Annotated in this window: 392 protein-coding genes, 1 tRNA gene and 62 pseudogenes (2 of these 455 cut by a window edge); 233 read left to right on the top strand and 222 right to left on the bottom strand. The window is 69.5% G+C overall.

The genetic code is table 11. From position 1 onward, the window contains the following. Positions 1-971 carry the 5' portion of a carbohydrate ABC transporter permease gene (locus OG953_RS10350; protein ID WP_405683646.1) on the bottom strand. 4 nt of this gene lie to the left of the window's left edge, so only the first 971 of its 975 coding nucleotides appear in the window; the start codon lies at positions 969-971; its stop codon lies off the left edge, out of view. Beyond that, positions 968-2,296: an extracellular solute-binding protein gene (locus OG953_RS10345; protein WP_405683644.1), complete on the bottom strand. Its 1,329-nt coding sequence runs from the start codon at positions 2,294-2,296 to the stop codon at positions 968-970. The genes OG953_RS10350 and OG953_RS10345 overlap by 4 nt, the downstream gene beginning before the upstream one ends. A 485-nt stretch (positions 2,297-2,781) precedes the next feature. Between OG953_RS10345 and OG953_RS10340 the strand changes: the two genes are divergently transcribed. Beyond that, complete coding sequence (locus OG953_RS10340) at positions 2,782-3,792, top strand: hydroxyacid dehydrogenase (RefSeq protein ID WP_405683643.1); 1,011 nt, start codon at positions 2,782-2,784, stop codon at positions 3,790-3,792. Positions 3,793-3,927: 135 nt separating this feature from the next. Further along, complete coding sequence (locus OG953_RS10335) at positions 3,928-4,800, top strand: alpha/beta fold hydrolase (RefSeq protein ID WP_405691762.1); 873 nt, start codon at positions 3,928-3,930, stop codon at positions 4,798-4,800. 173 nt (positions 4,801-4,973) lie between these two features. Here the strand turns inward: OG953_RS10335 and OG953_RS10330 are convergent, their stop codons facing one another. From OG953_RS10330 to OG953_RS10320, 3 genes are all read right to left on the bottom strand, one after another. Then, positions 4,974-5,471: a hypothetical protein gene (locus OG953_RS10330; RefSeq protein WP_405683642.1), complete on the bottom strand. Its 498-nt coding sequence runs from the start codon at positions 5,469-5,471 to the stop codon at positions 4,974-4,976. Between the two features lie 210 nt (positions 5,472-5,681). Continuing rightward, positions 5,682-6,374, bottom strand: a complete 693-nt coding sequence (locus OG953_RS10325; protein ID WP_405683641.1) for an anti-sigma factor family protein — start codon at positions 6,372-6,374, stop codon at positions 5,682-5,684. Continuing rightward, on the bottom strand, positions 6,371-6,859 hold the full coding sequence (locus OG953_RS10320) for a sigma-70 family RNA polymerase sigma factor (RefSeq protein ID WP_405683640.1): 489 nt from the start codon (positions 6,857-6,859) through the stop codon (positions 6,371-6,373). The genes OG953_RS10325 and OG953_RS10320 overlap by 4 nt, the downstream gene beginning before the upstream one ends. A 628-nt stretch (positions 6,860-7,487) precedes the next feature. Between OG953_RS10320 and OG953_RS10315 the strand changes: the two genes are divergently transcribed. The 4 genes from OG953_RS10315 to OG953_RS10300 all read left to right on the top strand — a co-directional run bounded on the left by OG953_RS10315 (position 7,488) and on the right by OG953_RS10300 (position 11,170). Further along, positions 7,488-7,805, top strand: a complete 318-nt coding sequence (locus OG953_RS10315) for a transposase (protein WP_405683639.1) — start codon at positions 7,488-7,490, stop codon at positions 7,803-7,805. Between the two features lie 316 nt (positions 7,806-8,121). Next, positions 8,122-8,817, top strand: a complete 696-nt coding sequence (locus tag OG953_RS10310) for a hypothetical protein (protein WP_405683638.1) — start codon at positions 8,122-8,124, stop codon at positions 8,815-8,817. A 458-nt stretch (positions 8,818-9,275) separates the two neighbouring features. Further along, positions 9,276-10,538 (top strand): vanadium-dependent haloperoxidase, encoded by a 1,263-nt coding sequence (locus tag OG953_RS10305; RefSeq protein WP_405683637.1) that lies wholly within the window; start codon positions 9,276-9,278, stop codon positions 10,536-10,538. Beyond that, positions 10,430-11,170, top strand: a complete 741-nt coding sequence (locus tag OG953_RS10300; RefSeq protein ID WP_405691760.1) for a DUF4259 domain-containing protein — start codon at positions 10,430-10,432, stop codon at positions 11,168-11,170. The genes OG953_RS10305 and OG953_RS10300 overlap by 109 nt, the downstream gene beginning before the upstream one ends. Here the strand turns inward: OG953_RS10300 and OG953_RS10295 are convergent. From OG953_RS10295 to OG953_RS10280, 4 genes and pseudogenes are all read right to left on the bottom strand, one after another. Then, positions 11,058-12,065: a zinc-binding dehydrogenase gene (locus tag OG953_RS10295; protein ID WP_405683635.1), complete on the bottom strand. Its 1,008-nt coding sequence runs from the start codon at positions 12,063-12,065 to the stop codon at positions 11,058-11,060. The two genes, OG953_RS10300 and OG953_RS10295, sit on opposite strands and share 113 nt — an antisense overlap. A gap of 143 nt (positions 12,066-12,208) precedes the next feature. Beyond that, positions 12,209-13,141, bottom strand: a complete 933-nt coding sequence (locus OG953_RS10290) for an NAD(P)H-binding protein (protein ID WP_405683633.1) — start codon at positions 13,139-13,141, stop codon at positions 12,209-12,211. Continuing rightward, complete coding sequence (locus tag OG953_RS10285; RefSeq protein WP_405683631.1) at positions 13,099-13,479, bottom strand: hypothetical protein; 381 nt, start codon at positions 13,477-13,479, stop codon at positions 13,099-13,101. The genes OG953_RS10290 and OG953_RS10285 overlap by 43 nt, the downstream gene beginning before the upstream one ends. Positions 13,480-13,509: 30 nt before the next feature. Beyond that, positions 13,510-13,824: pseudogene (locus tag OG953_RS10280) on the bottom strand (VOC family protein); the annotation flags it as partial. Between the two features lie 581 nt (positions 13,825-14,405). Here OG953_RS10280 and OG953_RS10275 point away from each other — a divergent pair. The 7 genes from OG953_RS10275 (at position 14,406) to OG953_RS10245 (ending at position 23,390) form a co-directional block, all read left to right on the top strand. After that, positions 14,406-15,329, top strand: coding sequence for an ABC transporter ATP-binding protein (locus OG953_RS10275; protein ID WP_405691759.1), 924 nt, complete (start codon positions 14,406-14,408; stop codon positions 15,327-15,329). Next, positions 15,326-16,207, top strand: coding sequence for an ABC transporter permease (locus OG953_RS10270; protein WP_405683629.1), 882 nt, complete (start codon positions 15,326-15,328; stop codon positions 16,205-16,207). The genes OG953_RS10275 and OG953_RS10270 overlap by 4 nt, the downstream gene beginning before the upstream one ends. A 5-nt stretch (positions 16,208-16,212) precedes the next feature. Continuing rightward, a complete protein-coding gene (locus tag OG953_RS10265; protein ID WP_266356791.1) occupies positions 16,213-16,653 on the top strand; it encodes a hypothetical protein in 441 nt (146 codons plus the stop codon). Between the two features lie 156 nt (positions 16,654-16,809). Next, complete coding sequence (locus OG953_RS10260) at positions 16,810-19,641, top strand: bifunctional YncE family protein/alkaline phosphatase family protein (protein ID WP_405683627.1); 2,832 nt, start codon at positions 16,810-16,812, stop codon at positions 19,639-19,641. 487 nt (positions 19,642-20,128) lie between these two features. Beyond that, on the top strand, positions 20,129-21,157 hold the full coding sequence (gene tdh, locus OG953_RS10255) for an L-threonine 3-dehydrogenase (RefSeq protein WP_405683625.1): 1,029 nt from the start codon (positions 20,129-20,131) through the stop codon (positions 21,155-21,157). A gap of 36 nt (positions 21,158-21,193) precedes the next feature. Continuing rightward, entirely contained in the window at positions 21,194-22,387 is a 1,194-nt protein-coding gene (locus tag OG953_RS10250; protein WP_405683623.1) for a glycine C-acetyltransferase, read from the top strand. A gap of 70 nt (positions 22,388-22,457) precedes the next feature. After that, on the top strand, positions 22,458-23,390 hold the full coding sequence (locus tag OG953_RS10245; protein ID WP_405683621.1) for a LysR family transcriptional regulator: 933 nt from the start codon (positions 22,458-22,460) through the stop codon (positions 23,388-23,390). 77 nt (positions 23,391-23,467) lie between these two features. Here OG953_RS10245 and OG953_RS10240 read toward each other — a convergent pair whose 3' ends face one another. Next, complete coding sequence (locus tag OG953_RS10240) at positions 23,468-23,815, bottom strand: FtsX-like permease family protein (RefSeq protein ID WP_405683619.1); 348 nt, start codon at positions 23,813-23,815, stop codon at positions 23,468-23,470. 270 nt (positions 23,816-24,085) lie between these two features. Here OG953_RS10240 and OG953_RS10235 point away from each other — a divergent pair. From OG953_RS10235 to OG953_RS10225, 3 genes and pseudogenes are all read left to right on the top strand, one after another. Then, positions 24,086-25,715: pseudogene (locus OG953_RS10235) on the top strand (IS200/IS605 family accessory protein TnpB-related protein). A gap of 80 nt (positions 25,716-25,795) precedes the next feature. After that, positions 25,796-27,025, top strand: coding sequence for a sensor domain-containing protein (locus OG953_RS10230; protein WP_405683617.1), 1,230 nt, complete (start codon positions 25,796-25,798; stop codon positions 27,023-27,025). Beyond that, complete coding sequence (locus tag OG953_RS10225) at positions 27,013-27,672, top strand: LuxR C-terminal-related transcriptional regulator (protein WP_405683615.1); 660 nt, start codon at positions 27,013-27,015, stop codon at positions 27,670-27,672. The genes OG953_RS10230 and OG953_RS10225 overlap by 13 nt, the downstream gene beginning before the upstream one ends. Before the next feature lie 177 nt (positions 27,673-27,849). Here the strand turns inward: OG953_RS10225 and OG953_RS10220 are convergent, their stop codons facing one another. Beyond that, positions 27,850-28,242 (bottom strand): VOC family protein, encoded by a 393-nt coding sequence (locus OG953_RS10220; protein WP_405683613.1) that lies wholly within the window; start codon positions 28,240-28,242, stop codon positions 27,850-27,852. 112 nt (positions 28,243-28,354) lie between these two features. Here OG953_RS10220 and OG953_RS10215 point away from each other — a divergent pair, with 112 nt between their 5' ends. After that, on the top strand, positions 28,355-28,999 hold the full coding sequence (locus OG953_RS10215; RefSeq protein WP_405683611.1) for a nucleoside/nucleotide kinase family protein: 645 nt from the start codon (positions 28,355-28,357) through the stop codon (positions 28,997-28,999). A 70-nt stretch (positions 29,000-29,069) separates the two neighbouring features. Further along, entirely contained in the window at positions 29,070-30,197 is a 1,128-nt protein-coding gene (locus OG953_RS10210) for an aminopeptidase P family protein (protein ID WP_405683609.1), read from the top strand. Between the two features lie 9 nt (positions 30,198-30,206). Here the strand turns inward: OG953_RS10210 and OG953_RS10205 are convergent, their stop codons facing one another. Continuing rightward, on the bottom strand, positions 30,207-30,557 hold the full coding sequence (locus OG953_RS10205; protein WP_405683607.1) for an aldo/keto reductase: 351 nt from the start codon (positions 30,555-30,557) through the stop codon (positions 30,207-30,209). A gap of 52 nt (positions 30,558-30,609) precedes the next feature. Beyond that, complete coding sequence (gene treZ / locus OG953_RS10200) at positions 30,610-32,391, bottom strand: malto-oligosyltrehalose trehalohydrolase (RefSeq protein WP_405683605.1); 1,782 nt, start codon at positions 32,389-32,391, stop codon at positions 30,610-30,612. Positions 32,392-32,560: 169 nt separating this feature from the next. On the opposite strand from treZ, the pseudogene OG953_RS10195 reads away from it, so the two are divergent. After that, positions 32,561-33,175 (top strand): annotated as a pseudogene (locus OG953_RS10195) (glycoside hydrolase family 1 protein); the annotation flags it as partial. Here OG953_RS10195 and OG953_RS10190 read toward each other — a convergent pair. Further along, positions 33,082-33,366, bottom strand: a complete 285-nt coding sequence (locus tag OG953_RS10190) for a hypothetical protein (RefSeq protein ID WP_405683603.1) — start codon at positions 33,364-33,366, stop codon at positions 33,082-33,084. The pseudogene OG953_RS10195 and the gene OG953_RS10190 overlap by 94 nt on opposite strands. A gap of 95 nt (positions 33,367-33,461) precedes the next feature. Between OG953_RS10190 and OG953_RS10185 the strand changes: the two genes are divergently transcribed. Next, positions 33,462-34,592: an alpha-L-fucosidase gene (locus OG953_RS10185; protein WP_405683601.1), complete on the top strand. Its 1,131-nt coding sequence runs from the start codon at positions 33,462-33,464 to the stop codon at positions 34,590-34,592. Here OG953_RS10185 and OG953_RS10180 read toward each other — a convergent pair. Beyond that, positions 34,564-34,749: pseudogene (locus OG953_RS10180) on the bottom strand (GNAT family N-acetyltransferase); the annotation flags it as partial. The gene OG953_RS10185 and the pseudogene OG953_RS10180 overlap by 29 nt on opposite strands. A gap of 58 nt (positions 34,750-34,807) precedes the next feature. Between OG953_RS10180 and OG953_RS10175 the strand changes: the two are divergent. Continuing rightward, the gene (locus OG953_RS10175) at positions 34,808-34,939 is read left to right on the top strand and encodes a hypothetical protein (protein WP_405683599.1); all 132 of its coding nucleotides are present in this window, start codon (positions 34,808-34,810) and stop codon (positions 34,937-34,939) included. A 166-nt stretch (positions 34,940-35,105) separates the two neighbouring features. Here the strand turns inward: OG953_RS10175 and OG953_RS10170 are convergent, their stop codons facing one another. Further along, positions 35,106-36,059, bottom strand: coding sequence for a GNAT family N-acetyltransferase (locus OG953_RS10170; RefSeq protein WP_405683597.1), 954 nt, complete (start codon positions 36,057-36,059; stop codon positions 35,106-35,108). A 182-nt stretch (positions 36,060-36,241) separates the two neighbouring features. On the opposite strand from OG953_RS10170, the gene OG953_RS10165 reads away from it, so the two are divergent. Next, positions 36,242-36,808 (top strand): FHA domain-containing protein, encoded by a 567-nt coding sequence (locus OG953_RS10165; protein ID WP_405683595.1) that lies wholly within the window; start codon positions 36,242-36,244, stop codon positions 36,806-36,808. 344 nt (positions 36,809-37,152) lie between these two features. Then, on the top strand, positions 37,153-38,187 hold the full coding sequence (locus OG953_RS10160; protein ID WP_405683593.1) for a cytochrome P450: 1,035 nt from the start codon (positions 37,153-37,155) through the stop codon (positions 38,185-38,187). On the opposite strand, the gene treY is transcribed toward OG953_RS10160, so the two are convergent. Both treY and glgX read right to left on the bottom strand, forming a co-directional pair. Beyond that, positions 38,147-40,543 carry a malto-oligosyltrehalose synthase gene (gene treY, locus OG953_RS10155; RefSeq protein WP_405683591.1) on the bottom strand — a complete coding sequence of 799 codons (2,397 nt, stop codon included), beginning with the start codon at positions 40,541-40,543 and terminating at the stop codon, positions 38,147-38,149. The two genes, OG953_RS10160 and treY, sit on opposite strands and share 41 nt — an antisense overlap. Before the next feature lie 324 nt (positions 40,544-40,867). Continuing rightward, positions 40,868-43,033 carry a glycogen debranching protein GlgX gene (glgX, locus tag OG953_RS10150; protein ID WP_405683589.1) on the bottom strand — a complete coding sequence of 722 codons (2,166 nt, stop codon included), beginning with the start codon at positions 43,031-43,033 and terminating at the stop codon, positions 40,868-40,870. Positions 43,034-43,389: 356 nt separating this feature from the next. Here glgX and OG953_RS10145 point away from each other — a divergent pair, with 356 nt between their 5' ends. Both OG953_RS10145 and OG953_RS10140 read left to right on the top strand, forming a co-directional pair. Next, a complete protein-coding gene (locus OG953_RS10145) occupies positions 43,390-44,622 on the top strand; it encodes an SAV2148 family HEPN domain-containing protein (RefSeq protein WP_405683587.1) in 1,233 nt (410 codons plus the stop codon). Positions 44,623-44,714: 92 nt separating this feature from the next. After that, the gene (locus tag OG953_RS10140; RefSeq protein WP_405683585.1) at positions 44,715-45,443 is read left to right on the top strand and encodes a 3'-5' exonuclease; all 729 of its coding nucleotides are present in this window, start codon (positions 44,715-44,717) and stop codon (positions 45,441-45,443) included. A 139-nt stretch (positions 45,444-45,582) separates the two neighbouring features. Here OG953_RS10140 and OG953_RS10135 read toward each other — a convergent pair whose 3' ends face one another. Then, the gene (locus OG953_RS10135; RefSeq protein ID WP_405683583.1) at positions 45,583-46,449 is read right to left on the bottom strand and encodes a phosphotransferase enzyme family protein; all 867 of its coding nucleotides are present in this window, start codon (positions 46,447-46,449) and stop codon (positions 45,583-45,585) included. Positions 46,450-46,574: 125 nt separating this feature from the next. On the opposite strand from OG953_RS10135, the gene OG953_RS10130 reads away from it, so the two are divergent. The 7 genes and pseudogenes from OG953_RS10130 (at position 46,575) to OG953_RS10100 (ending at position 52,440) form a co-directional block, all read left to right on the top strand. Beyond that, positions 46,575-47,525: a carbohydrate ABC transporter permease gene (locus OG953_RS10130; protein ID WP_405683581.1), complete on the top strand. Its 951-nt coding sequence runs from the start codon at positions 46,575-46,577 to the stop codon at positions 47,523-47,525. Continuing rightward, positions 47,522-48,361, top strand: a complete 840-nt coding sequence (locus tag OG953_RS10125) for a carbohydrate ABC transporter permease (protein WP_405683580.1) — start codon at positions 47,522-47,524, stop codon at positions 48,359-48,361. The genes OG953_RS10130 and OG953_RS10125 overlap by 4 nt, the downstream gene beginning before the upstream one ends. After that, positions 48,361-49,656, top strand: coding sequence for an ABC transporter substrate-binding protein (locus OG953_RS10120; protein ID WP_405683578.1), 1,296 nt, complete (start codon positions 48,361-48,363; stop codon positions 49,654-49,656). The genes OG953_RS10125 and OG953_RS10120 overlap by 1 nt, the downstream gene beginning before the upstream one ends. A 17-nt stretch (positions 49,657-49,673) precedes the next feature. After that, positions 49,674-50,906 carry a macrolide-inactivating glycosyltransferase gene (gene mgt / locus OG953_RS10115; RefSeq protein ID WP_405683576.1) on the top strand — a complete coding sequence of 411 codons (1,233 nt, stop codon included), beginning with the start codon at positions 49,674-49,676 and terminating at the stop codon, positions 50,904-50,906. A gap of 228 nt (positions 50,907-51,134) precedes the next feature. Then, positions 51,135-51,350, top strand: a pseudogene (locus OG953_RS10110) (S8 family serine peptidase); the annotation flags it as partial. A gap of 122 nt (positions 51,351-51,472) precedes the next feature. Continuing rightward, entirely contained in the window at positions 51,473-52,048 is a 576-nt protein-coding gene (locus OG953_RS10105; RefSeq protein WP_405683574.1) for a DUF1697 domain-containing protein, read from the top strand. Beyond that, complete coding sequence (locus tag OG953_RS10100) at positions 52,045-52,440, top strand: DUF4440 domain-containing protein (RefSeq protein WP_405683572.1); 396 nt, start codon at positions 52,045-52,047, stop codon at positions 52,438-52,440. The genes OG953_RS10105 and OG953_RS10100 overlap by 4 nt, the downstream gene beginning before the upstream one ends. 273 nt (positions 52,441-52,713) lie before the next feature. Here OG953_RS10100 and OG953_RS10095 read toward each other — a convergent pair whose 3' ends face one another. Further along, positions 52,714-53,154 (bottom strand): aldo/keto reductase, encoded by a 441-nt coding sequence (locus OG953_RS10095; RefSeq protein WP_405683570.1) that lies wholly within the window; start codon positions 53,152-53,154, stop codon positions 52,714-52,716. Positions 53,155-53,656: 502 nt separating this feature from the next. Here OG953_RS10095 and OG953_RS10090 point away from each other — a divergent pair. Together OG953_RS10090 and OG953_RS10085 are read left to right on the top strand one after the other, a co-directional pair. Next, complete coding sequence (locus OG953_RS10090) at positions 53,657-54,241, top strand: TIGR03086 family metal-binding protein (RefSeq protein ID WP_405683568.1); 585 nt, start codon at positions 53,657-53,659, stop codon at positions 54,239-54,241. Between the two features lie 87 nt (positions 54,242-54,328). Beyond that, a pseudogene (locus OG953_RS10085) lies at positions 54,329-54,943 on the top strand (DsbA family protein); the annotation flags it as partial. A 27-nt stretch (positions 54,944-54,970) separates the two neighbouring features. Here OG953_RS10085 and OG953_RS10080 read toward each other — a convergent pair. The 14 genes from OG953_RS10080 to OG953_RS10015 all read right to left on the bottom strand — a co-directional run bounded on the left by OG953_RS10080 (position 54,971) and on the right by OG953_RS10015 (position 68,463). After that, the gene (locus tag OG953_RS10080) at positions 54,971-55,735 is read right to left on the bottom strand and encodes a sirohydrochlorin chelatase (RefSeq protein ID WP_405683567.1); all 765 of its coding nucleotides are present in this window, start codon (positions 55,733-55,735) and stop codon (positions 54,971-54,973) included. A gap of 8 nt (positions 55,736-55,743) precedes the next feature. Beyond that, positions 55,744-56,622 carry an ABC transporter permease gene (locus OG953_RS10075; protein WP_405683565.1) on the bottom strand — a complete coding sequence of 293 codons (879 nt, stop codon included), beginning with the start codon at positions 56,620-56,622 and terminating at the stop codon, positions 55,744-55,746. Further along, the gene (locus tag OG953_RS10070; RefSeq protein WP_405683563.1) at positions 56,609-57,397 is read right to left on the bottom strand and encodes an ABC transporter ATP-binding protein; all 789 of its coding nucleotides are present in this window, start codon (positions 57,395-57,397) and stop codon (positions 56,609-56,611) included. Before OG953_RS10070 ends, OG953_RS10075 begins: the two co-directional genes overlap by 14 nt. Before the next feature lie 43 nt (positions 57,398-57,440). Next, positions 57,441-58,556, bottom strand: a complete 1,116-nt coding sequence (locus tag OG953_RS10065; protein WP_405683561.1) for an aliphatic sulfonate ABC transporter substrate-binding protein — start codon at positions 58,554-58,556, stop codon at positions 57,441-57,443. 244 nt (positions 58,557-58,800) lie between these two features. Next, entirely contained in the window at positions 58,801-60,144 is a 1,344-nt protein-coding gene (locus tag OG953_RS10060) for a sulfate adenylyltransferase subunit 1 (RefSeq protein WP_405683559.1), read from the bottom strand. A 1-nt stretch (position 60,145) separates the two neighbouring features. Beyond that, complete coding sequence (gene cysD / locus OG953_RS10055; RefSeq protein WP_405683557.1) at positions 60,146-61,081, bottom strand: sulfate adenylyltransferase subunit CysD; 936 nt, start codon at positions 61,079-61,081, stop codon at positions 60,146-60,148. Next, entirely contained in the window at positions 61,078-61,647 is a 570-nt protein-coding gene (gene cysC, locus OG953_RS10050; RefSeq protein ID WP_405683556.1) for an adenylyl-sulfate kinase, read from the bottom strand. Before cysC ends, cysD begins: the two co-directional genes overlap by 4 nt. Further along, positions 61,647-62,360, bottom strand: coding sequence for a phosphoadenylyl-sulfate reductase (locus OG953_RS10045; protein ID WP_405683554.1), 714 nt, complete (start codon positions 62,358-62,360; stop codon positions 61,647-61,649). The genes cysC and OG953_RS10045 overlap by 1 nt, the downstream gene beginning before the upstream one ends. Then, the gene (locus OG953_RS10040; protein WP_405683552.1) at positions 62,357-62,536 is read right to left on the bottom strand and encodes a hypothetical protein; all 180 of its coding nucleotides are present in this window, start codon (positions 62,534-62,536) and stop codon (positions 62,357-62,359) included. Before OG953_RS10040 ends, OG953_RS10045 begins: the two co-directional genes overlap by 4 nt. Next, positions 62,533-64,230, bottom strand: coding sequence for a nitrite/sulfite reductase (locus tag OG953_RS10035; protein ID WP_405683550.1), 1,698 nt, complete (start codon positions 64,228-64,230; stop codon positions 62,533-62,535). The genes OG953_RS10040 and OG953_RS10035 overlap by 4 nt, the downstream gene beginning before the upstream one ends. A gap of 115 nt (positions 64,231-64,345) precedes the next feature. Next, positions 64,346-64,429 carry a putative leader peptide gene (locus OG953_RS10030; RefSeq protein ID WP_405691757.1) on the bottom strand — a complete coding sequence of 28 codons (84 nt, stop codon included), beginning with the start codon at positions 64,427-64,429 and terminating at the stop codon, positions 64,346-64,348. A gap of 170 nt (positions 64,430-64,599) precedes the next feature. Beyond that, positions 64,600-65,193 carry a GNAT family N-acetyltransferase gene (locus OG953_RS10025; protein WP_405683548.1) on the bottom strand — a complete coding sequence of 198 codons (594 nt, stop codon included), beginning with the start codon at positions 65,191-65,193 and terminating at the stop codon, positions 64,600-64,602. Positions 65,194-65,284: 91 nt separating this feature from the next. Then, positions 65,285-66,571 (bottom strand): GAF domain-containing protein, encoded by a 1,287-nt coding sequence (locus OG953_RS10020; protein ID WP_405683546.1) that lies wholly within the window; start codon positions 66,569-66,571, stop codon positions 65,285-65,287. Between the two features lie 254 nt (positions 66,572-66,825). Beyond that, positions 66,826-68,463, bottom strand: coding sequence for an acyl-CoA dehydrogenase family protein (locus tag OG953_RS10015; protein ID WP_405683545.1), 1,638 nt, complete (start codon positions 68,461-68,463; stop codon positions 66,826-66,828). Between the two features lie 17 nt (positions 68,464-68,480). Between OG953_RS10015 and OG953_RS10010 the strand changes: the two genes are divergently transcribed. Then, a complete protein-coding gene (locus OG953_RS10010; protein WP_405683543.1) occupies positions 68,481-69,656 on the top strand; it encodes a YihY/virulence factor BrkB family protein in 1,176 nt (391 codons plus the stop codon). 76 nt (positions 69,657-69,732) lie between these two features. Next, entirely contained in the window at positions 69,733-70,476 is a 744-nt protein-coding gene (locus tag OG953_RS10005; RefSeq protein ID WP_405683541.1) for a DUF6597 domain-containing transcriptional factor, read from the top strand. Here the strand turns inward: OG953_RS10005 and OG953_RS10000 are convergent. The 4 genes and pseudogenes from OG953_RS10000 to OG953_RS09985 form a co-directional block, all read right to left on the bottom strand. Further along, entirely contained in the window at positions 70,413-70,859 is a 447-nt protein-coding gene (locus OG953_RS10000) for a VOC family protein (RefSeq protein WP_405691755.1), read from the bottom strand. The genes OG953_RS10005 and OG953_RS10000 overlap by 64 nt on opposite strands. A gap of 231 nt (positions 70,860-71,090) precedes the next feature. Next, a pseudogene (locus OG953_RS09995) lies at positions 71,091-71,261 on the bottom strand (transposase); the annotation flags it as partial. 22 nt (positions 71,262-71,283) lie between these two features. Then, positions 71,284-72,846: a 3-hydroxyacyl-CoA dehydrogenase gene (locus tag OG953_RS09990; RefSeq protein WP_405683539.1), complete on the bottom strand. Its 1,563-nt coding sequence runs from the start codon at positions 72,844-72,846 to the stop codon at positions 71,284-71,286. A 261-nt stretch (positions 72,847-73,107) separates the two neighbouring features. Then, positions 73,108-73,740, bottom strand: a pseudogene (locus OG953_RS09985) (CoA-transferase subunit beta); the annotation flags it as partial. 131 nt (positions 73,741-73,871) lie between these two features. Here OG953_RS09985 and OG953_RS09980 point away from each other — a divergent pair. Together OG953_RS09980 and OG953_RS09975 are read left to right on the top strand one after the other, a co-directional pair. After that, entirely contained in the window at positions 73,872-74,801 is a 930-nt protein-coding gene (locus OG953_RS09980; protein WP_405683537.1) for a LysR substrate-binding domain-containing protein, read from the top strand. 103 nt (positions 74,802-74,904) lie between these two features. Further along, positions 74,905-76,134 carry an acetyl-CoA C-acetyltransferase gene (locus tag OG953_RS09975; protein ID WP_405683535.1) on the top strand — a complete coding sequence of 410 codons (1,230 nt, stop codon included), beginning with the start codon at positions 74,905-74,907 and terminating at the stop codon, positions 76,132-76,134. Positions 76,135-76,253: 119 nt separating this feature from the next. Here OG953_RS09975 and OG953_RS09970 read toward each other — a convergent pair. Together OG953_RS09970 and OG953_RS09965 are read right to left on the bottom strand one after the other, a co-directional pair. Then, a pseudogene (locus OG953_RS09970) lies at positions 76,254-76,607 on the bottom strand (ROK family protein); the annotation flags it as partial. Next, positions 76,581-77,019, bottom strand: a pseudogene (locus OG953_RS09965) (dihydrodipicolinate synthase family protein); the annotation flags it as partial. The pseudogenes OG953_RS09970 and OG953_RS09965, both read right to left, overlap by 27 nt. Between OG953_RS09965 and OG953_RS09960 the strand changes: the two are divergent. Next, positions 77,003-77,236: pseudogene (locus OG953_RS09960) on the top strand (FCD domain-containing protein); the annotation flags it as partial. The pseudogenes OG953_RS09965 and OG953_RS09960 sit on opposite strands and share 17 nt — an antisense overlap. 57 nt (positions 77,237-77,293) lie before the next feature. Here OG953_RS09960 and OG953_RS09955 read toward each other — a convergent pair. Continuing rightward, positions 77,294-77,884: a TetR/AcrR family transcriptional regulator gene (locus tag OG953_RS09955; RefSeq protein ID WP_405683533.1), complete on the bottom strand. Its 591-nt coding sequence runs from the start codon at positions 77,882-77,884 to the stop codon at positions 77,294-77,296. 115 nt (positions 77,885-77,999) lie between these two features. Between OG953_RS09955 and OG953_RS09950 the strand changes: the two genes are divergently transcribed. Then, positions 78,000-79,121, top strand: coding sequence for an ABC transporter permease (locus OG953_RS09950; protein WP_405683531.1), 1,122 nt, complete (start codon positions 78,000-78,002; stop codon positions 79,119-79,121). Then, positions 79,118-79,810: an ABC transporter ATP-binding protein gene (locus OG953_RS09945; RefSeq protein ID WP_405683529.1), complete on the top strand. Its 693-nt coding sequence runs from the start codon at positions 79,118-79,120 to the stop codon at positions 79,808-79,810. Before OG953_RS09950 ends, OG953_RS09945 begins: the two co-directional genes overlap by 4 nt. 20 nt (positions 79,811-79,830) lie before the next feature. Here OG953_RS09945 and OG953_RS09940 read toward each other — a convergent pair whose 3' ends face one another. After that, positions 79,831-81,021: an FAD-dependent monooxygenase gene (locus OG953_RS09940; RefSeq protein WP_405683527.1), complete on the bottom strand. Its 1,191-nt coding sequence runs from the start codon at positions 81,019-81,021 to the stop codon at positions 79,831-79,833. A gap of 452 nt (positions 81,022-81,473) precedes the next feature. Between OG953_RS09940 and OG953_RS09935 the strand changes: the two are divergent. Then, positions 81,474-81,641, top strand: a pseudogene (locus OG953_RS09935) (dihydrodipicolinate synthase family protein); the annotation flags it as partial. Positions 81,642-81,743: 102 nt separating this feature from the next. On the opposite strand, the gene OG953_RS09930 reads toward OG953_RS09935, so the two are convergent. Then, positions 81,744-82,541, bottom strand: a complete 798-nt coding sequence (locus OG953_RS09930; RefSeq protein ID WP_405683525.1) for a chaplin — start codon at positions 82,539-82,541, stop codon at positions 81,744-81,746. Positions 82,542-83,068: 527 nt separating this feature from the next. On the opposite strand from OG953_RS09930, the gene OG953_RS09925 reads away from it, so the two are divergent. The 6 genes and pseudogenes from OG953_RS09925 to OG953_RS09900 all read left to right on the top strand — a co-directional run bounded on the left by OG953_RS09925 (position 83,069) and on the right by OG953_RS09900 (position 86,129). Further along, on the top strand, positions 83,069-83,467 hold the full coding sequence (locus OG953_RS09925; protein WP_405683523.1) for a rodlin: 399 nt from the start codon (positions 83,069-83,071) through the stop codon (positions 83,465-83,467). 294 nt (positions 83,468-83,761) lie between these two features. Further along, the gene (locus OG953_RS09920; RefSeq protein WP_405683521.1) at positions 83,762-83,995 is read left to right on the top strand and encodes a chaplin; all 234 of its coding nucleotides are present in this window, start codon (positions 83,762-83,764) and stop codon (positions 83,993-83,995) included. A gap of 246 nt (positions 83,996-84,241) precedes the next feature. Beyond that, positions 84,242-84,532 (top strand): hypothetical protein, encoded by a 291-nt coding sequence (locus OG953_RS09915; protein ID WP_405683520.1) that lies wholly within the window; start codon positions 84,242-84,244, stop codon positions 84,530-84,532. Positions 84,533-84,718: 186 nt separating this feature from the next. Further along, on the top strand, positions 84,719-85,129 hold the full coding sequence (locus OG953_RS09910; RefSeq protein ID WP_405683518.1) for a rodlin: 411 nt from the start codon (positions 84,719-84,721) through the stop codon (positions 85,127-85,129). 268 nt (positions 85,130-85,397) lie between these two features. Next, complete coding sequence (locus tag OG953_RS09905; protein ID WP_405683516.1) at positions 85,398-85,598, top strand: hypothetical protein; 201 nt, start codon at positions 85,398-85,400, stop codon at positions 85,596-85,598. Positions 85,599-85,717: 119 nt separating this feature from the next. Continuing rightward, positions 85,718-86,129, top strand: a pseudogene (locus OG953_RS09900) (rodlin). 160 nt (positions 86,130-86,289) lie between these two features. On the opposite strand, the gene OG953_RS09895 reads toward OG953_RS09900, so the two are convergent. Then, positions 86,290-86,760, bottom strand: a complete 471-nt coding sequence (locus OG953_RS09895) for a DUF5949 family protein (protein ID WP_405683514.1) — start codon at positions 86,758-86,760, stop codon at positions 86,290-86,292. A gap of 250 nt (positions 86,761-87,010) precedes the next feature. Between OG953_RS09895 and rsgA the strand changes: the two genes are divergently transcribed. Together rsgA and OG953_RS09885 are read left to right on the top strand one after the other, a co-directional pair. Then, the gene (gene rsgA, locus OG953_RS09890) at positions 87,011-88,186 is read left to right on the top strand and encodes a ribosome small subunit-dependent GTPase A (RefSeq protein WP_405683512.1); all 1,176 of its coding nucleotides are present in this window, start codon (positions 87,011-87,013) and stop codon (positions 88,184-88,186) included. 70 nt (positions 88,187-88,256) lie between these two features. After that, positions 88,257-89,606, top strand: coding sequence for a DNA-3-methyladenine glycosylase 2 family protein (locus tag OG953_RS09885; protein WP_405691753.1), 1,350 nt, complete (start codon positions 88,257-88,259; stop codon positions 89,604-89,606). Here OG953_RS09885 and OG953_RS09880 read toward each other — a convergent pair. The 4 genes from OG953_RS09880 to OG953_RS09865 all read right to left on the bottom strand — a co-directional run bounded on the left by OG953_RS09880 (position 89,603) and on the right by OG953_RS09865 (position 92,122). Further along, a complete protein-coding gene (locus tag OG953_RS09880) occupies positions 89,603-89,788 on the bottom strand; it encodes a hypothetical protein (RefSeq protein WP_405683510.1) in 186 nt (61 codons plus the stop codon). The two genes, OG953_RS09885 and OG953_RS09880, sit on opposite strands and share 4 nt — an antisense overlap. Beyond that, entirely contained in the window at positions 89,785-90,495 is a 711-nt protein-coding gene (locus OG953_RS09875; RefSeq protein WP_405683508.1) for a hypothetical protein, read from the bottom strand. Before OG953_RS09875 ends, OG953_RS09880 begins: the two co-directional genes overlap by 4 nt. 36 nt (positions 90,496-90,531) lie before the next feature. Then, positions 90,532-91,014, bottom strand: a complete 483-nt coding sequence (locus OG953_RS09870) for a DUF456 domain-containing protein (RefSeq protein ID WP_405683506.1) — start codon at positions 91,012-91,014, stop codon at positions 90,532-90,534. Between the two features lie 118 nt (positions 91,015-91,132). Then, the gene (locus tag OG953_RS09865; RefSeq protein WP_405691751.1) at positions 91,133-92,122 is read right to left on the bottom strand and encodes a helix-turn-helix domain-containing protein; all 990 of its coding nucleotides are present in this window, start codon (positions 92,120-92,122) and stop codon (positions 91,133-91,135) included. A gap of 211 nt (positions 92,123-92,333) precedes the next feature. Here OG953_RS09865 and OG953_RS09860 point away from each other — a divergent pair, with 211 nt between their 5' ends. The 3 genes from OG953_RS09860 to OG953_RS09850 all read left to right on the top strand — a co-directional run bounded on the left by OG953_RS09860 (position 92,334) and on the right by OG953_RS09850 (position 99,247). Beyond that, a complete protein-coding gene (locus tag OG953_RS09860) occupies positions 92,334-96,110 on the top strand; it encodes a S8 family serine peptidase (RefSeq protein WP_405683504.1) in 3,777 nt (1,258 codons plus the stop codon). 126 nt (positions 96,111-96,236) lie between these two features. Then, positions 96,237-97,439: a protein phosphatase 2C domain-containing protein gene (locus OG953_RS09855; protein ID WP_405683502.1), complete on the top strand. Its 1,203-nt coding sequence runs from the start codon at positions 96,237-96,239 to the stop codon at positions 97,437-97,439. A gap of 65 nt (positions 97,440-97,504) precedes the next feature. After that, positions 97,505-99,247 carry a pyruvate dehydrogenase gene (locus OG953_RS09850; RefSeq protein WP_405683500.1) on the top strand — a complete coding sequence of 581 codons (1,743 nt, stop codon included), beginning with the start codon at positions 97,505-97,507 and terminating at the stop codon, positions 99,245-99,247. 58 nt (positions 99,248-99,305) lie between these two features. On the opposite strand, the gene OG953_RS09845 is transcribed toward OG953_RS09850, so the two are convergent. Beyond that, positions 99,306-102,419 (bottom strand): alpha-mannosidase, encoded by a 3,114-nt coding sequence (locus OG953_RS09845; RefSeq protein ID WP_405683498.1) that lies wholly within the window; start codon positions 102,417-102,419, stop codon positions 99,306-99,308. Between the two features lie 163 nt (positions 102,420-102,582). Between OG953_RS09845 and OG953_RS09840 the strand changes: the two genes are divergently transcribed. From OG953_RS09840 to OG953_RS09810, 7 genes are all read left to right on the top strand, one after another. After that, positions 102,583-103,743: an NAD(P)/FAD-dependent oxidoreductase gene (locus tag OG953_RS09840; RefSeq protein WP_405683496.1), complete on the top strand. Its 1,161-nt coding sequence runs from the start codon at positions 102,583-102,585 to the stop codon at positions 103,741-103,743. Between the two features lie 37 nt (positions 103,744-103,780). Further along, positions 103,781-104,107, top strand: coding sequence for a (2Fe-2S)-binding protein (locus OG953_RS09835; protein ID WP_405683495.1), 327 nt, complete (start codon positions 103,781-103,783; stop codon positions 104,105-104,107). After that, positions 104,088-105,578, top strand: a complete 1,491-nt coding sequence (locus tag OG953_RS09830; protein ID WP_405683494.1) for an NAD(P)/FAD-dependent oxidoreductase — start codon at positions 104,088-104,090, stop codon at positions 105,576-105,578. Before OG953_RS09835 ends, OG953_RS09830 begins: the two co-directional genes overlap by 20 nt. A 111-nt stretch (positions 105,579-105,689) precedes the next feature. Further along, positions 105,690-106,598, top strand: coding sequence for a dihydrodipicolinate synthase family protein (locus OG953_RS09825; RefSeq protein ID WP_405683493.1), 909 nt, complete (start codon positions 105,690-105,692; stop codon positions 106,596-106,598). A gap of 99 nt (positions 106,599-106,697) precedes the next feature. Beyond that, entirely contained in the window at positions 106,698-107,699 is a 1,002-nt protein-coding gene (locus tag OG953_RS09820; protein WP_405683492.1) for a proline racemase family protein, read from the top strand. Further along, positions 107,696-108,640 carry an ornithine cyclodeaminase family protein gene (locus OG953_RS09815; RefSeq protein ID WP_405683491.1) on the top strand — a complete coding sequence of 315 codons (945 nt, stop codon included), beginning with the start codon at positions 107,696-107,698 and terminating at the stop codon, positions 108,638-108,640. The genes OG953_RS09820 and OG953_RS09815 overlap by 4 nt, the downstream gene beginning before the upstream one ends. A gap of 88 nt (positions 108,641-108,728) precedes the next feature. Beyond that, on the top strand, positions 108,729-109,454 hold the full coding sequence (locus OG953_RS09810; protein ID WP_405683490.1) for a GntR family transcriptional regulator: 726 nt from the start codon (positions 108,729-108,731) through the stop codon (positions 109,452-109,454). A 90-nt stretch (positions 109,455-109,544) separates the two neighbouring features. On the opposite strand, the gene OG953_RS09805 is transcribed toward OG953_RS09810, so the two are convergent. Then, complete coding sequence (locus tag OG953_RS09805) at positions 109,545-111,017, bottom strand: aminopeptidase P family protein (protein WP_405683489.1); 1,473 nt, start codon at positions 111,015-111,017, stop codon at positions 109,545-109,547. 337 nt (positions 111,018-111,354) lie between these two features. Here OG953_RS09805 and OG953_RS09800 point away from each other — a divergent pair, with 337 nt between their 5' ends. After that, positions 111,355-113,742: a M9 family metallopeptidase gene (locus OG953_RS09800; RefSeq protein WP_405683488.1), complete on the top strand. Its 2,388-nt coding sequence runs from the start codon at positions 111,355-111,357 to the stop codon at positions 113,740-113,742. A gap of 98 nt (positions 113,743-113,840) precedes the next feature. Here the strand turns inward: OG953_RS09800 and OG953_RS09795 are convergent, their stop codons facing one another. Together OG953_RS09795 and OG953_RS09790 are read right to left on the bottom strand one after the other, a co-directional pair. Beyond that, a complete protein-coding gene (locus OG953_RS09795) occupies positions 113,841-114,230 on the bottom strand; it encodes a barstar family protein (protein WP_405683487.1) in 390 nt (129 codons plus the stop codon). Between the two features lie 94 nt (positions 114,231-114,324). Continuing rightward, complete coding sequence (locus OG953_RS09790) at positions 114,325-114,717, bottom strand: ribonuclease domain-containing protein (RefSeq protein ID WP_405683486.1); 393 nt, start codon at positions 114,715-114,717, stop codon at positions 114,325-114,327. A 275-nt stretch (positions 114,718-114,992) separates the two neighbouring features. Here OG953_RS09790 and OG953_RS09785 point away from each other — a divergent pair, with 275 nt between their 5' ends. Then, positions 114,993-115,421 carry an ATP-binding protein gene (locus OG953_RS09785; RefSeq protein ID WP_405691749.1) on the top strand — a complete coding sequence of 143 codons (429 nt, stop codon included), beginning with the start codon at positions 114,993-114,995 and terminating at the stop codon, positions 115,419-115,421. Between the two features lie 42 nt (positions 115,422-115,463). Here OG953_RS09785 and OG953_RS09780 read toward each other — a convergent pair whose 3' ends face one another. Continuing rightward, entirely contained in the window at positions 115,464-116,540 is a 1,077-nt protein-coding gene (locus OG953_RS09780) for a DUF2637 domain-containing protein (RefSeq protein ID WP_405683485.1), read from the bottom strand. 191 nt (positions 116,541-116,731) lie between these two features. Further along, a complete protein-coding gene (locus tag OG953_RS09775) occupies positions 116,732-117,580 on the bottom strand; it encodes a (2Fe-2S)-binding protein (RefSeq protein ID WP_405683484.1) in 849 nt (282 codons plus the stop codon). Positions 117,581-117,725: 145 nt separating this feature from the next. Here OG953_RS09775 and OG953_RS09770 point away from each other — a divergent pair, with 145 nt between their 5' ends. Then, positions 117,726-118,502: a GntR family transcriptional regulator gene (locus OG953_RS09770; RefSeq protein WP_405683483.1), complete on the top strand. Its 777-nt coding sequence runs from the start codon at positions 117,726-117,728 to the stop codon at positions 118,500-118,502. 22 nt (positions 118,503-118,524) lie between these two features. Here the strand turns inward: OG953_RS09770 and OG953_RS09765 are convergent, their stop codons facing one another. Then, the gene (locus tag OG953_RS09765) at positions 118,525-119,310 is read right to left on the bottom strand and encodes a hypothetical protein (RefSeq protein WP_405683482.1); all 786 of its coding nucleotides are present in this window, start codon (positions 119,308-119,310) and stop codon (positions 118,525-118,527) included. Between the two features lie 163 nt (positions 119,311-119,473). Next, entirely contained in the window at positions 119,474-121,234 is a 1,761-nt protein-coding gene (locus tag OG953_RS09760; RefSeq protein WP_405683481.1) for a PucR family transcriptional regulator, read from the bottom strand. Positions 121,235-121,493: 259 nt separating this feature from the next. Here OG953_RS09760 and OG953_RS09755 point away from each other — a divergent pair, with 259 nt between their 5' ends. From OG953_RS09755 to OG953_RS09735, 5 genes are all read left to right on the top strand, one after another. Continuing rightward, positions 121,494-122,384, top strand: coding sequence for an FAD binding domain-containing protein (locus tag OG953_RS09755; RefSeq protein ID WP_405683480.1), 891 nt, complete (start codon positions 121,494-121,496; stop codon positions 122,382-122,384). A 2-nt stretch (positions 122,385-122,386) separates the two neighbouring features. Continuing rightward, entirely contained in the window at positions 122,387-123,013 is a 627-nt protein-coding gene (locus OG953_RS09750; RefSeq protein ID WP_405683479.1) for a (2Fe-2S)-binding protein, read from the top strand. Positions 123,014-123,015: 2 nt separating this feature from the next. Continuing rightward, on the top strand, positions 123,016-125,400 hold the full coding sequence (locus OG953_RS09745) for a xanthine dehydrogenase family protein molybdopterin-binding subunit (RefSeq protein WP_405683478.1): 2,385 nt from the start codon (positions 123,016-123,018) through the stop codon (positions 125,398-125,400). Positions 125,401-125,479: 79 nt separating this feature from the next. Then, positions 125,480-126,631: an XdhC family protein gene (locus tag OG953_RS09740; RefSeq protein ID WP_405683477.1), complete on the top strand. Its 1,152-nt coding sequence runs from the start codon at positions 125,480-125,482 to the stop codon at positions 126,629-126,631. A gap of 108 nt (positions 126,632-126,739) precedes the next feature. Further along, positions 126,740-130,501 carry a S8 family serine peptidase gene (locus OG953_RS09735; protein WP_405683476.1) on the top strand — a complete coding sequence of 1,254 codons (3,762 nt, stop codon included), beginning with the start codon at positions 126,740-126,742 and terminating at the stop codon, positions 130,499-130,501. Positions 130,502-130,676: 175 nt separating this feature from the next. Here the strand turns inward: OG953_RS09735 and OG953_RS09730 are convergent, their stop codons facing one another. Continuing rightward, positions 130,677-131,909, bottom strand: a complete 1,233-nt coding sequence (locus tag OG953_RS09730) for an MFS transporter (RefSeq protein WP_405683475.1) — start codon at positions 131,907-131,909, stop codon at positions 130,677-130,679. A 232-nt stretch (positions 131,910-132,141) separates the two neighbouring features. Between OG953_RS09730 and OG953_RS09725 the strand changes: the two genes are divergently transcribed. Further along, complete coding sequence (locus tag OG953_RS09725) at positions 132,142-132,657, top strand: DinB family protein (protein WP_405683474.1); 516 nt, start codon at positions 132,142-132,144, stop codon at positions 132,655-132,657. A 16-nt stretch (positions 132,658-132,673) separates the two neighbouring features. Here the strand turns inward: OG953_RS09725 and OG953_RS09720 are convergent, their stop codons facing one another. Further along, on the bottom strand, positions 132,674-133,720 hold the full coding sequence (locus OG953_RS09720) for a hypothetical protein (protein WP_405683473.1): 1,047 nt from the start codon (positions 133,718-133,720) through the stop codon (positions 132,674-132,676). 66 nt (positions 133,721-133,786) lie between these two features. On the opposite strand from OG953_RS09720, the gene OG953_RS09715 reads away from it, so the two are divergent. Continuing rightward, positions 133,787-134,464, top strand: a complete 678-nt coding sequence (locus tag OG953_RS09715; protein ID WP_405683472.1) for a class I SAM-dependent methyltransferase — start codon at positions 133,787-133,789, stop codon at positions 134,462-134,464. A 144-nt stretch (positions 134,465-134,608) separates the two neighbouring features. Further along, positions 134,609-135,034, top strand: coding sequence for a nuclear transport factor 2 family protein (locus tag OG953_RS09710; protein WP_405683471.1), 426 nt, complete (start codon positions 134,609-134,611; stop codon positions 135,032-135,034). Positions 135,035-135,125: 91 nt separating this feature from the next. Here OG953_RS09710 and OG953_RS09705 read toward each other — a convergent pair whose 3' ends face one another. The 10 genes from OG953_RS09705 to OG953_RS09660 all read right to left on the bottom strand — a co-directional run bounded on the left by OG953_RS09705 (position 135,126) and on the right by OG953_RS09660 (position 148,728). Further along, positions 135,126-136,265 (bottom strand): zinc-binding dehydrogenase, encoded by a 1,140-nt coding sequence (locus OG953_RS09705; protein ID WP_405683470.1) that lies wholly within the window; start codon positions 136,263-136,265, stop codon positions 135,126-135,128. Further along, entirely contained in the window at positions 136,262-136,564 is a 303-nt protein-coding gene (locus OG953_RS09700; RefSeq protein WP_405683469.1) for a putative quinol monooxygenase, read from the bottom strand. Before OG953_RS09700 ends, OG953_RS09705 begins: the two co-directional genes overlap by 4 nt. 6 nt (positions 136,565-136,570) lie before the next feature. Beyond that, positions 136,571-137,230, bottom strand: coding sequence for a glycerol-3-phosphate responsive antiterminator (locus OG953_RS09695; RefSeq protein WP_405683468.1), 660 nt, complete (start codon positions 137,228-137,230; stop codon positions 136,571-136,573). A 43-nt stretch (positions 137,231-137,273) separates the two neighbouring features. Continuing rightward, positions 137,274-138,827, bottom strand: coding sequence for an FAD-binding oxidoreductase (locus tag OG953_RS09690; protein WP_405683467.1), 1,554 nt, complete (start codon positions 138,825-138,827; stop codon positions 137,274-137,276). Then, the gene (locus tag OG953_RS09685; protein WP_405683466.1) at positions 138,824-140,497 is read right to left on the bottom strand and encodes an FAD-dependent oxidoreductase; all 1,674 of its coding nucleotides are present in this window, start codon (positions 140,495-140,497) and stop codon (positions 138,824-138,826) included. The genes OG953_RS09690 and OG953_RS09685 overlap by 4 nt, the downstream gene beginning before the upstream one ends. Before the next feature lie 75 nt (positions 140,498-140,572). Then, positions 140,573-142,150, bottom strand: coding sequence for an FGGY family carbohydrate kinase (locus tag OG953_RS09680; protein WP_405683465.1), 1,578 nt, complete (start codon positions 142,148-142,150; stop codon positions 140,573-140,575). A gap of 90 nt (positions 142,151-142,240) precedes the next feature. Further along, positions 142,241-143,695: an MFS transporter gene (locus OG953_RS09675; RefSeq protein ID WP_405683464.1), complete on the bottom strand. Its 1,455-nt coding sequence runs from the start codon at positions 143,693-143,695 to the stop codon at positions 142,241-142,243. Positions 143,696-144,186: 491 nt separating this feature from the next. Beyond that, the gene (locus OG953_RS09670; protein WP_405683463.1) at positions 144,187-145,740 is read right to left on the bottom strand and encodes a peptidoglycan-binding protein; all 1,554 of its coding nucleotides are present in this window, start codon (positions 145,738-145,740) and stop codon (positions 144,187-144,189) included. A 216-nt stretch (positions 145,741-145,956) separates the two neighbouring features. Continuing rightward, the gene (locus OG953_RS09665) at positions 145,957-146,172 is read right to left on the bottom strand and encodes a hypothetical protein (RefSeq protein ID WP_405683462.1); all 216 of its coding nucleotides are present in this window, start codon (positions 146,170-146,172) and stop codon (positions 145,957-145,959) included. Between the two features lie 138 nt (positions 146,173-146,310). Continuing rightward, positions 146,311-148,728 carry an endonuclease/exonuclease/phosphatase family protein gene (locus tag OG953_RS09660; RefSeq protein WP_405683461.1) on the bottom strand — a complete coding sequence of 806 codons (2,418 nt, stop codon included), beginning with the start codon at positions 148,726-148,728 and terminating at the stop codon, positions 146,311-146,313. A 238-nt stretch (positions 148,729-148,966) separates the two neighbouring features. On the opposite strand from OG953_RS09660, the gene OG953_RS09655 reads away from it, so the two are divergent. Further along, complete coding sequence (locus tag OG953_RS09655; RefSeq protein WP_405691747.1) at positions 148,967-149,776, top strand: ArsR/SmtB family transcription factor; 810 nt, start codon at positions 148,967-148,969, stop codon at positions 149,774-149,776. Between the two features lie 297 nt (positions 149,777-150,073). Here the strand turns inward: OG953_RS09655 and OG953_RS09650 are convergent, their stop codons facing one another. Continuing rightward, the gene (locus tag OG953_RS09650) at positions 150,074-150,442 is read right to left on the bottom strand and encodes a nuclear transport factor 2 family protein (protein ID WP_405683460.1); all 369 of its coding nucleotides are present in this window, start codon (positions 150,440-150,442) and stop codon (positions 150,074-150,076) included. Between the two features lie 226 nt (positions 150,443-150,668). Beyond that, the gene (locus OG953_RS09645) at positions 150,669-151,124 is read right to left on the bottom strand and encodes a DUF5709 domain-containing protein (RefSeq protein ID WP_405683459.1); all 456 of its coding nucleotides are present in this window, start codon (positions 151,122-151,124) and stop codon (positions 150,669-150,671) included. 566 nt (positions 151,125-151,690) lie between these two features. Between OG953_RS09645 and OG953_RS09640 the strand changes: the two genes are divergently transcribed. Next, positions 151,691-151,882: a hypothetical protein gene (locus OG953_RS09640; protein WP_405683458.1), complete on the top strand. Its 192-nt coding sequence runs from the start codon at positions 151,691-151,693 to the stop codon at positions 151,880-151,882. Here OG953_RS09640 and OG953_RS09635 read toward each other — a convergent pair. After that, positions 151,863-152,399, bottom strand: a pseudogene (locus OG953_RS09635) (ABC transporter permease); the annotation flags it as partial. The gene OG953_RS09640 and the pseudogene OG953_RS09635 overlap by 20 nt on opposite strands. On the opposite strand from OG953_RS09635, the gene OG953_RS09630 reads away from it, so the two are divergent. After that, the gene (locus tag OG953_RS09630) at positions 152,310-152,729 is read left to right on the top strand and encodes a tyrosine-type recombinase/integrase (RefSeq protein WP_405683457.1); all 420 of its coding nucleotides are present in this window, start codon (positions 152,310-152,312) and stop codon (positions 152,727-152,729) included. The pseudogene OG953_RS09635 and the gene OG953_RS09630 sit on opposite strands and share 90 nt — an antisense overlap. A gap of 15 nt (positions 152,730-152,744) precedes the next feature. Further along, entirely contained in the window at positions 152,745-152,975 is a 231-nt protein-coding gene (locus OG953_RS09625; protein ID WP_405683456.1) for a DUF6296 family protein, read from the top strand. A gap of 83 nt (positions 152,976-153,058) precedes the next feature. Here the strand turns inward: OG953_RS09625 and OG953_RS09620 are convergent, their stop codons facing one another. Continuing rightward, entirely contained in the window at positions 153,059-153,484 is a 426-nt protein-coding gene (locus OG953_RS09620) for a cold-shock protein (RefSeq protein ID WP_405683455.1), read from the bottom strand. A 90-nt stretch (positions 153,485-153,574) separates the two neighbouring features. Continuing rightward, positions 153,575-154,529, bottom strand: a pseudogene (locus tag OG953_RS09615) (DMT family transporter). A 129-nt stretch (positions 154,530-154,658) separates the two neighbouring features. On the opposite strand from OG953_RS09615, the gene OG953_RS09610 reads away from it, so the two are divergent. After that, a complete protein-coding gene (locus tag OG953_RS09610; RefSeq protein ID WP_405683454.1) occupies positions 154,659-155,813 on the top strand; it encodes a winged helix DNA-binding domain-containing protein in 1,155 nt (384 codons plus the stop codon). A 15-nt stretch (positions 155,814-155,828) separates the two neighbouring features. Here the strand turns inward: OG953_RS09610 and OG953_RS09605 are convergent, their stop codons facing one another. Further along, entirely contained in the window at positions 155,829-156,671 is an 843-nt protein-coding gene (locus tag OG953_RS09605; protein WP_405683453.1) for a response regulator transcription factor, read from the bottom strand. 133 nt (positions 156,672-156,804) lie between these two features. On the opposite strand from OG953_RS09605, the gene OG953_RS09600 reads away from it, so the two are divergent. Together OG953_RS09600 and OG953_RS09595 are read left to right on the top strand one after the other, a co-directional pair. Then, positions 156,805-158,481 (top strand): AMP-binding protein, encoded by a 1,677-nt coding sequence (locus OG953_RS09600; protein ID WP_405683452.1) that lies wholly within the window; start codon positions 156,805-156,807, stop codon positions 158,479-158,481. Further along, positions 158,478-158,722 (top strand): annotated as a pseudogene (locus OG953_RS09595) (AMP-binding protein); the annotation flags it as partial. The gene OG953_RS09600 and the pseudogene OG953_RS09595, both read left to right, overlap by 4 nt. 168 nt (positions 158,723-158,890) lie before the next feature. Here OG953_RS09595 and OG953_RS09590 read toward each other — a convergent pair. Then, the gene (locus tag OG953_RS09590) at positions 158,891-160,423 is read right to left on the bottom strand and encodes an alpha/beta hydrolase (RefSeq protein ID WP_405683451.1); all 1,533 of its coding nucleotides are present in this window, start codon (positions 160,421-160,423) and stop codon (positions 158,891-158,893) included. Between the two features lie 99 nt (positions 160,424-160,522). Between OG953_RS09590 and OG953_RS09585 the strand changes: the two are divergent. Then, positions 160,523-160,726, top strand: a pseudogene (locus tag OG953_RS09585) (AMP-binding enzyme); the annotation flags it as partial. A 22-nt stretch (positions 160,727-160,748) separates the two neighbouring features. Here OG953_RS09585 and OG953_RS09580 read toward each other — a convergent pair. The 3 genes from OG953_RS09580 to OG953_RS09570 all read right to left on the bottom strand — a co-directional run bounded on the left by OG953_RS09580 (position 160,749) and on the right by OG953_RS09570 (position 162,353). Beyond that, positions 160,749-160,970: a hypothetical protein gene (locus tag OG953_RS09580; protein ID WP_383043417.1), complete on the bottom strand. Its 222-nt coding sequence runs from the start codon at positions 160,968-160,970 to the stop codon at positions 160,749-160,751. Positions 160,971-161,046: 76 nt separating this feature from the next. Then, complete coding sequence (locus OG953_RS09575; RefSeq protein WP_405683450.1) at positions 161,047-161,601, bottom strand: GNAT family N-acetyltransferase; 555 nt, start codon at positions 161,599-161,601, stop codon at positions 161,047-161,049. Between the two features lie 23 nt (positions 161,602-161,624). Continuing rightward, positions 161,625-162,353, bottom strand: a complete 729-nt coding sequence (locus tag OG953_RS09570; RefSeq protein WP_405691745.1) for a hypothetical protein — start codon at positions 162,351-162,353, stop codon at positions 161,625-161,627. Positions 162,354-162,696: 343 nt separating this feature from the next. Here OG953_RS09570 and OG953_RS09565 point away from each other — a divergent pair. Further along, positions 162,697-163,036: pseudogene (locus OG953_RS09565) on the top strand (thiamine pyrophosphate-binding protein); the annotation flags it as partial. Between the two features lie 153 nt (positions 163,037-163,189). On the opposite strand, the pseudogene OG953_RS09560 reads toward OG953_RS09565, so the two are convergent. Continuing rightward, positions 163,190-164,535: pseudogene (locus OG953_RS09560) on the bottom strand (IS200/IS605 family accessory protein TnpB-related protein). Beyond that, a complete protein-coding gene (locus tag OG953_RS09555) occupies positions 164,528-165,106 on the bottom strand; it encodes an IS607 family transposase (RefSeq protein ID WP_405683449.1) in 579 nt (192 codons plus the stop codon). The pseudogene OG953_RS09560 and the gene OG953_RS09555 overlap by 8 nt, the downstream one beginning before the upstream one ends. Before the next feature lie 91 nt (positions 165,107-165,197). Between OG953_RS09555 and OG953_RS09550 the strand changes: the two genes are divergently transcribed. The 8 genes and pseudogenes from OG953_RS09550 (at position 165,198) to OG953_RS09515 (ending at position 171,798) form a co-directional block, all read left to right on the top strand. Further along, positions 165,198-166,391 (top strand): lactonase family protein, encoded by a 1,194-nt coding sequence (locus OG953_RS09550; protein ID WP_405683448.1) that lies wholly within the window; start codon positions 165,198-165,200, stop codon positions 166,389-166,391. Positions 166,392-166,489: 98 nt separating this feature from the next. Then, a complete protein-coding gene (locus OG953_RS09545) occupies positions 166,490-166,741 on the top strand; it encodes a hypothetical protein (protein WP_405683447.1) in 252 nt (83 codons plus the stop codon). Then, positions 166,738-167,115: a helix-turn-helix domain-containing protein gene (locus OG953_RS09540; RefSeq protein WP_405683446.1), complete on the top strand. Its 378-nt coding sequence runs from the start codon at positions 166,738-166,740 to the stop codon at positions 167,113-167,115. The genes OG953_RS09545 and OG953_RS09540 overlap by 4 nt, the downstream gene beginning before the upstream one ends. Positions 167,116-167,306: 191 nt before the next feature. Beyond that, the gene (gene uraD, locus OG953_RS09535) at positions 167,307-167,819 is read left to right on the top strand and encodes a 2-oxo-4-hydroxy-4-carboxy-5-ureidoimidazoline decarboxylase (protein ID WP_405683445.1); all 513 of its coding nucleotides are present in this window, start codon (positions 167,307-167,309) and stop codon (positions 167,817-167,819) included. Further along, positions 167,819-168,208, top strand: a complete 390-nt coding sequence (gene uraH, locus OG953_RS09530) for a hydroxyisourate hydrolase (RefSeq protein ID WP_383079985.1) — start codon at positions 167,819-167,821, stop codon at positions 168,206-168,208. The genes uraD and uraH overlap by 1 nt, the downstream gene beginning before the upstream one ends. A gap of 7 nt (positions 168,209-168,215) precedes the next feature. Further along, positions 168,216-169,172 (top strand): factor-independent urate hydroxylase, encoded by a 957-nt coding sequence (pucL, locus tag OG953_RS09525; protein WP_405683444.1) that lies wholly within the window; start codon positions 168,216-168,218, stop codon positions 169,170-169,172. Between the two features lie 68 nt (positions 169,173-169,240). Then, a pseudogene (locus OG953_RS09520) lies at positions 169,241-170,357 on the top strand (solute carrier family 23 protein). Positions 170,358-170,400: 43 nt separating this feature from the next. Beyond that, complete coding sequence (locus OG953_RS09515) at positions 170,401-171,798, top strand: 8-oxoguanine deaminase (RefSeq protein WP_405683443.1); 1,398 nt, start codon at positions 170,401-170,403, stop codon at positions 171,796-171,798. 230 nt (positions 171,799-172,028) lie between these two features. Here OG953_RS09515 and OG953_RS09510 read toward each other — a convergent pair whose 3' ends face one another. The 3 genes from OG953_RS09510 to OG953_RS09500 all read right to left on the bottom strand — a co-directional run bounded on the left by OG953_RS09510 (position 172,029) and on the right by OG953_RS09500 (position 182,981). Then, entirely contained in the window at positions 172,029-172,451 is a 423-nt protein-coding gene (locus tag OG953_RS09510) for a hypothetical protein (RefSeq protein ID WP_405683442.1), read from the bottom strand. Positions 172,452-172,528: 77 nt separating this feature from the next. After that, complete coding sequence (locus tag OG953_RS09505) at positions 172,529-178,996, bottom strand: RHS repeat-associated core domain-containing protein (protein ID WP_405683441.1); 6,468 nt, start codon at positions 178,994-178,996, stop codon at positions 172,529-172,531. Between the two features lie 184 nt (positions 178,997-179,180). Continuing rightward, positions 179,181-182,981, bottom strand: coding sequence for a LamG domain-containing protein (locus OG953_RS09500; protein WP_405683440.1), 3,801 nt, complete (start codon positions 182,979-182,981; stop codon positions 179,181-179,183). A gap of 745 nt (positions 182,982-183,726) precedes the next feature. On the opposite strand from OG953_RS09500, the gene OG953_RS09495 reads away from it, so the two are divergent. Beyond that, the gene (locus OG953_RS09495) at positions 183,727-183,918 is read left to right on the top strand and encodes a hypothetical protein (protein WP_405683439.1); all 192 of its coding nucleotides are present in this window, start codon (positions 183,727-183,729) and stop codon (positions 183,916-183,918) included. Between the two features lie 361 nt (positions 183,919-184,279). Here the strand turns inward: OG953_RS09495 and OG953_RS09490 are convergent, their stop codons facing one another. Further along, positions 184,280-184,879 (bottom strand): hypothetical protein, encoded by a 600-nt coding sequence (locus tag OG953_RS09490; protein WP_405683438.1) that lies wholly within the window; start codon positions 184,877-184,879, stop codon positions 184,280-184,282. A 582-nt stretch (positions 184,880-185,461) separates the two neighbouring features. Between OG953_RS09490 and OG953_RS09485 the strand changes: the two are divergent. Beyond that, positions 185,462-185,725 (top strand): annotated as a pseudogene (locus OG953_RS09485) (purine permease); the annotation flags it as partial. Positions 185,726-185,818: 93 nt separating this feature from the next. Here OG953_RS09485 and OG953_RS09480 read toward each other — a convergent pair. The 3 genes from OG953_RS09480 to OG953_RS09470 form a co-directional block, all read right to left on the bottom strand. Beyond that, positions 185,819-186,697: a chitosanase gene (locus OG953_RS09480; protein WP_405683437.1), complete on the bottom strand. Its 879-nt coding sequence runs from the start codon at positions 186,695-186,697 to the stop codon at positions 185,819-185,821. A gap of 173 nt (positions 186,698-186,870) precedes the next feature. Then, positions 186,871-187,179, bottom strand: coding sequence for an SH3 domain-containing protein (locus OG953_RS09475; protein ID WP_405683436.1), 309 nt, complete (start codon positions 187,177-187,179; stop codon positions 186,871-186,873). 189 nt (positions 187,180-187,368) lie between these two features. Then, positions 187,369-188,148: a chitosanase gene (locus OG953_RS09470; protein WP_405691743.1), complete on the bottom strand. Its 780-nt coding sequence runs from the start codon at positions 188,146-188,148 to the stop codon at positions 187,369-187,371. A gap of 120 nt (positions 188,149-188,268) precedes the next feature. Here OG953_RS09470 and OG953_RS09465 point away from each other — a divergent pair, with 120 nt between their 5' ends. Then, entirely contained in the window at positions 188,269-188,952 is a 684-nt protein-coding gene (locus OG953_RS09465; RefSeq protein WP_405683435.1) for an alpha/beta fold hydrolase, read from the top strand. 104 nt (positions 188,953-189,056) lie between these two features. Next, complete coding sequence (locus OG953_RS09460) at positions 189,057-191,186, top strand: hypothetical protein (RefSeq protein WP_405683434.1); 2,130 nt, start codon at positions 189,057-189,059, stop codon at positions 191,184-191,186. 81 nt (positions 191,187-191,267) lie between these two features. On the opposite strand, the gene OG953_RS09455 is transcribed toward OG953_RS09460, so the two are convergent. Together OG953_RS09455 and OG953_RS09450 are read right to left on the bottom strand one after the other, a co-directional pair. Next, the gene (locus OG953_RS09455) at positions 191,268-191,870 is read right to left on the bottom strand and encodes a TIGR03086 family metal-binding protein (protein ID WP_405683433.1); all 603 of its coding nucleotides are present in this window, start codon (positions 191,868-191,870) and stop codon (positions 191,268-191,270) included. Positions 191,871-191,918: 48 nt separating this feature from the next. After that, a complete protein-coding gene (locus tag OG953_RS09450) occupies positions 191,919-192,980 on the bottom strand; it encodes an amidohydrolase family protein (protein ID WP_405683432.1) in 1,062 nt (353 codons plus the stop codon). A gap of 197 nt (positions 192,981-193,177) precedes the next feature. Between OG953_RS09450 and OG953_RS09445 the strand changes: the two genes are divergently transcribed. After that, positions 193,178-193,360, top strand: coding sequence for a hypothetical protein (locus OG953_RS09445; RefSeq protein ID WP_405692454.1), 183 nt, complete (start codon positions 193,178-193,180; stop codon positions 193,358-193,360). Then, positions 193,336-193,592: pseudogene (locus OG953_RS09440) on the top strand (hydrolase); the annotation flags it as partial. The gene OG953_RS09445 and the pseudogene OG953_RS09440, both read left to right, overlap by 25 nt. A 24-nt stretch (positions 193,593-193,616) precedes the next feature. Here OG953_RS09440 and OG953_RS09435 read toward each other — a convergent pair. The 7 genes from OG953_RS09435 to OG953_RS09405 all read right to left on the bottom strand — a co-directional run bounded on the left by OG953_RS09435 (position 193,617) and on the right by OG953_RS09405 (position 200,418). Continuing rightward, positions 193,617-194,774 carry a DUF2201 family putative metallopeptidase gene (locus tag OG953_RS09435; RefSeq protein WP_405683431.1) on the bottom strand — a complete coding sequence of 386 codons (1,158 nt, stop codon included), beginning with the start codon at positions 194,772-194,774 and terminating at the stop codon, positions 193,617-193,619. A gap of 55 nt (positions 194,775-194,829) precedes the next feature. Further along, positions 194,830-196,068 carry an AAA family ATPase gene (locus OG953_RS09430; RefSeq protein ID WP_405683430.1) on the bottom strand — a complete coding sequence of 413 codons (1,239 nt, stop codon included), beginning with the start codon at positions 196,066-196,068 and terminating at the stop codon, positions 194,830-194,832. Next, on the bottom strand, positions 196,065-197,825 hold the full coding sequence (locus tag OG953_RS09425) for an ankyrin repeat domain-containing protein (RefSeq protein WP_405683429.1): 1,761 nt from the start codon (positions 197,823-197,825) through the stop codon (positions 196,065-196,067). The genes OG953_RS09430 and OG953_RS09425 overlap by 4 nt, the downstream gene beginning before the upstream one ends. Further along, positions 197,822-198,958, bottom strand: coding sequence for a gala protein (locus OG953_RS09420; protein WP_405683428.1), 1,137 nt, complete (start codon positions 198,956-198,958; stop codon positions 197,822-197,824). Before OG953_RS09420 ends, OG953_RS09425 begins: the two co-directional genes overlap by 4 nt. A gap of 108 nt (positions 198,959-199,066) precedes the next feature. Then, positions 199,067-199,139: transfer RNA gene (locus OG953_RS09415), tRNA-OTHER, on the bottom strand. Between the two features lie 239 nt (positions 199,140-199,378). Further along, entirely contained in the window at positions 199,379-199,585 is a 207-nt protein-coding gene (locus OG953_RS09410; RefSeq protein WP_405683427.1) for a DUF397 domain-containing protein, read from the bottom strand. Next, entirely contained in the window at positions 199,582-200,418 is an 837-nt protein-coding gene (locus tag OG953_RS09405) for a helix-turn-helix domain-containing protein (protein WP_405683426.1), read from the bottom strand. The genes OG953_RS09410 and OG953_RS09405 overlap by 4 nt, the downstream gene beginning before the upstream one ends. Before the next feature lie 503 nt (positions 200,419-200,921). Here OG953_RS09405 and OG953_RS09400 point away from each other — a divergent pair. From OG953_RS09400 to OG953_RS09390, 3 genes are all read left to right on the top strand, one after another. Further along, positions 200,922-201,125 (top strand): hypothetical protein, encoded by a 204-nt coding sequence (locus OG953_RS09400; protein ID WP_405683425.1) that lies wholly within the window; start codon positions 200,922-200,924, stop codon positions 201,123-201,125. Positions 201,126-201,267: 142 nt separating this feature from the next. Further along, complete coding sequence (locus OG953_RS09395) at positions 201,268-202,491, top strand: hypothetical protein (protein WP_405683424.1); 1,224 nt, start codon at positions 201,268-201,270, stop codon at positions 202,489-202,491. 77 nt (positions 202,492-202,568) lie between these two features. Continuing rightward, positions 202,569-203,555, top strand: coding sequence for a PIN-like domain-containing protein (locus OG953_RS09390; RefSeq protein ID WP_405683423.1), 987 nt, complete (start codon positions 202,569-202,571; stop codon positions 203,553-203,555). A 96-nt stretch (positions 203,556-203,651) separates the two neighbouring features. Here OG953_RS09390 and OG953_RS09385 read toward each other — a convergent pair whose 3' ends face one another. Next, positions 203,652-204,917, bottom strand: coding sequence for an MFS transporter (locus tag OG953_RS09385; RefSeq protein ID WP_405683422.1), 1,266 nt, complete (start codon positions 204,915-204,917; stop codon positions 203,652-203,654). A gap of 53 nt (positions 204,918-204,970) precedes the next feature. On the opposite strand from OG953_RS09385, the gene OG953_RS09380 reads away from it, so the two are divergent. Beyond that, positions 204,971-205,510 (top strand): CGNR zinc finger domain-containing protein, encoded by a 540-nt coding sequence (locus tag OG953_RS09380; RefSeq protein ID WP_405683421.1) that lies wholly within the window; start codon positions 204,971-204,973, stop codon positions 205,508-205,510. A gap of 284 nt (positions 205,511-205,794) precedes the next feature. On the opposite strand, the gene aceB is transcribed toward OG953_RS09380, so the two are convergent. Genes aceB through OG953_RS09365 form a run of 3 tightly spaced genes read right to left on the bottom strand, consistent with a single transcriptional unit; the run spans position 205,795 to position 208,254 of the window. Further along, positions 205,795-207,414, bottom strand: a complete 1,620-nt coding sequence (gene aceB / locus OG953_RS09375) for a malate synthase A (RefSeq protein ID WP_405683420.1) — start codon at positions 207,412-207,414, stop codon at positions 205,795-205,797. A gap of 38 nt (positions 207,415-207,452) precedes the next feature. Further along, the gene (locus OG953_RS09370) at positions 207,453-207,656 is read right to left on the bottom strand and encodes a hypothetical protein (protein ID WP_405683419.1); all 204 of its coding nucleotides are present in this window, start codon (positions 207,654-207,656) and stop codon (positions 207,453-207,455) included. Next, the gene (locus tag OG953_RS09365; protein WP_405683418.1) at positions 207,649-208,254 is read right to left on the bottom strand and encodes an NTP transferase domain-containing protein; all 606 of its coding nucleotides are present in this window, start codon (positions 208,252-208,254) and stop codon (positions 207,649-207,651) included. Before OG953_RS09365 ends, OG953_RS09370 begins: the two co-directional genes overlap by 8 nt. 248 nt (positions 208,255-208,502) lie before the next feature. Here OG953_RS09365 and OG953_RS09360 point away from each other — a divergent pair, with 248 nt between their 5' ends. Beyond that, positions 208,503-208,805, top strand: coding sequence for a DUF5955 family protein (locus OG953_RS09360; RefSeq protein ID WP_398255037.1), 303 nt, complete (start codon positions 208,503-208,505; stop codon positions 208,803-208,805). Between the two features lie 17 nt (positions 208,806-208,822). Here the strand turns inward: OG953_RS09360 and OG953_RS09355 are convergent, their stop codons facing one another. Together OG953_RS09355 and OG953_RS09350 are read right to left on the bottom strand one after the other, a co-directional pair. Further along, positions 208,823-209,455, bottom strand: coding sequence for a response regulator (locus OG953_RS09355; protein ID WP_405683417.1), 633 nt, complete (start codon positions 209,453-209,455; stop codon positions 208,823-208,825). Continuing rightward, positions 209,452-210,672 (bottom strand): sensor histidine kinase, encoded by a 1,221-nt coding sequence (locus OG953_RS09350; protein ID WP_405683416.1) that lies wholly within the window; start codon positions 210,670-210,672, stop codon positions 209,452-209,454. Before OG953_RS09350 ends, OG953_RS09355 begins: the two co-directional genes overlap by 4 nt. 110 nt (positions 210,673-210,782) lie before the next feature. Between OG953_RS09350 and OG953_RS09345 the strand changes: the two genes are divergently transcribed. After that, entirely contained in the window at positions 210,783-211,877 is a 1,095-nt protein-coding gene (locus OG953_RS09345) for an ABC transporter permease (protein WP_405683415.1), read from the top strand. Next, entirely contained in the window at positions 211,874-212,554 is a 681-nt protein-coding gene (locus OG953_RS09340; protein ID WP_405683414.1) for an ABC transporter ATP-binding protein, read from the top strand. The genes OG953_RS09345 and OG953_RS09340 overlap by 4 nt, the downstream gene beginning before the upstream one ends. A 33-nt stretch (positions 212,555-212,587) precedes the next feature. On the opposite strand, the gene OG953_RS09335 is transcribed toward OG953_RS09340, so the two are convergent. Then, positions 212,588-213,388, bottom strand: a complete 801-nt coding sequence (locus OG953_RS09335; RefSeq protein WP_405683413.1) for an IclR family transcriptional regulator — start codon at positions 213,386-213,388, stop codon at positions 212,588-212,590. Between the two features lie 342 nt (positions 213,389-213,730). Here OG953_RS09335 and allB point away from each other — a divergent pair, with 342 nt between their 5' ends. The 3 genes from allB to OG953_RS09320 all read left to right on the top strand — a co-directional run bounded on the left by allB (position 213,731) and on the right by OG953_RS09320 (position 216,628). Continuing rightward, positions 213,731-215,074 (top strand): allantoinase AllB, encoded by a 1,344-nt coding sequence (gene allB / locus OG953_RS09330; protein WP_405683412.1) that lies wholly within the window; start codon positions 213,731-213,733, stop codon positions 215,072-215,074. A 2-nt stretch (positions 215,075-215,076) separates the two neighbouring features. Beyond that, entirely contained in the window at positions 215,077-216,192 is a 1,116-nt protein-coding gene (alc, locus tag OG953_RS09325; RefSeq protein ID WP_405683411.1) for an allantoicase, read from the top strand. Between the two features lie 106 nt (positions 216,193-216,298). Next, complete coding sequence (locus tag OG953_RS09320) at positions 216,299-216,628, top strand: putative quinol monooxygenase (protein ID WP_405683410.1); 330 nt, start codon at positions 216,299-216,301, stop codon at positions 216,626-216,628. A 73-nt stretch (positions 216,629-216,701) separates the two neighbouring features. On the opposite strand, the gene OG953_RS09315 is transcribed toward OG953_RS09320, so the two are convergent. Next, positions 216,702-217,532 carry an aldo/keto reductase gene (locus OG953_RS09315; RefSeq protein ID WP_405683409.1) on the bottom strand — a complete coding sequence of 277 codons (831 nt, stop codon included), beginning with the start codon at positions 217,530-217,532 and terminating at the stop codon, positions 216,702-216,704. 177 nt (positions 217,533-217,709) lie between these two features. Here OG953_RS09315 and OG953_RS09310 point away from each other — a divergent pair, with 177 nt between their 5' ends. Beyond that, on the top strand, positions 217,710-218,333 hold the full coding sequence (locus tag OG953_RS09310; RefSeq protein WP_405683408.1) for a dihydrofolate reductase family protein: 624 nt from the start codon (positions 217,710-217,712) through the stop codon (positions 218,331-218,333). Positions 218,334-218,483: 150 nt separating this feature from the next. On the opposite strand, the gene OG953_RS09305 is transcribed toward OG953_RS09310, so the two are convergent. Continuing rightward, complete coding sequence (locus OG953_RS09305; protein ID WP_405691741.1) at positions 218,484-218,846, bottom strand: helix-turn-helix transcriptional regulator; 363 nt, start codon at positions 218,844-218,846, stop codon at positions 218,484-218,486. A gap of 300 nt (positions 218,847-219,146) precedes the next feature. Between OG953_RS09305 and OG953_RS09300 the strand changes: the two are divergent. From OG953_RS09300 to OG953_RS09290, 3 genes and pseudogenes are all read left to right on the top strand, one after another. Next, positions 219,147-219,405 (top strand): annotated as a pseudogene (locus OG953_RS09300) (response regulator transcription factor); the annotation flags it as partial. 55 nt (positions 219,406-219,460) lie between these two features. Then, positions 219,461-220,651: a cytochrome P450 gene (locus tag OG953_RS09295; protein WP_405683407.1), complete on the top strand. Its 1,191-nt coding sequence runs from the start codon at positions 219,461-219,463 to the stop codon at positions 220,649-220,651. A 16-nt stretch (positions 220,652-220,667) separates the two neighbouring features. Next, positions 220,668-221,087 carry a PaaI family thioesterase gene (locus OG953_RS09290; RefSeq protein WP_405683406.1) on the top strand — a complete coding sequence of 140 codons (420 nt, stop codon included), beginning with the start codon at positions 220,668-220,670 and terminating at the stop codon, positions 221,085-221,087. Between the two features lie 41 nt (positions 221,088-221,128). Here the strand turns inward: OG953_RS09290 and OG953_RS09285 are convergent, their stop codons facing one another. Then, positions 221,129-222,166: a Gfo/Idh/MocA family oxidoreductase gene (locus OG953_RS09285; protein WP_405683405.1), complete on the bottom strand. Its 1,038-nt coding sequence runs from the start codon at positions 222,164-222,166 to the stop codon at positions 221,129-221,131. Positions 222,167-222,304: 138 nt separating this feature from the next. Here OG953_RS09285 and OG953_RS09280 point away from each other — a divergent pair, with 138 nt between their 5' ends. The 9 genes from OG953_RS09280 (at position 222,305) to OG953_RS09240 (ending at position 232,061) form a co-directional block, all read left to right on the top strand. Further along, positions 222,305-223,063: a GntR family transcriptional regulator gene (locus OG953_RS09280; protein WP_405683404.1), complete on the top strand. Its 759-nt coding sequence runs from the start codon at positions 222,305-222,307 to the stop codon at positions 223,061-223,063. Positions 223,064-223,156: 93 nt separating this feature from the next. Continuing rightward, positions 223,157-224,167 (top strand): sugar ABC transporter substrate-binding protein, encoded by a 1,011-nt coding sequence (locus OG953_RS09275; protein ID WP_405683403.1) that lies wholly within the window; start codon positions 223,157-223,159, stop codon positions 224,165-224,167. A gap of 194 nt (positions 224,168-224,361) precedes the next feature. Next, positions 224,362-225,345, top strand: coding sequence for a sugar ABC transporter substrate-binding protein (locus tag OG953_RS09270; protein WP_405683402.1), 984 nt, complete (start codon positions 224,362-224,364; stop codon positions 225,343-225,345). After that, positions 225,342-226,394, top strand: a complete 1,053-nt coding sequence (locus OG953_RS09265) for an ABC transporter permease (protein ID WP_405683401.1) — start codon at positions 225,342-225,344, stop codon at positions 226,392-226,394. Before OG953_RS09270 ends, OG953_RS09265 begins: the two co-directional genes overlap by 4 nt. After that, complete coding sequence (locus OG953_RS09260) at positions 226,391-227,251, top strand: ATP-binding cassette domain-containing protein (RefSeq protein ID WP_405683400.1); 861 nt, start codon at positions 226,391-226,393, stop codon at positions 227,249-227,251. Before OG953_RS09265 ends, OG953_RS09260 begins: the two co-directional genes overlap by 4 nt. 133 nt (positions 227,252-227,384) lie before the next feature. Next, complete coding sequence (locus OG953_RS09255) at positions 227,385-228,548, top strand: ROK family glucokinase (RefSeq protein ID WP_405683399.1); 1,164 nt, start codon at positions 227,385-227,387, stop codon at positions 228,546-228,548. Positions 228,549-228,562: 14 nt separating this feature from the next. Continuing rightward, complete coding sequence (locus OG953_RS09250; protein WP_405683398.1) at positions 228,563-229,153, top strand: hypothetical protein; 591 nt, start codon at positions 228,563-228,565, stop codon at positions 229,151-229,153. A 54-nt stretch (positions 229,154-229,207) separates the two neighbouring features. Then, positions 229,208-229,453: a hypothetical protein gene (locus tag OG953_RS09245; RefSeq protein ID WP_405683397.1), complete on the top strand. Its 246-nt coding sequence runs from the start codon at positions 229,208-229,210 to the stop codon at positions 229,451-229,453. A 364-nt stretch (positions 229,454-229,817) separates the two neighbouring features. Continuing rightward, a complete protein-coding gene (locus OG953_RS09240) occupies positions 229,818-232,061 on the top strand; it encodes a serine/threonine-protein kinase (RefSeq protein ID WP_405683396.1) in 2,244 nt (747 codons plus the stop codon). A gap of 114 nt (positions 232,062-232,175) precedes the next feature. On the opposite strand, the gene OG953_RS09235 is transcribed toward OG953_RS09240, so the two are convergent. Further along, the gene (locus OG953_RS09235) at positions 232,176-232,436 is read right to left on the bottom strand and encodes a hypothetical protein (RefSeq protein ID WP_405683395.1); all 261 of its coding nucleotides are present in this window, start codon (positions 232,434-232,436) and stop codon (positions 232,176-232,178) included. 8 nt (positions 232,437-232,444) lie between these two features. Here OG953_RS09235 and OG953_RS09230 point away from each other — a divergent pair, with 8 nt between their 5' ends. Beyond that, positions 232,445-232,630 carry a transposase domain-containing protein gene (locus OG953_RS09230; protein ID WP_405691739.1) on the top strand — a complete coding sequence of 62 codons (186 nt, stop codon included), beginning with the start codon at positions 232,445-232,447 and terminating at the stop codon, positions 232,628-232,630. Here the strand turns inward: OG953_RS09230 and OG953_RS09225 are convergent. Then, entirely contained in the window at positions 232,625-233,050 is a 426-nt protein-coding gene (locus tag OG953_RS09225; RefSeq protein ID WP_405683394.1) for an integrase, read from the bottom strand. The two genes, OG953_RS09230 and OG953_RS09225, sit on opposite strands and share 6 nt — an antisense overlap. Before the next feature lie 442 nt (positions 233,051-233,492). On the opposite strand from OG953_RS09225, the gene OG953_RS09220 reads away from it, so the two are divergent. The 8 genes and pseudogenes from OG953_RS09220 to OG953_RS09185 all read left to right on the top strand — a co-directional run bounded on the left by OG953_RS09220 (position 233,493) and on the right by OG953_RS09185 (position 249,739). Continuing rightward, entirely contained in the window at positions 233,493-234,353 is an 861-nt protein-coding gene (locus OG953_RS09220; protein ID WP_266356443.1) for a DUF4132 domain-containing protein, read from the top strand. Continuing rightward, positions 234,350-239,536, top strand: coding sequence for a hypothetical protein (locus OG953_RS09215; RefSeq protein WP_405683393.1), 5,187 nt, complete (start codon positions 234,350-234,352; stop codon positions 239,534-239,536). The genes OG953_RS09220 and OG953_RS09215 overlap by 4 nt, the downstream gene beginning before the upstream one ends. Next, complete coding sequence (locus OG953_RS09210; protein WP_405683392.1) at positions 239,533-240,756, top strand: AAA family ATPase; 1,224 nt, start codon at positions 239,533-239,535, stop codon at positions 240,754-240,756. The genes OG953_RS09215 and OG953_RS09210 overlap by 4 nt, the downstream gene beginning before the upstream one ends. A 3-nt stretch (positions 240,757-240,759) precedes the next feature. Continuing rightward, positions 240,760-244,533 (top strand): vWA domain-containing protein, encoded by a 3,774-nt coding sequence (locus OG953_RS09205; protein ID WP_405683391.1) that lies wholly within the window; start codon positions 240,760-240,762, stop codon positions 244,531-244,533. Further along, the gene (locus OG953_RS09200; RefSeq protein ID WP_405683390.1) at positions 244,530-246,452 is read left to right on the top strand and encodes a hypothetical protein; all 1,923 of its coding nucleotides are present in this window, start codon (positions 244,530-244,532) and stop codon (positions 246,450-246,452) included. The genes OG953_RS09205 and OG953_RS09200 overlap by 4 nt, the downstream gene beginning before the upstream one ends. A 562-nt stretch (positions 246,453-247,014) precedes the next feature. After that, positions 247,015-248,106, top strand: coding sequence for a winged helix DNA-binding domain-containing protein (locus tag OG953_RS09195; protein WP_405683389.1), 1,092 nt, complete (start codon positions 247,015-247,017; stop codon positions 248,104-248,106). A gap of 36 nt (positions 248,107-248,142) precedes the next feature. Beyond that, positions 248,143-248,949 (top strand): annotated as a pseudogene (locus OG953_RS09190) (condensation domain-containing protein); the annotation flags it as partial. Between the two features lie 88 nt (positions 248,950-249,037). Continuing rightward, positions 249,038-249,739 (top strand): thioesterase II family protein, encoded by a 702-nt coding sequence (locus OG953_RS09185; RefSeq protein WP_405683388.1) that lies wholly within the window; start codon positions 249,038-249,040, stop codon positions 249,737-249,739. A gap of 55 nt (positions 249,740-249,794) precedes the next feature. Here OG953_RS09185 and OG953_RS09180 read toward each other — a convergent pair. Further along, positions 249,795-249,878 (bottom strand): annotated as a pseudogene (locus OG953_RS09180) (AMP-binding protein); the annotation flags it as partial. A gap of 383 nt (positions 249,879-250,261) precedes the next feature. On the opposite strand from OG953_RS09180, the gene OG953_RS09175 reads away from it, so the two are divergent. Beyond that, positions 250,262-250,999 (top strand): RHS repeat-associated core domain-containing protein, encoded by a 738-nt coding sequence (locus OG953_RS09175; protein WP_405683387.1) that lies wholly within the window; start codon positions 250,262-250,264, stop codon positions 250,997-250,999. Here the strand turns inward: OG953_RS09175 and tnpA are convergent. Beyond that, positions 250,990-251,523 (bottom strand): IS200/IS605 family transposase, encoded by a 534-nt coding sequence (gene tnpA / locus OG953_RS09170; RefSeq protein WP_405683386.1) that lies wholly within the window; start codon positions 251,521-251,523, stop codon positions 250,990-250,992. The genes OG953_RS09175 and tnpA overlap by 10 nt on opposite strands. Before the next feature lie 23 nt (positions 251,524-251,546). Between tnpA and OG953_RS09165 the strand changes: the two genes are divergently transcribed. Beyond that, positions 251,547-252,827: an RNA-guided endonuclease InsQ/TnpB family protein gene (locus OG953_RS09165; RefSeq protein ID WP_405683385.1), complete on the top strand. Its 1,281-nt coding sequence runs from the start codon at positions 251,547-251,549 to the stop codon at positions 252,825-252,827. A 264-nt stretch (positions 252,828-253,091) separates the two neighbouring features. Here the strand turns inward: OG953_RS09165 and OG953_RS09160 are convergent, their stop codons facing one another. Next, positions 253,092-254,480 carry an IS1380 family transposase gene (locus tag OG953_RS09160; RefSeq protein ID WP_405683384.1) on the bottom strand — a complete coding sequence of 463 codons (1,389 nt, stop codon included), beginning with the start codon at positions 254,478-254,480 and terminating at the stop codon, positions 253,092-253,094. Positions 254,481-255,151: 671 nt separating this feature from the next. Between OG953_RS09160 and ltrA (OG953_RS09155) the strand changes: the two genes are divergently transcribed. The 5 genes and pseudogenes from ltrA (OG953_RS09155) to OG953_RS09135 all read left to right on the top strand — a co-directional run bounded on the left by ltrA (OG953_RS09155) (position 255,152) and on the right by OG953_RS09135 (position 259,622). Then, the gene (gene ltrA / locus OG953_RS09155) at positions 255,152-256,546 is read left to right on the top strand and encodes a group II intron reverse transcriptase/maturase (protein WP_405681812.1); all 1,395 of its coding nucleotides are present in this window, start codon (positions 255,152-255,154) and stop codon (positions 256,544-256,546) included. A 682-nt stretch (positions 256,547-257,228) separates the two neighbouring features. After that, positions 257,229-257,358: pseudogene (locus tag OG953_RS09150) on the top strand (IS5/IS1182 family transposase); the annotation flags it as partial. A gap of 173 nt (positions 257,359-257,531) precedes the next feature. Further along, on the top strand, positions 257,532-257,723 hold the full coding sequence (locus OG953_RS09145; RefSeq protein WP_327277389.1) for a hypothetical protein: 192 nt from the start codon (positions 257,532-257,534) through the stop codon (positions 257,721-257,723). A gap of 92 nt (positions 257,724-257,815) precedes the next feature. Then, complete coding sequence (locus tag OG953_RS09140; RefSeq protein WP_405683383.1) at positions 257,816-258,685, top strand: JmjC domain-containing protein; 870 nt, start codon at positions 257,816-257,818, stop codon at positions 258,683-258,685. A 34-nt stretch (positions 258,686-258,719) separates the two neighbouring features. After that, positions 258,720-259,622, top strand: a complete 903-nt coding sequence (locus OG953_RS09135) for a JmjC domain-containing protein (protein ID WP_405683382.1) — start codon at positions 258,720-258,722, stop codon at positions 259,620-259,622. A 67-nt stretch (positions 259,623-259,689) separates the two neighbouring features. Here OG953_RS09135 and OG953_RS09130 read toward each other — a convergent pair. Then, a pseudogene (locus OG953_RS09130) lies at positions 259,690-260,037 on the bottom strand (amino acid transporter); the annotation flags it as partial. Positions 260,038-260,466: 429 nt separating this feature from the next. Here OG953_RS09130 and OG953_RS09125 point away from each other — a divergent pair. The 6 genes and pseudogenes from OG953_RS09125 to OG953_RS09100 form a co-directional block, all read left to right on the top strand. Beyond that, positions 260,467-260,994 (top strand): annotated as a pseudogene (locus OG953_RS09125) (transposase); the annotation flags it as partial. Positions 260,995-261,464: 470 nt separating this feature from the next. After that, a complete protein-coding gene (locus tag OG953_RS09120; protein ID WP_405683381.1) occupies positions 261,465-263,279 on the top strand; it encodes an APC family permease in 1,815 nt (604 codons plus the stop codon). A 111-nt stretch (positions 263,280-263,390) separates the two neighbouring features. Further along, a pseudogene (locus tag OG953_RS09115) lies at positions 263,391-263,666 on the top strand (methyltransferase); the annotation flags it as partial. After that, positions 263,624-264,751: pseudogene (locus OG953_RS09110) on the top strand (RHS repeat-associated core domain-containing protein); the annotation flags it as partial. The pseudogenes OG953_RS09115 and OG953_RS09110, both read left to right, overlap by 43 nt. Positions 264,752-264,875: 124 nt before the next feature. Beyond that, positions 264,876-265,478: a hypothetical protein gene (locus tag OG953_RS09105; RefSeq protein WP_405683380.1), complete on the top strand. Its 603-nt coding sequence runs from the start codon at positions 264,876-264,878 to the stop codon at positions 265,476-265,478. Positions 265,479-266,107: 629 nt separating this feature from the next. Beyond that, complete coding sequence (locus OG953_RS09100; RefSeq protein WP_405683379.1) at positions 266,108-266,284, top strand: hypothetical protein; 177 nt, start codon at positions 266,108-266,110, stop codon at positions 266,282-266,284. A 650-nt stretch (positions 266,285-266,934) separates the two neighbouring features. On the opposite strand, the gene OG953_RS09095 is transcribed toward OG953_RS09100, so the two are convergent. Both OG953_RS09095 and OG953_RS09090 read right to left on the bottom strand, forming a co-directional pair. After that, the gene (locus OG953_RS09095; protein WP_405683378.1) at positions 266,935-267,762 is read right to left on the bottom strand and encodes a glycoside hydrolase domain-containing protein; all 828 of its coding nucleotides are present in this window, start codon (positions 267,760-267,762) and stop codon (positions 266,935-266,937) included. A 275-nt stretch (positions 267,763-268,037) separates the two neighbouring features. Then, the gene (locus OG953_RS09090; RefSeq protein WP_405683377.1) at positions 268,038-268,667 is read right to left on the bottom strand and encodes an NUDIX domain-containing protein; all 630 of its coding nucleotides are present in this window, start codon (positions 268,665-268,667) and stop codon (positions 268,038-268,040) included. A gap of 194 nt (positions 268,668-268,861) precedes the next feature. Between OG953_RS09090 and OG953_RS09085 the strand changes: the two genes are divergently transcribed. The 4 genes and pseudogenes from OG953_RS09085 to OG953_RS09070 form a co-directional block, all read left to right on the top strand. Further along, entirely contained in the window at positions 268,862-270,460 is a 1,599-nt protein-coding gene (locus tag OG953_RS09085; RefSeq protein WP_405682397.1) for an IS1634 family transposase, read from the top strand. A gap of 100 nt (positions 270,461-270,560) precedes the next feature. Continuing rightward, positions 270,561-271,552: pseudogene (locus OG953_RS09080) on the top strand (IS5 family transposase). Between the two features lie 48 nt (positions 271,553-271,600). Further along, positions 271,601-271,786: a hypothetical protein gene (locus OG953_RS09075; protein WP_405683376.1), complete on the top strand. Its 186-nt coding sequence runs from the start codon at positions 271,601-271,603 to the stop codon at positions 271,784-271,786. A 512-nt stretch (positions 271,787-272,298) separates the two neighbouring features. Then, positions 272,299-272,838, top strand: a pseudogene (locus OG953_RS09070) (SAV_6107 family HEPN domain-containing protein); the annotation flags it as partial. A 323-nt stretch (positions 272,839-273,161) separates the two neighbouring features. Here the strand turns inward: OG953_RS09070 and OG953_RS09065 are convergent. Next, entirely contained in the window at positions 273,162-274,559 is a 1,398-nt protein-coding gene (locus tag OG953_RS09065; RefSeq protein WP_405681813.1) for an IS1380 family transposase, read from the bottom strand. Positions 274,560-275,228: 669 nt separating this feature from the next. On the opposite strand from OG953_RS09065, the gene ltrA (OG953_RS09060) reads away from it, so the two are divergent. Next, positions 275,229-276,623, top strand: a complete 1,395-nt coding sequence (gene ltrA / locus OG953_RS09060) for a group II intron reverse transcriptase/maturase (RefSeq protein ID WP_405681812.1) — start codon at positions 275,229-275,231, stop codon at positions 276,621-276,623. A 161-nt stretch (positions 276,624-276,784) separates the two neighbouring features. Here ltrA (OG953_RS09060) and OG953_RS09055 read toward each other — a convergent pair whose 3' ends face one another. The 3 genes from OG953_RS09055 to OG953_RS09045 all read right to left on the bottom strand — a co-directional run bounded on the left by OG953_RS09055 (position 276,785) and on the right by OG953_RS09045 (position 279,523). Then, positions 276,785-277,558, bottom strand: a complete 774-nt coding sequence (locus OG953_RS09055; RefSeq protein WP_405683375.1) for an ISL3 family transposase — start codon at positions 277,556-277,558, stop codon at positions 276,785-276,787. A gap of 757 nt (positions 277,559-278,315) precedes the next feature. Then, positions 278,316-278,489, bottom strand: coding sequence for a hypothetical protein (locus OG953_RS09050; RefSeq protein ID WP_405683374.1), 174 nt, complete (start codon positions 278,487-278,489; stop codon positions 278,316-278,318). A gap of 866 nt (positions 278,490-279,355) precedes the next feature. Continuing rightward, entirely contained in the window at positions 279,356-279,523 is a 168-nt protein-coding gene (locus OG953_RS09045) for a hypothetical protein (protein WP_405683373.1), read from the bottom strand. A gap of 507 nt (positions 279,524-280,030) precedes the next feature. On the opposite strand from OG953_RS09045, the gene OG953_RS09040 reads away from it, so the two are divergent. Further along, on the top strand, positions 280,031-281,269 hold the full coding sequence (locus OG953_RS09040) for a PP2C family protein-serine/threonine phosphatase (RefSeq protein ID WP_405691737.1): 1,239 nt from the start codon (positions 280,031-280,033) through the stop codon (positions 281,267-281,269). Positions 281,270-281,346: 77 nt separating this feature from the next. Here the strand turns inward: OG953_RS09040 and OG953_RS09035 are convergent, their stop codons facing one another. From OG953_RS09035 to OG953_RS09015, 5 genes and pseudogenes are all read right to left on the bottom strand, one after another. After that, a complete protein-coding gene (locus tag OG953_RS09035; RefSeq protein ID WP_405683372.1) occupies positions 281,347-281,511 on the bottom strand; it encodes a hypothetical protein in 165 nt (54 codons plus the stop codon). Positions 281,512-281,534: 23 nt separating this feature from the next. Further along, complete coding sequence (locus OG953_RS09030; RefSeq protein ID WP_405683371.1) at positions 281,535-281,891, bottom strand: PRC-barrel domain-containing protein; 357 nt, start codon at positions 281,889-281,891, stop codon at positions 281,535-281,537. 265 nt (positions 281,892-282,156) lie between these two features. Then, positions 282,157-282,933, bottom strand: coding sequence for an IS21-like element helper ATPase IstB (gene istB / locus OG953_RS09025; protein WP_405683370.1), 777 nt, complete (start codon positions 282,931-282,933; stop codon positions 282,157-282,159). After that, a pseudogene (locus OG953_RS09020) lies at positions 282,933-283,355 on the bottom strand (IS21 family transposase); the annotation flags it as partial. The gene istB and the pseudogene OG953_RS09020, both read right to left, overlap by 1 nt. Positions 283,356-283,387: 32 nt before the next feature. Continuing rightward, positions 283,388-284,218 carry a hemolysin III family protein gene (locus tag OG953_RS09015; protein ID WP_405683369.1) on the bottom strand — a complete coding sequence of 277 codons (831 nt, stop codon included), beginning with the start codon at positions 284,216-284,218 and terminating at the stop codon, positions 283,388-283,390. An 813-nt stretch (positions 284,219-285,031) separates the two neighbouring features. On the opposite strand from OG953_RS09015, the gene OG953_RS09010 reads away from it, so the two are divergent. Then, positions 285,032-285,166, top strand: coding sequence for a hypothetical protein (locus OG953_RS09010; protein ID WP_405683368.1), 135 nt, complete (start codon positions 285,032-285,034; stop codon positions 285,164-285,166). A gap of 229 nt (positions 285,167-285,395) precedes the next feature. Here the strand turns inward: OG953_RS09010 and OG953_RS09005 are convergent, their stop codons facing one another. Together OG953_RS09005 and OG953_RS09000 are read right to left on the bottom strand one after the other, a co-directional pair. After that, a complete protein-coding gene (locus OG953_RS09005; protein WP_065965692.1) occupies positions 285,396-285,599 on the bottom strand; it encodes a cold-shock protein in 204 nt (67 codons plus the stop codon). Positions 285,600-285,840: 241 nt separating this feature from the next. Then, a complete protein-coding gene (locus OG953_RS09000) occupies positions 285,841-286,179 on the bottom strand; it encodes a MerR family transcriptional regulator (RefSeq protein ID WP_405683367.1) in 339 nt (112 codons plus the stop codon). An 812-nt stretch (positions 286,180-286,991) separates the two neighbouring features. Here OG953_RS09000 and OG953_RS08995 point away from each other — a divergent pair. Next, positions 286,992-287,184: pseudogene (locus tag OG953_RS08995) on the top strand (ATP-binding protein); the annotation flags it as partial. Positions 287,185-287,337: 153 nt separating this feature from the next. Here OG953_RS08995 and OG953_RS08990 read toward each other — a convergent pair. Next, entirely contained in the window at positions 287,338-287,493 is a 156-nt protein-coding gene (locus tag OG953_RS08990) for a hypothetical protein (protein WP_405683366.1), read from the bottom strand. A gap of 288 nt (positions 287,494-287,781) precedes the next feature. On the opposite strand from OG953_RS08990, the pseudogene OG953_RS08985 reads away from it, so the two are divergent. The 5 genes and pseudogenes from OG953_RS08985 to OG953_RS08965 all read left to right on the top strand — a co-directional run. Next, positions 287,782-288,143 (top strand): annotated as a pseudogene (locus tag OG953_RS08985) (ISAzo13 family transposase); the annotation flags it as partial. Positions 288,144-288,246: 103 nt separating this feature from the next. Beyond that, positions 288,247-289,098, top strand: coding sequence for an IS5 family transposase (locus OG953_RS08980; protein WP_405683365.1), 852 nt, complete (start codon positions 288,247-288,249; stop codon positions 289,096-289,098). Next, positions 289,082-289,966: pseudogene (locus OG953_RS08975) on the top strand (ISAzo13 family transposase); the annotation flags it as partial. The gene OG953_RS08980 and the pseudogene OG953_RS08975, both read left to right, overlap by 17 nt. Positions 289,967-290,145: 179 nt before the next feature. Continuing rightward, positions 290,146-290,316: a hypothetical protein gene (locus OG953_RS08970; protein WP_405683364.1), complete on the top strand. Its 171-nt coding sequence runs from the start codon at positions 290,146-290,148 to the stop codon at positions 290,314-290,316. 176 nt (positions 290,317-290,492) lie between these two features. After that, positions 290,493-290,915, top strand: coding sequence for a YjbQ family protein (locus OG953_RS08965; RefSeq protein ID WP_405683363.1), 423 nt, complete (start codon positions 290,493-290,495; stop codon positions 290,913-290,915). A gap of 90 nt (positions 290,916-291,005) precedes the next feature. Here the strand turns inward: OG953_RS08965 and OG953_RS08960 are convergent, their stop codons facing one another. Next, positions 291,006-291,617 (bottom strand): reverse transcriptase domain-containing protein, encoded by a 612-nt coding sequence (locus OG953_RS08960; protein WP_405683362.1) that lies wholly within the window; start codon positions 291,615-291,617, stop codon positions 291,006-291,008. Between the two features lie 114 nt (positions 291,618-291,731). Here OG953_RS08960 and OG953_RS08955 point away from each other — a divergent pair, with 114 nt between their 5' ends. Together OG953_RS08955 and OG953_RS08950 are read left to right on the top strand one after the other, a co-directional pair. Beyond that, positions 291,732-292,079, top strand: a complete 348-nt coding sequence (locus OG953_RS08955; protein ID WP_266744339.1) for a hypothetical protein — start codon at positions 291,732-291,734, stop codon at positions 292,077-292,079. Positions 292,080-292,211: 132 nt separating this feature from the next. Continuing rightward, positions 292,212-293,333, top strand: a pseudogene (locus tag OG953_RS08950) (recombinase family protein); the annotation flags it as partial. Between the two features lie 501 nt (positions 293,334-293,834). Here OG953_RS08950 and OG953_RS08945 read toward each other — a convergent pair. From OG953_RS08945 to OG953_RS08930, 4 genes and pseudogenes are all read right to left on the bottom strand, one after another. Next, positions 293,835-294,227 carry a reverse transcriptase domain-containing protein gene (locus OG953_RS08945; protein WP_405691735.1) on the bottom strand — a complete coding sequence of 131 codons (393 nt, stop codon included), beginning with the start codon at positions 294,225-294,227 and terminating at the stop codon, positions 293,835-293,837. A gap of 998 nt (positions 294,228-295,225) precedes the next feature. Next, positions 295,226-295,897, bottom strand: a complete 672-nt coding sequence (locus OG953_RS08940; protein WP_405683361.1) for a hypothetical protein — start codon at positions 295,895-295,897, stop codon at positions 295,226-295,228. Between the two features lie 184 nt (positions 295,898-296,081). Beyond that, complete coding sequence (locus OG953_RS08935; protein ID WP_405683360.1) at positions 296,082-296,297, bottom strand: hypothetical protein; 216 nt, start codon at positions 296,295-296,297, stop codon at positions 296,082-296,084. A 422-nt stretch (positions 296,298-296,719) separates the two neighbouring features. Beyond that, positions 296,720-297,383 (bottom strand): annotated as a pseudogene (locus OG953_RS08930) (HAD-IC family P-type ATPase); the annotation flags it as partial. 1,318 nt (positions 297,384-298,701) lie between these two features. Between OG953_RS08930 and OG953_RS08925 the strand changes: the two are divergent. The 4 genes from OG953_RS08925 to OG953_RS08910 all read left to right on the top strand — a co-directional run bounded on the left by OG953_RS08925 (position 298,702) and on the right by OG953_RS08910 (position 301,296). Further along, positions 298,702-298,875 (top strand): CsbD family protein, encoded by a 174-nt coding sequence (locus OG953_RS08925; protein ID WP_266749759.1) that lies wholly within the window; start codon positions 298,702-298,704, stop codon positions 298,873-298,875. A gap of 311 nt (positions 298,876-299,186) precedes the next feature. Continuing rightward, on the top strand, positions 299,187-299,462 hold the full coding sequence (locus OG953_RS08920; RefSeq protein WP_266749760.1) for a DUF5133 domain-containing protein: 276 nt from the start codon (positions 299,187-299,189) through the stop codon (positions 299,460-299,462). 79 nt (positions 299,463-299,541) lie between these two features. Further along, entirely contained in the window at positions 299,542-300,507 is a 966-nt protein-coding gene (locus tag OG953_RS08915) for an LLM class F420-dependent oxidoreductase (protein ID WP_405683359.1), read from the top strand. A gap of 66 nt (positions 300,508-300,573) precedes the next feature. Further along, complete coding sequence (locus OG953_RS08910; RefSeq protein WP_405683358.1) at positions 300,574-301,296, top strand: HemK2/MTQ2 family protein methyltransferase; 723 nt, start codon at positions 300,574-300,576, stop codon at positions 301,294-301,296. Here OG953_RS08910 and OG953_RS08905 read toward each other — a convergent pair. From OG953_RS08905 to OG953_RS08855, 11 genes and pseudogenes are all read right to left on the bottom strand, one after another. Beyond that, positions 301,230-301,723: pseudogene (locus tag OG953_RS08905) on the bottom strand (iron-containing redox enzyme family protein); the annotation flags it as partial. The gene OG953_RS08910 and the pseudogene OG953_RS08905 sit on opposite strands and share 67 nt — an antisense overlap. A gap of 439 nt (positions 301,724-302,162) precedes the next feature. Further along, on the bottom strand, positions 302,163-302,336 hold the full coding sequence (locus tag OG953_RS08900) for a CsbD family protein (protein WP_405683357.1): 174 nt from the start codon (positions 302,334-302,336) through the stop codon (positions 302,163-302,165). Between the two features lie 16 nt (positions 302,337-302,352). After that, complete coding sequence (locus OG953_RS08895) at positions 302,353-302,760, bottom strand: gas vesicle protein K (protein ID WP_266749771.1); 408 nt, start codon at positions 302,758-302,760, stop codon at positions 302,353-302,355. Continuing rightward, positions 302,750-302,998, bottom strand: a complete 249-nt coding sequence (locus OG953_RS08890) for a gas vesicle protein (protein WP_266749772.1) — start codon at positions 302,996-302,998, stop codon at positions 302,750-302,752. Before OG953_RS08890 ends, OG953_RS08895 begins: the two co-directional genes overlap by 11 nt. Then, positions 302,995-303,809, bottom strand: a pseudogene (locus tag OG953_RS08885) (GvpL/GvpF family gas vesicle protein). The gene OG953_RS08890 and the pseudogene OG953_RS08885 overlap by 4 nt, the downstream one beginning before the upstream one ends. Further along, a complete protein-coding gene (locus OG953_RS08880) occupies positions 303,806-304,252 on the bottom strand; it encodes a gas vesicle protein (RefSeq protein WP_405683356.1) in 447 nt (148 codons plus the stop codon). The pseudogene OG953_RS08885 and the gene OG953_RS08880 overlap by 4 nt, the downstream one beginning before the upstream one ends. A gap of 82 nt (positions 304,253-304,334) precedes the next feature. Further along, positions 304,335-304,586, bottom strand: a complete 252-nt coding sequence (locus tag OG953_RS08875) for a gas vesicle protein GvpG (protein WP_266749775.1) — start codon at positions 304,584-304,586, stop codon at positions 304,335-304,337. Positions 304,587-304,595: 9 nt separating this feature from the next. After that, positions 304,596-305,309: a GvpL/GvpF family gas vesicle protein gene (locus tag OG953_RS08870; RefSeq protein ID WP_405683355.1), complete on the bottom strand. Its 714-nt coding sequence runs from the start codon at positions 305,307-305,309 to the stop codon at positions 304,596-304,598. Positions 305,310-305,312: 3 nt separating this feature from the next. Beyond that, a complete protein-coding gene (locus OG953_RS08865) occupies positions 305,313-305,777 on the bottom strand; it encodes a gas vesicle structural protein GvpA (protein ID WP_405683354.1) in 465 nt (154 codons plus the stop codon). 87 nt (positions 305,778-305,864) lie between these two features. Beyond that, a complete protein-coding gene (locus OG953_RS08860) occupies positions 305,865-306,260 on the bottom strand; it encodes a gas vesicle protein (protein WP_266749780.1) in 396 nt (131 codons plus the stop codon). A gap of 372 nt (positions 306,261-306,632) precedes the next feature. Continuing rightward, positions 306,633-307,022 carry a VOC family protein gene (locus tag OG953_RS08855; RefSeq protein WP_266749781.1) on the bottom strand — a complete coding sequence of 130 codons (390 nt, stop codon included), beginning with the start codon at positions 307,020-307,022 and terminating at the stop codon, positions 306,633-306,635. Between the two features lie 158 nt (positions 307,023-307,180). Between OG953_RS08855 and OG953_RS08850 the strand changes: the two are divergent. Beyond that, positions 307,181-307,389: pseudogene (locus OG953_RS08850) on the top strand (LysR family transcriptional regulator); the annotation flags it as partial. 338 nt (positions 307,390-307,727) lie between these two features. Then, positions 307,728-307,970, top strand: coding sequence for a hypothetical protein (locus OG953_RS08845; RefSeq protein WP_266749782.1), 243 nt, complete (start codon positions 307,728-307,730; stop codon positions 307,968-307,970). A gap of 76 nt (positions 307,971-308,046) precedes the next feature. Here OG953_RS08845 and OG953_RS08840 read toward each other — a convergent pair whose 3' ends face one another. From OG953_RS08840 to OG953_RS08820, 5 genes and pseudogenes are all read right to left on the bottom strand, one after another. Next, positions 308,047-309,075 carry an SRPBCC family protein gene (locus OG953_RS08840; RefSeq protein WP_405683353.1) on the bottom strand — a complete coding sequence of 343 codons (1,029 nt, stop codon included), beginning with the start codon at positions 309,073-309,075 and terminating at the stop codon, positions 308,047-308,049. A 6-nt stretch (positions 309,076-309,081) separates the two neighbouring features. Continuing rightward, positions 309,082-309,891 (bottom strand): histone protein, encoded by an 810-nt coding sequence (locus tag OG953_RS08835; RefSeq protein ID WP_405683352.1) that lies wholly within the window; start codon positions 309,889-309,891, stop codon positions 309,082-309,084. A gap of 7 nt (positions 309,892-309,898) precedes the next feature. Beyond that, positions 309,899-310,154 (bottom strand): annotated as a pseudogene (locus tag OG953_RS08830) (gas vesicle protein GvpG). A gap of 833 nt (positions 310,155-310,987) precedes the next feature. Continuing rightward, positions 310,988-311,434, bottom strand: a complete 447-nt coding sequence (locus OG953_RS08825; RefSeq protein ID WP_266749786.1) for an SRPBCC family protein — start codon at positions 311,432-311,434, stop codon at positions 310,988-310,990. 157 nt (positions 311,435-311,591) lie between these two features. Continuing rightward, complete coding sequence (locus OG953_RS08820) at positions 311,592-311,747, bottom strand: DUF6131 family protein (protein WP_266749788.1); 156 nt, start codon at positions 311,745-311,747, stop codon at positions 311,592-311,594. Between the two features lie 203 nt (positions 311,748-311,950). Between OG953_RS08820 and OG953_RS08815 the strand changes: the two are divergent. Beyond that, positions 311,951-312,046 (top strand): annotated as a pseudogene (locus OG953_RS08815) (transposase); the annotation flags it as partial. Positions 312,047-312,065: 19 nt separating this feature from the next. Continuing rightward, positions 312,066-312,291 (top strand): annotated as a pseudogene (locus OG953_RS08810) (hypothetical protein); the annotation flags it as partial. A 23-nt stretch (positions 312,292-312,314) separates the two neighbouring features. On the opposite strand, the gene OG953_RS08805 reads toward OG953_RS08810, so the two are convergent. From OG953_RS08805 to OG953_RS08780, 6 genes are all read right to left on the bottom strand, one after another. Continuing rightward, positions 312,315-313,820, bottom strand: a complete 1,506-nt coding sequence (locus tag OG953_RS08805; RefSeq protein ID WP_405691733.1) for an ISL3 family transposase — start codon at positions 313,818-313,820, stop codon at positions 312,315-312,317. 223 nt (positions 313,821-314,043) lie between these two features. Continuing rightward, positions 314,044-314,640: an alkaline shock response membrane anchor protein AmaP gene (gene amaP, locus OG953_RS08800; RefSeq protein WP_266749789.1), complete on the bottom strand. Its 597-nt coding sequence runs from the start codon at positions 314,638-314,640 to the stop codon at positions 314,044-314,046. A gap of 8 nt (positions 314,641-314,648) precedes the next feature. Beyond that, a complete protein-coding gene (locus tag OG953_RS08795) occupies positions 314,649-315,332 on the bottom strand; it encodes a DUF6286 domain-containing protein (protein WP_266904931.1) in 684 nt (227 codons plus the stop codon). Continuing rightward, entirely contained in the window at positions 315,329-315,529 is a 201-nt protein-coding gene (locus tag OG953_RS08790) for a hypothetical protein (RefSeq protein ID WP_405683351.1), read from the bottom strand. Before OG953_RS08790 ends, OG953_RS08795 begins: the two co-directional genes overlap by 4 nt. A 242-nt stretch (positions 315,530-315,771) precedes the next feature. Further along, entirely contained in the window at positions 315,772-315,999 is a 228-nt protein-coding gene (locus OG953_RS08785; RefSeq protein ID WP_266749793.1) for a hypothetical protein, read from the bottom strand. Between the two features lie 38 nt (positions 316,000-316,037). Beyond that, positions 316,038-316,469 (bottom strand): Asp23/Gls24 family envelope stress response protein, encoded by a 432-nt coding sequence (locus OG953_RS08780; protein ID WP_266749795.1) that lies wholly within the window; start codon positions 316,467-316,469, stop codon positions 316,038-316,040. A 700-nt stretch (positions 316,470-317,169) separates the two neighbouring features. Here OG953_RS08780 and OG953_RS08775 point away from each other — a divergent pair. After that, complete coding sequence (locus OG953_RS08775) at positions 317,170-317,442, top strand: hypothetical protein (RefSeq protein WP_405683350.1); 273 nt, start codon at positions 317,170-317,172, stop codon at positions 317,440-317,442. Between the two features lie 434 nt (positions 317,443-317,876). On the opposite strand, the pseudogene OG953_RS08770 reads toward OG953_RS08775, so the two are convergent. Continuing rightward, a pseudogene (locus OG953_RS08770) lies at positions 317,877-318,107 on the bottom strand (hypothetical protein); the annotation flags it as partial. 148 nt (positions 318,108-318,255) lie between these two features. On the opposite strand from OG953_RS08770, the gene OG953_RS08765 reads away from it, so the two are divergent. Next, positions 318,256-318,798, top strand: coding sequence for a hypothetical protein (locus OG953_RS08765; RefSeq protein ID WP_266749797.1), 543 nt, complete (start codon positions 318,256-318,258; stop codon positions 318,796-318,798). Positions 318,799-318,846: 48 nt separating this feature from the next. Here the strand turns inward: OG953_RS08765 and OG953_RS08760 are convergent. The 4 genes and pseudogenes from OG953_RS08760 to OG953_RS08745 form a co-directional block, all read right to left on the bottom strand. Then, positions 318,847-318,993 (bottom strand): annotated as a pseudogene (locus tag OG953_RS08760) (CsbD family protein); the annotation flags it as partial. A gap of 63 nt (positions 318,994-319,056) precedes the next feature. Then, complete coding sequence (locus tag OG953_RS08755; protein ID WP_266749801.1) at positions 319,057-319,539, bottom strand: hypothetical protein; 483 nt, start codon at positions 319,537-319,539, stop codon at positions 319,057-319,059. 80 nt (positions 319,540-319,619) lie between these two features. Beyond that, on the bottom strand, positions 319,620-320,105 hold the full coding sequence (locus OG953_RS08750) for a hypothetical protein (protein ID WP_371665953.1): 486 nt from the start codon (positions 320,103-320,105) through the stop codon (positions 319,620-319,622). Positions 320,106-320,289: 184 nt separating this feature from the next. After that, positions 320,290-320,445: a DUF6131 family protein gene (locus tag OG953_RS08745; protein WP_266749804.1), complete on the bottom strand. Its 156-nt coding sequence runs from the start codon at positions 320,443-320,445 to the stop codon at positions 320,290-320,292. Between the two features lie 604 nt (positions 320,446-321,049). Here OG953_RS08745 and OG953_RS08740 point away from each other — a divergent pair. Continuing rightward, complete coding sequence (locus tag OG953_RS08740; RefSeq protein ID WP_405683349.1) at positions 321,050-321,262, top strand: hypothetical protein; 213 nt, start codon at positions 321,050-321,052, stop codon at positions 321,260-321,262. A gap of 242 nt (positions 321,263-321,504) precedes the next feature. On the opposite strand, the gene OG953_RS08735 is transcribed toward OG953_RS08740, so the two are convergent. Both OG953_RS08735 and OG953_RS08730 read right to left on the bottom strand, forming a co-directional pair. Next, positions 321,505-322,212 carry a hypothetical protein gene (locus OG953_RS08735; protein WP_405683348.1) on the bottom strand — a complete coding sequence of 236 codons (708 nt, stop codon included), beginning with the start codon at positions 322,210-322,212 and terminating at the stop codon, positions 321,505-321,507. A gap of 178 nt (positions 322,213-322,390) precedes the next feature. Further along, positions 322,391-323,474 (bottom strand): annotated as a pseudogene (locus OG953_RS08730) (integrase core domain-containing protein). Between the two features lie 538 nt (positions 323,475-324,012). Here OG953_RS08730 and OG953_RS08725 point away from each other — a divergent pair. The 4 genes from OG953_RS08725 to OG953_RS08710 are packed head-to-tail and all read left to right on the top strand — an operon-like array spanning position 324,013 to position 328,005. Next, positions 324,013-325,233 (top strand): tyrosine-type recombinase/integrase, encoded by a 1,221-nt coding sequence (locus OG953_RS08725; RefSeq protein ID WP_405683347.1) that lies wholly within the window; start codon positions 324,013-324,015, stop codon positions 325,231-325,233. Further along, positions 325,212-326,507, top strand: a complete 1,296-nt coding sequence (gene pcaC, locus OG953_RS08720; RefSeq protein ID WP_405683346.1) for a 4-carboxymuconolactone decarboxylase — start codon at positions 325,212-325,214, stop codon at positions 326,505-326,507. The genes OG953_RS08725 and pcaC overlap by 22 nt, the downstream gene beginning before the upstream one ends. 13 nt (positions 326,508-326,520) lie before the next feature. Next, positions 326,521-327,177 (top strand): MBL fold metallo-hydrolase, encoded by a 657-nt coding sequence (locus tag OG953_RS08715; protein ID WP_405683345.1) that lies wholly within the window; start codon positions 326,521-326,523, stop codon positions 327,175-327,177. A gap of 48 nt (positions 327,178-327,225) precedes the next feature. Further along, positions 327,226-328,005, top strand: a complete 780-nt coding sequence (locus OG953_RS08710) for an exodeoxyribonuclease III (protein WP_405683344.1) — start codon at positions 327,226-327,228, stop codon at positions 328,003-328,005. A gap of 133 nt (positions 328,006-328,138) precedes the next feature. Here OG953_RS08710 and OG953_RS08705 read toward each other — a convergent pair whose 3' ends face one another. Continuing rightward, on the bottom strand, positions 328,139-329,317 hold the full coding sequence (locus OG953_RS08705) for a Cmx/CmrA family chloramphenicol efflux MFS transporter (protein WP_405683343.1): 1,179 nt from the start codon (positions 329,315-329,317) through the stop codon (positions 328,139-328,141). Positions 329,318-330,130: 813 nt separating this feature from the next. Between OG953_RS08705 and OG953_RS08700 the strand changes: the two genes are divergently transcribed. Next, complete coding sequence (locus tag OG953_RS08700) at positions 330,131-331,729, top strand: alkaline phosphatase D family protein (protein WP_405683342.1); 1,599 nt, start codon at positions 330,131-330,133, stop codon at positions 331,727-331,729. Positions 331,730-331,964: 235 nt separating this feature from the next. Here the strand turns inward: OG953_RS08700 and OG953_RS08695 are convergent, their stop codons facing one another. Then, positions 331,965-332,468 carry a S8 family serine peptidase gene (locus OG953_RS08695; protein ID WP_405683341.1) on the bottom strand — a complete coding sequence of 168 codons (504 nt, stop codon included), beginning with the start codon at positions 332,466-332,468 and terminating at the stop codon, positions 331,965-331,967. A 296-nt stretch (positions 332,469-332,764) separates the two neighbouring features. On the opposite strand from OG953_RS08695, the gene OG953_RS08690 reads away from it, so the two are divergent. The 5 genes from OG953_RS08690 (at position 332,765) to OG953_RS08670 (ending at position 336,526) form a co-directional block, all read left to right on the top strand. Further along, positions 332,765-333,202, top strand: coding sequence for a DUF6278 family protein (locus OG953_RS08690; RefSeq protein ID WP_405683340.1), 438 nt, complete (start codon positions 332,765-332,767; stop codon positions 333,200-333,202). A gap of 123 nt (positions 333,203-333,325) precedes the next feature. Next, positions 333,326-334,069: an amino acid ABC transporter ATP-binding protein gene (locus OG953_RS08685; RefSeq protein WP_405691731.1), complete on the top strand. Its 744-nt coding sequence runs from the start codon at positions 333,326-333,328 to the stop codon at positions 334,067-334,069. Positions 334,070-334,083: 14 nt separating this feature from the next. Beyond that, positions 334,084-334,995: a glutamate ABC transporter substrate-binding protein gene (locus OG953_RS08680; RefSeq protein ID WP_405683339.1), complete on the top strand. Its 912-nt coding sequence runs from the start codon at positions 334,084-334,086 to the stop codon at positions 334,993-334,995. A 17-nt stretch (positions 334,996-335,012) separates the two neighbouring features. Beyond that, positions 335,013-335,657 carry an amino acid ABC transporter permease gene (locus tag OG953_RS08675; protein ID WP_327271946.1) on the top strand — a complete coding sequence of 215 codons (645 nt, stop codon included), beginning with the start codon at positions 335,013-335,015 and terminating at the stop codon, positions 335,655-335,657. Continuing rightward, positions 335,654-336,526, top strand: a complete 873-nt coding sequence (locus OG953_RS08670; RefSeq protein ID WP_405683338.1) for an amino acid ABC transporter permease — start codon at positions 335,654-335,656, stop codon at positions 336,524-336,526. Before OG953_RS08675 ends, OG953_RS08670 begins: the two co-directional genes overlap by 4 nt. A 59-nt stretch (positions 336,527-336,585) precedes the next feature. On the opposite strand, the gene OG953_RS08665 is transcribed toward OG953_RS08670, so the two are convergent. Together OG953_RS08665 and OG953_RS08660 are read right to left on the bottom strand one after the other, a co-directional pair. Continuing rightward, positions 336,586-338,175, bottom strand: coding sequence for a CocE/NonD family hydrolase (locus tag OG953_RS08665; protein WP_405683337.1), 1,590 nt, complete (start codon positions 338,173-338,175; stop codon positions 336,586-336,588). A gap of 137 nt (positions 338,176-338,312) precedes the next feature. Further along, entirely contained in the window at positions 338,313-339,536 is a 1,224-nt protein-coding gene (locus OG953_RS08660; protein ID WP_405683336.1) for an Ig-like domain-containing protein, read from the bottom strand. A 225-nt stretch (positions 339,537-339,761) separates the two neighbouring features. Between OG953_RS08660 and OG953_RS08655 the strand changes: the two genes are divergently transcribed. The 5 genes from OG953_RS08655 to OG953_RS08635 all read left to right on the top strand — a co-directional run bounded on the left by OG953_RS08655 (position 339,762) and on the right by OG953_RS08635 (position 345,296). Continuing rightward, entirely contained in the window at positions 339,762-340,928 is a 1,167-nt protein-coding gene (locus tag OG953_RS08655) for a lipid II:glycine glycyltransferase FemX (RefSeq protein WP_405683335.1), read from the top strand. After that, positions 340,925-342,601: a murein biosynthesis integral membrane protein MurJ gene (murJ, locus tag OG953_RS08650; protein WP_405683334.1), complete on the top strand. Its 1,677-nt coding sequence runs from the start codon at positions 340,925-340,927 to the stop codon at positions 342,599-342,601. The genes OG953_RS08655 and murJ overlap by 4 nt, the downstream gene beginning before the upstream one ends. Positions 342,602-342,664: 63 nt before the next feature. Beyond that, positions 342,665-343,348 (top strand): response regulator transcription factor, encoded by a 684-nt coding sequence (locus OG953_RS08645; protein ID WP_266356368.1) that lies wholly within the window; start codon positions 342,665-342,667, stop codon positions 343,346-343,348. After that, positions 343,345-344,781 (top strand): ATP-binding protein, encoded by a 1,437-nt coding sequence (locus tag OG953_RS08640; RefSeq protein WP_405683333.1) that lies wholly within the window; start codon positions 343,345-343,347, stop codon positions 344,779-344,781. Before OG953_RS08645 ends, OG953_RS08640 begins: the two co-directional genes overlap by 4 nt. Then, entirely contained in the window at positions 344,778-345,296 is a 519-nt protein-coding gene (locus OG953_RS08635) for a hypothetical protein (protein ID WP_405683332.1), read from the top strand. The genes OG953_RS08640 and OG953_RS08635 overlap by 4 nt, the downstream gene beginning before the upstream one ends. A gap of 42 nt (positions 345,297-345,338) precedes the next feature. Here OG953_RS08635 and OG953_RS08630 read toward each other — a convergent pair. Further along, positions 345,339-345,530, bottom strand: a pseudogene (locus OG953_RS08630) (hypothetical protein); the annotation flags it as partial. A gap of 307 nt (positions 345,531-345,837) precedes the next feature. Here OG953_RS08630 and OG953_RS08625 point away from each other — a divergent pair. Together OG953_RS08625 and OG953_RS08620 are read left to right on the top strand one after the other, a co-directional pair. Further along, on the top strand, positions 345,838-346,092 hold the full coding sequence (locus OG953_RS08625; RefSeq protein ID WP_405683331.1) for a hypothetical protein: 255 nt from the start codon (positions 345,838-345,840) through the stop codon (positions 346,090-346,092). 13 nt (positions 346,093-346,105) lie between these two features. Beyond that, a pseudogene (locus tag OG953_RS08620) lies at positions 346,106-346,552 on the top strand (S8 family serine peptidase); the annotation flags it as partial. Between the two features lie 443 nt (positions 346,553-346,995). On the opposite strand, the gene OG953_RS08615 reads toward OG953_RS08620, so the two are convergent. Beyond that, positions 346,996-347,583, bottom strand: a complete 588-nt coding sequence (locus tag OG953_RS08615; protein WP_405683330.1) for a helix-turn-helix domain-containing protein — start codon at positions 347,581-347,583, stop codon at positions 346,996-346,998. 248 nt (positions 347,584-347,831) lie between these two features. Here OG953_RS08615 and OG953_RS08610 point away from each other — a divergent pair, with 248 nt between their 5' ends. Together OG953_RS08610 and ggt are read left to right on the top strand one after the other, a co-directional pair. Further along, positions 347,832-351,521: a S8 family serine peptidase gene (locus OG953_RS08610; protein ID WP_405683329.1), complete on the top strand. Its 3,690-nt coding sequence runs from the start codon at positions 347,832-347,834 to the stop codon at positions 351,519-351,521. Between the two features lie 360 nt (positions 351,522-351,881). Further along, positions 351,882-353,690 carry a gamma-glutamyltransferase gene (gene ggt / locus OG953_RS08605; RefSeq protein ID WP_405683328.1) on the top strand — a complete coding sequence of 603 codons (1,809 nt, stop codon included), beginning with the start codon at positions 351,882-351,884 and terminating at the stop codon, positions 353,688-353,690. A gap of 155 nt (positions 353,691-353,845) precedes the next feature. Here the strand turns inward: ggt and map are convergent, their stop codons facing one another. Then, positions 353,846-354,613 carry a type I methionyl aminopeptidase gene (map, locus tag OG953_RS08600; RefSeq protein WP_405683327.1) on the bottom strand — a complete coding sequence of 256 codons (768 nt, stop codon included), beginning with the start codon at positions 354,611-354,613 and terminating at the stop codon, positions 353,846-353,848. A 41-nt stretch (positions 354,614-354,654) separates the two neighbouring features. Here map and OG953_RS08595 point away from each other — a divergent pair, with 41 nt between their 5' ends. The 13 genes and pseudogenes from OG953_RS08595 to OG953_RS08535 all read left to right on the top strand — a co-directional run bounded on the left by OG953_RS08595 (position 354,655) and on the right by OG953_RS08535 (position 364,509). Then, positions 354,655-354,924: a helix-turn-helix domain-containing protein gene (locus OG953_RS08595; protein WP_114247546.1), complete on the top strand. Its 270-nt coding sequence runs from the start codon at positions 354,655-354,657 to the stop codon at positions 354,922-354,924. 844 nt (positions 354,925-355,768) lie between these two features. Further along, entirely contained in the window at positions 355,769-356,611 is an 843-nt protein-coding gene (locus tag OG953_RS08590; RefSeq protein ID WP_327271931.1) for a nitrilase-related carbon-nitrogen hydrolase, read from the top strand. Continuing rightward, positions 356,608-357,891 carry an aspartate aminotransferase family protein gene (locus OG953_RS08585; RefSeq protein WP_405683326.1) on the top strand — a complete coding sequence of 428 codons (1,284 nt, stop codon included), beginning with the start codon at positions 356,608-356,610 and terminating at the stop codon, positions 357,889-357,891. Before OG953_RS08590 ends, OG953_RS08585 begins: the two co-directional genes overlap by 4 nt. A 117-nt stretch (positions 357,892-358,008) precedes the next feature. Next, positions 358,009-358,272: a hypothetical protein gene (locus OG953_RS08580; RefSeq protein WP_405683325.1), complete on the top strand. Its 264-nt coding sequence runs from the start codon at positions 358,009-358,011 to the stop codon at positions 358,270-358,272. Next, on the top strand, positions 358,253-358,732 hold the full coding sequence (locus OG953_RS08575) for a thiamine pyrophosphate-dependent enzyme (protein WP_405683324.1): 480 nt from the start codon (positions 358,253-358,255) through the stop codon (positions 358,730-358,732). Before OG953_RS08580 ends, OG953_RS08575 begins: the two co-directional genes overlap by 20 nt. 75 nt (positions 358,733-358,807) lie before the next feature. Next, positions 358,808-359,679 (top strand): annotated as a pseudogene (locus OG953_RS08570) (aldehyde dehydrogenase family protein); the annotation flags it as partial. A gap of 495 nt (positions 359,680-360,174) precedes the next feature. After that, positions 360,175-360,648 (top strand): annotated as a pseudogene (locus OG953_RS08565) (amidohydrolase family protein); the annotation flags it as partial. A 217-nt stretch (positions 360,649-360,865) separates the two neighbouring features. Then, a complete protein-coding gene (hydA, locus tag OG953_RS08560) occupies positions 360,866-362,254 on the top strand; it encodes a dihydropyrimidinase (protein ID WP_405683323.1) in 1,389 nt (462 codons plus the stop codon). A 13-nt stretch (positions 362,255-362,267) separates the two neighbouring features. Next, positions 362,268-363,281: a TIGR03842 family LLM class F420-dependent oxidoreductase gene (locus OG953_RS08555; RefSeq protein WP_405683322.1), complete on the top strand. Its 1,014-nt coding sequence runs from the start codon at positions 362,268-362,270 to the stop codon at positions 363,279-363,281. Positions 363,282-363,293: 12 nt separating this feature from the next. Further along, complete coding sequence (locus tag OG953_RS08550; RefSeq protein WP_405683321.1) at positions 363,294-363,455, top strand: hypothetical protein; 162 nt, start codon at positions 363,294-363,296, stop codon at positions 363,453-363,455. A 36-nt stretch (positions 363,456-363,491) separates the two neighbouring features. Next, positions 363,492-363,734 carry a hypothetical protein gene (locus OG953_RS08545; RefSeq protein ID WP_405683320.1) on the top strand — a complete coding sequence of 81 codons (243 nt, stop codon included), beginning with the start codon at positions 363,492-363,494 and terminating at the stop codon, positions 363,732-363,734. Between the two features lie 39 nt (positions 363,735-363,773). Then, positions 363,774-363,950, top strand: a pseudogene (locus OG953_RS08540) (SpdA protein); the annotation flags it as partial. A gap of 82 nt (positions 363,951-364,032) precedes the next feature. Further along, positions 364,033-364,509: a hypothetical protein gene (locus OG953_RS08535; protein ID WP_405683319.1), complete on the top strand. Its 477-nt coding sequence runs from the start codon at positions 364,033-364,035 to the stop codon at positions 364,507-364,509. A gap of 37 nt (positions 364,510-364,546) precedes the next feature. Here the strand turns inward: OG953_RS08535 and OG953_RS08530 are convergent, their stop codons facing one another. The 8 genes and pseudogenes from OG953_RS08530 to OG953_RS08495 all read right to left on the bottom strand — a co-directional run. Beyond that, the gene (locus tag OG953_RS08530; protein ID WP_405683318.1) at positions 364,547-365,260 is read right to left on the bottom strand and encodes a hypothetical protein; all 714 of its coding nucleotides are present in this window, start codon (positions 365,258-365,260) and stop codon (positions 364,547-364,549) included. 52 nt (positions 365,261-365,312) lie between these two features. Further along, on the bottom strand, positions 365,313-366,266 hold the full coding sequence (locus tag OG953_RS08525; RefSeq protein WP_405683317.1) for a trypsin-like serine peptidase: 954 nt from the start codon (positions 366,264-366,266) through the stop codon (positions 365,313-365,315). A 105-nt stretch (positions 366,267-366,371) separates the two neighbouring features. Continuing rightward, positions 366,372-366,779, bottom strand: coding sequence for a cation:proton antiporter (locus OG953_RS08520; RefSeq protein WP_405683316.1), 408 nt, complete (start codon positions 366,777-366,779; stop codon positions 366,372-366,374). Positions 366,780-366,825: 46 nt separating this feature from the next. After that, positions 366,826-367,560 (bottom strand): annotated as a pseudogene (locus OG953_RS08515) (cation:proton antiporter); the annotation flags it as partial. Between the two features lie 164 nt (positions 367,561-367,724). Beyond that, positions 367,725-368,021 (bottom strand): hypothetical protein, encoded by a 297-nt coding sequence (locus tag OG953_RS08510; RefSeq protein WP_405683315.1) that lies wholly within the window; start codon positions 368,019-368,021, stop codon positions 367,725-367,727. After that, positions 368,018-368,344, bottom strand: a complete 327-nt coding sequence (locus OG953_RS08505) for an alpha/beta fold hydrolase (protein ID WP_405691729.1) — start codon at positions 368,342-368,344, stop codon at positions 368,018-368,020. Before OG953_RS08505 ends, OG953_RS08510 begins: the two co-directional genes overlap by 4 nt. Positions 368,345-368,525: 181 nt before the next feature. Continuing rightward, positions 368,526-368,684: a hypothetical protein gene (locus OG953_RS08500; protein ID WP_405683314.1), complete on the bottom strand. Its 159-nt coding sequence runs from the start codon at positions 368,682-368,684 to the stop codon at positions 368,526-368,528. 35 nt (positions 368,685-368,719) lie between these two features. Next, positions 368,720-368,918, bottom strand: a pseudogene (locus OG953_RS08495) (ISAzo13 family transposase); the annotation flags it as partial. On the opposite strand from OG953_RS08495, the gene OG953_RS08490 reads away from it, so the two are divergent. Further along, the gene (locus OG953_RS08490; protein ID WP_405683312.1) at positions 368,848-369,711 is read left to right on the top strand and encodes an IS701 family transposase; all 864 of its coding nucleotides are present in this window, start codon (positions 368,848-368,850) and stop codon (positions 369,709-369,711) included. The pseudogene OG953_RS08495 and the gene OG953_RS08490 sit on opposite strands and share 71 nt — an antisense overlap. 211 nt (positions 369,712-369,922) lie before the next feature. On the opposite strand, the gene OG953_RS08485 is transcribed toward OG953_RS08490, so the two are convergent. The 3 genes from OG953_RS08485 to OG953_RS08475 form a co-directional block, all read right to left on the bottom strand. After that, complete coding sequence (locus tag OG953_RS08485; RefSeq protein WP_405683311.1) at positions 369,923-371,407, bottom strand: acyltransferase; 1,485 nt, start codon at positions 371,405-371,407, stop codon at positions 369,923-369,925. 494 nt (positions 371,408-371,901) lie between these two features. Continuing rightward, positions 371,902-372,162, bottom strand: coding sequence for a hypothetical protein (locus OG953_RS08480; protein WP_405683310.1), 261 nt, complete (start codon positions 372,160-372,162; stop codon positions 371,902-371,904). After that, positions 372,159-373,370, bottom strand: coding sequence for a Dyp-type peroxidase (locus tag OG953_RS08475; protein ID WP_405683309.1), 1,212 nt, complete (start codon positions 373,368-373,370; stop codon positions 372,159-372,161). Before OG953_RS08475 ends, OG953_RS08480 begins: the two co-directional genes overlap by 4 nt. Positions 373,371-373,427: 57 nt before the next feature. Here OG953_RS08475 and OG953_RS08470 point away from each other — a divergent pair, with 57 nt between their 5' ends. Continuing rightward, a complete protein-coding gene (locus tag OG953_RS08470) occupies positions 373,428-374,768 on the top strand; it encodes a right-handed parallel beta-helix repeat-containing protein (RefSeq protein ID WP_405683308.1) in 1,341 nt (446 codons plus the stop codon). A gap of 110 nt (positions 374,769-374,878) precedes the next feature. On the opposite strand, the gene OG953_RS08465 is transcribed toward OG953_RS08470, so the two are convergent. From OG953_RS08465 to OG953_RS08455, 3 genes are all read right to left on the bottom strand, one after another. After that, a complete protein-coding gene (locus OG953_RS08465) occupies positions 374,879-375,730 on the bottom strand; it encodes a hypothetical protein (RefSeq protein ID WP_405683307.1) in 852 nt (283 codons plus the stop codon). 117 nt (positions 375,731-375,847) lie between these two features. Next, positions 375,848-378,487, bottom strand: a complete 2,640-nt coding sequence (locus OG953_RS08460; RefSeq protein WP_405683306.1) for an SdrD B-like domain-containing protein — start codon at positions 378,485-378,487, stop codon at positions 375,848-375,850. Positions 378,488-378,915: 428 nt separating this feature from the next. Continuing rightward, on the bottom strand, positions 378,916-379,200 hold the full coding sequence (locus OG953_RS08455) for a hypothetical protein (protein WP_405683305.1): 285 nt from the start codon (positions 379,198-379,200) through the stop codon (positions 378,916-378,918). Between the two features lie 11 nt (positions 379,201-379,211). Between OG953_RS08455 and OG953_RS08450 the strand changes: the two are divergent. The 8 genes and pseudogenes from OG953_RS08450 to fxsT form a co-directional block, all read left to right on the top strand. After that, a pseudogene (locus OG953_RS08450) lies at positions 379,212-379,415 on the top strand (TIGR03842 family LLM class F420-dependent oxidoreductase); the annotation flags it as partial. Between the two features lie 143 nt (positions 379,416-379,558). After that, complete coding sequence (locus OG953_RS08445; RefSeq protein WP_405683304.1) at positions 379,559-379,882, top strand: hypothetical protein; 324 nt, start codon at positions 379,559-379,561, stop codon at positions 379,880-379,882. A gap of 150 nt (positions 379,883-380,032) precedes the next feature. Next, positions 380,033-381,580, top strand: coding sequence for an NCS1 family nucleobase:cation symporter-1 (locus tag OG953_RS08440; protein ID WP_405683303.1), 1,548 nt, complete (start codon positions 380,033-380,035; stop codon positions 381,578-381,580). 919 nt (positions 381,581-382,499) lie between these two features. After that, positions 382,500-382,802: a hypothetical protein gene (locus tag OG953_RS08435; protein ID WP_405683302.1), complete on the top strand. Its 303-nt coding sequence runs from the start codon at positions 382,500-382,502 to the stop codon at positions 382,800-382,802. Positions 382,803-382,901: 99 nt separating this feature from the next. Beyond that, positions 382,902-384,197 carry an alpha/beta fold hydrolase gene (locus tag OG953_RS08430; protein WP_405683301.1) on the top strand — a complete coding sequence of 432 codons (1,296 nt, stop codon included), beginning with the start codon at positions 382,902-382,904 and terminating at the stop codon, positions 384,195-384,197. 68 nt (positions 384,198-384,265) lie between these two features. Next, positions 384,266-385,867 (top strand): effector-associated domain 2-containing protein, encoded by a 1,602-nt coding sequence (locus OG953_RS08425; protein WP_405683300.1) that lies wholly within the window; start codon positions 384,266-384,268, stop codon positions 385,865-385,867. After that, a complete protein-coding gene (locus OG953_RS08420) occupies positions 385,864-386,904 on the top strand; it encodes an AAA family ATPase (protein WP_405683299.1) in 1,041 nt (346 codons plus the stop codon). The genes OG953_RS08425 and OG953_RS08420 overlap by 4 nt, the downstream gene beginning before the upstream one ends. Before the next feature lie 110 nt (positions 386,905-387,014). Then, positions 387,015-391,328 (top strand): FxSxx-COOH system tetratricopeptide repeat protein, encoded by a 4,314-nt coding sequence (gene fxsT, locus OG953_RS08415; RefSeq protein WP_405683298.1) that lies wholly within the window; start codon positions 387,015-387,017, stop codon positions 391,326-391,328. Here fxsT and OG953_RS08410 read toward each other — a convergent pair. Continuing rightward, positions 391,325-393,214, bottom strand: a complete 1,890-nt coding sequence (locus OG953_RS08410; RefSeq protein ID WP_405683297.1) for an HEXXH motif domain-containing protein — start codon at positions 393,212-393,214, stop codon at positions 391,325-391,327. The genes fxsT and OG953_RS08410 overlap by 4 nt on opposite strands. A 366-nt stretch (positions 393,215-393,580) precedes the next feature. Further along, positions 393,581-394,852, bottom strand: a complete 1,272-nt coding sequence (locus tag OG953_RS08405) for an effector-associated domain 2-containing protein (protein WP_405683296.1) — start codon at positions 394,850-394,852, stop codon at positions 393,581-393,583. On the opposite strand from OG953_RS08405, the pseudogene OG953_RS08400 reads away from it, so the two are divergent. Continuing rightward, positions 394,773-396,345: pseudogene (locus tag OG953_RS08400) on the top strand (NCS1 family nucleobase:cation symporter-1). The gene OG953_RS08405 and the pseudogene OG953_RS08400 sit on opposite strands and share 80 nt — an antisense overlap. Here OG953_RS08400 and OG953_RS08395 read toward each other — a convergent pair. The 3 genes from OG953_RS08395 to OG953_RS08385 form a co-directional block, all read right to left on the bottom strand. Further along, positions 396,308-397,084, bottom strand: coding sequence for a hypothetical protein (locus OG953_RS08395; protein ID WP_405683295.1), 777 nt, complete (start codon positions 397,082-397,084; stop codon positions 396,308-396,310). The pseudogene OG953_RS08400 and the gene OG953_RS08395 sit on opposite strands and share 38 nt — an antisense overlap. Before the next feature lie 32 nt (positions 397,085-397,116). Next, on the bottom strand, positions 397,117-397,473 hold the full coding sequence (locus OG953_RS08390) for a hypothetical protein (RefSeq protein ID WP_405683294.1): 357 nt from the start codon (positions 397,471-397,473) through the stop codon (positions 397,117-397,119). 346 nt (positions 397,474-397,819) lie between these two features. Beyond that, positions 397,820-398,494, bottom strand: a complete 675-nt coding sequence (locus OG953_RS08385; RefSeq protein WP_405683293.1) for a hypothetical protein — start codon at positions 398,492-398,494, stop codon at positions 397,820-397,822. Positions 398,495-398,680: 186 nt separating this feature from the next. Here OG953_RS08385 and OG953_RS08380 point away from each other — a divergent pair, with 186 nt between their 5' ends. The 3 genes and pseudogenes from OG953_RS08380 (at position 398,681) to OG953_RS08370 (ending at position 402,907) form a co-directional block, all read left to right on the top strand. Beyond that, on the top strand, positions 398,681-400,156 hold the full coding sequence (locus OG953_RS08380) for an amidase (RefSeq protein ID WP_405683292.1): 1,476 nt from the start codon (positions 398,681-398,683) through the stop codon (positions 400,154-400,156). Positions 400,157-400,181: 25 nt separating this feature from the next. Beyond that, a pseudogene (locus OG953_RS08375) lies at positions 400,182-400,268 on the top strand (DNA-binding response regulator); the annotation flags it as partial. Positions 400,269-400,378: 110 nt separating this feature from the next. Further along, positions 400,379-402,907 carry a SpoIIE family protein phosphatase gene (locus OG953_RS08370; RefSeq protein WP_405691728.1) on the top strand — a complete coding sequence of 843 codons (2,529 nt, stop codon included), beginning with the start codon at positions 400,379-400,381 and terminating at the stop codon, positions 402,905-402,907. A 73-nt stretch (positions 402,908-402,980) separates the two neighbouring features. Here OG953_RS08370 and OG953_RS08365 read toward each other — a convergent pair whose 3' ends face one another. Next, positions 402,981-404,045, bottom strand: coding sequence for a biotin/lipoate A/B protein ligase family protein (locus OG953_RS08365; protein WP_405691726.1), 1,065 nt, complete (start codon positions 404,043-404,045; stop codon positions 402,981-402,983). A 157-nt stretch (positions 404,046-404,202) separates the two neighbouring features. On the opposite strand from OG953_RS08365, the pseudogene OG953_RS08360 reads away from it, so the two are divergent. The 4 genes and pseudogenes from OG953_RS08360 to OG953_RS08345 all read left to right on the top strand — a co-directional run. Beyond that, positions 404,203-404,295 (top strand): annotated as a pseudogene (locus OG953_RS08360) (carboxymuconolactone decarboxylase family protein); the annotation flags it as partial. A 187-nt stretch (positions 404,296-404,482) separates the two neighbouring features. After that, the gene (locus OG953_RS08355; protein WP_405683291.1) at positions 404,483-404,953 is read left to right on the top strand and encodes a hypothetical protein; all 471 of its coding nucleotides are present in this window, start codon (positions 404,483-404,485) and stop codon (positions 404,951-404,953) included. Positions 404,954-405,079: 126 nt separating this feature from the next. Then, the gene (locus OG953_RS08350; protein WP_405683290.1) at positions 405,080-406,207 is read left to right on the top strand and encodes a PLP-dependent cysteine synthase family protein; all 1,128 of its coding nucleotides are present in this window, start codon (positions 405,080-405,082) and stop codon (positions 406,205-406,207) included. Next, complete coding sequence (locus OG953_RS08345; protein WP_405683289.1) at positions 406,204-407,487, top strand: MFS transporter; 1,284 nt, start codon at positions 406,204-406,206, stop codon at positions 407,485-407,487. The genes OG953_RS08350 and OG953_RS08345 overlap by 4 nt, the downstream gene beginning before the upstream one ends. A gap of 380 nt (positions 407,488-407,867) precedes the next feature. Here the strand turns inward: OG953_RS08345 and OG953_RS08340 are convergent, their stop codons facing one another. From OG953_RS08340 to OG953_RS08320, 5 genes and pseudogenes are all read right to left on the bottom strand, one after another. Beyond that, positions 407,868-408,608 (bottom strand): SDR family NAD(P)-dependent oxidoreductase, encoded by a 741-nt coding sequence (locus tag OG953_RS08340; RefSeq protein WP_405683288.1) that lies wholly within the window; start codon positions 408,606-408,608, stop codon positions 407,868-407,870. A 190-nt stretch (positions 408,609-408,798) separates the two neighbouring features. Next, positions 408,799-409,881, bottom strand: a complete 1,083-nt coding sequence (locus OG953_RS08335) for a magnesium and cobalt transport protein CorA (protein WP_405683287.1) — start codon at positions 409,879-409,881, stop codon at positions 408,799-408,801. Between the two features lie 223 nt (positions 409,882-410,104). Beyond that, positions 410,105-410,290: pseudogene (locus OG953_RS08330) on the bottom strand (hypothetical protein); the annotation flags it as partial. A 40-nt stretch (positions 410,291-410,330) separates the two neighbouring features. Then, positions 410,331-411,536, bottom strand: coding sequence for an McrC family protein (locus OG953_RS08325; RefSeq protein WP_405691724.1), 1,206 nt, complete (start codon positions 411,534-411,536; stop codon positions 410,331-410,333). A gap of 5 nt (positions 411,537-411,541) precedes the next feature. Then, the gene (locus tag OG953_RS08320) at positions 411,542-413,362 is read right to left on the bottom strand and encodes a DUF4357 domain-containing protein (RefSeq protein WP_405683286.1); all 1,821 of its coding nucleotides are present in this window, start codon (positions 413,360-413,362) and stop codon (positions 411,542-411,544) included. A 743-nt stretch (positions 413,363-414,105) separates the two neighbouring features. Between OG953_RS08320 and OG953_RS08315 the strand changes: the two genes are divergently transcribed. Further along, the gene (locus OG953_RS08315) at positions 414,106-415,815 is read left to right on the top strand and encodes a DUF2786 domain-containing protein (protein ID WP_405683285.1); all 1,710 of its coding nucleotides are present in this window, start codon (positions 414,106-414,108) and stop codon (positions 415,813-415,815) included. Between the two features lie 20 nt (positions 415,816-415,835). Here OG953_RS08315 and OG953_RS08310 read toward each other — a convergent pair whose 3' ends face one another. Further along, positions 415,836-416,090 carry an ATP-binding protein gene (locus tag OG953_RS08310; protein WP_405683284.1) on the bottom strand — a complete coding sequence of 85 codons (255 nt, stop codon included), beginning with the start codon at positions 416,088-416,090 and terminating at the stop codon, positions 415,836-415,838. 6 nt (positions 416,091-416,096) lie between these two features. On the opposite strand from OG953_RS08310, the gene OG953_RS08305 reads away from it, so the two are divergent. Next, positions 416,097-416,234 (top strand): hypothetical protein, encoded by a 138-nt coding sequence (locus tag OG953_RS08305; RefSeq protein WP_405683283.1) that lies wholly within the window; start codon positions 416,097-416,099, stop codon positions 416,232-416,234. 264 nt (positions 416,235-416,498) lie between these two features. On the opposite strand, the gene OG953_RS08300 is transcribed toward OG953_RS08305, so the two are convergent. Continuing rightward, a complete protein-coding gene (locus OG953_RS08300) occupies positions 416,499-416,846 on the bottom strand; it encodes an ArsR/SmtB family transcription factor (protein WP_405683282.1) in 348 nt (115 codons plus the stop codon). Between the two features lie 78 nt (positions 416,847-416,924). Between OG953_RS08300 and OG953_RS08295 the strand changes: the two genes are divergently transcribed. Both OG953_RS08295 and OG953_RS08290 read left to right on the top strand, forming a co-directional pair. Beyond that, positions 416,925-418,022 carry a cation diffusion facilitator family transporter gene (locus OG953_RS08295; RefSeq protein ID WP_405683281.1) on the top strand — a complete coding sequence of 366 codons (1,098 nt, stop codon included), beginning with the start codon at positions 416,925-416,927 and terminating at the stop codon, positions 418,020-418,022. Between the two features lie 25 nt (positions 418,023-418,047). Further along, positions 418,048-418,176 (top strand): hypothetical protein, encoded by a 129-nt coding sequence (locus OG953_RS08290; RefSeq protein ID WP_405683280.1) that lies wholly within the window; start codon positions 418,048-418,050, stop codon positions 418,174-418,176. Between the two features lie 237 nt (positions 418,177-418,413). On the opposite strand, the gene OG953_RS08285 is transcribed toward OG953_RS08290, so the two are convergent. Together OG953_RS08285 and OG953_RS08280 are read right to left on the bottom strand one after the other, a co-directional pair. Continuing rightward, a complete protein-coding gene (locus OG953_RS08285; RefSeq protein WP_405683279.1) occupies positions 418,414-419,376 on the bottom strand; it encodes an electron transfer flavoprotein subunit alpha/FixB family protein in 963 nt (320 codons plus the stop codon). A gap of 54 nt (positions 419,377-419,430) precedes the next feature. Further along, entirely contained in the window at positions 419,431-420,216 is a 786-nt protein-coding gene (locus OG953_RS08280; protein ID WP_405683278.1) for an electron transfer flavoprotein subunit beta/FixA family protein, read from the bottom strand. Between the two features lie 145 nt (positions 420,217-420,361). Between OG953_RS08280 and OG953_RS08275 the strand changes: the two genes are divergently transcribed. From OG953_RS08275 to OG953_RS08255, 5 genes are all read left to right on the top strand, one after another. After that, on the top strand, positions 420,362-421,033 hold the full coding sequence (locus tag OG953_RS08275; RefSeq protein ID WP_405691722.1) for a TetR family transcriptional regulator: 672 nt from the start codon (positions 420,362-420,364) through the stop codon (positions 421,031-421,033). A gap of 145 nt (positions 421,034-421,178) precedes the next feature. After that, positions 421,179-421,538, top strand: coding sequence for a Zn-ribbon domain-containing OB-fold protein (locus OG953_RS08270; protein ID WP_405683277.1), 360 nt, complete (start codon positions 421,179-421,181; stop codon positions 421,536-421,538). Then, the gene (locus tag OG953_RS08265; protein WP_405683276.1) at positions 421,522-421,821 is read left to right on the top strand and encodes a hypothetical protein; all 300 of its coding nucleotides are present in this window, start codon (positions 421,522-421,524) and stop codon (positions 421,819-421,821) included. The genes OG953_RS08270 and OG953_RS08265 overlap by 17 nt, the downstream gene beginning before the upstream one ends. Before the next feature lie 340 nt (positions 421,822-422,161). Continuing rightward, positions 422,162-422,458, top strand: coding sequence for a hypothetical protein (locus tag OG953_RS08260; protein ID WP_405683275.1), 297 nt, complete (start codon positions 422,162-422,164; stop codon positions 422,456-422,458). A 10-nt stretch (positions 422,459-422,468) separates the two neighbouring features. Next, positions 422,469-423,764, top strand: coding sequence for a hypothetical protein (locus tag OG953_RS08255; RefSeq protein WP_405683274.1), 1,296 nt, complete (start codon positions 422,469-422,471; stop codon positions 423,762-423,764). 58 nt (positions 423,765-423,822) lie between these two features. Here OG953_RS08255 and OG953_RS08250 read toward each other — a convergent pair whose 3' ends face one another. Beyond that, positions 423,823-425,403, bottom strand: a complete 1,581-nt coding sequence (locus OG953_RS08250; RefSeq protein WP_405683010.1) for an IS1182 family transposase — start codon at positions 425,401-425,403, stop codon at positions 423,823-423,825. A 279-nt stretch (positions 425,404-425,682) separates the two neighbouring features. Between OG953_RS08250 and OG953_RS08245 the strand changes: the two genes are divergently transcribed. Next, complete coding sequence (locus OG953_RS08245; protein WP_405683273.1) at positions 425,683-426,510, top strand: inositol monophosphatase family protein; 828 nt, start codon at positions 425,683-425,685, stop codon at positions 426,508-426,510. Here OG953_RS08245 and OG953_RS08240 read toward each other — a convergent pair. Both OG953_RS08240 and OG953_RS08235 read right to left on the bottom strand, forming a co-directional pair. Further along, complete coding sequence (locus OG953_RS08240; RefSeq protein WP_405683272.1) at positions 426,486-426,911, bottom strand: VOC family protein; 426 nt, start codon at positions 426,909-426,911, stop codon at positions 426,486-426,488. The two genes, OG953_RS08245 and OG953_RS08240, sit on opposite strands and share 25 nt — an antisense overlap. After that, a complete protein-coding gene (locus OG953_RS08235) occupies positions 426,908-427,711 on the bottom strand; it encodes a nucleotidyltransferase domain-containing protein (protein WP_405691720.1) in 804 nt (267 codons plus the stop codon). The genes OG953_RS08240 and OG953_RS08235 overlap by 4 nt, the downstream gene beginning before the upstream one ends. 159 nt (positions 427,712-427,870) lie before the next feature. Here OG953_RS08235 and OG953_RS08230 point away from each other — a divergent pair, with 159 nt between their 5' ends. From OG953_RS08230 to OG953_RS08215, 4 genes are all read left to right on the top strand, one after another. Next, on the top strand, positions 427,871-429,286 hold the full coding sequence (locus tag OG953_RS08230; RefSeq protein WP_405683271.1) for a phytoene desaturase family protein: 1,416 nt from the start codon (positions 427,871-427,873) through the stop codon (positions 429,284-429,286). A 369-nt stretch (positions 429,287-429,655) separates the two neighbouring features. Beyond that, the gene (locus OG953_RS08225) at positions 429,656-430,192 is read left to right on the top strand and encodes an O-acetyl-ADP-ribose deacetylase (RefSeq protein WP_405683270.1); all 537 of its coding nucleotides are present in this window, start codon (positions 429,656-429,658) and stop codon (positions 430,190-430,192) included. 49 nt (positions 430,193-430,241) lie between these two features. Then, positions 430,242-431,714, top strand: a complete 1,473-nt coding sequence (locus OG953_RS08220; protein ID WP_405683269.1) for an AlkA N-terminal domain-containing protein — start codon at positions 430,242-430,244, stop codon at positions 431,712-431,714. A 20-nt stretch (positions 431,715-431,734) separates the two neighbouring features. Then, the gene (locus OG953_RS08215) at positions 431,735-432,259 is read left to right on the top strand and encodes a methylated-DNA--[protein]-cysteine S-methyltransferase (protein ID WP_405683268.1); all 525 of its coding nucleotides are present in this window, start codon (positions 431,735-431,737) and stop codon (positions 432,257-432,259) included. A gap of 105 nt (positions 432,260-432,364) precedes the next feature. Here OG953_RS08215 and OG953_RS08210 read toward each other — a convergent pair whose 3' ends face one another. Then, positions 432,365-432,949, bottom strand: a complete 585-nt coding sequence (locus tag OG953_RS08210; RefSeq protein WP_114247589.1) for a TMEM165/GDT1 family protein — start codon at positions 432,947-432,949, stop codon at positions 432,365-432,367. 337 nt (positions 432,950-433,286) lie between these two features. On the opposite strand from OG953_RS08210, the pseudogene OG953_RS08205 reads away from it, so the two are divergent. Next, positions 433,287-433,424, top strand: a pseudogene (locus OG953_RS08205) ((2Fe-2S) ferredoxin domain-containing protein); the annotation flags it as partial. Positions 433,425-433,674: 250 nt separating this feature from the next. Here the strand turns inward: OG953_RS08205 and OG953_RS08200 are convergent. Then, complete coding sequence (locus tag OG953_RS08200; RefSeq protein ID WP_405683267.1) at positions 433,675-434,424, bottom strand: SIR2 family NAD-dependent protein deacylase; 750 nt, start codon at positions 434,422-434,424, stop codon at positions 433,675-433,677. A gap of 68 nt (positions 434,425-434,492) precedes the next feature. Here OG953_RS08200 and OG953_RS08195 point away from each other — a divergent pair, with 68 nt between their 5' ends. Next, complete coding sequence (locus OG953_RS08195) at positions 434,493-434,693, top strand: DUF2191 domain-containing protein (protein WP_405683266.1); 201 nt, start codon at positions 434,493-434,495, stop codon at positions 434,691-434,693. Here the strand turns inward: OG953_RS08195 and OG953_RS08190 are convergent. The 8 genes and pseudogenes from OG953_RS08190 to OG953_RS08155 all read right to left on the bottom strand — a co-directional run. Continuing rightward, entirely contained in the window at positions 434,668-435,870 is a 1,203-nt protein-coding gene (locus OG953_RS08190) for a hypothetical protein (protein ID WP_405683265.1), read from the bottom strand. The two genes, OG953_RS08195 and OG953_RS08190, sit on opposite strands and share 26 nt — an antisense overlap. Before the next feature lie 192 nt (positions 435,871-436,062). Beyond that, positions 436,063-436,422 (bottom strand): annotated as a pseudogene (locus OG953_RS08185) (NUDIX domain-containing protein); the annotation flags it as partial. Between the two features lie 345 nt (positions 436,423-436,767). Further along, complete coding sequence (locus OG953_RS08180) at positions 436,768-437,742, bottom strand: phosphotransferase family protein (protein WP_405691719.1); 975 nt, start codon at positions 437,740-437,742, stop codon at positions 436,768-436,770. Between the two features lie 282 nt (positions 437,743-438,024). Next, the gene (locus OG953_RS08175; protein ID WP_405683264.1) at positions 438,025-438,441 is read right to left on the bottom strand and encodes a hypothetical protein; all 417 of its coding nucleotides are present in this window, start codon (positions 438,439-438,441) and stop codon (positions 438,025-438,027) included. Next, entirely contained in the window at positions 438,441-440,798 is a 2,358-nt protein-coding gene (locus OG953_RS08170) for a hypothetical protein (protein ID WP_405683263.1), read from the bottom strand. Before OG953_RS08170 ends, OG953_RS08175 begins: the two co-directional genes overlap by 1 nt. Further along, positions 440,795-442,657, bottom strand: coding sequence for a hypothetical protein (locus OG953_RS08165; protein ID WP_405683262.1), 1,863 nt, complete (start codon positions 442,655-442,657; stop codon positions 440,795-440,797). The genes OG953_RS08170 and OG953_RS08165 overlap by 4 nt, the downstream gene beginning before the upstream one ends. 92 nt (positions 442,658-442,749) lie before the next feature. Next, positions 442,750-444,210 (bottom strand): site-specific integrase, encoded by a 1,461-nt coding sequence (locus OG953_RS08160; RefSeq protein WP_405683261.1) that lies wholly within the window; start codon positions 444,208-444,210, stop codon positions 442,750-442,752. Between the two features lie 102 nt (positions 444,211-444,312). Further along, a pseudogene (locus tag OG953_RS08155) lies at positions 444,313-444,453 on the bottom strand (NUDIX hydrolase); the annotation flags it as partial. Positions 444,454-444,585: 132 nt separating this feature from the next. Between OG953_RS08155 and OG953_RS08150 the strand changes: the two are divergent. Next, positions 444,586-445,701: a glycerate kinase gene (locus OG953_RS08150; protein WP_405683260.1), complete on the top strand. Its 1,116-nt coding sequence runs from the start codon at positions 444,586-444,588 to the stop codon at positions 445,699-445,701. A gap of 74 nt (positions 445,702-445,775) precedes the next feature. Here the strand turns inward: OG953_RS08150 and OG953_RS08145 are convergent, their stop codons facing one another. The 3 genes from OG953_RS08145 to OG953_RS08135 all read right to left on the bottom strand — a co-directional run bounded on the left by OG953_RS08145 (position 445,776) and on the right by OG953_RS08135 (position 448,284). Beyond that, on the bottom strand, positions 445,776-446,270 hold the full coding sequence (locus tag OG953_RS08145; protein ID WP_405683259.1) for an SRPBCC family protein: 495 nt from the start codon (positions 446,268-446,270) through the stop codon (positions 445,776-445,778). 128 nt (positions 446,271-446,398) lie between these two features. Further along, complete coding sequence (locus OG953_RS08140) at positions 446,399-447,340, bottom strand: MASE1 domain-containing protein (RefSeq protein WP_405691717.1); 942 nt, start codon at positions 447,338-447,340, stop codon at positions 446,399-446,401. Positions 447,341-447,456: 116 nt separating this feature from the next. Next, entirely contained in the window at positions 447,457-448,284 is an 828-nt protein-coding gene (locus OG953_RS08135) for a PP2C family protein-serine/threonine phosphatase (RefSeq protein ID WP_405683258.1), read from the bottom strand. A 187-nt stretch (positions 448,285-448,471) separates the two neighbouring features. Here OG953_RS08135 and OG953_RS08130 point away from each other — a divergent pair, with 187 nt between their 5' ends. Then, on the top strand, positions 448,472-449,503 hold the full coding sequence (locus OG953_RS08130; protein WP_405683257.1) for a zinc-binding alcohol dehydrogenase family protein: 1,032 nt from the start codon (positions 448,472-448,474) through the stop codon (positions 449,501-449,503). A gap of 128 nt (positions 449,504-449,631) precedes the next feature. Here the strand turns inward: OG953_RS08130 and pssA are convergent, their stop codons facing one another. From pssA to OG953_RS08080, 10 genes are all read right to left on the bottom strand, one after another. After that, positions 449,632-450,489 (bottom strand): CDP-diacylglycerol--serine O-phosphatidyltransferase, encoded by an 858-nt coding sequence (gene pssA, locus OG953_RS08125; RefSeq protein ID WP_405683256.1) that lies wholly within the window; start codon positions 450,487-450,489, stop codon positions 449,632-449,634. Next, complete coding sequence (locus tag OG953_RS08120; protein ID WP_405683255.1) at positions 450,476-451,123, bottom strand: phosphatidylserine decarboxylase; 648 nt, start codon at positions 451,121-451,123, stop codon at positions 450,476-450,478. The genes pssA and OG953_RS08120 overlap by 14 nt, the downstream gene beginning before the upstream one ends. Positions 451,124-451,304: 181 nt before the next feature. After that, a complete protein-coding gene (locus tag OG953_RS08115; protein WP_405683254.1) occupies positions 451,305-452,510 on the bottom strand; it encodes an acyl-CoA dehydrogenase family protein in 1,206 nt (401 codons plus the stop codon). Between the two features lie 2 nt (positions 452,511-452,512). Continuing rightward, positions 452,513-453,040 (bottom strand): MaoC family dehydratase, encoded by a 528-nt coding sequence (locus OG953_RS08110; RefSeq protein ID WP_405683253.1) that lies wholly within the window; start codon positions 453,038-453,040, stop codon positions 452,513-452,515. Positions 453,041-453,042: 2 nt separating this feature from the next. After that, entirely contained in the window at positions 453,043-453,996 is a 954-nt protein-coding gene (locus tag OG953_RS08105; protein WP_405691715.1) for an HpcH/HpaI aldolase/citrate lyase family protein, read from the bottom strand. Positions 453,997-454,058: 62 nt separating this feature from the next. Next, complete coding sequence (locus OG953_RS08100; protein WP_405683252.1) at positions 454,059-456,071, bottom strand: protein meaA; 2,013 nt, start codon at positions 456,069-456,071, stop codon at positions 454,059-454,061. A gap of 1 nt (position 456,072) precedes the next feature. Continuing rightward, a complete protein-coding gene (ccrA, locus tag OG953_RS08095; RefSeq protein ID WP_405683251.1) occupies positions 456,073-457,410 on the bottom strand; it encodes a crotonyl-CoA carboxylase/reductase in 1,338 nt (445 codons plus the stop codon). A gap of 390 nt (positions 457,411-457,800) precedes the next feature. Further along, entirely contained in the window at positions 457,801-458,598 is a 798-nt protein-coding gene (locus OG953_RS08090) for a GNAT family N-acetyltransferase (protein WP_405683250.1), read from the bottom strand. A gap of 121 nt (positions 458,599-458,719) precedes the next feature. Beyond that, positions 458,720-459,535 carry a TetR family transcriptional regulator gene (locus OG953_RS08085; protein ID WP_402002054.1) on the bottom strand — a complete coding sequence of 272 codons (816 nt, stop codon included), beginning with the start codon at positions 459,533-459,535 and terminating at the stop codon, positions 458,720-458,722. Positions 459,536-459,626: 91 nt separating this feature from the next. Beyond that, positions 459,627-461,373: the 3' portion of a 3-hydroxyacyl-CoA dehydrogenase family protein gene (locus OG953_RS08080; protein ID WP_405683249.1), read on the bottom strand. It continues 35 nt past the right edge of the window; only the last 1,747 of its 1,782 coding nucleotides appear in the window; its start codon lies off the right edge, out of view; it ends in the stop codon at positions 459,627-459,629.

Here is a 461,373-nt window from a genome sequence, read left to right as displayed (position 1 = left end):
TTGCTCTCCCTCCGTCGCAACAAGTGGACGACGATGGTCAGGATCAGCGTCGCGACAAACAGCAGGACGGCTCCCGCCGCGCCGACGCCGAGTCGGTTCTGCTCCAGCCCGAGCTTGTAGATCAGGGTCATCACGACCTCGGTGGAGCCGTCGGGCCCACCGTTGGTGAGCAGGAACACCTCGGTGAACACGCGCAGTCCGCGGATCGCGGCGAGGATGAACAGGATCGAGAACACGGACCGCAGTCCGGGCACCGTCACATGCCACACCCGCTGCAGCCTGGAGGCGCCGTCGACCTTCGCGGCCTCGTACAGACCGCGGTCCACACTCGTGAGCCCGGCGAGGAAGATCATCATGTCGTAGGGGGCGCCCCGCCAGATGCCGGTGAGCATGATGGAGGCCATCGACGTGTCGGGGTCGTTGATGAATCCGGAGGGGCCGAGCCCCGCCAGGCCGAGGACGGAGTTGAGCATGCCGTCCTCGGTCGGGTGGTACATGATTCGCCAGAGTTCGGCGACGACCGCGATGGGCACCACGACCGGCAGGAACGCCGCGGAACGCACGAATCCCAGTCGGCGGCCCTGTCCTTCCATCAGCAGCGCGAGTACGAGGCCGAGAGCCATCGAGCCGGCTGTCTGCCCGGCGGCGAGGACGATGGTGTGCCACGCGGCCTCGCGGAAGCCGTCGGAGTGGAGCACCGTGGAGTAGTTCTCGGTGCCGACCCACTTGTTCCCGAGATACGGCTGGACGTCCTGGAAGGACATGGTCAGCGCGTTGGCCATGGGGATGAACTTGAAGTACAGGAAGAGGAGCAGTGCCGGGGCCAGGAACAGCCAGGGCGTCCACCACCGGCCCGCCCGGCGGTTGCGGCCGCGGCGGTCGGCGGCGGTCGCGCCGGGCGGGTGGCCCGTTGTCCGGGCGCCGGGGCCGGCCGCCGCGGGGGCGGCCGGATTCGCCTGGTCGAGACTCATGACGCGGCGATTCCCTGTTCCTTGAGGATGTCGGCGAGCTGCTTGTCGAGCTCGCCCAGCTCGGTCTCGACGTTCAGGCCGCAGTCGGCCATCAGCGCGTTGACGGTATCCGCGGTGGTCTGCCGCACCGGGGTCCAGTTCGGGATGGACGGCGCGTACCGTCCGGAGGTCTGGTACGCCTTGGCGTACGTCGCCCAGCGGGGGTCGGGGCGGACCTCGGAGACGTCCACCGTCTTGTTGACGGGCAGTTGCACGGTGAAACCGATCTCGCCCTGCATCCCGGTCTTCTGGCCCTCGGCGGAGATGGCGAAGTCGGCGAAGGCGTCCTGGCCCACCCGGTTCTCGGAGCCCGCCATCAGGTAGATGGAGCCACCCTCGGCAAGCACGGTGGCGTCCTTCGGACCCTTGGGCATCGGCACGACCTCGTACTTGTCCTTGCCGAGGGTCTCGTCGAAACGAGGCAACAGGTACGGGCCGACGACGAACATGCCGGTCCGGCCCGCCTCGAACGTCTCATTCGTGGGCGGGGTCTCCATGGTCACGGCACCGGGCTGAATGACCTTGTCCTTGCAGCCGAGGTCGCGGAACCAGCGCACGGCGTCGACGGATTCCTTCGTGGTCATCGCGGGCTTGTACTTGCCGTCACCGGTCTCGGTGATGAAGTCTCCGCCCGCGGCCCAGAGGAAGTTGGAGAAGTACCAGGAGGCGTAGCCGCGCTTGGTGGACAGGGGAGCGGCGAGGCCGAAGGTGTTCTTCTTGCCGTCGCCGTCGGGGTCCCCGGTGGTGAACGCTTCGGCCATCGCGGCGAAGTCGTCCCAGTTCTGCGGGACATCGAGCTTCAGCTTCTCGCGCCAGTCCTTGCGGATGAGCAGCGCGGACGCCTGTGCCGAGTACGGCAGGCCGAACTGCTTGCCGTCCACGCTCTTGCCGGAGTCCAGGCCCCGGGCGATGGCCTGCTTGCTGCTCTTGATCTTGTCGAGGTCGATCTCCCGGAGCAGACCTTGACTGTGCATGGCACCGAGCTGCGTCACATCGTTCATGACGATGTCGGGGAGGTTCTTCTGCGTTGCCCGCTGCTGCAGTTTGGTCTCGAAGTCGTCGAAGATGGCCGTGACCTCGACTTTGTAACCTGTGTCCTTCTCGAAGGCGGCAGCGAGCTTGAGTGCGCCCTGCTCTCCCGGTCCGCCCGGTGTCGTCCTGGTCCACAGTTCGAGCGGTGCCTTGGAGTTCTGCTTGGCGTCCACTCCCGCAGGCCCGGATGTACAGCTGGTGAGGACCAGTGCTGACGCGAGGAAACCCGCACCGATCCATCGCGATCTCTGCATGACAACTCCTGTTTCGCCGCATCACAGCGGGCCTGGAAAGCGCTTGCCGGGGACGCTAACGGGGTCCGAATCCTCGGTCAATAGTCCGATGAATGCAAATAGTTCGCGACGCCTCTCGGGAGTCTGCGCAGACCTGCCTCCGCACGCAGCCGCCACGGTCCGACATCCCCGCGTGGGAAGTGGGCGTCCCGAGGTGTTGCGTGATGAGACGGTAGTTAGGCCGTGCAGGGCATCGATCGCCCGCCATCGCGGCGATCGCAAACGATCACGTCAGTTGCCGGGGCGCCGAACGCCAGCAAGCTAAGCTCCACTTGAGGGTTTTTTCAGTCATCCGATGTATCGTGCTGCAAGTGCGCCGACTGAGGCGCTGGCAAGCCATGCCAATATTCACCATCCGGTCAGGTGCTTCCCCGCGCGCCCGACCGGGGTTCGCGGATCCATTCGCTGACGGATCGTCAGCGAAAGAGCTGAGGAGCGCAACCGACATGAACGACCCGGCACCCGGACCGACAGCACTGTTGGTCATGGAGGCAGAACGCAGGGCAGACGTCTATCCCCCTGAGGTTCTGGCCGAAATCGACCGGCTCGTGCATTGGCAGGGTCCACCCCTCACACGACAGCAGCTCGACGAGGATCCCGACGTGCTGCGAGGGGTCGACGTCCTGCTCACGGGCTGGGGCGCGCCCGTCCTCGATGCCGCCTTCCTGGCGCATGCCCCCCGGTTGCGGGCCGTCCTCGTCGCGGCGGGCTCCGTGCGGCACCTGACCACGCCGGCTTTCTGGACACGCGGCATTCCGATCGTCTCCGCGGCCGCAGCCAATGCCATCCCGGTGGCGGAGTTCACCCTCGCGCAGGTCCTCCTCGGGCTGAAACAGGTGCACCGCATCACCCGGGAGGTGGCGAGCAGCCGACGCTTTCCTCACAATCCCAAGGTCCCGGGTGCCTACCGCTCACGCGTGGGCCTGCTGGGGCTCGGACACATCGGTCGTCTCGTCGCGGCCCACCTCAGCCGCTTCGACATCGAGATCCTCGCCACGGACCCCATCGCCTCCGCCGACACCGCCCGGCGGACGGGCGTCCGGCTCGTCGGCATCGAGGAGCTCTTCGCCACCTGCCACGTCGTCAGTCTCCACGCACCACTTCTGCCTGAGACCCGCGGCACGATCGGGGCAGGGCTGTTGAACTCCCTGGGGCCGGGCGCGACGCTGATCAACACCGCGCGTGGCGCGCTCATCGACGAGGGAGCCGCAGTGGCGGTCCTGCGCGCCAGGCCCGACCTCACCGCTGTACTCGATGTCACGCACCCGGAGCCTCCGGCCCGTGACTCGCCATTCTTCACCCTTCCCAACGTTGTCCTGACACCCCACCTCGGCGGTGCCCTCGGGGCCGAACGACACCGTCTCGGAGAGCTGGTGCTCGACGAACTCCGCCGCTTCGTACGGGACCAGCCTCTCCAGTACGCCATCGACCCCGCCCACGCCGCCTCCCTGGCCTGACGCCGCGCCGGAACGCCTCAGTCGGTGACGGCCTGGGCGGAGTGGCTGCTCGGGCGCGGTCCGGCGTACGCCACTGGCGTAGGTTCGGAGCAGCACGCCGCCCTGCCCGTCGGCAACCGAGGAGAGTGCACCGCCGTGACCGAACACTCCCACGTACCACCGGTACCGCAAGCGTCCGAGGTCCAGCTGTCCGCAGGTCTTGTGGAGTACCAGGACACCGGTGGTGACGGGCCCGTGCTCGTCCTGCTGCACGGGGTGGCCATGGACGGTTCGCTCTGGCGGCATGTCGTCGCCGATCTGCGCTCCGATTACCGATGTGTTGTGCCCACTCTGCCGCTCGGCGGCCATCGCCGGCCCATGAAGCCGGACGCCGACCTGTCGGTCCTCGGTGTGGCCCGGCTGGTCGCGGAGTTCCTCGACGCGCTCGATCTCGCCGACGTCGCCCTCGTCATGAACGACTGGGGCGGGGCGCAGGCCCTTGTCGCGGACGGGCGGGATCAGCGGATCGGCCGACTCGTCATCACGTCCTGCGAGGCGTTCGACAACTTCCCGCCGGGGCTGCCGGGGAGCAACCTCCACACCTCCGCGAAGCTGCCCGGCGGGTTGAAGCCGGCCTTCTCCCTCTTGAAGGCGAAACCGATGCGGCGGCTGCCCATGACCTGGGGGTGGATGAGCAAGCGTCCGGTGCCCCACGAGGTGATGGACGCGTGGTTCCGGCCGCTGTGGACGTCCAAGGAGATCCGGCGGGATCTGCGGAAGTACGTCCTCGGTGTGCCGCCGAAGAAAGAACTCCTCCGGTGGGCCGAGAAGTTGCGAGAATTCGACCGACCCGCGCTGGTGGCCTGGGCGGCCGAGGACAAGGTCATGCCGCTCGAACACGGGCGCAGGCTCGCCGAGTTGCTGCCTCGGGGCGAACTCGTGGAGATCCGCGACAGCTACACGCTCATTCCCGAGGACCAGCCGCAGCAACTCGCCGGACATATCAGGGTCTTCTTGCGGAACTCCTGAAACGTAGGACTCCCGTCCCGGCGCCCCCGCACGCTCCCGCCCGGCCGGGTGAGCGCAGATGGGTCGTGCTCCTGGACCCGTCTCTGCCCGAGCCGCGGTTCACAAGGCCGCCCGCACGCGCCGGGGTTCACGCGGCGGACGGCCTCTCACCAGTCGCGCACCGAGATCGACGATCAAACCTTCGGCGTCTTGATCTCGGTTCCCTGGGGGGTGAGGGCGTGCCAGACACCCTTCACCGCCTGGCCCTTGATGTCACCGGCTGCCTGGTCGCCCGCGAAGAGGTAGACCGGGTGATTCTTGATGGTGAGCTGCTTGGTGCCGTCCTTGCGCGTGACCGAGCCGAGCAGGCTGGGGTCGATGCCCTTGACGTCGGTGGTGGCCGGGACCGCCGGCCACTTGGCGGCACAGTCCGCGTAGCAGTTCGACATCGGAGGACTTGTGGTGTCCTTGTCGAACGCGTACAGGGTACGGCCCGCCTCGTTGACGATGATGGTGCCCAGCGTCGGCGACGACGACGTGCTCACCGCCCCGGCAGCGGCAGCGGCATCCGACGAAGCCGGTGCGGATGGTGCGGTGGTTGTGCTGCCGCCGTCGGAGGAGCAGGCGGTTGCCAGGGCGGCGACGGCGAGCATGGTGGCCGCGGCAGATGCGACGCGGGTGTGAATCTTCATCGGGGTAACCCTTTCAATAGCAAGGTGGAATTGCGGCGAGATGGCTTGAGCGCGGCGCCATGCCCGGTTGCCCCGAGTCGCACGTGCTGGGGCAACCGCTCTGCAGGGGCAACGACGTCAGGTCAGCGGCGTGTCGCCCGCGTCAGGGCAGGCGGGACCATCCCGTGGGCCCGGCAGTGGAGCGGTCCGCGGGATGGTGGTCGAGGCAGGTCAGAGTGGTCGGGTCGTGGCGACCAGGCGTCCCGCATGGTCCATCACGGAGATGGATCGGATGTCGGGAAGGTGCAAGGCACTCGCCCCCGTCACGGCGGCGCTGCCGTTGGGGGTGATCGCCCAGGTGGCCGCCTGCTCCTTGCGGCCGTCCACCGAGGAGACCTGGAGGATGAAGGGTCCTGGTGCGCCTGCGGGCAGGTCGGCCAGGGTGACGCTCACCGCAGTGCCCCAGGGCTTGGCCGTGAGCGTGGCACGGCCGGACACGGAGTACCCGGCGGCTGAGGTGAAGGCCGTGGCCGGGCCTGTCGAGTGCCGGAACGGCAGCATCGACCCCAGTCCGAGCCCGGCAACCACGATCAGGGCCGCAGCCAATGCCAGCCACTGCCGACGAGCCCGGCGCCTGCGTGCGACATCGGCGGCGCGGACCTGCTCCAGCAGACGGTCGAGCCCGCCCGACGAAGCCGGGGGCGCCGCGTCGGTGTCGGCCTCGCGCGTGGCCTGGGGACGGGGCGTGGACATGCCCGGGGCGCGGCGGAGCAGTCCCGCCAGCGGGGCCGAGTGTGCGAGCTCGTCACGGCATTCCTGGCACGTGGGCAGGTGGGACTCCAGGACGCGGCGGTCGGTCTCGCTGAGACCGCCCAGCACATACGCGCCGATCAGCATGCGCACGTCATCGTGGTCGGTGCTCACCGTAGAACTCCCATTTCTTCAAAGGCTGCGCGCAGGTTGCGTACGGCGTAGTAGGCGCGGGACTTGACCGTTCCCTCCGGGATCGTGAGCCGTGACGCGGACTCGGCGACGGTCAGCCCCTCGAAGTACAGCGCCTGGATCACGTCACGGTGCTCGCTGGACAAGCGTTCCAACGCTGCGGTGATCACGTGCCCCTCCAGCGCCGCCTCCACATCATCGGCAGAAGGTACAGCCGCGAGTGCCTCGTTGTCGCAGAGCAGTTCCGGACGCCGCTGCTCAGCGCGCCAGCCGTCGGTGAGCACGTTGCGGGCGATCGTGAAGAGATAGGAGCGGATGGTGACCTGGCGTGGCTCGATCTTGTTGATGCTGCGCCACGCCCGCAGCAGCGTCTCCTGCACGACGTCCTCCGCCTGCTCAGGACTGTGCACGTACCTGCGCACGAAGGAGAGCAGCACATCGTGGTGCTCGGTGTACAACGCAGTCATCAACTGTTCGTCCGGCGTCAAGCTCGATGTCCTCGTCTCGCAGGCTGGGGTCGCTTGGAGCGTCGCCGGGCCCGGGCTGCAGGCGGTGGACAGTCCGTGCCCAGGGGAGGCGCGGAACCAGATCCGATCCATCCGACTCACTTCCATACCTGACCGCACCGGCTGCGCCGTCTTCGAGGACGGCTGCGACATGCGGTTTCTTGTGTCCTGAGGCACTGATCGTGTGCCCTTGCGGCTACGTATACGACGAGCTGGGGGTTTGAGTTCACCCGCAGGCAGCGGACCAACTCAGGTTCTCGCCGTCCGTTGGAGCGAAGGCCCGTCGGCGCCCTTTGTAACAGGGGTGTGCACGCGAGCGCCGACACGGGGCCGGCGCCGGGACCACGGGCGCGCTGGACGGCATCCTCGTCCCCGCAGCCGTGACGGACGCCGGACGATCCAACCCTGTGCTGTCGGATCCGGCAGTCCGGCAGGTTGTGGCCGGTCGGCGCGGGGTGACGGGCCTGGGATGCGAACGCGATTGGCGGGCTGCTTCCTCGTTGTCACCGCGGAACTGATCGGGGGATTTTTCTGGATGCGGAGGGAGCTGGCATCGGGTCAGGTGGTTCTCGTGAAAGGAACTGTGACCATGACTGCTCCCCATAAGTATCTGCTGGAGTTGCGTGAGCGTGCGGTGCGGATGTATCGCAGCATCGAGCCAAAGCCCCAGATCAAGCGTCTGGCGCTCGAGTTGGGTGTGCATCCCGAGACCCTGCGCGGCTGGATCCGCCAGGCCGAGGCCGATGCCGGCGAGTGCGACACCGGCTTATGGGTGGCGCCCGGCGCTCCGCCCGCGAGCGGGGCAAATCCGACCCGATCGACGCTGATTCCGTCGCCCGGGTCGCCCTGCGGGAGCCCGACCTGCCCAGGGCATCCCCGGACGGTCCGGCCCGCGACGCCAGGTTGATCGTGGACGGGCGGGGCCAGGTGCCACGTGGCGAGCTCGTCGAGCATGTCCGGGGTCGGACGCCATTTCGGCCGGTGACCTTGGTCGCCCGGGATGCGGAGCGAATATTTCCGCCGCGAACGCCCCGAGCTCATCGCGTGAACGGCCCAGCTCGTCCGGAGCCACACGGACAAAGAACCGCCGGAACACGACCGTGACCAGCCCCCCGGCGCGCGCCACCCAACAAAGCATTACCAGTTGACCTGCGGGCTGAACCGAGTGCCGCAGGTGGTCGTACACATGACTGCAAATCTCTCAACACTCAGGAGAACAAGTCATGAGGAAGAAGAAGTTCGGCTGGGCCCTCGGTGCGGGTGCGGCCATGGTTCTCGGCCTGGGCGCCGCGGCCTCCGGGCTGACCAGCGCGAACGCCTCGAGCCTGGACACGTCCGCCTCCACCGCAACGCACCCGGTCAAGGTGGAGGTCATCGCGCCCAAGCGCGGGGACAACGCGGGCGTGGAGGGCAAGGGCTGGCTCGTGGATCTGAAGCTCTCCTTCCGGGACAAGACCCTGGCCCAGACCGGCTTCAACGGGCTCCAGCTCACCGGCCCGGCCGCGCACAACAACATCGCCCCCTTCCCCGGCACGTTCTCCACCGGCCAGGACGACAAGATCCCTGGACTGGTCGTGCTGGACTCCACCACCAACAGCACCCTCCCCGGCTTCTCCGGGCCCGGCACCAACCTGGCCAACCTGTTCAACCTCTCCGGCGTCACCAACCGCACCCCGCACAAGACCGAACTGTGGGACACCTGGATCGTCGGCGCCCCCATCGCGGGGCAGAATGTCGACACCACCCTGACCGTGGCCGTCGTCGACGACCTCAACCACGACGGCATCTACAACGACGCACCCAGCGTCGTGAAGGACCTCAACGGCAATGGGAAGATCGACGCCAAGGACCTGGCGCTGATGGGCGTCGCCTCCAACATCGTCACCGTCCCCTTCCACATCAACGCCGATCCCGCCTGAACCCCGCCAGGTCAGGAGGGCGCCGCTGCTGGGCCTGTGAACGCCTGCACGTGTGCCGCAGTGCGCGCTGGTGCTGATGAGACGGAGCGACGACGATGCCGCCTCGCCCGTCTTCGTCCGCTGCTCCGTACGTGGCCCCTGCGGACACCCGTTACTCGACTGCAGACATGTCCGGGCACTTCCTGGGCTCGCCGACTGCCCGGATACATCATTGCCGGCGCACGCCCGGCCACGCCGAAGACCGTCCCTGCCCGCAGCGGCATCCCCAGCCGCGGGCAGGGCGTCCGGGCCGACACGGCACCGTGCTCCGCAGGTTCCCGGGCCAAGGCCCCACGGCTTCGTCCGGAAACCTGCTGCGGCCAGTGCAAAATCCTCAATTTTTTACGTCCCGTCGCACATGACTGCCAGACGGGCGCGCCGACACCCGGCCCCCCACCCCACCATGAGGAGCTACTCCCATGAACTCCCCGAAGACCCGTGCGGCCCTGGTGGCCTCCATGGCACTGCTGGTCACCTCCGGCACAGCGTCGAGCGTCGCCGCCGCCCCTGCGCCTGGGCACGGTCGCACATCCGTGGCGCTCGCCTGGTACGACACCACAGCTGACACGATCGCGACGGCTGGCTCATCACTCCCTCCGGTGACCAACAGCCGTACTTGGGCGGTCAGTTGGATTGCGGCGGCGCGGGCCCTGCGACATGTGCCGTCTGGGGTCGACCGTAGGGACTATCAGGACGCGGCGCTGGCCGCCGCGGTGCACCGCGCCCTGGTGGAGCTGGTGCCCACCCGTGCCCCGGAGCTGGATGCCGCCCTGCAGCAGACCCTGGATCAGATTCCCGACGGCCCGGCCGAGACCTTGGGCACCACAGCCGGCGAACGCCAGGCGCTGGAGGTCCTGCACGACCGCGAGGGAGACGGCCTCGACGCGGCCTCGGTGAACGCCCCCTTCACCGTGCCGCCGGCCGCGCCAGGCGTCTGGCAACCCACCCCGCCCGCGTTCGCCCCCGCCATCCAGAACGGCAGCCGGTTCGCCCGGCCCTTCCTGCTGAAAAGCGGCAGCCAGTTCCGACTGCCCGCGCCTCCCGCTCCGACGTCCAAGCGGTACCAGACCGACCTGAAGGAGGTGCGAGACTTCGGCGAGCTGAACAGCACCGTGCGCACCGCGCGGCAGACCGACACGGCCAACTTCTGGTTCGACTCCTCGCCGGCCCTGTGGACCAAGCCGATTCGCGTCGCGCTCGCCGCCACCTCCCACCAGCCGCTGCTCAAGCAGGCCGAACTCGTCGCCCTGACCAACGCCACGCTGGTGGACACCCAGATCGCCACCTCCGACAGCAAGTACACCTACCCGCTGTGGCGCCCCGTCACCGCGATCCGAACCGGCGTCGGCGAGATCCCTGCCGACCCGTCATGGACCCCACTGCACACCACCCCGGCGCACCCGGACTACCCCAGCGGCCACAACACCTACGCAGGCGCGACGGAAACCGTTCTCACCGCCCTCGTAGGACCGCGCACGGCCCCGTTCACCCTGACCAGCGGCACCGCACCAGGCGTCGTCCGCACCTACACCGCGTGGCACCAGCTCACGCTGGAGAACATGGACGCGCGGGTCTGGCTGGGCATCCACACCCGACTCGCGGACGAGGCCGGGGTCACACTGGGTACCGATGTCGCCAGGTACAGCCTGAGCCACGCCCAGTCGCTGTTCCAGGAGCACTGAATCGGCCAGGCGAACACCGCCTCGACTGTGCGCAAGCGCCTGCTTCGCTGCCAGTCGCCCGTGGACCCCGCCCGGCCCAGAGGCTGGGCGGGGTCCACCGTGAACCGCTCCTGACCACGAGCAGGCACTCGGCCAGCGACCTGGATGAGGCAGCCATGGGCGACCGCGAGTCCATGATCCGCAGCGCGCTCAAACGCGCCGCCAACCCTGCAGACCAACTGGAAGCCCCCGACGCCGAGCGAGCCGTGGCCGCGGCAGCCCTGGTCGTCGCACAGCACCCTGACGGCGAAGCTACGTGCTCGAACTACGGACCCTCGGGACCAATGCCGCAGTTTCCCGCAGACCTCCGAATGCTCGCCATCGACGCCCTGGACCAGGTGGTCGCCGAGCCGTCTGAACTCGCCGAGCTGTGGGATGAAGCCACGAACGGCCAGCTGACGGGGGCCGACGGACGCGGTCAGCTGCCGCAGGCGCACCCCGCAGCAGCTCGACGCCGCCGCCTCAAGGAGGTAGCGGCGGCTACCAGGGGCGGACGAGGACGAGGCCGACCTTGCCGGGCCGTACCGCGTGCCCAACGGCATTGGCCAGCTCGCCGAGGCCATACGTGGCGGCCACCTCGAACTGGTCCTTGAGCCCCAGCGCGATCTGCTTCGCAGTGGCGATGTCGGATGCCCGCCTCTCGGCGGAGGCCTCGGACAGCCACCGGCCGATGTTCATGCCCCGCAGTGTCAGCGACTTGTTCAGCAGCGTCGACGCATGCACCGGGATCGGCTCCTCGGCGATCAGCCCGTAACTGACCAGTTTCCCGCCCGGCGTCAACAGGTCCAGAAGGCTCTCCGCCAGCTTCCCGCCGATCGGGTCGAAGGCCACACTTACCGGACGGCGGCCGGCTGCCTTGCGGACCTCGTCGGCCCAGCCCGGACGCTCTGTCGACACGGCCGGCACGTCCGGGAACCGCTTGCGCAGCTCGGCGGCACCGCGGTCGCTGCGGACGACGTTGACGAGCGCCAGGTTGTGGAACTGCGACACGCCCGTCACCAGCCGACCGACCGACGAGCCCGCAGCGGTCTGCACCAGAAGACCGTCGTATCCGAAGGCCAGGTGCTCCTCCGCCTCACGGCGCAGCATCACTGTGGTGAGCGGGTTCGCCAGCATCTGCGCGGCGACCTCGTCCGACAGCTCGTCCGGTACGGCGACGACCACCTCGGCGTCCGCCACGATCCATTGGGCCCACGCCCCCGGCTGGGGGAAGACCGTTACTCGGCCGCCGACCTTGACATCCGGCGCCACGCGGGTTCCCGGGCCGATCGCCTCCACCACGCCGGTGGCCTCCAGACCGGACGGAACCGGCTGTGCAGCCGTCCCTGGGTAGGCCTCGATGGTTTGGAGATCACCAGGGTGCACCGTGAAGGCCGTGGTGCGGATGAGGACCTGGCCGCGCTCGGGCGCTGCCGGCCCCGGTTCATCGATGACGGTCAGGACGTCCGCGGGCAACCCGCCACGGGTGTAGACGACACGACGGTTCATGATTCTGCTCCTGCGCGTTTGTGCGTGCGGGGCTTGGCCGGGGCGTCAGCCGGAGTCCTGCAGCAGCAGGTACTTTCGGTCAAGAGCGCTCCACAGTTCTCGGCCGCCCGCCGTGGCGACGGCCGGGTCGAGGAGTTCGCCGTTCATGGGCCGGTGAACAGGTCGGCGTGCGTCCGGACGAAGTCGGCCACATCCGAAGGGGGCCGCCCGGTGACCCGCTCCACACCGTCCGCCTTGCGGTCGTACCGGTTCTCCGCGTGGAGGCGGGCCATGGTGGAGATGTGCTGGAAGACGTGGTCCGGCAGCGCCAGCGGCCTGAGATCGTCGTCGATCCACTCCTGCAGGGGGACGTCGCGGTAGCCGACCGGCCGGCCCAGGACTGCGGAGACCTGCGCCGCCATGGCGGTGATGCCCTCCGAACGGGGACCGGTCAGCTCGTAGATCCGCCCGGTGTGCGGAGCCGGGTCGGCCAGAACCTCCTCCACGACCGCAGCGACGTCGCCGGCCGCCACCGGGGAGGTCTTCGCCTCGCCGAAGGGCAGCCTGATGGTGCCCGTCTTCGCGATCGAGGAGAAGCCGACGCGGAAGAGCGGGTTCTCCAGGAACACGGTGGGCCTGATCTGGACAACGGGCAGGCCCGACCAGTCGAGGACCTGCTCGACCAGCCACTGCTGCCGCTGCTGATCCGACTCGGAGGTGCGGCCGAGGTCCATCTCGGCGACGGTCAGCTGCGACATGTTCACGAACACCTCCAGGCGCCCGTACGCGCGCGCGACGACCGCTGCCGTCAGAGCCGCCTCCAGATACTGCGCCGATACGCCCATGCCGAAGTACATCCGCCCGCAACCGTCCAGGGCGGCGGCGACCTCGTCCGCACGCGTCAGATCTGCGGCCACGACCTCGGCGCCGGTCGCCCGCAGCGCCCGTGCGCGATCGTCCTCGCGACGTACCACGGCCCGGACGGGCAGGCCGCGTCGCCGAAGGCCCTCGACGACGGAACGTCCGACGGCGCCGACACTGCCCGCGGCGCCGGTCACCAGGACGGGCAGGGCACTGGTTCCCGGGGGTCGGTCCATAGCGGCAGCCTGCGACGCACACGGCCAGGACGCAACCGGAGCCGTCCACCCGATGACGCGGAGCCACCCGGTGAGCTCGGGTACGAGCGGTTCGCGGCGAGAAACCAGGCCGGCCCCCGCCTCGGTACGACGGAACAGCGATTGGCGAAGGCGCGGATGAGCCGTGTGGCCGGGGTGGTGGCTGCCGTGACGGACCGGTCGACCTGAGCGGGGACGAGCGGTTGCAGCACGCCGTACCGGTACTGCCCGACCTTGATCCGGCTGGTCAGGTTGCGGAGGATCAGTCCTGCCCGCTCGGCCCAGGTGAACAGCGATCGCAGGGCGACTGGGTGGGCCACCAGCACGTCACCGCCTGCGTGAAGACACGGTCAGGCGGGCTGCCACAGCTCGACCCGATTGCCCCCGGGATCGGTGACCCAGCCGAATCGGCCGACACCCTCCATGTCCTGCGTCTCTTCAGCCACGTCCGCTCCCTCGGCGCGCAATTGCGCGAGCATCGCATCCAGGTCGCGGACCCGGAAGTTGAGCATGGTCTGCTGGGTGCGGGACCCGAAGCAGTCGGTCTCGGACTCGAACGTCGCGAACACCGTCAGCCCGGTTTCCTGACGCCACAGGCCGTTCTCATCGGCGTCCAGGCCCAGGCAATCGCGATACCACGCGCCCAGGGCCGCCGGGTCGGCGGCCCAGTCGGTCGGATCCGGTCAGCCGTGGCCCCGGCACGAGCACCATGTCACCCCGGCCGGCCTGCGTCGCCGACAGCCCTGGCAGCCCGGCCGGCTCCAGTCCCTGCGCCGAGCGCACCCCGCCCGTCTCGGCGACATACTCCAGCCGATAGACGCCCCAAGTGGGCTGCCGCATGGAATACCTGCACCGGACCGCCCAGATCCAGCAGGTTCACCTCGGGCAGCACCAGGACGACAATTCGTCCCGTGCACACGCTGCTCACATCGTTCACCCGGACACAGTAGGCACGACTCAGCAAAGTCCACGAGTACCACCAGCGCCACACACCGGACGGATCAGACACTCCTGAGACCGTCGCCGGGGAGTAACGCCCGGACGCCGATGGCGCGGGAGGCCGCGAAGGCCGCCGAGCCGCCGAGCCGGCGGCCGGCGGCCGGTGGACAGTGGCGTGGGCGTCCGCCTTCGAGTTCTGATCGTGCCGTTTTCGCTCGGTCTTCCCCCTGCCGTCGCCAACCATCCGTAAAATTCCGCCCGTTGACGGTGGCGACGGATGAGGTGAGCGCGGTTGGACGGCTCGGGCGTGGGTGTGGCGGCTGTGGTGGGGCGGGGGGTCGGTAAAAGGTTTGGCTCCACTGTCGCCCTGGACCGGGTCGATCTGACCGTTCGAGTCGGGGGAGTACACGGGCTGCTCGGGCCCAACGGGGCCGGGAAGACGACGTTTCTGCGGATGGTGCTCGGGCTCGTGCGGCCCGATGAGGGTGAACTCCATGTGCTGGGGCACGAGGTTCGGCGGGCCGGGGGCGGGGGACTCGATGGGCCGGCCGGGTTTGTGGAGAGCCCGCGGTTCTATCCATATCTGTCCGCCGAGCGGAATCTGGCACTGCTGGCCGCCTACGACGGCGGCGGGGCCGATGAGACCGCCGTCGGCGATGCGTTGGCGCGTGTCGATCTGAGCGGGGTGGCGCGGCAGAAGGTCGGCGGGTTCTCGTTCGGGATGCGGCAGCGGCTCGGAATCGCGGCCGCACTTTTGCGCAGCCCCAGGCTTCTGGTGTTCGACGAACCCGCCAATGGGCTGGACCCCGCCGGGGTCCGCGATATGCGGGCGCTCGTGCGGGAGCTCGGCGAGGGCGGGCTCACCGTGCTGCTCAGCAGTCACAACATGGCCGAGGTCGAGCAGCTCTGCGACACCGTCACGATCATGAATCATGGGCGGATCGTGTACACCGGGGGACTCGACGAACTCCGGGATCACGCCCCTGACCCCGCACACCGTCTGCTGACCAGCGACGACCGGGCAGCTGAGAAGGTCGCTGCGGATGCGGTGGGAGTGTCGGTCGCACGCGAGGGGGCTGCCGGGCTCGCCGTGCGGGCGCGGCGCGAGGCGCTCGACCGATTCGTGCTGGAGCTGGGCCGGGCCGGCGTCGCCGTACGTGAACTGCGGCTGGAGACCACCTCCTTGGAACAGCAATTTCTTCGCCTGACCGAGGAGGCGTCGGCTCGATGAGTGATGTGACATGTGACAGTTCGGTCGAGGTGCCTGAAGCCGAGCGGACCGCCGCCCGCCGTCGGGGCGGAGCCCGTACCGTCTACCTCTGGGAGCTGGAGAAGCTCACCGCACAGTGGCGGATCAGGGCGGTGCTCGCACTCTGCCTGGTCGCCCCGTTCCTCTTCGCGCTGGGGCTCAAGGCCCAGGACACCCTGCCGTCGGACACGCTGTTCGGACGGTGGGCGCACGACTCGGGGTTCGCCGTGCCGCTCGTCGTCCTCGGGTTCGCCGGGCAGTGGGCGTTGCCGCTGCTGGTGTGCCTGGTGGCCGGGGACATCTTCTCGTCCGAGGACCATCACGGCACCTGGAAGACCATCCTCACCCGCTCCCGTACCCGTGGGCAGATCTTCGCCGGGAAGACCCTGGCGGCCGTCACCTACTCGGTCGTGGTGGTGTTGTTGCTGGGGGCGGGGAGCCTTGCCGCGGGGGTGCTGGTCATCGGTCACCAGCCGCTCGTCGGGCTGTCCGGACAGGAGATCGAGGCGGGGCGGGCGGCCGGGATCGTCGTGCAGAGCTGGCTGTACATGCTGCTGCCTTGCCTCGCCTTCACGGCGCTCGGCGTGTTCTTCTCGCTGGCCACCCGGCACAGCGCGGCCGGTATCGGCGCACCCGCCGTGCTCGGGCTGCTGTTGCAGCTTGTGTCGCTGGTGGACGGGCTCGGACCGGTCCGGCGCCTCCTGCCGACAACAGCGTTCGACGCCTGGCACGGACTCACCACCGAACCCGCCTTCCACCAGCCGCTGGTGACCGGGGCGTACGTCAGCGTCGGATGCGCAGCCGTATGTCTGATGGTCGGTCATATCGTCATGCTCAGACGCGACTTCACGAAGGGATGAGCTCGATGATGCGACGGATCACCCTGACGGCCGGAGCAGTGGCCGCGGCGATCGTCACGGTCGGCGGATGCGCCGGGACCGATGTCACCAAAGCGCGTCTCGAAGGCGCGCTCGGACCGGAGTTCAGCAATCTGTACGTGCTCCAGCAGCGCGCCCAGCACGGCAACGACCGGGCCGAACGCCCGGACCGCTGGGCCGACTGCAACCGTGGCACGAAGTCCTCGCCGGACCGGGGCGCGGCGGACGACTGGACGTGTGTGGTGCGGTGGCCTTCACCCGGCGGGGTCACCCGGCCGCTGACGTACGAAGTGCATGTGCTGCCCACCGGGTGCTTCACGGCGCAGGGGCCCGCCACCCAGGTCGGGCAGCAGCTGATGAAGGACATCGACGGAGTGAGCCGTACCAACCCGCTGTACGAGTTCGACGGCTGCTTCGACGTCTCTTGACCGTCAAATGCCTTTCAGTCATGTGGTGTTGGGAACAGACTGTTTGCCGAGTGGACGTCGCCGCGACACATGGACACGGCGCGTACCGTTCACGGCCCGATCCTAGCGTCGCCGTGGCATCCGGACCGGATGCCACGGAGCGGGACAGGAGACAGGATGCTCGGCAAACCCCTCAGGAGAATGAGCGGTACGGCGATGGCGGCCATCGTTCTGGTGGCCGCACTCGGCACCACGGCCGCGGCCACCGCCGTCGGTATCAACGGCGGACTCGGCGGACTCGGCGGTTTCGGCGAGAACAAGGTCGACGGGACGACGACCGCCCAGGGCATACTGCTGCCCGACAACCAGCGCGTCGCCCCGCTCGGCACCCGCCACCTTGTGAACGACGCACGGATGCTGTCCAGCACACTGAGCCCCGACGGACGCACCCTCGCCGCCCTCACGTATCTGCACGGCACCGGCTATCTGACCCTCATGGACGTCACCACCGGCGCTGTCCTCCAGCGCGTCGGCACCGGGGCGAGCGGGGACAAGAAGATCGGCGACGGCAAGGCAGGCACCGACGGGCCGCTCTACTCGTCCGACGGCAAGACCCTCTGGTTCCCGCAGTCCCACACCCTGCTGCGGTTCACGGTGAACGGCGACGGCACCGTCGTCCCCTCGCCCGCCGCCTCGATCACGCTCAAGGGCTCGCACGGCGACGCCCTGCCCGGCGGCATGGCCCTGTCCGACGACGGAGCGAAGCTCTACGTCGCACTCAACGGCAGTAACACCCTCGGCGTCATCGACACCGCGACGAACACCCTGGTCAAGGAGATCCCGGTCGGCAACGCGCCCCGCCAGGTGGTCCTGACCGGCGGCGAGGCCTACGTAACCAACGAAGGCGGACGTCCGGCGAAGAATGGCGACAACACCAACCTCTCCAACGGCACTCCGGTGGTCGCCGACACCAAGAACGGCGCCGTCACCAACGGCACCGTCTCGGTCGTCGACCTGGCCGCGGAGAAGGAGACGAAGACCGTACGCGTCGGCCTGGAGCCCAGCGCCCTGCTGCTCCACGGGCGTTCACTGCTCGTCGCCAACTCCAACAACGACAGCGTCTCCGTCATCGACGTGAAGTCGAAGAAGGTCACCCAGACCTTCAACGTCAACCCACTGCCCGGCTCCTCGGTCGGCAGCGCCCCCAACGCCTTCGCCTTCACCGACGACCACACCCTGCTCGTCAGCCTCGGTCGGGACAACGCACTGGCCCAGTACCGCTGGAACGGTGGTATTGCCCCCGTCCGCTACGAAGGGCTGATCCCCACCGACTGGTACCCGAGCGGCGTCCAGGTGAGCCGGGCCACCGGGGACGTCGTCGTCACCAACGCCAAGGGCATCGGAAGCCGCGGCACCCCCAGCCGGAACAGCCAGGGCCCGAGCGCCGGACCCAACAACGGTGGTACGGCGACCGGTCACAACACGTACAACGACACCGCCTCCGTCACCACCTTCCCGATGCCGTCCAAGCGACAGCTCGGGGGGCTCACCCACCGGGTCTTCATCAACAACGACTGGGCGAAGCTGCTGAGGCAGAAGCAGACCTACGGCTCGGCGCGCGACCGCGAGCAGGTCATCCCGGCCAAGCTCGGCAGCCCCTCCAAGATCAAGCACATCTTCCTGATCATCAAGGAGAACCGCACCTACGACCAGGTGCTCGGCGATATCGGCAAGGGCGACAGCGATCCGTCCCTGGCCCAGTTCGGCCGGACCGTCACACCCAACCAGCACGCCCTGGCGGACGAGTTCGGCGTCAACGACAACTTCTACGACGTCGGTACGCTCTCCGCCGACGGCCACAACTGGCTGACCCAGGCCGACAACAACGACTACATCGAACACGAATTCGGCACCTGGTACCGCAGTTACCCCTCGCTCGGCAACGACGCCCTCGCCTACCAGCGCAGCGGGTTCCTCTGGAACACCGTCGAGCGGGCCGGCAAGTCCGTCGACAACTTCAGCGAGTACGCGGGCAACATCGCCCTTCCGGCGACCGGCGCGCCCACCTGGGCGCAGTGGTACCACGACTCCCAGGTGCTGGAGGGCAAGGCGACCGGGGAGCTCAACACCCCCATCGGCGCCTACCCTTCGACCTCCGACGTCCCCTCCGTCAACAAGATCAACCACCCGGACTACCCGACCTTCGACACCGACATCCCCGACCAGTACCGGGTCGACATCTGGCAGCGGTACTTCAAGGAGTACGAGAAGAAGGGCAAGCTCCCCAACTTCACCATGATGGCGCTGCCGCAGGACCACACCAACGGCACCAGCGGCATCGACCCCTACCCGACCGCGATGGTCGCCGACAACGACCTCGCCGTCGGCCGGGTCGTCGACACGATCTCGCACAGCAAGTTCTGGAAGGACACGGCAATCTTCGTCCTCCAGGACGACTCGCAGGCCGGTGTCGACCACGTCGACGGGCACCGCGCACCCCTCTGGGTGATCAGCCCCTACGCCAAGCGGGGCGCCGTCACCTCCACGTACTACACCCAGATCAACGTGGTGAAGACCATCGAGCAGATGCTCGGGGCCCAGCCGATGAACCAGATCGACCGGGCCGCCGAGCCCATGCGTGACTTGTTCACGGAGAAGCCCGACTTCACCCCGTACACCAGCATGCCCAACCGGATCCCGCTGGACTACGGGCTCAAGAAGCCGGCCTCGGCGGCTGCCGCGAGGCCGGCCGACAGGGGTGCGCAGCGCCCGCAGGTGCCCGCCCATATGCGGGAGATCGCCGCGCAGTGGGAGGCCTGGAGCGCGATCCAGGCGAAGAGCACGGGCGGCTCCCACCCCGTCGAGGACCAGGTGAACCCGGCCCAGCTGAACCGGATCACCTGGTACGCGTCCACCGGATGGACCAAGCCGTACCCGGGCGACAGCCGCGTCCTGGCACCCAATGAGGTGCCGGGCCGCGACAACCCGCCGCAGGAGCTCGGCGACTGATCATTTACGTGGTACGGAGGGCCGGTCACCCCGTTTCAGGGGCGGCCGGCCCGTCGCACGGGACTTCGGATATTCCCGTGCTCACTCGCGTACGAGGAACCATCCCACCAGATTCGTGACCCCGACGGAGGCCTTTCCGGAATGCTGCCGACTCCGTCGGCCGAAGATCACAGCGTGTGCGGACACAAGGTCCAGGCCGTGAACGCAGCGGGAGGCGGGGCGGGCGCCCGCGCCAGCGCCGACGATGGCGCTGTGCACAGCCGCTGGCCCGGCATGAAGCGGAACTGCGGGCGCGCTTAAGAAAACCTCGATGGACCTGTGGCGCGGGGTGCGGCAGATTTCTCCGTGACGGCAGAGGATGGTGCGCGGCAGCCGATCGACGCGTGCTGCCATGCCGTCCCTCTTTTCTTCCCCGGGCCGCAGGCTTCCTCAAGGCTGCCCCCGGCCCGGGGTACTCAACGCCGTACCAGCGCAGGGAGCCGCAGCCGTGAAGGCACTCGTGAAGCAGAAGGCCGAGCCGGGACTCTGGCTGATGGACGTGCCCGAGCCGGAGATCGGTCCCTCGGACGTACTGATCAAGGTGCTCCGCACCGGCATCTGCGGCACCGATCTGCACATCCGGAACTACGACGGCTGGGCGCAGCAGGCCGTGAGGACCCCGCTCGTCCTCGGCCACGAGTTCGTCGGCGAGGTCGCGGAGATCGGCGCCGATGTCGTCGACATCAACGTAGGTGACCTGGTCAGCGGCGAGGGCCACCTCGTGTGCGGGAAGTGCCGCAACTGTCTGGCGGGCCGCCGTCACCTGTGCCGCTCCACGCTCGGGCTCGGCGTCGGCCGGGACGGGGCGTTCGCCGAGTACGTCGCCCTGCCCGCGTCGAACGTGTGGGTCCACCGGGGCCCCGTCGACCTCGACATCGCCGCGATCTTCGACCCGTTCGGCAACGCCGTGCACACCGCGCTGTCGTTCCCGCTGGTCGGCGAGGACGTCCTGATCACCGGCGCCGGACCGATCGGCATCATGGCCGCGGCGGTCGCCCGGCACGCGGGCGCCCGCCACGTCGTCATCACCGACGTCAGCGAGGCCCGGCTGGAACTGGCCCGGAAGGTCGGCGTCAGCCTCGCTCTCAACGTCAGCGAGGAGACCATCTTCGAAGGGCAGAAGCGCCTCGGACTGCGCGAGGGCTTCGACATCGGCCTGGAGATGTCCGGGCGGCCCGAGGCGATGCGCCACATGATCGAGAACATGACGCACGGCGGCCGGATCGCCATGCTCGGACTGCCGTCCGAGGAGTTCCCCGTCGACTGGTCCCGCATCGTCACCTCGATGATCACCATCAAGGGCATCTACGGCCGCGAGATGTACGAGACCTGGTACGCCATGTCCGTACTGCTGGAAGGCGGCCTCGACCTCGCCCCCGTGATCACCGGCCGGTACGGCTACCGCGACTTCGAAGCGGCCTTCGACGACGCGGCGAGCGGCCGCGGCGGCAAGGTCATCCTCGACTGGACCTCCTGACCCGACGCCCTCGTAGACAGCTGGGAGACACCCCTCATGTTCGACTCCGTACGCGACGACATGCGCACCACCCTCGAAGAGATCGAGGCCGCCGGACTGCACAAGCCCGAGCGCGTGATCGGCACCCCGCAGTCCGCGACCGTCGCCGTCACCGCGGGCGGCCGCCCCGGTGAGGTGCTCAACTTCTGCGCCAACAACTACCTGGGCCTCGCCGACCACCCCGACGTGATCGCCGCCGCCCACGATGCGCTGGACCGCTGGGGCTACGGCATGGCCTCGGTCCGCTTCATCTGCGGCACCCAGGAGGTCCACAAGGAGCTGGAGCAGCGGCTCTCCACGTTCCTCGGCCAGGAGGACACGATCCTCTACTCCTCCTGCTTCGACGCCAACGGCGGTGTCTTCGAGACCGTCCTCGGCCCGGAGGACGCGGTCATCTCCGACGCCCTCAACCACGCCTCCATCATCGACGGCATCCGCCTCTCCAAGGCCAAGCGCTTCCGCTACGCCAACCGCGACATGGCCGACCTGGAGACGCAGCTGAAGGAGGCGTCCGGGGCCCGGCGCCGGCTCGTCGTCACCGACGGCGTCTTCTCCATGGACGGGTACGTCGCCCCGCTGCGCGAGATCTGCGACCTGGCCGAACGCTACGACGCCATGGTCATGGTCGACGACTCGCACGCCGTCGGCTTCGTCGGCCCCGGCGGCCGCGGAACGCCCGAGCTGCACGACGTGATGGACCGCGTCGACATCATCACCGGCACCCTCGGCAAGGCGCTCGGCGGTGCGTCCGGCGGTTATGTCGCGGCCCGCGCCGAGATCGTCGCGCTGCTGCGCCAGCGCTCGCGCCCGTACCTCTTCTCCAACTCGCTCGCCCCGGTCATCGCGGCGGCCTCGCTCAAGGTCCTGGACCTGCTGGAGGCCGCAGGCGACCTGCGCGAGCAGCTCAATGCCAACACCGCGCTCTTCCGTACCCGGATGACCGAGGAAGGCTTCGACGTCCTGCCCGGCGACCACGCCATCGCCCCCGTCATGATCGGGGACGCGGCGAAGGCAGGCCGGATGGCGGAGCTGCTCCTGGAGCGCGGTGTGTACGTGATCGGGTTCTCCTACCCGGTAGTCCCGCAGGGCGCGGCCCGTATCCGCGTCCAGCTCTCCGCCGCGCACTCCACGGCGGATGTGAACCGCGCCGTGGACGCGTTCGTCGACGCGCGGGCGGCGCTGGGGGAGTAGCGCCCGGGCCTCACCCGGGAGCCTCACCCGGGCGGCGGGGTTCCCTCCGTGACCTGGGACAATGGGGCACATGATCGATGCACGGCGGCTGCGCATTCTCCGTGCGGTGGCGGACCACCGCACGGTGACTGCCGCAGCCGCCGCGCTGTATCTCACGCCCTCCGCGGTCTCCCAGCAGCTCGCCGCGCTGGAGCAGGAGACCGGGCACCGGCTGGTCGATCGCGGCGCGCGCGGCGTCCGGCTCACCGCCGCCGGCGAGATCCTGCTGACCCACACCAACGCGGTCCTCGCCCAGCTGGAACGGGCGGAGGCCGAGCTCGCCGCATACAGCGCGGGGGACGCCGGTACGGTCACGGTCGCCGCGTTCGCCACCGGCATCGGCCTGGTCCTCGCCCCCGCCCTAGCCGAACTGACGCTCACCGCGCCCGGCATCCGGGTCCGCGTCCAGGACGCCGAGGGCGATGCGAGCGTGCCGATGGTGCTCGACCGGCAGGTCGATGTCGCGGTCGCCGTCGAGTACCGGGGCGCGCCCGGCGAGGACGACCGGCGGCTGACCCGGGTACCGCTGTACTCGGAGCCGTTCGACGCGGTGTTGCCGGTGGGGCATCGGCTGGCCTGCCAGGAACAGGTGGCGGTCGCCGACCTGGAGAAGGACCCGTGGATCGGTCCGTACCCCGGCAACCCGTGCCATGACGTGGTGGTCCTGGCCTGCGAGTTCGCCGGGTTCCAGCCGAGGCTGGAGCACTCCTCGGACGACTTCCGTGCGGTGGTCGCGCTGGCCGGCGCGGGTGCCGGGGTGGCGCTGGTGCCGCGGTCGGCGTTGCGGGGGATGGACCTCACGGGGGTGGTGGTGCGGCCGGTGGAGGGCAGCGCGCCGACCCGCCGGGTCTTCGCCGCGGTGCGGCACGGAGCGGAGGAGCATCCGCTGATCGCGCCGGTGCTCGACGCGCTGGCCACGGCGGCGGTACGGGAGGCGGCGCTGCCGCTGCCGGCCTCACTGTGACGCGCGCCGTGGGGCGGGGCGTCCGCCTCCCATGACGCGCGTCGGCGGCGGGCGTCGTCCTCAACCGCCGAACGGGCTCAAGCTCGGCGTTTGAGGACGAAGCGGCCGCCGGGCGAGCCCGGCCACATCGCCCCCGCACCCGCCGCCACCGTCACGGCCAGCACCAGCACCCCGTACTGCACCGGCGGCAGATACGGCACCGAACCGGTTGTCGACGCCGCGAACGCCACCAGCGGGACCGCCGCGACCAGTGTGCCGATTGCCAGGCCCGCCACCGCCACCAGTCCCGTCTCCAGGACCAGCATCCGCCTCACCTGGCGGCGGCCCGCGCCGACCATCCGCAGCAGTCGGAATTCGGGGCGGCGGCCCACCGTGATCAGGGACAGCGTGCTGATCACCGCGAGCAGGGCGAAGCCGCCGATCACCCCGACACCGATGATGACCAGGGCGTTGTCCTGGTCCGACGACGGCGGGGCGATCCGTACGTCGTCCGCCGTCGCGGTACGGACCTGCGCACCCGTGTACGGGGAGAGGGTGCGCGCTGAGCTGAAGTGCGTTGTGGTGAGTGGGAGTGAGTCCTGTCGGCGGGTTCGCGGGAGCGGGAACGGGAGTTCTGGGGCCGAATGGGTGACCTTGGCGGCTGCTCCTCGTTGGGCTGGGTGGCAGGTTTCCAGTCTTGGGGAGGGGGTGTTGTGATGGGTGGTTTGCGGGAGTTGGCGGCGCCGTTCGTGGTGCCCGGGCCGTGCGGGGTGGCAATCCGGGACCGCCTCAAACACCTCACACCCCTGGACGAGAACGTGCTCCGCTTGGTCGGTGAGCATCAGGGGGCGCTTGCTTCCCGTGATCTCAGGGCCCGCTGTGCGGATGGCCTGGAGCACGGTGCGGACACCTGGGCGGCGCGTAAGCGGGACCTGACCGGGGTGTCGTCGTCGCGGATCGCGGGTGCGATCACCAAGGCCACGCACGATCAGTGGGCGCTCGCGCGCCGTTGCCAGGCGGCGTATATCGGGAAGCTGGCGGCCGGGATCAGGACGCTGCGGCACCGCCTGTCCCTCCCGATCGGGTCGAAGGGCACCAAGCGTGCGGCGGGTGGCTACCGCTCCAAGGGCGAGTGGTTTTGCAAGTCCCGCCGCCTCGCGGCACTGGAAGACCGGCACACTGCTGCTGTCGCTGAGTGGCAGGCCGGACGGGTGCGGGTGGTCCGGGGCGGCAGACGTCTCCTGAACACCCGCCATCACCTCGCCCAGGCCCGTCTCACCGAGGAGCAGTGGCGGGAACGGTGGGAGGCGGAACGCTGGTTCATCGCTGCCGACGGCGAGTCGGGGAAGCGGTTCGGGAACGAGACGATCCGCGTCACTCCGGAGGGCGAGGTGAGCATCAAACTGCCTGCCCCGCTCGCGCACTTGGCCAACGCCCCTCATGGCCGGTACACCCTCACCTCGACCGTGGCGTTTGCGCACCGGGGTGCGGAGTGGGCCGACCGCATCACCTCGAACCGGGCCGTCGCCTACCGCATCCACCTCGACACGGACCGCGGCCGCCTGGTACCTCACCGCGTCCTGGCAACGCCCCGTCATCCAGACCATCCCGCTGGAGACCGCCCGCGCCCGGGGTGTGATCGGCGTCGACACCAACGCGGACCACTTCGCCGCCTACCACCTGGACCGGCACGGCAACCCCGTCGGCGACCCGCGGCGGTTCTTCTACGACCTGTCCGGTTCGGCCGGCCACCGAGACGCCCAGATCCGCCACGCCCTGACCCGCCTGATCAACTGGGCCAAGAGTGCCGGTGTTGCCGCGATCGCCATCGAGGACCTCGACTTCACCACCGAGAAGACCCGCGAGAAGCACGGCCGCCGCAAGCGGTTCCGGCAGCTCATCTCCGGCATGCCGACCGGCAAGCTCAAGGCCCGGCTGGTCTCCATGGCCGCCGAACACGGCCTGAGCATTGTCGCGGTCGACCCCGCCTACACCAGCATGTGGGGTGCCCAGCACTGGCAGAAACCGCTGGCCACCCCGCACCGCAGAATGTCCCGTCACGATGCCGCCGGCATCGCGATCGGACGACGCGCCCTCGGACACCCGATCCGGCGTCGGACGGCACCGCCCCCACACGACCGGAGTGATCGTGCGGGGCATCGGACCGCCCAGGCCGGACCAGGTCTCCGAGGGCGTGAGGGAACCCGCCCGCCCACAACGGACCGGCCCCCTGGAGAGCCGTTACCGAACGGGACGCGAAAGCGGGAACCCAGCGCATCCAACACCGTTCGGGATGCGCCCAGTACGCAGCAGTGGGTCCAGGACCCACTCACGCACACTGGTTAGGAACGGTTCAGCCAGCTCCACCACGGTCAGGGGGAGGCCCCCACTCCGGCGGCGGGTGAACCCCCGTAACGTGCTGTGTCATGAGCACCACTCCCGCCCCGCTGACGGTCGCCATCCGGCGTTCGTGGGATGCGTCGCGCTATCTGTTCATCGGCATTCCGATCGCGCTGCTCGCATATGTGGGCACGTTCCTGGTGGTGGCGGCCCTGATGTTCGCCGCCGTGATCATCGGGCTGCCCGCCCTGCCCGAGGCCGCCAAAGTGCTGCGCCGGTTCGCGGAGTTCGAGCGCCGCAGGGCGGCAGCGCGACTCGGCGTTCCGTTCACGCCGACGCCGTATCCACAGCTGGACGGCGGTGAACTCTCCGAGCGGGTCCGACGCGTACTCACCGACCCGACGGTCTGGCGCGACGCGCTCTGGCTGCCGATCCAGGCGCTCATGGGCAACGCCCTCGGCTACCTCACGATGGTGCTGTGGCCCATCGGGCTCCTCGTCGACGGGGCCGCGCTGCCCGTCGTGCACCTGCTGGACCGGCGGACCGCCGACGAGTACGGGACACCGCTGCCCGCGCGCCAGGGATGGGTGCTGCGCTGGCATTCCGTACTCGCTGATCTGTCGGCGAGCTGGACCCGGTCCCTGCTCACCTCCTCGCCGTCCACCGCACTCGCCGACCGGATCGCCCAGTTGACCGAGAGCCGGGCCGGGGCCATCGAGGCGCACGGCGCCGAACTGCGCCGCATCGAACGGGATCTGCACGACGGCGCCCAGGCCAGGATCGTCGCCCTGTCGATGCGCATCGGCCTCGCCAAACAGCTCCTCGACCGCGACCCGGCCGCCGCGCGCATCCGCCTGGACGAGGCACAGGACGGCGCGGAGGCCGCCCTCGCGGAACTGCGGCACGTGGTGCGCGGCATCCATCCGCCCGTACTGACGGACCGTGGACTGACCGGTGCGGTACGGGCGTTGGCCGCCGATGTCAGCGTGCCCGTCACCGCGGAGCTCGACGGTGTCGAAGACGGGCGACGACTGCCGGCCGCGATCGAGGCCGCCGCCTACTTCGTCATCGCCGAGGCCCTCACCAACATCAGCAAACACAGCGGCGCGACAGCCGCGACGATACGGATCGACCGGACCCCCGGCACCCTGCGGGTCGCCATCGGCGACGATGGTCACGGCGGCGCGGACGAACGCGCCGGCAGCGGGCTGGTCGGAATCAGGCGACGGATCGCCGCCCTCGACGGCACCACCCGCATCAACAGCCCCACCGGGGGGCCGACGCACATCGAAGTGGAGCTGCCGTGCGGATCGTGATCGCCGAGGACAACGCGCTGCTGAGGGAGGGGCTGATCCTCCTGCTCACCAGCTCGGGCCACGAGGTGGTGGCCGACGCAGCGACCGGGCCCGAGGTGCTGCCCGCCCTGCTGGAACACCGCCCGGACGCCGCCGTGCTCGACGTACGGCTCCCGCCCACCTTCCGCGACGAGGGGCTGCGCGCCGCACTCGCCGCCCGCGCGGAGATGCCCGAACTGCCGATCCTGGTCCTCTCGCAGTACGTCGAGGAGACGTACGCCGCCGAGCTGCTCGCCCAGGGCGCCCAGGGCATCGGGTACCTGCTGAAGGACCGGGTGGGCCGCGTCGACCAGTTCCTTCAGGCGCTCGACCGGGTGGCGGGCGGCGGCACTGCGCTCGACCCCGAGGTCGTGACCCAGCTGCTGACCCGCAAGTCGTCGGCCCAGCCCCTGCAGAGCCTCACTCCGCGCGAGCGCGAAGTCCTGGAACTGATGGCACAGGGCAAGGCGAACGGCACCATCGCCACCGAACTGGGGGTGACGGAACGGGCCGTGAGCAAGCACATCGGCTCGATCTTCGCCAAGCTCGGCCTGGAACCGGACGACGGCACGGTGCACCGGCGGGTGCTTGCGGTGCTGGCGTATCTGGAGGGCAAGGGCACGCGCTGACGCGCGCCGTGCCCGGTTGACGGGGGTACTGTCCGGTCGGCCGATTGCGTACGGTCTCGCCCGGGCCGTTCGTTCAGCCGTGTCGGTCGTGCGGCGCGCGACCGGCAGGGCACGATCGGTCACGTGCCCAACGTAACGGTGACCACCGACAACTCCTGCGGACGCAGGCGCCGCAGGTCAGGGCCGCGTGGGCTGGAGCAGATCCCAGCGATTGCCGTACAGGTCCTCGAAGACCGCCACCGATCCGTACGCCTCGTGCCGCGGTTCCTCCAGGAACCGCACCCCGGCGGCCAGCATCCGGGCGTGGTCGCCCGCGAAGTCCTCGGTGTGCAGGAAGAAGCCGACCCGGCCGCCCGTCTGTGCGCCGATGCTCGCCCGCTGCGCCTCGTCCTTGGCGCGGGCCAGGAGCAGCCCGGTCCCCTTTGTACCGCGCGGCCGCACGACCACCCAGCGCGAGCCGTCGCCCCGGTCGGTGTCCTCCACCAGCTCGAAGCCGAGGGCGTCCGTGTAGAAGGAGACGGCTTCGGCGTAGTCGCGGACGACCAGGGTGACCAGGGCGATGTGCGGCATGAGATTCCTCGGACGGGGGCGGGCAATGGTGTGGCGAGCCAGTTCGTTATACGTAACACTACCCGTCTCTGCGGGAATCGAGCAGTCCGCACCACGGGCACGCGGCGGGACAATGCCCCGTATGGACATCAGCGAACTCACCGAGCTGACGGCGCGCGCCCTGCGCCTCGCCGTCCCCGGCCGGCGCCGCATCCTCGGCATCGCGGGACCGCCCGGAGCCGGGAAGTCCACCCTGGCCGCACAGCTCGTCGACGCTCTCGACGGTCTCGCCGTCCTCGTCCCCATGGACGGCTTCCACCTCGCCCGGGCCGAGTTGGAACGACTCGGCCGCGCCGGACGCAAGGGCGCCCCCGACACCTTCGACGCCGCCGGTTACGCGGCCCTGCTCCGACGCCTGCGCCTCCCGGAACCGGAAACCACCGTGTACGCCCCCGCCTTCGACCGCGCCCTGGAGGAGCCGATCGCCGGGGCCGTCCCCGTACCCCCGGACATCCCGCTGGTCGTCACCGAGGGCAATTACCTCCTGCACGACGAAGGGGCCTGGGCGTCCGTACACCGGCTGCTGGACGAGGTCTGGTTCCTGGAACTCGAACCGGCCCTGCGGGTACGCCGGCTCGTCGACCGGCATGTGCGGTTCGGCAAGCCCCGGCCGTACGCTGAGCAATGGGTGACCGAGTCCGACGAACCCAACGCACGCCTGGTCGAACGGGGCCGCCCCCGCGCCGGCCTCGTCGTACGGCTGCACCCGGAAATCTGACCCCCACTCGCGTGGACGGGCACGTACGGGCAGGATGCTGTATGCCGTGTCGCGTCGCCAGGAGGTCCGCATGTCCAGCCCGAACCAGCCCGTACCGTTCACCGCCGACGACTACCGGGCCCGGATGACGCGTGCCGCCGAGAGCGCCGCCGAGGCCGGGCTCGCGGGAGTGCTGGTCGCCCCCGGACCCGATCTCGTCCACCTCACCGGCTACCAGCCCGTGAACACCGAACGCCTCACCGTCCTCGTCCTCACACCGGGCCAGGACCCGGTCCTGGTCGTCCCGACCCTGGAGGCCCCGGACGCCGAGAAGGCCGTCGGGGCACCCGCCCTCACCCTCCGGGACTGGACCGACGGCAAGGACCCGTACGCCGTCGCCGCCCCGCTGCTCGACGGCCGGGGCCGGTTCGCGGTCAGCGACAACGCCTGGGCGATGCATCTGCTCGGGCTGCAGCGGACGCTTCCGGACACCTCGTACGTCTCCCTCACCGAGGCCCTGCCGATGCTGCGCGCGGTGAAGGACGCCGCTGAGCTGGAGCGGCTCGCGGCTGCCGGGGCCGCCGCCGACGCCACGTACGGCGAGATCCTCAAGGTGCGCTTCGCCGGCCGCAAGGAGACCGACATCGCCGCCGATCTGGCCGATCTGCTCAAGCGGTTCGGGCACTCCCAGGTCGACTTCACCGTCGTCGGATCCGGCCCGAACGGCGCCAATCCGCACCACGAGGCGGGCGACCGCACCATCGAGCAGGGTGACATGGTCGTGCTCGACTTCGGCGGCCTCAAGCACGGCTACGGCTCCGACACCTCCCGTACGGTCCATGTCGGCGAACCCACCGCCGAGGAGCAGCGGGTCCACGACATCGTGCGGGAGGCCCAGGAGGCGGGCTGCAACGCGGTCCGGCCCGGCGTCGCCTGCCAGGAGATCGACCGCGCGGCCCGCGCCGTCATCACCGAGTTCGGCTACGGCGAGCGCTTCATCCACCGCACCGGCCACGGGATCGGCGTCACCACCCACGAACCGCCGTACATGATCGAGGGCGAGGAGCAGCCGCTGGTGCCCGGGATGTGCTTCTCCGTGGAGCCGGGCATCTATCTGCCGGGCCGGTTCGGTGTCCGGATCGAGGACATCGTGACCGTGACCGAGGACGGTGGCCGACGCCTCAACAGCACCGCGCGCGAACTGGCGATCGTCGAGTAGCGCCCGGCCCTACCGGTCGCGGTCGCTCAGCCGCTCCAGGATGTCGTACGGATACGGCAGCGGGCGGGCGCTCGCCGCGTCCAGCCTCGCCGTCCGGTCGTCCGTCAGCTCCCGGCCCACGGCGCCGAGATTGTCGGTGAGCTGCTCGATCGTGCGCGCCCCGGTGATGGGGGCGGTGGCGCCCGGCCGCCCGAGGAGCCCGCGGAGTGCGACCTGGGCGGGGGTGCGGCCGGCTTCCTCGGCCACGGCCAGGACGGCGTCCACGACCTGCCAGGTCTCCTCGTTGTCCCGGCGCCGCAGGTCGTCGCCCCCGTTCGCCCGGTTGCGGGCCGCGCGGGAAACGGCGGGCGCGTCCGTCATGCCGCGCCGGTACTTGCCGGACAGCCGGGGCTCTACCGCGCGCCCCCGGAGATCAGTCGTCGGCCAGCACCACGCACGACTCCGGCGGCAGATGCAGCAGCCCGTCGCCGCCCGGGGCTTCCACCGGCTCCCACGCGGCCACGACTCTGCCTCCGGCTCCCCGGCGCCGGCCGCCGCCCAGCGGGATCGTGGCCGGCTTCTCGTCGAGGTTGACGGCGATCCGCAGATCTCCCCTCCGGTATGCCAGCCAGCGCGCCTGTTCGTCGTGGGCGGTCCGCACCGACGCCAGGTTCGGGTCGGAGAGGTCGGGCAGGGCGTGGCGCAGTGCGATCAGCTCGCGGTACCAGGCGTGCAGACGGGCGTGCGGCTCCTGAGCCGGTTCGCTCCAGTGCAGGCAGGAGCGGTTCCGGGTGGCTGGGTCCTGCGGGTCCGGAATGTCGTCCGCCGCCCAGCCGTGCGCCGCGAACTCCCGCCGTCTGCCGCCCCGGACCGCCTCGGCGAGCGCCGGATCGGTGTGGTCGGTGAAGAACTGCCAGGGGGTGCGGGCGCCCCACTCCTCGCCCATGAACAGCATCGGGGTGAAGGGCCCTGTCAGTACGAGGGCCGCGGCGCAGGCCAGCAGACCGGGCGAGAGCCTGGCGGAGAGCCGGTCGCCCAGTGCCCGGTTGCCGATCTGGTCATGGGTCTGGGCGTAGCCGACGAAGCGGTGGGCCGGGGTGTGGGTGATGTCGACGGGGCGGCCGTGGGTACGGCCGCGGAAGCTGGAGTACGTACCGTTGTGGAAGAACACGCTCGTCACGGTCTTGGCGACGGCGGCCAGCGGGGCGGCGGCGAAGTCCGTGTAGTAGCCCTGGGACTCACCGGTGAGCGCGGTGTGCAGGGCGTGGTGGAAGTCGTCGTTCCACTGGGCGTGCAGGCCGATCCCGCCCGATTCGCGAGGTGTCGTCGTCCGCGGGTCGCAGAGGTCGGACTCGGCGATCAGCGAGAGCGGACGGCCGAGTTCGGCGGCGAGCGCGTCGGTCGCCGTGGACAGCTCCTCCAGGAAGGTCAGCGCCCGCGTGTCGGCCAGGGCATGGACCGCGTCCAGCCGCAGTCCGTCGAGCCGGTAGTCGCGCAGCCAGGCGAGCGCGCTGCCCAGCAGATACGCCCGCACCTCGTCCGAACCGGGCGCGTCGAGGTTGACCGCCGCGCCCCACGGTGTGTGGTGGGTCTCGGTGAAGTACGGGCCGAAGGCCGGGAGGTAATTGCCGGACGGGCCGAGGTGGTTGTGGACGACGTCCAGGACGACCGCGAGTCCGAGACCATGCGCCGTGTCGACAAAACGCTTAAGCCCCTCCGGACCGCCGTACGGCTCGTGCACGGCCCAGAGCGACACCCCCTCGTACCCCCACCCGTGGGTACCGGGGAAGGGGCAGACCGGCATCAGCGACACATGGGTGATGCCCAGTTCGGCGAGATGGCCGAGCCGGGCCGCCGCGGCGTCGAAGGTGCCCTCGTCGGTGTACGTACCGATGTGCAGCTCGTACAGGACGGCACCCGGGAGTCCCCGGCCCGCCCAGTCATTGCGCCAGGTGTACGCCGAGTGGTCGACGACGGCGCTCTCGCCGTCCGGCCCGTCCGGCTGACGGCGCGAGCGCGGATCGGGCAGCACGGGCCCATCGGCCCCGCCGTCCGCGCCCCCGTTCAGCACAAACCCGTAGCGGTCCCCGTCCGACGCCTCCGCCTCGGCGGTCCACCAGCCGGCCCGCACGGGATCACGCCCCATTGCCCGCAGCGCACCCGCCAGCCGCAGTTCGACCGAGTCCGCATCCGGTGCCCATACCTCGAACAGCATGCAACGCTCCTCGTCTCCTCGCCCCCGTGCCCCATGGTCGGCATCAGCCGCGACGACTGACTCGCGACACTGGATCGAGCCCGTTACTGGCGATTAAGGTCTGGTTCTGATCACTGCCCCGTCAGGTTCTGCTCAATACGCACTCCCTCTTACGGCTGTGGAGGCCGAGATGAATGTGCCGTCGTTCCCGCCCGGTTTCCTCTGGGGAGCCTCCGCCTCCGCATTCCAGACCGAAGGGGCGTCCGACACCGACGGCAAGGGCCCCTCCGGCTGGGACGCCTTCGCCGCACAGCCCGGACGGATCAAGGACGGCACCGACACCACCCGCGGGACCGGCTTCCACCAGCACTACCGCGAGGACGTCGCCCTTCTGGCCGGCCTCGGCGCCGACGCCTTCCGGTTCTCCGTCAGCTGGCCGCGCGTGGTGCCCGGCGGCAGCGGACCCATCAACCCGCAGGGGCTCGACTTCTACGACCGCCTCGTCGACGAACTCTGCGCCCACGGCATCACCCCTGCCCCCACCCTCTACCACTGGGACACCCCGCTGCCGCTGGACGAGGCGGGCGGCTGGCTCAACCGGGACACGGCCTACCGCTTCGCCGAGTACGCGGGCATCGTCGCCGAGCGCCTCGCCGACCGCGTACCGATGTGGATCACCATCAACGAACCGGCCGAAGTGACGATGCTCGGCTACGCCCTCGGCGAGCACGCACCGGGCAGCACCCTCCTCTTCGACGCCCTGCCCGCGCCCGCGACCGGGTTGGCGATCACCGCGACCAGCGCCCCGGCCCCGGTCGCCCAGCCGAGCGCGACCTCCTTGCCGGACGAGGTGAGATCGTCGATCTGCTCCGCGAGCAGCACCTGGATCGGGGTGAGAAAAGCCATGTACAGGCCCAGATTGGCCAGCACCAGACCGCCGATCCAGCCACCGCCGACGCGGCGCTGCGGTTCCGTACGGGGATCGTCCAGGATCATCGGCTACTCGCCATCAGCTCGTCAGGGTCCGGCAAGGTGCCCAGGAGGTGCCCGGATCTTACGAACGACCTTCTTCGTGATCAATACTTCGAGCCATGGTTGCTTCATGGTGGTCCCGGGCCCGACTGGGGATCTTTGTGCACTGGACGCCCGCCTCCGTACCGGGCTGGGCCCCGCCGTACGTCCCTGCGGACGAGCTGCCCCTGGCGGGCCGCCGCTCGCCGCTCGGCTGGACGTCGTACGCCGAGTGGTACGAGAACGCGCTCCGCTTCCCCGACAGCCCCGTCTGCGCCCACCACCGCGCGACCTACGGCTCCCGCCCGTACACAGCCTTCGGGGGCGACTTCAACGACGCCCTGGACACCTGGGACCCCGCCGCCTGGGCCCGCAGCTTCCGCGCCGCGGGCGCACGCTACGCCGTCCTCGTCACCAAGCACCACGACGGCTTCTGCCTCTGGCCCTCCGAGGTCGGCAACCCGCACCGCACCGGCTGGCACACCTCGCGCGACGTGGTCGGTGAATTCGCCGAAGCCGTACGGGCCGAAGGGCTCCGCTTCGGTGTCTACTACTCCGGCGGCCTCGACTGGACCTTCGACGACCGGCCCATCGGTACCGGCGCGGACACCGTCTCGGCCGTCCCGCGCGGCAGCTACCCCGCGTACGCGGGCGCCCAGATACGCGAACTGATCCGCCGCTACCGCCCCGACATCCTCTGGAACGACATCGCCTGGCCCGGCTCCCGCTCCGACGTCCAGCGTCTCGTGGAGTACTACCGCTTCACCGTCCCGCACGGCGTCGTCAACGACCGGCTGTTCCCGTACGCACCGATGTGGCGTGCACTGCAACTCCCGGGCGCCAAGGCCCTGTACGACCGCTGGGAGCGCCGCACCATCGCCCAGGGCGAAGGCTTCGTCCCGCGCAAACCCCCGTACTACGACTTCCGTACGCCCGAATTCGCCCGCTACACCGGCCCCGACCCGTACGAGATCACCCGTGGCATCGACCACAGCTTCGGCTACAACCGCAACTCCCCGCCCGAGGCGTTCCTCGGCCGGGACGCGCTGGACTCGCTGGTACGGGAGACGGCGTCCGCGGGCGGCAATCTGCTTCTCAATGTGGGGCCGCGCGGCGAGGATGCCACGATCCCCGCCGAGCAGCAGCTCCGCCTGGACTGGCTGGCGGAACCCACCCCTGAAATCACACCAGATGGACGCGTTCCTGGCTGATGCGATGGCCGGCCCGGGCGAACGCGGCCGCCATCGGTATGTTGCCGCGGTCGGTGGCGCCCGCGATGAACTCGGCGCCCTCAGCGGCCAGGAAGTGTGTGCACTCGGCGAGCAGGTCGTACCCGTAGCCGTGCCCGCGCTGCTCGGGTACTGTTCCGGCCGCCGGTGCGAAGATCGGATTCCCGCACAGCCAAGCCATCGCCCCGGCCGCAGCCATGGACGCCGAAGCGTCCGGCGGTGTCGCACTCAAGGCGCTGATCCCGGGGATCCTGCTGTTGGGTGCCGCCCTTCTGATCGCCGGCGTGCGCGTCCGCCGCCGACGCAGTGGAAGAACGGCCGGCGTGTGACGGCTTCCCCTGCTCCGACGGCTTCGTCCGTGGCGGACATGTCCACCACGCGAACAACCAGCTCGGACGCCACGATCATCAGCTGAACTGCCCATAAACCAGGACCTTCTTCGGTTCTCGGGCGGGTGGTCACCGTAACCGGCAGTCCGGTGGACCGTCCACGGGATCAGTCCCAGACCATGTCGAAGGAGCGCTCGAAGTTCACATACCCGAGGCGCTCGAAGGACTTGGCCATCGGGACGTTGCCGAGGTCGGTCGAGGCCCGGATCCGTTCCACGCCGTCCTGCGCGGCCAGCACCCTGGTCCCCTCGGCGAGGATGTCGTCGATGTAGCCGTGACCGCGCTGGGCGGGCAGCACGCCGATGTAGGCGATGATCGGGTTGTAGTTGTTGCGCGCCGGGATCACGAACCCGACGGGTTCACCGCCCGGGAGTTCGGCGATGCGCCACCACTCGCGCGGTGTCGTGTACCTCGCCAGCTCCTCGTCGTAGTGTTTCTCGGCCGCCTCGCGGGCGCCGAGTCCGGATGCCAGGTCGGCCCGGCCGTGGGCGTCGAGGGTGCCCTCCATCGCCGGTGTCATCAGCGAGAGGAGATCCTCCCGCCCGTCGACCGGGCGGAACCGCAGCCGGCCGCTGCCGGCGGGGACCGGCGTACCGGCGCGCCACTCCAGGCGCAGCCGCTCGACCAGCATCCGCGCACCGGAGCGCTCCATGACCCGTATCCGGGCCTCGACGACATCACGGGCCGCAGGGTCCTCGCGCCAGTCGGCCGGTACAAAGCGTCCGTACTCGGGCCGTGGGGCACCGGCGGGCACGACCGCTGCCGTCGCCGCCTCCAGCAGCCGCAGGCCCGCCTCGCCGCGTTCGGGCTCGGGCAGGGTGTCGTCGAGGTCGAAGAAGTCGAGGAACAGGGGTATGTCACCGCCCTGGCTCCACCAGGCGATCCGCGCGACCACGCGTTCGCCGCGCAGCGCCACCCACATCCACTCGGGACGGCGACGCCCGCTCTCCAGGTCCTCGGCGAGCTCGTGATCGAGTACGTACGACAGCCGGCGGAAGAGCACGAGCTCCTGCGGACCGGCGAGCGGACGGATGGTCAATTCCTGTGGTGCATGGGTCACAAAGTCTCCTCGAGACGCGCAGAAGGCCTCCGGCGATCGACCGGTGGCCTGCGGCGGGAGAGAGTAGCAACGTCTTCCCGGCACTGCTCAGAAATTCCGGAGCAGGTGTTCCGTGCAGGTCAGGAGTCCGGAAGCGGAGTTGTTCTGGACACTCCGGGGCGGTCGGCCCGACAATTGGCTTCGTGACGTCCCCCTTCGAGTTCCACACGTATCCCGCGCGGCTGTCCGACGCCCAGCGCGACCGTGTTCTCGGCGTGCTCAGAGACGGCGCGGCACAGGGCAAGCTGTCCCACGACACCTTCATGCGGCGCATGGAACTGGCCCTCACCGCTCGGTGCTCGGAGGAGCTGGAGGCGCTCACCGCAGACCTGGAGAGCGAAGACCGCTGGTCACGGCGGATACTGCGGGTCGTGAGCGGAGTGTCCGGCTTTCCCGGCCGGGTGCGCCGGGTCTGGCAGACCGAACGCCTCCCGAAACTCCTGCTCCCCACTCCCAGCCCGTACCCCCTGCTGATCGGCCGCGATCCGGGCAACGGGCTGCGGCTCAACCACGAGACCGTCTCCCGGCTCCATGCGGAACTCACCGTGCAGGGCGGCCGCTGGCTGCTGCGCGACCTCGGCTCGACCAACGGCACCTGTGTCAACGGACAGCGGGTCACGGGTACGGTCCCGGTCCGCGACGGGGACCAGGTGAGCTTCGGACGGATGAGCTTCCGGCTCTCCGCACCCGCCCTCGGGCCCCCTGCCTGAGTCGGACGCAGGCCCGGCGAGGCGGCAGCAGGACTGCTGACGGAGGCCGCGGCCGGCGAGGGTGGGAAAGGCTTCGCCGACCGCCTCGGAGAGCGTCGGACGGTCGTGGTCGCCCAGCACGGCCGCCCCCCGTGTCGAGCTGACCGGGGCCGCCGCCGCGTTCACGCATCTGCTCGGAGTCTCCTGGCCGTTCCGCCCCGGTCGCCCACGGACCGATACCCGGCCCGACCGGGTACACCGTCGTCACCCGGACAGCCGTACATCGACTGCGCAGCGCCCCCGGCGGTGATCCGCTGGTGAGGAACCGCGCCGCACACCGGCGCCCAGACGCCCCGGGGGTACCGATGCAGGCCGACGCGCCCGAGGGCATACCCCCACCGCACCCCGGCCGCCGGGCCGGCCGGGCGGCGCGCGGATCCCGCCCCGGCACCGGCCCCAGCCTGCTCGCACCCGGCGCCGCACACGACCCGTACCGGCTCTACCGCATCCTGCGCGAGGAATACCCGCTCAGCTACGACGCGCCCCTGGGCGCCTGGCTGGTCAGCCGGTACGCGGATGTGACCACGGCCCTCAGCGACCCCCGGTTCACCGGGTTCCCGCACGACACTGCGCCCCGCGGCGGCCCCGCACCCCTCGGACTCTGCCACGGCAGCACCCTGTGCACGCCCCGCAAGCAGCGCAGGGCCGCCACCGGTTCAGTACCACGTCACATGGCCGAGCGGATCGAGCGCACCGCCTACGTGCTGGCGCACCGCATCGCAGGCCGCCAACAGGCCGACCTCGTCGAGGAGTTCTGCCACTGGCTGCCCGTCGGTTGCGCAGCCGACACGCCCGCCCGCCCGTACGCGACCCGGCTGCCCCGCACCGGACCGGGACGCACCGCCACCACACCCTGCACCCGGCACACCGGCCTCCGCGAGACCGCGCTCGCCTCCTTCCTCGCCAACCTGCTTGACGCCCCCGACCTCCTGGCCGCGCTGCGCATCGAACCCGCCCTGGCCGTCCGGGCCTGGACGGAGTCGCTGCGCCGTGACCCGCCCGTCCAGGTCGTGCTGCGCCGTACCGTCACCGAGGTCACCCTCAGCGGCGGGACGCTGCCTGCCGGGGCGCCCGTCGCCTGTCTGATCGGCTCGGCGGGCCGCGATTCCGAACGGTTCTGTGCACCCGACCTCTTCGATCCCTTCCGCCACGACCAGGGCCGGTCCCTCACCGGACCGGCGGGCTGCCCGGCCGTCGCGCTCGGGCGACTGGAGGCCCAGCAGGGCCTGCGGGCCCTGCTCGACGCGATGCCCGGGCTCCGCTGGGCCGACGGATTCCGCCCGGCCGGCACCGGGGTGCTCACGCGCGGTCCGCGGGCCCTTCTCGTCCGACCCGGCTGAGCAGCGCCACCGGACGCTGCGCGAAGAGTTCGACGAGCGCGACCGTGGCCCCGGTGAACTTCCGGCCGGGCGCCAGCAGATCGGTCCACGGCCCGTCGTCCGGCAGCGTCAGCTCCGTCCCGCGCCAGCCGCCCGACTCCGCCAGCCGCAACGACAGCCTGGTCACCGCGGTGACCACCTCGCCCGAGCGGCAGAAGGCCAGACAGTGTGCGGCCGCCGGGCCATGGGCGCTCAGCGGGGCGTACGTACCCGACTCGCCGAACACCTCCGGCCGTTCGCGCCGCAGCCGCAACGCCGCCGCGGTGAGCTCCCCCTTCTCACTGAAGGCCCCGTTCCCGGAAGGGTGGCAAAACGGCCGCCGGTTGTCCGGGTCGACCAGCGCCAGGTACTCCCGTTCCGTGCCCTGATACAGATCAGGCACACCCGGCATCGTCAGCTGCACCAGCGCCGCGCCGAGCACATTGGCCCGTACGTACGGGTCGAGCGTGCCCGCGAAGCGCTCCAGCGCCTCGCGCACCGGACCGTTGTCGGCGGCCGGTCCCGCCGCGACGAAGTCCGTCATCGCCCGCTCGTACGCCGGATCGGGCTCGGTCCAGCTGGTGAAGAGTCCCGACTCGCGGACTGCCTTCAGCAGTGCGGGCTCCAGCCGGCCCGCCATCTCCCGGACAGGCAGCTTCACGCAGCCGAAGGCCGTCTGCCAGGCCTGCCAGGCGAGCTGCGCATCGGGAGCGGTCGCGGGAGTCGCCCGCCCCAGCTCCACCAGCAGCCAGGACCACTGCTCCGGGCACTGGGTCAGTACCGCGACCCGGGCCCGTACATCGGCGCTCCGCTTGGTGTCGTGCGTGGTCAGCGCCGTGCCGGTGGTCGGCCAGTCGCGCGCCAGCCGGGCACAGAACGCGTGGAACTCCTCCGGTGTCACCGCAGGCTGACCGGGGTTGCCGCCCACCTCGTTCGCCGAGATCAGCGGTACGTACCGGTAGAACGCCGTGTCCTCGACCGACTTGGCGCGCAACGCCGACGCGGTCTGGGCGAACCGGGCGCAGAACGCCGCCCGGTCGGGCCCCTCGCCGAGCCGCCCCATTGCCAGATCCCGCACGACCTCGACGGCCGAAGCCTCCTCCGGAACGGAGAACACCGCCTCCGCATCCCGTACGGCCGCATCCGAGAGCGTCGTCCCAGCCGTCTTTGTGCGGGGCCCGCCGGGTGTCACATACGGGCGGTAGACGGGTACGCGTACAAGAAGTTCACACACGGCGGTGTGCAGCGTCCACGGTGCGTGGTCGCGCAGCGCGGGGTCCTCGGCGCAGATACGTACGGCGAGCCGGGTCAGCAGCCCGGTCTCGGCGGCCAGTTCATGCGTCACCACCCGGTACGCGGCCCGGCGGACGGTCGACGTCCAGTCACCGCCGCGGTCCCCGGCGGGCCCCGCGTACTCCCGGTAGCGGCCGAGCAGCTCCGCGGCGCCCATCGGATCGACGAAGAGGCCGTCGATCCGGTGCAGCGCGTCGTACCCGGTCGTCCCCGCAACGGCCCAGCCCGCGGGCAGCGGCTCGGTACGGTTGAGGATCTTCTCCACCACCGTCCACCGCCCGTCGGTCGCCGCCGAGAGCCGCTCCAGATAGGCCTCGGGATCGGCGAGCCCGTCGGGGTGGTCGATGCGCAGCCCGTCGACGACCCCGTCCCGGACCAGCTCGAGGATCTTGCCGTGGGTGGCGGCGAAGACCTCGGGGTCCTCCACTCGCACCCCGATGAGGTCGGAGATGGTGAAGAACCGCCGGTAGTTCAGCTCGGTGCGGGCCAGCCGCCACCAGCCGAGCCGGTAGTGCTGGGCATCCAGCAGTTCGGGCAGCGGCAGACGGGCGGTGCCGGTCCGGAGCGGGAACTCCTGCTCGCCGTAGCGCAGCACCTCCCCGTCGACCCGGAGCCTGTCGATCTCGTCGCCGATCCGTCCGGCCAGCACCGGTAGCAGCACCTTGCCGCCGCCCGCCGCCCAGTCGATGTCGAACCAGCGGGCGTACGGGGACTCGGGGCCCTCGCGCAGCACCTCCCGCAGGGCGTGGTTGTGGCGGGGGACCGCGGCCATGTGGTTCGGCACGATGTCCACGACCAGCCCGAGACCGTGCTCATGCGCCGTGCGGGCCAGCTCACGCAGCCCCTCCTGACCGCCGAGCTCGGCGCGTACCCGGCTGTGATCGACGACGTCGTACCCGTGTCTGGAGCCGGGCACGGCTTCCAGGACCGGGGACAGATGCAGATGGGAGACGCCGAGCGCGGCGAGATACGGCACGGCGTGTCCGGCAGCCGCGAACGGGAAGTCCGGCTGGAGCTGAAGCCGGTAGGTGGCGGTGGGCGTCATGCGCCGTTACGTACCCAGCCTGCGGGCTCCTGTGTCACCGAGCGCCGCAAAGGGCTCGACCGGCGGTGTCGTCGAGTCGACGGCCGGGCCGGAAGCCCGGACCCAGGACCTGTCCGGTGGATCTTCGCGGGCCCGCGACGCCTGGCACGGCACCTCGCTGCGTTGTCGGAGTCGTCCCAGTACGTCCAGTACGAGGACGATCCTTCGCCTTGCGATGCACCGCACCGGACGCCGCGGGCTGATCCGCGAAGATCCGCCGGACAGGTCTTACGCTTGGCTTTAAACCCCACCAAGACATGATCTTGGTGGGGTTTAAAGCCAAGCTTAGGCGGGCCGCTGCAGCACCGCCATGCTCCGCCCGATCAGCGTCACCCGTTCGCCCGCCGACACCTTCGGCCCCGAGCCGGGAAGGACGCCGGCGGGGCGCGCCGTGTCGACCACCACCATCCACTGTCGGCCATGATTCACCGGAACGGAGAACTCCAGCGTGTCGGCGCTCGCGTTGAACATCAGCAGGAACGAGTCGTCGGAGATCCGTTCGCCGCGCGGCCCCGGCTCCGAGATCGCACGGCCGTTGAGGAAGACCGTCAGCGCCTTGGCGTGCGCGGCCTGCCAGTCCCGTTGCTTCATCTCGCTGCCCTCGGGTGTGAACCACGCGATGTCCGAGAGCTCGTCGTGTGTGCCCTCGACGGGACGGCCGTGGAAGAACCGGCGGCGCCGGAAGACCGGATGGTCGCGGCGGAGCCAGACCATTGCCCGGGTGAACTCCAGCAGACTGCTCCCGAGACCGTCCCCTTCGGCCGGATCGGCCTCGTCCACGTCGTCCGTCGCGGCCTCGGCGGGGTCCGGCCAGCGCACCCACGACAACTCGTTGTCCTGGCAGTACGCGTTGTTGTTGCCCCGCTGCGTACGCGCGAACTCGTCGCCGTGACTCAGCATCGGCACGCCCTGCGACACCATCAGAGTGGCGATGAAATTCCGCATCTGTCGTTCGCGCAGCTCCAGAATCTCCGGCCGGTCCGTCTCGCCCTCCGCGCCGCAGTTCCAGGACCGGTTGTGACTCTCGCCGTCCCGGTTGCCCTCGCCGTTCGCCTCGTTGTGCTTGTCGTTGTACGAGACCAGGTCATGCAGCGTGAAACCGTCGTGGCAGGTGGTGAAGTTGATCGAGGCGAGCGGCCGTCGGCCGTCGTCCTGGTACAGGTCCGACGACCCCGTCAGCCGCCCGGCGAACTCGGCGAGGGTTCTCGGCTCGCCCCGCCACAGGTCCCGCACGGTGTCCCGGTACTTGCCGTTCCACTCGGTCCACAGCGGCGGGAAGTTCCCCACCTGGTAGCCGCCCTCACCTACGTCCCACGGTTCGGCGATCAGCTTCACCTGGCTTACCACCGGGTCCTGCTGCACCAGATCGAAGAACGACGACAGCCGGTCGACCTCGTGGAACTGCCGGGCCAGGGTGGCCGCCAGGTCGAACCGGAAGCCGTCCACATGCATCTCCGTGACCCAGTACCGCAAGGAGTCCATGATCAGCTGCAGCACGTGCGGCGAGCGCATCAGCAGGGAGTTCCCGGTCCCCGTGGTGTCCATGTAGTACCGCTGGTCGTCCGCGAGCCGGTAGTACGAGGCATTGTCCAGGCCCCGGAAGGAGAGCGTCGGACCCAGGTGATTGCCCTCCGCGGTGTGGTTGTAGACCACGTCGAGGATCACCTCGACACCGGCCTGATGCAGCGCCCGAACAGCCTGCTTGAACTCCAGCACCTGTTCACCGCGGTCCCCCCAGGAGGCGTACGCGTTGTGCGGGGCGAAGAAACCGATGGTGTTGTAACCCCAGTAGTTGGCCAGCCCCGCGTCCACCAGCCGGTTGTCCTGGACGAACTGGTGAACCGGCATCAATTCGATCGCTGTGACGCCCAGTTCTGTCAGATGGGCGATCACCTCCGGATGGGCCAGCCCCGCGTAGGTGCCGCGCAGCTCCTTCGGCAGCCCCGGATGGAGCATCGTCAGACCCTTCACGTGGGCCTCGTAGATCACCGTGCGGTGGTAGTCCGTACGGGGCCGCCGGTCGTCGCCCCAGTCGAAGTACGGGTTGACCACGACCGAGGTCATGGTGTGCGGCGCCGAGTCGAGATCGTTGCGCGCGTCGGGTCGGCCGAACGGATAGCCGTACACCGCCTCGCCCCACTGGATCTGCCCGGCGACGGCCCTGGCGTACGGGTCCAGCAGCAGTTTGGCCGAATTGCAGCGGACGCCGCGCTCCGGTTCGTACGGCCCGTGGACCCTGAATCCGTATCGCTGACCGGGCATCACCCCGGGCAGATAGGCATGGCGGACAAAGGCATCGGTCTCCCTGAGTTCCACCGCCGTCTCGGAACCGTCGTCGTGCAGCAGGCACAACTCGATTCGGTTGGCGGCCTCCGAGAAGACCGCGAAGTTGGTCCCGGCGCCGTCGTACGTGGCACCGAGGGGATACGCCTGTCCCGGCCAGACCTGCATAGGTTGACTCTTCCACTTCTGATCCGGGTGCCTGGTGCTTGCGGGCTGCTTGAGCCAGATCTTCCCCGAAAGAGTTGCGGCTACCTAGGACGTCGCGCGGTCCGGTCAACATCGGGCCTCTCCGTGTCGCCCGGATCCGGGATCCGGGGGCCCGAGCCGGTCGCAGGCCCGGTACAGAGCCCCGGACGGGGTGCTCAATCACTATGAATCCGCTCACTACGGCAGATCTTGCCGTCGGGAACATGCCTGCTTCGTAGGGGAGTTGAGGAAGCAGCCTGCGCATCCGGCTGCACCGGATCCCGCTCGCGGAGTACCCTTCCTTGATCGTTGGTGGGGGAGTGGAAGGCGGTGCGCGGGTGAGCTCGGGAGGGTTCGAGCTGCCCCCAGGTGACACAGGTCACGAGGGGGACTCAACCGATGCCCCGCCCGGGGCGGTCTCACTTGCGCAGCCCATGGAGATCGGCGCGGAACTGGACTGGGGAGCGGACGCCTGGAGCGAGGTGCGCACGCGCGCCCAGCGGGCCGGGCGTGCCTATATCTGGCTGAATCTCGTGGAGCAGCGGCTGCGCGCCGTGGTTGCCGCGGTGCTCCGGCCCATCTACGAGCCGGTCCACGGCGAGGACTGGGTGGTGGCCGCCGCCGGACCCGCCGGGCAGGAGTGGGTGCAGCGCGCCGTCGCCGTACGTGAGGTCTCCCGCCGCAAGGGCTATCTGCTGGACCCGGCCGACGACAACGTTCTCAGCTTCCTCACGCTGCCGCAGCTGCGTGAGCTGATGGTCCAGCACTGGCCGTGCTTCGAGCCGTACTTCGACGACCGGCGCGAGGTGGAGCTGGCGCTCGACGAGCTGGAGGTCGCCCGCAACGTGGTCTCCCGCAACCGCGCCCTGAACGAGGCGGTCCTCGCTCAGGCCGAGCGCGCCTCGGCCCGGCTCCTGGAGATCCTGGGCAGTGGCGCCGCGGTCCCGTCGGCCGACCGGCTCCCGGTCGACGCCGTCGAGGAGCTGGTCGGCGACCGGTACGCGGACGTGGTCTCCGTCCATTCCGACCGGGTGCGGCTCCAGCGCCAGCTGCCCGCCGAGGATCTCTTCGGGGGTTCGCGCCGGCTCGACGCGATCGGCATAGGACTCAACCTGCTCGTGCAGAACTTCTCCGGCCGCAGGCTGATCCGGCTCGCCGAGTCGGGCTGCCGGGTCCGGCTGCTCTTCATCAACCCGGCGAGCAGCGCGGTCAAGCGCCGGGAGCGGGAGCTGGGTATCAAGAAGGGCGAGCTGAGCCGGTCGGTGGAGATGAACATCCTCCATATGCGCCGGGTCCGCTCCAAGCTCCGCGATCCGGGCGCCTTCGAGATCCATGTCTTCGACGAGACGCCGCGCTTCACGGCCTATCTGGTGGACGGCGACGGGACGGACGCGGTCGGGGTCGTCCAGCCGTATCTGCGGCGCGCACGCGGCATGGAGGCGCCCGTGCTGGTGCTGCGAGGCGGCGGCCGCGCGGTGGTCCGGGCGGGTCAGGACAACGAGCACGGGTTGTTCGAGACGTACCGCGAGGAATTCGAGTCCGTGTGGACGGACTCCCGGCCCGTCTCCTGAGGGGCTGTTCCCGAGGGGTTGTCCGTCCGTTGTCAGTGGTGCATGCGAGGGTGGTCATCACCTGGGGGAGAGCACCACGAAGGAGGTACGGGATGAGCTGGCACCGGGAGGCGCTGGTCGGCTTCGACCTGGAGACGACGGGCACGGAACCGCTGGAGGCCCGGATCGTGACAGCCGCGGTCGTCGGCGTCGGCGGCAGGGACGGGGAGCCGGTGCGGCAGCGCACCTGGCTGGCGGATCCGGGCATCCGGATTCCGGCACAGGCCTCGGCGATCCACGGCATCAGCAGCGAGCGGGCGGCGGCGGAGGGCCGACCGGTGCGCGAGGTGGCCGACGAGATCGCCGAGACACTCACCGGCTACTGGCGCCAGGGGGTTCCGGTCGTCGCGTACAACGCGGCTTTCGACCTGACGCTGCTGACGGCGGAATTGCGGCGGCACGGGCTTCCGTCACTGAGCGAGCGGCTCGACGGGGCCGGTATCGGGCCGGTTGTCGACCCGTACACCATCGACCGGGCCGTCGACCGCTACCGCAAGGGCAAGCGCACCCTCGAAGCGGTCTGTGTCGAGTACGGCGTGGTGCACGGCGGCGCCCATGACGCGGGGGCGGATGCGCTGGCCGCGGTCCGGGTGGCGTACGCGATAGCCGAGCGGCACGGCTCGGTGGCCGAGCTGACCGCCGCCGAGCTCCATGAGCGCCAGGTGGAGTGGTACGCGCAATGGGCTGCGGACTTCCAGCAGTTCCTGCGCCGCAAGGGCACGGCGGACGCGGTGATCGACGGCCACTGGCCGCTGCGGGAGCCGGCCCGGGTGACCGGCTGAGAATTCGAGTCCGTCCGGCGCGCGCGTCTACGGCGACGTCGGGGGAATATCAAGTCCGTCCGGCGCTTGCGGACATCCGTTGAGCCCGTCCGGCGCTTGAGGACGCAGCGGCCACCGGACGGCCCCGGTCAGTCGAGTCCTAGAACGGATACCACCGCACCGCCGGGTCGCCGTCGCGCAGCGACGCCACCCGGCGGCGGAACTCCGCGAGCGCTTTCGGATTGGTCGGCGCGTGCTGGGACACCCACGCGCAGCTGGCCGTCTCCCGCGCCCCGCGCAGCACCGCGCAGCCGTCCCATTCGCGGACGTCCCAGCCGTACGCGGCGGTGAAGGCGTCGTACGCCTCGACCGCCAGCCCGTACCGGTCCCGGGACAGCGCCGGCACCACCAGGTCGTGCTCGCGCAGATCTGCGGAGAAGGTCTCCAGATCGACCAGCACCGGCCCGTTCGGACCGACATGGACATTGCGCGGGAGGGCGTCGCCATGGATCGGCCCGGGCGGCAGATGGGGGATCAGCGCGGCCGCAGCCGCCGCGAAGCCGTCGCGGCGCTCACGCAGATAGTCGGCGTCGGCCGGGTCGATCGCATCGCCCGCGAGCCGCAGCCAGCGCTCGACCCCGCCCAGCAGCTCACGGCGCGGAAGGGCGAAACCGTCCGGGGCGGGCAGCGCGTGGACCAGGGTGAGCAGCCGCGCCAGATCCTGCGGCTCGGCAGGGCGTACGGCGTCGGGCAGCCGGTGCCAGAGCGTCACCGGGTGGCCCTCCACCAGCCGCGCCCCGGGCTCGGCGACCCGTACGGCGGGGACACCGGAGGCGGCCAGCCACTGAGCGACGGCCACCTCGCGCTCGGCCCGGTCCCGCAGTTCCGGGTTCTGTACGGCGTCCCGGCCGACCTTGACCACCAGGTCGTCCACGGCGAATACCGCGTTCTCACCCAGCGCGAGCAACTCCGCACCGCCGGACAGTCCGGCAGCGGTCAGCACCTCGCGCGCACGCATCTCGTTCATGGCTCCGATTTTCGCATCCGTGCAGGTTGCCTTGACGAACCGACGGACCGTCAGCACGATGACGAGGGCCACCTGAGCGGCCAGAACGGTATGAAACCGATCGAATGACGCAAGGGGGCGAATTTATGACATTAGCGAGTGCAACCGTACGATCCGGAAGGCACGGTCCGCCCGGCAACCCGCACGACAAGCAGACCCGGCCGGTCAACCGGAACGCCGGCACCTGGTTCCTGGTACTGCCCGCGCTGATCCCGATCCTGATCCTCAGTGTCGGCCCGCTCCTCTACGGCATCGCGCTGGCCTTCACCGATGCCCAGTCCGGCCGCACCCGCTCCACCCAGTGGGTCGGCGGGCTGAATTTCCAGGACCTGCTCCACGACGCCCTGTTCTGGGACTCGTTCCGGATCGGTCTGCTGTGGGCGGTCGGCGTCACCGTCCCGCAGTTCGTACTGGCGCTCGGCCTCGCCCTGCTGCTCAACCAGAATCTGCGCATGCGCTGGCTGGCGCGGGCGCTGGCGATCATTCCGTGGGCGATGCCCGAGGTGGTCGTCGGCATCATGTGGCGGCTCGTCTACAACCCGGACGCGGGCATCCTCAACGAGACGATCCGCGATCTCGGCCTCGGCGACGGCCGGGACTGGCTCACCGGGCTCGCCACCGCCCTGCCCGCCGTGATCGTCGTGGGCGTCTGGGCCGGCATGCCCCAGACCACCGTCGCCCTCCTGGCCGGACTGCAGAACACCCCGCACGAACTCCACGAGGCGGCCGCCCTGGACGGCGCAGGTGCCTGGCGCCGGTTCCGCACAGTCACCTGGCCCGTGCTCAGACCGGTCGCGCTCTCCATCACCGCGCTCAACTTCATCTGGAACTTCAACTCCTTCGCCCTGGTCTACGTACTGACCAACGGAGGACCCGGCGGCCGCACCCGGCTGCCGATGCTCTTCGCGTACGAAGAGGCCTTCCGCTACGGACAGTTCGGCTACGCCGCGGCGATGGGCTGTGTGATGGTCGCGGTGATCTCCGTGATCCTCGCGGTGTATCTCGTCGGCCGGCTCAGGGGAGGCGAGGACCGGTGAGCCTGCGTACCAGCAGATCCGCACGCGCCGGACAGTACGTCGCGCTGCTCGGTTATCTCGTCTTTCTGGCGTTCCCGTTCCTGTGGTTGATCTCCACCGCCTTCAAACCGGCGCGCGAACTGGGTTCCCTGCACCCGACCTGGATCCCCGAGCATCCGACGCTGGACAACTTCCGCAAGGCATTCGACGAACAGCCGCTGCTCCAGGCCGCCGCCAATTCGCTGATTGCCGCGCTCTGCGCCGCCATCGTCGCGGTGCTCATCGCCACGCCCATGGCCTATGTCATGGCCCGCCACCGCTCCAGGCTCTCGACGGCCACCACCGGATGGGTCGTGGTCAGCCAGGCGTTCCCGTTCGTCCTGCTGATCATTCCGCTCTTCCTGGTCCTGAAGAATCTTCATCTGATCAACACCCTGTGGGGGCTGATCATGGTGTACGTCGTCTGGGCGCTGCCCTTCGCGCTGTGGATGCTGGTGGGGTACGTACGGGCCGTGCCCGCCGAGGTCGAAGAGGCCGCCTCGGTCGACGGCGCGGGCCGGCTGCGGACGCTCGTCTCGGTCACCGCCCCGCTGCTGGCCCCCGGCATCGTCGCCACCGCACTCTTCGCGTTCATTACCGCATGGAACGAGTTCTTCTTCGCACTCGTCCTGCTCAAGACACCGGAGAAGCAGACCTTGCCGGTCGTACTGACCCACTTCATCGGCGCGGAGGGCGCGGCCGATCTCGGGCCGCTCGCCGCCGCCGCTTTCCTCGCGACCCTTCCTTCGCTGGTCATCTTCGCGGTCATCCAGCGGCGGATCACGGGCTCCATGCTGGCCGGGGCGGTGAAGAGCTGATGCGTGAACTGCGGACGGCGGCCGGTGCGGTGGCCACCGTGCTGACCCTGCTGCTCACCGGCTGCGCGGGGATGGGCGGCGGTAGGGAGGACAACGGGCGGACCGAGCTCAGCTTCCAGTCGCTGGCCTGGCAGAAGGAGTCCGTCGACGCCAACAGGCAACTGGTGAAGGAGTGGAACGAAACCCACCCCGACATCCATGTCAACTACGTCCAGGGCAGCTGGGACACCGTCCATGACCAGCTGCTCACCTCCTTCGAGGGCGACGAGGCGCCGGATGTCATCCATGACGCCTCCGACGACCTCGCCGACTTCGCGTACGGTGGCTACCTCGCCGATCTGCGGACGCTCCTGCCGGACCGGCTGACCGCCGACATCCCGCAACAGAGCTGGCGGACGACCACCTTCGGCGACGGCGTCTACGGAGTGCCGTTCCTCCAGGAGCCCCGTGTCCTGATCGCCAACACCAAGATCCTCGAGGAGTCGGGGGTCCGTATCCCGACCCCCGGCAACCCCTGGAGCTGGACCGAGTTCCGGCAGATCACCAAGGAGCTGACGGGCAAGGGGCGATACGGCGTCGCCTGGCCGCTCAAGGAGCCCGTCTCCGTCACCCTCAACCTCGGCCTCTCCGCCGGCGGCCGGCTCTTCCACCCGGGCGCCGACGGCAAGGTGACCATCCGCGCGGGCGAGGGTGACCAGGTCGTCCCCGGCACCATTCACGACCAGGTCGACATCGATCACAGCGCAGCCCGCACCGCGCTCGGCATGGGCGGCTCCGACACCCTCCCCGGATTCTTCGGCGGCAAGTACGCGATGGTTCCGCTCGGGTTCTCGTACCGCCAACAAGTCGTCGAGCAGGCCCCCGAGGGCTTCGAGTGGACGGTCCTGCCCGCCCCGGCCGGCAGCGGGGGCCTCGCCCAGGGGGTGAGTCCGCAGACCCTCTCCGTCTCGGAGGCCAGTCCGCACAAGAAGGAGGCCGCGCAGTTCATCGACTTCCTGCTCCGGCCGCAGAACATGGTGCGCCTGGCCAAGGGCGACTGGATGCTTCCGACCGGCACCGCGGCCCTCGCGGACTCGGCCCTGCACACCGACAAGGACGGCTGGTCGACCGGGGTCGCCGTGGCGAAGGCGCTGCGGCCGGCGCCCGCCCAGTCGGTCCGCGGCTACCCGGAATGGAAGGACAAGGTCGCCACACCCGCCCTCCAGGAGTACTACAGCGGGGCGATCGGCGCGGAAGAGCTGAGGAAACGTCTGGTCGACGACGGGAACAGGGTGCTGGCCCGCTATCAGCGCTGAGGTATCCCGAAAATCAAATGCACGAGACGTCTCGTCTCGACTACGGTGAGGGCATGCCGAATACCGAGCGCGCCCATATCGCCATGTTCTCCATCGCCGCCCACGGGCACGTGAACCCGAGCCTGGAAGTCATCCGGGAGCTCGTCGCCCGTGGGCACCGCGTCAGTTACGCCATCCCGGCGTCGTTCGCCGAGAAGGTCGCCGCCACCGGCGCCGAACCGGTGCTCTACACCTCGGTGCTGCCGACCGAAGAGGCCCCGGACGCCTGGGGCGCCGAACTCATCGACAACCTCGAACCCTTCCTCGACGACGCAGTCCAGGCCCTGCCTCAGCTCATCAAGGCCTTCGACGGGGACGAGCCCGACCTCGTCCTGCACGACATCACCTCCTACCCGGCGCGGGTCCTCGCCCACCGCTGGGGTGTGCCCGCCGTATCCCTCTCGCCCAACCTGGTCGCCTGGGACGGATACGAGGAGGAGGTCGGCGAGCCGATGACCGCCGAGCTGAAGCGGTCCGAGCGCGGGCAGGCGTACTACCGGCGCTTCCAGGACTGGCTCACCGAGAACGGGATCGACCAGCACCCGGACCCGTTCGTCGGCCGGCCGTCGCGGTCGGTCGTCCTGATCCCCGAGGTGCTCCAGCCGAACGCCGACCGTGTCGACAAGGCGGTCCACACCTTCGTGGGTGCCTGCCAGGGCGACCGCGCTGACCAGGGGGAGTGGCAGCGCCCCGAGAGTGCCGAGAAGGTGCTGCTGGTCTCGCTCGGCTCGACCTTCACCAACCAGCCCGGTTTCTACCGCGACTGCGTCACGGCCTTCGGCTCTCTGCCCGGCTGGCACGTCGTGCTCCAGGTCGGCGCCTGGGTCGACGCCGCCGAACTCGGCGACGTACCGGCCAATGTGGAGGTGCATTCCTGGGTGCCGCAGCTCTCGGTGCTGAAGCAGGCGGACGCCTTCATCACCCACGCGGGTGCCGGGGGCAGTCAGGAGGGGCTCGCCACCGCCACCCCGATGGTCGCCGTGCCGCAGGCCGTCGACCAGTTCGGCAACGCCGACATGCTCCAGGCGCTCGGCGTCGCCCACCATCTCCCGATGGCGGAGGTGACCCCCGAGTCGCTGCGGGCGGCCGTGCTCGGCCTGGTGGGTGACCCCGAGGTGGCGAAGAGGGCCGCGGCCGTGCGGGAGCGGATGGCGGGGGAGGGCGGCACGAAGAGGGCGGCCGACCTCATCGAGGCCGAACTGCCCACCTGACGGGCGGGGGCGGAATCAAGCCGTCTCCTCGTCCACCCGGGCGAGCCGGCGGGGTCCGTCTTCCCTCTTGCGAAGTGCGCGGGTCGCCGCTGCGGGAGCGGCAAGCCCCGTACGTGTGACGGATGTTGCCTCGACCGTGCCCGACTTGGGTGCGGCTGGCCGGGCACCTCCCTCGCCGGAGCCGCGCCGGCTCCCGCGACGGGCACCGTCTACGGTGCTGACGCGGCGACCGCCTGGAACGACAGCGACGACGGCTCCAACACCATCTCCGGTACGTCCATGGCGACCCCGCACGTCGTCGGTGCCGCCGCCGTCTACCTCTCGGGACACCCGGACACCACCCCGGCGGAGGTCGCCACGGCACTGACCGAAGGAGCCACCCCCGACGTGATCTCCCATGCGACCGAGGGCACGCCGAACAAGCTGCTGAAGGTCGTTGAGTAACCGGCCCCCGCAGCCGTGACCGGGCGGCAGACGCCCGACGCAACGCAATCGGCGGCCGCCGCGCCCTCCCCCACGGGGCGCGGCGGCCGCACCGCGTGGACGGATCGTCCTATGGTGTGCCCATGACGATGTACGCGGCGCTGTTGCGCGGGATCAATGTGAGCGGCCACAAGAAGGTTCCGATGGCCGAGCTCCGCACGCTGCTCAGCGAACTCGGCCACGGGGACGTCCGTACCCACCTGCAGAGCGGCAACGCCGTCTTCAGCAGCGCGTCGGACGACGAGAACGCACTCGCCGCCGAGTTGGAGCGGGCCATCGAGAAGCGGTTCGGCTTCCCCGTCCCCTGCCTGGTCCGGGACGGCGCCTACCTCGCGACAGTTGCCGCGGCCTGCCCGTTCCCGGCCACCGAACTCGAAGGCAAGCAGCTGCACATCACCTACTACGGGCAGCCGGTCGACGCCGGCCGCTTCGCCGGGATCGACCCGGCGGCCTTCCTCCCCGAGGAGTTCCGGCTCGGCGACCGCGCGCTCTACCTCTATGCCCCCGACGGACTGGGCCGTTCCAGACTCGCCGATGCCCTCTCCCGGCCGTCCCTCACCAAGGGTGTCATCGCCACCTCGCGCAACTGGAACACCGTGGTCAGGCTGGTGGAGATGACCGCGCCGACGGGTACCGCAAACGACGGAGCCCGCACATGAGCGAACCGTCCCCCGGCGTGGCCGCAGCGGTGGAGGGCGAGCTTCGCCTCCTCGACCCGGTGGTACGCGCCTCCGCCGAACTTCTCTCCCAGGTGCTGCACCCCGAGTACCGCGAGATCGACTCCGCAGGCCGGGTCTGGGACCGCGACACCATGATCGCCTCGCTCACCGCCGAGAACGCCCCGCACCCCGGCCCGCTCACCGCGTCCCGGATGCGCGGAGTCCAGCTGGACGACCAACTCGTCCACCTCACCTACGACACCGAGACGAAGGGGCACCTCGCCCACCGCAGTTCGCTGTGGCGACTGAACGGCGCGGGCTGGGTGCTCTACTTCCACCAGGCCACGCCGTTCAGCGACGCCGCGAACGCCGGTCCCGCCGCCGACGGATGAACCCGTTCAGCGACGGGTGACGCGCTGCGCCCGCGCCGTCCACCGGCCGTCCGTACGACAGATCCGCACCGGATGTCCGAAGCAGCCGCCGACCTGATCGGTGGTCAGTACCTCGTCGGCCGGACCCGATGCCACACACCGGCCGCCCCGTAGCAGCATCGACGAGCAACACACCCTCGGCCCGGATCGCCGGGACAGCGGCGGGGGAACCGGAAGCACCGCCTGGGGCGGGAACAGCGGCGGTGGTACGTGTGGTCACGTGCCGGTACTCCTTCATGCGGGTGCGAGCGCCTCCAGGCAGCTCATGTCCTCGGCGGACAGCCGGATCTCCCGCGCCCCCAGGTTCTCCGCCAGATGGACGGGCGAACCGGTGCCCGGAGTCGGGCACAGCACAGGGGAGCGATGCAGCAGCCAGGCGAGGGCGATCTGCCCACGGGTGGCATCGTGCCGATCGGCGACACCGGCGAGCGCCGCAGCTGCCTCGCCGGTCAGAGCACCGTTGGCCAGTGGGAACCAGGGCAGAAAAGCCAGGTGGTGGGCCTCGCACACCTTCAGTACCGCGTCCGACGAACGGTCGAGGAGATTGAAGCGGTTCTGCACCGAGGCGATCCCGGTCAGGGAGAGAGCCTGCTCCAGCTGGTCGGCGGTGAGGGTGTCCAGACCGATGTACCGGACCTTACCGTGGGCAGTGAGCAGGAGTGGGCCCTGTCTCACCGGCGCGCCCCGAACGGTGTTGGGCGCGCTGGTTCTCCGCTTTCTCGTCCTGGGCGGCGACGCATATCACGTATGCGGTCCGTCCCAGGCGGGCGGAATCCCTACGACCTGGCCATGTGGGTGTGGCCAAAGGCGACGGGGAGGCCCCGAACCATCACTCCGGTGATACGGGGGCCCCGACTGCTGACGCCACACCCGGCGTCCCAGATCGCGTCACACACATTACGCACACCCCGTCGGGCGCTGCCACTGATCGTCACGCCGTTCGCTCAATCATGCCCATGTTCGCCAAAACAAGTTATTGGCCCGGTAGTTATGCCCCGCTGGGGGCCGACGAGATGGCTCGTCCGATCGCCGCCGACCTGGAGAAGCCCAAGCTGCGCGCCCCGGTCGAGCCGGATATGGCGTCGCCCTCGTCGACGCCGCCACCTGAAGCGGCGGGTCCGGCCGGCGTCGCCTTTCTTCAATACCGTTGTCAGTGGCCCGTCCTAGTCTGGGACGCATGAAGAACGAGCACGCTCACATGACCGAAGTCGCCGGCGAGGCGGCCCGTATCGCCCGCTCCATCAGCGCCGAACAGCTCGACGTACCCACCACACCCTGCGGCGACTGGGACCTGCGCGGACTCATCAACCACTGGGTGCTGTACACCTCCTACGGCCTGGAGCACCGCGCCCTGCGCAAGGACCTTCCCGACGAGCTCACCACCTGTGACTTCACCGCCGACGCCGACTGGGCGCAGAAGTACGCGGCGCAACTGGACCGCGCCGTCGCCGCCTGGTCGGACCCGGCGGTCTGGGAGGGCGAGATCGACCTCGGGGGTTCGACCTCCCCGTCCTCCGAGATCGCCGCGATGCTCATCGAGGAGACGGCCCTGCACACCTGGGACGTGGCCCGCGCCATCGGAGAGGAAGTCCGGCTCTCCGACGCGGCGGCCGCCTATGTCCTCGATGTCGTCGACGGCAGCGCCGCGCTCTACCGGCAGTACGACGGCTTCGCCGACGAGGTGACGGTGCCCGCATCGGCGTCGGTGTTCGAACGGGCGCTGGCCCACAGCGGCCGCGACCCGCACTGGACCGGGGCCTGAAAGTGGCCCGGTTGACCGGACGGTGAATGACCCGGATCAGTAAGCCAATACCTGGCTGGGCTCGACGCATGACTACCTCACCGCACCCCGGACACGGGCAGGACCGCCGTCGATTTCTACTTCGACCCGGCCTGCCCGTTCGCCTGGATCACCTCCCGCTGGATGCTGGAGGTGGAGCAGCAGCGCGACATCGAGCTCCGCTTCCACGTCATGAGCCTCTACCTGCACAACATCGGCAATGAACTCCCCGACTGGTACCGAGAACTGGTCGACAAGTCGATCGGTCCGGTGCGGGTCGCGGTCGCGGCGGCCGCCCACCACGGTGATGCCGTGCTCCGCGATCTCTACACCGCGATGGGCAGCCGCATCCACCAGCAGAAGAACGAGGACCTCGACGAAGTGATCGCCGAATCCCTCGCGGAGCTCGGTCTGCCCGCCGCGCTGGGTGCCGCCGCGCACCTTGAGACGTACGACGTGGCACTGCGACGCAGCCACGACGCCGACAAGGATCCGGAGGCGGACGCCTACGTCGGTACGCCCACGATCCATGTCGACGGCTCGGTCTGGTCCGGGCCGGTCCTGCGGGCCGTATCGCGTGGCGAGGAGGCGGCGCGGGTCTTCGACAGCTTCCGGGTACTTGCCGGGAATCCGGACCTCTTCGAACTCAAGCGGACCCGCACGGGCAGCCTGGACGTGGGCTGATGAACGTCGGCCTCTACGCACCGAGCTCTACGCGCTGAGCGACGCCGGCCGTGCGAGCGGGACGCGGGCCTCGTCGTACCGGGTCAGCAGCAGTCGTGCCAACTCCGTTGAAGCGCCCAGGACATCGGCCAGTACATCCGCCCCGGCCGCGCCCGCGGCGATACGGTCCGGGAGCCGGCCGGGCGCGATGACGTAAAGGGCCACTGCCACCCGCCGCACACCTTCGGCCCGCAGAGCCTGTACCGCGTCCTCGGTGCGGGGAAACCCCGCGGGGGATGCAGCGGAGGCGAACGCAGGCCGCACGGCGCACCAACCGGTGTGCCGCAGCTCCCGCGCGATTTCAGCGATCACTGCGATCGCCTCCGGGTCCGTGGAGCCCGCCGAGGCCAGGACGAGCCCGGTCGAGCTTCGGTCACCGGGACGGATCCCGGCTTCGTGCAGCCGCCGTTCCAATGCCGAATTCAGCAGGGGTGACGGGCCGAGCACCTCGGCCTGCCGGATGCGCAGCCGAGGCAGTACGGTCCGGGCCTCGTGCAGCACCGTGGGGATGTCGGACTTGGCATGGAAGGCCCGGGTGAGCAGCAGGGGGAGCGCGATGACGTCCCCCGCGCCTTCTGCGGCCAGGCGCTCCAACACCCTTGGTATCGACGGCGCGTTGAAATCCAGGAAACCGGTCTCCACGCGCTGCCCCGGCCGCAGCGACCGTACCCGCGCGGTGAGCGCGTGCACGGTTGCCGCGTGCCGCGGGTCGCGGCTGCCGTGGGCGATGACGAGAAGGACCGGGGCGGACATGGCGTGGCTCAGTTCTTGACGAGGAGACCGCGGCTGCGCAGCACCCACCGCTCCAGCGGACTGAAGATCAGCAGGTCGATCGCGATGCCGACGAACAGAATCAGGATGATGGCGAGGAAGATGCCGGGCATGTCCGCGTTGTTGCGGCCGTTCTCCATCAACTGACCGAGCCCCAGGCCGAGATCGGGGGAGGACGCGATGATCTCGGCGGCCATCAGCGAGCGCCAGGAGAACGCCCAGCCCTGCTTGAGACCGGCCAGATAGCCGGGCAACGCCGCCGGCAGCACGATGTGCCAGGTCCCGCGCAGCCCGGTCGCGCCGAGCGTACGGCCCGCCCTCAGGAACAGCGGCGGCACCTGGTCGACGCCGGAGACCAGCCCGTTGGCGACCGAAGGGACGGCGCCCAGCAGGATCACGGCGTACATCATCTTGTCGTTCAGCCCGAGCCAGATCACGGCCGGTGCCACCCAGGCGACCGACGGCAGGGACTGCAGCCCGGACAGGACCGGGCCGATCGCGGCCCGTACGAACTTCACCCGGGCGACCAGCAGACCCAGCGGCGTACCGATGGCCACGGCCATCAGGAAGCCGAGCAGACCGCGCGAGACGCTGGTCCAGACGACCTCCAGCAGCGTCCCCTGAAGCCACATGTCGGCCGCGCTGCTCCACACCGCGGCCGGTGAGGGCAGTTTGTAGTCGTCGGTGACCTGGGCCTCGACGAGCAGCTGCCAGACGGTGATCACCAGCGCCACCGCGAGCACGGGTGGCAGCACCTTGCGCAGCAGCACCTCGCGCACCGGGGTGCGGCGCACCTGCACGGCGTCCAGCGCGTCGAGCCCGGCCTCCAGACCGGCCAGATCGTCAGGCTTCGTGTCAGTGCCGGCCATGACGGCGGATCTCCCCACGCAGTTGTTCGGTGATCTCGACGGACAGCTCGGCGACCGCGTTGTCCTCGATACGGCGTGGCTGCTCGATGTCGACCGTCCACTCGCGGGCGATCCTGCCGGGGCGGGACGACAGCAGGACGACCCGCTCGGCGAGCCGCACCGCTTCGCGCACATTGTGTGTGACGAAGAGGACCGAGACGTTCGTCTCGCGCCAGATCCGGGTCAGCTCGTCGTGCAGCACATCCCGGGTGATGGCGTCGAGTGCGGCGAACGGTTCGTCCATCAGCAGCAGTTGACTGTCCTGGGCGAGGGCGCGGGCCATTGCCACCCGCTGCCGCATACCGCCCGAGAGTTCATGCACACGCTTTTTGTACGCCCCGCCCAGCCGTACGAGTTCGAGCAGCCGCTCCGCTTCCGCGCGTCGCCGGGACTTGGCCATGCCGCGCAGCCGCAGCGCGAGTTCGATGTTCTTGCCCGCGGTCAGCCACGGGAACAGGGCGTGCTCCTGGAACATCAGGGCCGACCGCCCTCCGGGGGTCTCGATGGACCCCGCGGTCGGGCGGTCGAGTCCGGCCACCAGATTGAGCAGCGTCGACTTTCCGCACCCGGAGGCTCCCAGGAGGGTGACGAACTCGCCCGGTGCGACATCGAGCGTGATGTCGTCCAGGACGAGCTGCTGCCCCTGCGGTCCGCCGAAGGACTTGGAGACATGTGCGATACGGGCGGCGTGCCCGACCGCTGTACGGTCCTCGGCCTTGGTGAGGGTGGTCGCCATGGTCGTCACCTCCTGGGAATCCTGGGCTCGGGTTCGGTCGGTCTCACTTGACGCCGAGACCGGCGTCGGCGACCTCGGGCTTGCCCGCGGCCTTCAGGACCTTGTTCAGCGGCTTCAGGTCGTAGATGCCGGTCAGGTCCGGCTTCTCCAGCAGACCGGCCTTCACCGCGTGCTCGGCCTCCGCGTTCAGAGTGGCGGCCAGCGGGTCGTCGGTGATCTGGATCGACTTCCACGCCGGGTCGAGGACTGCGGCGGGCAGCGCCTTGCCGGTCAGCTTCGCGAGCGCGGCGTTGGCGGAGGCCTTCGCCTTGTCCGGGTTGGCGTTGATCCATGCGTTGGTCCTCACCGAACCGCGCAGCACCGCCTCGACGACATCCGGGTGCTCGCTCAGGAACTTCTGCGACACGATGATGTCCGTGATCACGAACTTGTTGTCCGGCCACAGCGTCGACTCGTCGAGCAGTTCCTCGGCACCCTCGGCGACCAGCTTGGAAGCGGTGGGCTCGGGGACCCAGGCGCCGTCGATGGAACCGGACTTGTAGGCGTCCGGGGTCACCTTGTTGTCCGTACGGACCACGGAGACGTCGCCCTTGCCGCTCTGGGCGTCGATCTTCCAGCCCTTCTCGGAGATCCAGTTGAGGAAGGCCACGTCCTGCGTGTTGCCGAGCTGCGGGGTGGCGATCTTCTTGCCCTTGAGGTCGTCCAGGGTCTTGATCTTCTTCGGGTTCACCACCAGCTTCACGCCGCCGGAGGCGGAGCCGCCGATGATCCGCAGGCTCTTGCCCTTGGACTTGGTGAAACCGTTGATGGAGGGCGACGGGCCGATGAAGCCGATGTCGATCGAGTCGGCGTTGAGCGCCTCGATCTCGGAAGGGCCCGCGTTGAACTGCGAGGTCTTGAGCCGGGTGCCGCCGAGTTCCTTCTGGAAGATCCCCTCCTGGTCGCCGACCAGCGCGGTGGCGTGCGTGAGGTTGGGGAAGTAGCCGATCCGCACGGTGTCCGTGGAGAGCTTCTTCGCGTCGGCGGCGACGTCCGACTTCCTGGAGTCGTCGTCCTTCGCCTCGGAGCCGTAGCCGCAGGCGGTGAGCGCGACGGCGAGCAGCGACAGGGCGGCGGCAGCGGCGAGGCTGCGGCGGAGCGTGGTACGGGGGGCAGGCACGGGAGGTTTTCCTCTCGTTGGCCCGGTGATCGCGTCCCCCGGAAACTACGGGGACGCGGCCGGGAAGTCGGCAGGTCTTCGTCTGAACCGGCTGTGCAGGCGGCGCGGTTGGTGCAAGCGGGCGCGCAGGCAGTGCGCGTACGTCATCGCGCACATCGCGCGACCCCGCCCTGGCCGCTGCCGAGGGCGCCGCTGCCGACGCGGCCGCCCTCCTTCGCGAAAGTGGAGTAGATGTCGATACTCATCAGAAGTTCCATTCGGCGTCGTCGGTGGCCGCGGCCTCGGGCTCGGCCACGGCGGCGAACGAGGCACCGGTCATGCCGGCCGTCAGCGTGGCGCCGTCCGCCGGGTCGATCAGGAGGAAGGAGCCGGTGCGCCGGGAGTCCGCGTACGCGTCGAGCGCCAGCGGCTCCGCGGTGCGGACGACGACCTGGCCGATGTCATTGGCGACGAGCCGGCCGGGTGCCGGGTGCTGGGAGAGGTCGTCCAGCGTGAGGCGCGAGGGGATGTCCTTGACGATCGCCTTGACCGTGCGGGTGGTGTGCTTGAGCAGAACCCGCTGGCCCACAGCGAGCGGCTGGTCCGCGACATGGCAGACGGTCGCCTCGACGTCCCTCGTGACCGCCGGTGCGTCGTCGGCCGGGGCGATCAGATCACCGCGCGAGATGTCGATGTCGTCGGCCAGCCGGATCGTCACCGACCGGGGCGCCCAGGCGATGTCGACGCTCTCGCCGAGCGCGTCGATCGCGGTGACCGTCGACGTACGGCCCGAGGGCAGGACGGTGATGGACTCGCCGACGCGGAAGGCACCGGCCGCGATCTGGCCCGCGTAGCCCCGGTAGTCCGGGTGCTCGGCCGTCTGCGGCCGGATGACGTACTGGACGGGGAAGCGGGCGTGGCAGGCGGTGAGGTCATGGCTGACCGGCACCGTCTCCAGGTGTTCCAGGACCGTCGGGCCGCCGTACCAGTCCATGCGCGAGGACGGTTCCACGACATTGTCACCGGCCAGTGCGGAGATCGGGATCGCTGTGATCTCCGGGACGCCGAGGGATTCGGCGTACGCGGTGAACTCCTCTGCGATGGCGGCGAACGCGGGCTCCGCGTAGTCGACCAGGTCCATCTTGTTGACGGCCAGTACCACATGCGGCACCCGCAGCAGCGCGGCGACAGCGGCATGGCGGCGGGTCTGCTCGACGACACCGTTGCGGGCGTCGACCAGGACGACGGCCAGCTCGGCCGTCGAGGCCCCCGTCACCATGTTCCGGGTGTACTGCACATGCCCCGGGGTGTCGGCCAGGATGAACCGGCGGCGCGGCGTCGCGAAGTAGCGGTAGGCGACATCGATGGTGATGCCCTGCTCGCGCTCGGCCCGCAGACCGTCGGTCAGCAGCGCCAGGTCGGGCGCCTCCTGGCCCCGGCTGCGCGAGGCGTGCTCGACGGCCTCCAACTGGTCGGTGAGGACCGACTTGGAGTCGTGCAGAAGACGTCCCACGAGGGTGGACTTGCCGTCGTCGACGGACCCCGCGGTGGCGAACCGCAGCAGGGTGGTGGTCGACAACTGCTCTGCGTGCTGGGTGAGTGCGGTCATCCTAGAAATACCCCTCGCGCTTACGGTCTTCCATCGCGGCCTCGGACATCTTGTCGTCGGCACGCGTCGCGCCCCGCTCGGTGAGCCGGGAGGCGGCGATCTCGGTGATCACGGCGTCCAGCGTCGTCGCATCCGAGTCGACGGCGCCGGTGCACGACATGTCGCCGACCGTGCGGTAGCGCACCTGCCGGGTCTCGACCTGCTCGCCCTTCTTGGGGCCGCCCCAGTCGCCCGCGGTCAGCCACATGCCGGATCGGTTGAAGACCTCGCGCTCATGGGCGAAGTAGATCTCCGGAAGCTCGATGCCCTCACGGGCGATGTACTGCCAGACGTCCAGCTCGGTCCAGTTGGAGATCGGGAAGACCCGGACGTGCTCACCGGGGGCGTGCCGGCCGTTGTACAGCTGCCAGAGCTCGGGGCGCTGGCGGCGCGGATCCCACTGGGAGAACTCGTCGCGCAGCGAGAAGACCCGCTCCTTGGCACGCGCCTTCTCCTCGTCACGGCGCCCGCCGCCGAACACGGCGTCGAAGCGGTGCTGCTGGATCGCCTCGGTCAGCGGCACGGTCTGCAGCGGGTTACGGGTGCCGTCCGGGCGTTCGCGGAGCTTCCCGGCGTCTATGTACTCCTGCACGGAGGCGACATGGAGCCGCAAGCCGTGCCGGGCCACCGTCCGGTCGCGGTACTCCAGCACCTCGGGGAAGTTGTGCCCGGTGTCGACGTGCAGCAGCGTGAACGGCACCGGCGCGGGCGCGAACGCCTTGAGCGCCAGATGCAGCATCACGATGGAGTCCTTGCCGCCGGAGAACAGGATCACCGGCCGCTCGAACTCGCCCGCCACCTCGCGGAAGATGTGTACGGCCTCGGACTCCAGGGAGTCCAGGTGGCTGAGTGCGTACGGACTGTCGGTGCCTTTCGACACAGCCGCGACGGTCGTCACGCTGCACCCCTCTCGCTCAGCAGCGCATACAGCTCCGCCGCGGACTCCTGCACGGTCTGCCGGTGCGACTCGATCCGCAGATCCGGCGACTCGGGCGCCTCGTACGGGTCGTCGACCCCGGTGAGCCCGCTGATCTCGCCGGCCGCCTGCTTGGCGTAGAGGCCCTTCACATCGCGTACGGAGCACACCTCGACCGGAGTCGCGACATGCACCTCCAGATACGCGGTGCCCTCGGCCTCGTGCCGCTTGCGTACCGCGTCCCGGCTGTCCGCGTACGGGGCGATGACCGGGACCAGCACCTTCACGCCGTTGGCCGCCAGCAGCTCGGCGACGAAGCCGATCCGCTGGACGTTGGTGTGGCGGTCCTCGCGGGAGAAGCCGAGACCCGCGGAGAGGAACTCCCTGATCTCGTCGCCGTCGAGCACTTCCACGCGGTGGCCCTCGCCGCGCAGTTGCCCGGCGAGTTCGTACGCGATGGTGGTCTTGCCCGCGCTCGGCAGACCGGTCAGCCAGATGGTGGCTCCCGTCTCCGTCACGCTCATCGAGATCTCCTGATCAGTCGTCATCAGTCGTGCAGCCCGCATTCGGTCTTGCCCCGGCCGGCCCAGCGTCCGGCGCGTGCGTCCTCGCCCTCCAGCACCCGGCGGGTGCAGGGCGCGCAGCCCACGGAGGCGTATCCGTCCATCAGCAGCGGGTTGGTGAGAACCCCGTGCTCGGCCACGTACGCGTCGACGTCGTCCTGCGTCCAGCGGGCGATCGGCGAGATCTTCACCTTCTGCCACTTCTCGTCCCAGCCGACGACCGGGGTGTTCGCCCGGGTGGGGGACTCGTCGCGGCGCAGCCCGGTCGCCCAGGCCGCGTACGAAGTCAGGCCCTCCTCAAGGGGCTTGACCTTCCGCAACGTGCAGCACAGGTCCGGGTCGCGGTCGTGCAGCTTCGGACCGTACTCGGCGTCCTGCTCGGCCACGGACCGGCGCGGAGTCAGCGTGATGACGTTGACGTCCATCACAGCCTCGACCGCGTCGCGGGTGCCGATCGTCTCGGGGAAGTGGTAGCCGGTGTCGAGGAAGACCACGTCCACACCCGGAAAGGCGCGCGAGGTGAGGTGGGCGACGACGGCGTCCTCCATGGACGAGGTGACGCAGAACTTCCTGCCGAAGGTGTCGGCGGCCCATTGGAGGATCTCCAGCGCGGAGGCGTCCTCCAGCTCCCGGGCTGCCCGCCCGGCCAGTTCCGTCAGCTCCTCGACGGTGCGTTCTTCCATCTGAGTATCTGTCATATCCCGTCCGGTTCAACGTCGTTGCGCTGCAACCCCCGGGTCAGCAGACCCAAGAACTTCAGCTGGAACGCGCGGTTGCAGGAGGCACATCCCCAGGCGCCGTGGCCGGTCTCGTGCGGGCGCAGGTCCTCGTCACCGCAGTAGGGGCAGTAGAACGGGGCGGCGCGTTCGCTCATGACAGCGACTCCGCACTGGCACGCGCCGCCCAGGTCGCGAACCGCTCGCCGTCCTCGCGCTCCTCCTGGAAGCGGCCCAGGACCCGCTCGACATAGTCGGGCAGTTCGGCCGAAGTGACCTTCAGGCCGCGGACCTTCCGGCCGAAGCCGGCCTCCAGGCCCAGTGCGCCACCGAGGTGCACCTGGTAGCCCTCGACCTGGTTGCCGTCGGCGTCCAGGACGAGCTGGCCCTTGAGGCCGATGTCCGCGGTCTGGATGCGGGCGCAGGCGTTGGGGCAGCCGTTGATGTTGATGGTGAGCGGCTCGTCGAACTCCGGCAGGCGGCGCTCCAGTTCGTCGATCAGCGAGGCGCCGCGTGCCTTCGTCTCGACGATTGCCAGCTTGCAGAACTCGATGCCGGTGCAGGCCATCGTGCCCCGCCGGAACGGAGAGGGCTTCACCTGGAAGTCGAGCGCTTCGAGGCCGGCGACCAGGGAGTCCACCCGGTCCTGCTCCACATCGAGGATGAGCATCTTCTGCTCGACGGTGGTGCGCAGTCGGTCCGAGCCGTGGGCGGCCGCCAGGTCGGCGATCTTGGTCAGGGTGGAGCCGTCCACGCGGCCGACCCGGGGTGCGAATCCGAGGTAGAACCGGCCGTCCTTCTGCTGGTGGACGCCGATGTGGTCGCGCCAGCGGCTGCTGGGCTCCGCGGGCGCGGGCCCGTCGATGAGCGGACGCTTCAGGTACTCGTCCTCCAGTACCTGGCGGAACTTCGCCGGGCCCCAGTCGGCCATCAGAAACTTCAGGCGGGCGCGGGTGCGCAGCCGGCGGTACCCGTAGTCACGGAAGATGCCGACGACCCCGGCCCAGACGTCCGGCACCTCGTCGAGAGGCACCCAGGCGCCCAGCCGCTCGGCGAGACGCGGGTTGGTGGAGAGCCCGCCACCGACCCAGACGTCGAAGCCCGGGCCGTGCTCGGGGTGGACGACGCCGACGAACGCGATGTCGTTGATCTCGTGCACCACGTCCTGCACCGGTGAGCCGGAGATCGCGGTCTTGAACTTGCGCGGCAGGTTCGAGAATTCCTTGTTGCCGATGTAGCGCTCGTGGATCTCGTCGACCGCCGGCGTCCCGTCGATGATCTCGTCCGCGGCGATCCCGGCCACCGGGGAGCCGATGATCACGCGGGGGCAGTCGCCGCATGCCTCGGTGGTGGAGAGCCCGACGGCCTCCAGCTTCTCCCAGATCGCCGGGACGTCCTCGATGCGGATCCAGTGCAGCTGGATGTTCTGCCGGTCGGTGATGTCCGCGGTGCCGCGCGCGTACTCCTGCGAGATCTCGCCGATGACCCGCAGCTGCCCGGTGGTCAGTCGGCCGCCGTCGATCCGGACCCGCAGCATGAAGTACTTGTCGTCCAGCTCCTCCGGCTCCAGGATCGCGGTCTTGCCGCCGTCGATCCCGGGCTTGCGCTGGGTGTAGAGGCCCCACCAGCGCATGCGTCCACGGAGGTCGTTGGGGTCGATCGAGTCGAAACCGCGCTTGGAGTAGATCGTCTCAATGCGTGTCCGCACATTGAGACCGTCGTCGTCCTTCTTGAACTGCTCATTGCCGTTGAGCGGAGTGTGGTGCCCCACGGCCCACTGGCCTTCGCCACGGTGGCGTCCGGCCTTGCGGCGGGGCGTGGTGGTCGCAGGCTGTTCCGGGGTAGCGGCCATGACGGTACGTCCTTCGGGACTGCAGGAGGGCGGCTCTGAACTGCACACTCGCGCTGAGGCGCGGCGGTGCGCAGGGTTTGCAGAGAAAAAGGGGATCGCGGCGGTGCTGGGACTCTCAGCTCGCCGGACAGATGGCGCTGGATACGCGGCCGAGGTCGACGTGGCGTCGACTCACCAAGGCGGTTCCAGTTCCAGACATGACGGAAGCGTGTCACGCGAATCTCGGGCCAGTCCACCACTATCCATGATGTGGACGGGACTGTCCCGTGATGCGAGACTGTGTGGCGCCCATCGCTCGGCCCGCCCGGGCCGGGCCGTCCGCAATGGCCGCAATCTCCCTACTTGTCGCCGGGAATCGCTGTCCGCGCGCTACCGCGCCGCCCCCGGCCACGGCCCCGGCGTCGCCGCCTCGGGCTCCAGCTCCACCTTTGTGTCGAACAGCTTGAAGCCGCGCCGCAGATAGTTGTCCATGGCGTGCGGGCCGTCCTTGGAGCAGGTGTGCAGCCACACCCGCTTCGTCGGTGTCCGCTCCGGCCAGCGTTCCGCCAGGTCCCAGGCGCGGGCGACGCCCTGCGAGAGCAGATGGCCGCCTATCCGGCGCCCCCGGAAGGCCGGTATCAGCCCGAAGTACATGATCTCGACCACGCCCTCGTCCTGCGGGTCCAGCTCGATGTATCCGGCCGGGGTGCCGTTCTCGTACGCCACCCAGGTCTCCGCCCCGGGCCGGTCCAGGGCCTCCTGCCACTGCGCGTATGTCATCGTGAGCCGGTCCGTCCACTGGATGTCGCCGCCGACCGCCGTGTACAGGAACCGGCTGAACTCGGGCAGCGGGACCTCGGACCGCACGATCCGCACGTCGCCCTCCGGGACCGCGGCGGGACGCAGATCGTCGGGGGAGGTCTGTTCCAGGGACCAGATGGTCACCTCGGCGGTGGTCACAGCGGTGTGCGCGGGGTTGTTCATGGCTGCCAGGGAACCATGCCGCGCGGCCGGAGCCCAAGCCGGTCCCGCAGCTCGGACAGCGGGACCGCCGGCAAGCGGCGGGAGAGAGGTCCTAGGAGCCCTTACGTGCCCTGACCACCACCGGAGCCGTCGAGCGCGGCAGCAGATCGGCCGGATGATCCGGTTGGATCACCTCCACCTCGACCCCCTCGCCGAAGCGGTACGGGCGGTGTGCGAGCACCTCCGCGAGATGGCGGCGTATCCGCGAGATCTCCGCCCGCACCGTCACCGTCCGGGTCGCGTCGCCGAAGATGTCCTCCGCCAGCTCGGATGCCGTACGCCCATCGCGGTGCAGCGCCAGGGCGTACAGCAGCTCCGCATGGCGCGGCGAGAGCCGCTGCGTCCAGGTGCCCACCGCACTCACCACATTGGCCGTGAGCCCGCGCGGCCGGCTCAGGTCCAGCACCACCCGTCGCGGCGGCCCGTCCGAAGACCCGTCCGTGACCTGCACCAGCCAGCCGCCGGGCAGCGGCTCGACCTGGCACATACCGAGCGACGGCAGCCACACCCGGCCCGGCTGCAACGACTTCGGCAGCGGCAGCCGGTCGACCGGCGGCATTCCGGTCACCGCGGCGAGCCAGCCGTGGGTGTCCACCGCCAGGGCCCGTCCGCCCAGCCGGCACAGCAGCGGCGCCGCCACCGAACGCAGCCGGTCGATCGCCTGGAGATGGCGGTTCCTGATCTCGCTCTCGGCCAGCCTGGCGACCGAACCGACCAGGGCGAGCGAGGCCGGATGGAACGTGTACGCCGGACCGCTGATGTCGACGATGCCGATCAGCCGGCTGTCCCGCGGATCACGCACCGGGGCCGCCGCACAGGTCCAGTTGTGCAGACTGCGCACGAAATGCTCCGACGAATGAACCTGGACCGGGGTGCGCGAGACGAGCGCCGTACCGATCGCGTTCGTCCCCGTGCTCGCCTCCGCCCAGGTGGCGCCCTCCGCCAGACAGATGCCGTCAGCCCGGCGCAGTACCCCCGCATTGCCCTGGCGCCACAGCACCCGGCCCTCCACATCCGTGACCACCACGATCTGCTGGGCAGCATCCGCCAGGGAGACCAGACCCTCGCTCAGCAGCGGCATCACCTCGCCCAGCGTCGAACTCCGGCGCCGGTGCTCGATCTCGTCCATCTCCAGCAGCACACTCTCGGTGGACTGATCCGGATCGATACCGCTGCGCAGCACCCGGTCCCACGAGGCGCTGATCTCCGCGCGCGGGGCAACCGGTGAACGCCCGCCCACGAGCCTCGCCTCCCTGGCCCGGTGGATCAAGCGTAGGGCCTGGACGGACCGCGGCACAGCCGATCGCGTCACCTCGGCAGCGCTCGTCTCCACTCTCATTCCCCCCAGATGCCAGGGCCGGACAAACGGCCCCCGGGCCCATCCTGCCCGCTGCGAGGGTCCCGGCAGTGCGCACTGCACACAATGGTTGCAACCCTTTGCAACTCTGGCGAGGGGGTGCAGGTCCGTACGAGAGTGACGGAACACCGCACGGCGGCGCCTGTGCCTCGCTGTTCGGTGTGCACAGCATGGAGGGCGGTGCCGTGTCGGCGCAGCACCACCCTCCGTTGCTGTACCTCTCCGTACCTCTCCGGCTAATGCTCGACGGGCCGCGCCCGTTCCACGACCGATGCCAGATCGAGGCTGTGCGGCAGCGTCCCGAATGCCATGCCCCAGTCCCCGCCCAGCCGTGACGCACAGAACGCGTCGGCGACTTCCGGCGGCGCCCAGCGCACCAGCAGCGAACCCTGCAGCACCAGAGCCATCCGCTCGACCAGCCTGCGGGCCCGCGCCTCGATCCCGTTCAGATCGGCGAGCTCCGTCAGCATGTCCTTGATCGCCCCGTCCAGCCGGTGATCGGCACCGCGCGCCCTGCCGACCTCCTGGAGGAACGCGTTCAGCGCCTGCGGTTCGCGCTGCAGCGCCCGCAGGACGTCCAGGGCCTGTACGTTCCCGGAGCCCTCCCAGATCGAGTTGAGCGGCGCCTCGCGCAGCAGCCGCGGCATCCCGGACTCCTCGACGTATCCGTTCCCGCCCAGGCACTCCAGCGCCTCGCCCACCATGGGTGTGCACCGCTTCGTCACCCAGTACTTCGCCGTGGGCACCGCGATCCGCAGGAACGCGGCCTCCGCCTCCGTACCGGCGTCGTACGCGGCGGCCAGCCGCAGTGCCAGCACCGTCGCCGCCTCGGACTCCAGCGCCAGATCGGCCAGTACGTTCCGCATCAGCGGCTTCTCGATCAGCACCCCGCCGAACGCGCTGCGGTACGTACAGTGGTGGACCGCCTGTGCCACCGCCTGCCGCATCAGCGCCGCCGAACCGACCACACAGTCCAGCCGGGTCGCCGCCACCATCTCGATGATGGTGCGGACCCCGCGTCCCTCCTCGCCGACCCGGCGCGCCCACGTCCCGTCGAACTCGACCTCGCTCGACGCGTTGGACCGGTTGCCCAGCTTGTCCTTGAGGCGCTGGATCGCGAACACGTTGCGGGTGCCGTCGGGCAGCACCCGGGGCAGCAGGAAGCACGTCAGCCCGCCGGGTGCCTGCGCCAGCACCAGGAAGCCGTCGGACATCGGCGCCGAACAGAACCACTTGTGCCCGGTGAGCAGATACTCACCGTCGGCGGACAGCGGCTCGGCCCGTGTCGTGTTGGACCGCACGTCGGTGCCGCCCTGCTTCTCCGTCATGCCCATCCCGAAGAGCACGCCGGCCTTCTGCGCAGCGGGCCGGAGCCCCCGCTCGTACACCGACGACGTCAGCCGCGGCTCCCACTCGGCGGCCAGCACCGGATCGGTCCGCAGCGCGGGCACCGCCGCGTGCGTCATCGAAAGCGGGCAGCCGTGCCCGCCCTCGGCCTGCGTCCACACCAGGAACCCGGCCGCGCGCCGCACATGACCGCCGGGCCGGCCCCAGGCATCGGTCAGCCCGGCGCCGACCGCGTGCCCGAGCAGCCGGTGCCAGGACGGGTGGAACTCCACTTCGTCGATGCGATGCCCGTACCGGTCATGGGTGCGGAGCTTCGGCGGATTCTCGTTCGCCTGCGTGCCCCACTCCTGGACCTGCGCGGACCCCGCGGCCCGGCCCAGGTCGTGGAGCTCCTCGCGCACCCCCGCCAGCCGTTCGGGCGCGAGATGCCGCTCCACGGCCTCGGTGAGCGCGCGGTCGGCCGCGAAGACGTCGTAGCCGACGAGCGGCGGGACCTGATTGGACACGGTGTGGGTGGTGGCTGCCATGCCGATACGGTAAGGACGTGCAGGCAGCAAATGAAACACCCGAGCGGCCACCGGGTCGGCTCCACCGGGCCCGAGTCCTCTACCGCAACGTATCCAAGCGGCAGATGGCCTGGCAGTTGCTCAAGGACACCGTCAACTCGTGCATGGAGTACCGCATTCTGGGACTCGCGGCCGAGGCGGCGTTCTTCACCCTGCTGTCCCTGCCGCCCCTGCTGCTCGGCCTGATCGGACTGCTGGGGTACGTCGACGAGTGGACCAGTACCACCACGGTCGCCTCCATCGAACGCAATATCCTCAACGCGGCGCAGACGGTCCTGTCCGAGCGGGGCGTCAACGACTTCGCGAGACCGCTCCTGGCGGACGTCACGACCGGTGCCCGGCCCGATGTCATCTCGATCGGTTTCGCGATCGCGCTCTGGTCCGGGTCCCGCGCCGTGAACGTCTTCATCGACACGATCACCGTGATGTACGGCCTCGACGGCCAGCGCGGCATCGTCAAGACGCGGCTGCTCTCCTTCCTGCTGTACATCGTCGCGCTGCTGCTCGGCGCGGTCGTACTGCCGCTGCTGGTGGTCGGCCCCGACCGGGTCGTGGAGTTCGTCCCGTGGGGCACGGAAGTCATAAGCGTCCTGTACTGGCCGCTGGTGATCCTGCTGTCGATCGCGTTCCTGACGACGCTCTACCACGTCTCCGTGCCGGTCCGGTCGCCGTGGATGGAAGACGTGCCGGGCGCGCTGGTGGCGCTCGCCATGTGGGTGGTCGGCAGCTTCCTGCTGCGGATCTATCTGACCAGTACGGTCGAGGGGCCGACGATCTACGGGTCGCTGGCCGCCCCCATCGCCGTGCTGCTGTGGATCGGCATCTCCGCGTTCGCGGTACTGGTGGGGGCGGCGGTCAACGCCGCCATCGACCGGGTGTGGCCGTCGGTGGCGACGGCGGCGGCACGTGCGGCCAACGACCGGGCGCGGGCCGCACAGGCCGCGGAGTTGGTGGCGCGGACGAAGGCGGAGTGCGACGAGGACGGTGAGAGTCCCTATATGCCGTCCGAGTTCCCGGAGCGGTGGTCGCGGTTCCTGCCGCCGGACGATGTGAAGTCCCGGCTGCTGCAGCCGAGGGGCGAGAAGGACATCGCCAAGGACTCGGCCAACGAGGCGGAGCAGGAGACGAAGGGGCCCCGGGAGTCCCGTTCGTAGCGGGGACAGCCCTTACGGCCTCCCCCACGACAGGGAGTGGGCTCCCGGCCGTGGGGGAGGCCGATAGCGTGGAGCCATGGGCGACACGTACGAGGAGCGGGAGTCCCGGTTCGGCGGGGCGATCGTCTGGACCCGGCAGGTGCCCGAGGGGCCTGTCCGACCGGTACTGCCCGACGGCTGCATGGACCTGCTCTGGACCGACGGCCGGCTGCTCGTCGCCGGGCCCGACACCCGTGCGTACGAGCCCGCCGGGGTGACCGGCGGGCGGTTCACCGGCATTCGGTTCGCCCCCGGCACCGCCCCGGTGCTCCTCGGCGTACCGGCGGACGAACTGCGTGACCAGCGGGTCGAGCTCGCCGATCTGTGGCCGGCCGCCCAGGTGCGGGTACTCGCCGAGCGCATCGCCGACGCCGCCGACCCCGCCGCGGCCCTGGAGTCCGTGGCACTGCTGCGGGCGGCCGAGACCGGGCCGGCGGACCCGCTGATGCGGTCCGTCGCCGTGCAGCTGGCGCGGGGCCGGTCCGTCGCCGACACCGCGCACACGGCCGGTCTCGGCGCCCGCCAACTGCACCGCCGTTCCCTGGCGGCCTTCGGCTACGGGCCCAAGACCCTGGCCCGGATCCTGCGGCTGCGGCGCGCGCTCGCTCTCGTACGGTCCGGAACGCCGTACGCCGAGGCGGCGCTCGCGGCGGGCTGCACCGACCAGGCGCATCTCGCGCGGGAGATGCGCGAACTGGCCGGTACGACCCTGACCGCCTACTGCGAGGCGTTGGCGAACAGCGACACCGCGCAGCCGTCCGGGTCGAGGACCACCGCGTAACGCTGCCCCCACACGGCGTCCCACGGCTTCAGATGGCCCCGGTACCCGGCGCCGGTCAGATCGTCGTACACCGCGTCCACTTCCGCCGGACCGTCGCAGCGGAACGCGAGTCCGACCCGGTCGCCGCCCCGCGCACCGGACCACTCGGGGTCGTAGGAGCGGATGACGTCCTCGGTGTCCCACATGAGGCGCTGCCCGCCCGGCAGGGTCACTTCGACATGGGGTGCGGAATCCGCCCCGGCCGGGATATCGAGTCCGAGCCGGCGGTAGAAGGCGAGCGATGCGGCCAGATCCGCGGTCGTCATGCCGATCGCGTCGAGTCGTGGAGTCATGGTCCGAACGTAGAACGGACACGCGCCACGGGTCTTGTACGAATCGGTCATCGGGCGAGGGCGCCGACGGAACACACGGCACGCCCGACGGCGACACCTCGTACGCGACGAAGGAAGAGGCGGCAGCCTACGCAGGGGCCTTCCTGAGGGAACACGCCGTTGATCAGCCCTAGGGTCGGCGTCGGGCCCAGATGAGAATCGCGGAGAGGTGGAGCGCCCCCCGGTAGGCAATGGCGAGCTTGTCGCATGGCCAGGCCGCGCCACTGCGGGCCGTTTGGGGCGACCGAGCTCGGCGGGCAGATCCCGCCACGGCGAGCAGGTGCGGTACTTCCCTGCGATGGCCTCAAGAGTCCGGCGGCGGTCGGCCCACCGCCGCCCCCGGACCGGATCGGCCGGCATCAACGGCGCGATCCGGGCCCACATCGAATCAGTGATCACTGATCGGACGGACACCTACGGTCAACCGACCAAACCGTCAAAGAGACACGCTCCAGTGGTCCAGGCAGTCGGCGGGCACCGTGCCCGGGTCCGCCAGCGCCAGGCCGAGTCGGGCGCGTTCGGTGACCCAGCGGGTCGGGCGGTGACGCGGGTCGCCGGTCGTCGTGTGCAGCGACCGGTGCAGCCGCAGCATCCGGTCAGCGCCGATCCGGTCCCCCCAGGCCAGCGGCCCGACCGGATAGCCGAGACCGGTGGTGACGGCGAGATCGATGTCCGCCGGGGTGGCGAGGGAACGCTCGGCGATCGACGCGGCGACGGAGACGATCGAGGCCAGCAGCCGCTGCGCGACCGAACCCGCCGTGTCCCGTACCACCGACACCGCGTACGGCTCGCCGCCGTCCTCCGCCGCCCGCGCCAGCACCGCACGGGCATCCCGTGCGGCAGCCGGGTCCGCCGCCGGGGTCACGGCCAGCACCCGGCGCTTCCCGGCCGCAGCCAGCGGGTCCGTGCCGAACGTGCGCGCGGCGGGCAGTCCGTGCGCGGCGACCGCGGCGGCCACCGTCGTACCCCAGACCGGGACCAGCACCAGTGCGTCGGCGGACGGCTCCGCACCGCTCTCGACGACGGCGCCCGCCGCGGTCAGCGTCCGCCGCAGTGCGGTCGCGTCCGGCTCCGCCGCACCCCCGACCACGTACACCGGGCGGTCCGCATCCCCCTTGACCGGCGGCTCCGGAACCGGGGCCGGTGCGTCGGGGCCGTACGCGAACCAGCCGCGCCCGGTCTTGCGGCCGTGCAGTCCCGCGACCACCCGGTTCGGGGTGAGGTAGGAGGGGCGGAGCCGGTCCGCGTACCGGAAGCCCTGCCAGATCGAGTCGATGACGGCGGCCGTCACATCCAGACCGGTGAGGTCCATCAGCTCGAACGGACCCATCCGCAGGCCGAGCACGTCCCGTGCGATCCGGTCGATGTCCGCCGGTTCGGCGACCGACTCCTCCAGCAGTGCGAGCGCCTCGGTCACCAGGCCGCGACCCGCGTGGTTCACCAGGAAGCCGGGCGTGTCGGCGACCGTCACCGCCAGGTGGCCGCAGCCCTCGACGAGCGCGGTGAGCAGCGGCGGGATCTCCGGGCGGGTGGCCGCGCCCGGCACGATCTCGACGATCTTCATCAGCGGCACCGGGTTGAAGAAGTGCAGCCCGGCCAGGCGCGTCGGGTCCTTCAGCTCCGCGGCGATCCGGGTGACCGACAGCGAGGAGGTGTTGGTGGCGAAGACCGTCGAGGCGGGCAGCGCCCGTTCCAGTCGGCCGAAGACCTCCGCCTTGGTGGCCAGATCCTCCCGTACCGCCTCGATGACCAGCTCGCAGTCCGGTCCGTCCGCCCACGGGTCATCCAGCGGAACCAGCCGTTCCACAGTGGCGGCGGACTCCTCGGCGGAGAGCCTGCCCTTCTGCACGGCGCGGTCGAGCATGGACCGCACGAAGTCGACAGCGGCCGTCACCGCCTCCGGGCGTACATCGCACAGCTCGACGGTGTGTCCGGCGCTCGCAGCCCACTGGGCGATGCCGCGGCCCATGGCTCCGGCGCCGACGATTCTGATACGCATGGTGGTTGGGGTCCTCTCGGCGGTGCTGACGGCGGGTGGGCCGACTGGGGCCTGCCCGGAATTCAGACCGACCGGCAATTGGGGGGCGGCGTCACGGGGCCGGGGTACGCACCTCGCGGCGTTGTCGTCAATCACCATGTTCCCCGAGCTCTCGGCTTCGCTCGAGCAGGGGAGGCCCCATTCGCCATGGCTCAATCCTCCGCCTTGCGATGCACGCACCCCAGCCCCGCTCCTTCACCCAGCCCCAATTGCCGGTCGGTCTCAACGAAGATAGACGCGCTCGGGGTCGACGTCCTCGCGCAGCAGCCGCAGCTCGGCCGCGGTCGGCGGCGGCACGGTCGCCACCGTGTCGGCGACCTCGAGATCCCAACCGGTGGCCGCCCTTACCTGCTCGGCGGTGACGCCCGGGTGGACGGCGACCAGCCGCAGCTCCTCGCCGACACCTGCGCGGGCCAGGATGCCCAGTTCGGTGATGACTCGGGTGACACCGGCGCCCAGCGGCCTGATGTCTTCGGCCAGTGCGCGGTCGGGGCCCGGGGTGGTGCAGAAATCGAGCGTTTCGGTGAAGGAACGCGGATTGTGGCGGCGCATCACCACGAAGACCTCACGGGAGTTGGCCATCACCTCGACACCGCCGCCCGAGCCGGGCAGCCGGACCGACGGACTGTCCCGGTCGCCGATCACGGACGTGTTGCTGCCCCACCGGTCGATCTGCGCGGCCCCGAGGAACCCCACGTCGATGTGGCCACCCTGCAGCACACAGCCGAACAGGGCGGGCATCGACAGAACCGCTTCGGCGCCCGTGATCAGGACTGCGTCGGCGATGGTCTCCGGCAGGTGCGAGGGGTGGGCGCCGCAGACTCCGGACTCGTGGACGACCTCGATCTTATGCGCGTGACCCCACCGTGTCAGCGGCTATTGATTGCTGTCCAATACCAAATTAAGGTCGTATCAAGACGTCTGATTAATGAATCGGATCGATGGATCCGGTCGGTGGAGACCGCCCGGTGACCGGAGGAGCGGGCATGGAACTGCGTCATCTGTCCGCGTTCGTCGCCGTTGCCGAGGAACTGCACTTCGGGCGGGCCGCGAAGCGGCTGCAGATGGCCCAGCCGCCGTTGAGCCAGCAGATCCGGCAGCTGGAGAAGGAGCTGGGCGTCCAGCTCTTCGAACGCAACACCCGGTCGGTACGGCTCACCAGCGCGGGGGAGTCCTTCCTCCAGCCGGTACGGACCGTGCTCGACGACCTCGACACAGCTGTGCGGGCCGCGAAGGCGGCCGGCCGCGGCGAGTACGGACGGGTCACCATCGGCTTCGCGGGCGCCTCCAGCCACGAGACGCTGCCGCTCCTCACCAGGGCCGTGCGCGCCGCCCACCCCGCCCTCGAACTGGTCATGAAGGGGCAGACGTATGCCAATGTCGCCCTCGACCGGGTCGCAGGCCGCTCGCTCGACCTGGGGTTCGTCCGGCTGCCGGTGACCCAGCCGGGGGTGGCGTACCGGGTGATCGACGAGGAGGAGATGGTGTGCGCACTGCCCTCGGACCACCGGCTCGCCCGGCTGGAGAGCGTCCCCATCGACGTCCTCGCCGAGGAGCCCTTCGTCTCCTTCCCCGCCAACACCGGCTCCACGGTGCGCGACGCGATGGTCGGGGCCTGCGAGGCCGCCGGGTTCAACCCGCGTGTGGTGCAGGAGGCGCCCGACTCGTACACCATCCTGGCGCTGGTCGCCGCCGGCGTCGGCGTGACGCTCACCGTCACCTCCGTACAGCACATCCAGCAGAACGGCCTCGTCTACCGGCCCCTGTCCGGACCGCCCATCCGGCTCCAGGCGGCGCTGGCCTGGCGGGCCGACAATCCCTCCGCCGCTCTGCGGGCGGTGCTCGCGGTGGCGGAGGAAGCCCTGCCCACGCCGGAGGGTCCGGCCGGCGACCGAACCACCGCGAGCCGCCATTGAGACGCGCCACGTCTTGAACCAGGGCGAACTGGATATTGGACCGACTCAGTCGCCGAGTGCAAGGGTCGGCGGCACACGCCCCTCGCCACCGAAAGGTCACGCCGTGCCCGACCAGCAGCTCGATGTCGTCATCTGTGAACCGCTGCGCACCCCCATCGGCCGGTTCGGCGGAGTGTTCGCACAGCAGACGCCGGCTGCACTCGCCGCATGCGTAATCGCCGAAGTCGTGGCCCGCACCGGGATCGACCCCGCCGCGGTCGACGAGGTGATCCTCGGACACGCCTACCCGTCGGCAGAGGCCCCCGCCATCGGCCGGGTCGCAGCCCTCGACGCCGGACTGCCCGAGACCGTCACCGGATCCCAGATCGACCGCCGCTGCGGCTCCGGCCTCCAGGCCGTCCTCGACGCGGCGATGCAGATCCGGGCCGGCTTCAGCGAGGTCGTCATCGCGGGCGGCGTCGACGTGATGAGCGCCGCCCCGTACTACACGCACGACGGCCGCTGGGGCATCAAGGGCCCCGGCCTCCAGCTCCACGACGCGCTGGCCCGCGGCAGGGTCACCGCCGGCGGCGTCAACCACCCCGTACCGGGTGGCATGATCGAGACCGCCGAGAATCTGCGCCGCGCGTACGGCATCGGACGCGCCGATCAGGACGCCCTCGCCCTGCGCTCGCAGCAGCGTGCCGGCCGGGCCGCGGCGGAGGGACGTTACGACGCGGAGACCGTCCCCGTCCTCGTACGGACCCGCAAGGGCGAGACGCTTGTCACCGCCGACGAACACCCCCGCCCCGACACGACCGCCGAACAGCTCGCCGCGCTGCGCCCGATCATGGCGAAGACCGACCCCGGGGCGACCGTCACCGCGGGCAACGCCAGCGGTCAGAACGACGCGGCCGCAGCCTGCCTGGTGACCAGTGCGGCCACCGCCGAACGGCTCGGCCTCACCCCGCTGGTCCGGCTGGTCTCCTTCGCCCGCGCCGGGGTGCCCGCCGCGACCATGGGCATCGGCCCCGTCCCGGCGACCCGGGCCGCCCTCGACCGCGCCGGACTCAGCCTCACCGACCTCGACCTGATCGAGCTCAACGAGGCCTTCGCCGCCCAAGTGCTCGCCTGCACCCGCGAGTTGGGCCTCGGCGAAACCGACCACGAGCAGCGCATCAACGTCAACGGATCCGGCGTCTCCCTCGGCCACCCGGTCGGCGCCACAGGCGCCCGGATCCTCGCCACGCTGACCCGCGAGCTGCACCGCCGTGAGGCCCGGTACGGCCTGGAGACCATGTGCATCGGCGGCGGACAGGGCCTTGCCGCGATCTTCGAGCGCATCGCGTCCTGAGAAACACCACTGGCGCAGTGAGACGCGCAGCGTCTCACTGCACCAGCAATTCAGTATGGGGACCGTTCCAGGTCCCGGCTGGCACCGTGATCGTCATCCCCCCGCCACGGCGACCCGTGGCCCGAGCCGTCCGCCGTCTGCGTCGCGAGTTCTGGTCCTGCCGTGGCGCGTACGTCGTTGTCGCAGGCGACCGGGTATCCGGTGTGGTCCGCGAGGACGGTGCCCAGTGCGGTGCCGGCCCAGCCGCGTATGGAGTCGGTGGCGCTGGTGACCACGCCGGTACGGGGGTCGACGACCCCGGCTGCCGCGATGCCGAGCGCTGTGGCCGGCCGCTCCGGATCGACGGCGGCGGCCGCTTCGGCGAGTGCGTCCAGTACGGCCGTGGCGCCGTTTCGGGCCGGGGTGGGCCGGGTGTGCCGTGGCAGGACCGTGCCGTAGGCACCGAAGAGCGCGGCGGCGATCTGCACCGGAATGTCGTACGCGAACAGCGGCAGGTCGACCGCCGCGCGCAGCCGCCGGAAGTGCTGGGCGATCTCCTTGCCGTGGGTGCGGGTGCAGAACGGCGCGGTCGCGACCAAGACGTCCGCGCCCAGCTCGGCGGCGGACCTGGCGTGCTCGACGACTCGGGCGGCGGTGGTGACCGATGACACCGGCGAGCACCGGAACCCTCCCATCGGTCGCATTGACCACGCTCTCCAGTGTCGTGGTGCGCTGCTCATCGGTGAGGTACACGACCTCGCTGGTGGATCCGAGCGCGAACAGTCCGTGCACACCGCCGCCGATGAGGTGCTCGACGAGGCGGGTGAGGGACGCGGTGTCGACCTCCCCACGGGAGTCGAGAGGGGTGCAGACCGGCGGGACTACGCCGTACGCCTCGCTCGACAATCACCTGCTCAGCGAGGTCCTCGATGCGTTCTGGGCGGCCATGGACCGGGTGCGCGAGGACCTCGACGACGGCCATCAGGACCCCTCGGCCACCTGTGCCCAGCACCGCGAGATCGTCGAGGCGATCGAGGCGGCCGACGGCGAACGCGCGGTGCGTGCCATGCGCACCCACTTCGACGGCATCCGTGGCCGCCTCGAACCGGTACCGGCCCCGTAGCCGGGCGCCTCGGGCATCGGCGGGAGGCGCGGCCGCCGGCCGCGCGACCCGCCCCCGTCACCGTCCTGCGGCCGCTCCCGTGATCGAGGTGACCGCCATACGTACCGCCCGGTCCGTCACCGCCACATCGTCGTCGCCCGCCTCGATCGCCGTCGTGGCGGCGTTGACGATCCCCTGAAGCAGCAGCGCTGTGCGGCGCGGGTCCTCCTCGCCCAGCTCGGTGAGCGCACCGATCAGCGGGGTGAGCAGCTCCCGGTGGACCCGCGCCGCGCTCTCCCGCACCACTTTCGCGTCCCGGACCCCGGCCAGCGCCTCGGCGATCCGGTGCTCCCCGCTGCGCACCAGCTCCAGCTGGGACGACACATAGGCGGCGATCTTCTCCTCGGGCGTACCGGCCACCGACATGCCGGACTGGATGGCGTCCGTCCAGCGCGGCATCGCGTCCTCGACGACGGCGGCGAGCAGTTCGGGGCGGCCGGGAAAGTATTTGTAGACGCTGTTGCGGGCGAGGCCCGTGGCCCTGGCGACCGCGGTGAAGGTCACGGCCTCCGCGTCGCCGCCCTCCAGCAGTTCGCGCGCTGCCCGCACCAGGGCCAGCCGCTGCTGGGCATGGTGCTCGGCGACCGTGGCGGCTCTGATCTTGGGCACGGGCCCAGTCTAGAAGCCCCGGCACACTTTCGACCCCCACTTGGGGACGCTGCGTCCCTATCATCTATGTTGGCGACGCACCGTCCCTAACATCGATCCATCGAAGGGAACCGCCGTGTTCCTCGCTCTTCTGGAGCTGCGCGCCGCCCGAGGACGCTTTCTGCTCATGGGCTCCGTCGTGGTGCTCGTCGCCGCACTCGTCGGCATCGTCTCCGGCTTCACCACCGGTCTGGGTGACGACACCATTTCCGCGCTGCGCCGCCTCCCGGCCTCACAGTTGGTCTTCTCCTCGGACGCCCGGTCCGACCAGTTCGCCCGCAGCCTCCTTGACGAAAAGACCGCCGCTGCCTGGCGCAAGGACGCGGACACCGACATGACACCGCTGGGTGTCTCCATCACCCGCGGTACGACGAACCGGGGCGCCGAGGTCGACCTCGCCGCCTTCGGAGTCGAGCCCGCCTCCTTCCTCAGCCCCTCCGTCACCCAGGGCGACGACCTCGCGGACGCGTCCGCGGACAGCATCGTGATGTCCGCGAAACTCGCCGACGAGGGCGTACGCGTCGGCGACACCCTGGTCATCGACCGGCTCGGTATCAAGCTGCACGTCATCGGGCTGACCGAGCGCTCCAGCTACGGCCATGTGCCCGCCGCCTACGTCCCGTTGAGGACCTGGCAGCGCATCCGCTTCAGCGCCCCGGGCTCCCCGGCCTCCGCCGCCACCGCGATCCCCGACCAGTTCAGCGCCCTGGCCCTGCGCACCCCGGCCAAGGCGTCGACCGCCGACCTCGACGAGCGGCACTCCACCACCACCCTCACCAAGGAGAAGGCGTACGAGGCGGCCCCCGGCTACACGGGTGAACGCGTCACCATGAACTCGATCCAGGTCTTCCTCTACCTGATCGCCCCTCTGGTGGTCGGAGCCTTCTTCGCCGTATGGACCGTGCAACGACAGCCGGAACTGGCCCTGCTGCGCGCACTGGGCGCATCCCGGCGTCGCCTGCTCGCCCACACCGTGCTCCAGGCAGCCCTCGTCGTCGTACTCGGCACCGTCGCCGGCGCCGTACTGGCCGGAGCGGTCGGGCTGCTGGTCGGTGAACAAGTGCCGTTCAGCCTGCCCGCCACCACCCTCGCCGTCACCATGTGCACCGTCGCGGCCGTCGGCCTCGCGGGCACCGCCCTGACCCTGCGCCGGGTCACCGAAGCCGACCCGCTGACCATGCTGGGAGCCAACCGATGAGCCTCGAACTGACCGGCGTCACCGTCGCGTTCGGCCGCTCCGACGCCCGTACCACCGTTTTCGACGGACTCGACGTCACCTTCGAACCGGGCCGTATGGCCGCGCTGGTCGGCCCGTCGGGCTCCGGCAAGTCCACACTGCTCGCCGTCGCGGGCGCGCTGCTGCGCCCCACCGCCGGGCAGGTCGTGCTGGACGGCGAGGACCTCGCCGGACTCTCCGACGCCCAGCGCGCCAAAGTACGCCGGGAACGCATCGGCTACATGTTCCAGAGCGGCAATCTGCTCTCCGGACTGGCAGCCGTCGAACAGCTCCTGGCCGCCGCGTACATCAGCGGCGAACGGCCCCGTACGCACCGTTCCCGCGCCGAAGAGGCCCTGACCGGGGTGGGCCTCGGCCACCGCCTGCGCCACCGCCCCGAACAGCTCTCCGGCGGCGAACGCCAGCGCGTCGCACTGGCCCGTGCGCTCTTCCTCTCTCCGAAACTGCTGCTGGTCGACGAACCGACCGCGGCCGTCGACCGTTCGCAGGCCGGCGAACTGGCCGAACTGCTCGCCGAGCGCACCCGCCGGGACGGCTGTGTGACGGTCGTCGCCACGCACGACCCGGCCGTGGCCGAGGCGGCCGACCGGGTCGTGGACATGGCCGAACTGGGCGCCACCGGGGCTTCGGCCGGGCTGTCCGGTCGCTGAGCCGCGCGGTGACGGGCCCGTCAGCGCTGATGAACGCCGCCGTACAGATAGCTTCTGGCGCCGTTCAACGCGGCGCGGTTCCACGCGTCCACATCGGCGGGCCCCATCGCCGGCCAGTCGGGCGTGTTCTCGACCAGTGCACGCCCCAGCCTGCGTCCCAGCTCGACCAGGCGGGCCCCCTCGACAGTGCGCTCGTCCGCGTACCGGCGCAATGCCCCGGCCGCTGAGGGGGATTCGCGCAGTGCCCGCTCCAGACACAGCGCGTCCTGGAGCGCCTTGACCGCGCCGCTGGCGGTGTGCGGTCTGGTGACGCTCGCCGCGTCGCCCGCCAGCAGGAACGGCGGCTCGGCCGCCCGGGGCACGACGAAGTCGGCAACCGGATGGAGCGCCTGGGAGGTGTGCTCTCCCCGGGCGACGACATCGGCCCACTCTGCCGGGAAGTGCTCATCGGCGATGTTCCGCACATACGCGGCGGAGACCGGGACTTCCGAAGCCGAAGCCGAGACCGGGGGAGATGCGTAGATGGCGTACGCCATCAGACGCGATCCCGGATCCGCACCCGGAATCAGGTAGAACACACCGTGCCCGCCCGGAAATCCCAGCGTGATCCAGGCGGTCTTCAGCAGCTCCAGTTGCTTGGGGTGATCGCGGAGCGCGCTCGGCGGAATCGTGCCCCGCCACACCAGATATCCGGCGGGAGCAGGACGTACCTCGGGTGCGATCAGCTCGCGGGTGACGGACCGGTGCCCGTCGGCCCCGACGACGATGTCGTATTCCTGCTCCCGGTCCGCGGTGCGGATCAGGGCGTGGCCGGAGTGCGTACGGCCGACGGAGCCGACGGGCAGCCCGCGGTGATACGCGCTCTTCCCGATGTTCGAGCGCAACGCCCGCCACAACAGGCCCCAGTTGCACGGCGTCACCGGGCTCGCCTGCCGTGCCAGCTCCCTGGCCGACCGCCGACCCGGCGCCCGCGCGAGCCAGATGCGGGTGGCGACCGGTGTCGTTGGCATGTCTGCGCCCAGGTAGCCGCCCGCGACCAGCTCCTGATGCAGCGGCGGCGGGATGACGATGCCGAACCCCCGGTCCTGCAACTCGCCGCTGCTGCGCTCGTGGACGGTGACCTCCGCCCCGGCCCGGGTTCCGGCGATCGCCATGGCGCAGCCGGCGATGCTGCCGCCGACCACCCCGATGCGTAAACCTGTCACTGCCACCGTGCTACCACCTGTTCTGACGCTCCGAAAGGTGCTGACCGCACTTATCGTCGCACCCGGGCACGGGCGGGACGGTGACGCGTGCACCTCCCGGAGGGTCCGTCCGGGTGTTACGGAGCCACGGCCGCCGCCCCGCCGCCGGAGGCCTGTTAGCCCGCCCGTGCGGTACGTCGCGGTGAGCGCGGCGTTGCCCGACGCCCCGGCCGCCACGGTGACCGGAACCTTGACGTTCGCGCCCTGGCCCGGGTTCGACGCGGGGGCGGTCACCTGCTTCGCCGTCCAGCCGGCCGGCACGGTCAGATCGACCGTTCCCGGCCCGCGCCGCACGTCCATCCGGTTGACGGCGCGGACCGTGACCTTCGCGTCCGACAGAAGGCGTCGAAACCGGCCGGAACCGGCAGTTGGGGCCGGTAGGCGCGGCAGTCCGCGAGCGAGAGGTCCGTCAACGGCATGGAGGTGCCCTCCTGGCAGCCGCAGGCCTCGGCGCGTTCAAGACGGCCCTCATGGTGCGCGAGATCATCGCCACCAATGCGATGAGCCCGCCGATGCGTCGTCTGGACGCGGCTGAGACTGCCACGATCGCGGCCTGCCTGGACCGCGCGGGGCTTTCCCGGGCCTGAGCCGGGGCACGCCGGTCGAGTTCCGTACACACAACAGGTCCGGTCGGACAGCATCGGCTGTCCGACCGGACCTGTTCGTCTCCCGGCTGACTGATTCGTGGATCAGCTCTGCGAGCGGCGGGCCCGGCGCATCAGTACCGCGCCACCGAGCAGCAGCGCGGCGCTCGCGCCCGCAGCCACGCCGAGATCAGCGGCACCGGTGTGGGCCAGCTGCGATTCGGCGGCCGCCGGCACACTGTTGGTCAGGGGCTCACCGACGACGGACGTGGCCACCGGGGGTGCGACTACGGGGGGTTCGACTACGGGGGGCGTGACCACCGGGGGCTCGACTACCGGGGGTGTGACCACGGGCGGCTCGACCACGGGCGGTTCGACTACCGGGGGTTCGACCACGGGCGGTTCGATGACGGGGGGCTCGACCACCGGCGGTTCGACGACGGGGGGTTCGACCACCGGCGGCTCCTTCGGCCCGCTCACGTTTGAGCACTCGTTGCCGAGCGCCGGGTTCAGGGCACCGACGATGTCGGCGCTGTTTCCGCAGGCGTTGACCGGGACGTCCACCGGGGCCTGAATGAGGTTTCCGGACAACACACCGGGAGAGTCGGTCGCGACGCCCTCGGCACTCGCACCCCCGCCGCTGTTGCCGTTCCCAGCGCCGCCCTCGTTCTCGCACTTATTGCCGAACGCGGGATTCAACAGACCGACCACATTGACCGTGTTGCCGCACACGTTGACGGGAACGTGCACGGGCACCTGCACGGCGTTGCCCGAGCCGACGCCCGGCGAACCGATGGCGGCGCCATCTGCCGACGCGTCCGCGAACGCGTACCCGCCTGCCGCGGTCAGAATGCCTGACGCCGCGGCCATGACCAGCACGCTCTTACTCAAGGCTTTTCGCATTGGTTGCCCTTTCTTAGGACATTCCGTGCGAGCAGAAGGCTCGCGGTTCATTCATCAGGCGATGCAGCTTGCGCCGGGGACGCTACCCCGGGGGTCTTCCCACGTGAGTCGGCAAGCGGCGATTGCGGAAAGGCGGAGAGACCACGAAGAAGCGTTCTTCATGTGATAAGTCCTATTTCTGCTCGGTGAACGCCCAAGGTGCACGCTTGATGAAAGTCATAACGAGGAGGAATTGTTGAGGAAACTTGAAAGTGCGTGGGAATTTTGTGACCGCTCCAACGGATTACTTATGCGTACTCACGTTGACGCCGCTCGTCGCACGCAGGTGCTCAAGTTTGCATGTAGCCCGGGACGTTGATGCCTTGGGGAAGGGTTGGGGCCGCTGAATACTCCTTCGGCCCTGCGGCATTGTTTCGTACTGCTGTCCGTGCACCTTGGCAATCGGGTGAATGGAGAGAACCAAACGCCCGGTCGCGAGTTGGGCAGGGGGCTCCGCTACGGGGCATTCAGTACGAGAAGGGTTGATCGTGATCAAGAAGGTTCTGGCCACGGGTGCCGTTGCCGCCTCCATCCTCGGTCTGGGCGCGACGCAGGCCATGGCGATCGGCGACGACAACGGTACGACCTCGGTCAACGGCAGCGGAGCCTCGCAGTCGTTCGGCAACTCCGAGACCCGTGGTGACGGCAGCCCGCAGTTCGGCCTGGTTCAGGGCAGCCTGAACAAGCCGTGCGTCGGCCTGCCGAAGGCCGACGTCGGCTCGCTCGTCGGCCTGGTCCCGGTCGTGGTCCAGGACGCCAACGTGCTGTCCTCGCCGCAGAACCAGCAGTGCACGGAGAATTCCATCCAGGCCAAGGGCGACGAGCCGCTGTCGCGCATCCTGGACGACATCCCGGTGTTCTCCGGCAACGGTGCCGGCAACAGCTGATCCAACCGCAAGGGCAGACCCGGGTCGTCGGCATTCCTCCTCCGTGTGGCTCAGGCCCGCTGCCGCCTTTCCCGGTACTGCTAAATCGGATTTTCCGTTGATCGCGCCCGTGACGTCGAGTGAACGATAGTGTGTCATTCGGGTGGTTTTTCGGGGATCTTCTTCTCAAAGAGTTTCGCTTACGGTCTTAACATCGTTACGAATTGCATCGGCGGAGTTACGAGTGATCAGGACCGCGCTCGTGCGGCACGAAAGACGTGGCCGCTCCGGACTCCGTCAAAGAAAGGGAAAAAAGTGAAGTACACCAAGGTTGCCGCCATCGCCGCCGGAACCCTGATGGCGATGGGCGCTGCCACGCCCGCCTTCGCCGACGCAGGTGCCGAGGGCGGCGCCGCCAACTCCGCGGGCGTGCTGTCCGGCAACGTCATCCAGGTTCCGGTCCACGTTCCGGTCAACCTCTGTGGCAACACCGTGAGCGTGATCGGTCTGCTGAACCCCGCTGCCGGCAACTCCTGCGCCAACTCCTGATCTCCGGTCGGCCCAGCCGAACGCTCATGACCGGAAGGCCCCGGTACGCATCCGATGCGTGCCGGGGCCTTCCCCCGTTTCCGGTAGTCGATCGAGTGGTCCCGGAGAAAAGGCGGACCCGTCCAGTTGCCGTGTCGCAACCACATCGCTGCCCAGGGCGAAAGCGGCAGAAGGCACAGCTTAAGAAGGCTTGTGCGGCGCGGATACGCGACCGAAACAGATGCCGCTGCAGAAGGGAACCTGAAAGTGAAGTACGCGAAGACCGCTGAGTCCGTTGCCGGTTCCGTGGTTGCTCTCGGAACGGCCGCTCCCGCCTTCGCCGTTACCACCGCCACGGCCCCCGACTTGAGCCTCAACGGCGCCGTCGACCAGGTCGTGGGAAGCGCCCCGCAGGCTGTCGACCCGATCGTCGACACGGTCGGCAGCGCCGCCGATTCGGCGCAGAAGAACGGCACCGTCACCAATCCGGCCGGCCGGACCACCGGTGCGGCCAAGGGCGCGGCCCCGCTGACGGCTGGCCTGCCGCTCGGCGGCTGATCCGTCGCGCCACGGCAGTTCCCCGCTCATCGGCAGCATTTCGCATTCCTCCGGTGCTGTGCGTTCGGCGAACAACCGGACGGCAAAAGCATCGTTCGAGTGAACGGCACGCCATCCCCCGCTGCCCTGAGTTGGTCAGAGCGCTCCGGACAGGCGGGCAGCAGAGAACCCCAGAAGGGCTATTTCGTGATCAAGAAGACTATGGCCTCGGCAGCCGTCGCTGCTGCGATCGTCGGCGTCTCCGCCGCGATCGCTCCGCAGGCCATGGCCGTCGGCAACGACGGTGGCACGACGTCGTTGAACGGCAACGATGCTGTCCAGTCGTACGGCAACTCCGCCACCCACGGTGACTGGAGCCCGCAGTTCGCGCTCATTCAGGGCTCGCTCAACAAGCCTTGCGTCGCTCTGCCGGCCGAGGCCAACGTCGGTTCGGTCCTCGGCGCCGTTCCGGTCTCGGTCCAGGACATCAACGTCCCTGCCTTGCCGCAGAACCAGCAGTGCACGGAGAACTCCACCCAGGCCAAGGGTGATGAGGCTCTGTCGCACATCCTGAGCGGCATTCCGGTCCTGTCCGGCAACGGCACCGGCAACAACTAGAACCGTGAGGCTCCGGTCGCTCGCCAGCTGATTCCTCGTACTCGTGGAGGACAGCGTCACGGGCGGCTTCGAGTACGCCTGCCCGCAGTGTGTGAAACACCCGTGGGGTCGGCACATCCACGTGGCAGCCGTTCTTCGGAGGTCCGGATGCGCCGGCCCCATGTCATGCGTCCAAAGGGCGCCGCCGACCCCTCGAAGGGACGGGCGTACTGGGCCGGTTGCCGTAGTGACGGCAGACGTCCCCCGTCGCACCGGGTAGGGGCTGTTCATGGACCAGTACGACAGTCAACGCCCCAGCGGCCGACAGCGGCACGCGCAGGACGTCACACCCATCTACGACCGGCTGCTCGCCGAATGGCAGGCGGCCCGCGGCGGCCCGGAGCCGGCGCCGTCCGCGCAGCCCCATCGACCTTGTGCGGGAAGTCGCGTTCCCGGGGCGCGTATCTCCGAAGAAGACGTCGACGGGTGAAGGCGCGGCGTCGAACTCACGCCGGACCGATCCCATGTGAGTGGAACTGCGGAACCGACGCTTCCGTAGCAGGCTGATCAATGCGTTCCACAACGGGACGCTCCGAAAGGTGAAGCGTGATGAAGAAGATGATGGCCGGCGCAGCCAGTGGCCGTGTCCTTGGTCGGTCTGTCTGCCGCCGCGGGCCCCGCGGCCATGGCGATCGGTGACGACCAGGGGACCACGTCGGTCAACGGCAACGAAACCGTGAGCGAGTTCGGCAACGGCGTGCCCCAAGGTGACGGCAGCCCGCAGTTCCAGCTCGTCCAGGGCACGCTGAACAAGGCCTGCGTCGGCCTGCCGCTCAAGGCCGACGCCGGTTCGCTCGTCGGTGTGCTGGTGCCGGTCGCGGTTCAGGACATCAACGTCCTGGCCTTCCCGCAGAACCAGCGGTGCGTCGAAAACTCCACCCAGGCCAAGGGCGACGAGGCGCTGTCGCACCTCGTGGACGACATCCCGGTGCTCTCGGGCAACGGGATCGGCAACAGCTGAGACTCCTGAAGTGCGGGCGATTCGGCGATCCGCCCGGCAATCGCCCGCACTCCGGCGTACGGCACCACCGAGCAGTATCCGGGGCGCAGCCCCAGGGCTCCACACATGATGACGCCCACCGTTCCACGGGGGTGGTGGGCATGTGGCGTACGGAGGCGGCTCAGCCCGGGCTGCGTACCGGAAGGACGCAGTGGGCGGAGGTCATGACGGCCTCTTCGTCGCCTGCGAACGATCGCAGCAACTCCTCGCTGACCGGCCGGCCCGGCGTGCCCCGGGGCCACGGTCGGGTGGCGGACATCGCGTGCACCTCGCCCCGTTCGTGGGCCGCGGCCAGCCACTCGGGCGGCTCGGGGTACTGCGCGGTGAAATGAGGCAGCGTCAGGACCGCCTGGCCGGCCTGGACGAGCAGCTTCACCGGTAGGCCCGGGGTCTCGGCGGCGTGGACCGGACCGGCGCCGACCGGCAGTCCACTGCGGTCCAGGGCCACGCGCATGGCAGCTTCACCGGCGGCTGGGCCGTCCGTCCCGTCGCCCAGTGAGTAGACGAGAAGGAAGGCGACGTCGTGGCCGCCATCGGGGTGTTCGCCGCTCCACCCGATGAAGTGCCCCGGGCCGGGGCTGCCGGAACCCATGGATCAAATGTGTTGACGTCCCCCGACGGTCGCGGGCTATCGTGTGCAGCGTTCCGGACGGCGGACAAGAGCTGCCGGTGTCGGCCCCGTGCTCGAACCAGGAGGTGAGGACATTGATGACTGTCGCTGCGGTGGGCGTTGCCCACAACCAGAAGAGCATCGTTCCCACCCCCGTGGTCGCCGGCTGACCTTTCCGTAACTCTCCGCGCCTGTGTGCGCGTTGCCGGGGCCACCCTTTGAAGGGTTTCCCTTGTCTTTCCCGTCTTCTCCGTCCTTCGCTTCTTCTCTTCAGGGTTCGTCCGCGTCGCATCCGCTGTCCTCATACGGCTGGGACGACGACTGGGCCGCCGAGTTCGCTCCGTACGCCGGACAGGGTCTGCTGCCCGGACGCGTGGTGCGGGTGGACCGCGGGCAGTGCGATGTCGTCACCCCGCACGGCACGCTCCGGGCCGACACCGCCTTCGTCGTCCCGCGTGATCCGATGCGGATCATCTGCACGGGCGACTGGGTCGCCGTCGACCCCGACGGCGATCCGCAGTTCGTACGGACGCTGCTGCCGCGGCGTACGGCCTTCGTCCGCTCGACGTCGTCGCAGCGCTCCGAGGGGCAGGTGCTGGCCACCAACGTCGACCACATCGCCATCTGTGTCTCGCTCGCCGTGGAGCTCGACCTGGGGCGGGTGGAGCGCTTCCTCGCGCTGGCCATGTCCAGCTCCAGTGGCGACGCGCTGCTGCGCGACAGAGCGTCCGCCGCGGACGGGGCCGCCCAGCCGATCGTGGTGCTGACCAAGGCCGATCTGGTGCCGGACACCGCCACGCTGTCGTACCTCGTCCAGGACATCGAGGCCATCGCGCCCGGTGTTCAGGTGCTGCCCGTCAGCTCGGCCACCGGGGAGGGGCTCGACGTGTTCGCCGCCATCGTCGCGGGCGGGACGAGCGTGCTCCTCGGGGCGTCCGGCGCGGGTAAGTCGACCCTCGCCAACACCCTCCTCGGCCGCGATGTGATGGAGGTGCAAGCCGCCCGCGATGTCGACGGCAAGGGCCGGCACACCACCACGACCCGCAATCTGCTGGTCCTGCCCTCCGGGGGCGTACTGATCGACACCCCCGGACTGCGCGGGGTCGGGCTCTGGGACGCGGAGACCGGCGTCGGCCAGGTCTTCTCCGAGATCGAGGAGCTGGCCGAGCAGTGCCGGTTCCACGACTGCGCCCATGAGTCGGAGCCCGGCTGCGCGGTACTCGCCGCGATCGAGGACGGTTCGCTCTCGGAGCGGCGCCTCGACAGCTTCCGCAAGCTGCTTCGCGAGAACCAGCGCATCGTCGCCAAGACCGATGCCCGGGTGCGGTCCGAAATGCTGCGCGAATGGAAGCGCAGAGGGGCCGAGGGCCGGGCGGCCATGGACGCGAAGCGGGGCCGGCTGCGGTAGGCGGCAACCCTGGTCGACGTCCGAATACCGCCAGTGCGGTGCCCGGGGGTGCCGCACACTGGACGGTGTGATGGACGAACAGACCAGGTACGAGGCGGTGAGCAGCCGTGACGCCCGTTTTGACGGGGAGTTTTTCTTCGCCGTCGAAACGACCGGCATCTACTGCCGGCCGAGCTGCCCCGCCGTCACCCCCAAGCGGAAGAACGTCCGCTTCTACCCGACCGCGGCCGCCGCCCAGGGCAACGGCTTCCGGGCGTGCCGACGCTGCCGCCCGGATGCCGTACCCGGCTCCGCCGACTGGAACGTCCGGGCCGATGTCGTCGGCCGAGCCATGCGGATGATCGGCGACGGCGTGGTCGACCGGGAGGGCGTGCCCGGTCTCGCCCACCGGCTCGGCTACAGCTCACGGCAGGTGCAGCGGCAGCTCAACGCGGAGCTGGGCGCCGGACCCGTCGCGCTCGCGCGCGCCCAGCGGGCCCACACCGCGAGGGTGCTGCTCCAGACGACCGGGCTGCCCGTGACCGAGATCGCCTTCGCGTCCGGCTTCGCCAGCGTGCGGCAGTTCAATGACACGATCCGGCAGATCTATGCCCGCACGCCGAGCGCACTGCGCGCCGAGGCCGGGACGGGGTTGGGAGCGGCGGTACGGGAGGCGCGCACCACCGGGATCCCGTTGCGGCTCGCCCGCCGGGGGCCGTACGCGGCCCGCGAGGTCTTCGATCTCCTGGCGGGCGAGACGGTCGCCCGGATCGAGGAGGTCAGCGGGGCTCCCGGCGCCCGTACCTACCGGCGCACCCTGCGGCTCCCGTACGGCACGGGCATCGTGGCCGTCGACGAACGGTCCGCCGGGTCCTGGCTGGACGCCCGCATCCACCTCACGGACCTGCGGGATCTGACGACGGCCGTGCAGCGGCTGCGGCGCCTCTTCGACCTGGACGCCGATCCGTACGCCGTCGACGAGCGGCTCGGCACCGACCCGCGACTCGCACCGAGTGTCGCCGCCCGCCCGGGGCTGCGCTCGCCGGGTGCCGCGGATCCGGAGGGGTTCGCCGTACGGACGCTGGTGGGCAGGGCCGGGGCCGAGCGGCTCGTCGAGATGCACGGGAAGGTCCTCGACGTCCCCTGCGGCGGGCTCACGCATCTCTTTCCCGAGCCGGGAGTGCTGGCCGGTGCGGTGGACGACCCGGCGCTGCGGGCTCTGGCGACCGCGCTCGCAGACGGGGACGTACGGCTCGACGCCGGGGCCGACCGCGACGAGGCCGAGCAGGCGCTGCTGCGGCTGCCGGGGATCGGTCCGGCAGCCGCGGCGCTCATCAGGATGCGTGCACTCGGCGACCCCGATGTGGATCCGGACGGGAGGCCCGAGGCGGAGCGGTGGCGGCCCTGGCGTTCGTACGCCGTACGGCACCTGAGCCTCTAGCTCCCCTCGTCGAGGCCAGCCACTTCCTTGGAGAGGTTGTCGCGGAATTCGCTCAGGGATCGGGTGATCGCGTCGAGCTCCAGGTGGTTGGAGCCATGGATCAGCCAGTACTCGTACCGGTCCCACCAGATGTGATGCGGCCCGACGAGCCGACCGTACGGGAGGCCGGCCGCGGTCCTCACGTGGCGCAGCGCACGGTCGCGGGCCGTCGCCCTCGGGTGCGAGTACGTGACCGTGACGTACAGGGTGCGGGCCCCACCGCGGGTGACCTCACGCCAGGCGTGACATGCTCGCCGCCCGCCAGGAGTGGCTGGACGGCGGCCGGTGATCCCCCGTGCTCCTCGACGGTGGCGGGCGGATTACCGGTGTAGCCGGCAGGAGGCTTCTGGAAGTCGGCCCGCGGGGCGGTGTGCAGCCGCATCCGCCAGTCGATGCCGGTGATGGTGTCGGCCGGTTCCAGGGTGAAGTGGCCGATCGGGATGCGGGCGAGGCCGAAGAGGGAGCCGAACTCGGGGCGGTGGCCCTGGACCTCGGAGTGCTGGACGTTGAATCGGACGGCCGTGGTGGTGGCCCCGGGCTCGGCGTAGATGCCAAAGCCGAGGCGGCCGTTGCCCAGATACGGGCCCTCGTACCAAGTCTTCGGCAGCTTCTGCCAGAGCAGGTCGGCGTCGTCCGGGACCGTACGCCAGCTGTCGTCGGGTGACTGCACGGTGACAGGGGCCGGGGCGGCGGGTGCAGGGGCGGCCGGGGCGGCTGCCTGGGCGGGGACGGCCGCACCGCCCACCACGAGTGCGCCGCCGATCGCGGTGCCGGTGGCGAGAACACTTCTTCGGGAGGGGGCCGGGGCTTTGTTCCGGGACGGGCGGGAGGGGTCCGGAGCTGTGGGCAAGGCGACTCCTGGTGACTCGTACGCAGGGTGCGGAGGTCAGGCCCAGATCACCGCGCCCAGCCAGGCCCCCGTCACCAGCAGGCATGCGTAGAGCTCGACGAGCACGGAACAGCCCGTCGCCCGCATCACCGAGCGGACCGATGCCCACCCCGCCCCGTGGCTGCCGAGCCGCAGCCGCTCCGTCCCGTAGATCGCCCCCACATAACCGATGATCCCGCCCACCACCGGCACTACGAAGAAGCCCACGATCGCGCCGGCCCCGCCCAGCGTCAGAGTCTTGCGCGGTGCACCGGACTCACGGGGGCGGCGCGGCGGCAGCAACGGCTTCAGTGCCTGGTTCAGCAGAAGCAGTGCGGTGGCACCCATGAGTACCCCCCAGGCGGCCGGAGTGATGTCGGTCAACGCCCACCACAGCACGGCGGCCCAGACGATCGCCTGCCCCGGCGCCCCCGGCACCAGCACGCCGACCAGGCCGAGAAGCATCACCAGGCCGATGGCGACGAGCTGCCACACTCCCATCTGACCAGCCTGCCGGAGTCCGGACGGTCCCGCCCGCCGACAAGGTGCCGGGCGGGAGCCGTCGGTGCAGCTCAGAGGCGTGATGAGGCGTTCTCGAAGCGGTGTGGGGCAGGCCGTCTCAGGCCCGTGGGGTGCGGGCTACCCAGCCCCGTTCGTACGCGTGCCAGCCCAGCTGAAGCCGGGTCGACACCCCGGTCAGCTCCATCAGGCCCTTCACTCGTCGCTGTACGGTCCGCAGCCCCAGCTCCAGCTGCTTCGCCACGCTCACATCCGTCAGCCCGGCCAGCAGCAGCGAAAGGATCTCCAGGTCCGTCGCATCGGGTCCGGTGGACTCCTCCTCCAGCCAGCCGTTCTCGCCGAGCCTGAGCGGCAAGGCGTCGCGCCACACCGCCTCGAAGAGCCCCATCAGAGACTCCAGCAGCCCGGAGGCGTGGACGACCAGCGCCGCGGGCTCGGCGTCCCGGCCGGTCAGCGGGACCATCGCCAGCGAGGCGTCGGCGACGACCAGCTTGGTCGGCACCCGGTCGACGACCCGGCACTGCTCGTCCCGGCTCAGGGCCGCCGACAGCTCAAGGATTCCGGACGGCAGGGCGAGCACCTCCCGCTCGACCACAACCCGGAAGGACACCCCGCGGGTCGCCGCCTGCTCCTCGGACTCGTTGTCCATGCCGCTGACGGCGATCGGCTTCCCGGTGACGAGGGCGCACACCTCGCTGGTCGCACCCAGCTGCAACTGGTGGAAGCGGTGCGCCACCGCGCTCGCGCCCGTGACCACCTCGATCAGATCGTGCACGGCGGGCTCGGCCGCATCCACCCGGTACTCCTCGGCGAGCAGCGCCGCCGCCAGCTCCGCCTGCTCCAGCTCGTGGCGTTGCTGGGTGAGCAACGCACCCAGGGCGACCCCGGGCGGCGCCGCCACCCACCGCCCGGTGCGGGCGGACGACTGGGCGGCGAGGCCCTGCTGCTCCAGCCGGCGCAGCGCCCGCTCGGTCTCCGACTCGGGAAGCCCCAGTCGGTGCGCGAGGTCGTTGACCTCCGCCGCCCCCATGGCGACGAGCGCGCGGTAGGCGGACTCCTGCCTCTCGTCGAGACCTATGGCTCCCAGCACCCTTGGACCCTTCCCCGGACGCGTCATTTCCGCATCGTTGCGCACTCTTCGGCCGACCGGCCGTGGCGGAAAGCGGCCACGGCGCAAACCCGCCGTGCACATCATCCCTGTGTCGCCCGTACCTCTGCCAATGTGGCGCCAACGCAGTACCAACATCCTCCGGAAACACGGCCTTTGTGCTGCGTTCTTCCGGAATCACCTGGAGAGTACGATGCATCCGATATCGCGTACGGCGCTGGGAGCGGCGACAGCCGCCGTCCTGGCCGCCACCGTGGTAGCGCCGTCCGTGGCCGTGCCACAGAACGCGCCCGCCGCAACAAAGCCGCTCACCGGCAGTGCGGCAGCCACCGCTGCCGCTGCCGCGAAGGGCGGCAAGCCGGTCACCGTCACCCTGGTCACCGGGGACAAGGTCCTGGTGAACACGGACCGTTCGGGGGCTGCGTCCGCCACCGCGCTGCCGCGCGAGGACGGCACCGTGCCGCTCATCCAGACCCGGCAGTCGGGCAAGGACCTGTACGTCTACCCGGACACCGCGACCGAGGCACTCGCCGCGGGCAAGGTCGACGAGGAACTCTTCAACGTCACCGGACTGATCCGCCAGGGCTACGACGACGCGAGCACCAAGTCGCTGCCGCTGATCGCGGTGTACAGCCAGGACGTGGCCCGCTCGGCGCCCGTCACCCCGCGCGGCGCGAAGCGCGGACTCGCACTCGACGCCATCGACGGCGTCGCGCTCAAGGCGGACAAGGCGAAGACCGCCGACTTCTGGTCGGACGTCACCGACACCCGCTCCCGCTCGGCCTCCGGTCTGAAGAAGCTCTGGCTCGACCGCAAGGTTCAGACCACTCTCGACAAGTCGACCAAGCAGGTCGGCGCCGACCTCGCCTGGGCCGCCGGCTACGACGGCAAGGGCACCAAGGTCGCCGTGCTCGACACCGGTGTCGACGCCGAACACCCCGACCTCAAGGGCCGGATCGCCGCCTCGGAGAACTTCACCGACTCCCCCACCACCGACGACCGGCAGGGCCACGGCACCCACACCATCTCCACGGTGGGCGGCACCGGCGCGGCCAGCGGCGGCAAGAAGAAGGGCGTCGCCCCCGGCGCCGACCTGCTCGCGGGGAAGGTCCTCAGCGACCAGGGCTCTGGCGCCGAGTCCTGGGTCATCGCCGGTATGCAGTGGGCCGTCGACCAGAAGGCCGACGTCGTCTCCATGAGTCTCGGCAGCGCGACGCCCAGCGACTGCACCGACCCGATGAGCGTCGCCGCCGAGGAACTCGCCAAGAGCAAGAACACCTTGTTCGTCATCGCGGCGGGCAACATCGGTGCGTCCCTGAACAGCGTCTCCTCGCCGGGCTGCGCCCCCAGCGCGCTGACCGTCGGAGCCGTCGACCGCGACGATTCCACGGCCCAGTTCTCCAGCCGCGGACCTGCGATCGGAACGCACACCCTCAAGCCCGAGATCGCCGCCCCCGGCGTCGCCATCTCGGCCGCGGCGGCCGGTGGCCGCGGGCCGTACGCGTACCGGACGATGTCCGGCACGTCGATGGCCACCCCGCATGTCGCCGGCGCCGCAGCCATCGTGAAGCAGCGTCACCCCGACTGGACCGCACAGCAGATCAAGGCGGCCCTCGTCTCGTCCGCGAAGAGCGACATCCCCGGTGACGTACGGGAGACCGGCGGCGGCCGCCTCGATGTGAAGGCCGCCATCGACACCACCGTCGTCGGCGCCCCCGCCGTCCAGGGCGGCACGTTCAACTGGCCGCAGGACAAGTCCGACCACGCCACGGTCGACGTCCCGTACACCAACTCCGGCACCAAGCCGGTGAAGTTGTCGCTGAAGGTCCAGGGCGTCACCGGCAACGACGGTTCGGCGGTCTCCTCCTCCGTCGCCAAGCTCGACGCGAGCAGTGTCACCGTCCCGGCCGGAGCGACCGTCAAGGTCCCGCTGGACATCGACCCGACCGCGCGCCTGGAGGCCGCTCAGTACGGCGACGTCACCGGACGCGTACTGGCCACCGGCGCCGACGGCGTCAAGGTCTCCACCCCGTTCTCGCTGTACGTCGGCGCCGAGACCGTCACCCTGCGCGTCAAGCTCATCGACCGGACCGGCAAGCCCGCCGCGGGCATTTCCTCGCTGGACGTCCTGGGTACCGACACCGCCAGAGGTGAGCGCCGCTTCAACAAGGGCTCGGCCGAGCAGGTGTACCAGGTGCGCCCCGGCGCCTACTTCGTCTCCAGCTTCATCGGATCGCCGGACATGGAGGACGCCACCGGCAAGCGCGTCGAGTCCGTCGGCTACCTGGCGCGCCCGCAGCTGGACGTCACCAAGGACACCACCCTGGTGCTGGACGCCCGCAAGGCCCACCGGATCCAGGTGAAGACGGAGGACCGCGCGTCCGAGAGCCGCTCCACGACGCTCTCCTTCGGCCGCAGCTGGGACGACATCTGGCTGCACTCGGGCTCCCTCACCGGCGGCCGCTCCGTCAAGAACTACCTGGTCGACATCCAGGGCAGGGCGAGCGACGGTGACTTCGAGTTCGACAGCGCCTGGCGCGCGTACGCCCCGCAGCTCGAGAAGCTCAAGGTCGTCGGCGGCGCCGAGCTGCACCCGCAGCTCGCGAGCACCGGCTCCGTCAACCTCGACGGTACCGGCGAAGCCGCGCTCGTCGATGCAGGCACCGGCACTCCCGCCGAGCTGGAGGCCGCCGATGTCAAGGGCAAGATCGCCCTGGTGAAGGTCGCCGACGACGGAAATATGGTCCTCCAGGCGCAGAATGCCAAGGCCGCCGGGGCAAAGGCGATCATCGCGCACCGGCCGTCCGCGGGCCCCTGGCAGCCGTTCGTGAGCATTGGATCGGCACCGCTGCCCTCCCTCGGCGTCGAAGCGAGTGAGGCCGACGGCCTGAAGGCCGCCCTGGCTGCCGGCCCCGTGAAGCTGAGCTGGACGGGCACTGCCGTCAGCCCGTTCGTCTACAACCTGAGCTTCCCCGAGACCGGCCCGGTCACCTCGGACCGCACGTACAAGGTCCGTGACAGCAAGCTCGGCAAGTCCACCGCCACGTACGAAGCGATGGGTGTCGCAGCCGACTACATCGATTCGCTGGCCTTCTACCGGCCGTACGGCGGAGGTTACTTCACCGCGTTCGACACCGTCGCCGTGCCCAGCAAGCGCACCGAGTACTACTCGACGGGTGACACCGCCTGGCAGCGCGCCCTCTCCTCCAGCTTCCCCTGGGGCGAGTTCATGGTCGACCCGGCGCGTACCTACACGTCCGGCGAGAAGCGTACGGAGAATTGGTACCGGGGGATCCTCGCCCCGTCGACTCCGCGCGATTTCCAGGGCAAGGAAGCGCTCGCCGCCGAGCGTCAGGACAACTTGATCGGCGTCGCCCCGGGCTTTTGGGCCGACAGCGAACACGCCGGTATCCAGGGCTCCTTCGGGGACGGGGGCAGCATGAGGCTCACCAGCGATGGCAAGGTGCTCGGCACGTCCGTGTATCCGTATGGGGTGTTCACCGTCCCGGCCGAGGACACGGCATACGAACTCTCCATGCACACCTTCAAGTACGGTCAGCCCGCCGCCGTGTGGAAGCGGTCCACCGAGACCGATACCACCTGGAAGTTCCGGTCGAAGCGGGACGAGAACGCGTACTCTCAGGGTATTCCGCTCCTCTTCCCGGGCTACGACCTTGCGACGGACGGGTTGAAGACCGTGGCGGCGCAGGACGGTCAGAAGATCGGCCTGAGCGTCACCGGCCACGCGGGCTACGCACCCGGCAAGCTGACCGCGGCCAAGGTCTCGTACTCGTACGACGGTGGCACGACCTGGACCCAGGCCACCACCGCGCAGCAGGACGGGCGTTGGACCGCGACCGTGAACCACGCGGGCGCGGCCGGCAAGCCGGTCACCCTGAAGACCGAACTGACGGACGCCAACGGCAACTCCGTCATCCAGACCGTGACCGACGCGTACGCCGTGCGCTGATCACGTCCTGACCGGTCCGCCGGGCAGCCTTCCCGTGGGGGGTGGGGCCGCCCGGCGGACCTTTTTCATGGCCACTTATTCAGCATGACCCGTTTTCGTGCGGCCCGTGCGGTGGACAATAAGGGCATGAGTCAGCAGGGGGAGAGGCCCGCCGCCCACGAGGACGACTGGTGGCGCAGGCTGTACGACGAGACCGCCAGGGACACCGGGGCGAGCAACGCGGCCGACAGCCTCGACGACCGATTCGACTCGGCGTCGGACGCGGTGAGTCCGGGCGGGGGGCGGGGGTACGGCGGGGCGGGGGATGGGGCGTTGGAGGTGCCTGGGCCTCCGCCCGCCCCACTCCGCCCCGTTGTCGGCCATGTGGGTGACCGGCCGCCCACCTACGACGCCGAGCCCACCGCGCTGCCCGCCACCGTCCCTCAAGAGCTGGACGGTCTCGTATCCGACACCGTGCTCGACGGCGCCGGATACGGCACGTACACCCTGCGCGCCGCCTCCGCGCGCGGGGACTCCGCACGGTTCCGGGGCGAGCCCCGCCGCGATGCGCTGCTCACCGTCCGCTTCGGCACCGACGAGAGCGCGCTCGTCCTGGTCGCCGTCGCCACCGGGGCCCGCGCCACCGACCGGGCGCATCTGGCGGCGGCCGACGCCTGCCGCTGGATCGGCGGTGCCGTCGGCCGCAGCCATGTCCGTCTCTCCGAGGACATAAGGGCAGGCCGCCGTGGCGACCTCAAATCCGGACTGCACCGCCTCACCGACCGCAGCCACGGCAAGCTGCGCGCCCGCGCCGCCGAGCTGGGACTCGAACCGCAGCAGTACACGGCGGGTCTGCGCTGCCTCCTGCTGTCGGCGGACCCGGACTGCCGTACCAGGGTCTTCTTCGGCGTCGGCGCCGGTGGGCTCTTCCGGCTGCGCGACGGCGTCTGGCAGGACCTCGAACCGGAGGTTCCGGGAACCGGTGACGTCAGCGGCGAAGCCGTGGTCGGATTCGGCTCCGCCTCTCCCGGGGGCGGCCCCGACGGAGACCACCTCACCATGGATCCGGACACCGCCACACCCCCGTCCCCGTATGTCGAGGGCCCGCTCGCCCCGCCCGCCGAGCCGTTCCGGTTCCGGGCGTCGGTGGCCCGGCCGGGGGACACCCTGCTGCTGTGCAGCAGCGGCCTCGCCGAACCCCTGCGCGGCGAGCCCGCGCTCGCCCAGGAGCTCGCCGAACGCTGGACCCCCGACCAGGCACCCGGGCTCGCCACTTTCCTCGCGGACACCCAGCTCAGGGTGAAGGGGTACTCCGACGACCGTACGAGTGTCGGCGTCTGGGAGGCGTAACCGCGCGCGCCATGGGTTGATGGATGCGGAGTCCGGAAGCCGAAGCGCGGAAAGGGTACGCACCCATGGCCAAGCAGAACGTGTCGGAGCAGTTCGTCGACATCCTCGCCCGGGCGGGCGTCAAGCGTATGTACGGCGTCGTCGGCGACAGTCTCAACCCGGTCGTCGACGCCATCCGCCGCAACTCGGCCATTGACTGGATCCAGGTCAGGCACGAGGAGACCGCCGCGTTCGCCGCCGGAGCCGAGGCCCAGATCACCGGCTCGCTGGCGGCCTGCGCCGGATCCTGCGGCCCCGGCAATCTGCACCTCATCAACGGCCTCTACGACGCCCACCGCTCCATGGCGCCCGTTCTCGCCCTCGCCTCGCACATTCCTTCGAGCGAGATCGGTCTCGGCTACTTTCAGGAGACCCATCCGGAGCTGCTCTTCCAGGAGTGCAGTCACTACAACGAGATGATCTCCAACCCGCAGCAGATGCCGCGGCTGCTCCAGACGGCCATTCAGCACGCGATCGGCCGAGGTGGCGTCAGCGTCGTCTCGATGCCGGGTGACATTGCATCGCGGCCCGCCCCGGAGAAGTCGATCGAGCACGCCCTGGTCACTTCGCGGCCGACGGTACGGCCCGGTGACGAGGAGATCGAGAAACTCTGCCGGATGGTCGACGAGGCGAAACGTGTGACATTGTTCTGCGGCAGCGGCACGGCGGGTGCCCACGCCGAGGTGATGGAGTTCGCCGAGCGGGTGAAGGCCCCGGTCGGGCACGCGCTGCGCGGCAAGGAATGGATCCAGTACGACAACCCGTACGACGTCGGCATGAGCGGACTGCTCGGCTACGGCGCTGCCTACGAGGCGACCAACGAGTGCGATCTCCTCATCCTGCTCGGCACCGACTTCCCGTACAACGCCTTCCTTCCCAGCGATGTGAAGATCGTCCAGGTCGATGTGCGCCCCGAGCACCTCGGCCGCCGTTCCAAGCTGGATCTGGCGGTCTGGGGCGATGTCCGTGAGACGCTGCGATGTCTGACCCCGCGGGTCAGGACCAAGACCGACCGCAAGTTCCTCGACCGGATGCTGAAGAAGCACGCCGACGCGCTGGAGGGCGTGGTCAAGGCGTACACCCGCAAGGTCGAGAAGCACATCCCGATCCACCCGGAGTACGTCGCCTCGGTGCTGGACGATCTGGCGGACGACGACGCCGTGTTCACCGTCGACACCGGTATGTGCAATGTCTGGGCCGCCCGCTATCTCTCGCCCAACGGCAAACGCCGCGTCATCGGTTCGTTCAGCCACGGCTCGATGGCCAACGCGCTGCCGCAGGCCATCGGCGCCCAGTTCATCGACCGGAACCGGCAGGTGGTGTCGATGTCCGGCGACGGCGGATTCACCATGCTGATGGGCGACTTCCTCACCCTGGTGCAGTACGACCTGCCGGTGAAGGTCGTACTGTTCAACAACTCCTCGCTCAGCATGGTCGAGTTGGAGATGCTGGTCGCCGGCCTGCCGTCGTTCGGTACGACCAACAAGAACCCGGACTTCGCGGCGATCGCCCGGGCCTCCGGGGCGTACGGCGTACGGGTGGAGAAGCCCAAGCAACTCGAAAGCGCCCTCAAGGACGCCTTCAAGCACAAGGGCCCGGCGCTCGTCGATGTCGTCACCGACCCCAACGCGCTCTCCATCCCGCCGAAGATCAGCGCGGAGATGGTGACCGGCTTCGCACTCTCCGCCAGCAAGATCGTGCTGGACGGCGGAGTCGGCCGGATGGTCCAGATGGCCCGCTCCAACCTGCGGAACGTGCCCCGCCCCTGAACGAACCCGAGCAGCGGGGCGGCCGCGCCGGGACTTCACGCCGGGGCGGGCCGGGACCTCATGCAGGGGTCAGGCGGACCGTCAGGATCTGGAACGGCCGCAGCGACAGTACGAGACCGTGCTCACCGGTGTCCGCCTCGTGCAGCGGCCGTTCCAGCAGGTCGGTGATCCGGGCCTGTACGACGGGGAATCCGACCCGCAGCGTCGTGTCGGCGCGCCCGCCCGCCGACTCGTACAGCCGCACGATCACATCGCCGCTGCGGTCCTCGGCGAGCTTGACCGACTCCACCGTGACCGCCGGATGCCCCGTGCTGATCAGTGGCGGCAGGGCCGGCGCCACGGCCGCCCGCAACGGCAGATTGAGCGCCAGCCCCTCCCGTACCGCATCCGTGACTTCACCGCCCGGCGCCAGCGCGTACGTGAACCGATGCCTGCCGAGGTCGGTCTCCGGGTCCGGGCTGTGCGGGGCGCGCAGCAGCGTCAGCCGTACGGTCGTCCCGAGGCCCGAACCGTGCGGGGTCCGGGTCACCTCGTGCCCGTACGTCGAGTCGTTGAGCAACGCGATGCCGTACCCCGGCTCGGCGACCCGCAGCCAGCGATGGGCGCAGATCTCGAAACGGGCCGCGTCCCAGCTGGTGTTGTCGTGTGTCGGGCGGTGAAGGTGCCCGAACTGGATTTCGGCCGTGGACCGTTCGGCATGCACATCGAGCGGGAACGACACCTTGAGGACCTTCTCCGACTCCCGCCAGTCCACCTCGGTGTCGATGTCGATCCGCGGGCTGCCCGCGGTCAGCCGGATCTCCTGCACGATGCGCGACTCCCCGAACGTCCGCATCACACGGACGGCGGCCCGCAACGGCCCCTCCTCGACCAGTTCGACGGAGTCGGCGTCGGTGAGATCGGTGCGGGTGCGGCGGTAGTGGCGGTCGATGTCCCAGGCGTCCCAGTGATTGGGGTGATCCGGATGCAACTGGAGGAGGTTGGCCCGGTGACCGGGGGCGAGGACGTCCCGCCCCGCGCCGAGATCGCGGACGGCGGCGATCAACCCGTCGCTGTCGACCACGACCCGCAGCAGCCCGTTGTCGAATGCGAAACCCTCGGCCGCCGAACCGGTCACCGTGACCGCGTGCTCCACAACCGCTGAACCGTCCAGCAGACCCGCGCCCAGCCCGGGTGCCTCGGCCAGCACCGCCGTACGCCCCTCGCCCAGCGGCTGCACATGCGCGCCCGAGGGCAGCACCGCGCTCGCCTCGGCGTCCAGCTCGATGACCTGACTTCGGTGGTACGGCGATGAGTTGAGCGCCACGAGACCCTCGGCCCCACCCAGTGCCGCCACCGCGTCCGCCACCAGATCGGCCAGCTCCTCCCGCACCCGTTCGTATGTCTCGTGGGCCTCCCGGTGCACCCAGGCGATCGACGATCCCGGCAGGATGTCATGGAACTGATGCAGCAGCACCGTCTTCCACAGCCGGTCCAGCGCCTCGTACGGATAACGGTGGCCGGGAGTCCGCAGCGCCGCCGTGGTGGCCCACAACTCGGCCTCACGGAGCAGGTGTTCGCTGCGCCGGTTGCCCTGCTTGGTCTTGGCCTGGGTGGTGTACGTGGCCCGGTGCAGCTCCAGATACAGCTCACCGGACCAGACCGGTGCCTGCGGCCCGTACTCCTCCTCGGCCGCCGCGAAGAACGCCGACGGCCTCTCGATCTCGACCCTGGGCGAACCCTCCAGATCCCTGAGCCTGCGTGCCTTCTCCAGCATCTCGCGGGTCGGACCGCCCCCGCCGTCACCCCAGCCGAACGGGACGAGCGAGCGGGTCGCCAGCCCCTTCTCCGCGAAGTTCCTTTCCGCATGGGCCAGTTCGCGGCCATGGAACTGTGCGTTGTAGGTGTCCACGGGCGGGAAGTGGGTGAAGACCCTGGTCCCGTCGATGCCCTCCCACCAGAAGGTGTGATGTGGCATTTTATTGCTCTGGTTCCAGGAAAGCTTCTGGGTCAGGAACCACTTCACCCCTGCCAGTCGCGCCAGCTGCGGGAAGGCGGCCGTGCAGCCGAAGGAGTCCGGCAGCCAGATCTCCTCCGTCTCCACCCCCAGCTCCTGCTCGAAGAACCGCTTGCCATGCACGATCTGCCGGGCAAGCGCCTCACCGCCCGGCATATTCGCATCGGACTCCACCCACATCGACCCCACGGGCGCCCACTGCCCGTCCGCCACGGCCTGCTTGATCCGCTCCCAGATCTGCGGCTGATGCTCCTTCACCCAGGCGTACTGCTGGGCCTGCGACGCGGCGAAGACCAGCTCCGGATAGTCCTGGGCCAGCGCGGTGACATTGGCGAAGGTGCGCGAGGCCTTGCGCACCGTCTCGCGCAGCGGCCACAGCCAGGCCGAGTCGATGTGCGCATGCCCGGCGGCCGAGATCCGGTGCGCGCTCGCCGACGCCGGGCGGGACAGCGCCTCGGCCAGCTCGTCCCGGCCGGCTCGCGCCGTGCCCGCCACATCATGCAGATCCAGCGCGTCGAGCATGCGCTCCAGCGCCCGCAGGATCTCGTACCGCCGAGAACGGTCGACGGGCAGTTCCCGCATCAGCTCGGAGAGCACCTCGATGTCCAGAACGAGATGCCAGACCTCCTCGTCCAGCACGGCGAGGTCCGCGGAGGCGAACCGATAGAGGGGCCGGTCACCCGCCGTAGTCACGTCCCCGAGCGGCGTCGGCGCGAAGCCGTGCTCCAGCACCGCCGGGTTGGCCGCCGCCTCCAGGAGCAGCGAGATCGGTTCACCGCCCGCGGCCGGGGAGGCGACCGGCAGATGCCGATTACGCGGATGGATGCCCTTGAGCGGAACGCCCGCGCTGTCGTACAGCATCCCCTCGGCCTGGAATCCGGGCCCCTGGCCGGAGAAGCCGGGGTCGACGACCACCTCGACGCGCCGCCCCGCCCAGTCCTCGGGCACCGTCCCCTCCAGCCGGAACCAGCTGGTGGACCACGGCTTCCCCCACTCCGTACCCGTGCTGAACGGCTCGTAGGTTCCCTCCAATACCTCTGCCACCGGTACGGGTTCGCCGGGGATGTGCCGGACGGAGAGGGCGAGCGGGGTCCGGGCCGGGTACTGGGCGGGGCGGATGAACTGGTGAAGGGCCCGTTCGAGGCGGTCCTCCACCAGGGTGCGGTCGTCGTGCATCACGGCTCCTCGGGGTCGGCGCCTTGGGGGCGTCCATGGTTCCACTTCCCCGGCAGCACAACCGGCACCCCTGCGGGCGGCGCGACGAGGTGACGGTTGATCAACTGTCCCTGCACGCACCCTTGGCGACTCCAAAACAATGTGACATATTACTGTCGTGTTCATGAGACAGCCCCTGGATGTCGTAATCGTCGGGGCCGGAGTGGTCGGTGCCGCCTGCGCCTACTACGCCTCCCGGTCCGGACTGTCCGTAGCCGTCGTCGACCGAGGGCCGGTCGTCGGAGGCACCACCGGAGCCGGGGAGGGCAACCTCCTGGTCTCCGACAAATTGCCAGGACCCGAACTGGAACTGGCCCTGCTCTCCGCCTCCTTGTGGCGCGAACTGTCGGAAGAACTTTCTTCGGACATCGAGTACGAGACCAAGGGCGGTCTGGTTGTGGCGGCGTCCGAGGAATCTCTGACCACCCTGTCCACGACGGCCGCCGCCCAGCGGGGAGCCGGAGTCGAGGCGTATCACGTCACATCCGACCGGCTCCGCGATGCCGAGCCCCACCTCGCACCGCACCTCGCCGGAGGCTGTCACTACCCGCAAGACGCCCAGGTCCAACCAGCGCTGGCAGCAGCCGAGTTGTTACGGGCATCCGGCCGCGCCGGGGCTCGTATCTGCCCGGGGGAGGAGGTCGTCGGGATACTCAGGGGCCGGGATGGCGCGGTAAGAGGGGTGCGTACCGCGCGGAGCGAACTGCGTGCCCCGGTGGTCGTCAACGCGGCGGGCACCTGGGGCGGTGACCTGGCCGCGCTGGCCGGGGTGGACCTTCCGGTCCTGCCGCGCAGGGGGTTCGTGCTCGTCACCGAGCCGTTGCCGCGGCTGATCCGGCACAAGGTCTACGCGGCGGAGTACGTGTCCGATGTGTCGAGCGGGTCCGCGGCGCTGCAGACCTCGCCCGTGGTGGAGGGAACCCCGTCGGGGCCGGTGCTGATCGGGGCCAGCCGCGAACGGGTCGGCTTCGACCGGACGTTGTCGGTTCCGGTGATCGCCCGGCTGGCCTCCCAGGCCGCCGCTCTCTTCCCCGTACTGGCGGATGTGCGGGTGATGCGCGCCTACCACGGGTTCCGTCCCTACCTGCCCGATCATCTGCCGGCGATCGGCCCGGACCCCCGGGTGCCAGGCCTCTTCCACGCCTGCGGCCATGAAGGAGCCGGGATCGGGCTGGCCCCCGTGACCGGGCTGCTGATCGCCGACGCGATCGCCGGGCGGCAACCGGTACTCGATCTCGGACCGTTCGCCCCGGACCGGTTCGACACCACGTGCCATGTCACATGACTGCGGAGGGGTCTCGTGTGCCCCAGGAGAGGACCCTGTGAGACGTACCCGTGCACGTACCCCGGCCGAGCTCGTTGCGGCGCAGCCCGAACCGGAATTCCAGCTGACCTTCGACGGGCGCCCGATCCGTGGACTGCCGGGCCAGAGCATCGCCGCGGCCCTCTGGTCGGCGGGCATCCTGACCTGGCGCACCACTCGGGTCCACGGTCGGCCGCGGGGAGCCTTCTGCGGCATCGGTGCCTGCTACGACTGCCTGGCCACGGTCAACGGCCGGCCGAACCAGCGCGCATGCCTGCTTCCCGCCCGCGCCGACGACGCCATCACCACACAGGAGGGCGACGGGCATGCCGCACTCGACAGATGAACGCCGCCCACGGGACGCGGACTGCGCCGAACTCGCCGTGGTGGGCGCGGGACCGGCCGGCCTGGCCGCCGCCGTCACCGCGGCCGATCACGGGCTCGACGTGGTTCTGCTGGACTCGGCCGTCACGCCCGGTGGGCAGTACTACCGAAGCCCGCCCGGCGGGCTCGGCGCGACCCGGCCCGGCGCCCTCCACCACGGCTGGCCCGTCTTCGCCGAACTCTCCGCACGACTTGCCGCGCACCGCGCCTCCGGCGCGATCCGTCATCTCCACAACCACCAGGTGTGGACGGTCGAACGAGCCGGTGACCGCGACTGGATCCTGCACGCCGTCACCGGAGCCGAAGGGGATCACCGTTCCGCCGTCCGGGCCCGCCGAATGCTGCTGGCGACAGGTGCTTATGAACGTCAACTTCCCTTCCCCGGATGGACACGTCCGGGCGTGGTGAGCGCGGCCGGCGCCCAGGCCATGCTCAAGTCCGGTCTGGTGCTGCCTGGTCGCCGGATCGTGGTCGCGGGGAGCGGCCCGCTACTGCAGGCCGTCGCCCTCTCGCTGACGCGTGCGGGTGCGAGCGTTCCGGCACTGATCGAAGCGTCCGGTTACGGGGCGTACGCGCGCGCTCCCCGGGTGCTGGCCGCCAACCCCGGCAAGATGACGGAAGGGGTCCGGTACGGGGCGGCACTGACCGGCGCCGGAGTTCGAGTGCTGACGCACCGGGCCGTCACCGACGTGCACGGCGACGACCGGGTGGAGGCGGTGACCGTCAGCCGGGTGGACCGCCGGTGGCGTCCCGTGCCGGGGACCGGCCGCAAGATCGCCTGCGATGCCCTCGCCGTCGGACACGGGCTGGTTCCTCAGCTGGAACTCGCCGTGGCGGCGGGTTGCGGTACGCGCCTGTGCGCGGACGGTACGCATGCGGTCACTCTCGACGAGCAGCTCGGGACCACCGTGCCGGGCGTCTGGGCGGCGGGAGAGGCCGGCGGCATCGGTGGCGTCGAACTCGCCCTTTGTGAGGGGGAGTTGGCTGCACTATCGGTCATTCGCGAGATGCGGGGCGGGGTGGAGCGGGCAGTGGCGCGCAGAGCAGTCGCTCTGCGTCGTTCCCGGCGCCGTCTGCGGGCCTTTTCCGCGTTGATGGGTGCCGTGCACCGGCCGGGGGCGGGGTGGAGCGACTGGCTGACCGGCGACACGGAGGTCTGCCGCTGCGAAGAAATCACCGCGGGCCGGATCCGTACCGCGTGCGAGGAGCTCGGAGCCGGTGACACCAGGACCGTCAAACTGCTCACCCGGGCCGGAATGGGGTGGTGCCAGGGCCGGACCTGCGGATTCGCCGTCCGTGAACTGGCCGGCGCGCATGGCAGCGGACACAACGCCGGACGCAGCACTGGTGAAGAGCCGGACGGCCCCGACCGGCGCCCGCTGGCCTGCCCGGTAAGGCTGTCCACGCTCGCCGACCTGGCCGACCCCGGATAGCCCCGCAGCCACTCCCCGACATGCCTCGGCCGCGCCTCGGTATTTCGCGCCGCCGGCTGCTGCCCATGCTTCCCCCCACACCGTGAATGTCACACCACTCAAGGAGCCACGATGCAGACGAACACCCACCCGCGCACCCGCCCCTGGCACGGGGTCATGGTCGCCAACCCGCTCACCTTGCGCGATGACTGCACGATCGACTACGACGCCTATGCCACGCATGTCCAACAGCTCATCGCGGAGGGTTGCGACGGTGTGGTGCCCAACGGGTCACTGGGGGAGTACCAGACCCTGACCGACAGCGAACGCGAGCAGGTGGTCCGGGTCGCCGTCGAGGCGGCAGGCGACGGCAGCCGCGTCATGCCGGGTGTCTCCGCCTACGGCAGCGCGGAGTCGCGGCGCTGGGCGGAACAGGCCGCAGAGGCGGGCGCCGGTTCCGTGCTGCTCCTGCCGCCCAACGGATACCGCTGCGAGGACGCGGCGGTCCGAGCCCACTACGCCGCTGTGGCCGAAGTCGGGGTTCCGGTCGTCGCGTACAACAACCCGTACGACACCAAGGTGGATCTGACACCGAGCCTGCTCGCCGCTCTCCACCAGGATGGCAGCATCGTGGCGGTCAAGGAGTTCAGCGGCGATGTCCGAAGGGCCTACGAGATCGCCGAAGAGGCGCCCGGCCTCGACCTGCTCGTGGGCGCCGACGACGTACTGCTGGAACTGGCACTCGCCGGGGCCGTCGGCTGGATCGCCGGCTGTCCGAACATGCTGCCGTCCTGCTGTGTCGAGCTGTACCGGGCCGCTGTGACAGGGGACATGGCAACCGCCCTGCCGCTGTACCGCGAGCTGCATCCCCTGCTGCGGTGGGACTCGAAGCCGGAGTTCGTCCAGGCCATCAAGGCATCCATGGACGTTGTCGGACGCCATGGCGGCCGTACCCGTCCGCCACGCCTTCCCCTGCCCGCCGACGACGCGGCCACCGTACGTGCCGTGACGGAGAAGGTACTGGCTGCGGGCCTCGGCTGAGCGCTGTTGCGCCGTCGCACGTCCGGTCAGTGCCCGACCCAGTCCGTTCTTTCCGTTCTCTCCGATTTTCGTGTTCATCGTGACGAACCAGGAGGAGCCTTGCAGACACGTCACATCTTCCATGCAGTCGACTCACACACCGAGGGCATGCCCACCCGCGTCATCACCGGCGGCATCGGCACCATTCCCGGTGCCACGATGGCCGAACGGCGCAGTTACTTCCAGAAACACCGGGACGCCGTGCGGACCCTGCTCATGTACGAACCGCGCGGCCATGCTTCCATGAGCGGCGCGATCCTCCAGCCGCCCACCCGGCCCGACGCGGACTTCGGCGTCCTCTTCATAGAGGTTTCCGGCTATCTGCCGATGTGCGGGCACGGCACCATCGGGGTCGCGACCGTTCTGGTGGAGACCGGCATGGTCGAGGTCACCGAACCCGTCACCACCGTCCGGCTGGACACCCCCGCCGGACTCGTCAGCGTCGACGTCCGGGTGGAGGACGGCGCGGCCACCGCTGTCACCCTGACCAACGTTCCCGCGTTCAGCGTCGCACTCGACCGGACGATGGATGTACCCGGCTACGGACCGGTCCGCTACGACCTCGCCTACGGCGGAAACTTCTACGCGATGGTGCAACTGTCCGACCTCGGGCTGCCCTTCGACCGGGCGCGCAAGAACGACATCCTGGCGGCCGGACTCGCCCTGATGGACGCGGTCAACGCCGCTGACCGGCCCGTTCACCCAGAGGATCCCGGCATCCACGGCCTCAAGCACGTGCAGTTCGTCGCACCCGGTTCCGATGCCCGCCACTCCCGACATGCGATGGCCATCCACCCCGGCTGGTTCGACCGGTCGCCCTGCGGAACCGGCACCTCGGCACGCATGGCCCAACTGCACGCACGCGGTGAACTTCCCCTGGACACCGACTTCGTGAACGAGTCCTTCATCGGAACGTCGTTCACCGGGCGTCTCGTCGAGAAGACCACCGTGGGCGGGCTGCCCGCCGTCGTTCCGACCGTCACGGGCCGTGCCTGGATCACCGGTACCGCACAATTCTTCCTGAACCCGTCCGACCCCTTCCCCGAAGGATTCCTGCTGTGAACCTGCCCCTGCTCGGCGCCGACGACATCGAGGCCCTGGGACCGACCGGAGCCCTGGACGCCCTGGAGGCGGCGCTGAGCGGGGGACTCGATCCGGAGACGTCCCCGGCCCGGCACCATGTCACAGTGCCCGGCGGAGAACTGCTGATCATGCCCGCCACCACCCAGCAGGTGACCGGAGTGAAGATCGCCGGAGTCGCCCCCGACAACCCGGCACGCGGCCTGCCACGGATCACCGGAAGCTATCTGCTGCTCGACGGCCCCACCCTGCTGCCGCTCGCCCTGCTCGACGGGGCCGCGCTCACCACACTGCGCACACCGGCCGTGTCCGCACTCGCGATCCGCCACCTCACCCCGCCCGTCCTGCGCCATCTGGTGCTCTTCGGAACCGGCCCCCAGGCGTACGGACACCTTGCCGCGGTGCTCGCGGAACGGCACGTCGAACGGGTGACCGTGATCGGCCGTACCCCGCACCGGGTCGTCGCACTGGTCGAGCACGCGCGTCAATGCGGTGTGGACGCCCGTGCGGGTGAGGCGCACGGGGCGGAGGAGGTCGCCACCGCCGATCTGGTGCTCTGCTGCACCACGTCCGCCACTCCGCTGTTCGACGGCACCCTCGTGCCGGACGGCGCGACAGTCGTCGCGGTCGGCTCGCACACCCCGGACGCCCGGGAGGTCGACACGGCTCTGGTGTCACGCTCCACCGTGATCGTCGAATCGAGGGCGGCAGCCCTGTCGGAGGCGGGCGATCTGCTGATTCCAGTGGCGGAAGGAGCCTTCGGAGCCGAGGACATCGCCGGCAACCTCGCCGACCTGGTGACCGGTCGGATCCTCGGTGAGAAGCCGGCTGCCTTCCTGCGCCCCCGGTTCTTCAAAAGCGTCGGAATGGGCTGGGAAGACCTCGCGGTCGCCGCGGCGGTGCACCGGAAGTCGGCGACCTGACCGAGTTGCCCGCAGGCCAGGGACGACGGGCCCGAGCGGAAACGTGACATTGTATTCTGAGGGCCCGTACGGCGTTGGAGGAACAAACATGGCCCGCCTGTCGACGCTCAATGTCATCTCGGCGCAAGAGCACTTGCGCGACCAGGTGGCGAACGCCCTCAGGGCGGCCCTGATCGCCGGGGAGCTCCGTCCGGGCATGATCTACTCCGCCCCCGCGCTCGCTGCCGAATTCGGGGTGTCCGCCACCCCGGTCCGCGAGGCCATGCTCGACCTGGCGCGGGAGGGCCTGGTCGAAGCGGTTCGCAACAAGGGCTTCCGGATAACCGAGTTGACCGACCAGGACCTCGACGACTTCACCGAACTCCGCGCCATGATCGAGGTACCCACCGTCGGCCGCATTGCCCGGATGGGCAAGGTCAGGGAGCTGAAGGCACTTCGGCCGCTCGCCCTGGCGATCGTCGCTGCTGCCGCCGAGCACGACATCATCGGCTATCTGGAGGCTGACCGCCGCTTCCATCTCGAACTGCTCGGTCTGGCGGGCAACCGCAGGCTGGTGGAGGAAGTCGGCAACCTGCGCAAGCGATCGCGCCTCTTCGGACTGAACCGGCTTGACGCGACGGGGCAGCTGACCGTATCGGCCGAGGAGCATGTCCAACTGCTCGACCTGGTGATCGCCGGTGACGCCGAGCGCGCCGAGGCCTGCATGCTGGCCCACATGTCACATGTCAGGTCGATATGGGCCGAGGACGGCGACGACGTCGGTGCCGGAGGAACCCGGGGCAGAAGGGCGTCGCTGCCGGTCGCAGAGGCCTGAGCCACCAGTTTCGTTCTGGAGCCCCAAGCGGCACTCCGCCCTCCCCCGGCCGCCCCCCCGCGGGGGCGGCCGGTGAGTGGGCCGTCCGGTTCAACCGTCCAGCAGGGCGGCCATCCACTCCTCGATTCCGTCGGCGGTGCGCGGCAGCGCGGACGACATGAGGCGAGCGCCGTCGGCCGTGATCACGAGGTCGTCCTCTATCCGCACCCCGATTCCGCGCAGCGACGGCGGCAGCGTTTCGTCGTCGGGCTGGAGATAGAGCCCCGGTTCCACGGTCAGTACCTGGCCGACTTCCAGGCGCCCGTCCAGATAGCGGTCGGCGCGTGCCTGGGCGCAGTCGTGAAGGTCCATGCCGAGCATGTGACCGCTGCTGCAGAGCGTGTACCGGCGGTAGAATCCGTTGTCGGTGTCGAGCGCCTCATCGGCGGACACCTGCAACACGCCCCATTCGTGCAGCCCTTCGGCGATGACCCGCATGGCCGCCAGGTGGAAGTCACGGAATCGTGCCCCAGGGCGCAGGGCCGCGATGCCCGCTTCCTGCGCGGCGAGCACCAGCTCGTAGACGCTGCGCTGTACGGGGGAGAAGCGGCCGGACAGCGGCAGGGTGCGGGTGATGTCGGCCGTGTAGAGCGAGTCGGTCTCCACCCCGGCGTCCAGTAGCAGCAACCGGTCGCGTTCCAGGGGGCCGTCATTGCGGATCCAGTGCAGGACACAGGCGTGCGCCCCGGCCGCGGCTATCGTGGAGTATCCCGGACCATTCCCCTCGAGCCGGGCCCGCAGATCGAAGACGCCCTCGATCCAACGCTCACCGCGCGGGTGCCGCAGCGCCTGCGGAAGGCTCCGCACCACATCCTCGAATCCTGTCACCGTCGCATCGACGGCTTGCTGCAACTGGCCGGTCTCCCAAGGGTCCTTGACCAGTCGGAGCTCACTGAGCACTGCTTCCAGTCCTGCCGGCGCCGACCGCAGGCGCTGGAACGAGCGGCAGGAACGCAGGAGTTCGTCGACGGAAGGGTCCACCCCTCCCAGCACCCGTACCGGTGGCTGTGGCCCGGTCAGCAGCTTCTCCCAGGTGTCCAGGTGTGCACAGCGGATGCCGGTCATCCGGGCGGCTTCCTCCAGGTCGGGTCTGCGCCCGACCCAGAACTCCCCGTATCTGCGGTCGCGGTAGAACTCGCGGCCGGTGCGGGGTGACCGGGGCCGCAGATACAGCACCGCCTCGTGCCGCTCGTCGCCGTCGGGTTCCAGGACGAGGACGTGTCCGGCCTGGTCCTCGCCGGTGAGGCCGGTGAGCCAGGCGTAGCCGGTGTGCGGACGGAAGCGATAGTTCGTGTCGTTGGAGCGGACCGCGAGCGCGCCCGCCGGGATGACCAGGCGCTCGCCCGGGAAGCGGGCGGCGAACCGGGCACGGCGGGCCGGGGTGACGTCATAAGAGGGGACGCGGATGTCCGCAGGCAGCGGGGTATCCGCCCACGCCGTGCGCATGAAGGCGTCCAGTGCGGGCGACACCGGCAGGTCATGGCTGCCGGTGCGGGGCGCGGCGAGGGAATGGGACACGGGCATTGCTCCTCGGGGGCTCTGTGGGACCGGGGTCGGGGCCGGAATTCCGGCTCTCCGGGGACACGGTGGTGCGGTGGTCGGGAAACCGGTGGTGGCGGCCGGTGTGTTCGGGGCCGCGTGTCATATCCCGTGTTGCGACGAGAAGTTGTCGCGCAGATGAATGTGCGTGAGAGGGGTTCCAAAGGACATGTGACATGTGCCATTGTACAGCGCGCAAGGGGAAAGGAGCCGTGCTCATGTCACGACGTGAGTGCACTTCAGACCCGGTCCGGCACCGACCTCTTGCATTCCCCCACAACCGCGCCCTGTCGCGCGGTCACCACTCCGCTGGAGGCGGCACGTGAAGAACCTGAGGGTTCGGCAAAAGATAACCGGATTGTCCACTGCGGTCCTGGCAGCATGCCTGGGCGTGGGCCTGTTCACGGCACCGAGCCAGGCCGTCGAGCAACGCCCCGCCGTGTCGACCGTGACCCCCCACTTCTCGGACGCCGCCCAGAAGCGGGCGGAACCCCGGACCGAGGACCTCGGCGGCCCCACCGCCGAGGCGCTGACGGCACCCGCCGACGATGCCGCTCACGTCGAACGCAAGTCGCTCAAGGCCGCCGACCGGCCGCCGCTGTCCGCGTCCAAGGACGCGCTCAAGCGGGACTACGACGACCCGGCCACCGCGCTTCCGAGCCACCTGGCACCTTCGATGAAGGCCGAGAAGCGGGCCCGCGCCAAGAAGTCCGGCCGGGCCGCGGCCGAGTGCAACACCACCGATTTCACCAACAACGCCGGAAGCGCCCTGGTCGAGAAGGTCAAGGCGGCGACCACCGACTGCGTCAACACGCTGTTCCGTCTCAAGGGCCAGGACGGCTACCACGCCTTCCGCGAGGACCAGATGGTCACCATCGCCGATGCGATGCGCGACGCGTCGGCCTCCTATCCCGGTGACGGCAGCACCGGCATGCCCCAGCTCGTTCTCTTCCTCCGGGCCGGCTACTACGTGCAGTACTACGACCCCGACACCGTCGGAGAGTACGGGCCGCGCCTGCGCACGGCCATTCAGGGCGCGCTCGACGGCTTCTTCGGCTCCTCGCACGCCTTCGACGTCACCGACGCCAACGGCGAGAGCCTGTCCGAGGCGATCATCCTGATCGACAGCGCCGAGGAGAACGCCCGCTACCTGAACATCGTCAAGCGGATGCTGGCCGGCTACGACGCGTCGTACAACAGCTCCTGGTACATGGTCAACGCCGTGAACAGCGTGTACACGGTCATGTTCCGCGGTCACCAGGTGCCCGAGTTCATCAGCGCCATCGAGGCCGACTCCAGCGTGCTGAACTCCCTGCACGACTTCGCCGCGAACCACCTCGACCTGCTGGGCACCGAGCAGTCGTTCCTGGCCTCCAACGCGGGACTCGAGCTCGGCCGCTTCCTCAAGGAGGACTCGCTGCGCGCCAAGGCGAGCCCGCTCGCGATCGACTTGATGGGCAAGAGCTCCATCGACGGCCCCACCGCCCCGCTCTGGGTCAATCTGGCCAAGATGGTCGACGCCTACGACAAGGACAACTGCGCGGCCTACGGCGCCTGTGACCTCGCGGAGCGTCTCGAGAAGGCCGTCCTGCCGGTGAAGCACACCTGTAGCGACAGCATCACCATCCGGGCGCAGGACATGACCGCGGAGGAACTCGAAGCCAGCTGCACCAGCCTGCGCAACCAGGACGCCTACTTCCACGAGGTGGCCCGGGACAACGGGGCTGTCGCCGACGACAACAACAAGACCATCGAGGTCGTCGCCTTCAACTCCAGCACCGACTACCAGACCTACGCCGGTGTGATCTTCGGCATCGACACCAACAACGGCGGCATGTACCTGGAGGGCGACCCCAAGGCCGAGGGCAACCAGCCCCGGTTCATTGCCTACGAGGCCGAGTGGGCCCGCCCCGACTTCCAGATCTGGAACCTCAACCACGAGTACACGCACTACCTCGACGGCCGCTTCAACATGTACGGCGACTTCGGTGCCGGAATGACCACGCCGACCGTCTGGTGGGTCGAGGGCTTCGCGGAGTTCGTCTCCTACTCGTACCGCAAGCTCGACTACGAGGCCGCCATCGCCCAGGCTGCGAACCGCACCTACACCCTGCGCACCCTGTTCGACACCACCTACGACAACGCCGACCAGACCCGCGTGTACAACTGGGGCTACCTGGCCGTCCGTTACATGCTCGAATCCCACCGCTCCGACGTCGACACCCTGCTCGGCCTCTACCGCAAGGGTGACTGGGACGGCGCCCGCACCCTGCTCACGTCGACCATCGGCAGCCGTTACGACGCCGACTGGAACACCTGGCTGGCGGCCTGCGCGGCCGGTGCCTGCGGCGGCGGGTCCACCAACCCGCCCGGCGAGATCACCGAGTGCAAGGACACCGACACCAGGATGCTGGGCCAGAACTGCATGCGCAGCGCGCTGAAGGCCGTCAAGGGCGACTACGCCTACCTGGCCGTCGTCATCCCGGCCGGCACCACCCAGTTGAAGATCACCGCGTCCGGCGGCACGGGTGACGCCGACCTCTACTACAGCGCGAAGGAGTGGGCGACCACCGAGGTCTACACCGACAAGTCCGTCGGGGCGGGCAACGAGCACACCCTGACCGTCAACAACCCGGCGCCGGGCTACCACTTCATCAGCCTCTACGGCAACGAGGCGTTCGACGGCGCCAAGGTCACCACCGAGTTCTGATCCCTACGACCCCCATGGTGCCGGCCGGCCGAGTGATGACCCCGCTCGGCCGGCCGGTGCCGCCCTCCGGGCCGCGTCCGCCGGACACGGCCCGGGGCTCACGACAGCCGCAGCCCGCCGGGCGCCGTTCCGTTCGTCAGCGCCTCCACGAGCAGGTCGAACAGGGTCGGTCCCCGCCCCACCAGCGCCTCGTCCAGCCGCTGCTGGACCGCCGCGCGGTTTGCGGGATGCACCCGGCTCAGGCTCTGCCGCAGATAGCGAGCCGTCTCCTCATGGCCCAGGGCCTGCGCGGAGAGAGCGTGGTCCCGCCATTCGAAGACGAAGTCGCCGTCGTCCGGAGTGCCCATCCCGCCGCCGAGACAGTCCGCGAGGGCGTCGAAGTTGCGGCCGAAGTATCCGCCCGGGCCGTTCACGGCCTCGCCGATCGCTTTCCAGAACTGCTCCAGGCCGGTGACCCGGGAGCCGTCGATCACATAGGTCACGGTCATGGGGGGAGGGTACAAGTCCGGCCGCTGCCGGCGGTCCGTGATCCGCGCCGCAGGTGGGGGGCTACGGCGCGGATCGGCTCGGAGGGTCGGGGCTTCAGCAGCCCTGGTCGATCAGGTCGAACGTGGCGTAGTGGTCGCTGGTGTAGTAGTCCTCCTGCACCTCTTCACCTGTGACGATCCGACGCGCGCCCCGGGTGGGGGAGCCGGGGGTGATGACCGTGTACTCGTGGTAGTAGCCGGTGCTCCGGCCGGCCAGGACGCCTTCACGGTTCTGGAAGACGGCACCGTCCTGCGAGTAGGGGAACGGGCCGCCCGCGTCGATCAGGTCGAGGGTGTCGTGCGCCTGGGTGGGCAGCGCCGAGTAACAGATGCTGCCGACCGAGGTGGTGGCGGCCGTTGCGGTCGTGGGGACCGGGCCGCCGATGAAAAGGACGGACAGGAGGGCGGCAGCGCCACCGAGCGTGGTGATCCGTGGGGGGATTCGCATAGCAACCATGATGACGCGCGTAGACATGGTCCCGTCAACGTCAACCGGTGTGAATTTTTTGGAAGTTAACCGGAGGGGCAGAAATGTGACATCGATGTGTCCGCCGCTCCGGGCCTTGCCGCCCGTTCTCTGTTCACTTATTGATGAGTCGACAAGCGTGGCGGCCCGCCTGTGGGGCATGCATCCCCAGGCGACGAGAAGTCGAGAAGTCGAGAAGGGGGCGATTCACTGTGCGGGCGGGGGAAACGATGGAGCGTCAGGGAGATGCCGATTCCATGGCGGACGGGGCGGCGCACGAGCCACGGGCGCAGGGGGAGCAGTCGGTTCGGCTGCATCGCAGACTGGCCCACACGGATCTGGGCGCCGTGAGCGAAGTGCGTTGTGCGTTGCGGGAGTTCCTGCGATATCGGTGGCGGGCCGAGCCGGCCGAGGTGGCGGAGCTCCTGCTCAGCGAGCTGGTGACCAATGCGCTGATCCATACGAGGCACGGCGCGGTCGTCACGGTGAGTGTGGCACCCGCGAAACTACGGGTGGAGGTTCGGGACTTCGTATCCGGAATGCCTCTGTCGTACGTACCGAACGCCGACGACGGTACGCATGGCCGAGGGCTGATCCTGGTGCGGAGCCTCGCGGACGCCTGGGGGGTCAGCGCACACGCGCTGGGCAAGGTCGTCTGGTTCGAGCTGGACGGCGAAAAGCCCTGAGAGCCCGGAAGGGACCGGGCCGTCAGGGCCTTTTGTGACGGATCAGCCGAACTGCTGCTCCAGGTCCTTCAGTTTCCGCTCCAGCGAATCGAGCCGGGGCAGTGCCTGGGTGTCGTCCTCGGCGGTGAGGTCGACGGTGAACGGATCATTGGGGTGCCGGTCCGAGGTGCTGGGGCTCGGACCGGTCACGGCCTGCAGGGACGGCCGGTGGCGCAAGGGCAGTTGTCCCGGCTCGGATAGGGCGGGCTCCATGGCGGACTGCGCGGAGCCCGGCGCGGGGGCGATGGCCTGGACGTCCACCTGGGTGCCACCCCGGCCGACCCTGCGCCAGGCCCGGTTCTGCCGGTTCAGCGCCTTGATGTGGGCCCGGTCCAGCTTCACCTGGTCCTTCCTGCGGAGACGGTTCTGCTCCTTCTCCCGCCGGTCCTCACGTACCTCTTCGACCGCTTCGTCCAGGGTGCGTACGCCCTCCAGCAGCATCAGCGACCAGGCACCGAAGGTCTCCCGGGGGGCGCGCAGCCACCGTACGATCCGGATCTGCGGCAGCGGACGGGGCACCAGGCCCTGCTCGCGCAGCGCGGCCCGGCGGGTCTGCTTCAGCGCCCGGTCGAAGAGCACGGCTGCCGAGAGCGACATTCCCGCGAAGAAGTGCGGGGCGCCCGCGTGGTCGATACCGCGCGGCGCGTGCACCCAGTTGAACCAGGCGGCCGCGCCGGCGAACGTCCATACGAGCAGCCGTGATCCGAGCGCCGCGTCACCGTGGCTGGCCTCGCGCACCGCGAGTACGGAACAGAACATCGCGGCCCCGTCGAGGCCGAACGGAACGAGATACTCCCAGCCCCCGGAGAGGCCGAGGTTCTGCTCGCCGAAGCCGACGAGCCCATGGAAGGAGAGGGCGGCGGCGACCGCCGCGCAGCAGAACAGCAGGACGTACGAGGCGGTGGCATACAGCGCCTCCTTACGTCTGCGACGCTCCTCGCTGCGCTCCCAGCTGTCGCCGGCCGCGGAATTGTCAGCGGCGCGCTTGCCGCGTGCGACCACCGCCACCGCCGCCAGGACTCCCACGAGCAGCACGGCGCCCGGAAGCAGCCAATTCAGCGATATGTCGGTCAGTCTCATGCGCGGTCCCTTGCATCGCGTAGGGCATTTCGGGCGCCATGATTGCCGAAACCCCGTCACGCTCAGGGGGTTTCGGGGCAAGAGAACGCCATTGGGTTGGCAGGGCATACGGATAGCCGGGATCTGATCGAATATCCGTACACGGCCAGTGATCTGCGTTCGAATAGTACTACTCGTGCGAGCGGTGTCGATCACTGAGTGGGCGTCAGTTTCCGTACCCGCTCGGCGTCACAGGTGCGCGGGCAGGTGACACAGGTGTCCTCGGGGCGCAGTGTGTAGAAGAGGCAGCAGCTCGCCCGGTCGCGGGTGTGCAGCGACTCGCCGTTCGGCCCGGTCAGTTCACGGAAGCCCGCCGAGCCGACGTACGGCTTCGTGGTGCCCGGCAGGAGCGCCTCCAGCTCGGTCATCGCGCGCCGCTCCTCGCCGAGCAGGTGGGCGATGTACCAGAGGCCCTCGACGACCTCGTCCGTCGCCATGCCCCACAACGCCCGCCTGCCGCGCCGCATCCGCGGTCCGAAGCCGTCCAGTACCGGACCGATGTGGTCGGCCACGGCGACGAGTACCTCGGCCCGCAGCGCCGCCTCGTCCGGGACCACCCGAGCGCCCGGCAGTCCGGCTGCCGGATCGTCCGGAAGGCAGACGAATTCCCTTATGCGGACGGCCAGATGACCCAGCGCCCGCTGGAACGCCACATCCCCGACGGGGATCCGGGGCACCCGCCGGTGCAGGAACCACGGAACCGTCACCAGCAGACAGGCGGGCCAGGCGTACCGGTGCAGTCCGAAGCTGGCGACCACATCGGGCCGGGGCTGCTGCCCGTAGTCCCGCAGCACCTGCGCGTGGTCCCAGGCGAGGAAGGCGTCGAGCGAGGCACCACCCGCCGCGAGCTCGTCCGCACCCACCCAGCCGGCACCGCTAGGGGCGGCCTTGCCGTCCTCCAGCACCTCTGCGCGGAGCCCGGGGAAGACCTCGGCCAGACGCGCGTACGCGCCCGTCACGGCGGACGCGGTGGTGGCGGGAAGCGGAGTGGCGAGTGTCATGCGGGGCCCACCGAATCGCGATCGTTTGCAGGTAAGCCTTACCTTACCCGAATGGATCGATGTTTGAACTGCGGCCTGCGCCGCCTATCGTGCACAGGGGCATGGCGCACGCGAGCCGCGCCCACGGCAGGCCGAGGAGGTCCGAGTGGAGCAGGGCAGAGCGCGCGAGCAGGCGCGGCCGCCGCACGCGTCCGTCGCGTCCGCGACGACCCCGGCGTCCGTACGTGTGCCCGAGCAGGCACGTGGCGAGCAGGTACGCGGCGAGCACACCCACAGCGAGCCGCCCGCCCCGCGGCCGGCGGTGCAGCGACACTCCGTACGTGGCCAGATCCTCGACGCCCTGCGCGCGGCGCTGGTCGACGGTCAGCTGGTTCCGGGGCAGGTCTACTCCGCCCCGGCTCTCGGCGCCCGCTTCGGGGTCTCCGCGACCCCCGTGCGCGAGGCGATGCAGCAGTTGGCCATCGAGGGCGCCGTCGAGGTCGTACCGAACCGCGGTTTCCGGGTGTCCCAGCGGGGCCCGCGCGAGCTGGCAGAGCTGGCCGAGGTACGGGCCCTGATCGAGGTCCCCGTCATGCTGCGGCTGGCCCGCACCGTCCCGCCGGCCCGCTGGTGCGCCCTGCGCCCGCTGGCCGAAGCCACGGTTGCGGCGGCCGCCGTGGGCGACCGGGCGAGTTACGCCGAGTCCGACCGGGCCTTCCACAGGGCGGTCCTCGCGCTCTGCGGCAACGAGCAGTTGGTGATGGTCGCCGACGACCTGCACCGCCGCTCCCAGTGGCCCCTGGGAAACACCCCCGCCACCCGCCACGCCGACCTGCTCGCCGACGCCGCCGAGCACACCGCCCTGCTCGACGCGCTCGTCGCGCAGGACCTGACCGTCGTGCAGTCGCTCGTACGGGAACACTTCACCGGCGCCGAGAGCTGACGTCACACCGGCCCTCCGGGGCTCAGTTCGCCTCGGCCGTCTGAGGGGGCGGCGGGTCCAGGTGCGGAGCCAGCCATGTCGGAACGCCCCCGAGCAGCCGGAAGAGCCGGCCCGCCTCGGCGCGCAGCCGGGTCGCCGCCTCCGGCTCCGGCTCGGAGTCCGCCAGGGCGATGAGGGCCGGAGCCGTACCGATCAGATAGCCCAGCTCCTCCCTTAACCGCAGGGACTCGGCGAAACCGTGCCGCGCCTCCGCCATCTCGCCCTCGCGCAGGGCGAGCAGGGCGAGATGGCGCCAGGTCGAGGAGAGCAGCAACGCGTCGCCCTGGGCGGTGGCACCGGCGTGGGCCCTGCGGTACGCGGCACGCGCGGCCTGAGGCGATTCGGCGATGTTCTGCGCGATCAGGCCCCGGCGGAAGTCCAGCAGCGGGCGTCCCGGCGCTGACGGGGCGAGCAGTGCGGCGGCCCGGCTCAGGGCGACGCTGGCCTCGTCGGCCCGGTCCCGTACGCCGAGAAGCGTCGACGCGTATGCCAGATGGCCACGCTCGCAGGCGGCTGCGCCGCGTTCGGCGTCGTCGTGGGCCAGCGCCTCGGCGGTGCGCAGGGCGTCCTCGGCGTCGGTCCAGCCCTGCCCGGTGTACAGGCACCGCTCGGTCAGCAGGGTGGTGCGCTGGAGTGCCGCTGCCGGATCGGTGGCGGCGTCGTGCTCCAGCAGCGCGGCGGCGTCCGTCCAGCAGGCGCGTGACCGCAGCCGCCATACCGCTGTCTGGAGCGGCGGATCGTCATCTGCTGTCGTTCCGGAACCAGACATGGCGGTATGCGCCACATTGCCCTCCCCGAGCGCGCCATTGAGCTGTTGAGTCTGGCCGCATCTCAGCACGGAATGGCACGCCGGGCCAAGGGGTCGGGTCAATGTCAGGTGAAAGATTTCACAAACGCCCGGACCCGCCGAGAGCCGTGGCAGGGCCCGGAAGTCAGCTCATACGCAGGGCGAGAAAGAAATCGAGCTTGTCCTCCAGGCGCGAAAGGTCACGCCCCGTCAACTGCTCGATTCGCCCGACCCGGTAGCGCAACGTGTTGACGTGCAGATGGAGCCGGGACGCGCAGCGGGTCCAGGAACCGTCGCAGTCCAGGAACGCCTCCAGCGTCGGGATCAGCTCCGCGCGATGGCGCCGGTCGTAGTCGCGCAGCGGGTCGAGCAACCGTGCGGTGAACGCGCGGCGCACGTCGTCGGGGACGAACGGCAGCAGCAGTACGTGCGAGGCCAGCTCGTGGTGCCCGGCCGCGCAGACCCTGCCGGGACGGGCCGCCGCCACCCGGCGGGCGTGCCGGGCCTCCTCCAGGGCGCCGCGCAGACCCTCGGGGGAGTGCACGGCCGCGCTGACACCCAGTGTCAGCCGGCCGTCGTCGGCGAGGCCGGCGGAGAGCGGTTCGCGGACGGCGGCGAGCAGCACATCGGCGTGCAGCGCGGGATTCTCGTCGGCGGAGACCTCGGCGGGCGCCATGTCCGGGCCGGATTCGTGGGCCGGTGCGGGTGTGCTGACGGCGGGCAGGGGTACGAGGGCGACGGCCTCGTCGCCCGTGTGGGCGACCGCGATCCGGTCCGCGGAGTCGGGGCCGGTGACCGCGGGGTCGACCAGGATCTCCTCCAGCAGCGCCTGGGCGGCCGGGCCGCCCGCGACGGCGGAGCCGGAGCTGCCGGCCGGGGCGCCCGTCGTGGCGGAGCCCTCCGCGACACCCCATTCGACCCGCGCCACCACGACCTGCCAGTGCGGCGCGGTCCCGAGACCCGGGAGCAGCACCGGGGCGGCGACCCGCAGCCTGGCGGCGATCTCGGCCGGCGGGGCGCCCGCCTGGACCAGTTCAAGGACTTCCTGGGCGAGCCTGCGGCGTACCGTACGGGCCGCGTCGCGCCGGTCCCGTTCGACCGCGATCAGCTGGGTGACGCCCTGGAGCAGATCCAGCCGGGCGGGCGGCCAGTCGCTCGCGTCCGCCTCGACCGCGAGCAGCCAGTCGGAGAGCACCGACTCGCGCACGTCGCGGGAGGCGGGGACCGTGCCCCGCCCGGCGTTCCGGATCGGGAAGAGCGAATACGTGGTGCCGCCGACCGTGGCCCGGTGCGGGGCCCGGCGGCCGGTGCGGGTGGCGGCCAGATGGTGGCCGGCGAGCGCCGCGCCGACCGGTCCGGCCAGCGGTGCGTCACCGGCGCCCGCGATCTGCCGGCCGGTGGGGGAGAGCACCCAGGCGTGCAGGTCGAGGTCGGAACCGAGCAGATCGAGGACCACCTCGGGCCCACCGCCCGCCGGGCCCGAGGTCATGAGCCTGCGGTGCCGGTCCACGACCGCGGCCAGATCGCCCGCACGCTCGCCGGACACCTGGCGCACCACATGCTCGGTGATCGTTGCGAACGCGACGGTCTCATGGACGGCGAAGAGCGGCAGCCGGTGCCGCGCACATGCCTCCACCAGATCGCCGGGGATGTCGCCGAGCTCCGCCTCGCCCGCCGCGAGCCCGGCGACCCCGGCACCCGCCAGGATTCGTACGAACGGCTCCGAGTCCGTCGCGTCCCGGCGCCAGGCCAGGCCCGTCAGGACCAGCTCGCCGCCCGACAGATAGCGGCTGGGATCCCGCAGGTCGGTGGTCATCACGCCGCGGACGGACCGGTCCAGCTCGTCCTCGCCGCCGAGCAGCCGCAGGCCCAGCGCGTCGGTCTCCAGCAGTGCGCGCAGCCGCATCTCGTCGCCGCCGATCTCTTTCGTTGGTGCGGGTGAAAACTGGGTATTGCGGTGAGGTCACCGACCCCCGCCATTCGTTCGAATCTACAAGACGAGGAGATCGACCAGCCAACTCCTTCGTGGTTTCGGTTACTGCACCGGGTGGAGTACGGCTTGTGTACTTGGCCCCACACCGCGTCGACAACACATGAACGACCAGTCGAGGGCCGGCCGTCCCCAGCCCCGGCGAACGACCCGATTGAGAAGAAGAGAGCCACTCATGGACTTCCTTCGCCCCGCCAGCTGGGAGGAGGCGCTCGCCGCCAAGGCCGAGCACCCGACGGCTGTGCCCATCGCGGGTGGCACCGATGTGATGGTCGAGATCAACTTCGACCACCGGCGGCCCGAGTACCTCCTGGACCTGAACCGCATCGGAGAGCTGTCCGAATGGGAGGTGGGCCAGGAGAACGTACGGCTCGGCGCCTGTGTCCCGTACAGCCACATCATGGAGCATCTGCGCGCCGAGCTGCCCGGACTGGCGCTCGCCTCGCACACCGTCGCCTCGCCGCAGATCCGCAACCGCGGCAGCGTCGGCGGCAACCTCGGCACCGCGTCGCCCGCCGGAGACGCCCACCCGGCGCTGCTCGCCGCGGGCGCCGAGGTCGAGGCCGAATCCGTACGCGGGACCAGGATGATCCCGATCGACGCCTTCTACACCGGCGTCAAGCGCAACGCCCTCGCCCCGGACGAGCTGATCCGGGCCGTGCACATCAAGAAGGCCGACGGGCCGCAGCAGTACTCCAAGGTCGGCACCCGCAACGCGATGGTCATCGCGGTCTGCGCCTTCGGCCTGGCCCTGCACCCCGAGACCCGTACCGTCCGCACCGGCATCGGCTCGGCCGCCCCCACACCCGTACGGGCGAAGGAGGCCGAGGAATTCCTGAACGCCGCGCTCGAAGAGGGCGGATTCTGGGACAGCCGCACGATCATCACCCCGTCCGTCGCCAAGCAGTTCGCCGACCTCGCCGCCGGTGCCTGCAACCCGATCGACGATGTACGCGGCACCGCGAGCTACCGCAGGCACGCGGTCGGGATCATGGCCCGCCGCACCCTCGGCTGGACCTGGGAGTCGTACCGCGGCAACGGCCGCGGCACCGAAGGAGCTGCCTGATCATGCGCGTCAATTTCACGGTCAACGGCCGCAGGCACGAGGCGGACGATGTCTGGGAGGGCGAGTCCCTCCTCTATGTGCTGCGTGAGCGGATGGGCCTGCCCGGCTCGAAGAACGCCTGCGAGCAGGGCGAGTGCGGTTCCTGCACGGTCCGTCTGGACGGTGTCCTGGTCTGCTCCTGTCTGGTCGCCGCGGGCCAGGTGGAGGGCCGGGAGGTCGTCACCGTAGAAGGTCTCGCCGACTTCGCCGCCCACCGCTCCCGGGCACACCCCGACAGGGGGCACCTCCCACACGCGGAGCGTAGTGAGGGAGGCTGTGCCTCCGGCGCCTGTGGCACCGCACTCGACAAGGCCCGGCAGTGGGAGGCCGAGCCGGCCGGCGAGGAGACCCGGGACACCGGTGAACTCTCCCCGATCCAGCAGGCGTTCATCGACGCGGGCGCCGTCCAGTGCGGCTTCTGCACCCCCGGTCTGCTGGTCGCCGCCGACGAGCTGCTGGAGCGCAACCCGGAACCGTCCGACGAGGACATCCGCGAGGCGCTCTCCGGCAACCTCTGCCGTTGCACCGGCTACGAGAAGATCCTCGACGCGGTCCGCCTCGCGGCCGCCCGCGCGGAAGAAACGGTCTGACGATGGGCGTTACCGGCAACCCCACCAGCATCAACCAGGGCACTCGCGCCAAGGGCGGCATCGGTGAGTCCACGTTGCGCCCCGACGGCATCCTGAAGGTCACCGGCGAGTTCGCGTACTCCTCCGACATGTGGCACGAGGACATGCTCTGGGGCCACACGCTGCGCTCCACGGTCGCGCACGCCGAGATCGTCTCCATCGACACTTCACAAGCGCTCGCCACGTCCGGCGTCTACGCCGTACTCACCTACGACGACCTGCCGACCTCGGTGAAGAACTACGGGCTCGAGATCCAGGACACCCCGGTCCTCGCCCACGGCAAGGTCCGTCACCACGGCGAACCGGTGGCACTCGTCGCCGCCGACCACCCGGAGACGGCCCGCCGCGCCGCCGCGAAGATCAAGATCGACTACCGCGAGCTGCCCGTCGTCACCGACGAGGCGTCCGCCACCGCCCCCGACGCGATCCTCGTCCACGAGGGCCGGACCGACCACCACGCCGGGCACGTCCCGCACCCGAACATCGTCCATCGCCAGCCCATCGTCCGCGGCGACGCGGACGCGGCGGCGGCCCGCGCCGATGTCATCGTGAGCGGGGAGTACGTCTTCGGCATGCAGGACCAGGCCTTCCTCGGCCCCGAGTCCGGTCTGGCCGTGCCCGCCGAGGACGGCGGCGTCGACCTGTACATCGCCACCCAGTGGCTGCACTCCGACCTGCGCCAGATCGCCCCCGTCCTCGGCCTGCCCGAGGACAAGGTCCGCATGACGCTCTCCGGCGTCGGCGGCGCCTTCGGCGGCCGCGAGGACCTGTCGATGCAGATCCACGCCTGCCTGCTCGCCCTGCGCACCGGCAAGCCGGTCAAGATCGTCTACAACCGGTTCGAGTCCTTCTTCGGGCATGTGCACCGTCACCCCGCCAAGCTCTGGTACGAGCACGGCGCCACCCGCGACGGCAAGCTGACCCATATGAAATGTCGCATCGTACTGGACGGCGGAGCCTATGCCTCCGCTTCTCCGGCCGTCGTCGGCAACGCCTCCTCGCTCAGCGTCGGCCCTTACGTCGTCGACGACGTCGACATCGAGGCCATCGCGCTCTACACCAACAATCCGCCGTGCGGCGCCATGCGCGGCTTCGGCGCGGTCCAGGCATGCTTCGCCTACGAGGCCCAGATGGACAAGCTCGCCGCCGAACTCTCCATGGACCCGGTCGAGTTCAGGCAGCTCAACGCCATGGAGCAGGGAACCCTCCTGCCGACCGGACAGGTCGTCGACTCGCCCGCCCCGGTCGCCGAGCTGCTGCGCCGGGTCAAGGCCAGGCCACTGCCGCCCGAGCGCCAGTGGGAGGTGGCCGGCGAGCAGGCCGATGTACGGGCCCTGCCCGGCGGACTGTCCAACACCACCCACGGCGAAGGCGTCGTACGCGGCATCGGCTACGCGGTCGGCCTCAAGAACGTCGGCTTCTCCGAGGGCTTCGACGACTATTCCACCGCCCGGGTGCGCATGGAGGTCATCGGCGGCGAACCCGTCGCGACCGTGCACACCGCGATGGCCGAGGTCGGGCAGGGCGGTGTCACCGTCCACGCCCAGATCGCCCGTACGGAACTCGGCGTCGCCCAGGTCACCATCCACCCGGCCGACACCCAGGTCGGCTCGGCCGGCTCCACCTCCGCCTCCCGGCAGACGTATGTCACCGGCGGCGCGGTGAAGCACTCCTGCGAGGCCGTCCGCGAGAAGGTCCTGGAGATGGGCCGCCGCAAGTTCGGTACGTACCACCCCGCCTGGGCCACCGCCGAACTGCTCCTGGAGGGCGGCAAGGTCGTCACCGACGGCGGCGAGGTGCTGGCCGATCTGGTCGACGTACTGGAGGACGAGGCCGTCGACATCGAGCTGGAGTGGCGTCACCGGCCCACCGAGGCGTTCGACCTCCGTACCGGACAGGGCAACGGCCATGTCCAGTACTCCTTCGCCGCCCACCGCGCGGTCGTCGAGGTCGACACCGAACTCGGCCTGGTCAAGGTCATCGAACTGGCCTGCGCCCAGGACGTCGGCAAGGCCCTCAACCCGCTGTCCGTCGAAGGACAGATCCAGGGCGGTACCACCCAGGGCCTGGGCATCGCCGTCATGGAGGAGATCATCGTCGACCCGAAGACCGCGAAGGTGCGCAACCCGTCCTTCACGGACTATCTGATCCCCACCATCCTCGACACCCCGACGATGCCGGTCGATGTGCTCGAACTCGCCGACGACCACGCCCCGTACGGGCTCCGTGGCGTCGGTGAGGCCCCCACCCTCTCGTCGACCCCGGCCGTGCTCGCGGCGATCCGGAACGCGACGGGCCTGGAGCTCAACAGGACGCCGGTACGCCCCGAGCACATCACCGGCACCTGAGTCACGGCTCCTCCTGAACACTCCGGGCGGTGCGTGCGGCCTCTCCGCCCCTCCACACCCCCGTATAAGGAGAAACGCCATGCTGGACATCGCCGAAGAGCTCAACCGGTGGGTCGAGCAGGGACGCGACTTCGCCGTGGCCACTGTTGTGGCGGTCGGCGGCAGCGCGCCCCGGCAGCCGGGAGCCGCCCTCGCCGTCGACCGCGACGGCACGGCGATCGGATCGGTCTCCGGCGGGTGTGTGGAGGGCGCGGTGTACGAACTGTGCGGGCAGGCGCTGGACGACGGCATCACCGTGCGCGAACAGTTCGGCTACAGCGACGAAGACGCCTTCGCGGTCGGACTGACCTGCGGCGGTGTCATCGACATCCTGGTGACACCGGTCTGTGCGGACGACCCCGCACGGGCGGTGTTCGCGGCTGCGCTCGCCGCCGCCGTACGGGGTCGGGCGGCGGCGGTCGCCAGGATCACGGACGGGCCCGCGGAACTCCTCGGCCGCCCCCTGCTCGTCCACCCCGACGGCTCGTACGAGGGCGGGCTCGGCGGACATCCGGAGCTGGACCGCACCGCTGCGGCCGACGCCCGCGCAATGCTGGACGCGGGCCGCACCGGCTCCGTCACCATCGGCGCCGAGGGCTCGCGCTGCGGGCAACCGCTCACCCTGCTCGTCGAATCGAGCGTCCCGCCGCCCCGGATGATCGTCTTCGGGGCCATCGACTTCGCCTCGGCGCTGGTCCGGGCGGGAAAGTTCCTCGGGTACCACGTCACACTGTGCGACGCGCGCCCCGTCTTCGCCACGAAGGCCCGCTTCCCGCAGGCCGACGAACTGGTCGTCGACTGGCCGCACCGTTATCTCGCGACGACCGACGTCGACGCGCGCACCGTCCTGTGCGTCCTCACCCACGACGCCAAGTTCGATGTTCCGCTGCTGGAAATGGCGTTGAGGCTGCCGGTGGCGTACGTCGGAGCGATGGGCTCGCGCCGTACCCATCTGGAGCGCAACGACCGGCTGCGTGCCGTCGGCGTCACGGAGCTCGAACTGGCCAGGCTGCACTCGCCGATCGGCCTCGACCTCGGCGCCCGTACCCCTGAGGAGACCGCGCTGTCGATCGCCGCCGAAATCGTCGCCGACCGGCGCGGCGGCAGCGGCGTACCGCTCAAGGGCGCACACACCCCGATCCACCACGAGGGCGGCCGGCCGTCGAGCGGATTGATCACGTCCGTGGCCTGAACCGTCCCGTGAACCATGATGGTTCGCCGCGGGCGGGTTGCCGCCACGGCGGTTTCACGCCAGGTGTGAACTCGACCGTAGCTTCGGTTTTGCCTTTAGATCAGCTGCATGACATTCACACCCTCCTCCGCTTCCGGCCGGACGAGATCCACTCGCGCGGGACGCAGGGCCTTGCTCATAGCGACTTCGGTCGCTCTGGTGAGTGGTGCACTGCTTCCCGCAGCGGGCTCCGCTTCCGCCGCCGCAGGGCAGTCCGGGCCTGCCGGCCGCCCGGCCGCCGCCCCTGTCAAGGAGTATGACATCACCCTGCTCACGGGCGATGTCGTGCACTACTCGGACGGTGTCGGCAAGCAGGACACCGTCACCGTGGACCGCCCCGACGGAGCGGTCGGCGGCGTGCATGTCCAGCAGGCCGGTGACGATCTGTACGTCCTGCCCGACGAGGCCGGCTCCCTCATCGCAGCGGGCAAGCTGGACCGTCGGCTGTTCAACGTCTCGGCTCTCGCCGAGATGGGGTACGACGACAAGAAGTCGGGCGGCATTCCGCTGATCGCCACCTACCCGGCGAGCCAGGGCCGGTCACTGCCCGCCGCCCCTCGCGGCGCCAAGAAGATTCGCACCCTGGAGAGCATCCACGGCGCTGCGCTGAAGGCCGAGAAGGACACCACCCGGGCCTTCTGGAACGACATCGCCCGCACCTCCACGGCCCGTTCGCTGGACAACGGCATCGCCAAGCTCTGGCTCGACGGCCGGGTGGAGGCCGCGCTCAAGGACTCCGTGCCGCAGGTCAACGCCCCGCAGGCATGGGCCGAGGGCTACGACGGCAAGGGCTCCAAGGTCGCCGTCCTGGACACCGGCATCGACGCGACCCACCCGGACGTCAAGGACCGCATTCTCGAAACCAAGAGCTTCGTGCCGGGCGAGGAGGTCGTGGACAGGAACGGCCACGGTACGCATGTCGCCTCCACGATCGCGGGCTCCGGCGCTGCCTCGGAGGGCGTCAACAAGGGCGTCGCCCCGGGCGCCGGCCTGATCGTCGGCAAGGTGCTCGACGACGGTGGTTCCGGCGCCGACTCCGGCATCATCGAAGCCATGGAGTGGGCGAAGGCCGAAGGTGCCGACGTCGTCTCCATGAGCCTCGGCACCAGCATCCCGGACGACGGTTCCAACCCGATGTCCCAGGCCGTCGACGCCCTTTCCGCCGACGGCGGCCCGCTGTTCGTGATCGCCGCGGGCAACTCCTACGGCGCGGGCACCATCGGCTCGCCCGGCTCGGCGGAGAAGGCGCTCACCATCGCCGCCGTCGACAAGCGGGACAACCGTGCGGACTTCTCCTCGATGGGCCCGCTGGTGGGTTCCAACGGCCTCAAGCCCGACCTGTCCGCACCGGGCGTGGGTATCAACGCGGCCGCCTCGCAGTCGGTCCCGGGCGTCAGCGGGATGTACTCGACGAAGTCCGGCACATCGATGGCGACCCCGCATGTCGCGGGCGCCGCAGCCATCCTGAAGCAGCGTCACCCCGACTGGTCCGGCCAGCGGATCAAGGACGCGCTGATGAGCTCGTCGAAGAAGCTCGACGCGTACACCCCGTACGAGCAGGGCACCGGCCGGCTCGATGTGAAGGCGGCGGTCGACAGCACGATAGAGGCCACCGGCTCCGTCGAGGTCGCCTCCTACAGCTGGCCGCACTCCGCGTCCGACCCGGTCGCCCAGCGGACCATCACGTACCGCAACACCGGTACGAAGGACGTCACCCTCGACCTGGCCACGGACACGGACGCCGACGCCTACACCCTGTCGACGAAGCAGCTGACCGTCCCGGCCGGTTCCACCGCCGAGGCCGTGCTCTCGCTGGATCCGTCGACGGTCGCGAACGACACCCAGTTCTCCGGCCAGGTCATCGCCAAGGACGAGGCGGGCACCGTCGTCGCGCACACCGGCTTCGCTCTGAACAAGGAGCAGGAGCTGTACGACCTGACACTCAGGCTCCGTGACCGCGACGGCAAGCCGATGAACGGCCGGGTCGTCATCGGCGCGCTCGGCAACCCGAACATGGCTGTTGTCCAGGTGTCGGGCGAGACCACGCTGCGGATGCAGCCGGGCAACTACACCGCCTGGACGACCGCCGAAGTCGCCGGTGACCGCGCCGACTCGAAGGCCCTGGCCTTCCTCGCGGCCCCTGAGACCATCCTCGACAAGACGACCACGGTCACCCTCGACGCCTCCAAGGCCCACAAGGTCAGCGTGCGGACGCCGAAGGAGACCGAGAACCGGCAGCTGCGATATGACATGGCACGTACCGCACCGGACGGCACCGTCCAGCGCGACGCGTACCTGATCCCTGCGAGGTACGACCAGCTGTGGGCGAGCCCCACCAAGCAGGTCACCCAGGGCAACTTCTCCTTCCTGACCCGCTGGCGGCAGGGCGAGAAGAACATAGACGTCACAGCCGAGGGACGTGACGTGCGGGTTACCCCGCAGGCCGGTTCGGCCATCGCCGAAGACAGCGAGAAGCAGTTGGCCGGTGTCTTCGCGGGCAACGGCGCCGTGGCCGACTACAAGGGCCTGGATGTCAAGGGCAAGGCCGTCGTGATCCGCCGCAGCGACGCGGTCGCCCCCGCCGACCGGCTCGCCAATGCCGTGGCTGCAGGCGCCGAGGCGCTGTTCGTCGTCCACGACGGTGACGGCGTCCTGTTGGAGAGCTACACCCCCCGCGGAACCACGGGCACCATTCCTGTCGTCTCGGTCCAGCGCCTGGCGGGCGAGAACCTGATCAAGTCCGTCCAGCGTGGCGTCAAGCTGACGATTGATCAGCACCGGTTCGCGCGCTACATGTACGACCTGGTCGACCGTCACGACGGCGTCATCCCGGACCGCTCGCTGGAGTTCGCCCCCTCGGCCAGTCAACTGGCGAAGGTGGAGAACACCTTCTACGGCCACAAGGACACGCTCGGCGGCGGCTACCGCTACGACATCCCGGACTACGGGCCCGGCATCGGCTTCCGCGAGTACGAGAAGTTCCCCAGCACCCGTACCGAGTGGGTCAACCCGCTTCCCGGCGCATCGTTCTGGTACGAGGACCACTCGATCTTCAACGCAGCGCAGACCGGTTTCGCGCAGGAGATGCGCAGCGGCGACCTGGACTACCAGGCGGGCCGCACCTACCCCGCCGAGTGGTTCGGGCCGATCACCCGCCCGCGTCTGGGCACCGGCTACTGGGGTCCGTTCCGTACCCCCAGCAACCAAATCCAGTTCAACCTCACCCAGTGGACGGACTCGGGCGCGGGCCACTCGGGCTCCATGCCGAGGGACGAGAACACCACCACCACCACCAACGCCTTCTACCAGGGTGACACCCTGATCAAGAAGGGTACGGGCCAGTCCGGAGCTGCCGATAAACTCTCACCCGAGAAGCTGCCGTACCGCGTGGTGCTCGACTCAGCCCGGGACGCCGATGTGTGGAAGACCTCCACCCGCACGCACACCGAGTGGAACTTCGTCTCGGGCGCCACGGACGAGAACGGCCCGTACCGGACCGACATCCCGATGCTCCAGCTGGACTACAAGGTCGACACCGACCTCGCCGGTGACGTCGAGGCCGGCCGGTGGACCGAGATCGGTATCGGCTCCGGTACGCAGGAGTGGCTGGACGGTGCGGTGAAGGCGAAGAAGGCGTCGCTGTCGGTCAGCTACGACGACGGCAAGAGCTGGAGCGCCGTGGAGCTGCGCAAGACCTCCGAGGGCAACTGGACCGCCCGGTTCAAGACGCCCGAGAAGGCCGGTGGCTTCGTCTCGATCAAGGCGCACGCCGAGGGCGAGGACGGTCTCGGCATCGACCAGGAGATCATCCGGGCGTTCGGCCTGAAGTGACCTGCTGAGGTTCTCCCTCGAGGCGGCCGCACACCCTGACCGGGGCGTGCGGCCGCCGCTCTTCCGGCGACTGACGAGGCCGGCATTCACCACGGTCACAAGGACATCGGCATCGCCAATGACCCGGCGGGCGATCACCAGATCGATCTGGCCACCACCAACGGTTCCATCACGGTCAGGAACGGCTGATCGCGCCGCGCGCCACCGCAGCCGCACACAGCAGCGCAGGGACCGCTGCGACCGCGAAGCAGACGGCCGGCGGCAGACGGTCCACCAGCAGACCCACTGCCGCGGTGCCCGCCGAGGACCCGGCATTGACCGCGGTATTGACCCATGCACCCGCCTGTGTGCGGCTTTCCGCGCCCACGGACTCGTCCGCGATGAGATACGCGGTGGTCAAGGCCGGGGCGACGAACAGTCCGGCTGCCGCGACCACCGCGACCAGCACGTAGACGTTGGGCGACAGCCCGGCCACGACCATCGCCACACCCAGGCCGGCGGCCAGGACCGGCAGCCGTACCCGGTTCGACGTACGCCAGGAGACGGCACCGTAGGCGAGACCCCCGACCGCGCTTCCGGCGGAGAGGGCGGCCAGCACCCACGCCACCGCCGCGCCCCGGTGGTGCTGCTCGGTGAACGCCACCACCAGCAGATCCAGCGCCCCCAGACACAGCCCCACGGCGGCTGCCACGATCGCGGCGTGCCGCAATCCGACGATGCCGAGCAGCCGCTTCCTGCGGGGCGTTTCCTGTGGCGCGGCGGCCTTCTCCGTCGACGGTGGCGCGCCGATACCGCGCACCGCGGGTGAGGAAACCAGTGCCGGCGCGCCCACCAGCACGAGCGCGGCACTGATCGCGACACCTGCCGCGGGGACGGTGAACCTCATGACCAGACCCACGAGCAACGGCCCCGTGACGAACAGCAGTTCCTCGGCAACACCGTCCAGGCTGTACGCGCGCTGCAAGAGCTCACGGTCGGGAACGAGACTGCTCCACAGGGTCCGCATCACCGGTCCCAGCGGCGGGGTGCAAGCGCCTGCCGTCACGGCAAGCACCCCCAGCAGCAGCGAGGAAGCCCCCGGCCGCCAAGTGACGTAGGCCAGGGCGGCGAGCAGTGCGGCGTAGACACCGGCCATCGGTGGCAGGGCCCGCCGCGGCCCGTACCGGTCGATCAGCGCGGCACGGGCGGGGGAGAGGAAGACACTGGTCGCCCCGAACAGGGCCATGACGGCGCCCGCGACGGAGTACGAGCCGGTGGCGTCCTTCACCGCCAGCATCAGGGAGAGGGAGACCATCCCGTACGAGAGCCGCCCCAAAAGAGCGGCACCGAATGTGCGGGAGGCGTGAGGAGTGCGCAGGACGGTGGCATACGAAGGGGCGCGTGAGGGCGCGGGTGACGGCGAGAGCACAGGGACGTTCCTCGTGAGGGCAGCGCGGCATGCGGCGCTGCGGGCATGCGGGGACACCGGAGTGCCGCACCCGGTGGGGCGGGGTGCGGTCAGTACGGGGTCCTACGCACGGGAGAGGAACATGCCGGCCAACTTATCAGGGTGGGAAGCGTGTTGTGGAGGGTCGCTTCAGGGCCGCAGCGGCCGAATATTGCTGTGAGATGTGACAGTGCATCGAGTAGCCTCGGCGCCCATGTCACCTTCCCCTTCCCGAAATCGCCCACCCTACGACGCGGACGAGCGGACTCAGCTCGTCGGCTGGCTCGACATGCAGCGGGCGGTCGCCCGCTGGAAGTGTGAAGGGCTTTCCGAGACCGACGCCCATCGGTCCGTCCTGCCGTCCTCGCCCCATATGACGGTGGCGGGTGTCATGTCACACCTTCGATGGGCCGAGCACCTCTGGTACGAGGTCGTCCTGCTGGGCCGCCCCGCCGTGGGGCCCATGCTCGACGGGCCCGAGGATGCCGACATGATGGTCGAAGGTGTCCCGCTGGCAGAGCTCCTCGACAACTACGACCGGCAGATCGCGGTGTCGAACGAGATCGTTGCGGCGAAGTCGCTCGACGACGTGGGCCGGCACCCGGACTTCAACGCCTCGGCCGCGAGCGTGCGCTGGATCATGTTCCATATGATCGAGGAGACCGCCCGGCACGCGGGCCATCTGGACGCCATCAGGGAGATCCTGGACGGCGAGACGGGCTACTACTGACCCGCCTGCCGTCGCCTCATCCGCCCCACCCGATGATGTCGGCATTGGCTGCCAGGATTTCCTCGGCGGTCTGCTGGAGCCGCGGGAGGAAGCCGATGACCTTCTCGGCACGGTGGAGAAGGTCACCGGTGGAGGTGACACCGAGGTCGGCGACGGCTTCCCGGAAGGCCGGGAGACGTGCGAGGTGCTGGTCGGGGGCGTCCGCGGCCAGGACGGTGTGACATCGGGCGAACGTCGCGGTGATCCAGAAGACGGCTTCGCGGTGGTCGCCCCGCTCGATGAGGTGCCGGCTTCCGTCGATGGCGATCGGCCGTGCCCCGGCGGTGATGTCACTGCTGAAGAAGAACGGGGTGCGGGCGACCTGTGCGGCGACGTCGAAGGTGCGGGCCAGCTCGTCCAGATGATGCCCGGTCTTTTCGGCGGACAGCCGCGCGCACCCCAGGAGATCCAGCAACTCCGGGTACAGGTGCGCCTGTCCGTAGTCGGTGAGGACTTGGCGTGCCGCCGGGTACCGCAGCCGGACGGTGGGGTTGCGCAGGGCGGCGACCAGCAGGACATGGGTGGTCACCCCGGTCGGGAACAGCCAGGCCGTAACCTGCTCGTGGAACGGTGCCGAGGCGTCGAACGCGGTGAGCCGGGTCTCGATCCGGCGCTCCGCGTCCAGGCATCTGCGGCGCACCCAGGACCGCTCGGCGAACCGGCGCGACACGTCAGCCCGCAGCCCGCCCAGACGGCCCGTCGGGTCGTCGATGACCGTGTCGCAGCGGAAGCTCCCTGCCAGGTGGTACGAGGAGAGCACACCGTCCGCCGAGGAGAGGCCGTCCCACGACAGATACGTGACTTCCAGCAGCGCATCGCGGAAGCGGAGCTTGCCGGGCTTGGCGGGCGGGTCGTGCTCGGCGGTGACGACGACGATGTCCACGTCGGAGAAGGGGGACAGCTCGGCGTCGTCCGGCAGACCGACCGTCGAGCCGCTGAAGTAGGCGCCGCGGTAGCCGGAATCGGGCCGGGCGTGCTCTTTGACCCACTGCACCGCGGCTGCTCGGGCTGTACCGACTCTCACACCAAGTCCCCCTCAGTGGGCCCCGGACACCAACCGGTCGGAGTACCGGTCTGATGGAATCAAGGCATGACGAAGCTGCTGCACCGAGTCTTCCACGCTCTCGAACGCTTCCACGCCGCCCATCCCTGGGACCACAACGCCCACTACCACCGGTGGATTCTGCGGCAGCTCCCCAGCAGATGCGACAGCGCCCTGGACGTCGGCTCCGGCAGCGGAGAACTCGCCCGGCTCCTGGCGACACGGGCGAAGACGGTGCACGGAATCGACTCGGACCCGGACATCGTGGCCCGGGCCGGTGAACTGACCGTCCCGGCCGCTCCGGTGACCTTCACCGTCGCGGACGCGCCCGCGGGGATACCGCCCGGCCCGTACGACGTCATCACCTGCGTCGCCACCGTCCACCATCTGCCGTTCACCGACGCTCTCACTCACTTCCGCAAGCATTTGGCGCCCGGCGGGACCCTGGTAGTGGTCGGCCTTTCCTGCGAGGCGACCCTCGGGGATCATCTGCTGAGTCTCGCCTCCATACCGCTCAATGTTGCCATGGCCTTGATCAAGAACAAGGGGCGCAGGGCGCTCCGCCCCGACTCGATGACTGCCAGGACCCAGCCGGCGGAGATGACCTACTCCGACATCGTTCGCGAGGCGCGTCAGGTGTTGCCAGGCGTGCGGCTCAGGCGTCGACTGTTCTGGCGCTACACACTCGTCTGGTGCGACGGCTCCGGCGAGAGAGGGCTGCGATGAGAAATGAGAGAGGACTGCTCCACTGCTCCACCGGGATGAACTCCCCGAGCCCACGGTGGCAGGACCGCTGCATTGCCGGGCCATACGGGGAGCTCTCCCCGTATAACTGCCGAACCGTCGCGAGATCTCACGAAAGGACCGGCGATGACACTCGGAGCCGAGGACCGCCTGGCCATCAATGAACTGATCGCCCTGCAATGGCACCTGGTCGATGACGGTGAACTCGATCGACTGGACGAGTTGTTCACTGCCGACGTCGTCTACGACGCCTCCGACCTGGGCCACGGATCGATGCACGGGCTGGAGGCCTTCCGGGACGCGGCCAGGGCGATGGGGCAACGCGGCGCCGTCAGTCACCACGTCACCAACGTCGTTCTCGCCGAGGTCGGTGACGATCAGGTGCGCGCCCGGTCCAAGGCGATCGGAATCAAGGCGGACGGTACGAGCGGAAGTGTGACGTACGAGGACGTGATCGTGCGTGGTGAGAAGGGGTGGCGCATCAACCGTCGCAAGGTTTCCGCACGGCGCGCGCCTACCGGTGCGAATGACGCGAACAAGCGGCCCGAATGACATGTCACATGTCTCCGGATTCCGCAGGCGGATACTGGCGGCGCCCCTGCACCGGCAGGGGCGCCGCCGCCAACGGATTCCGGGCGACGCGTCAGGCGCTCAGCATCCCCGACGTGTCGATGACCTGGCGGATCGCCCGGCCCGAAGCCAGTTCCTCCATCGCCGCGTTGATGTCGGCCAGCGGCAGCGTGCCCGTGTGCATCTGCTCCACCGGCATCAGGCCCGCCCGCCACAGGTCCAGGAACCTGGGAATGTCACGACGCGGGACCGCGTCGCCCATGTACGAGCCCAGCAGGGACTTGCCCTCGCCCGCGAACGCCAGGGCCGGGACCTCCAGCACCCGGTCGGGGGCGGGAAGGCCCACCGAGACGACCCTGCCGCCCCGGGCCACGACCGTCAGGCACTCGGCCATGACCTGGGGGCTGCCTACCGCCTCCACTGCCAACTCGGCGCCACCGGAGGTGAGTTCGCGGACCGCCTCGATCGCGTCGCCGGGGGCGTACGCATGCGTCGCACCCAGCCGGACGGCCAGGTCGCGTTTCTCCTGGACCGGGTCGACCGCGATGATCGGATACGCCCCTGCCGCGCGGGCGCCCAGGACCGCGGAGAGGCCCACGCCGCCCAGGCCATAGACCACCGTCGACTGGCCGGGGCGCAGGGCCGCCGTGTTGATGACCGCACCGGCGCCCGTCAGGACCGCGCAGCCGAACATCGACGCGACGGTGAACGGGATGTCCTTGGGGATCGGCACCACCGACTCCTGGGCCAGCACGGCGTGTTCGGAGAACGCGGAGACGCCCAACTGGTGGTGGACCGGGTTGCCGGAGGCGTCGGTCAGCAGCGACGGGCCGTGCAGCAGCGCGCCCGAGCCGTTCGCCGCCGCTGCCTGCGCGCACAGGGCCGGGCGGCCCGCCGCGCAGTCGCCGCAGAAACCGCAGCTGGGCACGAAGACGAGTGCCACATGGTCGCCGGGGGAGACACGGTTGACGCCCGGTCCGGTCTCCTGGACGACGCCCACCGCCTCGTGGCCCAGGGCCATCGGCAGCGGGCGGACCCGGTTGCCGTTGACCACCGAGAGGTCCGAGTGGCAGAGCGAGGCGGCCGCGATACGGACCAGCACCTCGCCCTCGCGCGGGGCGCCCAGCTCCAGCTCCTCCACCTCGACCGGGCGGGTCCCGGAGTAGGGGCGGGCCGTCGATATCCCGCGCAGGACCACGGCACGGGTTTTCACGACTGCACCTGTGCACGCGGAGCGCAGCGCAGCACGTCGCGGCTCTCCAGCAGCGGGACGACCTTGCCGAGCACGATCTCCTGGAAGTGCGGGGTTGCGCAGTGCGCGGTGAAGTCGGCCTCGGAGGCGTACTCCTCGTACAGCACGATCGCCTGCGGGTCCTCGATGCCTTGGTGGACCCGGTAGTCGAGATTGCCCGGCTCCTCGCGGGAGGCGGCGGCCATCGTGTCGAGCAGGGGAAGGACGGTGTCTTCCTCGCCGGCCTCGGCGCGGTAGCGGGCTACGACCACATATGTCATGGGGGACTACTCCTGGGGTGCGGCGGGCCTCTTCAGGGCGGCGGGCGGGACCGGTGGCAACTGGTCCCGGCGCAGGTGCCAGAGGCGGGGGTCGGACGTGGCGGCCGCGGCCGACCCGAGGGCCAGCGCGAGCGCCACGTCCGCGGCGGTTTCCACGAAGCCGGCGGCGACCGACGGGGACATCGCACGCTGTGCCTGCGCGCTCATCCGGGCGACGATCGGGGCGGGCATGATCTCGACCAGGTCCGGTGCCCCGCGTGCGATGGCGTCCGTGGAGCGGCGAAGATTGGACCGGTCGGTGACGAACACCTTCATCATCGTCAGCAGGCCGAGCGGGCGGCCCTTCTCTATGAGGGAGAGCCGGGTGCTGACCACGCCGTGCGCGCCCATGTTCTTGATGAACTCCAGCGCGCCCCGGTCCTGAGCCAGACCGGGGCTGCTGTCCACGTTCACGAACACGGTCTTCCCCGCCCGGCCCAGCGCCGGCACCACCTGGGGCAGCTGCCCCACCGCGAGCGACGCGACGATGCACACCTTCGCCGGTGCGGTCAGGAACTGCCGCAGCGGCTGGGTGCCGACGACCGACGCGACGACCGGCACCTCGGCGAAGGCCGAGGCGAGCCGGGGGTCGAGTGCGGCACCGGACCGGGAAAGGGAAGGGGTCATGGCAAGGGCCTGCCTGGAGAAGGAGGGTTCGTGGCCGCTGACGTCAGTTCAGCGGGGACGTACCGAATCGGCTGGGAAGGCCCAGTTTGCCAGGGTTGAGAATGCCGGCCGGGTCCAGGGCCTTCTTCACCGCGACGAACGTCGCGAAGCCCGCTCCGAGGGACTCCTCCAGGTAGGGGCCGCGCAGCAGACCGCAGCCGTGGTGGTGGCTGAGCGCCGCCGCGTGCTTGATGAGTACGGCGTTGGCCGCGTCCCACACCGAGCGGTACCAGTCGCGGCGTGACTCGGGCGCCACATCGCCGCGCAGCGAGAAGTAGACGCAGGCGCCGTCGGTGTACGCGTGGGACTGGTGGGCCGAGGCGGCCAGGGTGCCGGGCACCGACTGGATCGCGGCGACCACCTCGTCGTAGATGACCGGGAGGTCGGTCCAGGACGCGGCCATCTCCAGGGTGTCGGCGACGAAGCCCGGACCCGGCTTGAAGCCGTCCGCGGACTTGCCGACCACCATCCGTTCGTCCAGCCAGCGCTCGAAGACCGCCTTGCTGTCCAGCTCGGGGCCGTACGCCTCGCAGACCTCGGTCGCCACCTTGATCGAGGCGTCGACGATGGCCGGGTCGCCCTCGTCGGCGATGAGCAGGAGGTTGGTCTCCGGGTGGCCGAAGTGGGTGCCCGACTCAAGGGTGTCGTACAGCCGCAGGACGGCCGGGGTCGCACCGCGCTGCATGATCCTGCGGCAGGCGTCCAGGCCCTCGGCGAAGGTCTTGAAGCCGAACGCGACGGCATCGGCGTACTCCGGCAGCGGGTGGACCCGCAGACGAGCCGAGACGATGACACCGAGGGTGCCCTCGGAGCCGACGAACAGCTGACGCAGGTCCGGGCCGACCGCGGCACGGGCGTAGTCGCCGTACGTGGCACGCGTTCCGTCGGCGTGCACGACGTCCACGCCGACGACCATGTCCTCGATCTTGCCGTAACGGGTGGAGAGCTGACCGGCGCCGCGGCAGGCGATCCAACCGCCGACCGTGGAGACGGCGAACGCGGACGGCCAGTGGCCGGTGGTGACGCCGTACTCCTCCTGGAGCTGCTTCTCGAAGAGGTCGCCGAACATGCCGGCCTGGACGTCCACGATGTTCGACTCGGCGTCGAAGCCGGTGATCCGGTTCAGCCCGCAGACATCCAGGACGACGCCGCCGAAGACGGGGAGCGCCGCGCCCGTGACGTTGGAGCGGCCCGCGGACGGGGTGACCGGGATGCCGGCCTCGTGGCAGATCCGCAGCACGGCCGCGACCTGGTCGGCGTCGGCCGCCTCGACGATCACGGCGTCCGGCGTCGCCGGACGGCCCTCGGTCTCGCCGATCATCGAGCCGGCCCACCAGTCACGGGTCCGGGTGACGACCTCGTCGCGGGAGGTGTGCACCGCGTGCGCGGCCTCGCGCAGCGCCTCGACCACGGCATCGGGGACCTCGACCGGGTCGGTCTGGAGGGCGGCCTCGCCGTCCCCGATCGGGGTGTTCTGCGCCCACTTGGCGAAGCTGGGAGCGCCGATCGTGTAATTGCCCCGGTTGAACGGATGGGTGATGGTCTGACGGCTGATCATGCTGCTGCCCCTTCGAGGAGTACGGACTTTTCGTGACGGACGGCTGCGAGGTACTCGGAGACCGAACGCTCCACCTCGGCCTCCGAGAGGTTCAGTTCCCGGCCGAGGATCGCGCCGACGGCCTCGGCCGCTTTGACGGAGGCGTCCCGGGCGAACAGACGGGCCCGCGTCCGGCGGGAGAGCACGTCGTCGACCGAGCGGGCCAGTTCGGCACGGGCCGCGTACACGACCTCCGCCTTGGTGTACGGGAGTCCCGCGACGATCGGCTCGGCCAGTGCGGGGTCGTCCTGGATCAGGTCGCCGACGAACCGGGCCTCGGTGCCGAAGCGTTCGCCGAGATGCGCGGCGATGCCACCGGATGCGGCGACCGCCTCGGCGTCGTAACCGGCGCCGCCGAGCAGCGGGAGATCGGTGGTGCGGCTCCTACCCTTGCGGCCGAGGACCGTCATCACCTTGTCGATGACGAGCTCGCCCATGTGCCGGCTGGTGGTGAGCTTGCCGCCGGTCACCGTCACCATGCCGGTGCGGCCGACGGTGATGTGGTGGTCGCGGCGCATGTCGAGTGTCGCGCCCTCCTTGCCGCCGACCAGCGGACGAAGACCGCCGATGGAACCGACCACGTCGTCCGGGGTGAGCTTCCCCTCGAAGGCGGTGTTGGCGCCCTCCAGCAGGAAGTCCATCTCCTCACGGGTGCAGTGCACATCGTCGGGGGAGCCCCGGTAGTCCTCGTCCGTGGTGCCGAGCACGACGCTGTTGCCCCAGCGGGTGCACGTCGCGCGGCGGGCCCGGCCGGGGATCGGCACGGTGACCGTGCAGTTGATCCGCACCTTGTCCCACGGCACCACGATGTGTACGCCCTTGGCGGGCCGTACCTGCGGCTTGTGACCGTCGTCCGCCTTCGCGTCGAGCTCGTCGGTCCACACCCCGGTGGCGTTGACGACGGCCCGCGAGCGGATGTCGATGGTGTCGCCGTCCGCCGATACCCGGGCACCGGCCACCCTGCCCATCTGCATCAGCAGACCCTCGGCCCTGGCACCGTTGAGGACCGTCGCGCCGAGCGCGGCGGCGGTGCGGATGATGGTGAGGACGAGCCGGGCGTCATCGGTACGGGCGTCGAAGTACATCAGCCCGCCCTTGAGGTTCTCGGCGCGCAGCGTCGGCGCCTGTGCGAGGACCTCGGGGACGGTGAGCCGCTGGTGGAGCTTGCCGATCCGCCAGCCGCCGACCAGGTCGTACGTCCACAGCAGACCCTCGAAGCCCTTGGCGAGGCGGGCGTCGAAGATGCCCTCCTTCTCCAGGATCGGGAAGAGGAACGGCAGCCGGTGCACCAGATGCGGGGCGTTCTTGCGGAAGCGGTGACGCTCCAGGAGCGAGTGGCGGACCAGGTTGACATTGCCCTGCTCGATGTAGCGCAGGCCGCCGTGCACCATCTTCGAGGACTTCGACGACGTGCCGGATGCGAAGTCGTCCTTCTCGATCAGCGCCGCGCGCAGCCCGCGCGAGGCCGCGTCGAGCACGGCGTACGCCCCGGTGATGCCGCCGCCGATGACGAGCACGTCGTACGTGTCGTCGGCCAGCCGGCGCTTGAGGGCTGCCCGGTCGAGCAGCAGTGGCGTTCGGCGGGTCGCCGCGGCGCTGCGCCGCGGTTTCCGGGCGGGCATGGTGATCACAACATCAACTCCTGGTGTTTCGGTGCGGCGGCCGCGTGGTCGGGTACGGGGCGCCAGTGCGACGGTGAGGGGCCGTCAGTGGGGGGTGTGAGGTTTGGGTGCGGGGTCGTTCAGGGGGAGCAGCGCGGGGTCGTCGAGGTGGGCGATCAGCACGTCGCGCCAGGCGGACCGCTGTGCGGTGCGCTCGGCCCCGCTGATCGCGGGCTCGAAGATCCGGCCGTGCGGCTGCGCCTCGACGACGTCTTCGAGCGAGGACCACAGGCCCTGGGCGACACCGGCCAGATAGGCGGTGCCGCGCAGGCTGGCGGTCGCGGAGTCGGAGACCCGCTCCAGCGGCAGGCCGGTCAGGTCGGCCTGGATCTGCATGAGCGGGTCGCTGCCGGAGACGCCGCCGCCGACCCGGAGCCGGGTGAACGGCGTGCCCATGGTGTCGGCGACCCCGTCGATCAGGTCGCACACCGAGTGAGCGATCCCGTCCAGCACGGCGCGCGCGAGATCGGCGCGGGTGGTGGCGAGGGTGAGCCCGGTGAGGGATGCGGTGGCCTCCGGGTGCCAGACCGGCGTACGGACCCCGGCGAGTGCCGGGACGAAACGCGGGGTGCGGCCCGGCCGGGTGGGGACCCGGCCCGCCTCCTCACCGAGCTCCTTCGGCGATGCGAACAGGCCCAGGTCGTCGCAGAGCCAGCGCAGCGCCGAACCCGCCGTGGAGGTGTAGGCCTCCAGGCTGTAGTGGCTGATGTCGCCCTGCCGCCGGCCGGGCTGGGCGAGCACCCCGGAGATGTCCGGCCGGGGCAGGGCGGGCGTGGTGCCGGTCGCCGCGTCGACGAAGGCGCCGGTCCCGTACACGCACATGCCCTGCCCGGCGGCGAGACCTCCGAGCGCGACGAGTGCGGCGTGCTGGTCGCCCATGGAGGCGGCCAGCGGGACGGCGATCCCGAGGGCGGCCGGGTCGGTGGTACCGAATCCGGCGTCGTCGGAGCGGAGTTCCGGCAGCAGGTCGAGGGGGAAGCCGAGGTGGCTGATCCACTCCTCGTCCCAGGCGTGCCGCTCCAGTAGATAGCCGCCGGTGGATGCGGCGTTGGTCGGGGTGGTGGCGTGCACGGCGCCGCCGGTGAGGCGCCAGATGAGCCACGTGTCGACGGTACCGAAGAGCAGCCGGCCCTCGCGGTGGGCGGCGGCCACCTCCGGGTGCGCGGCGATCTGCCGGGCGGCCCAGAGGAACGGGGCGCGGGCGCCGACCGGCCGGCCCTGTCGGGCCAGCAGGGCGGCGTCCCACTCCGCCTCGTACGCGGTGAGTTCGGTCGCGTACCGCCGGTCCTGCCACACCACCGCGGGCAGCAACGGCCGCCCGCTGACCCGGTCCCACAGCATCGCGGTGGCCCGCTGGGTGGAGAGCGCGACCGCGGTGATCCCGATGCCCTCCTCGCGGGCCCGGCCGACGGCCCGGCGCGCCACCTCGACGGTGGCGGTCCAGATCTCCATCGGGTCCTGCTCGACCGAGAGGTCGTCCGGATGGCTGACCTTGATCGAACGGTAGAACACCTCGTGGGCGGCGCCCGAGTCGAGGACGACTCCGGCCCTGGTGCCCGTGGTGCCCTCGTCGATGGACAGCACACCGCGCCGTGGGGCGGCGCCGGGGAACGTCTGCGTCATTGCAGCCCTTTCATTGCGAGCATCGCGAGCTGTGCGGAGGGATACGGAGGGGAGAGGACCATCGTGTGATGCGACAGGTCCGACGGCCGGTCAGCGCGCGGTCACGGACTCCGCGGATTGCGTCGAGCCGGTCCGGGCGCCGGCCGCGGCACGGTCCTGTCCGGCGACCTCGTCGGGCGAAGCGGCCTTCGTCGGGTCCCACTTGATCGCCAGGCAGGTGATCAGGCCGAGCAGCGGTACGACGGAGAGCACCAGGAACGTGTCGGCGAGCCCGAGCGAGTCCTTGATCTGCGGGAAGACGTACAGCCCGGCGACACTGCCGAAGCTGCCGACCATCCCGGTGACACCGGTGCCGAGTGCGCGGACATCACTGCTGTACGAGAGCGCGGCGATGGACTTGCCGTTGGCGCCGGGGCCCGCGGAGTGGCAGAGGATGAACAGGACCGGCAGCAGGAACGCCACGGCCATGGGGACCTTCCCGAAGGTCAGCCCCATCGCGAGCAGCGCGACGAAGACTCCCGCGAAACCGGCGGCGGAGCTGAGCCGCAGTCCGAGCCGCCGGCCGAAGTAGGCGGACAGGAGCCCGCCCGCGATACCGAAGGCGTTGAAGACCATCGAGCCGATGGTGGCCTTCTCGAAGCTCTCACCGAAGATCGTCAGGCTGATCAGCGGGAGGTACCAGCCGACCGCGAAGTACTGCATCGACTGCCCGAGCGAGATCACCGAGGAGAGGACCGTGCGCGGCAGGTACTCGCCCTTGAAGAGCAGTCCGGCCTGGCGGAACCCGATGGCGGGAGCCTCGGTGGCGGCGCGGGTCGCCTCGTCGGGATGGCCGGCGACGGCCTTGATCCTGTAGATCCTGTCCAGATTGACGACTGCCTCGTCCAGACGGCCCTTGCTCGCCAGCCAGGTGGGGCTCTCCTTGAGCATCAGCCACTGGCCCACGAGCAGCGCGGCGGCGACGACCGCGGCCGAGCCGACCGACCAGCGCCAGATGTCCGCGCCGACGTCCAGGTTGAAGAAGAGCAGGGCGAGCGCGAGGTTGCTGGTGGTGGCGACGTACCAGACCGCCTGCCACAGGTTCAGCCGGCCGCCCAGCTTCGCGGGGGTGTACTCGGCGAGCAGCGCCATGGCGACCGCGAAGTCGATGCCGTACGCGACACCCACCAGGACCCGGCCGAGCCAGACGACGGTGAAGTCACCGGCGAAGGCGGCGAGCAGGGCGCCCGCGATGGCGAACACCTTGGCGATGAGCAGCGGGGGGACGCGGCCGATCCGGGTGGCGAGCCAGCCGCCGACCGGGTTGAAGACGATCGCCAGGGCCGGAGCGGTGGCCGTGAGGATCGAGACCTGGGTGCTGGTCAGCTCCATCTGGGACGTCATCGGTCCCAGACCGGCGCTCAGCGCGGCATTCGAATAGGCGTCGAGAAACAGCCCGCCGAACACGAGAAACCAGATGACTTGCGCCCGGCCGGTGATCTTTCCCAGCCCATCGATGAGCGCAACGACGTCGGCGACGCCTTTGACGCTCGGACGTTGTGCCATGAATCCGCCTTCGAGGAAGACCCATCGGCGGCACGGGGAGCACAAAAAAACAGGCATGACGAAACCACCGACAGGTGGTCTATGTCTGTGCCTGTCAAAACACTGCGGAAAGCGCCGCAGCACGTGAACTGCAAGAAGTACGAACTACGCATTGAGGTTAAGAACGAGTCAGGAGAAACGTCAAGGGTTTCCGGCAGGTTACTCAAACGTGACGCGGGTCTTGACGGTGCTGGAGGGGCGGTGCTGAAGCGGCCTGTGACAGCCCCCGGAGCACCACCCGTGCCCGGTCAGGCCGCAGCGGCCGCCCGCTTCGGCGCGGCGGCGGGCTCCCGGACGGACAGGTCGTCCCGGTGACTCTCCCGTGTGAGTGAGATGGCCACGGCGCTGACCACGCAGACGCCCGCCAGGAACAGGGAGAAGCGCGAGCGGCATGCGAAAGGCGGGGCGGTGCGCGGTCCGCACCACCCCGCCCCGCGCCCGTGAGGTCTTCGTCAGCGCCCCGCCCGCAGCGCCGTCCAGGTGTCCGCCCCCACGATGCCGTCGGCCGTCAGGCCCCGGTTCGCCTGGTAGCCGCGTACCGCCGTCACCGTCGCCTGGCCGAAGCTCCCGTCGATGCCGACCGTCGAGCCGAGTGCCGCGGTCAGCGAGCGCTGGAGCCGCTTCACCCCGTCGCCCGAGGCGCCCTGCTCGAGGGGCGTCGTCGGACCGGCCGACAGCAGCGCGGTCCAGGTCCTGTCTCCGACGACGCCGTCGGCCGTCAGTCCGTGGTTCGCCTGATACGCCATCACCGCAGTCTGTGTGGCCGGGCCGAAGCTGCCGTCCACCGCGCCCACCATGTAGCCCTGCTCGCTCAGTAGCTGCTGAACCGCCTTGACCTGGGCGCCCGTCGAGCCGTTCCGCTGGGTCGCGTACGCGGTGAAGCTCAGCCCGTCACCGCTCTTGCCGCCACCGGTGTTTCCGCCCACCAACTGCATATAGCGATTCCAGTCCCAGTACGGGCCCGGGTCCGTATGGTCGTTGCCCGGTGCCTCGCTGTGCCCGATGATGTGCGTCCGATTCTTCGGGATCCCGTACCGGTCGCACAGGTGGCGGGTCAGGGCCGCCGAGGAGCGGTACATCGCGTCCGTGAACCAGGAGGGGTCGTCGATGAACCCCTCGTGCTCGATGCCGAGCGCCGAGGCGTTCTGGCCCCGTGCGTGGTACGCGGTGTCGCTGTCGCGCACCATCTGGGTGATCTGGCCGTCGGAGGAACGCACCACATAGTGGGCGCTCACCTCGGCCGTCGGGTTCTGGAACCAGCTGATCGAGCCCGCGTACGAGCCCTGCGTGACATGGATGATCACCTTGTCGATCTTGGCTGTCCGGCCCACGGTGAAGTTGTTCGCATTGGCCGGAACCCACAGTGCGGACGGGTAGTCGGTGCTCTGTGTGCGTACGTCGGTGGTGTCGAGCGAGCCCTTGTGCGGTGAGACCGGACGGGCCGTCACCGAGATGTGCTCACCGCCGGGGACAGTCGCGTAGAGCCCGTGGGTCAGGAAGGTGTACACGGCGTCCGCGTAGAGGGTGGCGGCGGGTCCCGTCGAGCCGCTGTACCGGGCGACGGCCGGGTACCAGGCGTTGACGTCGTCGCGCTCCCGGTCGTCGAGGCCGAGCTTGTCCGCGTAACGGCGCAGCACCGCCGCGCCGCCCAGGATGTTGGCCTCGGTGTCGGTGCGGAGGTCGGTGAGGGGTTCGCCGGTGAGGGCGGCCGCCCGCTCCAGCGTCGGGTTCGTGGGGTTGCTCACCAGGTGCATCACGCCGTACCCGTTCGCCTGGCTGGGGCGCCCGGAGTGGCCGTCGAGATGGGTCTCGCCGTACCCGACGGCGGCGAGCAGATCACGCGGTACGTCGAACTTCGCGGCCGCCCGTGCGAACGCCCGGTTCATGGAGTGGCCGTCGGCCGGAGCGGCGAAGGCCGGGCTTCCGGTCGCGGCCAGCGCCGTGGCGGTGAGGGCCGCTAGGACGGATGCGCGGCGCTTTGTGTGGGCGGCGGCTCGTCTGGGCATACCTGCTCCTGCTCTGTGGGGGAGAAGAACGGCCCCCGGGCCCGAGTGGGGTGGGCCGAGGGGCCGAAGCCCGCTCAGGGTATAGGTGTGTCCAGGGCATGACAATCACTTGACTGTGTGTCGAACTCCCTTTCACTCCAATGCAGTTGATGTGCAGGTCGGGGCCCTGCCAGGTGATCTGTTCGTCGGTCACCGGGCAGGGCCGAGAGGTGAACGTCAGCCGCGCACCGCAACCCGCTCCCGTTCGGCGACGAGCTGCAGCGCCACATCGGTGATCACGTCCTCCTGACCGCCGACGTACCCCGCCTCGCCCACCCTCCGCAGGATCTCGTGCGCCGGTACGCCGTACCGCTCACCGTGCGGTGCACGCCCAGCCGGTCCGCCACTTCCTGCGCCGCCAGCCCCTGTGGCGTCTCGCGGCAGGTTCGTCACGATCGGGGAGTCCGACCACTGGGTCGTCCTGCGATCAGTCGGAACGGGCCGGCCCTGATCCGCTGTCGACGCGGGTGGGGCCGCCCGGCGACCGGTCGTCCCCACCCGCTGCTCGCGCGTTCGCGCAGGCTCCGGAGGTCAGTGCCCGCCGTGGCCCGGGGCGTTGACGTCCACCCGCACGATCTGCGGGTCGTGGTCGCTCGCCTGGTCGGCGAACTCCGCGTTGATGTGCACCACGTCGTAGTCGAAGCGGCGGACGCCGGGGCTGGTCAGGATGTGGTCCAGCGTCTGCGAGTTGCCCTCGTACACATAGCTGTACTGCTCGCTCGCAGGCAGCGTGGTGATCAGTGGCTTGAGTACCTCGCCGCTGGTCAGTGCGTCCATCGTCGGGGAGAAGGCGAAGTCGTTGAGGTCGCCGAGCGTGATGATCCGGGCCGAATCGTCCGCGGCCAGCAGCGACTTGACGAAGGTGTTCACCTCCGCCGCCTGCTTCACCCGCTTGGTCTCCGAGCTGCGCCGCGGCTCCTGGTACCGGCCGTGCAGGGGCTGGTCGCCGCCCTTGGACGTGAAGTGGTTGCCGATGACGAAGACCGGCTTCCCGTGGAAGCGGAACTCGCCGACGAGCGGCTTGCGGCTGTCGGCCCAGGCGTCACTGGTCGGGGCGATCCGGCCGGGCGACGCCGAGAGCGTCACCCCCTTCTTCGTCTTCACCGCGGTCACGGCGGTGGTCGCGTCGCCGCCCGCGCGGTCCACGAAGTCGACCCTCCCGGGATTGAAGAGGAAGACGTTGCGGATGTTGCCGCCGGGTTCGCCGCCGTCCTTGCCGTTCTGGGGGGCGACGTACCGCCATGCGTACTGCGGACCGCCCGCGGCGACGATCGCGTCGGTGAACCGCTTCAGCGTCGCCTCGGAGCCGACCGTGCCGTCGTTCACCGCACCGTTGTCGTCCTGGATCTCCTCCAGCGACACGATGTCCGGGGAGGAGAGGTTGGCCGCGACGCCCTCGGCGAGGTTGTCGAACTTGGCCTGCTCGTCGAGGGCATCCAGGTTCTCCACGTTGTACGTGGCGACGGCGAGTTCCTTGCCCTTCTGCTTCCGGGTGACTTCGCGCCTCAGGTGGTTGTCGGTGAGCGTGCCGAGCTCGGTGGCCTGGAGGTTGTAGCCGCCGAACGACGCGTAGTCCATGACACCGGTGGTGGCGCCGGACAGCACATCGCCCACGTCGGCGACAGGGACGGGTCGGGCCGGGTCGAGCGACATCACCTTGATACGGCCGGTGTTCTGGTCGTCGTACGAGGAGTAAAGAGTGCCGCCCCGCAGGGTCCGGTTCTCGTCCGGCTCGACGCTCACCCAGACCTCGTCGTACGCGGTCGTCGCACCCGTCACCCGGGTGTCGGAGATCTCGACGCGAGTGCCTTCGAGCGACTCGTAGAGGTCGAGGGCGTACGCCGACGGGTCGAGGGCCAGCGAGTCGATCGAACCGCCGTCCACCGAGGGGACGTAAGCGTCCGGCACCGAGGCCGCGTCGAGCACGGCCGGGGCGGGCAGCGCGTTGCCCGAGGACAGGACCGTCGTCCTCGGGGCGGTGATCTCGGTGATCGACTGCGTGGTCGACGACGGGTAGTACTCGTCCACCTTGCCGCTGACCAGCACCGAGTCGCCCACGGCGACATCCGGCGCGGTGGAGCCGGTGTAGACGAACACGCCCTCACCGGTACGGGCGTCCGTGTCCGGCGCGGTGTCCTGGATCCAGAAGCCGCGTGAACCGGTGGTCCGTACGCCGGTGACGATGCCGGGGACACCGGTCACCGGCCGGCCCTCCAGCGGCGACACACGGGTGGTGCCCTGGATGTCGTGGATCCGGACGGTGCCGGGTTCGGTCGGGCCGCCGGGGTCCTGCGGACCGGAGCCGCCGGATGTCTCACCGGCCGAGTTGACCGGTGTCGGGGTGCCCGCGGTGAGGTCGGCGGCGTTGTCATCGGTGTCGACGAGGGACGCACCGCGCGCCACCGAGGAGGTGTTCGACGCCCCCGTCGCCGGGCCGCTGCCCTCCCGTACGACCGCGGAGCCGTAGCCGACGAGATCCACGATCCGCGTGTCGGCCGCGCAGTCGGCCGCCGTCTTGCAGGTCAGCGGAGTCGTGCCGGAGACCAGCGCGACGGTTCCGCCGCCGGCCGCCATCGCGACCGTGCCGGTGGCGTCCGGCGTCGGCAGGGCGACGGTGCCGCCGGTGCCCGCGGCCTCGGCGACGAGGTAGCGGCCGCCGGGGGCGACGGACCCGCTCAGTGCGGAGACCTGCCACAGCGAACCGGCGGAAGGAGAGGCCGGCAGATACTGCACGCTGAAACCGGACAGGTCGTACGCGGCGGAACCGGCATTGGCCAGTTCGATGAAGTCACGGGCGAGTGTCGCACCCGAGTTGCCCCCGCCGCCGTACACCTCGGAGATCACGGCGGTCGAGGACGGAGCCGCGAAGGCGGCGGGCAGCGCGGTGGCCGAGAGTGTCACGGTGACGGCGCCGGCCAGCAGGACGGAACGGGGTCTGGATATGTGCACGGTGGGCTGCTCCCGAAGTGTGGTGAGGGCAAAAACTATGCGCGTAGAACCAGCCGTGACAAGACATCAGAAGTTAATTCCAGAAATCGTTCCGGCGGCCCGGGAGCGATGGGGCGAAAAGCGTGGAGGGTGGTGGGGGTGCCTTCGGACCGGCCCGGCTCGACATGCAACCAAAGGGTTGCCTATGCTGTAGAGGGGCCGAGAACACGAACAGGTGATGGTGACCGTGACGGCGGCGATGGACCCGATATTCAAGGCACTCGCCGACCCGAGTCGCAGGGAACTGCTCGACCGGCTCAACGCCCGGGGCGGTCAGACCCTGCGCGAGCTGGGCGAGGACCTGGGCATGAGCCGGCAGGCGGTGAGCAAACACCTGGCGGTGCTGGAATCGGCGCTGCTGGTCACCGCCGTGCGCCAGGGCCGGGAGAAGCTGCACTACCTCAACCCGGTGCCGATCCAGGAGCTCGCCGACCGCTGGATCGGCCGGTACGAAGGCCACCGCCTGACCGCGCTGTCCCGACTCGAACAGACCCTGGAAGGAACGGCCATGGACAAGCCCGAGTTCGTCTACGTCATCTACATCCAGACCACCGCCGAGAAGCTCTACCAGGCGCTGACCGACCCCGAATTCATCAAGATCTACATGGGCGGTTACGGCCCCGAGTCGACCTGGGAGGTCGGCGCGCCGGTCCGTTGGAAGATGGACCCGGACGGCGAGTTCGAGGAGGTCGGCCAGCGGGTCCTGGAGGCGGAGCCCGGCAAGCGGCTCTCGTACACCTGGCACACCCTGCAGCCCATGCATCGCCAGATGTTCGACTTCGCCTCGGATGAGGAGTGGGACAGGGCCGTCCAGGAGCGGTCCAAGGTCACCTTCGACATCGAGCCGGCCGAGGAGCCCGAGATGGGCATCAGGCTGACGATCACCCACGACGGGTTCGACAGCCCGGACAGCAAGATGCTGGAGGGTGTCAGCGGCGGCTGGGTCGTGATCCTCTCGTCACTCAAGACCCTTCTGGAGGGCGGGAAGTTCCTCGACGAGCCGGCATGACGACCGGGCGGTCCGGAGCCGGCTTCGGGGCGGCGTCGGACGCCCGCCGCGGCAGCGCAATGCGCGGGCAGTGCACGGCAGGCGCAGGCGCGAGCACCTGACTGTGCGTCGATCGATCGATCGATCAATCGGCCGACTCGGCGGCGGCAGCGGTCACCGCACCAGTCGCCGGTACGGCGGAACGCTCCGCGGCCCCCGCGCCCTGCAAACCGGCTGTTCGAGACCGTCGACCGCGGCGACGGTCATCTCGGCATCGGACTCGCGGAGCTCACGTGACGGCTGTCTCCTGCCCTCGGCTCAGGCTCCGGGTACCCGGTCGAGGAAGCCGCTGACCGAAGTGATGCGTCCGTCGTCGGCGAGTGTGAGTACGTCCGACCCTGCGACAGGCGCCGAGTCGTCGGCGGTGGAGACCAGTTCCCAGCTGAAGCGCACGATGTCGTGGTGGCCGTCCGGGGTACCGGTCAGCCGGAACTCGAAACCGGGGAACTGCTGATGGGCCCCGTTGATCGTGGCCGCGAGCTCTTCGTGGCCACCTACGGCGGCCAGCGGGTCGGTGTAGGTGGCGCTCTCGGTGAAGGCGGCCGCCACGGCCTTCTCCAGGTCCTCGGGGGTGGCCGCGTTCCAGGCGACGAAGTAGCGCTGAACGGCGTCCTCGTATGCGGTCATCGTGCTGTCCTCTCCTCGCGTCCCGGCCCCTGGGGCCGGGCTCCCGTGTGCTCGTGAGGAACACGATGTCCGATGGCGCGGAAGGCGTCGATTACCTCCGAGGTCATGGTCGGAGTGCCGCCGGTTAGATGTCACATCGCAGTAAAGCGGAAGCGAAGAATTCCTGACGTCAATGTATTCCCGCCGATGCATTCCTGGCGTCGGTGCAAGGGGAAGAAGCGCCTCCTCACCTCAGGCTGTCCGGGACGACATGCATGGCGGCTTCCTCGGCCGATGCTGCCGCTCCGTCGATCCCGACGTCCTCGGCCGCCAGGGTGTCCGGCTCGTTGATGTCCAGTTGCCGGGTCAGTCGGCCGGCGCGTACCGTACCGACCTCCGCGTCCCAGAGTTCGCCGTCACCGTCGGACAGATCTCCCAGGTCGTCGCCGTCGGCTTCGGTGACATCGGGCAGTTCCCGTGCCAGGCGGCCCTCGAGCGGCTCGCCACTGTGCTGTTCGGCGGCCGTGGTGCCCAGATCCTCCACGGCCCACGGTCGCTCGGGCGGGGAGTAGCCCTCATCGAGCAGGTCGGTCAGCCCCGCCCGGTTCTCCAGGGTGTCCTCGATGTCGAGCTGCTCGGTCAGGTCGGAGGCCTCAGGCTGTTGGGGCTGGTAGACATCGTCTCCCATGTCGGCATCCTTCATGGTGTGTCCCTTCCCGGTTTCGGGTCCCGGTCGTGCCTGCCGCGCACACGACTCGGGAGAAAGGGGGGCATGTATTCGGTAAGCGCCCGAGTGCCGTCGAACCGCCCGTATGGGTTCAGGATAAGTGGCCCGGGTATGAGCCCGCAGCCGTGGGCCGCTGCCCGGGCGTGGCAGGCCGGTCCGAGGGGCGATGGAAGACGCAGGCGGAGCATGCCCCGACGGGGCGATGGAAGACGCAGGCGGAGCATGCCCCGACCCATTCCGTATCGGGAGATGTCCTGCCGGAATCCTTCCGGAACGCAAGTAGGTTCCTGACCACTGGAACAACACCCCACGAGAGCCCAGAAGGCATCTCGGCCCCGAACCCGTGCAGTGCGGGTCCGGGGCCGAGGGGCGGCGGTCGGTTCAATTGATTGAAAATGCGACCGTTTGGGACTCGTGATCATTTCACCGCGATGTTTGGCCTGTGCCTCTCCGAAGGCGAGGGGCATCACCCCGCTTTCGGCGGTCGGCACCGCCCTGCACGGGTTTGCCGTGCGAGCCTTGCCAGCGGCGGCCCTTCCGCGGTGCAGTTGCTCGCGCCAGCCGAACGGCTCGGCCTGCTACGGGAGTTCCAGCCGACGATGGCCGCAGCCCCGGCCTGGCCGGCCGAGGACGCCGGCGGGGCGGCGTATGTTGACGCGGTGTCGGAGTGCGCCGCCCTGGAGCGGCACGAGCTGCGGGAGGCAGCCCGCGCACTCATTCCGGGTCGCGGTTGAACTGCGCCGTCGACCAGCGGTAGCCGAGCGCGGTCAGGCCGACGCACCAGGCGATCGCGATCCACCCGTTGTGGCCGATCTCGGTGCCGAGCAGCAGGCCGCGCAGGGTTTCGATGGCCGGGGTGAACGGCTGGTATTCGGCGATCGGCTGGAACCAGCCCGGCATCGTTTCGGCCGGGATGAAGGCGCTGGAGATGAGGGGGAGGAGGATCAGCGGCATGGCCATATTGCCGGCCGCCTCGGGGTTCGGGCTGGCCATGCCCATCCCGACCGCGATCCAGGTGAGCGCCAGGGAGAACAGCGCGAGCAGCCCGAATGCCGCCAGCCACTCCAGAGCCGTGGCGTCGGTGGAGCGGAAGCCGATGGCCACGCCGACGGCACCGACGAGGACCACGCTGGCGATCGACTGCAGCACGCTGCCGACGACATGCCCGATGATCACAGAGCCACGGTAGACCGCCATCGTACGGAAGCGGGCGATGAGGCCCTCGGTCATATCCATGGAGACGTACACCGCACGAGATGGTGGTGCGAGCGCTGCGGGGCGCCAACCGGTGTCGAGTCGTGGCACTGGCACGAGCTGCGCCACCACTACGCCTCGGTGCTGATTGCGGGCGGGGAGAATCCGAAGGTGGTGCAGAAGCGTCTGGGGCACAAGGACGTCATGACCACGCTGGCGACGTACGCGCATCTCTTCGCTGAGGCGGAAGAGCGGACGCGGGATGTTCTGGATGCGGCGCGGGGAGTGCCGGAGGAAACTGGGGGTGAGGCGGAATCCTCTGCGGCGAGCGGAAGGATTCCGGAATCCCGGCGGGCTGGGGCGTCTGTTTCCCAGCTCAGGGCGTGATTGGGGACATCCGCCATGGATTACCCGGAGAGCTACCAGTTGGTATTTCAGGCGTCCGCCGTGGAGGACGACACGGTGATCGTCCGGCGTACGGCGCAGTCGGGGGCGGGTGGATACCCGATCTACGAGGACGAGACCGGAATCGTGCGCGCGGAGATCAGTGACCGGGGAGAGGTGCGCATGCTGGCCAGCGGTGGACACCAGGTGCTCGGCACTCCGCTGGTCGTGCGGGAGCCGAGCGTCTGAATGAGCCGGGGGCCCGTCCGGCGGATCATGACCGGACGGGCCCCCGGCACTACAGAAAGGCGGGCCGGTGCCTCGCTGCCCCGTCAGCCCTCGGTCCAGCCGTGGTTCTTGGCGAACTGCAGCAACCCGCTCCGGACCTGCAGGATCTGAGCTCCCGTCAGCGACGGTGCCGACTCCAGCAGCACGTCGGTCACTTCATTGGTGTACTCGGCCGCACTGAGCACATCGCACAAGGTGTCGTCGTCCGCCGACCCGGAACCGCTGACCGAGGCGAGCCTCGGAGGGGTCAGCGGCTTCCCGTCGGGACCCTCGGCGAGCCGGACGGACGAGGCCTTCAGTCCGCGGTCACCGTCCTCGATCTCGAACTCGACCGCCGTACCCGTGTGCACATAGGACTCGGGGATCAACATGTCGTTCACATGGAGAAACACATCCTCACCGCCGTGGTCGGGTGAGATGAAGCCATATCCCCGTGCGCCGTCGAACCGCACCACACGACCAGAAACCACACCAACCCCCAAGAAAGAATCGGGCCCCTTGCCCGTTTGCCACACATGGCTCGACCGGAGAATAGCCCTGCGCGGCCGGGCGGCGCGACCCTATGGCGGGGAACCGCCCCGGATCGGGGCGGAGGGCCTCCGACGGGGCGGCGGCTTGCGGGCGGGCGGGGGCGCGGTTCCGGACGCCAGCGGGGAGCGGGCCAGCTCGATGCAGCCCACCGTGATCAGGGCGAGCGCGACCAGTTCGGGCAGCACCCACCACCCGGTGCGCAGTTCCTCGCCGAACAATGTCACCCCGTACAGGACGCTGATCAGCGCGTCACCGAGGGTCAGCGGCGGCTGGACGGCGACCAGCATGCCCGCCTGGAGGGCGTTCTGGAGGAGGAGCAGCGCGCCCACTCCGGCCGCGGCGGTGGCGTACAGCTGCCAGGACGTCAAGAGCGCCACCGCTCCGCCACCCCCTTCGAGCCGTGCCATGGCGTCCTTCATGAGTGCGGCCGTGAGGGCATACCCGCATGCGGCGGCGAGGCCGAGCAGCGCACCCCGGGGGTCAGGGCTCACTCCTGGACACTGTTTAGGAACGGTTGCCTCGCGTGCTCAGGGCCGCGCCGATCAGTGCGGCCTCGAAGATTCCGGTCACGATCAGCGCCGTGATCCAGGCCGCTCCCCGCACGGACGTGCTACCGTCGCCCGGGGCCGCGGAGGCCATGCCGAGGGCCAGCCCCAGCGTCACGGCCGCCACCGCGTACCAGATCTGCCGGGGGATACGGACCCGCAGAACGAACCCGGCCATCAGCAGTGTGGCCGGCAGCTCGATCACAAAGATCGGCTGGACCAGGGCGATCGGCCCGGTGGCCAGCGCCACGGCCTGGCAGACGGCCGCGACGATCACCAGGCCGATCCCGGCGAGCCACACCCTCCGGCGCAGCAGATGTCCGATCAGCGACAGACGCATCGCCTCGCTGTCGGGCACGGTGCGGGCGGCGCGGCGCTGGAGAACGGAGGCCGCGCCGTTGCTGATCGCGGTCAGGATGGCGAACAGGACGCTGATCACCGGCCCATGATGCGGTTGGCGGGCCCACGATCCGGGGTCCTGCGGGGCGGCGGCATGGCGGGCGTGCGGATCGGAGCACGTCACCGATGAGGACCGAAGATGTCCGCAAGGCCGCGTAGCGTGCCGTCCATGGCCGCGAAGAAGAACCCCGCAGCACCCGCCGTGCTCTCCCCGCGCACGCTGGGCCGCGCCACGCTGGCGCGTCAGTTGTTGCTGTGCCGGACCGCGATGTCCGCGAAGGAGGCGGTCGGGCATCTGGTCGGCCTCCAGGCGCAGAACACCAAGCCGCCGTACCACCAGCTCTTCGCCCGCCTCGACGGCTTCGACCCGGCCGAGCTCGCCGGGCTGATGGAGTCCCGCGAGGTGGTCCGTATCGTCACCATGCGCTCCACCATCCACCTGCACACGGCCGCCGACGCGCTCACCCTGCGCCCGCTCGTCCAGGCAGCGCGCGACCGGGAGCTCAAGACGTTCCGCAAGGGGCTTGCCGGGGTGGACCTGGACCGGCTCGGGGCGGTCGGCAGGCGACTCGTCGAGGAGCGGCCCCGCACCCCCAAGGAGATCCGCGAGGCGCTGCTCACCGAGTGGCCCCACGCCGACCCGCAGGCGCTGGGCGTGGCCGCCCGCTGTCTGCTGCCGCTGGTCCAGGTCACCCCGCGGGGGGTGTGGGGGAGGAGCGGCCAGGTGGCGCTGACCACCGTCGAACACTGGCTCGGCAGCCCGTCGGAACCGGTTCCCGCACCCGATGCCACCGTGCTGCGCTACCTCGGCGCCTTCGGGCCCGCCTCCGTGCAGGACATGCAGACGTGGGCCGGACTGACCCGGCTGCGAGAGGTCTTCGAACGGCTGCGGCCGCAGCTCATCACCTTCCGGGACGAGAACGGCGTCGAACTCTTCGACCTGCCGGACGCCCCTCGCCCCGACGAGGACACCCCCGCCCCGCCGCGTTTCCTGCCCGAGTTCGACAATGTGCTGCTCGGCCACGCGGACCGTACGCGCGTCATCCCGCCGCAGTACCGGGGGCGCAACGGGAACGGCAATCAGGCGTACGGCACGGTGCTGGTCGACGGATTCCTCGCGGCGATCTGGCGGCTCGGCACCGGGGTCGGCACGGGTTGCGGTGCGACGACCCTCACCGTGCAACCGCTCGGCAGGCTGAGCCGGGCCGATCGCGACGCCGTCACGGAAGAGGCCGTACGGATGCTCTGCACCATGGCGCCGGCGGGCACCGACGCGAACGGATACGACATCCGGTTCACGACGTTCGTCGACTTCGAACGGTGAGCTCCCGCCGTCGCGCTACGGCAGCAGCCCCGCCCGTCGCGCCGCCACCACCGCCTCCAGACGTGTGTGCGCGCCCAGCTTGCGCATCGCCGAACGCAGATACCCCTTCACCGTCTCCGGCCGCAGCCCCAGCCGTTCCGCTGCCCCGGCGTTCGTCGTCCCCGCAGCCACACAGGCCAGCACGTCCACCTCGCGCGGCGCCAGGTGCACCCCGCAGGGCTGCGGCGCGCGGGCACCGGCCGCCGAGGCGAGCCGCCCGCACACCGAGAGCAACTCGTCGCGCAGCGCCGGGTCCACGACCTTCGGCACCAGGGCACGCAGTTCACGATGGGCCTCGCGGACGTCCTCCCACGCCTCCGGCGCGGCCCTCGGGTCCGTGACCTGTTCCCGGGTCATGGCCAGGAGCTGCTGCACCTCGTCCCGTACGACCAGGGCCTGTTCCACATCGCGGGCAGCGGCGACCGCCGCGTCGAACGTACGGTCCCCGAGCGAGACCGGCTCGCGCAGCGCCCCGTACAGCACACCGCGCACCTTGCGCCGTACGACGACGGGCACTGCGACCACCGAGCGCAGGCCCTCCGCCGCCACCGCCATGTCGTACTCGTGGCTGATGTGGCGTGAGGAGCGGTAGTCGGTCACCGCGCACGGCCGGGACAGGGCGATCGACTTGCCGCCGAGCCCGCTGCCCGCCGAGATGACAAGACCGCGCAGAGCGGAGGTCTGCGCCCCGTTCAGCTCGGCGATCCGGGCGTGCCGGGCATCCGAGAGCAGCCCGCCGAAGGCCACGGGCAGCCCACTGGTCCGGCGCAGCCGCAGCAGCGCTGCCTGCATCTCGACCGCATCGACGGAATCCGGCACGTTGACGCTCCTCTGCCCGGCTCCGGAGGTTCGGCGGCCTCCGCTTGCTGCACCCCCGTTCGGGGGTGGTGAGACCTGGGTCACTGTTTACATGATGTTAAGTGACCGGTCCGGTCAGCAATGAGGAGGGCACATGTCGGCAATCAGCGCGACGGAAACGTTCCGGGCCGCCCGGGACTATCTGCTGCAGCACCGCGAGGACTACCACGCGGCCTACGAGGGCTTCCGCTGGCCCCGGACCGACCATTTCAACTGGGCGCTCGACTGGTTCGACGCCATCGCCGAGAACAACGACCGCACCGCCCTGCACATCGTGGAGGAGGACGGCGGCCGCACCGAGGTGTCCTTCGCCCGGATGTCCGCCCGCTCCAACCAGGCCGCGAACTGGCTTCGAGCCCAGGGGGTACGCGCCGGGGACCGCATCCTCGTCATGCTCGGCAACCAGGTCGAGCTGTGGGAGACGGCGCTGGCCGCGATGAAACTGCGCGCCGTCGTCATCCCCGCCACCCCGCTCCTCGGCCCGGTCGATCTGCGCGACCGGGTGGAGCGCGGCCGGGTCCGGCACGTCCTGGTACGGGATACCGACACCGCCAAGTTCGACGAGGTGCCCGGCGACTACACCCGGATCTCGGTCGGCGCCGACGTGCCCGGCTGGCTGTCGTACACCGGCGCCGACGGTCAGCCGGAGACCTTCGGGGCGGACCGGGAGACCGACGCCGACGAGCCCCTGATGCTTTACTTCACCTCCGGTACGACCGCCAGCCCCAAGCTCGTCGAGCACACCCATGTCTCCTACCCCGTGGGCCACTTGTCGACGATGTACTGGATCGGCCTCAAGCCCGGGGACGTCCACCTCAACATCTCCTCGCCCGGCTGGGCCAAGCACGCCTGGTCGAATCTCTTCGCGCCCTGGAGCGCCGAGGCGACCGTCTTCATCTTCAACTACACCCGCTTCGACGCGGGCCGGCTGATGGCCGAGATGGACCGCTCGGGCGTCACCAGCTTCTGCGCCCCGCCCACCGTCTGGCGGATGCTGATCCAGGCCGATCTCTCCCAGCTGAAGACCCCGCCGCGCGAGGTCGTCGCGGCCGGTGAGCCGCTGAACCCGGAGGTCATCGAGACGGTGCGGCGCACCTGGGGCGTCACCATCCGGGACGGCTTCGGCCAGACAGAGACCGCCGTCCAGGTCGCCAACACCCCGGGCCAGCCGCTGAAGGCCGGATCGATGGGCCGGCCCAGCCCCGGCTTCAAGGTCGAGCTCCTCGACCCGGTCACCGGTGACCCCGGCGCGGCCGAGGGCGAGATCGCCCTCGATCTGTCGGACCGTCCTATAGGTCTGATGACCGGCTACCACGGCGACCCGGACCGGACCGCCGAGGCCATGGCGGGCGGTTACTACCGCACCGGTGACATCGGCTCCCGCGACGAGGACGGCTACATCACCTATGTCGGCCGCGCCGACGACGTCTTCAAGGCATCCGACTACAAGATCTCGCCGTTCGAGCTGGAGAGCGCCCTGCTGGAGCACGAGGCGGTCGCCGAGGCCGCCGTCGTCCCGGCCCCCGATCCGGTACGGCTCGCGGTGCCGAAGGCGTACATCGTGCTCGCGGAGGGCTGGGAGCCCGGTCCGGACACGGCGAAGGTGCTGTTCGAGCACTCCCGGGCGGTCCTCGCCCCGTACAAGCGGGTCAGGCGGCTGGAGTTCGCCGAGCTGCCCAAGACCGTCTCCGGCAAGATCCGCCGCATCGAGCTGCGCGAGCGCACGGCCCAGGGCACCGGCACCGAGTACGACGAGGGGGATCTGCGATGAGCGAGCTGTCCTACGCGCACGGCACCGGCACGACGGCGCTGCTCGGCGACACCATCGGACACAATCTCGACCGCGCGGTCGAGGCGTTCGGTGAGCGCGAGGCGCTCGTCGACGTCGCATCGGGGCGACGCTGGACGTACGCCGAATTCGGCCCGGCGGTCGACGAGCTGGCGCGTGCGCTGATGGCGTCGGGGTGGCCAAGGGGGACCGGGTCGGGATCTGGGCGATCAACTGCCCCGAGTTGTACGGCCGGTACGGCCCGTCGCTCCCGAAGCCACGGCGAAGTGACATGTAGCACGGTGTAGCCAATGTGGCGCGGGGTGATTTCTCGGGCCGGTCTCGGTGTGTGCGCCCCGGCGACGCCGGCACCGCCCGCGTCGCCGGGTACCGCTGTCAGCCGCTGCCGGGGCTACGCCTCGCAGGTCAGGTCGTGCGCGGGGAGCCGTCCCGTACGCAGGTAGGCGTTGACGCGCTCGTCGACGCAGGCGTTGCCGTACTCGCCGTACAGGCCGTGCTGGCGGGCGCCCTCCACGGCGAGCAGCCGGGAGCTCGGCCACTGCTCGCGCATGGCCTCGGCGCCGGCGTAGACGGTGCGGGGGTCGCCGGTGGCGGCGACGAGCAGGGCCGGGACGTCGTTGTCGAGCACGGTCGGCGCCTCGGCGGGCCGGTCCCAGAACTCGCAGGGGGTGATGTTGTTGGCCAGCGGCCCGGTGAGGGGGAACCGCTCGCGGGACTCCTCGACCGCGCGCCAGTAGCTGCCGACGCCGCGCCGCTCGGCCACGTCGCCGCAGACGATCGCGGTCATCTGGCTGCTGGAGGCCGAGCCCGCCCCGGTCAGCAGGAACTCCAGCTGCCCGGCGAGCGCTTCGGACGGCTCGACCGGCTCCCGGTCCGCGGCGCGCGCCAGCAGGCGTACGGTTCCGGCCAGGTCGGCGCGCCGCTCGTCGAGGTCGCTGCCGAGGCCGCCGATGAAGACTGAGGGGAGCACGTGCTCGTCCAGCAGGTACGCCTTTCCGATCCGCAGCGGCTCCTGGACAGCGGCGTCGAGGATGTGCTGCACCGTTGCCAGGACCTTGCCGCGCGTGGCGCCCAGCCCGTATGTGCCGTGCCGCGCGGCGGCCCACGACGCCCACGCGCGCAGGGCCGCCTCGTTGGCCGCCTCGGCGCCGCGCAGCAGGGTTTGGTTGTAGTACTCCGGGGAATTGACGCCGTCGAGCACCATGCGGCCGGTGCGGCCGGGGAAGAGCTGGGTGTATACCTCGCCGAGGTAACTGCCGTAGGAGTAGCCGAGGTAGGAGAGGGTGTCCGCGCCGAGGGCGGCACGGATGACGTCCATGTCGCGGGCGGTGTTGCGGGTGGTGACGTACGGCAGCACGTCGCCGTGGGCGCGCTCGCACCGCCGGGCCAGCTCGCGTGCGACGGCGGCTTCCTCGCGGTACGCCGCCAGGTCGGCGCCCGCGGAGCGGACGAGGGCGGAGCCGAGGTCCCAGCCGCAGTCCAGCGGGGTGCTCCGGCCGACGAAGCGCGGGTCCATGCCGATCAGGTCGTAGCGGTCGGCGACCTCTCCCATCACCTCCGACTTGGTCAGCGGCATATGGAGGCTGGGGCCGGCCGGTCCCCCGTCGTTGAGCAGCAGCGGGCCGACGCGGTGGGCGGTGTCGGTGGCCTTCAGGCGGGATAAGGCGACGGTGACGGTGCGACCGCCGGGGTCGGCGTAGTCGAGCGGCACGGTGATGTCGGCGCAGTCGGCGCCGGCGGCGTCCAGTTCCTGGCCCAGCTCGTCGTCGAGGCCGAGGGCGCAGGCATGCCAGTCGACGTGCTGGCCGTGGAAGCGGGCGAACGGGTCCGGGGCAGCGGCTGTGGCGGTGGCGGTGGTCGTCGCGGTGGCGGCGAGCACCGCCGCGCACGCCGCGAAGGCCTTGATGCGTCGGGAAGTTGACATACCCGCACGCTAGGGGCGGCGGACACCTCGGCACACTCCGGGAAAACCCCGAAACCGGGTGGGGCTGTCCCCCAAAAAAACTCAGCCCACAACCCTGAGATTCCCCGTCCACCCCGGCGGTCTTCCGCAGTCGATCCGGTGCCGGGCTATGGCCGTAGGGTGCGGGAAGAGGTGACGGGCTACTGCCGTGAACAGCTGGCGCACTACAAGATCCCGCGGCGGCTGCAGATCCTGGAGACCTTCCCGATGACGGTCAGCGGGAAGGTCCGGAAGATCGAACTGCGGGAGGGCTACGGGCAGTAGGACCGGATCGCCACGGGCGTTGTCAGGCGGCCTCGATGATGTCGTCGGCAACGCCCCGGGTCGCGGCCGCCCATTCGATCAGCAGCACCTCGTAGGCGGCGGACTCCACGGAGGACCAGTCCTGTCCGGCGCGCGCGTCGACCAGGGCCCGTATCGCTTCGTTCGCCTCGGCGGCGGACGGGGACGTCGGTCGGGTCGTGCGCGGCGGGTCGACAGGCGGTGTGTGCCGTGGAGTTAAAGCCATGTTCCCTACCTTAAGGCCCGACACTGACAACCGACCGAACATTTGTGGCCCTCGGCCCGAACGTGACCGATTGCACTCACTGTTGTCGGTCGGTTCCGCTGAGGTGCGGGTCGTGCCCGGCGCGCGGGATCTCGCGCCGCATGCAGACCCTCGGCCAGCGGTCCAAGCCGTGTTCCGCCTCCTCCGCCCTGATCTTCCTCAGTCCGTCGGTGAGCTCGGTCTCGCCCAGCGTTCGGAAACCGAGGCGCGCGTAGTACGGCGCGTTCCACGGGACGTGGGAGAAGGTCGTCAGCGTCAGCGCGCCCAGCTTCCGCTCGTGCGCCCACCCGGTGAGGTGGTCGATGAGCGTGCTGCCCAGACCGCGTCGTGCGGCGGACGGATGGACGGAGACCTGTTCGATGTGGGCCGCGCCGTCGACCGGGTCGGCGATCAAGTAGCCGACCGGGCGGTCGTCGGGGTCGGCGGCCACCCAGGCGCGGCCGGCCCGGCGGTAGTCGTCCAGCAGTCCGAGCGGCGGGGGATCGTCGTCCGCGACGGCGGACATACCGAGCGCGCGGAACGGTTCGCCGGCGGCGCGCTCGATGTCCTGAAGCAGCGGAAGATCGGAGCGGCGGGCGGTACGGATACGCATACGGCCAGTATGGCGCCCCGGGCTCAGGCGCCGGTGCTGATCAGCTCGTCCGCGGGGCTGTTGACCGGCTGCGGCGTTCCCGTGCGGTCCATGACGAAGAGTGGGATGCCGAGGCCGTTCGCGCGCGCTTCGGCGTCCTGCGCGTACCCCGCGAGCGAGAAGAACGCGCTGGTGACCGATGCGCTCAGCGCGTTGAGCCAGAGGCACTCGACGTCGCGCAGGACGGTCGGGCGGGAGACCGCGTCGACCTGGGCGATCAGCCCGGTGGCCCGCAGATCGATCCGCGCGGGGGAGCGCTGGGCCGGCTGTACGACATCGTGGTAGCCCAGCCACTTCAGATAGAGGGCGGCGCTCGCGACCGCATCGTGTGCGGTACGGATCGGCAGGGGCTGGAACGCCGGCCGGGGCTGCGGCGCCGTACCCGGCAGCGGAATGTGGGACGGCCGGTCGGGCCGCGCCCCGTCGGCGGGTCCGGGGGTACTGTCGGTTTCCGTCACCGGCCGGACCGGTATCCGCAGCACCGTCCCGCACGGGCAGCACAGCTCCGGCTGCGGCCACTGGTCGTGGCGCCCGCAGGTGCGACAGCGCACCGTCACCCAGTCGTCGTTCCAGGTGCGGTGCGTGATCGGTACGACCGGGGCGCCGCGCAGCACGGGCGGGGCGGTCGGCGCACCGCACGGGCAGGGATAGACCGGCGTGCTGTACGTGTGGTCGCGGCGGCACGCCGGGCAGCGTACCGGCACCGACTCCACCATGAACTCCCTCCGGCCCCGGTTGCGCGCCCCGGCGACAGGGCCACCTCGGCGCACCGAAGCGCGCCGGCGCCGACCGATGCGGGCCGACTTCGCTCCGTATCCCCATGGTCCACCAAGAGCGAGGTCCTGGGGAGTGACTTGGCGTACTTCGCGGACCGGTGCGCGCATCGGCCGCCCCGCGCTCACTCTCTTGACGGTCGCCCGGGCACACTTTAGATTGACTTCCGCATAACAGAATCAATGTTCCGCAATGCGGAATTGACGCGGAGTCAATGCGGAATTGGTGCTCTCAGGTGGCGCGACAGGGCCCGACTCCACCAGGCCCGAGCAGGAGCACTCAATGCCTCGAATGACCGCTGCCCGAGCGGCAGTTGAGATCCTCAAGCGCGAAGGCGTCGGCAACGCGTTCGGTGTGCCGGGCGCTGCGATCAACCCCTTCTACGCGGCCCTCAAGGCCTCCGGCGGGGTTCATCACACGCTCGCCCGCCATGTCGAGGGCGCCTCCCACATGGCGGAGGGCTACACCCGGGCACGCCCGGGCAACATCGGCGTCTGCATCGGTACGTCGGGACCGGCCGGCACCGACATGGTCACCGGCCTCTACTCCGCCATCGCCGACTCCATCCCGATCCTCTGCATCACCGGGCAGGCCCCGACCGCCGTGCTCCACAGGGAGGACTGCCCCGGAGCTGGGAGAGCTGTCAAGGGGGTGCCCGGAATTCGGTCGGGTGCCTTCGTGCGGGTTGTGCAAGGTGCAACCGGAATTGCGCCGCTTGCTGAGGGGGTGCGGGGCGGGTAAGGGTGGCTGGTGCATCCGATGCAGCCGACCGTTCCTAAACAGTGTCCAGGAGTGAGCCTTGTACCCACGTCCCGGAACTGCGCGCATCCCGAACGGTTTTGGATGCGCTGGTCCCCCGCGTTCTCGTTGTCCCTGTCCGGCGACGCGCATCGTGTGCACGCTCCGCGACAGGGCGGCGGGTTTCCTCACGGCCTCGGTCACCGTGATCGGCCTGGACGGTCCGATGCCCAGCACCATCACTCTGGTGATGCTGGGGCGGTGCCGTCCGTCGCCGGATCAGGTGCCCGAGGGCGCGTCTGCCAATGGCCACCGAGGCGGCGTCATGGCGAGTCATGCTGCGAGTCTTGCTGATCAGGGGCTTGCGCCAGTGCTGGTCGCCCCACATCGAGGTGTATGCCGGGTCGACGGCGACGATGGCGATGCCGTGTTCGGCGGCCATGGAGACGATGCGAGCCTTGAGCTTGCCGGTAGGCATACCGGCATCGTCTGCACAGCGGGCCTGGTCCACGACGCGGTCAGGTACCAGCGGCCCCGCTCAACGTGGTAGTGGATGCGGTAGGCGACGGCACGGTTGGCCTCGGTGCGGTCGCGCCACTCGTCCCCACGGTGCGCGAACGCGACCTTGGAGGCAAGAACGTACCGGCCGTGCTTGCTGTTGGCCAGGTGGGCGAGCGGGGCGGGCATCTTGATCGATACTTCGCCGTCAGGGGTGACGCGGATCGTCTCGTTCCCGAAGCGTTTTCCGGACTCGCCGTCTGCGGCGAGGAACCAGCGCTCAGCCTCCCAACGCTGACGCCATTCGTGCTCGGTGAGCTGCGCGGCCTGAAGGTTGTGCCGGTTCTTGAGCAGCCGCCGGCCGCCGCGAACGACACGGACGTGTCCGGTCTTCCAGTCGTCGCGGGCCACGTCGAGGCGGTGTTCCAGGGTGGCCAGGCGGCGGGACTTGTGGAACCACTCGCCCTTGGACCGGTACCCGCCCGGCGCCCGCTTGCTGCCTTTCTCCCCGATCGGGAGGGACAGGCGGTGTCGCAGCGTGCGGATACCGGCCTCAAGGTTCTGGACATGGGCGAGCAGGCAGCGTCGGGCCAGACCGTACTGGTCGTGCGTGGCCTTCGTGATCGCACCCGCGATGCGCGACGACGACTGCTCGGTCAGGTCACGCTTCCGGGATGCCCACGCGTCGTTGTCGTGCTTGTGCCCGGCTTCGCAACGGGCCTTGAGATCGAGAGAGGCCAGGCGGCCTTGGTGCTCGCCGGCCAGACGCAACACCTTCTCGTCCTTTGGCGTGAGGTGCTTGAGGCGGTCGCGTAACGCCACACCGGACGGGCCGACAGCAACGAACGGCGGGTCGATGGTACGGAGCTGCTTCTTGTCAGCCATCGGCAGCCGCCGCTTCCAGTGCCTTCTTGGCACGGTTCTTCGCACTGCGGCGGCCGTACAGGCGAGCACAGAACGAGGTCAGAACCTCCACCATGTCGTGCACCAGGTCGTCTTCGACCTCGCCGTCATCCAGCACAACGAGTCGACGGCCGGTTGCAGCCAGAGCGGCCTCAACGAGTTCGACGTTCATACGGCCCAACCGGTCTTTGTGCTCCACCACTACGGTGGTCACCGCCGGGTCGGCCAGCAGGCGACGGGCCTTGGCGCGGGCGCCGTTCATGCCCGAAGCGATCTCGGATTCGACGCGCACGACCTTATGCCCGGCCTTCGCGGCCCATGCCGACAAGCGTGCGGTCTGCCGCTCCAGGTCGGCCTCCTGGTCGTGGGAGGAGACGCGGGCGTACAGGCCCACGCCACCGGTCACGGACGGTGAGGTGTTCGCTTCGATGTTCACCAGGATCGTGCGCGGCCCCACTCGCTCCGCAGGGACCGGCAGCGTGCCCTCACGGAACCAGCGGTACGCAGTACGCGGGGCGACCCCCTGCGCGCGCGCCCATTCCGTCAGGTTCATACACCACATCATACGACACTCGTGACACCTGAAGGACACTCATGGACACTTAGTCGAGAGCAGTTCCTGACCCCCACACGAGGTGCCTCGCATGAATCACGCCACCAGCCGGCGCGCCGTCCTCGGTGCCCTGTTCGCCGGTGCCGCCCTGACCGTGGCCCCCGCGCTGCCCGGCTCTCCCCGGCCTGCGCCGGAACCCGCACCCACGGTCGGTTCGCGCCCGCGCACCACCCGGCAGCTGCTGCTCGGTACGTATACCTCGGTCGAGGGCGGCGGTAGGGGAATCGGCACGGCCTCGTACGCCACCACCGGAGCGATCTCCGCCGGCCCCGCGATCACCGGCGTCGACAATCCCTCGTACCTGGCCATGCACCCCTCGGGCGCCACCGTCTACGCGGTCGACGAGCAGGACCGGGGCGGGGTGACGGCCGTCGCTCTGTCACCGGACGGCGGCCACCGGGTGCTGGGAACCCGCAGCACGGGCGGGGCGGGGCCCACCCATCTCTCCGTCCATCCCACGGGAAGGTGGCTGCTCACCGCGAACTACACCTCCGGCAGCGTCGTGGTGCACCCCATCCGGGGCGACGGCTCGCTGGGGGAGCGCACGGACCTGGTCGCCCACACTGCGCCGCCCCCCGGCCCCGGCCAGGACGGGCCGCACGCCCACCAGATCGTCACCTCCCCGGACGGCGACCACGTCCTCGCCGTGGACCTGGGCAACGACTCCGTGTACACGTACCGGTTCGACGAGCACCGCGGCACCCTCGACCAGGTCTCCTGCGCGGCCGTGCGCCCCGGGGCCGGACCGCGGCACATCACATTTCACCCGGGTGGCCGCTTCGCCTACCTGGCCTGCGAGGTCGACAACACCGCGGTCGTCTGCGGCTACGACCCGGCCACCGGCATCCTGTCCCCGGGCGCCCCGCAGTCCACCGGGACCGGCGCCGGCGCCAGCTATCCCGCGCAGTTCCTGGTCACCGGCGACGGCCGGTTCGCCTACCTCGCCAACCGGGGCCACAACAGCCTGACGCGATACGCCGTCGAGGACGACGGCGCCGTACTGCGGCTGCTCGACACGGTGCCCGTCGGCGGCGACTTCCCCCGCCAGATCGCCTTCTCGCCGGACGGGAAGCTGCTCTTCGCGGCGAACCAGAGGTCGAGCACGGTGACGGTGTTCCGGGTCGACGCCCGCAGCGGCGGCCTGACCCGCACCGGTGGTGCCCTCCCCGCCCCGGTGGCCGTCTGTGTGCTCCCGTACCCGAGTACGAGCCCGGTCGGCGATTGAGGGCGAAACCGTCACCGGACGGCCCCGGCACCCGTCCGTTAGGGTCGGGCCCGAGCCGCGGGTTCACGAAGACGTGGCGAACGCATGAGGGAGGCACAGTGCGCTTGAGAGTGGAGTTCACCACCGAGCCGTTCGATCTCGACGAGGCGCCCGCCCACGCGGTCGTGGCCCGCGAGGTCATCCAGGCAGCCGACCTGGACGCCGTGGACGTCGGCCCCTTCGGCAACACGGCGGAGGGCGGCGCGGACCAGGTGCTCACCGCGGTGGACTCCTTGCTGCGCAGCGCCCTGGCATCGGGTGCCACCCGGGTGTCGCTCCAGGTCAACGTCATCGGGGAGGGCTCGAAGTGACCGAACCGGCGGACCACCCCCTCGTCACCGCCATCAAGCCGCTCGTCGACGCCATGGGCGCCGAGCTGCTCGGGCCCGAGCAGGTGCAGGCCGACGACGTCGTGCTGGCCTGGGAGGGCGAGGACGTCATAGCCGTCCGGCTGCCCCAGCTCTCGGAATCGCTCGACCACATCCTGGCCGTCATGGAGCGCCGGCACGGCATGCCGCTCGCCGAGCTGGACCGCAAGGCCAAGCAGTCGGTGGTGCGAACCCTGGAGGCGCGCGGTGCTTTCTCCGTACGGCACGGCGTGGAGACGGTGGCGGGTGCGCTGGGGGTCAGCCGCTTCACCGTCTACAACTACCTCAACAGGGAACATGCCGCCAAAGGCGAGTAGTTGAGGCCGTAGGCGAGCGAAGGCTGTGGAAGGCCACGGAGGGCCGTCGTCCGGAGCGTCGGGCGACGGCCTTTTGCATTCGCGTAGTTTCAACAAAGTGTTGACGTGGTGTTGTGGAGGGCGTTAGCTATCCGCAGCCCGACCGACGCGACGCGAAGAGACGCACAGCGAAAACAGCCACGGAGGCTCCCGTGACTTCGAGCTCCACACCGGGCCTCGCCCGGTTCAACACCCTGGCGGACGATGAGGCCGCCGCCGCGTTGCACGAGGTGTGTGCCAGTGCGGCATGGGGGAGAGCGATCCTCTCCCGACGCCCGTACACCACCGCGAAAGCCCTTCTCCTTGCCGGTGACGCCGCCACGGCCGCGCTGACCCCGGTGGATCTGGCCGATGCGATGGCCGGTCACCCGCCGATCGGCCGCCCGAAGCCCGGAGACCCGACCTCCTCCCGCGAACAGCGGGGGATGGCGGACGCCACCGAGGAACTCAAGGCCGAGATGCTCGAACTGAACCTGGTCTACCAGGAGCGGTTCGGACATGTCTTCCTGATCTGCGCCACCGGAGCCACCGGCGAGCAGATGCGCGACGCGGTGAAGTCCCGGATCGGGAACTCGCCCGAGCAGGAGCGCGACATCGTGCGCACCGAACTCGGGAAGATCAACCGAATCCGGCTGACCCGTCTCGTGGAAGAGGGCAAGTACTGATGAGCACCGAAACCACCGCATCGGTGTCCACGCACATCCTGGACACCAGCGTCGGACGCCCCGCCGAGGGTGTCGCCATCTCGCTCGCGGCCCGCTCGGGCCCGGAAGCCGCCTGGGTGGCGCTCGGCGGCTCCGCGACCGACGCGGACGGGCGGTGCAAGGACCTGCCGGCTCTGCCGGAGGGCACAACTCACGTACGACTCGACTTCGAGGTCGAGACGTACTTCTCCAAGAAGCAAGCCGAGGCGCAGCAGGACGCCCCCCGCGTAAGGGACAGCGGTGCGTTCTTCCCGGAGGTGGCGATCACTTTCGCCGTCAGGCCGGGCGAGCACTATCACGTACCGCTGCTGCTCAACCCGTTCGGCTACTCCGTTTACCGAGGGAGCTAGCACCGACATGACCGCCGATTCCCACCGCCCCCGCCCTGTGATCCTCGGCCAGAACCAGTACGGCAAAGCCGAGAACCGCGTCGTCAGGATCACGCGGGACGGCGACACCCACCACATCAAGGACCTGAACGTCTCCATCGCCCTCTCCGGCGACATGGACGATGTCCACTACTCCGGCTCCAACGCCCACGTCCTGCCGACCGACACCACCAAGAACACGGTGTACGCGTTCGCCAAGGAACACGGCATCGAGTCGGCCGAACAGTTCGGCATCCACCTCGCCCGCCATTTCGTGACGTCGCAGGAGCCGATCAGGACGGCCAGGATCCGGATCGAGGAGTACGCCTGGGAGCGCATCGCCACCTCGGACGCCAACTCGCAGTTCATCGGCGCCGACGAGGTCAAGCACTCCTTCGTACGCAAGGGCCAGGAGACGCGCACCACCCAGATCACTTTCGACGGCGAGAAGTGGCAGGTCATCTCGGGGCTCAAGGACCTCGTGGTGATGAACTCCACCAGCTCCGAGTTCTGGGGCTACGTCAAGGACAAGTACACGACGCTCAAGGAGGCGTACGACCGCATCCTCGCGACCGAGGTGTCCGCCAAGTGGCGGTACAACTGGACCAGCGACGACGCGCGGATGCCCAACTGGGAGAAGTCCTACGAGCAGACGCGCAAGCACATGCTCCAGGCCTTCGCCGAGACGTACTCCCTCTCCCTGCAGCAGACCCTGTACCAGATGGGCTCGCGCATCATCAACAGCCGCAGCGAGGTCGACGAGATCCGCTTCTCACTGCCGAACAAGCATCACTTCCTGGTGGACCTGGAGCCGTTCGGTCTAAAGAACGATACCGATGACGGCGCTGTCTACTTCGCGGCGGACCGCCCGTACGGCCTGATCGAGGCCACCGTGCTGCGGGACGGAATCGAGCCGCAGATCCCGGTCGACATGACCAACCTCTGACGCGGCGCCGATCCGGTCCCCGCCTGCACACAGCCGGGCGGGGACCGGCCGGACCGGAGGGAACCCCCATGGCACAGCCCGCACTTGGGCCGGTAGAAGCAGAAGGCCCATGTCCCACCCCACCTCAGACCTCGGTCCACCCGGTGGACGAAAAGCTCCGCCCCTCGCGGCTCGTCCCCGCCGCACTCCAGCACATTGCCGCCGTGTACGCGGGCGTCGTCACCCCGCCGCTCATCATCCGCCAGGCCGTCGGCCTCGATCCGGCGGGCATGACCCGGCTGATCGCGGCGAGCCTCCTGATCGCCGGCTGCGCCACCGTCCTGCAGACCCTCGGCGTCGGCGGCTTCGCCGGGAACCGGCTGCCGTTCGTCAACGCCGCCTCCTCCGCCGGAACCGCCCCGATGCTCGCCATCGCCGAGACCACCGCGCCGGGTCACCAACTCCCCGCGATCTACGGGGCGGTGATCGTCGCCGGAGTCTTCTGCCCGGCCGTCGGACCGTTCTTCGGCCGGCTGCTCCGTTTCCGCCGCCCTGCCCACCCCCTTCGCCTTCGGCGCCCCCGAGTTCCGGGCCGCCGCGATCCTCTCGCTCTGCATCGTCATGCTCGTCCTGATGACCGAGTCCTCCGCCGGAATGCTGGCGCTCGGCGAGATCTGCGACCGGCGCACCGACGGCCGGACCATCACCCGAGGACTGCGTACCGACGGCATCGCCACCCTGCTGGGCCCGGTCTTCGGCGGCTTCCCGGCGAGCGCCTTCGCGCAGAACGTCGGCGTGGTGTCACTGACAAAGGTGCGCAGCCGCTATGCCGTCGCGGCCGCAGGCTGTGCATTGCTGGTCCTGGGCGCCTTCCCGGTGCTCGGTGCGGTCGTCTCCCTCGTGCCGATGCCCGTGCTCGGCGGCGCCGGCACCGTCCTGTTCGGCTCGATCGCGGTGAGCGGCATCCGTACGCTCTCCGAGGCCGGACTCGACGACAGCTCCGACATCATCCTGGTCGCCGTGGCGCTCGGCGCGGGCATCATCCCGCTCGCCGCGCCCGGCTTCTACGCGGGATTCCCGTCCTGGGCCCAGACCGTCCTGGGCTCCGGCATCAGCGCCGGAGCGCTCGTCGCGGTCCTGCTCAATCTGTTCTTCCACCATCTCGGCACCCACAGCCGCCCGGCTGTGGCACTCAAATCCTCCTAGGGTCCTGCCGTGCCCACATCGCCGGAAAAGAAGAGGAAGCACCATGGCAGCATCGGCAGCTCCTGAGCACGTGGAACGCATCGTCATCGAGAACTGTTCGATCGCGACCGTCGACGCCGACGACACCGAGTACGCCTCGGGCCATGTCGTCGTCGCGGGCAATCGCATCGAATCCGTCCGCGCGGGCCGGGCACCCGAGGGCCTGGAGAACGTCGTACGCCGCATCGACGGCACCGGGCATCTGGTCACCCCCGGCCTGATCAACACGCACCATCACTTCTACCAGTGGATCACCCGCGGCCTCGCCACCGACCACAACCTGTTCGACTGGCTGGTCGCGCTGTACCCGACGTGGGCGCGCATCGACGAGCCGATGGTCCGCGCCGCCGCGCAGGGTTCGCTCGCCATGATGGCGCGCGGCGGCGTCACCACCGCCATGGACCACCACTACGTCTACCCGCAGGGGACCGGCGATCTGTCCGGCGCCATCATCGGGGCCGCCCGTGACATGGGCGTACGGTTCACCCTCGCCCGCGGCTCCATGGACCGCAGCGTGAAGGACGGCGGGCTGCCGCCGGACTTCGCCGTGGAGACCCTCGACGGTGCGCTCGCCGGAACCGAGGCGACCGTCGACGCGCACCACGACGCCTCGTTCGACGCGATGACCCAGGTTGCCGTCGCACCCTGCTCCCCTTTCTCCATCTCCACCGAACTGCTCAGACAAGGAGCCGAGTTGGCCCGTCGCAAGGGAGTGCGCATGCACACCCACGGATCGGAGACCGTGGAGGAGGAGAAGTTCTGCCACGAGCTGTTCGGCATGGGCCCGACCGACTACTTCGAGTCGACCGGCTGGCTCGGCGACGACGTGTGGATGGCGCACTGCGTCCATATGAACGACTCCGACATCGCCGCCTTCGCCCGCACCGGAACGGGCGTGGCGCACTGTCCCTCGTCCAACGCCCGGCTCGCCGCGGGCATCGCCCGGGTGCCCGACATGCTCGCCGCGGGCGTCCCGGTCGGCCTCGGCGTCGACGGCACCGCCTCCAACGAGTCCGGCGAACTCCACACCGAACTGCGCAACGCCCTCCTCATCAACCGCCTCGGCGCCCACCGCGAAAAGGCCCTGAACGCCCGTCAGGCCCTGCGCCTGGGAACGTACGGCGGCGCCCAGGTACTCGGCCGCGCCGACCAGATCGGCTCCCTCGAGCCCGGCAAGCTCGCCGACCTGGTGCTCTGGAAGCTGGACACCCTCGCCCACGCCTCCATCGCCGATCCGGTGACCGCACTCGTCTTCGGCGCCGCGGCCCCCGTCACCCTCTCCCTCGTCAACGGCAAGCCGGTCGTCGAGGGCAACCACCTCATCACAGCGGACGAGGACGCCATCGCACGCGCCACCCGTGACGAGGCCCGCCGCCTCGCGCGGATCGCCGCCGGAGCCTGACGCTCCGGGGCATGTGGGGGAGTGGTGGGTGCAGATGTGGGCGTGGCAGGGGAGGGCTTTGAGGTCGAAGACTCCGACACCGCCGTTGGACAAGGGCCACAAGGCCCTCGACGGAAGTGGCCCACCCTCGGGCACCCGGCGGCCTCCCGGACGGTGGGCAGGCGATCACCGAGGACTACCTGTGGCCCACCCGGGCGACATCTACTTGTTCGGCTGCCGAGGCACCGGGCCTACCAGTCGTCGCCGATGTCGAAATTCGCGGCGATCGGCAAGCCGTAATCCTCGAAAACGATCAGCAAGTACGTCCCGAGAGCGGCGAGCCTCTCGTAAAGGTTCTCCGCCAGTTCCCAGGTTTCCACATCCTCCGACATGGATGTGGCAGTCAGCATCGCGGGTACTTTTTCGAGAGGCCAACCCGGCTCGCCGTCGTCCACAAACATGGACACGTGCAGATCGTCGTTTCCGAACCAGTAGTTGTAACCGCCACCCTCACTTGGCCTACTTCCCCCCGAGCTGAACGAAACATCCAGAATTCGTGCCACGTCGCCCCACAGCCGGTCGGCGAACGATTTGCAGTCCCAGGCTCCTTCGGCAAGTCCGACTCGGAAGTCGAAGTCTTTCCGGTCGCCACCGTGCTCCTCGAAGGTCCCCATAACCAGTCCGTTCATTGTGCTGAGACGATTGCGGGGTGCCCGATACCGACTTCCTGGGCACCCCGCGCTCACGGATTCTACAGGTTGTACTCGAGCATGTAGTTCCTCCCGTAGATCACGACCTTCCGTATGTTCGTGTTGCTTCTGGCGAATTGATCGAAGCCATCTTCCGCGTCATCTTCCTCCATCCCGCCTGGTCGGAGGTCGACGACCGCCATTTCCACCTGCTGATCTCTGTCCGCCTTCTTGAGATGGTCTCGGAGCCCGTCAGTCCTCAGGCTTTTCATTGCCTTGAAGTCGGTTCGCTTTCCATCGACCCAGGCATCACCCTTGTGTTCGGGGGCGGCGCCCGGTTGTTGGTCGTTTCTGGACGTCACCTTGTGGCCCTGTACGGCAAGCGTCAGAGCGATCTGGAACTCGGCGTCATCAAAGGCGAATGGCCCTTTGAGCCTATCCGCCCGCCACGACTCATCGATGGACTCCATCAGTTCCTTGACGTCACTTTCGGTATCCTCCCCCAGCCAGTCCATGAGGTCCTTGGCAAGGTTGGCAGCGCCGCAGCCATCACGTGCGCCGCGACGACAACCCCTTTCCGTGATTTCCTCGATGCCCAGTTCGTAGGGGTTCGTCAAGTCAAACTTTCCATCCAGGATCTGCTTGACGCGCTCCTTCCGCAGCAGCGCGGCAATCTCCGCGTTGGTGAAGAGATCGCGTTCCTGGGTGTAGTTGTAGCGCGGAGCTCCCGCCGGTGCGCTGCCGGACCTTCCGTCCTGATTGGGCGGGGTCTTCGCCTTCTTCTTCTTGTTCTTTTTCTCGCGCTCTTCCTTCGTGTCAGGGATTCCCCCTGTGCAGGAGATCTCGCCGGTCAGGCATTCCGGCACGGCCTGGCCCGACGGGTCGCTCAGCGTGGTGGGGTTGTTGTTGGCGTACGTGTAGCCGTTCAGGGACTGGTGTTGATCCAGCGTGAGCAGTGGGTCGACGCTGATGAACTGGCCGGTGGACGGGTCGTACTCGCGTGCGCCGACGTGCGTCAGACCTGTCCCGGCGTCCGCGGACTTGCCAAGGAACGCCTTGTCGTCCGGCCAGGTGCCGGCGCCTGTGCCCCGACCCGCGCCGAACGGGGTCGTGTAGCGCTTGCTGAGCGCCTGGGTGCTGTCGGCCGAGACAGCGATCCCGCTTGTCCCGTGGTGATCGGCCGAGAGGAAGGAGACCTTCTCGGTACCGCTCTGGTTGGTGCGCAGGGCGATGGGATCGCCGCCGGTGGTGTAGTACCGGTTGGCCCACTTCTTCCCGGCCTTGAGGTGGACCTCGGTGGCCCCGAGGTAGAGGACCGTCTCACCCGCCGCCGCGCTGTCGCGCCGGATGAGGAGCGTGCCGTCGGCGTCATAGACGTAGCCAGTGGCGGTGCTCCCCTCGGTGAGCTTGGCCAGCTTCCCCTCCTCGTTCCACTCCAGCGTCTGCTGCACCGCGGATCCGGTGCTCTGGACGCGGCTCTCGGTGTTGCCGGTATCGTCGTAGGTGTACTGCGCCGCTGCCGTGTCGCACGCACCGGCTGTGGTCGACGTAGTGGTCGCCTTGAGGGCGTGCTTACGCGTCGGGTCGTAGCAGTACGTGGAGGTGACCGGGGTGGTCCCGTTCCTGGTCTCCGCCGCTCGCTGGCCCGACAGCGTGTAGGCGTAGCTGCTCCAGTACGGTGCCGGGCCCCCGAGGTTGGCCACGGTACGGCCGGCTGCCGCGCAGTCGGCGGTCTTGGGCGTCCACGCCTCGGCCAGTCGGCGCTGGCCGTCATACGTGAAGCACTGGCTGTCGGCACCGGCCCCGGTGTCGGCGCGGTCGAAGATCGACGTGACGTTGCCGGCCTGGTCGTAACCGTACTGAAGGTCCTGGACGGGTCCTCGGGTCTGGTCGTCGGTGGACGAGGTCAGCAGTCGGCCGGTGCCTTCTTCGAAGGTGTTGGAGACGAAGACCCGCTTGGCCGCGGCGGAGGTGCCGAGCTCGAGCTGGTGGACCTGGCCGAGGGCGGAGTAGTCCACGCCCAGCAGATAGCCGGAGATCCCGGACTGCTGCGTGGGCAGCCCCGCGTCGTTGTAGAGGGTCTCGACCACTTCGGCGGCGAGGCCGCCGGCGGCCGGCTCCTTGGTGTTGTTGAGCGTGCCGTCGAGACGGTACGCCGCGCCCATGGTGGTCGTCGACGTCACCGCACCGGAGGTTACGAGCGGGTCGGTGGCCGGCAGGGTCAGCGTGGTCGCCGTGGCGCGGCCCATGGTGTCGTAGGCGGTGACAGTCTTCGTGTATGCCTTGCTGGTCGCCTGGTTGACACCGTTCTCATAGCGGATGGACTGGTCGGGCAGGCCCTTGACCAACCCGTCGAAGGTCCAGCTCGCGAGCTTGTTGGCATCCGTGCGGCTGGTGTGCCACAGGTCGGTCTTGCGGCCCAGCTCGTCGAAGCCGAAGTAGAGGAACCGTCCCTCCGAGTCCTTGGTGTGGTCGATCTGGTCGAGCACGTTGTAGCCCGTGGTCACCGTGCCCTTGTCGGGGTCGGTGGACGAGACCTCCCGGCCGTACAGGTCGTAGGTGTGGGACCAGGTGGCGCCGTCCGGTCCGGTGACGGTCAGCGACTTGCCGTCGCGGGTATAGGTGTAGCCGACCCGCGTGTACGACGTGCCGAGCGTGGCACCGTACTGCGTGTCGTCCGGCTGGGATCCGGCGTACGTGCGGGTCTCCGCGGTGCGGCCGAGTACGTCGGTGATCACCCGGGAGGCAGTGCCCCCCTGGACGGCGCTGGTGGCCACGGAGTCACCGGTATATGTGGTTGTGGTGTCCCACTTCTTGGTGCCCCACGAGGACAGGGTGGTCTTCACCGCCCGTCCCGCACCGTCGTACGTGGTCTCGTTCTGTACGGGCGACTGCGCGTGGTCCACACCGGTATAGGTGCTGTTGGGGGCCGTTGCGCTGTCGTACGCATTGGCCTGCGTCACAACGGCGAGACCCCGCGAGTCGTAGCGGGTGTCCGTCAGAATGCGTCCGCCGGTTGCACCCGGCGTCTGCGTCTGGACCTGGCGCAGCAACGAGTCGTAGAGCGTGTAGCTGGTCCGGTAGCTCGTGCCGTCGGCCTTCAGCGAGGAGATCGAGGTCCACGACGGTGCCGTTTGGCTGACACCGTACGCGAACGATCCGTTGGGGCTGTCACCTGCGGCCTTGGACCGGTTGAGCAGCCAGGTCGCGGTGACTCGGCCGAGCGCGTCACGGGTGTACTCCGTGCGCCTGAGGTTGGCGTCGAGAGCATAGGTGACCGAACCCCGTGCAGGGTCGAAGTACGTGTACGACTTGTGCGTTTGGCCGTTCGAGGCGAGCTTGGGGTGGGTGACGATGACACCGGTGACCGGGCCGCCGCTCGCCGGGTAGTAGGCGGTGGACGTGACGTTGCTCTTGGCGTCGCTCACCTTGAGCGGCCGGCCGAGCTTCGCTGTCGCGGTGTCGAACGTGGTGATGGCGACGGTCTGCCAGGAGCCCGCGCCGGGGTTGCGGTCGGCTGTGCCGTTCGCAGCCGGATAGCCCGTTGGCTGGCCGGTCCAGGTGGGCAGACCGAGTACCGGCGTCTGGTCGGGTGTCCAGCTGGTGGCCGCCGGGTTGTCGAAGACGGTGGCGGCGTCCGAGATGACGTCCCCGCGCGTGGCTACCGATGTCGGCAGGGTCAGCTTGTCGTCGGTGTCCGCACAGGGCTTGCCGACCGTACGAGTCCGGGAGACCAGTGAGGTGAGGCCCTCGGCGTCGTTGCGGGCGTACCAGGTGCGGGTGCAGGTTTCGTCGCCGGTCGTGGACCAGTCCCCGTGGTTTTCGACCTTGGTGGGCATGCCGTACGTGTCGTCGTACGTGTTCGTGCTTGCTGCGATCCGCCACTTCGCGGGAGTCGTGAGCCACGTGTACTCGTACGTGCGGGCAACCCTCACGAAGTGCGCCCGCGTGTGGGCGTACGACTTCTGCTGGCTGGCGGTCTGCTTCGACCACAGATTGTTGACCGTGAAGGAGATCGGGGTGTTTCCGTCGTATGTGATTTCCTGGCGGAGCTGCCCGGTGTACTGATCGTGGTCAGTGGCCGTGGACAGGGTGGCCGACGGGACCGGGACCGGGACGATGCTCGCGCTGCGCGTGCTGCCGTCCTTGCGCTTGTCGCCGTTCATGCCCTGCATGAACACCTTGACCGTCTTGCTCCGTGTGCCGCCCACCTCACCGGTGTAGGCCGTCACCTGCTGGTAGCCGCGCCAGACCGACCAGGTGCGCTCCTTCTCCTTGGTGAACGGGTCGTCGTTGTAGTGCCACCCCGGGTTGGAGTAGGAGTAGCTGTACTCCACCGCGGGGTTCTTGGCGGCTGTGTCGCTCGTATTGATCGCAGTGACCCGGTACTTGTGGAACCAGTCGAGTGCGGGGTCGCCGCCGTTGATCGGCCAGTAAACCGGGTAGCACGAGAGTGCGTTGTCGTCCTCGGCGGTCGGCATGTTGCTGCCGCGCACGCACTCCGGGTTGGACAGCACGACCGTCGTGATGGCTCCGGTCTCGGACGTGATGGTGGAGATGCGTGGGCGGGTCAGCGGGAGGATGTCGGCCCCGCCGGGCTGGGTGCCGCCCGCGACGCGGTTGGGGCGCTGGTGGTAGGTGAACCCGACGGGCGGCAGGGATATGGCGGGGCCGTTGAGGCCGGTGCGCTTCAGCGAGGTCAGAGTGAGGACCTGGTCGGAGCTGTTGCCGATGTCCTGGCCGTCGAAGAACTCCTGGGTCAGGGCGAAGGAGTCCACCGGCTTGAAGGCGTCGGGCTCTGCCGCCGTGGACCACACGTGGGTGTCGATGCCGGACACGCGCTTGCGGCTGAAGAACGACGGTCCGGTCGAGGCGCAATCCGTCGCCGAAGCGGAGCAGATCGAGTCGAAGGGCACGTCCGGCCAGTTGTCGGCGGTGTCCTTCGTCAACGAGTCGCACGAGGACGCGGTGCATCGCTCCTTGTACGAGAACACGACCTTGCCCGACGGGTTGCCGGTGAACAGGGCGTCGAGCCGCTGCCCGTACCGGATCTCCGTCGGATGACCGCCGCGCACGTACGACGCCGGCTTCGCCTTGTCGCCGTTCTTGGCGTAGTAGTTGCTCTCCTTGGCGTACCAGTACGTCGACGCGTTGCCGTGGACGTCCTGGACGAGGTCGAGGTTCCAGCGCCACGCCTGGGTCTTCGCGCGGTCGGCGAAGCCGGTGCCCGACGAGAAGCCGGGTTCATCGGTGTCGTCACCGAACACGGGCACGGTCCAGGTGGAGTTGGTGCGCTCCGTCCCCGCACCGGGCAGCTTGTTCAGGCCGAAGGTGTACGTGGTGCCGTCACCCGTGGTGACCTTCCAGTACTCGCCCTTGCCGTCGCCCTTGCCATCCTTGATGTCATCGCCGTCGTCCTCGTTGTCGGCGCCGACCCCGTGGACGACCTTCGAGGCATCGTCGTCCTTGAGCCTCCACTGACCGGTCGTATCGTCCCTGACCAACTCGGTGGCGTTGCCGTTCAGGACGAGGGAGGCGTTCTCGTACTTCCAGCACTGATCGGACTTGTCGGCCTGGCCGTCGTCCTCACAGCTGCCGTACTTCCGCTCGACGTAGGACTCGGTCATCGAGAAGCCCTCGCCGACCAGCGAGCCCTGGTTGTTGGTGTTGGCCGTGCGACCGTCGATGCTGCCCGAGTCGTACGCCAGCGAGAGCTGAGGCACCGGACCTGCCGCCGCCGGCGGCAGCGTGATCGGGTACGACCAGGTGAACGAGCCCGACGATGCTCCGGCCGCCCAGGACGACGAGGCCGACAAGGGAGTCGCCGCGAGGTCGCCGGCGCCGGCTGTCGACGTGCCTGCCGACGTCGCCGCCAAGGCCATCACCATCGGAGCGCTCTGCGGGGCGACGGCCGTCCGTGCGGTGACCTTGTGTGCCTTCACATCGTTCGTGGAGCCCACCTGGGTGGTGGTCCGGCACGCGGCCTTCTCGGGTGTGGTCAGCGCGCACGCGGGCAGCGACACCAGACCCAGCCGACTGGACCAGTTGCCGCCCACAGCCGAGGCGAACGCACCGTAGTCCACCGTGACCTGCGCCGTCCCCGCCTTTTCGGCTCCCACGGTGAACAGCACTCCGGTGACACCGGCACTGTCCGCGGCCCGTTGGTCCAGGACCCGGACCGTCGCCTGACCGGAGGCGGTCGGTCGCGACTGGCGCGACGTGGCGGACGGATCCACGGCCTGGACGTCCACCACGGCGCCGGCTGCCGTCTTCGTGAGGGAATCGCGGACCGTCCCCGCCTTCGGCCAGTTCGCGAACCGCTCCTCCCGGGCCTTCGCAACGAGACGCCGGTTGGCCTGCTTCTCACGGGAGACCTGCTCCCGTGCCTTCTTCGCACCCTGACCGGTGATCGGATGGACCTGGCTCACACGGGTGTTGGCGGAGTCCGGAGCACCCGGTACGGGTTGTGCCGTGGCTACCGACTGGAGCGACGGCGAGATGGTCAGGGCGAGAACGAGCGCGCCGAGCAAGGGCAGAACGCCCGGCCGACGCCGATGTCTCGGCAAACGTGGTCTGAACACGGTGTGCTCTCTTGTCCGTGGTGGTACGGCGGCCCGGAGCGGGCCGCTCGGATCCGCAAGGCGTCGAGGCGCTACGGAAAGGGCGCGGGCCGATTCACGGCCCGCGCCCCGGTGCGGGGTGATCCCTGCGGGATCAGTCCCCGACGACTGTGGTCTTCTGTTGAGCGTTGGACACGGCGCCCGCCCACAGCCGGATGCTGTTGATCCGACCCGGCAACTGGCTGCTCCAGGCACTGCTCAACCAGCCCTTGCCGACGGCCAGGCCGCCGGTGCCCGCAGCCGCCGTAAAGGCGGTGGGCACGCCCTGCCGGTCGACCAGGAAGAGGCTGATCCGATCCGACTGCGCGTCGTATGCGCCGACCAGTTGGACCTCGGTGCCCAGGACTGCCGCCTCGTCGCTCTGCACCGAGACGCCGGAGCCGTCGGCAGTGAGCCGACCGAAGTGCCAGCGGCCGAGCGCCCAGGTTTCGGACAGGGGCTCGCCGGTCGCCTCATCCACGACGGGTTCGCCGTTCTCGTCCAGCACCTCGTGGCCGGTGGTGTCGACCCCGGTCTTCTCGAACCAGAGGCCCCACGACGAACCCGTGTCCGTCCGCTGGCCCAGTATCTGCGCCCTGTAGCCGTCCGGCTTGCCCACGAGGGCGGCCCCGTCGACGAGCGCCTCCACGGCGACGGTGAACGATCCGGTCGGGTCGACCAGCTGGGCGCCGGTGGACTCGGCGCCACCAGTTCCGTCCAGGACGATCGACTCGCCGTTCAGGCTCGCGCCGGCACCCAGGGCCAATGACGCCCCGTAGTTGCTCGTCGTGTCTTTGAGGGAGGTCCCGGAAGCACCGGAGGGGTTCAGGTCGGCGACCAGTTCCAGGTGCGGCATGCCTGTGCCATCGGGACCATCGAGGAGCTGGGCGTCGGTGGCGATCTCTTCGAGGGACTTCGCGGCCTGCCAGACCGCCACTTCGTCGATCTCACCGGGGAACGGGTCCACGTATCCGCCCTTGTACTTCACGCGGCCCACTTGAAAGCCTCCGGGGGCGGACCAGTTGGACGTGATCGCGTCAGTGTTCTGGAGCTTTCCGTTGACGTACAGGGACATCAGGTTCTGGTCGTGGTCGACGACCGCGGTCAGGTGCGTCCACACCTTCGTCTGCGCGGGAGACGTCGCGTTCACTCGCTGGTTGTCCAAGGACGTGGAGGCGGCGTCCGCATCGGCCAGCCGCAAGCACCAAGTCTTGACAGTCTCGCAGTAGCCGAGGAAGAACGGACTGTAATAGGTGCCGTCCTGCCCAGCCACTGTGACGTTGCGGCCCGTCGCGTCGAGCCGCACCCAGGCCGAAACGGTGTACGACGCCGCGGTCTCCAGAACCGGCTTCGTGGTGGAGGCGTACGCCGATTTCTCCAGCCACAGGCCCTGGTCGGGGCCGAACACGGCCGGCTCCGTCTCGGTCGCAGCGGTCTTCACGATCTCGCCACGCCGCCCGTTGGGAGTACGGGCTGCGCCGGACAGCGTCAGGTTGTTACGCAGGGCGGGATCGCTCGTGGAGGTGTCCAGAGCCTCGCCTTCGGCCTCGTCGAAGTTCCACCGGGCGATGGCCTTGGGGCCTTCGCTGACGAGGAACCTGACGATCTGCTCGTCACCCCCGAGCGGATACGCCGCCGACTTCGCCTGCACGTGCAGGAGTTTGGTTCCGGAGGAGGAGGGTGTGATCGTGGCCCGGTAGGTGGCACCGCTCAACCATGGTGACCACGCCGCGTCCGTCGACAGTTTGTACCGGTAGCCAGTGTTGGTGCTGGTTTCGCCAGTTCCCGGACCGAAGAGCACCGTTCCCGGCTTGCCTGGCGCGCCGCCAGGACTGCAGGCGCCCCCGGACACACACTCGCTGTAGACGGTCCACGAGCTGACGGTCGGCTTCTGAGGCGCTTTGCTGTCGACGAGGAAGTAGCACCAGGGAGAGGGCGTGGTCGTCAGGTAGCTCTGGTCGCTGTTGTAGAGCGAGTGTGTGTACGCGTGGTACCGGTACAGCTTGCCGTCGAGGAGAGGGGTGTCCCAGTCCTTGGTCTGCGCCGGGAAGTTCTTCAGCGTGCTGCTGTACGAGACGTAACCGGAGGTCGGCTTGAGCGACCCGGTGGTTGGCTGGGGTGCGTCCGACCACGTCGTGGCGTTCTTCACGTCCACGTCGAAGTACACACGCAGACGGCCCTCGGCTTCACCGCCGACCGCCGTCTCCGGGGTAGCCAGCAGGTCTGGCTTGGGGTCAGTGATCACGCTGGGTGACGACTCTGACGTGCTGCACACCCGACTCGCACCAGCCTTGAGGCCGTAGGCAGTAGGCGTTGCGGGCTTGCTCACGTAACTGACCGACAGGACGGCATCGTCGTCGAACCGCTTCCAGGAGACGGTGTCGCCCTCGTCCTTGGCCATCAGCATGAGCGTGAGCCGGGAGAATTTGCCGTCGGCGAAGGACTTGACGGTCGGAGTGAGGTTCTCGTCCGGCTCCTCCGGGTAGTCGTTGAAGTTGATGGGAGCCTTGGGCTGGGAGGGGGAGCAAAGCGAACCACGTCCGGCCGACACGTGACGGTCGCCCATCTGGTCCAGCTTCGTCGGTCCCGGCCACTTCGTCGCGGACGAGATGTTGTTGGTCCGTTCCAGGTCGACCCACCGTGCGTCACAGGAGAACGACCACGTCTCCGTCACTGAGAAGGTGGCGTCCAGGATGTGCTTGCCCTTGAGCTTGTCCGGTGCGAACTCGAAGTACATGCGGTTCACATAGCCGTTGCCGCAGTAGTAGGACACCCCACCGATCACCGCCGAACCGCACTTACCGACGCTCATTCCGTTGGTGCCGCCCGAGAAGTTGTAGAACACGTCGCCGTCGGAAGACAGCACCGTGCGCTCGGACTCGTTGAGCTCGACGGAGGGGTCGATATACAGCGGCAGTTCCGCCTCGGTAGTTTTGGCGATCAGAGCGACATCGGGAACCACCTTCACGGAGCTGTCGTCCACCGCGACATCCATGACTGCGGCCTCGTCGCCCGCACCAGGGCCGCTCAGCGGGTCGCCCTCCTGAGGAGGAGCGACGACCACAGGGTCTGTCCCCTCGGCTGCGGCCGACGAGCGAGCACTGAGCGGACGCGAACCCGCCGCCTGCGTCGACAGACCATCGGTCGGCTTCGCAGCATCAGCGCCGGACGCCCCGGCTGCTTCCCCGGCCGAGTTCCACATCTGCGCGCTCGGCGAGCGGAAGACCACCTGGCCATTGCCGTCCACTGCCTCCATACTGCCGACGGCGGCCGACCGGACCGTCAGCCCGTCTGCGTCCAGCCCGTACGCGATGGTCCGCAGCCCCGGGTCGGCGGCTGCTTCAAGCGTCTCGACCTCCAGGACCTGGCGGAAGCCCTCCGTCGTGGCGGTCAGGATGAGGTTGACGTCAGGCCGCACGTTCTCGTACACGGCCCGCGCACCCTCGAGTTGCGGCTCGGGAAGGGCACCCGGCCACCCCAGTGACACGGACCGACCCGTCTCACCAATGGTCACCAGGTCTGCGCCAGAACCGCCGCCCGAGAAGGAGACCTCGACTGCCGCTGCCTTCGGACCGACGGTGCCGTCGGCCCGTTTGGTCAGCGTTGCATCCGGAAGCGTCCAGTCTCCATTCGCGGTCTTCACGCGGACCGGAACGATCGACTTTTCCAACGTGAAGGTGTTGCCGTCGGGATTGGCGAACACCGTGTCCTGCTCCGTGCGTTCCTCGACGACCTCGACCCGCTCACCAGTGGCCTCAGCCTCGGCCAGCGCCGCGTCGGACGGGGTTGACCGCACCGGCTCGGCGGCGCTCGCGGGCACCGCCACGATGGGCAAACCCGGTGCCACGGTCAGAGCCAGGGCCAGGGCGGCAATCGCGCCGGACAATCGGACGGCGCGCCCTCTGGGAAGTCTCATGACGCTCTCCACGCAGACGCGGTCAAGTGACCGATGAGCAGGAACAAGGGCGTGTGCATGGTGAGGACCGTTTCGATGGAGGCGCCCGGAGCGTTCCGGGCGGAGCGTGCGGGATGCGAAGCGCGCGGGACCACGGGACGTCGTGAAGGGCAATCCGGGCGTGGTTCCGGGACAGGGAAGCCGCAAGGTGCGCGAGACCTTGGGGAACGTGAAGACTCCCCTCGGGATGGAGAGACACCACAAAGGGGAGAGGGGCACCGGAGGCCCACGGTCAGTGGTCGGGCACTCGCGCCTCACCCAGTGCCAAGAGTGCTGCCCGGATCACTGCCGGGAACTAGCGCCTCGCTTAGGTCCCGAGCGCTAACCGGATCGCTAACGGGAGCCGCCCGAGAGGAGTGCTCCGATGCGAAATGCCGCTAAATACACATGTCATGACTAGCACTCACCCCCCAGAACACGCAGCCCCCTGTCGTGATGACTGGCAGCGTACATGCCCGTCCGATAATCGAGTAGGGGAGAGATTCGAGCGGACACATCGGCGACTGTCAGGGGTCTCGTGCCCGTATCCCAAGTCCTCACAGCATGCTCGGATTGCGCCTTCTAAGGACCGCAGATCCATCCCGGTCAGCATCGGCGGGTACCCCGGCGTCACCGATCCGGTTGAGGTCCAGGTGCATCAGCTCGGCCACAACCGCCTGGCCGCGACCATCCCGCTCGCTGCCGGCCAGGCCGTGCCGACGCTGGTGTGGGACGAACGCACGGACGGCACACCGCGACCAACCGGCGCCACCCGATCAGCAAAGACACCGGCAGCGCACCAGAAGGCGAAGGCATCCGCTACCTTGATCGCGGCGTATGGCCGCAGCCTGCCGAACTCCTCGTTGCGCTCGCCGACGGGCGCAAGGGCTCCAAGTACCCCATGACGAGCAGCGACTGAGCTCGCTCTCTCGTCTGCGTACAAAGGGGCTGCCGCTGCGCTTCCGGCAATGCCGTACCGGGCGCAGGCGAGCGCGGATTCGAAGCGGGCAGGGCCTGCCGGTCAAACTGAGCCGCTCCAGCACATGCCGGTCGCAAGGCGGGTTGCTGTTGCTGCCCAGGCAGTGAGGACCCTGTAGCGGACTGCGGTCAGCAACTCGGCCCGGGCCGCGGTCTCACATGCCGCCGAGCGGGTCTGCCACTCGGTGTGGACATCGCGCACTGTGGCACACACCCCATGGACCTGAACTCGGCACGACAGACGTGAACACCGAGCCGCACCGAAGCCCCCGACGTCTCACCGCCAACTGTGCACGAGCTCGTCAGGCGTCGTCAAAGAGGGCCAGCTCGTCGTCCGTAAGCCGGCCGAAGCAGGCTTCTTCTGTGATCATGACAGTGGACTGATTCAAGGACTTCAACCTGCTGTGCCGGGCGTTCAGGATCCAACCCTGCTTCCTGTACGTAGCCATGAAGAGCGAGCCGTCCTCTCCGATCGGCGCTTCCTCGGAAGGCTGTGTCTCTTTCCAACCTCGCGCTGCAAGGCCCGACAGCACGGTGTCGAGCTGCCGACGCACCTTGACCGGGTCGGTCCCGGAGGAGCTCCACGTCGCACTGGACGTCCAAGAGACCACACACGGTGTCAGTCGAGGCGCGAGGGCGGCCAGCGTCCGCTCTCTGTCAGTGGTTGCTGAGCGGGCCGAACGGTCGCCCACGGAGAATCCTGCCTTCGTCCTTCCTCCGGGCAGCCCAGCAGCCGAGATGGCCGCGTCCAGATCCGCATGCACCGCTTTCTGGCCGAAGGGTGCGGAGGATGCAGCGGCGGTCGGAGCGGAACCCCCAACGCCGCCACCGCATCCGGCAACGAGAACGACCCATGCAGCGGCCGCCGCTACCCGTCCGACTCCGATCACGGTGGTGCGCATACGCTCTTCTCCCAGTGCGAGGGCCGCCGGAAACGGCGCATCCGGTACCGGCTGAGGGATTCTCGCACGATGGGTTTCCGGCTAGTCCGGGTTCCGCGCGATCGGCATCGACGCGAGGCAGCCCGTTGGTTCGCCGACGTCGCCGCCCACCTGTCGCCGCCCGCGCCGCCGGAGGCGCTGTCCTTCACCGAGCCGCGCGCCGTGTTGCGCGCGCTGAACTTCCTCGACGTCACCTACGAGCTGGTCTTCGGCGAAGCCCTAGTCGTCCCTCCGCCCATGGACCGCTCCAGCCTCCTCGCCTTGGACGTCGACGACGAAGCGGCCGACAACTCCGGGCTGGTCGTCCTGACCGACATCCTGCGCGACTTCAAGGTGCCCGGCCGCAACCCGGGCTCGGGCCTGCTGCGCCTAGAAGAACATCTCGCCGACAAGCTGCCCGCGCTCGACCGCGACGCGGTCCACCAGGCCGTGCAGCTCCTGGACCAGATCCGTGTCATCCGCAACTCCGCCGTCCACCCCAAGCCGCGGCCGGAACTCGCCGTTGCCCACCATGCGCTTGGGCTGCGCTTCCCGGTCCGCGACACACTGGCGACCGCCGCGTTGGAGAAGGGCGAGAACGCGCTGATCGTGGCAGCGGCCGTGGGCATCGGACTGATCCCGATCGCCGCACCCGACTTCTACCACGCGTTCCCGAAGGATGCGCTCGTCGTGCTCGACTCCGGGATCTCGACCGGATGCGTCGTGGCGATCGCGCTCAATCTGGCCTTCAACCACCTCGGCAGGAAGCCGGATCCGTCGCCGCAGGAGCAGAGCCCGGCGGCCGCGGCTCCGGTGGGCGCACACTGACCGAAGCCGGCTTCGGCCGGTACGGCGCTGCAGCGCGTACGGAGACCACGACGAGTGCTGCCGTACGCGCCACAGCCGTGACCCGGGTGTGCGTCAGCCGATGTGGTAGCTGTCGCCGTACACCTTCCAGTCGAGCGGCGGATCCAGGTTCAGATTGCCCTTCTTCAGGAAGACCCGCTGAGCGGTGTCCACCCGGCTGGTGTCCGAGTGGGCCTCCTCCTGCTGCATCGCCCAGACCCGGGCGTCCAGGAAGGCGTTGAGATACGTGACCTCGTTGCCGCCCCGGGCCGGCGGCTTCGCCTTCGCCAGGGCCCGTTTGCGGATGGAGCTGAAGCTGGTGCTGTCGCCGCCGTCGCCGTGCATGACGATGGCGTCGTAGTAGGCGAACTGGCCCAGCGTGCCGATGCCGTCGGCCTTGCCCTGGCTGACCGCCGGGTTGAAGTAGACCCGGTCCCGCTCGTCGTTCTGCGCCTGCTTGAACGCCGAGTCGGACGCGGCAGTCGCCCAGTCCTTGGTGAAGTTCGGGTCGAGACCGCTGTGCGAATCGGTGCCGTCCACCTTCCGCAGCGCGGGAAGGTACTTCGCGAGGACGTTGCCCGGCTTGCGCTGGGTGTACAGCTCGACGAGGTCGAGCATGTCGCCGGTGCCGGAACAGAAGCCGATGATGCCCGCGGTGTAGCCGCGGCCGTCGTCGATGTCCTCGATGTACTTGTACTGGGCCTTCCAGTTGAGTGAGGAGTTCTCCGCGCTGGAGACCAGCTGCATGGCGATTTCCTTCTTCGCCGGATCGTCGAGCCCGGTCGCGGCGGCGGCGTGCTGAACCACCGCCGTCTGCTGATGTGCCGCCGGGTGTGTGGGGGCACCGGCGTAGGCCGTGACGGGTATCGCCGTGAGGGTCAATCCGACCGCGATGACCGCGATGCGCACGGAGCGGGTGTTGCGACGTACGGTGCGCTTATGGGGAGCGTGCACCAGTCCTCCAAAGGGAGTTCGCCGTTGTGTCGGTCTGTTAGGAAGCTTTCCTATCAGAGTGGGGTGACCGCCGTACACCCCTTCGACACAAGGGAGTTGGGGGCGCGGCGCCGGGACACAGGAAGGCCCCGCACCGCGCGGAAGGCGCGGTGCGGGGCCGAGGTGTGCCGGCCTCAGCAGTCGAGGTAGGCCACGTGGATCCAGACGCCCGTGGGGCCGCCCCACAGGTCACCCATGATCCAGTCACCCTGCCGGCCGCGGTAGTTGAGGTTCTGGCCCCGGTTCACCTGACCCAGGACCGGGTACTCGGAGCCCGGTCCGCCGCGGAAGTTCACCCCGTTGTCGTTGACGGTGCAGACCGCGGCCGGCGCCTTCGCCGCCTGCACGGCGGCGGGGCTCTGCACGGCCTGGGCGGCGGGGCTGAGGGCCAGCCCGAGACCGGCGGTCAGGACCGTCGCGGCCAGCATCATCTTCTTCAGCATGTGGAACTCTCCTCCGTGTTCCGGCCCACATCCGCGTGTGCCGTTCGTCAGCCTCAACGGAGCCGCCGACCGCCGGGTCACGGCTCCGGGTCACCCTTCATGGAGGAGTGAAAGCGCAGGTCAAATGGTATATGCACCGGCGTACGCAGTCAGCGGGGCGGACGCTTCCCGCGCCCGTCGATCATGGGTTTAACGGGCGTCGATCCGGTAACCGTCGCCGTACACCCGCCACCGCAGCGGTGTCTCCAGCCCGAACCTGCCCTCGCTCACGAACACCCGCTGGGCCGTCTCGATCCGGCTGGTGTCGGAGTGCGAGGGCTCCTTACGCATCGCCGCGACACGGGCGTCGAGGAAGGCGTTCAGATAAGCCGCCTCGTCCCCGCCGCGCGCCGGTGGCGCAGTCGCGGCGATCGCCTCGCGGCGGATCGTACGGAAGCCGACCGTGCCGTCCGTGTCGCCGTACCCGTGCATCACATAGGCGTCGTAGTAGATGAACTGCCCCAGGGCGCCGAGTCCGTCCGCCTCGGCCCGGGCGACCGCCGGGTCGAAGTACGACCGGTCGCGCTCGGCGTCCTGCGCCGACCGGAAGGCGGGGTCCACGGCCGCCTCGGCCCAGGCCTCGGTGAACGGGCGGCCGAGCCCGTCGTGCGCATCGCTGCCCTGTACGGCGCGCAGGGCAGGGAGGAACCGTTCCAGCGGATTGCCGGGACGCGCCGCCGCGTACCGCTCGACGACCTTCAGCATGTCGCCGGTGCCGGAACAGAAGCCGATGATGCCCGCGGTGTAGCCGCGGCCGTCGCCGATGTCCTCGATGTACTTGTACTGCGCCTTCCAGTCGAGCGAGGAGTTCTCCGCGCTGGAGACCAACTGCATGGCGATCTCCTTCTTCGCCGGATCGTCGAGCCCGGCTTCCGGCCCACCCTCGGCGGACCCGGCGGACGAGCAGCCGCAGAGCACGGAGACGGCCATGACGGCAGTGGCGACAGCGATGAGCAGCGGGCGGGGAAAGACGTTCACCCCTCAACCCTGCCAGGCCGCGGGGAGCCAGGGATGAAAGGTCTTCGTTCATTCGGCTGTAGCGTCATGGGTATGGAAGATCAGTCTGTTGTGGATGTCGGCGATGTACGGCTGGCGTATCGGACCTGGGGCGACCCCTTCGGCTCGCCCGTGGTCCTGCTGCACAGCCTCGGCGGCTCCGCCGGGAGCTGGGAGGCGGCCGGGAGTCTGCTCGGTGAACAGTGGCGGGTGTACGCCATCGACCTGCGCGGTCATGGCGAGAGCGACTGGCCGGACGAGTACTCCGTCGAGCTGATGCGGGACGACGTCCTCGGCTTCCTCGACGAGTGCGAGCTCGACCGGGTGGGCCTGGTCGGCCACTCGATGGGCGGTGTCGTCGCTCATCTGCTCGCCCAGGAGCACGCGGACCGGGTGGAGCGGCTGGTGCTCGTGGAGACCCCGCCGCCGTTCCCGAGCGAGCTGAAGCAGGCCGCCGAATCGGAGGGGCCGGTGGACTACGACTGGGCTGTCGTCGCTCCCATCCGGGCCGAGGTGGCCGACCCCGACCCCGAGTGGGCGGCCGGCCTCGGCGAGATCGTCGCGCCGACGCTGATGATCGCCGGCGGCCCGGAGTCCACCATGCCCCAGGGGCGCCTGCAGGACATGGCCTCGCTGATCCCGGACTGCCGGCTGATCACGATCGGGGGCGGCCACCGGGTGCATGAGATCCACCCCGACCAGGTCGCCCAGCAGATCACGGAGTTCTTCACCAGCTGAACGGCGAGCGGCTGCCGGCCCGTGGCCCGGCCGGCAGCTGTGTGCTGCCCTCCGGCTCCATACGCGGCCGGGCGTTGTCAGTGCCGGGTGCCATGATCCGCTCCATGGAACTCGCACTGTTCTTCGCCGATGTCGATGCCCAGCCGTGGGCCGAACTGCAGCATGCCTACGGGAGCGCCGCCGACGTGCCCGACTGCCTGCGGGCACTGGCGGGCGACGACGAGCATGCGGCGTCCGAGGCGATCTCGGAGCTGTACGGCAGCATCCTGCACCAGGGTTCGGTCTACGAGGCCACGGCCCGCGCCGTGCCGTACATGGCGCAGCTCGCCGGGGCCGGGTACCGCACGGAGGACCTGCTGGTGCTCCTCGGCGGGATAGCGGAGGGCGGCGCGGACCACGGCGACACGGACGACGCCGCCTGCCGGTCGGCCGTCGTCGGTCAACTGCCCCTGATTCTCGCGTCGGTCGACGCCGAGGAGTCCGGGCTGCGGCGGGCCGCGGTGTGGGCCGCCGCGATGACGGGGGCGGCTGATCGGGTGTTGCCGGTGCTCCGGCGGCGCCGGAAGCAGGAGACGGATCCCCTCGTACGGGCCGAACTCCTCGGGGCCATGGCACATCTGGATCCGGCGGGAACGGCGGCTGCGGCAACCGAAGCCATGGGCACGGACGAGCCCGGCGAGGTGAGGATCGCAGCGCTGCTGGCCTGTGTGGACGCCGGACTGCCGTGGACCTCCGCGCACCACGAGGCGATGCTGTCCCTCCTTCCCGCGGACGAGCTCGTCCAGGACCGACTCGACCTGGAGCGGAACGAACCGCTGCAGTATGTCGTCGAAGAACTGCTGCTCCGCGACACCGACAAGGACCGCGAAGCGGCGTACAACCTGCTCGATGCCGCACTGCGCAGTGCGGTGCCCGAAGCGCGTACAGAGGCGTTGTGGGCGGCCGAGACCGCCTGTCAGCTTTCGCGCAGCGCGCCGGAACGGCTGGTCGCCCCCATGGAGGCGCTCGTAGCCGACCCGGCCTCAGTACCGGCGGCGTACTCGCTCCTCAAGAAGCTGGGCACGCATGCCGTGGCGGCTGCTCCGGTGCTGGCCCGGCTGGCCGAGGGAGAGGGCGATCCCGCGGACCGGGCCCTGGAAGCGCTCGTCGCCGTGGCCCCGGACCGGGCCGCGCCCCTCCTGGCCCGTGACCTGGGACAGCGCCCGCGTGCGCTCGGTGCGGCCTGCGGCTTACTGATCGGAGGGACGGCCGACACCTCGTTCCCGTACGACCCCGCACTGCTGGACGCCATACGGACCCGGCTGGGCGCGGACGACCTGGACGGCAACGAGCCCATCCGGCTCACGGTCCTGCTCGGCGCCTGGGGGAGCCGGGCGTCCGCCGCCCTGCCCGAACTGCGGTCCGCGCTGCCGAGATTCCCGAAGGTGGTGTCGAAGGCGCTGGCTGCAGTCTGCCCACCGGAACACCGCGCGGCGACGGCGGAAATCCTGACCACCGCGGCCCGCTCCGGACCGGAGGACGGCCGGCTCGCTGCGGCAAAGGCTGTGCGCCAACTGACCGGGGAGACCGGCCCCCTGCTGGCGGCGGTTGCCGCCCGGCTGGCCCGTGGCGGCCATGGCGTGCGCGAGGCTGCGGGACTTGCCGCCGAGCTGGGCCCTGAGGCGGCCGGGCTGGTGCCCGCCCTGCGGTCCGGGCTCAGCGCGCCCGAGGAGGACCGCAACATTCCGCAGCTGGACAGCGACGTCGAGATCGCCGCAGCCCTGTGGCGGATCACCGGTGACGCGGAAGAGGCGGTGCCGGTGCTGGCCGGTGTGTTCGCCGAGGACGGGCCGGTGTGGATGCGCTGGACGTTCGCTCGTGCCGCACGGGCGGCGGCCCGCATGGGCGCCGCGGCCCGGCCGCTGGTTCCCGCGCTGGAGGGCTTGCTGACGGACCGGTTGCAGACGCCGGCCGCCGTCCTCGCGCTGCACGCGATCGCACCCGAATCCCTCGACAGCCCCCGTCTGGCGGGTCTGGCCCTGGACTCCGCCGAGGAGGACGCCGACGCCGTGACCGCGCTGGAGGCGCTCGTCGCCCTCGGCCGCACCGCTCTCACCGAAGACCACCGCCGCCGCCTGACGGCTCTTGCCGAGCGGGACCTCAGGGTGACGGCCTCGGGCCTGGAATCGGGGATGGCCCCGGCCGACGAACGACTGCGTGAGCAGGCACGTGAGGCGGCGCGCATGCTGAGCTGACCCGGGCCGGGTCCGGCCACCGGCCGTCCCGGCCCAGCGCCCCGTTTCGCCCCGGCCCACCGGGCCTCAGCTGCCCACCGCTCAGTCGCCCGGCTGCCAGTCCGGGCGGCGGCCGCTCATGGCGACGGCCCGGTCGACCAGGGGTGCGTCGGCCGGGACCGGAACCGGCGGACGGAAGATGCGCTCGGACCGGGGGACGGTGTCGCTGGGGGTCAGCATCGCCAGCGAGACGCGCAGGCTCGCCTCGTCCGCCTCGTACTTCTGGCCGGTCGAACGGGCCAGGTCCCAGCCGTGGATCACCAGCTCGTCCAGCACGACCGCCGCGGCCACCTCGCCCGGCATGTCGACACCGCCCGCCCTGGTCATGCCCTGCCGGGCGGCAGGATCGCGCCAGGCCGTCACCAGCTCGTCCAGCAGCGGCGGCAGCGTTTCGCGCCAGTCGTCGGCGAGGACCGGAAGCGCGGCGTCGGGGGCGGTGTCGGTCGTCGGTCCGAAGTCCTTCCGCGCCGCGTCGCAGAAGGCCGTGCTCAGCCCGGCCACGTGGGCGAGGAGCTCCCGGACCGTGTAGTCGGGACAGGGCGTCGGGCCCGCCAGCTGCTGTTCACCGATCCCGTCGAGCAGGCCGGCGATCTGCCGGGCCGCGGGCTCCAGATCGATCGTGGGAATCGTGGGTGTCGTCTTCATGTGCGTATCCATGCAGTGCAGACTGCTCCGGCGCCCGGAACTCATCGCTCATCGCACGACGCGTCCCCGGAGCACGATCCGGCTCGGGTGATCCAGCGCGGCAGAGTCCAGGGTCGGGTCGGTGGCGTACGCGACGACATCGGCGGGTGCGCCGTCCACGAGCCCCGGCAGACCGAGCCAGGCCCTCGCCGTCCAGGACGCCGCGCCCAGCGCTGCCCGGGCCGGCAGCCCGGCCCGTACCAGCCAGTCCATCTCGCCGGCGACCGTCCCGCACGGGAAGGAGTCCGTCCCCGCCAGCACCGTCACATCCGCCTCGTGGGCCGCGCGCACATTGCTGAGCATGGTGTCCCAGCCGGCCAGCCAGAGATCACGTCGCACGCTCGGCTCCCGCGCTCGCATCGCGTCCACCTTCGCGCCGAAGACGCTCAGTGTCGGGACGAACGCCGTGCCCTGCGCGGCCATCCGGTCCAGCAGCGCCGGGTCCAGATGCATACCGTGCTCCAGACTGTCGGCGCCCGCCAGTACGGCATTTCGCGTGCCCTCGGCGGTCTGGCAGTGCACCGCCACCTTGCCGCCGGCCGCGTGCACCGCCTCCACCACCGAGGTCAACAGCGGCAGCGGTACGGCGGGCTCGTCGGCGCTCCAGTCACCGATGACCTTGCACCACCCGGACGACGCGGCCGCCTCCTCCACGGCCGCACGCACCAACTCTGCCTCGCTCACATCCCGTCCGAACCCGGGGAAGAACCGGCCGGGCGTCGCCAGCCACCGCCCCGCCGATGTCACGCGCGGCAACTCAGGGTCCTTCTCCACCCACGCGGGCATCCGTTGCGAGGTGCCAGGGGTGCGCACGGCGAGCACTCCCGCATCCCGGTGCTCGCCCAACTGCCTGCGCAGCAGATCCTCGTCGAAGGGGGCGCCCGGCTCCAGCGCCCCGGGATGCGTGTGTACGTCGACGAGCCCGGGCAGCAGCCAGCCGCCGTCGACGATCGTCTCCGCGTCCCGGCCCGCGAGCCCGCCGGGCGGCCTGCCGACGCGCAGTACCTCGCCGTCGATCCAGAACTCGCGCTCCTCGCGCTCCGGCAGCACAACCCCGCGTATGCACAGCATCGGCCGACCGTACGTCACATCCGGCACCCCGCCAACGGACCGCTGGTGTAAACCGGCACCCCGCCGATGGACCGCCGACGCACGATCGTCTGCGCACACCGGCACATTGCGGAAGGTTCCGCTCCACCCTCTTGTCGACGACCCTCGCACCCTGCGGTACAGGTCTGGACCATTGCTGCCGAATGGAAGGCACGACCGTGCAACGCCCCCACGCAACCGCCGCGTTGGCCTGCTTCACCGCCCTGCTCCTCGCCGCGCTCACTGCATGCGACTCGGCCCCCGAAGGGGACACCCGGAAGCCCGCGACACCGGGCCATGTGACAGCACAGGCCGGCAGCGCCACCTCCGTGCACAAGGCAAGGAGTACGTCATCGACCTGAACTGGAAGCAGCCCGAGACGGGCGGCGAGATTCCGGCCTCCCAGCTCTTCATGGGTGGCCGGCTGACCACCACGATCGTGTGGGGCTCCACCCCGCCCGCAGGCCGGGCGAGTTACCGGCTCACCTCAGCGACCCGCAGGGCACCCGCTACTCGATGAAGATCCGCGCCAAACTGCCCGACGGGAAGTGGGGAGACTTCTCCGCCCGGCGCACAGGCGTCCTCGGCGACTGACGGGCGTAGCTCTTGTGGCCCGGATCAGGCGGTGACGCGCACGGTCTCCACCCACCTCGGGGGCTGCGGGGCGTCCGGGCCGATGAGTGCCGCGACGAGCCGGCACGAGGGGGCCTCGTCGGGCCAGGGCGTATAGCCGTCGGTGAGGACGACGACGATGTTCGGGCGGTCCCGGGCCGCCAGGGCGGCGGTGATCCCCACCCGCATGTCGGTGCCGCCGCCCCCGCTCAGCGTGATCTGCTCGGCGGCCGTCACCCGGGACACGCTCTGTACATCGGCGTCGCAGGCCAGCACGGTGACGCGGTTGCCCCGGATGCCCACCTCCCGCAACACTCCGGTGACCTCCGCCAGTGCCGAGGCGAGCTCGTCATCACCCATCGACCCCGAGGTGTCGATGACGACGGCGACACGGGGCAAAGGTCGGCGCAGGCTGGGCAGGACGACGCCGCGGAGCGCCGCGCTGCGCCGGGACGGGCGGCGGTAGGTGTAGTCGATCGCCCCGGCGGCCCACGCGGCGGCCTCCCGTACCGCGCCCGCGAGTGCCTGCCGCCAGTCGACCGTGGGCTCCAGGACCTGGTCCGCCCAGCGCTGCCAGCCCGCCGGGAGGCTGCCCCGGCTGCGCCGATGAGCGCGCATGGCCTCCGCGGTGTGGCGCCGCAGCGCATCCGCCTCGACCTGACCCAGACAGCTCGGCCCGTCCGATCCGGTCAGCTCCCAGGGCATCGGTTGTCCATGGGCACCGGACCCGCAGTTGTGCGGGGGAGGGCCCTGTGGCACACCAGGAAGATACGCCTCGAAGAGCTGCCCGTTCGGCAGGCCGAAGAGCCGCGGCTCCATCCGGCCGGCCGGCAGAGGCAGCCCGTCGGCGATGAGGTCGTCGTTGATCTCGCAGTCCTGGGCGACATTGACGCGGTGCGGGTCACGCTGGTCGGCGGTGGGCAGCCGCTCCGCCCGCCCGTGGTGATCGCGCAGCAGATGCGCCACCTCGTGCACCCACACCGCCGCGAGCTCCGCCACCGGTGTCGCGTCGACGAAGGCGGGCGACACATAGCAGCGCCAGTGCCGGTCCACGCCCATGGTCGGCACCTCGGTGCTCGCCACCACCGACAGGGCGTACAGCGCCGAGGCCAGGTAGGGCCGGTCGGTCGCCGCCCGGTAGCGGGCGGCGAGCAGCTTCGTCATGTCCAACTGGGGCCGCCCTGGGGCGGTTTCCGGTTCCGGCACCGATGTGCCTGCCTCAGCCGCTCTGCGGCAGGGCGCCGGACAGCTGCAGCAGTTCCACGAAGGCGTCGATGCCCTCCGGCACCGGCCAGTCGGTGTCCCGCATCGCCGCCAGGTCCACCGCCGCCCTGGCCGCCACATCGGGCACACCCGCGTCCACGGCCTTCGCCAGCACCGCCCAGCCGGCCTCCCAGCGGGAGCGGGTGAGGTCGCCCTGGACGGCCGCGACGACCGCGATGAGGAAGGCCAGCTGCCGGTCGCCGCGTTCGGGCAGGGCGAACGCGGCGGGGTTCGCCAGTACACGGTCGGGGTCGGGCAGATCGAGGTTCTCCAGGTAGGACAGCAGCTCGATGCCCGCACCGTCTCCCACGGCCCCGGTCAACGCGGCCGCCATCGCCTCCCGCCCGGCGCCCGTCGCATACCCGGTGGCGAGCAGCCGCAGCGCCATGTCCCAGGTTCGCGGGGACGGCCAGGCCCGGCCCCGGCTCTCCGCGTCGGCCGGAATGTGATGGACGAGGCCGGGGCGTGCGGTCAGGAAGCCGGAGATCGCACCCCGGGCCCGTGCCGCCGATCCCGCGACCCTGGCGGCGTCGACGACCGGGACCGCGGCCTTCGGCCACGTACCGGCCATGCCGCGCGCCACGGTGCGCGGATCGTGCGTCCACTGGAGGTGCACGAAACGGTTGGCGAGCGGTGGGCTGAGGTGCCAGCCGTCCGCCGCGCTCGACGGCGGATTCGCCGCCGCCACGATGCGTACGGACTCCGGCAACGTCAGGCTGCCCGCGCGGCGTTCGAGCACGACGCGCAGCAGCGCCGCCTGCACTGCCGGGGGAGCGGAGGACAACTCGTCGAAGAACAAGAGCCCCTGGCCCGTGCGCGCGAGCCGGACCGCCCAGTCCGGCGGGGCCATCGGTACGCCGGTCACGGCCGGATCGTCACCGACGACCGGCAGTCCGGCGAAGTCGGAGGGTTCGTGCACACTGGCGATGACCGTTTCCAGCCCGAGGCCGAGCCCGGCGGCGAGCTGCTCCATGCCGGCCGACTTGCCGATGCCCGGCTCACCCCAGAGCAACACCGGCTGATTGGCCGTCACCGCCAATGCCAATGCCTCCAGTTGAGGATTGGTGGCGTCTTCGGTACGCGAGCTCCGCAGCCTGCGATTGAGCTCGTCGGCGGCGTCCAGCGGTCCGGGTGCGGCGGCCGGAGGCGGCGGTACGGGTGGCTGTCCCGGTGTGCTGGGGGCGATGGTACTCACCCGTCCTCATCCTCTTCGTCTTCGTCGTCCTTCTCTTCTTCCCACTCGTCCCACCAGTCGGCCCCGATGTCCGGATGCTCCTTCTCCACCCGTTCCCTGAGGAAGTCCAGGTCCGTCCGCCGGTACTTGCGGATCAGCTGGTCCAGCGAGAGTTCCATCTGGTCGACGACGTCGATCCGTGCCCCGGCGTCGATCAGCGCCGTTACGAGTGCCGCCGAACCGCCGTCGCCGACCGCCACGCTGAGCGGGGTGCGGTCCCGGTGGTCCCGGGCCTCCAGATCGAGTCCGGCTGCCAGGAGCCGGGGCAGCAGGGGCTCGTGGTCGAGGAGATGCAGCACATGGAGCAGGCTGCGCCGGCCGCCGTCCCGCACCCGGGGGTCGACGCCCGCGTCCAGGAGTTCCAGGACCCCCGGGGTGTCGCCGTGCTGGGCGCGCAGAAAGAGATCCCGTCGTTGTGCCCGCAGGCCCTTGGGCAGCCGGCCCGTACCGGAGGTGCAGGCGTGCTCCACGGCGAAGCAACCGGTGACGGCGCCGCCGAAGGCCCGCAGCGCGTTCTCGCGCTGTCGCTCCTGCGGGCTGTGCGGGGAGTCGAACTTCCCGTCGCGGAAGACGACTTCATGCCACTCACCACGGCACCTGACCCGTACCGGCGCGGGAGGCGTCGGCCCCGGCGGACCCACTGCCGTGCCGAGTCCGGGAAAGAGGGATCCGGCGACCAGTGGATGCAGTTGCGCGGGAGCCACACCGCCGACCCGCAGCAGGTCGAGATCCGGCAGCGGCTGCCGGAGCGCCTGGGGCAGGAAGGCCGCGTCTCCGGCCGCCTCCCGCTCGACGAGCCTGATCCGCGGCTTTCTGTCGCTGCCCGTGAACTCCAGCAGGACGCAGGCGCGCCAGTCCTCGCCGATCCGAAAACGCTCCGCCGCGCTCAGCTCCGCGTACCGTCCGGCCTCCGACTCCAGCCGGGGAACATCGAGCGCCGGCCAGGCCAGGATCGTTTCCGGCGTCGCCCGGTACCACGACGGCACTTCGGGCATGGACGGATCCAAGTCGATACCGACCGCCGTCAGCGACTCGGTCACTCGGCCTCGCTGGTACAGCAGTGTCACCCACTCGGCACGGGCCACCGGATCACCGGTGCCCGGGTCCCTGTCGGGCAGTTCGTCCGCCCCGCGAGGTGTGCCGTCGGCGTGGAGGAACGGCAACCGGTCCGCACCGCCGGCGCGTGCCCGCAGTTCGTCGGCGCGGCGCGCGTCCCACAGGTACCGGCAAGCCCGCCAGTCCTCGACGTGTCCGCGGAAGACACCGGGTGCCGCGCCATGTCGCACCGCCCCGAACCGGAGCGGGATTCGCTGCGGTCCGTCGACCATCGGAGGAGTACGCAGGTGCAGGTACGGCGCCGTCGCCCCGGACCCGTCCGCCGTGACTCCGTAACCCGCGAGGACCACGGTCCGGTCGGTGGCGAGCGTCGAGCGTCCGCCCAGCACTCGCGGCAGATGCCAGCGCACAAGGTCGGGCACCAGATGAAGGAGATCGGACTCGAGCGCTCGGGCCACGTCCGGACCGTACCGCGCGGAGACCTCCGACAGGTCGAATGTCACATCGAACCGGGCCGCCGCGCAGGCCCCCTGCCAGTCCCCGGCCGCGCGCCGCTCGGCGGACGCCTCGATCATCCACCGGGGCACCGCGTACCTGCGGACCTGCCGTCGGCTCGCCACCTCGTCAGGCTCGAAGAACCCGGCTACCGCGTCCGGACTCACCGGTAGACGCTCCTGACCGCGCGCAGGTCCGCATGGGCGCCGCCGTCCGGGCGCAGCCGCGCCGCGAAGGACCGCTTCACCTTGCGGGGAAGCCCGGGGCCCAACCCCACGTACTCCAGACGGGAGTCGGCGTCGACGGCCGCGAGGAGGGTCTTCGCACCCCGCCCGGTGAGCCCGGTGTGGCACAGTTCCAGCCGCCGCAGGGGACTGCCGCGCAACGCCCCGGCCAGCGCATCGGCTCCGATGTCACCGGTGACATTGGACCGGGCCCCGAGGCTTCGCTCCGAAGGCGGCCGCCCCAGATCGAGCGCCTCGATCCCGCCGAGCGCATCGGCCAGGGCGCGTGCCCCGGCGGGCCCGATCCCATTGCCGCCGAGGCCGAGCCGGATCGGACGGGCGGGGTCGGCGGCGGCCGCGAGCACGGCGGCTCCCTCGTCACCGAGATGGTTGGCCGGAAGGTACAACTCCCGTACACCGGCGTCCCGGATGAGCGCGGCCAGCAGCGGAGCAGCCTCGGCGCCGAGGCCATTGCCACCGAGGAACAGCCGCTCCACGGGCCGGGACCGCTGACTCAGCACGGCCAGCAGCGCCGTGAGGCCGTTGGCGGTGAGCCCGCTGTTCACCAGGTCGAGGGTACGCAGAACGGTGTTGCGGCGGAGCATAGGGACGAGCGCCCGGGCACCGGCGTCACCGACGGGATTGCGTTTCAGCCACAACGCCCTGACGGTGTCGTCCTCGCTCAGCGCACCGGCGAGCGCCGTGACCCCGTCGGCTCCGATGCGATTGCAGCCGAGGTAGACCGTTCGCAGCCCGTGGCCGTCCAGGCCGAGCGCGTCGGCGACGGCCCGTGCCCCTTCGTCGCCCAGCGAGTTGGTGCCGAGCAGCACATGCGCGGCGTGCGGGGAGCGGGCGACCGCGGGCATCACCCGGACCGCGCCTGCTGCCCCGAGACCCTGCTTGCAGAGATCGACCCGGCCGTCCATCCGCAGCGTGCCGAGCGGAAAGGTCTCGTCGGCCTCGACGGTATGCGCCGACTCCAGCCGCTCCAGCAGCGGGCCGAGCAGGGCCGCGTCGGCGAGCGGAATGTCCGGGTGCTCGATCGCGGGACAGCGCACGGGCATCGGCTGCAACATCACTACTCCCCAGGTCCCCCGCCGGTACCCGGCCAGGAGAGGGCGACCGCGTTCTCCGCCCGCTCGGGACGAACCGACGCCATCGAATCTCCTCCACGAAAAAGGCGGCAAGACCGGTCGGATTCGAACCGACGTCCTCCAGCTTGATGCGAGGGCGCGACGACCTCTGCGCTACAGCCTTGCCGTACATGATCCTAGCCGTATCGATTCCGAATTCGCACACCAGTGCCTCTGCTTGATCGCCTCGTGGCTTCGCCGCCTTGCCGCCTCGCCGGGCGGAGGACCTCAGGGCCTGGCGGCCGGAGGGAAAGCCCCGCGGCCGGGCGAAGAAGGCCGATTGAAATCCGCGTGCATGCTCGTACAGGAGGACGCCCCACCACCGGAATGTCTCGGTGGTGGGGCGCCGTCGTCCATGCGCTGTCAGCTCTGTGCGGCGAACTCCACGAAGGCCGCCCAGCCACCAGCGGCGACAGACAGGATTGGCCCCGTGCTGTCCTTCGAGTCGCGGACGTGGACGGTACCGGGGCAGGCCGCGACCTCGACGCATTCGCCGCCCGCTCCGCTGCTGTAGCTGCTCTTGAGCCACGCGGACTCAGGCAACGTCCCCACAAGCGCTTCGGCGTTCATGTCTCTCCCAGAAATTTCTCGATGAGGGCCAGCGATTCGCGCGGAGTAAGTGCCTGGGCCCGGAGAACTCCGTACTGCTCCTCGAACTCCCGGACGGACCTTCGCTCCGTGTAGAGACGGCTGTCCTTGTGCGCCTCAACGTATGCGATCCTCCGCTCTTCCTTGGTCTCGATCAAGGTGAAGGGACCGGCCATCCCGGCATGCTCCTCGCGCCGGGTCGGCATCACCTGGATCTCGACGTTGCGGTTCTGGCCGACCAGGAGAAATTGCTCCAACTGACCACGCAGCACTGCTTCCCCGCCCAGGGGGCGGCTCAGGATGCACTCCTCGATCACAAAGCTGATGGTCGGCCTGGGGCGACGAGAGTAGATCTCGTGCCTGGCCAGGCGTGCTGCCACTCGTTGTTCCACGACCTCGTCTTCCAGTACTGGTCGCCACATCGCGAACACCGCCCGCGCGTAATCTTCCGTTTGCAGCAGCCCAGGCACGCCGTGGTTGGCGTACACGTGCAGCTCAACCGCCTCCGCCTCCAGCCGCGCCGCGTCCCGGAAGAACGCCGGATACTGCGCCCGAGCGACCTCCTCCTTGCTTGCCTTCAACACCCCACCCGCGTCCAGCAGTTCGTCCGCCTGGTCGATGAACTTCGGCTGCGGGATCCGGCGCCCCTGCTCGAACGACGCGATGGACGACGCCGAATACCCCGTCATTGCTCCGAACTCCGCCCGTTCCAGACCGGCCCGTACCCGGAACAGCTTCAAGTGCTGCCCGAACACGTGCAAGATGCCCGACCCGACCTCGCACTCGTGCCCCGGCTGCTGTCGCTGATCGTCCACGTCCCACGCCTCCCGTACCGTCCCGCGTAGCCCTGCTTGCCCCGAACGCTCCGCACCCTCGAATCGGCCAACGCGGCCCAACGGTGCGGGTCACGCCCCGTGCCGCGTACAGTCTGCGCGCCGACGCGTACAACGCGAGGTCGCCGGCGTAACCCTCTCAATCACGGTAGCCACGGGCCCAGAGGGCATTCGGGAGGAACTCAGCGGATACCCCGGACGTGCGAGCCCGTAAGCGTCGGCAAGGTGTACGCGGGGGCAACACCTCCCTCGTCCCCGACATCCGCACCCGTCGGCGATGACGCAATCCGAGCCATCCAGGGGACGTCGTCCCCTCAGGGAGCCACCCCGGGCGCCCGGAAGGACTGCCTGACCCGGCTCGCATCCTGACCGACGAAGGTCTCCCCACCCATCGCCCCGACCGAGCGGAAACCGACCCGAGGTCACCTATGCGCCAAGGCAGCCTCCGTCCCGCCGCAGGCTGATCGTTCCTGGCGGACCGGAACATGGCCAGACAGCACACCGTCTACTGCGGCGTGTACCAGGTCGCGTCCGTCCGTGATGTGCTCCTCGACGTCTTCGGGAGCAGCGAGGAGGACCACGGCGGCAGGGTGGACGGCGACAGCGACCGTGTACGAGGGACAGTCGCGGGTGGCCGCCTCGTGGACGCTGTCCATGTACGCACGCGGGCTAAGCCCGCTGCCGGGTGAGCACTCTATGTGTTCGGTGGGGCGCTTTCCGCTCGTTAGTTCACCGAAGGGCGGAAAGGGGTGCAGGGGGCTAGACCGGGCCGAGGGGCACTGTCTACCTTCTTCTGACATGGCCACTCCACGAAGAACGATCCTTCGCGCCATGACTGCGATGCCCTTAGCCGCGGCGGCCGGAGGACTGTTGCGCCCCTCGACCGCACACGCAGCGCCCACCGTGTTCCAGGTCGCCATGAAACTGGGGCACGCCCAGGGCCGTAGCTGGGCTGACGCGAGTGACGGCCTGAGAAAGGCGCTGCCCAACGCCGACCTGGCGCGGATACTCGACACGGCCAAGTGGAACGGCGCGGGAGTGGGCGATTGGAACGACGGCGGTGGCGGCGCTCCGCCCGCCGGGACGGTGCCGGACCGGTTCCAGTACGGCTTCGCCTGGGACACCAATACCCGGGCGCCAGACGGCGCTTGGGACCGGAGCACCGCGCGTTGGTACCCGCAGGGCGTCACCACCAGTTTCGACGGCTACGGCGGCACGGTGCCGGGCCTCGGCCGCGATGTGCTGGTGGTCTCCTGGTACGGCAAGAAGGACTACGAGTCACGCGGTGCCCGGGTCACCTTCGTCGACGTCACCAGGGACCCGGTGAACCCGAAGTACCAGCACGTACTCCTGGTCGAACCCCGCCAGGCGCGGGCGGGCAGCCGCCCCACCTACGGGCCGGTGGAGATCCACGCGGGTGGTATGGCCTGGGTCGGCAACTTCCTCTACATCGCGAACAGGTCGGGCCGGAATACCACGGTCAGGCGCGGTGGCATGAGCGTCTTCGACATCACCAAGATGGTGAGGGTGACCGGCGGCGCCGCTGCCCGGAACCGGTTTGGCTACCAGGACGGAAAATACTACGCGTACGGGTACGACTACGTGCTTCCGCTGCACCACATCTACGAGAACACGGCGGGATCCAACTTCCTGCACTCGCAGCTCTCGCTCGACCGTACCCAGGGGTCGACGGCCTCCATCGTGTCCAGCGAGTACCGGACCAGCTCCCAGGGGTACGCCGCGCGCTGGAACCTGGCCGCCTCCGGCTACATCGCCGACGGAACTTCCGACGAGAGCTGGATGCTGCAGACAGCCAGGGTTCAGGGCGCGGTCAGTGTCACCGGCCGCGCCTACTACTCCGCCAACGCCTCGACACCCGGAGCAGCGGGCCAGCTGTGGGTGCAGACGCCCCGCGGCGCCAAGGCGGCGGTGCACGGAAAGCTCTCCATCGGCCCCGAGGACCTCAGTTACACCACCGCTCACGGTGGAAGCCTCTGGGGGCTGGGGGAGCATGTTCGTCGGCGCAGGGTCTACCGGGTCGGGCTCGGCGAGTAACTCGTACGGTCGCGAACCGCTCTGACCGGCTCCGCCGTCCCGGCCGTCTCCACCGTCCTGGCCGTCGCCGGGCGTGGGTGGCCGGGCGCCTTCGTAGTGGCTTTCCCGGAGACAGCCTGGCATCCGCAGTTGACGTTCCGACTGAACGCCGCATCGGCGAGCCCCTGCCGACGGACGAGTACGACAAGGGTGTCCGGGCCGCTCAGAAACGGGCCGACGAGGAAATCTCACCCGGATACGATCACTTCAAGACAAAGCATGCCGAGCGGGCCGCCGGTGACTACCTGCTGTCGCTGCAACTGCTGAAGGAAGCCCGGCGACGCACCTGCGATGTGCTGCTCATCGGTGTGACGGACAAACCGCTGCACATCACCCCCCGTCTCACAAGCGCCTCTGTGCGCGTTGCGGAGTACGCGGACGTGGTGGAACGTGAGCGCTTCCTCGTGGACACGTTCGGCAGCCAGGAGTGGCTGTGGGACGCCCCGGACACGCTCGGGTTCGACCGGGCGAGCCGGGAGCTGGTCAGCGCCGAGTTCCGGATGCCGGAAGAGGCCGCCTCGGCCGAGGATTCCGCCCGCCTTGCCCTCACGCCCGCGGTACGCCCGGGCGGGCTGCGCGCGGACGAGATCCGGGGCTTCCGGCAGAAGATGTGCACCGTGCTGTGTCGCGCCCCCGGGGACGCCGTGCTGACCTGTCTGCGTGACCTTGACGTCCTCGACGAACCGCTGGAGGCCCGCATCGGCATCGCCCCGGACGTGGCGCTCCTGGTCCAGCACGGCACCGTCGTCGGTTGGAGCCTCACCGACCCCGCGCGCTACCTGACCACCGGCTACGCCGACCCCGACCCCAACCCGCCTTCCCCTGCCACCCGTCGCCTGCTCACCGAATGCCTGGACCTCATCACCATGCCGGGGATCGAAGACGTGGTGGACGGCGAACCGGCCGCCTTGGCCCGGCTCCGGGCCGCCGACGAGGCCCTGCGGACCCAGCGCGAGGACCGGCACCGGGCCGACGCACTGCTCGCGCTGATCGCCACGTACGTGGAGGACTACGGCAACTGGTAACGGTCAGCCGAGGAAGCTGAGGCGCACCTGTCGCTCCGGGTCGTCCATGGGGTGTCGATGAGGCAGATCGACTGCCAGGTGCGGGTGTGTCAATCCTTACGCGCCCCGAGCCCGGACTGCTGCCTGCTGACGCGGACTGTTGAGGTGTGTGGTGTGGGTGTGTGCGCGCTCACCCAGGAGCGACAGAGCGCCGATGACGATGGTGGTCAGTGCGCACGCGACGAAGGCGGTTGCGGATCCGGCGATGTCGAGCAGGGCGGCGGCCATGAGGCCGGCGGCTCCGTAGCCCACTCCGGCTGCGGCGTACAAGACGGAGAAACCGGTTGCCCAGGCGTGCTGGGGAAGGCGTTGCTGGAGGGCGAGGTTGCGGATGACCATCAGCGGGCTGTAGAGGAGTCCGCCGACCGCGAAGGCGGCGGCAAAGCTCCAGGGTTGCGTGGTCAGACCGGGGAGAGTGAAGGCGGCGGCGAGGACGGGGAGCAGGACGAGGCTTTGGCTCAGGGGTGAGCCCGGCCAGCGGCGGCTGCCGTACAGGAGTCCGGAGATCACGCTGGCGACGGCGAAGGCGGTCATGGCAAGACCTGCCAGCGCGGGGGAGGAACCGACGTCCTCCAGACGGGCCGGGAGGGCGACATCGACGGTGCCGATAAGGAACATGATCGCCGCTGAGAGCAGCGCGGTGGGCCAGACGAGTCGGAGAATCGCCGTTGTACGCAGCCGCTCGTCCCCGATTTCTCCGGGCGTCTCGGGGTGTGAGGTGGCGTGCGGGATCCGGTGTGCGAAGAGCAGCGGAGCGGCAGAGGCGACGGCCATGGCGATGAGTGCGCCCGATGCCGAGAACTGAACGTACAGCAGGGACGCCAACGGGGGCGCGAAGGCCCAGACGGCCTGGCTGAGAGAGCTTTCCAGGCTCAGCGCGGTGGGACGCAGGTGCTCCGGGGTGGTCGCCGACAGCTGGGCCCGCATGCCGCCGGGGGCTCCCGCGGCAGCGGCGCCGGCCACGAAAGCCAAGGCCAGCATGACGGGGACGGGGGCGTGGCCGGCGCTGAGGGCGAGGGCGGTGAAGGCGAGGGCCTCGGCGCCGAGGGCCAGCCTGAGCTGGCCGACGAACGGCCGGTGGTCGAAGCGGCGGCCCATGACGGGAGCACCTGCGGCCTCGCCGAGCGCGTGGATGGCGGCGAGCATGCCGCCGACGCTGAAGGACTGAGCCGAGTGGCCAAGGAGTACCAGCGCGAGGGGCGCCATGACGACAGGCGCGCGGACCAGGGCCGCGGCTATGTACCAGGTCGGGTGGCCGGGCAGGGACAGGACGCTGCGGAAGGTGCTCCGAGGGATTTCCGCACCCAAGGTGTTACCAGTCATAGTGATAGGTGGTAAACGCGCTGCAGGTCGCGTTTACCACCTACCCTGATTGCATGGCAACGGCGACGATGACGATTCCTGCTGTGGAGGAGCTGCGCGGCTTCCTGAACAGTTGGCTGATCCCGAACGACACCCGGGTGCCGACCGAGACCCTGCCGGACCTCGCGGCGGACGCGGCGGCCTGGCGGCACACGTTCGCCAGGGTGCCGGTGCCCCGTGGCGCGGATGTCACGGCGGAACTGCTGCGATTGCGCGACGATCTGCGGGCCGATGTGGAGGAACACGGCTCGGCGCGGCTCGACGCGTGGCTGGAGCGATGTCCGCAGACGGCTCGCATCGAGAACGGAGAACTCGTCTTCCGCGGTGCAGCCACACCGCACGGTGAGGTGCTGAGGGTGGCTGCCGAGTTGGTGAATGAGGGGCGCTGGCGTCGGCTGCGTGCATGCCCGGACTGCCGGTGGATCTTCTACGACCAGTCGCGCAACAACTCGCGTACCTGGTGCAGCATGTACGCCGGGGACAGCGGCCGCGCCTGCGGCAGCATCGCCAAGGTGAAACGGATGCGTTCCCGCAAGGCCGCCGAGGCGACATAACCCGCTCTGGGCGTGCTGCGGAGCAATGCCGGGAGGCCCTGGTGTCGTTGTTGTACGCGTCCGAGCCCGTCCCAGTTCAACTCGGCTGCGGGGAGCGGCGCCCACTCACGCTGGCGGACCTGGGCGGGGCACCGCGTCAACGCCACGCTGTTTGCACGTCCTGCTGGTGCGGGCCGTGGCGTGCTTCGGTCACATGGTCGCCGCCGACCTGCCCGCACGCCGGAGGTGCCGTACCCCGGCACGGTGACACGCGGGCGGGCGGGGGTACGGCGCCCCCGCCCGGCTCACCCCAACTGCTCGTACGCCGGCAGCGTCAGGAAGTCCGCGTAGTCCTGGTCCAGCGACACCTGCAGGAGCAGGTCGTGGGCCTGCTGCCACTTGCCGGAGGCGAACGCCTCCTCGCCGATCTCCTCGCGGATCGCGGCGAGTTCCTCAGCCGCGACCTTGCGGGCCAGGTCCGCCGTGGCGTGTTCGCCGTTCTCGAAGACCACGTCCGCGCTGATCCACTGCCAGATCTGCGAGCGGGAGATCTCCGCGGTGGCCGCGTCCTCCATGAGGTTGAAGATGGCGACGGCGCCCAGGCCGCGCAGCCAGGCCTCGATGTAGCGGATGCCGACCGCGACGGCGTTGCGCAGGCCGTCGTACGTGGGCTTGGCGTCCAGGGTGTCGATGGCGGTCAGGTCGCCCGCGGCCACCGAGACGTCCTCGCGCAGGCGGTCCTTCTGGTTCGGCTTCTCGCCGAGGACCGCGTCGAAGGAGGCCATGGCGATCGGGACCAGGTCCGGGTGGGCGACCCAGGAGCCGTCGAAGCCGTCGTGGGCCTCGCGGTCCTTGTCGGCCTTGACCTTCTCGAAGGCGACCTTGTTGACCTCGGCGTCGCGGCGGGAGGGGATGAAGGCCGCCATGCCGCCGATGGCGTGCGCGCCGCGCTTGTGGCAGGTGCGGACGAGGAGTTCGGTGTACGCGCGCATGAACGGGGCGGTCATCGTCACCGCGTTGCGGTCCGGGAGGACGAACTTGGCGCCGCCGTCACGGAAGTTCTTGACGATGGAGAAGAGATAGTCCCAACGGCCCGCGTTCAGCCCGGAGGCGTGGTCGCGGAGCTCGTACAGGATCTCCTCCATCTCGTACGCGGCAGTGATCGTCTCGATGAGGACGGTCGCGCGGACCGTGCCCTGCGGGATGCCGACGTAGTCCTGGGCGAAGACGAAGATGTCGTTCCAGAGACGGGCCTCCAGGTGCGACTCCGTCTTCGGGAGGTAGAAGTACGGGCCCTTGCCGAGGTCGATGAGGCGCTGGGCGTTGTGGAAGAAGTAGAGGCCGAAGTCGACCAGCGCACCTGGCACCGGGGTGCCGTCGAGCTGGAGGTGACGCTCGTTCAGATGCCAGCCGCGGGGACGGGTGACGACCGTGGCGAGCTTGTCGGCAGGCCCCAGGGCGTACGACTTGCCGGACTTCGGGTCCGTGAAGTCGATGCGGCGCTCGTAGGCGTCGATCAGATTGAGCTGGCCGAGGATGACGTTCTCCCATGTGGGGGCGGACGCGTCCTCGAAGTCGGCGAGCCAGACCTTGGCACCGGAGTTCAGGGCGTTGATGGTCATCTTGCGGTCGGTCGGACCGGTGATCTCCACCCGGCGGTCGTTCAGCGCGGCCGGGGCCGGCGCGACCTTCCAGGAGTCGTCCGCGCGGATCGCCGCCGTCTCGGGCAGGAAGTCCAGCGTGGAGGTACGGGCGATCTCGGCGCGGCGCTCGCCCCGGCGGGCGAGCAGTTCGTCACGGCGGGGCGTGAATCGCCGGTGCAGCTCGGCCACGAACGCGAGGGCCGCATGGTCAAGGACCTCATCCTGCCGGGGCAGGGGCTCGGCATCGACGATGGCCAGCGGGGACGGCGCTGGTGCGGACATGAGCTGTCACTCCTTCAGCGGGCGGTGCCGGCGGCTTCTCACGGCCGCCGGGTCGCCTGAAACGGCACGGCGTGCCAGGGGTCCGGGATACGGCCGTGGGCGCCGTCCGGGGTGCAGAGGGCTTCTGACCAGTGGATAGTAGTTTCCTCATGGTGGAAGTTCAATGGTTTGTTGATGTCGAGATTCTCCGGGTCGACGGAAGTGGGGAAGTCCTGGCGCCGGGTGCCAGTAGGTTCATTCAAGGTGCTTGAGGTCCTCCACCGTGTCGATGTCGTACGCCTGAGCCACATCGGAACACTCGACGAGCGTGATCGCATCGCGGTGCGCCCGCAGATACGCCCGAGCGCCCCGGTCGCCCACCGCTCCCGCCGCGATGTCCGCCCACCGGTCGGCCCCGAACAGCACCGGATGGCCGCGTTCACCGTCGTACGAGGCGGCCACGAGACTCGTCCGGGAGCGGTACGCCGATCGCACCCGTGCCACCGCGTCCGCGCCGATGCCCGGCTGGTCGACCAGGAGGACGAGCGCCGCGTCCGCTCCCGTACCGGGGAGCGTCCCGAGCCCCGCCCGCAGCGACGAGCCCATGCCCTCGGTCCACTCGGGGTTGACGGTCACCGTGCAGCCGGCGAGGTCGGCGCGTGCTCGTACCTCTTCCGCCGCGGCGCCCAGGACCACATGGACGCGGTCGCAGCCGCCCTCCCGCAGCACGCGTACTGCGTGCTCCACCAGCGGCCGGCCGCGGTGTTCGAGCAGTGCCTTGGGCTGTCCGCCGAGTCGCCGTCCGCCGCCCGCGGCGAGCAGCAGCCCGGCGACCACCGGGGTCTGTGTTGTCCGAGTCATGCGGACTGGATACCTCAGATGTGCCCTCCTCGCGCAAGCGGCTCCAGGAGGGTACGGACGGGCGGCGCCGCCCCTGGAGCCACACGTGCGTCACCCTTACGGGACACCCTGAATTCGGCCTGCGGAGTGGCGCTCGATACCTGTCATGGCGTTAACTTGCCCGCATCCCCGGACACTTGACCGCGGTCCGGGACCCGGTCGAAACACTGGCGCAAGGATGTGCAAGGGGGAGTGCTTTGTTGCGAAGCGTGGGGCAGACACGGGTGACCGGCAGTGGTGAGGATCCGAGGGTGACGGAGCTGCGTACGGCCGTCTCCCGACTCCGCCGAGAGCTGGCGGGGCATCCCGCGGAGTTCCCGGACCGGGGGATCGCCGAGGACGAACTGGCCGCGCTGGATGCGATGGCCGTCAGCGGCGCACCCGAGATTCCGCGCCTGCGCCGTTCGCTGCTGCTGATCGCGGGGGCGATCGGCTCGGTCAGCGCACTGGCCTCCGCACTCAGGGACGTACGGGTCGCCGTGGATCTCTTCGGCGAGCCGCCGCGTCGCTGACGTACGGCGGCCGGGAATCAGCGGCGGATCAGCCGACGGGCCGTCGCCGCCGCGACCGCCGAGGTGCGGGAGTCCACGCCCAGCTTGGCGTAGATGTGCACCAGATGGGACTTCACCGTCGCTTGGCTGAGGAAGAGCTGCTTGCTGATCTGCAGGTTCGACAGGCCCTCGCCGACCAGCTGCAGCACTTCCAGTTCGCGCTTGGTCAGGGCCTGTGCCGGGGTCCGCATGCGGTCCATCAGACGGTGGGCGACGGCCGGAGCGAGTGCCGACCGGCCGGCCGCCGCCGTGCGTACCGCTGCCGCCAGTTCCTCCGGCGGGGCGTCCTTCAGCAGATAGCCGGCGGCGCCCGCCTCGACCGCGGCCAGGATGTCGGCGTCCGAGTCGTACGTGGTGAGAATCAGGACGTGGGGCGCGCCCGCTGCCGCCGTGATGGCCGCGGTGGCCTGTGAGCCGTGCATGCCCGCACCGAACTGCAGGTCCATGAGGACGACATCGAACTCGCCGGTCGCGGCGAGCGCGACGGCCCGCTCGGCGGTGGCCGCCTCGGCGACCACGCAGAAGTCGGGTTCGGCGTCGAGCACGGCCCGCAGCCCCGCCCGTACCACCGGGTGGTCGTCGGCGAGCAGCAGCCTGATGGGAGTGGTCATGCGGCGTCCTGTCCTGGCCGGCCGTCGGGGAGCGGAACGGGAAGCGGAAGGGTGAGGGCGACCGCCGTGCCCTGACCGGGCGCCGACTCGACACTGAGCGTGCCACCCAGCGAACGGGCCCGGGAACGCATCGCGGGCAGCCCGAAGCCACCGGTGCCGGTGTCCGCCGCGACCGGCCCTCCGTCCCCCGGTGCGAAACCGCGGCCGTCGTCGACGACGTCCAGCGACACCGAGGTGTCCATGAAGCTGAGAGTGATCTCCGCACGCCGCGCCCCGGAGTGCTGCACCGTGTTGGCCAGCGCCGACTGGGCCGTACGCAACAGCGCCACCTCGTACGGGGTGGGCAGCTCCACCGGTGAGCCGCTGACCGCGAACTGCACCGTGAGGCCGGGGCCCGTGGTGCGGGACGAGAGGCGTTCCAGTGCGGCCGCCAGGGAGCCGTTCTCCAGGTCGGGCGGCGACAGGGCGCGTACGAAGCGGCGGGCCTCGGCGAGGTTGTCCTGTGCGGCCTCGCGGGCCCGGCGTACGTGCGTGGTGGCGGGGGCATCGGCGGACAGGGTGCGCTCGGCGGCGCGCAGCAGCAGTTGGATGCTGGACAGGCCCTGCGCCAGGGTGTCGTGGATCTCGCGGGCCAGCCGCTCACGTTCGGCGAGCGTGCCCGCAGTGCGTTCCGCCTCGGCCAGCTCCGCCCGGGTCGACATCAGCTCCTCGATGAGCTCGCGGCGCCGTTCGTTCTCCCGGAACAGCGCGTCGTACCCGAGAACCGTCGCGACCGCGACCGCCGCGCCGAGCACCGGACCGATGAAGGTGCCGGGCGTGATGGCCTGGCCGTGCAGCACGAAGCCGGCGATGGCGGCGGCAGCGGTGACCGCGACGGCCGGCAGGGCCCAGCGCGTCGGCAGCAGATGCAGCTGCAGGAAGTAGAGCGGGAACGCCACCCACAGGGCGTCGGGCGACAGAGCGAGCAGCACCAGCCAGACGGCGCCCAGCAGCGCCAGCCACGGGGCGGCCGCTCGGCTGTGCGGCTGTACGGCCGGGATGAGCGCGCCCGCCGCGTACACGGCGGCCATCACACAGGTGACCACGATGACGGCGGCGGTGTGCGGGGCGCCGTCACGTACGGCTTGTACCGCCGCGAGCGCGAGCAGCCCCACGAGCAGCGCGTGCAGGCACAGCCGCAGCGCGGCGGCGACCGGAGGGTGGGCACGAGAATCCATGATTCGTCCAGCGTAGACGGACGGTGCCCCGGCCCGGTCAATCGAAAGGTTGATGTCAGGCCCCACCGCCGAGCGATGTCTTCGGAGGCCGGCGAGCCGAGACTGGGAGCATGTTCGTCGCATGGAGAGATCTCAGGTTCGCCAAGGGGCGGTTCGCGCTCATGGGCACGGTCGTGGTGCTGATCACGCTGCTCGTGGGCCTGCTGTCCGGTCTCACGGCCGGTCTGGCCCGGGAGAACACCTCGGCCGTCACAGGGCTCAACGCCGACCACCTCGCGTTCGCCGCCCCGCCCGACGGGCAGTCGGTGTCCTTCACCAATTCGACCGTCGGGGAGAGCGCCCGGCGGAGCTGGGCCGAGCAGCCCGGTGTGAGTGACGCGGAGCCACTCGGTATCCGTACCCTCAACGCCGCAGCCGTCGAGGGGGAGCACACGGCCGCCGTCTCGGCGTTCGGCGTCGAGCCGGACGGGGGCCTGGCACCCATCGGCGGTGCGCGGGTCGGCACGGGGAAGGTGGTGCTGTCCGAACAGGCCGCCGACGACCTGGGCGCCGCGGCCGGAGACCGGCTGCGGCTGGGCGGCACCGAGGTGACCGTCACGGCGGTCGCGGGAGATGCCTCGTACAGCCATACGCCGGTCGTGTGGACCTCGCTCGACGACTGGCAGCGATTCGGGGCGGACGGCGACGGCCGGGCGCAGCACGCCACGGTGATCGCCCTGACCACCACCGCCGGCGCCGACCTCGCCGCAGGCGACAAGGCGGCGGGCACCAGCACGCTCTCCCGCGAGGAGTCGCTCACCGCGATCGGCTCCTACCAGGCCGAGAACGGCTCGCTCCAGATGATGCGCGGCTTCCTCTTCGCCATCTCCGCCCTGGTCATCGGCGCCTTCTTCACCGTCTGGACGATCCAGCGCAGCGGTGATGTCGCCGTCCTCAAGGCGCTCGGCGCCTCCACCTCGTATCTGCTGCGCGACGCGCTCGGGCAGGCCGTGGTGATGCTCGCCATCGGTACGGGGGTGGGCACCGTGCTCGCCTCGGGCATCGGTGCGCTGGTCAGCGGTGGGGCCGTGCCGTTCGTCCTCGACGCGGCGACCGTCCTGGTCCCGGCGGCCGTGATGATCGTCCTCGGTGCCGCCGGGGCGGCCCTGTCCATCCGGCGTATCACCGCCGTCGACCCGCTCACTGCACTCGGGAGTGCCCGATGACCCTCACCCTCGCCGATGTCACCCTCACCTACCCCGACGGCGACGGCCGGCTCACCGCCCTGGACCGCGTCTCGCTGGATGTACCCGCCGGTTCGCTCACCGCGGTCGTCGGACCGTCCGGCTCCGGCAAGTCCAGCCTTCTGGCGGTGGCCGCGACTCTGGTCACCCCGGACGAGGGACGGGTCGTCGTCGCCGGTACGGACACCGTGGGCCTCGGCCGTGCGGAAAAGGCGGCGCTGCGCCGCGAACGCATCGGCATCGTCTTCCAGCAGCCCAACCTGCTGCCGTCCCTCACCGCGGCCGAACAGCTCCAGGTGATGACCCATCTGTCGGGTGGCGCCGTACGCGGAGCCCGCGGCCGGGCGCTGGAGCTGCTGGACGCGGTCGGCCTCGCTGACAAGGCCGACCGCAGGCCCCATCAGCTGTCGGGCGGACAGCGTCAGCGGATCAACATCGCGCGAGCCCTGATGAACGACCCGGCGGTCCTGCTCGTCGACGAACCGACCAGCGCACTCGACCACGAGCGGGGTGCGGCAGTGCTCGACCTGCTGGTCACGCTGACGACGGAGCGGTCGACGGCGACCGTGATGGTCACGCACGACCGGGCCCATCTGGACCGGGTGGACCGCACCGTCACGATGGACGACGGACGTCTGACGGCGGCCGTACGTATCTGAGGCGTCATGGGGGAGTCCGGCCCCCATGACATCTCAGCCGGTGGAACCGCTGCTGGCCAGCGCGGCGGAGAGGTCCTTCGCGGCCTGCTGCAGAATCGGCACGATCCGCTCCGTCGCCGCCTCCGTCACCCGGCCCGCCGGACCCGAGATCGAAATCGCGGCCGAGGTGGGGGAGTCGGGTACGGAGACCGCCAGACAGCGCACCCCGATCTCCTGCTCGTTGTCGTCGACCGCGTAGCCGACTCTGCGGACCTGCTCCAGCGCGTCGAGGAAGCTGTCGGGAGTAGTGATCGTCTTCTCGGTGGCGGCCGGCATTCCGGTACGGGCGAGCAGTGCCCGTACCTCCTCCGGAGGCGTATGCGCCAGCAGCGCCTTGCCGACCCCCGTGGAGTGGGGGAGCACCCGGCGGCCCACCTCGGTGAACATGCGCATCGAGTGCTTGGACGGCACCTGCGCCACGTACACGATCTCGTCGCCGTCGAGCAGGGCCATGTTCGCGGTCTCGCCGGTCTCCTCGACCAGACGCGCGAGATACGGGCGGGCCCAGGTGCCGAGCAGCCGGGACGCGGACTCGCCGAGCCGGATCAGACGCGGGCCGAGCGCATAGCGCCGGTTCGGCTGCTGGCGCACATATCCGCAGATCACCAGCGTGCGCATCAGTCGGTGAATGGTCGGCAGCGGGAGTCCGCTGCTCGCGGAGAGTTCACTCAGCCCGACCTCGCCCCCCGCGTCCGCCATCCGCTCCAGCAGATCGAAGGCGCGCTCGAGGGACTGCACACCACCGCTGGAAGCGGCGGGCTTGGAGTCGGATGTGCTGGCGTGGGACGGCGGCACGTCAACGGTCCTTTCGAGGCGGAAGAGCAAGGCAGCAGCCTACCGGGCGGTTCCCGATCGGCCCACTGCTCCCGGTGCGGCGTCCTGGCCGGTCAGAGCCTGTTTGTCCCGGTGTCTGCAGTCGGCGGGGCAGTTCTGCGGCGCCGCACTGGTCACATGTTACGTTCCGCGTTCCGAAATCGGTCTTTTGCTTTGTGGAAATATCCAGTCATGGGTGCGGGTGGCCCGCCGGCCGTCCGGCGGGGGAAAGTGGGGTCTTGACGGGCCCGAATCCCGAGTGAAGACTCCTTCAACAGTTCGTTGAATTTGCCAGTGGTCGAAAGTCCGAAGTGAGGAGCACGGGTGTCCGGTGCGGACGTGAATCTGGTACTGCGCTCGACGTGTGTCGTCACCCCGGACGGGACGCGTCCCGCAGCGGTCGCCGTCGCCGGCGGGAGAATCGACGCCGTCCTGCCGTACGACACCGAGGTGCCGGCCGGTGCCCGGTCGGAGGACTTCGGTGGCGACGTCGTGTTGCCCGGACTCGTCGACACCCATGTCCATGTGAACGACCCCGGCCGCACCGAGTGGGAAGGCTTCCGCACCGCCACCCGCGCCGCGGCGGCGGGCGGTGTCACCACCCTGCTCGACATGCCGCTCAACTCCCTCCCGCCGACCACGACCGTCGGCCATCTGCGCACCAAGCAGCAGGTGGCCGCCTCCAAGGCGCACATCGACACCGGATTCTGGGGCGGAGCGATCCCGTCCAACGTCAAGGACCTTCGCCCGCTGTACGAGGCCGGGGTGTTCGGCTTCAAGTGCTTCCTTTCGCCCTCCGGCGTCGACGAGTTCCCGGAGCTCGACCAGGAGCAGCTGGCCAGGTCCATGGCCGAGATCGCCGGCTTCGGCGGGCTGCTGATCGTGCACGCCGAGGACCCGCGCCATCTGGCCTCCGCACCGCAGCGCAGTGGGCCCGCGTATGCCGACTTCCTCGCCTCCCGGCCCCGTGACGCCGAGAACACCGCGATCGAGGGGCTCATCGCGCACGCCAGGCGGCTGAACGCCCGGGTTCACGTGCTGCACCTCTCCTCCAGCGACGCGCTTCCGATGATCGCCGCCGCCAAGCGCGAGGGCGTACGGATCACTGTCGAGTCCTGTCCGCACTTCCTCACCCTCGCCGCCGAGGAAGTCCCGGACGGCGCGACGGAGTTCAAGTGCTGCCCGCCGATCCGGGAGGCCGCCAACCAGGACGCGCTGTGGGACGGGCTGGCCGACGGGACGATCGACTGCATCGTCTCCGACCACTCGCCGTGCACCACCGACCTCAAGACACCGGACTTCGCCTCCGCCTGGGGCGGCATCTCCTCTCTCCAACTGGGGCTCCCCGCCATCTGGACCGAGGCCCGCAAGCGCGGCCACTCGCTCGACGACGTCGTCCGCTGGATGTCGGCCGCCCCCGCGGAGCTGGCCGGGCTCACCCGGAAGGGTGCCATCGAGGCCGGCCGCGACGCCGACTTCGCGGTCCTCGCCCCGGACGAGACCTTCACCGTCGACCCCGCCGAACTCTTCCACCGCAACCAGGTCACCGCCTACGCCGGCAGGACCCTGCACGGCGTCGTGAGATCGACCTGGCTGCGCGGCGTAAGGATCGTGGCGGACGGCACCGTCGCCGAACCCACCGGACGCCTCCTCGAAAGGAACCACTGACCATGACGGCGACAGCCCGCTTCACCGGCGATGCGAATCCGTACGGCGGTGGCGATCCGTACGCCGACTACCGCACCGCCGACTTCCCCTTCACCGACCTCGTCGATCTAGCCGACCGGCGGCTCGGCGCGGGAGTGATCGCCGCCAACGACGAGTTCTTCGCCGAGCGCGAGAATCTGCTGAAGCCGGAGCCCGCCGAGTTCGATCCCGAGCGCTTCGGTCACAAGGGCAAGATCATGGACGGCTGGGAGACCCGCCGCCGACGCGGCGCGAGCGCCGACCGGCCGCACCCCACGGACGAGGACCACGACTGGGCGCTCGTACGGCTCGGCGCGCCCGGAGTCGTACGCGGCATCATCGTCGACACCGCCCACTTCCGCGGCAACTACCCGCAGGCCGTCTCCGTCGAGGCGGCCTGCGTCCCCGGCTCCCCGTCGCCCGGGGAACTTCTCGCGCCCGGCGTGAAGTGGACAACGCTCGTACCGCGAACAGCCGTTGGCGGGCACGCGGCCAATGGCTTCGTCGTCGCGGCCGATCAGCGTGTCACCCATCTGCGGGTCAATCAGCACCCCGACGGCGGGATCGCCCGACTCCGGGTGTACGGCGAGGTCGCCCCCGACCCCGCCTGGCTGGCCGCCCTCGGCACCTTTGATCTGGTCGCCCTGGAGAACGGCGGCACGGTCGAGGACGCCTCCGACCGCTTCTACTCCCCGGCCACCAACACCATCCAGCCGGGCAGGTCCCGCAAGATGGACGACGGCTGGGAGACCCGCCGCCGACGCGACAAGGGCAACGACTGGATCCGCTACCGGCTCGTCGAGCAGGCGGAGATCCGCGCCGTCGAGATCGACACCGCGTATCTGAAGGGCAACTCGGCGGGCTGGGCAAGCCTTTCCGCATGCGACGGGGAGAGCGGCGAGTGGACCGAGATGCTGCCCCGGACCCGGCTGCAGCCCGACACGAACCACCGCTTCGTCCTGCCGGAGGCGGTGCGGGCCACACACATCCGGATCGACATCTTCCCCGACGGCGGCATCTCCCGGCTGCGGCTGTTCGGCTCACCGACACAGGAGGGCGCCGCGCGACTGGCCGCGCGCCACCGCGAGCTCGACGGTTAGGGTTTCTGGCCCACCCGAGAGCCGGACGGGCCGATATTCAGCCCGTCCGGCTCCATCTGTGTGTGCCCGATCGGTCCGTATCCAAGGCATATGGGACCCTAGGGGCATGATCTTCATCGCCGTCAAATTCACCGTCCACAGCGCCGACCGCGACAACTGGCTTCCGGCCGTCGAGGACTTCACCCTTGCCACCCGGAAGGAGCCCGGCAATGTGTTCTTCGAGTGGTCGTACAGTGTCGAGAACCCGGACCAGTTCATCCTGCTGGAGGCTTTCGCCTCCCCCGAGGCCGGGGAGGCTCATGTGAAGTCGCAGCACTTCGCCGCGGCGATGGACACGATGGCGGATCTCGTCGCCCAGACTCCGGAGATCATCAACGTCGAGGTGCCGGGCGAGGGTTGGTCCCGGATGGCGGAGCTCACCCCACGCTCGCGGTGATCCGCACGTCGGTGTGTCCGTACCGAGTGACGCGGACACGGCGGCACGGACACACGCCGACGCGAGGGGCCCCTCAGAACTCCTCGTGGACCTCGGGATCCCCGCCGAACCGCCGCCGCGGCCCGGCCGAGATGCGGGCCAGCTCGTCCGCCGTCAGCTCGAACCCGAACAGGTCCAGGTTCTCGCGCTGCCGTCCCGGATCGGCCGACTTGGGGATCGGTACGGCACCGAGCTGGGTGTGCCAGCGCAGCACGGCCTGAGCGGGCGTCACGCCATGCGCATCGGCGACGGCGACCAGCTCCGGGGCGGCCAGCAGATCGCGCCCGCGGCCGAGCGGGCTCCAGCTCTCCGTGACGATGCCTTTGGCGGCGTGCGCGGACCGCAGTTCGTCCTGCGGCAGGCGCGGGTGCATCTCGATCTGGTTGACGGCCGGCAGCACCCCCGTCTCCTGCTCCAGCCGGTCGATCTGGGCCGCGGTGAAGTTGGAGACGCCGATCGAGCGCACCAGACCGTCCTCACGGAGCCGGATCAACGCCTTCCAGGTGTCGACGTACAGATCGAGCCGGGGCAACGGCCAGTGGATGAGATACAGATCCACGTACTCCAGCCCGAGTTTGCGCCGCGACTCCTCGAACGACGCCAGCGTCGGCTCGTAACCGTGATGCCGGCCCGGGACCTTGGTGGTGACGAAGACGTCCTCCCTCCGCACGCCGCTGCGGGCGATCCCGCGGCCGGTACCGGTCTCGTTGCCGTAGCTCAGTGCGGTGTCGACGAGCCGGTAGCCGAGGCCCAGGGCTCCGGCGACGGCCTTCTCCGCCGCGTCGTCGCCCAACGGCCAGGTGCCGAGCCCGACGGCGGGAATGGCGCGGCCGTCGTTCAGGGTGTGAACCGGGGTCTCGGTCATGATCTCCCTTTTCGTTCGGAAACCTTGCTGGCCAGGGTAGGACGGACCGGGGCGCGAGGCATGGGCCGTGCGGGTGAGCCCGGCTCACTACGGTTTCTGCCGGGTGGACCGATGAGTTCCGGACGAGAGTGGGGTCAGAAGGGGGAAGCGATCGATTTCCGGACCAGGAGAAGGACCATGGCGAAGCTGACTCTCACCACATTTCTCTCGCTCGACGGCGTCATGCAGGCGCCGGGCGGCCCCGACGAGGACACCAGCGGCGGGTTCGAGTACGGCGGCTGGCTCGTACCGTTCGCGGACGAGGGCATGGGGCAGTTCATGACCGAGGTGTTCGACCGGTGCGCCGCGTTTCTGCTGGGCCGCCGTACGTACGACATCTTCGCCGCGCACTGGCCCAAGGTGAGCGACCCCGACGACCCGGTCGCCGGCCGCCTCAACCGGTACCCCAAGTACGTCGTCTCGACCACCCTGGAGAAGGCGGACTGGCAGAACACGACCGTCATCTCCACCGACGTCGTCGAGGAGGTCGTCCGGATCAAGGAGCGGACGGATGGCGGCGAACTCCAGATCCACGGCAGTGGCGCCCTCGCCCGGTCCCTGATGGCGCATGACCTGATCGACGAGTACAACCTCCTCGTCTACCCGGTCGTGCTCGGCCGGGGCCGTCGGCTCTTCCCGGACGGCGGACTGCCGACCGCCTTCGAACAGGCCGAGGCACGCACGACCCCCAACGGCATCTCGATTTACACCTACCGGCCCACCGGCCGCGCACAGTTCGGATCCTTCGCCCTCGACGAGTGAGATCGAGTGAGCCGATCGGGTCCGCGCCGAGCGGACCCGGCTCCCACCGGGACGGATCGCCCCCGCACCCCGTGCAGCGGCGGCGAAACCGTGGCGCCGGATGCGCCCGGGCCGCCGTCCCGTGCGGCGCGGCGTCCGCCGTTCTGCCCCTCAGCCGGAGGCGTAGCGCATCGCCAGCGCGCGTACGGTCGCGGCGACCGCGGCCCTCAACTCGGGTGGGCCCAGTACCTCGACATTCTCGCCCAGGGCCAGGAACACGCCGTGGGCATGGTCGAGCGACTCGATGGGCAGCACCGCGCGGATCCAGCCGTCCGGATCCGGCGTTGCGCTGTCGGCCAGTGCCCGGGCCGCCGCCCCCATGAGGTGTGACGTGGCGTGCGGTGCGATGCGTACCAGTGCCTCCGCCTGATGGAGACGGGCATGGAAGTCCGCCTGATGGCGTTCCCAGTGCCCGGCAAGGTCGAAGTTCTCGGGAGGGGCGAACTTCTCGTCGAGGACGGTGAGCCGGAGGATCTGGTCGACCCGGTACGTACGCGGTCCCGGCCCGGCGACGACGTACCAGAGGGCCTCCGCCTCGCCCGCGCTGAGCCCGGTCAGCCGCGTGCGATAACTGGATCATGGAGCTGGCGCGCCGCTGACACCGACGGCGAAGCACGGGACGACGGATGGGACGGCCGCCACCCGCCGCACCGAGTCGACGGTCTGGGCCGGAGGGGTGTCCTTCAGGACAAAGATCGCAACCTCGCGTTCCCGGTCGGCGAGCGTGGCGATCCGCCGTCGTGCCCGGTCGGCGCGGTCCACCCGGCCGTCCCGGCTCCGGAGATCGTCGTCCTGACGACGTTCCACGCCGACGAACAGGTGCTGCGGGCCATCCGCGCCGGAGCCGCCGGCTGTCGGACGCGGCCGCTCCAACGCCGAGATCGCCGCCACCCTCTACCTGGGCGTGGCGACTGCCAAGACGCAGGTGTCCCGGATCCTGGCCAAATTCGATTTCAACAACCGTGTCCAGATCGCGCTGTTGGTGCACGACGCGGGCCTGCTGGACGACGACGGCGCAGGCCCGGCGACATAGGCTGAACCGGTCGATCGCGAGCGATCGAGCCGATCAGACCGGGAGGGGCGATCCCATGTCCGATGCCAGTAGCCACGTCGATGTCGATCTGCGCGGGGTCAAGGACTTCACCGCGAATCCCTATCCGTACTACGAGAAGCTGCGCGCCGCAGGTCCCGTGCACACCATCCGTACCGACGAATTCGAGCGGATCTGGCTCGTGGTCGGGTACGGCGAGGGCCGCGCGGCCCTCGCCGACCAGCGGTTCGGCAAGGAGTGGCAGGGGCTGGTGGACAGGCCCGAGGGGAACGATCCGATCTTCGCCAACATGCTGGAGCTGGACGCACCCCATCACACCCGGCTGCGCAAGCTCGTCACCCGGGAGTTCACCGCACGCCGGGTCGAGGCCCTGCGCCCGCGCGTCCAGCAGATCACCGACGAGCTCCTCGACGCGATGGTGCCCGCCGGGCGCGCCGATCTCGTGGACGCGCTCGCCTTCCCGCTGCCGATGACCGTCATCTGCGAACTGATCGGTGTGCCGGACCTGGACCGGAACACCTTCCGCAAACTGTCGAACGACGTCGTCACCCCGGCCACGCCGGAGCGGGAGCGCGAGGCGGTGGCCGCCATGGGCCCGTACCTCGCCGAGCTCATCGAGGACAAGCGGTGCTCGCCGGGTGACGACCTGATGAGCGCCCTGGTCAGGACACGCGACGAGGAGGGGGACGGGCTGTCGCCCGACGAGCTCGTGGGCATGGCCTTCCTGCTGCTCGTCGCCGGCCATGAGACCACGGTCAACCTGATCTCCAACGGGGTACGGGCATTGCTTCACCACCCGGACCAACTGGCCGCACTTCGCGCGGACTTCGGCCTGATCGACGGCGCGGTCGAGGAGATGCTGCGCTATGACGGACCGGTGGAGACCGCCACGTTCCGCTTCCCCCGCGAACCGGTCGAGATCGGGCGGAGGGTCATTCCGGCGGGCGAGCCGGTTCTGATCTCCCTGGCGGGCGCCGACCGCGACCCCGGCCGCTACCCGGAACCGGACCGCTTCGACATCCGCCGCGACGCCCAGGGGCATCTGGCCTTCGGGCACGGTCTGCACTTCTGTCTGGGTGCGCCGCTGGCCCGGATGGAGGGCCGGATCGCGATCCGTACGCTGCTGGAGCGGTGCCCCGGTCTCGCACTGGACGCGGAGACCGGGAAGGCGGACTGGCTCCCGGGGATGCTGATCCGTGGGGTCCGCGAGCTGCCCGTCCGCTGGTGAGGTAAGAATCTCTGTCATGACCGGACTTGATTTGCAGATGGCGCAGAAAGTCCTCGACAGCCAGCCGTTCAGCGGGCTCGTCGGGGCGCGGATCACCGCCTTCGGGGACGGCGCCGCCACACTCGAAGTGGACATCCGTCAGGAACTCCAGCAGCAGAACGGCTTTCTGCACGGCGGAGTCCTGGCTTACGCCGCCGACAACTCGATCACCTTCGCCGCCGGGACGACCCTCGGCCCGGCCGTGCTGACCGGCGGTTTCTCCATCCAGTACATACGGCCCGCCACCGGCCGCACGCTCGTCGCCCACGCCGATGTCGTGCACACCGGCCGCCGTCAGGCCGTGGTCCGCTGCGAACTGTTCGCCGCGGGGGAGGACGGGGCGAAGACGCTCTGCGCGGTCGCCCAGGGGACCGTACTGTCCGCCACACCATCCTGAACTGCCGCTGGCTGCGCCCGCGACGGCCGGTCAGCGGCAGTTCATCCCGCGGCGCGAGCGCCGGACCGGACAGCTGCTCCGTCGGCGATCTCCGCGATCTGCACGGGGCGCCGTTCCCGGCGGGACACCTCGCACGCCTCCGCGATCAGCAGCGCGTACCACGCTTCCCGCCCGTCGCACGGATTGGGCAGCTCGCCCCGCACCACCTGTACGAACGCGTCCAGTTCCGCCTCGTACGCCGGGGCGAACCGCTCCAGGAAGCCCGGCCAGGGGCTGAGCGGCGCGGCGGGGCCCTGCGGCTCCGCCGAGGTGACCGGCGTTCGGTCGTCCAGGCCGACCGTGATCTGGTCCAGTTCGCCCGCCAGTTCCATCCGTACGTCATAACCGGCGCCGTTGCAGCGGCTGGCCGTCGCCGTGGCCAGGGTGCCGTCGTCGAGGGTCAGCAGGGCCGCCGCCGTGTCGACGTCGTCGGCCGCCCGGAACATCTCGGGCCCGGCATCCGATCCGGTGGCGTACACCTCGGTCACCTCGCGGCCCGTCACCCACCGCAGCATGTCGAAGTCATGGACCAGACAGTCCCGGTACAGCCCCCCGGAGAGCGGCAGATACGCGGCGGGCGGCGGTGCGGGGTCCATGGTCATCGCCCGTACGGTGTGCAGCCTGCCCAGCGCCCCTGCCCGCACGGCGGCGCGCGCCGCTTTGTACCCCGCGTCGAACCTGCGCATGAAGCCCAGTTGGAGGATGCTCCCCGCCCGGTCGACCTCGCACAGCGCGCTCAGTGTCCCCGGCAGGTCCAGTGCGATCGGTTTCTCGCAGAACGCGGGCAGTCCCGCCCGTGCGGCCCGCCCGATCAGTTCCGCGTGCGCCGAAGTGGCCGAGGCGATCACCACGGCGTCCACCCCCGCGCCGAACATCTCGGCGGTGCTGACCGCGGCCGTCGCGCCGACGCGGTCCGCGACCTCGGCAGCCCGCGCCCGGTCGGTGTCCGTCACCACCAGGGCGTCCACCTCGGGATGGCGGGCCAGCACGCCCGCGTGGAAGGAACCGATCCGGCCGGTGCCGATGAGTCCGATACGCATGGACCCAACGTGCCGCCCACCGACTGCTCTGTCAACTATATGTCCTGACAAAGTGCGGATTTGTTCGGTGTTCATGCTGTCCGGACAACAGAACGACCTGACTACCGGAGGTTCTGATGTGAGGGATACCCTCCACGCGTGCCCAAACCCACCACCGACCCGGCCGCACTTGAACTCGGCGTGGACCGCTCCAGCCCGGTTCCCCTCTACTACCAGCTGGCCCAGCAGCTGGAAGCGGCCATCGAGCAGGGCCGGCTCGCCCCCGGCAGCCTCCTCGGCAACGAGATCGAACTCGCGGCCCGGCTCGGCCTGTCCCGTCCCACCGTCCGCCAGGCCATCCAGTCACTGGTCGACAAGGGGCTGATGGTCCGTCGCCGCGGCGTCGGCACCCAGGTCGTGCACAGCAGGGTCAGGCGCCCGCTCGAACTGAGCAGCCTGTACGACGACCTGGAGGCCGCGGGCGGGCACCCCACGACCCGCGTCTTGCGCAACACCGTCGAGCCCGCCGAGGCATCGATCGCCGACGTACTCGGAGTCGCGGAGGGCACCGACGTACACCTCGTCGAGCGGCTGCGGTACGCGCACGACGAGCCGCTGGCACTCCTGCGCAACCACCTGCCCCTCGGGATCGTCGACCTGGACACCGAACGGCTGGAAACCACCGGCCTCTACCGGATGATGCGTGGAGCCGGCATCACCCTGCACAGCGCCCGCCAGATCGTCGGCGCCCGGCTGGCCACCGCCGACGAGGCGGCCTCGCTCGCCGAGGCCGAGGGGGCCGCGCTGCTGACGATGGAGCGCACCACTTTCGACGACACCGGGCGGGCGGTCGAGTTCGGCTCCCACATCTACCGGGCCTCGCGTTACTCCTTCGATTTCCAGCTGCTCGTACGCTGACGACGGCCACGGGGCCCGTTGACGTCCAAGGCGCCCACCGCTAGAACTGCCGCCAGCCGCATTCGGGCGGCGGGGAGAGAGGGCGGACCCACGATGCGCAGCTATCGCAAGTCAGCAATCCTGATCGCCACGGCCGCCATCGGCATCGGCCTCACCGTCACCGGATGCAGCAGCTCCGGCGGCAAGAGCGCCGAGGAGAAGCCCCAGGACGCAAGCGGCAGCGGGGGCAGGGCGGTCTCCACTCCCCGGATGAAGATCGCGATGATCACGCACTCCGGGGAGGGCGACACCTTCTGGGACATCGTGCAGAGCGGCGCGAAGCAGGCGGCGGCCAAGGACAACGTCGAGTTCCTGTACTCGGCGAACAAGGAGGGCAAGGAACAGGCCCAGCTCGTCCAGGCCGCCATCGACCAGAAGGTCGACGGCATCGTTGTCACCCTCGCCAAGCCGGAAGCGGTCAAGGACGTCGTCGCCAAGGCCGTGAAGGCCGGCATACCCGTCGTGACCATCAACTCGGGCGCGCAGTTCTCCAAGGAGATCGGTGCGCTCGGGCACATCGGGCAGGACGAGAAGGTCGCGGGTGAGGCCGTCGGTGAGGAGCTCGACGCGCGGGGCCGCAAGAAGGCCGTCTGTGTCATCCACGAGCAGGGCAATGTGTCGCTGGAGGAGCGCTGCGCAGGTGTGCGCAAGACCTTCAGGGGCACCGTCGAGAACCTCAACGTGGAGGGCACCAACATGCCCGCCTCCACCTCCTCGATCGAGGCGAAGCTTCAGGCCGACAAGGGCATCGACGCGATCGTCACCCTGGGCGCGCCCTTCGCCGCCGCCTCCGTCAAGGCCAAGGAGGGCTCCGGCAGCAGGGCGGAGGTCGACACATTCGATCTGAACGCCGAGGTCGTCAAGCGGCTGAAGGCCGATGAGGTCGGCTTCGCCGTCGACCAGCAGCCCTACCTCCAGGGCTATCTCGCCATCGACGAACTGTGGCTGAACAAGACCAACGGAAACGTCATCGGCGGCGGAAAGCCGGTGCTCACCGGCCCGGCGATCGTCACCGCCGACGACGTGCCGCAGCTGGAGGAATACACCGCGCGCGGCACCCGATGACCGTCCCGCGCGCCGCTGTGCACACCCGGTGCCGACACACGTGCCGCGCCCCTGCCGGGCGGCGCCGTCGGCAGCTCGGGGATACTTGGCCAGCCGGGCAGGGTGTGAATCGTCCCCGGCCCCACCAAGCAGCACAGCGAGCAGCACAAGAAGGGCACGGCGTCGTGGCAAGGGTTCGGACAGGGGTACGTGCGATGGGCGCCGTGCTTGCGGCGGTGCTCGGGGCTTCCCTCGTGGGATGCAGCAGCACCGGTGGCAAGCGGGCGGAGGAGCGTGCGGCCCAGGCAGCCGCCGAGGGCCGGTCCGCGGTGAACACGCCCCGCTGGACCTTCGCCATGGTCACCCACTCGGGCGACGGCGACACCTTCTGGGACATCGTCCAGCGGGGCGCCGAGCAGGCGGCCGTCAAGGACAACATCAAGTTCCTGTACTCGCACAGCGACGAGGCGCAGCAGCAGGCCCAGCTCGTCCAGGCCGCCATCGACCAGAAGGTCGACGGGCTGATCGTCACACTCGCCAAGCCCGACGGGATGAAGGACGTCGTCGCCAAGGCCACCAAGGCCGGTATTCCGGTGATCACGGTGAATTCGGGCTCCGCGGAGTCCAAGCAGTTCGGCGCGCTCACGCATATCGGCCAGGACGAGTCGATCGCGGGTGAGGCCGTCGGCGACGAGCTCAACGCGCGGGGCCGCAAGAAGGCCCTGTGCATCCTGCATGAGCAGGGCAACGTCGGCCACGAACAGCGCTGTGCCGGAGCGAAGAAGACGTTCGACGGACAGATGCAGAACCTGTACGTCGAAGGCACCAACATGCCCGACGTCCAGGCGTCCATCGAGGCCAAGCTCCAGGCAGACAAGAACATCGACGCGGTCGTCACCCTCGGGGCGCCGTTCGCGGACGCCGCCGTCAAGGCGAAGAAGACCGCGGGCAGCAAGGCCGAGATCGACACCTTCGACCTGAACGCCAAGGTCGCCACGGCGCTCCAGGACAAGACCCTCGGCTTCGCGGTCGACCAGCAGCCCTACCTCCAGGGGTACGAGGCCGTGGACCTGCTGTGGCTGTACCGCTTCAACGGCAATGTGCTCGGCGGCGGACGCCCGGTCCTCACCGGCCCGCAGATCATCACCTCGAAGGACGCCGCCGAGCTGGCGGAATACACGAAGCGGGGGACCCGATGAGCACGGTTGCAGGGCCGTCCGCCCCGGCCGGGGCGGACGAGCGGCTGCTGCGCACTTCGCCGCTGCGCAAACTGCTCGGCCGCCCCGAGCTCGGCTCGGTGGTCGGTGCCGCGGCCGTCTTCATCTTCTTCTCGATCGTCGCCGACAGCTTCCTGCGCGCCTCCAGCTTCGGCACGGTGCTGTACGCGGCCTCCACCATCGGGATCATGGCCGCGCCCGTGGCGCTGCTGATGATCGGCGGCGAGTTCGACCTCTCCGCCGGTGTGCTGGTCACCAGCTCCGCGCTGATCTCGTCGATGTTCAGCTATCAGATGACGGCCAACGTCTGGGTCGGCGTCTTTGTGTCGCTGCTGGTCACGCTGGCCATCGGGGCGTTCAACGGCTTCATGCTGACCCGTACCAAACTGCCGAGCTTCATCATCACGCTCGGTACGTTCCTGATGCTGACCGGCCTCAATCTGGGCTTCACGAAGCTGATCAGCGGGACCGTGTCGACGAAGTCCATCGCCGACATGGAGGGCTTCGACTCGGCCCGGCAGGTCTTCGCCTCGCAGTGGACCATCGGCGGCGTCGAGCTGAAGGTCACCATTCTGTGGTGGGCCGTGCTCGTCGCGATCGCCACGTGGATCCTGCTCCGTACCCGCTTCGGCAACTGGATCTTCGCGGTCGGCGGCGAGGCCGACGCGGCCCGCGCGGTCGGCGTCCCGGTGATCCGTACCAAGATCGGGCTCTACCTCGGGGTCGCCTTCGCCGCCTGGGTCTCCGGGCAGCATCTGCTGTTCTCGTTCGACGTGGTGCAGTCCGGCGAGGGCGTCGGCAACGAGCTGATCTACATCATCGCGGCCGTCATCGGCGGCTGTCTGATCACCGGCGGCTACGGCTCCGCGATCGGCTCCGCGGTCGGTGCCTTCATCTTCGGAATGACCAGCAAGGGCATCGTGTACGCGGAGTGGAACCCGGACTGGTTCAAGTTCTTCCTCGGAGCCATGCTCCTCCTGGCCACCCTGCTCAACGCATGGGTACGCAAGCGCGCGGAGGCGACGAAATGACGGCCCCCCAGGCACCGGCCGACCGGGAGACGTCCCACCGGGCGCTCGTCGAGCTGGATCACGTCAGCAAGTTCTACGGCAACATCAAGGCCCTGACGGACGTCTCGCTGGAGGTGCACGCGGGGGAGATCTCCTGCGTCCTCGGTGACAACGGCGCCGGCAAGTCCACCCTGATCAAGATCATCTCGGGGCTGCACCGGCACGACGCGGGGACCTTCCACATCGAGGGCGAGGAGACCACCCTCGCCAACCCGCGCGACGCCCTCGACCGCGGCATCGCCACGGTCTACCAGGACCTGGCCGTCGTTCCCCTGATGCCGGTCTGGCGGAACTTCTTCCTCGGCTCCGAGCCGACCACCGGCGCGGGCCCCTTCAAGCGCCTCGACGTGCGGCTGATGCGCGAGACGACTCGCTCCGAGCTGCTGCGCATGGGCATCGACCTGCGTGACGTCGACCAGCCGATCGGCACGCTCTCCGGCGGCGAGCGCCAGTGCGTCGCCATCGCGCGGGCCGTCTACTTCGGCGCCAAGGTCCTCGTCCTGGACGAGCCCACCGCCGCGCTCGGCGTCAAGCAGTCCGGGGTCGTCCTCAAGTACGTCGCGGCCGCCCGCGACGCGGGTCTCGGCGTGGTCCTCATCACGCACAACCCGCACCATGCGTATCTCGTCGGTGACCGGTTCGTCCTGCTCAAGCGGGGCGCCATGTCCGGCAGTCACACCAAGGCGAGCATCACTCTGGACGAGCTGACCCGCCAGATGGCGGGTGGCAGCGAGCTGGAGGAGCTCAGCCACGAGCTGGAGCGGGCCCAGGGTCCGACCCATCTGGGCGGCCACCCGGTCGCCGACGACCCCCGGTAGTCCCGGGCCGGTACCGGCCCTCAAGAAACCGGTCCGCCAGCCTCGGTGCCCCGGCAGTGGCAGAATCGAGCCCGACGGGCGCAGTCCGCCGCCGGGAGTACCGCCCCCGGTCCCCCCAGACCACGCAGGGACGATGAGCACGTACCGCGACTTCACACACCGCGGCTCCGCCCGCGCCACCGTCCTGCGGACCGTAGGCACCCGGGAGCGGCGCTCGCACCTCACGGCGCCGCGGGTACCCACCGTCGGCATCGACATCGGGGGCACGAAGGTGATGGCCGGCGTAGTCGACGCCGACGGCAACATCCTGGAGCAGCTGCGCACCGAGACGCCGGACAAGTCCAAGAGCCCCAAGGTCGTCGAGGACACCATCGTCGAGCTGGTCCTGGACCTCTCCGACCGGCACGATGTGCACGCCGTCGGTATCGGGGCGGCCGGATGGGTCGACGCGGACCGCTCCAAGGTGCTCTTCGCCCCGCACCTCGCCTGGCGCGACGAACCGCTGCGCGACGCCCTCGCCTCCCGCCTCGTCGTCCCCGTCATGGTCGACAACGACGCCAACACCGCCGCCTGGGCGGAGTGGCGCTTCGGAGCGGGCCGCGGCGAGGACCACCTCGTCATGATCACGCTCGGTACCGGCATCGGCGGCGCGATCCTGGAGGACGGTCAGGTCAAGCGCGGCAAGTACGGCGTCGCCGGTGAGTTCGGCCACATGCAGGTGGTGCCCGGCGGGCACCGCTGCCCGTGCGGGAACCGCGGCTGCTGGGAGCAGTACAGCTCCGGCAACGCCCTGGTCCGCGAGGCCAAGGAGCTGGCCGCGGCCGACTCCCCGGTGGCGCACGGCATCATCGAGCGGGTCAAGGGGAACATCCCCGACATCACCGGGCCCCTCATCACCGAACTGGCCCGCGAGGGCGATGCGATGTGCGTCGAACTCCTCCAGGACATCGGCCAGTGGCTCGGCGTCGGCATCGCCAATCTGGCCGCCGCGCTCGACCCCTCCTGCTTCGTCATCGGAGGCGGCGTCAGCGCCGCCGACGACCTGCTGATCGGCCCCGCCAGGGACGCCTTCAGGCGCCACCTCACCGGCCGTGGCTACCGCCCCGAGGCCCGGATCGCGAAGGCGCAGCTCGGCCCGGAGGCAGGTATGGTCGGCGCCGCCGACCTGGCTCGGCTGGTGGCCCGCAGATTCCGCCGTACCAACCGTCGCCGTGTCGAGCGGTACGAGCGGTACGCACAGATCTACGACCAGGCCGCGAGCACCATCCGTAGTACGCGCAACACTCGCACCTCCTAGGGATCTCCACAGACATGACAGCAGCCGAGCACCCCGTCCTGCCGCGCCAGTCCTCGCCGCCCGACGACGACAGGCCGCCGCAGGACCGGCGCCAGGTGATCCGCCGCCGCCTGATCACGGCGACCATCATCGTGCTGCTCATCGGCATCCCGGCCGGCTATCTGCTGATCTCCGCGGGGCAGAGCCGCCGCTCCGGCCAGAACAAGGAGGCCGAGGCATCCGCGCAGGGGCTCCAGGAGGGCTGGCCGTCCCGGATGCAGCGCCGGATCTACGAGCTGCCGATCCCCGGCAACGCCCTGGACGTGCAGTACTACGAGACCAACAACTGGAAGGCCAGTCGGCTGTACGTGGAGTTCCGTACCACGTCCGCCGGGCTCGACCGGTTCCTGAGCCGACTGGGCAGCGGCCGCGCCGCCCTGGAGACCGGCAAGGTCACCATCGGCGACCGCGACCAGAAGATCTCGGGCTGGAGCTTCGGCCCCGGCGTCGAGTGGGCGGGCACCACGCACACCAACAAGGACCCGCGGCCCACCCAGGACATCACCGTCAACATGTCCGACCCGATGAACCCTGTCGTATATGTCGTATCTGCGGCGACCCCCTGACCGGAAGGCGACAGACCGCTCACCAACCCGGAGCGAGTGAGCGACGCCAGCGACATGAATACCCCGCAGCCCATATCGGTCCCGCAGGCCGCACCGCAGGGGCAGCCGGTGCCTGCCGCCCCGCAGCCGACGCACCAGGGACAGCCGGTCGAGCCCGCGGCGCCCGTGCCTCCCGTACGGATCCCGCCCGCGGCCCAGGCCCTGCCCGTGCGCACCCTGCAGTACCGGTTCGACGGCCCCCAGGACGCCCCTGTCCTCGTCATCGGCGCGTCGCTGGGCACCACATGGCACAGGTTGTAGATCGTGTCCTGTGCGGTCCAGGTGGTCCATGTGAGGTGCGTAAGCGCAGGTCAGGTCATTGTGGTCCAGAGGCGTCGACGCTGTTGGTGAGACGCGTGTGAGAGGTCACGAACCCCCGTCGGCTTGTGCCGGCGGGGGTTCTGCGTGTGGCGATGGGCCGCACCGTGCGGTGTTCCAGGACACGACGGAGCCCCGCCATGCTCCTCTTGGCGGGGCTTCGTCGCGTGCGGCACGGGAGCAGCCCTGGCCTTTCTGTTCGTCACCCGCTTTTCTCTGCCGCACTGCCCTGCGGCTAGTTTGTGTGCAGGACAGGTACGCAGGCCCGTGGTGGCAGAGGTGCACGGGGGACGGGAGGTCGGGAAGAGTGTCGCTGCGCGGAGGTGATCCAGCCGAGATCGGCGGTTATCCGCTTGAGGCGCGGCTCGGCTCGGGTGGCATGGGAACGGTCTTTCTGGCCCGTACGAGTTCGGGGCGACCTGTCGCGATCAAACTGATCCACCAGCAGTTCGCGGGGGACGACGAGTTCCGCATCCGTTTCCGGCAGGAGGTGGCGGCGGCGAGGCGGGTGAGCGGCGCGTTCACCGCTGCCGTGGTCGACGCTGCCCCGGAGGCCGAGCAGCCGTGGATGGCGACGACCTATATCGAGGGGCACACGCTCGCCCAGCGCATCGCGGAGAACGGCCCGCTGAACGGGGCGGAGCTGAGGAGGCTCGCCATCGGGCTGGCGGAGGCGCTGCGCGACATCCACCGGGTGGGGGTCGTCCACCGTGACCTGAAGCCCTCGAACGTCGTGCTCTCGCCCGAGGGCCCGCGCGTCATCGACTTCGGCATTTCGCGCGCCGTGGACCAGCAGACGCTGACGATGACAGGGCGGGTCATCGGTACGCCGCCCTTCATGTCGCCGGAGCAGTTGCAGACGCCGCGTGGTGTGGGGCCGCGGTCCGATGTCTTCTCCCTGGGGACGCTGCTGGTGTACGCGGCGACGGGCCACGGGCCCTTCGATGCGGACAGCCCATACATGACGGCGTATCAGGTGGTGCACGAGGAGCCGTCGCTGGGTGCCGTGCCGGTGGCCCTGCGCGCGGTTGTCGAGCCGTGCCTGGACAAGGAGCCCGAGGGGCGCCCCTCGGCGGACGAACTTCTCGTGCTGCTGCGGGACCTGCCGGCCGACCTCGGCGGGACCGACGCGAACGGGGTCGGCACGGGCCGCACCCGCGACATGATCACCCAGCATCACCTCGAGACGCGGGCCACCCTGTCGCCGATCGCCCCGGCCACCGCCCCGGCCGGTCCCGATACAGGGAGCACCGGCACCCCCATCGGCAGCCATCTGCGCCGCCGATGGCGTCCCGTGCTCGCGGCCGCGGTCGCGGTGGCAGCGATCGGCGGCGGGGTCGCCGTGGTGACGGCCGACGGCTTTGGGGGGAACAGCGGCGGCGACAAGGGCAACAGCGTTGCGGCGGCGGGTGCCGCACTTCCGGCCGGTTTCGAACCGTGGCGCAAGACCGTGCAGGGCGGTCGCGAGGACATCCCCGACGAGCTTCGTTGCGTCGCGCGCGGCGACGCGCTGTTCTGCGGGGGCGGCGGTGTTGTCGCGACCCGTATCAGGGCCTCGGACGGCTCGCGGGTGTGGACGGCGAAGAGTCCGGGCGTCCCCGTCCAGGGCATGCACCTGGTGGGCGCCACCGACGACACGGTGCTCGGTTACCGCTTCGCCGCCCAGGACGCCCCGCAGGACCCTCCCAGCGAGGTGGTGGCCATCGACGCGAACAATGGCCGGGAGCTGTGGTCCGTGCCGTCCGGCGCCCAGTCGAAGGCCGTCACGGGTCGGACTCAGGACGCCCTTGTGGTCGGCTCCGCCGTGGTGACGGTCGACGCTTCCAACTCCCGCTTCGAGGCCCGGGACGCGCACAGTGGCAGGGTTACCTGGACGACGCCGTTCCCCGCGGGCACACAGTGCGCTCCCGTCCCGGTGGGCCCACAGCTCCTCGCGATGTGCGCGACGGATGCGGAGGTGGATGCCTCAGAGGTGCGCCACTCCACCCTGTACACGGTCGACCGCGCCTCGGGGACATTGGGCAGGCCCATCGCGGTTGACGGCCCCGCTGTGCCGATGGGCGTCGCCAATGGCGGGCTCGTACTCTTTCAGGGGCACATGGAGGGAACGGCGCTGGCCGGCTACGACGGGGTGGCGCGGGTCCACCCGGCCTCGCGGAAGGTCACGTACTCCCGGCTGGCCGAGACATACGCGGGGACGCCCGGCATGGCGGACGGCACCCTCTACGTGAGCAGCCAGACCGGTCTCGTCACGGCGCTCGACCCCGCGACCGGCCGGAAGAAGTGGTCCCGGCAGACGGGCGTGGAGGGTGCGTCGGGCCCCGTGGCGGGAGCTGACGCACTGTATTTCAGCTCGGCCACCGGCCGGGTGGTCGCGCTGTCGCCGCACGATGGCAAACCCCTGTGGACAACAGATCCGCAGGCCGATGGTTTGACGGGCGAGCAGGGCGCAAGCCCGCGCGTGACCGTCGCGGGGCGTGCAGTGATTGTGGCCGCGGCCAAGAACACTCTCTTCGCCTTCGACGCGCAGAAGCCGCCGAAGTCGGGCTGACCCCGGCGGCACCGGACGCCGGCCGTCTGGGGGGCTCGCAGACGTAGGGCGTGCACGAGGGGGTCCTTTCGCCGAGAGAGGGAGCCGCGAACCCGGCCGGTAATCCTGGCCGGGTTACGGCGCGTCGGGGTGGAGCAGGGCGGACACTCGGGCGGCCAGAGCGTCGATGTCCACCTGGTCGAAGCAGGTGGTGTCCACGGTCAGTACCGGCCCTGGCAGGTCCAGGGGCTCGTAGCGGCCGGCCAGCAGCTCTTCGCGGAATTCGTCGATGTTCTGGGCGTCGCAGTGGCCAGGGTGCCGCTCGGCGGAAGCAGATCGGGCAGCGAAACGGTTGAGGAGGGCGACACCGTCGGTGTGGCACTGGATCTGAACCACTTCGGCGCCTGTGGCACCGAGGAGTTGCGGTCGCGCGACTGCTGACGGAGGGTCTCGCATGGGCCAGGCGCTGGTCGGGGTCGTGGCAGGTGCCCACGACCGGTGCGATCTCCCGGGCTCGGGTCAAGCTCGGACCGCAGCCGTTGAAGGCCCTGTTCGAGCAGACCCGCAACGGAGTTGGCAGCCCCTTATGACGAGCGATGGGAGATCGAAACCACGCTGGACGAGCTGAAAACCCACCAGCGCGGCCCCGCCCCATCGGCCAGGCGCAGCACGAGACTCTTGAGTGCGGCCGCCGTCGGCGGCCGTCCGGTGCGAGAGCCGCGGTAGTCCCACTTCCTGGCGATCAGTTTGCGGTGCCAGGCCGGCAAAGTGCCGGGGGTGACGGGGAGGACGGCGGCCCAGCGGCCACGCGGTATCAGCGAGCTGAGGGCGGCGAGCCAGAACCGGTCGGCCGGCTCATAACGCACCCCGCCCTTCACATGCCTGCGCAGGATGGCATTTTCGTGCCGCAGCACCAGCAGTTCGGCATCCTTGGCGGTGTCTCGACGCAGTAGGACCGCGGGGACGGACAACAGCGCGCGGGCGGTGTGGTAGAGCAGGGACACGATCACCAGGGCAGCATTACAAGTCCCCACCGACGACCCTGGAGGCGGGTGCTGACCAGCAGCGATGACTTTACGAGCCCCACAGGTCCGGGTCGACTCGACAATCAACCGGGCTCACCAACACGCCACGGCCGGAAAAGGACACCACCGCCACCTGCCGCAGCATGAGCGAAGCTCCTGCCGCCGAGGGGGAGCCAGCCAGCCACGCCTGGTGTTCCGTCGGTTGCGCCGGCGGGCCCCGTGGCGTCGCTGGCCCGGCGGGACGGTGGGCACGGCCGGGCGGTCCCTTCCGGGGGGCGGGCACGTACGGCGAAGCGGAGGGGTCCGAACCCGTTGTCAGTGGGGACGCCTAGAGTCTCTCCCACTCGCCACGGTGCGTTGCCGTTGACGGGTTTCATCAGCGTGCCGCCGGTTCGGCGGCCGTCCGTAACAACGGGGAGAACAGCGCATGGGGTGGGTTCCTGCGGGCGACTACGAAGTCGCCCTGGAGGCGGGCAAGGTGGTCTGCCGCAACGGGAAGGGCCGGCGGCTGAAGTCCGTCCCGGCCAGATTGAAGGACGACCCGGCGGTCGTCGGGCTTCGGCAGTTGACCGAGTGGCTGGAGCGGCACGCACACCAGTGCCTGACCGACGTCGAGCAGTGGATGGTGCGTTCGTTGCCCGTCCCCACGGCCGTGCTCGCCCGGGTCTGGCCCGACCCGGCGTGGCAGGCGGCCTTGCGGGACGTGGTGGTCACCGGCGCGGACGGTGGGGTAGCCGGGTTCCTGCGCGATGTCGACCCCGACCGCGGTCTCGGCCTCGTCGACCTCGACGGCGACACGGTCCGCATCACCCCGGACGTCGTCAGCGTGCCCCACCCCGTCCTCCTCGACGACCTCGACGAGCTGCGGGAGTTCGCGGTCGAACTGGGGGTGCGCCAGAACGTGGAGCAGTTGTTCCGCGAGGTGTGGCGCCGCCCGCCGGGCCTCGCCCCGGACACCACCTCCGTGGACACCTACGCGGGCGGCGTGTTCAAGGAACTGCGTTTCCTGCACGGCCGCGTCACCCAACTCGGGTACCGGTCGCGCGGCGGATACGCGGTCTGCCCGGTCGTCGAGGACGGCGCCACCGCCGAGGCGCGCATCTGGATCGGCGAGCACGACGGATACGACGAGTACGGCACCGAGACGGGCCCCCTGGGCTGGACCGACCCTGCGGGGCGGGCGCTGACGGCCGCCGAGGTCGGCCCCGTCGCGTGGTCCGAGGGCATGCGCATGGCGGCGGCGCTCTACGCCGGCCGCGACGTGGAGGACGAGGAGCGGGCGGCATGAGCACCACGACGACGAACACCAACGCGAACACGACGGCAGCGGGCGCGGCGTCCCTCCCCGTCCAGGCCCGGGGCGAGAGCGCCTCCACCCTCGCCGCGGAGGCCCGCGCGGCGGCCCTGCTGGACGCGGGCGCGATCCTCCCGGTCGGCACCACCGACCGGGACGACGCCGACGCGCTGACCGCCCGCACCTACACGCACACCGCCCTCGGCGACCGCCCCGTGGTCCGGCTCGTGCCCGGCACCCTCGGCGAAGCCGAGGACCTGGCCCTGGAGTTCCTCGGGCTGGCCCGGACCGCCGAGGCCCCCGTCGTGGGCCAGGTGCGCCGCGAGACGCTGGGCTTCCCGGCCTGGGCGCTGGTCAACGACCCGGCCAACGGGCACCACGCCCTGGCCCTGGTCAAAGACATCGAGCGGCTGGGCCGGCAGGCCAGGACCCGCGCCGGAGCGGCCAAGGAGGGCTTCGACGCACTCGGCACCCGGCTCGGCCGGGCCGTGCCCCACTTCCTCCCCACCTACTACGAGCAGGTGGCGCGCCTCTTCCTCCAGGCCGAGAACACCACCTACGCCGCCTCCTTCTTCGGCAAGGCCCGCGAGGCCGAGCGGGTGCACGGGCTGGCCGTGGACGAGGACCGGCAGCGGGCCGTCTTCCTGGAGTTCGCCTTCGCCGGCGCGCTGACCGTCAAGGCGCTGCGGCAGTACGTGCGGGACCTGGTGGCCCGGCTCGCACCGGCGGACGCCTGGGCGCAGTTCCGCCGTCTGCTGGTCGAGCGCTGCGCGGCCGGCATGCCGCCGTACGCGGCGCTGCCACAGGACGTGCGCGCGCTGGTCAAGGCCGCCGGGCTGGACCGCGAGGCCGCAGAACGCGACCTGGTGGCGGATCTGATCGGCTCCCCGGGCGTCGTCCGCGCCCCCGCCTCGTTCTGGGAGACCTACCGCTCCGCGCTCATCGCCCTCGCTCGACGGGACGCGGCTGTGCGGGCCCGGCTCCTCGGCTTCTTCCCGGAGACCTTCAGCGAGAGCGGCCGGGACACGGACGGCGAATCCGGCTGGCTCGCGTTGCTGGCCGAGTCCGGCGCCGAGGACCTGCTGACCGCCCTCCCGGGCACCTCCGGCAACGCTCCCTCCGACTCCTCCGACCCGTCCGTCTCCCCGGCGGACTGGCTCGCCCGCTGGGAGGCACACCGCCGGCTCAACCGGGTCACCTCGGGCCGCAGCCCGCAGACCCTCGACCTGGCCGCCCGGATGGCGGACCGGCTGCGGGCCGACGGGCGCCCCGTCGAGCTGTTCCAGGGCCGCTGGCAGCGCACCGCCGACCTGGACCTCCTCGACCTCTGCCTGGCCTCCGGCGTCCCCGTCGCCGAGCCGGACGACCAGGGCACGGACACCGCTCAGGGCCCCGGCGTCCCGCTCGGCTCCTGGCTCACCGACACCGCGCCCGGCGCGCGGGACCTCACCGCCGTCGCCGAACGGCCGGTCTTCCGCGCCCTTCTGCGCCGGAACGTCGGCAGCCTCGGCGACGGACACAGTCAGCGGCTGAGCGACGCCGGCATGGCGAAGCTGGCGGCGCACCCGGTGCTCTCCGGAATCCTGCGGGAGTGGCTGACCGCCTGCGCCGAGGAGTACACGGCCGCGCGAGGGCTCCCCGGGCTGCACACCGCTCTCAACAGGCTCTCGGCGTTCCGCACCGTGGTCGCGGACGTCGCCCCGGAGGCCGTGCGACTCCTCAAGGGCCACGATGTCGTGCCGCTGCTCGCCTCCACCCTGCGGACCGGCGTCCTCGACGAACTGGGCTGGCCCGCGCTCGACGAGACCTACGCCGAACTGGCCGCTGAGGCCGCCGCCGTGCGTCAGCGGCGCCACCGGTCGGAGAGCGTCGGTGTCACCGGCGCCTGGCCCGCGCTGATCCTGAACACGCTCGAACGGGCCGTCGTCGTCGGCCCCGAAGGCGTTCTGCTGCGGCACACCCTGCGGCTGCCCGCCACCGTCGACCACTGGCGGCAGCTCGCCTTCCGTTACGTCGACGGCGAGTTGATGGTCATCTGGTGGGAGGACGGCAAGCAGCGCGGCTACTGGTCGCACCGCCCCGCCGAGGTGTTCACCGTCGGCGGCGAGCAGATCCCCCGCTGGGGCGGCTCCGGCCCCTCGGACGAGGTCTGCATCCCCCTGCCCAGCGGCGGCCGTGCCACCGGCGGCAAGGCCCTGCACGCGGGCGACACCTCCCTCCCGCCTCAGCGCGCCGTCATCTCCGACGGCACCGGTCTCTGGCGGGAAGGCCACCAGGGCACGCAGCGGGTATGGCTGGAGTACGACCCGGCCGGCGGCACGCACGGCCGCGCATCCCTCCCCGCCTTCCTCCGCTCCGGGGTGCAGGACGGCACCCGGCTACTCACCGAGCACTGCCAGGTGCTGCCCCTCCAGCCCGGCCTGGAGACCACCCCGTTCGGAACGGACGGCACGGTCCTCGGCCGCTGGGTCCGCCGCACGGTCACCGAGCCCGGCACGGCCGCCCCCGCCGACGGGCACCGGATCGTCGCCGGCACCCCCGACGGCCACACGGTCACCCTGCCGTACCCGCTGCCCGGCGGCGGCTCTCCGGTGCCGCTCGGCGCCCTCACCCTGCCCGGCGGGTCACGGCCGGTCGCGGCACTGCGCCACCGCTCCGTCGAAGCGCACCCGGCGGACACGGACGGCACCGGTGGCAGCCTGTGGTCCGTCAACCCCGACTCCTCCGGTGGGAACGACGCGGCGGGCACCCCCTACGTGCCTCCCGTCACCTACTGGCACGCCCTGCGCCCGAGGGACGAGCGGGGCTCCACCGCCCTGCGGAACCTGACGGACTCCCGGGCGGGGGAGCTGTTCAAGGAGGTCGCCGCCGCGGTCGCCCGGCACCTGGAGGCGTTCCGGGCGGTCAAGGAGTACACCGGGCCCTCGTCACGGGAGCTGAGCCAGGAGGCCGTCGCCAGGGTGCTGCCCGAGGTGTCCGACGCACGGCTCCTCGCGGGCGTCACCGCCCTCGTCCGGAACGCGGTGGACCGGGCTGCCGCAGCCGCCCGGTACCTGGAACCGCCCAAGCCCGTGCAGCCGGCCACGCCCCGGAACACCGCACGCACCCAGGGCATGTTCTTCGATCACGAGCCCGAGCACGGCGACGACACGACTCTGCAGATCGCCTCTGCCTGGAACTCCGAGCGGATGCGCGGCGGCTGGTGGGGAGCCGGGAGACGGTGGACCGCGATCCGGCAGATCCTCGCCGTCAACCATGTCCTCGGCGGCGAGCCGGCGTTCGGCCCACCCATACCGTCCAAGGTTCCGTTCACCCCCGTGGACGGTTGGCAGCGGGACGAGTACACCGTGCCCGGCGACTCCCTGGCCTGGACCCCTCTCCTCGACAACCTGCCCGAACTGGCCTACCGGGCCGCCTCGGCGACCACCTCCCCCGAGCACCGCACCGGTCTCCTCGTGCTGCTGGAAACCCTCGCCGCAGGCCCGCTGGCCGACCCCGCGGGCACGGTCCGGCAGGTGGAGCTCGTCGAGCCGATCCTCGGAGGGACGACCGGGCCGGGACGCCCCGAGGCCGTGCACCGCCTCGGCCAGGTGCTGCGCAGGGGCGCCCGCACCGTCGTGGTCATCGCCAACCGCGGCCGGAACTCCCGGAACGACGCGGCATGCTGGCTTGCCCTGGACCACGACCCGACCGGCGCCTTCGGCCCCGTCCCCGGCTTCACCCTGGACCACGAGCACGTTCACCGGCAGGGCATCGCCCGCGACCGGCTCACCCGGCTCACCGCCCTGGTACGGGAGCAGGGCCCGGCACCCTGGCGTCCGGAGGCCGCCGAGGCGTTCCACACGGCCACCGGAATCGGTCCCCTCCAAGCCGCCGCCCTGCTGTCGGCAGCCGTCGAGGAGCCCGGCGCCGATGCGCTCGCGCTGCTCGGGGTGAAGACACGTGCCTTCGAGGCGGCCCAGGCCAGGCTGGACGCCCTGCCCCGCGACGACCGGCACGCCCTGCTCCGGGCGCTGCTGCCCGCGGACCCGGCCGAGCTGTGGTCCACGGGCCCCGACGTCCGGGCCGCCGCCGAGGTCTGGCAGAAGCGCCTGGCCTCCCTCGTCCGCGTCCCCGAGGAACTGGACCTGGACCTGTCGGGCACCACCTCGGGCGCCGTCGACCTGATCCTCAACACGGGCTCCCGGACCTGGCTCGCCCACGGCACCGATGTCCAGGACGGCACCGGCCGCCCGGGCCTGCGCCGGGTGGGCGCACGCGGTGCGGTCTCCTCGGCGCTGACCGCCCTGCGCACCCTCGCCTACACGCTGCCGTACGGGCACCTCCTGCGGGCGCACCTGCCCGTCGGGCTCGCGGCCCTGCGTAGCCGCCTCGCCGACCCGGACCTGGTGCTGGACCTCGGTCTCGACTGGACCGAGTCGGGGGGCTCGATCGGCCCCGCCGTCCGCGCCGCCCACGGGCTCCCCGAGTCCGGCGGCGCCGGCGCCGACGGTCTCGTCCGGGCCGGCACGGCGCTGCTCCTCGCCCCCGGCCACGGCGACAACGAGAAGCTGCTGATTCGCCCGGCCGGCCTGGCAGGCCCCGACGACCCGGCGTTCGGACTCGTCGAGGGCACCGTCGGCCGTCACAGCACCGGCGATCTGCTCGCCCTGCGCACACTGCTGGGCGAGGAGCCCGACGCGCTGGCCTCGGCGGGCGCCCCCGACGGCTCCCCGCACCACCCGGCCCAGGACCCGACGCGTGCGGTGCCGGACCTGGTGGCCGAGGCCGTCGACACCCTCGGCCTGAGCGCGGACGCCGCCGCCCTCTACCTCATGCTGCTCGCCCTGCCCGATCCGACGGACCGCAACTGCGTCCGCTGGACCGAGTGGAAGCCGGCACGGGTCAAGAAGGCCCGGGCGGAACTCGCCGCCGGCGACCTCGTCGTGGAGGCGAAGCGCTCCCGCGCCGGCCGCACCCTGTTCCTCCCCTGCGGCTGGCTCGAACGCGGCGCCCCCGGACTGCCGCTGGAGACCTGGAAGGAACGCCTGTACCCCGTGGCCGGGTCCACCCGGACCCTGCCCCACCTCCCCGTGCCCGCGCTGTTCGCAGCCGCCTGGGCACGGGTCCGCGGAGGCGACGCCCCCGCCTTCGAAGAACTGGACACCCGCGCAACCCGGAAGGGCCGCCGCCGATGACGAACGACATCACGACCACCGTGGACAGCACCACCACGGGCGGCGTCCCGGACCGGGCGACGGCGCCCGGCCGGGAGCTCCGCCAGGTCACGCCGCCCGAGGACCGGTACGCCACCGAGCTGGCCTTCCTCGCCGCCCACGACTCCGGGCCCCGCCCACCCGGCTGGCTGCTCACCCCGCGCGCCGTCGTCACCTTCGTGACGGGCAGCGCGGGCGAGGCACTGAGCCTGCCGAAGGGCGCCCGGCCCGGAGCCGGGGTGCCGCCCCGCCTGGTGATCGAGCAGAAGTTCGTCGGCGAGCGCGCCCTGGTCGAACGGTGCGTGGTCACCCTTGCCGGTGAGCGCGGACTCCTCCTCGTGGGCGAACCCGGCACCGCCAAGTCCATGCTCTCCGAGCTGCTGTCGGCGGCCGTCTGCGGGACCAGCGCGCTCACCGTGCAGGGCACCGCGGGCACCACCGAGGACCAGCTCAAGTACGGCTGGAACTACGCGCTGCTGCTCGCCCAGGGCCCCACCGAGCAGGCCCTGGTTCCCTCCCCGGTACTCGCCGCCATGACCCGGGGGGCCGTCGCCCGCGTCGAGGAGGTCACCCGCTGCCTGCCGGAGGTCCAGGACGCTCTCGTGTCACTGCTCTCCGAGCGGCGGATCGCGGTCCCCGAACTCGCGGGCGGCGAGGGCGCCCAGGTGCACGCGGCCCCCGGGTTCACCCTCATCGCCACCGCCAACCTGCGGGACAAGGGCGTCTCGGAGATGTCCGCCGCGCTGAAGAGGCGCTTCAACTTCGAGACCGTTGGCCCCATCGGGGACGTGGACACCGAGACCGCGCTCGTCCGGCGTCAGTCGCGGGCGGCCGTCGAACGCGTGGGCGCCGCCTACCAGGTGGACGACGCGGTCCTCGAAGCCCTTGTCACCGCCTTCCGGGACCTGCGCGAGGGCCGCTCCGTGGAGGGCTGGGAGGTCGAGCGCCCGTCCACGGTGATGAGCACGGCCGAGGCGGTCTCGGTCGCGGGCTCCCTGGGCCTGGCCGCCACCTACTTCCCTGGCGACCGGGACGTGCTCTCCCTCCTGCCCGGCCATCTGCTCGGCGTCGTCCGAAAGGACGACCCCGCCGACGCGGCAAGGCTGCTGGGGTACTGGGACGGGCCGGTGCGCAGGCGCGCGGAGCAGGGGTCGGCCACCTGGCGTGCCCTGTGGGACCTGCGCGCGGTGCTGGAGAACTGACGGATGAGCGAGTCGACCACCCCCGAGACGCGGTCCACCGCCGAGGTCTCGCCCACCGCCGTTGCGCCGGCCGCCTCCCCGGCGCAGGGCCCGGCGGCAGGGCCCGCCACCCCGGAAGCCGCGGTGGCGGCCCTCGCGGCGACCGGACCCGGGTCGCCGTTCTTGATCGGGGTGCGCCACCACGCGCCCTCGCTGGCGGCAGCCCTCCCGGCACTGCTGGACGCGGCGGCCCCCGACGTCCTCCTCGTCGAACTGCCCGCCGAGTTCCAGCCCTGGCTGGGCTGGCTTGCCCACGAGGAGACCGAGGCCCCGGTGGCGCTGGCCGCCGTGCCCGCCGACGGGCCCGGTCCCGGTTCGGCAGGCGCACGGGGGCCGGCCTTCTACCCGTTCGCGGACTTCTCGCCCGAACTGGTCGCTCTGCGCTGGGCGGCAAGGAACGGGGTCCCGGCTGTGGCCTGCGACCTGCCGCTGGCCGACCGGGCGTGGGCGGGGGGCGGTCCGGACACCCCCGCCCCCGTCCCGGGCGCCGACTCCGCGCCCGTGCCGGGGGAGGGGCACGGGCTGTCCGCCGCGCTCCGGTCCCGGCTCACCGGCCGGGACGGCGACGACCTGTGGGACAGACTGGTGGAGGCCCTCGCACCCGGATCAACACCCGAGGCGCTCCGCCGTGCCGCCCTGCTCACCGGCTGGGCGCTGCGCCACGAGGCCGAGGCGCGGGGCGGGGTGCACGGCACGGACCTGGTGCGCGAGGCATGTATGCGCGGACATGTCGCCGAGGCCCTGGCGAGCGGGCGGCGGCCCGCCGTGGTGGTGGGAGCCTTCCACACCCCGGCGCTGCTGACGCCCGACGCCGGGGCCACCGGGGGCCCCGCGCCGGACGCGCCGGACGCGCCGGGCGCGGACGGCCACGTGAACGGCGCCCCCGGGACGGCGGCGTGCACGGTCTCCCTGGTCCCCTACACGTACCCGCTGCTCGACTCACGGTCCGGCTACCCGGCCGGCATCCGGGACCCGGAGTGGCAGCACACCGTCCTGGACGCCGCCGGGGACCCGGCCGCGCTGCACGAGGCGCTGATCCGCACCGCGGTCCGGGTCTGCGCCGCCCTGCGCGAACAGGGCCACCCCTACGGCCCGGCGGACGGCCGGGAGGTCGTCCGGGTGGCCGGTGACCTGGCCCGTCTGCGCGACCTGCCCGCCCCCGGCCGCGGTGAACTCCTGGAAGCCGTGCAGACGGTGCTGGGGCGCGGCGAGACCTACGGCACGGGCCGCGCCGTCGCCCGGGCCCTCGAACGCGTACTCGTCGGAGCCCGCACCGGACGGCCCGCGCCCGCCGCACCGCGCAGCGGACTGGGCCCCGCCGTCGAGGCCGAGACCGCGGCGCTCTCCCTCCCCGGCCCCGAGGACGCGCACGAGAAGACACCGCGCGACCTCCGGCTCGACCCGGCGCGCTCCACCCTGGACCGGCGCCGCGAACTGCTGCTGCGCAGGCTGACGGTGTGCGGCATCCCCTACGCGCAGGAGCAGGGGGTGACCGGCGCGGCGGGCACGGAAGGACTCACGACGCGCTGGCAGGTGCGGTGGACCCCGGCGACGGCCGCGATGCTCACCGCGGCCGGGGCCCGCGGCGTCACCCCGGCCCAGGCGGCCATGGGCGTGCTGCGGCAGCGGCACGCGGCCGAGCGCGCGGAGGACGGCCCGACGGCCGCCCAGGTCGTCCGCGGCCTCACGGAGGCCGCCGAGTGCGGGCTCCCCGCCCTTGCCGACGAACGGCTGACTGAACTGGCGGCCGTACTCCCGGCGAGCGGCACCCTTCCCGAACTCCTTGCCGGGCTCGACCTGCTGGATCGCATCGACGCCGGCCACCTGCCGGGCCCGGCCGCGCCCGACGGCCCCTCGGCCCCGGACGCCACCGCCTCCGCCCGTGTCACCCGCACCGCACACGCGGCCGAACTCCTGACCTCGGCCGCGGTCCGCCAGGTCGACGGCCTGACCGGCTCCGAGGAGCCCGAGGACGCCCGGGCGCTGCTCGAACTGGCCCAGCGGGCCGACCGGTTGGGCGGCATCCGGCTCACCGCTGCCCTCGCCCGGCTGGCCGCCGACGGCACCCCGTTGATCGCCGCGGCCGCCGGAGCAGTCAGGGTGCTCACTGGCCACGAAGAGGCCGAGACCTTCGGGGGGCGCGTCGCCTCCTGGGTGGACGGGGCCGTGGACAGCACCTCCCGGGCCGCGCTCACCGCCCGCCTCACCGGCGTCCTGACAGTGGCGGGCCCACTCCTGACCGTCGGCGTGGGCGCCCTGGACCCGTTGCTGCACCGGGTCGTCGAGCTGGACGACACCGCGTTCCTGGCCCGGCTGCCGGCCCTGCGCGGTGGCTTCGACACCCTGAGCCCGGCCGCCCGGGACCGGCTGCTGGACACCGTCGAGGAGCGGCTGGGTGAACGGGTGGGCACCCTCGACGCGGACGATCCGGCCGAGCTGGCCCGCCGAACGGCCGCCGACCTCGCGGCCCGCGAGCTCCTGACCGGCCTCGGCCTGCCTGTCCCGCCACCCGCGCACGACGACCGGTTCCCACCGCTGTCCGGCCATCCCGCCGCAACGCGCCCCACCGTCACACCCCACACCGCAGCCTCCACCGAGGCCACCCCCGCGCGGACCCTCGCGCCCGCCGACCGGTGGCGGCTCGTGCTCGGCCGGCGATCCGACCAACTGCCGTCCGGCGCCGCCCGTCTGGCGACCGCTCTGGACGAGCTCTACGGCGCGGGACACGGCGAGGGATCCCGCAGCGGCCTGCCCGGCCCCGGCCACGGTGGCGGCTCCGGACCGCGCGGCGGCCGGGAACCGTCGTTCCCCGGTGTCCGCGAGTGGTCCGAGGAACTGGCCGCGCTGTTCGGCCCCGGCATCCGCGAGGAGGTCCTCGCCGCCGCAGCCGTGACAGGCCGGCAGGACGTCCTCGCCGAACTCGACCCGGCGGCCGCCACCCCCTCCGTGGAACTGCTCCGGACGATCCTGCGGTACGCCGGCGGCCTCCCCGAAGCCCGCCTGGCGGCGCTCCGGCCCCTGGTCCGCCACCTGGTCGACGAACTGACCCGGCAGCTCGCCACCCGGCTGCGACCCGCCCTCACCGGCACGATGCTGGCCCGGCCCACCCGCCGGCCCGGCGGCCGGCTGGACCTGCCGCGCACGCTGCGCGCCAACCTGGCCACCGCCCGCAGGACGGCCGACGGAACGGTCCGGGTGATCCCCGAGAAGCCGGTGTTCCGCAGTCGCGGCCGCCGGTCGGCCGACTGGCGCCTGATCCTGGTCACCGACGTCTCCGGATCCATGGAGGCGTCCACGATCTGGTCCGCGCTGACCGCCTCCGTGCTCGCCGGGGTGCCGACCCTGAGCACCCATTTCCTGGCCTTCTCCACGGAGGTCGTCGACCTCACCGGCCATGTGCACGATCCCCTCTCCCTCCTGCTGGAGGTGAGCGTGGGCGGGGGCACGCACATCGCCGCCGGGCTGCGGCACGCCCGCAGCCTGATCGCGGTGCCCACCCGCACCCTCGTCGTCGTCATCAGCGACTTCGAGGAGGGCGCGCCGCTCGGCGGACTGCTCGCCGAGGTGCGGGCCCTGGTGAACACCGGCTGCCACGTCCTCGGGTGCGCGAGTCTCGACGACGCCGGCCGGCCCCGCTACTCGACGGGCGTCGCCGGGCAGCTCGTGGCCGCCGGCATGCCCGTGGCGGCCCTCAGCCCACTCGAACTGGCCCGCTGGATAGGGGAGAAGACCGCATGACCGCCGCCCAGTTGCCACCCGTCGCGCCGGAGGTCACGGCCACGCTGGTGGAGGACCTTTCGCCCCGGCTGCGCAAGCGGCTGGACGCGACAGTCACCAAGCTCGGCGCCCGCCCGACGCACCGCGACGGGGACACGGTGACGATCGCGGTCGACGACGAGACCGAGTTGCGCCTGCACGCCCCGGGCGGCGTGGTGGCGACGGCGGACGCCATCACCTGCGGTTGCCTCCTCGCCCCGGCATGCGTCCACCGCGCGGCCGCCGCCTGCGCCGCCCCCACGGCGGACCCGGCGCCGGAGCTCGCCGACCAGCCCACCCGCGCGGTCCCCGAACCCGCCTCCGCAACGGACCCCGCCCCCACCCCCGACTCTGCCTCCTCGCCCGAGGTGGCGAGCCCAGCCCAGCGTGCCGCGGCCGACGCCCTGTGGTCGGCGGGCGCCGCCGTGCTGGAGGCCGGCGTCGACGGGGCCGGCGCCGTCACCCAGTCGGTCCTCCTCCGCGCCGCGCACACCGCCCGGCTCCGGCACCTGCCGCGCGCCGCGGGCGCCGCGCTGTCCGTCGTCACGCTGCTGCGTGCGGCCCGCGCCGGGGACCCGTCGTACCGCACCGCCGACCTCGTCACGGCCCTGGCCGAACTCCTGGGCACCGCACGCCGAGTGGGGACGGCGTCCGGGGCGGAGCTGGCCGCCGTCAGAGGCCGCGCGCGCCGCCCGTACAGCCCGGAGGGCTCGCTGCGCCTGTACGGCCTGTTCACCGAACCCGTGGTCACCGACTCGGGGCACGGCGGCGTCCGCACCTGGGTCGCCGGATCCGACGGCCGCCTCTGCACGGTCGGCGACGTGGCACCCGGCGGCGTCGGGCGCGCCCTGGGCGTGGCCGACCGGGCCGTGCGCCTGGGGGACAGCGCGCTCACCCACCGGGAGCTGGGCCGGGCCGGCCTGGCGGTCTCGGGGGCGACGGTCTCGCCGGACGGCAGACTGGGCGCCGGCAAGGGCGTCAAGGCCGTTACCGCCCGGGGCGTGGCGTGGACGGAGCTGCCGCTCGCCGCCCTGTGGGAGACGCCGCCGTCCGAACAGGCCGCCCGCGCCCTGCGGTCCACCTCCCGCTACGCGGACCCGGACGACGGCGGCAGCGACCTGCTCTTCCTGGACGTCGAACTCCTCGGCGCCGTACGGGAGTCGGGCGGCACCTGCCTGCTCGCGCTGTGCGAGGGAGGCATTCCCGTCCGGCTCACCGTCGCCGACGACGACCCCGCGCTGGCCCACCGCGACAACCTGATGCTGCTGGCCACGGCTCCGGGGACACGGCTGAGGATCATCGGCCGCCTGGTGCCCGCCCACCACCCCCGGCTCACCCTCCTCGCCTGCTCGCACCCCACCGGCGAAGGAACGATCGACCTCGGCCTCGACCGCCTGCGCCGCACCGACCTCCCGGACCCGGCTGCCCCCGTGCACCCCGCCCCGCCACAGCCCGGAGGGTCCGGCGCGCACTCGCCCCTGTACCTCCTGGAGCGCCGGGTCGAACAGACGGTCCCGGCGGGCCGCGCCGCCCTCGGCATGCTCGGCGACGTCACCGCCGAGACCCGCCGCATCCGCCGCGCGGGCCTCCCCACGGCCGCCGGACTCCTCACCGCCCTGTGCACCTCGGCGGCCCAACGCGATCGCGACCTCTTCGGCCGCCTCCTCCCTGCCGACACCGACGGCTTCGCCACCTACTGGCTCACCGCCGCCCGTTACACGGCCGCCGTGGCCGAGTCCCTGTGCGCGGCAGCCTGGGAACCGACGCAGGAGGGCCCGGCCGCGGCGCCATCCGTCCCGGACCAGGGGCCAGGACGAACCGTGGCGCAAACCGCTCAGTACCAGCGGGTGCAGGTCCAGTTCCCGCCCTGTCCGTCGTACTCCTCGACGCAGGACCGATAGGCCAAACTCACCAAAGGGTCGGCAGTCAAGGCCCGCACCCAGGCCATCAACCAGCTCAAGGCCGTCCTCGTCACCGCCGACCCGGACCTGCGCGAAGAACTTGCTGGGCTGAACAACCCGCACCTCTTCCGCACCTGCGCACGGTTCGCCGACGACAGCAACTACGACGAGGGCGACGAAGAGACAGCACTGCAGGCCACCCGCATCACCCTGTGCCTGCCGGCCCACCGGATCGAGCAGCTCACCGCGCAGATCCAGGACCTGGAACGCCGCTTGACCCGACTTGCGGAACGCCACGCACCGCAGCTACTCGTATCGGGCCGCGACGCGGCGAGCTGGTGCAGACGTCCCCGTTCGGCCGGCAGCGCGATGTATCCCCACACGCCCGTCGGCAGCGGACCGTGGGATCCAGCGTCTCGTGCGTCCACGATCGGGGCAAGGCCTGTCCGCTCAGGCCCCGCGCGCTGAGGCCCGTGTGCTGAAGGCCCGCGCACTGTGCGTGCGAGACGGCGACCGGCTACGGTTCGGGAACCGTCAGCAGCCATGAGGCCGGGGGAGGAACGTGCGGGAGCTCGGTCCGTCTGAGGGAAGACTGCTTCGTGCGTGGTCGCAGGGTGTGGGGGGCGATCGGCGCGCGACGTCGGTGCCCGAGGTTCTGGAGCGGTGCCTGGCGGTGCAGGCACAGGATATGAGGGCGGCGGCGCTCGGACTCAGGGCGCGCGGCTCCGGGCTGACCGAGGCAGACGTGTACCTGGCGCTCGGCGCCGCGCGAAGTGTGGTGCGGGGCTGGTTCATGCGGGGCACGCTGTACCTGGTCCCGGCCCGTGACGCGGGCTGGCTCCGTGAACTGCTCGCTCCGCGGCTGTTGCGCCGCAGTGAGCGCCGGTACCGCGAGCTGGGGCTCGGGCCGGCCGAGCTGGCCCTTGGGGAGCGCGTGATCACCGAGGCGCTTGCGGACGGCCCCCTGACCCGGGATGAACTCGCGGCGCGGATGACCGAAGCGGGCCTCCACGCCTCCGGCCAGATCCCCTTCCATCTCGTCCGCCGGTCCGCTCTGCTCGGTACCGCCTGTTTCGGTCCGGTCCGGGAGGACGGCTCCGCCACCTATGTGCTCGCGAAGGACTGGCTGCCCGACTCGGCCGGACCTTCCGGTACAGACGCGGTCAGAGAGCTGCTGCGCAGATACCTGGCGGCGCACGGGCCGGCGACGGTGGCCGACTTCGCCACCTGGTCGGGGCTCGGGCTGCCCGCCGTCCGCTCGGAGTGGAAGGATCTGCTCGGGGCGGGTTTGACCGAACCGTGCCGTGTCGAAGGCCAGGACGAGTACGCGCTGCCGGCCGGTGCACCGTCCGGCCTGGAGCCGACAGACGATGTCCGGTTGCTGCCGGCCTACGACAACTACCTGGTGGGATTCGCCGATCGCCGGCTGTCTGTCGAGCCCGAGCACGCCCGTATGGTCTGGCCGGGCGGCGGTCAGATCAGCCCCACCGTGGTGGTGGACGGGCTGGTCCGCGGAGTATGGCGCCGTGACCGGACACGTGCCGTCGCCCTGGACCTGTTCGACGGCGCTCCGGAAGACGCCGGCGGGAAGGCCCTGAACGCGGAGGCCCTCGACGCCGAGGTCCGCGACATCTCGCGCCTTCTCGCTGCATAACCTCGGGCTAACCGCCCCCTTCTACGGTCTCGGGAGATGTGCCGAGTCCAAGGAGAACAGGTGGCGATTATCCCTGCCCCGGGGTCACCCGCGCGGTCACCGGAACGGGCTCGGCTGCTGAAGGCGCTCGAGGAGAGCCGGTCGGGACGGCCCGGCATTCCGCGGCGGCACCCGGCCGGGCCGCTCGTCCCCGCCTCGTACGCGCAGGCCGGGCTGTGGATGGTCGCTGAGCTGGAGCAGGGCGCTTCGGCGTACACCGTGCCGCTGCCCGTGTCGCTCCGCGGCCCCCTCGACACCGACGCACTGGGCGCCGCGCTGAGCAGCGTGGTCGCGCGGCACGAGGCGTTGCGCACCACGTTCACCGAGTGCGACGGCGCGTTGTACCAGGTCATCGGGGCGGCCACGCGGGTGCCGCTGCCGGTTCGCGACCTGACCGGCGCGGCTGCCGCCGAGGTTTCCCGGCGGCTCGCCGCGGCGCAGGCGGCCCGGTTCGACCTGGGAGCCGGCCCCCTCCTGCGCGCGGAACTGCTCCGGCTCGGACCGCGGGAGCACCTGCTTCTGCTCGCCGTGCACCACATCGCCTGCGACGGCTGGTCGGTGCCGCTCCTGCACGCCGAACTGGCGGACGCCTACAACTCGGCCCTGCGCGGCGTTCCTTCGGGGCTTCCCCCGCTCCCCGTCCAGTACGCGGACTTCGCGAGCTGGCAACGGGACCAGCTCGACGCGGCGGAACGGGACCGCCTGACCGGCTACTGGCGTACCCGGCTGGACGGCGCGGGGATGACGCTGCCGACCGACCGTCCCGCCGATCCGGCGCAGGCGGCCGAGGGCGACCTGTGCCGGTCGACGATTCCCCGGCCCGCCGTGGACCGTCTCGACCAGATCGCCCGGGGCGCGGGCGCGTCCCGGTTCATGACGGTTCGCCGATGCCGTGCGGCTGGACCTCATCGCGGACGGCGGTCACTACTTCGCCCGGGACCACGCCCCGGAGCTGGCCCGGGTCATCAGCACGGCGTCCGTCGCGGCGGCCCGGCTGCCGGTCGTCTGCCTCCCGCACACCGGCGCCGGCGCTTCGTTCTTCCGCCCCTGGCAGGTCGACGGGGGCTTCGAGATCATCGCGCCCGACCTGGCCGGGCACGACAAGCGGTTCGGCGAGCCGCCGCACCGCACGGTGGCCGCGGCGGCCGCCGACCTGCTGCCCCGGGTGCTCTCGGCCCTGGACGGCCGGGACGAGGCCGTGCTGTTCGGCCACTGCCTGGGGGGCACCGTCGCCTTCGAACTGGCCGAACTGCTCCAGCGGCACGGCGTGCGGCTCCGGCATCTGATCATCAGCGGTACGCCCGGTTCCACCGTGCCCCGGCTCCGGCGGACCACCGGGCTGCCGGACCGGGAGTTCCTGACACGGCTGGAGGAGCTGGCCGGATACCGTCACCCGGCCCTGGCCGACGAGGAGATGGCCGCACTGCTGCTCCCGGTGCTCCGCGCCGACCAGGAGATGTACGAGGACTACCGACGGACCTCGGTCACCCCTCTCGACGTGCCGGTCACCGTGCTGCGCGGAGCGGCCGACGGCCTGGTGAGCGCCGCCGACTCGGCACGCTGGCCGAGAAGCTGTTCCGCACGGACCCGGTGAACCGGGTGCGCGAGGCCGTGGCCCTCGGCCGGGAGTTCGGCGACGGCGACCTGCGGACCGCGACGCCCTTCGGACGCCCCGTCGAACCGGACGTGTACATGATGTACGCCAGCCGGTCTTCGGGATCCGTGAGCACGGGCACGACCGCGTACTGGGACAGCTACACGTTCGACATCATCGGCAACCGCGTGTCGATGGCGGAGCACAACCCGGCCGACCCCACCAAGGTCACCACCCTCGCGTACGGCTACGGGACCGGTCACCGGAAACGGAACCGGCCCGGCGTACGAGACCCAGCCGCACACGCTGATCGATGTCACCTCCACCCCGGCGGCCAGGGGTGCGGCCTACACCAACGACGCGGCAGGCAACACCACACGCCGTGACCTGGCCGAAGTCACCCAGGACCTGATCTGGAACCAGGAGGACAAGCTCACTCAGATCACGTCCGACGGCGTCACCACCAAGTACGTCTACGACGCCGAGGGCAATCGCATCCTGGAGAGCACCCCCTCGGGCAGCGTGCTGTATCTCGGCGAGACCGAACTCACCACCACGGCCGGGAAGATCACCCGGGCGACGCGTTCCTATGTGCACGAGGGCGCACCGACCGTGGTCCGGTCGACGGTCGACGGCGCCACCACGGGCCACAAGCTGACCGTGCTCCTGGCGGACCCCCTCGGTACGGCGACGACCGCGGTCGAGCAGTCCGCGACGCAGCCGGTGACCCGCAGGTCCTACAAGCCCTACGGTGAGAACCGCGGTACCCAGCCGACGAGTTGGCCCGACAAGCGCAGTTACCTCGGCGTGGGCATCGACGACGCCGGCACCGGACTCATCCACCTCGGAGCACGCGAGTACGACCAGTCGACCGGACGCTTCCTCTCCGCCGACCCGGTCAAGGACTTCGCCGACCCGCTCCAGATGAACGGGTACGCGTACAGCCACAACAGCCCGGTCAGCCGCAGCGACCCCTCCGGTCTGTACGACCCCGACCGCGCCGAGGCGAACCGCCTGAAGGCCGAGAAGAAGAAGCAGGCGCAGAGCTGGCGGAAGATGTGGACGAACCGCCACGACACCGCCGTGTACCTCCGGGCAGTTTTCCTGCAGGTGTGGGACTTTCTCCACAACGCCGGGCGCGGCCGGGTCACCACCGAGCGCACCAGCAATTACATCAAGGGCGGCTCGTACAAGAACCCCGGAAAGAAGCCGGGCTACGCGGACCTGATCTGCTGGACCGACAAAACGGTCTACCTCTGATCTTGGCCAGTGCTCCGCCCTTCAGGGCGGGGGTCAAGGTCATCCTTGGCCCGGAGGCGCAGAGCGCCGGAGTGCTCTGCGCCTCCGGGGTGAGGTCGGACGGGGCGCTGCTGGTTTTCGATGTACTGCTTGACGACGGTCAGGGGTGCTCCGCCGCAGGATCCGGCGAAGTAGGAGCCGGACCAGAAGTGTCCGCCCCACAGGTACCGGCGGACATGTGCGTTGTACTCCTGGCGGAGCCTGCGGGAGCTGACGCCCTTGAGGGAGTTGACCAGTTTGGAGAGCTGGACCTTGGGCGGGTAGTGCACGAGCAGGTGGACGTGGTCCTGTTCGCCGTTGAACTGTTTCAGCTCGGCCTCGAAGTCGGCGCAGACCTCCCGCATGATCTCTTCGGTGCGGGTCAGCATGGCGTCGGTGAACGCCTTCCGCCGGTACTTCGTGACAAAAACCAAATGAACATGCAGGTTGTAGACAACATGGCGACCGGTTCTGACATCGGGATTAGGGTTCCAGCGCGGTGACATAAACCAATGCTATGGTCTCGATCGTGAGTCAAGACACCGTGGTCAAGCGGCAGTTCGGGCATCGTGCCCGGCTTGCGCTGTCGCCTGCCGAGGTGTTGAGGACTGATGGCCAGGCGCACGCGGCCCGCACCATGTGGAACCTGCTGCACGCCTGGTGGCAGATGATGCCGAAGGAAAAGCGGACTCTCGGACACGCGGATGCCGCCGTACGACAGGCCCGCAAGGACATCGACTTCCTTGCTGTCCTTCCCGCGCAGGCCGCGCAAGCGGTACTCAAGACGTACTTCCAGGCGTGGAAGAACTGCTGGGAGGGCCGCGCCGACGCCCCGAACTTCAAGGGCCGGTTCCGCACGGTGATGTCCGTGGACGTCCCTCAGGGCCGGGACCTGAACATCGTGCGCGTGCACCGCCGCTGGGGCATGGTCAACATTCCCAAGGTGGGCCGGGTCCGCTTCCGGTGGACCAAAGACCTGCCCGTGGGCAAGCGTGCAGGCGCGGAGAACCGGATCACCGGGGCACGGCTGTTCAAGGACGCGCTCGGCTGGCACATCGCCTTCCGTGTCCAGACCTTGGAGGTCAAGCCCGAGCCCCACCAGGGGCCGGACGTCGGCATCGACGTGGGCATCACCGTGCCCATCGCCCTCTCGGACGGCAAGACATACGAGCACGGCGAATGGCTGACGGAGAAGGAGAAGGCCAGGCTTCTGCACCTGGAGCGGCGCGCCGCGCAGCGCAAGCAGCACCGCAAGCCCGGCGAGCGCACCAGCCGCCGGCTGCACCGCACCTACGACCAGATCGCAGGACTCCGCGCGAAAGCCAAGCGCCGGGCCCTGGACTGGCAGCACCAGACGACCACCGCCATCGCCCGCACCTACGGCACCGTCGTGGTCGAAGCACTCACCATCACGAACATGGTCAAGTCGGCCAGGGGAACCATCGAGGAGCCAGGGAAGAACGTTGCCCAGAAGTCCGGGCTGAACCGCTCCATCAGCGGGGAGGCATGGGGCCGCACCGTCACCCTGCTGACGTACAAGACCGCCCGGCTCGGCGGCACCCTGCACAAGGTCCCCGCCCCCGGCACCTCCCAACGCTGCTCAGCGTGCGGCTTCACCACGCCCGGCAACCGGGAGAGCCAGGCCGTGTTCGTGTGCAAGAACCCGGACTGCGGCTGGTCGGGCAATGCCGACCACAACGCAGCCCGGAACGTCTTGCACCTGTACCGGATGGGCCTCGCGCTCATCCCGGCTGCCGGGAGGGCAGTCGTCAGGCGTGCGAAGCGCGTCAAGCCCGCTGCCGCAAGGTAAGCGGGAATCTCCCGGCTTCAGCCGGGAGAGCACTTCAAGTGTGGGAGATGAAACACAAGGGCGGAGAGGTGGAAGCCCAGGGTCCGGCGCAGTTGGAGAATTATCTCGTGCGCCTCAGAGCTCAGCCCGGATCCACCGGCTGATTTCGGGGTGGGCGTGTCGGGGTTGAGTCGCGGATTCGGGCATGGGGTGGCCGCTGGTCTGTCCAGCTTTTCCACTTGTCCACAGGTGTCGGGCCCTTTCGGGCAGGTCGGTCGGGGAGCGTCAGGAGGCTGGTGGCCCGTGCACCGTGCCGAAGAGCTGGGTGAAGTCCGCGCTCCAGGGCCAGCGTTCGGGTAGGTGCAGGGTGAGGCGGCGGGCCGAGCGGGCCAGGCGGGCGGGCACGTTGATCAGGTGGTCACGGATGGTGGCGGTGGTCGCTCTGGCATGGAACGTGCCGGCCAGTGCGCCGGCGGCGCGGGTCAGGTTGTGCGCCAGGGCTGCCAGGGCGAGCCACGCGGCATTGGCCTGGAAATGTCCGGAGGGCGCGTGGGCGAAGGCGCTGTTCTTGACATCCGCGATCACCTGCTCGACGACAGCGTGCCGTCGGTGATCACGCTCGGCGTCCTTCAGGGAGAGCGGGGAGTCGGTGAACGCGGCGTGGTAGCGCCAGGTGTCAAACAGCGTGCCCTGTCCGGCGGGAACGGTGCCAGTGCCCAGGCGTTTGACGCGGCGCACGATCAGACGGGCGGTGACCTGCTGCTTCTTCGGCTTGGAGGTGAAGGCGGTGTAGCCGGTCTCGGCTATCTCGGCGTCGGAGATCCAGCACTGGCCCTCCTCGTCCCAGACTGCCTTGGGGTACTTGATCGGCGTCCAGGCGCCCTCGTCGATGCGGGCGATGGCGGCCTTGACGGAAGCATTCATCCGCACGGTGATGCAGAACCGCGCGCCCAGCGCCCGGCAGGAGTTCACGACGTCGGCGCCGTAGAACGCGGAGTCCGCACGCATCACCAGCAGGCCACTGGCGCCGCAGGCGCGGGCGGTGCGGATGGTCTCGGCGACGAACGCTGCCGCGCCGCGTGCGGAGTTCGACGGTCCTTTGCGCAGCCTGGTCGCGGCGATCACCGGGGCGGACAGGGGCGTGGAGACGATGCCGAGCAGTGCGTTCAGGCCCTTGACCTTGCTGTATCCGTAACCGGCGCCCTGCTTGGCGTAGCCGTAGGTGCGGCGGATGGTGTCGTCGATGTCCACGTAGGCGACCTGGTCCGCGCCGGGCAGCAGCGGGGTATGACGGGCCAGTTCGGGAAGGAACCGGCGGGCCACGGCATGGAGTTGCTTCACATGCCCGTGCGTGAAGGAGCGTAGAAACGACCCCAGCGTGGACGGGGCCCGGACCCCGGCAAACAGGCGGCACATCGCCCCATGCCGCAGGCGGTCCATGTCATCGATGCTGTCGGCACCCGCGGCCATGCCGCCCACCAGCGACATCAGTTTCGCCGCTGGGAAGGCTCCGGTGCCGTCCTTCGAGGCCGGCAGCCTGATGAGCTCGTCGGCCAGAACTGCCAGACCGCACCGCTCGGCCAGCCGCACCACCGGCTCCAGCCCGCCGTACGCGATCAAGTTCGGGTCATCGAACGCGGAGGAGACAGCCGTCGCGGCATGGGAAGATTGCATCTCGGAAGTGCCTTGCCGATCGTGCCTGATGTGGTCCTAGAGAAACCCCATCATCGCAGGTCACAAGGCACTTCTTCGTTTCCGGAAGCACGATCCACAGGCGTCAAGCCGGTGGATCCGGGCGTACGTCCAGCAGTCCGAAACGTCGGACGCGAAGGAGGTTCGATGTAATTCGGGCGACAAGTTCAGGGCAGCCAGCCGGTGCAAGTCCGGTCCGAGGAGACGCCAGAGTCCTCGGTAGCGGGGCTCCCGGCATCGGTCGAGAGGCCGGTGTCGAAGTGGAGCGACGATCACCCCTTGGGGGTGCGCAACCGGCCGGTCCGCAACATCAAGTGAAGCCTGCAGCGTCGTCAGCACCGACCCGCGTGAGCGGGGCCAAGGAGGAGCCGAGCCCGTGCCTTAGAGGGCGAAGGCCAGGGAAGACGCCTGGGAATCTGGAGCGGGCGTCGAAGAACCTCCCGGCGTAAGGGGCGTGGAACGGCCGGAAGGTTGTCCTGGGAACTGGAGAGGGCCTCCTCGGCCCCGGGTCTGCGGCCCGGGAAGCAGGGCCCGCCTATAACCGGTGGAGCCGGGAAGTGGCGGGCTGCCGAGAGGCAGTCGGAGGGGGTCGTAGTAGTGCCGATCGGCGGGACAACACAACCCGTCAGGAGCGAAGGGCCCCTGCTTCATCGATGCGTGTCGCGTGTGAGGAGGTGGCTCGGGTGAGTGCCGGAGTGGCTAGTTCCGCCCGCCGGAAGGAAGGCGTCGCACGACTGGATGGCCGGCCTTTGGACAAGGTCCGTGCCTTGCAGTGGACGCTCTACCGCTGTGCCAAGCAAGATCCTGAACGTCGGTTTCATTCCCTGTACGGCCATGTCTCCCGCAGAGATGTCTTGTGGCGGGCCTGGTCCGGCGTGTGTGCGAACCGGGGCGCTCCCGGCGTGGACGGGGTGACCGTCGATGCCGTGGCCGCCGCCGGGGTGGAGGAGTTCCTCAACGACTTGTCGCAGCAACTGCGGGCGCATACGTATCGCCCGTCACCGCTGCGGCAGGTCCTGATCCCCAAGCCGGGGCGGCCGGGAGAGTTCCGGCCGCTCTCGATCCCCACGGTGGCGGACCGGGTGGTGATGACCGCCGCGAAACTGGTTCTCGAACCGGTCTTCGAAGCGGACTTCCTGCCGGTCAGCTATGGGTTCAGGCCCAAGCGGTCCGCGATTGACGCGTGCGAGAGCGTGCGCGTGGAGGCGAACCGGGGCCGGGAGTGGGTGCTTGAGGCCGACATCCGCGACTGTTTCGGATCGATTCGGCATGACGCCCTCGTGGCCCAGGTGGCCCGGCGCGTCGTGGACGGCCCGATGTTGAAGCTGATCCGGATGTGGCTCCGGGCGGGGGTTCTGGAGGACGGGGCGACCGGCTCACCAGGAGCAGGGACCCCACAGGGCTCACCGATCTCACCGTTGCTCGCCAATATTGCTCTGCACGTCCTGGACGTGGCATGGCAGCGAGACGGGCACCGGCTCGGGGTGTTGGTGAGGTATTGCGACGACTTCGTGATTCTGTGCCCGACCAGGGAACGTGCCGTGCAGGCGCGGGAACTGGCCGGGACGGTGCTGGTCGGCCTCGGGTTGCAGCTGCATCCGGAGAAGACCGGCATCGTCCATCTCGCCAGGGGTGGGCAGGGTTTCGATTTCCTCGGCTTCCACCACCGGAAGGTGGAATCGTGGCGCCGCCGTGGCAGGTTCCACCTGCAACGATGGCCGTCTCAGCGGGCGATGGGGGTGCTGCGGGACAAGATCCGGGCGGCGACCGACCGTCGGCACGTGGGACGGTCGCTGTCGGCCGTGGTCGCCGACTTGAACCCGGTCCTGCGAGGCTGGGCGGCGTACTTCCGTAACGGCAATTCCGCCGGGAAGTTCTCCACGATCGACAGCTACGTCCACGAGCGTCTCGCGATCTTCGACAATCGCAAGCGCGGCATCCCGGGCAGAAAGTGGGGCAAGCGCCACGATGGCGCGTGGTTCGCCAGGCTCGGAGCCTTTCGCCTGTCTGGAAACGTGCGCAGGGTGGCGGTGCATGCCAGCCGGTGAACGATGTCGGTAAGCCGTGTGCGCGAGAAGCGCATGCACGGTTTGACGGGCGGGGGCTGGAAACGGAGCCTCACAGGCCACCGCGCCAGTCCCCGACCCTACTCAGTTGAAGGCCAAGGGTGACAACCGCAGGGTGGTGGCCGGATTCCCCTTCGTGGCTGACGGGCCGGCCGACCCCACCGGTGTCCTGTGCGGTCCAGGTGGTCCATGTGAGGCGCGTAAGTGCAGGTCAGGTCTTTGTGGTCCAGGTGCGTCGAAGCTGTTGGTGATAGGCGTGTGAGAGGTGGCGAGCCCCCGTCGGATTGTGCCGGCGGGGGCTCTGGGTGTGGCGGCGGGCCCGGCTGTGGGGAGCTCGACGCGGTCTGGTCGGGCTCCGTTTCGTCCACGTCGCTTCTGCTGCGGGCAGGCGGTGACGACGCTGCGGTGCGTTGAGCGAGGGTGCCTTCTGCGGATGGGGAGGATGCTCAGGGCCATGACGGTGCCGTCGTCGTGGAAGGAGATCGGCCCGTTCCATCTTTCGGTTCCGTGGGTGTTGTGCGGGGTCGAGCGGCTCTGGAAGGCAGCCTGACGGTATTCCTCCACACGGCCCTTCCTTCGGTCAGCTCGGCGCCCTTTGCCGGTTGCTGGACGGTGGTGCTACGGGTCCGCCCTCCTCGTTTGCTCGGCCGCGGCCGACCCAACGTCCTGGCTGACCGGCTACCGCAGACTCAACCACCGCTACGAACGCCACCCCCCGCAACTACCTCGCCGTCCTCGGACTCGCCGTCACCCTCTGCTGCTACAAACGACGACTCCTGCAACTCACAACATAGGACACCGTAGGAGAGGGAGAGGGCGCATCAGAGATCCGTAAGTGGCGTATGGAATACGTCAGTGCTGCTTCTCCTCCGTACGTGGGCCGATGCAAGATCTGTCTCGGCCTCGGAACCGGGGCCGAGTGAACACCCGGGCGCGGCGGAAACCGCTGCCGGGGAAAGGAGTGGTCATGTCGTATTCCCAGGCCGTAGAGCCGTTGAAGCGTGCGGAGATCTCCAAGCGTGCCGCGCTGAGCGTGGCGGCGCTCGCCGTTGCCGGAGGGGCGTTCTTCGTGCCGTCTGTCGGGGATGCCGCCGCGTCCCCGACCTCGGACCAGAAGATCGAGGCCGGGTGCGGGGATTGCTACCCCGACGTCATGTGATCGGCTGACCGACGCGCACGCGAGTGCGCGCAAGCGCGTCCGGGACCCGCCGGTGCTCACACCGGCGGGTCCGCTCAGAGAGGGACGGAACAATGGACTGGCTGGAACGGTGCGTACCGAACGTGGAGCAGCTCCTGGGTACGTATTGGCGGAAGGAACCGGTGCTTCTGCGGCCGCAGGACCCGCCGTTGGAGGTGCTGACACTCTCGGACGTGGACGCGCTCCTCGACGCGGGGCTGCTGCGCGTTCCGTATGTCGGCCTGTACACCGCACAGGGGAGCATCGCCGACGAGCGTTTCTGTCCGACGCGCGTCATCACCGGGAGCCCTGCCCAGGGGTACGTTGATGCGGCGGCGGTCCGACGACTGATCGATGAGGAACGGGCGACCCTGCAGTTCCGTTACGTCGACCAATGGCATCCCCCGGTGCGTGAACTCACGAGGGGCGTTGCCGAGCGGCTTGGCCGTCTTGTCGAGGCGTTCTTTTTCCTGAGTCGTCCCGGCCGCCGGGGTCCGGTGCATCGGGACGACGGGGACCTGCTGGCGATCCAGCTCAGCGGTGCCAAGCACTGGCAGGTGTACACGGGGCCGGCCGACGGCGACTGGGCGCCGGTCCGCGAGGAGAATCCGGGAGCGCCACTGCTGGACACGGTCCTTGAGGCCGGTGAAGTGCTGTACGTACCGAGAGGTTTCGCGCACACCGCCGCGGCCGTGGGCGACTCCTCGTCGGCTCATCTGACAGTGGTGGTGAGGGAAGCCGGTGCGGAGCATCTGCGCACCGCTCTCCTGACGGGGATCGTCGACGGCCTGGCTCTGCCGGGCCGTCCGCTGGACGATGACGCCCTACTGCGCACAGCGGCCGACCTCCTGGACCATCTCAGCGCGCGGCTGGACGCAGTCACCCCGGATGATGTCATCGGCCGGGCACGACCGCGTGCGTACAGCAACCGTCAGACTGTCTGATCACGCCGACGGCATGGAACATGGAGAGGCAACGATGGACCCGCTTGCACGATTTGTGGACGACGAGCAGGCATTTCATCACACCCTGTGGCGCCGCACACCCGCTGTACTGCATCCCCGCACACCCCCGATGGAGATGCTGACGGTCGCCGAGCTGGACAGGATCCTGGATGCAGGTCTCCTCACCACCCCTTACGCGACGCTCGTGCACGAGGACGGTCCTGTACCGGAGGAGCGTTACTGTTCCCCCCGTGTCGTCCTGGGCGGGATCGACAACCGCTACGTGGATGCCGGGGCGGTGCGCCGACTGATCGGCGAGGAGGGAGCCACGCTCCTTCTGCGGTACGTCGACCAGTGGCACGCAGGCGTGCGGGAACTGGCCGATGGGCTTGCGGAGTGTTTTCAACGCCAGGTGGAGGCGTTCTTCTTTCTCACCCCGCCAGGGACGCAGGGCCGTGCTGTGCACCGCGACGACACCGACGTGCTGGCCGTGCAGATACACGGCTCGAAGCGGTGGCGTGTGTATCCGGGACCGCCCGGCGGGAACTGGCAGCCCGAGCGCGTGGACGGCGACCTGGGGGATCCGCTGCTGGACGTGGTTCTGCGTCAGGGCGAAGTCCTCTACGTACCGAGGGGGTTCGCGCATGTGGCCGAAGCCGCCGGGGGGAGCGCGTCCGCTCACCTCTCGTTCACGGTCCGCGAGGCCGGCTCCGCCCACTTGTACGCCGTTCTTGAGGCACTCCTGCTGGACGGCGGCGGACTGCCCGCCCGGCCCAACGACGACGCAGCGCTGACCAGGGCCACGAACGACCTCATCGCACATTTTCACCGCACGCTCACCGCCCTCACGCCAGAAGAGCTGGTACATCTGGCCCGGGGCGCGATGCGCCGCGAACAGCACACCACCGCGGGTTCTTTGAGCGCACTGCTGGGCTGACCCGGTGGTGAGGGGGAGGTGCGTGGGGAAGCGGAGGCGTTGGCCTGGACTCGGGTGCGCGGCCGGCTCATCCGACGTGGACACGGGGGCGGCGGGCCCGGTCGGGTTCCGCTTCGCGGAGGACCTCGCGAGTGACGGGGGCGACCTCGCCCCGGCCGAAGAGGAAGAAGCGCAGGAAGTTGGTGAAGGGGTTGCCTTCGGTCCACTCGAAGTAGATGTGCGGGTTGTGTCCGGTGAGGTCGCGGACGTGCAGGAGCAGGGCGGCCAGCGCATTGGGGACGGAGGAGCTCTCCATGGTCAGAACGCGGTAGCGGCCGTGCAGGACTTCGCCGCCTACGTTCAGGCCCGCTTCGAACTCCGAGGGGTCGAGGACTGTGACCTCGACGAAGACGAAGTCCTCCTGGACCGGGACGTCGCCGAGGATTCCGCCGCCTCCACGGGAAGACGCCTCAGCCAGCCGGCGCACCGAAATCCAGCACGGCAGGCCCTTGCGGTGTTCATCACCCCCAGACCTCGCTGAGCAGTGCGTCTCCCGCTACCAGCCGTTCGGGGCTGCGCGGCAGAACGCGAAGCAGCCGCCACTCGGTCGGTGTCAGATGCACGCTGTCCGCCGTTCTCGGGCCGGGAGGTGCGTCGGGTCTGCGGGTGATCGTGCAGTCGGCCAGGTCCACGGCGTACGGGCCGAGGTCGACGGTGCCGGGGGGATTCGAGGGCGTGGGGCCTGCGCAGGACGGCGCGCAGCCGGGCGGCGAGCTCGTCGACCGCGAAGGGTTTGCGCGTCCAGCGCCTAGATGCGGGCGCGGATGCCGGTCCTTCCCGACACCACGATGACGGGCACTGAGCTCCAGGCCCGCAGGGAGCGGATGACGTCGAGGCTCTGCTGGTTGCCTGCCTGCGAGCCACCGTCCGCAAGATTTACGCGATCAACCCGTTGGCCGCGGCTCGATACCGCGATCGTGGCAGCGTCTCGCGGGCCAAGTTCGACGCCGCTGACGCCCGGGTGCTGGCCAACATCCTGCGGACCGACCGGCCCTGCCCCAAGACAGCGAAGCCGGGCAGGCCGTCGCGGTTCTGGCCCGCGCCCACCAGGACGCGGGCTGGGATCGGCAGCAGATGGTCAACCGGCTCCGCTCGCACTTACACGAGTACTTACCCGGCGGCCCTGGCCGCCTTCCACGGCCCCGGCAATCCAGGACTCGATTCCGCGCGCGCTCGCGTTGTCCTTACTGCTGTACCCACCCCGGCCGTGGCAGCCAAGCTCACCCGCGGCCAGTTGAGTGCCTTGCTCAAGCGGGTCGGGCGACCGCGTCGTGGCATCGAGGCGGAAGCCGACCGGCTGAGGGTGATCTTCCGCGCGGACTACCTCCATCAGCCCCGCCGCGTCACGTCTCGCTGGGTTGCCGTTGTGGGCCGCTGGGCCGACCTGCGCACACTGGAAGTATGCGCAGGATGAGCGTAGGCGAGACGGCGGAGCGTGAGGGTCTGCTCGCCGCAGCCGTGGTTGACGCCGTCGAAAGAACCGGCGCGTACGTGGGGAGCGTCTCCTTTCGCCGCTCCCGCGACCGCAGCGTGATCGTGCTCGCCGCGACGTGCAGGGTGCCCCCTTCCTGCTGGGCGGCTGGCGACTCATCCGGCCGCCTGCAGGCGACCGGTGCGACGACGGTTGCCGATCGCCGTCGCATACCACCGACGCTACGAGCGTCATATGCCCCGCACCCCCGCGTTGACGGCTCTCTGAGCGATCGATGCGAAGCCTCGGCGCGTCCTTGACGTCCCGCGCCGCAGTGGTCCCGCCACACTGTCCCTGGACAGCCCCCGCACCCCTGCACCGTGAGGTTTCCCATGGCGTACGGTCTTGCCCGCCGCGAGCTGCGGCCGAGAGTTCCGCTGCAGCACGGGGAGGGCAACAAGCACCATCTGACCAGCATCGAGGGGCTCGCCGCACTGTCCTTGGACGCGCTGAGCTCGGTCGCGTACGGACCCGAGGCGATCGTGCTCGTCCTGATCGCTGCCGGGACCGGGGCGCTGACCGCCACGCTGCCGGTGACGCTGGTCATCGCCGCACTGCTTGCGGTGCTGGTGGTCTCGTACGGCCAGGTGATCGCCGTGCACCCGGATGGCGGTGGCGCCTACGCGGTGGCGAAGAAGGACCTCGGCCCCAGGACGAGTCTGCTCGCAGCGGCCAGCCTCGTCGTCGACTACGTGCTGACCGTGACCGTCAGTCTGGCCGCCGGCGCCGCGAGTCTCGCTTCCGCCTTCCCCTGGTTCGGGGAGCATCTGCTCGCCGTCTGTCTCATCGGACTCGCCCTGCTCACCGCTGTGAACCTGCGGGGAGTGGCCGAGAGTGCCAGGGTGCTCATGCTGCCCACCGTGCTGTTCATCGTGAGCATCCTCGGCATCATCGTGCTGGGACTGCTGCGTGACCACCCGGCGGCCGTCGTCGGCAGTGCACAACCCGTCCATGCCACCGAAGCACTGGGGCTGTTGCTGCTTCTGAAGGCGTTCTCCTCCGGCTGCTCCGCGCTGACCGGAGTGGAGGCCATCGCCAACGGGGTGCCCGCGTTCCGCCAGCCCCGTGTCAAGCGGGCGCAGCGCACCGAGCTGATGCTGGGCGCGCTGCTCGGGCTGATGCTGATCGGCCTTGCGGTGCTGATCCGCCGCGACCATGTGGCCCCGCGCGAGGGTGTGACCGTCCTCGCGCAGCTGACTGCAGGCTCGTACGGGACGGGCTGGGCGTACTACGCGACCAACCTCGTCGTCACCCTGGCCCTTCTCCTCGCTGCCAACACGAGTTTCGGCGGCCTGCCCGTCCTGATGAGCCTGCTGGCCAGGGATCACCGGCTGCCTCACCTCTTCGGGCTGCGCACGGAACGCCCGGTGTACCGCTGGGGCGTGGTGGCGCTCGCCCTGCTCGCGGCGCTCTTGCTGATCGCCGTGAACGCCGACACGCACCGGATGATCCCGCTGTTCGCGATTGGCGTGTTCATCGGCTTCACGATCAGCCAGATCGGGCTCGTACGGCACTGGGCGGGGCAGCGGCCGCCCGGCTGGCTCCGGCGTGCGGTGCTCAACAGTGCCGGCGCGGTGTTGACCACCGCGGCACTGCTGGTCCTGCTGGCCACCAAGTTCCTCGAAGGAGCCTGGGTGGTGGTCGTCGCGGTGCCGTTACTGATGCTGCTGTTCGCCCGCGTCCAGCGTTACTACACAGTGGTCGGCGCGGAACTCGGGCTCGGCGAGATCCCGCCGCCGGTGCGGCACACCGATTCCCTGGTCATCGTGCCAGTCGGCGAGGTCAGCAAGCTCACCCAGCATGCGCTGACGGCAGCCCGCGCCCTCGGCGGTGAGGTCGTCGCGGTCGCCGTGCACGGTGATCCCGCCAAGGTCCGCAGCCTGAGGGAGAGTTGGTCGCGCTGGAATCCGGGGGTACGTCTGGATATCATCGACAGCCCGCAGCGCTCGCTGGTGCAGCCCGTCGTCGAGTACGTCCAGGGGGAGGCAGAAAGGGGACGGCAGATCGCCGTTCTCATCCCCGAGGTCGAGCCGCGCCACCGCCGCTACAAGATCCTTCAGAACCAGCGCGGCATCCTGCTGGCCACCGCGCTGAGAGCACGTACCGACGTCGTCGTCTGCATCCTCCCGTACCGGCTGAGCCTGTGAAGGGTGACGTGCTGACCGCCAGGGGCTCAGCCACTGCCTTCGCTGCAGCAGCCCGTCGGCGATGGTGCCGAGGGAGAGGGCCAGAAGGAAGTTGAGCAGCGCCGAACGCCGCTCGACCGGGCGGCGTACGACCCGGGCAGCAGGATGCTGCGCCGCTTCCTCGACGGACTTGCGGACTGTCTGGAGCCGGGCGGCGAAGGCTGGCTGATCCTCTCCGACCTCGCGGAACGCCTCGGGCTGCGCAGCCGTACAGAACTGCCGGACGCGATCGCAGCGGCGGGCCTGCGCGTGCTGTCCCGCACGGTCACGAAGCCGCGCCATCCGCGTGCGACGGACCCGTCGATGGTGCCCCCGGCGTGGACTGCCCGGCAAACGGAGGCACCGTAAAAACCTCCGCCTACGACAGCGCCGACCGCCTCGTCGACACTGGTTACACCTACGACGCTTTCGGGCGCACCACCGCAGCTCCGGGGCACGGGAGTCTCGCGTACTACGCGAACGATCTCGCCTACCAGCAGACCGTGAGTGGCCAGCGCCAGACATGGCAGCTCGACGCCAAGATGCGCTTCCGTTCCTGGACGACCGAGACCGGCAGCGGTTCCACATGGACCCAGACCGGATCGAAGGTCAACCACTACGACAGCGACACGGACAATCCCCGTTGGATCACCGAAGATGCCGCAGGCACTGTGACCCGATACGTCGAGCCCGTCACAGGCGGCCTCGCCGCCACTACCGGTAAGACCGGTGACACGGTCCTGCAGATCACGGACAGCCACGGTGACGTGGCCCTCCAACTGCCCCTGAACAGCAGCCAGGCACCCGTTGCGCTGGACAACGACGAATACGGCAACCCCCGGGCGGGTCAGACGAAGGCTCGGTACGGCTGGCTGGGCAACCAGCAGCGTTCCTCGGAGACGCTGACCGGCCTTACCTTGATGGGCGTTCGGCTCTACGACCCCTCTCGCGGCCGCTTTCTCCAGTCGGACCCCATCTACGGAGGTTCCGCCAATGCATACGACTACGCCAACGCTGACCCGTGTAATGCCAGTGACTCCACCGGTATGTCCCCCAACTGCGGGAAGCGCCGGATCAAGAACGGCTATGGCATGCGGATCATCATCCAACGAGCCGGCGGTGGAATGGGCCGTGACATCAAGGGAAAGGGCTCGTACCCGTACATCGGTTACTACATCAACGTTCAGGTGACGGGATTCTTCAACCGATTCATGGCCAAGAACTTCACCTACGGCGAGGCGTGGGGGAGTTACCCCGGTCGAGGTAAAGCGCAGAAGCTGTACAAGATGCAGCAAAAGGGCAGCTGGCAGAACAGGGAAAAGATAGGCTGGGCCGTGCACTTCAAGGTCAAGGTCAGACCCGGCAGCAGGGTCTGGGCGTACGGCGCTGTCGTCGTACTCGGCTGGCGAGGGTACGCCGCGGACATGTCCTACTCCTGTAATGCCAAGACGTAACACCTATACGTGATCCAACGCACAGTGCGGCGATGTGGCGTGGCCTTCCGGTCTCGCCACATCGCTGTTCAATCCGCCAGTTTCGGTATAGATGGAAAGGAATCAATGAAACATGCGACGGTCCATGTCACAAATCGCCCGAGAAGCCCTGGAGAGAGGGCGTGCGGACTTCCAGCCGCTTTCGAACGGGCCAACGGCCGCTGATGTCTGGATCGACGCCAAGATCGGCCTGGTGCTGATGGTGCATCGTCGCGATGATGGCCTCGTGGCCGAAGAGCTCTACCATTCAGTCCGTGATGACAACGGCCAGTGGTCGGAATGTGATCACCTCAACGGGGGTATTGCCGGAATTGATATCGAATCCCCTGGAGCAGTCGCGCAAGCCCTCGGCGGGGCGTATATGGAAATCGTCTCCGAATCCACATCGCTGGTCTTTACCGGCTGTGAGGTGGACGAGGGGGCCGAAGACGAGGACTGCGACGAAGAAGCGGAGGGCCTCGCACCGCTCCGATCCCTGAACATCCTTGTCGGTGACAGGGTTGATGTCATCGAGCTTGAGTACCTCACTCACAGCTCATCTGCGGCATTCGAGCCGCTCTTCAGGGAGGTGACGTCCCCATTGGCCTTGATCGTGCTTCTGCCGGGCCAGCGGGTGCGCGCATCCCCCGCACGGAGAGACGGCGCGTCGACATCGAGGCTCGGCCCCGCATGGGAACTCGCCAACTGAGAGAAATGAGATGCCGTCCGGGCGGCTCCGTGGGCTCGTACGAAAAGGAGCACGTTGCTGAGCATTTTCAGCGTGGCCGCTGATGGGTCTGTCAAACGAGTTTTACAGTCCCCGCCTACGACTACGTCCGCGCCGATCCGCTCGATCGCTACGACCTTGACGGTAAGGGGGGCTGGTTCAAGAAGAAGTGGAAGCGGTTCAAGCGCAGTGGCGTCGGCCGATGGGTCAAACGGCACCGGGTGGGCCTGGCCGCAGGAGCCGCCGGAATCGGCGGCCTGATATCCATGGGACTCGCTGGCACCGCCTGCGCCGTAGCCGCCGGAATGCTGGCCGCTGGAGCTGCCAAGAAGTTGGGTAACCGGAGAGCCTCCTGGGGATCCGTGGGGCGGGCAGCCCTGTACGGCGGAGGAGTAGCCTCACTTGGCTGGGGACTCAGCGCAGGCGCCCGCTACGGTGCCGGCCGGGCAGCAGTCCGATGGGCCCCACGCGGCGGTCGCCACGCCAAGCGCTTCTACAACCACAGGAGATCCCGGTCATGGCTCTGGTGACGCGCACCTGAAGACTCCGAAAAATCGCTCCCCGGGGCTGGCCGCACAACATGTACGGCCAGCCCCGGATCGGGAGGAATTATGAGCAACAAAGCAAAGCAAACTTCACGAGCGATGTTCTGGACCGGGGTATTCGTCTTCGCGCTAGGGGTTGCTGCATCTCTGCTCTACGGACACATGGACGGCGAGCGGCTCTTCTTCTGCTCGACGATCATCCTCGGAGTCGGCTGGGTGGTCGAAAGGACATCAGACGACTGAACAGCACACCCGCCTCGGCGACAAGGCCGCCATTTTAGCGAGCAACCAAACGGAACTGTGGAAACGAGGACCGTTTTCCGCTCGATAACGACAGCCCTGAGCACGGGGAAGCCGGGTGCAGCTAACCCGTCGCAGGCGCTACCGGCCGTAAGCCTGGCCGGTAGCGCCTTCCGCGTTCCGTGCGCGGGATACAATACTTGCCCGCGGTGAGGCGAAGCCAGGGCCCCGGTCTTCCTGGGAGTAGGGACTGGCCGGAAGGAAGCTGAGGGCGTCAACCTCGCTGACCGCCGACGCTGCGGAGGCGGTTCTGGCGGCGCTGTTCCGACAGAGCAGTCAAGCCGAAGATCAAGCCCATGATGAGCCCTGCGCTCAGGGGCAGCAAGAGATCGCCAAGGAACCCGTCGGTTGGCTCAAGGCCATACAAAAAAGGGTGAAAGGTAGGCCCGCACACAAAGCCACGAGAAGGGGGGTGCCGGGCATCCCACCGCTGCAACCGTCGATACCCAGGGACTGCCGCCTCGGAGAAGATTCCTCGGCTGAAGCCGCTTGGCGCCTGCCCTCAAGAGACGACTAACTTCGGGCACCCCTGCCTCCGTGCCGCCCCGGCTGGCCTCCCACGACCAGCCGGGGTCTTGCTTGGTTGGAGGTTCTCAGCCGATGATGGCGACAGGGGCGTCCCAGGCGTTGCGGTCGACTGTGATGGTGTAACCGCCGCGCATTTCCTTGCTGTTGACCATGTACTGGTGGCCGCGGCTGTGGTTGGTGTACTGAGTTGGGTTCCACGGCCAGTCGGTGGTGGTCGTGTTCTTTTTGTCCCACAGCGCGTACCAGAGGTTGCCTGGCAGGTCCGTCTTGTTCGGGGCGGTGGCGATGGCCTTGGCACTGGAGCTGCTGAAGCCGTAGAGGCCGCCACGGTAGGTTGCGTTCCGCAGCGTTTTGGTGAAGGAGCGCACGTAGGTGAGGGTGGCGTCGTTGCACGCCTTGTCGGTGATGTCGTACGACTCCATGTTCAGGTAGATCGGGCTGCCGGCTTTCATCCCGAGGGCTGATGCCTTGGCCACCGCGTCCTTCGCGTTACTCGCACCGAGGGAGGCTGCCGTGGAAGCGGTGAACCTTTCCGGATTTGCGCTCTTCTGGCAGGGCGGCTGCGCGCCGACGTAGAGCGGTATGAGCTTCCAGCCGGTGGAGTTGACTGACTTCACCCAGGACTTGGTCAGGTTGGGCTGGGCGCAGCCACGGTTCTTGCCGCCGATGTAGACAGCGGCGGCGCCGTAAAACTTCGTGTTCCACGCTTTCATCGCTGCGAGCGAGGGCGCAGTGCACGTATCGAACGCCCGACCGGTGTAGGTCTTCTGCGCAGGCCAAACGGTGGCCGCCATGGACGTCTGTGCTGCGATTCCGGCGCCCGCAGTGACGACGACACCCGTCGTCGCCCAGGCGATGTAGCGGCCCTTTTTGGACAGTCGATGACTGGACAATCCCCACCCCATTCGTATGGCAGCCTACGGCCGCCGTGAATCCGACGCGCGTCTGCAGGAGACAGCTTGCGCTACGCCGCAACTCGACCGCAGTACGGGTGCAGCGTCTGCGTAGCGGCGCAGTCTCCGCTTCGGATGCCCGAAGCGGATCGCAGAATAGCCGACGTACGTATCGCGAAAGTGAGCAGCTTCGCGTGGGCTCGGTTGGCGGCTGCACCAACGCTGGCGCCGGTCCGTGTGCAATCCGACAGTCTTGATTCCGACAAGTGACTTGCCTAATGAACGGCCAGAAGGTGCCAGGTCGAGGGGGCGAGGGCACTGTCCGGGTGGCGCTTGCCGAGGAGGATGGCCCCGTCGCGGATGAGGACGAGGTGGGCGCCGATGATGCTGCGGCTGCGGTGGTCGCGCGGTTCGCGGACTTCCACCACAGGGAGCGTGGCTTCCTGGCGCTCACTGGGCTGGTTCGCGTGGTGGTGGTGGGCGTGCAGGACTGCGGCGGCTCCGGGGTCCGTGGTCATCTCGTCGATTTCCTCGATGCGGGTCCAGCGCAGCTGGATGCCTTCGCGGAGTTCGATCTCGTGCGCGGGGGTGTTCAGCGTGCCCTGGTAGACGCGCACGCGGCCCTTGAAGGCTCCGCTCACATCCAGGGTGTCCAGCGTGACGAAGGCGGTCAGGTCCGGGATGACGAGGCCGATCTCCTCGTCGAGTTCCCGGGCGATGGCTTCGTCGCAGCTCTCGCCCTTCTCGGTGTTGCCGCCGAGCAGGGCCCAGTGCCCGGGGCGCCAGATCGGTTTGTTCGCCGAGCGAAGGTGGAGCAGGTAGCGGCCGTCGTCGGTGAGCAGGGCCGCGGTGCCGGGAATCGTCGGCCAGTCGATCGCGACGCGAGTGTGCTTCTTGACGAACATGTGCGCAGCGCCGGTCGCGGGCGCGGGGTCGTTGGCGTTTAGGCCCGGACTTCGCGGGTCGTTGATTCGTATGGTGTGACCGGCTCGGGGGTGTCCCCGAGCCGGGGTGTGGCGTTGGGTGGGGTGTGTCGATGTCTTCCCGGTCCCCGCGGCCACGGTCCCAGCGTCAGCGCTTTGAAGTAGCGGTGACGTCCGTGGTGGAGAAGCGTCTGGGCGCTCTGCCTGTCGCTGCCGAGTTTCTGCGCCGGCTGGATGTCGCCGGGATTGTCGACGAGGTCTGTCCCGGTGGCGCGAGTGCGCTGGTGACGCACGGGCAGGTGATCGAGGCGCTGGTGGCCAACCGGCTGACCTCGCCCGCGCCGCTGGTGCGGGTGGAGGACTGGGCCAGGTGCTGGGCGGTGGAGGAGGTCTTCGGGATCGAGCCTGGGCTGCTGAACGACGACCGTCTGGCTCGTGCTCTGGACGCGATCGCTCCGGAGCTGGAGAAGATCGCGGGCACGGTCGGGGCGCGGGCGATCGGTGAGTTCGGGATCGATGTGTCCCGGATGCACTGGGACATGACCAGCATGTCCGTGCACGGGGCCTTCCCGGTCCAGGGCCAGGACGAGGACTTCCCCGTCATCAACTACGGGCATCCCAAGGACCGGCGGGTGGACTTGAAGCAGGTCCAGGCCGGACTCGCGGTGTCGGCCGATGGTGGCATTCCGCTCCATGCCCGGGTCTTCGGCGGGGCGGCGGCCGAGGTCAGCCAGGTCGTCGGGGCGATGAAGGACCTGCGGGCCATGGCCGACGAGCAGGAGTTCCTGATGGTTGCCGACTCCAAACTGGTATCCTACACCAACATCTCCGCCCTGCTGGCGGCCGGGGTGCAGTTCATTGCCCCGGCCCCGGCCGCGCAGGTCAAGGACGACGTCTACGCCGCACTCGACTTCTCGCAGGCCACCGTCGTGGACTGGACACCGGACCGGGACGCGGACAAGCCGGCCGAACAGCGCGAGTTCTACCGTGTGCTGGAGGACACCCACACCCTGAACGGGCCCCGCAAGAGCGATCCGCCGCTCACCGTGCGGCGGATCCTGGTCCACTCCACCGCGAACGCCGCGGGCCAGCAGGCCGCCCGGGCCAAACGCCTGGCCAAGGCCGCCGAGGAACTCGGCAAGCTCACCGCCGCAGCCGGCGGACGGCACTACAAGACCGCCGAGAAGATCACCGCCCGCGTCGGGGTGATCGCCGCCAAGCGCCGTGTCACCTCCTGCCTGCGCTTCACCGTTACCGAGAACGAGCACGGCATCCCGGCCCTGGCCTGGCACTTCGACACCGGCGTCCTGGACACCGAAGCCGCCGTCGATGGCTGGTACGCCTTGCTGACATCCACCCCGGCCGAGCAGGCCGACCCGGACCAGGTCCTGATCCACTACAAGGGTCAGGGCGCGGTCGAGCGCCGCTACCACGACTTCAAGGGCCCCCTCGCGGTCGCGCCCGTCTTCGTCCAGCACAACCGGCGTGTCGCCGCCCTGATCCAGGTCATCTGCCTGGCCCTGCTCGTCTTCTGTCTGATCGAGCGGCAGGTCAGACGCGCACTCGGCCCCGAACAGACCATGATCGGCCTCTACCCCGACAACCGCCGGGTCCGCCCCACCGGCCGCATGATCTTCTACCATCTCGGCGAACTCACCCTGCGGATCGGCCACATCACCGATCCGCCCACCGTCCAGATCACCCGTGGCGTCCAACTCCACCTCCTCGATCTCCTCGACACCGACATCGGACAAACCCGCTGGCCACAAACCTGAAACAGCGACCCGCGAAGTCCGGGTCTAGGGCGTGTGTGAGGTCGTGATCAGTATTCGTATTCTGCTGCCGCGCCGGGGTGGATCGCGATAGGACGACGGTGTGACGCGCCGACAGTTGAGCGATGACCAGTGGGAACTCATCGAGCCGTACCTGCCGATCGGCGAGTACGGCCCTTACCCGGTGAGGCTGCGTGACCAGTTCGAGGGAGTGATCTGGCGCTTCCGGTCCGGCGCTCAGTGGCGGGAGATGCCCGAGGAGTTCGGCCCCTGGCCCACCGTCTACGGCCGTTTCCGGGTATGGCGGGACGCGGGGGTGTTCACCGCGCTGCTGGAAGGGCTGATCGCTGAGGCCGCCCGGCAGGGGAAGACGGACCTGTCGCTGGTCAGCGTGGATTCCACGACCGCCCGCGCGCATCACGACGCCGCGGGGATGCGCATCGGTCCCGAGGTCATGGAGGCCCTGGAGGAAGCCGTGCGCGAACAGGAGCAGGCCCGGCAAAAGGGGGCGGCCGCGAGGAACAGAACGGACAGGACGACGGAGACGACCCCGGGCGGGAAGAACGGCGACGCGTCCGGCGCAGACGCAGAGCCCGCCTGAAACAGGCCCTGCTCGGCAGATCCAGAGGCGGCCTGACCTGCAAGATCCATCTCGCCTCCGACCGCAGGTGTCGGCCGCTGTCGATCGTGGTGACCGCCGGACAGGCCGCCGACAGCCCGCAGTTCGTCCCCGTCCTGCAAAAGGTCCGCGTCCGGCTACCCGTCGGCCGCCCGCGCACCCGGCCCGCCGCCGTGGCCGGGGACAAGGCCTACTCCTCCCGCGCCAACCGCGCCTACCTGCGCAGACGCGGCATCAAGGCCGTCATCCCGGAGAAGAAGGACCAGTCCACCCACCGCAAGAACAGAGGCAGCAGGGGCGGCCGGCCCGTCACCCACGACGCGGATCTCTACAAGGACCGCAACACCGTCGAGCGCATGATCAACAAACTGAAAGCCTGGCGAGGCATCGCCACCCGCTACGACAAGAGCCCCGAGAGCTACGACGCCGGCCTCCACCTCCGGGCCTCCATGATCTGGATCAACGACCTCACATAGACGACCCGATGATCACGACCTCACACACGCCCTAGTTCCACACGGTCCGTGTCGGTAAATGTCATGTGGGGTGTGGTGCTGCTGGCTGCTGGGGGCGCGTTCGTGTGGTGGGGCTTCGTTCAGCTCCGCGTCGGGCAGGACAAGCAGCAGGGCGCCGTGAAAGCACATATCGGGACGATGATGCACAAGGCGCTGAACGGCCAGTCGGGAGCGGACATGTGGGCAACTCATTAGTTGGTGCTAGTCACCAGCATGTTCGGCACTCGCGTGTCCTGGACCTTTCCCGCGCGATATCCTCGGGCGGATCGCACGGCCTCACGCCATCCACTGGTGAGGACGGCGTATGCAACATTCGCATTGGCTTCGGGGGTGTGATGGCGGCGGGCAATGGTCAACGATCTGCGGTCCAAGACGGCGCTGTTTCGGATGGTCAGGGCGGTACCGTCATCCGTTTCTCTTATGGGCAGGCCGGCAATGAGGTTCCTGGTACCTCTACAGCAGTCGCACAGTGCCTAGCGGAAATTCGCCTCCACCTCGCGGCTGGTTCGGATGACCAGACGGCTAAGGCCGTAGCGCTCGTATACCGCGCGTTCGACGAGATCGCCGATGCGGAACGAATGGTGGGATCGGTCGCACAACAGCTGAGTGACGCTTTGGCAGTCACCAGCGTCCCGGAGGCGCTGATAGCGCGCCTTCGAGAGTTGATGGAGCTCGCCTCGAACGCCCGCAGGCGTCAGGGTGTCGTTCCTCGTCCTGCGCTGGAGCTGCTAGGCCAGGCAGAGGCTGGCCTGCAAGAGGCATCTGCGATGGAGTCTGCGAATGATCGTTTCGCCACGGCTCACCTGGCAGCACTACGCACCGCCGCCGCTGTGCTTGCTGCGCGAGGGCGGCCGTCGGGAGACACGGGCGTACGGAGCGGCAGGCGAATCCGTAGCGCTTGGGAGGTGCTCCCTGAAATTGCTCCGGAGCTGACTGAGTGGAGCGCTCTATTCGCGGCAGGGGCTCGAACGCGCGCTCGCGCGGAGGCCGGCATCGAGGGCGCGGTCAGCATGCGCGAAGCGGAGGACTTGATTCGCGAGGTCGCGATGTTTCTGCGGATTAGCCGACGGATGCTCCTGTTTGACTCCCGGCAGCATGGGGAGCTGCGACTGCCGGACCCGGAGTCCGAGTTCCGTCCACTCGCCGACGAGCGAGCAGCGCTCGAAAACCTACCGCTCGACGTACCCCTCGGTCACACCCCGCCGGGCCCTCCGCTGGGCGATGACGATGATGAATGGGACGAGTAATTGGGGGATATAGCCAAGGGCGTTCTCGGTGGCGGGTGGAGTCTGTTGGTCGGCTGGATCCTGCCGACAGCCATCAACTTGGCTATTCTGGCTATCACCATGGGCCCCAGCTTGCGCCAGGCCCCAATGACGCACCAGATCTTCGCTGCCTCGCCGGGTGCTAAGCCTCGATCCACCGACGTGCTCTGAACGTGATCTCTTGATCGTTTTGTGAGCTGGTTTCGGTCGGTGGTCGTGGATGGGCAGGTTGTTTCTGCTGGTCTGCCCAGCTTTTCCACGAGTTCGGTTCCGGTCGGGCCTTGGCGGGCGGGGTGGTCAGGGGATCAGGCCGGTGCGGGTGGGTCGTGGACGGTGTCGAAGAGGTGTGTCCAGGCTTGCTGCCAGGGCCAGTTGTGTGGCAGGTGCAGGGTGATGCGTCGTGCGGATCGTGCGATCCGGGCGGGGACCTGGACCAGGTGGGTGCGGAGGGTGGCGGTGGTGGCCTTGGCGTGGAAGGGCGAGGTCAGTGCACCGGCGGCCCGGAGCAGGTTGTAGGTCATCGCCCACAGGGTGAGCCAGGCCGCGTTGGCGTGGAAGTGCCCGGAGGGCAGGTGGGCCAGGGCGCCGGCTTTGGTGTCCGCGATGACCTGCTCGACCACCGCATGGTGCCGGTGTTCCCGCTCGGCCTGCAGGGTTGCGGCGGGCTGGTCGGTGAAGAAGGGGTGGTAGCGCCAGACGGGAAACAGTTCGCCCTGTTCACCCATGACGGCGGGTTTGGCCAGGTCACGGACCCGGCGCACGATCAGCCGGGCGGTGACCCGCTCGCTCTTTTTGCGGCTCGCGAAGGCGGTGTATTGGGGTATCTCGGCGACTTCGGCGTCCGAGATGAGTTCACCGGTGGCGGGGTCGGGCACCGCGGTCGGGTAACTGATGTGTTGCCAGGCGTCGTCGGGAATGCTGTGGACGGCTCGTTTGATGGAGGGGTTCATGCCGGTGGTGATCGAGAAGTGGGCTCCGGCCCGGTGGCAGGCGGCGATCACCCCGGCGTTGTAGAACTGCGAGTCCGCGCGCAGGATCCGGGTACCGGTGCAGCCGGCCTCGACGGCGGTGGCCAGCGCCTCACTGACGAACTTCGGGGCCCCGCGGGAATCGGCTGCCTTCCCACGGCGCATCCGCACGGTGGCGATCACCGGGCGGGAGTGCGGGGTGCAGACCGTGGCGAGAAGGGGGTGCAGGGTGCGGATGCCCTTGAACCGGCCGTACTCGGCGCCCTGCTTGGCCCGGCCGTAAACGCGTTTGTGGGTGGAGTCGACGTCGATGAACGCCTTCTCCCGGGCGCCGGGCAGCAGTGGAGTGTGCGCGGCCAGCGCGGCCAGGAATCCGCGGTGCACGGCATGGAGTTGAAGCGCATGGCCGTGGGTGAACGCACGCAGGAACGTGCCCAGCGTGGACGGGGCGCGAATCCCGCAGAACAGGGCCGGCATCGCGCCGTGCCGCAGGACGTCCAGGTCGTCGATGCTGTCCGCACCCGCGACCATCCCGGCCACGATGCTGGTGACCTTGGCATCCGCTGCGGCCCCCGCACTGTTCTTCGCCCCGTTCAGCTTCACCTTGTCCGTCACCAGAGCGGCAAGATCGCACCGCTCGGCCAGCCGCATGACCGGGACCAGCCCGGCATGCGCGATCAGATTCGGGTCATCGAACACAGCGGAGACCGCTGCCGGAGTGTGGGAAGCTTGCATCTACGAGGTGCCTTGCTGATTGTGCGTGCTGGAAGCGTCAGAACTCCCATCATCGCAGGTCAGCAGGCACCTCTTCTCGATTGCTCATCCACAGGACGCGAGTCACTCGGTGGATCGAGGCGTACGTCCAGCAGTCCGAAACGTCGGACGCGAAGGAGGTTCGATGTAATTCGGGCGACAAGTTCAGGGCAGCCAGCCGGTGCAAGTCCGGTCCGAGGAGACGCCAGAGTCCTCGGTAGCGGGGCTCCCGGCATCGGTCGAGAGGCCGGTGTCGAAGTGGAGCGACGATCACCCCTTGGGGGTGCGCAACCGGCCGGTCCGCAACATCAAGTGAAGCCTGCAGCGTCGTCAGCACCGACCCGCGTGAGCGGGGCCAAGGAGGAGCCGAGCCCGTGCCTTAGAGGGCGAAGGCCAGGGAAGACGCCTGGGAATCTGGAGCGGGCGTCGAAGAACCTCCCGGCGTAAGGGGCGTGGAACGGCCGGAAGGTTGTCCTGGGAACTGGAGAGGGCCTCCTCGGCCCCGGGTCTGCGGCCCGGGAAGCAGGGCCCGCCTATAACCGGTGGAGCCGGGAAGTGGCGGGCTGCCGAGAGGCAGTCGGAGGGGGTCGTAGTAGTGCCGATCGGCGGGACAACACAACCCGTCAGGAGCGAAGGGCCCCTGCTTCATCGATGCGTGTCGCGTGTGAGGAGGTGGCTCGGGTGAGTGCCGGAGTGGCTAGTTCCGCCCGCCGGAAGGAAGGCGTCGCACGACTGGATGGCCGGCCTTTGGACAAGGTCCGTGCCTTGCAGTGGACGCTCTACCGCTGTGCCAAGCAAGATCCTGAACGTCGGTTTCATTCCCTGTACGGCCATGTCTCCCGCAGAGATGTCTTGTGGCGGGCCTGGTCCGGCGTGTGTGCGAACCGGGGCGCTCCCGGCGTGGACGGGGTGACCGTCGATGCCGTGGCCGCCGCCGGGGTGGAGGAGTTCCTCAACGACTTGTCGCAGCAACTGCGGGCGCATACGTATCGCCCGTCACCGCTGCGGCAGGTCCTGATCCCCAAGCCGGGGCGGCCGGGAGAGTTCCGGCCGCTCTCGATCCCCACGGTGGCGGACCGGGTGGTGATGACCGCCGCGAAACTGGTTCTCGAACCGGTCTTCGAAGCGGACTTCCTGCCGGTCAGCTATGGGTTCAGGCCCAAGCGGTCCGCGATTGACGCGTGCGAGAGCGTGCGCGTGGAGGCGAACCGGGGCCGGGAGTGGGTGCTTGAGGCCGACATCCGCGACTGTTTCGGATCGATTCGGCATGACGCCCTCGTGGCCCAGGTGGCCCGGCGCGTCGTGGACGGCCCGATGTTGAAGCTGATCCGGATGTGGCTCCGGGCGGGGGTTCTGGAGGACGGGGCGACCGGCTCACCAGGAGCAGGGACCCCACAGGGCTCACCGATCTCACCGTTGCTCGCCAATATTGCTCTGCACGTCCTGGACGTGGCATGGCAGCGAGACGGGCACCGGCTCGGGGTGTTGGTGAGGTATTGCGACGACTTCGTGATTCTGTGCCCGACCAGGGAACGTGCCGTGCAGGCGCGGGAACTGGCCGGGACGGTGCTGGTCGGCCTCGGGTTGCAGCTGCATCCGGAGAAGACCGGCATCGTCCATCTCGCCAGGGGTGGGCAGGGTTTCGATTTCCTCGGCTTCCACCACCGGAAGGTGGAATCGTGGCGCCGCCGTGGCAGGTTCCACCTGCAACGATGGCCGTCTCAGCGGGCGATGGGGGTGCTGCGGGACAAGATCCGGGCGGCGACCGACCGTCGGCACGTGGGACGGTCGCTGTCGGCCGTGGTCGCCGACTTGAACCCGGTCCTGCGAGGCTGGGCGGCGTACTTCCGTAACGGCAATTCCGCCGGGAAGTTCTCCACGATCGACAGCTACGTCCACGAGCGTCTCGCGATCTTCGACAATCGCAAGCGCGGCATCCCGGGCAGAAAGTGGGGCAAGCGCCACGATGGCGCGTGGTTCGCCAGGCTCGGAGCCTTTCGCCTGTCTGGAAACGTGCGCAGGGTGGCGGTGCATGCCAGCCGGTGAACGATGTCGGTAAGCCGTGTGCGCGAGAAGCGCATGCACGGTTTGACGGGCGGGGGCTGGAAACGGAGCCTCACAGGCCACCGCGCCAGTCCCCGACCCTACTGAGCCCGGCCGTCGATTTCCTGGCATGCTATTTTCCCCATCACCGTTTCCGGATTGGGTTAGCCATCAGGCCCAAGAATCTCCCTCCAAATTCCTCCCGACTGGGTCGGGAATACAACAAGGCGCCTCATGGCGCACTGGAAACGGTCCGCGACCTGGACCGCGTCGGGGTAGGCGGTGCGTACAGCCTCGGCGTAAGCACTGGCCCGGTCCCGGCAGACGATCTCCGCTCCGGGGTGTGCGCGGAGCCACGCGGCGAGCGTGTCCACGGTCCGGTCGGGCAGGACATCCACGCGTTCGCCGGTCTCCATGTCCAAGATGATCGTCCCGTAGACGTGGCCCTTCTTCAGGGCGAAATCGTCCACACCCAGCACCCGTGGTGCAGCGCCGGCCTGTTTGTCCGGAAGCCTGCGCATCAGTCTGAGCAGGGAGTTCGCGCTCGTCGGGACGGAAAGATGCTTGGTCAGCCGGGCCGCCGGGCGCCCGGCGAGGGCCAGCGCGATCTTCTCCAGCGTTCGGCGCAGGAGCGGTGTCCGTCGAGCAAATCGCTCGGTGAACCCATCCACCTGCTCGACGAAGGTACGGCGTCCGCACGCTGACGCCGGGCACAGGAACCTCCGCACCAGCAGGTCAATCACGACCTTCCGTCCGGCAACCGCGAGGTCGGCCAGGCGCCGCCGGTAGCCGCCGTGGACACGGCCGGACACCGAGCCGCACCCGGGACAGGCCGCCTCCCGAGTCACCGTCCGCGCGGTGAGGGCGACCCCGTCGCCGTCCACCATTACCTCTTCCACCACCACGGACGTCAGATGGGAGAAGGCCGTCGAGAACACGCCAAAATCACACGAACGACCATCATTCCAGCCTGCAGTGACGCCACGTCACCGGCCCACAAGAAGTGGATCAGAACCGCACTACGAGGCCGTTGACAGCCCCGCAGATGACCGTCGGCCCAGATGTGCGCGCAGATCATGAGGGCGGTCAGTTCTACGTCGTAGGTCGCTTCCCAGCCGCAGCGCTGAGGGATGCGCACGTGTCGGCGCTGGGCGTTGATGATCTCCGGAAGCTGAGCGACGTCGTTGTTCGATGTCGGGCGGAACGGTCCAGGTGACGTGCCGCAGGCAGACACTCGACCTGTCGGACCTGGTCGTCCGCACCCCCTCGTTGCATCCCTGCGGGGCCGCCCGCACCCTCATCACGACGGTCGTCGACGCCTCCGCCCCGCCACGGACGGGGCGGACCACTCCTGGGCGATGACTCGAGAGCTGCTTCGGCAGCCGCTTCGGCCGGCCCTGGCCGGGCGGCGAAGCGGGGTGCTCTGCCCCACCCTGGTCACCGCATCACCGGGACACGCGCCTGCCGCAGCGGCCCAAGCGCAGGCCGAGAATGGCGAAGTCGGCGAGTGCGTGCGGAGATCAGCGCCGGGGCACGAGCGGCAGAGGCCGCCGCCGCACGCGTGCGCGCCGGAGCGGGCCGGTGCGACGCGATGTGTGCTGGGGCGAGCCGTGGCAGCGCCAAGCCCAGCTGCGCACCGCCGGACGCACGAACCTGCTCGGGCCTCGCACCGGCTCCGCCCACGACGTGGCGTGGTCAGCGCCTGAAGCTGTCCTTCGACCTCTCCTTGATGTCCCGGGCCTTGCCCCGGGCCTCCAGTGCGGCTCCCTTTGCTGCGGTGGTCTCGTTACCCACCGCGTGGGCCACCTTCTTGACGGCCTTCCCGACAACCTGCTCGGTCTTGGCCTTGGCCTTCTCTCCGGCACTCATGTCGGTCCTTTCGTAGGCACTCACTCATCCGCCTGCCCCTGGCCCCGGAGCGGAAACAATGGGCATCGCAGCGCCGCGCCTCCTCCGACGGCCGTGCTCTCCAGCAGCTCACCGCAGCGATGCCCACACACTTCATTGTGTTCCCGGCAGAAGTGTTTGGTGGCGCTCGATTTGCGGTTTCTGGAGCGCAGGTGCCTTGACCTTCCCGTTTCGGTCGGGTCGGCTGAGCTGGGTTGACTGTGGAGGTTCGTGGCTGTCAGCGGGTGGGAATGGCCCGGCGCTCAGGTCGGGTGCTCCGGGTTCCTCGGGTCGTGGGTAGGCAGAGGCCGCGCCGCTGGTCCGCAGCACACTCCACATGGTCGGCCCACGCAAACATGACGGAGTGACCCGCCCGAAAACCTGAGAATCAGAGAACCAGCAGGTCAGAGGCCCTTTGCCGCAGGCTCAAGAATCGCCACGCACTCCACGTGCGAGGTCATCGAAACCATGTCGCAAGATGCGAGACCTTGCATAGTCCCAGGTCAGCAGCGGTTTTCGCCTACCCGGAGGGGCCTTGCGGACGCTCGGAGCGTCAAATGAGCGTCATCTCCGGTCGGCGCGGCACTCCCTCGCGGCAGACAAGAGTGCTTCCTCAGGAGCGTCCCGCTCAGCTTTCACACCACCCGTGTTACCCGGCCGGGTACGTCTGCCAAGTCGTACAGCAGGACGTCGGCCACCGACTCCTGCACCACCGCAGTGCCGTGCCCGGTCATTGCACGGACCAGCTCGGGCTCCAGGACGCTCGTCAGTCAACTGCGGATCCCGGTGCCGTTCTTGAACACGACCTCCCCGGAGTTGCTACAACCGACCTCGGGTCTGCGCGGGCATCAACTCCGCCTCGATGGGCGCTGGCTGCGGTTGGCCGCCGCCCGGATGCCGAGTTCCGCCGCCCTCAGCTCCTCGAGCGGAGCGAGGTCGCCGAGTCCGGGTACACACACCACGTCGTCCCCGTTCAGCGCGGCGAGCGAGGCACCGATCACCTGGGCCACCGGCATTCCGCCCTCGTCGCGGACCGACGGTTCACACCCCCGCCGCAGGACCCTCATTTCGTCGCCGCTGGCGACGGAGCGTGCCCGCTGCGTGGGCTGTGACCACTTCTCCACTGGCGGCACAGGCGCTCGGCATGAGCCGGCCCGCATCGCGCCTGCGACGTCCGGGCGTCAACGAGCATCCTGGAGCGCAATACCAGCAAGCACCATGGGTCGCTGCCGGTGCCGGTGTGACACGAACTCTGGTAGGCCGGGCGACTGCTAGGCCCGGGCGTTCCACACGCCGGTGCCGGGCCGTTCGATGGGCGGTTGGCCGACAGGCGCATCCGTTCAGGGGCTCTGTGGTGCAATGGCATCTGACCGGCACCGGGCTTGGCCGGCCCCTCGCCCACGCGGGACGGAGCCCTGAGCGCCAGCGAGCAGCGAGGAGTGACCGTGACCGTATGCGGGCCTGACGGGGACGGTGGGCCGACCACTCGTCTTCCCGAGAACGGGGGTGGCCGGGGCAGGGCGATGACCTTGGCGGGGACGTTGGCGGCGGCGGAGACCGCGGCGCCCGTGGAGTCGCTCGACGTGGTCGCGCGCATGCTCAAGGAGTACCTCGGGGCCGCGTCGGTGTCGTTCCTGATCACCGACTTCACCGGCGGCTCGGTCGTACGGCTGGGGGCGGCGGGCAGCGTCGAGACCGATGAGCCCGCCCGGCGCATCACGCTGCGGGGCACCCTGTACGACGACGTGATCCGCACCCAGCGGCCGAGCGTGGAGGATAGGGGCGAGGGCGCGCTGGTGCGGATCGTCGCCCCGGTGACCAACCGCGGGGACGCCATCGGGCTCCTGGAACTGTTCTTGCCCGTGGCGCCGGACGCGCAGGTGATGAGGGAGGTCGGCGAGACCGCGCACGCCCTGGCATACATTGTCATCGCGAACCGGTCCTTCACCGACCTGTACCAGTGGGGCCGCCGTACCGTCCCGCTGAGCCTGGCTGCGGAGATCCAGCACCGGCTGCTCCCGGCGTCGCTGGCGTGTGAGGCGGCGCAGTTCGCGGTGGCCGGGGCGCTGGAGCCGGCCGACCGTGTCGGGGGTGACACCTTCGATTACGTGATCGACCGGGACTCGGTCCAGCTCTCAGTCACCGATGCCATGGGTCACGATGTCGATGCCGCGCTGCTGGCCACTCTCCTGGTGGGCGCTCTGCGCCGGGCACGGCGGGCCGGTGCGGACCTCGCCGAACAGGGCCGCCAGGCCGACCAGGCCGTGGGTGAGCACGGCCGCCAGGGCTACGTCACCGGCCAGCTCCTGCGTATCAGCCTGATCGACGGCAAGACCGAGTTCATCAACGCCGGGCACCCCTGGCCGCTGCGGATGCGGGACGGGCAGGTGCGGGAGATCACTCTGAAGGTCGATATGCCGTTCGGCTTCCATGCCCCTCACAACTACCGGGTCCAGTCGCTGGACCTGCGGCCTGGCGACCGGCTGGTGATGCTGACCGACGGCATGGTGGAGCGCAACGCCAACAGCCTCGATTTGTCGGACTTGATCGTCCGCACCCGCGCGCTGCATCCCCGTGAGGCCGCCCGCACCCTCATCGCGGCGGTCGTTGACGCCAACCACGGTCACCTGCAGGACGACGCGACCGTCATGTGCCTGGACTGGCGCGGCGTCGGTCACTCCCAGCGGGACGCCGACACCGGCGCCGACCTCGCCGACGCCTCCGCCCCGTCGCGGACGGAGCGGACCACTACTGGGCGATGACTCAAAAACTGCTCCGATACCCCGCTTCGGCCGGCCCTGGGCGGGCGAAGCGGGGTGCTCTGCCCCAGGTGACCGCGTCACCGGGGCAGGCGCCTGCGGCGGCCCAGGCGCAGGCCGAGGAGGACGAAGTCGGCGAGCAAAACCATCACACCGATGACCAACAGGTAGAACAGGCCCTTCGCCACCACTCCGATGATGCCGAGCACGATGGCCACAACGACCAGCAGGAGGAAGAGAGCCATCCGTATCACCTCATGGGGGGGCATCAGCGGCGGGCGAGGCGACGTTCGCGGCTCGCACCCGCCCGGTAGGCGAGCTCGTAGTACGCGAAGACCGTCTTCTCGTCCTCCGCGAGCAGTTCGCCGTCCATGCCGATCGAGGGCGCTTCCTTGACCTGCTTCTTGTCGTAGGCGACCTTCAGATATCCGGGACCGACCGTCGCGTCGCCCAGGGGGACGAACACCAGCCGGTGCCGGGTCGGCAGACCGACCATGACTGTCGCGAACGCGGGCTGGTCCGTGGCCGTGTCGACGTAGACCGCCTCCAGGACGCCGATCTTGTGCTGCTCGTGGTCGACCACGTCGTGGCCTCGCCATTCCCTGATGTCTTCCGCCTCGAACACGGGACCCCCCTCTGTCGCAGGTCAGCTGAAGACCGCTGTCTCGTCTTTCTCTCGCTCCTCCCTCCTTACCGGGCTACGGGGCGTCACACCCTGAAGAGCAGCCAACTTGCAGGCCGAAGCGGCGGACGGCTTTCGCGCGCGGCGCGATGCCTCGGCGGTCGCCCGGCCCGTCGTGGCCCAGCGCGTAGCAACGTGGGTGTGAACGATCACGTAATTCCCCGGGCCCGGCGTCACGTAATTCCCCAGGTCCTGACCTCGTCCATGTCTACTTGGTCGCAGGCTTGTTTGTCTTGTCGGTGCTGCCTGCTCGGGGCCGCTTGTTGGGCCGGTAGCTGGGCCCGTTCATGATCACTTGGTGGCTGGTGTTGATGAGCCGGTCCAGGAGGGACTCGGCGACGACGGGGTTGGGGAAGAGCGGATACCAGTCGCTCGGCGCCCTGTTGCTCGTCAGGATCAGCGACCGGCCCTGCCGTTCGGAGACGAGCTCGTAGAGGTCGTCGGCCTGGGATGCGGTCAGCTGGCGCATCGCGAAGTCGTCGAGGATGAGCACGTCGGGACGTACCAGTTCACGCAGCCGGCGGTCCCAGGTGCGGTCCGCGTGGCCGCCGGCCAGGTCCGCCAGGATGCGGCTGGTCTTCGCGAAGCGGACGTTGGCGCCCTGACGGATGGCGAGGTGTCCGAGCGCCTGGGCGACGTGTGTCTTTCCGACGCCGACCGGTCCGAACAGGATTACGGACTCTCCGGTGTGCAGCCAGCGCAAAGCGGCGAGGTCGCGGATCTGGGCCGCGGGCAGCTTCGGGGAGGCCGCGAAGTCGAACTCCTCCAGGGTGACCTGCTGCTCGAACTTCGCCCGGTGAAGGCGGCGTTGGAAGGCGACGGTGTCACGGCGGGTGATCTCGTCCTGGCAGAGCGTCTGGAGAAATTCGAGGTGTCCGAGCTCGCCGCCGTGGGCCTGGGCCAGGCGGGCGTCGAGGGTCTCCAGCATGCCCGACAGCTTCAGCGTCCGCAGCGCGTCGCGCAGGGCGGTGTCCATGATGCTCATCACGCGGCTCCTTCTTCGTGACGGTGGTCATCACGGTCGTCGTTCGTCATGCCGGGGGTCGTCGCGGTCGAGAAGAGCCGCGTCGGGCCGTGCAGGAAGGCGGCGGCCCCGCCGTCGCCGCTGGTCTCAGGGGCGGGCTCGGTCTCAGTGCCGGCGACGAGGATGCCCTTGATGGTGCGGTAGGACGGGTCACCGACCGTGGTCGCCTTGGCGCAGGCGGCCTCCAGCCGGGCGTCGCCGTACTTCTTGCGCAGTCCGAGCACGCCCTGGGCGGCGCGGAGCCGGTAGAGCGCGTTCACTTCCAGCAGCCCGTCGATCACCTCCCGGCAGGCGGCGCCGACCTGGACGGACTGGGTGCGGCACCAGGCCGGGGTCCGCATATGGAAGGCGATCTTCTCGGGCGGGTAGTCGCTGGAGTGGGTGACGAGCGACGCGAGCCGGTACGCGGTCGCGGTCAGTAGGTGGCCAGGGAGATGGCGACGTAGTGCGCGGTGAAGGCTGCCACGGTCAGAGCGTGGAACACCTCGTGGAAGCCGAACCAGCGGGGCGAGGGGTCGGGTCGCTGGAGGGCGTAAACGACCGCGCCCGCGCTGTAGAGGAGACCGCCGGCCACGATCAGGGCGAGTATGGCCGCTCCGCCGGTGTGCAGGAAGTCGGGCAGGTAGCGCACCGGTGCCCACCCCAGGGCCAGGTAGCACGGGGTGTACAGCCAGCGCGGAGCTCCGACCCACAGGACCCGGAACGCGATGCCGGCCAATGCGCCCGCCCACACGATCCACAGCAGCACGGACCGCTGTTCCGGCGGGAGGAGGAGCACGGCCAGGGGGGTGCAGGTGCCGGCGATGATCAGGAAGATGTTGGCGTGGTCGAGACGTCGCAGAAGAGCCTCGCCGAGCGACCCCCAGGTGCCGCGGTGGTAGATGGCGCTCGTAGCGAACAGCAGCCAGGCGGAGACCGAGTACACGGCGCAGGCCAGGGCCGCCTGCGGGGTACGAGCCAGGCAGATGAGCACGATGCCTGCGATCAGTGCGGCGGGGACCATTCCGGCATGCAGCCAGCCACGCAACCTCGGCTTGATCGGTTCGGCCAGGTCGGCCGCCCGCTCCACCAGGCCGGCAACCGAGTCAGCATTCCCCCCTGCATCGTCACCTTGTGATCCGCAGGGCAGCCCGTCTTCACGACGTTCTCCACGCACTGGGGCGACGTGAATGTATTCGGCTTCAGCAGCGTCGCGAGACACAGCTTCTCGTCCTCCCTCGGACTCCTGGGTGTCACCGGTAATCATGCGGTCATGCTAGGAGACCTCACCCGGACAGCATTCTGGGAGGTCGGTCTCGAAATCCAGGCCCACGTCGCCTGGCATGGCCGTTTCGCCCCCGTGCGAACCCCAGCCCCGTTGATCCTGCCGCCAATTGAGTCTGCCGAAGCCGAGTAGATCGGCTGGTCATGGGAACGATCAGGGCTCCCGAACGGGCATCTCCGCTCGCCTGCCCGCCAGGATCGCCGATGCTTCCTGAGGTCCGCCCCCACATATCCGCCCCCTCGCACACCAGTTGGAACACCAATTGGGCCTGGCTTCGCGTCTCGAAGCCGGCCATCTCGATGTGGAGCGCGTCGTCGGCATCGCAGTGGTCGTAGCTGCCCACTCCAGTGGCTATGCGGCCCTCAGCCATCTCCTCGCGCTGCTGGCCGCGCTACCTGGCCCCCACCAAGGCAGGAGAACGCTTCTGGTCGGACCTGTGGAGGTCTTCGGGCACCGCGTACCTGCTACCCGTCAACATCAAGGCTCCGGTGCTGCGTTCCCTGGCAGGAGAAGGAACCGGCCTGGCCCGAAAAATCCTCTCAGCCGTCGATGAGATGACCCCGCTCCAACACGTCGCAGCCGGGGAGGTGATCGGTCAAGCCCTCACCGAGTCCGATTATTTTCCCGACCTCAAGACACAGGTCATCGGAGAACTGTGGCTCCGAGATCTCGAGCTCACCGCCTGGCGCGTCCTGCACGCGGACCGCAGGTGTGCACGACAACCGCACAGGGCATGCGGCGCCCGAGCCGACCTATGGCGCGCGGTCCCGGCCTCGTATCCCTACTCATCCAGCTGTGCTCCTGCCACTTCCGAGCAACATCCTGATCGCCGACGAACTGCGCGCCAGCGACCTGGACCGTAGCGTCATGGCCGGGCCCATCGGTAAATCGAACGGTGAGGCGGCCGACCGAGCCCGGGACAACGCTTGAAACGACCGAGTTCAGGAAGTTCCCGGCCGAGGTCGCGCCGGCCCCGGATGTGCCTCAACAGATCAGGGCCGCGGAGCCATTGCTGCGCGGCCCTGATCTGTTGAGGCACAGGTCCTGTCGACGCCCGGCACGAGAGCAGGTCCCCGTGTCCGGGTGAGCAGCACGGCCCGCACGGGCGACGGCAGTCACCGGACGCGGTGTGCGCGATCCCTCGGACAGGGCTGCCAGGTCAGGCCAGGTTGATGTTCTCGGCCTGCGGGCCCTTCTGACCCTGAGTGACGTCGAACGTCACGGCCTGGCCCTCCTGAAGCTCACGGAAGCCCGAGGAGTTGATCGCCGAGTAGTGGGCGAAGACATCCGGGCCGCCCCCGTCCTGGGCGATGAAGCCGAAGCCCTTCTCCGCGTTGAACCACTTCACAGTTCCCGTAGCCATGTCTCATACCTTCCAGTCGATGAACGCCTCCCACGCCATGCGGAAGGCAGAGGTGATCGCCCTGGTCCCTGCGGCACAGCACAGCAAAACGCCCACACCAAAGGCGCGGGCAAAGGGGAACTCCGAACCACGACAGCTGACGCAGACGCTACACGCCCACACACCGCGTCACCATAGAAAGCGATCACGCCACACCCCGGGACGGTGCGTGCGGTGCCCGCCGATGCCGACGGGCGTCATCTCAAACTGCAGCTGGTGGATTGGCCGGCCCGGCGGTGCGGCGGTGTTCGGCGTTGATGCGCTGGGCTTCTTCGAGCTGGTCTTCGAGGATGACGATGCGGCAGGCGGCCTCAATGGGGGTCCCGTGGTCGACGAGTTCACGCGCTCGGGCCGCGATGCGCAGTTGGTAGCGGGAGTAGCGGCGATGGCCGCCCTCCGAGCGCAGCGGGGTGATCAGGCGGGCTTCGCCGATGGCGCGAAGGAAGCCCTGGGTGGTGCCGAGCATCTCGGCGGCCCGGCCCATGGTGTAGGCGGGGTAGTCGTCGTCATCGAGACGGCCGAACGAGTCGTCTGCTGTCACTTGCACCTCTCTGTGGAACGCGTGGAGGGGCCCGGGTGCCGTATGGCACCCGGGCCCCGAAGGAACTACTACACCATCTGCCGGCCCTGATACTGCGCCGGCCTTCTGTTTCCGCAGACCCGACCGAGATGCTGCCGGGAGTGCGCGGATCGCGGTTGCTTGACCGGAGACCACCTCACTATCGATGTCCTGCGGTACCCGGGCCCAAGACTTCCGCCCGGGCGATCCTGATGGCGCGGGGCTCCTCCGTTCTTCCCTCTGGGATCAATCACTTACCTGACGCTGTACTGCTCTGTGGCCTGTGACAGCGCCGCTCTTCGGCAGCCAGCCCCGTCGCCCGTCCTGCGTCTGCTCTGGCTTGGAACCCCACTGCCGAACCTCCCGGCACGCGCGCCCGCAGCCGACGCCTTCACCGAGGTGCTGCTCACTGACTTCACTGCTGGGTACTGCGCACTGCACTTACGGGTACTGCCACTGCGGTACTGCTTCACGGCGGCCCCTGATCACTGCGGGCCACCCGGTCCGGCAGTCAGTCCCGTCGCCGTCCTGCAAAAACCCTGGCTTCGAAACTCCACCACCGCACCGTCCTGCGAACTGCAACTACGTGTATTGCGGGTACTGCTGCCCGGCAGTTCATCTCTGCCAGGCCCTGCGGTCTCTCTGGGCTACGAGAGAAACCATAACCATGCCGCCACCCAATGTCTACTCCAGCCAAGACAGATTTTTATGCCTGCGGCGACGAGGTAATCGACCTCGAACGCTGAGGTGCAGAGAAAGGGCTGTCGAGTGGCTTGGAGACCGCGGGCCGGGAGACCGAAGGCCCCGACGGCATCGGCATGGCCGTGCACGACCGCAGCCCGCGGGCGCCCCGCATGCGTACCCCCGACCTGAACGACGGCACTGGAGGATTCGGCTGGCCCATGGTCAACCACTTCGCCCTCACCACCGCTGTCACCCGCCGAGTGCCCGGCGGCAAGACCGTCCAGTGCCCTTCTGGCCCGGTAGCGCCAAGGCGGCTGCGCTCCCCTGGGGGGGGGCCGTTGACCTTCCCAGGGTCCATCTCACGGACGACCGCTGCACCAACAGCCGCGACGAGAAGAGCGGCGAAAAGTGGTTCGACGGCGAACTCGTCAGTCAAGGGCGGCAAAGGCACCGACATCATGCCGCGGGCTCCAGGGAGCAGATCGCCACGGCGTCGAAGGGGCTGTCCAAGGCGGCGGCCCACGAACTGATCGGCGCCCTGGTCGATACCTCGTTGGCCACGCTGCCGCGCTTTCGCAGGCCCAGTTCCCCGGCGACCGAGGTTGCTGTCACGCTCCGGCGGGGCCGGCCCCGTCTTGACCGTGACGCTCATTTGACGCTCCGGGCCCCGAGAGGTCACCTCCCGAGTCGAGAAACCGGCTCTGACCAGCGGTTTCTGCTGACTCGCTCCCTGTGACATCTTTTCGATGACGCATCACGTGGAGTGCGTGGCGGTGCTTGAGCCGGTCACGAAGGGGTCCTGACCTGCTGTTTTGTGCGTGCGCATTATGTGCGGTGTGGGCGTTAGGGCCCGTAAAGAATCAACACGTTGCTTCACGACCTCCCTGTCGTTGGTGTGGTATGCGCATACCGAGCGAGGTTCGTGACCAACTTGCCCTGAGATTCGGAGTGTTGTTCCCTCGTCTGAATGAGCGGCAGCAGCGGCTGGCGCTGGCCGCCGAGGCCCGGCTGCTGGGGACGGCGGGGTCCGGGCCGTCGCGCGTGCCGCAGGGGTGAGCGAGACGACGGTGCGGAAGGGTGTCTTTGAGTTGGAGGGCGGTGAGGGCCCACTACCCGATGGCCGGGTCCGCCGGGACGGTGGCGGTCGCAAGAGCGCCGAGAAGCTTGACCGGCTGCTCGTTCCGGCGTTGCTGGCGCTGGTCGAGCCGGATGAGCGGGGCGATCCGATGTCGCCGCTGCGGTGGGCGACCAAGACCGACCGGCAGTAGGTGGCGGAGCACGGTCGCGATGAGGGGTGGCAGCAGAACGGGCACAGGCCCGCGTGATCATGGAGTTCTCTACGCTCTGTGACCGCGAAGGAGGACTGTGCCCGCGCTGCCATCATGCCTGCTTGAACCCGTCTGGGACCAGTTCAGGGCCCTGCTGCCCGACCGGGACGAGTTTGACCCCGACCATCCGCTCGGCTGCCATCGGCGGCGCATACCGGACCGCGTCGTGTTCGAACACGTCGTCCAGGCGCTGGTCCACGGCTCCGGATACGAGCGCATCTCCTCGCCCGGATGCTCCGACCGAACGATCCGACGCCGCGTCAAGCTGTGGGCTCAGATGGGGATCTCGCAAGCGCTGCACCGGATTGCCCTGGAGGCGTACGACCGCATGATCGGCCTCGACCTTGATGAGATCTCGGTCGACGGCTGCATCACCAAGGCGCCGTGCGGCGGAGAGAAAGCGGGGCGCTCGCCCGTCGACCGGGGCAAGCAGGGACTGAAGCGCTCGGTCGCCTCCGACGCGTGCGGGGTCCCGCTCGGGATCGTGTCCGACGGGGCGAACCGGCACGACTCGCCGCTGCTCGGCCCCACCCTGGCAGCGGCCAAAGAGCAGACTGGTGCGATGCCGGAGGCCGTCAACGTCAACCTCGACCGCGGGTACGACAGCATCAAGACGCGTGCGCTGATCGGCGAGTTGGGATTCTCGGCCGAGATCGCCCGCAAGGGCGTGCCCGCCCCGATCCAGGCCGGCAAGCGCTGGGTGGTGGAGCGCACGCACTCGTGGATGAACGACTACGGCAAGCTGCGGCGCTGCACCGAGAGGAGCGGCGAAGTCGTGGACTTCTACCTCTACCTCGCCGCCGCACTCGTCACGCTCCGCATGCTCATTCGACGCTCGACGAGCCGCTACCGCTGGGACGGCCGCCCCAACACCCGACGCCTCAAGTGATCCATTTGCCGGTCGGTCCAAGTCGCTGCGGTCTCTGGCCGGGGAGCTGACGCGGCAGGGCCATGCTGCGTCGGCGCCGACCGTGGGCAGGCTGCTGCGGGAGAATGGTTTCAGTCTGCAGGCCAATGCCAAGACCCTTGAGGGCGCTCAGCACTCCGACCGGGACGCGCAGTTCCGGTACATCAACGACCAGGTCAAGGACCATCAGGCGGAGGGCGAGCCGGTGGTCAGTGTGGACACGAAGAAGAAGGAAGTCGTCGGGGAGTTCAAGAATGCGGGACGTCAGTGGCGGCCGGCCGGTGAACCCGTGCGGGTTGACGTCCATGACTTCCCCGGCGATGCACTGGGCAAGGCCCTGCCTTATGGCATCTACGATCTGGCGGCGGACACCGGCTGGGTGAATGTCGGTACGGATCACGACACCGCAGCCTTCGCGGTCGAATCGATCGGCCGTTGGTGGAACGGGCAAGGGCGCCTCGACTACCCGCAGGCCAGACGTCTGCTGATCAGTGCCGATGCCGGCGGCTCCAACGGCTACCGCACCCGGGCCTTCAAGACCGAGCTGGCCGCGTTCGCCGCCCGGACCGGCCTGGCCGTCACGGTCTGTCACATGCCGCCGGGCACATCGAAGTGGAACAAGGTGGAGCATCGGCTGTTCTCCGCGATCACCATGAACTGGCGCGGCAGACCGCTGAACAGCCACGAGGTCGTCGTGCAGTCCATCGCCGCGACCACCACCCGCACCGGTCTCACCGTCCAGGCGGAACTCGACACCGGCACCTATCCCACCGGTGTGAAGGTCAGCGACGCCGAGCTGAACGCGGTGCCGGTCACCGGGCATGCCTTCCACGGCGAATGGAACTACAGCGGCGCTACCCGGACATGCACGGCACGCTCGCCTGCGAACGGTGCTCCATCGACTACGGCTGGAACTGCTGCACCACGGCAGGGGGCGGCTTCGTCGACGGGAACATTGCCGCGTCCGAGGACGTCGTCGACGTCGACTTCGTCAGCCACCTGCTGGAGCGCGGCACCCACCGTGCCCTGGTGGTGACCTACCCCCGCTCCGGTCTGCTCCAGGGAGCGGAGCTGTACCTGCGCTGGCTCGCCGGCCACAAGCACACCCTGCCCGAGGTCGCCGCCCGTCTGGGCGCAGCCCTTGACGAGTGGGACGCCGCACAGCGCAGTGCCAACACCGGCCAGACGGCGGCCGTCTGACCTGCCGCCGGTCACGCCGTCTGCTCCAGACGCTGCGGCTCTACCTGGTGGCCGGTCTTCTCGGCACGGGCCCGGCGTAGCGCGGCGGCCTCGGTCGCCGCCCTACCGGCGGAGTCCCGGAGGAACAACCCATCCGGCCCTTAGTGCTTTTGCTCCGCGATGGGTACCGGTGAATCATGACCGGCACCTTCACCACCCGCACCATCAACATTGCAACCGGCGCCACTGAGACCATGCACGACCTGACGAACGCATGCTCCGCGTTCCTCCGGGAGGTCGCTCATGGGCGAAATGGGCTGCTGAACGTTTTCACCCCCCACGCGACATCCGGCCTGGCCATCATCGAGACCGGCGCGGGCAGTGACGATGACCTGTTGGCAGCCCTCCGCGAAATTCTTCCCGCGGACGACCGTTGGCGAGCCCGCCACGGTCGTCCAGGCCACGGCAGTGACCACATGCTCTCGGCACTGGTACCACCACACGCCACGCTGCCCGTAGTCAATGGTGAGCTGGAGCTGGGGGCCTCGCAGTCCGTTGTACTGGTGAACTCCAACCGGGAGAGCCCCGAACTCCAAGTCCGGCTGTCCTTCCTCGGCTGACCACACCACCCACGCGGTCCTGCGGCTGACAGCCCGCTGTTGGCAGCCGATGTCGACTACAGGCCGATGCCGTAGCGGGGGTTGGTCTCTTCAGATGCCGGCCTGGTCGAAATAGTCGGCGACGGCCTTTGAGCCGTCGGCCCATCCGCCTTCGCCGACACGTTGCGATCGTGTCGGCGCCCTTCTCGCGGGCGGCGGTGGCGAATCCTCGGCGTAGGGAGTGGCCGGCAGGTCGGGAGCCAACAGATCGTTCGGCCTTGCAGTGAGGCCAGCGCGGGCGACGGCGCGGGTGACGATCTCCGCGATGCCCTCGCCGGTTCCCCGCACCTCCCTGCTGATCTTCTTCAGGGCGTCCTTGCTGATCGCCGGGTCGAACCCCAGGAAGAGGTTCCCGTGCCGACTCCGGTTCTTTCTGGCGCGGAACGTGTATCCGAGGAAGGTGAACGCCGTGTGCTCGTAGGAGCCCGTGCGCAATCCGTCCTTGCAGTAGACGATCCGGGTCTTGGCCGGGTGCAGACGCAGCCCGACCTCGGCCATCCTGTCCGCGAGCGCCGCCAGCACCTGGCGGGCCTGGCGCTCGGTGACGCAGTGCAGCACCGCGTCGTCCGCATAGCGTTCGAACCAGACGGACGGGAACTCCCGGTCCATCCAGGCATCGAACGCGTAGTGCAGGAACAGGTTCGCCAGGACGGGAGACACCACGCCCCCAACGCAATGGGCAACTTCTGCTTCGAGGTGACGCTCGGCTACCGGCGCTTGGAACTCCTTCCTCGCGCGGAGGGTAAGGAGCGTCACAATGGGTAGTAGGTTTGTGACATGGTGCGTGGTGATCGTGTCGATAGCGTCGAGTACGCCCGGCGGGTCAACGCCGCCGCGGATCTGGTCGGGGCGGGTGCGCCCGTGGCCGCAGCCGCCCGCACGTTGGCGAGTAGGTACGGGGTGTCGGTGCGTCAGGCACGCCGGTATCTGGAGCAGGCCATGGCCGCTGGACATCTCGAAGTCCCCGAGTCGAGCGTGGTGTTCACTGTCAAGCTGCCGGAATCGCTGGCAGGACAGATCCGCGCCCGTGCCCACGAGAGCGACCGGGCGATCTCCGCGGTGGTGGCCCAGGCCCTGGCCGAATTCCTTGAGCGGGGTGCCCCGGAGGGGCGGCCGGGCAGGTGAGCGGCCGGCCGGTGGAGGTGGAGGCGGTCTTCGACCGTCATGCGGCGGCGGACTTGTCCGCGGCCTACGCGGCGTTGGTTCCGCAGCGGCGGGCCCGGATACGGGATCGCCTGGAGCAGGCAGGAGTGAGCGATGACCAGCGTGGCGATCTACGCCCGGGTGTCCTCGGCACGGCAGAAGAAGGACCAGACGATCAGCTCGCAGACCGCGGCCCTGCGCGCGCACGCCGCCGAACAGCGTCTTGAGCTGCCCGAGGAGTGGGTGTTCGAGGACGAGGGGCACTCCGGGGCGACCCTGGTGAGGCCCGCGCTGGAGCGGCTGCGCGACCTTGTCGCCCAGGTCGGCGTGGATGTGGTGCTGTGCTATGCGCCCGACCGCCTCGCCCGCAAGTTCGCTTACCAGGCCCTGCTGGTCGAGGAGTTCGCCCGGGCCGGCACCCGGGTGGAGTTCGTCCGCGGCCCACGCGGCGACAGCCCCGAGGACCAGCTGATGGTCCAGTTCCAGGGCATGTTCGCCGAGTACGAGAAGGCCCAGCTGATGGAACGCTACCGGCGCGGGAAGACCTACCGGGCCCGCTCGGGGGCGGTGAACGTGCTGGGCGGAGCCCCGTTCGGCTACCGCTACCTGCGCAAGACCCCCGAGTGCGGGGCCACCTACGAGATCGTCGAGTCCGAGGCGGCGCTGGTGGTCGAGCTGTTCCGCCGCTATACCGACGACGGGGCCTCCATCGCGGACCTGACCCGCTGGCTCACCGACAGCGGCACTCCCACCCGCACCGGCAAGACCCGCTGGGACCGCAGCGTCGTCTGGGGCATGCTCAAAAACCCCGCCTACCAAGGGCAGGCAGCCTTCGGCAAGACCCAGATCCTCCACGAGTCCCCGGGCCTCAACCGCCGGGCCCGCCTGGAGGGCCGCAGCACTCCGCGCGCCGTCAAGACCGCCGACCGCCCCCGCGAGGAGTGGATCATCATCCCCGTTCCCGCGCTCGTCACCCCGGCCACCTTCGAACGCGCCGCCCAGCGGCTCGCCGACAACAAGCGCTTCGCTTCGCGCAACAGCAAGGTCCCCTCCCTGCTTCAGGGGCTGTCGGCCTGTGTGAGCTGCGGATACGGCTACTACCGCACCTCGACCACTACTTCCTCCGGCAAGAAGATCTACTACTACCGGTGCCTGGGCTCCGACGACTACCGCTACGCGGGCGGCCGGGTCTGCACCAACAAGCCCGTCCGCGCCGACTGCCTCGACACCGTCGTCTGGGACCACATCATCGGCATGATCGCCGACCCGCACCTGATCCGGTCCGAGATCGACAAGCGGCTGGACCGTGCCCGCACCTCCGACCCCGCCACCCGCCAGCGCAGCCGTCTCGAACTGGCCCTGGCCAAGGCCACCGCAGCGATCACGCGCATGATCGAGGCGTTCCAGGAACAGCTCGTCACCATCGATGAACTGCGGGCCCGGATGCCCGGCCTGCGGGCCCGGGAGAGTAACCTGCGTGGCCAACTCGACGCGCTGGAAGCCCAGCTCGCCGACCGCGACGCCTACCTCAAGCTCGCTGACGACCTCGAAGGCTTCCTCGCCCAGCTCCGCGAGAACGCTGGGACAGCCGAGGTCCCCGAGCGCCAGCGCGTCCTGAGGCTCCTCGTCAAGGACGTCCTCGTCGGCCCCGAGAAGATCACCATCCGGCACCGCATACCCGTGCGTGAGCGCACCGCCGACGACCAGCATCAAGATCAAGACGCTACGGAGGGTGACTCATGCCCGAGTTACCCATTGCGTTGGGGGCGTGCTCGGGGCCCCTTGCGGGGTCCCGCGTTCCCGCTCCAGCAGGGAGCCGTCGGGCATGGCGAGCGGCGCTTCGAGCCACCGCCGCACATACAAGTTCACCCAGACGGCGTCGGTATGCGCTTCCACTCCCTTGACCAGCAGGTCCCAGGGCACGCTGTCGAAGAACTGGGCGATGTCGAACTCCACCACCCAATTCCGTTTCCAGCAGCGCTCCCGGCACCGTTCCACTGCGTCCAAAGCGGACCGTCCCGGCCGGTATCCGTAGCTGTCCGGATGGAAAACAGGTTCCACCCTTCGCATCAGATGCCGTGCCACCACGGTCTGGGCCACACGGTCGGCGACAGCGGGAATGCCAAGCATTCTTGTGCCCCCGCCGTGCGGCTTGAGAATGGCCACCGCACGCACCGGCGGCGGGAAGTAGGAGCCCGACGACATTCGGTTCCAGACCTTGTAAAGGTTACTCTTCAGGTCTTTCTCGAAGTCTTCAATACTCTGTCCGTCTACGCCCGGTGCGCCTTTATTTGCCCTGACTTCCTCCCACGCCTCCTTGACTTCCCACTTCGAGATATCAAACGGTTTGGTCGATGACTTCAACTGGCCCATCGCACTCCTCCCGGATACCGTCCGGTTGATGTGATCAACTCAGTCACGAACGACCCGGCCCCTTTGCTCCGCCCCCATTACAGGGGCCTCAGCGCTACTACGAGCCGGTCCGCCAGCGTGCTCTGCCTCGGTACTCGACCCCTCACAGTTGCGTCTGCTCGGGGCACTCCCTCTCGTCGCCGCAGCGCGGCGGGCAGTATCAGAGCGCGCCTTCTCCTGTTCCGTGCGAAAGCCGCAGACCGGGCTCACGTCGCCTGCATGCCGGACACCGCCTGGCCAATAAGCGGGCACCCGCCAGGCTCATCCCGGAGTTCAGGTAACACCCCGGTTTTGATGTCGTCTGTTTTCCTTGCGACACGTCAGCAGCGATTCACTTACGTTCGTCTTCCCGGTCCCCACCTGACGCCTCTTACGACGCCTTTTCCTCATCGCTCACCACGACGGTCTTCAGCCAACGCAGCATGAGGCGGTTTGAAGCCTCCCCCCACAGGGCGACTCCGAAGGGCCACAAATCCTTCATCTTTCGCACAGCATCGCTATCGGAAGCTGCCCTACTACCAACTCCTTCTCGCGTTCAGGACACAATACCTGGGGAAATGGGCTGTGAGACTCACAGATTTCAAAGCGCGCGGGGGCGGCCGGCGCACACCTACGATTCCTGTCTGCCTCACTGGATACGGCCGCGCAGCTGACCTGGCGCACTGGCGCGCGAAGCGATCTCAGCCGCGAGGGTCAGGGGGACGGGAGCGTGCTTCTCAGGAGTGGGGTGTCATTCCTTGGGGGTCGTTCTGCGGGGTGTACGTCTTCATTGCCTTGTCTGTCATGAGTGCTGAGATCCGGCGCCATTCTTGGTGTTCCACTTCGGCGGTGCGGAGCCATTCCTCGGCTCGGTAGCTGTCCAGTGCCTGCCCGGCGATGTCGCGCTGGTATTCCTGTGCGTCCTCAGCGGCGCGAGCGACGTCCTGGACCGTCATCCCGGTGGCCAGTGCCTGTACCCGGGCGCGGTAGAACCGGGCGGTGCTGGGGGCGAGGGGGATGGGTTCTTCGAGGGGATGCAGCCAGACGGCGGGCAGGGCGGTGTAGGTGATGGCGGCGGGGAGGGTGACCTCGTTGCCGGCGGTGTCGGTGACGAAGCCGTCGATCTCGTACTCGGGGCCGGCGGGGAGGTCCAGATGTACGGTCTGGTCGGCGGTGAGGCGCAGGGTGACCCGGTTGGTGGTGGTGGCCTCGTAGCCGTCGACGGTGGCGCCCTCGGGGTCGGTACCGGTGACGGTGAGGTCGAAGCGGTCGCCGCGGCGCAGGTTGAGTCGCATGTCGGCGGCGAAATCGGCATGGGTGCGGGGGATACGGTGGCGGAGGGTCGGCGGCAGTCGCTGGGGGACCTTGACCTGGTAGGTCTCGCCGATCCGGATGTCCTGGACGCGCATGACGGCCTCCTGAGCCCCTCTCCAGCCTCCCCCGGGCCGTCCCGAACCGCCAAGGCCGGGGCGGGGAAGCGCCGCGCGGCGGCCCGGTAGAGCCCGCGACCGGAACGTAGGTGACCTCTGACAAGTGATCTTGACCGATTGCCAGGCGACTTTGACCGCCCGGTTCAGGCCGCTTCGTCCGTTCCTACTCGCCGTCGCTGGTGGTCCGGTTCAGACTCCGGCGCCGGTTCTTCTCGGAGCGACGCACCAGCTCGCTCGCGGCGAGCGTCACGGTCGCCACGCCGCGGACCCAGCGGGGCCCGCCGCGCTCCGCCCACACCACACACGCACACCCGCCGGCGGCGTGCACCAAGACGCCGAGCAGCACCAGGCCGACCATGTTTCCCACCTCTGCGTTCATTCGTACGGTCCCGCTGATCATCGGACAGTAGGAGAGTGCAGCCGCGAGCTCCGTCTCACACCCTCACAGCCTTGCTGCGCAATGCGTCTACCTGCGCAAATACGGTGTGAGGCTCACAATCTCCGCGTCTTCGGGGGCCCCAGGCGCTGCTCGTGCCGCTGGGGGAACAGCAGGCCCGGGCCGCCGGGAAGCAGGCCCTTGCGGCGGAGATGGGGGGCGCGGCGGGCGCACCAAGTGGTGCAGTACGTGCGGGGTCGTCGGGTGAAGGCGGGTACGGGCTGGGTGCACACGGCGGGCTCGAAGACCTGCGCCGCGACGTTCAGGAGGTGCTGTCGCTGCTGCGCACCACAGCGCCGGTAGCGGTCGGCGGCGCGGCGGGGGCGCCGGACCGTGTGGTGGCTGGTGTCGGCGACGGCGACGGCATCGCACCGGGATGGCTTGTAGCGCACGCCGCGCAGGGCCAGTGGAATCAGGCCCACGATGATCAGCGCGTTGAAGATGATCGCCGAGGTGGGGCTGTGCAGGGCCATGATGTTGAGGTGCTGCAGGCCCGGTAGACCGAGGCGAACATGGCCGGGATGATCGCGAAGTATTTCGCGACATCGTTGGCGATGGAGAAGGTGGTCAGCGCGCCGCGGGTGATGAGCAGCTGCTTGCCGATCTCGACGATCTCGATCAGTTTGGTGGGGTTGGAGTCCAGGTCGACCATGTTCCCGGCCTCCTTGGCGGCCGAGGTTCCGGTGTTCATGGCCACGCCCACATCGGCCTGGGCCAGGGCGGGCGCGTCGCCGGTCATCGCGATCAACTTGCCACCGACCTGCTCCCGCCTGATGAGGGCCATCTCATCCTCGGGCGTGGCCTCGGCGAGGAAGTCGTCGACCCCGCCTCCTGCGCGATGGCCCGGGCCGTCAGGGGGTTGTCACCCGTGACCATGACGGTTTTGATGCCCATGAGGCGCAAGTCCTCGAACCGCTCTCTGATCCCGTGCTTGACCACGTCCTTCAGCTGGGCGACCTCCAGGACCCGGGCGGGCTCACCGGAGTGGTGGACCGCCACCACAAGCGGGGTACCGCCTGTGGAGGAGATCTCCTGCCTCCGGCCAGCTCACCGAGCACAGTGCGGAGTAGGCCGCAGCCGCCACTGTGTTGTTCCTCCGCCCATGCGCTGAGCAGGCATAAGAGGCTTCGGAGAGAACGCTGTCCGCACTCAGTACCGAGGCCAGACACGGCCGACACTCCGACGCCGTCTCCCGCCTTGAGCTTCGAGAGCAACCGGGGAGACGGACCGTTTCGCAGGACGGTACGGTCAGCACCAGTCAGGGAGACAGCATTCAGGTCGACCACGCGCTGCTATGGTCGCCGCTGTCCTGTACGACGCGGTGGTGCTGTTCGACGGAGGCGTTTCACCGACGATCCGGTCCGGAGGTTCGTCCGCGACGCGTGCGGCACCGCAAGCCCATCGTTGGTTGCCGGTGGAGGCATCGGCCGCCCTGGGCGATCTCCTGCACGCTGGGGTCACCGACCCGGATGCGGCGGGAGGCGAACCCGCCGCTCGGTACGGAGTGGTGACCGCGGCCAACGGCGACGACGCTTCCAGATGCGTTCGCCGTAGCGATTGCCGACGGCAGCTTGAGCGGACACAGTCAGCGCACCGGGCGAAATTCGGGGCACGGTGGAAGCATGGTGGGGGGAGGACGCGTTCGACGCCCGTGACGAAGACCGACGCATGCAGTCGTTGATGCGCAGCTCCTTCAAAGCGCGGCGCCCTGCTCTCGCTGCCGCACTGGGGCATCCCCGCCACCGTGCAGGACGAAGGGGCGAGCAGCCAGGAGCATCACCGGTGTTCTTGCCACAGTGCATCCCTCGGCCGCGCTGCGGGCGAGGGGCGCACCGTCGTGGCCAAGTGAGGGCCTCGTGTCCGATTTTCAGATGGCTGCCCAGTTCCTTTGCTGACGGTCTCTATCCCCGCGTGCGATGCCGACTACGGCGCCAGGACCCTGCCCCGTTGCCACGGACCGTTTTCGAGCGACCTCGCTCAACTTACGGTTGGTCCGCTGGGGTGGTGCGAAGCAGCGACGCGAGAAAGGACGAGAACAATGACCACAGAACCTTCCCCCGAGGGTCCCGGGCCAGTCCCCAGTCGGCCGGATCCGGTGCCACACGACCCGCAGCCGCCGTCCGAACCAGGTCCCGGCGAACCCGAGCCCCAGCCGGACGCGGAGCCGTCCCCGGCGCCGGGTCCCGGTTCCCGCCCGGTCTCCGAGCCGCCCGACTGACCGGAGAGTGTCGCTCCCGCGGCCCTTCTTTCCGGTTGCTCGTGAGCGCGACACCTCACCGATTGCGGCCTCAGAGTGATCGACGCAAGGTGGATACGTCAGCCCCCGACAGTGAAGGACGGAATCGTCATGGGTAAGGCAAAGGCGAAGGCCAAGCAGGTCAAGGGCAAGCTGAAGGAAACCGTCGGCGATGCCATGGACGACAAGGGCATGCAGGCAGAGGGCCGTGGCGAGCAAATGACGGGCAAGGCCCAGGAGACCGCGGCAAAGGCGGCTGAGCGGCTGAAGAAGTCCGGACAGTAGGACCTGCGTTGTGGGCCGCGAACCCGGGGCGACCGCATCCGGGTTTCACGGCCGCCGGGGCCCGGCCTGGTGTCGGCCGCGCGGCTGGCACCAGGCGTCAGGTTTCGTTGCTCGGTGAAAGTTCGCTGACGTTCGGCGAATGCGAGCGCCGGGTGATTGCAACGCCGGGTCGCCGAGGCTGATTGCCCCCGGTGTTCATCCTTCCTCCCGTTGAGGCAAGCGCCGCCGCATCGACTCGGGGTTACCTACTTGCGCGGAGTGGTGTTGTCGCCCTCACGCGCGTGCGCCGCCACTCAGCCTAAGGAGCCGCGATGTTGCTCCCGGACAAGTCCCTGGTCGATTCGCTGCTGCGGCGCTATCGCGCGTGGGAGGTCGTCGTCCTGGCAGAGCCGCACGATCTGGCTAGCCGCCGGCACCTTGAGGATGTCGCGTACACCTTGTGTGTGCTCATGGGGCAGCGCACCACCCGTGATGCGATTACAGAAGCCGAGTTCTACCTCGGGTGGGCCCGATCGGTGGTGCCGGCTGCCGATGTGATGACGCGGGACGGCGGAAAACAGTCTCGTGTTTTCTCGGGCCCGAGGTGAGCGGCCTCGTCAGATGACCCGTGTGCCCCGGAGCCGGACAGCTCGTGTTCGGAGCCGAAGGCTCGGCAAGGAGTGTTCCATGGTGCTGGTCGGATACACAATGATGACCGAGCAGGCCGGTCCGCGTGAGCTCGTCGAGCACGCGGTGGGCGCCGAACGCGCCGGCTTCGACTTCTCCGTCACTTCGGACCACTTCTTTCCGTGGCTGGACTCCCAGGGGCACGCCCCGTACGCATGGAGCGTGCTCGGCGCGGCCGCACAGGCCACATCGCGGATCCCGTTGATGACGTACGTGACATGCCCGACCGTGCGATACCACCCTGCGGTTGTCGCTCAGAAGGCCGCGACGATGCAGCTGCTCTCCCAGGGGCGGTTCCGACTCGGGCTCGGCTCCGGCGAGAACCTCAACGAACATGTGGTGGGCGCGGGCTGGCCCGCCGCCCACGTTCGTTTGGAAATGCTGGAAGAGGCCGTGGAAGTCATTCGCGCGCTCTTCGGCGGCCGTGATGTGAGCCATCACGGCACACATTTCGACGTGGAGAACGCCAAGCTCTGGGACCTCCCGGACGAGCTGCCGGCGATCGGGATCGCGGTATCGGGGGAGCGATCGTGCGAGATCGCCGGCCGGCTCGGCGATCTCGTCATTGCCACCGAGCCCAAGAGCGACCTGCTGGACTCTTTCGACCGGCACGGCGGTACGGGCAAGCCGCGGGTCGGCCAGCTGCCCGTCTGCTACGACACAGACCGCGATGCGGCGGTCGCACGGGCGCACGACCAGTTCCGCTGGTCGGTCGGCAGCTGGAAGGTCAACGCAGAACTGCCCGGGCCGGCCGGATTCGCCGGGGCCTCCCAGTTCGTACGCCCGGACGACATCGCGGATTCCATCCCGTGCGGTGACGACCTCGGCACCTTTGTCGAGGCAGTGCGTCCCTACGCCGAGGCGGGCTTCACGGAGATCGCCCTGGTCCAGGTCGGCGGTGACCATCAGCAGCCCTTCCTCGACTGGGCGGAGAAGGCCCTGCTGCCCGCCCTGCGTGATCTCTGAGAGCAGGTCGCGGCAGTGAAGTTCCTCCAGCCTCCGGGTGTCTACGCGCCACAGGAAGACACAGCCATGCTGATATCCGCTCTGCGGCGCGAACGTCTGTCACCCGGAGCGGAGGCACTCGACGTGGGTACCGGTACCGGCGCGGTGGCGATCGCCGCCGCCCGCCACGGCGCTGCCCACGTGATCGCCATCGACACCTCGGCCGCGGCGGTGCTCACAACACGACTGAACACACTGCTGTCCGGGCACACGCGGGCCATCCGGGCCAGCCGCGGCGACCTGACGGAGCCCGTGACCGGCCTGAGGTTCGACCTGGTGCTGGCGAACCCGCCGTACGTACCGTCCGCGAACATCCGCATGCCCCGTCACGGTACTGCTCGCGCCTGGGAGGCGGGGATCGACGGCCGGGCGGTGATCGACCGGCTCTGCGCGAAGGTCCCCGCTCTGCTGCGCCCCGGGGGCGTGCTGCTCGCGGTCCACTCCGCGCTGAGCGGCCCAGCGATCACCGTAGCGCGGCTGGCTGAAGCCGGACTGGACGTCACCGTCACCGACCGCCGGCTCGTTCCCTTCGGGCCTGTCCTGCGCGAACGGGCCGCCTGGCTGGGAGATGCAGGGCCTGATCGAGCCCGGCCAGGAGAAAGAGGAACTGGTGGTGATCCGTGCAGAACAGCCGTACTGAACCGGAGACCACACCTCGGGCAGCCGCACGGCGCGTCATGCACTGCCTTGGCCCGGCCCGTCAGGCGCGGGAGCACCCACACGTGCGGATCGGCCTCCTTGAGGTGGTAAAGCGAGCGGTGGGCGGCGTACTCGCGCAGATGCCACAGCTCGCCCTCGTCCCGCAGGAAGTACGACACGCCATCGGCGTCCACCGGCTCCAGAACGAGTTCGTCCAGCGCGCTGCCGACATCCTTAGCCACCGGCACGTCAGCGCGCAGAACCGCCAAGAACTCCCGCTCCAGCTCGGCACGCACCCTGAGCAGTTCCGGATCCCACTCCCAAGGCACCGTCCACACCGTCGAAGCCGCGGTAGTGCAACTCATAGCAGACGTAACAGGGCGAGCTGGAGGTCGTCGCCGTACGGGTCGCCACCCGCCACCAGGGACGTGTCCGGCAGCCTGCGCCGACCCGGTTCCCGGCCGAGCGCCTCGATCAGAGCGGCAGACACCTCGCCCCGGGTTTCCGGGAGCTGCACGGTGCTTCCCTTCCTTGGTATTCGTCTCCATCGCCCTTGCGACGAGGCTCCCAGCTCCGCGTTCCGTCTCGTCCACATCGGAATCAGGCTCGCTCACAACCAGGATTTCCGTATCGAGTAGGGCGGAGAGCTTCGCCAGGGCTTCGGAATCGGAGTAGCCCACAACGAAGACTCTGGCGGTCGTGTGATTTCCCGTACCCGTCGGCGTTTGGAGGAACGGGCGGTCAGTTATTACGGAGACGTTCACCAGGCACATTTTAACGGCCCGTCGCATATCCGGTTCACCCGGACATGCATGAAGTGAGCGCACACAAACGCCCTGTTCAGCGCCTCGTACACCGAGCGCGCACTGCCCCGCCGCCAGTTGGGTCGATTTGCAGCGAGCCGGCACTGGGTGCTCTGGACGCCAGCCCCCCTTATTCGGAGTGCGGCGGCGGGGCCGTCACTGCATGTCCTTCTTTCAGTGCTTGAAGGTGTCCTTGCCCTTCTCCACTGCCTGCTTCACTTTGCCCTTCATCCTTTGGGCCCTCCCCTTTCCCTCCAGGCTTTCGTTGCCCACGACCTTCCCGGCCGTTTCCTTTGTTTTCCCCTCCGCGATTTTGCCGATGTTCTTGGACTTCTTTCCGATACCCATGTCGTGCTCCCTGGGGTCATTCGGGTGGTGGCAGCAGAGTTCCGAGAGGTCCGAGATCCAAATTGAGATCTTGCATGGAAAGGTCGTATCGAGCGCAGAGTTCAATCATACGACTGTGCAGAATCATCAGAGTTGCTCCCAGACGCTCCTCCTGTTCCTCAGTGAGGTCTCCTGCGTCGACCCGCTGAAGGGCCTGGCGTTCCATGAGCTGTCGCAGCAGCTCGACGAGTGTGAGTACGAGTTTGATCAGGTCCCGTTCCACCGTGTCCGGGTCGGTAGTGATCCGGTGGGCCGGCCTTCGCACCTCCGCGCCGCCCCGGGGCAGGATGTCCTGCGGCACTGCGGGCAGCATGCGGAAGGCGCGGGCGGCGGCATCGGCGACCTCGGCGAGGCGGTTTCCGGACGGACGGTCCTCACCGGTCATGGTCGACTCCTACGGGTGCTGAAATGGCATGCCACGGGGAAGGATTCTGTTCGCTGATGGAGACGATCAGCGCGCGCAGCGATATGCGTACGAGGTCGATATCGGCGATGGAGAGCACGACGTCACCGGTGAGGACCACGCCTCCGCTGAGCAACCGGTCCAGCAGGTCGATCAGTGCGATCTGCCGTTGCGGCAGCGGCTCCTCCGGCGTGGCCTCCGGCCTGCTCGCCGCCCTCACGGCGTGGCCCTCTTCAGCGGTTCGGCTTCGGTAAGGGTGGCGAAGGAGTACGGGGCCCACGGCCCGGTGACTTCGACGCGTACCCCGGGTAGTCCTTCTGCGGCCTGCATGACATCGGCGCGGAAGTCTTCGGCCTGTTGCAGCGACACAAGGTAGGCGTCGTTGATGACGTTCTCTCCCGGCCCGCGGGCGAGTTCGCCTTGCTGCGGCCGGTGCTGGACGCGATCAACCGCATAAGCGCGGGCGGCGGCCTCGACCCGCTCGGCTGCCTGTTCGGCGCCCGATAGGCGTCTTCGCGGGCGTGTCGCTGTGCTCTTCGCTGGCTGAGGTAGGCCCGCCCGGGGCTCAGACCCGCATCTGTGGGTGGGTCTGCTGGCCTCTCGGTCTCAGCGGCCGCTTCGACATAGATCTTGACGCCCCACTCCACCTGCGCTGCCAGGTCCTTCAGTCTGCCGGCAAACGCCTCGTGGCGGGCCCGAAGCATGAGTCGCACCCGCTCGTCGTCGAGGTATACCGTCGCCAGACGAAGCGGCAGGACGGCGGTGCGGGCGGCCAACGCCTCAATCACACGGTGATGGGCGCGGGCGACGGACTCCAGCCAGTCCAAGTCCTCAAGATGCGCTCGCAGCGCGGCTTCCTGGAAGTCGCGCTCGGATACCGGGCTCACGGCGACCACCACATCGTCGCTGTGTCCTACACGCACGAGATGCACCGGCGCCTCCGCCACTCCAGGGAGCCCGGGCAGAGCTTCCTCCAGCGATCCGTCGGCGTCCCGTGCTACGGCGTACGCATAGGCGATGGCCTCGGTCATGGCTTGTCCCGCTTCTCGCTGCGGGGGCTGGAACCTGCCCGTTCGGTGCGTGAAGTGCGGCGGCGAGCCGCAGCGCGGCTCTCCTCGTCCTCGGTCGGTGGCAGCTCACGGTCCTCGCGCAGCGCCGTGATTTCAGCCTGCAGCCATTTGTTCTCCTCGGCGAGTGAGCGGTATCCGTCGTTCGCGCGTGACGACAGTGAGGGATCGTGCTCCCACCAGTCAATGCCCATTTCCTTCGCTTTGTCCACCGAAGCGACCAGAAGGCGCAGCTTGATGGTAAGCAACTCGATGTCCAGGAGGTTGATCTGGATATCGCCTGCGATGACGATGCCTTTGTCCAGGACGCGCTCCAGGATGTCGGCGAGATTGGCCGAGGAGCCCTGGCCGTACGGGGCGGACCTGGACGGGAGGTCGCCCAGCCTCCTGGCGACGGGTTCGGTCACGGCCGCTGCACCTCAATTCGCTGGTGTCCCCGAGCTTCGACGGGAGCGCGTGGCAATGCGCCCGTTCCACCGGCTGCCGCGATCAGGCACCGGTGCCCTGGACATGGGCCCTGATCTCGTCCAGCCGGTCCAGCAGTGCGTCCTCGCGCCGGTCGAAGGTTTCCTCGTCGATGTCTCCCGCCACGAGCGCTCGCTCGAGTGCGGCGAGTTCCCGTTCGACGGGTGCCGGGTCGTAGTACTCGTTCTCCGCGGCCTCGACGACGCGCTCCATGACCCAGGCCACGCCGCGCACCGGCGCCAGCGGAAGCGTCGCGAGTTGAGTCAGCAGTCCCATGAGGACTCCTTAGACGAAGCTGTAGGCGGGCAGCGGGCCGACCAGCCGCAGGTCGAAGTCCTCGCCCAGTTTCTTGGCGATGTCCTGTTCCGCGCCGAGGAAGGTCTTCTCGTTGTCCCGCTCCACAAGGAAGGACACATTCAGGAAGTCGTTCCCGGTCGGCTGCGACGAGCGTTCTTCCCGCGCGAGTCCGCGCAGCGCATCGAGGACTGCGACGGCTAGCCGATCCTGCCGCGCTTGCACTTCCTGGGAGACCAGCTCCCCGAGGGCGAGCGGCAGTTCCGGGCTGCTGCGGCCGCTTCTGATCTCCTCGTTGAGCTCGCGCGCCTCGTCGGACTCCTGAAGGATTTGGCGCAACAGCGCATCCTCGTCCTGGGCGGCCTTCAGGTGGTATTCCACGCAGCCCTCCAGCGCCCGCAAGCGTTCGCTGAAATTATCCGTACCGTCCTCCAGGACCGCTCGTACAGCGTCGTCGTCCACGGTGGTGAAGCCGAACTGCAGCGGCAAAACGGTGCCGTCGGCCATCAGCTGTTCCTGGACGGCCTGGTGCGCGCTGAGGTCTCGGCGTTTGGGACGCAGCTCCTCCGGCGCGTCGCTGACTACCGCGGACAGCATTTCGGTGCGCACCGTGCGGAGGGTCGCAGGCGGGTCCCCCACCCCGTGGAGGCCGTCCAAGCGCTGAGGATGGGTGGCCAGGACAATGGAATACACGTATACGGCCATGGTTCACTCCTCGCGGCGTCGGGCGGCAGGCCGACGCCGCGGCCGCTCCCGCCTCTCCTCGGGCTCCTTGCGCCTCTTTTCTGACTGCTCGGCCTCCTCGTCGTCATGTCCTCCCTTCAGGGCATCGGTCAGCACGTCAGCGGCCCCACTCAGAGCGCCCTTGGCTTTCCCATGCGCACCGCCCTCGGTCACCTCGCCGACCAGGTCGGTCAGCTGAGACGGAGCCTTGCGACCCTCCTCCAAGTCGAGGCGGTTGCAGGCCTCCGCGAAGCGCAGGTAGGTATCCACGCTCGCCACGACGATGCGGGCATCGATCTTGAGGATCTCGATGCCCACCAAGGACACACGTACAAAGACATCGATCACCAGGCCGCGGTCCAGAATCAGCTCGAGGATGTCGTAAAGGTTCCCCGACCTTCCCCCGCCAGCCCTGGAAATGGTTCCTCCGCCCTGCGGCACCATAGTCATGGTGCCTCCTTTCAGCAGCTCACACGCGGCTCCGGACGAGGCCGTTTCCGTTCGTCCGGCAAGCGGTGCAGCAGTGGTATTCCGGCCCTAGCCACGCGGGTCGATCTGGCCTCGGGTGTAGCGGCGGGTGCGCTCGTACGCCAGCAGTTCGCCTTCCTCGTCCAGCGTCACCCGGTAACTCGCCATCACGCTGGTAGTACCGGGGATACGCTCCAGCTCCAAAACTTCCACGTCCGCCTGCCAGCCGCCCTCCGTCGGCTTCACCGCCGAGACGGACTCGGGTGCTCGCCCCAAAAGCTCCTGGAGCTGCTCAGCCGCATACCGCATGGCCCGCGGGGCCGAAACCCGACGGGCCGCACGCTTCGTTTCGCTCGTGCGGCTGCTGGCCCGTCCGGTGCTGGTATTCCTGGCGGTCTTCTTGACGGGCTTCTTGCTGGACGGACGCCGGACGCGCCCTGTCTCGTCCTCTTCGCCTACGGCCATGTTCCCGCTCCGGAATCGGAGACGACATGATGCCCGCGTCACCTTCACAAGACGCCGTTCCATGATATACGGCCTGGGCTGACCGCATCTCGGAGCTCGCACATTGCTTCAGCGCCGGGCACAGCCTCCTAACCGCGTGCCGTAGCCCCCCAGTGGCTGCATAGCACCATCACTGCCGCATAAGAAGCGCTGTGAGTGGTGGGGTGGTGGGCACTGTCGGCGTGCTTTGAACCGTGACCCCCTATCGGTCGATGAAAAGTGACCCCTTCCGTGATCAAGTGGCTGCCCGCGCCGGTGACCTCGCCGTCGAGCTCGAACGCCGCCTCTACCTCGTCACGATCGAGGGTGTCCGATGGGTTGCCGTGGGGATCCTCAGGCGTCCTGCAGGTACCAGCGCAGTTCCACGGTGTTGCCGTCCGGGTCCTGCACATAGAGGGAGGCCGCGGTGCCCTGGGCGCCGAAGCGCTCGCCAGGACCGTCCAGCACCGTGAAGACGTCGGAATCGATGACCTGCTGCCAGTCGAGCGGCTCGACCACCAGGCAGATGTGGTCGACGTTGGAGCCCTCCGGCCGCTCGTCGGGCGCCTCGACGAGGTCGATGATGGTGGTGGGGCTCACCCGCACGGACGGGAAGGAGACCTTGCCGGCCCGCCACTCCTCCACCCGCACCGGTTGCAGCCCCAGCGGGCCGGTGTAGAAGGCGAGCGAGCGCTCGATGTCGGCGACGTTCAGGACGAGGTGGTCGAAGGCAATCACGCGCATGGATGTCTCCGCAGGGTCGGGTCGGCCGGGGCACCGGTGGTGGTACGACGGGGCCGGCGGCTCCGGGCCTCGCCGGTCCGGGGCGGTGGCTGTTCGCTGACTGCCGTGGCCTGCCCTTGACTTCAGCATCGCCGAGCAGGCATCCATTGGTCCAACGCATGTTTGTCATCCGATCCATCGTGTTTCACGATGGATCAATGGAGATCTCCAGCAGATGCGCTACGTCCTCGCGGTAGCGGAGACCGCGAGGTTCACCCGCGCCGCCGAGCGGTGCCACGTCGTCCAGTCCGCGATCAGCCACCAAGTGGCCCGGCTGGAGAAGGAACTGAGTGCCCGGCTGTTCGAAGATACGAGGCAATCTGACCGTCGGATCGATTCGCACTGCTGCGCGGACATACGTACGTGACGTTGCTTGTGGACCTCGAAGCCCGGCGACCGATCGATGTACTGCCCGGCAGGGAATCCGCGCCAGAGCCCGCTGGCTCGCCGACCATCCTGAGGTGGAGGTCATCTGCCAGGACCGTGGTTCCACCTAAGCCGAGGCCGCACGCGCGGCGGCACCGCAGACCGTCCAAGTCGCGGACGCCTGGCACCTGTGGAACAACCTCGGACAGTAGCTGTGGAGAAGACCGTGCCAGGACACTGCAAATGCGTTCGGTCCGCGTTCGCCGATACGGGCCCGCCTCTTCCGAAGAGGAGCCACCTTTGGCCCCGGACGGAACCAAGGACGTCAACGGCCGTCCGCGCCGCATCGTCGCCGGTATCCGCGAACGGCACCAGGCCGTGCACGAACTCCTCTCCCATGGATGCCCGTCGCGTGGAATCAGTGTCGACGATCTGCTGGTCAAGGTCACCTCCCGCCGGACGCTGCTGGACGACTTCAAGCCGTACATCTACAAGCGGTTCGCTGAGGGCTGCCACGACGCCGGCCAGCCAAATCTTCCGTGAAGTCCGCGACGGATTGGTGGTCTGCGGCCCCGAAACGGAGTAGACCCCCTGCCTGAAGTCGACGTCAGTCACGGCGTTACCTCTGTTGCCTTTGCTTCCTGGAGGGGGTTACGTCCTCTTCGTCTCCTTCTTCCCCTTCTTCTTCCTCGTATTCGCCTTCGTCCTCGTCCTCGTCCTCGTCCTCGTCCTCGTAGTCTTCGTCCTCGTGCTCGTAGTCCTCGGGCCTCTTCTCGTAGTCCTCGTCCTCGGACTCCTCGCCTTGTGCGTCCTCCTGCTCGGCGGCCTCTTCTTCTTCCATGGCTTCTTCGTGGGACACGACGACTTCACCGTCCCGGATTTCACCGCGCCAGCCCTCGGGCTCTTCCTGGGCGAGGGAGACGTATCGCTGAAAGTGCTTGAAGTCGAGTCGCATTCGGCGTCCTTGGGCGCGCCACAGGTTGCCCGTCTTCTCGAAGAACCCGGACGGGTAGTACTCCACGACCAGGGCGATTCGAGTCAGGCTGGGTGCCAGCTCATGGAAGCTGACCGCACCACGGGTAGTTCCCTTGGCTCCCTCGGACGTCCAAACGATGCGGTCGTCGGGAATCTGTTCCTGGACAGTCGCTTTGAAGCTGCGCGAGGAAGGGCCGACTTTGACCTTCCAGTCACTGGACATCTCATCGCTCTTCGAGACGTCGCGAACGCCCTTCGCGAAGCTGCTGAACTGGTCGTACTGCGTCCAGTGGTCGTACGCGACACGCAGGGGCACTCCCACATCGAGCACCTCGGTGATGTTCATGACCTTGCCGCCGCTCGACTTGCGTTTCCCCTTTCCGCCGCCGAACGCTTCCTTGACCTTCCCCACGACTTTGTCCTTGACGCCCTTGGCTTTCTCCCCGACGAATGCCTTCAGCGGGGAGTCGCCCTGGAGAATACGGGAGCCGATCGCGGGAAGCGATCCACTCTCGGCCACATCAGTGAGCTGCCCAGTGACATCGGTCAGTTTGTCGCCCGCTTTCTCGGCGAGTCTCTCCACCTGTGCACTGAGGAAGTTGGACGCCTCTTCGCGAAGCCGGTCCGCACCCGACATTTGTGCCGTGGGCTGGTCTGTTTCCGTCCTGGTCATGACTGGCTACCTCCGACGATCGGCGCGCTTGGACGCTGCTCGCTTCGACGACGCCGCCTTCCGGGCGGCAGACTTCTTGGCCGGAGCAGTTTTCTTCGCAGCCGTCTTCTTTGGCGGGGCCGTCTTCCGGGCGGCGGACTTCTTGGCCGGAGCAGTTTTCTTCGCAGCCGTCTTCTTTGGCGGGGCCGTCTTCCGGGCGGCGGACTTCTTGGCCGTCCGAGGCTTCTCTCCGTGGGCGGGAGCGGCCTTCTTGCGTGCCGCGCCCCCTCTGGGCTGGGCGCGACTGCGGCGCCGCTTCGGCTGCCTCTCTTCCTCCTCTTCCTCTTCCTCGTATTCCTCTTCCGGCTGTTCCTCCTCTTCCTCAGCCTGGCCCTCTTCGTACTCGGCCTCCGGCTCTTCCTCTTCCTCTTCCTCTTCCGGTTCCTCCTCTTCCTCGTACTCTGCGCCTCCCTCTTCCGGCTCGTACTCTTCCTTGTCCCCCTCGTCCTCTGCCTCATCCTGCTTCTCACCGAGCCGGGCCGTACGGTCGCTGAGGGCATCGGCCAGCGAACTCATGCCCCGGTCGGCGGCGGCAGCCACTGCCTTACGGCCCGCGTCGAAGACTTCCCCTTTCAGCTGCTCCTGCAGCTCGGCGAACTGGGGAATCTCTCCGAGTCTGCGCATCCCTTCGGCGGCAAGCTGTCGGGGTTCAAGGCCGAATCGTCTCCCTGCCAGATATGTCGCAATGGTCAGCGCCAGCCGGCCCTTCTTCGTCCGGCCCAGCACATAGCCGCCCACTACTGCGGCCGCGAGGGTCACCTTGGCTGTGTCATCCATGAGGGCGTCACCTTCGATCGTTCGGTGCGGGGCCGACGTGTGCAGCATGCAGCCGGTCCAGCAGCCTTTCCTCTTCCCGGTTCGAACTCCTCCGTGCTGCTATTTCTGTCTTCAAGTTCCCGGTTCAGTACAGCCGGCTGGGCACGGTGCACTCCTGGGGCGTGTAACTCGCGCTCGGCAGCATCGTTGAGTTTCTCCGCCACCCAGATCACACCGCGGACCGGTGCGTTGGGGAGCGTGAGCAGTCCCGTGATCAGTCCCATGTCAGACTCTGACCAGCCTGAACGTGAGTGCCTGCAGTGGCGACGAAGTTGCAACAGCGCAGCGGGCCCGCAAGACGCAGCTTGACGTGTGCGGTGCGCGCTTCCGAATCGCTCCGCCGCGCTTCGGGAGACATCGCTTTCGCCGCGCGGCTGTCGTCGAGGATTTCCCGCTGCGCGGCCGACGTTCTTCTGCCATGCATTCAAGTCTGGTCGGTATCGGGCGCTTCGCACCTTGAAGAGGTATGGGGCGCGCCTGCCGGGGTGGGCGGCTGCTGTGGTGATCGATGTTTTGGCGGTGTAGCGGACGACGGTGCACGAGCCCATCCTTTTCATGGCTGCGGGGTCCAGGTGCCGGTCGTACGGTCACGCTGCCGGCCGGGTGCACGAAGGGCTGTTCCACGGCTGTGGTCGCGGCGTGCGCGAGTCCATGCCGGGCAATGGCGAGACACTCCGTGTAACTGCGGCGCGGGACATTGCAGCCAGGAGCTCGTCGCCACTCGGCGGTCGAGTGCTCACCCGCTGTCTGATGCTCGTACATCTGCCGCGCGGCCACAGCGCCCTGGCCACCCGCAACGCCTCGCCGCGACCGTCCAATCCCTTCCGCCGCACCTGTGGCGTTCCCTGACCTGGGCCCAGGGCGTGGAGGTGGTGGCCGCCGGACTCAACAGCCGACCACGAAAGATGCTCGGCTGGGAAGCCCCAGCCGAGCATCTCGCTAAAGCTACTGGACTCAGTCAGCTGACCAGCAGTGTTGCGACGACCCCTCGAATCCGCCGGCCACCGGGCATCGGTGGGAAGACGAACTGTTGGGGCTGGTCCTCTCGTCCTGTCGCTCACCCCGTGTCCTGGGGCATTTCTTCGACGACTTCCGCAAGTCGCCGCAGCATGCCGCGGTGCCGGATCTGCGCAAAGGCGTCGAGAACTGTGTTGTGGAGACTCCCTCCCAGTCCGCGCAGCGGGTGCTCGTCGAGAATGACCAGGGTCTTGTCGCCCCACGGCCGGATGTCGAAGGCAATCCGTGCCGTACCCAACGTCCCTCCGTGCGCTTCGAGTTCCAGCGCGCGCGGCGCGTCGAGGCGACGGACCGTCGTGCGTCCGTGGAACTCCTTAGGCCCCACGCGCGCCGTGTATTTGATCGACGATCCGACTTCCGGCCAACGCCCTTCGCCCGGGGCGGAGTCGAAGGTCCCTACCACCCAGTCCGCGTAACGGCTCTCGTCCTCCAGAACCGCCCAGAGTACGGACGGTTCTCGGGCGATGAGCTGATGACGTACAGCCATGTGTGCTCCCATCCGGGACGCTGAATTTCCGACCCTGGTAGCGATCTGCGGGCCGCGGCATCAATATCTACATCGAGCATGCGGCACCCGAGCACACCGAGATCACGGCCGCCGCTGGACATCACATTGGCCGCACGGGGAGCCGGAACAAGCAGCCCTACCAGTAGTGCCGTCGACCGCCCACCGCATGCCCGACGGCACCCAGGATCCAAAGAACGATGCCGATCGCGACGAGCACGATACCGATGGTCCATAGGATCGATATGCTGGCCACCAGACCGATGACCAGCAGAATGACGCCGAGGATGATCATGGCGTCCTCCGTTCTCCCAGGTCTTTTCAGTATGCGCCTCACACATACGCACGGCGATGCAGACCGTGCGAGGCGATCGTCCACCAGACCAGGGAAAAGGCCATGCCGCGAGGGCAAGCACATCCTGCGCTTCCGCCTGGCCGTCATCATCGCCGGTGCGCTCGGCACCATCGGCGCCGTGACGCAACCCATCAGCTTCCAACGGGACCCGCTCCAAGACGGTACTGACCGACGTCGGCCCAATGGAGATCACCGTGCCCAGGGACCGTGAAGGCGCGTTCGAGCCGAAGATCGTACGCCAGCGGCAGAAGCCTCTGCCGGGCGGTCAAGGCCCGCGGTCACTTCCTCAACGAAGGCCGCACTGAAGCGCGTCCACATGGAGATCATGTCCCTGGATCCCACCGGCAAGGGTCAAGCCCGCTGGACCATGCGTTGGAGAACTGCACTGAATGCCTTCGACATCACCTTCGACGGCCGTCTCTCAGTAGCCCGCCAGAAACCTCAACAACGTGAGCTACACCGCTCGTTTGGCTCTGTCCCGTAATCGGTGGTAGCGCTATGTGGTGGTCATTGGAGGAGGATGCGGTGGCGGAGCAGGGGAAATCCGGCTCGGCCGTGCATCTGTCTCATGATCCTCTTGGTGCGTGTGTTGACGCCCTCGGTGCGGCCGTTGTGGTGGGGGTGAGTGAGGCCGGCGTTGACCGCGGCGCGGTCGAGTTCGAGGCCGTTCGCGAAGGTGTGCAGGTGGGGCAGGTTGCAGGCGCGGACGGCTGTGATCCACTCGGTGAGCTTGGTGTCGTTGCCGGTGGCGGGGGTGAGGAGTTCAGCGAACTCCTTGACGAGACGCGCGAGTTCGGTCATCTCGGGGCAGGCGGCGGTGAGTTCACACAGGAGTTCGGCGTCCTTGTCCCGCAGGTTGTCGGGGTGGGTGAGGAGAAGGCGGGCGAGGCGGCGCGGGGTGATGACGGGCCGGTCGCCCTCGGCCCGGCCCTGGGTGATGTAGCGGTAGAGCAGATTGAGGCTGCCGGTGTAGCCCAGTTCCTTGATCTCGCGGAAGAGCTGAAGCACGGGGACGGCGGGGTCCGCGGCCCGGCGGGCGCGCAGGTGGTCGCGGTAGGGGTCGACGAGGGTGGGCCGGTACTGCGGGGCCCGGCGCAGGGCGTTGGACTCCTGGGTGCGGGCGTAGCGCTTGACGGTGTTGAGGGCGAGGTTCAGGCGGCGGGCGCATTCGAGCAGGCCGACGCCCTTGCCAAGGAGGTCGTGGACCTGGTGCCAGCGTTCGCGGGTGGTCTGCCCGCGTGCTCCCTCGGGGCGGGGTGGGTTGACGGTGGCCCAGCAGCAGCTGTGGGAGCGGACCTCGGCCAGGGCCTTGTCGCAGAGGTTGTGCCACAGGTGCCACCGGTCGCTGACCTGCACCGCGGCGGGCAGGGCCCGGCGTATGGCCTCGCCGTAGGCGCCTGAGCCGTCCCGGCAGACGATCTCAGCGCCGGGATGTTCGCGCAGCCACGCCTCAAGGGTGTCCGCGCTGCGGTCGGGGAGTACGTCGATCCGCTCGCCGGTCTCGGCGTTGATCACGATGGTGGCGTACCGGTGGCGGCGCTTGAGCGCGAAGTCGTCCACGCCCAGCACCCGCGGTACCCGGCGCGGAGGCAGCGGCAGTCGCATGAGCATCCGCAGGGCGGTCGAGCGCGACACCGCGGTGGCCAGAGCCCGGGAGAGGCGGGCGCCCGCCCGGCCCGCTAACTCCCTGACTACGCTGCCGAGTTGGTCGGCGAGCCGGTTCGTCCGGCGCTGGTAGCGCCCCAGCAGGCCGGGCACCTGCTCACGAAACGTCTGCCGCGGACAGCCCAGCACCGGGCACACCAGGCGCCGCACCCTCACCGACACCACCACCCGCCTGCCGTCCACCGCCACGTCCGCCACCGTCCGGCCGTGAAAGCCGTGCACCCGCCCGGTCGGCGTCCCGCACACCGGACACGGCACCGGATCATCGCGGGTACGCGCCACCACCCGGACCAGCTCACCCTCATCCGCCACACCCTCGATGACCAGGGCAGACAGACCCGAAAACACCACACCCACAAGGGCATTGACCTCAAGCACGCCCCAGCCTGACACACAGTGACGTACGGTCACCACCGATTACGGGACAGAGCCGCTCGTTTGACAGACCCGCATGAGGGCCTTGTGCTGGTCGGTGGAGATGTCGCAATCCCTACCGAACCCAGAAGGTGCTCACTCGTTCAAGATCACCACGCCGTGCGATAACTGTCACCAACCTCCGTGTACAGGACACTTAGGTGACGCGGCGGGTGCGGTGGCGGACTTCCCGGAGTTGGACCTCCGACGGGAGGCGGTCCAGGCCTGCCGAGTCCCGTGCGTGTGCGAGCGTTTCCCGGCTCAGTTGCTCTAGAGCCCGCGCCGGTTCCGCGTGAGGCTTCAGCAACAGCCGTACTCGTGCGGCCGGAGCAGCAGGCCGACCCGTCAGCCGCACCTGAGCCCGCGAGATCCCGTCCAGGACTTGCGCCTCTTCCTCGATTGCGTCCTCCAGAGCGCGGCCGTTGAGTCGGGCCGCCGTGTCGTCTTCGCTCTCGATGAGGACCTGGCCCAGCCGGTGTCTGCGCAGTTGCGCCAGAAGCCACCACAGCAGCAGCGCGAGAAGCACGGCGAGCACCGCAATGACGGCCGGCCACCACCAGTCCTCTTCCCGCCACCGGGTGCGTCCCTCGGTGCCCAGCACCACATCGTCCGGCCCTCGGAAGGGCCACCAGCCCGGCACGTCGAACCCCCAGTGGCGCTGCAGATCCAGCCCACCCAGCAGCACGCCGCCACCCAGGGCGAACAGTGCAATGCCGAGCAGCGCCAGCAGCACCCGGTTCACTGCCTTGAGCATGGGACACCTCACCCCTTCTTCGGGCGCCGGACGCGCACGTCCAGCGTGGGCTGCTGGGCGAGACCCAAGTTCGTCACGGCTTCGCCCAACGCGGCGTTCAGGTCCGCGTGAACCTCGTTGAGATCGCGGAAATGTGCCTGTGCCCGGGCTTTGACCTTCCGACGGCCGACGTCGACCCGTGCCGATTGCACACCGGACACCCGTACGGCCCGGTCGCGCAGAAGCAGGGCGGCTGCGTGGCGGTCGAGCCCGGCGCGGACTTCCCCTGTTCTGGGGATTCTGGTGGGCTGCCGCATGGGTAGCAGTCTGCGCAGTCCCGGCGTCACCGCCAGCAGGAAAAGCCACAGGCCAAGGGCCATCGCTACGGCGGCTCCGACGGTCATCCAGATGTCATGCAGTGGTCGTGTGGCCAGTTCCTCGGCGAGACGCCGTCGCCAGCTCATCCCGGGCTGGTCTGCCCGCACCGAGACCACGTCGTACAGGAGCAGCCCAATGGCTGCGACGGACAGCAGCGCCACAATGGCTGCGGGGATCCGCCGTGCGGACCAGAAGCGGCGCGCCGACCGGCCCGATTTATGGACCGCTGCCGTCGCGCCCGTACCTGGGGGGTTGCCCGCGGACGAAGTTGGCTGTCCCGTACCGGAGGGAATGTCGCCATCGCCGGTCGGCTGCCGCCAGGTGTTCGCGCTCATCTCACTCTCTCCCGGTCTGTATGCCGCGAGTGCACCGAGTGCAGTCTCTCGACCGACACCGTGAGTTCGGACACGTCCATGCCGGCCCATGTCCTGAGCCGTTCGATGACCTCGCGGCGCACCGCAGCGCACTGAGTTCCGATGTCGGACGGATAGCCCAGCTCCATGGCGATGCGCATCCGTACTTCGCCAAGCATGGCCGGACGGCTATCGGCAGGATCGCTGTCCCGTCCTGTGTCGTTCCGCTCCGGTGCCCGCCGCACAGACGTCGTCACGTGTGGTGTGCGGCGGTCGGGCGGTACGTGGCTGGCCGACTCGGTGAACCGGCTCAGTGCCTCGCGGGCCACGTGGGAAGCGATCTTCGCAACGACTCGGTCGGAGACGGTGGTCGCACCCCGCTCCCCGCGAGGAAGGCCCGGACGACGATCGACGTCACTGGTCACTGCCGCCAGTCTCCCTGAGTCTGTCGCCGGTCATCGCGCATCCGCTGGTGGTCGTCACGGCGGCGGATGAAGTCACCCGGTTCGAGATCACCTTCCATCAAGCGCCCGGCGACAAGTCCGACGGCGCCCAGTACCAGCACGAGCAGGAAGGCCCAGAAGCCACCGAAGTATCCGGCGAAGCCCAGTGCCATTCCGGCAATCAAGCCGACCACAGCCTTGCTCATCACGCGCTCCTTCGCTCAAGCGGGCTGCTCCCCCTTGGCTACTGAACCCGCTGCCGCTGTTCCTCTTCGTCCTCCTCGTCGGGCAGCTTCACATCGCTGACCGCGATATCGACTTCCACGACTTCCAGGCCCGCCATCCGCTCCACTGCGGAGATCACGTTCTCGCGTACGTCACTGGCCACGTCCGTGATGGAGACGCCGTAGTCGACGACGATCTCCAGATCGATGGCCGCCTGCACCTCTCCCACCTCGACGCTGACCCCGCGCGTGACGGATTTGCCACTACCGGCGCCGGGCATCCGCTCCCGCATGGATCCCATCGAGCGGGCGAATCCACTGCCCAGGGCATGGACGCCGGGCACATCGCGTGCCGCCATTCCGGCGATCTTCTCTACCACCACGTCGGCGATGGTCGTCCGACCGCGAGAGCCGGGCGCACCGCCGTGCTTTCCGTCGGTGTTCTCAGTCATCGGGCTATTCCTCCCTGAAGGAGATCACCTAAGCACTCTTTGATCGGATTATATTCGTTTTAGTGGGTTTTATCAGAGGCGCGAACCGTGAGACGGGGTGGTCCAACGAGTGGTACGAAGTGCCCCTGTCCAGAGCCCCTGCGGAGTGGGGGCGCAGTGCGGGAGGGGGAGAACCGCGGCCATGGAAGAGGGTGAGAGGCCGGTGAAAACTGAGGCGTGGATGCAGGCAGTACGGCGCCAGCTCGGCCTGGGTCGGCTGCTCCCGCTCGGAGGGCCTGACGACGGGACGTGGAGCACCGAGCAAGCGGCCGTCCGGGCCCTCGGGCGCACGGCCGCTGAGATTCCTGGCGTTTGGCTGGAGAGCCTGCGCATCGGACCGGTATCGCTCGGGCCCGTGTCCGAGCCGTCCGTCCGTCCGCCGGCCAGTGCGCTATCGCCTGGCCCGCTCAGGATCGAGGCCGCATTCACCGCATTCATGGGGCGGCCGCTGCCCCGGACCGCGGAGCAGTTGAGGGGCGCATTGCTCAACGCGGCCGCTGAACGGCTCGGCCTGTCCACCGTGGCAGTTGATCTGCGCGTCACGGACCTCTATGAAGGCATGGAGAGAGAAGTCAGGTCGCGGACCGCAGGGAACGCCACGGGGCCCCCGCCGGAGGCTGCAGCCGCGCGGAGCTCGCTCCCAACGACCGGAACAGGACCCATGCGGGGCCCCATTGGGGAGCTGGCCGACGTCGCGGCGGCTGTTCCGGGCGTGGCCCGCCTCACCGCCGTGCTGGGAAGCCGCCCGGTCAAAGTGGAGCGACATGACCATCCACCAGGCCGGCACATCGAGGTCCAGCTTGCGGTCGCCCCCGGGTACCATCCACTGGAAGTAGCCCGCGCCCTCCGGGCGGCGGTAGCGGACGCAGCCACCAGTGACACCTCGGGCCTGGTAACCGTCGCCGTCCTCATCGCAGAAACTGCGGCCTACTGAGGTTGGACTCGTGGTGTCGTAGGGGCTGATGGTTCTCGATCCGTGCGGTATCACCGTGACATACGAGATCCACAAGGGGGCGGGCTGACCGCTGAACGGCAGGAGTTCCGGGAGCGGTTACGGCTGGAGGCGGCCGAACGGTTCGGGCGGGGTGAGACGAACGCGGTGATCGCCACGGATCTACGGGGCAGCGTCCGGTCTGTTCAGCGATGGCGCTGGGTTTGGGCCGAGGCCGGCCCCCAGGCTCTGTGAGCAAGCGGTTGAAGAACGAGCGGTAGCGCTGGAGCGCAAGGCGCAGATCCTCGGTCGCCACCTCCTCACCGCGATGCCACTGGCCTTCGAGACCTTGCTTGTGCTCGGCGAAGGTCGTGGCCAGTGCCTGCATCGTCTCGGCGACCAGCTGGTCGGCCGCGTTGACGGCGTTCTTGGGGTCGTCGACGAATTCGCGACACCACGGCGAGGAACGGGTCGCGTGCCGGGTCCTGCGGATCCGGCGGAGCGAGGTATGCATAGGGTCCCTGCTCGTATCCTTTGGCGAGCGCGGTCGTGAAGGCGGTGACGAACTCAGGCGTTGATGCGCCACAGACCGTCGTCCTCGCCCTCGGGTAGGAAGCCGAGCCGAGCCGTACCCGGAAGTCGGGGGCGGCCACGTAGACGTTGCCGATCATGTGGAATCAGAAATGTTAACGCTCAGGCTGTCGAGGAGGCGGAGGAGTTCTCGACATGCCCGTCTGGCCTAGGTGTATTGCCCTGTGAGGTGGTATGAGGTCAGGGACGAAAGCCACCGCGAAAGGTGACGAGGAGGTTGGTCCGATGCGCGAGAACGCGGAACAGCGCGGAGATGACGAGCGCCATGAGCGGCGTCCAGGGCTGCTGCGACGGTGGCGGGAAACTTTGGACGAGCACACCAACCCAACGCAGCGCTCCCTCCTTGCGACCTGGCTCTCCTTCGGGGCCACCTTCGGGGGCGCCCGCCTGATCACTCACGGCATCCGCAGCGGCCGACTGCCCTGGGGCAACGTCTCCACGTCGGGCGGGACCCACATGCACCATTACAACTTCGGTATCGCCACACTGGCCGGCGTCGGACTGGTCGCCGTACGGGGTGACGCACAATACGTCGGACATCCCGGCGTCGGGGCGGCCTACGGCGCCGGAACAGCGCTCATCGCCGACGAATTCGCCCTCCTCTTGGACCTGAAGGACGTCTACTGGGCCAAACAGGGCCGGATCAGCGTCGACATCTCGCTCAGTATCATCTCCGTCCTCGGCCTCTACCTCACCGCCGCCCCCTTCTGGCACGAACTGACCAAAGCCACCCGTCAGCATGCCCTGGAGCGCCACTCCTCGGCGTAGAGCCCCTGCGGGTCGGGTCGAGGGGCGCAATGGTCTGTGTTTGAAGGCGTCCTTGATCTTCGCCCCAGCCTGTTTGATGTTGCCTTTGACCTTGTCGCCGCGTCCTTCCGCTTGCAGACGCCGACTACCTGTTCCGCGGCCGGCAGCCTTTTTGGCGCCGCCTTTGACCGCTTCGGCTTTGTGCGCGATACTCATGGTCGGCCGTCCTTTGTGAGTGATCTGCCAGTGCATCGGGAGGGTGGCCAGTCAGCGGTTTGGTCAGGTGCTGAGCAAGCGGTTGAAGAACGAGCGGTAGCGCTGGAGCGCAAGGCGCAGATCCTCGGTCGCCACCTCCTCACCGCGATGCCACTGGCCTTCGAGACCTCGCTTGTGCTCGGCGAAGGTCGTGGCCAGTGCCTGCATCGTCTCGGCGACCAGCTGGTCGGCCGCGTTGACGGCGTTCTTGGGGTCGTCGACGAATTCGCCCTGGATCTTCTGCCACCTGGCGCGGAATACCTCCTGCTCATTCCCGAGCAGGGGTTCGTTCTCCTTGGCCAGTTCTTCTTCGCGGCGTTCACTGACGGATGCCCGGCCGCCGCTTTCCTCCCGGCCCTCCCGGTCGGTGGTCGTGGCCTCCCCGGGGTACTCCGGTGGGGCGTCAGCCAAGCCCGGCGCCTCATCTCCGGGGTCCTGCCGGGCACCGGTCAGGTCCTCCGTGGACGGAACGCCCTCGTTCGGCTGGGGTGTGTCTTGGTTGCGCATCTCTTCACTTCCGTCCGTCACGTGTTGCGGCCGGGCGTCGACTGGGCCGACTCGTCATTCTCAAGTCACTGGCTGCGGGCTCACTCCTGGCTCTCGCGTGGCCGGTCGCCGTTGTGGAGCAGTTCGTCGAACAGCTCGCGGTAGTGCACCATCGCGCCGCGCAGCTCCTCCGTGGTCGCCTGATGGCGGCTGCTGCGGTCGTTGACCTCGTGGGCGGCGCGGTAGTGCTCCAGCGTGCGCCCGTGTTGGACCGACAGGTCCTTCAGCTGCTGCTCGTACCCCTTGGTCGGGTACCCGCGTTCGCTCATGAGCGTGGTTACGAGCCGGTCCGCCTGGTGGACCGCGTCGTCGGGCCGGTCGACGAACGTCTCCTGCACCCGGGTCCAGTCCTGGGTGTAGCGGTCGCGGACAGGTGCGGGTAGTGGCTTGATGTCCAGCGCGTCGTGGCGTTCCTCGCGCTCGCGCAGCTCACGCTCGCCCGCCCGGCGACCGTGCTTGGCTTCCACGGCCCGCTCGTACTCCGGGCCGAATTGCTCCCGCAGCTTCCGGCGGCGCATGGTAACCATCCACGCTGCCACCGTGCACAAGAGAAGCACCAGCACGACGGCAATGATGATCACGACAATAGGGGACATTGGGTCCTCCGCTCGTTAGCCGAGTGAGCCCCCGTGCAATGCGGCCGCCGCCCCTGCCCACGCCTCAAAGAGGGCGGTTCACCCGCCCACGCTGTACAGCGGGGCGCGGTTGCGTCTACCAGTAATGCCGTCGTCCGCCGACCGCGTGGCCCAGGTGTCCCAGCAGGAACAGGATGGCCCCGATCACGATCAGGATGATCCCGACAGTCCACAGGATGGTGATCTTGGCCAAGAACGCCACAATCAGCAGAACGACTCCGATGACGATCACGGTTTCCTCCGATCACGCATGAACCCCAGCGCTAATCGTCCTCTCTGCCTGCCTCACTGACAAATTGATCAGCAAGGTCAGCCAGGGCCCGCCGTACCGCAGGCCGGACGCGTGCTCACCTGCGCGGCCGCAGTTCCCCCGTCTCCACCACGACGCCCTGGCGCCACCGGGTCCCACGACGAGCGCGCCCTTCCCGGGGGAGTGGCACGGACGTGGACCGGAAGACTGCCCGCACCGGCGATGTCGACCCTACTGAATGCGAGGGTGACCCCGGCTGGACTGCTTGTGCAGGGTTGGAAGCTGCCGGACCCGACGACTACGCGTCCCGCCCTGGCGCCTGGTGAAAGGCGACGTCGGCCCAGGCGCCCAGAGCGGGGCGGGGCGGCATATCGAGTGTGACGGCGATGATGCGGCCTTGGGCCAACCGTGACAGCTGAGGGCGAGCGGTGCAGTGTCGACGCGCCCTGCTGTCGGCTGAACGAGCTACCTCTCACGAGCAGGCGCTGAGCCTGATCGCCGAGGACGCCGCCGTGGCCTGCCAGATGTGCCGCCCCGACACCGCCGTCGGCATGCTGTGGCTAGTGGTCCGTCGCACGCTGGTTTCATGCGCTCCGCACCGATAGTCGTGCACCAGCCGTCCCCGTCCGGAGGCCGCCGGGTTACCGCTTACGGCCACGTCCTCGGCCTCGCCCACGATGATCACGACCTGATTGAGTTCCTCCGCCGTGTCGGTCTCCCGGACCCGGAGACTCTGATCGACGATTCCCAGATGGTGGAGTGGCGGGGCAGCCGTGCCCACCAATGGGACGCGGCCTGACCTTCGCCCCCTCAGAAACCGAGGAGTCTGCCGGTGTGCGCCTTCCAGCCTTTCGGTGGTCCAGCTACCGGGCCGCTCGCTGAGCCTCGTCGATCAGATACGTTCGGGAGTGCTGCCTGACGGGTCGACACCTGAGGCTCTCCGATTGAGTGGCGCGGATGCGCATCATCCCGCGTCAGTAGTCGCCTGAGTCCATGTCCGTCCGCAACTGGTGCACCGTACGGCGGGGGCTGCCCCGGCACCTACGTGGAGGTCGAGGGGCCGTCGCAGATTGGGCAGAGCTCAGCGAGGCGTACCTGCCCGTCGCCGATGTCGAGGGCTCGCTCGATCGCGCGGGCGGACACTGCGACGACGTCGATCTGGCGCTGCTCCTCGTCGGTGAGGGGGCGGCATGGGCCACGGATTCCTTGGGCGGGGGCGAGGAGCCAGAGCGCGGAGAGCGGCGCGGTGCGCTGGCCGGTGTACCGCCAGCGACGCGGGTTTCTGGACTGGCGGAGCGCCAACTGGTTGCGGCGGGTGTCGTCGGCGGCCTTACGGCGGGCGCGCAGATCTGTCGGCCAGGAGCGGCGCGGCGGAGCGGGGGTGATCGGAGCGTGTTGGACGCCGGCCGCGGTCCGGTCGGCGAGGCCGCCGCACGCTCGCGCGGGCAGACGTCCCGCCAGCTGGACGCGCTGGTCCTCGCCGACCTGACCGGCACCAGTGAGAAAAGACCCCGACCTCGACGCCGAGACAGTGGACGGCGACGCCTCGGAAGAGGACGAAGACAGTGTGGAGTCGATGCTCTCCGGCAACAAGTCCCATCGGGGCAACGCCAGCCTCAACTCGCTGATGGACGAGCTGGGGGCAGGTCCTCGCCCGCCGGGCAACGCCGCCCGGCGTTGGCTGCCGTCGTCCGACCCGAGCTGCTGACCGGCGCCGGGGATCCCTACCCCGGCCTCACGCTGGAGCATCTGGGGAGCCCTCCTGCTCCCCAAGCCCCTGCAACAGCGTCCGAACCCGCCGCACGCCGACCACGGTTCCCCAGGACTGGACCCGGGTGCAGGAGAAGTTCGTCGACCGGCCCGACGACGCGGCTTGCTCATACGACCGCTGACTGGCCTGTGGGGCTCGAAAAGTCGTCGCTGCAGGTCACGCGGCGTATCGATACTCGTTGATGATGCCGCCGAGGACCCTGGTGCGGAGCAGGCTTCGGTCGTCGAGGTCGTGCACGATTGCGGGCTGTTCGGTCGCGCTGGGCGGTAGCTGTTGCCGGGATTGGTGCGGCCGGTGTCCGTTGTAGTGGTCCTGGTAGTCAGTCAGGACCTTCCTGGCGTGGCTCTCGCTCAGGATCAGGACGTGGTCGAGGGGCTCGCGGCGGATGGTGCCGATCACGCGTTCGCAATGCGCGTTCATGCGCGGTGCCGGGGCGCGCTGAGCAGCACCTCCGTGTCCTCGGCGGTGAAGACGGCATCGAAGGCGTCGGTGTACCTGGCTGTCGCGGTCGCGTAGCAGGAACCGGGGCCCGGCGCCCCGCTCGCCGAGGTCGGCAGCGATGTTCCGGGCCTGTTGTACCGCCCACTGCGCGGTGGGTGCGCGGTCACGCCGGTGATGTGCAGTCTCCGGGTGCCGTGCTCGATGAACGCCATCGCGTACAGGCGCTTGCCCCAGTCCGTGTCGATAGGGAAGAAGTCCGCGGCAAGGATCCCCTGAGCCCGCGCCGTGAGGAAGTCGCGCCAGGTGGGGCCGGAGCGGCGCGGGGCCGGGTCGATGCCTGCTGCGTGCAGGATCTCCCAGACCGTGGAGGCCGCGATGGGGTGCCGGGTCGGGCCAGTTCGCCCTGGATGCGGCGGTGGCCCCGGCGGGGATTTTCATCGGCCAGGCGCAGCACGAGACTCTTGAGTGCGGCCGTCGTCGGCGGCCGTCCGGTGCGGGAGCCGCGGGCGGAGTAGTCCCACTTCCTGGCGATCAGTTTGCGGTGCCAGGCCGGCAAAGTGCCGGGGGTGACGGGGAAGACGGCGGTCCAGCGGTCACGCGGTATCAGCGAGCTGAGGGCGGCGAGCCAGAATCGGTCGGCCGGCTCATAGCGCACCCTGCCCTTCACATGCCTGCGCAGGATGGCATTCTCGTGCCGCAGCACCAGCAGTTCGGCATCCTTGGCGGTGTCTCGGCGCAGTAGGACCGCGGGGACGGACAACAGCGCGCGGGCGGTGCGGCAGAGCAGGGACGCGATCACCAGGGCAGCATGACAAGTCCTTACCGACGCCCCTGGAGGCGGGTGCTGACCAGCCGCGATGACTTTACGAGCCCCCACAAGCAGTCCCCCCACCCGCGCTGATCCCTGCGCTTCAGCGAAGCGAACACCTCGGCCACGAACTCGCCACACACCGGCCGAGCGGACGCCCTTCTTCAGGATTCAGGTGTCGTCGATGGTCAGCACCGCTCCGCAGTCTCCGATCTGCCTCATCAATTGGCGCAACTGCACACGCGTGGTCTGCGCGCTGACCGCTATCGCGTGGTCGCCCTCACTGACCGGCACACCCCCCCAACAGCGGTGGTCAGCGCAGGAAGGGACGGTGTTGTGGCGGATGTCCCGTCCGTCGGCGTGCGGAATATAGGCCAAGAGTGCCGGTTAGCCAAACCGGTGATGGTGACGACCATGGGACTTGCTCGCGTTCGGCAGTCTGCGGCCGCCCTGCTGCGGACCCAGCGCTGGAATGCGGCGATGTCCATGCCTGCGTGGGCGGTTCCACGCCCTCAAGGAGAGTGAAGTTGTGTCTGTTCCGATCAAGAAGCTTCCCCCTAATGCGAAGGGGCAGATCCGGTACCGGTTTGTGGTCGACGTGGGAACTCACTCCTCGACTGGGAAGCGGCAGCAGGTGACCCGCACCTTCGACACGCTGAGGGAAGCGAAGGCCGAGTATGCGCGCATCACGAACCGTCGCTACGAGACGGCGTCCGTGCCGTTCGACGCGCGGACGCTGGACGAGTGGCTCGATCAGTGGCTCGCAAAGAAGGCGGAGGACCTGGAGGTGAGCACCGTCTACAGCTACACCATGACCCTGGGCCGGCTTCGGGGAAGACTCGGGCACATCCGGCTTCAGGAACTCACTGAGGATGACGTCGAGGCATGGATGAAGTGGGCGCTGCGGGAGGGACGGGTTCGAGGTGGCAAGGCGGGCACCGGTCTCGGGGTGGCCTCGGTCGAGATGTCGCTGGCGCGGCTGAGAGAGGCGCTCGACCGGGCGGTGACGCGGCGCCTCGTCGAGGTGAACGTCGCCCGGGAGGTGACGATCCCCCGGAACCTTCGGAAAGCGGAACGGCGGACGAAAGCGATGCTCCCGCCCTGGAACCTCGCGGAGGTACGCGCCTTCGTGTGCGCGGTCAAGGACGACCGACTGTGCGCCGCTTTCCTTCTGTCCCTGATGGGACTGCGGCCGGCGGAGATCTGCGGGACGCGCTGGGCCGACGTCGATCTGGGAAGGGCCACCCTGGCTGTCACCCGGACCCGGACGCTGATGGGCAACCGGTTCGTGGTCGAAAAGGATGCGAAGTCGCTTGCCGGTGAGCGGCAGCTTCCCCTGCCCGATCTGGTGGGGGAGGCCCTCGCCGGCTTCAAGGCCACGCAGATCACCGAGAAGCTCGCGGCGGGGGAGAGATACGAGGACAACGGGTACGTGCTCGTAGATCGACTCGGCAGGGCACTCAACGGGCGGCAGCTGCGTGAGCGGGCGTACCAGGTCATGGCCGAGAACGCGCTGCGCCGGGTCCGTTTGTACGACGCCCGCGCGAGCTGTTTCACCTATATGAACGGGGTGCCGGACCATCTGCTTGCCCGCTGGGCAGGGCACACCGACGTCCGGACGACGAAGCGTTGGTATGTGAAGCCGGATGTGGAGGATCTACGGCCGGCCGCGGATACGTGGGGAGAACTGGCGAGGGCCCCCGCCCCCGCTCACGAAGAGAATGTGAGATGTGGGAGCGTGAAGGGGTGAGTGAGAAGAACGTCGAAACCCTGCAATACCGCTTTGACGGGCCGGAAGAGGCCCCGGTCCTCGTCATGGGGACCTTCCTCGGTGCTACATGGCACATGTGGGACCGGCAGATACCGGAGCTCACCCAGCACTGGAGAGTCTTCCGCTTCGACCTCCCCGGCCACGGCGGCGCCCCTGCCCAACCCGCGGCCGCCGTCACCGAACTCTCCGACCGGCTGCTCGCCACTCTCGACGGGCTCGGCGTCCAGCGCTTCGGGTACGCGGGCTGCTCCATCGGAGGGGCGATCGGCGCCGACCTCGCGCTGCGCCACCCGCACCGGGTCGCCTCGCTGGCACTGGTCGCCGCCTCGCCCCGGTTCGGCAGCGCCGACGAGTTCCGCCAGCGTGGGGTGGTCGTCCGCACCAACGGCCTGGAGCCGATGGCCCGCACCGCACCGGAGCGCTGGTTCACCCCTGGTTTCGCCGCCGCCCAGCCGGCCATCGTCGAGTGGGCCGTCCAGATGGTCCGCACCACCGACCCCGGCTGTTACATCGCCGCCTGCGAAGCCCTCGCCACCTTCGACGTCCGCGGCGAACTCGGCCGCATCACCGTTCCGACCCTCGTACTGGTCGGCGCCGAGGACCGGGTCACCGGACCGGGCGACGCCCGCACCCTGGTCGCGGGCATACCGGACGCCCGGCTCGCCCTCGTCCCCGGAGCCTCCCACCTCGCCCCGGTCGAGCAGCCCGGAGCCGTCACCGATCTGCTCCTCACCCACTTCTCCACGGCCTGGCAGGACACCCTTCCCGCCATCCCCGTCCCGCCCTTCGCCCCGCAGCTCTCCACCCCGGTGCTGCCCATCGCGGAGATCACCGCCGCCACACCGCAGCCCGAGACCGGGACCACCGGACGCGCCGACCCGTACGAGCCCGGCATGAAGGTGCGCCGCGAGGTGCTGGGCGACGCCCATGTGGACCGGACCATGGCCGCCTCCGACGATTTCACCGGCGATTTCCAGGAGCTGGTCACGCGCTACGCCTGGGGCGAGGTGTGGACCCGGGAGGGCCTGGACCGCCGCACCCGCAGCTGTGTCACGCTCACCGCGCTGGTCGCCTCCGGCCATCTGGAGGGCCTGGCCGTCCATGTCAGGGCCGCGCTGCGCAACGGCCTCACCCCGGCCGAGATCAAGGAGGTGCTGATGCAGACCGCCGTGTACTGCGGCGTACCGGCCGCGAGCGCCGCCTTCTCGATCGCCCAGACCGTGATTCAAGAAGAAACGACGCCCCGCCCGTAGCAGGATGGGGCCCATGAACGCTGTGAACCCCGTGCACCTGACACTGACCAAGAAGACGCACTCCTGCATCCGTCTGGAGAAGGACGGGCGGACGCTCGTCATCGACCCGGGCGGCTTCTCGGAGCAGGACGCCGCCGTCGGCGCCGACGCGATGCTGGTGACGCACGAGCACCTCGACCATTTCGACGAGGAGCGGCTGCGCGCCGGCATGGAGGCCAACCCGGCCGCCGAGATCTGGACCCTTCGCAGCGTGGCCGACCAGCTCTCCGCGGCCTTCCCGGGCCGTGTCCACACCGTCGGCCACGGCGACACCTTCTCCGCGGCGGGCTTCGACGTGCAGGTGCACGGCGAGCTGCACGCGGTGATCCACCCGGACATTCCGCGGATCACCAACATCGGCTTCCTGGTGGACGGCTCGGTCTTCCATCCGGGCGACGCGCTCACCGTCCCCGACCAGCCGGTCGACACACTGATGCTCCCCGTGATGGCCCCCTGGAACAAGATCTCCGAGGTCATCGACTACGTACGCGAGGTCAAGCCGCGCCGCGCCATCGACATCCACGACGCGCTGCTCACCGATCTCGCTCGCCCGATCTACGACCGGCAGATCGGCAGCCTCGGCGGCGCAGAGCACGGCCGGCTGACCCCGGGTGACTCGACCGGCCTGTGACCGGCGCCGGTCCGGCGACTGTCAGTGGGAGCCGCTAGGTTTACGTACATGCGCATCGCCACCTGGAACGTCAATTCGATCACCGCCCGCCTCCCGCGGCTGCTGGCCTGGCTGGAGAGCACCGGCACGGACGTGCTCTGCATCCAGGAGACCAAGTGCGCGGCCGAGCAGTTCCCCGCGGACGAGCTCCGCGAGCTCGGCTACGAGTCCGCGGTCAACGCCACGGGCCGGTGGAACGGGGTCGCGCTGGTCTCCCGGGCCGGCCTGTCCGACGTCGTCCAGGGCCTGCCCGAAGGTCCCGAGTACGACGGGGTGCAGGAGCCCCGGGCGATCTCCGCGACCTGTGGCCCGGTCCGCGTCTGGTCGGTGTACGTGCCCAACGGCCGCGAGATCGAGCACGCGCACTACGCGTACAAGCTGCGCTGGTTCGAGGCCCTGCAGAAGGCCGTTGCCGCGGACGCCGCCGGCTCGCAGCCCTTCGCGGTCCTGGGCGACTTCAATGTGGCCCCGACCGACGAGGACGTCTGGGATCCGGCGGTGTTCGAGGGCGCGACCCACGTCACTCCCGCCGAGCGCGCCGCCCTCGCCGCACTGCGCCAGGAGGGCCTGTCCGACGTCATGCCGCGCCCGCTCAAGTACGACCGCCCATACACCTTCTGGGACTACCGGGAGCTGCGCTTCCCGAAGAACAAGGGCATGCGGATCGACCTCGTTTACGGCAACGCGCCCTTTGCCGCGGCGGTCAAGGACAGCTATGTGGACCGCGAGGAGCGCAAGGGCAAGGGCGCGTCCGACCACGCCCCGGTGGTCGTGGACCTCGATCTCTGACGCCTCGGACGGGCCGTCATTGTCAGTGGTCGCCGATACGGTGGTCGATGTCCTTATCCCGCTTGCTGGCTGCTTGCTGTGACCAGGACAGCCCCGCCCGTTCAGCGCCGGGCGGGGCTTCATTCATTGCCGGTCAGACCGCAGGAACTCTGTCCCGACTCCGGTCGGCGGCCCGGCGCATCCCCAGTGACGCCCCGGCGGTGCCCAGCGCCAGGACCATCAGGAGTGCGCTTACCCAAAGCGGTGAACGGAAGCCGAACCCCGCATCGATCGCGAGCCCGCCGAACCAGGGGCCGAGCGCGGCACCCACATTGAACGCCGATGTGGCGAACGAGCCGGACAGGGTCGGTGCGTCGGCCGCCAGCCGGAACACCCACGAGATCAGCGCCGTCCCGGTGCCGAACGCAAGCATGCCCTGGACGAAGACGAGCACGACCGTTGCGAACGGGCTTCCCGCGGTCAGCGCGAACCCGGTCCAGCCGACGGCGAGCGAGAGCAGACCGGCCGTGGTGAGGGCGAGCGGCCGAGCGTCGATGATCCGGCCGGCGACGGTGGCCCCGACGAACGAGCCCAGGCCGAACAGTGCGAGCAGGGCGGGCACCCAGGCGGCACCGAGTCCGGTGACATGGGTTGCGAGCGGTTCGAGATAGGAGAACGCGCAGAACGTCGCCCCTTGCACGAGGGCGCTCGTCAGCAGGGTCAGCAGCAGCCGCGGACGGGCCAGGGCCCCCAGCTCGTCGCGTGCGGGTGCGGGGGTGGACTCCGGCCGTGCCCCCGGAATCGTCCTGGCGATCACGACGACGGCCGGTACGGAGACGAGGGCCACGGCCCAGAACGCCGACCTCCACCCCCAGTGCCCGCCCAGCGCCGCACCGGCGGGCACCCCGGCCACACAGGCGATGGTGACGCCCCCGACCACCACGGACGTGGCGCGTGCCCGGGCCTCGGGTCCGACCATGGAGACCGCCGTCACCAGGGCCACGGCCCAGAAACCGGCATTCGCCAGCGCCCCGACGACCCGCGTCGCGAGAAGCACCCCATAGCTGGGGGTGAGTGCGCCGATGACATGGACGGCGCTGAAGACGCAGAGGAAGAACAACAGGGCACGGCGGCGCGGCCAGTTCCGGCTGAAGAGCGCCATCAACGGCGCCCCGACGACCATCCCGATCGCGAAGGCCGAGGTGAGCAGGCCCGCGGTCGGAATGGACACGTGGAGGTCGGCGGCGATGTCCGAGACCAGACCGGACAGCATGAACTCGGATGTGCCCTGGGCGAAGACGGCTAGCCCGAGCGCGTAGACAGCAAAAGGCATGAAGAAACCCCATGGACGGCTGATGGATGGACCAGGCAGGGCGTGTGGGCCGCGCCCGCCCGTCATCACGGGCGGCAACGAGGAAGAACGTCCGGGGCGTTCATGGACGGGACTCGACAACGCGGCAGGCGCCCACGTCGGAGAATCTGCGCACGAGCGCATACAAGGAAAGCGCAGCCCACACTGCTGTGGTCCTGCGGCGGCAGTCCGACGCAGCGACCCCGCGGCCGGCACACGGCCGGGCGGGATCAATTCGAGAGCGGATCAGCCACCGGTGGACCGGTGGCTAGTCTCTGTCGGACTCGGGGCTCGACATGATCGCGAAGCTACCAGCACGGACCCGCTCTCCGCCAGCACTTTTTGCGCCAGGACACCGGAGCCCGGGCATGCCTCGGCCGGCGCACCGGATCGGCCTCCCGCAACGTGGCGCAACCCCGGTCACACGGGCAGTGGCCGGTCACAGCGGGCGGTGGTGATCTGCGACGAGAGCCCCGGGCAGCAGCGGACATCCACCGCACGTGCCCCGTTCGTCGGTCGGGGCGAGGAGAACAGGAGCCCGTGGGCCTGGTGCCGGAGTGCTCGTGCTCGTGCGACGCGCAGGGACCAGGAGGCCGACTGCGAAAGGGAATCCGACTGTCGCAATAGAAGCTTCACGCACCCGATACGGGCGAGGCATCCTTGCGAGGCCGGGTGTTCACGGTCGCCCCGTGTTGTAGTTGCGCCAAGATATCAAGCTGTCATGTGTGGTGGATCTGATCCTCTCTTGCGCGGTCAGCGGCGCGAGAGCCCTTTACTGCTCTCCAAAGGATGAAGATGCCCCGAACCGATTCCCCGTTCATCACCCGTCGTGGCTTCATCGGCGCAGTTGGCGCGGCCTCCGTACTCCTCGGTACCGGAGCCGTCGCGAGCTATCCGGCAGTTGCCCAATCCCGGTCCGCGGAACGGGACTTCCCGTTTCGCGTAGGCGTCGGATCCGGTGACCCGCTGCCCAACTCCGTGGTGTTGTGGACCCGTCTGGCGACCGACCCGCTCGCCCCCGACGGCTCCGGCGGAATGCCGCCCCGTCCGGTCGCTGTCCGGTGGGAGGTCGCCGAGGACGAGCGGTTCCGTCGCGTGGTGAAGCGGGGCACCGTCACGGCGACGCCCGAACTCGGTCACTCCGTTCACCCGGAGGTGTGGGGCCTGCGTCCCGGTCGCGCGTACTGGTACCGCTTCCGTGTCGGTGGCCACATCAGCCAAGTGGGCCGCACCAGGACCGCTCCGTCGTACGACGCCAGGGTCTCGTCGCTGTCCTTCGCGTTCGTCAGCTGCGCCAACTGGAGCGATGGCTTCTTCACGGGCTACCGCCACCTCGCGAACGAGGACATCGACCTGGTCGTCCACCTCGGCGACTACACCTACGAGTACGGCATCAACGCCACCGGCGGCGCCCGTAACCAGCCGATGGGCGGTGAGTTCCGGCGCGAGGCAACGGACTTGGCGCGGTACCGGCTGCAGTACGGGCTCTACAAGAGCGACCCCGACCTGATGGCCGTGCACGCCGCGCACCCCTTTGTGGCGACCCTCGACGACCACGACGTCGAGAACAATTGGGCCGACGAGTTCCCCGAGGCGTCGAGCCAGAGCAAGGGCGAGCTGTGGCTGCCGCGCCGTGCGGCGGCGTTCCAGGCCTACTACGAGAACCTGCCCTTGCGCGCCGGGGCGATCCCGGGCGGCGCCGACATGCGGATCTACCGCCGGTTGGCCTACGGAAACCTGGTCGACTTCAACGTCCTCGACACTCGGCAGTTCCGCGACGACCAGCCGTACGGTGACGGCACCCACGCCCCCGGACCGGAGAGCACCGACCCGTCGAAGACGATGATGGGCTTCGAGCAGGAGGCGTGGCTCCTGGACAACTTCGCACGCTCGAAGGCCCGCTGGCAGGTGATCGCCAACCAGGTACCGATGGCCGAGGTCGACCTGGACCCCACCGAGGCGAAACTGCTCTTCATGGACCCCTGGGACGGGTACGCCGCCAACCGCCGGCGCATTCTCGGCGGCGCTCTCGAACGCGACGTCGACAACCTGGTCGTCATCACCGGCGATCGCCACCAGAACAACGCCAGCAACCTGCTCCTCGACTATGACGACGCGCGCTCGCCGATCGTCGGCAGCGAGTTCGTCGGCACGTCGATCACCAGCTCCGGTGACGGCGTGGACATGAACGAGTGGGGGCGGACAGCCCTCGCCGCGAACCCTCACATGAAATTCTTCAACTCGCAGCGCGGGTACGTCCGGTGCAGCGTCACGAAGAACGAGTGGCGCAGCGACTTCCAGGTCATGCCGTACGTCAGCCGGCCGGATGCGCCCATCTCGACACGGGCGACGTACGTCATCGAGAACGGGGTGCCGGGTGTGCAGCCCGCATGAGGGTGCGGTCAGCGCCGGCACGCGGTACGACCGACGCTCCGAGGCGGACCTCGACGCCACGCGGCCGACCGGCCGCAGCGCGTGCGACGCTGCCCGCCGGACCTGACCGACGGCGGACGAGGTCCGGCAGTCTTCATGAGCCGGTGTCCGAGGGGGAGCGCTCGAGCCCACTCGGACACCGGTGAAAAAATCCCTGTTGGTCAGGGCCTTTGCCTTCCGGCCGTGGACTCACCCCTCACAGGGCCCGCAGCGCGGCGAGACGGGCGGTATCGCAGGCGTAGCCGAGCGAAGTGACGGAGGAACCGGGGGCGAAGATGTCGACGCACGTACCGTAGCTGGAGAAGCTGGAGCGGGCGTTCGTACTGGCGATCACGTTCGCGGTGGTGCCGCTGCCGTTGCAGTCGAGGACGCGCACGGCGACCGGGCTCACGCCCTTGGCCACGCCGTAGGTGCCGCTGCCGACGGTACCGGCGGTGTGGGTGCCGTGACCGTTGCAGTCGGAGGCGACGGAGTCGTTGTCGACGAAGTCGTAGCCGTAACCGGCCCGGCCGCCGAAGCCGCTGTGTGTGATGCGGATGCCCGAGTCGACGATGTAGGCGGTGACATTGCTCGCTGTCGTCGAGTAGGCGTAACTGCCGCTGAGCGGCAGATTCGTCGGATGTGTTCCGGATGACGAGTCGGAAACGGAGGCCGGTGTGCCCGGACTGGGCGGGCTGGTTTCGGCGTCACGGATTCGCATATCCGTTCACTCGTGCGTCTGATCGATGGTCTCCGGAGTCGGCTGCCTGGCCGGTATCGGGTCGCAGTCCATACCCCAAGGTGCGGCGATCCGGGGCTGGTTTTGTGTCATGGTGGGCTGATGGTCGCTTCGCGATGTTGACTGAGTGGGGGCCCGGTGGGAGTTGAGTGGGAGATGATCACGGTGGATGTGAGTGAACCGAGGGTGATGGGAACGCGTTGCCCGGCATCGCCCGTGGGTGGTGCCCCCCGAACCGGGACGCCGTCCAGCTGCAGTGCGCCCCAGGGAAACCGATCATGAACATCCCTTTCTTGGACAACTGGCGCAAGCGTCACGACGGTACGCGAGGGGTCGGGCTCGCCGCCGTCGTGGCCGACCCCGACGGCGTGGCCGAGCTCCTTGCCGAGTGCGAGCTGCTGCGTGTCCGGGCGGGGCAGCGGGGGCTCGAACTCGATGACAGCCCGGCCTCGTTGGCGGCTCTCGACCAGTTGCCGCCGCGCTGGCGCGACGATCCCGAGGAGCTGCCCTGGCTGGGCAACGACGCGGGGCTGTACCTGGGCACGGTTCTGGTGCGCAACGTCCCCGGTGCGGTCTGGAACATCTGGCCGAGCGGACAGCCCGTGGTGCGGCTCGCCTCGGGGCGGGAGATCGATGTGGTCGAGGCCGGGCTGGACTGGGCGATGGCTGGCAGCCCCGAGCTCTCGCAGGTGTACTCGGAGTCGGCCGAGGGGTAGAACTTTCACTAAAGCAAGATAAGACGCCTTATGCCCCATTTATGCGTGTCGGAGGCGAAGTCCCTTTTCGCGCTGGATAGTTTGCGCTGACCTCGACATAGCGACAAGTGGGTGGGGCAGCGTATGGCCGTCGATCCGTTGATCGAGCTGCGGGACGTCAACAAGTTCTACGGGCAGTTGCACGTGTTGCGGGACATCAATCTCACCGTCGGCCGCGGGGAGGTGGTGGTGATCATCGGCCCCTCCGGCTCCGGTAAATCAACGCTCTGCCGGACCATCAACCGGCTGGAGACGATCGAGTCGGGTCACATCGCGATCGACGGCAGGCCTCTTCCCGAGGAGGGGAAGGGGCTGGCCCAGCTCCGGGCCGAAGTGGGCATGGTCTTCCAGTCGTTCAACCTGTTCGCGCACAAGACCGTGCTGGCCAATGTTTCGCTCGCGCAGCTCAAGGTCCGCAAGCGGAAGAAGGACGACGCCGACCGGCGCTCCCGGGAACTGCTGGAGCGGGTCGGACTCGCCTCGCAGGCCGAGAAGTTCCCCGCCCAGCTCTCCGGGGGCCAGCAGCAGCGGGTGGCCATCGCGCGTGCCCTCGCCATGGACCCCAAGGCACTGCTCTTCGACGAGCCCACCTCTGCACTCGACCCGGAGATGATCAACGAGGTGCTGGAGGTCATGCAGCAGCTCGCCCGGGACGGCATGACCATGGTCGTCGTCACGCACGAGATGGGCTTCGCCCGCTCCGCCGCCAACCGCGTGGTCTTCATGGCCGACGGCCGCGTCGTGGAGGACCGTACCCCCGAGGCGTTCTTCACGGCTCCGGAGAGTGACCGCGCCAAGGACTTCCTGTCCAAGATCCTCAAGCACTGACGGGGAGCTCCGTGTTGCGTACGAGAAGAGTTCTGGTCGCCTGTGCCGGTCTCCTGCTGGCCGTGCTCGCCGCCGGTTGCGGCAAGGAGGGCAGCCCGCCGGTGAAGGGCCCGAAGCCCGAGCAGCTGCCCGTGTACAAGGTCGACACCAGCTTCCGGCTGCCTGAATCACCGACCTGGAAGAAGGCGAAGAAGCGCGGATACCTCCGGGTCGGGGCCAAGGAGGACCAGCCCTATCTGGGCGAGAAGGACCCGGCCACCGGCGTCTACTCCGGCTTCGACATCGAGATCGCCAGGATGATGTCGGCCTCGCTCGGCTTCGACCCGAAGACGATCCGCTTCAAGACCATCGCCTCCGCCAACCGCGAGACGGCGCTTCAGAACGGCCAGATCGACTACTACGTCGGCACCTACACCATCAACGCCATGCGCAAGAAGCTCGTCGGCTTCGCAGGGCCCTACTTCATGGCCGGGCAGTCACTGCTCGTCCGCACCGACGAACACGACATCAACGGCCCTCAGGACCTGGCCGGCAGGACGGTCTGCTCGGCGGCCGGATCGACCCCGTACCAGCGCATCGCCGCCGACTACCCGAAGGCGATCCTGGTCGCCTATGACACGTACTCGATCTGCGTCGACAACCTGCTGACGTACCAGGTCGACGCCGTCACCACCGACGACGCGATCCTGCTGGGCTTCGCCGCCAAGGCGCCCAAGGAGCTGAAGGTGGTGGGCAAGCCGTTCTCCGAGGAGCCGTACGGCATCGGCGTCCCGCGCAGCGACAACGCGCTGCGGTTCGCCCTCGACGACGCCCTGGAGGCGAACGAGAAGAACGGCAACTGGAAAAGGGCGTTCGAGGCCACACTCGGTCTGTCCGGGGTGCCCGCGCCGACTCCGCCGCCCATCGACCGCTACCCGGCGACCTGAGAGGGCGGGCATCGACCATGGACGTACTCACACAGAATTTCTCGCTCTACGGCAAGGGCTTCCTCGGCACGGTCGAGCTGACCGTCTACTCCTCGATCCTGGCCCTGCTCCTCGGCTTCTTCATGGCCTCCTGCCGGGTGGCTCCCGTCGGCTCGCTCCGGGTGCTCGGCACGGTCTGGGTGACGGTGCTGCGCAACACCCCGCTGACGCTGCTCTTCTTCGCCGTCCTGCTCGGACTGCCGCGCTTCGGCCTGGTGCTTCCCTTCAAGGTCTTCGCGGTCCTCGCGCTCGGCTGCTACACCTCCGCGTTCATCTGCGAGGTGCTGCGCTCCGGCATCAACACCGTGCCGACGGGGCAGGGCGAGGCGGCCCGCAGTCTCGGTATGACGTTCGGTCAGACGCTGAACAACATCGTGCTGCCGCAGGCGTTCCGTTCGGTGATCCCGCCGATCGGCTCGACGCTGATCGCCCTCGCCAAGAACTCGGCGATCGCCGGGGCTTTCAGCGTCACCGAGCTGCTCGGCACCTACAAGACCCTCAATGAGCTGGGTTACAGCATCATCTGGACCTTCGTCTGGATCGCCGTCGGCTACCTGATCATCACCCTGTCCATCAGTGCGCTCTTCAATGTGCTGGAGAAGCGCTGGGGAGTCGCCCGATGACCACCCACACCACGCCGTCCCCCACCGCGCTGTACGACATCCCGGGCCCGGTCGCCCGTAAACGCCACCGCTTGTACGGGATCGTCTCGACGGGCCTGATCCTCGTCCTGGTCGGCTGGGTCATCTATCTGCTCTTCGACACCGAACAGTTCACCAGCGCCAAATGGACACCCTTCGAGTACAAGGGCATTCAGGAGCTGCTGCTGCGCGGCCTGGGCAACACCCTCAAGGCGTTCGCGTACGCCGCCGTGCTCTCCCTCGTGCTCGGGGCGGTGCTCGCCGTCGGCCGGCTCTCCGACCACGGGGTCGTGCGCTGGGTCTCGACGCTTCTGGTCGAGTTCTTCCGGGCCATGCCCGTTCTGGTGATGATCTTCTTCATCTTCGTGGCGCTGAAGGTGCAGCCGCTGCCCGCGCTGGTCACCGGTCTGACCCTGTACAACGGCTCGGTGCTCGCCGAGGTGTTCCGTACCGGAATCAACTCGGTGGAGCGCGGCCAGCGCGAGGCCGCGTACGCCCTGGGGATGCGCAAGACACAGGTCACCACGTTCGTACTGGCCCCACAGGCGGTGCGTGCCATGCTGCCCACGATCATCAGCCAGCTGGTGGTGGCGCTCAAGGACACCTCGCTCGGCTATCTGATCACCTACGAGGAGTTCCTCCATGCGGGCAAGCTCATCGCGTCCAACCTCGACTACGATCTTCCCTTCATCCCTGTGGTGATGGTGATCTCGCCGATCTACATCGGGATGTGCATGCTGCTCTCCTGGTTCGCCACCTGGGTGGCCGAGCGGGAGCGGCGCAATCCGAAGACGAAGGCCGTGGAGGTCGCACCGGCCGAACCAGGAACGCTGCTGCCGGGAGTGCAGTAGACGGGACCCGCTGCGAAGCGGTCCCCGAGGGGCAGTGCCCGCCCGGCAGCAGCCGGTGATCACTTCTCGCGCAAGGGAACGGACACGTACGACGGGTCCGCCTGGGGTGAGGAGAAGGTCAGCTGTGAGCCGGCCGGGTTGTGCTCGATGTACAGCGGGTCGACGGTGTCGATCGCCAGGGTGAGTCGGTGACCGGCCGGGACGTCGTAGGCGGTGGAGAACAGCTCCAGGTCCACCGGGAACGGCCGGTCCGGCGTCTGCCCGTGGAAGGTGTGGGGGGCGTTACTGACCAGCTTGCCGAGGCCGAGCGGCCCTTCGTCGTAGAGATACGCGACGAAGGTGCCGCTCTCCTTGGTGCTGGTCACTGTGGTGTGCAGCCTGGCCGTGCCCCGGATGTGCTGCTCCGACGCATACTTCTCGGACTGCCAGACGCCTGCGAAGGTACGGGGCAGCAGCGGGATCGAGGCGAGCGGCGGCAGCTTCACGAACTGGTCGAGGGCGTTGGACAGCATGGTGATGCCGCCGTTCGCGCCCGAGTCGGCGTTCGCGTAGATCTTCTGCGTAGAGCCGAGTGAGATCCGCTCCTTGGCTGCGCCGACCGACTTCCAGTCCGGATAGCCCTCGTAGCCACCGTCGTTGCGGGACTTGAGCTGGACCGGCAGCTCCTGGTCGATGCCGTTGCGCTCGCCCTTGAGGTAGCGGTCGAACCAGCGGTGGGCGTCGGTCCAGGTGTCGTTGGGCAGGCCGAGCAGTCCGGTGGCCTCTGCGGTGGCGTGGTCGCCGGGGCGGAACTCCAGGCGCTTGGGGCCGCTGAGCTTGTCGTAGAACGAGGCGTACTGGTTGGGCGGGAAGATCGTGTCGCCCCAGGCGTTGCCCATCATGATGGCGGCGCCGTTGGCGTTGATCTCGTCGAGGTAGGTGGCAGGGGAGCGCTTCTTCCCCCAGGCGATCATGTCCTGTTCCTTGGCGAGGTCGGAGCCGAGGAAGTCGGTGAGCGTCTGGTTCAGCTCGTCGCTCGGGCGGCCGGTGAGCAGGCCGAGGCCGCCGAGGAGGGCGGCGGCCTGGAGGTGCTGGGTGCGGCCGCTGTAGATGGAGCCGATGAGATCGGCCCAGCCGCTGAGAGCGACCACGGCCTTGATCCGCTTGTCGTGCCCGGCGGCGAGGAGGCTGATGCCCGCGCCGTAGGAGACCCCACCCATGCCGATGCGGTCCGGGTCGGACGGGGTGTTGGCGAGGGCCCAGTCGATGACCGAGGAGGCGTCCGCGAGGTCGGGCGGGCCCGCGACCTCGATCCTGCCGCCGGAGAGCCAGAAGCCCCGTGAGGTGTAACTGACCACCACATAGCCGGAGTCGGCGAGCTGCTGGGCCTGGGCAAGGTACTCGACCTGCGGCAGGCCCCAGCTCGTGGGCAGCACGATCAGCGGGTGCCTGTCGCCGGGCTCCGTACCGGCAGGCGTGAACACATTGCCCTTGAGTGTGATCCCGCCGGAGCCGGGGATGTCGTAGAACTTCAGGCTCGGCGCGGCCGCCGCCACGGCTGCGGGCCGGGCGGCGGCCGCCGGGGCCGCGCCGAGGGCGGCTCCGGCGATCAGGACGGCGACTGTTCCGAGGGAAGCGGTGGTGCGCAGGGCCGGGTACGGGCGTGCCACGGGTCACTCCTCACACGTGTCGATGCAAAGTGACCCGACGGTAACCCTGGCTCCTTACTTGAGGTAACTCGTCGGTAAGTTACGCGAGAGTAACGATTGTTGGATGTGGTGTCAGTAGCGCGGCGCGGCTGTGCGGCTCACTGCAGCGCGCTCTTCGCCTGCCAGTCGGACCATGTCACATTCCATGCCCCGTACCCATTGCCCTCCGCGACCGTTCCCTTGGCGTCCGCACCGGTGATCTCGAACGGGTCGCCGACCCGCACCTGCTGGTACAGCGAAGCGGCGTTGGCGTCGCTCATCCCGACACAGCCCGAACTGTGGTTGGCCACCCCGAAGTAGGCGGCGTTCCACGGCGCGGCGTGCGCGTACATCCCCGACCAGGTCAGCCGCATCGACGAGTCGACCATCTTGTCGTAGGCATCGCCCAGACCGACCGTCTCGGAGCGCATGTTGATCGTGCCCTCCTTGGCCATCAGCACGGCCGTGCCGCGCCAGGAGGCCTTCTCGCCGCCCGGGGTGCCGGCCGACATGGGCACGTCCATGACGGTCTTCCCGTCCCGCTTCAGCGTCAGCCGGTGGCGGTCGAGGTCGACCTTGACCACCTGGTTGGTTCCGATGGTGAAGGTGGTCCTGTAGTCGCGGACGAACCAGCCGCCGGACGGGCCCGAGTCGATGCCGTTGAGGTCGGCGTCGAGCGTGACCTTCGTACCGGACTTCCAGTACTCCTTGGGCCGCCAGTCGACGCGGTCCCTGCCGGAGTAGTCCTGCAGCCAGCCCCAGGAGCCCTCGGTGTTGTTCGAGGTGGAGACCTTCAGGGCCTTCTCGACCGCGGCCCTGTCCTTCACCGGGTTGTCGAAGACGATCGACAGGGGCTGGGCGATGCCGACCGTGGTGTTCTTGCCGGGGGCCAGCGTCAGCTTGTTGACCTTGTCGGCCCCGGCGGTGGTGAACCCGGCCTTGTCGCTGCCGCCCTCGGTGTCCTTCGCCTCGACGCTGTACGTGGTGCCGGGCGCGGCCGGCCGGTTGGACGTCCAGGTCCTGCCGTCGGCGGATATCCGGCCGGTGAGCGCGTCCCCTTCGGCCGCGCTCACCGTGACCGTCTTCAGCTTGCCGCTGTCGAGGGTCACCTCCACCGGCTTCCCGGGGGTGGCTTTGCCGCCCTGGAGGTTCACCGAGATCTCGGTGTCCTGCGCCGGCGCCTTCCCGGCCACGTGCCCCGATCCCTTGCCCGAGTCCGATGCGGACGCGCCGGAACAGGCGGTGAGCGTGGCGCCGAGCACCGCGGTACCCGCGATCAGGGTGAGCCGGACCGGGCGGCCGAGCGGGGCGGTACGGCGTATGCGCCGGCGTGCAGAGATCAACGGAAAAACCTCCAAGGCATTGCTTCTCGTCGGTGGAGAGGTATTCACCCGACGATAGGTTCCGCAAATCGGCCGAAAACCGCGAAATCCCCTGTGTGACATGGACCGCAGCGCAACGGTCATCGTCCGGTCACATTCGCCGCTCGGCTCCGTCACGGACCGCTGTGAGCATCCTGTGCAGCCCCGCGGAGCCGACAACGGGGCGGACCAGGGAGGGCCACGAACATGTCAGCGCTGCTCGCGACCGGAGACCGCAGCCATGACCACGAGCTACGGATACGCAGCCTGACCGCCGCCGAGCACAGGGCGTTCGTGTCCACCCGTACGGAGGCAAGCTTTCTGCAGTATCCGTCCTGGGCCTCGGTGAAGGACCGATGGACCTCCGAAATGGTCGGCTGGCACAGCGACTCGGGTGAACCGGCCGGGGCCGCGCTGGTGCTCTACCGGCAATTCCCGGGAACCCGCAAATACTTCGCCTATCTGCCCGAGGGGCCGGTGGCCGACTGGGCCGACCCCGACATCGACCGTTGGCTGCGGCCGCTCATGGCGCACCTGCGGAAGTCCGGTGCCTTCGCCGTACGGATCGGCCCCTCGCCGGCGTACCGCCGCTGGGACACCGCCCGCCTCAAAGCCGCCACCGGCCCCGGCCGCAAGGTGAGCGACGTACTCGCGATGGAGGTGGATCCGCTCGGCACGGCCGTCGCCGAACGGCTCCGGGCCCGCGGCTGGCGCCGTTGCGGCGGCGACGCGGGCGAGGACGCCGACGCACAGCCCCGCTACGTCTTCCAGGTGCCGCTCGCCGGACGGACACCCGACGAACTGTGGTCGGGACTCAACCAGGAGTGGCGCCGCAATGTACGCAAGGCCGGGAAGGAAGGGGTGCGGATCGTCATCGGCGGCGCGGCCGAACTACCGGAATTCCACCGCCTGTTGCGGATCACCGAGGAGCGCGACGGCTTCCGGCTCGGCCGCTCCCTCGCGTACTACCAGCAGCAGTACGCCGTACTCAACGCCGAACACCCCGGCCGGATGAAGCTCTATCTGGCCGTGCACCAGGGCGAGATCCTGGCCGCCCACACCATGATCAGCACCGGCCGGCGGGTCTGGTACCAGACCGGCGCCTCCGCCGACCACCGCCGCGAGGTCCGTCCCAGCAACGCGCTGCAGTGGAAGATGATGCTCGACGCCCATGGGCTCGGTGCCGATGTGCACGACATGCGCGGGGTACCCTCCACCCTTGACCCCGACGACCGCCCCTTCGGGCTGCTCCGTTGGAAGCTCGGCACCGGAGGCCAGGTCGTCGAGACCCTCGGAGAGTGGGAGACATCGGTGGGCGGAGCTGCCAACAACACCTTGTACCGGGCGTTCCAGGCGTACCTGGCGCGCCGATGACGGCCACCGAGGCGGCCACCGAGGCGGCCTCCGCGAAGGCCGCAGAGCGCAAGTCCGGCTCGGTGCTGCGCAGCGGCGCCGTCATGGCGTCCGGCTCCATCGTCTCCCGGGCGACCGGCTTCATTCGCTCGGCGGTAGTCGTCGCCGCGCTCGGCACCGGACTCCAGGCGGACGGGTACACCGTCGCCAACACCGTGCCCAACATCCTCTACACACTGCTCATCGGCGGCGCGCTCAACGCCGTCTTCGTCCCCGAGCTGGTGCGGGCCGCCAGGAACCATGCCGACGGCGGTGCCGCGTACACCGACCGGCTTCTCACCATCTGCACGATCGGGCTCCTCGCCCTCACCGCGCTCACGGTCGTCGGCGCCCCGTGGATCGTCTCGGTCTACGCCCCCGACTACCACGGCGAACAGGCCGATCTCACCATCGCCCTGGCCCGCTACTGCCTTCCGCAGATCCTCTTCTACGGACTGTTCACCCTCCTCGGTCAAGTGCTCAACGCCCGCAACCGGTTCGGCGCGATGATGTGGACCCCGGTCCTCAACAACGTAGTGATCATTGCGGTGTTCGGGATCTATCTGGCCGTCGCGGCAGGCTCCGACGGTACGTTGACCCCGGCGCAGGCCCAGTGGCTCGGCTGGGGGACAACCGCCGGGATCGCGGTGCAGACGCTCGCCCTGGTGCCCGCGCTGCGCGCCGCGAAGTTCCGCTGGCGGCCGCGGTTCGACTGGCGGGGCAGTGGACTCACCCGGCCGCTGCGCGCGGCCGGCTGGCTCGTCATGCTCGTGGCTACCAACCAGATCGCCTACTGGGTGGTCACCCGGCTCTCCACCGCCACCGGTCAGCACGCCGTGGAACAGCATGTGTCGGGCGGAGTCGGCTACACCGCGTACAGCTACGCCTTTCAGTTGTGGGTGGTGCCGCACGGCATCGTGACCGTCTCGCTCGTCACCGCGCTGATGCCCCGGATGAGCCGGGCGGCGGCCGACAACGACCTGGCGGGTGTCCGGCGCGATGTCTCGTACGCCCTGCGCACCTCGGCCGCGGTCGTGGTCCCCGCGGTGGCCCTGCTGTTCGCGCTGGCACCGTGGGTGATGGGGGCCGTGTACGGATACGGGCGCACCGGCGACGCGGACATTGCCGTGATGGCGGGGATGATGATGGCGTTCGCGCCGGGGCTGATCGCCTACTCCGGGCAGTACGTGCTCTCCCGCGCGTTCTACGCGATGAGCGACACCCGCACCCCGTTCCTCCTCAATCTGGTGATCGCGGCGCTCAATGCCGGGCTCTCGATTGCGGCGTATCTGCTGCTGCCGGTCCGCTGGGCCGTGACCGGGATGGCCGGGGCGTACTCGGTGGCGCTGTTCGCGGGCTTCGGCGTCACCGCGTATGTGCTGCACCGCAGGGTTTCCGGCAGCGATGCCGCCCGTCCCTCACTGATGCGTTCACCCGGGCTGTGGGCGCAGCTCCGGCTGGTGATGGCGTGTGTGCCCGCCGGGGTGCTGGGATACCTGGCCGCTCGTGCCTGCGAGGGGCCGGGGGACTTCGCCGCGGTGGGGGCGGGTGCTGTCGCACTCCTGCTCACGGTGGCGCTGCTGGCACGGCCGTTCCGGCTGCGGGAGGTCAGCGCCGTGATCGCGGCGGGCCGGAGGCGGCTGCGGCGGGCGTGAGCCCCGGCGCACATTCCGGTCACCGGTTCGAATCCATTCCTTGATCGCTGGGATACTGCTGCCATGCCTCGCGTGTTGCTGATCGAAGACGACCCCTCCGTACGGGAAGGGGTCGAGCTGGGGCTGCGGCGGCGCGGTCATGAGCTGCGGGCCGTCGAGACCGGTGAGGAGGGGCTGGCCGCGCTGGGGGAGTTCCGGCCCGATCTGGTGCTCCTCGATCTGATGCTCCCCGGAATGAACGGGGTCCAGGTCTGCCGCCTGATACGGGAGACCAGCCAGCTGCCGATCATCATGCTCACGGCGCGCGGTGACGACTTCGACGTGGTCGTCGGGCTGGAGGCCGGCGCCGACGACTACATCGTCAAGCCCGCCCGTACCGAAGTGATAGAGGCCAGGATCCGCGCCGTACTGCGCAGGCTCGCCGAACCCGCGGGGCGCGGCGGCATCGAATTCCACGGCGAACTGGCCGTCGACCGCGCCGGGCTCTCCGTCGCCAAGGCGGGGCAGCGCATCCTGCTCGCGCCTTCCGAACTGAAGCTGCTGCTCCACCTCTCGGCCTCGCCCGAGCAGGTCTTCAGCAGGCAGCAGCTCCTCGAATACGTCTGGGAGCACAGCTACCACGGAGACGCGCGCCTGGTCGACGCCTGTGTGCGGCGGCTGAGGCAGAAGATCGAGGACGTGGCGGGCAGCCCCCGCTACATCCAGACCGTCCGCGGATTCGGTTACCGCTTCGGACCGCTCGCATGAAGCTCTTCGCCGCGCGGTTCGGACTGCGGACCCGTCTCATAGGCGCCTTCCTCCTGGTCGCGGCGATCAGCGTCGTCACCACCGCGACCCTGACCTACCGGGAGGCCCGATCCGCCATCCTCCAGCAGGCGCAGGACACGGCCGTCGCCCAGTTCCGCGACCGGATCGCCGCGCAGGCGGTGACCCTTCCGGTGGATCCGGAGCAGCTGCGGCGGACCTGCCAGACCCTCGCCAGGGAGGGCAAGCCACACACCTGGAGAGTCTTCGCCGAGTACGGGAAGACCCGGGTCTCCTCGACGGACCAGCCCACCTCCGGCGTGATCACGCCCGCACTGCGCAACGCCGCCCGTGGAGACGCGCACGGCTCCTTCCAACGGGTCGTCAAAAACGGCGAGCCCTGGCTGACCATCGGGATGCCCGCAGTCTTCGACCGGGGCGACGGACGCCAGCCCACCGGGCTCGTCCTCTACGCCGTGATGCCGCTCTCCACCGAGGAGGCCAATGTCAACGCCATGGTCACCGCGGCCCGCGACGGCGCCCTGCCCGCCCTCCTGATCGCCCTGGTGCCCGCCCTGCTCGCCGCCCGCAGCGTGCTGCGCCCGGTACGCGATCTGCGACGGGCCGCCGCCGGCATCGGCCGGGGCGAGCTCGACACCCGTATCGAGGTCAAGGGCTCCGACGAACTCGCCGAACTCGCCTGGACGTTCAACGAGTCGTCGACCAAGCTCCAGGAGTCGGTGGAAGAGCTCCAGCGGGCAGAGGCGCGGGCCAGACGGTTCGCCTCGGACGTCTCGCACGAGCTGCGCACCCCGCTCGCCGGGATGCTCGCCGTCACCGAGGTGCTCGACGAGGACGCCGCCCAGCTGAGCGCCGACACCGCGGCGGCCGTCCGGCTGATCAGCGCCGAGACCGGGAAGCTCGCCACCCTCGTCGAGGACCTGATGGAGATCTCCCGTTTCGATGCGAAGGCCGCGGATCTCCACCTCGACGAGGTCGACGTCGCCGAGACGATCCGCAAGACCCTGCAGGGCAGGCACTGGGAGGACCGGGTGCGAACCGAACTGCCGGACGGGATACGGGTGATGCTGGACCCGCGCCGCTTCGACGTCGTCGTCGCCAACCTGGTCGGCAACGCCCTGCGGCACGGTGCGCAGCCCGTAACCGTACGGCTGCGGACCGAGCGGCGGGGCGCGGCCCGCTGGCTGGTGACCGAAGTCGCGGACAGCGGGCCGGGAATCGACCCCGCCGTGCTGCCGCATATCTTCGACCGGTTCTACAAGGCCGACGCGGCCCGAACCCGGTCGGCGGGCAGCGGTCTCGGCCTGGCGATCACCCAGGAGAACGTACGGCTGCACGGCGGCACCGTGCGCGCCGTCAACGGGCCGGAGGGCGGAGTGGTCCTGACCGTGGAACTACCGCTGGAGGGGCAGTGAGACGTGTACGTGCGTTCGGCGCCCTGCTGCCTCTCGTGCTGCTGGCGAACGGGTGCGGGATTCAGGCGACGGATGTCGTCGAGGTCGGCGATCCGGCGACCGTGGATGTGGCGCCGGGGAGCCAGGGCACCCTGCTCTACTTCGTCTCCTCGTCCTCCGCGAACCGGCTGATGCCCGTCGTACGGCCGATCGAAGGGGAAGGCGACTCCTCGGACACAGGGCACGTGTGGCGTGGCTCCGACAAGGCGGTCGCCATGCTCTTCGACGGGCCCACCCTGGCCGAGGCCGAAGCGGGCCTGCGTACCGAACTTCCGGACATTCGCCCGGTGTCGAGTCTGGCTCTGGGGCCGGATGGGGTGTTGGTCCGGGTGAACACCGCCGTCACGGAACTCTCCGAGGTCGCCCGGCAGCAGCTGATCTGCACGGCCGCATGGGCCGGCACCGCGGACCGGAAAGCGGTGGTGAAGGTGACCGGCACCGACGGTGTCATCGGGCCGGCCCAATGCTCCGTCTGACGACCGTCCGGACCCGTGGCATGTTCCGTGGGGGTACGGGGATCAGCCCGTCGCCCGGTGCGAGGTGCGCGGCGCCGGTACGGGGGGCTGCGCGGCTCGTGTCACATCGGCGACGAGTTCCACCACATCGGGGCCGTACGCCTGCGAGTTGACCACCTTCAGCAGCAGGCAGAAGGTGTTGTTGGCGTGCTTGCGGGCCAGCTTCTCGTAATTGCGGGCCAGATAGCGATCCGCGTCACTGGCGTCGCCTGGGGCGTGTCTCTTTGGTGGGTTGATCAGTTGACCTTGTCGTAGAGACGACATGTCGCAATCACGGCACCCGCAACAGGTGACACACGGGCCTCGGAAGCCGGAGTCTTGATCCGAACCGCGCGCTCCACGCCGCACCTTTTCGAAGAGGCCCTCGACGCACCCACGGCTCCGCCCCGCCGCGCTCATAGCGGCAGGTGCCCTCATCGCCGCCCTGGCCCCTTCCTCCCACGCGGCCGCCGCCACCGCCCGCCCGGCGGCCCCCGCCTCCCGGACCTCCACCGTCACCCTCGTGACCGGAGACCGGGTGCACCTGGAGCGCTTCCCCGACGGCCGCCGGGCCGTCTCCGTCGAGCCGGGCGGGGAAGGCGCGGGGGGCAGCTACGAGCAGGTGGAGATCGACGGCGACCTCTACGTACTCCCCGGCGAGGCACTGCCGTATCTGGCCACCGGCGCACTCGACCGCCAGCTGTTCAACATCACCGGCCTGGTGGAGCAGGGCTACGACGACGCCCGCACCAAGAGCATCCGGACGCCGGAGCGGTAGCGGGCGCCTCGGCCTCGACGAGCTGACCGAGACCACCGGCACGCTCTTCGTCGCCTCGGCCGGCAACAGCGGCCCCGGTGAGTACACCGTGGGCACCCCCGGCGCCGCGGACGAGGCACTGACCGTGGGAGCGGTGGACGGCGAGGAGCGCCTCGCCGAGTTCTCCAGCCGCGGCCCGCGCACCGACGAGGCGCAGAAGCCCGACAGCACCGCCCCCGGCGTCGGTATCGTCGCCGCCCGCGCGGCGGGCACCTCGATGGGCGAGCCGGTCGACGACGCGTACACCGCCTCCTCCGGTACGTCGATGGCGGCCCCCCACGTCGCGGGCGCCGCGGCGATTTTGGCCGCGCAGCATCCCGACTGGCAGGCACGGCAGTTGAAGGACGCCCTGATCAGCACCTCCCGCCTCTCCCCGGACTACACCGTCTATGAGCAGGGCGGCGGCCGGGTGGACCTGGCCGGCGGCGTCGCGCAGTTCGGCGGCGAGTTTCAGAGTGAGCGGGGTGGGGCCGGCGTTGGTGTAGGTGAGCTGCGCGCTCTGCGGGCCGGAGTCGGGGGCGAGTTCGCCGAAGCCGACGGTGCCGGTGGCGTGTACGGGCTGCTTTACCGCCCGTGCCATCGTCGGGGTGACGTAGAGGCGGCGGGCGTCGGCGCTTAAGTCCATGTGGCCGTTGGAGATGCTGCGCCCGCCGACGGCGCGGTGGGTGTAGAAGCTGACGACGGCTTCCTGGACGGCCGGTCCGGGTGTCTCGATCCGGACCTGGACGGCCTTGCGGGCGTCGAGGACCACGTGCCTGTCGCGGTCGACCGTCAGCTCGGGGTCGACGACGACACTCTCCACGCTGCCGTTCTCGACGCGGTCGGAGATCACGCCGTGCAGGAAGTAGGACCCCTCGGGCACCGTCACGGTGAGGGTCTCCCCCGGCCAAGGAAGTCACCGACGGCGTCTTCGAGTTCAACTCCCGCCGGCAGCTGACCGCCCCGCAGCTGACCGCCCGCGCGCTGCGGGCAGGCCGCGCGATCGACCTCGAAGGCGGCCTGCTGGACAACTCGCCCACGGTGGACGGCCGCCGCGGCATGCGCCTGCTCGACGCGGGCACCGGCCGCCCCGAGGACTACGCGGCACTGCGCGCACGCGGCGTGGACCCGGTCATGCCGCCGCCCCCCGGCCCGGTACTCCTCGGTGAGCTGCTCCACCCCCCGCCGCGCCGCCTCCAGCGCCTCATGCCCACGCAGCAGCAGTGGCCGCAGCGCCGCATCGGGCGCCACCGGCACATAGTGCACCGCGCCCCCCGCCGGCGAAACGGCCACCCGCCCCACCAGCCCCTTGTCGTGGAGCGAGGCCAACAGCCTGTGTGCCTGCGCCACTTCGAACCCCAGCTGCTCCGCGATCGCGGTGGCATTTGCCTCACGCACCCCGACGAGGAAGCGGTACACCCGCTCCTCGCCCGCCCCGATCCCCGCGGCCTCCAGCATGTGTCCGCCTCTCACGACGCCCCCACCTCCCCCAACCGATGTACCACCCACCGGACGCAGCGTGATCTAACCACACCCGCACACCGGGGCGATGTCCGCGCTATCACGCACGACGACCATCCGACTTCGATACGCGCAAAGTGGCGGCGAGCGGACATGTCACTTTTTCGTCAGGCGCGGCCGTAGCGTCGGTTCCCCTTCCTGCCGAGGCTTGACCCGCCGGTCGCGGAACCCTCCCTGCCGGCGGAAGGAGAGCGTTCAGCATGCGTTTCAGGCGAAGAGCCGCACTGCTCAGCTTCACCTTGGCGACCACCATGGCCGGCGGCGGCCTGGTGTACGGTGCCACCCCCGCACCGAAGACCGGGGAGGACGCGGTAACCACCCCGTCCCAAGCAGAAGTCCGCACCGCGAAGGTCACCCTCGTCACCGGAGACCAGGTGACGGTGGCCACGAGGGCGGGCAAGACCCTCGCCGTCAACATCACCCCGTACCACCGCAGTGCGGCCGAGCTGCGGACGTACACCGTCGGCACCGATGTCTACGTGATCCCGCGCGACGTCGAAGCGCTGGTGCACAACGGCCAGGTGGACGGCCGGCTGTTCAACGTCACCCAGCTCATCGCCCAGGGGTACGACGATGCCCACCACGCGTCGACCCCGTTGATCGTGCGCTACGCGTCCGGCGCCAAGGACACCGCACCCGGCGGAGCCCGTCTCACACGGAAACTCCCCGGCGTACGCGGAGCCGCCGTCAGCGCCGACAAGCGCAAGGGCGCCGCGTTCTGGGAGGCCGTCGACGACGACAGCGCCCGCGCAGGTACCCCCAAGGCCCGCCTGTCGGGCGGCGTCCAGCGCCTCTGGCTGGACGGGCAGGTCAAGGCGCTTCTCGACAGGAGCGTCCCGCAGATCGGCGCCCCGGAGGCGTGGAAGGACGGTTTCGACGGCACCGGCGTGAAGGTCGCGGTGCTGGACACCGGTGTCGACGCCACCCACCCCGACCTCGCCGACCGCATCGTGGAAAGCCGCAGCTTCGTCCCCGGCGAGACGGCGCGCGACGGCCACGGCCACGGCACCCACGTCGCCTCCACCATCCTGGGAAGCGGAGCCGCCTCCGGCGGGAAGTACCGGGGCGTGGCACCGGGCGCCGGACTGATCGTGGGCAAGGTGCTCGACGACGGCGGCAGCGGCTCGGAATCCTCGATCATCGAAGGGATGGACTGGGCCGCGCACTCGGGGGCGAAGGTCATCTCCATGAGCCTGGGCGGCGGGGAAGGCGCCGACGGCAGCGACCCCATGTCGATGGCGGTCAACGAACTGACGGCGCAGACCGGCGTGCTGTTCACCATCGCGGCGGGCAACAGCGGCCCCGCGGCGACGTCCGTCGGCTCACCCGGAGCCGCCGACGCGGCCCTGACGGTCGGCGCCGTGGACTCCACCGACGCGGTCACCAACTTCTCCAGCCGGGGCCCACGAGGCGGTAACGGCGGGCTCAAGCCGGAGATCACCGCGCCGGGCTCGCGGATCGCCGCCGCCCGGGCCGCCGGCACGACGATGGGCACACCGGTGGACGGCTCGTACACCACCGCGAGTGGCACCTCCATGGCCACGCCGCACGTGGCCGGCGCCGCCGCGATCCTCGCGCAGCGCCACCCCGACTGGACGGCGGCCCGTTTGAAGAGCCAGCTGATCAGTACGGCCAAGACCACCGCCGCCACCTCCGTCTACGCCCAGGGCGCCGGCCGCGTGGACGTGGCACGCGCACTCCGGCAGCCCGTATCGGCCAGCGGCACAGCCGACTTCGGACTGCGGGACTGGGACGCCACCGCCCCGGTCGGGAAGAAGATCGAGTACGTCAACGACGGCGACCAGCCGGTCACCCTCGCCCTGAAGGTCGAGAACGCGGGCGAGGAACTGCCGGCCGGAGTGCTCAGCCTGGGAGCCGACTCGGTGACCGTGCCGGCGCACGGCACCGCCGAGGTCGACCTCACCCTCAACACCGTCGGCGTGACGACCGGATCCCACGGCGCGCACGTCACCGCGGTCTCCGCCGACGGGCGGACGGCGGCAGTGACGGCGGTCGGCTTCGGCCGGGACGTACAGCGCTTCGACGTCACGCTGAAGGTGCTCGACCGCGACGGCAAGCCGACGAGCGGCATCGCCGCGGTCACCGCCTGGCAGCTGGGCCGCTTCGGACTGCCCGAGACGTACCCGGTCGCAGCGGACGGGACCGTCGTGGTGCGGGTACCGCGCGGCGAGCACGCCTTCATCTCGGAGATCTTCCACTACACCTCCGACTGGAGCCGGCTGGAGGAGTACACCTACGCCGCCCAGCCGGGCACGGTGATCGACTCCGATCGGACCTTCACCCTGGACGGCGCCAAGGCCGGCCCGGTCACCATGACCACCTCCCGGCCGACGGAGACCAACCGCGCCCGCATCGGTCTGAACTTCCAGGCCGTGGACGGTGACCTCGTCTACGACCGCGAGACGTGGCTGGACGGCGAGACGGCCGTGTACTCCATCCCGTCGCAGACCGCGAACGAGCGCTTCGAATCGCGCGCCGGCTGGTCGCTCGGCGCACCCGCACTCGACGCCCGCCTCGTCGGGCACGGTAACCGGACCCTGGACGCGGCCTACCTCGAGGGCTGGACGGGCTCCGCACGTATCGACGGCACCCGCGTCCTGCGCGTGGCGAAGGCCGGCGAGGACGTCCGGGGCAAGCTCGCCCTGGTGAAGCGGAGCGCCGAGCGAACGGTGGGAGAGCAGGTCGACGACGCCGCGAGCGCCGGTGCGCTCGCCATCCTCATCTACAACGACATCCCCGAGAACTGGCTCGCAGGCAACTGGGGCCCGACGGCCACCAAGATCCCGGCGATGACCCTCTCCGGCACCCAGGGCGAGGAGCTGGCGGCCCTGGACAACGCCGTGATCAGGATCTCCGGTACGGCGGTGAGCCCGTACTCCTACGAGCTGCTGAAGTACCGCAAGGGCGGCATCCCCGCCGACCAGCGCTACCGGGTACGCGACGAGGAACTGGCCACCGTGGACTCCTCGTTCCACGCCTCGACGCCGGCCACCGAAGGCGGATACGCCCGGCTGACGCGCTCGCCGATGCAGCCGACGGCGTACTTCGGCTTCGACCGGGTGGTCCTGCCGCGCTCCCGGACCGAGTACGTCTCCGCGGACGTGCCCACCTGGGAAGCGGTGAAGGCAGGTCCCGTGTGGACGTCGGACGGCTCCTGGAAGGTGACGAACACCTCGACGCTCAAGGCCGGACAGCGCGTGCACCGCGACTGGAACAAGGCCGTGGTCCGCACCGCGCTGCCGGACGCACAGTCCAACTCGGCCGTCCGGCAGGGCGATGTCGGTGTGGTGGCGTCGGGCGGTCTGCTCGACAGCGCGCCGGACCAATCCTTCTCCGCCGAAGCCGGCAGCGACAAGGCGCTGTCCACCGTCTACCGGGACGGCCAGCTCCTCGGCAGCATCCGTTCGGCGCCCGTCGCCTTCCCGATGACGGCACAGCGCGCCGAATACCGCGTGGTCACCGAGGTGCAGCGGGACGCCCCCGGTTGGACGACCTCCACCAAGGTGCGCACCGACTGGCGCTTCCACTCCGAGCGGAAGGAAGGACTGACCCTGCTCCCCGTCCTGTCGGTCGACTACCGACTCGACGTCGACCAGGCCAACAGCGCCCGGCCGCACTCCACCACCCGCATCGGACTGGGCGTGCGCTACCCCAAGGGCCTGAACGGTCTGAAGCTCGCCGGGGCGAAGCTGTGGGCCTCGTACGACGACGGCACCAACTGGCGGCAGGTCCGCCTCGACGGCGGCCTCAACGGCACGATCGGCAACCCCGCGAACGCGGGCTTCGTGTCGCTGCGCGTGCAGGCCACCGATGCCGATGGCAACACCATCGAGCAGACGGTGACCCGCGCCTACCAGATCCGCCGCTGACCGATGCCGGGGCGCCTGCACCGCAGGCGCCCCGGCATGCCTCACCACCCCAGTCGTCGACGACGGCCGTCAGCAGCCAGAGCGCCCTGCGACGCCGCTGCGCGCAGAGCTCGGCGACGCCGGGCGGCGCGGTCGATGTGCTGGTGGGCCTCGCCCAGGCGGTTCCTGGTGACGGTGAGTGTCGCCTCGTCCAGGCGCTCCAGGACGTGCCGGTACCGGCACGCCCAGCACGATGTCGCGTACGTCGTCAGTCATGAGCGGGCTTGCCGGCGAGTGATCGGCCCCGGGTTCACGGCGGTCCTGACGAGGTGGGCGGGGCGGCGTTACCCTGCGGCGGACAATCCTTCACTGGAGGTGCGCATGCGACGTTCAGTCGCACGGAATGTGTCGTTGCCGGTTGTTTTCGCCGCTGTCGCCACGGTTGTGGCAGCCGCCCCGTCCTCGTCTGCACCACCGACCGCACCACCGCCCAAGTCGCCTGTCGCGGTGGGTTACGGAGGGGCGGTCGCCAGCGTCGACGCGGATGCCTCGGCCGCCGGCATCGAGGTGCTCCGCAAGGGCGGCAATGCGGTGGATGCCGCGGTGGCGACCGCGGCGGCGCTCGGTGTCACCGAGCCCTACTCGTCAGGTCTCGGCGGTGGCGGCTACTTCGTCTACTACGACGCCAAGAAGCACACCGTGGAGACGATCGACGGCCGGGAGACCGCACCGCGCAGCGCGGACTCCTCGCTGTTCCTGGAGAACGGCAAGCCGCTCGCCTTCGCCGACGCGGTCACCAGTGGACTGAGCGTAGGCACCCCCGGCACCCCGGCCACCTGGGACACCGCGCTCGGCACCTGGGGCAGCAAGTCGCTGCGGCAGGTGCTGAAGCCGGCCGAGCGGCTCGCCAGGAACGGCTTCGTCGTCGACAGCACGTTCCGCTCGCAGACCGAGGGGAATCAGGCCAGGTTCGCCGACTTCCCGGCGACCAGGAAGCTCTTTCTGCCGGGCGGTCAACTTCCGGTGGTCGGCTCCGTCTTCAAGAACCCCGATCTCGCGCGTACGTACGAACAGGTGGGCCGCAAGGGCATCGACGAGCTGTACAAGGGCGAGCTGGGCGACGACGTCGTACGGACCGTACGCAACCCGCCCGTGGACCCGAAGGCCACCCGGGTCGTGCGTCCCGGCGACCTCACGGCCAACGACCTGCGGTCCTACCGGGCGCTGCGGCAGGCACCGACGAAGGTCGGCTACCGCGGTCTCGATGTGTACGGCATGGCACCCTCCTCGTCCGGCGGTACAAGCGTCGGCGAGGCACTCAACATCCTGGAATCAACGGACCTTTCGAAGGCGAGCGAGGCGCAGTATCTGCACCGCTACATCGAGGCGAGCCGGATCGCGTTCGCGGACCGCGGGCGATGGGTCGGCGACCCCGCGTTCGAGGACGTACCGACGCAGGGGCTCCTCAGCCAGCGGTTCGCGGACTCGCGGGAATGCCTGATCAAGGATGATGCGGTGCTCACCAGCCCGCTCGCGCCGGGAGACCCCGGCCACCCGGCCGACTGCAAGGCCGGTGGCACGGCCGCCCCGACGACGTACGAGGGGGAGAACACCACACATCTGACGACGGCCGACAAGTGGGGCAATGTCGTCGCGTACACGCTGACGATCGAGCAGACCGGCGGCAGCGGCATCACCGTTCCGGGGCGCGGCTATCTGCTCAACAACGAGCTGACGGACTTCTCGTTCGCGCCCGCCGATCCGGCGGTCCACGACCCGAATCTGCCGGGTCCGGGCAAGCGTCCGCGCTCGTCCATCTCGCCGACGATCGTGCTGAAGCACGGTGAGCCGGTGCTGGCCCTTGGCTCGCCGGGTGGCGCCACGATCATCACGACCGTGCTGCAGGTGCTCATCGGCAAGGTCGACCGCGGGCTGCCGCTGGTCGACGCCATCGCGGCGCCGCGCGCCAGCCAGCGCAACTCGGCGACGACGGAGCTCGAACCAGGGCTGTGGAACAGCCCCGTGCGGGCGGAACTGGAGTCGCTGGGGCATGTCTTCAAGCTGAACCCGGAGATCGGGGCGGCGACAGGTGTGCAGCGGCTGCCGGACGGACGGTGGCTGGCGGCCGCGGAGAAGGTCCGCCGGGGCGGGGGCTCGGCCGTGGTCGTCAAGCCGAGCGGGCGGCCATGACGGTACGTCAATAACCATAGGCAGAAGGCTGGTTCCTCGTGAAGCTTCACGAGGAACCAGCCTTCTGCGTTCTTCACAGTGCCGCCGTCACCGCCGGTGCGGCCCTCGCCAAGCAGTTCATCCAGAACAACTGGACGCGAACGAGGGTTGGTTGATCACAGCGCGGTCAGAATGCGCGGACCGTCGTCGGTGATCGCCACCGTGTGCTCGGCGTGCGCCGCCCGGCTGCCGTCGGACGTACGCAACGTCCAGCCGTCCCGGTCCGGATGGAACGAGTCCTTGCCGCTGCCGATCAGCATCGGCTCGATCGCCAGCACCATTCCGTGCCGCAACGGCATGCCGCGACCCGGTCGTCCCTCGTTGGGGACGGCCGGGTCCTCGTGCATCGACCGGCCCACGCCATGGCCGCCGAACCCCTCCGGAATGCCGTAACCGGCGCTGCGGCACACCGTACCGATCGCATGCGCGATGTCGCCGATCCGATTGCCGACGACCGCCGCCGCGATCCCCGCCTCCAGCGCTGCGAAGGCCGTGTCGATCAGCCGGGTGTCCGTCGGCCGGGCGCGCCCGACGGTGAAACTGATCGCCGAATCGCCCGCCCAGCCATCGAGCGTCGCGCCTGCGTCGATGCTCACCAGATCGCCGTCGCGCAGCCGCTGGTCGGTCGGGATGCCGTGCACGATCGCGTCGTTGACCGACGCGCAGATCACGGCGGGAAACGGGGTGGGGGCGAAATGTGGCCGGTAGTCCAGGAACGGCGACCCGGCGCCCGCCTCGCGGAGGACCCCGCGGGCCACCTCGTCGAGTTCGCGCAACGAGACGCCGACCGCCGCCGCTTCCCGCACGGCCGTCAGCAGCTGCGCCACGACCCGGCCGGTCTCGCGCATCGCTTCGATGGATGTGTCTGTCTTGAGCTGCACCATGCCAATTACTATACCGGTCGCAGCGGTATTAGAATGACGGCATGGTACGAACGCCCCTGACCCCGGAAGAGCGCCGCCGCGGCGAACGCCTGGGAGCACTGCTCCGCGAGGCGCGTGGCGGGCGCAGCATGGTCGAGATCGCGGCGAGCGCCGGAATCTCCGCCGAGACGCTGCGCAAGATCGAGACCGGCCGCGCCCCGACCCCCGCCTTCTTCACCGTCGCGGCGCTGGCCGGGGCGCTCGGACTCTCGATGGACGAACTGCTCACCCGCTGCGCCCCGGAGCCGGATGTGGTGCCGCTGGCCGGGTAGGGGCGCGAGGTCCCGCGCGGGGCCGGCCTGTCCGGCCCTGCTGCGCTTCTGGACCCCGGCGGGTGGTACGGAGTCTTCTGCCGCCGCGATCCCGCAGGGATACGCGCCTGTCTCGACGGCGTCGAGATTCCGCCCCGGGACGTGATGGAGTCGCTCTTCCAGGACCTGGCGGCGGTGCGCGGCACAGCGTGAGTCGGTACGGGCCGCCGAGCTGTACTCCGCCTCGGTGGCCGCCCATGACCGGCGGCCCGGCGGACGGCAGATGCTCGTCGAACGGCTGGAGCTGATGCTGCGGGAGCAGACGTACGCGGGCCAGCGCCTGCGGGCGGCCGGAGCGGGCGGAACGACGACCCCGGACGACGCTGCCGCCGAAGACCTGGACGAGGTGGCACCCGCCGAGAGTGCAAACCGGCGCGGGGCACCAACGGCCCGGGAGCCGGGAGCCGGGGCTGCGCGGGCGTCGGGTCCGGGCCCGTCGTACGGAGTCGCTGATCCACAGGTTCCGTGCGTCACCGAACTCGGCATGCTCCGCCGGGGTCACCGGAGATGCCGTTGTCACGCCGAGCGCGTCATCTCCGGCCAGGCCCGACGGCTGACGGAATCGCGCAGGCAAGCGCGGCGAGCGGCCCCTCTTCGACAAATTTTGCCATCATGGCATCTGCTCTCCGAGCCGGAAGGTGAAGGAACATGTGGACCGCACGGGTGTGAAACGTGATCGACTCCGCTGGTTCGCGGCGATGGTCTTGCCCCGCTGTGTGACGGGGCTTACGTTCTCCTCTACGCACGTGTCTACGGGCGTAGAAACGCGTAGAGGCTCTCTGACGCCGCGTCGAAGGAGCAGCTCATGTCCCAAGTCGTACGCGCCGCACTTGTCCAGGCGACCTGGACCGGCGACACCGAATCCATGATCGCCAAACATGAGGAGCATGCGCGCGAGGCCGCCCGCCGGGGCGCGAAGATCATCGGCTTCCAGGAGGTGTTCAACGCCCCCTACTTCTGTCAGGTGCAGGAACCCGAGCACTACCGCTGGGCCGAGGCCGTCCCGGACGGGCCGACCGTCCGGCGGATGCAGGAACTCGCCCGCGAGACCGGCATGGTGATCGTCGTGCCGGTCTTCGAGATCGAGCAGTCCGGCTTCTACTTCAACACCGCTGCCGTCATCGACGCCGACGGTTCTTATCTCGGCAAGTACCGCAAACATCACATCCCGCAGGTCAAGGGGTTCTGGGAGAAGTACTACTTCAAGCCCGGAAACGTCGGCTGGCCCGTCTTCGACACTGCCGTCGGCAAGGTCGGTGTCTATATCTGCTACGACCGGCACTTCCCGGAGGGCTGGCGCCAACTCGGTCTCAACGGAGCTCAGTTGGTGTACAATCCGTCCGCCACCTCGCGCGGCCTCTCCAGTTATCTCTGGCAGCTGGAACAGCCCGCGTCCGCCGTCGCCAACGAGTACTTCGTCGCCGCGATCAACCGCGTCGGCCAGGAGGAGTACGGCGACAACGACTTCTACGGAACCAGCTACTTCGTCGACCCGCGCGGCCAGTTCGTCGGCGAGGTCGCCAGTGACAAGGAGGAGGAACTCCTCGTCCGCGACCTCGACTTCGGGCTCATCGACGAGGTTCGCCAGCAGTGGGCGTTCTACCGGGACCGCCGACCCGACGCGTACGAAGGACTGGTGGAGCCGTGAGCAGCCTGCACCAACGCCATCTCGCCGTCAGCCCCGACTGGCTGGCGCTCTACTACAAGAACCCCGTGGAGATCACCCACGGGGAGGGCCGCCATGTCTGGGGCGCCGACGGCAGACGCTACCTCGACTTCTTCGGCGGCATCCTCACGACCATGACCGCGCACGCCCTGCCCGAGGTGACCAAGGCGGTCAGCGAGCAGGCCGGGCGGATCATCCACTCCTCCACGCTCTACCTCAACCGCCCGATGGTCGAGCTGGCCGAACGCATCGCCACGCTCTCCGGCATCCCGGACGCCCGGGTGTTCTTCACCACCTCCGGTACCGAGGCCAACGACACTGCCCTGCTGCTCGCCACCACGTACCGCAGGTCGAACCAGATCCTCGCGATGCGCAACAGCTACCACGGCAGATCCTTCTCCGCGGTCTCCATCACCGGTAACAGCGCCTGGTCGCCCACGAATCTGTCGCCGCTGCAGACGCTGTACGTGCACGGCGGCGTCCGCACCCGGGGGCCGTACGCGCAACTCGGCGACGCGGAGTTCATCGCGGCCTGCGTCGCCGACCTGGAGGACCTGCTCGGCCACACCCGCGAGCCCGCCGCCCTGATCGCCGAACCCATCCAGGGCGTCGGCGGGTTCACCTCACCGCCGGACGGCCTGTACGCGGCCTTCCGCCGGGTCCTCGACCGCCACGGCATCCTGTGGATCTCCGACGAGGTGCAGACCGGCTGGGGCCGCTCCGGCGAACACTTCTGGGGCTGGCAGGCGCACGGCGAGAACGGGCCGCCGGACATCCTCACCTTTGCCAAAGGCATCGGCAACGGCATGTCGATCGGCGGTGTCGTGGCCCGCGCCGACGTCATGAACTGCCTCGACGCCAACTCCATTTCGACCTTCGGCGGCTCCCCGGTCACCATGGCGGCCGGCCTCGCCAACCTCTCGTACCTCCTCGAACACGATCTGCAGGGCAACGCACGGCGAGTCGGCGGACTGCTGATCGAGCGGCTGCGTGCGATCGGCGTGGCCTCGGAGTGTGTACGGGAGGTACGCGGCCGGGGACTGATGATCGGCATCGAGCTGGTGAAGCCCGGCACCGACGAGGCGAACCCGGAGGCAGCCGCCGCCGTACTCGAAGCGGCACGGGAGGGCGGCCTGCTCATCGGCAAGGGCGGCGGCCACAACACCAGCGTGCTGCGGATCGCACCGCCGCTCTCGCTGACCATCCCGGAGGCGGAGGAGGGAGCGGAGATCCTGGCCGAGGCTCTTCGATCGGTGGAATGAGAAGCGACGGATGAGCGACGGGGGTGTGGGTGGCGGCCGGTAGGCGGCTGTGTAGCTTGGCCGCCCTCACACCCCCGTGCAGCGATCGCACCCCCGTGTCCGCCCAGGAGCACCACCATGCCCGAGAACACCCTCCCTCTCCCGTCCACCGCCAGGCCCGGCGCATCGGCGGCCGACGCCGACGCTGTCTGGGCCGTCCTCACCGGAATGTACGAGGGGTGCGACGCCGGCGACCGGGCAAGGATCGACCAGGCATTCGACCCCCGGGCGACCGTGGAGGTGGGCCAGTTGGGATACGGGCGGCTCGACTCGCTGGCCCGCCGGGTCGAGGAGGTCGACCTGCTGCTCTGCGTCGGCGGCCATGACGAGCGTCGTCGCTGAACTCGTCGAACGACTCCCCGACGACGCCGTCTACACCTTCGGCGCCGGCAACCACTGCATCTGGGCCCAGCGTTATCTGCCGACCCGGGTCTTCCCCAGCCAGCTCAGCATGCGCAACGGCTCCATGGGCTACAGCGTCCCGGCCGCCCTCGCCGCCTCGCTGGAGAGCCCAGACCGGCTGACCGTCGCCATCGCGGGCGACGGCGAGTTCCTGATGAATGGTCAAGAGATCGCCACGGCAGCACAGTATGGTGCGGCCTTTCTCGTGATCCTGATGGACAACCGGCAGTACGGAACGATCCGCGAGCACCAGGAACGCCACTGTCCGGGCCGGATCAGCGGCACCCAGCTCGCCAACCCCGACTTCGCCGCCTACGCGCGTGCCTTCGGCGCCCACGGCGAAACCGTAACCACCGACGACAGGCGGCCGGGGCCGTCGAGCGTGCGCTCAAGGCCGTGACGGACGAGCGCAGGCCCGCCGTCATCCAGGTCGTCGTCGACCAGAACATCCCCCTGCCGTAAGGGAGTACACACCATGACCACCACTCAGTACGCCATCGTCGACCCGGCCATCGGAGCAACGGTCCGGCACTATCCACAGGCCACCGACGTATCGATCGCCCAGGCCCTGGCCGCCTCCGCCGCCGCGCAGACCGACTGGCGCGGGCGCCGCGTCGAGGACCGGGCCGCGCTGCTGCACCGCGTCGCCGATCTGCACGCCGAACGCAGGGACGACATGCCGCCCTGATCACTCAGGAGATGGGCAAGCCCGTCACACAGGCCTGGATCGAGATCGACATCGTCGTGTCGATCTACCGCTACTACGCCGACAACGGCGCCGCCTTCCTTGCCGACGAGGAACTGGCCGTCGTCGCGGGTGGCAACGCCGTCGTCCGCAAGGAGGCGGTCGGGCCGCTCCTGGGGATCATGCCGTGGAACTATCCCTACTACCAGGTCGCCCGCCGCCGCCGAGGGTCTCGCCGCCCAGGTCGACGACGCGGTGGCACACGGCGCGACGGTCCTCGCCGGAGGTCACCGCATCGACCGCCCCGGCGCCTGGCACGAGCCGACGGTCCTCACAGGGGTGACCGACCGGATGCGCGCCTTCCACGAGGAACTGTTCGGCCCCGTCGCCCTCATCCACCGAGTGGCCGACGAGGAAGAGCGATCGCGCTCGCCAACAACAGCCCGTACGGCCTCGGCGCGGTCGTCCAGTGCGACGACGAGGAGCACGCGCTGCGAGTCGCCGACCGCCTGGAAGCCGGGATGGTGTACATCAACGACGCCCCCGGCACCGCCGCCGAGCTCCCCTTCGGAGGGATCAAGCGGTCCGGGATCGGCCGTGAACTCGGCAGGTACGGCATGGACGAGTTCGCCAACAAGAAGCTGATTCGCGTCAAGCGCCAGCCAGGGCCCGTCGAACCTCACCCGTCGCCCGGACGTCAACCGCCGCCTTTGTCCGTTACCTGCCAAAGACTTCACGGTCCCCCGTCCTCCTCCTGTATCTGGCGCGACAGGGCGTCAGCCCGACCGCCCAGGGCAGGCTCTCCGCCCGGCTCCTCGACCGCTGGGGGCAGCGTGGTGGCGCATGACATCGGCGGCGCCCCCGCCCGGCTGCTGGGCCACCTGGCCGCGGAGTTACGCGCCGCTGCCCTTTCCTGAAGGCAGACCGTTTGTCGCCGGCGGCGCACGTATGCAACGCGGCGCGACGCCGTTCCCCACCCGGGACGGCGCCGCGCCGCGTCGCGGTGTGGGCCGGTGGAGTGCCAGGCGGGTGAAACAGAAACGTCTTCAGCGGTTGGCCGCAGCGGTATTGCCACAGTGGGTAACCCACTTCTACGTTCTTCACCACGCACCTTGTCTACGTGCGTAGACCCATTCCGCCACAGTGAGGAGGGGTACATGAGCCGCACCGTCATCCAGGGTGGTCTCGTCATCACCGCGTCCGACGAAATCCATGCCGACGTACTCATCGAGGGCGGCCGCATCGCCGCCCTCGCGGCGCACGACGCCGACGCGGCCGAGAGCTGGAGCGCCGACCGGAGGATCGACGCCACCGGCAAATACGTCATCCCCGGCGGTGTCGACGCGCATACGCACAGGGAGATGCCGTTCGGCGGCACGTACGCCGCCGACACCTTCGACACCGGCACCCGCGCGGCCGCCTGGGGCGGCACGACCACGATCGTCGATTTCGCCATCCAGTCCGTGGGCCGCGCGGTCCGCGAAGGGCTCGACGCCCGGCACGCAAAGGCCGACGGCACCTGTGCCACCGACTACGCCTTCCACATGATCCTCTCCGATGTGAATGATTCCTCGCTCAAGGAGATGGACCTGCTGGTGTCAAAGGGCGTCACCTCCTTCAAGGGTTTCATTGGCTCGCGTGACCAGAGATCTTCACGGCGACTCGGAGACCTAGTGGGTGCGGACGCCTCGTGCACCCGTGTCGCGGGGTGAACGACGCAAGGCATAGCGGCGTGGGTTGCTGGCGTCGCACTGGCTTCTGCCGCCGACCGGTACACCGCCTTCATTACGGCGTTCCGGTCGGCGGCCCTCCGAGTCCCGTATTGCGAGGGGAAGGGATTTCTCAGGTATGACTAGAACTCTCATTACCGGCGGCCTTGTGATTACTGCTGCCGAAGAGTTGCATGTGGATGTTCTGATCGAGAACGGCCGCGTCGTGGCGATGGCGACCACGGGTAGCCAGGACTGGACTGCCGATCGCGTGATTGATGCCTCCCAGAAGTATGTGATCCCGGGTGGGGTCGACGCGCACACGCACATGGAGCTGCCGTTCGGTGGCACCTTCGCGTCGGACACGTTCGAGACCGGGACGAGAGCCGCAGCCTGGGGTGGGACGACGACGGTCATTGATTTCGCGGTGCAGTCACAAGGGCATTCGCTCCGGGCTGGCTTGGACGCCTGGTATGCCAAGGCCGATGGAAAATGCGCGATCGATTACGCATTCCACATGATCGTGTCGGACGTCAACGAACACACGCTCAAGGAAATGGACGGACTCGTCGAAGAAGGCGTGAGTTCGTTCAAATTGTTTATGGCGTATCCGGGGGTCTTCTACTCGGATGACGGGCAGATCCTGCGTGCCATGCAGCGGGCCTCCGGCAACGGCGGGCTGATCATGATGCACGCCGAGAACGGCATCGCGATCGACGTCCTCATCGAACAGGCCCTGGCGCGCGGGGAGACCGACCCCCGCCACCACGGCGAGGTCCGCAAGGTCCTCCTGGAGGCCGAGGCCACCCACCGTGCCATCCAGCTCGCCCGGGTGGCCGGCTCCCCGCTCTACGTGGTCCACGTCTCGGCCGAGGAAGCCGTGGCCGAGCTGGCCGCCGCCCGGGACAAGGGGCTGCCCGTCTTCGGGGAGACCTGCCCGCAGTACCTGTTCCTGTCCACCGACAACCTGGAGGAGCCCGACTTCCAGGGAGCGAAGTACGTCTGCTCCACCCCGCTGCGCCCCCGTGAACACCAGGCGGCGCTCTGGCGGGGGCTGCGGACCAACGACCTCCAGGTGGTCTCCACCGACCACTGTCCGTTCTGCTTCCGCGGCCAGAAGGAGCTGGGACGCGGGGACTTCTCGAAGATCCCGAACGGGCTGCCGGGGGTGGAGAACCGTATGGACCTCCTCCACCAGGCCGTCGTCGACGGGCACATCAGCCGCCGCCGCTGGATCGAGATCGCCTGCGCGACCCCGGCCCGGATGTTCGGCCTCTACCCGAAGAAGGGCACCATCGCGCCGGGTTCCGACGCCGACATCGTCCTCTACGATCCGCACGCCGAGCAGGTCATCTCCGCCGAGACGCACCACATGAACGTGGACTACTCGGCGTACGAGGGCAGGCGGATCACCGGACGCGTCGACACCGTCCTCTCACGCGGCGAACTCGTCATCGACCGCCGCGAGTACACCGGCCGCGCCGGCCATGGGGCCTTCGTCCACCGCTCCACCTGCCAGTACCTGTAAGGAGAGTCCCTCCATGGAATTCGGCCTCGTCCTGCAAACCGACCCGCCCGCCTCCCAGGTCGTCAGCCTCATGAAGCGCGCCGAACGCAACGGCTTCCGCTACGGCTGGACCTTCGACTCGGCCGTGCTGTGGCAGGAACCATTCGTCATCTACAGCCAGATCCTCGCCAACACCCAGAAGCTGACCGTGGGCCCCATGGTCACCAACCCGGGCACCCGCACCTGGGAGGTCACCGCCTCCACCTTCGCCACCCTCAACGACATGTACGGCAACCGCACCGTCTGCGGGATCGGCCGCGGCGACTCCGCGATGCGGGTCGCGGGCCGCGCACCCAACACCCTGGCCCGGCTCGGCGAGGCCATCGACGTCATCCGCGACCTCGCCGAGGGCCGCGAGGCGCTCGTCGACGGCAACCCGGTCCGCATCCCCTGGATCGAGAACAGCAGACTGCCCGTCTGGATGGCCGCCTACGGGCCGAAGGCCCTCGCCCTCGCCGGGCAGAAGGCCGACGGCTTCATCCTCCAGCTCGCCGACCCCTTCCTCACCGAGTGGATGGTAAAGGCCGTCCGGCAGGCCGCCGCCGAGGCCGGCCGCGACCCCGACGCCCTCACCATCTGCGTCGCCGCCCCCGCCTACGTCACCGCCGACGACTCGGCCGGGGCCCTCGCCCACGCCCGCGACCAGTGCCGCTGGTTCGGCGGCATGGTCGGCAACCACGTCGCCGACCTCGTCGCCAAGTACGGCGAGCACTCCGCCATGGTCCCGGAGGAGCTCACCGCGTACATCAAGGACCGGCACGGCTACGACTACAGCCACCACGGCCGCGCCGACAACCCGTCCACCGACTTCGTCCCCGACGAGATCGTCGACCGCTTCTGCCTCCTCGGCCCCGCCGAGGCCCACATCGAGAAACTGAGGCACCTGAGGCACCTCGGCGTCGACCAGTTCGCCGTCTACGACATGCACGACACCCGCGAGGCCACCATCGACGCGTACGGCTCCACGATCATCCCGTCGTTGAGCTGACTTTCGTCGGCGATGGTGTCGACCACGCCGCGCAGCTGCGGGCCCTCGCTCGCCATCTCAGCACCCTTCGTGCTGCCGAGGGAACCAGCGAAGCGGATCGACGCGGTCGCCGCTCTCAGGGCCGCGGCCGTGAGCGTCGTCCTCGCCGGTGCCGGATTCCGGCAGGGCGCGTGAGACGACGAAGTCCCGCCGGATACCCGGCGGGACTTCGTGGCGCAGGACCTCGCCCATGTCGGCGTCGCCGTCATGGCGAAGCAGGGCCGCCCCGGCTACACCTGCTTCCGCACCCCGTACGTCTCCGACGCCGACGCGGCCTACGTCGCGGAAGCCACCAGCCACCAGACCGCCGACCCCGACCTGCGCCTGGACGCGCTCCTCGACTGGACCGGCCGGGCCGTCCCCGGCGACGACGCCGATCCGGACGACACCGTCGCCCCTCCATCCAAGTCCTGAGCGCCCTTGAAATCCCGTGTCCGAGAGAAGACCGCGTACATGGCGGAGGAACGATTCACCCGCCACACCGTGACCGTGGTCATGGCCACCATCGCGGCCCTGGCCTTCGTCTTCTCCTTCGGCAACGTCTTGGCCCTCGCACTGAGGCTCGGCGTACCCCGCCCCATCGCTCCCATGGTGGACCTGCCCGTCGTCGGACTCCTGGTCGCGCTTCGGGCGCGTCCTGCGGCAGGCGGCGGCCGAGCCCGACAGCAGGGCCGGCCGGCTGGAGCTGCTGGCGCCCCCGGAGCGGCGGCTGGTGCTCGATGAGGCGGTACTCCCGCCGAGCGACATCCCGCACCTGTACGTCGACGCCGTCGACGAGGAGGCCGGCGCGGAGCGGCGCGGACACGAAGTGGCGCTGCTGGCCCTCCTCGACTGCGCACCCAGTACGTTCTTCGCGGCCGGCAAGGACGCTCCGGCGGCCGAGGTGCGCGGGATGTTCGAGGCGTACGTCGCGATGGCCGACCACGAGGCGCTGGTGGACCGGATGACGGAGATCCAGATCGAGCACCTGGCGCTGATGCGCCGGTTCACCTCGCCGGTCTTCCAGGGCCGGGCGCTCTTCTTCAGCGCGACGGTGGACTCGCCCGAGGCGATCGCCGCGCACTGGAAGCCGTACATCCTGGGCGGTATCCAGGAGTACGAGATCGAGTGCAGCCACCACGCGATGCATCTGCCGGAGCCGGCCGCCGCCATCGCGCGGATCACCGGACGGGAGCTGGGAGAGCGCTGACACCGGCGCTCGCAGACACCCCGGCTCCAGGGACCCGTCACTCGGTCGACGGGCCCCGGGAGCCGGGGTGTTCCGCGGGCCGGGGCAGCTCGCAGACCACCGAGACGACGCACCCGTGCTCGGGTGCGGTGTCGACGTAGCGCACCATGTACTCCACCGAACCGTCGCGGGGCCGGGAGCATCGGCCTCGGGCCACAGCCCCCTGGTGTGCCGCGAGCCGGGCCGGCTTGCGGGCCCGCAGCAGTGCGTCGGGATCGAGCCCGTCGGGCACGGCAAGCCCGAGCCCGACGGGAGAGCGACAGACCGCGTACACGACGAAATCCCCGTGCCGGACCGTGGCGAAGTGCAGCCGACGGCCGACCGGGGAAGCAGCGGTGAAGTCGTGGAGCCGCCCGCAGTACGGGCAAGGGCCGTCGTCGAGGGCGACGGCCACCGGTTCGGCGCCCAGAGCCGCCCCCAGGAGCGAGCGCAGCCCGCCGCGCACCGCCTGGTGCCGGGCCTCCTGCGGATCCGCCGACCACGCGTCGCATTCCTCGGCGGTGATTCCGGTGCGCAGGACGCGCACGCCGGACGGCGCCGATGCGGACGCGGACAGCACGAGAGAGCGCAGTGTGACGGGGGTAGAACCTCCGTCACACTGCGCCGGGTCGAGATCGAGGGGCGGCGCCGGCAGCGGCGGACGCTGCGCGCCCCAGCCGCCGTCGGGATGCGTCGCCGGCAGGCGGGGGGACACCGGTTCCTGCGGTCTCATCGGGCCCGCCACCCTCTCCGTCGACTGGACGGCATGGCCGGGCCGACAGAATCTAGGGCCGGGCTTCGCCGATCTGCTCCATCATCGCGTAGAACGTCTGCATGTCCGCGTCGAAGCGCGGCGACGCCATGAAGGAGCCGGTGTCGTTGATGCTGTTCAGGCCGGCGATGTAGCCCGCGCCGGTGTTGTAGTCGTAGTCCAGCAGCCACGGTCCGCCGCTGGAGCCCGGCTTCATGTTCGAGCACTCCACCTGCCACATGTTGACGGGCGGCACGGTGGGCTCCACGAGATCCTGGCAGAACTCCTGGTGGTTGCCGTCGTAGGGCGGACCGGAGTATCCGAGGAGGGTGACCTCCTCGCCGGTGCGCATGTCGGGCACGATCTGGAAGCCGCCGGCCGCTTCGAGGACGGTCTCGCCCTTGGCGTTGTCGTTGACCACGAGCATGCCGTAGTCGTGTTCGTAGTCGGGCTTGGTGCCGGTGCTCCACATGGGCGAGGTGCCGATGTTCCACGCCGTGAACCCGCCGTAGGGCGCGGTCCCGTCGTGGAACGCCGGGTAGAAGACCTGGTTCTTGGTCCAGTTGCCGCCCGGGCCGTCGTGCAGGCAGTGGGCCGCCGTCAGGACCAGCACCTCGGACTCGCTGTTGACGACGGTGCCGGAGCACGCGTCGGGAGTTCCGTTGGCGTGCTCGAAGACGAGCTTGCCGACGGCGGTGGAGTACGGGCCGTCCACCGGTGCCGCGTCGGCCCGGGGGAGTGACCCGGATGCGGTGACCTGCTCGTTCGACAGGGCCTGCTCGTTCGACAGGGCCTGCTCGATACGTTCGGGGGTCCAGTGGGCGAGCAGGGCACGCTGCCGGGCCGGCTCGGACGCGTTCGACGCGCCGGGCACATCGGTGACGGCGGGGCGGTCGGCAGCGGCGGGCGAGTCGGCGGAGGCCGTGCCCGCGGACGAGCCGACCGCGGCGACGGCGGCCAGACACAGGGAGACCAGGGTCGCTCCCACGCGTCTGGGGCGGTGCGACCGTCCGGGCTGTGATGTGGAGGACGTACGGGCCATGGGTTCAGCTCCGATGGCTAGTTGGGATGTTGAAGGAGGGGGCGGGGTGCGTCAGACGAACTGCGCGGTGAACTCCCGCTCCCGTTCGATCTCGGCCTTGGTCGTGGAGATGCGCTCCGTGGTGCGCCGCAGGATCGGCGGGGCCATGACGGAGGTCACCACCGCGACCAGGACGATGACGGTGTAGGAGGCGGTGTTCAGCACACCGAGACGCAGGCCGACGGAGGCCAGGACGATCTCCACCACGCCACGGGCGTTGAGGCCGGCCCCGATGGCGAGGGACTCCGTGTGGTCGAGGCGGCCGAGGCGCACGCCCAGGTAGCCACCGGCGAACTTGGCGACGACGGCCACGGCCAGGGTGATCACTGCGGCGATCAGCACTCCGGGGCGGGCCAGTGTGGTGAGGTCCACCTGAAGTCCGGCCGCGGCGAGGATGCGGGGCGAGCGTTGCCATGACAAAGGTCCGCATGGAGTCGAGGGACCGGCGGCTCGCTGTGCCGAGGGAGCCCACCACGATGCCGCACAGGAAGGCGCCGAGGATGGGCTCCATGCCCAGCGCGTGCGTACCCGCGGCGCTGAGCGTGATCATGAAGAAGATCAGGGAGAGGCTGAAGCCGCGTTGCGCCGACCGCTCGGCGGGACGCAGCACCCGCGCGGCCGGCGGGCGTGCGAGGAAGACCGTGACGGCCAGCACGATGAGCAGATAGCCGACCGACTCGACCACCACGCCCATGCGCAGACCGTGCGTCACCATCGCCGACACGATCGACAGCAGCAGCCAGCCGACGATGTCGCTGACCGCGGCCGCTCCGACGATGATCTGTCCCACGTTGCGGTGCAGCAGGCCCATGTCGAGGAGCGTCTTGGCGATGACCGGGAGCGCGCTCACCGCCACGGCCACGCCGATGAACAGGGCGAAGGTGCCGCGGTCACCCTCCCCGCCCATCAGCGAGACCGGCAGTACGAGACCCAGCGCGAAGCCGAGGGCGAGGGGCAGCAGCACGCTGGTCACGCTGACCAGGCCGATCGCCTGCCTCTTGCGGCGCAGCAGTCCGAGGTCGATGTGCGCGCCGGTGATGGCGACCAGGAGCAGCACGCCCAGCTGGGACACGGCACTCAGCAGATGCATCTGCTCCGGGTCGCGCGGCAGCAGCCAGTGCGAAAGGCCGGGCGCGACGTTTCCGAACACCGAGGGGCCGAGCAGGACGCCCGCGGTGAGTTCGCCCACGACGGGCGGCATGCGCAGGCGCGCCGCAACCCTTCCGAGCAGCGCGGCGACCGCGATCAACAGGCCGATCTGCAGGATGAATAAGGGCATTTGATGATCCGTCACGCCGGGAACGGGGCCGGAGGAGAGTACCATCGTGTTCCTTTCCGAAGGGGTGGGGCGCGACCACCGCCACCTCAGACCTCGGTCAGGGCGGTGTGCAGTGCGGCGGCGACCCCGGAGGGATTGGTCTCGGTGAGCAGATGACCTCCGGGCAGCAGCACCGATGAGCAGCGGCCCGAGGTGTGCCGGGCCCACCCGGGCAGGTCGGGCAGCGAGGTGTCGGATGCGCCGCCGAGGACCGTCAGGTCACCCGGAATCGTCGTCGTGCGGGTGGTCTCTACGAAGGACCGGGACAGGAGGAGGTCCGCGCGGATCAACGGGAAGGCCCCGGCGGCCAGTTGTGGATCGCTGACCACCTCGTCGGGAATCACGCCCCCATGGACGTCAGGGTCGCGACCGCCGATTCCAGGGTGTCGACATCGGCCGGGGCGATGGTCCGCTGCACCGATGGGGGCGAGTTGGACGCTGCGATCAGCGCGGGCCGCCGCCCCCCGCCCAGCGCCGCCACGACCGCGAGCCCGATGTAGGCCCCGAGGCTCTCCCCGTAGACGAGGTCGACGGGCCCGTCGAGCTGTGCCAGCACATCGGCCACGGCCGCCGGGGCACTCGTGACCAACGGCTCCGCGTAACGTCGCCCGTGACCGGGCAGCTCCACCGTGCGTACGTCGATCTCGTCGGACAGCGCGCGGCGCAGCCGGCGGAATTACCCCGCGCCGCAGCACGAGGGAGGGACGAGAGCGACCACGGGTCTCTTGCGGCTCGGGCTCATCGGGACTGTGCACCCACCGGTCTCGGTTCCAAGGCCGCCCCGGCACACGGGCGTCGCCGGCCCCGGGGGCGTTCGGGAGCCGGTAACGATGCGTCTGTGTGGGCTGTCAGCGTGCCGCCACCGTGTGCACCGGGGTTCCCCGGAGCGTCTCGGTGACGATCTCGTTGTGCCCGTAGTCGTCGCGGCCCCTGGCCAGCACGGCACCCCACTTGTCGAGGGAGATGCTGCCGCCGTACTCCTCGATGTGGTCCGTGTCCGGGTACACCCTCACCTTGGTCGGGACGTAGCGCGTGGCGAAGCGACGAGCGCCAGCAGGGCCTGGACCAGCCCGGGATCGGCATCCCGCAATGCCTTCCGTCCCGCACCCCGCGTCCGGATCCGACCCGGGGGTCTCGCCCTGCTCCAGCTCACGTGCGCCGCGCGACACAGTGGACTCCGCCACCCCAGCCGCCCCCGCCACTGAGCGAATCCCGCCGTGCCCCAGGAAACGGGCCGCAGCGGAGTGGGCCGAGGACCGGGAGCGGTGCCGGGCGGCCGGCATCCCCGACGAGGTCGGCTTCGCCACCGAGCCCGAGCCGGCCGTCGCCATGCTGGAGGAGGCCGTCGCCGCCGGTGTCCCCTTCTCCTGGGTGCTGGCCGATTCCGGCTACGGACGCGATCCGCAGGTGCGGGCCTGGTGCCATGACCGGTCCGTGCCCTACGTCCTCGGTGTTCCGGTCGATCTTCCGCTGGACGGCCCGCCGGGCAAGCCCCGCCACCCCGCGGTGAAGCGTGCCGACGACCTGCTTCATTACGCCCGCGTCCGCGACCAGTGGGAACGTCGTCCCTGTGGTTTCGGCACCAAGGGTGAACGGCTCTACGACTGGACCGCGTTCGCCGTCGAGGTCAAGGGCGAGAAGCCGGCCGAGGGCTCCACGCACTGGATGGTCCTGCGCAGATCGCCGCATCCCAACCGGCGCGGCAAAGACGGCAAGCTCCACCGGGAGATCGCCTGCTTCCTCGTTCACGCCCCCAACGCCACCACGGCGAGCGAGATCATCACACGGGCGGGCGGCCGCCGGCAGATCGAGGAGGACAATGAGATCAACAAGCAGCTCGACGGCTTCGCGCAGTACCAGGTCCGCAAGTGGACCCCGTGGCACCGGCACGTCACCGCCTGCATGCTCGCCACCGCCTTCCTCGCCGTCCAACGCGCCGCCTTCCCCGAACCGGAGCCGGAGAGCGACAGCGACCCGGAGTCGTCCACCCCGGGAAAAGCCCTGACCACGACCGGGAGTGAGGCCACCGGCTGATCCCCGGACCGCTCCTGCGGCCCTCCGCCCCCACCATCCGGCACTGCCTGGCCGCCACCCACCTCACACCACCCCGTCGAAACCACCCTGACCTGCCAGTTCTGGCGCCGACTCCACCAAACCCGCGCCCTGGTCAGCCACTATCGCCGCCGAGGCGATTCCCTCCCGCGCCACCTACGCGCTCGGGCCGAGTACCAGCCGATCCCGCCGATCACCGACCCTCAAGATCTCCGGCTGCTGTAGTACTCGTGGCCGGAACCGGGCACGGAGCCTCGCGAAGCCGGAATGCCCTTGCCCCGCCGCACCGCCCGGCAGGGCTGCGACGGCGTCTGTCGAGGGGCTCCGGGCGTCGGCATGCCCGAAGCACGGGCCCCTGTCGGCTCCCTGGGTCCCCGGCATTCTCGGGATCCCCACCTCCGGGGCGTCGAGGTGGCGGGCCGCCGGAGCACACGATGCCCGTGAGACCGACGGCGTAGAGCACCAGCGGGAGGGCCGCGAGCCGGCCGGCGGGAGCGAAGCCGCCGATGGCGAGGGCGGTCAGGGGCAGGAAGCAAGCGGCCAGGCCACACACCAGGAGCAAGGGGGACCACCAGGCCGTCGGACCCACGCCTGCGGGAAGGCGGCGGAGCGGGCGCTGGGCCCGCAGGAGGGCCAGGGTGAACGGGATCAGGGCAGCGGTCAGGAGAGCGAGCCAGGGGATGCGCAGTGCCAGCCACGCGATGGAGCCGATGGCGGGCTGGGGTGCCAGGCCCGTGGGGTAGAAGGCGACGGCCACCAGGATCACCGGGATCATGTGCCACAGGTAGACGGTCATGACCGCCTGGTTGAGGTGGGAGACCCGTTGCCACAGGCGGGGGCGGCTGAGCAGGCGTTGCAGCGCGGGTTCGGCCATCAGTAGAAGGCCGGTCTGGGCGGCGGCGAACGCCAGCAAGGCGATCGACGGTGGGTTCGTGTTGCCCACCCGCGTGCCGGCACCGATCATGTCGACGGGGAACGGGCCCCAGCCCAGCAGTGCAGCCAGGAGCACGACGCCCCCCGCCGCCAAGGCGCGGCATCGCCATCGCGGGGTGGTCAGCGTTCCGTCCTGCCAGGCGAATCCCCACTGATGCATCGCCCCCCACACCAAAAGGTAGTTCGCGAAGCCGATCACCGGCAGCCGGGGGCCCAGTACCAGCACGTCCACCCCGGCGGCTCCCAGGGCCATCACCGTTGGCACGGCCAGCCCCCAACGCCGGTGCGCCGCGTGCAGGAGCGGGGTCAAGGCGATGAGCAGCAGGTAGACCGGCAGGAACCACAGGTGCAGCGCCACCAGCCAGCCCGCCCGGGCCAGCACGGCGGGTTCCGCGCCCGCGAGGCGGGCCACGACTGCGGCGAGCGCGCACACCGCCGCGTACACCGTCGTCGGCCACAGCAAACGCACCGCCCGACCCTGCACCCAGGACCGCCAGTCCTCGCCCTGTTGCCGACGGGCCTGCCAGGACACCGCGTTGGCGTACCCACCGACAAGGAAGAAGACCGGCATGACCTGCAGCAACAGGGTGGGCCAGCGGACCCAGCCGACGTGGTCGAGCGCGTCGAGTCCGGACAGCCGACCGCCCCGGTAGGTGACGTCGACCAGCAGCCAGTGACCGGCCACCACCGCGCCGATCGCACACACGCGCAGCAGGTCCGCACAGCGGTTCCGTTCCGCCCTCACACCATCGATGATCGCGCGGCACCGACCCGGACCGGAAGCCGCGCGACGTTCGGGACGACCAGGGTCGCAGTACCAGGTTCTGCCCTCGTGCACAGCGCCCTGCGGTTTCCGACCGGCGTCCAGCGCGGGGTTCATCTGGTACGCCACTGTCAGTACAGCTCGGGTTCGAGAGCGTCTCCGCGTTGCTACGGTCGATAGCGTGGCGCTGCTCCTCTGTCAGCGCGAAGGCGTCGAGCATGCGGGCGAAGTGGGCTGACTTCGCGCTGGGGGTGTGGGGCCAGTCGCTGCCGTAGGTGACGCGGCCGGGGTCGGCGAAGGCCAGAAGGCTCGGCAGGGCGTGGAACGCGTGGCGATCCTCGAACCAGCCGCGAAAGGCTCCTGAACCGGGGGCCTTCGTCCGAAGCGGGTGTCCGGGGCGATGAGAGGTTCTGCCGGCCCGTGGCCGTGGGACCGTAGCCTCCGCGCATGTGTCGGAGGCTACGGTCCGACGTCGCTCAATCGGCCAGGGGCAGCTGTCCGGCCGTTTCGATCCCCACCGTCCTGGCCACCGCGCGGCAGAACTCCTCGGGCGGGCAGTACTGGTGCTCCGTGATGTAGTGGATCACCAGGTTTGGTGCCGTGCAGAGCGTGCCGTCCGCTCCCCGCACCCGGATTTCCGCTGATCCGAGCCACACCTCGGTGTCCATGGCGGGGCGGGACGCGTGCGCTTCGGTGGGGAGCAGGGAGCAGGGAGCAGGGAGCGAGGCGGACTTCATGTCCAGAGCTGTTCGCCGAGAGTCCCGGCGGGTGCGGTGCCGGGCAGGACGTAGGCCACGGCCGAGGCCCGGTGTTGGAGGAAGGGGGTGAGGGCGTCGCGGGCGGCCAGGCGGTTCTGGACGCGGGTGAACTGGGCGGGGTCGCGCATGAAGGCGCAGAAGAGGAGGCCGCGGTCGGTCGGGCCGTCGTCGTAGCTGTAGCTGCGGCGGAGCATACGGGCGCCGCCGTCGAAGCGGGGGCTGGCGAGACGCACGTGGGCGGTGGCCGGGATGACGTAGGAACCGTCGGGGTTCTTGGCGTAGACGTCCGGCTCGTCATGCTCGGCGGTGCCGCTGAGCGCGACGCCGTCGTGGGCGCGGCGGCCTATCACCCGGTCGCGCCGGCCCTCGGGGAGGGCCGCGAAGCCGGTGACGTCCATGTGGATCCTGCGGTAGACCAGGACGGAGCCGTTCCGGTGGGCTCCGGGTGGGCCCCAGACCCACTGCTCGGCCGCCGCGTGATCGGGGTTGGCGGTGCCGTCCTTGGAGCCGAACAGGTTGCGCGGGGTGGTGCCCGGGGCCGTGTGGGGCAGGAAGCCGGACTGGGTCCAGCGCGGTACGGCGCCTGCGGCGTGCGCGGCCGTGCCGGCGAGTTCGGCGACGATGGTGAGGGTCCAGCGGTCGGCTGCGCACAGTTGGACCAGGAGATCGCCGTTGCTGCGGTGCGGGTCGAGGCGGTCGCCGGGGAAGGGCGGCAACTCGCCAAGGGAAGCGGGGACGTTGAGGCCGAGGCGGGCGGCCAGGGTGGGGCCGATGCCGACCAGGGAGGTGAGCCGGGTCGTGCCGCCGCCCTGGAGTCGCGGGTCCGGCGGGGCGTCGGAGGCCGCGGTGGCGAGCGTGCGGGTCAGCGCGCCGAGGACGCTGCGCAGGGTCTTCCGGTCGGTGGCGGCGGAGGTCTGCGGGAGGTCGAAGGAGAGCAGGTGCGTCGCCGGTTGCTGGGGCGCTGTGGCACCCGACTGTCGGGCGCCGTGGAAGGGAATCACGGCCTCGGTCGGCGGGGCGCCGGTGGTGGCACGGCCGGCTGTCCGGCCGTCTCTCGCCAGTTCGTCGGCTGCCGCGCCGATCCCGGCGGCGAGCACCGCTCCGCCGGCGAGTAGTGCCCGGCGCCGCCCGAAATGGGTTGCCGCGGGTCGGGATGAATCCTGCGCATTTCCCTGTTCGGTGGGCATACGCCTATTGGAGACGATAAAACAACTGCCATGCAAATCCTGCTTGGAGAAGGCCTGTTGAAGCGTTCGGCAGTTCCGGCGGCGGTGTTCCGGGCGGCGCTGCGTCTGTCGGTGCTGGTCGTCTCGGTCGCGATGGCGGCCACCGGGTGCTCCGGTACGGGTTCGACGTCCGCCGATGCGCGGCATCCGGCGGGGAGCGTGCTGCGCGTACCGCAGGACTTCCCCTCGGTGCAGCAGGCGGTGGACGCCGCTCGTGAGGGCGAGACCGTGCTGATCGGCCCGGGCGTGTACCGGGAGAGCGTGCGCGTCACCAAGCCCCGCGTGGTGCTGCGCGGAGCGGACCGCAACAAGGTGGTCTTCGACGGCGGGGTGCGTCTGGCCAACGGCATCACCGTGACCGGCGCCGGCTCGGTGGTCGAGAACCTCACTGTGCACGGCTACCTCGCCAACGGCGTACTGTTCACCGGCGTCACCGACGAGCGGTTGCAGCAGCGCGGCGCCGGCGGCTCCGCCTACGACCCGCTGGACACCACCCGCTTCCCTGCCGTCCGGGGCTTCCGCGCGACCCGGGTGACGGCGTACAACAACGGCCTGTACGGCATCTACGCCTTTGACGCGCGCGACGGCGTGATCGAGGACTCCTACGCCTCCGGGCATGCCGACTCCGGCATCTACGTCGGCCAGTGCAAGCCCTGCGGCACCGTCGTCCGCGGCAACACCGTGGAGCGCAACGCGGTCGGCATCGAACTGACCAATGCCTCGGACGGCCTGTCGGTGCTGGGCAATCGCGTCGCCCGCAACCGGGTCGGCATCACAGTCAACTCCAACGACCTGGAGGCCCTCGCCCCGCAGCACGGCGCGGTGATTGCGGGCAACGTGGTCGCCGACAACAACGCCGCCGACACGCCCGAGCAGGCGGACGGGGGCTTCGGCATCGGCATCGGCATCGGCGGCGGCACCGCGAACCGCGTCCAGCGCAACCTGGTCCGGGGCAACCGGGCGGCCGGAGTGGTCGTCACCGACCCGCCGGGGCATCCGGCGAGCGGCAATCGCGTCGAAGGCAACCTCGCCACCGGCAACGGCATCGACCTCGTGCTGGCCTCGGCCGACCCCGGCAACTGTTTCGCGGACAACCGGCCCGCCACCCAGAGCCCGAACGGCCTGGAGGGTCGCGCGGGCTGCGGCACCCGCAGTCGGGGCGCGCTGCCCAGCGGCCGGACGGCGCCGGTGCAGGCGCCGCCCGGCGTCCCGTTCAGCCAGGTGACGGCCCCGCCCGCCCAGCCGTCCATGCCGGACCCGACGGCCCCGGGCAGCCCGGCGACCGGCCTGCCGGGGGCCGTCGACACGGCTGCGTACCCGCTCCCGAAGGACGCGGACGCCGTGCCGCGCTCGCGCTGAGCGCGGTTCTCCGATGAACTCGCCGACCATTCAAACGATCGTCTGGGCAGGCGAGTTGAGGGCCGCTCTCAACCACGACGGCGGGAACGCAACGCATGGGCGCGGAGATCTCAGCGGGTGTTCCACGGCGCCTCGGGGAGCTTCGCGCGGCCGTCGCGCCCGGAGAACTCCACGGTGGTCGGGGTCCCCAGGCCCGACATCCGCATCGTCACCCGCCGCAGGCCGCCGTCACCGTCGATCCAGTACGTCAGCGGCGACCGTCCGCCGTCGGGCCCCGCACTGGGCATGGTGCCCTGGGCGCGCGGCCCGGCGAACCGGTCGTAGCTGCGGCCGTCGATGCGATCACGCTCCAGCCAGCGAGCACCGGACTGTGCGAGCAACAGCGGGTTGTCGGGGCGGTCCGCGCCGAGCCCGATCAGCAACTGGAGCCCGGCGTCCAGGGGATCGGTCGTGTAGGAGCGCGCGGACCAGCCCGAGCGCGGGATGTGCTCGGCCTGCTGCCAGGCCGGTCTGTTGTCGCCCTTGGGCGCGGGGGCCAGGCCGAGGCCGCCGGTGTCCCAGACGATCAGCCCGTGGTCGAGCTGCCCGGCGACGGGCCCGGAAGCTCCGGACGGCCTGGAGGATCCGGAGGCCCCGGTGGAACCGGTGACCTGGTAACTCCCCACGGCCCGATGGGTTCGGTAGTCCACGACCCCCCTGACCCTCACCACCACTCCGCCGCCCTCCGTGGCGGTGAGGTTCACTGCCACGGGACTGGCCTGGTACAGATTCAGCCGCGACAGCGCCAGCCTGGACGCCTCCTCCATCGTCACCGGCCGCTCGGTGGTGGTGGTGTCGTCGGAGAGGGTCTGGTAGGCGGCCAGGCCGCCCGCTGCGGCGCCGCACGCCGTGATCGCGATCAGTGTTCTGAACCAGCGGGTCCGACGCGGCGTACGGCCGCCGGTCTTCCTCTTCCGAGCCATGCAGTCGCCTTCTCTCGTCGGTCGGTCACACAGGAGGGCGGGTTCGCGAACCGCTGGTCCGCGAACCCGCCCGATCCGGCCCGGAGGGTCACCCGTGCCGGTCGCCCCGTGCCGGGGCTAGTGGTGCTGTGCCCTTCGCCTGCGCATCAGCACGAACAGCGCCGTGCCGAGGGTGGTGAGCGCGGCGCAGCCGGCCAGTGCCAGCGGAACCATCCCGCTCGTGCCGGTGGACGCCAGGCCCGAGTTGGGTGCATGGCCTGGCGCACCCGGTGCGCCTGGCGCCCCGGGTGAACCCGGCTTGCCCGGTGTATCCGGTGCCGGTGTGTTCGGTGTCGGCGTCGGAGTGGGGCCGGGCAGCCGCTGGTTGACCGCGGTCACCGAGACCCCCGCGTCGAGGTTGTCGGAGGTCAGCACCAGTGGCCCGAACACCGCCACGTCGGGTACGGCGTAACCTGCGGGCGGGCTGACCTCCTGCCAGTAGTACGTCCCCGGCGCGCCGACGCCTTGGCAGATGCCGTCGGCCCCGGTCATGCAGGGCTTGTCGACCGGCGTGTCCGGCTCCGCCCCGGTGGTCTGCAAGCCGTCGGAACCATTCGTCTCCTTCCACAGCTGGAACTTCGCCTTGGCCAGCGGCTTGCCGTCCTGGTCGTGTTTGACCAGGCGCAGCACGCCTTCCTGTTGTCGGAAGCCGAAGTCGTAGGTGTGGTCGTTCTCCCCGGGCCCGCCGGTGGTCAGCGCCCGCTCCGGGAACTTCGCGTCGCGCGGGACGATGCCCTTGGAGTCGATGAAATGGTTGTCGCCGACATCCGCGTCGGTGGGCACCCACTGGTAGAGCGGGCCGCCCTTGGCGTAGTCGGCCGGGTTGTCGAGCCGGATGGTGTACTTGGTCCTCGGTTTGAGGCCGCCGGTGACGTTGGAGTCGTCGAAGTAGTACTCACCACGCTCTGACGTCTTGGTCGTGCCGACCAGCTTGCCCGACTCGTCGTAGAGGTGGACGGTCGCGCCCACGACCGGGCGCTGGCCGGGGTTCTGGATGCCCTTGCGCTCGGGGTCGTACCAGACCCGGTTGCCGATCTGCAGCGGGGCCTGGTCGCAGAGCACCTCCAGGTCGCCCATCGAGGCGCCCTTGCCGAACGGGGCCACGGTCCCGGGCGGGTTGAGGCGCAGGCCGCCCTTCGGGTCCTGCTTGCCGTCGCGCTGGACGAAGGAGGTGCCGTACCCGAAGGCGGTGCTGTTGGGGTCGAAGCCGGAGGTCGCGATGGTGTTCTCGGCCTTGGAGAACGCCATGCCCGCGAAGGCCGCGTTGTGGTGGGAGCCCATCCGGCTGGTGTCGAAGAAGCGGGTTCCCCGGGGGGAAAGCCCGCAGCCGTTGTTGGTGTCCATCACGTACACCCCGCCCGCCAGGCACGCCTTGTCCAGGTCGCCGCCGGACATGACGTTGGCGGGTGTGTTGGGCGTGGGACCGGCCGGGGCGCGGTCGCCGAAGCGGTCGCGGAAGGCCAGCAGCATGGAGCCGTCGGCCTCGAAGCCGATCTCGCCCAACTCCGGTTCGGGTTGGGCCAGATAGCTCTGGCAGGCCTGTCCGTTCTGGGAGGTCGGGAAGGTGTTGGTCCAGGGAAACCAGCCCGCGCCGTCGCATGGGGGCCCGCCGACCGTGGACTGGCGCGGATAGTCCAGCGGCTGGTCCAGCACCGGCTCCCGGAACGCTCCGGTGGCGAGGTCGAAGGGCATGACCACCGCGCGCAGGTCCGAGAGCTTCCCGGTGGACTCGCCGGAGCACACGCCGCCGAGGTAGCCGACGCCGTCCTGCAGGCCGAGGCCGAAGGGGCGCCAGTCCCCGGCCGCCGGACAGCCCGGGTCCGGGATGGCGTAAACGGCCTTCGGCGCCGAAGCGGTGGCCGCCGTGGCGTCGTAGCGGTAGAGCTTGCGGTTGTTGAGGTTGACGACGAACAGGTCCTTGCCGTCATCGGTGATCTTGATGCCGCCCAGGCTCTCCTTGCCCGGTACGGCAAGGAAGGCGTCGTCGGTACCCGACCCGTGCGCCGTCGTCCCCGCGTCTGGGACGACGGTGAACCGCGTGGTTTTCTTCTGCGCGAGGTCGGTCACGTAGATCCCCCCGGCGCCACCCGGACCGTAGTCCGTGGAGCGCTTGGCCACCGCCGAGGAGAACACCCGCTTGTCGGCCTTGTTCCACGCGATGCCGAACAGCGTGCCGGTGTCGGCGTTGGTGGCGATGTTCGTGACGTTGACGTCGACGCCGTCCTGGCCGCGTGTGTCGTACGGGAAGGAGACCAGCGTGCGCTGAGCCCCGCCCTCGCGCGTGCTGGGCTGACAGGTCGTCATCAACGGTGCGTTCTTCTGGCAGTAGTCACCCGGACTCCACAGCCCGGTGGTGTACGCCACGCTCTTCCCGCCGGAGAGGTCGACGAACTCCTCATTGCTGCTCAACTGGTTGGGCGCGCCGTCCAGTCCCTGGCGCGAGGCGAAGGCAGGAAACAGCACACCCGGCTTCGGATTCACCACCTGCACCCGGTATTTACCGCTGGTGGCTTCGCCCGCCGCCGGAGTCAGTGTCACGGTCCCGTCGGCCGCCGTGACCCCCTCGACGCCGGCGCCGGCGTCGTCGGTGAGGGTCACCTTGACGCCCGCGATGCCCGGTTCCAGCGCGGGCGTCCACGCGCCGCTGGTGCCCGCGGCCCGGATCACCCGGACCGTCACCGACCCTTCGTCCGCCTGCGAGTACGCCGCAGGCGCCATGGCTAACGAGCCACTACCGATTCCCAAGGCGAGCGCGACCACGCAGCCAACTGTGCGGCGACCGAGCACGCCCGGTCGCCGCCGACGCGGCTCGGGCGCGGCTCCCTTTGCTTGTTCACTGATGGATGTCATCTCCTGCTCTCAGCGTTCAGAAGGGCCTGTTGCCCTGCTCGTGATGGAGTACATAGAGATGCGGAGAACCGCCTTGTCGGCGATCTTAGAAGGGTTTTAGTCAAGATCGTGGCGGAATGGTGAACTCGTCCTCCGCCAAACCCTCCGCGCGGGAGCGCAACGGCCTCTGAGCTTGACTCTGTCGGGGATCTCGGAGTTTCCGTGCCCGCAGAGCTGGCAGCGGCCTTTTTGCGTCTGAAGCAGACGCATGGTGGCCCGGTCCAGTGGCACGGGCGTGCTTCTGCGTCGCCGGTCGGTCAGAGGGTGAGAAGCGTGATCAATAGTGCCGATCCGGCCACACCTTGAGCGGCCACGGTGAGGTCCGCGGCCAGTCTGATGAGCCAGTACTTGCGCCGCGCCAGGGTCCGTAGCATGACCAAACGCGTCGCCTCGGCTCGAAGTTGCCCTTGCTCGTCCAAGGACTGTATCCAGCCGAAGGCACCCGAGTGGTTGTCGATGCCCCTCTCCACCGGATTGGGTGGGTCGCAACGCCGGCCGAGTGCCGGGCGCAATGCCGCCAGCACCGCAATGACCGCGGCCATCAGTAGCAGGGACAGCGCTCCCAAGCACGGCCTTCGTACCGGATGAGATCGTCGACCGGTTCTGCCCGCTGGGCCCCGCCGAGGCACACATCGAGAAGCTCCGGGCCCTGCGCGACCTGGGCGTCGACCAGTTCGCCGTCTACAACATGCACGATGTACGCGAGGCTACGATCGACGCCTACGGCTCCGAGATCATCCCCGCCCTGTCCACCTGACCCGTCCACCCCACGGTTGTATGCACCCCCGTCCCACGGTTGTACGCACGCACGCACGCACGCACGCACGCACGCACGCACGCACGCACCGCGCCCCGCCCCGCCCCGCACGGCACCGCTCCCGAGCGAAGGGTTCAGCCGCCATGACATCGACCGTTCCGCCCACCCCACCCCTCCCACCGCAGGACCGGATATCCGGCCCGCCGGGCCGCGTCGAACTCGCCCCCGGCGCCGTCCCCACCGACAACCGGTTCGTCAACGAGGACCTGCTGCCCGTTCCGCTGGAACGGCGCCGCTGGACGACGTACAACTTCGCCGCGCTGTGGGTCGCGCAAGAGAAAGCACGAACATGGGTGCGGGGCGCTGACCTGCGGGTTTGTGGAGGTGCCCGTCAGGCGGGAGGTGCAGGGTCCGGTTCGTCCGGGTTCGGCCTGTCGTTGTGGGCTTCTGTTGTTGCATCTGGCTGAGCCGGTGCCTGCGGCCTTGGCCCCTTTTTTGCTAGCAGCATCAGGGGCTGACTGTCGTCCCGTTCCGTCGTATGACCCCGAGGGCCCGGTGTCGAACTCTCGGGGAGGTCACGTTCCCCCGCACCGGACTCCGCGAACCGAGGTGGCTTCATGTCCTCCAGCGCACTGTCAATACCCGAGACGTCCACGATCCAGCAGACCTATCCCGATGGCCGCGTCGCCCTCGCCGAGGGGGTCGTCCTGGACGACGCCCGGTTCGCCAACGACGACCTGGCGCCGGTGCCCGTCGAGAGACGCACCTGGGGGGTTTACAACTATTTGAGTCTTTGGGTGGGAATGGCTCATAATATCCCGTCCTGGACCCTGGCCTCCGGTCTGGTCGCGCTCGGCATGGACTGGAAGCAGGCGGTCCTCACCATCGCGTTGGCCAACCTCATCGTGCTGGTGCCGATGCTGCTCACGGGGCATGCGGGGACGAAGTACGGGATTCCGTTCCCGGTGTTCGCGCGGGCGTCGTTCGGGATGCGGGGTGCGAATTTGCCGGCGCTGATTCGGGCGGCGGTGGCGTGTGCCTGGTTCGGTATCCAGACCTGGATCGGCGGCGAGGGGATCTTCCTGCTGACCGGGAAGCTCTTCGGCAGCGGTTGGCAGAGCGCTGGTCAGGTCGCCGGGCAGCCGTGGACACTGTGGCTGTCGTTCGGTCTGTTCTGGGCGCTGGAGATCGCGGTGATCGCGCGGGGCATGGAGACCCTGCGGCGGTTCGAGAACTGGGCCGCGCCGTTCGTGATCGTGGGCGCGCTGGCGTTGCTGGTGTGGATCGCGGTGAAGGCGGGTGGGTTCGGTCCGCTGCTGTCGCAGCCGTCGGCGCTGGGGTGGGGAAGCGGTTTCTGGAAGGTGTTCTTCCCGGCCCTGATGGGCATGATCGGGTTCTGGTCCACGCTGTCGCTCAACATTCCGGACTTCACTCGTTTCGGCGGCAGCCAGCGCGCCCAGATGCGTGGTCAGGCCCTGGGTCTGCCCACCACCATGACGCTGTTCGCGCTGCTCTCGGTGCTGGTCACCTCGGGCTCGCAGGCGGTCTACGGCGCCCCGATCTGGGACCCGATCGCGCTCGCCGCGAAGATGGACAGCGTCGCGGGCACCCTCTTCGCCCTGCTCGTGGTCCTGGTCGCCACCCTGTCGGTGAACATCGCCGCCAACGTCGTCAGCCCGGCCTACGACCTCGCCAACCTGGTCCCGCGCTTCATCAACTTCCGTACCGGCGCGCTGATCACGGGCGTGGTCGGGATCGCCATCATGCCGTGGAAACTGATCGCCAACCCTCACGTCTACATCTTCACCTGGCTGGGCGTCGTCGGCGGCCTGCTCGGCACCGTCGCGGGCATCCTGATCGCCGACTACTGGCTGATCCGCCGCACCGAACTCGCCCTGGCCGAGCTGTACAGCCCTGCCGGCCGCTACTGGTACACGGGGGGCTGGAACCTGCGCGCCGTCCTCGCCCTCCTCGTCGGCGGCGTCCTCGCCATCGGCGGCTCCTACTCCACCATCGACGCCAAGGGCACCGCACAGGGCCCCTTCCCCACCGACGGCCTCATCCCCGTCCTCAAACCCCTCGCCGACTACGGCTGGGCCGTCGGCCTCGCCTCCTCCCTCCTCCTCTACACCCTCCTCAACCTTGGCGAACGCACCAGGCGCTGAGAGCCCGAAACCCCGCGGCCGCCCCCGCCTCGCGGCGCCTCGCCGCCCTGCGGATGGCGTGCACGCCATCCGCAGGGCGAAGACGCCAGATCTCCTGTGAGCCGGCCTTGCTGCTGTGACGCCGGGGTAGGAAGCCTGTATCCAGCGTACGGCCCGACTCGTCTCCGCCACCTGCGGCTTTGCCTTGGAAAGAGCCGCTGACCTGCGTCGGAGGTCCTCTCCGATCTTTCGGGGGATTGCCCCGTCAGGTAGCGAAAAGTCCCTCGGAAGCCCCTCGGACAGCGCTGGAAGTCCCTGAAAAGTCCCAGGAGCGGAGGGGCGGAAGACGTCTCCGGGCTGGTTTGGATCCCATGGGACAGGCCGCTGTTTCTCCAGGCTCGCGGCTCTGTAACTGCCGTGGGCATGGTGGACTCGTAATGTGTAGGTCTCGGGCTCGAATCCCGAGGTGGTTCCATGGGAAACCGCAGGTTAGGCCTCGCTTGCCAACTGCCGACTGCCGACGTTGACCGCGTCCGGAGGCGGGCTCAGTTCTTGGCGGGCGGGGCAGGGAGGGCTTCGGCGACGTAGGGGCGAGACCGAGCAGGCCGGGCCGGCGGGGCGACCTGACGAGAGAGGCGGTCTTTTCCATGGCTTTCGATCCACCTCGGTCGGTCTTAGAATCAGACACTCCCTCCTCGGGGTGCTGGCAATGAGCAGCGAGTACGGCACGGGGACCATCCGCGCCCCCTGACAGTGGTGCCGGGCCGCGCCCGCGTCCTCGCCGCCAAGGCCGCTGTCGTCGCTGGGCCGTCCTGGCGGCCAGCTCACTTGCGACCCTCGGCTCACTGCTCGCTGGCCGCCTCCTCCTCCCCGGCAACGGCTTCAGTACTGGGTCGCTCTCCCTTGCCGAAGCCCGACGCTGTGCGCCACCGCGGGCACAGTGCTCTACATCGCCCTGCTCGCCCTGGGGGTGGCGGCGCTCGTACGGGACACGGCGGGGGCGATCACGGCCGTACTCGGCCTGTTCTACGCCTTTCCTGTCGTCACGATGATGGTCGTCGACGAGCAGTGGCGGGAGCACCTCCAGGAGCTGGCCCCCGCCTCGGCGGGACTGGCCGTCCATGCCACGCGGAACCTGGACGCCCTGCCGATCGGCCCCTGGCCGGGCCCTCTGTGTCCCGCGGCCGCCTGGGCGGCGGCGCCGCTGGCGGGCGCGGCGGTCTTCAGGCTGCGCGACGCGTGACCTGACAGGCGCCTCGACCATGCTGCACGCCGTCACGAGCCCCGTTAGTATCACCAAGTGACCCGCTTTGCGGGCTAGTTCGAACGGGGGGCCAGGAAGATGGTCACGGTTTTATTCGTACACGGTACGGGCGTACGAGAGCCGTTCTACACCCAGGCGCTGGAGGGGATACGGAACGGCCTGGCCAGCGTCCGCCCCGACGTACGTGTCGAACCCTGCGACTGGGGCTCCTCACTCGGGTCGTACCTGAGGGCGGGCGGCGTATCGATACCCGGATACCCGGAGTACCTGGCAACGGCCGAGGAGGCAGAAGCCGAAACAGCGGAATCCGGGGTGGTGGCAGCCGGGCCGTACCCGCTGCCCTCCGACGGCTTCGAGGGCGGCAGCGAAACGGACGAGGACCGGCTGCGCTGGGCGATGCTGTACGCCGATCCGTTCGCCGAGCTCGGCGTCTACGCCATGTCGGGGAAGCCGTCCGGTTCCGGGGCCCCCGCCCTCTTCACCCCGGGCGTGATCTCCAGTGGCGACCAGCTCCTGGGAGTGCTGTCCCGGTTGGGGGCGTCCGACGCGGTGCGTGACGCGTGGCGGGCCTTCGTGTCCAGCCCCTCAGTCACCGAGGGGGTCGCCGCCCTGCTGGCCGCCCAGGAATTGCGCCAGGCCGTCGTTGCCGCGCCCGCTGAGGGCGACGCCCTTCCCCGGCTGGCTGCCCGTGCTCTGACCGCCTGGGCGATGGCGCAGTCGCCCAGGGAGGCCGGCACGTTTCCGGTCCCGGAGCGGGACGATCTCGTGGACCTTCTCACGAACGAACTCGGTGGCGACGCCAAGGGACTGAACGACGTCCTGGTCTCCGCCCTCGGATACTCGGCACGGCTCTTCGAGCGTTCGTTCGGCTCTCGGATGCTGGTGGCCCGGCGAGCCCGGCTCAGCAATCGCTCGGTGGGCTTCTTCGGTGATGTACTCAGCTATCTGACACGTGGTCAGGCAGTACGTGACCACGTGGCCGACACGATTCGGGCCCTTCCCGACCGGGGGCCTGTGGTCCTGCTCGGGCACAGCCTGGGCGGGATCATCGCTTTCGACCTGCTGGCGGCCCAGGCCTCGAACCCCGTCGCGGACATGCTGGTGACAGTAGGTTCGCAAGCGCCGCTGCTGTACGAACTGGACGCGCTGCCGTCCCTTCCCTACGGCACCGGACTGCCAGGCGCGTTCCCCCGCTGGCTCAACGTCCACGACCGCCGCGACCTGCTTTCCTACGTCGCAGCCGAGGCCTTCGGAAATGACCCGCGCATCACCGATGTGGCGGTGGACAACCGCCAGCCGGTATCCGCGGCCCACAGCTCCTATTGGGCCAACGCGTATCTCTACCGGGTCCTGGCCGATGCACTTCCCGGCTGATCGGGGAGCCCTTACCCTGGGCCCCCACCTCGATTCGAACACACGTCACGGTGCAAGAGAGGACGCGCGTGGCCACGGGAGGATTCGATGCCGTACAACACCGGGTCCTGCGCGCGGTGATCAAAGCGCTGGAGGACCCGGCGGGGCGGCTCATCAACGACAGCAGCCGGGACCTGTGGCGTCAGATGATCCACCAGCACATTCCTGGCCTGACGCCTGCGAGCTTCACCGTGACGCGTCAGGAATTCGTCAGCATCGTGTACAGCTGCGCCACGTTGGACGACGGCATGGACCTCCTGGTGGAGGCCACGTGCCTGGTCACGCCCGCGCTGGAGCCGGCGCTGCTCCTCCTGCTGTCGCAGTGGAAGGCGCGCCTGGCGTTCCCAGGTCCCGACTGGGAGCCACTGCGCCGCGTGCTGGATGTTCCGGTGGCCGATTTCGACGCCCTGGTGGACCGGGCCACCGACGGTCTGGCACGCCTGCCCGAGAACTGCGCCACGCCCTGGGAGGCATTTCTCCATCTTGCCGACCACAACGGGCGCCCCGGCGAGCTGATGCCCGCCATGGCCTTCCTGGAACACCTGTCACTCTGTCCCGAAGTGGCGTCGGGAGTGGGTGAGTTACGTACGTGGAACGACCACTTCGCCGAGCTGTGGAACATGCCGGCGCCGCTGGCCGAACTGCGGGCCGGCCTCAGGGACGGCACCGACCCCCGGATCGCCGGTTCCCCTGACGTCCCGCACGCCGGTCGCGGTGGCCCGGCCAGGCCGCTGATCAGGATCTACGTCAAGGTGGAGCCGGACCGTACGCCCCACAGCGGAGCGGGCAGGCGGCGGATGGGCAGGGCACAGCGCTACTACGTCTCCGCCTGTGTCAGATATCCGGATTCGAACGCACTCCAACGAGATCCTCAAACCGAGCCGCTGGAATCAGTGACCAGATCTCAACTACCCTACGAGATGGCCAAGTTACTCACTCACATGACGCAGTTGAGTCACTCCCGCGCGGACAACGCCGCCTTGGAGATCTTTCTTCCGGCGGAGCTGCTCACCGAGCCCGTGGAGTGGTGGGATCGTGATCCCTCGCTGGGCTTTCCCAACGCTTTGCTGAGCCGATACCGGGAGATCATGCTGCACAGCCTGGAGCGCGTACAGCGTCCCACCTTCCACAACGCGTGGCGCGCCCGCTGGGCGCACTGGCGGACCGGCGACGGCCAGGGCCAGATGTACGAATGCGCTCCCGAGGGGCTGACGGACGCCGAGCACCTGGCCCTGCTGGACGCGAAGATCGGGCGGGACGACGACGTGGTCGGCATGGTGCTCAGCAGGCCGCCGCACCGCGAGAGCGAATTGGGCCTGCGCGAGCTGAGTCTCGCCCTGGACCTTGGAGTGCCCATAGTCGTCTACCACCGGGCGGATCCCGCGTCAGCGGTGTTCCGGAGCATTATTCGTGAAAGCTTGGCCAATGAGGGGCTGGCACACCTTCCCGAAAGTGCGCAACAGTGGAAGTCCGATGTTGCCGTCCGTGCCACGGTCGCAGATGAGTCAAGTGCTGTACGGGAGCGAGACGTTGACGCGATCCGTTCGATGAGCATGATCTGGGACGACCCCGAGCATCTTCTTGAGGGCGGGCAGAACGCTCCCGCCACCTTTGTAGGGGGGATCGAGTGAACGCGGCGGACAACGACGGCCGGGTCTACCGGGGCACCGGAGACCCATTACCGGACGAGGCGTACGAGAAACGCACCTGGCCCAAGGGGCCGCCCTGGCGCACCTTCCGCAGCACGGCGACCATGCCTCAGCCACCGGACGACGACGAGGCCGACCGCCGGCTCGGCCCGCCCGGGCGTCGGCGCGTCCCTCGCGCCGAGGAGCTTCGCCTGGTCAACGCCGCGCTCCTGCTCCGCAGGCCCCTGTTGGTCACCGGCCGGCCAGGAGTGGGAAAATCGGGCCTCGCCTACCGGATCGCCCGGGAGCTGCGGCTCGGACGTGTGTTGCACTGGCCCGTCACCAGCCGGACGACGCTGACCTCCGGTCTGTACGAGTACGACGCCATCGGACGCGCGCAGGCCACCCAGGACGCCGCCGAAAGCACCGGACGGCCCAGCATCGGCAACTACGTCCAGCTGGGGCCGCTGGGCACGGGAATGCTCCCCTACCGGCTGCCGCGAGTGGTCCTCATCGACGAGATCGACAAGTGCGACGCCGATTTGCCCAATGACCTTCTGACCCTGTTCGAGGACGCCTGGTTCGAAGTACCACCCCTCGTACGGGTGAAGCAGACGGAAGCAACGACCACCGTCCATACGGCTGATCCCGGCCACAGCGCGGTGGTCGAAAACGGAGTGGTCAGGGCTCACGTCTTCCCCGTCGTCGTCATGACCTCGAATGGTGAACGCGAGTTCCCCGAAGCGTTTATGCGGCGCTGTCTGCGGCTCAACATTCCTGATCCCGACGCGGAGACATTGGGAGACCTCGTCTCCGGACATTTCGGAGATCTCCTCGGCGACAGCCAGGACGCGCTGATCCGTGATTTTCTCCGACGGAGCTCCCGGATGGGCGGGCTGGCCGCCGATCAGCTGCTGAATGCCGCGCATTTGGCGACATCGGGCCTCTACCAGCGGGACGGAAGCGACGCCAACGAGTGGCAATCGGTCCTCGCCGCTATTTGGCACCCGCTGGGCGGTGAAGGGGCGGATTCGGGGTGACCGGGGAATCTTCGAGGGCCGGAGGCGCTGGTGCGCAGCACCGCCGCGACGGTCCGATGAGCCCGCCTGACGGCGGACCGCTGCCTCTCACCGGTCTGTACCCATGGGAAGTGGCCGACTCGTTATGGCTGGCGGCGAACCATCCTGGGCTGGCCACCGACGAGGACCTGGCGGACATCGGTCGTGAGGACGCCGAGCCATCGGAGCCTGCCCCCGCGCAGCAGGACGACGACCGGGTGACCGAGCCGGAGCAGCCGGATCGGGACGAGGAGCCGCAGCCGGAACAGCAGCGGCCTCCGGGGCCCGAACCGCTGCCGCCTTCCGCACGGGACGACGGACCGCCACCTGTCGTCGGGCCGGGTACGAGGGACACCCTCGCGCCGACGGCCGAATTGCCCGCGGCCTCGCAGCTGCGGACCGCCGTCGGCCCCGGCGCAGGTGACCGCCCCCCGCGCGACCGTCTGAGCCTCGGTCGTGCGCTGCGTCCGCTGCGGTCCTTCGTCGCCTCCGCCCACTCCGACGTCCTGGACGAGTCGGCGACGGCGGAACGGATCGCAGTCGCCCCGCATCTGCCACCGGTGCTCACGCCCGAGCCGGAGCGGCAACGGAGCGCGGTCCTGGTGGTCGACAGTGCCCCGCACATGACCATGTGGCGGCCGGCAGTGAAGCACTTCCGGACGACGCTGAGCCGGTACGGCGGGATGCGCGACGTGAAGATGATGACGCTCGACACCGCTGATGCCGCGCGTGCGCTGCTGCGCGGCCACGGGCAGGCGTCGCACCCGCAGCCGCCGCGCGGCCTCGTCGACCCGGCGGCGCGGCAGATCGTTTTCCTGGTGACGGACGGGGTCGCGCCCGCCTGGCGTTCCGGGGCCGCGCAGCGACTGGCCGCTCTCTGGGGGAGGTTCCAGCCCGTGGTGGTGCTCCAGCTGCTGCCACAGCGCCTGTGGCCCAGCACGGGACTCTTTCCGGTACGGGTGAGACTCCGTGCCCAAGGGCCCTGGTCGGTTAATGCGCAGGTGCACTGGGAGCCCGCCGAGCCGCTTGCCGCATCGCTCCCGCGCGATCCCTCCGATCAGGTCGTCCTCGTCCCGGTGCTGGAACTGGGCGCCGAGTGGCTCGGTCCGTGGGCCCGGTTCGTCGCGGGAACCACGCCGCGCTGGGCGGATATGGCGGCGATCCTCACCAGTACCCGGCCGCTGCCGTCTCCCGCGCCGTCACCCGTTCAGGGGCTGACCGCCGCCGAATTGGTTGCGCGGTTCCGCACCAGGGCTTCGGCGGAGGCGTTCGCGCTGGCCACGTGCCTGGCTGCGGTACAGCTGGACCTGGAAACCATGTCCGAGGTGAAGCGGCAGGTCATGCCGCGCGCCTCGCGAGCGCATCTGGCGGAGCTGCTGATCAGCCCATTGGTCGATCCGCTGCCCGGGTGTGACGGGGAATCCTACGTATTCGTTGACGGTGCCCGCGAGGAATTACTCGCTGCAGGCAGCAGAACGGCCACTGTAAGAGCACTGAAAAAGGCGGCAGAGTTTTTGGCCCCGCGCAATGAAGCGGCGCGTGAGTTCCTCGGCTACTTACATGGTTCCAAAGAGTCGCCGCACCGTGAGGAAGCGCTCACGACAGTCGAGTCGACCACGGAGAACCTTCGCTTCCGGCAGGCCGAACATGCGGCGCTGCAGGCGATTTCCGGAAACCATCTCCACCGCGCCCGGCGTCTTGGCGAGCACATCGGGGCCGGCCCGCCGACCGCTGCGAACACGCCCGGATCCGAGGCCCGGCGCAACGCTTCGTGGCCTTCTCTCGATGAGACACTCCCCGACGACACCGACAGTACGATACCCACCCCTGGAGGCCCACAAGTGAGTACGGTCCGCCCCTCGGTAGAGAGCCCGGCCCCGGCACCCCCGGCCGGAGGCGGTGCGCGACCGCCCATGCCCGCCGTCTGGGGCAACATGCCGCCGAGGAACCTCGTATTCACCGGACGCGAAGAATTGCTGATCAACCTGGAACGCGGTTTGCAGGACGGCCCGACCGCGGTGCTCCCGCATGCACTGCACGGAATGGGCGGTGTCGGGAAGTCGCAACTCGCACTCGAATACGTATACCGGCACGCTGCCGAATACGAAGTGGTCTGCTGGATCCCGGCAGAACGGCCCACACAAATTCAGCAGGCGTTTGTTGAACTGGCCCGGCGACTCCACCTTCCGGTGAGCAGTGAGGCGATTACCGCAGTGCCGGCCGTCCTGGAGGCGCTGCGCATCGGAAACCCGTACGGTAAATGGCTTCTGGTGTTCGATAATGCCGAGAGTCCGGCAGCGGTGCAGGAATACTTCCCGAGCACGCCTGCGGGCGGACCGGTAGGCTCCGTAATCGTGACATCGCGTAATCCCCAGTGGAACACCTTGGCCCACCCGTTGGAAGTCGATGTGTTCGAGCGGGAAGAAAGCATCCAGCTGCTCCGGCGGCGCAACCCCGATCTGTCCACCGAGGACGCGGACATGCTCGCCGAGGTCCTCGGCGACCTGCCGCTCGCGGTGGAGCAGGCATCGGCGTGGCGCGCCGAGACCGGCATGCCTCCGGCCGAATATCTGAGGGTGTTCGAAGAAAAGAGCGCTGAGCTGATGGCGGTGTCCCCGCCGACTCAGTACGAGAAGACCGTCGCCACCGCGTGGAACGTCTCCCTCGACCACGTCGAAGGGAAGAACGCCGGAGCCATCCAACTCCTGGAACTCTGCGCCTATTTCGCGCCGGAACCAGTCTCCAGGCAGTTCTTCACCAACGCGGTTTCTGAGCCGATCGCCCCGGAGCTGGACCGGATCTTCACCGACCCGATCCGGCTCAGCCGGGCCATCCGCGAGATCAGCCGCTACTCCCTGGCGAAGATCGACCACCGCACCAACTCGATCCAGATGCACCGGCTGGTCCAGGCGGTGCTCGAAGCGCGCATGGCGGAGGAGCAACGCCGTACATTCCGGCATGGAGCGCACCTGGTCCTCGCGGCGAACGCCCCCAGCGACCCGCGTGCCCCACAGAACTGGACGCGTTTCGGTGAGCTCTACCCGCATGTTCTCGCCTCCCAGGCGTCGCTTTCGCCCAACCGCAATGTGCGCCAGATGGTCTACAACGTCGCGGAATACCTCTTCTACTGGGGCGATCACGAGGCGGCGTTGGACTTCTCCAGCGAGACGTACGAGAACTGGTGCCGGCTCTTCGGCGAGGACGACCAGCAGACGTTGATCCTGGGTCGGCATGTGCGTTACATCATGTGGACGATGGGCCGCTATCCGCAGGCCGCGGCCCTGGGGGAGCGTATGCTCGCCACGCTGGAAGAGGCTGGCCCGGATCTCGAGGAGGAGTACCTACGCGTCAAGGGCCAGGTGTCCGGTGACCGCAGAGCGCGCGGGGACTACCGAGGCGCGCTGGAGTTCGACGAGGAGGTCTACGCGCGGGCCGTCAGGTCGTACGGCGACGAGGACCCCGAGACCCTGCTCCATGCCCACAACCTCGCGGTGACCCGGCGCGGCAACGGCCTCTTCCGCGAAGCGCGGGACCTGGACGAGGCGAGCTGGCGCACCAAGGTGCAGATGTTCGGCGCGGACGCGCCGACCACTCTCAACTCGGAGGTCTCACTCACCCTGGACAAGCAGGAACTCGGGGAGTACGCCGCGTCGGAGAAGGCCTGCGAGGACGCGGTCGACACTTTCCGCGGTACGTTCGGCGACCTCCACCCGTCCGCACTGCGGGCGGTGGCGAGGCTCGGGGTGGCGCAGCGCAAGGCGGGCCATCACGAGGCTGCGCAGGCCAGCACGGAGATGGCCCGGACCGCGCTCATCGACCGGTACGGCGAGCGCAGCCCCGACGGCCTGCAGGCTTCGCTCAACCTCTCCATCGACCTGCGGCAGAACGGGAAGCTCCCGGAGGCGCTGAAGCTGGGGGAGCGAACCCGGGCGTTGTACGCGGAGGTATTCGGCAAGGACCATCCGCACACCGCCGCGGCCGATGCCAATCTCGCCGTCACGCTGCGGCTGCTCGACCGGGTGGACGAGGCGCGGAAGCTGAACGAGTCGGCACTGACCCGTTTCCGGGCACCGCTCGGCGACGCACACCCGCACACATTGATCTGCGCGATCAACCTGGCCAACGATCTCTTCGCCCAGGGAGATGCTGCCGCGGCTCTGGAACTCGACCGGAAGACGACGGCAGCGCTGATCGAGAAGTTCGGCGAATCCCACCCCACTGTGCTTGTGCTGCGTGGCAATACCGCGTCGGACCTGAGGGCGCTGGGCCGTACCGGGGAGGCGGAGGAACTGCACCGGAGTGCTGTGGACGCGATCAACGAGCAGTTGGGACCAGATCACCGGGCCAGTGCTGACACGCTCGCCTGGCGCCGGGCCAATTGCGACGTCGACCCCATGCCGATCTAACAGATGCCGGGCGGACCGGCATCGCCCTGGCCGAGCCAACTGGCCAGGACGATCGGGTCCGGCGTCCGCTGTGACATCCGCCGGGCGGCACCGTGAACGCCCGCGACCATTTCAGGCACCGCCGTCAGGGCCTTGACGGCCTCCGGAGCACGGCTGGCGTCCGCCAGGGCCAGCCCCAGACCCGTCCATGTCCCGGGGCCGGCGGATGCGCTCTGGATGTCCTGTGAGTAGAGGCGCCGCGCAGCGGCGAACTCGGCGCAGGCCCAGAGGACATCGGCCGGCCCGGCCCCGGCGACCCCGGGCACGTGGTCACCCTGGCTGCCGCACATTTTGTCGAGTGCCGCCGGGTCGGCGAGGCCGACGCGCACCAGCATGGCGCGGGCGTCGAGGTGCCGCGCCCCGGATTCCCGGATCTCCGGGTGCGGACGCGGTGGCAGCGCGGGCGGTTGCTTCCGGCCCGCACACCAGGCGGCCGCCAGTCGCCCCACGTCGTCCGGATGAGGCCGCACATGGGCCAGCCTCCACGTCGCCCGGTGATCGGCGGCCATCCGGCGGGCCATCGTCACCTCGGGGCCTTCACCGGTTCGGTCGTGCAGCCGGACGACGGCCCCGAGCAGGTCCTGTAAGGCGTCACGTCCCAGCGCGGTCAGCGCGGGGTCGGTGGCCAGGTCCGGCAAGACGTCGGCCAGCTGGCCGAGCCACAGGGCACTTTCGAAGCGGGCGAGGCTGCTGACGTGTCCGGTGAGCTGCACGGCGCAAGCACTCCAGAACCGCGCTACCGCCGTGAAGGCGTAGGCGCCCTGCAGCATTCCCCCGAGCGGTCGGGGGTCATCGCGCCAGGGAGCGTAGTAGAGCCGCAGCGCCGCGCCCGGGGGAGCGGGCTCGTGGAGCGGGTACAGGTGCATCAGCGCGCTGAGCTTGCTGTGCTGGAGTTCGTGCACCAGCGTGGCCGCGCAGAGGGGCGCCGTATCCGGCATGGACGATGCCAGTCCGCCGACGCCGTGCCCGCTGCTGACGCTGCGTACCCGGAACCGTTCGTGGGCCGGCATCGGCTGGAGGGAGCGCAGCAACCCGGCGGCCGCGTCGGCCGTCGGCGGATCCATGGTGGTCAACAGCCCGTACGCGTCCTGCAGCAGTCGGCTCCAGGAGTCGTACGCGCTCTGCGTCAACCGCTTGGCTGCACCGTCGGGCAGCGGGGCGAGCCGGTGGTGGCCGAGGTCGTCCAGCGTGATCCGGCGGGAAGCGCCTGCGCCGAGAGCCGCCCGACGCTGGGGCAGCCAGCCACGCGCCGGGTGCTCCGGGCCGGAGGACAGGCGCAGATGGCCGTATGCGCCGATGAGGGTGAGCCGGCCGCACACCGATCGGACCTCTGCCACGGTCCAGGTGTTCCGCTGCCGGTGCACCGAGGGCAGCCGCGCCAGTCCCATCGTGGGCAGCCAGACCCTCTCCTGGAGGGCAGGGACGGGAAAACTGAAAGTGAGGCCCGCCCGTGCCGCGGCCACGGCGGCCAGGGTGTGCAGATGTCCTGCCTCTGCCCACAAAGGGGTCTCGGCACGGCGGGCGGAGCGCAGCCGGGTCAACAGCCGGGTCAGCCACAGCCCGGTTTCCGGAAGGAGGAGCAATTCCTCTACCGCTGCCGGATTTTGGCGCTGTGCCGCGGCGAGCAGGTCCCAGGCCCGCTGGGCGGCAGGGAGCCGGCCGGTCACCCCGGCCAGAGGGCTGAGAGCATCCATCAGCAGATCGAACAACAGCAGGCGGTGGCTGTACTCGGCTCGCGACAGCGCAGCGAGCGTGGCGGGACTGCCGTCGCCGCGCGCGAGTTCACGGAATTGCTGGGGTGTCAGTGAATGCCGCGACTCCGCTTCGTGCAGTGAGTCAGGGCGCATACGCTCCCTCTGCCTTGGCACCGGATCGGGACGGACCGGGGGGATGTCAGGCGGTCCAGCTGTTCTCCCCGCCGGGGGACAGGCTTCTGGCCGACCGCCCGACTTCCTCCAGCAGCCGCTTCTTGGCGGCCGCTCTGTCGTCGTTCGATCGAGCGCGCAACGCCTCCAGGGACGTGCCAGTGAGATCAGGCAGATCCGATATGGCGGCGCTTTTCGGCTTTACCACTGCCGTGAGACCTCCCCCGAGTCAGTGCGATGCGATGTTCGACCCGCACTTACATGATGTCCTATGCATGCGCTGCTGGAAACATGCTCAACCGGTCAGCCTGCGCCATCACAGGCTTGAAGTGGCTGAATCACGAAGCGTCAATTCGCGTCGAGATGAGGTGGAGTAAACCACTCCGGATAACTCCGGAAGACCTCCAGGAGGTCGTCGAGCGCAGTCGTACCAGGATCAACCAGGGACACCGCCGACCACAAGTGCGTCAATCCGTCACCAAATGTCAGACAGGTTTCGAGGAGATCCAAGATCTCCAGGAGCATTACCCCTGATCTGGCGACACTTCCCGCTATCTCATCAGGAAGCAAGCCAATGACCTGGCTACGCGACTCCGGCTGCCGCATCACCCCCACCGCGGCCAGAGCGTCGCGCATACGACGTTTGTCGGACAGATCGAGTCTCCGCCCCGGAATCTTCCGCCTCACGGCGGTTCGCCCGGCCTCCCCGTCCCCTTCGAACCAGAGAGAGGTGGTAGTCCCGAACCGGCTGCGCAGCGCTTCGGCCAGTGGCCGGGGAGACCGCCGCCAGTCGGGGTGCTCGCGCAGCATCCGCAGAGCCTCGGCACTGAACACACCCGAGCGCATTCCATTGCGCGTCGCCTCACCGGGACCACAGGCGAACAGCACGTACTGATCGGCCTGCTGACGTGGAGTCGAACGCGGTATGGGGTCGGGCCGCAGGGCCCCAGCCGTCGTCGCCGGGTCAGCGTACGTCTGGCAGGCGTCGAACAGCCAGAGCTGACGCGGATGTCCCGGTGCGCCGTCCGACCGGTACATAGCAAGCACCGCTTCGACGTCCAGACCACGCAGATCCCGGTGGACCGCATCCGCAAAAAGCAGTCGGCGGCTGCGATCGGCGTCGATGAGGCCATGCCCGGACCAGGCGACGAACAGCCAGTCAGTCCGCTCGTCCGCCAGCTCCCGGGTCAGCACCTGGTGCACGGTGTTCCGGTCGGCCGGGCGGTACGGCAGACCGAAGCCGTCGGCGAGTTCGCGGTTGCGCTCGAGTGGAGAGAGCAACAGGGTCAGCGACTCGTCCCTCACTCCGAGCTCCCGCAGCCAGCGCGCGTACCCCAGCGCGTCGTGCACCGGCCCGTCGAGGTTCCAGACCGACCCCGCCTCGTAAGACTCCACCCCGACCACGAGCGCCCGCATCCACATCTCCCGTCGCCTTACCCACAGCCATTGTGGGCCAACAGCAGGCCCCGGGGCGGCAGTCGGGACTCGGTCCGCGCAGTATGCGTCCCGCGCCGGGAGCTCGCCCGCCGTGAGGAAGGTGGTGACCCGGTGGCCGCCGCAGGCGTTGCCGTCGCCGAGGTCGTCATCCAGCCGAGGCCGCTCGATCGACGTCCGGGGCACGGCGGCTCCACGAAGTCCCACTCGGCATCGGTCAGTTCATGGAGGCGTATCACCCGACCGTGATCCACCAGCCGAGATCACATTGACGACAGACTCCAGCGGTGGTCGGGTGGCGGACTCAGTCCTGTGGGTCGGCATGGCCCACAACATCCCGTCCTGGTTGCTCGCCTCCGGCCTGGTGGCCCTCGGCATGGACCGGAAGCAGGCCGTCCTCACCATCGCGCTCGCCAACCTGATCGTGCTCGGCCCGATGCTGCTGACCGGGCACGCCGGACCCAAGTACGGCATCCCCTTCCCCGTTCTGGCCCGCGCCTCCTTCGGTCTGCGCGGGTGCCAACCTGCCCGCGGTGGCCTGTGCCTGGTTCGGCATCCAGACCTGGATCGGTGGCGTCGGCATCTTCACCCTGCTCGGGAAGATCTTCGGCGGCTGGGCGAAGGCGTCCGAGATCGGCGGGCAGCCGTGGACGCTCTGGCTCTGCTTCATCCTCTTCTGGGCGCTCGAACTCGCCATCATCTACCGGGGGATGGACACTCTGCGACGGTTCGAGAACTGGGCCGCCCCGTTCGTCATCGTCGGCGCCGTGGTGCTTCTGGTCTGGGTCGCCGTCAAGGCCGGTGGCTTCGGCCCGCTGCTCGACCAGCCCTCCAGGCTCGGCTGGGGCAAGGTGTTCTGGCCGGTCTTCTTCCCGTCCCTGATGGGAATGATCGCCTTCTGGGCCACGCTCTCCCTGGACATCCCCGACTTCACCCGCTTCGGGGCCGGCCAACGCGCCCAGATCTGGGGCCAGTCGCTCGGCCTGCCGACCACGATGACGCTCTTCGCCCTGCTCTCGGTCCTGGTCACCTCCGGCTCACAGGCCGTGTACGGGGAGGCGATCTGGGATCCGGTCCAGCTCGTCGCCAGGACCGACAACGTCTTCGGTCTGCTGTACGCCCTGGTCACGGTGCTCGTCGCGACGGTCTCCGTGAACATCGCGGCGAACGTCGTGTCACCCGCATACGACCTGGCGAACCTCGCACCCAAACTCATCAACTTCCGTACGGGCGCCCTGATCACGGGTGTCGTCGGCGTTCTCATCATGCCGTGGAAACTCACCGAGACTCCCGAGCTGTACATCTTCACCTGGCTCGGTCTGGTCGGCGGACTGCTCGGTACGGTCGCGGGCATTCTGATCGCCGACTACTGGATCGTCCGCCGCACCGTGCTCGACCTCGCGTACCTGTACCGTCCCGGCGGCCGCTACTGGTACGCGAACGGCTGGAACTGGCGGGCGGTCGTCGCGTTCGCCGTCGGCGGCATCCTGGCAATCGGCGGCTCCCACTCCGCCCTCGGCACGGGCCCGTTCCCGGCCCACGGCCTGATCCCGTTCCTCAAGCCGCTCGCGGACTACGGCTGGGCGGTCGGGCTGGCCTCGTCGCTGGTGCTGTACGTGGTGCTCAGCGGTCGGTCCGGGGTCACAGCGGCGACGTCGGGCGGCTCAGCAGCGCGCTGATGTCGTACGTCTGATCCGGTGGTGGTGTGGCCGTGGGAACCGGCTTGTCGAAAGCCGAGAAGCCCATGACCGCGCTCGCCCCACCGTCCTGCACCGTGATCCTCAGCGGGTACGGCTTGCCCGTGACCGCGACGTACGTCGTCAGCGTCCTACCGTCCCTGAGCCTGGTCAGCGGTACCACCGAAGCCCCGCCGAGCGTGGTCTTCCTGCCCTTGTTCAGCGTCCCGCGGTCGTTGTTCGCGTGGTCGCTGACCAGCTTCTGGAAGGAGTCCAGATCGCAGCCGTTCACCAGGTCGCGCAGTCTCGGGTCGTCGGCCGAGCCCTTCATGTACCGCCCGTTGAGGATTGCGGCGAAGGCCGAGCCGGCGCCGGGAACCTGGCTCTTCCAGAAGGTCGCATCCGGCTTGACCCAGACGTCGTCGCCGCGCTTCACGATCCGGGCCGACCCCTGATCGTTGCCGAGGTTCACCGAACCGTTGCAGTTGCCGTCCCGGTCCAGGGTGAGATCCAGGGCCGGCGCCGGGCTGCCGCTGTCGTAGTGGCCGCGCGCGCTGAGGTGCAGGGAATGGACGCTCAGCAGCGCGTCACGTGACCGGTCGGCGATCTGCTGGGCGGGGAGCGTGTCGATGTCGTTGTCCGCCCGTGCCACACCACCGCCGATGACACTGCCGCTGGTGAATCCCAGTACGAGGACCGCCGCCCAGGCGGCCCGGCGTGTGTCGATGAGTTGGCCGGTCACGGCGCCTCCCTCGAAGGGCCCGTCGGGCCTGTTCAGGTGTGCGATCCGGTCCTCTTGAGCGTACGTCGGAGCGGGGCGGGTCGCGCGACGGAGGGAGCCGCCGGACCGGCCACCGGCCCCGGTGGCCGGTCCTGTTCCCATCGAGGCCGGGCGCTCCGCGCCGGCAGTCGTGGAACCGCACTTGCCACCCGCTCCCGCAGCCGGCCCGGATCGCTGTCCACCCACGGATGGACGGCGTGGGACGCGGCCCAGTCCATCGGCCGGTCCAGCACCGTTCCAGGCGTGATCCCCTCCGCGTGCGAGCCGAGCACGGTGCGCGACAGGCGGGGCGACAGCCGGGTCGACGGGTGCTCCGCGAGCAGCACCGCGTGCCGCCGGTGGCATGGCACTCGCCGTCCGTCCACAGCTCGGGGGCCGCCGCGCCGTGCGCGGTCTCTGGCCACTGCCGGACGACATCGGTCCCGGCTATGTACGGGCAGGGATTGAGGCGGTCGGTGAATCTGTCCGCCGACGGCTCCAGGACGATCCGGTCCAGATCGCCCGGCTCCCGGGCGGCAGCGCCCACCCAGGCCTGGAGCGGGAGGCTGCCCCCGCAGGATCAGGCGGTCGCACCAGGGCGACTCGGCGATCACGCGCAGCAGATGGTCCTGGACGCTGCGCCGGGCGGCCCGCCGGCGCGGTGCCAGGGACGGGTCGTCGAACACCGGCTCCCCGGGAAACGGCCGGTCCTCATGCTCATACGGGCGCCCCGGTCCGCTCGTCGATCCAGCCGGCGTCCACCACCGGATGATCGTCGTGCACCACGAACTCCTCCTCGGCCTCCAGTACTTCGAGCCCGGCGGCGCCCAGCGCGCCGAGGAGCGCGTCGAGCCGGGCGCGGGCCCGAGGCCGGCCGACCGCGCGGCAGCGCTGGGTGACGAACCGCTCGTGACGTCCCTCCCGGACAGCGCGGCGGGCATTGCGTGAGAGGTGAGCGCTGTGCCGCTCGGCCACGGCTCGTGCGACGGCGAGCTCCGGCTCACCGGAGAGCAGCAGCTTGATGTGGTGCTCGAAATGGCAGAGGGGGGACAGCGCGGCCGCCTCGTCGGCCGTCCGCGGTATGTCCTCGTTCCACGGAGCGGCCTCGATCTTCACCCGTACGACGGGGAAACCCGCCGCGCGCCGCTCGGCCGACCGGAGCCGGGCCGCGGACCGCCGCCCCGTGAGCGAACCACGGCCCTGTTCGGTCAGCATGGGCTGGTCCGGCACGGCGCCGCGGTCCAGGACGATGCGGGTGAGCTTCAGGCCGTTGCGCTCCGCCCAGCGCTCCGGACGGGCACTCTCGTCCGCCTCGCCGCCGCCCGTACCGGGGCGTGGATCGAACCGCACCGCCAGATGCGTCTCGAACTCTCCCTCGAACCCCGCTTTCACACGCCCCCCAGCAGTACATTTGCTGTCCACTTCCGTCAGTGCACGTAGCAAGCGGCACTGACAGCCTCCGGCCGCTCTCCGCCGAACGGTTGAGCGGACCGCCCACTACTCGTTACCCTCCGGTAAGTTCGTTGGGGCGTACAGGTGCGGGCGCGCACCTGCCGATACGAGGAAGGCAGGCAGCCCATGTCCTCAACGGAAGCCGTCGAAACCACCGAACCGGCCGGCCCGACCGGACTGGCCGACAGCGCACTGGAGCTGGCCGAAGGCCGTACCACCTCGACCGAGCAGGTGTCCGCCGCCCTGAGCCGTATCGAAGCGAGCCAGGGCACCCTCAACGCGTTCAGGCACCTGCGGGCCGAGGCCGCACTCGCCGAGGCCGCCGAGGCCGACCGCCGGCTCGCCGCGGGGGAGCGGCTGCCCCTGCTCGGGGTCCCGGTCGCCGTCAAGGACGACACCGATGTCGTCGGGATGCCGACCTACTTCGGCTGCGACGGCGATCTGCCCGCCGCCACCGTCGACAGCGAGGCCGTACGCAGGCTGCGGGCGGCCGGGGCCGTGATCGTCGGGAAGACCAATTCCTGCGAGCTGGGCCAGTGGCCGTTCACCGAGGGCCCGGCCTTCGGCGCCACCCGTAACCCCTGGAACACCGGACACACCCCCGGCGGCTCGTCCGGTGGTTCGGCGGCGGCCGTCGCCGCCGGGCTCGTACCCGCCGCGCTCGGCTCGGACGGCGCGGGGTCCGTCCGTATCCCCGCAGCCTGGACCCATCTCGTCGGCATCAAACCGCAGCGCGGCCGGATCTCCGTCCACCCACACAGCGACGCCTTTCAGGGCCTGACCGTCAACGGCCCCCTGGCCAGGACCGTCGCCGACGCCGCCCTGCTGCTCGACGCGGTCGCCGGACCCCACCCCGACGACCCGCACCGCCCGCCCCCCGTCGAGGCATCGGCCGCCGCCTGCCGCGACCCGGGCAGACTGCGCATCGCCGTCGCCTGGCGCCCCCCGCTCACCCTCACCGGCTCCACACCCCACCCCGATGTGCGGCGGGCCGTCGCAGCACTGGCCGAGGCCCTCGCCCGCCTCGGCCACGACGTCGAGGAGGCCAGGCCCCGCTACGGACTGATCGGCCTCGGCTTCGTCCCCCGCGCCACCGCCGGGATCGCCGAACTCGCCGCCCGCCACCCCGACCCCGCCCTCCTCGACCCGCGCACCCGCAGTGCCCTGCGCACCGGAACCCGGCTGGGAGGCCGGGTGGTGCGCGCGGCCAGGGAGCGGGAGGTGCGTCAGCACCGCAGGATCGGCGCGTTCTTCCACACGTCCCGGGCCGGCACCGGGTACGACGTACTGCTCACCCCGACGACGGCCCTGCCACCGCCCCCGATCGGCAGGTTCGACGGGCTGAGCGCCTGGCGCACCGATGTGACGATGGCCGAGGCCTGCCCGTACGCCTGGCCCTGGAACGTACTGGGCTGGCCCGGCATCAACGTACCGGCCGGGTTCACCTCCGACGGGCTGCCCGTCGGCGCCCAGCTGCTGGGCCCCTCCCGCAGCGAGGAACGGCTGATCTCCCTCGCCGCCCAGCTGGAGGCCGACCGCCGCTGGTACGAGCACCGGCCCCCCGCCCCTTCCACCTCGGCCAGACCGGGCGGTGGGCGCTGACCACCCACGCCCCGCCCGCATCAGCACACCCTCCGGGGCCCGCGACCGGGCGCAGCTCGTCGTCTTCGCCTACGAATCGGGCCTCGTCGCACCCCGGAAACCCCGCCCCTGAAGGCGCGGCGACGGTAACCCCGCCCGCCCGGTCCACGCCGGCGGACGTTCGCACCGGAGCGCCGTAGGCGGGATCATGGACTGGAACGGAGTGGATGGGTGGTGACCAGTATGGCGTCGCAAGGCCCGCCGTCGGCGCCCGGAGCCGAACCGTCGCAGCCCAGGACCCCTCAGCACTCCATCGACACGGCGAACGACGCGACCGCGGTGGTCGCCGCTACCGGAACGGTCATCGGCTGGACGCACAGCGCACAGGACCTGCTGGGGTACCGTGCCGCCGAGGTGGTCGGGCGGTCCGCCGGCTTTCTCCTCGCGATGCCCGAGGACCCGGTGAGGGTGGCGAGGATCGCCGAGCGGTGCCGTGCGGGTGTGGGGTGGAGCGGTGTCGCCGACGTGCGGCAGCGCGACGGCCGGCGGATCGAAGTGGATCTGCGGATCTCGGCCTCGTTCCACCTGGACGGCCGGGAGTGCTTCCTGGTCTCCGCACGCGAACGGCGACCGGCGTGGACGCTCGGGCAGTCGGTGCTCGACGCCTTCCTGACCAGCTCGCCGATCGGTATGGCGGTGATGAGCCCGCAACTGCGCTACGTCTGGATGAACGAAACCCTGGAACGCATCGGCGGCGTCCCGCGTGAGCAGCGCGTGGGCCGCCGGATGAGCGAAGTGCTCCCGGGACTGGAGACCGACGCCATAGAACCCCTGATGCGCCGTGTGCTGGACACCGGGGTCCCCGTCATCGACTTCGAGTACCGGGGCTGGAGCTGGGCCGATCCGCACCGTGAGCGCGCCTACTCCACGTCGTTCTTCCCCCTGACCGACGGCGACGGCACCGTCACCGGCATCTGCTACATGGTCCTGGACGTCACCGACCGGTGGAAGGCCCAGCAGCGCCTGGCCCTGGTCAACGACGCCGGAGCCAGCATCGGCTCCACCCTGGACGTGATGCGCACGGCTCAGGAGCTGGCCGACTTCGCGGTGCCGCGGTTCGCCGACTTCGTCACCGTCGACCTGCTGGAGCCGGTCGCCAGCCCCGAGGAGCCCGGCCCATGGCTCTCGGACACAGCGCATTTCGATGCGGGGCCTTCCGGTACGGGAGCTGTCCGCCCCGGTGCCGGTAGCGCGTCGTCCCGGCCGAGGATGCGCCGCGCAGGGATGAGCTCGGTGCGGGAGGGCTGCCCCGAGGCGGTCCACCGGGTCGGGGACCGGGTGGATTCCTTGCCCCCGCCCCACGACGCCCGGTTCCTCAGGGACGGCGAACCCATTCTGATCCCGGCCCTCGACGCCGTCAGGCATCTGTGGGCGGTCGAACAGCCCGCGAGGGAAGCGACCAGCCGCGAGTTCGGTCTCCACTCCCTCATCGCAGTTCCCATGCGGGCCCGGGACACGGTGCTCGGCCTGACCACCTTCGTGCGATCGGTGAATCAGGTCCCTTTTGAGCCGGACGACGTGCTGCCGGCCCGCGAACTGGTGGCACGGGCGGCGGTGTGCGTGGACAACGCCCGCCGCTACACCCGCGAGCACGCCGCTGCGCTCACGCTGCAGCGCAGCCTGCTCCCGCACATGCTGCCCGGAGGGATGGCCCTGGACGTGGCCTCCTCGTACCTCCCGGCGGACGCCAAGGACGGTGTCGGGGGCGACTGGTTCGATGTGATCCCGCTGTCCAGCGCCCGGGTCGCCCTGGTCGTCGGCGATGTCGTCGGACACGGCATCAGCGCCGCAGCGACCATGGGCCGGCTCCGCACCGCGGTGCACACCCTCGCCGACATGGACCTTCCCCCCGACGAGCTGCTGGCCCACCTCGACGACCTCGTGATCCGCCTGAGCGATGCGGAACCCGAGGGTGAGTCAAGCGGCACGACCGTGCTGGGCGCCACCTGCCTGTACGCCGTCTACGACCCGGTCACCCAGCTCTGCACGATGGCGCGCGCCGGCCACCCGCCCCCCGTCGTCATCTCCCCGGACGGGCGCGTCAACTTCCCCGAACTGCCCGCAGGCCCCCCGCTGGGCCTGGGCGGGCTGCCCTTCGAGACAGCGGAGATCGAGCTGCCGGAAGGCAGCCTGATCGCCCTCTACACCAACGGTCTCATCGAAGGCAGGGACCGGGACGCCGAACTCGGGATGTCCCGCCTCGGCGGTGCCCTGGCCCAGCGCGGACTTCCGCTCGACACACTGTGCGCGACGGTCGTGGAGCAACTGCTTCCCGTGCCGCAGCCCGACGACGTCGCCCTGCTGCTCGCCCGCACCCACGAACTGAGCGCCGACCACGTCGTCTCATGGGACGTACCCGCCGACCCGGCAGCCGTCGCGGGCGTCCGGGCCCGGACGGCCCGACTGCTGAGGACCTGGGGCCTGGAAGAGCTGCAGATGACGACCGAGCTGATCGTCAGCGAGCTGGTCACCAACGCGCTGCGCCACGCCACCGGCCCGATCCGGCTGCGGCTGCTGCGCCAGTCCGTCCTGATCTGCGAGGTCTCCGACGCCAGCAGCACCTCACCCCGGCTGCGCCACGCCAGGACCACGGACGAGGGCGGTCGCGGCCTCTTCCTCGTAGCCCAGCTCACCCGCCGCTGGGGTACCCGCTACACGCCCGAAGGCAAGATCATCTGGACCGAGCAGGAACTGCCGACGACGGGAACGTGAGGACGTTCCCCGGGGAAGCCGTTTACGGCACCGGCTCTGCAGCACACGGATGCCCCTCGACAGTCCCAGGGGGCTACGGCACCCGGGCCGTCCACTCGGATGTACCGAATTTGGTGCGTACGAGTTCCTCGGCCCGGGCCATCTCCTCAGGGGTGACCTTGCCAGGGGTGAGGCCGTGGCGCTTTCGAAAGGATTCGATCATGTTGTCGATGACGGTCTGGCGCGGGAGACCGGTCTGCCGACGGAGCGGGTCGACGCGCTTCTTGGCGCTCCTGGTGCCCTTGTCGGACATCTTTTCCTTGCCGATGCGCAGGACATCGAGCATCTTGTCGGCGTCGATGTCGTAGGACATCGTCACGTGGTGCAGCACGGCGCCGGGTCCGCCGTCGGGGCCCACGATGCGCTTCTGGGCGGCTCCGGCGATCTTCCCGATGTCGGTCGCGATGTCGTTGAGGGGCTGGTACCAGGCTTTGATACCCATGTCGCCGAGCGCACCGAGTACCCAGTCGTCGAGATAGGCGTAGCTGTCGGCGAACGAGAGGCCGGAGACGAGGGAGTCCGGGACGGAGAGTGAGTACGTGATGGTGTTGCCGGGCTCCACGAACATGGCCCCACCACCGGATACGCGGCGGACGACCGTGATGCCGTGGCGTTCGGCGCCTGCCGGGTCGACCTCGTTGCGCAGGGACTGGAAGCTGCCGATGATCACGGCGGGCGCGGCCCACTCCCACACCCGGAGCGTCGGCGGACGTCGGCCCGCGGCTACCTCGGCGGTGATGACCTCGTCGAGGGCCATGTGGAGTGCGGGGGACTGCGGGGCCTCGTGGATGAGCTGCCAGTCGTAGTCGCTCCACTCGGTGGCGTGCGCGAGGGCCCGGCGTACGGCGACGGCGACGCCCTCGGAGGTGAGGCCGAGCATCACGGTCGAGGCGGGAAGCGCGGCGTCGATCCGGGCGGCGAGACCGGCGGTGTCGGCGTTGGCAGGGGCGCCCTCCAGCGCCGCGTCGATCGTGAGGATCGCCTCGTCCGGCTCCAGGAAGAAGTCCCCGGCCACCCGCACGTTGCGCAGTGCCCCGCCCTCGACATCGAGATCCACCACGACGAGCTTGCCGCCGGGGACCTTGTACTCACCGTGCACAGTCATGCCTCCACCAGTTCCGCCCGACTCTCATGTCCACGAATCGGCTCCGATCAGGAACAACCCCGCCGCCGTACGGTTTAATCCGCACATCCGCAGTGCTGGACGTGCCGTCCAGGACCACGTTGCCCGCGCCGAGCGGTGGCCACCCTGTCGCGACGAGGGACTTTTCCGCGACGTATGGGAGCGGGAGGGCCTGTCCCCGCGCGATCGCAGTCTGGTGACCGTCACCGCCCTGGTCGCGTCGTACACGCCCAGGGACGGCTGGCGTATTGGGTGATGGCCCCGCCGAGGAAGACGCCCGCGGAGCGCACCGCTGGGCTCACCGGCTGAGTTCCTTAGCAGATTCGCATTGCTCATACCGTCTCGATGAGGTATTTCACCCTTACCTCCCCATAAATGCGCATCGCTTCCTGTTCGGCGATACGGTCGGGGGCGTGCCGTCCGTTATTGCCCCGGGGCCGGGTGTTCGCCGCCTCGTCATCACCCTGCTCCTGAGCCTGGCGATCGCCGCCGTGGCCCACGTGCTGACATGTGGTGTGCAGGCGCAGGACGGACACCACGTGTCGCTCCTCAGCGGTCCGCTGCCCGCAGCCGACCCCCACGTGCGGGACATGGGGCCCGTGCTGGACACGGCGGAAACCACCGACCGCGACGTGTCCGAGACCGGGCATCATCCAGCGGCTCCCGGCGGATGCTGTGATTCGGCGGTGCTCCTGGTCGAGGCGCCGACGCGCTCGGGGCTCCCCCTTCTGGCGGCGCTGCTGGTCACCCTGGCAGCGTGGGGACTCATGGAGGCGGGCCTTTTGAGCCTGTCGCGGCGCCGTCCCGTCGGTCTCGCAGCCGACGGGACGCCATGCCCCATGGGATTCTCTCTGCTGCAACTGGTCTGCGTCAGCCGTACGTGACACGGCTCGGTGCGCCCGGCCGCTCCCGCGACCGCCCGCACGAGCCGCCCGTACCCGTACCGCTCTCATGCGACGGCCCCGACCGGTTCGCGGCCGTGGAAAGACCAGGTTGCCATGACCGCTGCCATGCGCAGCATTTCCACCGACGACGTGCACGCCTTCGTGGCGGCACACGAACTCCCCGAACCGGCAGGCGCGGCCCGCCGCACCCCCGCCGGCATGGTGGGCAACACCCCGGTCCTCTGGGTCGGAAGCCCTTTCACTCCCGCAGACCGAGGCTTCTGGGCCAAGTTGGAGGGCGCCAATCCCGGCGGCATCAAGGACCGCCCGGCCCTTCACATGGTTGCGGCTGCCCGGGCCCGGGGAGAGCTCCGGCCCGAAGCGCCCGTCATCGAGTCCACCAGCGGGACGCTCGGACTCGGTCTCGCGCTCGCGGGCATCACCTACGGCCATCCGGTCACTCTGGTCACCGACCCCGGCATGGAACCGCTCATGGTCCACCAGCTCCGCGCCCTCGGAGCCCGGGTGGAGGTGGTGGCAGAACCGAGTCCGGCCGGCGGCTGGCAGCAGGCGCGCAGGGAACGCGTCCGCTCCCTGCTCGCCGCGCATCCGGGCTCCTGGTGCCCCGACCAGTACCACAACCCGGACAACCCGGCGGCGTACGCGAATCTTGCCCTCGAACTCGCCGTACAGCTCGGCCGGGTGGACGTGCTGGTAGCCGCCGTCGGAACGGGCGGGCACTCGGCCGGGACCGCCCGTGCCCTGCGCGCGATCTCGCCGGGCGTGCGGCTGGTCGGCGTCGACTCGGTGCGCTCCACCATCTTCGGCCAGCCCGCCGGTGTCCGCCTGATGCGGGGCCTGGGCAGCAGCATCTACCCGCGCAACGTCGACCACGCCGCCTTCGACGAGGCCCATTGGGTCGCACCGGACGAGGCGGTCCGGGCGGCCCGACAACTGGCGAGGCACCACTGTGTGAGCGGCGGCTGGAGCGTCGGCGCCGTTGCGCTGGTGGCCGGCTGGCTCGCCCGCACCCACACCCCGGGTACCCGCATCGCGGCGATCTTCCCCGACGGAGTCCACCGCTACTGGGACACGGTCTACAGCGACGACTACTGCCGCACGCACGACCTCCTCTCACGTCGGCCCGCTGAGGACCCCGATGAGATCGCCCATCCCGGCGAGCGCGTCGTGGAGCGCTGGACGCGCTGTGTGAACATCACCGCGCCCCGCGCCGACGAGGAGGCCACACGATGAGGGAGTTCGCCCGGCAGTTCCGGTCCTTCGACGGTGCCGTACGGCTGCTGATGGTCCAGCAGTTCACCATCAACACGGCGTTCTACATGCTCATGCCCTATCTCGCGATCCATCTCTCGGGTGGCCTGGGCATGGCAGCCTGGGCGGTCGGACTCGTGCTCGGCGTAAGGAACTTCAGCCAACAGGGCATGTTCCTCATCGGCGGCACGCTCGCGGACCGGCTCGGCTGCAAGAACGTGATGCTCGCCGGATGCGTGCTGCGGACCGTCGGCTTCGGACTGCTCGGCTTCGTCGACTCGCTGCCCGCGCTGATCGTCGCGTCGGCGCTGACGGGCTTCGCGGGGGCGTTGTTCAACCCGGCTGTGCGGGCCTTGCTCGCACGGGAAGCGGGGGAGCGACGGGTGGAGGCGTTCGCGATGTTCAACGTCTTCTACCAAGTGGGCATGTTCGCCGGCCCCTTGATCGGTCTTGCCCTGATCGCACTGAATTTCCGGCTGGTGTGCGCGGTGGCGGCACTGCTCTTCCTCGGACTCACCCTCGTACAGGTCAAGGTCCTGCCCGACCGCGGGCGCCCGCCGGCTGCGCAGGAGCGGCGCCAAGGAGTGCTCGCCGACTGGCGCACTGTGGTGTCCAACCGCCCCTTCCTGCTCTTCTCCGCAGCAATGATCGGCTCGTACGTCCTGTCCTTCCAGGTCTACCTGGCGCTGCCGTTGCAGGCGCAGCGGGTGGCCCCGGGGAGCGGGGACGGCGTCACCACGGCGCTCTTCGCCGTATCGGCGGGTGTTGCCGCGGCCGGACAGCTGCGCATCACCGCCTGGGCGCGGGCGCGTTGGTCTCCGGGCAGGTCCGTCGTCTACGGCTTGACGCTGATGGGCGGCGCCTTCGCACCGCTCTTTGTCGCGGGCGCACCGCCCCGGGGCGAGGGACTGCTGATCCGGGCGGTGGCCCTGGCACCGCTGTTCCTTGCGGCCGCTCTGCTCGCCCTCGGTACGGCCCTGGTGTATCCGTTCGAGATGGACGCCGTCGTCGCGTTCTCCGGCGAGCGGCTGGTCGCCACCCACTACGGCCTGTACAACACCATCTCGGGCGTCGGGATCACCGTCGGGAACCTTGCGACCGGCGCCGTGTGGGATGCCTCCACTGAGCAACCGCGTTTGCCCTGGCTCGTGTTGTGCCTCGTGGGCGTCGTGTGCGCCGCAGCGATCGCCGGCTTGACGCGCACCGGGAGACTTGAGCCTCTTCGGGTCGGCCGGGCGGGGGAACCGGTTCCGCAGCGGTGAGGCAATGCCGTCCGGCGCGATGGCCTGCTCGGCTCGCCGCCCCGGGCCGGCCCTCTCGTCAGAGGGTCGTCAAGGACGGACCGGTTGCCCCTTTCCAGGAATTGATCACGCCTTCTTCCTCCCTGTCCTCCCAGCCTTCTTTTTCCGGACGGACCGTGCTCTGCGCGTCCTCCTGTGGGTGGCGCTCGCCGTCCCGCTGCACGTGGTGCTGACGGCGAGGGACGCTGCTGTGCGGGGCGACAGCGCTCCGGCAGTTGTCCGAGCGCATTGACCGCTAGGCTGCTCATTCGGCTGTGACCGAGCGCTCCAGTCGGCCAACTTGTGCCCGGTAGTTGGCCGGCAGGGTAGTTCGCCGGCAGTGGCGTAGCCCTCCGGCCGGCTCAGGTCAGGTTCAGTCCTCCGTCGAGCACGATGACCTCGCCGGTGAGATAGGTGCTGGCGATCACCGACGCCACCAGGTCGGCCACGTCGGCGGGCTGAGCCGGGCGACGCATGGGCGCGCGATCCCGCCACAACTCGTGCGCCTGAGCCCAGTCCTTCGTCATCGGTGTGTCCACCAGCCCCGGAGCGACCGCGTTGACCCGCACATCCGGCCCGAGCGCAGCCGCGAGCAGCCGGGTCACGTGATTCAGCGCGGCCTTGCTCGCTGCGTACGGCACCGACGAGCCCTTGGGGCGCACGCCGGCATGGCTGGTGATGTTCACGATGCTGCCGCCTGCGGGGGATTGGCGCAGCGCCGGAAGTGCCTCCGTGCACAGCACCCATGGTGCGATCAGGTTGACTTCCAGCAGCTGCCGCCAGTCCGCCGGCGTCGCAGCGGCCAGGTCGTCGTGCGGGATCGGCCAGCTGATGCCCGCGTTGTTCACCAGCACATCCAGCCGCCCGTACCGGCCGAGTGCCGCCTCGACCAGTCCCCGGGCCTCCTCCTCCACCGCCAGATCCGCCCGTACATACGCCCCGCCGAGCTCCGCCGCCAGCGCCTCCCCGGCCTCCGCACTGCGCCGCGAGTGCACGACGACCCGCATCCCGTCCGCCGCCAGCCTCCGCGCAACGGCCTCCCCGATCCCCGACGTGGACCCGCTGACCAGGGCGACGGGCCCATCCGCTTGTTCAATCCTCATGCCGACGGATCCTTCCACGGCCTCCATCAGTGATGTCGGGCCGTGGTCATCGCCACCCCACGCCTCGCCCGCGCCATCGACGCAGCCCTGGCGCTCAGTCACATCGGTGTTGAAGGAAAAGCCGCTGAGAGTGCAGCCCTTCCGCGCGAGGTGTTACGGCCTGGCCGGAGCAGGTCCGGAGGGACGTCGGTCAGAGCCAGCCGGCTCGGCGGAAGCTTCGGTGGATGACGAGGCAGGCGGTAGCCATGACTCCGAGGGCGAGGGGATACCCGTAGGTCCAGCGCAGCTCCGGCATGTGGTCGAAGTTCATGCCGTACACGCCGCAGACCATCGTCGGTACGGCGATGATCGCCGCCCATGCCGTGATCTTGCGCATGTCCTCGTTCTGGGCGACGGTCACCTGGGCGAGGTGGGCCTGGAGGATCGAATCGAGCAGGGCGTCGAACGACGTGATCTGCTCGATGACGCGAGCCAGGTGGTCGGCGACGTCACGGAAGTACGGCTGGATGTCCGGACCGACCGGCGGCATGGGCCGGGTGACCAAGGCCTGCAGTGGTCGGTCCAGTGGTGCCACCGCACGCTTGAGCTCCAGCAGTTCGCGCTTGAGCTGGTAGATCCGGCCCGCGTCACCACGAGCGGCGTGCCCACTGAAGACGTCGGTCTCGACGGCGTCGATGTCGATCTGCAGGGAGTCCGCCACAGCCAGGTAGTCGTCGACCACATGGTCGGCTATGGCGTGCAGTACGGCTGCGGGCCCCTTGGCCAGCTGCGCGGGGGCAGCCTCCAACGCCTCGCGGAGCGGACCCAGCGAACCGTGCGCGCTGTGCCGGACGGTGATCACGAAGTCGGCACCGGTGAAAATCATCAGCTCGCCGGTGTCCACCACCTCGCTGGTGGCGGTGAGCTCCCCGTGCTCGACATAGCGGCAGGTCTTGAAGACGGCGAACAGCGTCTCGTCGTACCGCTCCACCTTCGGCCGCTGGTGGGCGTGCACCGCGTCCTCGACTGCCAGCGGATGCAGGCCGAACAGCTCGGCGATACCCGCGAATTCTGTCTCGGAGGGCTTGTGCAGCCCGATCCACACGAAGCCGCGGCCGGACTTGCGGACCCGCCGCAGAGCTTCGTCCGTCGAGCAGGCAGCGGGCTGCCGTACGCCGTCTTCGTAGATCACGCAGTTGACCACCGCGCTGCCCAGCGGAGAGCGGGCCGGGTGGCTCAGGTCGACCTTCCGGCGGTAGGCGCGGCGCACCGCACGTCGGAGAATGCGGATCACCGGCACATCGAGCTCCTTCGGACAGCAGGTCGCCAGTGTGCCACCGGTCGTTGTGGGCCTGGGGAGGAGGAGGGGCGGGCGTACGACCGGAGCGATTTCAACGAGGGCGTTTGGAAGCCCGCCCCAGGCCCTGGCCGCTGCCGAGGTGATTCCGCCTCAAGCGCGGCGTACTTCGAGGAGCTCACGCTCGAGCGGGCGGACGCGGCCCACGTCGTGCGTGCGGCCGGATGGTTCGCATGCGGGGGGCGCGCCCGGTCCAAGGACTCCAGCTGCAGTCCTCGTCCGCGTGCAGCTCAGCGACGGTCAGCTGCTGGACCTTCGCCGTCGCCTTGCGTACGCCGGCCTTGACGGGCTTCTCCAGCACGTCGTAGCTCTCCCGGAAGGTGTTGGCGAACGCGAGCTGTGGCACGACGTGAACTCCCCACCCTGGACGGACACTCCGCCGTCGATCATACGGATAGGTCGGCGCGCATATGCCGGGACAAGGCCTCGACATCTGCGAGCAGCCCGTTGGGTGACTGGTCGAGATCCAGCGCGTGCTGATGGATGACGATGCCCGCGTGCCGCACGCGGTGAGCCGCGTGCGGCGCGTTCCCCTTCGCGTAGATGAGGTGCCCTTCGAGCAATCCCAGCGCCGTGCAGTAGGCGAGCATCTGGTACAGGTCGGCGTCCGGAAACCCGTCCCGCTTCTCCGCCTTGTACTTGGCGTCGGCGACCGCGACGGGTGTGCCGTCCGGCCCGTACACCACGAAGTCCGGTTTCATACGGATCGCGGCGGCCTCGTCGAGGTGGTGCGAGGCCTGGAGACGGCCGATGAGACCCGTGCCGCGCAGCGTCTCCTGCAGGGCGACGGTCACGAAGTCCTCGAAGAGCCTGTTCATGTCGAACAGGAAGCCGTCGATACGCAGCCCGCCCGTCGCGTGCTCGGCGGACGCGTCGTCCAGTACGGTGCGGGCGAGGCGCAGGGCGGAGTGGTATCGGGAGTTGAGACGGGAGGGCCGCCAGGCGGGCAGGAGCTGTCCCCGGACCAGGGGCGTGACGTCGGCGAGCCGGGTGCGCTGGTGCAGCAGCCTGCGGCGCACTTCGCGGGGAATCCCTGGCAGGCGCAGCAACTTCTCCACCGCGGCCCGCAGGAGGCGGTTCTCCGCGATGTCGGTGGTGAACTCGTCGTACGTCACCTCGACCGGCAGCGTCGCACCGAAATGACGTCGTATCTGGTCGGTCTCCCGGATGCGTCCTCGCACCACCAGCGCCGTCTCCTCGGTCGACCGATACCCCTGCAGCAGTCCTTGGCGCAGGGCACGATCGATCTGCCGCTCCACGGCATGGGCGAGCGCGGGCAGCAGATCACGGTGCTCGGCCACGTCGACCTGTCCGTCGCGCCAGCTCCCTCGCGGATCGCGGCTGTGGCCGAGCAGGAAGAAGAGCCGGGCGATGGGCACCTTGGGCGTGATCCGGACGGTGACGGGCTCGCTGCCTCCCGCAACGTCGACCGAGACCGCCCCCACCTTGTTGTTCGCCCGCAGCAGCCATTGTCCCGGCGTGTAGGGGTCGGTGGAGGCGTCCACGATCCGGTTGGCCGCGAGCGTCCGGCCGACCGCGTCCGGCAGGGCATGGCTGGTGGCAGGCGCGTGCTCGACGAGCTCGACGACCATCGGGCTCACGCGGGCGACTCCGGCAGCGACTGCCGCAGGGCGGCGAGACCGTAGCGCTTCTCGATGTCGACGCCGTCGCCGTAGTGGTGTTCCTCAAGGAGCGGGAGGATCTTCGTTCGCCAGGTCCGCTCCAGGCCTCCGTCCCGGTACACGCCCTTCTTCATCAGGTACGAGGGGCCGATTCGGAAATCAGGTTCGTCGATGCGGGAGTTGAGCGCGTCCAGCAGGTCGGCGGGCTCCGCACCGCGGGCCTGGCCGGTGAGCCATCGGCGAAGCAGACCGCTGGTGGGCTCGGTCCGCGGCGACAGTTCCACGAAAGCGAACCGGCGCCGCATCGCCGCGTCCACGAGCGCGATCGAGCGGTCCGCGGTGTTCATCGTGCCGATCACGAACAGGTTGGGCGGCAGCGCGAAGTCGTCGCCGGAGTAGGGCAGCTGGACCGACATGTCCCGGTACTCCAGGAGGAAGTACAGCTCGCCGAAGACCTTCGCCAGGTTGGCCCGGTTGATCTCGTCGATGATCAGGAAGTGCGGGATGTGTCGGTTGCCCTCCTTCGAGGCATGGTCCGCCAGGTCCCGCAGGGGACCTGCCGTCATCCGGAAGGCGACCTCGTGGGTCTCGGGATCCTCCTTGGGCCGGATCCCCTCGACGAAGTCCTCATAGGCGTACGAAGGGTGGAACTGCACCAGCTTCACCTGCTCCGGCCCACCCCCCAGGAACTTCGCGAGCTTCAGCGCGAGGTAGGTCTTGCCCGTGCCGGGCGGCCCGTACAGCACCAGCTGCCGTTCGTCCCAGAGGAGATCCCGCACCTCGCGGAGCCAGGCCACATCGTGCACATGAAGTTCTTCGGCCAGCGCGTCCGTCGGCTCCGGCAGCTCAAGGTCCCGCCGGACCGTGATCGCCGGAAGCTCCGTGCTCGGGTCCCGCTCTATGGCCTCGGCCTCGTCGGCCAGCTCCTCGTCGGTCAGTCCGAGTCCATCGATCACAGCTTGTACGGAGGTGAGCTCGACGACGTCGTGCTGGATTGACAGCTTCTGCTTCAGCTCCTCCGACAGGTCGTCGTAGACGTAGCCGGCATCCTGCCAGGTCACCGGTCGGCGCAGATTGGAGCGGCCGTCCGTGGACGCGGTCTGCTCGACCTCACCGGTGACCTCTCCGACGTACAACTGTCCGTCGGAGATCGTGCACACCGTGTCGCCCGCCTTCATTCGAGACAGGAAGGCGTGCAGCTCCTCGACCTGCTGCTGCTTCTGCCCGTACGATGCCGTCGATCCGTAGCCCTCCTCGACGAGGGTTCGCAGTTGTTCCTTGCTGAGGCTCTGATCGACGCCCTGTCGGAGCCGGGAGGCTGCCAGGGTCACCCGACCCTCCGGCAGCCAAAGCCGCTGTACCAGATCGAGACCGGTCACATTGGAGCCACGCACCAGCCAGGCGCGATTGGGGCCCCACGAGGCCCCAGGCATGAAATCTCCCAGTGGGCGATCGTCCTCGGTCTTCCAATCGACCCAACCGTTGGAGCTCCGGCCGGAGAGGACGCCTGCCGCCTCGGAGGAGGAGTTGAAGGTGATCTCGCCCGTCGTCTCCAGCCAGCCGGGCCAGGTCCGAGACGGCCTGATGAGTCCGTCGCCGATCAGCTGCTCACGCAGCCTGTGCGCGGAGGACACCCGTTTGGCGAAGGACGGTACGGCATCCCGCCGAACGGGCTGACCCGCCCCGACGACGAACTTCCGGCTGCCGTTTGTCCCCATCTCGTCGGTCTGCTGTCCCCGAGCCCGCGGCCCGCCATTGGGCAGCCGCAGGAAGAACTCCGGGTAGTCGCCGGCCATGGATAAGGCTCCCCCTCCGTAGACATCGATCTTTCGGAAGGGTAGGCCGCCCCACTGACAAACAGCAGGGAGTCCGGGGTGATGCTCCCGTACCGAATTCCTAGGATGTGTGGATCAGGCGACGAGAGGGCCCTCCGCCGGCGTGGGGAGGCCCTGGGGGAGGGGATGACATGGCGGAGAGTGGCGGGGATCCCTCATCGGAGAAGGTCTTCCGATGGGGGCGCAGGGATTGGCTGGACACCCGGACGCGGGACCTTGCCGGCGTCTTGGAGACCGCCGGGTCCCGGCTGTACGTGCTGCTCCCCCATGACCTCGGCGATCAGCGCCTGGTGGCGGCGGTCACGGTCGTCCGGGTGGCGGCGGACGAGGCACGGGCGCAGCCCGTTTCCGATACGGTCGGATGGCTGGAGCGCCTCATCCCAGGAGGCCACCTTCATGACTTGGCGGGCGCGGTACAGGAGCTGCGTCACCGTCTGGCATCGAGTGGCGAACCGGCCCTCTGGTCCTGGAACGCCGCCGGCTGGGAGGAGATGCTGCTGTGGTGGTGGAGGCGGCATCAGCCCCGAACCGGCGATTCGGAGCGGGACTTCGGCGAGTGGCGTTCTCGCTGGGCGGCGCACGTCCCGTGGAACGAGGCCATGGACGCTCCCGAGTGGGCGCCTCGACGACACGGTCGCGAACTCGTCACGCCGGCCGGGTTCTTCACGCACGAGCCGGAGCCCTTGAGGCTCCTCGCACGTGCCGTGCTGGATGCGCCGGACACGATCGCGGCGATCCAGGATGCGGTACTCCTACGTGAGGAACACCTGCAGGGCGCCTGGCACTTGGCATGGCTGGCCGAACAGCAAGCGTCTGTCGAACAGATCGAAGTCTGGCGCCGCAAGCACCAGGCAACCGGCTCCGAATCCACCCGGGCCTTCCTTACGGAGCTGTCCGAGGCGGTCAAGAGGTACATGTCTGTTGTACTGCAGCCGGTCATCGACGCTCTGAGCGACTGTGAACGTTCACTCTTGAGCGACAGCAGGAACGGGCCGCGGCGATCCGCAGCCGACTACCTGGATGCCTTCCTCGACTGGCAGACAGAGCCGGGCGTGGTAGACCGGCAGGACGATTTCCTGAGCACGGCACTCGAGCAGCAGGCGCGGGAACATGCGGAGCGCGGCGAGGTGTCCTGGCACGGAATGTCGGGTTCCGTCCCTGTCTGGTACCACATTGTCACCTCCCCGCAGGAGAGGGCGGCGGCACTCGCCTACTCGGGAGCCCCGGCGGCCTCGGTCGTGAAGGTCAAGACCGGTGCTGCTGAGCCTGGGGATTTCTTTGGCCTCTTCGCGAACCCGCGGGACGAGACGGATGAGTGGTACCCCGAGCCGGGCATCGAGATTCGCTATGCCGACGCGAGCGCGTTCGACCTGTGTGGTCTGCTGGCCGTCAGTCAGCTCGGCCACGCGCGCCTCGAGTTCCTGACCGTACGGCCCGACGGCGGCGTCCAGCTGCTTCGATCCGTCCGTGCACGCGTACGGGACGAGGACACTGTCACCTGGCGGCGGTGGGCCTTGGCGTCATTGTCGACGATCGCCCCCGAACCCGACGATCTCGTCGACGCGATCGCCCGCCAGGAGCACGACGCGGACGACGCGGACGACCGCGACGAACCAGATCCCCGCATGCGATCCCATGAGACTCCCGCGCCCCCGTCCGACTCTTCCGCATCGGGTCCACGGAGCACCGGCAGCGGCCTGCCGGCCGCGTTGGTGGGCAAGGTCAGGGCGCTACTGCGGCAGGCGGAGGATCCGGCCGTCGGTGAGAAGGAAGCGCGCGCGTTCCTCGAGAAGGCCACGGGCCTCATGGCCAAGTACGGCATCGAGCAGGCGATGCTCGATGCCGTGTCCGAACCGGCCAAGCCGGTGGACAAGGTCGTCGAGCTGCACCCTCCGTACGTCAAGGAAATGCGGCGCTTGCTCGCTCGGATCGCCTACGAGATGCGTTGCCCTTCCGTGTACCCGGGAGGTAAGGACAACAAGCATCGGGTGCACCTCTTCGGGTTCGACGCCGATCTCCAGGCGGCCGAGGTCCTGTTCGCCAGTTTGCGCCTCCAGATGTTGAACGGGGCAGACCGCGCGGACCGCTTGTACCGCTCGGATGACGAGGACGCTCGCGCCTACAAGCGTTCCTGGATGCTCGGCTTCATTCGCGAGGTCAGCGAACGTGTCGGCGCCGCTCAGCAGTCGGCAAGCGCGGCTGCCGATGCCGAGCAGCAGGCCGGTCCGCACGGAGCGGCCTCGGGCGGGCGCAGCGTGGCTCTGGTTCTCGCAGATCGGTCGGTTGTCGTCGAGGCACAGCGCACTGCGCGCTATCCGAACCTGACCAAGGCGCGCCCGACGAAGTTCAAGGGGACGGGCTATTGGCAGGGGGTGGCCGACGGGAAGCGGGCCGACATCGGCGGCGTTCGCTGACGAGGGGGAGAACGCACAGCTCACCCATTGACAGGCCCGGAGAGTGGTGGGGCGAGGGAGATGCCGGCCCACACCGTCTTGCCGCTCGGTGGGAACGGTACGCCCCCCCACCGGTCGGCGAGCGCGGAGACGACAAGCGGGAGCCCACGGCCGCCCTCGGCGGCGGCGTCCTGAGGAGCCGGCAGGCGGTCTCCCCGTGCGTCGGTGACCTCGATCCGCAGGACGCGGGGCGTGCCGCCGAGTACGAGCCTGAGCCGGAATCCGCGTCCCCGCACCCTCCCGTGCAGTACGGCGTCGGCGGCGAGCTCGGCGACGATCTGCTCGGCACGCTCCGTGATGTCGGGTGGGGTCTCTCAGGAGCGAAGCTCCATGACCGCAAGCAGCCGGGCGAGGCGTGCGCCGCGGCGCGTTTCGGATAGCAGTTGGCTGAACATGGGGTCGGTGGAGTGAAGTTGGTGGGTAGCTGGGTTCATGGAGGCCATGGTGGTGGGCGGGGGAGCGGTTTCGCGAGCGCCGCACCCCGTACGTGTGGTCAGCGTACGGGCACGCAGGGTGGACGGTTCGGCGGGGTTGTAGTCACTCTGGGTGAGTTCATCGCGTACGTGGTGGTGACGAGCCTGCACCTCGCCGGGCTCAACCGCCTGCTGTGGCGCTGCCTCCACCGCCTCGCAGAGGCCCGCTGCTCAGTCGTGCGCGGCAGCGCCGCTGAGGTGGTGGTCGGCGAGGTTCAGGACTTCGTCGACCACGCGTCGCAAGTGCCCGTTGGACAGGCCGTAAATCATGCGCCGACCCTCCTTGCGTACGGACACGAGCCCCGCCAGTCGCAGCTTGGCCAAGTGCTGACTGACCGCCGGACGAGCGGCTCCGCAGGCTGCCGTCAGTGTGGTGACATCCGCTTCACCTTTGCCGAGGGTGTGCACCAGTGCGAGCCGGGTGCGGTCGGCGAGCAGGCCCAGGACCGCGGCGGCGTGGGTGAGCTGTTCGGTGCCCGGATCTTGCGGGTGCGTACCATGTGCAGGTGATAGGTGCATGCGTGCGCTCATGTGCACATAATGGATCAGGGCGCCTTGTGGTGTCCACATCCCCGTCCCGCGTCGAAAGGCCGGATCGTGAGCGAGCAGCCTGGACACACCCACCACCCGCACGAGTACCGGCACATTCGCGACCATGACCACGGTCGGGACAGCGGGCCTGCCCATGGGCAGGGTGGCACCGGCCGCCGGGCGCGGTGGCGGCATCGGCTCGGCCACCTGGTGAAACCGCACTCGCACGAGTCCGCCGACAAGGTCGACCGTGCCCTGGAGTCCTCCGCGCAGGGCATGCGGGCGCTATGGATTTCTCTGGCGGTGCTCGGCGTCACGGCTGTGACGCAGGCTGTGGTGGTCGTCCTGTCCGGCTCGGTGGCTCTGCTCGGCGACACCGTGCACAACGCGGCCGACGCACTGACCGCACTGCCGCTGGGCGTGGCCTTCGTCCTGGGTCGCCGGGCGGCGAACCGCCGCTTCACCTACGGCTACGGGCGGGCCGAGGACCTGGCCGGCATCGTCATCGTGCTGACCATTGCGGCCTCCGCATTCTTTGCCGCCTGGACCGCGATCGACCGGCTGCTGAACCCGCAGGGGATCAGCTGCCTGCCCGCCGTCGCTGCCGCGGCCGTGGTCGGCTTCGTCGGCAACGAGTGGGTGGCCCGCTACCGCATCCGAGTCGGACGCGAGATCGGCTCGGCTGCCTTGATCGCCGACGGACTGCACGCCCGCACCGACGGATTCACCTCGCTCGCCGTGTTGTTGGGCGCAGGCGGTGCCGCGATCGGCTGGCGGCTTGCCGACCCGATCGTGGGTCTGTTCATCACCGCTGCGATTCTGCTGGTGCTGCGCGACGCCTGCCGGGAAGTCTTTTGCCGGGTGATGGACGCCGTCGATCCCGCCCTGGTCGACGCGGCCGAGCACGCGCTGGAACAAGTGCAGGGCGTAAGGGGGGTGGGTGAGCTGCGGCTGCGCTGGATCGGCCATCGGCTGCGTGCGGAGGTCGCGGTCGTCGTCGACGGCGAGCTGAATGTGCGTGAAGCCCACCAGGTGGCCGTGGAGGCCGAGCATGCCCTGCTGCACGCCGTACCGAAGCTGACCGCGGCCTTGGTCCATGCCGACCCGACTCCGGCGCCGGGTGCCCCGGACCCGCACCTGGTCCTGGCACACCACGGGACCTGAGCCGATCGGCAACGGCACCAGGACCATGAGGACTTCGTCGGTCGTGGCCCGCGAGTACCTCCAGGGCGTGGACCGTTCGGTCCGCGTCGTCGGCCTCGGGGACGAGGCAGGTGTGGCCGGTCATGCCTGTCCGGTGCCCTGTCGGCAGGTCTGATCCTCAATGCCACGCTCGGCCGGTCCTGGGCCGACCCGCTTGCCGCCCTCGTCATCGCACCGAGCAAACGCTGGACGGCCCGTGCCGCCGACAGCGGCTGACGCCGACGTCGTCCGAACCGGTACGGGACGCTGTCGGATCTGCGTCAATGGTGACCGGAAACGGTCCGGGGCCGCGCGGTGAGTTCACACCGCGCGGCCCCGGACCGTCGGAAAAGGGGTGCAGCTGGACGGCGGGTCAGCCCTTGCGGGACGTGACCTCGTCGGTGAGCTGGGGGACGACCTGGAAGAGGTCGCCGACGACGCCGTAGTCGACGAGGTCGAAGATCGGGGCCTCGGCGTCCTTGTTGATCGCGACGATCGTCTTCGAGGTCTGCATGCCGGCGCGGTGCTGGATCGCGCCGGAGATGCCGGAGGCGATGTACAGCTGCGGGGAGACCGACTTGCCGGTCTGGCCGACCTGGCTGGAGTGCGGGTACCAGCCGGCGTCGACCGCGGCACGCGAGGCACCGACGGCCGCACCGAGGGAGTCGGCGAGGGCCTCGATGATCGCGAAGTTCTCCGCACCGTTGACGCCACGGCCGCCGGAGACGACGATCGCGGCCTCGGTCAGCTCCGGACGGCCCGTCGACTCGCGCGGCGTGCGGGACAGCACCCTCGTGCCGGTGGCCTGCGCGGAGAACGACACCGCCAGGGTCTCGACCGCACCCGCCGCCGGAGCGGCCTCGACCGGAGCCGAGTTCGGCTTGACCGTGATGACCGGGGTCCCCCTGGAGACACGGGACTTGGTGGTGAACGACGCGGCGAACGCGGACTGCGTGGCAACGGGGCCCTGCTCACCAACCTCCAGGTCGACGGCGTCGGTGATGACGCCCGACCCGATCCGCACCGCGAGACGGGCCGCGATCTCCTTGCCCTCAGCGGAGGACGGAACCAGCACCGCCACCGGGGAGAGGGCGGCATGGGCGGCCTGCAGCGCGTCGACCTTCGGCACGACCAGGTAGTCGGCGAACTCCGGCGCATCGGCGGTCAGGACCCTCACCGCACCATGCTCCGCCAGCACCCCCGCGGTGCCGGCGGCACCACTGCCCAGCGCGACCGCGACCGGCTCACCGACACGACGGGCCAGCGTCAAAAGCTCCAGGGTGGGCTTGCGGACGGCACCGTCCACGTGATCGACATAGACGAGAACTTCAGCCATGGGACTTCAATCTCCTGCGAGTAGCGAAGAAACAACGGGGAACGAACAGGGGGGTCAGATGAACTTCTGGCCGGCCAGGAACTCGGCCAGCTGCCTGCCGCCCTCGCCCTCGTCCTTCACGATCGTGCCCGCCGTACGGGCCGGACGCTGCGCCGCGGAATCCACCACGGTCCAGGCACCCGCCAGACCGACCTCGTCCGCCCCGATCTCCAGGTCCTCCAGGTCCAGCGACTGAACCGGCTTCTTCTTCGCCGCCATGATCCCCTTGAACGACGGGTAACGCGCCTCACCCGACTGGTCCGTCACCGACACCACCGCCGGCAACGACGCCTCCAACTGCTCCGAGGCCGTGTCGCCGTCCCGGCGGCCCGTCACCGTGCCGCCCTCGACCGACACCTCGGACAGCAGCGTGACCTGCGGAACACCCAGACGCTCCGCCAGCACCGCGGGCAGCACACCCATCGCGCCGTCCGTCGACGCCATGCCACAGATCACCAGGTCGTAACCCGTCTTCTCGATCGCCTTCGCCAGCACCAGCGACGTGCCCATCACATCACTGCCGTGCAGATCGTCGTCCTCGACGTGAACAGCCTTGTCCGCACCCATCGACAACGCCTTGCGCAACGCGTCCTTGGCATCCTCCGGACCCACCGTCAGCACGGTGATCTCCGCATCGTCCGCATCGTCCGCGATCTGCAGCGCCTGCTCCACCGCGTACTCGTCCAACTCCGACAGCAGACCGTCGACATCCTCACGGTCCAACGTCAGGTCATCGGCGAAGTGCCGGTCGCCGGTGGCGTCGGGCACGTACTTCACACAGACAACGATCCTCAAGCTCACGCCGGCTCTCCTACCTGGGTGTGGTTCGTATCGACGACAATATGGCACTCAGTACCCTCTGTAAAGGAACTCGGTGCCAGAATGGGCCTTCCGGTGCTACGTTCCCCGCATGACTGACGCACGCAGACCAGCGAAGAAGGCCCCCATGCGGGAGGTGCTCGCAGAGGCGGCCTTCCAGCTCTTCCTGGAGCGGGGCTTCGAGCGGACCACGGTGGACGACATCGTGGCGCGGGCCGGGGTCGGGCGCCGGTCGTTCTTCCGGTACTTCCCCTCCAAGGAGGACGCGGTCTTCCCGGATCACGAGCGCTGCCTTGCCGACATGACGGCGTTTCTCGCGGCGGTCGGTGGCGCGGAGCCGGTCGACGCGGTGTGTGACGCGGCCCGGCTGGTGCTGCGCATGTACTCCGCAAACCCCGAATTCTCCATCCAGCGCTACCGGCTCACCCGGGAGGTTCCCGGGCTGCGTACCTACGAACTGTCCGTGGTGCGCCGTTACGAGCAGACGCTGGCCGGCTATCTCCGTGACCGGTACGGCGAGTCGAAGGACGGTGCGCTGCGGGCCGAGGTGATCTCGGCATCCGTGGTCGCCGCGCACAACAACGGGCTGCGGACCTGGCTGCGTTCGGGCGGTGAGGGGGACGCGGAGGCCGCAGTGGATCACGCACTCGGGCTGGTGCGCCAGGTGTGGGGGAGTGCGCCGGCCGGGGGTGCGTCCCCGGCCGCCACCGATGGCGACGTGGTTGTCATGGTTGCGGCCAAGGGGGCCCCGATGTGGCGCGTCGTGCAGCAGATCGAGTCGGTCATCGGCCAGGGCTGACACCGGGGCCGACCTCGGTATGGCACTGAGTGCCTTTACGTTTCGGCACTCAGTGCCCTATGGTTCGGACGCGCCGACGCGCAGGTACGGCGCATCCGAGCCGAGCGCAGGGGGTCGAAACGTGTCCCAGTCATCAAGTGGCACCGTGCAGACGGTGCATGAGGAAGCCGGCCTGTACTACCACCGGTGCCGCTGGTGCGGCACGGCCTCGTTCCGGAGGCTGTTGTGTCCGGTGTGCGCATCAAGCGATCTGAAGCCCGAACACAGCGCCGGTCTGGGCGTCGTGGTGAGGTCCGGCGTCGTGCATCGCTACACGGACGCGGCGCGCAACGAGTCCCTCGTCCGGCTCCCCGAGGGCTTTGTGTTCCGTTGCCGTGTCGTGGGTGCCGCACCGCACCAGGTGTCGGTCGGCGCGCGGGTGCGCCCGGTGGTCGGCGGTGACCGGGATACGGGCGAGGTGGTCTTCGAACTCTGCGACCCGCCCAGGCGTGACGACTGGTTCTGAGCCTGCGCGAGAGCGGCCTGCGTGTCGCCGCCGTGGTCTGCGGCTCGACCGGGTCGGGGACCGGCGCGGCGGAGAGCAGCGCCTGGTCCCGCGAACGCATCGTGCTGCACGGCGAGCTCCCCAGCCCGCTGGACCCCCCGCCCGCCGCTTCCACACCCGCTGCCCGCTCGCCACCGACCGGTGCCGCACCGAGGTCCCGGCCCTGCGTGAACTGCCCGGCGGCCGGCAGGTCTCCTGCCACCTCGTCAAGGACGACGGCACCGCCCCGGACGCGGCCGCCTGACCTCCCGTAGGTGGGCGGGAGCCGCCTATGTCCTTGAGCGGCGCGGCAGGGGCTTCCCTCTCGATGCGGTTCCAGTCCGCGTGCATGGCGTCCTGCGAGACATCACCCGGCACAGCACCAGCGCGCCGCCATCAGCACGGCGGCCGGCGGGGCCAGGTGGACGAGGAAGTCGTTGGACGTCGGCCGATGTCGCCTGCGAGGTCACCGATTGCTCGCGTTTAAGAATCTCTTTTCCAACTCACCCTAAAACAAAGGGGGTTATGCGACATGATGGCGCACGAGGCAGCAGTGACGCTGCCAAGAACCGTTTTCCATCGGGCAGTTCGAGTGCGGAGGGGCCATGGAGCGTTTCGTTGAGGCGGTGCGCAGGCATCGCAGACCCGCCATCCTGATCGCGGCTGGCCTCGTGATTCTGCTGCTGCACGGGGTGATGTACACGACAGTGGAAACGGGCCTCGGCAACATTGACATGTCTGCGGCGCCGGGAGAGTGGGAGCAGTACCAGGTCGACGAGGACGGCTTCACCCGGCTGATGGCCGCGGGCACCGTGTTTCCGCCCATCGGGCAGGCACTGCTGATCGCGGGGCTCCTCGGCTGGATGCTCGAGGCGCAGCGCGACGGGCGAGACCGGGACTGAGGTCGCCCCGATGGAGATGTTCCTCGGTGTCCTTGGCGCTGTCGTCAGCATCCTGGGGCTGGTCCTCGCCTTCTTCAGCCACCAGCGTCACCAGCGGACCCGGATCGGCTACAGAATCGTCGCGGACAGCCCTCTGGTCCAGAACGTCGACGGCATCGAAAACCTGGGTATCCACTACGACGGTCGCGTCCTCAACAAGCCGCGGTTGATGGTCCTGGAGATCATCAACACGGGCAACACGCCCATCAGGCGCGAGGACTACCAAGACGATCTGAAGGCCAAGTTCCCAGGTGTCGTCGAGATCGTTTGGAGTAGCGTCCAGGGGACGCCGTCGTCGGTGACCGCGGACGTGCGGGTGGCCGCGGAGACGGTGGAGATCGGATGCCCGCTACTCAACGCTCAGGACGTGCTGACGCTGCAGGTCCTGGTCAATGGGGACGTGACGAGCGTGGAGGTCGCAGGCCGTGGCGTGGGTTTCAGTGAGGTGGAGAAGCTCGCGGGGCCGAGCACCGGAGTACGCCGCGGGCTGTTGGGCTCGCCCTCTTCCATCGCGCTCGTCACCCTCATGTCGATCGCGCTGATCGCCACAGCCTGGCTGGTGTACAAGCTCTGGCCGGCGACAGGCGAGAAGAACGAGGTCCAGAGGTTCACGGTCGACGTGGGCGACGTGATCGCGAAGGGCAGGCCCGGCAAGGGCGCCGGTGAACTCGTCACGGGGAGCACCGCCGACGAGTACACCTTCTCCGCGCAGAAGGGGACGCGCCTGTACGTGCAGCAGTTGGACTGCGACAACACGTTTGGAACCGCTCTGTTGCTGCGCCATGCCGATGGGGAGAAGGTTCCGGACTTCTCCAGCGAGTCGACAGCCGGCTGCGCTTCGGCCAAGCCGGTGGAGCTGGAGAAGCCCGGGCGCTACACCCTGCGCGTCGCCCTGGGAGCCCTGTCGTCACTGCCGCAGACGTACTCCTTCAAGCTCTGGGACGCGCCCGTGGGCAAGCGGAACATAGGGCTCGACAATGTGATTGAGGGGAGGATCGAGCAGCCGGGCGGCCGGGACGAGTTCACCATCGATGCTGAGGCCGGGGACCGTATCGCCTTCGACCTCGAGGCCGGCAAGGGACTGCAGCCGAAATGGAGTCTGCGGAACCCGGACGACAGGGAGATCGGCAAGGGCATCCACTACCTCTACGCCAACCCGATCGACCTGAATGCCGAGGAGAGCGGCAAGTACAAGCTCATCGTCGAGTCCGAGCAGGACACCACGGGCGACTACTTCCTGCTCCCGCCCGGCAAGAAGAACTCCTAGAAAGCTGCTGAAAATCTTGTGTGGGGGCTGTCCGGCCGCAGGCCGGGCGGCCCTTTCGCTATGCGGTGGACGGGATGAGGTGCCAGGTGTCGCCGGTCCTGGTGAGTCCGAGGTGGATCAGTCGGCGGAGGTTGAGGGCTGCTGCGCGGTGGTGGAGCCAGGTGTCGTTCTTCAGAACGCCTCGGTAGGGCACTCTGCGGTTGCCACGGGCGACGAGCCAGGCAATGGCCCGTTCGACCGGTGGCCGCCAGCGGCGGTACTCGGCCTGCCAGCCGGGGCTGTTGGCGGCGTGATCGCGGGCGGCCTTGAGCAGGTCGTACTTGACGTGGACGGTGAAGACCCGGCCGGTCTTGGACTTCGTGCAGTGTTCCCGCAGTGGACAGCCGGTGCACAGTTTCTTGAACTGGGCCTGGCGTTCCCCGCCCTGGCGCCTCTGACCGAGGGGGACGGTGTGTCCGGCCGGACAGGTGACCTGGCCGTTCGTGGTGTCGACGTCGAAATCGTCGGCGGTGAAACCGCCGGGGACGGCCGGCCGCAGCGGTGGTGGCTTGAGAACCAGGTCGTGTCCCTGTTCTTGCAGGTGTTCGCGTAACTCGCCGGTGCCGTAAGCGGTGTCGCCCAGGACGGTGACCGGTGCTTCCTCATCGGCGAGGAGATCCCGGGCGACGGCCGCCTCGTGGTTATGGGCCCCGCTGCCGGCGGTCAGGGCGACCTCGGTGAACAGGCCTTCCTCGGGCTCGAAGGCCACGTGGGCACGGAAGCCCTCCTGGTGGCGGGAGCGGTTCTTGTGGATATGCCGGGCCTCGGGATCGACCGTGGACACGGTGCGGTCATAGACGGTGCGCCGGGCGATGCGCCACCGGCCGTCCCGCCCGTCGGAGCCGTCGGCGGGTTCCACGTCCTGCCCGGCAACCAGGGCGAGCAGGCCGACCGCGTGCGCCGCTGCCTCTCCCAGCTCCTGGTCGGGCAGCCGGCCGAGCAGGTTCAGTGCGTCGGTGACCAGGGCGTCGATCAAAGCGGCGCGGGCATGCTCGTCGTTCCAGGCGATCTTCGGTTTACCCGGGTCGGTGTAGTCGTGGGCGGTGCACCACTGGTCGGCGACCTGCTGGGCGCCGGGGACCACACGGATCACCCGGCGGATCGCGGCGACCAGCTGGGTAACGGTGTCCTGGGTGGCGACCGCGTCGTCCAGCACGGTGGAGTCCAGCGCCCTGCGCTGCCTGCCCTTGAGCACACCGGTGGCCGCGACGACCTCTCTGACCTTGGCGAACAACCGGTTCGGGTCACCGGAACGCTGCAGCCGACGGCGGAAATACGTCAACAGCGACGGATCGAAGGCAGTGTCGTACAACCCGAGTCCGCACGCGGCCTTCCACCGCAGGTCGCAGCGCAGTTCCTGCACCGTCTCGAAATCCGAGAGCCCGTGCAGGCTCTGCAGCACAACCGTGGCGGCCAGGACCTGCGGCGGCAGCGAGGGACGCCCGTTCGTCGAGGGATACATGTCCGCGAACATGGCACCGGGGAAGAGGGCCTCGCGATGCTCGGCCAGAAACGCGAACACGCTCCCGACCGGGATCAACTCCCGGCACGTCTCCCACACGTCCTCGCCGACGCTCTCCCCAGCCCATTCCCCCTGCATGGACACAAGACTGACCCCACTCCACCCGGAGCGAGGCCAGAACCCAACATTTTCAGCAATCTTCTAGGCGCTGGTGCCCCGCCGGTGCAGCTGGTCGCCCGGTTCATGGACGCAGTAGCCGTCGACCTGGTGAACTCGCCTGGCCCCGTGCCGCTTCAAAACGGCTGCACCGGCTGTGAGCTGGGGCTTCAGCGGGGGTACGCCGTCGGACGCTGACCGGCCACCTCCCCGTCATGACCAGGTCGTCGGCTCCGCGGTGGACCGTGCTTAGCTGGGGTCATGATCGATGAATTCCTTGCCGGAGACCTGACCGAGGTCGAGGCGGCGGTCCGCGCAGCGGCCGCCGCCGAGATCATGCCGCGCTATCGGCAGCTCGCCGCGCACGAGATTGTCGAGAAGAGCGGCCCGCACGACCTGGTCACCACCGCCGACCGTCTCGCCGAGGAACACCTCACCGCATCCCTGACCAGGCTCCTGCCAGGCTCGGTCGTCGTCGGCGAGGAGGCGGTCCACGCCAATCCGAAGGTGTACGACGCCCTGGGCGGCGACGCACCGGTGTGGGTCGTCGACCCGGTCGACGGCACCCGCCAGTTCGTCCGCGGCGAACCGGGCTTCTGCACCCTGGTCGCCCTCGCCCACCGCGGCGAACTCCTGGCCTCCTGGACGTATGCCGCGGCTCTGGACGAGATGGCGATCGCCGTCCGCGGCCGCGGTGCCACGCTCGACGGCAAGCCGATTCACTCCGGCTCGCCCGCGCCCGGGGCTGTTCTGCAGGTGGCCATGTCGCACCCCGACTACACCTCCGACGCCCAGAAGCGCGCCCTGCTCGGCCTGCGCACCGAAGGCATCCACGCCCGCCCGTGCGGCTCGGCGGGCCTCGAATACCTGGCCGTCGCCCGCGGCGACCAGGACGCGGTCGCCTTCAACTGGGAGTACGCCTGGGACCACGCGGCAGGCCTGCTCCTGGTCACCGAGGCGGGCGGCGCCCAGGCCACGCTCTCCGGCGCCCCGTTCCGCATCACCGGCGGCAACGCCCTGCCGTTCACGGCGGCCCGTGACGAGGCGACCGTCGAGCGCGTCCTTCAGGCGCTGCGCGGCGAAGTCTGACCGACCGCCGCCTCGCCGTTGCCGTGCTGGACCAGGCAGAACGGATGCCCGGCCGGGTCCGCGTAGATCCGCCACGGGCGTCCCGTCCCGGCCCCGTCGTCGAGGACGACCGCACCGGCCGCCACTGCCTGTGTCTGCGCCGCGTCCAGATCCGGGACGCCGAAGTCCAGATGGAACTGCTGCGGGTGCACCGGGTCCCCCCACCGCGGCGGCCGGTGGTCCGCCACCCGCTGGAACGCGAGGACCGGCCCGGCTGCCGTGTGGAGCGTCGCCCAGCCGTCGCCGAGCGTCCATCGCCGGTCCGGCCGGTCGACCTCCCCGCCGAGCAGGCAGTGGTAGAACCCGGCGAGGTGTGCGGGATCGGCGCAGTCGAGTACCACGCACTGGAATTCTGCGATCACAAGCAGCTCCCGGTTTCTCCGGCGCCCGTCGCAAGCACCGATCGGACGTCCCGCACCAACCCCGCAGCCCTCTCCACCGCCGCCGCGTCCAGCCCCCGCAGCGCCTCGCCGACCCGTTCGGCGAAGTCCGCGGGGGTGTCCGGCAGAGCGGCCGCAGCGGCCAGCGCACCCTTCTCGTTCAGACACCAGGTGCGGTGGTGGGCGTGGAGCGACTGGGTGAGGATGCCGAACGCCCGCGACAGGCACAGGGCGACATGGAGCGGGTCCCCGGCAGAGGCCGACTTGCGGGCGGCCGCAACCGAGAACTCCGCCTCCCACGCGGCTTCGACGAGCGCGGTGCGCAGTGGCTCCGGATAGGTGCAGGTCTCCCGCTGAAGCACTGTCAATTCGCCCCGGGGATCGGCAAGTACGTGCCCGAGCGCGACCTCGCCGGGATAGGCGGGGGACCAGAAGCCGAGCGGGTGCCCCGGCTGCACGCCCACCTCGAAGCGGCCTTCGAGGCAGTCGGACCAGACCGCCTCCACCCGGTCCAGATCACGCAGGATCCAGTCCACCGGGGCGCCGTCCACCCGCAGCCAGGCCCCGCCGTCGACCCAGGGCCCCCAGCCGCCGGGACCCGCGACCTCTGCCGGGGAGCCCTGTACCTCGGACGCCAACGCGGTCAGTGCGGCCAGGTCAGGAGTGCCGCGGTAGTACACGCCCAGATCCCAGTCGGAGTCCGGGCGATGCGTGCCGCGGGCCCGGCTGCCACCCAGGGCAACGGCCCGGATGCCGGGCAGCGCGGCGAGCCGGGAGGCCATGTCCGCGATACGGGCGGGCGTGACAGAGCAGGGATGCGGCACAGGCGCGGCCTGAGAATTCGGAGTGTTCATCGAGCGGCGACCCTACCCGCGGCCGAGCTGTCGGCGCCTCGGAATATCCTGGGTGTCCTGGCCGTCGGCTGACGAAGGAGTCCGAAGGTGCCGTCGATGCTTGATGCTGTCGTCGTGGGGGCGGGGCCCAACGGACTGACCGCCGCGGCCGAACTGGCCCGCCGTGGCTTCGCCGTGGAGGTCTTCGAGGCGGCCGAGACCGTCGGAGGCGGTGCCCGTACCGAAGAGCTCACCCTCCCCGGCTTCCGCCACGACCCCTGTTCCGCCGTTCATCCGCTGGGTATCGGCTCGCCCGCGTTCAACGCTATGCCGCTGTCCCGGCACGGCCTGGAGTGGCTCCAGCCCGAGCTGGCGCTCGCCCACCCGTTCCCGGACGGGTCGGCCGCCGTGCTCACCGCGTCGGTGGGGGAGAGCGCCATGTCGCTCGGTGCCCAGGACGCGGGGGCGTACCGCAGGCTCGTCGCCCCCTTCCTCGGACACTGGGACACCCTCGCCGCGGACTTTCTGCGCACCCCGTGGGACGGGCTGCCCCGTGACCCGTACCGCTGGGTGCGATTCGGTCTCGACGCGCTCCAGCCCGCGACGCTGCTCTCCCGCCGCTTCCGCGGCGCGAAGGCGCGCGGTCTGTTCGCCGGGCTCGGCGCCCATGCCATAGCGCCCGTCAGCGGCCTGGGCACCGGCGGGGTCGCCCTGCTCTTCGCCCTCGCCGCGCACGAGAAGGGCTGGCCCGTGCCGCGCGGCGGATCGCAGGCCATCTCCGACGCCCTTGCCTCGTACATACGCGAACAGGGCGGCACGATCCGTACCGGCACGGAGGTCAAGCGCCTGGACGAGCTCCCGCCCGCCCGCGCCTACATCTTCGACACCTCGCCGACCGCCCTCGCCCGCATCGCGGGGCTGGGCCACGCCTACAGCGGCTATCGGTACGGGGCATCCTGCTTCAAGATCGATTACGCGCTGGCGGGCCCCGTCCCCTGGACCGCGAAGGAGGCCCGCCGCGCCGGAACGGTCCACATCGGCCCCACGGCCGGCGAAATCAACTCCGCGCTGAGCGCCGCGGTGACGGGCCGCGACCCGAGCGTGCCGTTCCTGATCACCGCACAGCCCAGCCTGGTCGATCCGTCCCGCGCGCCCGAGGGCCGGCATGTCTTCTGGGCGTACGGGCATGTCCCGGCGGGCTGGGAGGGCGACGCCACCGAGGTCATCGAGCGGCAGCTGGAGCGGTTCGCCCCGGGCTTCCGCGACCTGGTGCTCGCCCGAGCGGTCGCGGGGCCGCCCCAACTCGCGGCGCGCAACGCCAACTACGTCGGCGGCGACATCGCGTGCGGCGCGTTCTCCGGCCTTCAGACGGTGATACGGCCCAAGCTCGCACGGGTTCCGTATGCGACGGCGCATCCGGCGGTGTTCATGTGCTCCTCGGCCACTCCGCCCGGCCCGGGCGTGCACGGCATGTCCGGTCACCATGCGGCGAAGGCCGTCTGGCGGCGGCTTCGGGCGGCCTGAGCGCCTCAAGGCCGTCCGGAGCGCCGGGACCGTCCGGCCCCCGGCCCGATGTGCCCCCTGACCCACCGGGCAGGGGGCACCAGTCGTCTCCGGCCGTGACCTTCAGGGCCTTCGCCGGCCGGCCGTGGACGTGTGGCAGGACGACGGCGACCAGGATCACGTCGAGCACGGCGAGGGAGGCGGGCGGAGGCATCCAGACCGCGGCGACACCGGCGACGACGCGGGCGGCGCCCGCGACGAGCCGTTCGGCCCGGGCCCGGCGGGTGGTGACGCGGTAGTACCAGGCCTGGCCGGCCAGGTGGACCACAGGTCCGCCGAACAGCAGCGCCAAGGGCCGTGCGGCAGACGGGGGCACGGCATCATGGCCGCATGCGCACACCCGAGGCCGTCACCGTCACCCTGGTACACGGTGACATCACCCAGCAGTCCGCCGATGTCATCGTCAACGCGGCAAACTCCTCCCTGCTCGGCGGCGGCGGAGTCGACGGAGCGATCCACCGGCGCGGCGGTCCGGAGATCCTCGCCGCGTGCCGCGAGCTGCGTGCCTCGCAGTACGGCAAGGGGCTGCGCACCGGCCAGGCCGTTGCCACGACCGCCGGAAGGCTCGATGCCCGATGGGTGGTCCACACCGTAGGGCCGGTCTGGAACGGCGCCGAGGACCGGTCCGCACTCCTCGCCTCCTGCTACCGCGAATCGCTGCGTGTGGCTGCGGAGCTGGGGGCTCGTACCATCGCCTTCCCCGCCATCTCGACCGGGATCTACGGCTGGCCCATGAACGACGGGGCGCGTATCGCCGTCCGTACAGTTCTGGAGGAGGCCGCCCCGCCCGTCGAGGAGGTGCGGTTCGTGCTGTTCGACACGCATGCGTATGCGGAGTTCGAAGAGGTCCTGGCAGCGCAGGGCTGATGTCGGATTCTCGCCAGCCCCCACGTGCCCCGTGGCCGATGCTTGAGTCATGCACACCGACACCGAGCGCTGCGTGCGGGCCGTCCAGTCCAAGGACGCCCGCTTCGACGGCTGGTTCTTCACGGCGGTCCTGACCACCCGGATCTACTGCCGTCCCAGCTGCCCCGTCGTGCCGCCCAAGGTCGAGAACATGACCTTCTACCCCAGCGCCGCCGCCTGCCAGCAGGCCGGATTCCGGGCCTGCAAGCGGTGCCGCCCCGACACCAGCCCCGGCTCCCCGGAGTGGAACGCCCGTGCCGACTCCGTCGCCCGTGCGATGCGACTCATCCGGGACGGTGTCGTCGACCGCGAAGGCGTCCCCGGTCTTGCGGCCCGGCTGGGCTACTCCGCCCGCCAGATCGAGCGACAGTTGCTCGCCGAGCTGGGCGCCGGCCCGCTGGCCCTGGCCCGTGCGCAGCGCGCCCAGACCGCGCGGCTGCTCATCGAGACGACCGGACTCCCCATGGCCGAGGTCGCGTTCGCAGCCGGGTTCTCCTCGATCCGCACCTTCAACGACACCGTCCGTGAGGTCTTCGCGCTGGCCCCGGGCGAGCTGCGCAGCCGTGCGGCCCGGTCCGCGACACCGTCGCCCACTCCGGGCGTGATAGCGCTGCGGCTGCCGTACCGGGCCCCGCTCAACCCCACCAACCTCTTCGGCCACCTGGCCGCGACCGCGGTCCCCGGCGTGGAGGAGTGGCGCGACGGCGCCTACCGCCGCACGCTCACCCTCCGGTACGGACACGGCATCGTCGCCCTCACGCCGCACCCCGACCACATCGCCTGCCGGCTCTCCCTCACCGATCCGCGCGATCTCACCGTCGCGATCAGCCGCTGCCGCTGGCTGCTCGACCTGGACGCCGACCCCGTGGCCGTCGACGACCAGCTGCGCGCCGATCCACTGCTCGCCCCCCTGGTCGACAAGGCACCGGGCCGACGGGTGCCGCGTACCGTCGACGGTGCGGAATTCGCCGTACGGGCGGTGCTCGGCCAGCAGGTCTCGACCGCGGCCGCCCGTACCCACGCGGCCCGCCTGGTCACCGCCCACGGCCTCCCCGTCGACGACCCGGAGGGCGGCCTCACCCATCTCTTCCCGACCCCCGGGGCCCTTGCCGCGCTCGACCCCGAACAGCTCGCCCTGCCGCGCAGCCGCCGCACCACCCTCACCACACTCGTCGGCGCACTCGCCGACGGCACACTGCAACTCGGCACCGACACCGACTGGGAGAAGGCGCGGGCCGAACTGACCGCCCTGCCCGGCTTCGGCCCCTGGACCGTCGAGGTGATCACGATGCGGGCGCTCGGAGATCCGGATGCGTTCCTCCCCACCGACCTCGGCATCCGGCGCGCGGCCGACCAACTGGGCCTCCCGTCGACATCCGCAGCGCTCACCGCCCGCGCGGCTGCCTGGCGGCCCTGGCGGGCGTACGCGGTCCAGTATCTTTGGACCGTGGACGATCACCCCATCAACCACCTGCCCGCATGAGCAAGTTGGGAAGTTCACCCATGACCGCGACGCATACGCGTGACGTGACCCGGCAGCACACGGTCGTCGACAGCCCGTACGGTCCGCTCACTCTCGTCGCCACCGACGGAGTCCTGGCAGGCCTCTATATGACGGACCAGCGGCACCGCCCGCCCGAGGAGACCTTCGGCGACCCCGACCCACACCCCTTCGCGGAGACGATCCGTCAGCTCGACGCCTACTTCGCCGGTGAACTGCGCGAGTTCGACCTGCCGCTGCATCTGGACGGCACCCCGTTCCAGCGCAGCGTCTGGGCACAGCTCCAGCTGATTCCGTACGGCGAGACCCGCTCGTACGGCGAACTGGCCGAGCTCCTCGGCAAACCGGGCGCCTCACGCGCGGTGGGTCTCGCCAACGGCAAGAATCCGGTGGGCATCATCGTCCCCTGCCACCGTGTCATCGGCGCCTCCGGCAGTCTCACCGGCTACGGCGGCGGGCTCGACCGCAAGCAGCGGCTGCTGGCCTTCGAGAACGGTACGCAGGACGACACCCCGGCGCTCTTCTGACGCCGCCCGGGCGAAGAACGCGAGGACGGGCTTGGAAGACCTGGTCCGAGCCCGTCCGGAAGCCACGCACGAAAAAGCCGAAGCAACGCCGTAGCGGCGGAGGCGTCAGCCGGTGAAGATCTCCACGAGGGTCCAGATCGCCAGCCCCAGCATGCAGAGCCCGCCGATCCGCTGAACCGTCTTGAGGGGCACCCGCTTCGCGATGAACCGCCCCGCGAGCAGCGCCAGCGCCGAGACGGACATCAGGGCGGCCGCGGACCCGATCGCCGTGGACCAGGTGCCGTTGCTCGCGGCCAGATTGGCCGTGGTGATCTGGGTGAGGTCGCCCCACTCGCTGATGAAGACCGCCATGAACGCGGTCGAGTAGACCGGCCAGAAGCCGGTCACCGTCTTGGTGCCGCCCTCCTCCTCGTCATCGCCGCCGCCGTTGCGCAGCAGCATGAACGCGCCGAACGCGAAGAGGGACGCCGAGACGAGCTTGACGATCCAGTCGGGCAGCAGCCCGATCAGACTGCCTGCCCCGACCGCGATGGCGACGTGCACGATGAACGCGGACGACGTACCGAACCAGACATACAGCGGTCGCATACGGGTGCCCATGGCAAGCGACGCGAACATCGTCTTGTCGGGGAGTTCCGCGAGGAAGATCAGCCCGAAGGCGGTGAGGATCGCCAGGGGGTCGAGGTGCATTCCGGGTGGCTTTCTGTAAGAGCCGGGCCCCGGGCCTTCGCGAAGCGCCACTCGGGCTTTTCGGAGGACCACTCGGCCCGGCATGACGTCAGCGCCCACGGGGCGCGGGCGCGTCATACCTGACCGAAGGTCTCGCCCGCCCGTAAGGTTCTACGGGCCCGGCCACCGGGAACCCGGGGGCTCCAGTGTGTCGACGACCGGTTTGCGGGGCTACTCCCCTTCGCAGCCATCCACTCTACCTCACCGGCCGGCGGGGGAGTGCAGGTGTTCGACTCGGCGGCAGGGATCGATAGAGCCCCATGGTGACCATCCGCGCCGGCATCGGAGGCGTCCCCGTATGAGCCGCCGCACCCGCAAGGCCGACCCCGCCCAGGGCACGCCCCGCCCCGCCGTCAGCGTCTGCCGCGGCTGCTGCTGCGGGACACCGAAGATCCCGGACGTCGACCACGCCGGTCAGCTCGCCGGCCGACACTCCCCGGTTCGCTCGGCGCCGCTGCGGCAGGGTTGAGCGTCAGACCGACCGGCACATGGGGGGCGGCGTCGCGGGGCTGGGCACGCACATCTGCGGCGTTGTCGTCAGTCGACAACTCCCCCATAGCCCTGAAGGCATGGGGGGACCCCCTTCGCGTTGCCTCCCTCCTCCGCCTTGCAACTGCACGCACCCAGCCCCGCTCCTTCTCCCACCCCCCATGTGCCGGTCGGTCCTATTCGGCCGGAGCGACCACTCAGCCCCTGGAGCCCGTACCCGTTTCCGGGTTCGCGGCCAGTCGCTTCAGCAGTGCGGGAAGCGCCGTGCCGATGGGCTCGCGGATGGTCTCGTCGGCCAGTTCGTCGTACGGTGTGGGCTCCGCGTTCACCACGATCAGCCGCGCCCCGTTGTCCACCGCGATCCCGGCCAGCGAGGCGGCGGGCTGCACCTGCAGCGTCGTACCGACCGCGATGAAGACCTCGCAGGCCTTGGCGATCGACATCGCCTCGCCCAGCACCACCGGATCGAGCTGCTCGCCGAACATGATCGTCGCCGATTTCAGGATGCCGCCGCAGACGCTGCACGGCGGGTCGGCCTCGCCCGCCTCCACCCGGGCCAGCGCCTCGGCCATCGGGGAGCGGGCATGGCAGCGGGTGCAGACCGTCTCGCGCGCCGTCCCGTGCAGTTCGAGTACCTTGCGGGCGGGCAGACCGGCGAGCTGATGCAGACTGTCGACGTTCTGAGTGATCACCCGCACCGGGGCGCCGGACCGCTCCAGCTCCGCCACCGCGCGGTGGGCCGCGTTCGGCTCAGCGCCCCAGGTCGCGCTGGTACGGCGCATCTGCCAGGAGCGGCGGCGGATCTCCGGATCGGCCATGTAGCAGTCGTACGTGACAAGCTTCTCGGCCTCCGGGTCCTTGCGCCAAAGCCCATGGGGACCGCGGTAGTCGGGGATGCCGGAGTCCGTGGAGATACCGGCGCCGCTGAGGATCGCGACGAGAGTCATGGCACGAGCGTACGCAGCGCCGGCCGTCTCCCGCGAGGTCATTTCACCCGGTGCCATGGTCCCGGCCCATGGCCGAGGTCACCGTAGGTCTCGATGCGGAACTCGTGGTGGAAGTGATGGTGCTCGCGGGCGTCGGCAGCCCGCAGGACGCCGTCGAACTCGTCGTGCGCGACTACATCGCGCGCGGCCACCGCACCGAAGCGCGGACCGCCGCGCGCGAGGAGTCGCTGCGCGAGGTGGACGTCAAGCCGCAGGACCGACAGGGCTGAATGGTGACGGGATCCGGCCCGTCCAGGTGTTCAGCACGGCGCGGGCTGTCTGCTTGGTGACGCCGCCGTCCTGGACCTTGCCGCTCCGAGCGACATAGAACCGCCCGTCGTCGAGCGAGATCAGCCCGTACTGCCCGTACTGCCCCGGCACCGGCCACCCGTACGTGCCGGTCGCCGCATCGTGCGCCCCATCGCGCAGCAGGGGAAGCAGCAGACCGCGCTCCGGCCTCTGCTGACCGAGGACGGGGCCGCGTACCGGCTTCCTCGCACCGTCCAGCGCGAAGACCGAGTAGTTGGGGAAGCCCGGCTTGGTGCCCTTGTAGACGGCCATCAGCCAGTTGCCGCTGTAGCCGTCGTACTCCAGGTTCTGCACGCCGTACGTGGTGTTTCCGGTGTACGCGAAGAACTTTCCGTCGACGTGTGCAGGGCCGCTGGTGTGCGGGGCGGACTCGGTCAGCGGGCGCTCGTACTTCTTCCACCGTGTGACGTCGTACTGGAGCAGCACCTGGTGGTCGTTGTCCGTGCGGCCCGTGTTGGCGTACACGCCGTACGCGACCGTCAGCTTCTGCTCACCGCGCTTGCCGCGTCGGTCGCCGAACGCCGGGCCGAACGCGACGCCGTCGATGCCGCTGCAGCCGTAGCGGTGATCGGGCGTATTGGCCGTGTCGCCGTCGAAGACGCCATCGCCGTTCATATCGGCGGTGAAGTCCTTCACCACCTCCCTGAGATAGACGGTCGACACGACACCCGTGGACTGGGCGTCCATGTCCATCCGGGTGATGCGGTCGACGTCGAGGATCGCGATGTAGAAGGACTTCGCCTCCTTGTACTCCAGCGAGCCGTAGACCCTGCCGTCCTTCTCGTTGAAGTCCAGATCGCCGAGATGGCCGGTGAATCCGGTGACCGAGCCGACCGGGTTGCCCTTGAGGTCGGTCTTGACCAGCAGGTTGGTCATGGAGAAGTACATGAAGCCCTTGCGGCGGTCGATGGCCATGCCCTGGACATGCCCCGACTGCCACGCGCCGCCGTCGACCGACAGCGGCACCTTGCGGTGTGCGGCCGGGGCCGACGCCGGCTTTGCGGTCGCGGCCGACGCCGTGGCGACAACTGCCGTACAGGCGAACGCTGCGACGATCGTGGCCAGCAGCCCGCCGAGGTGTCCCGTGTGCGTACGCATGATCCCTCCGCTGTAGTGGAGTTCGGATGATGCCGGTCGAGCGTGCACTGCGGACAAATGACACATGAACTCGGGTGTCCGGCAGCCGTCGACCGGACTATCAGCTGACGCCCTGTCAAGACAACGGGACACAACGGGAATACAGGCTATACGTGACGGGTGGTGGGCGCGGGGCGCGATCGGGTGCGTACGTCAGCCGGTCACCGGGCGGCCGTCCTCCAGCTCCACTGCACCGCTGCTGGAATCGAGCACATCCAGTGCCGCCCTCAGGCGTAGCGCGAGACCGCCGTGCAGATAGCGGTCGAGGTCGTCGCGCTCGACCAGTTCCCAGGACAGGAGTTCCTCCTCCTGCAGCCGGATCGCCTTCAGCTCCGCCTCGTCCAGCACTCCGCCGTCGTACAGATACGCGGCGATCGGTGGTCGCTTCGGGCCGCGTGCCCAGTCGATCGCGAGCAGCCGTCCCGGCTCCAGATCGAGACCGATCTCCTCGGCCGTCTCGCGTCGCGCGGCCTGCCGAGGGCTCTCGCCCTCGTCCGACTCGACCGTTCCGCCGTTATGAACAGTTCGCATGTCTCAGTACCCCGGATGTCTCATCGCGGTGCCCCAGGGAACGAAGTCGCAGCTACTACGGAAGAGCCTGGGTGTCTCAGCGCCGCAGAGTGTCAAAGTCCACGTCGGCCCGCAGGACGTGGCGGTTCACTCAGCCGATTGCGGCCCCGTATGGATGGAGAGCGGGGTCGGACCCGTAGCGCTACCGCCCATCGCTGAAGCAGGGATCGGCGGGTAGCGGGCGGCGAACAGACGAGACGTAACCCGGGGGAGGGAGAGTCCGGCACAGACGGCGTCGAGGCCCTGGGGCGGAGGGGCTGACGTCCGAGGATTGAGACACCCGGGAATTCAGGCGTGGACCAGTTCCAGCGCCTGCTTCAGGTTGTACTCGGCAATGCCCGCCATGAAGGCCCGGTCGGGAAAGTCCCCGTCGAGCAGCCGCAGCGGCCCCGCCGTCAGCGAGAGTCGCTGTGCCAGCATGTAGAGCGCGAGCCGGTCCTCGTCCAACCCGGCCACCCCCAGTGGCCGATAGGCATCGTGCAGGCGGATCTGTAGAAACACGTGCTCCCACTCGACATCGAAGTACATCAATCCCTCGATGTCGATTACCACGGGCTTCCCGTCCGCGTCCACCAGCACGTGGTCGGGCCCCAGTTCACCGTGCACGACCGCGTACTCCGCGCGCGGCCGCACCGCCGCCGCCAGGCCCAGCAGCCGCTCCTCCAGCCGGTCGCGGGCGCCCGCGACCCGCGGATCGCGCGAGGCCGCCTCGGCGAGGTCTCGCAGCGCACGATCGAGAACCACCCCCTCGCACGACGTACCGCGCGACGTTCCTCCTCCGTCGACCACGGCCACCTTGCCGTACGCCGGTGCCCGGTGGCCCCGCATCGCCTCCAGCGACTCCGCGAGCCGGGCCATGACCGCAGCAGCCGCGCTCCGGTCGCGCGCGAGCAACTCCTCCAGGCTCTCGCCCGGGAGGTCCTCGACGATCGCAAGGTCGGCCGGGCAGTGGGCGCCATCCCGGTCGACGAGACGGATCGCCGGGACGCGGACGCCGAGCGCGTCCAGCCGCGCGTGTGCAGCCTCGAACAGATCGAGTTCGAGGCCGGGCGAGAACGGCTCGGTGAGGTCGTCGTCGCCCTCTGACGCCGGCCAGTAGTTCTCGGCGCCGTCCCACAGGTAGGCGATCGCCGTCGTCGCATCGTCCATCACCAGGCGGTACACGCCCTTCTTACTGCCGCCCGCGATCCGCTCGACCGCCTCCAGCCGCCGCCCGTCGCCCAGTGCGGCCCGCGCCGCACTCGCCAACTGCTCCCGCGTCACTGACCTGGGTGCCACGTTCCGAACCGCCTCTCTGCCACAACAATCCGCGCACCCTACGGGAGCATCGACGTGCAGGCGATTGGTTTATTCCGGATCCGAGCACGCGCTGGCTCTGGTCCCCTGGAGCCCCACTGCCGACCGAGATCACTGTTGGTGACCGCCGAACTGAGCTCCGCGGAGAACCGGCGAAAGTGAGTACGAGCGCCCACCAGTAAATCTCAACTCCGTCCCCGTCCTGGGAGCGACTGGTCGGTGCTCCTGGGATTGTCAGGCGCGATCGGGTCAGCGGTGAGAATCGATGTCGCCGCTGAGGGCGGTCAGGCGACCCTGTTGCCGAGTGTTCTGCTTCTTCTTCAGCTCGATGTTCTCGTGGTACAGGTTGGCGGTTACCGTGGCCAGGGCGTCGAGCTTGCTCTGCAGCTCCGTGACCTTCTGGCTGGCTTTTCTGAGTTTTCCCTTCAGATCAGCGATGGTCTCGTCGCGCTGAACCTCGCCGGGCGTACGGAGGACTGGTTGCGGGATGCGGGCGTTCCACTCGGCGAGGATGTCCTCGGCTCGGTGGACGCTGGCGTGGCTGACCTGGGCTTCGCGGGCCAGATTCTCCTTGGTGAGCGCGCCGTCGCTGTGCAGGGGCTCTCCGGCCAGCAGCCTGGCCATGGCTTCCCGGAGCTTTGCGGCGGTGGCTGCGGACACCGGCATCAGATGTTGTCCTTCAGCTTGTCGATCTGCGCGGTGGCAGAGCGGACTTCGGCGAGCCGGGTCTGGGCTTGCTCGCGCAGCGGCTTGGAGAGCCTCTTCTTCAAGAACTCCACCAAGTCGGCCTCCTCCATGCGCCAGATCCGCTCGTGCGACAAGGTGAGGACGGAATTGCGGCAACGGGACGGTTGGCAGGCACCCAGCAGTGGTGCCTGGCCGCGCTGAGCAGGCGGGAGTTGGTTCTGGCACTCCGCGGTGGGCGCGTTCCAGAGGCAGTGGTTGACCGTGCCCAGGTGGAGGTTCGCGAACTCGTCCCGCAGGAGCGTGACTTCCAGCCGCTCGTCGGCGACCTGGGCACGCAGTGTGGGGCCCTGTGTGAGGAGGGTATTGACCTTGTCCAGCCCGGCGTGGAAGCGGGCGGCACCGGGTCCGACCGCGATGGTGGCCCCGCTTCGGCGGGCCTTGAGGAGTCCGACCAGCTTCTCGGCCGCTGCGGTCTGCAGATCGGTGTCGAACTCCTTCGCCCATTTGGCATCGGTCTTGCCGTAGGCACCGGTAAGGCGATTGGCCAGCGCCCGGCGCGCGGCGTGCTTGAGCTGAGTACCCAGAGCAATGTCGCCGTCCGGCTGCTGGCTGGCGATGATTGACATGGTCCTGCGGAACATGTGCGGACGTACCCGCCCAGGAGGGATTTCCTCCAGACCAGTGAGGTGCCGGCTGCTATTCACCGTCTCGATAAAGAAGTCGATGTTGTCGGCTGCTGAGATCCCGGCGCGTGCTCGTCCGGCATGCCCGTTCTCGCTGGGAGGCGTCATCGAGGCGAAGATGTGCGTGTCGTGCCAGGTCAACCGTTCGGCCACTGCCAAGGCTTGCGCGACCGGCTCGATGATCCACCAGTTGGCGCGCGGTCGTGAAAGATCTCCCTTGGACTTGTGGGAGCCGATCGCCGGTGCTCCGTAGTGCTGCGTGAGCGCACCGCGCTGGATTTCCTGGATTTCGCTGTCCCGCATCGCACTCAACGCCGCCACGAAGATGTAGCAGGATGCCCGAAGTATCCGCAGATCCCTGTCCAGTTGCTTGTCCGAGTACACGGTCCGGCGCTCGCCGACTGCGGCTTGCAGCACCAGATCGCGTCGACGGCGCCCCTGTTTGCTGCCGCTGCCGAAGACATCCACCCGCTCCGAGGTGTCATAGAGCAGAGATTCCAGTGCTGACCACACCGGCTCTCCGGGAGCGAGCCGACTCGTTTCGGCGTGAACGGGAATGAGATTAGCCGGGTTGGCGAGCCACTTCTGGAGCGTGGCATCCATGGATTGTGATGAGCGGCGGCGTGTCGCGTAGTCGGCGTAGTCCGATTCGAGCTGCTTGGCGGCGGTGGGGCGGACAGGCCGGATCCGGCCCGTCCTTTCGATCATCCGCATGACCTTCTGCCGACGCTCCGTGCCTTGCCGGTTGTTCTTGGTGGCGAAGACTGTCGAGCTGGCTCCAGCCGTCACTGCTCGGCTCAAGGAGCTCCAGATGGGTGAGCCCTTCGGGTTGACCCTGTTCTCGCGGTCGCTGACGGGTACCAGGTTGGCCGGGTTGGTCAGCCACAACTCCAGCTTTTCGTTGATGACTTCGGCACTGAGGGTGGCCTGGGTCAACCGGGGTGCTGACGCCCGCTCTGCTTCGCGGTCGCGTTGATCCAGGATGCTCGCGGAATACCGATCGATATAGGACCAGGCAGCCCGTAGAAGCGGCCACCAGACTTCCGGTGCGATCGAGGGTGTGGCCAGCTCGTCACCAGTGGCGACCTTGGCCACGTCGCTGTCTGTCCGACCTGGCCAGGGGTCTTCCAGTGTGGCGGTGCCTGTGAGGACAGCGGAGAAGCGGACCAGATGGCGTACGGCTCCCACCGCACTGCGCACGGATTCCGGTTGCGTGCTTGACGCGCAGTGGTCGATGTAGGCCTGCCAGTCCTCGACCGACCAGAAGTGCAAGCTGTCCGGCATCCCTTCGCGACGAGCCCAGGCCCCGAGTTGCGACACGCCGAAGCAGACCTTGATGACCGTGGCGGTGGCCCACTTCTTTCTGGGCAGGAAGATTCCCGCGTTCCGCAGAGCCTGGTGATTGGGGTTGAGCATGCTGAATGCCACTTCCCGCACGCGCAAGTTCCAGACCGGATCGTTCGGGAACACACACTTCCACATTGCCGGGATCTTGTTCGCCGGCCGGCGGAGGCAATCGCAGGGCCACTCATCGATGCGTCCGAAGGACGGCCCCCGAACGCCGGGGAGCTGTCCTGGCATACTGGCGTAGACGGCTTCATCGTCAGCGAAGGCCCGGGAGACCGGCCTGTCCATCGCGGCGGGAATGGTCATCGGTCGTACTCCGTTCGCATGCCCAACGACAGATTCAGTCGGATGTCGTGCTCCTGGATGGCCCGGCGCGCGGTGGGAATGTGCTCGGCGCATTCCTCGAACACTTCGGCCAGAGCCTTGGCCTGGCGCCCCCACACCGCATCCCAGACCGGCGGTGGCTGTGTCAGGCGCATCCGCTCGATGTGATCGGACAGCAATAACTGCTGCGGCAGTTGGGAGACGAACACGACGGCGTTGGTGCAGACCATGCACATGGCCGGGGCGACATGACAGAGCTTGCCGGGAGTGCTGTGCGGCGAGTCATGAGGGTTCTTGCAGTTGGTGACGCCCATGTCGAGCTCTCCGGCACTCAGGGCGGCCCCCTGTTCAGGACTCACCCCCAGCGCGTGCGCGACTTCGGGCTCACCGAGGCGGGACTGTACGTCCGGTGCGACCAGAACCGGCTTGTCGGCGAGCCGGTCGAACACGAGCTGCTGGGCGCGGTTCATCGCCGCTCCGGCCAGCACCCGCGCTGTAGTGCCGTGAGCGTAGTGGCCCTGGAACACCTGGATGCTGTGATCATCCCCTGCCATGTCGGACAAGGTGCCCCCCAGGGCAACGACGCGCGTGGTCTTCGCGGTCTTGCGTAGTCGGGGCGCCGCGTGTGGTTCGGAGATGGCCAAGGCGGGCTGGCCGTCCGCGTCGAGATGGGAGGCGATCCAGTGCGTGAAGCGGCGACCGGGGTCGACGAAGCGGGCGAACCGAGCGTCCATGATGCTGCGGTTCTTCGCATACTCGACAGCGGTGAACAGCCACGGCACGCCACCGAATACCTCGCGCGTCAGCGCGGTGGCCGTAACAAGGCGTCGCAGCAGGCCAGGGACATCCCAGTCGCCTCGGCCCTCGTAAGCAAGCTCCCCAGGCACCTCGCCCTTCTCCAAGAGTAGGTCGACCACGTGGTAGTCGGCGCGGACGCGGTCTGCGCGATCTTTGGTCTGGACAATACGTACGCCTTGATTGCTGAACTCGAGGTCTGGAACCCGTAGCGCATGTAGTTCCTCGGTCGTGCAGTCGAGCATGGCCAGCAGCAATAGGACTCGAAACGGGTGCAGGTCCAGCTCCTGCGGATAGAGCAAGGCGTGCACTCCCCGTAATAGGCCGTAGAAGCCGCCGAGCGCACCGTTGTCGGCCGGCCGTACATCCCGTAGTTCCTGAGGCCAGCGCTTGGCGTGCGCAGGGAGGTGCACACGGAGTTCATCCATGGTCAGCAGACGGTGACGGGCGGCCCAGACCAGATTAGGCAGTTCTGCCCAGCCGAACTCTCGCGGATCTTGACCTGCCCCCAGGAGTTCCCTTCCTTGGGCAAGACGCTTCTCGAGGGCTCGCAGGTCGTCCTGGGCGGCGCCTTTGAGTGCGAGACGTTCGGAGTTGGAGAACTCGTCCAGCGGTTCCCCGGTGGCCTTACGCAGAGTGGGTGGCGCCGCAGCACGCCTGCGCAATTTGTCAGGCACGCGGGCATCGCGCTCGGCCCGGTGGTGTATCAACGCGAGCAACGAGCGTGACAACGCCCACGGCTGCGACGAATTCTCGGGAAACTGGGCGAGGAGGTCGTTCTCCCACGCGTAGATGGCCTCGGTGAGATCGATGTGGTCGGTGTCGAGACGGGCATCAGCCGGGTCCAGGCCCTGAGCCGTGAGGTACGGGCCGATGAACTTCGCGAACGAGTGAACCGCTCCGAGATGCCTGTCGCTGTTCTTCAAGGCTGCTTTGTGGTGATACTCGATCCACACGTCTGCCAGTTGAGCCACCAGCGCCCGACATGGGTACTCTCCCGGATTGATCCGGCTCGTCGTGGTGTGTCCCCGCTGCACCGCAGTCAATTCCCGCACTCCGACGTGGTTGGCTGTGCGTGGAGCTGGCAGCCGCGGCGGTAGCGTCGCGGACTGGGATTTGCGTTCTCCTCGGCGCGGCATCAGGCGACCCACCCTGCGGCCTGGCGAGCGGCTAAGTCCGCGTACGTGCGGTCCTGATCGTTCCAGTCCTTCACCGCACGGGAGACGAGCAGGTTCGTCTTTCGCTTGTAGGTCAGATACCGCATGGTCGATTCGGGACGGCGATGCCCGAGGAGTCGCATGACGGTCAGGAACGGGTTACGGGAGACGTGATCTGCCGCATAGGCGTGCGGGCGGCCGGTGAGGCGCTGCTGTTCCTCGTCCTGGCCGCGGACCAACTCGGTCAGTTGCTCCAGCATGTAAACGGCGAAGGTATGGCGAAGATCATGGATGCGGACCTGCCCCGGCATCTCCAGCGGCAGGTTGTGTTCGGCCGCGACCCGCACCGCTCTCGCGTGTGCGTCGGCGAAGATCTGCTCCCAGCGTTGGCTGCTGATCATCCGTCCGTTGCGCCCGACGAACAGAGCCATCGACTCCAGCCCGTGCTCGCCCTCGACGACTGTGATCCGCCGCAGTGGCGCCTTCATCGCTTTGATCCTGTACGTGCGTCGCCGGCCGTCCTGGATGCCGCTGACCTTCATCGCGCGCGTGTCGATGTCATCGACCACGAACAACTCATCTCGCTGCCGGTGCAGGTTCTTCGCGGCCTTGCGAAGGAAACCGGCCCGCTCGGTCCGTCGGTACCAGTCTAGTTCGCGCAGCGTGGCGTCCTGGATCTCGGTGGTTCTGGGAAGGCCGAACTTCGCGATCGCCTGCAGTTCGACTTCCTTGGCCGAACTGTCCCGGCGAGGGGAGCCGACTTCGATGTCGAGCAACGCGCTGAACTCTCGCAGCCGCAGGCCTGTCGTGATGGAGAGATTCCCGCCGCAGCTGTCCCGCAGAGCATGACCGGAACGGAAGGCGGGATCAGCCGTGCCGTCGGGCAGCAGCCCACGCAGGCCGACTCGGTCGAGGAACCACCACTGCTCGAACGTCAGATGGCGCACGTCGAGCTCGCTGGTCGCTCCCCAGTTGAGGATGTCGCGGCCGTTCTTCTTGCGGTAGTACGGGCGTCGGTCGAGGAGCCGGGCTTCATCGACGGCCCAGTCGTAGAACCTGTTGATCGTGGCCCTGCGGCGCTTCCAGGTAGCCGGCGCCATCGGCTCGTCACGGTACTCGATGCAGTAATCGCGGTAGGCGATCAGATCGTCCTCGGTGGCAGACAGCAGGTCGGCCGGGGGATCCAGGCGTGCGAGGAAGTCGTCCAGGTCGAGGAAGTCGTAGGTGTAGTCCCGCAGCGACTTGGCCTCAAGGGTCTTGGCGAGCTCGTAGAAGAACGAGCAGTGCGGCTCCAGCGGTCGCATGTCCGCGCCGAGGAAGAAGGGAGTGCCGTCCTTGAGAGCCCTGCTCCGGCTCGTGTACATGGCCCCGTCCAGAGCCACTCCGGGCACTGCCTGGTAGTGACGACGGGCGGTGACGCGTGACGTGAAGAAGTAGTCCATGGCTCTCCCTGAGACAACGAGGTGACCATGTGGCTAACGACTCTCCAGCGAAAAGGTAGCTGCCGGGGCGATGCTCTGAGACATCTAGGGATGCTTTGCCTAACCGCCGGGCAGCGCCCAGCCGTCCCGGTAGTTCGGCTCGACGAGCAGCACTCGCCCGTGGATGTCCCGGAACACGGTGGCCGCGGCAGCGAGAACCCGGGGGAGCCCCGCGATGTAGGTGGCGTAATCAGTGGTGGTCACGCGGGCAGCGTAGTAGGGGCGGAGCCGGTGCGACGACGGCTCTGGGCAGCAGGTATCCGCTGCGGATAGGGTCGGGGGCGGCGCGACTGCCTGTTCGAAAGCAAGGGATTCAAGGTGGCGGACGGAGCAGTGATGGAGACCGCACACGTGCTCGTCGCGGCGGACAAGTTCAAGGGCTCGCTCACGGCCGTGCAGGTCGCGGAGCGGGTGACGGCCGGGCTGCGGCGCGTTGTCCCCGGGGTGCAGGTCGAGACCCTGCCCGTGGCGGACGGCGGTGACGGCACGGTGGCGGCGGCGGTGGCCGCCGGGTTCGAGCGCCGCGAAGTGCGGGTGACGGGGCCGCTCGGGGATCCGGTGACCGCGGCGTACGCGCTGCGCGACACCACGGCGGTGGTGGAGATGGCCGAGGCCTCGGGCCTCCAGCACCTCCCCGCAGGAGTGTTCGCCCCGCTCACGGCCACGACGTACGGCTCCGGCGAGCTGCTGGCCGCGGCGCTCGACGCGGGTGCCCGGACGATCGTGTTCGGCGTCGGCGGCAGCGCGACCACGGACGGCGGCGCGGGCATGCTGGCCGCGCTCGGGGCCCGCCTCCTGGACACGGACGGCAAGCCCGTCGGCCCCGGTGGCGGCGGCCTCGCCGATCTGGCCGAGGCGGACCTGTCCGGCCTCGACCCGCGTATGGCCGATGTGGACCTGATCCTCGCCAGCGACGTGGACAACCCACTGACGGGCCCGAAGGGTGCCCCGGAGATCTACGGCCGGCAGAAGGGCGCGACCGACGACGACATCGCGACGCTCGATGCCGCGCTCGCCCACTACGCGTCCGTCCTGGGCCCGGACCACGCCCGGCTGCCCGGAGCAGGCGCCGCGGGCGGCATCGGCTACGGGGCGCTGGTCGCTCTCGGCGCCCGGTTCCGCCCCGGCATCGAGGTCATGCTCGACGTCCTCGGCTTCGCCCCCGCGCTGGCACGCGCCACGCTGGTGATCACCGGGGAGGGTTCGCTCGACGAACAGACCCTCCACGGCAAGGCCCCGGCAGGCGTGGCCGCGGCAGCCCGTGCCGCGGGCGTCGAGGTCGTGGCGGTCTGCGGCCGCCTCGCCCTGCGGCCGGAAGCCCTGGCCGGCGCGGGCATCAGCCGCGCGTACGCCCTCACGGACCTGGAACCGGACCCCGCGGTCTCCATGGCCCAGGCGGGACCACTACTGGAACGGGCGTCCGCGGCGATCGCGCGCGACTTCCTGCTGTAGCCCGCCCCGGTTTCGGGAAGGGCGGACAGGGGACAGCCCCTTCCCGGAACCGCAGCCCCACCTCCCCCTCCGCGTCACCCCACAGAGGGCGCCGCCCCCTGACCGTCAGTAGTGTCCGCATCGGGACGGTCCCCGTCGGCGAGCAGCTCCGCCAGACACCGCAGCTCCGCCGGCAGATCACGACGCCACGCCATCGTCACGAACGGGGCAAGGATGATCATGCCACCGTCCAGATGGGGCTTGACCGAAACGGTGACCATCGTTCCCTGCCGGCTCGGACTCAGCCGGAACTCGAGTTCCGGGGAGTGGCGGCCCAGCGGGGTCCACATGCGCGCACCGCGGAAGGCCAGGTACTCGACAGGTGTACTCGCGGTGCACGTGAGGCGATGCATCCGGCGCCTGCCCGGGAACTTGCAGGTGTACTCGTCGCCGAGTTCCGTGCTGATCGGGCCCTCGATCACCTGATCTATGCTCGATGACCACACGGCCAGATTCCGCGGATCCCGGAGAAACGAGAAGATCTCGTCGGCGGGGCGGGACACATGGACGTTCGCAGACACATGGGGCATGGCTCCACCTCTTATGGCGCCCGTCCGCCGAGTCTCGGCGTCCGGTTGCCCTCGTTGCGGTGCCGTTCGCCCATCAGCTTGCTGCGGATCGCAGGTACGCGCACTCTTCGTACGGCCGATGGAGTGATTCAGGTGTCCTGCTGCGACACCTTCTCGGAGAGTTGCGCACAGAGTCGCTTGATCTCCTGGTATGTGCGGTTCCGTTCGGTGACGACCGCCGCGAGGAGCAGAGCTGTGAGTGAGGTGGCTCCGTTGAATGCCTGGAGCGTGATCATGTTGGTGAGGAGACCGTGTTGGGCGAAGGGGCCTGTCATCCGTCCGGCGGCGAGGATCGCGAAGATGGACACGCCCAGTGCGCAGCACGCGGCGCCGGCCCGCTCGAAGCGGAAGGCGGCCCAGATGAGGAACGGGAACACGAGGAAGAGCAGGGAAGCGTTGGGGGTGTCGGTCGCCAGGATGGTGATGGTCACCGTGCATGCCACCAGCGCGGTGGCCTCGGCCCACCTGGGCAGGCCGACGCCGTGCGGCCATCGGAGCCTTCGGAGGACGAGCAGGAACGGCGTGACGACCATGACGCCCATGGCGTCGCCCGTCCACCAGACCGACCAGGTCGGCCGGAAGTCACCGGCCGGGAGCGCCCCCGACAGGACCAGGATGCCGGTGCCCACGGTCGCGCTGATCAGCATGCCGCCCAGTGCACCGAGGAAGACCAGCGCCAGCGCGTCCCGCAGGCGGTCGAGGGCGTTGTGGAAGCCGGCACGGCGCAGCATCAGGTAGGAGCAGATCGGGGCGAGGGTGTTTCCGGCGGCGATGAACAGGACGGGCACAACGGAAGGCCCGATGAAAATGTTGACGACGAGGGCGCCGAGCGCGATTCCCGGCCAGATCCGCATACCGAACACGAGCAGCGCTGCGACCGCGATCCCGGTCGGGGGCCACAGTGGCGTGACCTGGCCGCGCACCACCTCCTGGAGCAGCCCCAGACGGGCCGTCGCGAAGTAGCAGACGGCCACCGCCAGGAACGTCAGGACCGTGGCCGTGTGCTGCCGGAGCTGTGCGCTGTCCACCACCACAGCATCAGACACCACGTCGAGGCGGCCCGGCCGGTCAGGCACGCCGACGCCACGCCGATGAAGCGAACGAACGAGGTACGTGCCTGCCGGTGGCCGGAGCCCGGGCGGCCGCCCTAGCCGCCGCCCGGCACACCGTCGTAGCGGACGACGAGGACAGCGGCGTCGTCCTCATGACCGGTCAGGTCCGCCACCTTGATCACTCGCGAGGCCAGCTCGCCGGGATCGGCCCCGTCCGCCGTACCGACCAGTGCGGACACCGCAGCCAGTCCCTCGTCCATCGGGTAGGCCGGTCCTTCCACGACCCCGTCGGTCACCATGACCAGATACCCGGGCTGCTTCAGCCGCCGACGGGTCACGGGGTACTGCTGGCCGGGGAGTATCCCCAGGGGCACCCCGCCGGCGTCCAGGGAGATGCCCGAGCCGCCGCCGTCGCTGCCCCAGACGACCGGGACATGCCCGGCCCGGGCGACGCACAACTCACCGCTCTTCGGGACGATGCTCAGCAGGCAACAGGTCGTGAACAGGTCACCGCCCAGTGAGATCAGCAGATCGTTGGCGCGGGCCAGCACCGTCCCCGGGTCGACCGTGACGCTGGCGAGGGCCCTGAGACTGGCGCGGGCCTCACCCATGAAGGCGGCGGCCTCCACCCCGTGACCCTGCACATCACCGATGGCGATCCCCGCCACTCCGTCCCTCATCGAGAACGCGTCGTAGAAGTCACCGCCGACAGCCAGACCGTTCTGCGAGGGCGAGTACCGGGCCGCGATCCGGATGCCCGGAAAGTCCGGCAGTTCGGCCGGGAGCATGTGCCGCTGCAGCGCCATGCCCAGCTCCGCCCGGGCTCGCTGCAGCCTGATGTTCTCCAGTGCCTGATCGACCAGACGCCCAAGGGTGACCAGGAGCTCCTGGGTGCTGTCCGGTGCGCTGCGGTGTCGGTGCATGACGTCCCTGGGCGTTCTTGGTGCGCCCCTGTTGAAACCTTAGCCCTCCTGCCGCCACATGCAGGAGCGAGCGCACGGGTGGACCCGGTCGCCACCACGGCGGTCCGGGCTCGGGGCTGTGGCCGTCTTCTCGCATACGGACAACGGGCAGGTTGCCCCTCCGACTCCCCCGTCGCACGCTGGATGTGTGGATGTCTCCACGTCCGTCCCGGCTGAGCAGAGCGGCTGGGCCGTCCGGACACCCGGTCCGATCGGCACCGGGCCCTTGGCGCGCGTGCACCGCACGATGCCTGCTCCCGGTCCCGGGGAGCTTCTGCTGAACGTGGAAGCGTGCGGCGTCTGCCGCACGGATCTCCATCTGGCCGAGGGCGATCTGCTGCCGCGCCGTCCCTCCACGGTCCCCGGTCATGAGATCGTCGGCCGGGTGGCGGCCGTCGGCGATGGGGCGGGCCTCTTCCGTATCGGCGACCGGGCGGGTGGAGCGTGGCTCCGCGGAACGTGCGGGAGCTGCCGGTACTGCCTGGGCGGCCGGGAGAACCTCTGCCCGCGGTCCACCTATACGGGGTGGGACGCGGACGGCGGCTTCGCCGACACGGCGCTGGTTCCGGAGGCGTTCGCCTACCGGCTCCCGGAGGACCAGGACGCCGTCCGGCTCGCACCACTCCTCTGCGCGGGAATCATCGGATACCGGTCGCTGAGGCGCAGCGCGCTGCCGGAGGGCGGGCGGCTGGGAATCTACGGCTTCGGTGCGTCGGCCCATCTGGCTGCCCAGGTGGCCGTCGCCGAGGGCGCCACCGTTCATGTGCTGACCCGCTCGGCACAGGCACGCGCGCTCGCTCTGGACCTCGGCGCGGCGTCGGTGGGCGGCGCCTACGACCGCCCACCGGAGCCCCTGGACTCGGCGATCCTGTTCGCACCCGTCGGCGACCTGGTGCCGGTGGCGATGGAGGCACTGGACAGGTCCGGCACGCTCGCCATTGCCGGAATCCATCTGTCGGACATTCCCGTGCTGAACTACCAGCGCCATCTGTTCCAGGAGCGCAATCTGCGCAGCGTCACCTCCAACACCCGCGAGGACGGCCGCGATTTCCTCGCTCTGGCCGGGCGCGTGGGCATCCGGGTCACGGTGAGCACCTACCCGCTGAGCAGAGCCGATCAGGCACTGGCCGATCTGGCGGCCGACCGGGTGAACGGGGCCGCAGTGCTCGTTCCAGGCTGAGGGCCGGGGCGGTGCGCAGCGGGTGGGAGCACCGGGACACGTGCGTCAGCCGGTCGGATCGTCGGCACATGCAAAGGGCCCCGGGTGCTGGGGAGCACCCGGGGCCCTCTTGTGTATCTGCTGTACCGCTACGGCAGCTGTGCCGCCCGTGCCTCACGCCGGTTGTCGCGGAAGGTGTTCACCCGCCGTGCCGTCGCGAAGAGCGGGATGACCGCTCCCAGAACCACCTGCAGCGCACAGCCGGTCTGGAGAAGCAGCTGACCGCCGGGGGCCTCGAACGCCCACGCGGCGAGGAGGCCCATCGCGGCCACGATCCAGCCGAGCATCGCCACCGCGAGGACGCCCCGCGGTTTCGGGTACTCGACCCGGCTGACCATCAGCCACGCCACTCCGACGATCGCGAGCAGCGTCGGTACGAAGGGCAGCTCCAGGAGCACGATCGAGACGACCGTGAGCGCTCCGAAGGGGCTGGGCATGCCCTGGAACATGCCGTCCTTCATGGTCACGCAGGAGAATCTGGCAAGTCTGAGCACCACAGCCAGCAGCACCACGATCGCCGCCAGCGCCGAAACCCGCTGGTGTGCGTCGTCCGCGACCATGCCGTACACGAGGACGAAGTATGCCGGGGCGAGCCCGAAGCTGATCAGGTCCGAGAGGTTGTCCAGCTCGGCACCCATCGGCGAGGAGCGCAGCTTGCGTGCCACGAGCCCGTCGAAGAGGTCGAACACCGCGGCCATGAGCATGAGGATCACGGCGGTGGCCGCGGAGTGCCGGGCCATACCGCTCTCGTCGCTGCCCGTGAGGTGCGGGATGAGGATTCCGGTGGTGGTGAAATACACCGCCATGAAACCGCACGTCGCGTTGCCGAGAGTGAGGGTGTCCGCTATCGACAGCCGCAGAGAGAGCGGCATGTCCTCGCCGGCATCCTCCTCGGACTCCGCCTCCGGCACCCAGCCGGCCTGCGTGTCAGGATCAATCACGGTCAATTCGAGTCACCCCCGCGGTGGTGGCCTGGCCGACCTCGACCGCGACATCGATACCTTCCGGAAGGTAGATGTCGACCCGGGAGCCGAAACGGATCAGACCGATGCGCTCGCCCTGCTCCACCTTTGTGCCCTGCGGGACATAAGGGACGATGCGACGGGCGACCGCACCCGCGATCTGCACCATCTCGATGTCACCGAGCTCGGTGTCGAAGTGCCAGACAACGCGCTCGTTGTTCTCGCTCTCCTTGTTGAACGCCGGTACGAACCCACCGGGGATGTGCTCGACCGAGGTCACCGTGCCGGCCAGGGGCGCGCGGTTGACATGGACATTCAGCGGGCTCATGAAGATCGCGACGCGGGTGCGCCCGTCCTTCCACGGCATGATGCTCTGCACCACGCCGTCGGCCGGCGAAATGACCCGACCCCGGGTGATCTCGCGCTCGGGGTCGCGGAAGAACCACAGCATGCCCGCCGCGAGTGCAGTGGTGGGCACGGCCACTGCGGCCCAGCGTCCGGACTTGCGGGCCCGGGTGAGGCTGAGCGCCGCGGTGGCGACGGTCGGGAGGAGCCACGGCGAAGCTCCGCGCGCAAGGCGGACTCCGCCGCGTGGTGCAGAGGTTTGGCTGTCGGGCATGGATGACCTTCGTAGCGGATGATGCCGCGTTGGCAACGGGGGACGGCGGCTTTTCCGGCGATGTTATCGGTTGCGAGCCACAACTGGGCAAGCCAGCAGCCGAGTCGAACGGCTTGAAGGCGCCGCCTGAGGGTGACAGGGTGTGATCTTCTTCGCGGCTAAATCGCCGCGAAAGGGACAATCAACCCTGGAACCGGTACTCCTCGAGGAGTCGGCGCCCAATGATCATTTTCTGGATCTCGGCGGTACCTTCACCGATCAGCAGCATCGGGGCCTCCCGGTAGAGGCGCTCGATCTCGTACTCCTTGGAGAAGCCGTAACCGCCGTGGATCCGGAAGGCGTCCTCGACGACTTCCTTGCAGTACTCGGAGGCGAGGTACTTCGCCATCCCTGCCTCCAGGTCGTTTCGTTCCCCGGAGTCCTTTTTGCGCGCTGCATTTACCATCATCGCATGGGCGGCCTCGACCTTGGTGGCCATTTCGGCCAGCTTGAACTGGATCGCCTGGTGCTGAGCGATCGGCTTTCCGAAGGTGTGACGCTGCTGGGCGTAGGACACGCCCAGCTCGAATGCACGCTGTGCGACGCCGCAGCCACGTGCGGCCACATTTACCCGGCCGACCTCGACGCCGTCCATCATTTGGTAAAACCCTCGGCCGGTGGCGCCACCCAGCACCCGATTGGCCGGAATACGTAGCCCGTCCATGATGAGTTCGGTCGTGTCGACGCCCTTGTAGCCCATTTTGTCGATTTTGCCGGGGATGGTGAGACCGGGTCGGACCTCACCGAAACCGGGCTCTTTCTCCACCAGGAACGTCGTCATCGACTTGTGCGGGGCGGTCCCCTCGGGGTGGCCTTCGTCACTTCGGCACAGCACGGCGACGAGCGAGGACGTGCCACCGTTCGTCAGCCACATCTTCTGGCCGTTCAGGACGTACTCATCGCCGTCCTTGACGCCCTTGGAAGTGATCGCCGCGACATCGGAGCCCAGCGCCGGCTCGGACATCGAGAACGCACCCCGGACCTCGCCCAGCGCCATCCGCGGCAGGAATGTGTCCTTCTGTTCCTGCGTGCCGTGCTGCTTGAGCATGTACGCCACGATGAAGTGCGTATTGATGATTCCCGACACGCTCATCCAGCCGCGGGCGATTTCCTCCACGCAGAGCGCGTATGTGAGAAGCGACTCACCCAGGCCCCCGTACTCCTCGGGAATCATCAGCCCGAACAGGCCGAGTTCCTTGAGCCCCTCGACGATCTCGGTCGGGTACTCGTCACGGTGCTCCAGCTGGGTCGCGACCGGAATGATCTCCTTGTCGACGAAATCCCGGACCGTGGAGAGAATTTCCTGCTGGACATCGTTGAGACCGGCAGTCTGGGCAAGTCGCGTCATGGCTACTTCTCCACGTTCTTCTGCGAAGGCTGGTTCAGCTCGGGGCGGCCGGGCTGCTCCCCGCCGCGCTCCTTGATGTACGTCTCGGTGGGGACCATCACCTTGCGACGGAACACACAGACCAGCGTGCCGTCCTGCTTGTACCCGCTGGTCTCCACATAGACGATTCCACGGTCGCTCCTGGACTTTGACGGAGTCTTGTCCAGAACGGTCGTCTCGCCGTAGATCGTGTCGCCGTGGAAGGTCGGCGCGACATGCTTCAGCGACTCGACTTCGAGGTTGGCGATCGCTTTTCCGGAGACATCCGGAACGGACATTCCGAGCAGCAGCGAGTAAATGTAGTTGCCGACGACAACGTTCTTCCCGAAGTCGGTCGTCCTCTCCGCGTAGTTGCTGTCCATGTGGAGCGGGTGATGATTCATGGTCAGCAGGCAGAAAAGGTGGTCGTCGTACTCGGTGACCGTCTTTCCGGGCCAGTGCTTGTAGATCGCACCGACCTCGAACTCCTCAAATGTGCGTCCGAACTGCATGATCAGGCCTCCGGCGCTTCGAACTTGGAGGTGCGCTGCATACCGGCCGCGCGGCCCTTGCCCGCGATGACGAGCGCCATCTTGCGGCTCGCCTCGTCGATCATCTCGTCGCCGAGCATCGCCGAGCCCTTCTTGCCGCCCTCCTCCGAGGTGCACCACTCGTACGCGTCGAGGATCAGCTCGGCGTGGTCGTAGTCCTCCTGCGACGGCGAGAACACCTCGTTGGCCGCGTCGACCTGACCGGGGTGCAGCACCCACTTGCCGTCGAAGCCCAGCGCCGCCGCACGGCCCGCGACCTCGCGGTACGCGTCCACGTCGCGGATCTGCAGGAAGGGACCGTCGATCGCCTGGAGGTCGTGCGTGCGGGCCGCCATCAGAATGCGCATCAGGATGTAGTGGTACGCGTCCGCGCCGTATCCGGGCGGCTGCTGACCGACGACCAGGGTCTTCATGTTGATCGACGCCATGAAGTCGGCCGGGCCGAAGATCAGCGTCTCCAGGCGGGGCGAGGCGGCGGCGATGTCGTCGATGTTCACCAGGCCCTTGGCGTTCTCGATCTGCGCCTCGATGCCGATCTTCCCGACCTCGAAGCCCATCGTCTTCTCGATCTGGGTGAGCAGCAGGTCGAGGGCGACGACCTGCTGGGCGTCCTGGACCTTCGGCAGCATGATGCAGTCGAGGTTCTGGCCGGCGCCCTCGACCACCGTGATCACATCGCGGTACGTCCAGTGCGTCGTCCAGTCGTTGACGCGCACGACCCGGGTCTTGCCCGTCCAGTCGCCGTTGTTCAGCGCGTCGACGATGTGGTGCCGGGCGCCCTCCTTGGCGAGCGGCGCGCAGGCGTCCTCCAGGTCGAGGAAGACCTGGTCGGCAGGGAGGCCCTGGGCCTTCTCCAGGAACCGCGGGTTCGAGCCGGGCACTGCCAGACACGAGCGGCGCGGACGCAGACGGTTCACGAGGTGCGCGGCGGAGCCGCTCCCTGGAAGGGTGGTGGCGGGAGACGGGAGGGCGGGCTGGGTCATGCGGGGACCTCCAGAGGGTCGAGCTTGTTCGCTTTGCGGATCTCGTCGACGATACGGCCGATGATCTCCGTGATACCGAAATCCTTCGGGGTGAATACGGCGGCGACACCCGCCTCGATCAGCGTGGTGGCGTCGGCGGGCGGAATGATCCCGCCCGCGATCACCGGGATGTCGGCGGCGCCCGCCTCGCGCAGCCGGGTGAGTACGTCCGGTACGAGTTCGGCGTGCGAACCCGAAAGGATCGACAGACCGACGCAGTGCACGTCCTCGGCGAGGGCGGCCGAGACGATCTGTTCGGGGGTCAGCCTGATCCCCTGGTAGACGACCTCGAAACCGGCGTCCCGGGCCCGTACGGCGATCTGCTCGGCGCCGTTGGAGTGCCCGTCCAGGCCCGGCTTGCCGACCAGCAGCCGCAGCCGCCCGGCGCCCAGGTCGGCCGCGGTGCGGGCGACCTTCTCGCGGACCAGGGCGAGCGGTGTGCCGGCCTCCGCGGTGACCGCGACCGGAGCGGACGAGACGCCCGTCGGAGCCCGGAACTCGCCGAAGACATCGCGCAGCGCCCAGGACCACTCGCCGGTGGTGACACCCGCGCGGGCGCACTCCACGGTCGCTTCCATCATGTTCTCGGTGCCCGCGGCGGCCTTCTTCAGCGCGGCCAGCGCGTCGGTGGCACGGGCCTCGTCGCGGTTGTCGCGCCACTCGTGGAGGGCTGTGACGACCCTGGCCTCATTGGCGGGGTCGACCGTCATGATCGCCCCGTCGAGGTCCGCGGTGAGGGGGTTCGGTTCCGTCGTTTCGTAGATGTTGACGCCGACGATCTTCTCCTCGCCGCCCTCTATCCGGGCCCGGCGGGCGGCGTGCGAGGAGACCAGCTCGGACTTCAGATAGCCGGACTCGACGGCCGCCATGGCGCCGCCCATCTGCTGGATCCGGTCGATCTCGGCGAGCGACTCGGTGACCAGCTCGTCCACCTTGGCCTCGATGACATGCGATCCGGCGAAGATGTCCTCGTACTCCAGCAGATCGCTCTCGTGTGCGAGCACCTGCTGGATACGGAGCGACCACTGCTGGTCCCAGGGCCGGGGGAGCCCCAGTGCCTCGTTCCAGGCCGGCAGCTGGACGGCCCGGGCGCGGGCGTCCTTGGAGAGGGTGACGGCCAGCATCTCCAGGACGATGCGCTGGACGTTGTTCTCCGGCTGCGCCTCGGTCAGGCCGAGCGAGTTGACCTGGACGCCGTAGCGGAAGCGGCGCTGCTTGGCGTCGGTGATGCCGTACCGCTCGCGGGTGACCTGGTCCCAGATGCGGCCGAAGGCGCGCATCTTGCACATCTCCTCGATGAAGCGGACGCCCGCGTTCACGAAGAAGGAGATACGGGCGACGACATCGCCGAATTTCTCCTCGGGCACCTGTCCGGAGTCACGGACCGCGTCGAGCACGGCGATCGCCGTCGACATGGCGTACGCGATCTCCTGGACCGGGGTGGCCCCCGCCTCCTGCAGGTGGTAACTGCAGATGTTGATCGGGTTCCACTTCGGGATGCGGTTGACCGTGTACGTGATCATGTCGGTGGTCAGCCGCAGCGAGGGACCGGGCGGGAAGACGTGCGTCCCGCGCGAGAGGTACTCCTTGACGATGTCGTTCTGCGTCGTGCCCTGGAGCTGCGTGGCATCGGCGCCCTGCTCCTCGGCGACCACCTGATAGAGCGCCAGCAGCCACATCGCGGTGGCGTTGATCGTCATCGAGGTGTTCATCTGCTCCAGGGGGATGTCCTGGAACAGCCGGCGCATGTCACCGAGGTGCGAGACGGGCACGCCCACCCGGCCGACCTCGCCGCGGGCGAGGATGTGATCGGGGTCGTAACCCGTCTGGGTCGGCAGGTCGAAGGCGACCGACAGACCCGTCTGGCCCTTGGCGAGGTTGCGCCGGTAGAGCTCGTTGGACGCCTCGGCGGTCGAGTGGCCGGCGTACGTCCGCATGAGCCACGGACGGTCCTTCTGACGCCCACTCATATCAGACGTTCCTGAAACGGTTGATGGCGTCGATGTGCTGCTCGCGCAGCTCCTCGTTGCGCACACCCAGACCCTCGCGGGGGGCCAGTGCGAGCACGCCGACCTTGCCCTGGTGGAGGTTGCGGTGCACGTCGTACGCGGCCTGGCCGGTCTCCTCCAGGGAGTAGACCCTCGACAGCGTCGGGTGGATCTTGCCCTTGGCGACCAGCCGGTTGGCCTCCCACGCCTCGCGGTAGTTGGCGAAGTGCGATCCCACGATCTTCTTCAGCGACATCCACAGGTAGCGGTTGTCGTACTCGTGGTTGTAGCCGGACGTCGAGGCGCAGGTGACGATCGTGCCGCCCTTGCGGGTCACGTACACGGAGGCGCCGAACGTCTCGCGGCCCGGGTGCTCGAAGACGATGTCCACGTCCTCGCCGCCGGTGAGTTCGCGGATGCGCTTGCCGAACCGCTTCCACTCGCGCGGGTCCTGGTTGTGCTCGTCCTTCCAGAACTTGTAGCCCTCGGCGTTGCGGTCGATGATCGCCTCGGCGCCCATCTTCCGGCAGATGTCCGCCTTCTGGTCGCTGGAGACGACACAGATCGGGTTGGCGCCACCGGCCAGCGCGAACTGCGTGGCGTATGAACCGAGTCCGCCGCTGGCGCCCCAGATCAGCACGTTGTCGCCCTGCTTCATGCCCGCGCCGTTGCGCGAGACGAGCTGACGGTACGCGGTGGAGTTGACGAGGCCGGGAGCCGCGGCCTCCTCCCAGCTGAGGTGCTGCGGCTTCGGCATCAGCTGGTTCGACTTGACGAGCGCGATCTCGGCGAGGCCGCCGAAGTTGGTCTCGAAGCCCCAGATGCGCTGCTCGGGGTCGAGCATCGTGTCGTTGTGGCCGTCCGAGGACTCCAGTTCGACCGAGAGGCAGTGCGCGACGACCTCGTCGCCGGGGTGCCAGGCGTTGACGCCGGGACCGGTGCGCAGGACGACGCCCGCCAGGTCGGAGCCGATGACGTGGTACGGCAGGTCGTGGCGCTTGGTGAGCTCGCTGAGCTTTCCGTAGCGCTCCAGGAAGCCGAAGGTGGCCATCGGCTCGAAGATCGAGGTCCACACGGAGTTGTAGTTCACCGAGCTGGCCATGACGGCGACCAGCGCCTCGCCGGGCCCGAGCTCGGGCACCGGAACCTCGTCGAGATGCAGTGACTTGCGGGGGTCCTTGTCGCGTGTGGCGAGCCCGGCGAACATCTCCGTCTCGTCCTTGTGCACGGTCACCGCGCGGTACGACTCAGGGATGGACAGGGCCGCGAAGTCTGCGGCGGTGCTGTCCTGCGATTGGATCGCGTCCAGGATTTCCTTCACGGTGTGCCTCCGGGATGGGTCTCCCCTGCTCGAGCGGGGCCGAGAGCTCGGGGAATGCGTCGAGGGACGCTTGCGGGTCCCTGCCAACGGGGGGTGCGGTGCGATGTGGAGGTGCTGCCGTCGGTTCGGCTGGTAAAGCTTCGGCTTGCTCTGTGGAGCAGAAGGGTTTGCCTGTGACGCAGGCGTCCGGGCGCGCAGGCACATGGCTTGCGGGGACAGCCGGCGTACGTGAGGTCTCAGCACGCCGGCCGCCCGGACAACTTCAACGTATGGCACTCCGTGACACCTGGCAAGGCACTCGGTGCCAACAATTTCTCTCACTTGTCACCCACCGGGCACGGATGAGCGACACAAGAGGTGTTTCGGGCGGCTCTGTCCCGCCGGATGCGGTCAGTGCGAGGGCCGGTACACGTGAGGAGTCGTGGTGCTCAGAGCCAGGAATCCGAGTCGCTGGAGGATCGGGCTGCTCTGATCGGAGGCGTCGACCTGAAGGTAGCCGTAGCCGCGCTCCGCCGCGATCCGGGCGCGGAAGGCGACCAGGGACCGGTAGACACCCCTCCCGCGCCATGCCTCGACCGTTCCGCCACCCCAGAGCCCCGCGAAGCCTGTGCCCGGGTACAGCTCCATCCTGGCCGAGCTCACCGGCTCGTCGCCCACCATGGCGAGGACGCCGACGAAGCTGTCCGGGTCCTCTGCCAGCCTGGCCAGCACCTGATGCCGCAGCCGCGACCAGTCCGAGCCGAATGCCTGCTCATGGGCGCGGGCCATCAGCTCCACATCGTCCGCGTCACTCACGGTGCGCAGCCGGACGCCCTCGGGCAGTTCCACCGCCGCCGAGAGGTCCGCCACCGGGGCGACCAGCAGGGTCTCCGGCTCCTCCGCCTCGAAACCGGCCGCGAGCAGCCGCTCCGCCAGATCCGTCGGCCGGTCGTGCGCGTACAGCTTCCACTCGAACTCGTCGTGCCCCAGCGCCGTGTAATGCGCCACCTGTGCCGCGATCGCCGCGTCCGCCCGTACGGCATCCAGGTCCGGGGCCGACCACACGACACCGTTCCAGTCGTCGGCCGCGCCGACCTGCCGTACGACATCACCGGTGCGCTCGACCCGGACGCCGGGGCCGTCGGGGCGGGCGTGCTCGCGCATTTCGCGGTCGAAAAGGGTCAGAAGTGTGTCGCGATCACGATTCATCCGCACACCACAGCACTGGGGTGCGGACGCGGCAACCCGGTTTCCGGTACGGGCCGGGAACCGGCCCCGCCAGTCGAGCGGGGCCGGGGCCGGCCGGGCGGCCTCGGCCGACACGCCCCGTTCAGCGGTTCTTGAGCGCCTGCTGGATCGTGCGCATCACTTCTTCGAGCGGCGCGTCCGTCCGCGCCACCGTGACGAGTACCTCGCCCTGGGACGTCACGGAAGCGGCCGGCTGCTTCGCCGGTTCGGTGCCGACGATCCGGCCCGCGCCGATGCCGGTCCCGAACGTGTCGCGGACGATCGAGAAGGCGTGGTCGAGCTGGGCCTCCACATCGCCCTCGCCGCCCGCCCGGAGCCAGCGGCGCAGCACATGGTTGTGCGCGGTGACGACGGCGGATGCCGCGACCTCCGCGAGCAGCGGGTCGTCATTGCCGACATGGTGGTCGCGCTCGTCGAAGTGGCCCAGCAGATAGCGCGTGAACAGCCGCTCGTAGCGGGCCACCGAGGCGATTTCGGCCTCGCGCAGTGTGGGGACCTCACGGGTCAGCTTGTAGCGGGCCACGGAGACCGCGGGCTTTGCCGCGTACATCTTCATGACTTCCTTGATGCCGCGGCAGACGGTGTCGAGCGGGTGCTCGTGCGCGGGGGCGGCATTGAGGACGGCCTCGGCCCTGACGAGGGTGTCGTCGTGGTCCGGGAAGATCGCCTCTTCCTTGGAGCGGAAGTGCCGGAAGAAGGTCCGCCGGGCGACTCCCGCGGCACCCGCGATCTCGTCGACCGTCGTCGCCTCGTACCCCTTCGAGGCGAAGAGTTCCATTGCGGCGGCGGCCAGTTCGCGGCGCATTTTGAGCCGTTGGGCGGCGGCGCGGGTGCCTGCGGCACTCTCCTGGGTGTCGGGCGCGGCGGAGACACGGGGGGACCTGGCGGGCTGGGACATGGTGTGAACGTACTGCATCGGTGCAGGGGAATGCGCCCGTGGGGGCGGGCCGCCCGAAGGATCGAGCAGCCCGCCCCACCCGGCTCCCGGCTCAGCACCGGGCATATTCGCGGAAGCCGCGCCCCGTCTTGCGACCGAGGCAGCCGGCGGCCACCAGATGCTCCAGCAGCGGAGCCGGGGCCAGGCCCGGGTCGCGGAACTCGCTGTGCAGCACCTTCTCGATGGCGAGCGAGACATCGAGTCCGACGACGTCGAGGAGCTCGAACGGGCCCATCGGGTAGCCGCCGCCCAGCTTCATCGCGGCGTCGATGTCGTCGAGGCTCGCGTAGTGCTCCTCGACCATCTTGATCGCGTTGTTGAGGTACGGGAACAGCAACGCGTTCACGATGAAGCCGGCCCGGTCCCCGCAGTCCACCGGGTGCTTGCGGACCTCGACGCACACCTCGCGGACGGTGGCGTGGACATCGTCGGCGGTGAGCACCGTACGGACGACCTCGACCAGCTTCATCGCGGGCGCCGGGTTGAAGAAGTGCATCCCGATGACGTCCTGCGGGCGCGAGGTGGCCCGCGCGATCGCCACGACCGGCAGTGACGAGGTGGTTGTGGCGAGCACCGCACCCGGCTTGCAGACCTTGTCCATCGTCCCGAACAACTGCTGCTTGACCGACAGGTCCTCGGCGACCGCCTCGACCGCGAGATCGACATCTGCGAAGGCGTCCAGCGAACCGGACGCGGTGATCCGGGCCAGGGTCTCGTCCCGCGCCTCGGCGGTCAGCCGCCCCTTGGTGACGGAACGCTCCAGGGACTTGGCGATCCGGCCCTTCGCCGTATCCGCCTTCTCCTGGCTGCGGGCGGCGAGCACCACGTCGTAACCGGCCTTCGCGAAGACCTCGGCGATCCCCGAGGCCATCGTCCCGGAGCCCGCGACGCCCACCGAGCGCACCGTGCGCCCGCCGGCCGCCGACGCGCTCTCCTGCGGGGTCAGCGCGTCCGGCACCACGGTCTGGCTGCCGGATTCCGTGTACGTGTAGAAGCCACGGCCCGACTTGCGGCCGGTCAGCCCTGCCTCGCTGAGCTGCCTGAGGATGGGGGCCGGGGCGTGCAGCCGGTCGTGCGACGCGGAGTACATCGCCTCCAGGACGGTACGGGCGGTGTCGATCCCGATCAGGTCGAGGAGGGCGAGCGGGCCCATCGGCAGGCCGCAGCCCAGCTTCATCGCCGCGTCGATGTCCTCACGGGAGGCGTAGTTCGCCTCGTACATCGCGGCGGCCTGGTTGAGGTACCCGAACAGCAGCCCGTCGGCGACGAAGCCCGGCCGGTCGCCGACCGCGACCGGCTCCTTGCCCAGGCTGCGGGCGAGCGCGGTGACCGCCCCGACGGCCGGCGGCGCGGTCAGCACCGAGGAGACCACCTCGACCAGCTTCATCGCGGGCGCCGGGTTGAAGAAGTGCAGGCCGAGGACGCGCTCGGGGTGCAGCGATTCGGCGGCGAGCCGGGTGACCGACAGGGCGTTGGTGCCGGTCGCCAGGATCGCGGTGGGGGAGACGATCGCGTCGAGCTCCCGGAAGAGCTGCTGCTTGATCTCGTACGACTCGGGCACGACCTCGATGACCAGCTCCGCCTCCGCGGCGGCCTGGAGGTCACCGAAAGTACGGAACCGGGCGAGGACGTCGCTGCGCTCCTCCTCCGTGATCCGCTCGCGCCGCACGGCGCGGGCGGTCGCGGCTTCCAGGGCGGCGACGGCCTGACGGGCGGCCGCGTCGCTGATGTCGATACCGATGACCTCGTGGCCGGCGCGGGCCAGGACTTCGGCAATGCCGGTGCCCATGGTGCCGAGA

The sequence above is a fragment of the Streptomyces sp. NBC_00057 genome, from assembly GCF_045041165.1.
In the GTDB taxonomy this organism is placed as follows: domain Bacteria; phylum Actinomycetota; class Actinomycetes; order Streptomycetales; family Streptomycetaceae; genus Streptomyces.
This window is presented reverse-complemented; position numbering and strand designations above follow the sequence as displayed.

Excerpts from the sequence above, each read along its gene's own strand:
- OG953_RS10345 (WP_405683644.1), bottom strand. The coding sequence starts at position 2,296 with ATGCAGAGATCGCGATGGATCGGTGCGGGTTTCCTCGCGTCAGCACTG.
- OG953_RS10340 (WP_405683643.1), top strand. The coding sequence starts at position 2,782 with ATGAACGACCCGGCACCCGGACCGACAGCACTGTTGGTCATGGAGGCA.
- OG953_RS10330 (WP_405683642.1), bottom strand. The coding sequence starts at position 5,471 with ATGAAGATTCACACCCGCGTCGCATCTGCCGCGGCCACCATGCTCGCC.
- OG953_RS10320 (WP_405683640.1), bottom strand. The coding sequence starts at position 6,859 with ATGACTGCGTTGTACACCGAGCACCACGATGTGCTGCTCTCCTTCGTG.
- OG953_RS10315 (WP_405683639.1), top strand. The coding sequence starts at position 7,488 with ATGACTGCTCCCCATAAGTATCTGCTGGAGTTGCGTGAGCGTGCGGTG.
- OG953_RS10310 (WP_405683638.1), top strand. The coding sequence starts at position 8,122 with ATGAGGAAGAAGAAGTTCGGCTGGGCCCTCGGTGCGGGTGCGGCCATG.
- OG953_RS10305 (WP_405683637.1), top strand. The coding sequence starts at position 9,276 with ATGAACTCCCCGAAGACCCGTGCGGCCCTGGTGGCCTCCATGGCACTG.
- OG953_RS10295 (WP_405683635.1), bottom strand. The coding sequence starts at position 12,065 with ATGAACCGTCGTGTCGTCTACACCCGTGGCGGGTTGCCCGCGGACGTC.
- OG953_RS10290 (WP_405683633.1), bottom strand. The coding sequence starts at position 13,141 with ATGGACCGACCCCCGGGAACCAGTGCCCTGCCCGTCCTGGTGACCGGC.
- OG953_RS10270 (WP_405683629.1), top strand. The coding sequence starts at position 15,326 with ATGAGTGATGTGACATGTGACAGTTCGGTCGAGGTGCCTGAAGCCGAG.
- OG953_RS10265 (WP_266356791.1), top strand. The coding sequence starts at position 16,213 with ATGATGCGACGGATCACCCTGACGGCCGGAGCAGTGGCCGCGGCGATC.
- OG953_RS10260 (WP_405683627.1), top strand. The coding sequence starts at position 16,810 with ATGCTCGGCAAACCCCTCAGGAGAATGAGCGGTACGGCGATGGCGGCC.
- OG953_RS10250 (WP_405683623.1), top strand. The coding sequence starts at position 21,194 with ATGTTCGACTCCGTACGCGACGACATGCGCACCACCCTCGAAGAGATC.
- OG953_RS10245 (WP_405683621.1), top strand. The coding sequence starts at position 22,458 with ATGATCGATGCACGGCGGCTGCGCATTCTCCGTGCGGTGGCGGACCAC.
- OG953_RS10230 (WP_405683617.1), top strand. The coding sequence starts at position 25,796 with ATGAGCACCACTCCCGCCCCGCTGACGGTCGCCATCCGGCGTTCGTGG.
- OG953_RS10220 (WP_405683613.1), bottom strand. The coding sequence starts at position 28,242 with ATGCCGCACATCGCCCTGGTCACCCTGGTCGTCCGCGACTACGCCGAA.
- OG953_RS10215 (WP_405683611.1), top strand. The coding sequence starts at position 28,355 with ATGCCCCGTATGGACATCAGCGAACTCACCGAGCTGACGGCGCGCGCC.
- OG953_RS10210 (WP_405683609.1), top strand. The coding sequence starts at position 29,070 with ATGTCCAGCCCGAACCAGCCCGTACCGTTCACCGCCGACGACTACCGG.
- OG953_RS10205 (WP_405683607.1), bottom strand. The coding sequence starts at position 30,557 with ATGACGGACGCGCCCGCCGTTTCCCGCGCGGCCCGCAACCGGGCGAAC.
- treZ (WP_405683605.1), bottom strand. The coding sequence starts at position 32,391 with ATGCTGTTCGAGGTATGGGCACCGGATGCGGACTCGGTCGAACTGCGG.
- OG953_RS10190 (WP_405683603.1), bottom strand. The coding sequence starts at position 33,366 with ATGATCCTGGACGATCCCCGTACGGAACCGCAGCGCCGCGTCGGCGGT.
- OG953_RS10185 (WP_405683601.1), top strand. The coding sequence starts at position 33,462 with ATGGTTGCTTCATGGTGGTCCCGGGCCCGACTGGGGATCTTTGTGCAC.
- OG953_RS10175 (WP_405683599.1), top strand. The coding sequence starts at position 34,808 with ATGGACGCCGAAGCGTCCGGCGGTGTCGCACTCAAGGCGCTGATCCCG.
- OG953_RS10160 (WP_405683593.1), top strand. The coding sequence starts at position 37,153 with ATGCAGGCCGACGCGCCCGAGGGCATACCCCCACCGCACCCCGGCCGC.
- treY (WP_405683591.1), bottom strand. The coding sequence starts at position 40,543 with ATGACGCCCACCGCCACCTACCGGCTTCAGCTCCAGCCGGACTTCCCG.
- glgX (WP_405683589.1), bottom strand. The coding sequence starts at position 43,033 with ATGCAGGTCTGGCCGGGACAGGCGTATCCCCTCGGTGCCACGTACGAC.
- OG953_RS10140 (WP_405683585.1), top strand. The coding sequence starts at position 44,715 with ATGAGCTGGCACCGGGAGGCGCTGGTCGGCTTCGACCTGGAGACGACG.
- OG953_RS10135 (WP_405683583.1), bottom strand. The coding sequence starts at position 46,449 with ATGAACGAGATGCGTGCGCGCGAGGTGCTGACCGCTGCCGGACTGTCC.
- OG953_RS10130 (WP_405683581.1), top strand. The coding sequence starts at position 46,575 with ATGACATTAGCGAGTGCAACCGTACGATCCGGAAGGCACGGTCCGCCC.
- OG953_RS10120 (WP_405683578.1), top strand. The coding sequence starts at position 48,361 with ATGCGTGAACTGCGGACGGCGGCCGGTGCGGTGGCCACCGTGCTGACC.
- mgt (WP_405683576.1), top strand. The coding sequence starts at position 49,674 with ATGCACGAGACGTCTCGTCTCGACTACGGTGAGGGCATGCCGAATACC.
- OG953_RS10105 (WP_405683574.1), top strand. The coding sequence starts at position 51,473 with ATGACGATGTACGCGGCGCTGTTGCGCGGGATCAATGTGAGCGGCCAC.
- OG953_RS10100 (WP_405683572.1), top strand. The coding sequence starts at position 52,045 with ATGAGCGAACCGTCCCCCGGCGTGGCCGCAGCGGTGGAGGGCGAGCTT.
- OG953_RS10090 (WP_405683568.1), top strand. The coding sequence starts at position 53,657 with ATGAAGAACGAGCACGCTCACATGACCGAAGTCGCCGGCGAGGCGGCC.
- OG953_RS10080 (WP_405683567.1), bottom strand. The coding sequence starts at position 55,735 with ATGTCCGCCCCGGTCCTTCTCGTCATCGCCCACGGCAGCCGCGACCCG.
- OG953_RS10075 (WP_405683565.1), bottom strand. The coding sequence starts at position 56,622 with ATGGCCGGCACTGACACGAAGCCTGACGATCTGGCCGGTCTGGAGGCC.
- OG953_RS10070 (WP_405683563.1), bottom strand. The coding sequence starts at position 57,397 with ATGGCGACCACCCTCACCAAGGCCGAGGACCGTACAGCGGTCGGGCAC.
- OG953_RS10060 (WP_405683559.1), bottom strand. The coding sequence starts at position 60,144 with ATGACCGCACTCACCCAGCACGCAGAGCAGTTGTCGACCACCACCCTG.
- cysC (WP_405683556.1), bottom strand. The coding sequence starts at position 61,647 with ATGACGACTGATCAGGAGATCTCGATGAGCGTGACGGAGACGGGAGCC.
- OG953_RS10045 (WP_405683554.1), bottom strand. The coding sequence starts at position 62,360 with ATGACAGATACTCAGATGGAAGAACGCACCGTCGAGGAGCTGACGGAA.
- OG953_RS10040 (WP_405683552.1), bottom strand. The coding sequence starts at position 62,536 with ATGAGCGAACGCGCCGCCCCGTTCTACTGCCCCTACTGCGGTGACGAG.
- OG953_RS10035 (WP_405683550.1), bottom strand. The coding sequence starts at position 64,230 with ATGGCCGCTACCCCGGAACAGCCTGCGACCACCACGCCCCGCCGCAAG.
- OG953_RS10030 (WP_405691757.1), bottom strand. The coding sequence starts at position 64,429 with ATGTCTGGAACTGGAACCGCCTTGGTGAGTCGACGCCACGTCGACCTC.
- OG953_RS10025 (WP_405683548.1), bottom strand. The coding sequence starts at position 65,193 with ATGAACAACCCCGCGCACACCGCTGTGACCACCGCCGAGGTGACCATC.
- OG953_RS10020 (WP_405683546.1), bottom strand. The coding sequence starts at position 66,571 with ATGAGAGTGGAGACGAGCGCTGCCGAGGTGACGCGATCGGCTGTGCCG.
- OG953_RS10015 (WP_405683545.1), bottom strand. The coding sequence starts at position 68,463 with ATGGCAGCCACCACCCACACCGTGTCCAATCAGGTCCCGCCGCTCGTC.
- OG953_RS10005 (WP_405683541.1), top strand. The coding sequence starts at position 69,733 with ATGGGCGACACGTACGAGGAGCGGGAGTCCCGGTTCGGCGGGGCGATC.
- OG953_RS10000 (WP_405691755.1), bottom strand. The coding sequence starts at position 70,859 with ATGACCGATTCGTACAAGACCCGTGGCGCGTGTCCGTTCTACGTTCGG.
- OG953_RS09990 (WP_405683539.1), bottom strand. The coding sequence starts at position 72,846 with ATGCGTATCAGAATCGTCGGCGCCGGAGCCATGGGCCGCGGCATCGCC.
- OG953_RS09980 (WP_405683537.1), top strand. The coding sequence starts at position 73,872 with ATGGAACTGCGTCATCTGTCCGCGTTCGTCGCCGTTGCCGAGGAACTG.
- OG953_RS09945 (WP_405683529.1), top strand. The coding sequence starts at position 79,118 with ATGAGCCTCGAACTGACCGGCGTCACCGTCGCGTTCGGCCGCTCCGAC.
- OG953_RS09930 (WP_405683525.1), bottom strand. The coding sequence starts at position 82,541 with ATGCGAAAAGCCTTGAGTAAGAGCGTGCTGGTCATGGCCGCGGCGTCA.
- OG953_RS09905 (WP_405683516.1), top strand. The coding sequence starts at position 85,398 with ATGGACCAGTACGACAGTCAACGCCCCAGCGGCCGACAGCGGCACGCG.
- OG953_RS09895 (WP_405683514.1), bottom strand. The coding sequence starts at position 86,760 with ATGGGTTCCGGCAGCCCCGGCCCGGGGCACTTCATCGGGTGGAGCGGC.
- OG953_RS09885 (WP_405691753.1), top strand. The coding sequence starts at position 88,257 with ATGGACGAACAGACCAGGTACGAGGCGGTGAGCAGCCGTGACGCCCGT.
- OG953_RS09870 (WP_405683506.1), bottom strand. The coding sequence starts at position 91,014 with ATGGGAGTGTGGCAGCTCGTCGCCATCGGCCTGGTGATGCTTCTCGGC.
- OG953_RS09860 (WP_405683504.1), top strand. The coding sequence starts at position 92,334 with ATGCATCCGATATCGCGTACGGCGCTGGGAGCGGCGACAGCCGCCGTC.
- OG953_RS09855 (WP_405683502.1), top strand. The coding sequence starts at position 96,237 with ATGAGTCAGCAGGGGGAGAGGCCCGCCGCCCACGAGGACGACTGGTGG.
- OG953_RS09850 (WP_405683500.1), top strand. The coding sequence starts at position 97,505 with ATGGCCAAGCAGAACGTGTCGGAGCAGTTCGTCGACATCCTCGCCCGG.
- OG953_RS09845 (WP_405683498.1), bottom strand. The coding sequence starts at position 102,419 with ATGCACGACGACCGCACCCTGGTGGAGGACCGCCTCGAACGGGCCCTT.
- OG953_RS09840 (WP_405683496.1), top strand. The coding sequence starts at position 102,583 with ATGAGACAGCCCCTGGATGTCGTAATCGTCGGGGCCGGAGTGGTCGGT.
- OG953_RS09830 (WP_405683494.1), top strand. The coding sequence starts at position 104,088 with ATGCCGCACTCGACAGATGAACGCCGCCCACGGGACGCGGACTGCGCC.
- OG953_RS09825 (WP_405683493.1), top strand. The coding sequence starts at position 105,690 with ATGCAGACGAACACCCACCCGCGCACCCGCCCCTGGCACGGGGTCATG.
- OG953_RS09810 (WP_405683490.1), top strand. The coding sequence starts at position 108,729 with ATGGCCCGCCTGTCGACGCTCAATGTCATCTCGGCGCAAGAGCACTTG.
- OG953_RS09805 (WP_405683489.1), bottom strand. The coding sequence starts at position 111,017 with ATGCCCGTGTCCCATTCCCTCGCCGCGCCCCGCACCGGCAGCCATGAC.
- OG953_RS09795 (WP_405683487.1), bottom strand. The coding sequence starts at position 114,230 with ATGACCGTGACCTATGTGATCGACGGCTCCCGGGTCACCGGCCTGGAG.
- OG953_RS09790 (WP_405683486.1), bottom strand. The coding sequence starts at position 114,717 with ATGCGAATCCCCCCACGGATCACCACGCTCGGTGGCGCTGCCGCCCTC.
- OG953_RS09785 (WP_405691749.1), top strand. The coding sequence starts at position 114,993 with ATGGCGGACGGGGCGGCGCACGAGCCACGGGCGCAGGGGGAGCAGTCG.
- OG953_RS09780 (WP_405683485.1), bottom strand. The coding sequence starts at position 116,540 with ATGAGACTGACCGACATATCGCTGAATTGGCTGCTTCCGGGCGCCGTG.
- OG953_RS09775 (WP_405683484.1), bottom strand. The coding sequence starts at position 117,580 with ATGACACTCGCCACTCCGCTTCCCGCCACCACCGCGTCCGCCGTGACG.
- OG953_RS09765 (WP_405683482.1), bottom strand. The coding sequence starts at position 119,310 with ATGTCTGGTTCCGGAACGACAGCAGATGACGATCCGCCGCTCCAGACA.
- OG953_RS09760 (WP_405683481.1), bottom strand. The coding sequence starts at position 121,234 with ATGCGGCTGCGCGCACTGCTGGAGACCGACGCGCTGGGCCTGCGGCTG.
- OG953_RS09755 (WP_405683480.1), top strand. The coding sequence starts at position 121,494 with ATGGACTTCCTTCGCCCCGCCAGCTGGGAGGAGGCGCTCGCCGCCAAG.
- OG953_RS09750 (WP_405683479.1), top strand. The coding sequence starts at position 122,387 with ATGCGCGTCAATTTCACGGTCAACGGCCGCAGGCACGAGGCGGACGAT.
- OG953_RS09745 (WP_405683478.1), top strand. The coding sequence starts at position 123,016 with ATGGGCGTTACCGGCAACCCCACCAGCATCAACCAGGGCACTCGCGCC.
- OG953_RS09740 (WP_405683477.1), top strand. The coding sequence starts at position 125,480 with ATGCTGGACATCGCCGAAGAGCTCAACCGGTGGGTCGAGCAGGGACGC.
- OG953_RS09735 (WP_405683476.1), top strand. The coding sequence starts at position 126,740 with ATGACATTCACACCCTCCTCCGCTTCCGGCCGGACGAGATCCACTCGC.
- OG953_RS09725 (WP_405683474.1), top strand. The coding sequence starts at position 132,142 with ATGTCACCTTCCCCTTCCCGAAATCGCCCACCCTACGACGCGGACGAG.
- OG953_RS09715 (WP_405683472.1), top strand. The coding sequence starts at position 133,787 with ATGACGAAGCTGCTGCACCGAGTCTTCCACGCTCTCGAACGCTTCCAC.
- OG953_RS09710 (WP_405683471.1), top strand. The coding sequence starts at position 134,609 with ATGACACTCGGAGCCGAGGACCGCCTGGCCATCAATGAACTGATCGCC.
- OG953_RS09700 (WP_405683469.1), bottom strand. The coding sequence starts at position 136,564 with ATGACATATGTGGTCGTAGCCCGCTACCGCGCCGAGGCCGGCGAGGAA.
- OG953_RS09695 (WP_405683468.1), bottom strand. The coding sequence starts at position 137,230 with ATGACCCCTTCCCTTTCCCGGTCCGGTGCCGCACTCGACCCCCGGCTC.
- OG953_RS09690 (WP_405683467.1), bottom strand. The coding sequence starts at position 138,827 with ATGATCAGCCGTCAGACCATCACCCATCCGTTCAACCGGGGCAATTAC.
- OG953_RS09680 (WP_405683465.1), bottom strand. The coding sequence starts at position 142,150 with ATGACGCAGACGTTCCCCGGCGCCGCCCCACGGCGCGGTGTGCTGTCC.
- OG953_RS09675 (WP_405683464.1), bottom strand. The coding sequence starts at position 143,695 with ATGGCACAACGTCCGAGCGTCAAAGGCGTCGCCGACGTCGTTGCGCTC.
- OG953_RS09670 (WP_405683463.1), bottom strand. The coding sequence starts at position 145,740 with ATGCCCAGACGAGCCGCCGCCCACACAAAGCGCCGCGCATCCGTCCTA.
- OG953_RS09655 (WP_405691747.1), top strand. The coding sequence starts at position 148,967 with ATGGACCCGATATTCAAGGCACTCGCCGACCCGAGTCGCAGGGAACTG.
- OG953_RS09650 (WP_405683460.1), bottom strand. The coding sequence starts at position 150,442 with ATGACCGCATACGAGGACGCCGTTCAGCGCTACTTCGTCGCCTGGAAC.
- OG953_RS09645 (WP_405683459.1), bottom strand. The coding sequence starts at position 151,124 with ATGAAGGATGCCGACATGGGAGACGATGTCTACCAGCCCCAACAGCCT.
- OG953_RS09630 (WP_405683457.1), top strand. The coding sequence starts at position 152,310 with ATGCCCGATGATCACAGAGCCACGGTAGACCGCCATCGTACGGAAGCG.
- OG953_RS09625 (WP_405683456.1), top strand. The coding sequence starts at position 152,745 with ATGGATTACCCGGAGAGCTACCAGTTGGTATTTCAGGCGTCCGCCGTG.
- OG953_RS09610 (WP_405683454.1), top strand. The coding sequence starts at position 154,659 with ATGGCCGCGAAGAAGAACCCCGCAGCACCCGCCGTGCTCTCCCCGCGC.
- OG953_RS09600 (WP_405683452.1), top strand. The coding sequence starts at position 156,805 with ATGTCGGCAATCAGCGCGACGGAAACGTTCCGGGCCGCCCGGGACTAT.
- OG953_RS09590 (WP_405683451.1), bottom strand. The coding sequence starts at position 160,423 with ATGTCAACTTCCCGACGCATCAAGGCCTTCGCGGCGTGCGCGGCGGTG.
- OG953_RS09580 (WP_383043417.1), bottom strand. The coding sequence starts at position 160,970 with ATGGCTTTAACTCCACGGCACACACCGCCTGTCGACCCGCCGCGCACG.
- OG953_RS09575 (WP_405683450.1), bottom strand. The coding sequence starts at position 161,601 with ATGCGTATCCGTACCGCCCGCCGCTCCGATCTTCCGCTGCTTCAGGAC.
- OG953_RS09555 (WP_405683449.1), bottom strand. The coding sequence starts at position 165,106 with ATGAACCTGACGGAATGGGCGCGCGCGCAGGGGGTCGCCCCGCGTACT.
- OG953_RS09550 (WP_405683448.1), top strand. The coding sequence starts at position 165,198 with ATGAATCACGCCACCAGCCGGCGCGCCGTCCTCGGTGCCCTGTTCGCC.
- uraH (WP_383079985.1), top strand. The coding sequence starts at position 167,819 with ATGAGCACCGAAACCACCGCATCGGTGTCCACGCACATCCTGGACACC.
- pucL (WP_405683444.1), top strand. The coding sequence starts at position 168,216 with ATGACCGCCGATTCCCACCGCCCCCGCCCTGTGATCCTCGGCCAGAAC.
- OG953_RS09515 (WP_405683443.1), top strand. The coding sequence starts at position 170,401 with ATGGCAGCATCGGCAGCTCCTGAGCACGTGGAACGCATCGTCATCGAG.
- OG953_RS09510 (WP_405683442.1), bottom strand. The coding sequence starts at position 172,451 with ATGGGGACCTTCGAGGAGCACGGTGGCGACCGGAAAGACTTCGACTTC.
- OG953_RS09500 (WP_405683440.1), bottom strand. The coding sequence starts at position 182,981 with ATGAGACTTCCCAGAGGGCGCGCCGTCCGATTGTCCGGCGCGATTGCC.
- OG953_RS09490 (WP_405683438.1), bottom strand. The coding sequence starts at position 184,879 with ATGCGCACCACCGTGATCGGAGTCGGACGGGTAGCGGCGGCCGCTGCA.
- OG953_RS09475 (WP_405683436.1), bottom strand. The coding sequence starts at position 187,179 with ATGCTGAAGAAGATGATGCTGGCCGCGACGGTCCTGACCGCCGGTCTC.
- OG953_RS09470 (WP_405691743.1), bottom strand. The coding sequence starts at position 188,148 with ATGGCCGTCTCCGTGCTCTGCGGCTGCTCGTCCGCCGGGTCCGCCGAG.
- OG953_RS09465 (WP_405683435.1), top strand. The coding sequence starts at position 188,269 with ATGGAAGATCAGTCTGTTGTGGATGTCGGCGATGTACGGCTGGCGTAT.
- OG953_RS09460 (WP_405683434.1), top strand. The coding sequence starts at position 189,057 with ATGGAACTCGCACTGTTCTTCGCCGATGTCGATGCCCAGCCGTGGGCC.
- OG953_RS09455 (WP_405683433.1), bottom strand. The coding sequence starts at position 191,870 with ATGAAGACGACACCCACGATTCCCACGATCGATCTGGAGCCCGCGGCC.
- OG953_RS09450 (WP_405683432.1), bottom strand. The coding sequence starts at position 192,980 with ATGCTGTGCATACGCGGGGTTGTGCTGCCGGAGCGCGAGGAGCGCGAG.
- OG953_RS09435 (WP_405683431.1), bottom strand. The coding sequence starts at position 194,774 with ATGACGAAGCTGCTCGCCGCCCGCTACCGGGCGGCGACCGACCGGCCC.
- OG953_RS09420 (WP_405683428.1), bottom strand. The coding sequence starts at position 198,958 with ATGTTGCAGCCGATGCCCGTGCGCTGTCCCGCGATCGAGCACCCGGAC.
- OG953_RS09410 (WP_405683427.1), bottom strand. The coding sequence starts at position 199,585 with ATGAACGCCGAAGCGCTTGTGGGGACGTTGCCTGAGTCCGCGTGGCTC.
- OG953_RS09400 (WP_405683425.1), top strand. The coding sequence starts at position 200,922 with ATGGCCAGACAGCACACCGTCTACTGCGGCGTGTACCAGGTCGCGTCC.
- OG953_RS09395 (WP_405683424.1), top strand. The coding sequence starts at position 201,268 with ATGACTGCGATGCCCTTAGCCGCGGCGGCCGGAGGACTGTTGCGCCCC.
- OG953_RS09385 (WP_405683422.1), bottom strand. The coding sequence starts at position 204,917 with ATGACTGGTAACACCTTGGGTGCGGAAATCCCTCGGAGCACCTTCCGC.
- OG953_RS09380 (WP_405683421.1), top strand. The coding sequence starts at position 204,971 with ATGGCAACGGCGACGATGACGATTCCTGCTGTGGAGGAGCTGCGCGGC.
- aceB (WP_405683420.1), bottom strand. The coding sequence starts at position 207,414 with ATGTCCGCACCAGCGCCGTCCCCGCTGGCCATCGTCGATGCCGAGCCC.
- OG953_RS09365 (WP_405683418.1), bottom strand. The coding sequence starts at position 208,254 with ATGACTCGGACAACACAGACCCCGGTGGTCGCCGGGCTGCTGCTCGCC.
- OG953_RS09355 (WP_405683417.1), bottom strand. The coding sequence starts at position 209,455 with ATGACCACTCCCATCAGGCTGCTGCTCGCCGACGACCACCCGGTGGTA.
- OG953_RS09350 (WP_405683416.1), bottom strand. The coding sequence starts at position 210,672 with ATGGATTCTCGTGCCCACCCTCCGGTCGCCGCCGCGCTGCGGCTGTGC.
- OG953_RS09345 (WP_405683415.1), top strand. The coding sequence starts at position 210,783 with ATGTTCGTCGCATGGAGAGATCTCAGGTTCGCCAAGGGGCGGTTCGCG.
- OG953_RS09340 (WP_405683414.1), top strand. The coding sequence starts at position 211,874 with ATGACCCTCACCCTCGCCGATGTCACCCTCACCTACCCCGACGGCGAC.
- alc (WP_405683411.1), top strand. The coding sequence starts at position 215,077 with ATGACGGCGACAGCCCGCTTCACCGGCGATGCGAATCCGTACGGCGGT.
- OG953_RS09320 (WP_405683410.1), top strand. The coding sequence starts at position 216,299 with ATGATCTTCATCGCCGTCAAATTCACCGTCCACAGCGCCGACCGCGAC.
- OG953_RS09315 (WP_405683409.1), bottom strand. The coding sequence starts at position 217,532 with ATGACCGAGACCCCGGTTCACACCCTGAACGACGGCCGCGCCATTCCC.
- OG953_RS09310 (WP_405683408.1), top strand. The coding sequence starts at position 217,710 with ATGGCGAAGCTGACTCTCACCACATTTCTCTCGCTCGACGGCGTCATG.
- OG953_RS09295 (WP_405683407.1), top strand. The coding sequence starts at position 219,461 with ATGTCCGATGCCAGTAGCCACGTCGATGTCGATCTGCGCGGGGTCAAG.
- OG953_RS09290 (WP_405683406.1), top strand. The coding sequence starts at position 220,668 with ATGACCGGACTTGATTTGCAGATGGCGCAGAAAGTCCTCGACAGCCAG.
- OG953_RS09285 (WP_405683405.1), bottom strand. The coding sequence starts at position 222,166 with ATGCGTATCGGACTCATCGGCACCGGCCGGATCGGTTCCTTCCACGCG.
- OG953_RS09275 (WP_405683403.1), top strand. The coding sequence starts at position 223,157 with ATGCGCAGCTATCGCAAGTCAGCAATCCTGATCGCCACGGCCGCCATC.
- OG953_RS09270 (WP_405683402.1), top strand. The coding sequence starts at position 224,362 with ATGGGCGCCGTGCTTGCGGCGGTGCTCGGGGCTTCCCTCGTGGGATGC.
- OG953_RS09265 (WP_405683401.1), top strand. The coding sequence starts at position 225,342 with ATGAGCACGGTTGCAGGGCCGTCCGCCCCGGCCGGGGCGGACGAGCGG.
- OG953_RS09260 (WP_405683400.1), top strand. The coding sequence starts at position 226,391 with ATGACGGCCCCCCAGGCACCGGCCGACCGGGAGACGTCCCACCGGGCG.
- OG953_RS09255 (WP_405683399.1), top strand. The coding sequence starts at position 227,385 with ATGAGCACGTACCGCGACTTCACACACCGCGGCTCCGCCCGCGCCACC.
- OG953_RS09250 (WP_405683398.1), top strand. The coding sequence starts at position 228,563 with ATGACAGCAGCCGAGCACCCCGTCCTGCCGCGCCAGTCCTCGCCGCCC.
- OG953_RS09245 (WP_405683397.1), top strand. The coding sequence starts at position 229,208 with ATGAATACCCCGCAGCCCATATCGGTCCCGCAGGCCGCACCGCAGGGG.
- OG953_RS09220 (WP_266356443.1), top strand. The coding sequence starts at position 233,493 with ATGGGGTGGGTTCCTGCGGGCGACTACGAAGTCGCCCTGGAGGCGGGC.
- OG953_RS09215 (WP_405683393.1), top strand. The coding sequence starts at position 234,350 with ATGAGCACCACGACGACGAACACCAACGCGAACACGACGGCAGCGGGC.
- OG953_RS09210 (WP_405683392.1), top strand. The coding sequence starts at position 239,533 with ATGACGAACGACATCACGACCACCGTGGACAGCACCACCACGGGCGGC.
- OG953_RS09205 (WP_405683391.1), top strand. The coding sequence starts at position 240,760 with ATGAGCGAGTCGACCACCCCCGAGACGCGGTCCACCGCCGAGGTCTCG.
- OG953_RS09200 (WP_405683390.1), top strand. The coding sequence starts at position 244,530 with ATGACCGCCGCCCAGTTGCCACCCGTCGCGCCGGAGGTCACGGCCACG.
- tnpA (WP_405683386.1), bottom strand. The coding sequence starts at position 251,523 with ATGTCACCGCGCTGGAACCCTAATCCCGATGTCAGAACCGGTCGCCAT.
- OG953_RS09160 (WP_405683384.1), bottom strand. The coding sequence starts at position 254,480 with ATGCAATCTTCCCATGCCGCGACGGCTGTCTCCTCCGCGTTCGATGAC.
- ltrA (WP_405681812.1), top strand. The coding sequence starts at position 255,152 with ATGCGTGTCGCGTGTGAGGAGGTGGCTCGGGTGAGTGCCGGAGTGGCT.
- OG953_RS09145 (WP_327277389.1), top strand. The coding sequence starts at position 257,532 with ATGTCGTATTCCCAGGCCGTAGAGCCGTTGAAGCGTGCGGAGATCTCC.
- OG953_RS09140 (WP_405683383.1), top strand. The coding sequence starts at position 257,816 with ATGGACTGGCTGGAACGGTGCGTACCGAACGTGGAGCAGCTCCTGGGT.
- OG953_RS09135 (WP_405683382.1), top strand. The coding sequence starts at position 258,720 with ATGGACCCGCTTGCACGATTTGTGGACGACGAGCAGGCATTTCATCAC.
- OG953_RS09120 (WP_405683381.1), top strand. The coding sequence starts at position 261,465 with ATGGCGTACGGTCTTGCCCGCCGCGAGCTGCGGCCGAGAGTTCCGCTG.
- OG953_RS09105 (WP_405683380.1), top strand. The coding sequence starts at position 264,876 with ATGTCACAAATCGCCCGAGAAGCCCTGGAGAGAGGGCGTGCGGACTTC.
- OG953_RS09100 (WP_405683379.1), top strand. The coding sequence starts at position 266,108 with ATGAGCAACAAAGCAAAGCAAACTTCACGAGCGATGTTCTGGACCGGG.
- OG953_RS09090 (WP_405683377.1), bottom strand. The coding sequence starts at position 268,667 with ATGTTCGTCAAGAAGCACACTCGCGTCGCGATCGACTGGCCGACGATT.
- OG953_RS09065 (WP_405681813.1), bottom strand. The coding sequence starts at position 274,559 with ATGCAAGCTTCCCACACTCCGGCAGCGGTCTCCGCTGTGTTCGATGAC.
- ltrA (WP_405681812.1), top strand. The coding sequence starts at position 275,229 with ATGCGTGTCGCGTGTGAGGAGGTGGCTCGGGTGAGTGCCGGAGTGGCT.
- OG953_RS09050 (WP_405683374.1), bottom strand. The coding sequence starts at position 278,489 with ATGAGTGCCGGAGAGAAGGCCAAGGCCAAGACCGAGCAGGTTGTCGGG.
- OG953_RS09045 (WP_405683373.1), bottom strand. The coding sequence starts at position 279,523 with ATGCCGGTGGCCCAGGTGATCGGTGCCTCGCTCGCCGCGCTGAACGGG.
- OG953_RS09040 (WP_405691737.1), top strand. The coding sequence starts at position 280,031 with ATGACCTTGGCGGGGACGTTGGCGGCGGCGGAGACCGCGGCGCCCGTG.
- OG953_RS09035 (WP_405683372.1), bottom strand. The coding sequence starts at position 281,511 with ATGGCTCTCTTCCTCCTGCTGGTCGTTGTGGCCATCGTGCTCGGCATC.
- istB (WP_405683370.1), bottom strand. The coding sequence starts at position 282,933 with ATGAGCATCATGGACACCGCCCTGCGCGACGCGCTGCGGACGCTGAAG.
- OG953_RS09015 (WP_405683369.1), bottom strand. The coding sequence starts at position 284,218 with ATGATTACCGGTGACACCCAGGAGTCCGAGGGAGGACGAGAAGCTGTG.
- OG953_RS09005 (WP_065965692.1), bottom strand. The coding sequence starts at position 285,599 with ATGGCTACGGGAACTGTGAAGTGGTTCAACGCGGAGAAGGGCTTCGGC.
- OG953_RS08965 (WP_405683363.1), top strand. The coding sequence starts at position 290,493 with ATGACCGGCACCTTCACCACCCGCACCATCAACATTGCAACCGGCGCC.
- OG953_RS08955 (WP_266744339.1), top strand. The coding sequence starts at position 291,732 with ATGGTGCGTGGTGATCGTGTCGATAGCGTCGAGTACGCCCGGCGGGTC.
- OG953_RS08945 (WP_405691735.1), bottom strand. The coding sequence starts at position 294,227 with ATGCTTGGCATTCCCGCTGTCGCCGACCGTGTGGCCCAGACCGTGGTG.
- OG953_RS08940 (WP_405683361.1), bottom strand. The coding sequence starts at position 295,897 with ATGCGCGTCCAGGACATCCGGATCGGCGAGACCTACCAGGTCAAGGTC.
- OG953_RS08935 (WP_405683360.1), bottom strand. The coding sequence starts at position 296,297 with ATGAACGCAGAGGTGGGAAACATGGTCGGCCTGGTGCTGCTCGGCGTC.
- OG953_RS08925 (WP_266749759.1), top strand. The coding sequence starts at position 298,702 with ATGGGTAAGGCAAAGGCGAAGGCCAAGCAGGTCAAGGGCAAGCTGAAG.
- OG953_RS08920 (WP_266749760.1), top strand. The coding sequence starts at position 299,187 with ATGTTGCTCCCGGACAAGTCCCTGGTCGATTCGCTGCTGCGGCGCTAT.
- OG953_RS08915 (WP_405683359.1), top strand. The coding sequence starts at position 299,542 with ATGGTGCTGGTCGGATACACAATGATGACCGAGCAGGCCGGTCCGCGT.
- OG953_RS08910 (WP_405683358.1), top strand. The coding sequence starts at position 300,574 with ATGCTGATATCCGCTCTGCGGCGCGAACGTCTGTCACCCGGAGCGGAG.
- OG953_RS08900 (WP_405683357.1), bottom strand. The coding sequence starts at position 302,336 with ATGGGTATCGGAAAGAAGTCCAAGAACATCGGCAAAATCGCGGAGGGG.
- OG953_RS08895 (WP_266749771.1), bottom strand. The coding sequence starts at position 302,760 with ATGACCGGTGAGGACCGTCCGTCCGGAAACCGCCTCGCCGAGGTCGCC.
- OG953_RS08875 (WP_266749775.1), bottom strand. The coding sequence starts at position 304,586 with ATGGGACTGCTGACTCAACTCGCGACGCTTCCGCTGGCGCCGGTGCGC.
- OG953_RS08870 (WP_405683355.1), bottom strand. The coding sequence starts at position 305,309 with ATGGCCGTATACGTGTATTCCATTGTCCTGGCCACCCATCCTCAGCGC.
- OG953_RS08865 (WP_405683354.1), bottom strand. The coding sequence starts at position 305,777 with ATGACTATGGTGCCGCAGGGCGGAGGAACCATTTCCAGGGCTGGCGGG.
- OG953_RS08860 (WP_266749780.1), bottom strand. The coding sequence starts at position 306,260 with ATGGCCGTAGGCGAAGAGGACGAGACAGGGCGCGTCCGGCGTCCGTCC.
- OG953_RS08855 (WP_266749781.1), bottom strand. The coding sequence starts at position 307,022 with ATGCGCGTGATTGCCTTCGACCACCTCGTCCTGAACGTCGCCGACATC.
- OG953_RS08840 (WP_405683353.1), bottom strand. The coding sequence starts at position 309,075 with ATGACCAGGACGGAAACAGACCAGCCCACGGCACAAATGTCGGGTGCG.
- OG953_RS08835 (WP_405683352.1), bottom strand. The coding sequence starts at position 309,891 with ATGGATGACACAGCCAAGGTGACCCTCGCGGCCGCAGTAGTGGGCGGC.
- OG953_RS08825 (WP_266749786.1), bottom strand. The coding sequence starts at position 311,434 with ATGGCTGTACGTCATCAGCTCATCGCCCGAGAACCGTCCGTACTCTGG.
- OG953_RS08820 (WP_266749788.1), bottom strand. The coding sequence starts at position 311,747 with ATGATCATCCTCGGCGTCATTCTGCTGGTCATCGGTCTGGTGGCCAGC.
- amaP (WP_266749789.1), bottom strand. The coding sequence starts at position 314,640 with ATGCTCAAGGCAGTGAACCGGGTGCTGCTGGCGCTGCTCGGCATTGCA.
- OG953_RS08795 (WP_266904931.1), bottom strand. The coding sequence starts at position 315,332 with ATGAGCGCGAACACCTGGCGGCAGCCGACCGGCGATGGCGACATTCCC.
- OG953_RS08790 (WP_405683351.1), bottom strand. The coding sequence starts at position 315,529 with ATGCTTGGCGAAGTACGGATGCGCATCGCCATGGAGCTGGGCTATCCG.
- OG953_RS08785 (WP_266749793.1), bottom strand. The coding sequence starts at position 315,999 with ATGAGCAAGGCTGTGGTCGGCTTGATTGCCGGAATGGCACTGGGCTTC.
- OG953_RS08780 (WP_266749795.1), bottom strand. The coding sequence starts at position 316,469 with ATGACTGAGAACACCGACGGAAAGCACGGCGGTGCGCCCGGCTCTCGC.
- OG953_RS08775 (WP_405683350.1), top strand. The coding sequence starts at position 317,170 with ATGCGGGGCCCCATTGGGGAGCTGGCCGACGTCGCGGCGGCTGTTCCG.
- OG953_RS08765 (WP_266749797.1), top strand. The coding sequence starts at position 318,256 with ATGCGCGAGAACGCGGAACAGCGCGGAGATGACGAGCGCCATGAGCGG.
- OG953_RS08755 (WP_266749801.1), bottom strand. The coding sequence starts at position 319,539 with ATGCGCAACCAAGACACACCCCAGCCGAACGAGGGCGTTCCGTCCACG.
- OG953_RS08750 (WP_371665953.1), bottom strand. The coding sequence starts at position 320,105 with ATGGTTACCATGCGCCGCCGGAAGCTGCGGGAGCAATTCGGCCCGGAG.
- OG953_RS08740 (WP_405683349.1), top strand. The coding sequence starts at position 321,050 with ATGCGCTCCGCACCGATAGTCGTGCACCAGCCGTCCCCGTCCGGAGGC.
- OG953_RS08735 (WP_405683348.1), bottom strand. The coding sequence starts at position 322,212 with ATGCTCCAGCGTGAGGCCGGGGTAGGGATCCCCGGCGCCGGTCAGCAG.
- pcaC (WP_405683346.1), top strand. The coding sequence starts at position 325,212 with ATGTGGGAGCGTGAAGGGGTGAGTGAGAAGAACGTCGAAACCCTGCAA.
- OG953_RS08715 (WP_405683345.1), top strand. The coding sequence starts at position 326,521 with ATGAACGCTGTGAACCCCGTGCACCTGACACTGACCAAGAAGACGCAC.
- OG953_RS08710 (WP_405683344.1), top strand. The coding sequence starts at position 327,226 with ATGCGCATCGCCACCTGGAACGTCAATTCGATCACCGCCCGCCTCCCG.
- OG953_RS08705 (WP_405683343.1), bottom strand. The coding sequence starts at position 329,317 with ATGCCTTTTGCTGTCTACGCGCTCGGGCTAGCCGTCTTCGCCCAGGGC.
- OG953_RS08700 (WP_405683342.1), top strand. The coding sequence starts at position 330,131 with ATGCCCCGAACCGATTCCCCGTTCATCACCCGTCGTGGCTTCATCGGC.
- OG953_RS08695 (WP_405683341.1), bottom strand. The coding sequence starts at position 332,468 with ATGCGAATCCGTGACGCCGAAACCAGCCCGCCCAGTCCGGGCACACCG.
- OG953_RS08690 (WP_405683340.1), top strand. The coding sequence starts at position 332,765 with ATGAACATCCCTTTCTTGGACAACTGGCGCAAGCGTCACGACGGTACG.
- OG953_RS08685 (WP_405691731.1), top strand. The coding sequence starts at position 333,326 with ATGGCCGTCGATCCGTTGATCGAGCTGCGGGACGTCAACAAGTTCTAC.
- OG953_RS08675 (WP_327271946.1), top strand. The coding sequence starts at position 335,013 with ATGGACGTACTCACACAGAATTTCTCGCTCTACGGCAAGGGCTTCCTC.
- OG953_RS08670 (WP_405683338.1), top strand. The coding sequence starts at position 335,654 with ATGACCACCCACACCACGCCGTCCCCCACCGCGCTGTACGACATCCCG.
- OG953_RS08655 (WP_405683335.1), top strand. The coding sequence starts at position 339,762 with ATGTCAGCGCTGCTCGCGACCGGAGACCGCAGCCATGACCACGAGCTA.
- murJ (WP_405683334.1), top strand. The coding sequence starts at position 340,925 with ATGACGGCCACCGAGGCGGCCACCGAGGCGGCCTCCGCGAAGGCCGCA.
- OG953_RS08645 (WP_266356368.1), top strand. The coding sequence starts at position 342,665 with ATGCCTCGCGTGTTGCTGATCGAAGACGACCCCTCCGTACGGGAAGGG.
- OG953_RS08640 (WP_405683333.1), top strand. The coding sequence starts at position 343,345 with ATGAAGCTCTTCGCCGCGCGGTTCGGACTGCGGACCCGTCTCATAGGC.
- OG953_RS08610 (WP_405683329.1), top strand. The coding sequence starts at position 347,832 with ATGCGTTTCAGGCGAAGAGCCGCACTGCTCAGCTTCACCTTGGCGACC.
- ggt (WP_405683328.1), top strand. The coding sequence starts at position 351,882 with ATGCGACGTTCAGTCGCACGGAATGTGTCGTTGCCGGTTGTTTTCGCC.
- map (WP_405683327.1), bottom strand. The coding sequence starts at position 354,613 with ATGGTGCAGCTCAAGACAGACACATCCATCGAAGCGATGCGCGAGACC.
- OG953_RS08595 (WP_114247546.1), top strand. The coding sequence starts at position 354,655 with ATGGTACGAACGCCCCTGACCCCGGAAGAGCGCCGCCGCGGCGAACGC.
- OG953_RS08590 (WP_327271931.1), top strand. The coding sequence starts at position 355,769 with ATGTCCCAAGTCGTACGCGCCGCACTTGTCCAGGCGACCTGGACCGGC.
- OG953_RS08580 (WP_405683325.1), top strand. The coding sequence starts at position 358,009 with ATGCCCGAGAACACCCTCCCTCTCCCGTCCACCGCCAGGCCCGGCGCA.
- OG953_RS08575 (WP_405683324.1), top strand. The coding sequence starts at position 358,253 with ATGACGAGCGTCGTCGCTGAACTCGTCGAACGACTCCCCGACGACGCC.
- hydA (WP_405683323.1), top strand. The coding sequence starts at position 360,866 with ATGACTAGAACTCTCATTACCGGCGGCCTTGTGATTACTGCTGCCGAA.
- OG953_RS08555 (WP_405683322.1), top strand. The coding sequence starts at position 362,268 with ATGGAATTCGGCCTCGTCCTGCAAACCGACCCGCCCGCCTCCCAGGTC.
- OG953_RS08550 (WP_405683321.1), top strand. The coding sequence starts at position 363,294 with ATGGTGTCGACCACGCCGCGCAGCTGCGGGCCCTCGCTCGCCATCTCA.
- OG953_RS08530 (WP_405683318.1), bottom strand. The coding sequence starts at position 365,260 with ATGAGACCGCAGGAACCGGTGTCCCCCCGCCTGCCGGCGACGCATCCC.
- OG953_RS08480 (WP_405683310.1), bottom strand. The coding sequence starts at position 372,162 with ATGAAGTCCGCCTCGCTCCCTGCTCCCTGCTCCCTGCTCCCCACCGAA.
- OG953_RS08475 (WP_405683309.1), bottom strand. The coding sequence starts at position 373,370 with ATGCCCACCGAACAGGGAAATGCGCAGGATTCATCCCGACCCGCGGCA.
- OG953_RS08465 (WP_405683307.1), bottom strand. The coding sequence starts at position 375,730 with ATGGCTCGGAAGAGGAAGACCGGCGGCCGTACGCCGCGTCGGACCCGC.
- OG953_RS08460 (WP_405683306.1), bottom strand. The coding sequence starts at position 378,487 with ATGGCGCCTGCGGCGTACTCGCAGGCGGACGAAGGGTCGGTGACGGTC.
- OG953_RS08455 (WP_405683305.1), bottom strand. The coding sequence starts at position 379,200 with ATGGCCGCGGTCATTGCGGTGCTGGCGGCATTGCGCCCGGCACTCGGC.
- OG953_RS08445 (WP_405683304.1), top strand. The coding sequence starts at position 379,559 with ATGACATCGACCGTTCCGCCCACCCCACCCCTCCCACCGCAGGACCGG.
- OG953_RS08440 (WP_405683303.1), top strand. The coding sequence starts at position 380,033 with ATGTCCTCCAGCGCACTGTCAATACCCGAGACGTCCACGATCCAGCAG.
- OG953_RS08430 (WP_405683301.1), top strand. The coding sequence starts at position 382,902 with ATGGTCACGGTTTTATTCGTACACGGTACGGGCGTACGAGAGCCGTTC.
- OG953_RS08410 (WP_405683297.1), bottom strand. The coding sequence starts at position 393,214 with ATGCGCCCTGACTCACTGCACGAAGCGGAGTCGCGGCATTCACTGACA.
- OG953_RS08380 (WP_405683292.1), top strand. The coding sequence starts at position 398,681 with ATGTCCTCAACGGAAGCCGTCGAAACCACCGAACCGGCCGGCCCGACC.
- OG953_RS08370 (WP_405691728.1), top strand. The coding sequence starts at position 400,379 with ATGGCGTCGCAAGGCCCGCCGTCGGCGCCCGGAGCCGAACCGTCGCAG.
- OG953_RS08350 (WP_405683290.1), top strand. The coding sequence starts at position 405,080 with ATGCGCAGCATTTCCACCGACGACGTGCACGCCTTCGTGGCGGCACAC.
- OG953_RS08345 (WP_405683289.1), top strand. The coding sequence starts at position 406,204 with ATGAGGGAGTTCGCCCGGCAGTTCCGGTCCTTCGACGGTGCCGTACGG.
- OG953_RS08340 (WP_405683288.1), bottom strand. The coding sequence starts at position 408,608 with ATGAGGATTGAACAAGCGGATGGGCCCGTCGCCCTGGTCAGCGGGTCC.
- OG953_RS08325 (WP_405691724.1), bottom strand. The coding sequence starts at position 411,536 with ATGGTCGTCGAGCTCGTCGAGCACGCGCCTGCCACCAGCCATGCCCTG.
- OG953_RS08320 (WP_405683286.1), bottom strand. The coding sequence starts at position 413,362 with ATGGCCGGCGACTACCCGGAGTTCTTCCTGCGGCTGCCCAATGGCGGG.
- OG953_RS08300 (WP_405683282.1), bottom strand. The coding sequence starts at position 416,846 with ATGCACCTATCACCTGCACATGGTACGCACCCGCAAGATCCGGGCACC.
- OG953_RS08290 (WP_405683280.1), top strand. The coding sequence starts at position 418,048 with ATGAGGACTTCGTCGGTCGTGGCCCGCGAGTACCTCCAGGGCGTGGAC.
- OG953_RS08285 (WP_405683279.1), bottom strand. The coding sequence starts at position 419,376 with ATGGCTGAAGTTCTCGTCTATGTCGATCACGTGGACGGTGCCGTCCGC.
- OG953_RS08275 (WP_405691722.1), top strand. The coding sequence starts at position 420,362 with ATGCGGGAGGTGCTCGCAGAGGCGGCCTTCCAGCTCTTCCTGGAGCGG.
- OG953_RS08260 (WP_405683275.1), top strand. The coding sequence starts at position 422,162 with ATGGAGCGTTTCGTTGAGGCGGTGCGCAGGCATCGCAGACCCGCCATC.
- OG953_RS08255 (WP_405683274.1), top strand. The coding sequence starts at position 422,469 with ATGGAGATGTTCCTCGGTGTCCTTGGCGCTGTCGTCAGCATCCTGGGG.
- OG953_RS08250 (WP_405683010.1), bottom strand. The coding sequence starts at position 425,403 with ATGCAGGGGGAATGGGCTGGGGAGAGCGTCGGCGAGGACGTGTGGGAG.
- OG953_RS08245 (WP_405683273.1), top strand. The coding sequence starts at position 425,683 with ATGATCGATGAATTCCTTGCCGGAGACCTGACCGAGGTCGAGGCGGCG.
- OG953_RS08235 (WP_405691720.1), bottom strand. The coding sequence starts at position 427,711 with ATGGCCTCCCGGCTCGCCGCGCTGCCCGGCATCCGGGCCGTTGCCCTG.
- OG953_RS08225 (WP_405683270.1), top strand. The coding sequence starts at position 429,656 with ATGCGCACACCCGAGGCCGTCACCGTCACCCTGGTACACGGTGACATC.
- OG953_RS08220 (WP_405683269.1), top strand. The coding sequence starts at position 430,242 with ATGCACACCGACACCGAGCGCTGCGTGCGGGCCGTCCAGTCCAAGGAC.
- OG953_RS08215 (WP_405683268.1), top strand. The coding sequence starts at position 431,735 with ATGACCGCGACGCATACGCGTGACGTGACCCGGCAGCACACGGTCGTC.
- OG953_RS08210 (WP_114247589.1), bottom strand. The coding sequence starts at position 432,949 with ATGCACCTCGACCCCCTGGCGATCCTCACCGCCTTCGGGCTGATCTTC.
- OG953_RS08200 (WP_405683267.1), bottom strand. The coding sequence starts at position 434,424 with ATGACTCTCGTCGCGATCCTCAGCGGCGCCGGTATCTCCACGGACTCC.
- OG953_RS08195 (WP_405683266.1), top strand. The coding sequence starts at position 434,493 with ATGGCCGAGGTCACCGTAGGTCTCGATGCGGAACTCGTGGTGGAAGTG.
- OG953_RS08190 (WP_405683265.1), bottom strand. The coding sequence starts at position 435,870 with ATGCGTACGCACACGGGACACCTCGGCGGGCTGCTGGCCACGATCGTC.
- OG953_RS08175 (WP_405683264.1), bottom strand. The coding sequence starts at position 438,441 with ATGCCGGTGTCCGCAGCCACCGCCGCAAAGCTCCGGGAAGCCATGGCC.
- OG953_RS08170 (WP_405683263.1), bottom strand. The coding sequence starts at position 440,798 with ATGACCATTCCCGCCGCGATGGACAGGCCGGTCTCCCGGGCCTTCGCT.
- OG953_RS08160 (WP_405683261.1), bottom strand. The coding sequence starts at position 444,210 with ATGGACTACTTCTTCACGTCACGCGTCACCGCCCGTCGTCACTACCAG.
- OG953_RS08150 (WP_405683260.1), top strand. The coding sequence starts at position 444,586 with ATGGAGACCGCACACGTGCTCGTCGCGGCGGACAAGTTCAAGGGCTCG.
- OG953_RS08145 (WP_405683259.1), bottom strand. The coding sequence starts at position 446,270 with ATGCCCCATGTGTCTGCGAACGTCCATGTGTCCCGCCCCGCCGACGAG.
- OG953_RS08135 (WP_405683258.1), bottom strand. The coding sequence starts at position 448,284 with ATGCACCGACACCGCAGCGCACCGGACAGCACCCAGGAGCTCCTGGTC.
- OG953_RS08120 (WP_405683255.1), bottom strand. The coding sequence starts at position 451,123 with ATGCCCGACAGCCAAACCTCTGCACCACGCGGCGGAGTCCGCCTTGCG.
- OG953_RS08115 (WP_405683254.1), bottom strand. The coding sequence starts at position 452,510 with ATGACGCGACTTGCCCAGACTGCCGGTCTCAACGATGTCCAGCAGGAA.
- OG953_RS08110 (WP_405683253.1), bottom strand. The coding sequence starts at position 453,040 with ATGCAGTTCGGACGCACATTTGAGGAGTTCGAGGTCGGTGCGATCTAC.
- OG953_RS08100 (WP_405683252.1), bottom strand. The coding sequence starts at position 456,071 with ATGAGTGGGCGTCAGAAGGACCGTCCGTGGCTCATGCGGACGTACGCC.
- OG953_RS08090 (WP_405683250.1), bottom strand. The coding sequence starts at position 458,598 with ATGAATCGTGATCGCGACACACTTCTGACCCTTTTCGACCGCGAAATG.
- OG953_RS08085 (WP_402002054.1), bottom strand. The coding sequence starts at position 459,535 with ATGTCCCAGCCCGCCAGGTCCCCCCGTGTCTCCGCCGCGCCCGACACC.